The organism is Sphingomonas sp. DMC8, from assembly GCF_056314185.1.
Map to the genome: position 1 here is coordinate 395026 of NZ_JBQUYV010000001.1, position 453427 is coordinate 848452.

426 protein-coding genes, 7 tRNA genes, 1 other RNA gene, 2 pseudogenes and 2 riboswitches (2 of these 438 running past the window's edge) are annotated in these 453427 nt (G+C 65.2%); of the genes and pseudogenes, 234 read left to right on the forward strand and 202 right to left on the reverse strand.

Going from position 1 to position 453427, the window contains the following annotated elements; translation table 11 throughout:
* On the reverse strand, positions 1–477 hold the 5' end (the start) of the coding sequence (locus ACT53K_RS01850) for a GGDEF domain-containing protein (RefSeq protein WP_476226825.1). It extends 1203 nt beyond the left edge of the window; 477 of the gene's 1680 nt are visible here — the first part of the coding sequence; the start codon lies at positions 475–477; the stop codon falls past the left edge of the window.
* 118 nt (positions 478–595) lie between these two features.
* Here ACT53K_RS01850 and ACT53K_RS01855 point away from each other — a divergent pair, with 118 nt between their 5' ends.
* Positions 596–1807 (forward strand): DUF418 domain-containing protein, encoded by a 1212-nt coding sequence (locus ACT53K_RS01855; RefSeq protein ID WP_476226826.1) that lies wholly within the window; start codon positions 596–598, stop codon positions 1805–1807.
* 197 nt (positions 1808–2004) lie between these two features.
* Positions 2005–2328, forward strand: coding sequence for a UrcA family protein (locus ACT53K_RS01860; RefSeq protein WP_476226827.1), 324 nt, complete (start codon positions 2005–2007; stop codon positions 2326–2328).
* 79 nt (positions 2329–2407) lie between these two features.
* On the opposite strand, the gene clpA is transcribed toward ACT53K_RS01860, so the two are convergent.
* Together clpA and ACT53K_RS01870 are read right to left on the reverse strand one after the other, a co-directional pair.
* Positions 2408–4723, reverse strand: a complete 2316-nt coding sequence (clpA, locus tag ACT53K_RS01865) for an ATP-dependent Clp protease ATP-binding subunit ClpA (RefSeq protein ID WP_476226828.1) — start codon at positions 4721–4723, stop codon at positions 2408–2410.
* Between the two features lie 138 nt (positions 4724–4861).
* Positions 4862–5059 (reverse strand): DUF1192 domain-containing protein, encoded by a 198-nt coding sequence (locus ACT53K_RS01870; protein WP_476226829.1) that lies wholly within the window; start codon positions 5057–5059, stop codon positions 4862–4864.
* A gap of 78 nt (positions 5060–5137) precedes the next feature.
* Between ACT53K_RS01870 and ACT53K_RS01875 the strand changes: the two genes are divergently transcribed.
* Positions 5138–6160: an NAD(P)H-quinone oxidoreductase gene (locus ACT53K_RS01875; protein WP_476227273.1), complete on the forward strand. Its 1023-nt coding sequence runs from the start codon at positions 5138–5140 to the stop codon at positions 6158–6160.
* On the opposite strand, the gene ACT53K_RS01880 is transcribed toward ACT53K_RS01875, so the two are convergent.
* Positions 6161–6604, reverse strand: a complete 444-nt coding sequence (locus ACT53K_RS01880; protein ID WP_476226830.1) for a hypothetical protein — start codon at positions 6602–6604, stop codon at positions 6161–6163.
* A gap of 101 nt (positions 6605–6705) precedes the next feature.
* Here ACT53K_RS01880 and ACT53K_RS01885 point away from each other — a divergent pair, with 101 nt between their 5' ends.
* The 8 genes from ACT53K_RS01885 (at position 6706) to ACT53K_RS01920 (ending at position 16295) form a co-directional block, all read left to right on the forward strand.
* Positions 6706–7284: a hypothetical protein gene (locus tag ACT53K_RS01885; protein ID WP_476226831.1), complete on the forward strand. Its 579-nt coding sequence runs from the start codon at positions 6706–6708 to the stop codon at positions 7282–7284.
* 136 nt (positions 7285–7420) lie between these two features.
* Complete coding sequence (locus ACT53K_RS01890) at positions 7421–8299, forward strand: UDP-2,3-diacylglucosamine diphosphatase (protein WP_476226832.1); 879 nt, start codon at positions 7421–7423, stop codon at positions 8297–8299.
* 23 nt (positions 8300–8322) lie between these two features.
* Complete coding sequence (locus tag ACT53K_RS01895) at positions 8323–9345, forward strand: glycosyltransferase family 4 protein (protein WP_476226833.1); 1023 nt, start codon at positions 8323–8325, stop codon at positions 9343–9345.
* A gap of 98 nt (positions 9346–9443) precedes the next feature.
* The gene (locus tag ACT53K_RS01900; RefSeq protein WP_476226834.1) at positions 9444–10112 is read left to right on the forward strand and encodes a DUF1013 domain-containing protein; all 669 of its coding nucleotides are present in this window, start codon (positions 9444–9446) and stop codon (positions 10110–10112) included.
* Positions 10113–10340: 228 nt separating this feature from the next.
* Entirely contained in the window at positions 10341–11207 is an 867-nt protein-coding gene (locus tag ACT53K_RS01905) for a dienelactone hydrolase family protein (protein ID WP_476226835.1), read from the forward strand.
* A gap of 80 nt (positions 11208–11287) precedes the next feature.
* Complete coding sequence (locus tag ACT53K_RS01910) at positions 11288–11923, forward strand: glutathione S-transferase family protein (protein WP_476226836.1); 636 nt, start codon at positions 11288–11290, stop codon at positions 11921–11923.
* Between the two features lie 48 nt (positions 11924–11971).
* On the forward strand, positions 11972–13585 hold the full coding sequence (locus tag ACT53K_RS01915; protein ID WP_476226837.1) for a tetratricopeptide repeat-containing sulfotransferase family protein: 1614 nt from the start codon (positions 11972–11974) through the stop codon (positions 13583–13585).
* 145 nt (positions 13586–13730) lie between these two features.
* On the forward strand, positions 13731–16295 hold the full coding sequence (locus ACT53K_RS01920; protein WP_476226838.1) for a TonB-dependent receptor: 2565 nt from the start codon (positions 13731–13733) through the stop codon (positions 16293–16295).
* 738 nt (positions 16296–17033) lie between these two features.
* On the opposite strand, the gene ACT53K_RS01925 is transcribed toward ACT53K_RS01920, so the two are convergent.
* From ACT53K_RS01925 to ACT53K_RS01940, 4 genes are all read right to left on the reverse strand, one after another.
* Positions 17034–17495 carry a GNAT family N-acetyltransferase gene (locus ACT53K_RS01925; protein ID WP_476226839.1) on the reverse strand — a complete coding sequence of 154 codons (462 nt, stop codon included), beginning with the start codon at positions 17493–17495 and terminating at the stop codon, positions 17034–17036.
* Positions 17496–17499: 4 nt separating this feature from the next.
* The gene (locus tag ACT53K_RS01930) at positions 17500–18006 is read right to left on the reverse strand and encodes a thioredoxin family protein (protein ID WP_476226840.1); all 507 of its coding nucleotides are present in this window, start codon (positions 18004–18006) and stop codon (positions 17500–17502) included.
* Positions 18006–19403: a DEAD/DEAH box helicase gene (locus ACT53K_RS01935; RefSeq protein ID WP_476226841.1), complete on the reverse strand. Its 1398-nt coding sequence runs from the start codon at positions 19401–19403 to the stop codon at positions 18006–18008. The genes ACT53K_RS01930 and ACT53K_RS01935 overlap by 1 nt, the downstream gene beginning before the upstream one ends.
* A gap of 80 nt (positions 19404–19483) precedes the next feature.
* Positions 19484–19873 carry a hypothetical protein gene (locus tag ACT53K_RS01940; protein ID WP_476226843.1) on the reverse strand — a complete coding sequence of 130 codons (390 nt, stop codon included), beginning with the start codon at positions 19871–19873 and terminating at the stop codon, positions 19484–19486.
* 137 nt (positions 19874–20010) lie between these two features.
* Between ACT53K_RS01940 and ACT53K_RS01945 the strand changes: the two genes are divergently transcribed.
* The gene (locus tag ACT53K_RS01945) at positions 20011–21465 is read left to right on the forward strand and encodes an FAD-binding oxidoreductase (RefSeq protein ID WP_476226844.1); all 1455 of its coding nucleotides are present in this window, start codon (positions 20011–20013) and stop codon (positions 21463–21465) included.
* Positions 21466–21523: 58 nt separating this feature from the next.
* The gene (locus ACT53K_RS01950) at positions 21524–22294 is read left to right on the forward strand and encodes a SapC family protein (RefSeq protein ID WP_476226845.1); all 771 of its coding nucleotides are present in this window, start codon (positions 21524–21526) and stop codon (positions 22292–22294) included.
* A gap of 274 nt (positions 22295–22568) precedes the next feature.
* Here the strand turns inward: ACT53K_RS01950 and ACT53K_RS01955 are convergent, their stop codons facing one another.
* A complete protein-coding gene (locus tag ACT53K_RS01955) occupies positions 22569–23414 on the reverse strand; it encodes an N-formylglutamate amidohydrolase (protein WP_476226846.1) in 846 nt (281 codons plus the stop codon).
* Between the two features lie 113 nt (positions 23415–23527).
* Here ACT53K_RS01955 and cpdR point away from each other — a divergent pair, with 113 nt between their 5' ends.
* Positions 23528–23902 (forward strand): cell cycle two-component system response regulator CpdR, encoded by a 375-nt coding sequence (gene cpdR, locus ACT53K_RS01960; RefSeq protein ID WP_476226847.1) that lies wholly within the window; start codon positions 23528–23530, stop codon positions 23900–23902.
* A gap of 55 nt (positions 23903–23957) precedes the next feature.
* Positions 23958–24032, forward strand: a tRNA-Val gene (locus ACT53K_RS01965).
* Positions 24033–24094: 62 nt separating this feature from the next.
* On the opposite strand, the gene ACT53K_RS01970 is transcribed toward ACT53K_RS01965, so the two are convergent.
* The 6 genes from ACT53K_RS01970 to ACT53K_RS01995 form a co-directional block, all read right to left on the reverse strand.
* Positions 24095–24952: a PhzF family phenazine biosynthesis protein gene (locus tag ACT53K_RS01970; RefSeq protein WP_476226849.1), complete on the reverse strand. Its 858-nt coding sequence runs from the start codon at positions 24950–24952 to the stop codon at positions 24095–24097.
* Positions 24953–25021: 69 nt separating this feature from the next.
* Positions 25022–26500 (reverse strand): hypothetical protein, encoded by a 1479-nt coding sequence (locus ACT53K_RS01975; protein ID WP_476226850.1) that lies wholly within the window; start codon positions 26498–26500, stop codon positions 25022–25024.
* Positions 26501–26658: 158 nt separating this feature from the next.
* Positions 26659–28056 (reverse strand): dihydrolipoyl dehydrogenase, encoded by a 1398-nt coding sequence (lpdA, locus tag ACT53K_RS01980; RefSeq protein WP_476226851.1) that lies wholly within the window; start codon positions 28054–28056, stop codon positions 26659–26661.
* 102 nt (positions 28057–28158) lie between these two features.
* The gene (locus tag ACT53K_RS01985) at positions 28159–28554 is read right to left on the reverse strand and encodes an acyl-CoA thioesterase (protein WP_476226852.1); all 396 of its coding nucleotides are present in this window, start codon (positions 28552–28554) and stop codon (positions 28159–28161) included.
* Entirely contained in the window at positions 28547–28774 is a 228-nt protein-coding gene (locus ACT53K_RS01990) for a hypothetical protein (RefSeq protein ID WP_476226853.1), read from the reverse strand. Before ACT53K_RS01990 ends, ACT53K_RS01985 begins: the two co-directional genes overlap by 8 nt.
* Before the next feature lie 13 nt (positions 28775–28787).
* A complete protein-coding gene (locus tag ACT53K_RS01995; protein ID WP_476226854.1) occupies positions 28788–30077 on the reverse strand; it encodes a pyruvate dehydrogenase complex dihydrolipoamide acetyltransferase in 1290 nt (429 codons plus the stop codon).
* Between the two features lie 134 nt (positions 30078–30211).
* Here ACT53K_RS01995 and ACT53K_RS02000 point away from each other — a divergent pair, with 134 nt between their 5' ends.
* Complete coding sequence (locus tag ACT53K_RS02000; protein WP_476226855.1) at positions 30212–30667, forward strand: universal stress protein; 456 nt, start codon at positions 30212–30214, stop codon at positions 30665–30667.
* A 35-nt stretch (positions 30668–30702) separates the two neighbouring features.
* A complete protein-coding gene (locus ACT53K_RS02005; RefSeq protein ID WP_476226856.1) occupies positions 30703–31995 on the forward strand; it encodes a M20/M25/M40 family metallo-hydrolase in 1293 nt (430 codons plus the stop codon).
* A 12-nt stretch (positions 31996–32007) separates the two neighbouring features.
* Here the strand turns inward: ACT53K_RS02005 and ACT53K_RS02010 are convergent, their stop codons facing one another.
* From ACT53K_RS02010 to ACT53K_RS02035, 6 genes are all read right to left on the reverse strand, one after another.
* Positions 32008–32898, reverse strand: a complete 891-nt coding sequence (locus tag ACT53K_RS02010) for an RcnB family protein (protein WP_476226857.1) — start codon at positions 32896–32898, stop codon at positions 32008–32010.
* Between the two features lie 176 nt (positions 32899–33074).
* The gene (locus ACT53K_RS02015; protein WP_476226858.1) at positions 33075–33560 is read right to left on the reverse strand and encodes a GAF domain-containing protein; all 486 of its coding nucleotides are present in this window, start codon (positions 33558–33560) and stop codon (positions 33075–33077) included.
* Between the two features lie 69 nt (positions 33561–33629).
* Positions 33630–34031 carry an alternative ribosome rescue aminoacyl-tRNA hydrolase ArfB gene (gene arfB / locus ACT53K_RS02020; RefSeq protein ID WP_476226859.1) on the reverse strand — a complete coding sequence of 134 codons (402 nt, stop codon included), beginning with the start codon at positions 34029–34031 and terminating at the stop codon, positions 33630–33632.
* Entirely contained in the window at positions 34024–34680 is a 657-nt protein-coding gene (locus tag ACT53K_RS02025) for an RluA family pseudouridine synthase (RefSeq protein WP_476226860.1), read from the reverse strand. The genes arfB and ACT53K_RS02025 overlap by 8 nt, the downstream gene beginning before the upstream one ends.
* Positions 34681–34909: 229 nt before the next feature.
* Positions 34910–35512: an NAD(P)H:quinone oxidoreductase gene (wrbA, locus tag ACT53K_RS02030; protein ID WP_476226861.1), complete on the reverse strand. Its 603-nt coding sequence runs from the start codon at positions 35510–35512 to the stop codon at positions 34910–34912.
* Positions 35513–35571: 59 nt separating this feature from the next.
* Positions 35572–36270: a pirin family protein gene (locus tag ACT53K_RS02035; RefSeq protein WP_476226862.1), complete on the reverse strand. Its 699-nt coding sequence runs from the start codon at positions 36268–36270 to the stop codon at positions 35572–35574.
* A 113-nt stretch (positions 36271–36383) separates the two neighbouring features.
* Between ACT53K_RS02035 and ACT53K_RS02040 the strand changes: the two genes are divergently transcribed.
* Together ACT53K_RS02040 and ctrA are read left to right on the forward strand one after the other, a co-directional pair.
* On the forward strand, positions 36384–37307 hold the full coding sequence (locus tag ACT53K_RS02040) for a LysR family transcriptional regulator (protein ID WP_476226863.1): 924 nt from the start codon (positions 36384–36386) through the stop codon (positions 37305–37307).
* 161 nt (positions 37308–37468) lie between these two features.
* Positions 37469–38176, forward strand: coding sequence for a response regulator transcription factor CtrA (gene ctrA, locus ACT53K_RS02045; RefSeq protein WP_476226864.1), 708 nt, complete (start codon positions 37469–37471; stop codon positions 38174–38176).
* A 113-nt stretch (positions 38177–38289) separates the two neighbouring features.
* On the opposite strand, the gene ACT53K_RS02050 is transcribed toward ctrA, so the two are convergent.
* The 4 genes from ACT53K_RS02050 to ACT53K_RS02065 all read right to left on the reverse strand — a co-directional run bounded on the left by ACT53K_RS02050 (position 38290) and on the right by ACT53K_RS02065 (position 41338).
* A tRNA-Pro gene (locus ACT53K_RS02050) sits at positions 38290–38366 on the reverse strand.
* 49 nt (positions 38367–38415) lie between these two features.
* A tRNA-Ile gene (locus tag ACT53K_RS02055) sits at positions 38416–38491 on the reverse strand.
* Positions 38482–39552: a polysaccharide deacetylase family protein gene (locus ACT53K_RS02060; RefSeq protein WP_476226865.1), complete on the reverse strand. Its 1071-nt coding sequence runs from the start codon at positions 39550–39552 to the stop codon at positions 38482–38484. Before ACT53K_RS02060 ends, ACT53K_RS02055 begins: the two co-directional genes overlap by 10 nt.
* A gap of 1 nt (position 39553) precedes the next feature.
* Positions 39554–41338 (reverse strand): sensor histidine kinase, encoded by a 1785-nt coding sequence (locus ACT53K_RS02065; RefSeq protein WP_476226866.1) that lies wholly within the window; start codon positions 41336–41338, stop codon positions 39554–39556.
* A 171-nt stretch (positions 41339–41509) separates the two neighbouring features.
* On the opposite strand from ACT53K_RS02065, the gene ACT53K_RS02070 reads away from it, so the two are divergent.
* Positions 41510–41977, forward strand: a complete 468-nt coding sequence (locus ACT53K_RS02070; RefSeq protein WP_476226867.1) for an Lrp/AsnC family transcriptional regulator — start codon at positions 41510–41512, stop codon at positions 41975–41977.
* 53 nt (positions 41978–42030) lie between these two features.
* On the opposite strand, the gene ACT53K_RS02075 is transcribed toward ACT53K_RS02070, so the two are convergent.
* The gene (locus ACT53K_RS02075) at positions 42031–43311 is read right to left on the reverse strand and encodes a tetratricopeptide repeat protein (protein WP_476226868.1); all 1281 of its coding nucleotides are present in this window, start codon (positions 43309–43311) and stop codon (positions 42031–42033) included.
* Between the two features lie 262 nt (positions 43312–43573).
* Here ACT53K_RS02075 and gyrA point away from each other — a divergent pair, with 262 nt between their 5' ends.
* The 5 genes from gyrA to ACT53K_RS02100 all read left to right on the forward strand — a co-directional run bounded on the left by gyrA (position 43574) and on the right by ACT53K_RS02100 (position 48690).
* On the forward strand, positions 43574–46318 hold the full coding sequence (gene gyrA / locus ACT53K_RS02080; protein WP_476226869.1) for a DNA gyrase subunit A: 2745 nt from the start codon (positions 43574–43576) through the stop codon (positions 46316–46318).
* 3 nt (positions 46319–46321) lie between these two features.
* Positions 46322–46678 carry a DUF952 domain-containing protein gene (locus ACT53K_RS02085; protein WP_476226870.1) on the forward strand — a complete coding sequence of 119 codons (357 nt, stop codon included), beginning with the start codon at positions 46322–46324 and terminating at the stop codon, positions 46676–46678.
* A gap of 75 nt (positions 46679–46753) precedes the next feature.
* Positions 46754–46829 (forward strand) — tRNA-Glu (locus ACT53K_RS02090).
* A 389-nt stretch (positions 46830–47218) separates the two neighbouring features.
* Positions 47219–47980, forward strand: a complete 762-nt coding sequence (locus ACT53K_RS02095; protein ID WP_476226871.1) for a nucleotidyltransferase family protein — start codon at positions 47219–47221, stop codon at positions 47978–47980.
* Complete coding sequence (locus ACT53K_RS02100; RefSeq protein ID WP_476226872.1) at positions 47977–48690, forward strand: DUF6602 domain-containing protein; 714 nt, start codon at positions 47977–47979, stop codon at positions 48688–48690. Before ACT53K_RS02095 ends, ACT53K_RS02100 begins: the two co-directional genes overlap by 4 nt.
* Before the next feature lie 63 nt (positions 48691–48753).
* Here ACT53K_RS02100 and ACT53K_RS02105 read toward each other — a convergent pair whose 3' ends face one another.
* Complete coding sequence (locus ACT53K_RS02105; RefSeq protein WP_476226873.1) at positions 48754–49293, reverse strand: hypothetical protein; 540 nt, start codon at positions 49291–49293, stop codon at positions 48754–48756.
* 416 nt (positions 49294–49709) lie between these two features.
* Between ACT53K_RS02105 and ACT53K_RS02110 the strand changes: the two genes are divergently transcribed.
* From ACT53K_RS02110 to ACT53K_RS02120, 3 genes are all read left to right on the forward strand, one after another.
* Positions 49710–50222, forward strand: coding sequence for a TonB-dependent receptor domain-containing protein (locus ACT53K_RS02110; protein WP_476227274.1), 513 nt, complete (start codon positions 49710–49712; stop codon positions 50220–50222).
* A gap of 110 nt (positions 50223–50332) precedes the next feature.
* Complete coding sequence (locus ACT53K_RS02115; protein ID WP_476226874.1) at positions 50333–51283, forward strand: alpha/beta hydrolase; 951 nt, start codon at positions 50333–50335, stop codon at positions 51281–51283.
* 177 nt (positions 51284–51460) lie between these two features.
* Positions 51461–53908, forward strand: a complete 2448-nt coding sequence (locus ACT53K_RS02120) for a TonB-dependent receptor domain-containing protein (RefSeq protein WP_476226875.1) — start codon at positions 51461–51463, stop codon at positions 53906–53908.
* Positions 53909–54299: 391 nt separating this feature from the next.
* Here the strand turns inward: ACT53K_RS02120 and ACT53K_RS02125 are convergent, their stop codons facing one another.
* Together ACT53K_RS02125 and ACT53K_RS02130 are read right to left on the reverse strand one after the other, a co-directional pair.
* On the reverse strand, positions 54300–55343 hold the full coding sequence (locus tag ACT53K_RS02125) for a DUF2332 domain-containing protein (protein ID WP_476226876.1): 1044 nt from the start codon (positions 55341–55343) through the stop codon (positions 54300–54302).
* Between the two features lie 120 nt (positions 55344–55463).
* Positions 55464–57317 carry a HAMP domain-containing methyl-accepting chemotaxis protein gene (locus ACT53K_RS02130; protein ID WP_476226877.1) on the reverse strand — a complete coding sequence of 618 codons (1854 nt, stop codon included), beginning with the start codon at positions 57315–57317 and terminating at the stop codon, positions 55464–55466.
* Between ACT53K_RS02130 and ACT53K_RS02135 the strand changes: the two genes are divergently transcribed.
* Both ACT53K_RS02135 and ACT53K_RS02140 read left to right on the forward strand, forming a co-directional pair.
* Positions 57226–57477: a hypothetical protein gene (locus tag ACT53K_RS02135; protein ID WP_476227286.1), complete on the forward strand. Its 252-nt coding sequence runs from the start codon at positions 57226–57228 to the stop codon at positions 57475–57477. The two genes, ACT53K_RS02130 and ACT53K_RS02135, sit on opposite strands and share 92 nt — an antisense overlap.
* 246 nt (positions 57478–57723) lie before the next feature.
* Entirely contained in the window at positions 57724–59271 is a 1548-nt protein-coding gene (locus ACT53K_RS02140) for a GH39 family glycosyl hydrolase (protein ID WP_476226878.1), read from the forward strand.
* 6 nt (positions 59272–59277) lie between these two features.
* On the opposite strand, the gene ACT53K_RS02145 is transcribed toward ACT53K_RS02140, so the two are convergent.
* Complete coding sequence (locus ACT53K_RS02145; RefSeq protein ID WP_476227275.1) at positions 59278–60936, reverse strand: amidohydrolase; 1659 nt, start codon at positions 60934–60936, stop codon at positions 59278–59280.
* A 58-nt stretch (positions 60937–60994) separates the two neighbouring features.
* Here ACT53K_RS02145 and ACT53K_RS02150 point away from each other — a divergent pair, with 58 nt between their 5' ends.
* Positions 60995–62239 carry a threonine ammonia-lyase gene (locus ACT53K_RS02150; protein ID WP_476226879.1) on the forward strand — a complete coding sequence of 415 codons (1245 nt, stop codon included), beginning with the start codon at positions 60995–60997 and terminating at the stop codon, positions 62237–62239.
* A gap of 250 nt (positions 62240–62489) precedes the next feature.
* On the forward strand, positions 62490–63275 hold the full coding sequence (locus tag ACT53K_RS02155; RefSeq protein WP_476226880.1) for an arginyltransferase: 786 nt from the start codon (positions 62490–62492) through the stop codon (positions 63273–63275).
* Positions 63276–63285: 10 nt separating this feature from the next.
* Here the strand turns inward: ACT53K_RS02155 and ACT53K_RS02160 are convergent, their stop codons facing one another.
* Positions 63286–64326: a D-cysteine desulfhydrase family protein gene (locus tag ACT53K_RS02160; protein ID WP_476226882.1), complete on the reverse strand. Its 1041-nt coding sequence runs from the start codon at positions 64324–64326 to the stop codon at positions 63286–63288.
* 312 nt (positions 64327–64638) lie between these two features.
* On the opposite strand from ACT53K_RS02160, the gene ACT53K_RS02165 reads away from it, so the two are divergent.
* Positions 64639–65229 carry an outer membrane protein gene (locus ACT53K_RS02165; RefSeq protein WP_476226883.1) on the forward strand — a complete coding sequence of 197 codons (591 nt, stop codon included), beginning with the start codon at positions 64639–64641 and terminating at the stop codon, positions 65227–65229.
* A 158-nt stretch (positions 65230–65387) separates the two neighbouring features.
* Entirely contained in the window at positions 65388–66308 is a 921-nt protein-coding gene (locus tag ACT53K_RS02170) for a LysR substrate-binding domain-containing protein (protein ID WP_476226884.1), read from the forward strand.
* Between the two features lie 9 nt (positions 66309–66317).
* Here the strand turns inward: ACT53K_RS02170 and ACT53K_RS02175 are convergent, their stop codons facing one another.
* Positions 66318–67139: an LD-carboxypeptidase gene (locus ACT53K_RS02175; protein WP_476226885.1), complete on the reverse strand. Its 822-nt coding sequence runs from the start codon at positions 67137–67139 to the stop codon at positions 66318–66320.
* Positions 67140–67178: 39 nt separating this feature from the next.
* Between ACT53K_RS02175 and ACT53K_RS02180 the strand changes: the two genes are divergently transcribed.
* A complete protein-coding gene (locus ACT53K_RS02180; RefSeq protein ID WP_476226886.1) occupies positions 67179–68573 on the forward strand; it encodes a glutamate ligase domain-containing protein in 1395 nt (464 codons plus the stop codon).
* A 192-nt stretch (positions 68574–68765) separates the two neighbouring features.
* Here ACT53K_RS02180 and ACT53K_RS02185 read toward each other — a convergent pair whose 3' ends face one another.
* Positions 68766–69545: a hypothetical protein gene (locus tag ACT53K_RS02185; protein WP_476226887.1), complete on the reverse strand. Its 780-nt coding sequence runs from the start codon at positions 69543–69545 to the stop codon at positions 68766–68768.
* A gap of 322 nt (positions 69546–69867) precedes the next feature.
* Here ACT53K_RS02185 and ACT53K_RS02190 point away from each other — a divergent pair, with 322 nt between their 5' ends.
* From ACT53K_RS02190 to ACT53K_RS02205, 4 genes are all read left to right on the forward strand, one after another.
* Positions 69868–70932, forward strand: a complete 1065-nt coding sequence (locus ACT53K_RS02190) for a hypothetical protein (protein ID WP_476226888.1) — start codon at positions 69868–69870, stop codon at positions 70930–70932.
* Positions 70933–71541: 609 nt separating this feature from the next.
* A complete protein-coding gene (locus ACT53K_RS02195) occupies positions 71542–71964 on the forward strand; it encodes a hypothetical protein (RefSeq protein ID WP_476226889.1) in 423 nt (140 codons plus the stop codon).
* Entirely contained in the window at positions 71961–72170 is a 210-nt protein-coding gene (locus ACT53K_RS02200; RefSeq protein ID WP_476226890.1) for a helix-turn-helix transcriptional regulator, read from the forward strand. Before ACT53K_RS02195 ends, ACT53K_RS02200 begins: the two co-directional genes overlap by 4 nt.
* Positions 72167–73114: an alpha/beta fold hydrolase gene (locus tag ACT53K_RS02205; RefSeq protein WP_476226891.1), complete on the forward strand. Its 948-nt coding sequence runs from the start codon at positions 72167–72169 to the stop codon at positions 73112–73114. Before ACT53K_RS02200 ends, ACT53K_RS02205 begins: the two co-directional genes overlap by 4 nt.
* A gap of 62 nt (positions 73115–73176) precedes the next feature.
* Here ACT53K_RS02205 and ACT53K_RS02210 read toward each other — a convergent pair whose 3' ends face one another.
* Positions 73177–74181 (reverse strand): DUF2171 domain-containing protein, encoded by a 1005-nt coding sequence (locus ACT53K_RS02210; protein WP_476226893.1) that lies wholly within the window; start codon positions 74179–74181, stop codon positions 73177–73179.
* Positions 74182–74401: 220 nt separating this feature from the next.
* On the opposite strand from ACT53K_RS02210, the gene ACT53K_RS02215 reads away from it, so the two are divergent.
* Positions 74402–74477, forward strand: a tRNA-Ala gene (locus ACT53K_RS02215).
* 85 nt (positions 74478–74562) lie between these two features.
* On the opposite strand, the gene ACT53K_RS02220 is transcribed toward ACT53K_RS02215, so the two are convergent.
* From ACT53K_RS02220 to ACT53K_RS02230, 3 genes are all read right to left on the reverse strand, one after another.
* Positions 74563–74769 (reverse strand): hypothetical protein, encoded by a 207-nt coding sequence (locus tag ACT53K_RS02220; RefSeq protein ID WP_476226894.1) that lies wholly within the window; start codon positions 74767–74769, stop codon positions 74563–74565.
* Between the two features lie 146 nt (positions 74770–74915).
* A complete protein-coding gene (locus ACT53K_RS02225) occupies positions 74916–75503 on the reverse strand; it encodes an alpha/beta hydrolase (protein ID WP_476226895.1) in 588 nt (195 codons plus the stop codon).
* 114 nt (positions 75504–75617) lie between these two features.
* Complete coding sequence (locus ACT53K_RS02230) at positions 75618–77510, reverse strand: potassium transporter Kup (RefSeq protein WP_476226896.1); 1893 nt, start codon at positions 77508–77510, stop codon at positions 75618–75620.
* Between the two features lie 143 nt (positions 77511–77653).
* Between ACT53K_RS02230 and ACT53K_RS02235 the strand changes: the two genes are divergently transcribed.
* The 7 genes from ACT53K_RS02235 to ACT53K_RS02265 all read left to right on the forward strand — a co-directional run bounded on the left by ACT53K_RS02235 (position 77654) and on the right by ACT53K_RS02265 (position 86054).
* The gene (locus tag ACT53K_RS02235) at positions 77654–77941 is read left to right on the forward strand and encodes a hypothetical protein (RefSeq protein ID WP_476226897.1); all 288 of its coding nucleotides are present in this window, start codon (positions 77654–77656) and stop codon (positions 77939–77941) included.
* A 108-nt stretch (positions 77942–78049) separates the two neighbouring features.
* On the forward strand, positions 78050–78139 hold the full coding sequence (kdpF, locus tag ACT53K_RS02240) for a K(+)-transporting ATPase subunit F (RefSeq protein ID WP_476226898.1): 90 nt from the start codon (positions 78050–78052) through the stop codon (positions 78137–78139).
* A gap of 11 nt (positions 78140–78150) precedes the next feature.
* The gene (gene kdpA / locus ACT53K_RS02245) at positions 78151–79854 is read left to right on the forward strand and encodes a potassium-transporting ATPase subunit KdpA (protein ID WP_476226899.1); all 1704 of its coding nucleotides are present in this window, start codon (positions 78151–78153) and stop codon (positions 79852–79854) included.
* Positions 79855–79989: 135 nt separating this feature from the next.
* Positions 79990–82017, forward strand: coding sequence for a potassium-transporting ATPase subunit KdpB (kdpB, locus tag ACT53K_RS02250; RefSeq protein WP_476226900.1), 2028 nt, complete (start codon positions 79990–79992; stop codon positions 82015–82017).
* 91 nt (positions 82018–82108) lie between these two features.
* Complete coding sequence (kdpC, locus tag ACT53K_RS02255; RefSeq protein ID WP_476226901.1) at positions 82109–82708, forward strand: potassium-transporting ATPase subunit KdpC; 600 nt, start codon at positions 82109–82111, stop codon at positions 82706–82708.
* On the forward strand, positions 82705–85374 hold the full coding sequence (locus ACT53K_RS02260) for a DUF4118 domain-containing protein (protein WP_476226902.1): 2670 nt from the start codon (positions 82705–82707) through the stop codon (positions 85372–85374). Before kdpC ends, ACT53K_RS02260 begins: the two co-directional genes overlap by 4 nt.
* Entirely contained in the window at positions 85371–86054 is a 684-nt protein-coding gene (locus ACT53K_RS02265) for a response regulator (protein ID WP_476226903.1), read from the forward strand. Before ACT53K_RS02260 ends, ACT53K_RS02265 begins: the two co-directional genes overlap by 4 nt.
* Here the strand turns inward: ACT53K_RS02265 and ACT53K_RS02270 are convergent.
* Together ACT53K_RS02270 and ACT53K_RS02275 are read right to left on the reverse strand one after the other, a co-directional pair.
* Entirely contained in the window at positions 86036–86731 is a 696-nt protein-coding gene (locus ACT53K_RS02270) for a response regulator transcription factor (RefSeq protein WP_476226904.1), read from the reverse strand. The two genes, ACT53K_RS02265 and ACT53K_RS02270, sit on opposite strands and share 19 nt — an antisense overlap.
* 65 nt (positions 86732–86796) lie before the next feature.
* A complete protein-coding gene (locus ACT53K_RS02275; RefSeq protein WP_476226905.1) occupies positions 86797–88485 on the reverse strand; it encodes an outer membrane beta-barrel protein in 1689 nt (562 codons plus the stop codon).
* A gap of 172 nt (positions 88486–88657) precedes the next feature.
* Here ACT53K_RS02275 and ACT53K_RS02280 point away from each other — a divergent pair, with 172 nt between their 5' ends.
* The 10 genes from ACT53K_RS02280 (at position 88658) to ACT53K_RS02325 (ending at position 99523) form a co-directional block, all read left to right on the forward strand.
* Complete coding sequence (locus tag ACT53K_RS02280) at positions 88658–89062, forward strand: OsmC family protein (protein ID WP_476226906.1); 405 nt, start codon at positions 88658–88660, stop codon at positions 89060–89062.
* Between the two features lie 96 nt (positions 89063–89158).
* Positions 89159–89884: a response regulator gene (locus tag ACT53K_RS02285; protein ID WP_476226907.1), complete on the forward strand. Its 726-nt coding sequence runs from the start codon at positions 89159–89161 to the stop codon at positions 89882–89884.
* 22 nt (positions 89885–89906) lie between these two features.
* Entirely contained in the window at positions 89907–91220 is a 1314-nt protein-coding gene (locus ACT53K_RS02290; protein ID WP_476226908.1) for a sensor histidine kinase, read from the forward strand.
* Between the two features lie 90 nt (positions 91221–91310).
* Positions 91311–92405 carry a Gfo/Idh/MocA family protein gene (locus ACT53K_RS02295; RefSeq protein WP_476226909.1) on the forward strand — a complete coding sequence of 365 codons (1095 nt, stop codon included), beginning with the start codon at positions 91311–91313 and terminating at the stop codon, positions 92403–92405.
* A complete protein-coding gene (locus ACT53K_RS02300; protein WP_476226910.1) occupies positions 92402–94657 on the forward strand; it encodes a glycoside hydrolase family 3 N-terminal domain-containing protein in 2256 nt (751 codons plus the stop codon). The genes ACT53K_RS02295 and ACT53K_RS02300 overlap by 4 nt, the downstream gene beginning before the upstream one ends.
* Positions 94657–96000, forward strand: a complete 1344-nt coding sequence (locus tag ACT53K_RS02305; RefSeq protein WP_476226911.1) for a GntT/GntP/DsdX family permease — start codon at positions 94657–94659, stop codon at positions 95998–96000. The genes ACT53K_RS02300 and ACT53K_RS02305 overlap by 1 nt, the downstream gene beginning before the upstream one ends.
* Before the next feature lie 11 nt (positions 96001–96011).
* Entirely contained in the window at positions 96012–97067 is a 1056-nt protein-coding gene (locus ACT53K_RS02310) for an SMP-30/gluconolactonase/LRE family protein (RefSeq protein ID WP_476226912.1), read from the forward strand.
* A gap of 81 nt (positions 97068–97148) precedes the next feature.
* A complete protein-coding gene (locus tag ACT53K_RS02315; RefSeq protein WP_476226913.1) occupies positions 97149–98006 on the forward strand; it encodes a helix-turn-helix transcriptional regulator in 858 nt (285 codons plus the stop codon).
* A 45-nt stretch (positions 98007–98051) separates the two neighbouring features.
* Positions 98052–98798 carry an NUDIX hydrolase gene (locus ACT53K_RS02320; RefSeq protein ID WP_476226914.1) on the forward strand — a complete coding sequence of 249 codons (747 nt, stop codon included), beginning with the start codon at positions 98052–98054 and terminating at the stop codon, positions 98796–98798.
* On the forward strand, positions 98795–99523 hold the full coding sequence (locus tag ACT53K_RS02325) for an extensin-like domain-containing protein (RefSeq protein WP_476226916.1): 729 nt from the start codon (positions 98795–98797) through the stop codon (positions 99521–99523). Before ACT53K_RS02320 ends, ACT53K_RS02325 begins: the two co-directional genes overlap by 4 nt.
* A 36-nt stretch (positions 99524–99559) precedes the next feature.
* Here ACT53K_RS02325 and ACT53K_RS02330 read toward each other — a convergent pair whose 3' ends face one another.
* Positions 99560–100111 carry a hypothetical protein gene (locus ACT53K_RS02330; protein ID WP_476226917.1) on the reverse strand — a complete coding sequence of 184 codons (552 nt, stop codon included), beginning with the start codon at positions 100109–100111 and terminating at the stop codon, positions 99560–99562.
* 373 nt (positions 100112–100484) lie between these two features.
* Here ACT53K_RS02330 and ACT53K_RS02335 point away from each other — a divergent pair, with 373 nt between their 5' ends.
* Entirely contained in the window at positions 100485–100955 is a 471-nt protein-coding gene (locus ACT53K_RS02335) for a CHAP domain-containing protein (RefSeq protein ID WP_476226918.1), read from the forward strand.
* A 7-nt stretch (positions 100956–100962) separates the two neighbouring features.
* On the opposite strand, the gene msrB is transcribed toward ACT53K_RS02335, so the two are convergent.
* The 4 genes from msrB to ACT53K_RS02355 form a co-directional block, all read right to left on the reverse strand.
* A complete protein-coding gene (msrB, locus tag ACT53K_RS02340) occupies positions 100963–101445 on the reverse strand; it encodes a peptide-methionine (R)-S-oxide reductase MsrB (RefSeq protein WP_476226919.1) in 483 nt (160 codons plus the stop codon).
* A gap of 65 nt (positions 101446–101510) precedes the next feature.
* Complete coding sequence (locus ACT53K_RS02345) at positions 101511–102746, reverse strand: cytochrome P450 (RefSeq protein ID WP_476226920.1); 1236 nt, start codon at positions 102744–102746, stop codon at positions 101511–101513.
* A gap of 69 nt (positions 102747–102815) precedes the next feature.
* Complete coding sequence (locus ACT53K_RS02350; RefSeq protein ID WP_476226921.1) at positions 102816–104039, reverse strand: ABC transporter permease; 1224 nt, start codon at positions 104037–104039, stop codon at positions 102816–102818.
* Entirely contained in the window at positions 104036–104974 is a 939-nt protein-coding gene (locus tag ACT53K_RS02355) for an ABC transporter ATP-binding protein (RefSeq protein WP_476226922.1), read from the reverse strand. The genes ACT53K_RS02350 and ACT53K_RS02355 overlap by 4 nt, the downstream gene beginning before the upstream one ends.
* Before the next feature lie 43 nt (positions 104975–105017).
* On the opposite strand from ACT53K_RS02355, the gene queG reads away from it, so the two are divergent.
* Positions 105018–106154: a tRNA epoxyqueuosine(34) reductase QueG gene (gene queG / locus ACT53K_RS02360; protein ID WP_476226923.1), complete on the forward strand. Its 1137-nt coding sequence runs from the start codon at positions 105018–105020 to the stop codon at positions 106152–106154.
* Here queG and ACT53K_RS02365 read toward each other — a convergent pair.
* Positions 106137–106532, reverse strand: coding sequence for a hypothetical protein (locus ACT53K_RS02365; protein ID WP_476226924.1), 396 nt, complete (start codon positions 106530–106532; stop codon positions 106137–106139). The genes queG and ACT53K_RS02365 overlap by 18 nt on opposite strands.
* Positions 106533–106604: 72 nt before the next feature.
* Here ACT53K_RS02365 and ACT53K_RS02370 point away from each other — a divergent pair, with 72 nt between their 5' ends.
* On the forward strand, positions 106605–107603 hold the full coding sequence (locus ACT53K_RS02370) for an adenosine kinase (protein ID WP_476226925.1): 999 nt from the start codon (positions 106605–106607) through the stop codon (positions 107601–107603).
* A 235-nt stretch (positions 107604–107838) separates the two neighbouring features.
* On the opposite strand, the gene ACT53K_RS02375 is transcribed toward ACT53K_RS02370, so the two are convergent.
* From ACT53K_RS02375 to ACT53K_RS02390, 4 genes are all read right to left on the reverse strand, one after another.
* A complete protein-coding gene (locus ACT53K_RS02375; RefSeq protein WP_476226926.1) occupies positions 107839–109365 on the reverse strand; it encodes an amino acid permease in 1527 nt (508 codons plus the stop codon).
* A gap of 133 nt (positions 109366–109498) precedes the next feature.
* Complete coding sequence (locus ACT53K_RS02380) at positions 109499–109876, reverse strand: HIT domain-containing protein (RefSeq protein WP_476226927.1); 378 nt, start codon at positions 109874–109876, stop codon at positions 109499–109501.
* Between the two features lie 263 nt (positions 109877–110139).
* A complete protein-coding gene (locus tag ACT53K_RS02385; protein ID WP_476226928.1) occupies positions 110140–110457 on the reverse strand; it encodes a phosphoribosyl-ATP diphosphatase in 318 nt (105 codons plus the stop codon).
* A 31-nt stretch (positions 110458–110488) separates the two neighbouring features.
* Positions 110489–110770 carry a hypothetical protein gene (locus ACT53K_RS02390; RefSeq protein WP_476226929.1) on the reverse strand — a complete coding sequence of 94 codons (282 nt, stop codon included), beginning with the start codon at positions 110768–110770 and terminating at the stop codon, positions 110489–110491.
* On the opposite strand from ACT53K_RS02390, the gene ACT53K_RS02395 reads away from it, so the two are divergent.
* On the forward strand, positions 110769–111170 hold the full coding sequence (locus tag ACT53K_RS02395; protein ID WP_476226930.1) for a YbaN family protein: 402 nt from the start codon (positions 110769–110771) through the stop codon (positions 111168–111170). The genes ACT53K_RS02390 and ACT53K_RS02395 overlap by 2 nt on opposite strands.
* Before the next feature lie 626 nt (positions 111171–111796).
* Here the strand turns inward: ACT53K_RS02395 and hisF are convergent.
* From hisF to hisB, 5 genes are all read right to left on the reverse strand, one after another.
* Positions 111797–112558 carry an imidazole glycerol phosphate synthase subunit HisF gene (hisF, locus tag ACT53K_RS02400; protein ID WP_476226931.1) on the reverse strand — a complete coding sequence of 254 codons (762 nt, stop codon included), beginning with the start codon at positions 112556–112558 and terminating at the stop codon, positions 111797–111799.
* A 256-nt stretch (positions 112559–112814) separates the two neighbouring features.
* On the reverse strand, positions 112815–113552 hold the full coding sequence (hisA, locus tag ACT53K_RS02405) for a 1-(5-phosphoribosyl)-5-[(5-phosphoribosylamino)methylideneamino]imidazole-4-carboxamide isomerase (RefSeq protein ID WP_476226932.1): 738 nt from the start codon (positions 113550–113552) through the stop codon (positions 112815–112817).
* A 232-nt stretch (positions 113553–113784) separates the two neighbouring features.
* Positions 113785–114387, reverse strand: coding sequence for an imidazole glycerol phosphate synthase subunit HisH (hisH, locus tag ACT53K_RS02410; RefSeq protein ID WP_476226933.1), 603 nt, complete (start codon positions 114385–114387; stop codon positions 113785–113787).
* Positions 114384–114668 (reverse strand): YciI family protein, encoded by a 285-nt coding sequence (locus ACT53K_RS02415; RefSeq protein ID WP_476226934.1) that lies wholly within the window; start codon positions 114666–114668, stop codon positions 114384–114386. Before ACT53K_RS02415 ends, hisH begins: the two co-directional genes overlap by 4 nt.
* Positions 114668–115255, reverse strand: coding sequence for an imidazoleglycerol-phosphate dehydratase HisB (gene hisB, locus ACT53K_RS02420; protein WP_476226935.1), 588 nt, complete (start codon positions 115253–115255; stop codon positions 114668–114670). Before hisB ends, ACT53K_RS02415 begins: the two co-directional genes overlap by 1 nt.
* A gap of 71 nt (positions 115256–115326) precedes the next feature.
* Between hisB and ACT53K_RS02425 the strand changes: the two genes are divergently transcribed.
* On the forward strand, positions 115327–115812 hold the full coding sequence (locus ACT53K_RS02425; protein WP_476226936.1) for an SspB family protein: 486 nt from the start codon (positions 115327–115329) through the stop codon (positions 115810–115812).
* Positions 115813–115821: 9 nt separating this feature from the next.
* On the opposite strand, the gene ACT53K_RS02430 is transcribed toward ACT53K_RS02425, so the two are convergent.
* Positions 115822–116604, reverse strand: coding sequence for a TorF family putative porin (locus ACT53K_RS02430; protein WP_476226937.1), 783 nt, complete (start codon positions 116602–116604; stop codon positions 115822–115824).
* Positions 116605–116785: 181 nt separating this feature from the next.
* On the opposite strand from ACT53K_RS02430, the gene fumC reads away from it, so the two are divergent.
* The 3 genes from fumC (at position 116786) to gmk (ending at position 119307) form a co-directional block, all read left to right on the forward strand.
* Positions 116786–118180 (forward strand): class II fumarate hydratase, encoded by a 1395-nt coding sequence (gene fumC, locus ACT53K_RS02435; RefSeq protein WP_476226938.1) that lies wholly within the window; start codon positions 116786–116788, stop codon positions 118178–118180.
* Between the two features lie 178 nt (positions 118181–118358).
* A complete protein-coding gene (locus ACT53K_RS02440) occupies positions 118359–118553 on the forward strand; it encodes a hypothetical protein (protein ID WP_476226939.1) in 195 nt (64 codons plus the stop codon).
* A 70-nt stretch (positions 118554–118623) separates the two neighbouring features.
* Entirely contained in the window at positions 118624–119307 is a 684-nt protein-coding gene (gene gmk, locus ACT53K_RS02445) for a guanylate kinase (protein ID WP_476226940.1), read from the forward strand.
* Positions 119308–119453: 146 nt separating this feature from the next.
* Here gmk and ACT53K_RS02450 read toward each other — a convergent pair whose 3' ends face one another.
* From ACT53K_RS02450 to ACT53K_RS02480, 7 genes are all read right to left on the reverse strand, one after another.
* Positions 119454–119744 (reverse strand): GIY-YIG nuclease family protein, encoded by a 291-nt coding sequence (locus tag ACT53K_RS02450; RefSeq protein ID WP_476226941.1) that lies wholly within the window; start codon positions 119742–119744, stop codon positions 119454–119456.
* Positions 119745–119909: 165 nt separating this feature from the next.
* Complete coding sequence (locus tag ACT53K_RS02455; protein WP_476226942.1) at positions 119910–120593, reverse strand: ATP12 family chaperone protein; 684 nt, start codon at positions 120591–120593, stop codon at positions 119910–119912.
* A complete protein-coding gene (locus tag ACT53K_RS02460) occupies positions 120590–120811 on the reverse strand; it encodes a hypothetical protein (RefSeq protein ID WP_476226943.1) in 222 nt (73 codons plus the stop codon). The genes ACT53K_RS02455 and ACT53K_RS02460 overlap by 4 nt, the downstream gene beginning before the upstream one ends.
* Complete coding sequence (locus ACT53K_RS02465; protein WP_476226944.1) at positions 120808–121467, reverse strand: HAD-IA family hydrolase; 660 nt, start codon at positions 121465–121467, stop codon at positions 120808–120810. The genes ACT53K_RS02460 and ACT53K_RS02465 overlap by 4 nt, the downstream gene beginning before the upstream one ends.
* 75 nt (positions 121468–121542) lie before the next feature.
* Positions 121543–122646: an RluA family pseudouridine synthase gene (locus ACT53K_RS02470; protein ID WP_476226945.1), complete on the reverse strand. Its 1104-nt coding sequence runs from the start codon at positions 122644–122646 to the stop codon at positions 121543–121545.
* A complete protein-coding gene (gene crcB, locus ACT53K_RS02475; protein WP_476226946.1) occupies positions 122643–123023 on the reverse strand; it encodes a fluoride efflux transporter CrcB in 381 nt (126 codons plus the stop codon). The genes ACT53K_RS02470 and crcB overlap by 4 nt, the downstream gene beginning before the upstream one ends.
* A 58-nt stretch (positions 123024–123081) precedes the next feature.
* Positions 123082–123810, reverse strand: a complete 729-nt coding sequence (locus ACT53K_RS02480) for a hypothetical protein (RefSeq protein WP_476226947.1) — start codon at positions 123808–123810, stop codon at positions 123082–123084.
* Between the two features lie 115 nt (positions 123811–123925).
* Between ACT53K_RS02480 and ACT53K_RS02485 the strand changes: the two genes are divergently transcribed.
* Positions 123926–124153 carry a hypothetical protein gene (locus ACT53K_RS02485; protein WP_476226948.1) on the forward strand — a complete coding sequence of 76 codons (228 nt, stop codon included), beginning with the start codon at positions 123926–123928 and terminating at the stop codon, positions 124151–124153.
* Positions 124154–124191: 38 nt separating this feature from the next.
* Here the strand turns inward: ACT53K_RS02485 and ACT53K_RS02490 are convergent, their stop codons facing one another.
* Both ACT53K_RS02490 and ACT53K_RS02495 read right to left on the reverse strand, forming a co-directional pair.
* Entirely contained in the window at positions 124192–124653 is a 462-nt protein-coding gene (locus ACT53K_RS02490) for a glycine zipper 2TM domain-containing protein (RefSeq protein ID WP_476226949.1), read from the reverse strand.
* An 83-nt stretch (positions 124654–124736) separates the two neighbouring features.
* On the reverse strand, positions 124737–125579 hold the full coding sequence (locus ACT53K_RS02495) for a class I mannose-6-phosphate isomerase (protein WP_476226950.1): 843 nt from the start codon (positions 125577–125579) through the stop codon (positions 124737–124739).
* Between the two features lie 125 nt (positions 125580–125704).
* Between ACT53K_RS02495 and ACT53K_RS02500 the strand changes: the two genes are divergently transcribed.
* The 3 genes from ACT53K_RS02500 (at position 125705) to ACT53K_RS02510 (ending at position 128699) form a co-directional block, all read left to right on the forward strand.
* Positions 125705–126508, forward strand: coding sequence for an outer membrane protein assembly factor BamD (locus ACT53K_RS02500; protein ID WP_476226951.1), 804 nt, complete (start codon positions 125705–125707; stop codon positions 126506–126508).
* 46 nt (positions 126509–126554) lie between these two features.
* Positions 126555–128216: a DNA repair protein RecN gene (gene recN / locus ACT53K_RS02505; RefSeq protein ID WP_476226952.1), complete on the forward strand. Its 1662-nt coding sequence runs from the start codon at positions 126555–126557 to the stop codon at positions 128214–128216.
* A 135-nt stretch (positions 128217–128351) separates the two neighbouring features.
* Entirely contained in the window at positions 128352–128699 is a 348-nt protein-coding gene (locus ACT53K_RS02510; protein WP_476226953.1) for a hypothetical protein, read from the forward strand.
* 76 nt (positions 128700–128775) lie between these two features.
* Here the strand turns inward: ACT53K_RS02510 and ACT53K_RS02515 are convergent, their stop codons facing one another.
* The 5 genes from ACT53K_RS02515 to ACT53K_RS02535 form a co-directional block, all read right to left on the reverse strand.
* Positions 128776–129756 (reverse strand): cell wall hydrolase, encoded by a 981-nt coding sequence (locus tag ACT53K_RS02515; protein ID WP_476226954.1) that lies wholly within the window; start codon positions 129754–129756, stop codon positions 128776–128778.
* A gap of 139 nt (positions 129757–129895) precedes the next feature.
* Positions 129896–130528, reverse strand: a complete 633-nt coding sequence (locus ACT53K_RS02520) for a TMEM175 family protein (protein ID WP_476226955.1) — start codon at positions 130526–130528, stop codon at positions 129896–129898.
* A gap of 41 nt (positions 130529–130569) precedes the next feature.
* Entirely contained in the window at positions 130570–131022 is a 453-nt protein-coding gene (locus tag ACT53K_RS02525) for a hypothetical protein (protein ID WP_476226956.1), read from the reverse strand.
* A 68-nt stretch (positions 131023–131090) separates the two neighbouring features.
* The gene (locus ACT53K_RS02530; RefSeq protein ID WP_476226957.1) at positions 131091–131243 is read right to left on the reverse strand and encodes a hypothetical protein; all 153 of its coding nucleotides are present in this window, start codon (positions 131241–131243) and stop codon (positions 131091–131093) included.
* A gap of 56 nt (positions 131244–131299) precedes the next feature.
* Positions 131300–132472 carry a glycosyltransferase gene (locus tag ACT53K_RS02535; protein ID WP_476226958.1) on the reverse strand — a complete coding sequence of 391 codons (1173 nt, stop codon included), beginning with the start codon at positions 132470–132472 and terminating at the stop codon, positions 131300–131302.
* A 64-nt stretch (positions 132473–132536) separates the two neighbouring features.
* Between ACT53K_RS02535 and ACT53K_RS02540 the strand changes: the two genes are divergently transcribed.
* Positions 132537–132971, forward strand: a complete 435-nt coding sequence (locus ACT53K_RS02540; RefSeq protein ID WP_476226959.1) for a cupin domain-containing protein — start codon at positions 132537–132539, stop codon at positions 132969–132971.
* A gap of 474 nt (positions 132972–133445) precedes the next feature.
* On the opposite strand, the gene ACT53K_RS02545 is transcribed toward ACT53K_RS02540, so the two are convergent.
* The 3 genes from ACT53K_RS02545 to ACT53K_RS02555 form a co-directional block, all read right to left on the reverse strand.
* Positions 133446–133871 (reverse strand): OsmC family protein, encoded by a 426-nt coding sequence (locus ACT53K_RS02545; protein ID WP_476226960.1) that lies wholly within the window; start codon positions 133869–133871, stop codon positions 133446–133448.
* A 54-nt stretch (positions 133872–133925) separates the two neighbouring features.
* The gene (locus tag ACT53K_RS02550) at positions 133926–134345 is read right to left on the reverse strand and encodes a glycine zipper 2TM domain-containing protein (protein WP_476226961.1); all 420 of its coding nucleotides are present in this window, start codon (positions 134343–134345) and stop codon (positions 133926–133928) included.
* Between the two features lie 78 nt (positions 134346–134423).
* A complete protein-coding gene (locus ACT53K_RS02555) occupies positions 134424–134846 on the reverse strand; it encodes a hypothetical protein (protein ID WP_476226962.1) in 423 nt (140 codons plus the stop codon).
* 159 nt (positions 134847–135005) lie between these two features.
* Between ACT53K_RS02555 and ACT53K_RS02560 the strand changes: the two genes are divergently transcribed.
* Complete coding sequence (locus ACT53K_RS02560; protein WP_476226963.1) at positions 135006–135404, forward strand: c-type cytochrome; 399 nt, start codon at positions 135006–135008, stop codon at positions 135402–135404.
* Positions 135405–135449: 45 nt separating this feature from the next.
* Here the strand turns inward: ACT53K_RS02560 and ACT53K_RS02565 are convergent, their stop codons facing one another.
* The 3 genes from ACT53K_RS02565 to ACT53K_RS02575 all read right to left on the reverse strand — a co-directional run bounded on the left by ACT53K_RS02565 (position 135450) and on the right by ACT53K_RS02575 (position 137712).
* On the reverse strand, positions 135450–135641 hold the full coding sequence (locus ACT53K_RS02565; protein ID WP_476226964.1) for a hypothetical protein: 192 nt from the start codon (positions 135639–135641) through the stop codon (positions 135450–135452).
* Between the two features lie 70 nt (positions 135642–135711).
* The gene (locus ACT53K_RS02570; RefSeq protein ID WP_476226965.1) at positions 135712–135924 is read right to left on the reverse strand and encodes a cold-shock protein; all 213 of its coding nucleotides are present in this window, start codon (positions 135922–135924) and stop codon (positions 135712–135714) included.
* A gap of 471 nt (positions 135925–136395) precedes the next feature.
* A complete protein-coding gene (locus ACT53K_RS02575; protein ID WP_476226966.1) occupies positions 136396–137712 on the reverse strand; it encodes a hypothetical protein in 1317 nt (438 codons plus the stop codon).
* 760 nt (positions 137713–138472) lie between these two features.
* Here ACT53K_RS02575 and ACT53K_RS02580 point away from each other — a divergent pair.
* Positions 138473–138640, forward strand: a complete 168-nt coding sequence (locus tag ACT53K_RS02580) for a hypothetical protein (protein ID WP_476226967.1) — start codon at positions 138473–138475, stop codon at positions 138638–138640.
* Positions 138641–138677: 37 nt separating this feature from the next.
* Here ACT53K_RS02580 and relB read toward each other — a convergent pair whose 3' ends face one another.
* Positions 138678–138854 (reverse strand): type II toxin-antitoxin system RelB family antitoxin, encoded by a 177-nt coding sequence (relB, locus tag ACT53K_RS02585; RefSeq protein WP_476226968.1) that lies wholly within the window; start codon positions 138852–138854, stop codon positions 138678–138680.
* Between the two features lie 119 nt (positions 138855–138973).
* Here relB and ACT53K_RS02590 point away from each other — a divergent pair, with 119 nt between their 5' ends.
* A complete protein-coding gene (locus ACT53K_RS02590) occupies positions 138974–139630 on the forward strand; it encodes a BglII/BstYI family type II restriction endonuclease (RefSeq protein ID WP_476226969.1) in 657 nt (218 codons plus the stop codon).
* Between the two features lie 3 nt (positions 139631–139633).
* Here the strand turns inward: ACT53K_RS02590 and ACT53K_RS02595 are convergent, their stop codons facing one another.
* From ACT53K_RS02595 to uvrA, 3 genes are read right to left on the reverse strand one after another with little or no spacing between them, the layout of a single operon-like run.
* Positions 139634–140290: an MT-A70 family methyltransferase gene (locus tag ACT53K_RS02595; protein ID WP_476226970.1), complete on the reverse strand. Its 657-nt coding sequence runs from the start codon at positions 140288–140290 to the stop codon at positions 139634–139636.
* A gap of 54 nt (positions 140291–140344) precedes the next feature.
* Entirely contained in the window at positions 140345–140545 is a 201-nt protein-coding gene (locus ACT53K_RS02600; protein ID WP_476226971.1) for a hypothetical protein, read from the reverse strand.
* Positions 140546–140591: 46 nt separating this feature from the next.
* Positions 140592–143621: an excinuclease ABC subunit UvrA gene (gene uvrA, locus ACT53K_RS02605; protein WP_476226972.1), complete on the reverse strand. Its 3030-nt coding sequence runs from the start codon at positions 143619–143621 to the stop codon at positions 140592–140594.
* 217 nt (positions 143622–143838) lie between these two features.
* Between uvrA and ACT53K_RS02610 the strand changes: the two genes are divergently transcribed.
* The 3 genes from ACT53K_RS02610 to ACT53K_RS02620 all read left to right on the forward strand — a co-directional run bounded on the left by ACT53K_RS02610 (position 143839) and on the right by ACT53K_RS02620 (position 150118).
* Positions 143839–147054 (forward strand): type ISP restriction/modification enzyme, encoded by a 3216-nt coding sequence (locus ACT53K_RS02610; protein WP_476226973.1) that lies wholly within the window; start codon positions 143839–143841, stop codon positions 147052–147054.
* Positions 147047–148255 carry a restriction endonuclease gene (locus tag ACT53K_RS02615; protein WP_476226974.1) on the forward strand — a complete coding sequence of 403 codons (1209 nt, stop codon included), beginning with the start codon at positions 147047–147049 and terminating at the stop codon, positions 148253–148255. Before ACT53K_RS02610 ends, ACT53K_RS02615 begins: the two co-directional genes overlap by 8 nt.
* Positions 148256–148591: 336 nt before the next feature.
* Complete coding sequence (locus ACT53K_RS02620) at positions 148592–150118, forward strand: hypothetical protein (RefSeq protein WP_476226975.1); 1527 nt, start codon at positions 148592–148594, stop codon at positions 150116–150118.
* Positions 150119–150124: 6 nt separating this feature from the next.
* Here the strand turns inward: ACT53K_RS02620 and ACT53K_RS02625 are convergent, their stop codons facing one another.
* The 3 genes from ACT53K_RS02625 to ACT53K_RS02635 form a co-directional block, all read right to left on the reverse strand.
* Positions 150125–150601: a vgr related protein gene (locus ACT53K_RS02625; RefSeq protein WP_476226976.1), complete on the reverse strand. Its 477-nt coding sequence runs from the start codon at positions 150599–150601 to the stop codon at positions 150125–150127.
* Positions 150598–151050 (reverse strand): PH domain-containing protein, encoded by a 453-nt coding sequence (locus tag ACT53K_RS02630; RefSeq protein WP_476226977.1) that lies wholly within the window; start codon positions 151048–151050, stop codon positions 150598–150600. The genes ACT53K_RS02625 and ACT53K_RS02630 overlap by 4 nt, the downstream gene beginning before the upstream one ends.
* Positions 151051–151299: 249 nt before the next feature.
* Positions 151300–151731: a copper chaperone PCu(A)C gene (locus ACT53K_RS02635; RefSeq protein WP_476226978.1), complete on the reverse strand. Its 432-nt coding sequence runs from the start codon at positions 151729–151731 to the stop codon at positions 151300–151302.
* Between the two features lie 171 nt (positions 151732–151902).
* Between ACT53K_RS02635 and dnaK the strand changes: the two genes are divergently transcribed.
* From dnaK to ACT53K_RS02650, 3 genes are all read left to right on the forward strand, one after another.
* Entirely contained in the window at positions 151903–153813 is a 1911-nt protein-coding gene (gene dnaK / locus ACT53K_RS02640) for a molecular chaperone DnaK (RefSeq protein ID WP_476226979.1), read from the forward strand.
* Positions 153814–153926: 113 nt separating this feature from the next.
* Positions 153927–155051 (forward strand): molecular chaperone DnaJ, encoded by a 1125-nt coding sequence (dnaJ, locus tag ACT53K_RS02645; protein ID WP_476226980.1) that lies wholly within the window; start codon positions 153927–153929, stop codon positions 155049–155051.
* 184 nt (positions 155052–155235) lie between these two features.
* Positions 155236–155904 (forward strand): spermidine synthase, encoded by a 669-nt coding sequence (locus ACT53K_RS02650; RefSeq protein ID WP_476226981.1) that lies wholly within the window; start codon positions 155236–155238, stop codon positions 155902–155904.
* 30 nt (positions 155905–155934) lie between these two features.
* On the opposite strand, the gene purB is transcribed toward ACT53K_RS02650, so the two are convergent.
* Positions 155935–157251: an adenylosuccinate lyase gene (purB, locus tag ACT53K_RS02655; protein ID WP_476226982.1), complete on the reverse strand. Its 1317-nt coding sequence runs from the start codon at positions 157249–157251 to the stop codon at positions 155935–155937.
* Between the two features lie 195 nt (positions 157252–157446).
* On the opposite strand from purB, the gene ACT53K_RS02660 reads away from it, so the two are divergent.
* Complete coding sequence (locus tag ACT53K_RS02660; protein WP_476226983.1) at positions 157447–157887, forward strand: EF-hand domain-containing protein; 441 nt, start codon at positions 157447–157449, stop codon at positions 157885–157887.
* Positions 157888–157893: 6 nt separating this feature from the next.
* On the opposite strand, the gene radC is transcribed toward ACT53K_RS02660, so the two are convergent.
* Entirely contained in the window at positions 157894–158577 is a 684-nt protein-coding gene (gene radC, locus ACT53K_RS02665) for a RadC family protein (protein WP_476226984.1), read from the reverse strand.
* A 192-nt stretch (positions 158578–158769) separates the two neighbouring features.
* On the opposite strand from radC, the gene ACT53K_RS02670 reads away from it, so the two are divergent.
* The 6 genes from ACT53K_RS02670 to ACT53K_RS02695 all read left to right on the forward strand — a co-directional run bounded on the left by ACT53K_RS02670 (position 158770) and on the right by ACT53K_RS02695 (position 161480).
* The gene (locus tag ACT53K_RS02670; protein ID WP_476226985.1) at positions 158770–159108 is read left to right on the forward strand and encodes an AtpZ/AtpI family protein; all 339 of its coding nucleotides are present in this window, start codon (positions 158770–158772) and stop codon (positions 159106–159108) included.
* Entirely contained in the window at positions 159105–159887 is a 783-nt protein-coding gene (locus ACT53K_RS02675) for a F0F1 ATP synthase subunit A (protein WP_476226986.1), read from the forward strand. The genes ACT53K_RS02670 and ACT53K_RS02675 overlap by 4 nt, the downstream gene beginning before the upstream one ends.
* A gap of 67 nt (positions 159888–159954) precedes the next feature.
* Positions 159955–160170: a F0F1 ATP synthase subunit C gene (locus tag ACT53K_RS02680; RefSeq protein ID WP_476227276.1), complete on the forward strand. Its 216-nt coding sequence runs from the start codon at positions 159955–159957 to the stop codon at positions 160168–160170.
* A gap of 21 nt (positions 160171–160191) precedes the next feature.
* Positions 160192–160686 (forward strand): F0F1 ATP synthase subunit B family protein, encoded by a 495-nt coding sequence (locus tag ACT53K_RS02685; protein ID WP_476226987.1) that lies wholly within the window; start codon positions 160192–160194, stop codon positions 160684–160686.
* Positions 160679–161230 (forward strand): F0F1 ATP synthase subunit B family protein, encoded by a 552-nt coding sequence (locus ACT53K_RS02690; RefSeq protein WP_476226988.1) that lies wholly within the window; start codon positions 160679–160681, stop codon positions 161228–161230. Before ACT53K_RS02685 ends, ACT53K_RS02690 begins: the two co-directional genes overlap by 8 nt.
* Before the next feature lie 40 nt (positions 161231–161270).
* Positions 161271–161480 (forward strand): hypothetical protein, encoded by a 210-nt coding sequence (locus ACT53K_RS02695; RefSeq protein WP_476226989.1) that lies wholly within the window; start codon positions 161271–161273, stop codon positions 161478–161480.
* A gap of 153 nt (positions 161481–161633) precedes the next feature.
* Here ACT53K_RS02695 and ACT53K_RS02700 read toward each other — a convergent pair whose 3' ends face one another.
* Both ACT53K_RS02700 and infC read right to left on the reverse strand, forming a co-directional pair.
* Positions 161634–162515: a glycoside hydrolase family 16 protein gene (locus ACT53K_RS02700; protein WP_476226990.1), complete on the reverse strand. Its 882-nt coding sequence runs from the start codon at positions 162513–162515 to the stop codon at positions 161634–161636.
* On the reverse strand, positions 162515–163051 hold the full coding sequence (gene infC / locus ACT53K_RS02705; RefSeq protein WP_476226991.1) for a translation initiation factor IF-3: 537 nt from the start codon (positions 163049–163051) through the stop codon (positions 162515–162517). Before infC ends, ACT53K_RS02700 begins: the two co-directional genes overlap by 1 nt.
* Positions 163052–163396: 345 nt before the next feature.
* Here infC and ACT53K_RS02710 point away from each other — a divergent pair, with 345 nt between their 5' ends.
* Positions 163397–164092 carry a hypothetical protein gene (locus ACT53K_RS02710; RefSeq protein WP_476226992.1) on the forward strand — a complete coding sequence of 232 codons (696 nt, stop codon included), beginning with the start codon at positions 163397–163399 and terminating at the stop codon, positions 164090–164092.
* Positions 164093–164104: 12 nt separating this feature from the next.
* Here the strand turns inward: ACT53K_RS02710 and ACT53K_RS02715 are convergent, their stop codons facing one another.
* The 6 genes from ACT53K_RS02715 to ACT53K_RS02740 all read right to left on the reverse strand — a co-directional run bounded on the left by ACT53K_RS02715 (position 164105) and on the right by ACT53K_RS02740 (position 172567).
* A complete protein-coding gene (locus tag ACT53K_RS02715) occupies positions 164105–164674 on the reverse strand; it encodes a Uma2 family endonuclease (protein WP_476226993.1) in 570 nt (189 codons plus the stop codon).
* A 71-nt stretch (positions 164675–164745) separates the two neighbouring features.
* Complete coding sequence (thrS, locus tag ACT53K_RS02720; RefSeq protein ID WP_476227277.1) at positions 164746–166737, reverse strand: threonine--tRNA ligase; 1992 nt, start codon at positions 166735–166737, stop codon at positions 164746–164748.
* A 204-nt stretch (positions 166738–166941) separates the two neighbouring features.
* Positions 166942–167751 (reverse strand): transglutaminase family protein, encoded by an 810-nt coding sequence (locus ACT53K_RS02725; RefSeq protein WP_476226995.1) that lies wholly within the window; start codon positions 167749–167751, stop codon positions 166942–166944.
* Positions 167751–168686, reverse strand: a complete 936-nt coding sequence (locus ACT53K_RS02730; RefSeq protein WP_476227278.1) for an alpha-E domain-containing protein — start codon at positions 168684–168686, stop codon at positions 167751–167753. Before ACT53K_RS02730 ends, ACT53K_RS02725 begins: the two co-directional genes overlap by 1 nt.
* Positions 168687–168876: 190 nt before the next feature.
* Entirely contained in the window at positions 168877–170313 is a 1437-nt protein-coding gene (locus tag ACT53K_RS02735; RefSeq protein WP_476226996.1) for a circularly permuted type 2 ATP-grasp protein, read from the reverse strand.
* Positions 170314–170539: 226 nt separating this feature from the next.
* Positions 170540–172567 (reverse strand): protein-disulfide reductase DsbD family protein, encoded by a 2028-nt coding sequence (locus tag ACT53K_RS02740; protein WP_476226997.1) that lies wholly within the window; start codon positions 172565–172567, stop codon positions 170540–170542.
* A 79-nt stretch (positions 172568–172646) separates the two neighbouring features.
* Between ACT53K_RS02740 and ACT53K_RS02745 the strand changes: the two genes are divergently transcribed.
* Complete coding sequence (locus ACT53K_RS02745; protein ID WP_476226998.1) at positions 172647–174299, forward strand: alkaline phosphatase family protein; 1653 nt, start codon at positions 172647–172649, stop codon at positions 174297–174299.
* A gap of 52 nt (positions 174300–174351) precedes the next feature.
* Here the strand turns inward: ACT53K_RS02745 and ACT53K_RS02750 are convergent, their stop codons facing one another.
* The 6 genes from ACT53K_RS02750 to ACT53K_RS02775 form a co-directional block, all read right to left on the reverse strand.
* The gene (locus ACT53K_RS02750) at positions 174352–175287 is read right to left on the reverse strand and encodes a right-handed parallel beta-helix repeat-containing protein (RefSeq protein ID WP_476226999.1); all 936 of its coding nucleotides are present in this window, start codon (positions 175285–175287) and stop codon (positions 174352–174354) included.
* An 83-nt stretch (positions 175288–175370) separates the two neighbouring features.
* On the reverse strand, positions 175371–176147 hold the full coding sequence (locus ACT53K_RS02755) for an enoyl-CoA hydratase (protein ID WP_476227000.1): 777 nt from the start codon (positions 176145–176147) through the stop codon (positions 175371–175373).
* Positions 176148–176428: 281 nt separating this feature from the next.
* The gene (locus ACT53K_RS02760) at positions 176429–177208 is read right to left on the reverse strand and encodes an ABC transporter ATP-binding protein (RefSeq protein ID WP_476227001.1); all 780 of its coding nucleotides are present in this window, start codon (positions 177206–177208) and stop codon (positions 176429–176431) included.
* Entirely contained in the window at positions 177199–178170 is a 972-nt protein-coding gene (locus ACT53K_RS02765) for a FecCD family ABC transporter permease (protein WP_476227002.1), read from the reverse strand. The genes ACT53K_RS02760 and ACT53K_RS02765 overlap by 10 nt, the downstream gene beginning before the upstream one ends.
* A 199-nt stretch (positions 178171–178369) precedes the next feature.
* Complete coding sequence (locus tag ACT53K_RS02770) at positions 178370–179200, reverse strand: ABC transporter substrate-binding protein (RefSeq protein ID WP_476227003.1); 831 nt, start codon at positions 179198–179200, stop codon at positions 178370–178372.
* A complete protein-coding gene (locus ACT53K_RS02775) occupies positions 179200–181071 on the reverse strand; it encodes a TonB-dependent receptor plug domain-containing protein (RefSeq protein ID WP_476227004.1) in 1872 nt (623 codons plus the stop codon). Before ACT53K_RS02775 ends, ACT53K_RS02770 begins: the two co-directional genes overlap by 1 nt.
* Positions 181072–181185: 114 nt before the next feature.
* Positions 181186–181379: riboswitch (cobalamin riboswitch) on the reverse strand.
* Positions 181380–181559: 180 nt separating this feature from the next.
* On the opposite strand from ACT53K_RS02775, the gene ACT53K_RS02780 reads away from it, so the two are divergent.
* Positions 181560–182183: a DUF4142 domain-containing protein gene (locus ACT53K_RS02780; protein WP_476227005.1), complete on the forward strand. Its 624-nt coding sequence runs from the start codon at positions 181560–181562 to the stop codon at positions 182181–182183.
* A gap of 25 nt (positions 182184–182208) precedes the next feature.
* Here the strand turns inward: ACT53K_RS02780 and ACT53K_RS02785 are convergent, their stop codons facing one another.
* Positions 182209–182643, reverse strand: a complete 435-nt coding sequence (locus ACT53K_RS02785) for a bactofilin family protein (RefSeq protein ID WP_476227006.1) — start codon at positions 182641–182643, stop codon at positions 182209–182211.
* Positions 182644–182944: 301 nt separating this feature from the next.
* Between ACT53K_RS02785 and rpsL the strand changes: the two genes are divergently transcribed.
* From rpsL to ACT53K_RS02970, 37 genes are all read left to right on the forward strand, one after another.
* Positions 182945–183316 carry a 30S ribosomal protein S12 gene (gene rpsL, locus ACT53K_RS02790; protein ID WP_019831557.1) on the forward strand — a complete coding sequence of 124 codons (372 nt, stop codon included), beginning with the start codon at positions 182945–182947 and terminating at the stop codon, positions 183314–183316.
* 63 nt (positions 183317–183379) lie between these two features.
* The gene (gene rpsG / locus ACT53K_RS02795; protein ID WP_476227007.1) at positions 183380–183850 is read left to right on the forward strand and encodes a 30S ribosomal protein S7; all 471 of its coding nucleotides are present in this window, start codon (positions 183380–183382) and stop codon (positions 183848–183850) included.
* A 66-nt stretch (positions 183851–183916) separates the two neighbouring features.
* Positions 183917–186010 (forward strand): elongation factor G, encoded by a 2094-nt coding sequence (fusA, locus tag ACT53K_RS02800; protein ID WP_476227008.1) that lies wholly within the window; start codon positions 183917–183919, stop codon positions 186008–186010.
* 79 nt (positions 186011–186089) lie between these two features.
* Positions 186090–187283: an elongation factor Tu gene (tuf, locus tag ACT53K_RS02805; protein WP_476227009.1), complete on the forward strand. Its 1194-nt coding sequence runs from the start codon at positions 186090–186092 to the stop codon at positions 187281–187283.
* Positions 187284–187545: 262 nt separating this feature from the next.
* Positions 187546–187857, forward strand: a complete 312-nt coding sequence (gene rpsJ, locus ACT53K_RS02810) for a 30S ribosomal protein S10 (protein ID WP_029936463.1) — start codon at positions 187546–187548, stop codon at positions 187855–187857.
* Between the two features lie 360 nt (positions 187858–188217).
* The gene (gene rplC / locus ACT53K_RS02815; protein WP_476227010.1) at positions 188218–188967 is read left to right on the forward strand and encodes a 50S ribosomal protein L3; all 750 of its coding nucleotides are present in this window, start codon (positions 188218–188220) and stop codon (positions 188965–188967) included.
* The gene (gene rplD / locus ACT53K_RS02820; protein ID WP_476227011.1) at positions 188968–189594 is read left to right on the forward strand and encodes a 50S ribosomal protein L4; all 627 of its coding nucleotides are present in this window, start codon (positions 188968–188970) and stop codon (positions 189592–189594) included. It abuts the gene before it with no gap.
* Positions 189587–189898 (forward strand): 50S ribosomal protein L23, encoded by a 312-nt coding sequence (locus ACT53K_RS02825; protein WP_476227012.1) that lies wholly within the window; start codon positions 189587–189589, stop codon positions 189896–189898. The genes rplD and ACT53K_RS02825 overlap by 8 nt, the downstream gene beginning before the upstream one ends.
* A gap of 4 nt (positions 189899–189902) precedes the next feature.
* A complete protein-coding gene (gene rplB, locus ACT53K_RS02830; protein WP_476227013.1) occupies positions 189903–190754 on the forward strand; it encodes a 50S ribosomal protein L2 in 852 nt (283 codons plus the stop codon).
* A gap of 3 nt (positions 190755–190757) precedes the next feature.
* Positions 190758–191036, forward strand: coding sequence for a 30S ribosomal protein S19 (rpsS, locus tag ACT53K_RS02835; protein ID WP_476227014.1), 279 nt, complete (start codon positions 190758–190760; stop codon positions 191034–191036).
* Positions 191036–191413: a 50S ribosomal protein L22 gene (rplV, locus tag ACT53K_RS02840; RefSeq protein ID WP_476227015.1), complete on the forward strand. Its 378-nt coding sequence runs from the start codon at positions 191036–191038 to the stop codon at positions 191411–191413. Before rpsS ends, rplV begins: the two co-directional genes overlap by 1 nt.
* On the forward strand, positions 191413–192123 hold the full coding sequence (rpsC, locus tag ACT53K_RS02845) for a 30S ribosomal protein S3 (RefSeq protein ID WP_476227016.1): 711 nt from the start codon (positions 191413–191415) through the stop codon (positions 192121–192123). Before rplV ends, rpsC begins: the two co-directional genes overlap by 1 nt.
* A 16-nt stretch (positions 192124–192139) precedes the next feature.
* A complete protein-coding gene (gene rplP / locus ACT53K_RS02850; protein WP_476227017.1) occupies positions 192140–192571 on the forward strand; it encodes a 50S ribosomal protein L16 in 432 nt (143 codons plus the stop codon).
* Between the two features lie 5 nt (positions 192572–192576).
* Entirely contained in the window at positions 192577–192780 is a 204-nt protein-coding gene (gene rpmC, locus ACT53K_RS02855) for a 50S ribosomal protein L29 (RefSeq protein ID WP_476227018.1), read from the forward strand.
* Positions 192781–192793: 13 nt separating this feature from the next.
* A complete protein-coding gene (gene rpsQ / locus ACT53K_RS02860) occupies positions 192794–193060 on the forward strand; it encodes a 30S ribosomal protein S17 (protein WP_010545729.1) in 267 nt (88 codons plus the stop codon).
* Positions 193061–193202: 142 nt separating this feature from the next.
* Positions 193203–193571: a 50S ribosomal protein L14 gene (gene rplN / locus ACT53K_RS02865; RefSeq protein WP_019369682.1), complete on the forward strand. Its 369-nt coding sequence runs from the start codon at positions 193203–193205 to the stop codon at positions 193569–193571.
* Positions 193571–193888 (forward strand): 50S ribosomal protein L24, encoded by a 318-nt coding sequence (rplX, locus tag ACT53K_RS02870; protein WP_476227019.1) that lies wholly within the window; start codon positions 193571–193573, stop codon positions 193886–193888. The genes rplN and rplX overlap by 1 nt, the downstream gene beginning before the upstream one ends.
* Positions 193881–194462, forward strand: coding sequence for a 50S ribosomal protein L5 (gene rplE / locus ACT53K_RS02875; protein WP_476227020.1), 582 nt, complete (start codon positions 193881–193883; stop codon positions 194460–194462). The genes rplX and rplE overlap by 8 nt, the downstream gene beginning before the upstream one ends.
* A gap of 19 nt (positions 194463–194481) precedes the next feature.
* Positions 194482–194787, forward strand: a complete 306-nt coding sequence (gene rpsN / locus ACT53K_RS02880; protein WP_010545733.1) for a 30S ribosomal protein S14 — start codon at positions 194482–194484, stop codon at positions 194785–194787.
* A gap of 12 nt (positions 194788–194799) precedes the next feature.
* Positions 194800–195195, forward strand: a complete 396-nt coding sequence (gene rpsH, locus ACT53K_RS02885; protein ID WP_476227021.1) for a 30S ribosomal protein S8 — start codon at positions 194800–194802, stop codon at positions 195193–195195.
* Entirely contained in the window at positions 195195–195728 is a 534-nt protein-coding gene (gene rplF / locus ACT53K_RS02890; RefSeq protein ID WP_476227022.1) for a 50S ribosomal protein L6, read from the forward strand. The genes rpsH and rplF overlap by 1 nt, the downstream gene beginning before the upstream one ends.
* On the forward strand, positions 195728–196087 hold the full coding sequence (gene rplR / locus ACT53K_RS02895) for a 50S ribosomal protein L18 (protein WP_029623362.1): 360 nt from the start codon (positions 195728–195730) through the stop codon (positions 196085–196087). Before rplF ends, rplR begins: the two co-directional genes overlap by 1 nt.
* A gap of 2 nt (positions 196088–196089) precedes the next feature.
* Entirely contained in the window at positions 196090–196803 is a 714-nt protein-coding gene (gene rpsE, locus ACT53K_RS02900; protein ID WP_476227024.1) for a 30S ribosomal protein S5, read from the forward strand.
* A 6-nt stretch (positions 196804–196809) separates the two neighbouring features.
* The gene (gene rpmD, locus ACT53K_RS02905) at positions 196810–196989 is read left to right on the forward strand and encodes a 50S ribosomal protein L30 (RefSeq protein ID WP_010545738.1); all 180 of its coding nucleotides are present in this window, start codon (positions 196810–196812) and stop codon (positions 196987–196989) included.
* A gap of 121 nt (positions 196990–197110) precedes the next feature.
* Complete coding sequence (locus ACT53K_RS02910) at positions 197111–197917, forward strand: hypothetical protein (RefSeq protein ID WP_476227026.1); 807 nt, start codon at positions 197111–197113, stop codon at positions 197915–197917.
* A 147-nt stretch (positions 197918–198064) separates the two neighbouring features.
* Positions 198065–198595: a 50S ribosomal protein L15 gene (gene rplO, locus ACT53K_RS02915; protein WP_476227027.1), complete on the forward strand. Its 531-nt coding sequence runs from the start codon at positions 198065–198067 to the stop codon at positions 198593–198595.
* Between the two features lie 304 nt (positions 198596–198899).
* Complete coding sequence (gene secY, locus ACT53K_RS02920) at positions 198900–200261, forward strand: preprotein translocase subunit SecY (RefSeq protein WP_476227028.1); 1362 nt, start codon at positions 198900–198902, stop codon at positions 200259–200261.
* Between the two features lie 28 nt (positions 200262–200289).
* Complete coding sequence (locus tag ACT53K_RS02925; protein ID WP_476227029.1) at positions 200290–200943, forward strand: adenylate kinase; 654 nt, start codon at positions 200290–200292, stop codon at positions 200941–200943.
* A gap of 111 nt (positions 200944–201054) precedes the next feature.
* A complete protein-coding gene (locus ACT53K_RS02930; RefSeq protein WP_476227030.1) occupies positions 201055–201309 on the forward strand; it encodes a hypothetical protein in 255 nt (84 codons plus the stop codon).
* 186 nt (positions 201310–201495) lie between these two features.
* On the forward strand, positions 201496–201633 hold the full coding sequence (locus ACT53K_RS02935) for a hypothetical protein (RefSeq protein WP_476227031.1): 138 nt from the start codon (positions 201496–201498) through the stop codon (positions 201631–201633).
* Positions 201623–202066 carry a type II toxin-antitoxin system death-on-curing family toxin gene (locus tag ACT53K_RS02940; protein ID WP_476227032.1) on the forward strand — a complete coding sequence of 148 codons (444 nt, stop codon included), beginning with the start codon at positions 201623–201625 and terminating at the stop codon, positions 202064–202066. The genes ACT53K_RS02935 and ACT53K_RS02940 overlap by 11 nt, the downstream gene beginning before the upstream one ends.
* 27 nt (positions 202067–202093) lie before the next feature.
* Positions 202094–203368 (forward strand): hypothetical protein, encoded by a 1275-nt coding sequence (locus ACT53K_RS02945; protein ID WP_476227033.1) that lies wholly within the window; start codon positions 202094–202096, stop codon positions 203366–203368.
* A gap of 776 nt (positions 203369–204144) precedes the next feature.
* Positions 204145–204513 (forward strand): 30S ribosomal protein S13, encoded by a 369-nt coding sequence (rpsM, locus tag ACT53K_RS02950; protein ID WP_476227034.1) that lies wholly within the window; start codon positions 204145–204147, stop codon positions 204511–204513.
* A gap of 78 nt (positions 204514–204591) precedes the next feature.
* Positions 204592–204981 carry a 30S ribosomal protein S11 gene (gene rpsK / locus ACT53K_RS02955; RefSeq protein WP_010545745.1) on the forward strand — a complete coding sequence of 130 codons (390 nt, stop codon included), beginning with the start codon at positions 204592–204594 and terminating at the stop codon, positions 204979–204981.
* A gap of 99 nt (positions 204982–205080) precedes the next feature.
* A complete protein-coding gene (locus ACT53K_RS02960) occupies positions 205081–206148 on the forward strand; it encodes a DNA-directed RNA polymerase subunit alpha (RefSeq protein ID WP_476227035.1) in 1068 nt (355 codons plus the stop codon).
* A 263-nt stretch (positions 206149–206411) separates the two neighbouring features.
* Positions 206412–206834 carry a 50S ribosomal protein L17 gene (gene rplQ, locus ACT53K_RS02965; RefSeq protein WP_476227036.1) on the forward strand — a complete coding sequence of 141 codons (423 nt, stop codon included), beginning with the start codon at positions 206412–206414 and terminating at the stop codon, positions 206832–206834.
* 161 nt (positions 206835–206995) lie between these two features.
* A complete protein-coding gene (locus ACT53K_RS02970) occupies positions 206996–207412 on the forward strand; it encodes a flagellar basal body rod protein FlgC (RefSeq protein WP_476227038.1) in 417 nt (138 codons plus the stop codon).
* A 7-nt stretch (positions 207413–207419) separates the two neighbouring features.
* On the opposite strand, the gene ACT53K_RS02975 is transcribed toward ACT53K_RS02970, so the two are convergent.
* Entirely contained in the window at positions 207420–208577 is a 1158-nt protein-coding gene (locus ACT53K_RS02975; protein WP_476227039.1) for a saccharopine dehydrogenase family protein, read from the reverse strand.
* Between the two features lie 172 nt (positions 208578–208749).
* On the opposite strand from ACT53K_RS02975, the gene ACT53K_RS02980 reads away from it, so the two are divergent.
* Positions 208750–210363 carry an NAD(P)/FAD-dependent oxidoreductase gene (locus ACT53K_RS02980; RefSeq protein WP_476227040.1) on the forward strand — a complete coding sequence of 538 codons (1614 nt, stop codon included), beginning with the start codon at positions 208750–208752 and terminating at the stop codon, positions 210361–210363.
* A 42-nt stretch (positions 210364–210405) separates the two neighbouring features.
* Here the strand turns inward: ACT53K_RS02980 and ACT53K_RS02985 are convergent, their stop codons facing one another.
* Entirely contained in the window at positions 210406–212184 is a 1779-nt protein-coding gene (locus ACT53K_RS02985; protein ID WP_476227041.1) for an ABC transporter transmembrane domain-containing protein, read from the reverse strand.
* Positions 212185–212338: 154 nt separating this feature from the next.
* Here ACT53K_RS02985 and ACT53K_RS02990 point away from each other — a divergent pair, with 154 nt between their 5' ends.
* Positions 212339–213571 (forward strand): polyhydroxyalkanoate depolymerase, encoded by a 1233-nt coding sequence (locus tag ACT53K_RS02990; protein WP_476227042.1) that lies wholly within the window; start codon positions 212339–212341, stop codon positions 213569–213571.
* 74 nt (positions 213572–213645) lie between these two features.
* Here ACT53K_RS02990 and ACT53K_RS02995 read toward each other — a convergent pair whose 3' ends face one another.
* From ACT53K_RS02995 to ACT53K_RS03015, 5 genes are all read right to left on the reverse strand, one after another.
* On the reverse strand, positions 213646–214014 hold the full coding sequence (locus tag ACT53K_RS02995; protein WP_476227043.1) for a YkvA family protein: 369 nt from the start codon (positions 214012–214014) through the stop codon (positions 213646–213648).
* A gap of 31 nt (positions 214015–214045) precedes the next feature.
* On the reverse strand, positions 214046–214540 hold the full coding sequence (locus ACT53K_RS03000; protein ID WP_476227044.1) for a pyridoxamine 5'-phosphate oxidase family protein: 495 nt from the start codon (positions 214538–214540) through the stop codon (positions 214046–214048).
* Positions 214541–214607: 67 nt separating this feature from the next.
* Positions 214608–215099, reverse strand: a complete 492-nt coding sequence (locus tag ACT53K_RS03005; RefSeq protein ID WP_476227045.1) for a DUF805 domain-containing protein — start codon at positions 215097–215099, stop codon at positions 214608–214610.
* A gap of 41 nt (positions 215100–215140) precedes the next feature.
* On the reverse strand, positions 215141–216316 hold the full coding sequence (locus tag ACT53K_RS03010; RefSeq protein ID WP_476227046.1) for an acetyl-CoA C-acyltransferase: 1176 nt from the start codon (positions 216314–216316) through the stop codon (positions 215141–215143).
* A 47-nt stretch (positions 216317–216363) separates the two neighbouring features.
* Positions 216364–216795 carry a MaoC family dehydratase gene (locus ACT53K_RS03015; RefSeq protein ID WP_476227279.1) on the reverse strand — a complete coding sequence of 144 codons (432 nt, stop codon included), beginning with the start codon at positions 216793–216795 and terminating at the stop codon, positions 216364–216366.
* A 121-nt stretch (positions 216796–216916) separates the two neighbouring features.
* Here ACT53K_RS03015 and putA point away from each other — a divergent pair, with 121 nt between their 5' ends.
* Both putA and uvrC read left to right on the forward strand, forming a co-directional pair.
* Complete coding sequence (gene putA, locus ACT53K_RS03020) at positions 216917–219982, forward strand: bifunctional proline dehydrogenase/L-glutamate gamma-semialdehyde dehydrogenase PutA (protein WP_476227047.1); 3066 nt, start codon at positions 216917–216919, stop codon at positions 219980–219982.
* Between the two features lie 87 nt (positions 219983–220069).
* The gene (gene uvrC / locus ACT53K_RS03025; protein WP_476227048.1) at positions 220070–221992 is read left to right on the forward strand and encodes an excinuclease ABC subunit UvrC; all 1923 of its coding nucleotides are present in this window, start codon (positions 220070–220072) and stop codon (positions 221990–221992) included.
* Here the strand turns inward: uvrC and ACT53K_RS03030 are convergent.
* On the reverse strand, positions 221989–222876 hold the full coding sequence (locus ACT53K_RS03030) for a hypothetical protein (RefSeq protein WP_476227049.1): 888 nt from the start codon (positions 222874–222876) through the stop codon (positions 221989–221991). The two genes, uvrC and ACT53K_RS03030, sit on opposite strands and share 4 nt — an antisense overlap.
* Before the next feature lie 190 nt (positions 222877–223066).
* Here ACT53K_RS03030 and ACT53K_RS03035 point away from each other — a divergent pair, with 190 nt between their 5' ends.
* The 3 genes from ACT53K_RS03035 to ACT53K_RS03045 all read left to right on the forward strand — a co-directional run bounded on the left by ACT53K_RS03035 (position 223067) and on the right by ACT53K_RS03045 (position 227811).
* The gene (locus tag ACT53K_RS03035; protein WP_476227050.1) at positions 223067–225862 is read left to right on the forward strand and encodes a DUF3857 domain-containing protein; all 2796 of its coding nucleotides are present in this window, start codon (positions 223067–223069) and stop codon (positions 225860–225862) included.
* A gap of 96 nt (positions 225863–225958) precedes the next feature.
* Positions 225959–226912: a polysaccharide deacetylase family protein gene (locus ACT53K_RS03040; RefSeq protein ID WP_476227051.1), complete on the forward strand. Its 954-nt coding sequence runs from the start codon at positions 225959–225961 to the stop codon at positions 226910–226912.
* Positions 226909–227811 carry a GNAT family N-acetyltransferase gene (locus tag ACT53K_RS03045; RefSeq protein WP_476227052.1) on the forward strand — a complete coding sequence of 301 codons (903 nt, stop codon included), beginning with the start codon at positions 226909–226911 and terminating at the stop codon, positions 227809–227811. Before ACT53K_RS03040 ends, ACT53K_RS03045 begins: the two co-directional genes overlap by 4 nt.
* A 3-nt stretch (positions 227812–227814) precedes the next feature.
* Here the strand turns inward: ACT53K_RS03045 and ACT53K_RS03050 are convergent, their stop codons facing one another.
* Positions 227815–228189 (reverse strand): PRC-barrel domain-containing protein, encoded by a 375-nt coding sequence (locus tag ACT53K_RS03050; RefSeq protein WP_476227053.1) that lies wholly within the window; start codon positions 228187–228189, stop codon positions 227815–227817.
* Between the two features lie 121 nt (positions 228190–228310).
* Between ACT53K_RS03050 and recO the strand changes: the two genes are divergently transcribed.
* The 3 genes from recO (at position 228311) to ACT53K_RS03065 (ending at position 231266) form a co-directional block, all read left to right on the forward strand.
* Positions 228311–229042 (forward strand): DNA repair protein RecO, encoded by a 732-nt coding sequence (gene recO, locus ACT53K_RS03055; protein ID WP_476227054.1) that lies wholly within the window; start codon positions 228311–228313, stop codon positions 229040–229042.
* A 71-nt stretch (positions 229043–229113) separates the two neighbouring features.
* Positions 229114–230166 carry a 3-isopropylmalate dehydrogenase gene (gene leuB, locus ACT53K_RS03060; RefSeq protein ID WP_476227055.1) on the forward strand — a complete coding sequence of 351 codons (1053 nt, stop codon included), beginning with the start codon at positions 229114–229116 and terminating at the stop codon, positions 230164–230166.
* The gene (locus ACT53K_RS03065) at positions 230163–231266 is read left to right on the forward strand and encodes a glycosyltransferase (RefSeq protein WP_476227056.1); all 1104 of its coding nucleotides are present in this window, start codon (positions 230163–230165) and stop codon (positions 231264–231266) included. Before leuB ends, ACT53K_RS03065 begins: the two co-directional genes overlap by 4 nt.
* 42 nt (positions 231267–231308) lie before the next feature.
* On the opposite strand, the gene dxs is transcribed toward ACT53K_RS03065, so the two are convergent.
* The 5 genes from dxs to ACT53K_RS03090 all read right to left on the reverse strand — a co-directional run bounded on the left by dxs (position 231309) and on the right by ACT53K_RS03090 (position 236532).
* On the reverse strand, positions 231309–233234 hold the full coding sequence (dxs, locus tag ACT53K_RS03070) for a 1-deoxy-D-xylulose-5-phosphate synthase (RefSeq protein ID WP_476227057.1): 1926 nt from the start codon (positions 233232–233234) through the stop codon (positions 231309–231311).
* A 73-nt stretch (positions 233235–233307) separates the two neighbouring features.
* Positions 233308–233775, reverse strand: a complete 468-nt coding sequence (locus ACT53K_RS03075; RefSeq protein WP_476227058.1) for a Fur family transcriptional regulator — start codon at positions 233773–233775, stop codon at positions 233308–233310.
* An 82-nt stretch (positions 233776–233857) separates the two neighbouring features.
* Positions 233858–234244 carry a MerC domain-containing protein gene (locus tag ACT53K_RS03080; RefSeq protein WP_476227059.1) on the reverse strand — a complete coding sequence of 129 codons (387 nt, stop codon included), beginning with the start codon at positions 234242–234244 and terminating at the stop codon, positions 233858–233860.
* An 89-nt stretch (positions 234245–234333) separates the two neighbouring features.
* Complete coding sequence (locus tag ACT53K_RS03085; RefSeq protein ID WP_476227060.1) at positions 234334–235578, reverse strand: serine hydrolase domain-containing protein; 1245 nt, start codon at positions 235576–235578, stop codon at positions 234334–234336.
* Between the two features lie 231 nt (positions 235579–235809).
* Positions 235810–236532 (reverse strand): RBBP9/YdeN family alpha/beta hydrolase, encoded by a 723-nt coding sequence (locus tag ACT53K_RS03090; RefSeq protein WP_476227061.1) that lies wholly within the window; start codon positions 236530–236532, stop codon positions 235810–235812.
* A gap of 124 nt (positions 236533–236656) precedes the next feature.
* Between ACT53K_RS03090 and ACT53K_RS03095 the strand changes: the two genes are divergently transcribed.
* The 6 genes from ACT53K_RS03095 (at position 236657) to ACT53K_RS03120 (ending at position 240533) form a co-directional block, all read left to right on the forward strand.
* Entirely contained in the window at positions 236657–237394 is a 738-nt protein-coding gene (locus tag ACT53K_RS03095) for a TlyA family RNA methyltransferase (protein WP_476227062.1), read from the forward strand.
* A gap of 171 nt (positions 237395–237565) precedes the next feature.
* Positions 237566–238123 (forward strand): TspO/MBR family protein, encoded by a 558-nt coding sequence (locus ACT53K_RS03100; RefSeq protein ID WP_476227064.1) that lies wholly within the window; start codon positions 237566–237568, stop codon positions 238121–238123.
* Between the two features lie 21 nt (positions 238124–238144).
* Positions 238145–238411 (forward strand): accessory factor UbiK family protein, encoded by a 267-nt coding sequence (locus ACT53K_RS03105; RefSeq protein WP_476227065.1) that lies wholly within the window; start codon positions 238145–238147, stop codon positions 238409–238411.
* 118 nt (positions 238412–238529) lie between these two features.
* Positions 238530–239033 carry a type III secretion system chaperone family protein gene (locus ACT53K_RS03110; RefSeq protein ID WP_476227280.1) on the forward strand — a complete coding sequence of 168 codons (504 nt, stop codon included), beginning with the start codon at positions 238530–238532 and terminating at the stop codon, positions 239031–239033.
* Positions 239034–239042: 9 nt separating this feature from the next.
* Positions 239043–239849 (forward strand): pyrroline-5-carboxylate reductase, encoded by an 807-nt coding sequence (gene proC, locus ACT53K_RS03115; RefSeq protein WP_476227066.1) that lies wholly within the window; start codon positions 239043–239045, stop codon positions 239847–239849.
* 66 nt (positions 239850–239915) lie between these two features.
* Positions 239916–240533: a hemerythrin domain-containing protein gene (locus tag ACT53K_RS03120; protein ID WP_476227067.1), complete on the forward strand. Its 618-nt coding sequence runs from the start codon at positions 239916–239918 to the stop codon at positions 240531–240533.
* A gap of 14 nt (positions 240534–240547) precedes the next feature.
* On the opposite strand, the gene ACT53K_RS03125 is transcribed toward ACT53K_RS03120, so the two are convergent.
* Positions 240548–241033, reverse strand: coding sequence for a MarR family transcriptional regulator (locus ACT53K_RS03125; protein WP_476227068.1), 486 nt, complete (start codon positions 241031–241033; stop codon positions 240548–240550).
* 71 nt (positions 241034–241104) lie between these two features.
* On the opposite strand from ACT53K_RS03125, the gene ACT53K_RS03130 reads away from it, so the two are divergent.
* The 3 genes from ACT53K_RS03130 to ACT53K_RS03140 all read left to right on the forward strand — a co-directional run bounded on the left by ACT53K_RS03130 (position 241105) and on the right by ACT53K_RS03140 (position 243139).
* The gene (locus ACT53K_RS03130) at positions 241105–242202 is read left to right on the forward strand and encodes a branched-chain amino acid aminotransferase (protein ID WP_476227069.1); all 1098 of its coding nucleotides are present in this window, start codon (positions 241105–241107) and stop codon (positions 242200–242202) included.
* A 23-nt stretch (positions 242203–242225) separates the two neighbouring features.
* Positions 242226–242300: transfer RNA gene (locus ACT53K_RS03135), tRNA-Gln, on the forward strand.
* A gap of 506 nt (positions 242301–242806) precedes the next feature.
* Positions 242807–243139, forward strand: coding sequence for a cell wall hydrolase (locus ACT53K_RS03140; RefSeq protein ID WP_476227070.1), 333 nt, complete (start codon positions 242807–242809; stop codon positions 243137–243139).
* A 7-nt stretch (positions 243140–243146) separates the two neighbouring features.
* Here the strand turns inward: ACT53K_RS03140 and ACT53K_RS03145 are convergent, their stop codons facing one another.
* The 5 genes from ACT53K_RS03145 to ACT53K_RS03165 all read right to left on the reverse strand — a co-directional run bounded on the left by ACT53K_RS03145 (position 243147) and on the right by ACT53K_RS03165 (position 248706).
* Positions 243147–243500 (reverse strand): hypothetical protein, encoded by a 354-nt coding sequence (locus tag ACT53K_RS03145; RefSeq protein WP_476227071.1) that lies wholly within the window; start codon positions 243498–243500, stop codon positions 243147–243149.
* Positions 243501–243510: 10 nt separating this feature from the next.
* A complete protein-coding gene (locus ACT53K_RS03150; protein ID WP_476227072.1) occupies positions 243511–244914 on the reverse strand; it encodes an MBOAT family O-acyltransferase in 1404 nt (467 codons plus the stop codon).
* 5 nt (positions 244915–244919) lie between these two features.
* A complete protein-coding gene (locus ACT53K_RS03155; protein WP_476227073.1) occupies positions 244920–246209 on the reverse strand; it encodes a GDSL-type esterase/lipase family protein in 1290 nt (429 codons plus the stop codon).
* Positions 246206–247042 carry an SGNH/GDSL hydrolase family protein gene (locus ACT53K_RS03160; RefSeq protein WP_476227074.1) on the reverse strand — a complete coding sequence of 279 codons (837 nt, stop codon included), beginning with the start codon at positions 247040–247042 and terminating at the stop codon, positions 246206–246208. Before ACT53K_RS03160 ends, ACT53K_RS03155 begins: the two co-directional genes overlap by 4 nt.
* Before the next feature lie 320 nt (positions 247043–247362).
* Positions 247363–248706, reverse strand: a complete 1344-nt coding sequence (locus ACT53K_RS03165) for a carbohydrate porin (RefSeq protein ID WP_476227075.1) — start codon at positions 248704–248706, stop codon at positions 247363–247365.
* Positions 248707–248969: 263 nt separating this feature from the next.
* On the opposite strand from ACT53K_RS03165, the gene ACT53K_RS03170 reads away from it, so the two are divergent.
* Positions 248970–249248 carry a metal/formaldehyde-sensitive transcriptional repressor gene (locus tag ACT53K_RS03170; protein WP_476227076.1) on the forward strand — a complete coding sequence of 93 codons (279 nt, stop codon included), beginning with the start codon at positions 248970–248972 and terminating at the stop codon, positions 249246–249248.
* A gap of 237 nt (positions 249249–249485) precedes the next feature.
* Positions 249486–250487 (forward strand): phosphatase PAP2 family protein, encoded by a 1002-nt coding sequence (locus tag ACT53K_RS03175; protein WP_476227077.1) that lies wholly within the window; start codon positions 249486–249488, stop codon positions 250485–250487.
* Between the two features lie 36 nt (positions 250488–250523).
* Here ACT53K_RS03175 and ACT53K_RS03180 read toward each other — a convergent pair whose 3' ends face one another.
* Positions 250524–251018 carry a Ros/MucR family transcriptional regulator gene (locus ACT53K_RS03180; protein ID WP_476227078.1) on the reverse strand — a complete coding sequence of 165 codons (495 nt, stop codon included), beginning with the start codon at positions 251016–251018 and terminating at the stop codon, positions 250524–250526.
* 565 nt (positions 251019–251583) lie between these two features.
* Between ACT53K_RS03180 and ACT53K_RS03185 the strand changes: the two genes are divergently transcribed.
* From ACT53K_RS03185 to ACT53K_RS03195, 3 genes are read left to right on the forward strand one after another with little or no spacing between them, the layout of a single operon-like run.
* Positions 251584–253245 (forward strand): MFS transporter, encoded by a 1662-nt coding sequence (locus tag ACT53K_RS03185; RefSeq protein WP_476227079.1) that lies wholly within the window; start codon positions 251584–251586, stop codon positions 253243–253245.
* Positions 253242–254414, forward strand: a complete 1173-nt coding sequence (locus ACT53K_RS03190) for an HlyD family secretion protein (RefSeq protein WP_476227080.1) — start codon at positions 253242–253244, stop codon at positions 254412–254414. The genes ACT53K_RS03185 and ACT53K_RS03190 overlap by 4 nt, the downstream gene beginning before the upstream one ends.
* Positions 254411–255790: an efflux transporter outer membrane subunit gene (locus ACT53K_RS03195; protein WP_476227081.1), complete on the forward strand. Its 1380-nt coding sequence runs from the start codon at positions 254411–254413 to the stop codon at positions 255788–255790. The genes ACT53K_RS03190 and ACT53K_RS03195 overlap by 4 nt, the downstream gene beginning before the upstream one ends.
* A 40-nt stretch (positions 255791–255830) precedes the next feature.
* Here the strand turns inward: ACT53K_RS03195 and ACT53K_RS03200 are convergent, their stop codons facing one another.
* Both ACT53K_RS03200 and ACT53K_RS03205 read right to left on the reverse strand, forming a co-directional pair.
* Positions 255831–256553 (reverse strand): Crp/Fnr family transcriptional regulator, encoded by a 723-nt coding sequence (locus ACT53K_RS03200; protein ID WP_476227082.1) that lies wholly within the window; start codon positions 256551–256553, stop codon positions 255831–255833.
* A gap of 53 nt (positions 256554–256606) precedes the next feature.
* The gene (locus ACT53K_RS03205) at positions 256607–257227 is read right to left on the reverse strand and encodes an HWE histidine kinase domain-containing protein (RefSeq protein WP_476227083.1); all 621 of its coding nucleotides are present in this window, start codon (positions 257225–257227) and stop codon (positions 256607–256609) included.
* A gap of 681 nt (positions 257228–257908) precedes the next feature.
* On the opposite strand from ACT53K_RS03205, the gene ACT53K_RS03210 reads away from it, so the two are divergent.
* Entirely contained in the window at positions 257909–258508 is a 600-nt protein-coding gene (locus tag ACT53K_RS03210) for a histidine phosphatase family protein (protein WP_476227084.1), read from the forward strand.
* A 49-nt stretch (positions 258509–258557) separates the two neighbouring features.
* On the opposite strand, the gene ACT53K_RS03215 is transcribed toward ACT53K_RS03210, so the two are convergent.
* Both ACT53K_RS03215 and ACT53K_RS03220 read right to left on the reverse strand, forming a co-directional pair.
* On the reverse strand, positions 258558–259172 hold the full coding sequence (locus ACT53K_RS03215; protein ID WP_476227085.1) for a response regulator: 615 nt from the start codon (positions 259170–259172) through the stop codon (positions 258558–258560).
* A complete protein-coding gene (locus ACT53K_RS03220; protein WP_476227086.1) occupies positions 259169–260524 on the reverse strand; it encodes a sensor histidine kinase in 1356 nt (451 codons plus the stop codon). The genes ACT53K_RS03215 and ACT53K_RS03220 overlap by 4 nt, the downstream gene beginning before the upstream one ends.
* A gap of 156 nt (positions 260525–260680) precedes the next feature.
* On the opposite strand from ACT53K_RS03220, the gene ACT53K_RS03225 reads away from it, so the two are divergent.
* The 6 genes from ACT53K_RS03225 (at position 260681) to ACT53K_RS03250 (ending at position 269558) form a co-directional block, all read left to right on the forward strand.
* On the forward strand, positions 260681–262879 hold the full coding sequence (locus ACT53K_RS03225; RefSeq protein ID WP_476227087.1) for a TonB-dependent receptor: 2199 nt from the start codon (positions 260681–260683) through the stop codon (positions 262877–262879).
* A 41-nt stretch (positions 262880–262920) separates the two neighbouring features.
* The gene (locus ACT53K_RS03230) at positions 262921–263865 is read left to right on the forward strand and encodes a hydrogen peroxide-inducible genes activator (protein ID WP_476227088.1); all 945 of its coding nucleotides are present in this window, start codon (positions 262921–262923) and stop codon (positions 263863–263865) included.
* 71 nt (positions 263866–263936) lie between these two features.
* A complete protein-coding gene (locus tag ACT53K_RS03235) occupies positions 263937–265631 on the forward strand; it encodes an ABC transporter transmembrane domain-containing protein (protein WP_476227089.1) in 1695 nt (564 codons plus the stop codon).
* Positions 265615–266715, forward strand: a complete 1101-nt coding sequence (locus tag ACT53K_RS03240) for an HlyD family secretion protein (protein ID WP_476227090.1) — start codon at positions 265615–265617, stop codon at positions 266713–266715. Before ACT53K_RS03235 ends, ACT53K_RS03240 begins: the two co-directional genes overlap by 17 nt.
* Positions 266712–268100, forward strand: a complete 1389-nt coding sequence (locus ACT53K_RS03245) for a TolC family protein (RefSeq protein WP_476227091.1) — start codon at positions 266712–266714, stop codon at positions 268098–268100. Before ACT53K_RS03240 ends, ACT53K_RS03245 begins: the two co-directional genes overlap by 4 nt.
* 441 nt (positions 268101–268541) lie before the next feature.
* Positions 268542–269558, forward strand: a complete 1017-nt coding sequence (locus ACT53K_RS03250) for a BLUF domain-containing protein (RefSeq protein WP_476227092.1) — start codon at positions 268542–268544, stop codon at positions 269556–269558.
* Here the strand turns inward: ACT53K_RS03250 and ACT53K_RS03255 are convergent.
* The 6 genes from ACT53K_RS03255 to ACT53K_RS03280 form a co-directional block, all read right to left on the reverse strand.
* Entirely contained in the window at positions 269544–271760 is a 2217-nt protein-coding gene (locus ACT53K_RS03255) for a glycosyltransferase (protein WP_476227093.1), read from the reverse strand. The two genes, ACT53K_RS03250 and ACT53K_RS03255, sit on opposite strands and share 15 nt — an antisense overlap.
* A 94-nt stretch (positions 271761–271854) precedes the next feature.
* A complete protein-coding gene (locus tag ACT53K_RS03260; protein ID WP_476227094.1) occupies positions 271855–273204 on the reverse strand; it encodes a hypothetical protein in 1350 nt (449 codons plus the stop codon).
* Positions 273205–273229: 25 nt separating this feature from the next.
* Positions 273230–273859, reverse strand: coding sequence for a phage tail protein (locus ACT53K_RS03265; protein ID WP_476227095.1), 630 nt, complete (start codon positions 273857–273859; stop codon positions 273230–273232).
* On the reverse strand, positions 273856–276675 hold the full coding sequence (locus ACT53K_RS03270; RefSeq protein ID WP_476227096.1) for a hypothetical protein: 2820 nt from the start codon (positions 276673–276675) through the stop codon (positions 273856–273858). The genes ACT53K_RS03265 and ACT53K_RS03270 overlap by 4 nt, the downstream gene beginning before the upstream one ends.
* Before the next feature lie 73 nt (positions 276676–276748).
* Complete coding sequence (locus ACT53K_RS03275) at positions 276749–277366, reverse strand: hypothetical protein (protein ID WP_476227097.1); 618 nt, start codon at positions 277364–277366, stop codon at positions 276749–276751.
* Positions 277367–277431: 65 nt separating this feature from the next.
* Positions 277432–278049: a hypothetical protein gene (locus ACT53K_RS03280; RefSeq protein ID WP_476227098.1), complete on the reverse strand. Its 618-nt coding sequence runs from the start codon at positions 278047–278049 to the stop codon at positions 277432–277434.
* Positions 278050–278810: 761 nt separating this feature from the next.
* Between ACT53K_RS03280 and ACT53K_RS03285 the strand changes: the two genes are divergently transcribed.
* From ACT53K_RS03285 to ACT53K_RS03315, 7 genes are all read left to right on the forward strand, one after another.
* Positions 278811–279059 (forward strand): hypothetical protein, encoded by a 249-nt coding sequence (locus tag ACT53K_RS03285; RefSeq protein ID WP_476227099.1) that lies wholly within the window; start codon positions 278811–278813, stop codon positions 279057–279059.
* A gap of 133 nt (positions 279060–279192) precedes the next feature.
* Positions 279193–279474: a hypothetical protein gene (locus ACT53K_RS03290; RefSeq protein ID WP_476227100.1), complete on the forward strand. Its 282-nt coding sequence runs from the start codon at positions 279193–279195 to the stop codon at positions 279472–279474.
* A gap of 9 nt (positions 279475–279483) precedes the next feature.
* Positions 279484–280371: a transglutaminase family protein gene (locus ACT53K_RS03295; RefSeq protein ID WP_476227101.1), complete on the forward strand. Its 888-nt coding sequence runs from the start codon at positions 279484–279486 to the stop codon at positions 280369–280371.
* Between the two features lies 1 nt (position 280372).
* A complete protein-coding gene (locus ACT53K_RS03300) occupies positions 280373–280900 on the forward strand; it encodes a hypothetical protein (protein WP_476227102.1) in 528 nt (175 codons plus the stop codon).
* 245 nt (positions 280901–281145) lie between these two features.
* On the forward strand, positions 281146–281364 hold the full coding sequence (locus ACT53K_RS03305) for a hypothetical protein (protein WP_476227103.1): 219 nt from the start codon (positions 281146–281148) through the stop codon (positions 281362–281364).
* Between the two features lie 37 nt (positions 281365–281401).
* Positions 281402–281605 carry a hypothetical protein gene (locus tag ACT53K_RS03310; RefSeq protein WP_476227104.1) on the forward strand — a complete coding sequence of 68 codons (204 nt, stop codon included), beginning with the start codon at positions 281402–281404 and terminating at the stop codon, positions 281603–281605.
* Positions 281605–281928, forward strand: a complete 324-nt coding sequence (locus ACT53K_RS03315; protein ID WP_476227105.1) for a hypothetical protein — start codon at positions 281605–281607, stop codon at positions 281926–281928. The genes ACT53K_RS03310 and ACT53K_RS03315 overlap by 1 nt, the downstream gene beginning before the upstream one ends.
* A gap of 121 nt (positions 281929–282049) precedes the next feature.
* On the opposite strand, the gene ACT53K_RS03320 is transcribed toward ACT53K_RS03315, so the two are convergent.
* Complete coding sequence (locus ACT53K_RS03320) at positions 282050–282175, reverse strand: hypothetical protein (protein ID WP_476227106.1); 126 nt, start codon at positions 282173–282175, stop codon at positions 282050–282052.
* A gap of 577 nt (positions 282176–282752) precedes the next feature.
* Between ACT53K_RS03320 and ACT53K_RS03325 the strand changes: the two genes are divergently transcribed.
* The gene (locus ACT53K_RS03325; protein ID WP_476227107.1) at positions 282753–284174 is read left to right on the forward strand and encodes a hypothetical protein; all 1422 of its coding nucleotides are present in this window, start codon (positions 282753–282755) and stop codon (positions 284172–284174) included.
* Between the two features lie 391 nt (positions 284175–284565).
* Positions 284566–288624 carry a HigA family addiction module antitoxin gene (locus tag ACT53K_RS03330; RefSeq protein WP_476227108.1) on the forward strand — a complete coding sequence of 1353 codons (4059 nt, stop codon included), beginning with the start codon at positions 284566–284568 and terminating at the stop codon, positions 288622–288624.
* A gap of 190 nt (positions 288625–288814) precedes the next feature.
* Here ACT53K_RS03330 and ACT53K_RS03335 read toward each other — a convergent pair whose 3' ends face one another.
* Positions 288815–289390 carry a DUF6118 family protein gene (locus ACT53K_RS03335; RefSeq protein WP_476227109.1) on the reverse strand — a complete coding sequence of 192 codons (576 nt, stop codon included), beginning with the start codon at positions 289388–289390 and terminating at the stop codon, positions 288815–288817.
* Positions 289391–289400: 10 nt separating this feature from the next.
* A complete protein-coding gene (traA, locus tag ACT53K_RS03340) occupies positions 289401–292235 on the reverse strand; it encodes a Ti-type conjugative transfer relaxase TraA (protein WP_476227110.1) in 2835 nt (944 codons plus the stop codon).
* 172 nt (positions 292236–292407) lie between these two features.
* Here traA and ACT53K_RS03345 point away from each other — a divergent pair, with 172 nt between their 5' ends.
* Both ACT53K_RS03345 and ACT53K_RS03350 read left to right on the forward strand, forming a co-directional pair.
* Positions 292408–292731 (forward strand): conjugal transfer protein TraD, encoded by a 324-nt coding sequence (locus tag ACT53K_RS03345; protein ID WP_476227111.1) that lies wholly within the window; start codon positions 292408–292410, stop codon positions 292729–292731.
* The gene (locus ACT53K_RS03350; RefSeq protein ID WP_476227112.1) at positions 292685–292957 is read left to right on the forward strand and encodes a conjugal transfer protein TraD; all 273 of its coding nucleotides are present in this window, start codon (positions 292685–292687) and stop codon (positions 292955–292957) included. The genes ACT53K_RS03345 and ACT53K_RS03350 overlap by 47 nt, the downstream gene beginning before the upstream one ends.
* Before the next feature lie 98 nt (positions 292958–293055).
* On the opposite strand, the gene ACT53K_RS03355 is transcribed toward ACT53K_RS03350, so the two are convergent.
* The 4 genes from ACT53K_RS03355 to ACT53K_RS03370 all read right to left on the reverse strand — a co-directional run bounded on the left by ACT53K_RS03355 (position 293056) and on the right by ACT53K_RS03370 (position 295920).
* Positions 293056–293775: a hypothetical protein gene (locus tag ACT53K_RS03355; protein ID WP_476227113.1), complete on the reverse strand. Its 720-nt coding sequence runs from the start codon at positions 293773–293775 to the stop codon at positions 293056–293058.
* Between the two features lie 8 nt (positions 293776–293783).
* Entirely contained in the window at positions 293784–294713 is a 930-nt protein-coding gene (locus ACT53K_RS03360) for a HEPN domain-containing protein (RefSeq protein WP_476227281.1), read from the reverse strand.
* Between the two features lie 77 nt (positions 294714–294790).
* Positions 294791–295036: a sigma factor-like helix-turn-helix DNA-binding protein gene (locus ACT53K_RS03365; protein WP_476227114.1), complete on the reverse strand. Its 246-nt coding sequence runs from the start codon at positions 295034–295036 to the stop codon at positions 294791–294793.
* Complete coding sequence (locus ACT53K_RS03370) at positions 295033–295920, reverse strand: ArdC family protein (RefSeq protein WP_476227115.1); 888 nt, start codon at positions 295918–295920, stop codon at positions 295033–295035. The genes ACT53K_RS03365 and ACT53K_RS03370 overlap by 4 nt, the downstream gene beginning before the upstream one ends.
* Before the next feature lie 578 nt (positions 295921–296498).
* On the opposite strand from ACT53K_RS03370, the gene ACT53K_RS03375 reads away from it, so the two are divergent.
* The 3 genes from ACT53K_RS03375 to ACT53K_RS03385 all read left to right on the forward strand — a co-directional run bounded on the left by ACT53K_RS03375 (position 296499) and on the right by ACT53K_RS03385 (position 297506).
* A complete protein-coding gene (locus tag ACT53K_RS03375) occupies positions 296499–296708 on the forward strand; it encodes a helix-turn-helix transcriptional regulator (RefSeq protein WP_476227116.1) in 210 nt (69 codons plus the stop codon).
* Positions 296709–296820: 112 nt separating this feature from the next.
* A complete protein-coding gene (locus ACT53K_RS03380) occupies positions 296821–297084 on the forward strand; it encodes a type II toxin-antitoxin system Phd/YefM family antitoxin (protein WP_476227117.1) in 264 nt (87 codons plus the stop codon).
* Positions 297084–297506 carry a PIN domain-containing protein gene (locus ACT53K_RS03385; RefSeq protein ID WP_476227118.1) on the forward strand — a complete coding sequence of 141 codons (423 nt, stop codon included), beginning with the start codon at positions 297084–297086 and terminating at the stop codon, positions 297504–297506. The genes ACT53K_RS03380 and ACT53K_RS03385 overlap by 1 nt, the downstream gene beginning before the upstream one ends.
* 62 nt (positions 297507–297568) lie before the next feature.
* Here the strand turns inward: ACT53K_RS03385 and ACT53K_RS03390 are convergent, their stop codons facing one another.
* The 4 genes from ACT53K_RS03390 to ACT53K_RS03405 form a co-directional block, all read right to left on the reverse strand.
* Entirely contained in the window at positions 297569–298801 is a 1233-nt protein-coding gene (locus ACT53K_RS03390; RefSeq protein ID WP_476227119.1) for a tyrosine-type recombinase/integrase, read from the reverse strand.
* Positions 298802–298998: 197 nt separating this feature from the next.
* Positions 298999–299072, reverse strand: a tRNA-Gly gene (locus ACT53K_RS03395).
* A gap of 108 nt (positions 299073–299180) precedes the next feature.
* Positions 299181–301073: an NPCBM/NEW2 domain-containing protein gene (locus ACT53K_RS03400; protein WP_476227120.1), complete on the reverse strand. Its 1893-nt coding sequence runs from the start codon at positions 301071–301073 to the stop codon at positions 299181–299183.
* Positions 301070–302146: an alpha/beta hydrolase gene (locus ACT53K_RS03405; RefSeq protein WP_476227121.1), complete on the reverse strand. Its 1077-nt coding sequence runs from the start codon at positions 302144–302146 to the stop codon at positions 301070–301072. The genes ACT53K_RS03400 and ACT53K_RS03405 overlap by 4 nt, the downstream gene beginning before the upstream one ends.
* Positions 302147–302403: 257 nt before the next feature.
* Between ACT53K_RS03405 and ACT53K_RS03410 the strand changes: the two genes are divergently transcribed.
* The 5 genes from ACT53K_RS03410 (at position 302404) to ACT53K_RS03430 (ending at position 308821) form a co-directional block, all read left to right on the forward strand.
* Positions 302404–305067, forward strand: coding sequence for a glycoside hydrolase family 3 C-terminal domain-containing protein (locus ACT53K_RS03410; RefSeq protein WP_476227122.1), 2664 nt, complete (start codon positions 302404–302406; stop codon positions 305065–305067).
* 78 nt (positions 305068–305145) lie between these two features.
* Positions 305146–306366, forward strand: coding sequence for an NAD(P)/FAD-dependent oxidoreductase (locus ACT53K_RS03415; protein WP_476227123.1), 1221 nt, complete (start codon positions 305146–305148; stop codon positions 306364–306366).
* Positions 306367–306418: 52 nt separating this feature from the next.
* Positions 306419–307201, forward strand: coding sequence for an enoyl-CoA hydratase-related protein (locus ACT53K_RS03420; RefSeq protein WP_476227124.1), 783 nt, complete (start codon positions 306419–306421; stop codon positions 307199–307201).
* Between the two features lie 34 nt (positions 307202–307235).
* Positions 307236–308078, forward strand: a complete 843-nt coding sequence (locus ACT53K_RS03425) for a diacylglycerol/lipid kinase family protein (protein WP_476227125.1) — start codon at positions 307236–307238, stop codon at positions 308076–308078.
* The gene (locus ACT53K_RS03430; protein WP_476227126.1) at positions 308075–308821 is read left to right on the forward strand and encodes a metallophosphoesterase family protein; all 747 of its coding nucleotides are present in this window, start codon (positions 308075–308077) and stop codon (positions 308819–308821) included. The genes ACT53K_RS03425 and ACT53K_RS03430 overlap by 4 nt, the downstream gene beginning before the upstream one ends.
* Positions 308822–309056: 235 nt before the next feature.
* Here ACT53K_RS03430 and ACT53K_RS03435 read toward each other — a convergent pair whose 3' ends face one another.
* The 14 genes and pseudogenes from ACT53K_RS03435 to ACT53K_RS03500 form a co-directional block, all read right to left on the reverse strand.
* A complete protein-coding gene (locus ACT53K_RS03435) occupies positions 309057–310424 on the reverse strand; it encodes a DUF1501 domain-containing protein (RefSeq protein ID WP_476227127.1) in 1368 nt (455 codons plus the stop codon).
* A gap of 13 nt (positions 310425–310437) precedes the next feature.
* Positions 310438–312090 (reverse strand): DUF1800 domain-containing protein, encoded by a 1653-nt coding sequence (locus ACT53K_RS03440; RefSeq protein WP_476227128.1) that lies wholly within the window; start codon positions 312088–312090, stop codon positions 310438–310440.
* Positions 312091–312669: 579 nt separating this feature from the next.
* Positions 312670–312939: pseudogene (gene rpsI, locus ACT53K_RS03445) on the reverse strand (30S ribosomal protein S9); the annotation flags it as partial.
* A 122-nt stretch (positions 312940–313061) separates the two neighbouring features.
* Positions 313062–314099 (reverse strand): reverse transcriptase family protein, encoded by a 1038-nt coding sequence (locus tag ACT53K_RS03450; RefSeq protein ID WP_476227129.1) that lies wholly within the window; start codon positions 314097–314099, stop codon positions 313062–313064.
* A complete protein-coding gene (locus ACT53K_RS03455) occupies positions 314086–314400 on the reverse strand; it encodes a helix-turn-helix domain-containing protein (RefSeq protein ID WP_476227130.1) in 315 nt (104 codons plus the stop codon). The genes ACT53K_RS03450 and ACT53K_RS03455 overlap by 14 nt, the downstream gene beginning before the upstream one ends.
* Positions 314401–315762: 1362 nt before the next feature.
* Complete coding sequence (gene rpsI, locus ACT53K_RS03460; RefSeq protein WP_476227131.1) at positions 315763–316317, reverse strand: 30S ribosomal protein S9; 555 nt, start codon at positions 316315–316317, stop codon at positions 315763–315765.
* Positions 316317–316796, reverse strand: coding sequence for a 50S ribosomal protein L13 (gene rplM, locus ACT53K_RS03465; RefSeq protein WP_476227132.1), 480 nt, complete (start codon positions 316794–316796; stop codon positions 316317–316319). The genes rpsI (ACT53K_RS03460) and rplM overlap by 1 nt, the downstream gene beginning before the upstream one ends.
* Before the next feature lie 136 nt (positions 316797–316932).
* A complete protein-coding gene (gene cutA, locus ACT53K_RS03470; protein ID WP_476227133.1) occupies positions 316933–317247 on the reverse strand; it encodes a divalent-cation tolerance protein CutA in 315 nt (104 codons plus the stop codon).
* On the reverse strand, positions 317244–318275 hold the full coding sequence (locus ACT53K_RS03475; RefSeq protein WP_476227135.1) for a COX15/CtaA family protein: 1032 nt from the start codon (positions 318273–318275) through the stop codon (positions 317244–317246). Before ACT53K_RS03475 ends, cutA begins: the two co-directional genes overlap by 4 nt.
* Positions 318276–318375: 100 nt before the next feature.
* Complete coding sequence (locus ACT53K_RS03480; protein ID WP_476227136.1) at positions 318376–319491, reverse strand: NADH:flavin oxidoreductase; 1116 nt, start codon at positions 319489–319491, stop codon at positions 318376–318378.
* 84 nt (positions 319492–319575) lie between these two features.
* Positions 319576–320916 (reverse strand): phospholipid carrier-dependent glycosyltransferase, encoded by a 1341-nt coding sequence (locus tag ACT53K_RS03485; protein WP_476227137.1) that lies wholly within the window; start codon positions 320914–320916, stop codon positions 319576–319578.
* A 32-nt stretch (positions 320917–320948) separates the two neighbouring features.
* Entirely contained in the window at positions 320949–321818 is an 870-nt protein-coding gene (locus tag ACT53K_RS03490) for a TraB/GumN family protein (protein WP_476227138.1), read from the reverse strand.
* A 124-nt stretch (positions 321819–321942) separates the two neighbouring features.
* Positions 321943–323022 (reverse strand): 1,9-bis(guanidino)-5-aza-nonane synthase, encoded by a 1080-nt coding sequence (locus ACT53K_RS03495; RefSeq protein WP_476227139.1) that lies wholly within the window; start codon positions 323020–323022, stop codon positions 321943–321945.
* A 187-nt stretch (positions 323023–323209) separates the two neighbouring features.
* Positions 323210–324436 carry a type III PLP-dependent enzyme gene (locus tag ACT53K_RS03500; RefSeq protein ID WP_476227140.1) on the reverse strand — a complete coding sequence of 409 codons (1227 nt, stop codon included), beginning with the start codon at positions 324434–324436 and terminating at the stop codon, positions 323210–323212.
* A 152-nt stretch (positions 324437–324588) separates the two neighbouring features.
* Here ACT53K_RS03500 and ACT53K_RS03505 point away from each other — a divergent pair, with 152 nt between their 5' ends.
* Together ACT53K_RS03505 and ACT53K_RS03510 are read left to right on the forward strand one after the other, a co-directional pair.
* Positions 324589–325557 carry a threonine ammonia-lyase gene (locus tag ACT53K_RS03505; protein WP_476227141.1) on the forward strand — a complete coding sequence of 323 codons (969 nt, stop codon included), beginning with the start codon at positions 324589–324591 and terminating at the stop codon, positions 325555–325557.
* A complete protein-coding gene (locus tag ACT53K_RS03510) occupies positions 325554–325727 on the forward strand; it encodes a hypothetical protein (RefSeq protein WP_476227142.1) in 174 nt (57 codons plus the stop codon). The genes ACT53K_RS03505 and ACT53K_RS03510 overlap by 4 nt, the downstream gene beginning before the upstream one ends.
* An 84-nt stretch (positions 325728–325811) precedes the next feature.
* On the opposite strand, the gene ACT53K_RS03515 is transcribed toward ACT53K_RS03510, so the two are convergent.
* Both ACT53K_RS03515 and ACT53K_RS03520 read right to left on the reverse strand, forming a co-directional pair.
* Positions 325812–326468, reverse strand: coding sequence for an alpha/beta hydrolase (locus tag ACT53K_RS03515; RefSeq protein ID WP_476227143.1), 657 nt, complete (start codon positions 326466–326468; stop codon positions 325812–325814).
* A 157-nt stretch (positions 326469–326625) separates the two neighbouring features.
* On the reverse strand, positions 326626–327729 hold the full coding sequence (locus ACT53K_RS03520) for a glycosyltransferase family 4 protein (RefSeq protein ID WP_476227144.1): 1104 nt from the start codon (positions 327727–327729) through the stop codon (positions 326626–326628).
* Positions 327730–327920: 191 nt separating this feature from the next.
* On the opposite strand from ACT53K_RS03520, the gene ACT53K_RS03525 reads away from it, so the two are divergent.
* The 8 genes and pseudogenes from ACT53K_RS03525 (at position 327921) to ACT53K_RS03560 (ending at position 333232) form a co-directional block, all read left to right on the forward strand.
* Positions 327921–329006 (forward strand): cysteine desulfurase family protein, encoded by a 1086-nt coding sequence (locus ACT53K_RS03525; RefSeq protein ID WP_476227145.1) that lies wholly within the window; start codon positions 327921–327923, stop codon positions 329004–329006.
* Positions 329003–330117, forward strand: a pseudogene (locus ACT53K_RS03530) (cysteine desulfurase family protein). The gene ACT53K_RS03525 and the pseudogene ACT53K_RS03530 overlap by 4 nt, the downstream one beginning before the upstream one ends.
* Complete coding sequence (locus tag ACT53K_RS03535) at positions 330114–330449, forward strand: 2Fe-2S iron-sulfur cluster-binding protein (protein ID WP_476227146.1); 336 nt, start codon at positions 330114–330116, stop codon at positions 330447–330449. The pseudogene ACT53K_RS03530 and the gene ACT53K_RS03535 overlap by 4 nt, the downstream one beginning before the upstream one ends.
* An 89-nt stretch (positions 330450–330538) precedes the next feature.
* The gene (locus ACT53K_RS03540; protein WP_476227147.1) at positions 330539–330679 is read left to right on the forward strand and encodes a hypothetical protein; all 141 of its coding nucleotides are present in this window, start codon (positions 330539–330541) and stop codon (positions 330677–330679) included.
* Positions 330680–330730: 51 nt separating this feature from the next.
* An RNA gene (ffs, locus tag ACT53K_RS03545) (signal recognition particle sRNA small type) lies at positions 330731–330828 on the forward strand.
* Between the two features lie 87 nt (positions 330829–330915).
* The gene (locus ACT53K_RS03550) at positions 330916–332580 is read left to right on the forward strand and encodes a DNA polymerase III subunit gamma/tau (protein ID WP_476227148.1); all 1665 of its coding nucleotides are present in this window, start codon (positions 330916–330918) and stop codon (positions 332578–332580) included.
* Complete coding sequence (locus ACT53K_RS03555) at positions 332577–332900, forward strand: YbaB/EbfC family nucleoid-associated protein (RefSeq protein ID WP_476227149.1); 324 nt, start codon at positions 332577–332579, stop codon at positions 332898–332900. Before ACT53K_RS03550 ends, ACT53K_RS03555 begins: the two co-directional genes overlap by 4 nt.
* Before the next feature lie 71 nt (positions 332901–332971).
* The gene (locus ACT53K_RS03560) at positions 332972–333232 is read left to right on the forward strand and encodes a hypothetical protein (protein ID WP_476227150.1); all 261 of its coding nucleotides are present in this window, start codon (positions 332972–332974) and stop codon (positions 333230–333232) included.
* On the opposite strand, the gene ACT53K_RS03565 is transcribed toward ACT53K_RS03560, so the two are convergent.
* The 4 genes from ACT53K_RS03565 to ACT53K_RS03580 all read right to left on the reverse strand — a co-directional run bounded on the left by ACT53K_RS03565 (position 333219) and on the right by ACT53K_RS03580 (position 336365).
* A complete protein-coding gene (locus tag ACT53K_RS03565) occupies positions 333219–333641 on the reverse strand; it encodes an NUDIX hydrolase (protein WP_476227151.1) in 423 nt (140 codons plus the stop codon). The genes ACT53K_RS03560 and ACT53K_RS03565 overlap by 14 nt on opposite strands.
* Positions 333629–334378, reverse strand: a complete 750-nt coding sequence (gene mtgA, locus ACT53K_RS03570) for a monofunctional biosynthetic peptidoglycan transglycosylase (RefSeq protein ID WP_476227152.1) — start codon at positions 334376–334378, stop codon at positions 333629–333631. Before mtgA ends, ACT53K_RS03565 begins: the two co-directional genes overlap by 13 nt.
* A gap of 62 nt (positions 334379–334440) precedes the next feature.
* On the reverse strand, positions 334441–335346 hold the full coding sequence (rpoH, locus tag ACT53K_RS03575; protein ID WP_476227282.1) for an RNA polymerase sigma factor RpoH: 906 nt from the start codon (positions 335344–335346) through the stop codon (positions 334441–334443).
* Between the two features lie 62 nt (positions 335347–335408).
* Positions 335409–336365 carry an RluA family pseudouridine synthase gene (locus ACT53K_RS03580; RefSeq protein WP_476227153.1) on the reverse strand — a complete coding sequence of 319 codons (957 nt, stop codon included), beginning with the start codon at positions 336363–336365 and terminating at the stop codon, positions 335409–335411.
* Between the two features lie 54 nt (positions 336366–336419).
* On the opposite strand from ACT53K_RS03580, the gene ACT53K_RS03585 reads away from it, so the two are divergent.
* Entirely contained in the window at positions 336420–336788 is a 369-nt protein-coding gene (locus ACT53K_RS03585) for a M67 family metallopeptidase (RefSeq protein ID WP_476227154.1), read from the forward strand.
* A 12-nt stretch (positions 336789–336800) separates the two neighbouring features.
* Here ACT53K_RS03585 and ACT53K_RS03590 read toward each other — a convergent pair whose 3' ends face one another.
* The gene (locus tag ACT53K_RS03590) at positions 336801–337454 is read right to left on the reverse strand and encodes a DsbA family oxidoreductase (protein WP_476227155.1); all 654 of its coding nucleotides are present in this window, start codon (positions 337452–337454) and stop codon (positions 336801–336803) included.
* Between the two features lie 154 nt (positions 337455–337608).
* Positions 337609–340569 (reverse strand): TonB-dependent receptor domain-containing protein, encoded by a 2961-nt coding sequence (locus tag ACT53K_RS03595; protein ID WP_476227156.1) that lies wholly within the window; start codon positions 340567–340569, stop codon positions 337609–337611.
* 675 nt (positions 340570–341244) lie between these two features.
* On the opposite strand from ACT53K_RS03595, the gene ACT53K_RS03600 reads away from it, so the two are divergent.
* Positions 341245–341388: a lmo0937 family membrane protein gene (locus ACT53K_RS03600; RefSeq protein WP_476227157.1), complete on the forward strand. Its 144-nt coding sequence runs from the start codon at positions 341245–341247 to the stop codon at positions 341386–341388.
* Positions 341389–341523: 135 nt separating this feature from the next.
* Entirely contained in the window at positions 341524–342168 is a 645-nt protein-coding gene (locus ACT53K_RS03605) for a histidine phosphotransferase family protein (RefSeq protein ID WP_476227158.1), read from the forward strand.
* Between the two features lie 15 nt (positions 342169–342183).
* Here the strand turns inward: ACT53K_RS03605 and ACT53K_RS03610 are convergent, their stop codons facing one another.
* The gene (locus ACT53K_RS03610) at positions 342184–343572 is read right to left on the reverse strand and encodes a voltage-gated chloride channel family protein (RefSeq protein ID WP_476227159.1); all 1389 of its coding nucleotides are present in this window, start codon (positions 343570–343572) and stop codon (positions 342184–342186) included.
* A 23-nt stretch (positions 343573–343595) separates the two neighbouring features.
* A riboswitch (Fluoride riboswitch) is annotated at positions 343596–343673 on the reverse strand.
* Positions 343674–343825: 152 nt separating this feature from the next.
* Here ACT53K_RS03610 and ACT53K_RS03615 point away from each other — a divergent pair.
* The 4 genes from ACT53K_RS03615 to ACT53K_RS03630 all read left to right on the forward strand — a co-directional run bounded on the left by ACT53K_RS03615 (position 343826) and on the right by ACT53K_RS03630 (position 350416).
* On the forward strand, positions 343826–344665 hold the full coding sequence (locus ACT53K_RS03615) for a glycine--tRNA ligase subunit alpha (protein ID WP_476227283.1): 840 nt from the start codon (positions 343826–343828) through the stop codon (positions 344663–344665).
* A 247-nt stretch (positions 344666–344912) separates the two neighbouring features.
* Entirely contained in the window at positions 344913–347096 is a 2184-nt protein-coding gene (gene glyS, locus ACT53K_RS03620; RefSeq protein ID WP_476227160.1) for a glycine--tRNA ligase subunit beta, read from the forward strand.
* Between the two features lie 168 nt (positions 347097–347264).
* Positions 347265–349928, forward strand: a complete 2664-nt coding sequence (gene ppdK, locus ACT53K_RS03625; protein WP_476227161.1) for a pyruvate, phosphate dikinase — start codon at positions 347265–347267, stop codon at positions 349926–349928.
* Positions 349928–350416 carry a chorismate--pyruvate lyase family protein gene (locus ACT53K_RS03630; protein ID WP_476227162.1) on the forward strand — a complete coding sequence of 163 codons (489 nt, stop codon included), beginning with the start codon at positions 349928–349930 and terminating at the stop codon, positions 350414–350416. Before ppdK ends, ACT53K_RS03630 begins: the two co-directional genes overlap by 1 nt.
* 116 nt (positions 350417–350532) lie before the next feature.
* Here ACT53K_RS03630 and ACT53K_RS03635 read toward each other — a convergent pair whose 3' ends face one another.
* The 10 genes from ACT53K_RS03635 to ACT53K_RS03680 all read right to left on the reverse strand — a co-directional run bounded on the left by ACT53K_RS03635 (position 350533) and on the right by ACT53K_RS03680 (position 361567).
* A complete protein-coding gene (locus ACT53K_RS03635; RefSeq protein ID WP_476227163.1) occupies positions 350533–350718 on the reverse strand; it encodes a hypothetical protein in 186 nt (61 codons plus the stop codon).
* 33 nt (positions 350719–350751) lie between these two features.
* Positions 350752–353259, reverse strand: coding sequence for a TonB-dependent receptor (locus ACT53K_RS03640; RefSeq protein WP_476227164.1), 2508 nt, complete (start codon positions 353257–353259; stop codon positions 350752–350754).
* A gap of 381 nt (positions 353260–353640) precedes the next feature.
* On the reverse strand, positions 353641–354201 hold the full coding sequence (locus ACT53K_RS03645) for a hypothetical protein (RefSeq protein ID WP_476227165.1): 561 nt from the start codon (positions 354199–354201) through the stop codon (positions 353641–353643).
* Positions 354202–354268: 67 nt separating this feature from the next.
* The gene (locus ACT53K_RS03650) at positions 354269–355261 is read right to left on the reverse strand and encodes a type II secretion system F family protein (RefSeq protein ID WP_476227284.1); all 993 of its coding nucleotides are present in this window, start codon (positions 355259–355261) and stop codon (positions 354269–354271) included.
* 2 nt (positions 355262–355263) lie between these two features.
* Positions 355264–356244 (reverse strand): type II secretion system F family protein, encoded by a 981-nt coding sequence (locus ACT53K_RS03655; RefSeq protein WP_476227166.1) that lies wholly within the window; start codon positions 356242–356244, stop codon positions 355264–355266.
* Positions 356245–356362: 118 nt separating this feature from the next.
* The gene (locus tag ACT53K_RS03660) at positions 356363–357649 is read right to left on the reverse strand and encodes a CpaE/TadZ family protein (protein WP_476227167.1); all 1287 of its coding nucleotides are present in this window, start codon (positions 357647–357649) and stop codon (positions 356363–356365) included.
* Positions 357646–358287: a CpaD family pilus assembly lipoprotein gene (locus tag ACT53K_RS03665; protein ID WP_476227168.1), complete on the reverse strand. Its 642-nt coding sequence runs from the start codon at positions 358285–358287 to the stop codon at positions 357646–357648. The genes ACT53K_RS03660 and ACT53K_RS03665 overlap by 4 nt, the downstream gene beginning before the upstream one ends.
* 20 nt (positions 358288–358307) lie before the next feature.
* Positions 358308–359993, reverse strand: a complete 1686-nt coding sequence (locus tag ACT53K_RS03670; protein WP_476227169.1) for a type II and III secretion system protein family protein — start codon at positions 359991–359993, stop codon at positions 358308–358310.
* Between the two features lies 1 nt (position 359994).
* A complete protein-coding gene (cpaB, locus tag ACT53K_RS03675; RefSeq protein ID WP_476227170.1) occupies positions 359995–361038 on the reverse strand; it encodes a Flp pilus assembly protein CpaB in 1044 nt (347 codons plus the stop codon).
* A 55-nt stretch (positions 361039–361093) separates the two neighbouring features.
* On the reverse strand, positions 361094–361567 hold the full coding sequence (locus tag ACT53K_RS03680; protein ID WP_476227171.1) for an A24 family peptidase: 474 nt from the start codon (positions 361565–361567) through the stop codon (positions 361094–361096).
* 49 nt (positions 361568–361616) lie between these two features.
* On the opposite strand from ACT53K_RS03680, the gene ACT53K_RS03685 reads away from it, so the two are divergent.
* A complete protein-coding gene (locus ACT53K_RS03685) occupies positions 361617–362558 on the forward strand; it encodes an alpha/beta fold hydrolase (RefSeq protein ID WP_476227172.1) in 942 nt (313 codons plus the stop codon).
* Positions 362555–363631, forward strand: coding sequence for an NAD(P)/FAD-dependent oxidoreductase (locus ACT53K_RS03690; RefSeq protein WP_476227173.1), 1077 nt, complete (start codon positions 362555–362557; stop codon positions 363629–363631). The genes ACT53K_RS03685 and ACT53K_RS03690 overlap by 4 nt, the downstream gene beginning before the upstream one ends.
* A 141-nt stretch (positions 363632–363772) precedes the next feature.
* Here the strand turns inward: ACT53K_RS03690 and ACT53K_RS03695 are convergent, their stop codons facing one another.
* Complete coding sequence (locus ACT53K_RS03695) at positions 363773–365494, reverse strand: DEAD/DEAH box helicase (RefSeq protein WP_476227174.1); 1722 nt, start codon at positions 365492–365494, stop codon at positions 363773–363775.
* Positions 365495–365619: 125 nt separating this feature from the next.
* On the reverse strand, positions 365620–365799 hold the full coding sequence (locus ACT53K_RS03700; RefSeq protein ID WP_476227175.1) for a hypothetical protein: 180 nt from the start codon (positions 365797–365799) through the stop codon (positions 365620–365622).
* 148 nt (positions 365800–365947) lie between these two features.
* Here ACT53K_RS03700 and ACT53K_RS03705 point away from each other — a divergent pair, with 148 nt between their 5' ends.
* From ACT53K_RS03705 to ACT53K_RS03715, 3 genes are all read left to right on the forward strand, one after another.
* Complete coding sequence (locus tag ACT53K_RS03705; protein WP_476227176.1) at positions 365948–366160, forward strand: hypothetical protein; 213 nt, start codon at positions 365948–365950, stop codon at positions 366158–366160.
* Between the two features lie 66 nt (positions 366161–366226).
* Positions 366227–367525: a calcium-binding protein gene (locus ACT53K_RS03710; protein WP_476227177.1), complete on the forward strand. Its 1299-nt coding sequence runs from the start codon at positions 366227–366229 to the stop codon at positions 367523–367525.
* 58 nt (positions 367526–367583) lie between these two features.
* Positions 367584–368558: a quinone oxidoreductase family protein gene (locus tag ACT53K_RS03715; RefSeq protein WP_476227178.1), complete on the forward strand. Its 975-nt coding sequence runs from the start codon at positions 367584–367586 to the stop codon at positions 368556–368558.
* A gap of 39 nt (positions 368559–368597) precedes the next feature.
* Here ACT53K_RS03715 and manD read toward each other — a convergent pair whose 3' ends face one another.
* On the reverse strand, positions 368598–369809 hold the full coding sequence (gene manD / locus ACT53K_RS03720; RefSeq protein WP_476227179.1) for a D-mannonate dehydratase ManD: 1212 nt from the start codon (positions 369807–369809) through the stop codon (positions 368598–368600).
* A 75-nt stretch (positions 369810–369884) separates the two neighbouring features.
* Here manD and ACT53K_RS03725 point away from each other — a divergent pair, with 75 nt between their 5' ends.
* Together ACT53K_RS03725 and ACT53K_RS03730 are read left to right on the forward strand one after the other, a co-directional pair.
* A complete protein-coding gene (locus tag ACT53K_RS03725) occupies positions 369885–370655 on the forward strand; it encodes a FadR/GntR family transcriptional regulator (protein ID WP_476227180.1) in 771 nt (256 codons plus the stop codon).
* 113 nt (positions 370656–370768) lie between these two features.
* Positions 370769–371176: an acyl-CoA thioesterase gene (locus ACT53K_RS03730; RefSeq protein ID WP_476227181.1), complete on the forward strand. Its 408-nt coding sequence runs from the start codon at positions 370769–370771 to the stop codon at positions 371174–371176.
* A gap of 99 nt (positions 371177–371275) precedes the next feature.
* Here the strand turns inward: ACT53K_RS03730 and rnhA are convergent, their stop codons facing one another.
* The 3 genes from rnhA to ispH are packed head-to-tail and all read right to left on the reverse strand — an operon-like array spanning position 371276 to position 373622.
* Positions 371276–371716 carry a ribonuclease HI gene (rnhA, locus tag ACT53K_RS03735; protein ID WP_476227182.1) on the reverse strand — a complete coding sequence of 147 codons (441 nt, stop codon included), beginning with the start codon at positions 371714–371716 and terminating at the stop codon, positions 371276–371278.
* Entirely contained in the window at positions 371713–372669 is a 957-nt protein-coding gene (thrB, locus tag ACT53K_RS03740; protein ID WP_476227183.1) for a homoserine kinase, read from the reverse strand. The genes rnhA and thrB overlap by 4 nt, the downstream gene beginning before the upstream one ends.
* The gene (gene ispH, locus ACT53K_RS03745; RefSeq protein ID WP_476227184.1) at positions 372669–373622 is read right to left on the reverse strand and encodes a 4-hydroxy-3-methylbut-2-enyl diphosphate reductase; all 954 of its coding nucleotides are present in this window, start codon (positions 373620–373622) and stop codon (positions 372669–372671) included. The genes thrB and ispH overlap by 1 nt, the downstream gene beginning before the upstream one ends.
* A gap of 118 nt (positions 373623–373740) precedes the next feature.
* Between ispH and ACT53K_RS03750 the strand changes: the two genes are divergently transcribed.
* The gene (locus ACT53K_RS03750) at positions 373741–374379 is read left to right on the forward strand and encodes a hypothetical protein (protein WP_476227185.1); all 639 of its coding nucleotides are present in this window, start codon (positions 373741–373743) and stop codon (positions 374377–374379) included.
* 83 nt (positions 374380–374462) lie between these two features.
* On the opposite strand, the gene ACT53K_RS03755 is transcribed toward ACT53K_RS03750, so the two are convergent.
* The 5 genes from ACT53K_RS03755 to ACT53K_RS03775 form a co-directional block, all read right to left on the reverse strand.
* Positions 374463–377096, reverse strand: coding sequence for a TonB-dependent receptor (locus ACT53K_RS03755; protein WP_476227186.1), 2634 nt, complete (start codon positions 377094–377096; stop codon positions 374463–374465).
* Positions 377097–377238: 142 nt separating this feature from the next.
* Positions 377239–377913 (reverse strand): hypothetical protein, encoded by a 675-nt coding sequence (locus tag ACT53K_RS03760; RefSeq protein WP_476227187.1) that lies wholly within the window; start codon positions 377911–377913, stop codon positions 377239–377241.
* A gap of 95 nt (positions 377914–378008) precedes the next feature.
* A complete protein-coding gene (locus ACT53K_RS03765) occupies positions 378009–378344 on the reverse strand; it encodes a hypothetical protein (RefSeq protein ID WP_476227188.1) in 336 nt (111 codons plus the stop codon).
* A 108-nt stretch (positions 378345–378452) separates the two neighbouring features.
* Positions 378453–379025, reverse strand: a complete 573-nt coding sequence (locus tag ACT53K_RS03770; protein WP_476227189.1) for a hypothetical protein — start codon at positions 379023–379025, stop codon at positions 378453–378455.
* 102 nt (positions 379026–379127) lie between these two features.
* Positions 379128–379289: a hypothetical protein gene (locus ACT53K_RS03775; protein WP_476227190.1), complete on the reverse strand. Its 162-nt coding sequence runs from the start codon at positions 379287–379289 to the stop codon at positions 379128–379130.
* A gap of 176 nt (positions 379290–379465) precedes the next feature.
* On the opposite strand from ACT53K_RS03775, the gene ACT53K_RS03780 reads away from it, so the two are divergent.
* Together ACT53K_RS03780 and ACT53K_RS03785 are read left to right on the forward strand one after the other, a co-directional pair.
* Positions 379466–382486, forward strand: coding sequence for a TonB-dependent receptor plug domain-containing protein (locus tag ACT53K_RS03780; protein ID WP_476227191.1), 3021 nt, complete (start codon positions 379466–379468; stop codon positions 382484–382486).
* A gap of 31 nt (positions 382487–382517) precedes the next feature.
* Complete coding sequence (locus ACT53K_RS03785) at positions 382518–382946, forward strand: hypothetical protein (RefSeq protein ID WP_476227192.1); 429 nt, start codon at positions 382518–382520, stop codon at positions 382944–382946.
* A gap of 187 nt (positions 382947–383133) precedes the next feature.
* Here the strand turns inward: ACT53K_RS03785 and rplA are convergent, their stop codons facing one another.
* Both rplA and rplK read right to left on the reverse strand, forming a co-directional pair.
* Positions 383134–383826 (reverse strand): 50S ribosomal protein L1, encoded by a 693-nt coding sequence (gene rplA / locus ACT53K_RS03790; protein ID WP_476227193.1) that lies wholly within the window; start codon positions 383824–383826, stop codon positions 383134–383136.
* Positions 383827–383830: 4 nt separating this feature from the next.
* Positions 383831–384262 (reverse strand): 50S ribosomal protein L11, encoded by a 432-nt coding sequence (gene rplK / locus ACT53K_RS03795; RefSeq protein ID WP_125972052.1) that lies wholly within the window; start codon positions 384260–384262, stop codon positions 383831–383833.
* Between the two features lie 267 nt (positions 384263–384529).
* Here rplK and ACT53K_RS03800 point away from each other — a divergent pair, with 267 nt between their 5' ends.
* Positions 384530–388132: a PAS domain S-box protein gene (locus tag ACT53K_RS03800; protein ID WP_476227194.1), complete on the forward strand. Its 3603-nt coding sequence runs from the start codon at positions 384530–384532 to the stop codon at positions 388130–388132.
* 1 nt (position 388133) lies between these two features.
* On the opposite strand, the gene ACT53K_RS03805 is transcribed toward ACT53K_RS03800, so the two are convergent.
* The 5 genes from ACT53K_RS03805 to ACT53K_RS03825 all read right to left on the reverse strand — a co-directional run bounded on the left by ACT53K_RS03805 (position 388134) and on the right by ACT53K_RS03825 (position 391786).
* Positions 388134–389069 carry a DUF808 domain-containing protein gene (locus tag ACT53K_RS03805; RefSeq protein WP_476227195.1) on the reverse strand — a complete coding sequence of 312 codons (936 nt, stop codon included), beginning with the start codon at positions 389067–389069 and terminating at the stop codon, positions 388134–388136.
* Between the two features lie 49 nt (positions 389070–389118).
* Positions 389119–390201: an AI-2E family transporter gene (locus tag ACT53K_RS03810; RefSeq protein ID WP_476227196.1), complete on the reverse strand. Its 1083-nt coding sequence runs from the start codon at positions 390199–390201 to the stop codon at positions 389119–389121.
* Between the two features lie 39 nt (positions 390202–390240).
* Positions 390241–390780 carry a transcription termination/antitermination protein NusG gene (nusG, locus tag ACT53K_RS03815; RefSeq protein WP_476227197.1) on the reverse strand — a complete coding sequence of 180 codons (540 nt, stop codon included), beginning with the start codon at positions 390778–390780 and terminating at the stop codon, positions 390241–390243.
* 17 nt (positions 390781–390797) lie between these two features.
* Positions 390798–390995 carry a preprotein translocase subunit SecE gene (secE, locus tag ACT53K_RS03820; RefSeq protein WP_476227198.1) on the reverse strand — a complete coding sequence of 66 codons (198 nt, stop codon included), beginning with the start codon at positions 390993–390995 and terminating at the stop codon, positions 390798–390800.
* A 161-nt stretch (positions 390996–391156) separates the two neighbouring features.
* A complete protein-coding gene (locus ACT53K_RS03825) occupies positions 391157–391786 on the reverse strand; it encodes a DedA family protein (protein WP_476227199.1) in 630 nt (209 codons plus the stop codon).
* 502 nt (positions 391787–392288) lie between these two features.
* On the opposite strand from ACT53K_RS03825, the gene ACT53K_RS03830 reads away from it, so the two are divergent.
* The 4 genes from ACT53K_RS03830 (at position 392289) to ACT53K_RS03845 (ending at position 395487) form a co-directional block, all read left to right on the forward strand.
* Positions 392289–392825, forward strand: coding sequence for an energy transducer TonB (locus tag ACT53K_RS03830; protein ID WP_476227200.1), 537 nt, complete (start codon positions 392289–392291; stop codon positions 392823–392825).
* Positions 392826–392881: 56 nt separating this feature from the next.
* Positions 392882–393451 (forward strand): RNA polymerase sigma factor, encoded by a 570-nt coding sequence (locus ACT53K_RS03835; RefSeq protein WP_476227201.1) that lies wholly within the window; start codon positions 392882–392884, stop codon positions 393449–393451.
* Positions 393452–393498: 47 nt separating this feature from the next.
* The gene (locus ACT53K_RS03840) at positions 393499–394551 is read left to right on the forward strand and encodes a FecR family protein (RefSeq protein ID WP_476227202.1); all 1053 of its coding nucleotides are present in this window, start codon (positions 393499–393501) and stop codon (positions 394549–394551) included.
* A 111-nt stretch (positions 394552–394662) separates the two neighbouring features.
* Positions 394663–395487, forward strand: coding sequence for a helix-turn-helix transcriptional regulator (locus ACT53K_RS03845; RefSeq protein ID WP_476227203.1), 825 nt, complete (start codon positions 394663–394665; stop codon positions 395485–395487).
* 5 nt (positions 395488–395492) lie between these two features.
* On the opposite strand, the gene ACT53K_RS03850 is transcribed toward ACT53K_RS03845, so the two are convergent.
* The gene (locus ACT53K_RS03850; protein ID WP_476227204.1) at positions 395493–396170 is read right to left on the reverse strand and encodes a secretin and TonB N-terminal domain-containing protein; all 678 of its coding nucleotides are present in this window, start codon (positions 396168–396170) and stop codon (positions 395493–395495) included.
* A gap of 554 nt (positions 396171–396724) precedes the next feature.
* Between ACT53K_RS03850 and ACT53K_RS03855 the strand changes: the two genes are divergently transcribed.
* The 8 genes from ACT53K_RS03855 to ACT53K_RS03890 all read left to right on the forward strand — a co-directional run bounded on the left by ACT53K_RS03855 (position 396725) and on the right by ACT53K_RS03890 (position 419991).
* Positions 396725–398470 (forward strand): ShlB/FhaC/HecB family hemolysin secretion/activation protein, encoded by a 1746-nt coding sequence (locus ACT53K_RS03855; RefSeq protein WP_476227205.1) that lies wholly within the window; start codon positions 396725–396727, stop codon positions 398468–398470.
* A 49-nt stretch (positions 398471–398519) separates the two neighbouring features.
* Positions 398520–400274 carry a DUF2341 domain-containing protein gene (locus ACT53K_RS03860; protein ID WP_476227206.1) on the forward strand — a complete coding sequence of 585 codons (1755 nt, stop codon included), beginning with the start codon at positions 398520–398522 and terminating at the stop codon, positions 400272–400274.
* Between the two features lie 22 nt (positions 400275–400296).
* Positions 400297–400707, forward strand: a complete 411-nt coding sequence (locus tag ACT53K_RS03865; protein WP_476227207.1) for an ExbD/TolR family protein — start codon at positions 400297–400299, stop codon at positions 400705–400707.
* 17 nt (positions 400708–400724) lie between these two features.
* The gene (locus ACT53K_RS03870) at positions 400725–401456 is read left to right on the forward strand and encodes a TonB-dependent receptor (RefSeq protein WP_476227209.1); all 732 of its coding nucleotides are present in this window, start codon (positions 400725–400727) and stop codon (positions 401454–401456) included.
* 29 nt (positions 401457–401485) lie between these two features.
* Positions 401486–403312, forward strand: coding sequence for a putative porin (locus ACT53K_RS03875; protein ID WP_476227210.1), 1827 nt, complete (start codon positions 401486–401488; stop codon positions 403310–403312).
* 112 nt (positions 403313–403424) lie between these two features.
* Positions 403425–416513, forward strand: a complete 13089-nt coding sequence (locus ACT53K_RS03880; RefSeq protein ID WP_476227287.1) for a filamentous haemagglutinin family protein — start codon at positions 403425–403427, stop codon at positions 416511–416513.
* 64 nt (positions 416514–416577) lie between these two features.
* Positions 416578–418500, forward strand: coding sequence for a sulfotransferase (locus tag ACT53K_RS03885; protein WP_476227211.1), 1923 nt, complete (start codon positions 416578–416580; stop codon positions 418498–418500).
* Positions 418501–418908: 408 nt separating this feature from the next.
* Positions 418909–419991, forward strand: a complete 1083-nt coding sequence (locus ACT53K_RS03890; RefSeq protein ID WP_476227212.1) for a Hint domain-containing protein — start codon at positions 418909–418911, stop codon at positions 419989–419991.
* Positions 419992–420547: 556 nt separating this feature from the next.
* Here ACT53K_RS03890 and ACT53K_RS03895 read toward each other — a convergent pair.
* The gene (locus ACT53K_RS03895) at positions 420548–422401 is read right to left on the reverse strand and encodes a substrate-binding domain-containing protein (protein WP_476227213.1); all 1854 of its coding nucleotides are present in this window, start codon (positions 422399–422401) and stop codon (positions 420548–420550) included.
* 544 nt (positions 422402–422945) lie between these two features.
* Between ACT53K_RS03895 and ACT53K_RS03900 the strand changes: the two genes are divergently transcribed.
* From ACT53K_RS03900 to ACT53K_RS03955, 12 genes are read left to right on the forward strand one after another with little or no spacing between them, the layout of a single operon-like run.
* On the forward strand, positions 422946–424697 hold the full coding sequence (locus ACT53K_RS03900) for a GspE/PulE family protein (protein WP_476227214.1): 1752 nt from the start codon (positions 422946–422948) through the stop codon (positions 424695–424697).
* Complete coding sequence (locus ACT53K_RS03905; RefSeq protein WP_476227215.1) at positions 424697–425905, forward strand: type II secretion system F family protein; 1209 nt, start codon at positions 424697–424699, stop codon at positions 425903–425905. Before ACT53K_RS03900 ends, ACT53K_RS03905 begins: the two co-directional genes overlap by 1 nt.
* Complete coding sequence (gene gspG / locus ACT53K_RS03910) at positions 425902–426342, forward strand: type II secretion system major pseudopilin GspG (RefSeq protein WP_476227216.1); 441 nt, start codon at positions 425902–425904, stop codon at positions 426340–426342. Before ACT53K_RS03905 ends, gspG begins: the two co-directional genes overlap by 4 nt.
* Complete coding sequence (locus ACT53K_RS03915; protein ID WP_476227217.1) at positions 426326–426760, forward strand: pilus assembly FimT family protein; 435 nt, start codon at positions 426326–426328, stop codon at positions 426758–426760. The genes gspG and ACT53K_RS03915 overlap by 17 nt, the downstream gene beginning before the upstream one ends.
* Entirely contained in the window at positions 426757–427131 is a 375-nt protein-coding gene (locus tag ACT53K_RS03920; RefSeq protein ID WP_476227218.1) for a type IV pilus modification PilV family protein, read from the forward strand. Before ACT53K_RS03915 ends, ACT53K_RS03920 begins: the two co-directional genes overlap by 4 nt.
* 5 nt (positions 427132–427136) lie before the next feature.
* A complete protein-coding gene (locus ACT53K_RS03925) occupies positions 427137–427820 on the forward strand; it encodes a prepilin-type N-terminal cleavage/methylation domain-containing protein (protein ID WP_476227219.1) in 684 nt (227 codons plus the stop codon).
* Positions 427817–428806 carry a hypothetical protein gene (locus ACT53K_RS03930; protein WP_476227220.1) on the forward strand — a complete coding sequence of 330 codons (990 nt, stop codon included), beginning with the start codon at positions 427817–427819 and terminating at the stop codon, positions 428804–428806. Before ACT53K_RS03925 ends, ACT53K_RS03930 begins: the two co-directional genes overlap by 4 nt.
* Positions 428803–429357 carry a type II secretion system protein GspM gene (gene gspM / locus ACT53K_RS03935; RefSeq protein ID WP_476227221.1) on the forward strand — a complete coding sequence of 185 codons (555 nt, stop codon included), beginning with the start codon at positions 428803–428805 and terminating at the stop codon, positions 429355–429357. The genes ACT53K_RS03930 and gspM overlap by 4 nt, the downstream gene beginning before the upstream one ends.
* Complete coding sequence (locus tag ACT53K_RS03940; protein ID WP_476227222.1) at positions 429320–429814, forward strand: hypothetical protein; 495 nt, start codon at positions 429320–429322, stop codon at positions 429812–429814. Before gspM ends, ACT53K_RS03940 begins: the two co-directional genes overlap by 38 nt.
* Entirely contained in the window at positions 429811–431883 is a 2073-nt protein-coding gene (gene gspD / locus ACT53K_RS03945) for a type II secretion system secretin GspD (protein WP_476227223.1), read from the forward strand. The genes ACT53K_RS03940 and gspD overlap by 4 nt, the downstream gene beginning before the upstream one ends.
* Entirely contained in the window at positions 431880–432725 is an 846-nt protein-coding gene (locus tag ACT53K_RS03950; protein WP_476227224.1) for a hypothetical protein, read from the forward strand. The genes gspD and ACT53K_RS03950 overlap by 4 nt, the downstream gene beginning before the upstream one ends.
* A gap of 25 nt (positions 432726–432750) precedes the next feature.
* Positions 432751–435159, forward strand: a complete 2409-nt coding sequence (locus ACT53K_RS03955) for a tetratricopeptide repeat protein (protein WP_476227225.1) — start codon at positions 432751–432753, stop codon at positions 435157–435159.
* Between the two features lie 6 nt (positions 435160–435165).
* Here ACT53K_RS03955 and ACT53K_RS03960 read toward each other — a convergent pair whose 3' ends face one another.
* Entirely contained in the window at positions 435166–435744 is a 579-nt protein-coding gene (locus ACT53K_RS03960) for a cell wall hydrolase (RefSeq protein ID WP_476227226.1), read from the reverse strand.
* A 231-nt stretch (positions 435745–435975) separates the two neighbouring features.
* Between ACT53K_RS03960 and ACT53K_RS03965 the strand changes: the two genes are divergently transcribed.
* Complete coding sequence (locus ACT53K_RS03965) at positions 435976–436572, forward strand: hypothetical protein (RefSeq protein WP_476227227.1); 597 nt, start codon at positions 435976–435978, stop codon at positions 436570–436572.
* 8 nt (positions 436573–436580) lie between these two features.
* On the opposite strand, the gene ACT53K_RS03970 is transcribed toward ACT53K_RS03965, so the two are convergent.
* Positions 436581–437519, reverse strand: coding sequence for an FkbM family methyltransferase (locus ACT53K_RS03970; RefSeq protein ID WP_476227228.1), 939 nt, complete (start codon positions 437517–437519; stop codon positions 436581–436583).
* A 397-nt stretch (positions 437520–437916) separates the two neighbouring features.
* Here ACT53K_RS03970 and ACT53K_RS03975 point away from each other — a divergent pair, with 397 nt between their 5' ends.
* Both ACT53K_RS03975 and ACT53K_RS03980 read left to right on the forward strand, forming a co-directional pair.
* Positions 437917–438288 carry a helix-turn-helix transcriptional regulator gene (locus tag ACT53K_RS03975; protein ID WP_476227229.1) on the forward strand — a complete coding sequence of 124 codons (372 nt, stop codon included), beginning with the start codon at positions 437917–437919 and terminating at the stop codon, positions 438286–438288.
* A gap of 268 nt (positions 438289–438556) precedes the next feature.
* Positions 438557–439816, forward strand: a complete 1260-nt coding sequence (locus tag ACT53K_RS03980) for a glycosyltransferase family 4 protein (RefSeq protein ID WP_476227230.1) — start codon at positions 438557–438559, stop codon at positions 439814–439816.
* Positions 439817–439833: 17 nt separating this feature from the next.
* On the opposite strand, the gene ACT53K_RS03985 is transcribed toward ACT53K_RS03980, so the two are convergent.
* On the reverse strand, positions 439834–440496 hold the full coding sequence (locus tag ACT53K_RS03985; RefSeq protein ID WP_476227231.1) for an ABC transporter ATP-binding protein: 663 nt from the start codon (positions 440494–440496) through the stop codon (positions 439834–439836).
* A 219-nt stretch (positions 440497–440715) separates the two neighbouring features.
* On the opposite strand from ACT53K_RS03985, the gene ACT53K_RS03990 reads away from it, so the two are divergent.
* The 3 genes from ACT53K_RS03990 (at position 440716) to ACT53K_RS04000 (ending at position 445477) form a co-directional block, all read left to right on the forward strand.
* Complete coding sequence (locus tag ACT53K_RS03990) at positions 440716–442074, forward strand: glycosyltransferase family 4 protein (protein WP_476227232.1); 1359 nt, start codon at positions 440716–440718, stop codon at positions 442072–442074.
* A gap of 116 nt (positions 442075–442190) precedes the next feature.
* Positions 442191–443210, forward strand: coding sequence for a polysaccharide biosynthesis/export family protein (locus ACT53K_RS03995; RefSeq protein ID WP_476227233.1), 1020 nt, complete (start codon positions 442191–442193; stop codon positions 443208–443210).
* On the forward strand, positions 443207–445477 hold the full coding sequence (locus tag ACT53K_RS04000; protein WP_476227234.1) for a tetratricopeptide repeat protein: 2271 nt from the start codon (positions 443207–443209) through the stop codon (positions 445475–445477). The genes ACT53K_RS03995 and ACT53K_RS04000 overlap by 4 nt, the downstream gene beginning before the upstream one ends.
* A gap of 53 nt (positions 445478–445530) precedes the next feature.
* On the opposite strand, the gene ACT53K_RS04005 is transcribed toward ACT53K_RS04000, so the two are convergent.
* The 5 genes from ACT53K_RS04005 to ACT53K_RS04025 form a co-directional block, all read right to left on the reverse strand.
* On the reverse strand, positions 445531–448854 hold the full coding sequence (locus ACT53K_RS04005) for a glycosyltransferase (RefSeq protein WP_476227235.1): 3324 nt from the start codon (positions 448852–448854) through the stop codon (positions 445531–445533).
* The gene (locus ACT53K_RS04010) at positions 448764–449942 is read right to left on the reverse strand and encodes a KpsE/RkpR family capsule polysaccharide export protein (RefSeq protein ID WP_476227236.1); all 1179 of its coding nucleotides are present in this window, start codon (positions 449940–449942) and stop codon (positions 448764–448766) included. Before ACT53K_RS04010 ends, ACT53K_RS04005 begins: the two co-directional genes overlap by 91 nt.
* A gap of 14 nt (positions 449943–449956) precedes the next feature.
* The gene (locus ACT53K_RS04015) at positions 449957–450766 is read right to left on the reverse strand and encodes an ABC transporter permease (protein ID WP_476227237.1); all 810 of its coding nucleotides are present in this window, start codon (positions 450764–450766) and stop codon (positions 449957–449959) included.
* A complete protein-coding gene (locus ACT53K_RS04020; protein ID WP_476227238.1) occupies positions 450760–452049 on the reverse strand; it encodes a glycosyltransferase in 1290 nt (429 codons plus the stop codon). The genes ACT53K_RS04015 and ACT53K_RS04020 overlap by 7 nt, the downstream gene beginning before the upstream one ends.
* A 227-nt stretch (positions 452050–452276) precedes the next feature.
* Positions 452277–453427 carry the 3' portion of a sensor histidine kinase gene (locus ACT53K_RS04025; RefSeq protein ID WP_476227239.1) on the reverse strand. 163 nt of this gene lie beyond the right edge of the window, so only the last 1151 of its 1314 coding nucleotides appear in the window; the start codon falls outside the window, past its right edge; the stop codon is at positions 452277–452279.

Genomic DNA, 453427 nt, shown 5'->3' on the forward strand with positions numbered 1-453427 from the left:
CACAATGCCGCGGACATTGGCGGCGCCTTCGACATGCCACAGGATGCGTACCAGCGGCGTATCGCGCACGGGCACCGGCAATTCGGCAAAGGCGCCAAGCTGTATCCAGGGGGTGATGCCGCGATCATCGGTTCGCCAGGTGCGGACGGCGCCATCGGCATAGAGCATCTGCACCGTCAGGTTCGTCTGCCACAGGCTGGCAAAGCGCAGCCGCAAGGGGTGTGCCCAGCTCGATCGCTGTCCGATCGGCGTACTGATCGCCCAGAAACTGCCAGCGCCCATGCGATATTGCGGCGTCGAACAGTCAAAGGCGGCCGGATGGCGGATCAGCTCGGCAGGCGACTGGCCCGTGTCGCGGAGAATGCAGGTCGCGATCGATTGACCCGCCATACCCGCTTGGGCATGTGCCGGCAACGCGCCGAACAGGGCAATGCCCAGCGCGAGGTGGAACAAGCGTTGAAACCAAGCGATACCCATCGGGACGTCGCTACGCCTTGATGACGAACAAGACGTAAATGGCTTTCACAGCGGAAAATTTTTCGCGTTTGGATCGAATCTCCCGGGGGCGGGAGCGGTGGATGGAACAAGGATTGTAATGGCCGCCAGTGCGAATCTGCCCCAGGGACAGGCTAATCGTCTCGAAGTCGTCGACGTGCTGCGCGGTTTCGCGCTGATGGCACTTTTTCTGGTGCATATCATCGAGAGCTACGAACTCTTCTGGGTGCACGAAAAACCCGGGATCATCACCGAAGTCGTATTTTCGCTGTTCATGGGCAAAAGCTTTTCGTTGCTTGCCCTATGCTTTGGCTTCAGCTTCTTCATCTTGATGGATCGTGCTGCGGCGCGCGGCGTGGATTTTACGGCCCGCTTCGCATGGCGTTTGCTGATTCTGGAAGTCATCGGCTTCTTGCATGCGCTGATCTATCGCGGCGACATCATGCAGACGCTGGCGGCGATGGGATTCGTGCTGCTGCTGCTCCACCGGATTCGCGACAATCGCGTGCTGCTGGCGGGCGCTGCCTTCTGTTTTCTGGGCCCGTCGCTGATCGTGCAGATGGTCGCGGCGGCGTCCGGGGCGGCCTGGGCGAACGGGCCGGCGCAATCTTCGGTCGATCCGGGAATGCCGATCTATCTGGGCGGTACCTGGTGGGAGGCGCTGCGCGTGAATCTCTGGGCGGGCCAGCTGCCCAAATACTGGTTTTTCCTCGAATATGGCCGGCTGGTGCAGATACTGGGCCTGTACCTGCTGGGCATGGTGCTGGGGCGCACCGGCTTCTTTGCCGATCTGCCGCGCAGCCGCCCCTGGCGCGGCTATGCGATGGCGGGGGCGGCGGTGCTCGCACTGGCGCTGTACTGGGGGCGTGAGCCGTTGCGGCTGGCCTATGCCGCGCTCGGCACCGGCGCCGCCTCGGAACGGGCCTTCTGGGCACTGATCAACATGTGGCTCGATCTGGCGGGAACGGCCTTTTGGGGACTGTTGCTGATCGCGCTGTTCGAGGGGCGCGGGCGCTGGCTGGTCCATCCGCTCGCCGCGCCGGGGCGGCTGACGCTTACCTTCTACATTGCCCAGTCGGTGGTGTTCGTGCCGCTTTTCTATGGCTTCGGGCTCGGGCTCTACAACCAGTGGGATGCCACCACCCGGCTATGGGTGGGGCTGGGGGCGATCGCGTTCCAGATTTGGGCGGCAAATCTGTGGCTGCGGCATTTCTATTACGGGCCGATCGAATGGGTGTGGCGGTCGCTTACCTATCTTCGCCGCGACATCCCGTTCCGCCGCAAGCCGCAGCCGGAGCCGGCCGCCGCGTGACACCCGGCAATCTTGCGCCTGTGAATGTTGTTGCGGCGCAACAAAATAATAATCGCGCGCAAGACTGTCATTTTCACGCCTGCCAGCTGTAATCGATCGATCATTACCCTGCCGCGCCACGGGAATAGAGGCGCTGTCGAACCGGCAAAGACCGGACGCGACGGTGGTCGCACCCCATGTTCGGCAGGAGTATTACCATGAAGCGTTCGATTTTGATTGCCGCCGCTCTTGTTTCGATTGCGGCCGTACCGGCCCGCGCGCAGGATGACGACGCAGCGCCGACCGTGCATGTTCGCTACAATCCCGGCGATCTTCTGGACAAGGCTGGCCGCGAGGCGTTTCACCGCCGGGTGATGCACGCGGTCACCCAGATGTGCCGCTTTGACGACAAGGGCGCGCTGGTGCCGTCGGGGCAGGAAATGGCGTGCCGCCAGGTCGCGGTGCGCAATGCCCGCCAGCAGGTGGAACTGGCAGTATCGATGGCGACCCGCGACCGTCAGCTCGCCAGCGCGAACCGCTGATCCTTCGGCCTCGGCCGACAAGAAAACGGCCCCGGGGAGGCGATCCCCAGGGCCGTTTCCGTTTCCGTTACCTTCCCGCTCAGGCCTTCGCGGCCTCGGCCTTCTTGCCCTTTTTCGGCTTGGGCGCGGCGGGCGTGATTTCGAAGGCCAGCGCATTGTCCTTCAGCTTCACGCTCACCTCGCCGCCATGGACGAGCTTGCCGAACAGCAGTTCCTCGGCCAGCGGCTGCTTGATCTTCTCCTGGATCAGGCGACCCATCGGCCGCGCGCCGTAGAGCTTGTCATAGCCGCGGTCGGTCAGCCACTGGCGCGCCTCGTCGTCGAGCTGGATGTGGACGCCGCGATCCGACAATTGCAGTTCGAGCTGCAGGATGAACTTGTCGACCACGCGGGCAACCACTTCCGGCGGCAGATAGCCGAACGGCACGATCGCATCGAGGCGGTTGCGGAATTCCGGGGTGAAGAGGTTCTTCACCGCTTCCTCCTGCACGTCCTCGCGGCTGATATTGCCGAAGCCGACGCTTTCCTTCGCCATGTCCGACGCACCGGCATTGGTGGTCATGATCAGGATGGTGTTGCGGAAATCGACGGTCTTGCCGTGGTGGTCGGTCAGCTTGCCGTTGTCCATCACCTGCAACAGGATGTTGAACAGGTCCGGATGCGCCTTCTCGATTTCGTCGAGCAACAGCACCGAATGCGGATTCTGGTCGACCGCGTCGGTGAGCAGGCCGCCCTGGTCATAGCCGACATAGCCAGGAGGGGCGCCGATCAGCCGGCTGACCGAGTGGCGCTCCATATATTCGGACATGTCGAAACGCTGGAGCGGAATGCCGAGCAGGTTGGCAAGCTGCTTCGCCACTTCGGTCTTGCCCACGCCGGTCGGGCCGGAGAACAGATAGTTGCCGATCGGCTTGTCGGGATCGCGCAGGCCGGCACGGCTCAGCTTGATCGCCGAGCTGAGCACTTCGATGGCCTTGTCCTGCCCGAACACGACGCGCTTCAGATCCTGCTCGATATTGGCGAGCACGCGGGTGTCGTCCGACGAGACGGTCTTGGCCGGGATGCGGGCCATGGTCGCGATGACCTGCTCGATCTCCTTGGGCGTGATGACCTTCTTGCGCTTGGACGGCGGCACCAGCATCTGCATCGCGCCGACTTCGTCGATCACGTCGATCGCCTTGTCGGGCAGCTTGCGGTCGTTGATGTAGCGCGCCGACAGTTCCACCGCCGACTTGATCGCATCGGGCGTGTACTTCACCGAATGGTGCTGCTCGAACGCCGAGCGCAGGCCGGCCAGGATCTTCACCGTATCCTCGACCGACGGCTCGTTGACGTCGATCTTCTGGAAACGGCGCAGCAGCGCGCGGTCCTTTTCGAAATGGTTGCGGAATTCCTTGTAGGTCGTCGATCCGATGCAGCGGATCGTGCCACCCGACAGCGCCGGCTTGAGCAGGTTGGAGGCATCCATCGCGCCGCCGCTGGTCGCCCCTGCGCCGATCACGGTGTGGATCTCGTCGATGAACAGCACCGCGTGCGGCATCTTTTCGAGTTCGGAGACGACCTGCTTCAGCCGCTCCTCGAAATCGCCGCGATAGCGGGTGCCGGCGAGCAGCGCCCCCATGTCGAGCGAATAGATCACCGCATCCTTCAGCACCTCGGGCACTTCGCCTTCGATGATCTTGCGGGCCAGGCCTTCGGCGATGGCAGTCTTGCCCACGCCGGGATCGCCCACATAGAGCGGGTTGTTCTTGCTGCGCCGGCACAGGATCTGGACGGTGCGGTCAACCTCGGCCGCGCGGCCGATCAGCGGATCGACCTTGCCGATCTTCGCCTTTTCGTTGAGGTCGACGGTGAATTGCTTGAGCGCGCTCTCACCCTTGCCCGTCTTCGCCTCCTGTTTGCTCGCCTTGTCCTCCTCGGCGCCCTTGGGCGGGGTCGCTTCGGTCGGCGTGGTGCCGCCCTTGCCGACGCCGTGGCTGATGAAGCTGACGGCATCGAGGCGGCTCATATCCTGCTGCTGCAGGAAATAGACGGCATAGCTCTCGCGCTCGCTGAACAGCGCGACCAGCACATTCGCGCCGGTCACTTCGTCGCGGCCCGAGGACTGGACGTGCAGGATCGCGCGCTGGACGACGCGCTGGAACCCGCTGGTGGGGGAAGGATCGGTGGCATTGTCCACCTTCAGCGCTTCCAGCTCGGTATCGAGATAGTGCGCGACGGTATTCTTCAGTTCGCCCAGGTCCACCCCGCACGCGCTCATCACTTTCGACGCATGTTCATCGTCGACCAGCGCGAGCAGCAGATGCTCGAGCGTCGCATATTCGTGCCGGCGCGAGGACGCAGCCTCGAGCGCCTTGTGGAGGGTGGCTTCGAGAGCGGAGGCGAAACTAGGCATTCGGATACAACTCCAGTCGGGCCTTTGGGATGCCAGGCCCTTGGTCCCTTATGTCGGGAGGGCAGGGCGCCGCATCAAGCGCCATGGCCCCGCACCGGAACTTCGTGGCATATCGCCCCTGGTCCAGTGCCGTGACGCTCATCTCTTAAATAGAGCGTCGGCGCTTGCGCGGTGGTGAACGGCCCGCTGAATCTTTTCGCGGCACCTGGAAATCTCGTTTTCCAGCAACTGGATGCGCGCCTGTAGTTCCTCGACCGAAAAGGGGTCGAGATCCTGGCGCCCGAGCTGGGCGGCGAGGTCGTCGGTGCGACGCGGCAGATTTTCGTCGGCGTCCATGGGACGAAACGTTGACCGGGGGCGGAGCGATGTCAATAAGGCCGCGGAGTTCTCCTGAGGCCGAAAAGCGATAATATGATGGTCGCCCCCGAAAAGATGTTGGCAATTGACCCGCAAGTACCCGGCGGTCCCGAGGTGCTGGTGCCGGTCGAACGCGCGGTGCCGCAGCCCGGTGCGGGTGAAGTGCTGATCCGAGTCGCTGCTGCCGGGGTCAACCGGCCGGAAGTGCTGCAGCGAAAGGGTAGCTATCCGCCGCCGCCGGGCGCACCCTCTATTCTTGGGATGGAGCTTTCCGGTACCATCATCGCGACGGGCGAGGGCGTGTCGCGCGAAATGCTGGGTCAGCCGGTCTGCGCGCTGGTCGCTGGCGGCGCCTATGCCGAATATGCGGTGGCGCCCGCCGGCCAGTGTCTGCCGGTGCCGCCGGCGCTGAGCATGATCGAGGCCGCCGCGCTGCCCGAAACGCTGTTCACCGTGTGGAGCAACCTGTTCGAGCGCGCCTATGCGGCGGACGGCGACAGCGTGCTGGTCCATGGCGGCACCAGCGGCATCGGCACCATGGCAATCGCGCTGGGCAAGCTGTTCGGATTGACCGTCCTCGTTACCGCAGGTTCCGACGCCAAATGCGAAGCGGCGCGCGCACTGGGCGCCGATCTGGCGATCAACTACAAGACGCAGGATTTCGTCGCCGAAGTGAAGGCCTTTACCGGCGGGACTGGCGTCGATGTGGTGCTTGACATGGTCGGCGGCGATTATGTGCCGCGCAACCTGCAATGCCTGGCCGAGGATGGCCGCCATGTCTCGATCGCGGTGCAGGGCGGGGCCAGCGCGACGGTGCCGCTGTTCGACATCATGCGCCGCCGCCTGACGCTGACCGGATCGACGCTGCGGCCGCGCCCGGTGCAGTTCAAGACGCTGCTGGCCGACGAGATTCACCGCAATGTCTGGCCGCTGGTGGCGGAAGGGCAGTTGAAGCCGGTGATCGACGCCACCTATCCGCTGGCACAGGCTGCAGACGCACATCGCCGCATGGAAGCCGGCGAGCATGTCGGCAAGATCGTGCTGACGATCGGCGACGCGGCGGGTACGGCCGCGCGCTGATCAGGCTGCGGCGGCGGCCTCCGCCCGCGCGGCTGCTGCGGCCTCGCGCACCATCGGGAAGACGATGCTGCGCTGATATTCGACATAACGTTCCTGCACGCGCAGCAACTGACGCAGCACCATGCGGTATTCGCGCGGATCGGCGGCGACGGCTGCGCGCGTCCAGCGCTGATAATGCGCCATGGCCACCTGCCGGTTGCGGAGATCCTCCTCGGTGCAGCGGCGCGCCATGGCGCGATGGGCCGGATGGGCGCTGGCGCGCAGCGGCTCCAGCACGACCTGCTGCTTCAGCGCGAAATATTGGTTGAACGTCTGGCTCATTTGCCGGCGGACCTGGCCGAGTTTCTCGCCATCCGGGCGGCCATCGGCAAGTGCGATGATCGCGTGATGTGATTCCAGAAGGATACGTTGATATTCAGCGAGCTGGGTGAGAGACATGAGCATCCTTTCGCCCTCATTGTAGAGCGTTCTGTGCCGGGGTTGGGATTTCGGATGCGCGCAGATAGTGTAGTGACCGGTTTTCTGTTGGGGGGATGACGGAAATCATGTTGCGAAACCTGCTGGCCGGCGCGCTGATCGCGGCGCTGCCGATCATTTTGCTGCTTTCGGATCGGGACTGGGTGTTGAGCGATCAGCATCGCGCCGTGGCGTTCGTGTCGGAAATTCCGGCCAATGCGTCGGGCATGCTGATCTCGCACATCGACTCGGTGATCGACTGGCAGGGCGTGCATGTCGTGCGCGAGCCGACCAAGGCGGAAACGCTATACTGGCTGCTCGTTGCTGCCGGGCGGGCGCCGCCGGTGGTTCCGGTCAGCCGCGAGGAACGGCCGCGCTATGGCTATTCGATCCAGGAATTCAGCTTTCTCGGCATGCCGTTCGGCTGGCGCAGCGAATTCGGCTTCGTGCTCTACAAGCAGAACCGCTGGCAGCTGATCGAAGCGCCGCTCAACGAGGCGGGCGCGGCGATGCTTCAGCGCGAGGCGGGGCGCGATTTGGGGCAGGGCTTTATCTTCCCCTTCTGGGCGCATGCCTGGGGCTGGCTGTACGTGGCCGCGCTGGCGCTATGGGGATGGCTGCGGCACCGCTGGGTGCAGGAACGGCGCGCGGCCGAAGGCATCATTTGACGCTTCAGGGAAGTATATAGTTGCCGTTCGGCGGCGTGACTATGACAGTCTGGTGAAATTCAAACGATTCGAAATGTAACAATGCCGCGCCATAGGCGAGTCTCTGGTAAGCACTGCGATCCACGGGAACTTGGCAATGGCCACGATCACCAGGCTTTCGTTCGACGTCGCCGGTCTGGCGGACTTTCATGAATCGACTCCGGCCATTCCGGAACGCGCGATTACCCAGCGGCGGAAATATCGGGCGATCTGGATTTCGGACGTCCATCTCGGCACGCGCGGCTGCAATGCCGAGATGCTGATCGACTTTCTCGACCATGTCGACAGCGACACCATGTATCTGGTGGGCGACATTATCGACGGCTGGGCGATGAAGAAGCGCTTCTACTGGCCCGCGACGCACAACGACATCGTGTGGCGCGTGCTGAAGCGTGCGAAGCGCGGCACCCAGATCATCTACATCCCCGGCAATCATGACGAGATGTTCCGCCAGTTCACCGGGCTGGATTTCGGCGGCGTGAAGATCAAGCGTCAGGCGATCCACACCACGGCCGATGGCCGCCGCCTGCTGGTGCTGCACGGCGACGAGTTCGACGCGATCACCATGTCGCACCGCTGGCTCGCCCATCTGGGCGACGCGGCCTATGAAATGATGATGGCGCTCAACCGCTGGCTCAACATGGTGCGGCGCTGGATGGGCCTGCCCTACTGGTCGCTCAGCAAATATGCCAAGCAGAAGGTGAAGAACGCCGTGTCGTTCATTTCGAAGTTCGAAGAGATCGTCGCGCGCGAAGCCGGCACCCGCGGTGTCGACGGCGTTATCGCCGGGCATATCCACAAGGCAGAGATCCGCGCGATCGAAGGCGTCGCTTATTATAACGACGGCGATTGGGTTGAGGGTTGCACCGCGCTGGTGGAGCATTACGACGGTACCATGGAAATTCTCCACTGGGCCGAGGAAATGGCGGCGCGCGAGGCGGGCCAGGAGTCCGAGGTCAGACTGGCGGCGGCGTGACGGCAGCGGCGGAGGTCGAACCCGTGCGTATCGCCATCGTAACGGATGCCTGGGAACCCCAGGTCAACGGGGTCGTCCGCACGCTCCAGTCGGTGCGGCGTGTGCTGGAAAGCCAGGGCCATCAGGTGATGGTCGTCTCGCCCGACCGCTTCTATTCGCTGCCCTGCCCGACCTATCCCGAAATCCGGCTGGCGATCACCAGCGTCGCGGCGGTGGGGACGATGCTCGAGGAATTCGGGCCCAACGCCATCCATCTGGCGACCGAGGGGCCGCTATGCGTTGCCGCCCGGCGCTGGTGCCTGCGCCAGAAGCGGCCCTTCACCACGGCCTATCACACCCAGTTCCCCGATTATGTTTCGGCGCGCTCGGGCGTGCCGGCGGAATGGATCTGGCGCTATATCCGCTGGTTCCACACCCCCAGCTCGGCAATCCTCGCCTCGACCGCGTCGATCCGCCAGTCGCTGGTCGACCATGGGCTGAAGCAGGTGCGCCACTGGGGCCGTGGTGTCGATCTCGCCAATTTCCACCCGGGCCTTGCCCCGCATCCGCGCATGGCGGATCTGCCGGGGCCGGTGCAGCTCTATGTCGGCCGCGTCGCGATCGAGAAGAATCTGGAGGCGTTCCTCCAGAGCAGCCATCCCGGCAGCAAGGTGGTGGTGGGCGACGGGCCGGCGCGGTCGATGCTCGAGGCCCGCTATACCGAGGCGCATTTCCTGGGGGCGATGTTCGGCGCCGAGCTCGCCTCGGCCTATAACGCCGCCGATGTGTTCGTTTTCCCCAGCCGCACCGACACGTTCGGGCTGGTGATGATCGAGGCGATGGCGTGCGGCGTGCCGGTTGCCGCCTATCCGGTCACCGGCCCTATTGACGTGCTGACCCCCGAAGTCGGGGCGATGGGCGACGACCTGACCGCCAGCATCGCCGAGGCGCTGACCCGCGATCCCGCCGCCTGCGCCGCCTATGGCCGCAGCTTTACCTGGGAAGCGAGCGCCCGCCAGTTCCTGAATGCGCTGGTGCCGATGGGGGGCGAACGCGCGGCCGCCTGAGAAAAGCTTGCCCCGGAGCGCAACCTACCCTAAATCAGCCCCATGGTGGCCGCCCGTGATGGGCGGCCCTTATTGTTTCAAGTTCCGGAGATTTCACCGTGGCCCAGCCGCTGATGCCGCATGCGACCGCTTCCTGGCTGGTCGACAACACATCGCTCTCCTTCGAGCAGATCGCCGAATTCTGCGGGCTCCACATTCTCGAAGTGCAGGCGATTGCCGACGACATGGCCGCCACCAAGCTCACCGGTCGCGATCCCGTGCGCGCGCATGAGCTGACGATGGACGAGATCGAAAAGGGCCAGAAGGATCCCAACTACGTCCTGAAGATGCAGAAGGGCCCCGAGCAGGTCCGCCGCACCAAGGGCCCGCGCTACACCCCGGTGTCGAAGCGCCAGGACAAGCCGGACGGCATCGCCTGGATCCTGCGCAACCACCCGGAAGTGTCGGATGGCGCGATCGGCAAGCTGATCGGCACCACCCGCACCACCATCGCTGCGATTCGCGATCGCACCCACTGGAACATCGCCAATATCGTGCCGAAGGATCCGGTGACGCTGGGCCTGTGCTCGCAGCGTGAGCTCGACGCACTTGTCGCCAAGGCAGCCAAGGCCGCCGGCATTGAGGCACCGACCGACACCCGCCTGGAAGGCGACCGCGAGGCGCTGATCGAACAGCTCCGCGCCGAGCGTGACGCGGCTGCGCATGGGCATGAATATCACCCCGAAACCCATGCCGAACCGACGGCGGAGAGCCTGTTCAAGCATTGATCCTGCCGCATGGCGGATCGAAACGGGCTCCGGCGGATGCGCCGGGGCCCGTTTTGCTTTTCGGGGAGGATCGGGCGGGCTATCAACGCCTTGGGTGCCGATGGATCGTCACCCTCACCCTTCCGGCGCTTCGCGCCTCCCTCCCTCTCCCGCAGGGAGAGGGACTTTCACACCTCTCCCTTGGGAGAGGGAGGGTGAGGGTGCAATGCCGCCAAGAGGAGGATCGCCATGTGTGACGAACATACCGCCGCCGAAAACGACCGCGCGCTCGGTACGCTGACGCGCCGGGGCTTCACCGCTGCGGCCGCCGCTGCCGGCGTTGCCGCGATCCTGCCCGCGCCGGCCAACGCCGCCGCAGTGAAGGGCCGCGACGTGACGATCGCGACCGCCGACGGCACTGCCGATGCCTATTTCGTCGCGCCCACCAGCGGCCGGCATCCGGCCGTGCTCGTGTGGCCGGACATCATGGGTCTGCGCCCCGCCTTCCGGCAGATGGCCGACCGGCTGGCCCAGTCCGGCTATGCGGTGCTGACGGTCAACCAGTTCTACCGCTCGACCCGCGCCCCGTTCCTCCAGCCGGGGGAATCGTTCGACCAGCCCGAGGTGCGCGCGAAGATCATGCCCTGGCTGAAGCCGCTGACGCCCGCCGCGGTCACGGCTGATGCGCGGACCTTCGTCGCCTTTCTCGATGCCCAGCCCGAAGTGGATGGCAAGCGCGGCATGGGCACCACCGGCTATTGCATGGGCGGTCCGTTCGTGTTCCGCACTGCCGCCGCGCTGCCGGACCGCATCCGCGCCGGCGGCAGCTTCCACGGCGCGCCGCTGGTGACGGCGGCGGAGGACAGCCCGCACCGGCTGGTGCCGCAGATGCACGGCCGCTATCTGCTCGCCATCGCCGAAAATGACGACGCCCGCGCGCCGGGCGACAAGGATATGCTGCGCAGCGCCTTTGCGGCAGCGAAGGTGCCGGGGGAAATCGAAGTCTATGCGGGGACGATGCACGGCTGGTGCCCGCCGGACAGCCGCGTCTACAATCCCGCCCAGGCCGACCGCGCCTGGGGGCGGCTGCTCGCGCTGTTCGCTGCCGCGCTGTAGCGAATCGGATTGACCTCCGACGGCCCTCATGTTCTCTTAATGTTCCCGACTGGCCGAGTCGGGCAACAGGGAGGCCGGCCATGGCAGAGGAACTGATTCTATACACCAACCCGCAATCGCGCGGGCGGATCGCGCGGTGGATGCTCGAGGAAGTGGGCGCGACCTATCGCGTCGAGGTGCTCGACTATGCCTCGACGATGAAGAGCGAGGCCTATCGCGCGATCAACCCGATGGGGAAGGTGCCCGCGATTGTCCATGGCGGCCGCGTCGTCACCGAATGCGCGGCGATCTGTGCCTATCTGGCCGATGCCTTTCCCGAAGCCGGGCTCGGCCCGCGCCCGCACGAGCGCGCCGATTATTATCGCTGGCTGTTCTTCGCCGCCGGGCCGGTGGAGCAGGCGACGACCAACCATGCCGCGCAGTTCGTGAGTGCCGAGGACAAGAGCCGGATGTTCGGCTACGGCAGCTATGATCTGGTGGTCGACGTGCTCGACGAACTGCTGTCGTCGCGCCCCTATGCCACCGGCGATCGCTTCACCGCCGCCGATGTCTATCTCGGCTCGCAGATCGGCTGGACGACGCTGTTCGGCATGTTGCCCAAGCGCGATTCCTTCATGGCCTATGTCGAGCGGGTGCAGGTCCGCGAGGCCTATCGGCGCGGCTGGAAGCTGGACGATGATCTGGTGGCGGAACAGGCGGCTGCACAGCCGGCTTGATCCCGGCGCCCCGCTCGCCGATGCTGGCGCGGTGAGCGGGGAACACGCATGACGAAGGCGCAGGGCGCACGGAGCTGGCTGGCGACGGCAGGGCGCTATCATCCGCGGCTGATCGAAGCCGCGATGGCGATGAACGACAACCGGCTGGAACTGGCCGAGCCGCTGCTGCGCCAGCATCTGAAGGAAGACCCGTTCGACGTGCCGGCGATCCGCATGTTCGCGGAGCTGGCGGGGCGGATCGGCCGCTATCGCGATGCCGAATCGCTGCTGCGTCGCGCGGTGGAACTGGCGCCCGGCTTCACCCCGGCGCGCGCCAATCTGGCGTTGGTGCTCTACCGCCTCAACCGCCCGACCGAGGCGCTGGCCGAACTGGCGCTGGTGACGGCGGAGGAGCCGGACAATCCCGGCCATGCCAATCTGGAGGCAGCGGCCAAGGCGCGGCTTGGTGATTTCGATGCCGCGATTGCGCTCTATGAGCGCGTGCTCGAACAGGCGCCGAAGCAATCGCGCGTGTGGATGAGCTACGGCCATATGCTGCGCACCGTGGGGCGCCAGGCCGACGGCATCGCCGCCTATCGCAAGGCGATCGCGCTGATGCCGGCGCTGGGCGAGGCATGGTGGAGCCTCGCCAATCTGAAGACGGTGCGGTTCGACGATGCCGATGTCGCGGCGATGCAGGCGGCGCTGGCCGGGGGCGATCTGGCCGAGCAGGACCGGTTTCACCTCGATTTCGCGCTGGGCAAGGCGCTGGAGGATCGCGGCGAGGCGGCGGCGGCGTTCGAGCATTATGCTGCGGGCAATGCCCTGCGCCGGCAGCAGCTTCGCTACGACCCGCAAGAAACCCGCGCGCAGGTCGATGCGCAGATCGCGACGCTGACGCCGGCGCTGCTTGCCGCGCGCGAAGGGCGCGGGTTCGATGCGCCCGACCCCATTTTCGTGGTCGGCATGCCGCGCGCCGGATCGACGCTGATCGAGCAGATATTGTCGAGCCACAGCCTGGTCGAAGGCACGATGGAGCTGCCCGACCTGCCGCTGCTCGCGCGCGGCATTCCCGACTATCCTGCAGGCATGGCGGCGGTGGCGCCCGAGCGGCTGCACGCGCTGGGCGAGGCCTATCTCAAGCGCACGCGCGTCCAGCGCCGCACCGACCGGCCCTATTTCATCGACAAGCTGCCGAACAACTGGCTGCACGTGCCGCTGATCCTGCTGGCACTGCCCAACGCGCGGATTATCGACGCGCGGCGCCATCCGCTCGGCTGCTGCTTCTCCAACTTCAAGCAGCATTTCGCCCGCGGCCAGGCGTTCAGCTACGGTCTGGAGGATATGGGGCGCTATTATCGCGACTATGTGCGGCTGATGGCGCATGTCGATGCGGTCGCGCCCGGCCGCGTCCACCGCGTCTTCTACGAGGCGATGGTCGGCGATACCGAAGCGCAGGTCCGCGCGCTGCTGGCGGCGTGCGGGCTGGCGTTCGAGCCGGGCTGCCTCGCCTTTTACAATACCGAGCGCGCCGTGCGCACCGCCAGTTCGGAGCAGGTGCGCCAGCCGATCTTTCGCGAGGGGATGACGGCGTGGAAGCCGTTTCAGCCGTGGCTCGGGCCGCTGGAGGATGCGCTGGGCCCGGTGCTGACGCACTATCCGGAAGTTCCAACCGGGCTGTGACGTGCGCACCATTCGATGCGGGGGATCGCCTAACCCCGCAATAACGTGGTAGTTATGTCACAGTATAGCAACATTCCGCGCCGGCCCGCTTGACGAAACGCCGGCCGAAAAGGACGCTGCGCCGCAACATCGGTTGGGGGATTTCATGCGCCTGCCTCGCCATCTCGTTCGCTCGCTTTTCCTTGCTTCCTCGATGCTTGCCGGCGCCCCGGCACTGGCGCAGACCGCCGCCCCGCCGCCCGCCGATTCCGGTCAGGCCGACAACCCGACCGAGATTGTCGTTACCGCGCAGAAGCGGAGCGAAAGCATCCAGAGCGTGCCGATCAGCATCCAGGCGCTGGGCACCCAGAAGCTCGACGAACTGAACATCTCCAACTTCGCCGACTATGCGCAGCAGCTGCCCTCGGTGGCCTTCCAGGCGCTGGGCGGTACGCCGGGCACCAACGTTGTCTATATGCGCGGCGTCGCGTCGGGCGGTGACGGCAACCATTCGGGCTCGCTGCCGTCGGTGGGCGTGTATCTGGACGAACAGCCGGTCACCACGATCGGCGGCAATCTCGACGTCCATGTCTATGACATCGCCCGCATCGAGAGCCTGTCGGGGCCGCAGGGCACGCTGTACGGCGCCTCGTCCGAAGCGGGCACGATCCGAATCATCACCAACAAGCCCGATACCAAGGGGCTGTACGGCCGCGTCGACAGCGAAGTGAACACGGTCGATCATGGCGGCGTGGGCGGCAAGCTGGAAGGCATGCTCAACGTGCCGATCAGCAGCATGGCGGCGCTGCGCGTCGTCGGCTTCTACGAACATGATGCCGGCTATATCGACAATGTGCCCGGCTGCCGCAGCTTCCTGCCCGAGACGACATCGAATGCCTGCAAGGCGACCAATGGTGGCATCGCGGTCAACAACCAGGCGTTCGTCAAGAACAACTATAACGACACCGACATCTGGGGCGGCCGCGCCGCGCTGAAGGTCGATCTCAACGACAACTGGACCGTGACGCCGGGCGTCATCTACCAGGAAACGCGCAGCCACGGCTCCTATGGCTATGATCCCAAGGTCGGTGACCTGCAGGTCCAGCATTTCTTCCCCGAATATCGCCGCGACCGCTTCATCCAGGCGGCGCTGACGGTCGAGGGCAAGCTGGGCAACTGGGATCTCACCTATGCCGGCGCCTATCTCGACCGGCGCGATACCCAGTCGAGCGACTATACCGATTATGCCGAGGCCTATGACTCGCTCTATTCCTCGGCGGGCGGCATTGCCGGTTCCTTCTTCTTCACGAACAATGCCGGCACCACCATCGATCCGCGCCAGCACATTGTCGCGACCGACCATTTCAAGAAGACCAGCCAGGAACTGCGCGTCGCCTCGCCGCAGGACGAACGGCTGCGGCTGGTGGCGGGCCTGTTCTACCAATATCAGTCGAACGACATTCATCAGGACTATCAGGTGCCGGGGCTGGCGGATGCCCTCAGCGTCAACGGCCATCCGGGTACGCTGTGGCTGACGCAGCAGCACCGCATCGACCGCGACTATGCTGCGTTCGGCGAAGTCAGCTACGATCTGACGCCGACGCTCACCGCCACGGCGGGCGGCCGCGCCTATATCTATGACAATACGCTGATCGGCTTTTTCGGCTTCGGCCGAAATCCTGCCAATGGCTTCACCGCCACGCCATATAATGCCGCCGGAAGCTCGAAGACCGGCGTGGCGCAGTGCTTCACCACCAGCGGCCAGCGGTTGCGCGATGCGCTTGCGACGGGCGGCAGCACCACGCTGCTGCCGGCGGCAGTGCCCGGCGGCCCCTGCACCAATCTGGGCGTCTATACCGTCGGCGGCGGGATCCAGCCGGTCGAGGCATCGGGGCAGGGCGGCACCTATCGCTTCAACCTCAGCTGGAAGCCGGTGAAGGGTATCATGGCCTATGGCACCGTCTCGCGCGGCTTCCGCCCGGGCGGCATCAACCGCCGCGTCGACGTGAAGCCCTATGGCGCCGACTTCCTCACCAATTACGAGCTGGGCGTGAAGACGACCTGGCTGGGCGGCGCCCTGCGCGTCAATGCGGCCGTCTATCAGCAGGATTGGGACAAGTTCCAGTTCGCCTTCCTCGGCGCCAACAGCTTCACCGAGATTCATAACGGCCCCAACGCCCGCATCCGCGGCGTGGAAGGCGACATCGCCTATAGCTCGGGCGGGCTCTCGCTGAACGCTTCGGGGTCGTACACCGACGCGAAGACGCGGCAGAATCTGTGTCTGGCCGACGATCCGACCTATACGTGTAGCGGCAGCGGCAACCTCGTCTCGGCGCCTGCGGGCACGCGCCTGCCGATCACCCCGCAATTCAAGGTGAGCGGCACCGCGCGCTACACGGTGCCGGTGGGGGCGAACAAGGCGTTCGGTCAGTTCACCGTCGCGCATCAGAGCTCGGCATCGTCGGACATCCGCACTGCGATCTACCAGACGGGCACCGGCGCGATCATCAACCCGGCTGCGCAGCTCGGCCGGCTGGAGGCGTTCACCACGCTCGGCGCATCGGCGGGCATGGAGTTCCAGCGGTTCAACATCGAGCTGTTCGTGAGCAACCTCACCGACGAACGCGGCCAGCTTTCGCGCTTCCAGGAATGCGGCTCGTGCGGCCAGCGGTCGTATATCGTGCCGATCACGCCGCGAACCTTCGGCATCCGCGCGGGAGCGAAGTTCTAGGGCGGCCCCCCAAATCCGCCATGTGCCATCCGTAGGGAGGAGCGCAATCGGTCTATCGCTCCCCTCCCTGAAAGGGAGGGGCCGGGGTGGGAGCGCGCGTCTGCGCGCTTCTAAAGACTCCTTACTTTAGCCGTGCGTGCCGCCTGACAGGCTGCGTGCATAGCCGGCACGGGGCGAACGCTGTGACCATGCCCCTCGTCACGAGGGTGTCGCTCGGGCTATCGCCCTCGCACCCACCCCCGACCCCTCCCTGCTATGCAGGGAGGGAAGCGAAAGAGCCAGTTGCGAGCCTCGCCTGGGCTTGAAATTGCGCCGTTGTTTACTATTTGTTCCGGGTGTCCGCGATCGCGGGCGCCGCTCTTTGAACCGTTCTGATACCAGGCAGTCGGGATGCGACCTATCCCCCACCGCCACGCCGGCGCACGCTGGCATCTCCGGCAGTAGCGCTGCTCCGGTAGCGCCCGGCCGCATGGAGAGCGGGAGTAATCGTATAGGAGCGGGCGGGAAAACAGTACCGCAAAACCGCCGTCCTTCCCGCGAAGGCGGGAATCCATTGTCCGCAGCGCCGGGGGAACGAGCCGCCCTTTCAGCGTCGATCGATCCCCGTCTTATCGGAGATAAGACATTGATATAAATCGATAAAATAGAGACACTCGCCCAGTTCTCAACTTCGCTCGGCGGCTCCCGAAAACTGCGTCTGCGCCTAAACTTCCTAAACTTCGCCACCCGCATCCGACGCTATTCGGATGATTCCGCCGGCCTCAGCATCGTGCGGCGCTCGGGCGTTTCGGCCTCCACGACAAAGCCCTCGCGGCGATAAAAGGCGATGGCCGGGTTGGTGGCCAGCACGCTCAGCCGGACCGGCAGGCCGCGGCTTGCGGCCTGCTCCACTTTCAGCGCCAGCACCGCGGCGCCGATGCCCTGTCGCTGGAACGGGGCATCGATATAGAGCCGGCCGATATAGAGATGGTCCGCCTGCCAGCGTTCGGCGACGCAACCCAGCGCCACGCCGTCCCGCTCGATCACCTCAATGCCCGCGGTGTCGAAGCGCTCGGCCGGTGCACTGGGTCGCCAACTTCCCCACAGCGCTTCGGCATAGGCGCGCATGCACGTCTCTTCGAGGCGGAGCAGATAGGGGATGTCGGCGTGCCCGGCGGGGCGCAGGGTGAACGAAAGATGGGGCGTGGGCGCCGCCGTCACGGCTTTACTGCCAGCGTGCCAGCCAATCGGCGGCAGCCTGCGGCCGGGTCGGAAGCTGGGCGAGTTCGGTTTCCTTGCCCACATTGCGCAGCCGGCCCGTGACGGAATCGATCACCATCACCGTCGGCACCGCATGGACGACGCGGGCGCCAAAGCGCTTGCCGAGCGTGATATTATGGTCGAACTCGCCCACATCGACATCGACCAGCTCGAAATGTTTCGGCACCCAGGCGCGCATCTCGGGAAGGGCGAATACCCCGGCCAGCAGGCGGCAATCGGCGCACCAGTTGGCGCCAAACACCAGCAGCAGCGGCCTGTGGGCAGCCTTGGCGCGGGCCAGCGCCGCGGTGACGGCAGCCTCGGCGCCCTCCGGGTCGCGATAGGGGGCAGGCAGCGGGCGCGGCAGATCGAGCAGCGAGCGCGCTGCCACTTTCGGCGCCGGATCGGGCGCAATCCCGCCTGCCAGCAACAGCGGGGCCAACAGGCCGACGAGCAGCGCTCGCCCGCCCATCAGCCGCCGATGACGTAGTTCAGGAAGTCCGGGATCGGGCCGTTCCATCCTTCGTCCGGGCCGTCATCCTCGTTGCGGTTGCGGCGGCGGTCGTCGCGGGGGCGGTCGCCGGCGCGCGGCTCGTCGCGGCGGCTGCGTTCCTGCTTCGGGGTCTCACGCTTCGGTGCCTCGCGCTTGGCGCGCGGTGCGGGAGCCTCGGCGGCGGGCTCCGGCGCGGCGCTGCGCTTCCTGCTGCGCTCGCGCTTCGGCGGGGCGGCTTCGCCGGCCTCCGCCTCGACCGGGCTCGGCACCCGCTCGATCTTGTGGCCGGTCAGCTTTTCGATCTGCTGGATGTTCTCCGCATCGTCCGGCGCGACCAGCGTATAGGCCGTGCCGGTGGCGCCGCCGCGGCCGGTGCGGCCGATGCGGTGGACATAATCGTCCGGATGCCAGGGTGCGTCGAAGTTGAAGACGTGGCTCACGCCCTTCACGTCCAGCCCGCGCGCGGCGACGTCGGAGGCGACGAGAATGTCGACATCGCCGGTCTTGAACCGGTCCAGCTCGGCAATGCGCGCCGGCTGGTCCATGTCGCCATGGATTTCGGCCGAACGGAAGCCGTGCTTCTTCAGGCTCTTGTTCAGCTCGCGCACCGTCGTCTTGCGGTTGCAGAAGATGATCGCGTTCGACACGCCTTCTTCGCGCAGCAACGCGCGCAGCACGGCCCGCTTGGCAAAGCCGCTGGCGGGCACTTCGACGATGCGCTGGGTGATGTTGGTGTTGGTGGTGGCCGGCCGCGCGACTTCGATCGTGCGGGGATCGGTCAGGAACCGGTCCGCCAGCTTCTTGATCGGGGGCGGCATGGTTGCCGAGAACAGCAGGGTCTGGCGGTTCTTCGGCAGCTTGGTGCAGATTTCCTCGATATCGGGGATGAACCCCATGTCGAGCATCCGGTCCGCCTCGTCGATCACCAGCAGGTTGCAGCCGGTGAGCAGGATCTTGCCGCGTCCGAACAGGTCCATCAGCCGGCCCGGCGTGGCGATCAGCACGTCCACGCCCTTTTCGAGCGCCTTGACCTGGTCGCCCATCTGTACGCCGCCGATCAGCAGTGCCATCGAGAGCTTGTGGTTGAGGCCGTATTTCTCGAAATTCTCGGCGACCTGGGCGGCCAGTTCGCGGGTCGGCTCCAGAATCAGCGAGCGGGGCATCAGGGCGCGGGTGCGGCCTTCGCCCAGAATGTCGATCATCGGCAGCACGAAGGCCGCTGTCTTGCCGGTGCCCGTCTGGGCGATGCCGATCAGGTCTTTGCCCATCAGTACCGACGGGATCGCCTGGCGCTGGATCGGCGTCGGCTCGGTATAGCCAGCGTCGGTTACCGCGCGGAGAAGGTCGTCAGAAAGGCCGAGATCGGCAAAGCTCATGCAATTTTCCGGAAAATGGGCGCGTTTGCCGCGCCTCAAGAGGCTTTTCCGCTTGCGTATTCGTCACCAAAAGTCAAGCGTCAGCGGGCGCGTTCCAGTGTCTTGAACTGCTGAATAGCGCAGGACCTGCCCGATCGAGACCGTAGCGAATCGCGGCCGGCGCACAATTTGCGGTCCTTGGTCGGCCGGACATAGGCGCCATTATAGAAGCCGAGCGCCGGACATTCGGAGCCCAACTTGGCGCGGAGCAGCGATCCGTCTTCCAGCACCAGATCGACGCTGTCGGCGGCATTGACGGTAAAGCCCTGCAGGCGATCGACCGGAATGCAGTTCTTGGCCTTGCGCTCTACAATGGCAGGCGGTGGGGCGCTGCGAAGCACGAAGGTGGTACTGGTCACGGTCATGCGCGGCACGTGAATGACGACATGCTGCTGCACCGCCGGCGGCTGGCCCTGCCATGGTTCCGGCATCGCCGGTGTTGCCGCGGGTGCGGCAAGCAACAGCATGAGTCCGGAAGCTGCGGGGAGAAGATGCGGCATGACAGGGTAGCGGTATATCACATCGGCTTGAACAGTGGATGAACTGCCCCAGTGCGTGCTATCGCGCAATGGTGATGACACCTGCACAATCCCGGATCGTGGCCTTTGCCCATGACCATTTCGGTCCGAAGGCGGCGATTACTGATCCGCAAGCGATCGAACCCTGGCTCACCGACTGGCGCGGTCGCTACACCGGCGCCGCCCCCGCGATTCTAGCGCCGGCAGAAACCTCGGAGGTAAGCGCGCTGGTGCGGCTGGCGAACGAACTGCGCGTGCCGCTGGTGCCGCAGGGGGGGAATAGCGGCATGGTCGGCGGCGCAGTGCCGCCCGTCGACGGATCGGCGTTGCTGCTGTCGACGCGGCGGATGAACCGGATTCGCTCGATGACGCCCGAGGCCAATCTGGCCGTGGCAGAGGCCGGGGTGATTCTGGCGACCTTCCGCGAGGCCGCGGAGGCGGCGGGCCGCCGCTTCCCGCTTGATCTGGGCGCGCGGGGCAGTGCGACGATCGGCGGGCTGGTTTCCACCAATGCCGGCGGCGTGCAGGTGCTGCGGTTCGGCACGATGCGCGCACTGGTGGCGGGCGTCGAGGCGGTGCTGCCCGACGGATCGGTGCATGACGGGCTGGCCGCGCTCAAGAAGGACAATCGCGGCTACGACCTCAACCAGTTGCTGATCGGCGCCGAGGGGACGTTGGGCATCGTCACCGCCGCCACGCTGCGGCTGGTGCCGGCGGCGGCCGGCCGCGCGGTCGCGTGGGTCGGCGTTCCGGGGCCGGACCGGGCGCTGCAATTGCTGCGGCGTTTGCAGGCGGCAACGGACATGATCGAAAGCTTCGAGATCATGCCCGACGACACCGTGGCGCTGGTGCTGGAGCATGTGCCCGGCACACGCGCGCCGCTCGGCGGGCAACATCGCTGGCATGTCCTGATCGAAGCAGTGACCGGCGACCCCGCCGCCGAGTCGCCCGCACTCACGCTCGAGCGGCTGCTCGCCCCGGCCATCGAGCAGGGGCTTGTCGAAGACGCCGTGATCGCCGCGAGCGAGGCGCAGGCGGAAAGCTTCTGGCGCATCCGTCATTCGATTTCGGAGGCGGAACGCGCCGCCGGGCCGGCGGTGCAGCATGACATCTCGGTGCCGGTCGACGACATGCCGCGTTTCATGGTCGAGGGGGGGGCGGAGGCAGAGGCCCGCTTCCCCGGTACCCATGCCATTGCCTATGGCCATCTGGGGGACGGCAATGTCCATTTCCACGTTCGCGCGCCCAAGGGGGCCGATCGTGCCCGCTGGTATGCTGAGGACGGGCCGCAGATCACCCGGCTGGTGCATGACATGGTGGTGGCAGCCGGCGGATCGATTTCCGCCGAACATGGCATCGGCCAGATGAAGCGCGACGAACTGGCGCGGCTGAGCCCGCCTGCCCGCATTGCCGCGCTGCGGGCGATCAAGGCGGCACTCGATCCGAACCTCATTCTCAATCCAGGCAAGCTCGTCGCGCTTGCGCCCGAACCGGCGACGCCATAGACCCGCGCGCGCCACAAACATTCTTTACCAAGGCGTCAGACGCCCTCAGGAGACCAACATGGCCAGCGCGCCGCAATCGCTTCCGCTTTTCTACAACCAGATCGAACCGCTTTCGAGCCAGGTCCATGCCGATTTCAAGGCGCGCTCGGTGGACCATGCCGCGTTCCTGGCTACCCAGCATGCGGTGCCGGTGACGGTCGAGGAATTCCCGCTGGTGCAGCGTTTCATGCCGATCGTCTTTTCGGTTGGCGATGATCCCGTGCCGCTGGGCCTGATGGCGCTCAACGAAGGGCTGAACACCTTCTTTGACGCCGAAGGCAAGCTGGTCGAGCCGAACTTCTACGTGCCGGCCTATATCCGCCGCTATCCCTATCTGCTCGCCCGGCTGCGCCCGGATACCGACGAGCTGTCGCTGTGCTTCGATCCCACGTCGGAAATGGTCGGCGCGTTCGAGGACGGCCAGCCGCTGTTCGAAAATGGCGAACCGACCGAAATCACCAAGGGCATCCTGCAGTTCAACGAGCAGTTCGAACAGGCCGGCATGCGCACCAGCGCCTTCATGAACGACCTGAAGGAACTGGGCCTGCTGATCGACGGCGAAGTCTCGATCCAGCCCGACGGCGCGGCACAGCCCTTCATCTATCGCGGCTTCATGATGGTCGACGAAGCCAAGCTGAACGAGCTGCGGGGCGATCAGCTGCGCAAGATCGTCCAGAACGGCATGCTGCCGCTGATCTATGCCCATCTCTTCTCGCTGGCCCAGATGCGCGAACTGTTCGCGCGTCAGGTGCGTGCGGGCTGGCAGCCGGAAGTGCAGCTGGTCGGCTGATCTGCCGGTTCAGGCAAAAGGAAGGGGCGGCGGTTTCCAGGGGGACCGCCGCCCTTTTTCGTGGCCACGGCCGGCCGCGGTAAAAAATACCCGCATCGGGAATGGTTTGCGACGGGGCGTCTTGAACTCATTTCCCCGCTGCCTATATTCGTCCTGTACGGCTCGTGTCCCCCCTTTCGCGACGTCGTACGGCACGCCTCCGGGCGTGTCTCCTCCCTGAACCTTGGCCACCTCGTGGAGCTTCCACGAGGTGGTTTTTTATGTGGGGTGCCGGTTATTCGGCTGCGAGGGCGCCGGGCAACGCTTCGTCCGTCAGCGCGTCGATGATCCCGCGCAGCAACCGTCCGGTCGCGGGTGCGCCGGTGCCCAGCCCGTCGAGCATGGGATCCAGATAGAGAGTGCGGTCGAATTCGAGCTGGATGGCGTGCACGCCCCGCCGCGGATCGCCGTGCCGCTCCAATATGTGGCCGCCCGAATAGGGTGCGTTGGCGGCAATGGCGATGCCGTGATGGCGCGCCACCGTTTCCACCCGCGCAGTGAAGCGGGCGCTCGCCGTACGGCCGAACCGGTCGCCGATCACCAGACGCGGCGTGCCCGGCGTGGCGCCCAGCGTCGGCATCGAGTGGATGTCGAGCAGCAGGGCAATGCCGAACTGTGCGTGTGCGGCCGCCAGCGCTGCCGCCAGCGCGGCATGATAGGGGCGGTGGTCGCCATGAATGCGGGCTGCGACTTCATCGGCGGCGAAGCGGCGCGACCAGAACTGGCCGACGCTGCCCACCCGCCGCGGCACCAGTCCGAGCCCGCTGCGCACCTTGGTCGATAGCGGCCGGCCAAGTTGCTGCGCGCCCTCGTCGATCTGGGGGTCACGGTCGTGCTCGGCGCGATTGAGGTCGATCCAGGCGCGTGCCCGAGTCGCCACGAACAGCGTTTCGTCGCGCCGTGCCGCCAGTGCGATCGAGTCGACGTGCCGGTCTTCGAGCGCCCGCAACGCGGCGACCGGCACGCGCAGCGCTTCCCGTAGCGCTGGCGGATAGTCGCGCCCGGCGTGTGGCACAGACAGCACCACCGGACTCACCGGCGTTTCCGGGCCATGTCGCTCGAACGGAGAGGACGCGCTCACCCGCGCAGCCTAGGCGCAACCCCGCTCCCCGGCAACGGCCGGGCGCATCCGGCTGGAAAATGTTAATCGCTTGGCTCATAGAATACGCGCCCAACAGGTTGCATGGGGTTTCAATGATCCGGATTTTGCTGGCCGAAGATGATCGCGCGATGCGGGAATATCTGACCCGCGCGCTCGAACGCTCCGGCTATTCGGTCAGCGCCGTCGATCGCGGGACGGCCGCGCTGCCCTTGCTGGAAAGCGAGCGGTTCGACCTGCTCCTGACCGACATCGTCATGCCCGAGATGGACGGCATCGAACTGGCGCAGCGCGCGAGCGAAATGGCGCCGGAGATGCGGGTGATGTTCATCACCGGCTTCGCCGCCGTCACGCTGCGGGCCGGCAAGCAGGTGCCGCAGGCGCGGGTTCTGTCCAAGCCGTTCCACCTGCGCGATCTGGTGCTGGAGGTCGATCGCATGTTCGCCTCGGAGAATGTCGGGCAAAATTGAGTTTCGGCACTTGCGCAGGCGGCAAAGCCCCGCTAGAGGGCCGCTTCCCGGTTTCGGGCGCGTAGCTCAGTGGTAGAGCACTGTGTTGACATCGCAGGGGTCGCAAGTTCAATCCTTGCCGCGCCCACCATTTAAAAAGCCCGCCAGCGCATCGCGTCGGCGGGCTTTTTCATGGCTGGTGGCCGGGCCGGTTTAGCCGAGCGCGTCGAGCCCCGGCAGCGTCCCTTCGGCGATGGTGAGGGTGCGGCCGCCGATCCAGGCCTGCCCGTCTGCCGCGAAGTCGACGAAGATTCGCCCGCGCCGCCCGAGTGCAGTGCCTTGCGCAGCGACATAGGGGCCGGTCACGCGGCCGGTCTCATAGAGATATTGCGCGGCGGAGGCGTTGAAGCTGCCGGTTACCGGGTCTTCGATGATCCCGTGAAAGGCATCGCTGAACAGCGTGCGGATTTCCCACATAATCGGGCTGCCGGCCTTGTGGGGGCCAATCAGGCCGATCTCGATTCGGCCCACATGGTGGCGGATCGGGTCGACGGCCAGCACCGCTTCGGCCGATTCTAGCAGCACTGCGACCCAGCCGGGGCCATTGTCGGCCCAGCGGCAATCGATGATCGCGGCGGGGTCGATGCGCAGCACCGCCGCAATTTCGGCGCGTGTATCGGCATCGACTGCATCGCTGCGGATGCGGGGCGGGGCGGCAAAGGCAAGCCGGTCGGCATCGCGGCGGATCGGGATCAGCCCCGCGCCGCATTGCTGAACGATGCGGTCGCCAGCCATCGGCGCGCCTCCCGCCGCCAGCCACGCATGGCAGGTGCCCAGCGTCGGATGGCCGGCAAAGGGCAGTTCGCGCTCCAGCGTAAAGATGCGGGCGCGATAGTCGGCCCCCGGCACGCTCGGCGGCAGCAGGAACACGGTTTCGCTGAGGTTGAACCAGCGCGCGATGGCCTGCATCGTCCCGGTGTCGAGATCGCCGCCGCCATGCACCACCGCCAGCGGGTTGCCGGTGAACGGTCCATCATGAAACACATCGACCAGCGAATAGGCTGTCGTCATTGTCATTGCTCCCGTGCTGCAAACCAGCACGGCGCGGGAATCGCCGATCTGCCGGCGGGCGGCAACCCTTCAGAGCCGCAGCGCGACTGGCGCGAGCGTCATGCGTGCCGCCACGGCGACGCCCAGCACCATCAGTACCAGCGCAACGCCCAGCCGGCGGCGCAGCGGCGGCACCGGCTCTCCCGCGACGAGTGCCATCGCCATGGCGGCAGCGAGCATTGCCCAGCCATGGTAGCGATAATCGGGGGCGATGCCGATCAGCAGGAACGCGCCTTCGCCGAAAATCGCCGACAGCGCCAGCGTGACGGCCAGGCTGGTGCGGCTGTCGCACACCGGCCAGGCCCAGGCGAGCGCCGTGAACGACAGCGCCAGCCACAGCATCGGCGCGCCGACCGCGCTTTGCGCCAGCGTCGTGCAAAGTGCGAGGAAGCCCGCCACGCGCGTTGCCGGAGAGCGGAGGCCGAGCGTGTTCGGCTCTGACCCTGCCGGCGGCGCAGCGGAGGGGAAACCGGCCGGCACCCACCAGCGCATTTCGGCATTCCAGTGCGCCAGGCGATGCCCGGCATAAGCGAGCGGATGGTGTGCAATCGCCCCCACCCATTCGCCCATCAGCGCGCTGCCGGGGGCGCGGTCGTGCAACTCGTCCATGATATAGCCGCACGCATCGGAGTCGCCGAGCGAGTCCCACAGGATCGGGTTCAGGCAGCCATCCGCCTCAGCCTGTCGCCACTCGGCGGCGGGCACGATCGGCACCGCGCCCGGCCCATCGCGGTGGACGATCCCGCCCAGATCGAACAGCGGCAGCGCGCGCTCCACCCCGCTGGGGCGGGCGACCAGAAGCCGCTGGTTGATCGTCGGCAGCAGTGCCAGGCACAAGGCGATACCCGCGAGCATCGCCGCGCCTTGTAGTCGCGGGCGATGCCAGCGCCCGCTGCCCACCAGCCCGAAGGCCAACGGCACCGTCGCAAAGGCGGCATTGAAGCGCACCAGCGTCGCATAGCCGAGCAGCATCAGCACAAGGGCAGCGGCGGGCCAGGGCAGGGGGCGGGCCTGCAGTCGCCAGAAGCCGGCGATTCCGACAGCGGCCACCAGCCCGGCGATCATCTGGCCGTCTTTCAGTACCGGCACCTGCCAGCCCAGAAAGGGCGGCCATAGCCCCAGCACAACCACGGCTGCGCCCGCGAGCACGGCTCCACGTCGCGCCAGTGCGGCGCCGAACAGGCCCAGCCCAGTCCAGTAAAGCAGCATCTGGAGCAGAAACAGCGGTGCCTGCCCGTGCCATCCGGCGGCGTGGAACAGCGACCATAGCCGCGCCATCGCGGGCGGGTGCCAGTCGTCATAGCGGCCGCTCACGACCTGCCGATACTGGACCACGCTGTCATAAGTGGCCACGCCCGGCCAGAAGAACAGGATGCTCCCGATGCATAGCAGCGCGGCCAGCGCCAGCAGCGACCAAGCCTTGCGCTCCGGCGATACCGGCACGCGGCGCAGCGGGCGCACCGCGGTTGCGCCGGGTTCGCCAGGGCGGTTTGCAAAAGTGATTGTCATGCTCTGGCTTTCGGTGTGGCGGTGCGGGGCGCAATGGTGCGCCGCATCATCGCCACTTTACGAAAGCCGGTAGCGGCGCGGAAGCGGTCCCGCGACGCCCCACCGGTCTTCTGGCGGCAATCGGCGCAGGCGACGGCGTCCCCCGCGCCGCGGCCGGATCAGATGTGCAGCGCGCGGCCGTATGCGCCGAGCACGGCCTCGTGCATCGTCTCGCTGATCGTCGGGTGCGGGAACACCGTTTGCATCAGCTCTGCCTCGGTCAGTTCGCCGGTCTTGCCGATCGTATAGCCCTGGATCATTTCGGTCACTTCCGCGCCGATCATGTGGGCGCCGAGCAGCTCCCCGGTCTTCGCGTCGAACACGGTCTTCACGAAGCCTTCGGGCTCGCCGAGCGCGATCGCCTTGCCGTTGCCGATGAACGGGAAGTTGCCGACCTTGACCTCATAACCCGCTTCCTTGGCCTTGGCTTCGGTCAGGCCGACGCTGGCAATCTGCGGGTGGCAATAGGTGCAGCCCGGAATGTTGCGCGGGTCCATCGCGTGCGGGTGGCCGCCATTGATGGCTTCCGCCGCGATCACGCCCTCATGGCTGGCCTTGTGCGCGAGCCAGGGCGGCGCGGTGACGTCGCCGATCGCCCACAGGCCGTCCACATTGGTGCGGCAGGCGCCGTCGGTGACGATATGGCCGCGCTCGGTCTTCACGCCCAGAGTCTCCAGCCCGATATTCTCGGTGTTCGGCACGATGCCGATCGCGACGATGACGTGGCTGAATTCCTCGACGGTGACCTTGCCGTCCTGGCCCTTGATCGACGCCTTCACGCCGGTCGCCGTCACGTCGAGCTTCTCGACGCCGGTCGAAGTGAGGATGTTCATCCCCTGCTGCTTGAACGCCTTTTCGAGGTGGGCGGAGATGTCCTTGTCTTCCACCGGGACGATTCGGTCGAGCATCTCGACGATCGTCACCTTGGCGCCCATGTCGTTGTAGAAGCTGGCGAACTCCACGCCGATCGCGCCCGAGCCGATGACCAGCAGCTTGGTCGGCATCTCGGTCGGCGTCATCGCATGGCGATAGGTCCAGATGCGCTTGCCATCGGCCTTGGCGAAGGGCAGGTCGCGGGCGCGCGCGCCGGTCGCGACGATGATGTTCTTCGCTTCCAGGTCGGTCTTCTTGCCGTCCGCGGCAGTGACGGTCAGCTTGCCCTTCGCGGTCAGCACGCCGGTGCCCATGTGCACCGCGATCTTGTTCTTCTTCATCAGGTGCGTGACGCCCTGATTCAGCTGCTTGGCGACGCCGCGCGAGCGCTTCACCACGGCCTCGAGGTCGGCGCTGATCTGGTTGGCGATCAGGCCGTAATCCTTGGCGTGCTGCATGTAATGATAGATTTCCGCCGAGCGCAGCAGCGCCTTGGTGGGAATGCAGCCCCAGTTGAGACAGATGCCGCCGAGCAGCTCGCGCTCGACGATGGCGGTCTTCAGGCCAAGCTGGGCCGCCCGGATCGCCGCGACATAGCCGCCGGGGCCCGAGCCGAGAACGATGACGTCGTAGGTTTCAGCCAAGGTGTGTTTCCTTCTGCTTCCTCCCCGTTGGCAAGGGAGGGCTGGGGAGAAAATAGTGCGGAGCCGGCGCATTGCATGGCACGCCGTTGCTCCGCGCGGGTATCACGCAATCGCCTCCACCGGCCGCGGGCGCTTGTGCTCGTCAATCGCTACGAACACGAACTGCGCCTGCGTCACCAGGCAGCTTTCCTCGACATGCCGGCCGCGCCGCCAGGCCTGGACCTCGATCGACATCGAGGTGCGGCCGACCTTGATCAGCTCGGCATAGACTGAGACCTCGTCGCCGACCGACACGGGGGAGTGAAACTTCATCCCCTCTACCGCGATCGTCACGGCACGCCCGCGCGAATAGCGCGAGGCGACAAGGCCTGCGGCCATGTCCATCTGGCTCATCAGCCAGCCGCCGAAAATGTCGCCATAGGGGTTGGTATCCGCCGGCATCGTCGTCACGCGGATCGCGGGCTGGCGATCAGGCGGGCCGCCATTCTGGTCAATCATTGCGGGCGACCTCCTCACTGTCGCGCAGCGTCTGGCGGTCGAGGGCATAGGCGCGCCGCAGCGGCCCGATGCCCATCGCCACCACCGCTACCATCGCGCCATAGGCCACCAGCCATATGTCGGCGGTGGCGCGGCGGTACGACCAGGCGGCGAGCGACGCGATCACCACTGCCGCGAGCAGGCCCGCGACGATGTGCAGCACTTCGATCAGGACGCGCACCGCCGGTCTCCGTTCAGGCGATCATGCCCATCGGGGCTTCGACCAGTTCCTTGAAGATCTTCATCATCTCGGCCCCGTCCGCACCATCGATGGCGCGGTGGTCGAAGCTGCCGGTGGCGCTCATCACCGTCGCCACTGCCAGCGCGTCGTCGACGATGTAGGGGCGCTTCTCGCCCGCGCCGATCGCCATGATCATGCCCTGCGGCGGGTTGATCACCGCTTCGAACTGCTTGATGCCGTACATGCCCATGTTCGACAGGCTGGCGGTGCCGCCCTGATATTCGTGCGGCTGCAACTTGCCGTCGCGGGCGCGGGCGGCGAGGTCCTTCATCTCGGTCGAGATGGCGGAGACGCTCTTGTTCGCCGCGTCCTTGATGATCGGGGTGATCAGGCCGGTCGGCGTCGACACCGCGACCGACACGTCGGCACGGCTGTACTTGATCAGCTTTTCGCCGGTGTAGGTGACGTTGCACTTCGGTGCGCGCGCCAGCGCGACGCCCAGCGCCTTGATCAGCAGGTCGTTGACCGACAGCTTCACGCCGCGCGCTTCCAGCGCTTTGTTGAGCTCGCCACGCAGCTTGAGCAGCGCGTCGAGGCGGATGTCTACGGTCAGGTAGATGTGCGGGACGGTCTGCTTCGACTCGGTCAGGCGACGCGCGATCGTTTTGCGGATGTTGGAGAGCTTCTCTTCCTCGTGCGGGATCGAGTCGTCGTACCAGACTGCCTTGGTCTCGGCAGCGGCAGCCGGTGCAGCGGCCGGCGTCGGCGCGGCAGCCGCACTGGGCTGTGCGGCGGGAGCGGCGCCCGGCTTGGCGCCCTCGACGTCCGCCTTGACGATGCGGCCGTCGGGGCCGGTGCCCGCAACCGCCGCCAGATCGATGCCCTTGGTCGCGGCGATGCGGCGGGCGAGCGGGCTCGCCTTCACGCGGTCGCCGGACGCGGCGGGGGCCGGTGCAGGCGCAGCGGCCGCAACGGTCGGCGCAGGCGCCGCTGCCGGAGTAGCAGCAGGCGCGGGAGCAGCAGCCGGGGCAGGTGCTGCGGTGGCGGTCGAGACATCTTCGCCCTCACCGGCGATGATCGCGATCACGGTGCCGACCTTTACATTGTCGGTGCCTTCGGCGACCAGGATCTTGCCGATCACGCCTTCGTCGACCGCTTCGAATTCCATCGTCGCCTTGTCGGTCTCGATCTCGGCGAGGAGGTCGCCGGACTTTACCGTATCGCCTTCCTTGACGAGCCACTTGGCAAGCGTGCCCTCCTCCATGGTGGGAGAAAGTGCCGGCATCTTGATTTCGATTCCCATGAAGGTTCCCGTCGTTGGTCCTGGGGTGCTTGGCGTTCTCCTTTGCCGCCGCGCTCCCTAGGGTCAAGCCCCGCTCTTGCGCTTCGTGCAATCGGGGTCCACCTAACAACGCGCGAGCGACAGGAAAGCAGCCCATGCGCACCTATCTGGTGGTGATCGATGATTCGCCCGAGGCCGAGATTGCGCTGCGTTTCGCCGCGCGGCGCGCGGTAAAGACCGGCGGCAATGTCGAGATTCTCGCGCTCCTGCCACCGCAGGAGTTCGTCCAATGGGGCGGCGTGATGGCGACGATCGAGGAAGAAGCCCGCGAACGTGCCGAGGCACTGGTCGCCCGCGCGGCCGGTACGCTGTTCACCGAATCGGGGCTGACCCCCTCGATCACCGTACGTGAAGGCGACGGGCCGAAGGTGGTGCGCGAGATGCTGGCGGCAAATCATGACATCGCCGCGCTGGTGCTGGGCGCTGCCCCCAGCGGCGCGCCGGGCAAGCTGGTGTCGCATTTCACCGGCGCCGATGCCGGCAAGCTGAGCGTGCCGGTGATGATCATTCCGGGCTCGCTCGACATGGACGCGATCGACCGGCTTAGCTGATTGACCGCCGCCGCCGGCCGCGCGAGCATGGCGCCATGCGCATCCTTGCCCTTGCCTCGCTCCTCCTGCTCGCCACACCGGCCGCCGCGCAGGAACGGCCAGACCCTGCCCGGCTGAAGGCCAGCGTCGAGAAGCTGGTAAGTTTCGGCACCCGCCATACCCTGTCCGATCCCGACAATCCGGTGCGCGGCATCGGCGCCGCGCGGCGCTGGTTCGGCGCGGAGATGGCGAGAATCGGCGCGGACTGCGGCGGCTGCATCGCCGTTTCGGAGGTTGCCCGCGATTTCCAGGGGCCGCGCGCGCCGGGTGGCGTCCGCATTGTCGATGTGCTCGGTATTCAGCGCGGCAGCGACCCGGACCGCGTCGTCATCGTCATGGGGCATATCGACAGCCGCGTCACCGATGTGATGAACGCCACCGCCGACGCGCCGGGCGCAAACGACGACGCCTCGGGCGTGGCGCTCGTGCTGGAGGCCGCACGGATCCTCTCCAAGCACAAGTTCCGCGCGACCATCGTCTATGCGGCGCTGTCGGGCGAGGAACAGGGGCTCTATGGCGGCCAGCTGCTCGCCGAAACCGCGAAGGCGCGTGGCTGGACCGTCTCCGCCGTGCTCAACAACGATATTGTCGGTAACACGATCGGCCAGGACGGGCGGCGCGTGGCGGATCGGGTGCGCGTGTTCTCCGAAGGCATTCGCGATTCGGAGACGCTGCCCGAGCAGAAGGCGCGCCGTGCCGATGGCGGCGAGGATGACGGCCCAAGCCGTGCGCTCGCCAAGGCGATCCGCAGTGTCGCGGCGAACCTGCCGGGCGGGCTGAACGTGCTGATGATCCGGCGCCCCGACCGGTTCGGGCGTGGCGGCGACCACAGCCCGTTTCTGGCGCTGGGCTATCCGGCGGTGCGCTTCTCGGTCGGGGTCGAGAATTATGATGCCCAGCATCAGGACCTGCGCACCGAAGGCGGCAAGACCTATGGCGATACGGTCGACCGAATGGACTTCCCCTATCTCGCCAAGGTCACGGCGCTGAACGTTGCGACGCTGCGCCGGCTGGCGAGCGCACCGGCTGCACCGCCCAAGGTGACGATCGGCGGCGCGCTTGCGACCGATACGCCGGTCCAATGGAGTGCGGTGCCGGCTGCCGCGAAATATCGCGTCTATTGGCGCGCTGCCGATGCGAGCGCCTGGACCGCGCATGTCGACGTGCCGGGCAGCGAAACGCGCACCCTGCTCAAGGGCGTGATCGTCGACGATACGTTTGTCGGTGTTGCTGCCGTTGCCCCGGATGGCGCCGAGAGCCTCGTCACCTTTGGCGGGCGCGAACGCTGAGCCGGTTGCGGCTCAGCGGCAGCCGCAGGCGCAGCACTGTGCCCGGACGCGCGGGCGCGGCGCTGCATGGCGGACCACGCGCCGGGCGCGGGCAGCACTGCGAACATAGGAGGTGGTAACGGTTTCCTCGACCGTGGTGGTGACGATCGGCGGACCGATGATCACCGTGGTGGTGGTGCCGCCGCCGGCATAATAGGTCGTCGTCCGCGCATCGCCGGCATAGCCCGCGCCGTAGCCGCCGCCATAGCCGTAGTTCGAATAGCCATAGCTGCCGCAGGCCTGCACGCAGCCGGGTGTCGTATAGACCTGCACCGGCGGCGCGCGGTCATAGCCGGGCGCCGGCGCAATCCGCACGTCGCTGCCAACGCGATAGTCGCCGCGGTCATAATAGACGTTGGGATCGACCGGCTGGATGACGCCGCGCGGCGGCGGGGGCGGATAGGGTGCGCCGGCACGGGCGGTGGCATAGCGGACGTCGCCGTTCGAGGAAGCGATCGCGGTGGCGCTCCAGGCGATGCCGCCCATCGAGTCCCACACGCGCCCGCCTTCGTCGATCAGGACGGCGTCGTCATAATAGCGCACCCAGTGATAGCCGAGCGGCGGTTCGGCCAGGCCGAAGCTGAGATAATCGGGAATGCGGAAGCGTGGATCGCGCCAGTAGCGCGGCAGCTTCATCCCCCGATCGGGCCGGCGATAGGCGTCCCAGCCGCCGGGCGCGCGCGTTGCCGCTTCCCAGCGACCGTCGACTACGGGGCCCCAGCGGCCGGCATCCATTGCCACGCCCGACGGGGCGGGATGCGGGAGGACCACCCACCGGCCATTCTGCCAGATCTGCTGTGCCGCTGCGGGGCTCGCCAGGCCGACCCCGGCTGCCACGGCTACCACCAACATCATGCCCCGCATTGCCCACTCCCTGTAATTCCGGACGCGCTATCGCTTAACGCCAGAGTAACCTTTCGGTACGCGCAGGCAAAAGGGAGAGGATGCTTAACAGAATCCCATTACGGGGCAGGCTGTATTTGCAGGTCATCCTCAGCTTTCCTTCGCAGAGCGACGGGAGGCTGAGATTGGTCTTGCCGTTACCCGGCGATACGCGGCGCCAGGATGCGCATCAGTGCCTCGCACCCCGCCGCGTCTCCCGCATCGAACCGCGCCGGCATCGGGCTGTCGAGATCGAGTACGCCCAACAACTCGCCTTGGTGAACAATCGGCACCACCAGTTCCGATCGGCTGGCCGCGTCGCAGGCGATATGGCCCGGAAAGGCGTGGACATCCTCGACCAGCTGCGTCTCGCGCGTAATGGCCGCCTTGCCGCACACGCCTTTGCCGAAAGGAATGCGGATGCACGCCGCCTTGCCCTGGAATGGCCCCAGCACCAATTCGTCGCCGATATTGCGGTAAAAGCCCGACCAGTTGAGATCGGGCAGATACTGGCCGATCAGCGCCGAGACATTGGCCATGTTGGCAATGGGATCGGGCTCGCCCGCGGTCAGCGAATCTAGCGCGGCGGCAAGGTCGTGATACAGGTCGGCCTTGCTGCCGGTGGTGATGTCGAAGGTAAACATGACGGGCGATGTAGGGGATCGTAGCCCGCTAGGCGAGGGGGCAGGTCTGATCTCCTGTTTCCTTCCCCCTTAATCCACCGATACCTTGCCGCGCCCTGCCTTCACCGCCGAACGCCCCTTCTTGGCATCGACGCGGCGCGCCTTGGCGGCCTTGCTGGGCTTGGTCTTGATGCGCTTCGCCTGCCGCTCATGCGCCTTGTCGATCAGGTCGGAAAGGCGCTGGCGGGCGTCCGCCCGGTTTGCTTCCTGGGTGCGGAACTGGCGAGCGGTGATCACCAGCTCGCCGCCCGAGGTCATCCGGCTCCCGGCCAGCTCCTTCAGCCGGCCATAGGCATAGGGCGTCAGCCCCAGCTTGAACACATCGACGCGCAATTGCACTGCGGTCGCCACCTTGTTGACATTCTGACCGCCGGGACCGGTAGCGGCGAGGAATTTTTCCTCGACGATCGCCGCCTCGGGAATCTCAGCCACGGGGCTGGCCGAAACCGAGATGGTGGAAGCGCGGCGGCAGCGGGGCCTCGGCCCGGACATCGGGCTTGCCGGCGCGCGGCAGGTTGAGCGACTGGGCGTGGAGCATCAGCGCGGGACCGCCGCGACCATAGACCGGATCGCCTACGATCGGGATGCCGAGCCCTTCCGCCGCATGTACGCGGATCTGGTGCGTGCGCCCGGTCTCCGGATAAAAGGCCAGCATTGCCCGGTCGCCCAGCACTTCGATGCGTTTCCAGCGGGTGCGGGCGGCCTTGCCTTTCGGGTCGCCTGTCATCCGCCAGCCTTCTTCCGCCGAGGATATCTTGGCGAGCGGCAGGTCGATCTCACCGGAGTCCTGCGCTGGTACCCCATCGACAATCGCGAAATAGCGCTTGGTCACCTGGCCTGCCTCGAAGGCCTGGCCGAAGCGCTTCATCGCCTTGGGATTGCGGGCGAGCAACAGGCAGCCGCTGGTGTCGCGATCGAGCCGGTGGACGGGCGTGGGCAGGCGCTGGAAGCCAAAGGTGAGCTGGTCGAGCAGATCGTCCAAACTCTCGGACCCGTCGCGCGGGCGATCGACCGGCAAACCCGCAGGCTTGTCTAGAATGATCGCTTCGCCGTCGATGAAGAGTACCCGATCCTGCAGCATGGCGGGGGATATAGCGCGTGCCGCACGGCTTGCACGCAAAAAGCCTTGGCATCCCCGGCGGTCGATTTCGCAAACCTACCCCCCTCCCTGCAAGGGAGGGGCCGGGGGTGGGTGCGCGCGTCTGCGCGCCCCAAAAATCTATCCTCAAGCGGAAAGGGAGTCCTGCCGCCTGACGGCGGCGGACCCACCCCCAGCCCCTCCCTTTTCAGGGAGGGGAGCGTTTTTCGTCTCAGCCCTTCAGCTTTGCGGCCGTATCGGCAACGCGGCGGCCGAGATAGCGGGCACCTTCCAGCTCGACGTCGCTCGGTTGGCGGCTGCCGTCGCCATCGGCGATGGTGGTCGCGCCGTAAGGCGCGCCGCCCTTCACTTCATCGACACCGCCCTGGCCCTGAAAGCCATAGTCGAGGCCGACGATCGTCATGCCGAAGTGCAGCAGGTTGGTCAGGATCGAGAACAGGGTGGTCTCCTGCCCGCCATGCTGCGAGGCAGTCGAGGTGAAGGCCGCGCCGACCTTGCCATTCAGCTTGCCCTGGAACCACACGCCGCCGGCCTTGTCCCAGAAGGCGGCCATCTGGCTGGCGATGCGGCCGAAGCGCGTGGGCGAACCGACGATGATGCCGTCATAGCTTGCCAGTTCGTTCACATCGTCGAGCACGGCATGGCTCTCGTCGACGCGGAAGCCGGCGGCCTGGGCGACTTCGAACGGCGCAGTCTCGGCGACGCGGCGGACATCGACAGTGGCGCCGCTGCTGCGAGCGCCTTCGGCTACGGCATCGGCCATCTTCGCCAGGTGGCCATAGGAGGAATAATAAAGCACGAGGATCTTGGTCATGGTCGCAGTCCTTTGCTGAAAGGAAGGGGCGGACCGGCCGGTCCGCCCGGGGGGAGGAATTATTCGGAGTCGACGAGGACGATTTCGGCGTCTTCGGTTGCCGTGATCGTCACGGTCTGGCCGCCGCTGAGCGCGGCCCCGTCGCGGGCGTTAACCGCTTCGCCATCCACGGTGATCGCGCCGATTGCAGGCACCAGATAGGCGTGGCGCCCCTCACCTACAGTATGGGTTACGCTCTCACCTGCCTTCAGCGTCGCGCCCAGCACCCGGGCATCGGCACGGATCGGCAGCGCGTCCTTGTCCTCGGCAAATCCGGAGGCGAGCGTGACAAACCGGCCCGATCGGTCGCCCTTAGGGAAGGGCTTGGCGCCCCAGCTCGGCTGGCCGCCGCGTTCGCGGGGCATGATCCAGATCTGGAAGATGCGGGTCGTCTCCGGTTCCAGATTATATTCGGCATGGCGCACGCCGGTGCCCGCGCTCATCACCTGTACGTCGCCTGCCTCGGTGCGGCCCTTGTTGCCCATCGAATCCTGATGGGTAATCGCGCCGGAGCGGACATAGGTGATGATTTCCATGTCCTGGTGCGGGTGCGGCGGGAAGCCCGAGTTGGAGGCGATTTCGTCGTCGTTCCAGACGCGCAGGGCACCCCAGCCCATCCGGGCCGGATCATAATAGTTGGCGAAGCTGAAATGGTGTTTGGCCTTCAGCCAGCCATGGTCCGCGCCGCCCAGGCTTTCGAAACTGCGTTTGTCGATCATCGCTGATCTCCTTTTCCGTTGCCGCCAAGATAGGCAGGCGGATCGGTGCGTAAACGGAAACCTTGGAAACTGATCGTTTCGTGTTATGAGTGGCCATCGCCGGAGCCATCGCCATGAAACTACCCGATTTCGAAGCCTGGGCTGTGTTTGCCAGCGTCGTCGAGAACCGGTCGTTCAGCGGCGCGGCGGTGGCGCTCAATCTGTCCAAGGCCACGGTGTCCAAGGCGATCACCCGGCTGGAGGAGCGACTGGGCACGACCCTGTTCCACCGCACCTCGCGCCGGCTGACGCTCACCGACAGCGGTCGTACCCTGGCCGATCATGCCCAGCGCATCCTGGCCGAGGGACAGGCTGCAGAGGAGGCGGCGTTCGAATCGGCCCGGGCGCCCTCCGGTGTGGTGCGGCTATCGGCGCCGCTTACCTTCGGCATACGGCATCTGGCGCCGGTGCTGGCCGATTTCATGGCAGCCCATCCGGCGATCCGGGTGGAGTTGACGCTCTCTGATGCTTTTATCGACATTGTCGGCGAAGGGGTGGATGTTGCGCTGCGCATCGCCGAACTGCCCGACAGCTCGTTGCGAGCCAGGCGGCTGGGGCCGGTGGGCGTGCATGTCGTGGGCGCGCCCTCCTATTTCGATCGCGCCGGCAGGCCGGGCCATCCTGCCGATCTCGCCCGCCATGCCTGCTTCGTCTATACCAACACTGCCACCCCCGCGCTGTGGCGGTTTCGCCGCGCAGGCGGTGAGGAAGCTGCGGTGCGGGTCGACGGGCCGCTGCGCACCGACAATGGCGAAACGATGCTGCCGGCGCTCCGCGCCGGGCTGGGCGTCGCCCGGCTGCCGGGTTTTCTGGTGGACGAGGAGATCGCCGCCGGCAGGCTCGAGCGCGTGCTGGAGGACTGGCAGGCCGGGGCTGCGGCGCTGCATCTGCTGACGCCGCCGGGCACGCTGCGCCCGGTTCGGGTGGAGGCGCTGATCGATTTCCTGACCGAGCGGTTGCGCACGCTTTGCCAGCGCGAAGCCAGCGTGACATTGTGACGATGCCGAAACGTTACCGGCCTCCGTATTTTCCGCGACTCGTGGATTGCTGCGCCTTAGCGAGAAATTAACCTTTTGCCTTCAGACAGCCTTAGGTTAATGAATCGTCCAGCGCGTCGGGCAAAGGGGCCTTTTCGCGTGGTGTGGACAGGGGACCGGCGATGCGCGTGCTGCTGATTGAAGACGAGCCTAGCACTGCCAAGGCTATTGAACTCATGCTCTCGACCGAGGGGTTCAACGTCTACACGACCGATCTGGGCGAAGAGGGCTTGGACCTCGCCAAGCTCTATGATTACGACATCATCCTGCTCGATCTCAACCTGCCGGACATGCACGGCTATGACGTGCTGAAAAAGGTCCGCGTTGCCCGGGTGCAGACCCCGGTGCTGATCCTGTCGGGGATCAACGAAATGGATTCGAAGGTGCGCTCGTTCGGCTTTGGTGCCGACGATTACGTCACCAAGCCGTTCCACCGCGAAGAGCTGATCGCGCGCATCCACGCCGTGGTGCGTCGCTCGAAGGGCCATTCGCAGTCGGTGATCCGCACCGGCAAGCTGGCGGTGAACCTGGACGCCAAGACCGTCGAAGTCGACGGCGCCCGCGTGCATCTGACCGGCAAGGAATATGCGATGCTGGAGCTGCTGTCGCTCCGCAAGGGCACCACGCTGACCAAGGAAATGTTCCTCAACCATCTCTATGGCGGGATGGACGAGCCGGAACTGAAGATCATCGACGTGTTCATCTGCAAGCTGCGCAAAAAGCTGAGCATGGCATGCGATGGCGAGAATTATATCGAGACCGTATGGGGCCGCGGCTATGTGCTGCGCGAGCCCGATGAGGCGGGACAGGAAGATACGCAGGTCGCCTGACAGGGCGACGATAGCGGGGGCAGGCAAGGGCCGCGGTTCGTGGGGGACCGTGGCCCTTCGCTTTTATGGGCACCGCAACCGGAAGGTCGCGTTCCTCGCCAGATTGTCGAAAGTGGTCGGGGAGACAGGATTCGAACCTGCGACCCTCTGGTCCCAAACCAGATGCGCTACCAGACTGCGCTACTCCCCGACGTATTGGCCCGCCTAGGCGTTCGCGGCGCCCGGTACAAGCCTGTAGCTGGTGGGCCCGGCAGGACTCGAACCCGCAACCTAGCCGTTATGAGCGGCCAGCTCTAACCATTGAGCTACAGGCCCCCAGCCTTGCTGCCCCTAGCGGAGCTTTGGGCCTGGCTGCAAGCCGCGTCGATATCGGCAAGCGATGCGGGTGCCACGTTCAGCCGGCGCAACAGCACAAATACCGCATCCCACCAGCGATGAAATGCCGCCAGATCGGCCGCATCGCGGACATAAGGGGTGTGCCCCGGCTCGACCGACGGCGAATGGAAACTGAAGTTGAGCAGCCGAACACCGTCGCCCACAGCGATGCGGATCGCCTCCAGCGCTTCGCCTAGCGGCATGTCTTCGGGGGTGAGCGCCACCCGCGACAACAGCCCCAGCCGCGACGCCACGCCGCGACCGCGCGGTACGCTGCCTAGCCAGCGATGGAGCGGCGCGCCGCCCCGGCGGGCGAGGCCGGTGAAGACCGTCGTCAACGGCAGCGCGATCAGGCACCGGTCGCCATCCTGGTCGATCCGAAAGGCATGGTTGTCGATCTTGCCGAAATCGGGGCCACCTTCGCTCGCATAGCTATAGCCGCTGCGCATCGAGCTATCGATGCGATAGCCGAGTTCCGATAGCAGCGCATGGCTGTTGGGGCCGATGCCGTAGCGCCCGGCGCGATAGACAAAGGGGCGGGTGCCGAATGCCGCTTCGATCCGGTCGGTGAGCGCCGCCAGTTTCGCGCGTTCCAGCGCAGCGGGCAGGTTGCCGGCAAAGCTGTTCGGCCCATCCAGCACTTCGTCGAACGGCGGGTTGACCCAGGGATGCAGCTGCGTGCCCACCGCCGACTGCCCATCTTCCAGCAGCCGCTGCAACGTCTCCACGGCGCGCGGCGAATCGACGATCGGATAATCGACCAGGAAGGTCAGCGGCACGCCGTGGTCGGCGAAGCGGGCATGCGCCGCCGGCATTGCCGCAATCGCGCTGGTGCCATGCCCGTCGCGCCGAAAGGGTGCCCCCCATTCGAATTCTTCTTCGGTATCGACGAACAGCGTAAAGCGCGTGCCGAAGCTGTCGGGCCAGGCAAGACGAGCCGAGGCGGGGGGCGCAGGGACGCGATAGCCGCAGCCCCGGCCGTGCAGATGCTGCTGCACCATGTCAGTTCAGATGTGCCTGTCCCACCTGTCCGCTTACGGCGGCCGGCAACCGCAAAGTCAAGCTTTCGGGCGCAATGACCAGGCTGCCGCCCAGCTCCCGCGCAAGGTTGCGGCCCAGCCGCAGGGCAAAGCCCGTGCCGAGCAGCGTTGTGTCCTCATCCTCATCGTCGATGCCGAGCACCGAATCGCCGGGATAATCCGCGAGTGCGCGCGGGCGATCGATCGTGATCGCAACCATCCGCTCGCCCTCCAGCGCCAGCTGGACGCGGATATGCTCGCCCGCAGCGGTCGCCGATACTAAGGTGGCCAGCAGCCGGGCCAGCAGCCTCTCGACGGCGCGGTGATCGCCATGGACTGCCAGATCCTCGACCGGCAGGTCGATCATCGACCCGCGCAGTTCGCACAGCTGGGCGAGGTCATTGGCAATGCCTGTCACCAGCGGCCGCAGCGCGACCCGACCCGGCATCAGCGACAGCGCCGCGGTTTCGATGCGCGCGGCCAGATCGAGATCGTCGATCGCCCCCATCAGCTCGCGTGCCTGGGCGCGGACGATCGCTGCGCGCTCGCGATACGCCTCTGCAACCGGACCGAGCATCTGCGTCTCGATCATTTCCGCGAAGCCGGCAATGGCATTGGTCGGCGTGCGCAGCTCGTGAACGAGCTGGCGGAGCGAATCCGCCTCGGCGCGACGTTCGGGGCGGATGGGCTCGGCGCGTTCGTCCACGCGCGGCCGGCGGCCCGTGCCGCGATAGCCGCTGAAGCGGCCATTCACCGGATCGAACACGGGAATCGCGGAAATCAGCCAGTCACCGGCCGCATCGGACTCGCCTTCGATCGTCATCCGCGCGTTGGTGAAACCTGCGCGCCGCCGGAAGGCGCCGCTCGCCACACCGTCGACGCGGCTGCCATCGGGCATGCCCTGCAGATCAAGCGACAGGCCGATCATCGGCGCGCGGCTGACGCCTTCTACCCAGCGGACGACGCCGGCGGAATCGGTTTCGAAGCGCAGTTCGCGCGCGCGGGGCGCCGCCTTTGGCGGGCGTGCGCCATTTTCCTCGCGCTGGCGCCAGAAGGCGTCGATACGGGCGACGACTTCGGCAATTTCGAACGGACCATCGCCATCGGCAAGGCCGTCGCTGGCCACCGTTGTCTCCGCTGGCGCAGGCGGTACGTGCGCCGTGGGCGGTATGTCCGACAGGAATGGCGCGATCTCGGGCGCAATCGGACGCAGCGGCGGGCGCGGCGCTTCCATTTCCGGTCGTGCTACCGGCTCCGGTTGCGGCGTCGCTTCGGCCGCAGGTGCCTCGGCTTCCTGTGCTTCGGCAAGCTGCTCTTCGGCCGGGCGCTGGTCGGCCAGCACGAAATCCACCGGTCCGAAGCTCTCCAGCGCCCGACGCACGGCGGGGCTCAGGTCGCGGCGGTTGCGCAGCACATTGCGCGCCGCCGGCGGCAATTCCGGCAGCAGCTCGATCCATTCGGGCGAGGTCATGCGGGCGCTGCGCAGCACCGGCATGGCAACGGCCAGCGTATCGGTGGCGAGCAGCCGGACGAGCGGGGCAGGGGGATTGGCGAATTCCAGTGCGCGGGCACTTGCCCGGCGCACCGGCTCGGGCACCGAATCGCGGATTGCCCGCAGTGCTGAAAGTGCGCGCGGATCGGCATCGACCCGCCGGCGGCCGACCAGGTCGACAAGCTGCCGCCATGCCGATTGCACGCCCACCGGCGTGCTCAGATCGGCTGCAAGCACCGTCTCCAGGGTATCATCGAACCGCAACGTCTGACCCATCGTCAGCGCACCCCCCGCGGGTGCGACAGGGGATTGCTTAACTTCTTGGGCAGCCATGCGGAACAGCTCATTTCGGCACGTCGCAATGTGGGACAATTGCGTTGCAGTGTAATTTTATTATGCTAGCGGCGATCGGAAAGACAGAATTTCACCACAGGAGCGTTTCTACCCATGCGATTCGACGAGATTGACGTCCGTATCCTCGCCCTGCTGCAGGACAATGGCCGGATGACCAATGTCGAGCTTGCCGAACGTGTCGGGCTGACAGCCCCGCCGTGCCTGCGCCGCGTTCGCGCGCTGGAGCAGGAAGGCGCGATCACCGGCTATCATGCCGCGCTCGATCCCTCGGCCTTGGGCTACAACCTCACCGTGTTCGCACTGGTGAGCCTGAAGAGCCAGGCCGAAAGCGACCTGCGCGCGTTCGAGCAACTGGTATCTGATATTCCCGAAGTGCGCGAATGCCACATGCTGAACGGGGAGATCGACTTCATCCTGAAGATTGTCGCGCCCGACCTGCAAAGCTTCCAGACGATCCTGACGACGCGGCTGACCACCGCCCCGAATGTCGAACATGTAAAGACATCGCTGACGATCCGCACGTCCAAGGCGCTGCCGGGTGTGCCGGTTCCCGAGCTCTGACGAAAAAGGGCGGCCCCAGGGCCGCCCTTTTCCTTTAGCCGAAGGGCCGTGCCTCAGGCTGCGGTGAGCGGCGGCAGGTCCAGCGCGACGGTCCACAGCAGGGCAATGTCCCGCGCCGGCGCGCCCTTCACCTGCGCGAAGGCGGTGCGGGCGTCGTCCTTGCGGCCCAGATTGTAGAGCGCGACGCCGCGATGCAGGTTGATCGTGTCGGCGTCGACGCCGCCCTTCTGCAGCGCGGCGGCATAGAGCGCCTCTGCCTTGGCGAATTCGCCGCCGGCGAACAGCGCATCGGCGCTGGCTGCGGCCGCCTTGCCGGTCGCTGCCGCTTCGCCCTGCTTGGCGATCACGGCGAGCGAAGCGTCGGCCTTCGCATTGGCTTCGGCCGCGGTGTAGAGATGGTTGAAATCGGCATCACCGGCCGGGATCTTGCCTGCCGCGCGGCCTTCACCGATCACCGCCACGGTTTCGCGCGGCATGCCCAGCTGGTTCACCGAGCTGGCATATTCATAATAGTCGTTGGCGTCCGCCAGCACCTTGGTGGCGCGCATCAGGCGGTACAGGTCGACGCGCTGCGCATTGGTCAGCTTCGCGCCGCCGGTATCGCCGCTGCCGCGGATCACCAGAATTGCCCAATGCCAGTTCTTGGTGGTCGGGTAATCCTGCAGCATCTTGCCGACCCACTGGGAGATCGCCGCGCGGTCGCCCAGCGCATAGACCTTCGGGATCGCGAACTGGTACCAGGCGACCGGCGGCTTCTGGCCGCTGGCCTTCACGGCCTGGATCGCGCGATCGACTTCTGCGACGGATTCGGCCTGCTTGCCGGTTGCCGAATAGGCATTGGCCAGCGACAGCGCCAGGTCGAAATCGGTGTTGCCGGCAGCGCGCGACTTCAGCAGCAGGTCGATGCCTTCGGCATATTTCTTGTCCTTCAGCGCGGCATCGCCGGCCAGGGCATAATATTGGCGCTGATAGACCGGCAGATCGGCCGGCGGCGTGCGCTGGCTGGCGATCAGCACTTCCAGATCCTTCATCAGCCCTGCGGCATTGTTGCGCTGCGCGTCTACGCGCGAGCGCAGATAGGCGGCATAATATTTCTCGTCGTCAGTCTTGGCGACGGCGTCCATCGCGGTGAGCTGCGCGTCCGCGGTTGCCCAGTCCTTCGCCTCGATCGCAGTGCGGGCCGCTTCGGCCGGCTTGCGGAACTCGTTGCTTACCTTCAGGCCGCCATTGTCCTTGCCGCTTTCCTTCTTTTGGGCAGCGGCGGGGGTGGCGACCAGCGCCGTGCCGCCGAGCGTCAGGGCCATCGCCATTGCAACCTTGGAAACAACCTTCATATGAACTCTCCTCGTCGGCCAGCCGGCATCCGCGCTCCTCTATCGGCGCTCCGTGGGGCATTCAAGCGGGCATGGCGGATGTCGCAACGCCGCTGAACATCGATTGAACGAAACCGGCGCCCCGCCGAACGCACGAAAGCACCGCTGGCTCCTGAAGACCCCCACGCGCGCGTGTGCGCGTACGCGCGGGCGCGGGGTTGGCAGGATGCCTCCGTCCCGCTAGAGCCATAAACACGTAACAAAAACCCGAAAGAATGATCCTTTGACCGACGAGACGCAGCTCGCCGACCCTTCCGACATCACTCCGATCTCGATCGTCGACGAGATGAAGACCTCGTACCTCGATTACGCGATGAGCGTGATCGTGGCGCGCGCACTGCCCGACGTTCGTGACGGCCTGAAGCCCGTCCACCGCCGCATCCTCTATGCCGCGCAGGAAGGCGGCTATGTCGCCGGACGGCCCTATCGCAAGTCTGCCCGCCTGGTCGGTGACGTGATGGGTAAATACCATCCGCACGGCGACAGCTCGATCTACGACGCGATGGCCCGCATGGCGCAGGACTGGGCGATGCGCGTGCCGCTGATCGACGGCCAGGGCAATTTCGGCTCGATGGACCCCGATCCGCCCGCCGCAATGCGTTACACCGAAGCGCGCCTCGCTCGCGTGGCGACGGCGCTGCTCGACGATATCGAAAAGGACACGGTCGACTTCGTGCCGAACTATGACGGTTCGGAAAGCGAGCCGTCGGTTCTCCCCGCGCGTTTCCCCAACCTGCTGGTCAACGGCGCGGGCGGCATCGCGGTCGGCATGGCGACCAACATTCCGCCGCACAATCTCGGCGAAGTCATCAACGCCTGCCTCGCCTATATCGACAATGGCGCGATCTCGGCGGAAGAGCTGATGGAAATCGTCCCCGGTCCGGACTTCCCGACCGGCGCGGTGATCCTCGGCCGTTCTGGCTGCCGTTCGGCCTATCAGACCGGCCGCGGCTCGATTCTGGTGCGTTCGCGCCACGAATTCGAACAGCGCGGCGAGCGTCGCTCGATCGTGCTCACCGAAATTCCGTACCAGCAGGGCAAGAACGCACTGGTGGAGAAGATCGCCGAGGCCGCCAAGGAAAAGCGGATCGAGGGCGTCTCCGACATTCGCGACGAAAGCTCGCGCGAGGGCGTGCGCATCGTCATCGACCTGCGCCGCGACGCGACGCCCGAGGTGGTGCTCAACCAGATCTGGCGGAACACGCCGGCGCAATCGAGCTTCCCGGCAAATATGCTGGCGATCCGCGGTGGCCGGCCGGAACTGCTCAACCTGCGCGACATCATCGAGGCCTTCGTCAAGTTCCGCGAGGAGGTCATCACCCGCCGCTCGAAGTTCGAGCTGGCCAAGGCGCGCGACCGTGCGCACATCTTGCTCGGCCTGGTGATCGCGGTCACCAATCTCGACGAGGTGGTGAAGATCATCCGCGGCTCGTCGAGCCCGGCCGCCGCCCGCGAAGCCCTGCTCGCCCGCGAATGGCCGATCGCCGAGATCGCGCCCTATATCCGCCTGGTCGAGGCGGTGGACACCGAAGTTACCGGCGACAGCTATCGCCTGTCCGACACCCAGGTCCGCGCGATCCTCGACCTGCGCCTGCACCGCCTGACGGCGCTCGGCCGCGACGAGATCGGCGACGAGCTCAAGGAACTCGCCGATTCGATCGCCGAGCTGCTCGAAATCCTCGGCAACCGCGCCAAGCTCTACGAAGTGCTGCGCGGCGAGCTGGTGCTGATCCGCGACACCTATGCCACCCCGCGCAAGACCGAGATCGCCGCTGCCGCCGACGGCATCGACGACGAGGATCTGATCGAGCGCGAGGACATGGTCGTGACCGTCACGGTCCAGGGCTATATCAAGCGCACTCCGCTCGATGCCTTCCGCGCCCAGGCGCGCGGCGGCAAGGGCCGCGCCGGCATGGCGACCAAGGACGAGGATGCGATCACCGAGCTGTTCGTCACGTCGACGCACACGCCGGTGCTGTTCTTCTCCACGCTCGGCCGCGTCTATCGCATGAAGGTGTGGCGTCTGCCCGAAGGCGGTCCCGCCACCCGCGGCCGACCGATGGTGAACCTGCTGCCGCTCGCCAATGGCGAGACCATCTCCACCGTGCTTCCGCTGCCGGAAGATGAGGCTGAATGGGGCAAGCTCCACGTCATGTTCGCCACCGCCAAGGGCAATGTGCGGCGCAACAGCATGGACCTGTTCACCAACGTGCCCTCGAACGGCAAGATCGCCATGAAGTTCGAAGGCGAGGACGAGGATGACCGCCTGATCGGCGTCGCGCTGCTCAACGAGGGCGACGACGTGCTGCTCGCCACGCGCGCGGGCAAGGCGATCCGCTTCCCGGGCGAGGATGTCCGCGAGTTCCAGAGCCGCGCCTCCACCGGCGTGCGCGGCATGCGTCTGGCCGAGGGCGATCAGGTGATGTCGCTGTCGATCCTGCATCGCTCGGGCGCCAGCCAGGAGGAACGCGATTCGTACCTTCGCTTCGCCCCGTGGAAGGGCGAGCGCGAGGGCGAATGCGATCTGCCGGCCGAGCGCTACGAAGAGATGAAGGCGCGCGAGCAGTTCATCCTCACCGTCTGCGCCAATGGTTATGGCAAGCTCAGCTCGGCCTATGAATATCGCCGCACCGGCCGCGGTGGCCAGGGCATCACCAACATCGACAATATCGCCCGCAACGGGCCGGTGGTGGCGAGCTTCCCGGCGACCAAGGGGCATCAGCTGATGCTGGTGACGGATCAGGCGAAGATGATCCGCATGTCGCTGGGCGATCTGCGCGTCATCGGCCGTAACTCGGCGGGCGTGCGGCTGTTCAATGTCGCGGCCGACGAACATGTCGTCTCCGCCGCGCGGATCGAAGAGAGCGAGGACGAAGCCGAGGCCAATCTGGGCGACGGCGCCGTTGCCGGCGCGGCCACGCCGGATGCGGTTACGGGTGAGGACCTAGCCGATGGCGGCGAAGGCTGAGCCATGGCCGGGGATCAGCCACTCATCGCCTACAAGATCCTGACCGCAGAACAGATGGACACGCTCGAGCACGAGCGTGTCTTTCTCGGCGCGCCGATCGATTTGCAGGACGGCTATATCCACCTCTCCACCGCCGAACAGCTGCAGGAGACGCTGGAGAAGCATTTCGCCGGCCAGACGGGCCTGTGGCTCGCCGCCGTGGACCTGGCGGTGCTAGGCGAGGCGGTGCGCTGGGAGCCGTCGCGCGGCGGTCAGCGCTTCCCCCATATCTACGCGCCGCTGCCGCTCGACGCGGTGACGGCGTATAGCGAGGTCCATTACGAAGCCGACGGCACGCTCCGCCTGCCGGTCGCGGGATAAAAGGCAGGGCGCCTCGCCCATCCGCCTTGACGGCAGGAGCCACTGACCCTAAGTGGCCGCCTTCCGCCAAGCACTGGCCCCTTCGTCTAGCGGTCTAGGACGTCGCCCTCTCACGGCGAAAACACGGGTTCGAGTCCCGTAGGGGTCACCAGCGATTTCAATCGCTTAGCTGCCGAACGGCTGCACGATCGTGCAATTTACTGCAAATTTACTGCAAAACCGTAGCTGGAAATCGGCGGACTTTCACGGATTGTTCTAGGGCCAGTGGCGTCTGCATCCGTAGCTGCTCGGACGCTGGCGAATGCATGATTCGCACCCCAAACTCAATCTTCCACCTTCCTTCGGCGCACTCGCCGGCATCATCATTGGGCGCATCGTTCCCGGCAGCTGGCGACCACATGCGGTCGTTCGGATCAGCCATCTCGAACGTCTGCTCGTGACAGAAGCTGTCGCTAGGACGCTCTCCGCTAGGCGGCGCCACTCGGCGCGTTGGATGGTTATCGACGCGACAAGCGAATTTTGTTTTTATACTCTGTGGCGATGGTGGGGATTGATGAACATATTCGGATGGTGCTGGCGCGGCACGCCGTGAACACGGGCCTCTTTTCGCCCGTGCGCGGCGTTCAAGCTACGATCGACCCGGTACTCCGCCGCTGGGGTACTCATTATATCGTCGATACTCGCCCGAGCGGTTCCTTTGCCAAAGGCACGGCCGTGCATGGCGGCACCGACATCGACATTTTCATCTCCCTGACGTCGACGCTTACCGACACGCTCCAAACGATCTACGACACCCTTTTCAACGCCTTGTCTCAAGCGGGCTATTTAGCGCGGCGTCAAAATGTCTCGATCGGCATAGAAGTTGGTGGCTGGAAGGTCGACGTGACCCCGGGACGCCGGCAGGATCAATACGGAAACTATCACAGCCTTTGGAGCAACAAGACCAGCAGTTGGCTCCAGACGAACATCAACGAACATATTCGCGTCGTCTCCGGGTCGGACCGGACCAACGAGATCCGCCTGATCAAGATCTGGCGCAATCGCTTCGGGCTGGACTGGCCGTCGTTCTACCTCGAACTCTTTGTGATCGACGCCCTGAAGGGCGCGCGAATCGGCGCGGTGCAGGACAATGTCGTCACCGCCTTTCGCGCCATCGATCAGTCGATCGCGACACGCTGGATCATCGATCCCTCGAACACGAACAACACCGTATCGGCGACCTTAACGGCCGACGCGAAAGCCGCCCTCGCAGTGGCCGCGCGTTCGGCGCTGAACAGCTCCTGGGAGACCGTGTTTCAATGACCTCAGACTGGTCTCTCGCCGTCCTTTTCGCCGATTTCCACGACAAGATCGAACGCGAACTCGCGACCGCCCGAAAACTCGGACACCCAACGGAAAAAGGAGATGCGAGCGAGCAGGTCTGGAACGACGTGCTTAACCTCTATCTGCCGCGCCGCTACGAAAGCCGGAAAGGCTTCGTCGTCGACAGCAAAGGCGCCTTTAGCCAGCAGATCGACGTCATCATTCACGACCGCCAATATTCGCCGTTCGTGTTCAGCTTTAAAGGCACCGACGTTGTCCCGGCGGAGAGCGTCTATGCTGTGTTCGAAGCCAAGCAGGAACTGACCGCCGATCATATCCGCTACGCGCGTGACAAGGCGGCCTCCGTGCGCCGCCTACATCGCACCAGCCTCTCCGCTGAGACGATCGAGGGGCCTTCGCGACCCAAGCCGCTGCACCATATCCTGGCAGGCATCCTTACCCTCGGCGCAGGGTGGACACCGCCGCTCGGCGACACGTTGATTGGCCATCTACGGCAGGACATGGCGGAAGGCGTGATCGATATTGGCTGCGTCGCCAACGCCGGTTGGTTCATGCGCCGGGATGACGATTTCGAGGTGACCTCGATCGACAAGGCTGCAACGCGCTTCCTACTGGAGCTGATCGCGCAGCTCCAGGCGATCGGGACCGCGCCTATGCTCGATGTGCGCGCCTATTCAGGCATGATCTGAACGCAGCTTGGTTGGGCGATATCTCGACAGCGACAGCGATCGGCATCACGCTCGCTCGGCTACCTAGCCCTTGATCTGATCGACCTGCCAATCGCGATGATCGGCCGCCTGATATACCCAGCGCTCCAGAATTTCGCGCAGCTCGGCCATCTGGTCGCGCAGCACCTCAACGTTGATGAGCTTGTGCTCGGCCAGATGTCGGTTGCCCTTGATGTCTTCGGGATAGCGGAACACCTGACCGGTCGGATCGAAGGCGTCGAAATAGCCGATCAGCTCGCCCGCGCGGGCAATGGCCTCGGGCTCGATCAGCTCTCGGCCGATCGCCGCGTGCAGGTCAACGACCTCTTTCCAGAGATCGATCATCTTGTGGTTCTTCTCAAAGCTCCGTCCGGTTTCGAGGATCGTGTTGAGCGCGAACACCAGATGCTTGAGATAGAGCTCGATGCCATGGCGATAGGCGAAGGCGGCCGGATAGACGAGCAGATCGACAGGGCCGATGTAGTCCTGCGCCGATTTCACGGCGGCGTGGCCGCCCTCGAAAAAGCCGCGCCCATAGTCGAACAGATTGTACGGTCCGCCGTTGTTGCCCACGCAGGCGTTCATCTGATGATTCTCGCCATTCGCGAACAGTGGGTTTTCCGGTTGATCCAACTTGGGTTTCACCATGACGCCGTCAATCCTGATTAAGTGTCACAAGCACCAGATCGACCAGGCCATCGCCATGATCGCTCAGCGGGGTGCTCGATTGCCATGTCATTCAATCCAGCAGTTCGCGCGTTAGCACATCCTCGTTAGGCAATGCCCGGCGCGCGAGGCAGGCTGACAGGCTCAGGATGAGCAAGTCCCACGCATCTACCCAATCCCGATGGTCGAGCTTGCCGCCGCTGCCGTGCGCCGCCCGCGAACGACGCCCGTAGCTTCGCTTCGCCTCCTCATATGTCTTAAGGCGGTCGCTTCGCACCGGTGCGCAAAGCTGACTTACCAGCAGCCCGAGCCGGAACGACACTTCGGTCGACACGCTGGGGAACGGCGCCGAGGCGCAGTTGATCGCGCTGTTCGGTGCCGCGCGTTTTGATCTGAACGGCACCTATCTGCATGCGCAATTCGACAACAATATCGGCACCGTCACCACGACCGATCCGGCCACCGGTGCAAGCATCAACGTCGACATCGGCGGCAATCGCCTTCCCAACGCGCCCCGTCTTTCGCTCTCGGCCGGTCTTGAATACAAGATCTCGCTCGGTGGCGGCGGCACGCTGACTCCGCGGATCGACGGGAAATATTCGTCGGCCTATTATTTCGACGTGTTCAACACCCGCGACACCAGCCAGGGCGCCTATGCAACCGGCAACGCGTCGATCACCTGGGTGCCGGCCGGGGGGCGGCTGTCGCTTGCCGCCTTCGTCCGCAACTTCACGGACGAGGCAGTCTACGCGAATGCGCAGCGGGTGTTCGTGTCGCAGCCGGGCGCCAATACCTACCAGTTCCAGCCGCCGCGCACCTACGGCCTGCGGTTGACCTTCGATTATTGATGCCGGGAAGGGGGTGCCCGTTTCCGCGGGCACTCACCACGCCGAAGACGCCACCGCGCGCCAACACTGCCTCCGATAGGCCATTTCGCAATCGAGCAGAGGAACATCCCATGAAGTCCTTCGCCGCCGCTCTCGCCGTGCTTCTCGCCACCACTGCGCCTGCCGCAGCACAGGGCCCCCGCATCACGATGGCGCAAATCCCGGCGCCCGCGCAGCCCGACGCCATCCCGTTGTGGCCGGAAGGCTCGCTGCCGCATGGTGCAGTGCCGGAGAGCTGGAGTCGCGTCACCGTCGACTTCGCCGATGGCATCCATGCGGAGAATCGGTCGGTCCGCAACGTCTCAATCCCCACGCTCACGCCGGTGCTGCCGGATCCGGCAAAGGCAACCGGTGCAGCCGTGGTCGTGGCTCCCGGCGGCGCGTTCCAGTTTCTCTCGATCGACAGCGAAGGCTATGAAGTGGCCAGGTGGCTTGCGGATCACGGCATCGCCGCCTTCATCCTCAAATATCGCGTGAATCCCACGCCGCGTGACGAACAGGCTTTCAAGGAGGGCCTGGCGAAGCTGATGTCGGCGACGGCCCTGCAGGACAAGACGCGGCCGCCTGTCGATGAACCGCGCGCCCATCAGGACGCGCTTCGCGCGCTGAAACTTGTCCGCGAGGGGTCGACGCGGTGGCACATTGATCCGGCGCGCGTCGGCATGATCGGCTTTTCGGCAGGCGCGATGACCACCCTGCAGTCGGTATTGATTGGTCATGCCGGCGAGCGTCCGGCGTTCATCGGCTATATCTACGGCCCGATGGTCGCGGTGGATGTACCTGACGGCGCTCCGCCGATGTTCGCCGCGCTGGCGCTGGATGATCCCCTGTTCGGACACCAGAGCTTCGGCATTGTCGATGCGTGGCGGCGCGCGGGCGTCCCCGTGGAACTCCACGCCTATCAAAAGGGCGACCACGGTTTCGGCACGGGCCGGGCCGGCACCACAACCACGCTCGTGATGGAAGAGTTTCGCCTGTGGATGAAGACGAACGGCTGGCTCGCGCCGCCGCACGCCCGCTAACGGAGCGCGCGCCTATAGTATCATTATAGGATAATTACCTAGGAGCACTTCAATTAGTGAGAGATAGAAATGGATTAGCACCCGCCCCGGACATTATTTTCGGGAATCAAAACTATGCTAGTTCGGGCTTCGGGGCTACTCCAGACTGTATCGGCTGCAGCAATGGCTGCGGCTTTCATGCCCATGGTTGCGCATGCCCAACAGCATGACGGCGCCCCGGCGGTTACCGCCTGGGAGGCGAGCCGCACGGTGGACGACAACGCCTCGATCTCCACTGGCGTCGCCAAGGCGCGCGATCCGCTGAACAGCGCCACGTCGACCAGCGCGCTGAAGGAGCGCGACATTTCCGCGCTGGCGCCAATCTCGCTTGCCGATCTGTTGCGCAATGTGCCGGGCATCCGCGCCGAAGCGGGCACCGGCATCGCCAACAACAGCTATACGGTGCGCGGCCTGCCGCTGGTGAATGCCGGTGCGAAATATCTGCAGTTGCAGGAAGACGGGCTGCCCGTACTCGAATTTGGCGACTTTTTCGTCGCGCCGTCGGACATATTCCTGCGCGCCGACCTGAATGTCGCGCAGATTGAATCGATCCGCGGCGGTTCGTCTTCCACCTTCGCTTCCAACGCCCCCGGGGGCGTCGTCAATCTCGTCTCGAAGACGGGCGAAGTCGAGGGCGGCTCGGTGCAGGCATCCACCGGCGTCGACTATAACACCCAGCGCCTCGACGCGGATTATGGGGGGCAACTCGGTGGCGGCTGGCGTTTCCATATCGGCGGCTTCTACCGCCAGGGTGAAGGGCCGCGCGCAACTGGATATGATGCGTTGCAGGGCGGACAGGTGAAGCTCAACGTCACCCGGCAGTTTTCGAACGGCTATATCCGGTTCAACGCCAAGCTGCTCGACGATCGCTTCCCCTATTACTACACCTATCCGGTGGCGGTGAGCGGCACGAACGACCATCCCAGTTTCCGTAACGTCGCAAATTTCGACATCAATTCGGACACTGCCCAGTCGCGCTACATCTCCACCCGCATCGCGCCCAGCTATAACGGCGCGATTGCGACCACCAACATGCAGGATGACATGCGCGCCAAGACGAAGGCGCTGGGATTCGAGGCGCAGTTCACCCTGGGCGGGTGGACGCTCTCCGAGCGCTTCCGCTACGCCGACAACAGCGGTGTGCTGAACCAGGTGGTGCCGCTGGCGGTATCCCCCGCCGCTGATATGGCGGCGCAGTTCACCGGCCAGCCGGGCAATGTGCTGACCTATGCCACCGGCCCCGCCAAGGGCAGCCAGATCAACCCGGCGACCGTGAACGGCAACGGCCTGCTGATGGCTACCGGCTTCTATCGCGCTGGCATCAACAGCATGCGCAACGTAACCAACGATTTTCGCGCCAGCCGCGCCTGGAACCTCCAGGGCAGCACGCTGACGACCACCTTCGGCGTGTACAAGGCGCTGCAGGACTTGAAGACTTCGGAGGGCATGACCTCGGTGTTTCAGGACGTGGTGGGCGGCGGCACGTCGGCGCTGGTGGACGTGCGGCGCGCGGACGGCACGCTGATCACCCAGAACGGGGTGGTCGATTACGGATTTCTCGGCCAGCCGGGCATCGCGCGCAACGTGGATGTCCGCTACGACATCACCGCGCCCTACGCTTCGTTCAACTTGCAAAAGGGTCGCTTCGCGCTGGGCGGCTCGCTCCGCTACGACATGGGGCGGGTGCGCGGCAGCGCCTTTGCCGATCAAAGCACGCGGGCGCAGGACATGAACGGCGACGGGCAGATCGATCTGAACGGGCCGGAAGCGGCGGTGCCGGTGATCGATCCGAGCACGCGCTGGCCGGTGCACTATAACTACCAGTATGTTTCCTATTCGGCCGGCCTCAACTATCGGGTGGCCAAAGCCCTGTCGGTGTTCGCGCGCTACAGCCGCGGGGCGCGGGCGGGGGCAGACAGCGTGCTGTTCTCCCCGGCGCTCGACCACGCGACCGGCGGCCTCGCCGATCGCAGCGCCGCTTATGATCCGGTCCGTCAGGTCGAAGGCGGTTTCAAATACCGGAACGGCGGCGTGATCGTAAACGTCACGGCCTTTCATGCGCTCACCCGCGAAACCAATTCGCAGATCTACAACGACGCCAATGGCAACCAGGTGTTCGGCGTGGTCCAGCGTTCCTATCGCACGTATGGCGCGGAGCTGGAATCGCGGGTACGCACGGGGCCGTTCAGCGTGACCGGCAACCTGACGCTTTCCGGCGGCAAGATCACCGCCGCGAACGATCCCGCAGTGGTGGGCAAGAAGCCGCGCCACCAGGCCGCGGCGATCTACAGCCTCACCCCGCAGTTCGAGAACAAACTCGTCACGCTCGGCGTCAACGTAGCCGGCCAGACCTCCAGCTATTCGCAGGATGTGAACCAGCTGAAGATGCCCGGTTTTACCACCGTCGGCGCCTTCGTGCAGCTACGGCCGATCGAACGGTTGTCGCTCTCGCTCAATGCCAGCAATCTGTTCAACACCATGGCGTTCGTCGACATCGGCGATGCGACCATCCCGAGCTATGGCGTGGTGTTGGCCCGCACCCTGCCGGGCCGGATGCTTACCGCCTCGGCGCGCGTGTTCTTCTGATCCAGGCGTGCCCCGCAGCGTGGCTGCGGGGCATACTCCCCGAATGCCATTATCACCGCTGCGTGGGTTTCCACACGCTCGCGGTCACAGCGCAAGAGCGCATATCAGCGGTATCAACGGCAGCCATGATTCCACCGCTTCGCCCCGCTGGCGATGCGCAAGCCGGGCGGACTTATATCGCGTTGCGTTGATAGGAAACCATCGCTGCTTCGCAAATCATCACCCCGGCGGACGCCGGGGTTCATTGGCGTCTCGCTATCGGTTCTTGCTGAGAAGGAGAGGCCAGTGAATCCCGCCTTCGCGGCGATGACGGCTGGTGAACAGGTTGCAGCGGGCGGGTGAGTCTACGTCCACGCAATTTGGTATCAACAGGCCGTACGGGTCCAGCTCTCTATCCTTGCCAGTCCACTGCGCTGCCATAAGGGTGGCACACGGCCAGCACCCGGCGTGTCTCGCCGCCGGGGAACCAGCTGAGCGACAGCCGCACCTCGCTGCGCGTTTCGGTCCATTCGAAGCCGACCCAGGCGAGCGGGCGTTCGGGCGTGGCATATTGCCCGGCATCCTCGATCATCGCCACGATCGCCGCACGATCACGTGCCGGCAGATATTGGAGGACCATCGAGTGCATCACTACCCGGCAGACGCCCTCGGGCTGCCGCGCGGCAAGCTGGCGCGCCAGCCATGCGGCTGCATCGCCCTGCGCAACTTGCGGCGGATAGCGCCGGGCGATGCCTAGCGCTTCTTCCAACCGGTGCAGCCGCAGCGGCTGATCGGCGAAGATATAGGCTGCCAGTCGTTCGCAGGTCGCGGGATCGTTCGCGTCCAGCGGGTGCAGGTCCACCCCTTGCGCGCGCACCACTTCCAGCGGGGCAGGGAGTGGCGGCGGCCCGTTCCAATCGGGTGCCACCTGCACGGGGGAGTGGCGGTCGCCGGCGAGCACGCCGCCCAGATCATAGCCGTAGCGCCCCAGATTGAGGTTGAGCCCACAGCTTGAACCGAGCTCGAGCAGTTCGAACGGCAGGCCGAAACGCCGTCGCACCTGCATCAGCGCCGCGACGATCGCGCCGGCGCGACCGACCTCGTTGGTTTGCGGCGTGCGACGCAGAAAACCGGCGATGAAATCATCCTCGGCTGACAATGCTTCGCCAATGGCCCCGTCGAAATCGGCATGGTCGCCGCGGTAGAGCGCGGCCAACGTCGCCGGCCGGCCGCGACGGGCGAGGAAGTGCAGCGCCGCGTTAAGCCGCATCGCCAGCGCCGCCGCGGCTGCGTCCCCCTGCCAGCCGCAGATTGTCGCCTCGCTGCGCGGTCCGCGATGGAGCTGGTGCCGGGCCGCATCCAGCACGTCCGCGACGAACGGAGAGCCAAGTTTGCGGGTGACGCGCGCCATCCGCCCGAGCTCCCCCAAGCCCATCCGGGGCACGACCATGTTCATCAACATTCCCCCGAAGACCTGGCGGAACCAGCCAGGCCCTTCCGCACTGCCGCCGTCGTCGATCGATCCGTTGCCGGAACCATCGGCGAGGGTGCGCAGTGCATCTAAAGTGGCTTCGGCTTAGAAGGTCTGCCAGTCGTCGTCGGCGCTGCCGCTGCTGCGGACCAGCGCCGGGACGGCGGCCTTGGGGAGCGGCTTGACTTCACCCATGAACCGCGCCGCGGTGCTGCGCGGGCTGGCCATCGGCGCGCCATTGCCGACCTTGAAGCGGCTGGCCTTTTCGGAAAGCACGCTGACTTCGCTCGCCAGATTGCGGGCGGCGGCGGAAGTTTCTTCCACCATCGCGGCATTCTGCTGAGTCGACTGGTCCATCGAGCCAAGGGCCGCGCTGATCTCTGTCACCGCGCTCGACTGGGCCTGATTGTCCGAGGCCATGTTGCCCAGCAGCTGATGCACTTCGCCCACCCCGTTGGAAATGTCGGCCAGCGCGCCGTCGACGCGCTGCACCGCCTCCACTGCGGTGACGATGTCGCTCTGCGTCGCGGTCAGCTGGTCACGGGCGCGGCCGGCCTCTTCCTCGGCACGCATCGCCAGGGCGGAAACAAGGTCGGCCACCACCGCAAAGCCGCGGCCCGCCTCGCCGGCGCGACCGGCTTCGACGGCGGCATTCATGGCGAGAACCCGCGTCTGGAACGCGATCTTGTCGAGGCCTTCGATCACGCTGTCGATGCCCTTCGCGCTGTCGGACACGCGCGTCATCGCCTGCACCGCCTCGTCGGCGGTCGAGCGGCCGTTGTCGACCGTCGACATCGTGCCGTCGGCGCGCTCCACGGTGCGGCCGGCGGCCGCGGCGGTCGCCTTGAGCCGCTGGTCCATCTGAGTCACGGCAGCAGCAGTCTGTTCCAGGCTGGCGGCATTGGCTTCGGTACGGCGGGCGAGGTCTTCGCTGGCCTGGGCGATCTCGTTCGAGCCGGTGTGGATCGTGCTCGTCGCCTCCATCAGCGAGGCGATCAGGTCGCGCAGGCTCTGGATCGCGTCGTTGAAGTTGTTCTTCACCACGCCATAGTGCGCGGGGAATTCGGTGGTGATCACTGCGGTCAGATTGCCCTGCGCCAGTTCGCCGAGATGCGTCGAAACGGTATCGACCACGAGCTTCTGCTCGGCTTCGGCCTTGGCAGCGGCGGCATCCATCGCTTCCTTGGCGACGGCAGCATCGCGGAACACCAGCACCGCGCGCGCCATGTCACCCAGCTCGTCGCCGCGCGCCGTTGCGGGCACCTCGATATGGTTCCGGCCGGCAGCGAGATCGGCCATGGTGCGGGTAAGCTGGCTGATCGGCCGAGCGATGATGCGGCTGAGCGTGACAGCCAGGCCGATCGCGATGCCGATCAGCGCGATCGCGCCGATAATCAGCACCGTCGTCGCGGTGGTGATCGCAGTTTCCTGTCGCACCGAATTCTTCTCGATCAGTTTGGCTTGTGCATCCTTGATTGCGCGCAGCGGCAGCACCGCGGCGGAAACCAGCACTGCCTTGCCGGCATTGCGCACTTCGGCCTGGGCCGCATCGCGGCGCCCGGCCTTTACTTCCGCGATCAGGCGATCGCCCCATTTCTCGCGCCAGGCCAGCGTTTCGCTGCGCGACTTGCGCAGGGCGTCGAGCAGCGCCGGATCGGTCAGGAGCTTTTCGAGGTCGGCCGAAGTCTCGTCATATTCCTTTCGGCCCTCGTCATAGGATTTGAGATAGGTCGGATCGGCCGTAACCAGGAAACCCCGCAGCTGGCTGTTCTGGCGCAGCAGCGCCGTTTCCAGCGTCAGCGTCTTGGCATGCACTTGCTGGCTGAGATTGTTCTGATCGGTGACGGACCGGATCATCGAGATGTTCATGAAAAACACGATCATCACGACCGCAGCCGACGCGCAGATCAACAGGAATGACAGCGCGAGCTTCCTCGGGATTTTCATCGATGCAATCATTACTGTTCTTTCCGACTCATCTTTGTGCGACCCGAAGCACGACACCCTTCAGCGACGCCCGCACCCGGCCAAAATTCAGAAGAGGAGGGGAAAGGCCGCGTCATGGCTTTGCCTGTGCGGCACCGTGGATCCGCGTGGCACGCGCCGCAGCCGAACATGACCCTGCCATGTTCCACCTCGTCTTCGTGACACGCGTCACCAATAAACACATACGCGGATCCGTTACCTTCGGCTTCCTTGTAGTTCACCGCATTATAGAGCGATCTTTGTGCTGTCGGCGCTGTGGGGACTTAAGGATGTCTACGGAATGCCCATAGGGTCGTCAGTAACGGATCAGAGTCGTGCGCGTTGACGTACGCGGCTGGGCGGCCGACACTTGCCGGATCAAAACACAGGAGCGGATCGCATGACGGCAGGTTTTTTCCTCACGGCATTTCGACTGGGGCTGGCGGCAGGCTTGGGAGCGCTTGCTGTGTCGCCGGCGCACGCGCGCGGCCCGGCGCCGGATGCGGACATCGTCACCGTGCCAGCGAACGCTGCCGCGCATCGCTTCCCGCATTTCTGGGAGACGATGTTCGGGTCGGGCCGGGCGGCGCTCTCGTTGCGCGCGCAATATCGCGAGGATTTGCGGGCGATGAAGCAGGCGACGGACCTGCGCTATGTCCGCTTCCACGCCCTGCTCCACGACGAGAACGGCGTCTATGACGAGGATGAACACGGCAACCCCGTGTATAACTTCAGCTATGTCGACCAGATCTATGACGGGTTGCTGGCCGAAGGCGTGCGGCCGGTGGTCGAGATCAGCTTCATGCCCAAAAAGCTCGCCGCGTGGCAGGCGGGGCATCCCTTCTGGTACCACCCGATCGTCGCGCCGCCCAAGGATTATGGCCGCTGGGATGCGCTGATCGCGGCGCTGGGCAAGCACCTGGTCGAACGCTATGGCATCGACGAAGTCGCGACCTGGTATTTCGAGGTCTGGAACGAACCGAATATCGATTTCTGGGCCGGCGAGCCGAAGCAGGAAACCTATTTCACCCTGTACGAGCACACCGCCCGCGCGCTGAAATCGGTCGATGCGCGCCTGCGGGTCGGCGGGCCGTCCTCATCCTCTGCGCACTGGGTGCCCGAATTCATCAACCACATGCACCAGGCTGGGGTGCCGGTCGATTTCGTCTCCACCCATGGCTATGCCGACGACACGGTCGAGGATCTGTTCGGCACGCACGAGGCCATCCCGATGGAGCAGCGGCTGTGCCGCGCGGTGAAGAAGGTCCACGACCAGATCGCCGCGTCGCCGCAGCCGAAGCTGCCGCTCCTGTGGACCGAATGGAATGTCCCTTCCTATGGCGAGCGCGATGCGCGCGACACCAGCTATCTGGGCGCCGCGCTGGCCGATGATATCGCCCAGTGCGACGGACTGAGCGAGGCGATGTCGTTCTGGACCTTCAGTGCCGTGTTCGAGGAGAACGGCCCCGACACCTCGCCCTTCCATGGCCAGTTCGGGCTGATCGGCCCCGGCGGCATCCGCAAGCCCGGCTATACGGCCTTTGCGCTGCTCCACCGGCTGGGCGAGCAGCGCATGGCGGTGGCCGGCAACCAGGTGCTCGCCACCCGCCGCGCCGACGGCACGCTGGCGGTCGCGCTGTGGAATCTGGTCCCGCCCGACCGGCAGGGCAGCGACCGGCATGTGACGCTCAACCTGCCGGGCGTCCGCCCCGGCACGGTGGCCAGCGTGACGATCATCGATTCGCAGCGTGGCAATTCGCGCGCTGCCTATCGTGCCGCGGGCAGCCCGCGCTATCCGACGCGCCAGCAGATCGCGACGTTCAATGCCGCCGCCGCCGTGCCCGCCGCGACGCCCACGCCGCTCGACGCCCGCAGTGCGCTGTCGGTCACGCTGGAGCCCAATGCGCTGGCGCTGGTGGAGGTGCCGGCCGGCAAGGCGAAGCCGTAACCGCGCTCAGCCCTTTTTCGGCACCCAGGCGCGCTGGCCGCCCACCCAGGTTTCGAGCACGCGGGTGCCCCGCAGCTCGGCGGGGGAGGCGGCCAGCGGGTCGCGGTCGACGATGATGAAATCGGCCCATAGCCCCGGCGCCAGCCGGCCGATCTTGTCCTCGGCAAAGCCGGCATAGGCACCGCCGAGCGTGAAGGCCGCCCAGCCTTCCTCGCGCGTCAGCTTCTCTTCCGGGCGCCAGCCGCCTTCGGGCTGGCCGTTCGCATCGGCGCGGGTGAAGCTGGCCGCCCAGCCGGCCCAGGGATCGGGGCTTTCGACCGGATAGTCGGAGCCGAAGGCCAGCCGGCCGCCCGCTTTCAGCATCGAGCGCCAGGCATAGGCACCCGCCAGTCTGCCGGCGCCCAGCCGCACCTCGGCCATATGCATGTCGCTCGTCTGGTGCACCGGCTGCATCGACGCGATCGTCCCGTGCAGGCCGAAGCGCGGCAGGTCTTTCGGATCGACGATCTGGGCATGTTCGATCCGCCAGCGGCGGTCGCCGGTATAGGTTTCCGACAGGACATCGATCGCGTCGAGGATCTGCTGGTTGGCGCGGTCGCCGATCGCGTGCACCGCGATCTGGAACCCGTCCATCGATCCGCGCGCCATCAGGTTCAGCAACTGGTCGTCGCTCAGAAAGGCGAGCCCCTTCTGCCCCGGCGCATCGGCATAGTCCGCCTTCAGCCACGCCCCGCGCGAGCCCAGCGCGCCATCAGCATACAGCTTGATGCCGCCCATCCGCAGCCGGTCGCCATAAAGCCAGGGGGTGGGGCCGGTACCCGCCACCTGCAGCGCGGTCTCTACGCCATGGGCATAGCTGAGGATGCGCACGCGCAGCAGGTTGGAATCGCCCATGCCGCGATAGGTGAGCCAGTCGTCGACGGTCGTGCCCATATCGGCGGTGGCGGTGATGCCCAGCGACAGCAACCGGTCCTGCGCGGCAAGGAAGGCGGCATTGCGCTCGCGCGGCGTGGGTTGGGGGATGATCTTCGCGACCAGCGCCGTGGCGCCGTCCACCAGCACGCCGGTGGGATTGCCCGCCGCATCGCGCTCGATCCGCCCGCCTGCCGGATCCTTGGTCGCCGCAGTAATGCCGGCCAGCGCCAGCGCGCGGCTGTTGGCCCAGCCGGCATGGCCATCGACACGCTCCAGCCAGACCGGCCGGTCGCTCACCGCGCGGTCGAGTTCTGCGGCGGTCGGGAAGCGGCCCAGCTTCCAGGCCTCCTGGTTCCAGCCACGGCCGAGAATCCATTTGGCGCGGCTGGTGGCGGCATTGTCGCGAATGCGGGTCAGCGCTTCATCGAGGCTGGTGGTGGCGCTGAGGTCGAGCTGGAGCTGCTGAAAGCCCAGCCCCATGAAATGGCCATGGGCGTCGATCATGCCCGGCAGCATCGTCGCGCCTTTCATGTCGACGCGCCAGACGAGCTTTTTCGGCCGCTTCTGCCCCTTTGCGATCAGCGCGACGATCTTGCCCCAGGGGTCGATCTGCAGCGCCTCGAACCGCACCACAGCCCCCTTGGCGTCGAGCGTGATGCCGTTGACATTGTCAACAATTCCATCTGCTTGTGCGGCGGGTGCGAGCAGCAGGGCGGCGGCGGCGACAAGTCGCTTGAGGCGCGTGAACATGGGCGCAGGCATAGGGCCAGTTCCCCCGGCGCGCCAGATAGTCTAGGCGATCGGAATCATGGCTACCAAAGCAGCATCCGCATCCGCCGCCCTTCCCGTATCGATCGACGATGTCCGCGCGGCGGGGGAGCGCATTTCGGGCGCAATCGTGCGCACGCCGACGCTGCTGAGCAAGACGCTGTCGAAGCTGACCGGCGCGACCGTCTATCTGAAGTTCGAAAATCTCCAGTTCACGGCCGCGTACAAGGAACGCGGTGCGCTCAACACGCTGTTGCAGCTCGATGAGGCGGCGCGGTCCAAGGGCGTGATCGCGGCATCGGCCGGCAACCATGCGCAGGGCCTGGCCTATCACGCGACGCGGCTGGGTATCCCCAGCACGATCGTGATGCCGAAGAACACGCCGATCGTGAAGGTGACCCAGACCGAAGGGCATGGCGCCACCGTGGTGCTGCACGGCGAGACGTTCGACGCCGCCTATGCGCACAGCCGCGAGCTGGAGGCCGAGCACGGCTTTACTTTCGTCCACCCGTTCGACGATCCGCGCGTGATCGCTGGGCAGGGGACGGCGACGCTGGAGATGCTGGAGGATGTACCGGCGATCGACACGCTGGTGGTGCCGATCGGCGGCGGCGGGCTGATCTCCGGCGCGTCGGTGGTGGCGCGCGCGCAGCCCCATCCGGTCGAAGTGGTGGGGGTGCAGGCGGAACTCTATCCGTCGATGTACAACCGCATCCACCACACCGAAATGCCCTGTGCCGGCGACACGCTGGCCGAGGGCATTGCCGTCAAATATCCCGGCGAGCTGACCGCGAAGATCGTCGAGGCGCTGGTCGACGACATCGTGCTGGTCGGTGAGCGGCGGCTGGAAGAGGCAGTGAGCCTGTTGCTCCAGATCGAAAAGACGGTGGTGGAAGGGGCCGGGGCTGCCGGCCTGGCCGCGCTGCTCGCCGAGCCCGAGCGGTTCAAGGGCAAGACCGTCGGTACCATCCTGTGCGGCGGCAATATTGACACGCGCCTGCTGGCGAATGTGCTGCTGCGCGATCTGGCGCGCTCCGGCCGGCTGGCACGGCTGCGCATCCGGCTGCAGGATCGGCCGGGCGCGCTGTTCCATGTCGCGCGCATCTTCCACGAACAGGGCGTCAACATCATCGAGGTGTATCACCAGCGGGTGTTCACCACGCTGCCCGCCAAGGGCCTGATCACCGACATCGAGTGCGAGACGCGCGACCGCAACCATCTCGACCGGCTGATGACGGCGCTGCGCCGCGCGCAATATGAAGTGACGATGGTCGAGCTCAACTGAGACGAGCCGAATCCGGCGCGCGACGATTCGAGTCGCGCGCCGATTCCCTTCCGGATTCCGCGATTCTATAGTGACAAGGCGCCCTGTTGCCGGCGCGGGCGAATATTAACCTTCGCAAACGCATATCCCGAAGATCGCGTTAACGCTCTTTCATGGTAAAGCGGCTTTTCATCATCGGTCTGTGCCTGCATAACTGCGCCAGAAGGACCGGTTAGGGACCGGGCCGCAGGAGCAGAGGGGCGACACGGCGGTGACTGCACTTTCCCGTTTTCCGCGTTTCTTCGTGACCAGTCCGTCGCCCTGTCCCTATCTTCCGGGCCGCCAGGAGCGGAAGATCTTCACCGAACTTTCCGGCGCCCATGCGAGTGAACTCAACGATGCGCTGGGCCGCATCGGGTTCCGGCGCAGCCAGTCGGTCGCGTACCGCCCGAGCTGCGCGGGCTGCACCGCCTGCGTATCGGTGCGCGTGGTCGCCGAGGGCTTCCGCCCCAATGCTACCCAGCGCAAGCTGCTCAAGCGCATGGGGGATCTGGAAGTCACCGCCTGCAAGCCATGGGCGACGCAGGAACAGTTCGCCCTGCTGCAGCGCTATCTCGGTGCGCGCCATCCCGGTGGCGGCATGGCGGCAATGGACGAGAACGACTATGCCGACATGGTCGAGCAGTCGCCCGTCACCTCCTATGTCATCGAATATCGCGAACCCTCGCCCGAAGGGGGCCGCGGGCGGCTGGTGGGGGCGTGCATCACCGACCAGCAGGCCGATGGCCTGTCGATGATCTACAGCTTCTTCGATGCCGAGGATGAAAGCCGGCCCGGCATGGGCAATTTCATCATCATGGACCACATTCTGCGCGCGCGTGCGGCGGGCCTGCCCTATGTTTATCTCGGCTATTGGGTGAAGGGCAGCGCGCGCATGGCGTACAAGACCCGCTATCGTCCCATCGAAGTGCTCGGCCCCAATGGCTGGGCGCTTCTGGAAGAAGCGGGCGAAGGCGTCGCCATGCCCGATCCGGTGGCGGCGCGCGAATTCGCCTGAACCGCCGGGCTCAGCCAGCCGCCGCCTCGAACGCGCTACGATAGGCAAACAGGCCCGGCACGCCGCCGGTCATCACATACAGGACTGCGGCGTCCGGCGCGAAGGCACCCGCGCGCACCGCCGCGATCAGCCCGGCAAAGGCCTTGCCGCTATAGACCGGGTCGAGCAGCAGCCCCTCGGTGCGGGCGAGCAGTTCGACTGCTTCGCGCATCGCCGGCGTTGGGATGCCATAGCCGGGGCCGCGCTGGCTGCCGTCGATGCGGATGGCCTCGGCCGTGATGCTGTCGGGCAGGGCGTTATGGGCCAGCGTCGCCTGCGCCAGTGCCAGCGTTTCGGCATGGGCGCGCTCCGGGGTAGCCAGTACGGCGAAGGACTGGACCCGTGCCACCGGCTCGCCGGCTGCCGCCATGCCTGCCGCCAGCCCGGCATGGGTGCCGGCGCTGCCATTGGGGACCAGAATCCGGTCGAACCGCAGCCCCAGCGCCGCCTCCTGCGCCAGTATCTCCCAGGCGCAGCCGACATAGCCCAGCGCGCCGACCGGCGACGATCCGCCCGCGCCAACGACATAGGGGCGGCGCCCCGCCGCCCGCAGTATCTCTGCCCGCGTCTGGGCGAAGGCGAGCGGGTCGGTATCGCCGGGCACGCGGTGCACCGTCGCCCCGAACAGGCCGTCGAGCAGCAGATTGCCGTTGTGGCGATAGTCGGGATCGTGCCGCGGCACGACATCGGCCAGCACCAGTTCGCAGGCCAGCCCCGTCCGCGCCGCCGCTGCCGCGCTCAGCCGCGCATGGTTCGATTGCAGCCCGCCGGTCGTGACGAAGGTGTCGCAGCCCTGCGCCAGCGCCTCGCCCAGCAGGAATTCCAGCTTGCGCAGCTTGTTGCCGCCACCGCCAATGCCCGCCACGTCATCGCGCTTCACATAGAGGGCGGTGCGCGTGCCTAGCGCGCGTTCCAGCCGTTCCAGCCGTTCGATCGGTGAGGGATGTGCGAGCAGCCGGACAGCGCCATGGCGTGCGCGCAGCGCCGCCGGGTCGATCGCAGGGTTGTTCATTGCGCATCCTTATGCCGTGCCGCCGGGGGGGTAAAAACCGGCGCCCCCGCATGCCCGCGCAGCCTTGCGGATGGCAAGCCGGCGACATGGAATGAGTAGCGTTCGTGCTGCCGATTGATGCGATTTCGGCAACGGTCATTCTCACTTTTGCCCCCTAATCACGGCCTCGTAACGACACGAAATGACGGCAACGATGTGAGGGTGACCGCCCATCGCACGGAGGAAGCGGGTATTTGCGCCGGAGGTCCGGTGGGCTGCTCCCCCCTTGCAGGCGAATTACGCTCCATCCCGTTTGTTCAGAGGAGCGTTACAATGCAGAAATTCATCCATGGCCTCGCCGCCGTCGCCGCGCTGTCGATCGCAGGTGCCGCGCATGCCCAGTCCGCCTCGTCGTTCAACGGGCCGTCGGTGGGTGTGCAGGGAGGCTGGGAATATACCGGCGTGCGCAACCCGACCACCGACCTGGGCGTGACGCCGGTGATCGGCCATCACGATACGGGCGTCGCCGGCGGCTTTGTCGGCTATGACAGGCAGGTCGCGCAGAACATCGTGGTCGGCGGCCAGGCCGAACTGAACCTGCCGATCGACAGCGCTTTCACCCGGGGCGGTGTGCAGGTCGATCCGAAGCGTTCGATCGATGCCAGCCTGCGCGCCGGCTATCTCGTGACGCCGGCAACCCTGGTCTATGTCCGCGGCGGCTATGCCAATGAACTGGTCGGCACCACGCTGGCGGGTCGCTCGGTTTCCGAAAGCCGCGATGGCTGGTTGGTCGGCGGCGGCCTTGAGCGGATGGTGACCGACAAGGTCTCCGCCCGCCTCGAATATCGCTACACCGACCTCAGCGGTGGTGACGGCAAGTTCGACCGGCACCAGGTGCTGTTCGGCGTCGCCTATCGCTTCTGATCCCGCGCCGGCGCCTGGTTCCCCCCCAACCAATGGCGCTGGCCCTAGCCTGCGTGCGTATGCGACGCGCCGCAGGGCGCGCCCGGCCGGTCCACCCCCGGCCGGGCGCCAGCTTTTGAAAGGCTTCCCGGACGTGCAATTGCTGGTATCGACGGACCATGCACCTCGATGACCTTGCCGCCTTTGCGCAGGTGGTCCGCCACGGCGGCTTCACCGCGGCTGCGCGCGCGACGGGCTCGCAAAAGGCCAAGCTGAGCCGCCAGGTCGCGCGGCTGGAAAATGATCTGCAGATGCGGCTGCTCGAACGGTCGACGCGCAGTTTGCGGCTGACCGAGGCGGGCCGCGAGATTTTCGAGCATTGCGACGTGATCGCCGACCGCATCGATGCGACCCGGCTGATCGCGCAGCGCACCCGCACCGAAATCGTCGGCCTGCTGCGCGTGTGCTGCCAGCCGGGGTTCGCCCGCGCGCTGGAGCAGGATCTGCTGCCCGGCTTTCTCGCCCGCTATCCCGGCGTGCGGCTGGAACTGCATGTCACCAGCGAAGATGTCGATCTGGTCCGCGAATCCTTCGACGTGATGCTGCGCGGCAATGTCGATCCGCCCAGCTCGGGCTCGCTGATCTATCGCGAGTTTGCGCGGCTGCACCGGGTGATGGTGGCGGCGCCGGCGCTGGCGGCGAGCCTTGCCGGCCGCGATGTGATGGCGCTGCGCGAGATCCCCACGCTCACCTTCGGCGCGCCCGGCCGCGAGACGCGCTGGACGCTGGTGCACAGCTCGGGCGAGCGCCGCGAGCTCGAAATGCAGCCGCGGCTGGCGAGCGATGACGGGTCGGTGATCCTGGAGGCCGCCCGCGCGGGGCTGGGCGTGGCGGTGATTCCGCAGGTCGCCTGCGAAGAGGAACTTGCCGCCGGCCAGCTCGTCCGCCTCTGGCCCGACTGGCGGACCGACGATTTCGCGATCAGCCTCTGCTACCCCTCGAAGAAGAGCATGACCCCCACGCTGCGCGCCTTTATCGACCATGTCGTGCCGGGAGTGGACCGGCAGCTTGCCGAGCGGATGCTGCAACAGACCGGCTGAGGAAGGCGCTCACGCCACGCCGAACGGCACCACCCGGTTCAGATGGACATGGCCGATTTCGGCGCGGCCCAGATAGGGCACGCCCATTTCGCGGCACCAGCGCACGATCATCTCCTCGATCGTCTCGCCGAACGCCTCGCCGCCATTGGGGTCGATCTCGGTCACCGCGCCCAGCCGGATGCCGGCCACGCCCTTCAGCTGTTCGGCATGGGCCATGGTGAACAGCATCCGGTCGATGCGGTACAGCGGTTCCGACACTTCCTCGATCATCAGCACATGGTCGGTCAGGTCGGGCAGATATTTGGTGCCGATCAGCGCGCTGAGGATCGACAGGTTGAACGCCGCCGCCGGCCGCCCGTCGGCCAGGCTGGGCTCCAGCCCGCGCCGGTCGCGCTCGATCAGCCAGCCGAGCGACCAGCCGGCATCCTTGCCGTCGTCGTTGCGGCCGAGCGAACTCGCCATCGCCCCGTGCGCGACATGGCCGATCCCCGCCGCATAGAGCGCGCCGAGCATGAACCCCATGTCCGAATAGCCGAGATAGGTCTTGCGCCGCGCCGCGTCCCCCAGATGCGGCATCACCGCTTCCAGAATGCGGTTCGATCCATAACCGCCGCGCGCGAACCAGATGGCGTGGATCGCCGGATCATTGGCATATTCCAGAAACGCCTGGGCGCGCACCGCGTCCGTCCCGGCGAAATGCCCCGCTTCCTCAAAGCATTGCGGGTGGAACACGATCTCGTGCTCCGGATAGGTCAGCGCCATGAACGCCGCCATCCGCAGCGAAGATTCCCTGGTCACCGTTCGCGCCGGTGCGACAACGCCAATTCGCATATGCTTGCCCACACTCCTCAAACCGCCGATAGCGTGCCCATGCAGCACCGCAAAGCATACTTCTTCGTAGGGATAGGCGGATCGGGCATGATGCCGCTGGCGATGATCCTCGCCGGACAGGGCGCCCGCGTCGCCGGATCGGACCGCAGCCTCGATCAGGCGCGCCTGCCCGCCAAGTTCGACTGGCTGCGCGCGCGCGGCATCGGCCTGTTCGCGCAGGACGGCAGCGGCGTGCAGTCGCCCGATCAGGTGGTGGTCGCCTCAGCCGCGATCGAGCCGAGCGTGCCCGACATGGTCCGCGCCGCCGCGCTGGGCTGCGAGCGCCGCACCCGGGCCGAGCTGCTCGCCAGCCTGTTCAACGCCTCGCCCTGCTCGATCGGCGTGGCGGGCACCAGCGGCAAGTCCACCGTCACCGGCATGATCGGCTGGATTCTCCACGCCTGCGGCCGCGACCCCACGGTGATGAACGGCGCGGTGATGAAGAACTTCGCCACCCCCGATGCCCCGTTCGCCAGCGCGCTGGTGGGCGGCGGCAAGGCGTTCGTCAGCGAAGTCGATGAAAGCGACGGCTCGATCGCCAATTACTGGCCGCACATCGCCGTGCTCAACAATGTCAGCCTCGACCACAAGTCGCTGGAGGAATTGCGGCTGCTGTTTGGCGGCTTTGCCGGCAAGGCGGCGACCACCGTGGTCAATGTCGGCGATGCGGAAAGCGCCGCGCTGGCGATGGCGCTGGACCGCGGCCGCACCCGCACCTTCGCGGTGGAGGGCGAGGCGGACCTGATGGCGGTCAACCTGGTGCCGGAGGCGTTTGCGATCCGCTTCGATCTCGTCACCGGCGGCGAGACGCACCGCGTGCGGCTGCAGGTGCCCGGCCGGCACAATGTCGCCAATGCGCTGGCGGCGATCGGCGCGGCGGTGGCGGCAGGGGTGACGCTGGCCGATGCCTGCGCGGCCATCGCCGGCTTCACCGGCCTGCGCCGCCGCTTCGAGCTGGTGGGCGAGGCGGGCGGCGTCGCCGTGATCGACGATTTCGGGCACAATCCGGACAAGATCGCCGCGACGCTCGATACGCTCCACGCCTTTCCCGGCCGGCTGCTGATCCTGTTCCAGCCGCACGGCTATGGCCCGCTGAAGGTGATGCGGCACGAGCTGGTGGCGATGTTCGCGGGCAAGCTGGGGCGCGACGACGTGCTGGTGCTGCCCGACCCGGTCTATCACGGCGGCACCGTCGCCCGCGAAGTGACCAGCGCCGACATCATCGCCGATGTCGCGGCAACCGGCGCCACCGCGCTCCACATTCCCGATCGCGCGGCGGCGGCGGCGCATCTGGTGGCCCAGGCCCGCCCCGGCGACCGCATCGTCGTGATGGGCGCGCGGGACGATACGCTGAGCCAGGTGGCGGCGGAGATGGTGGAGCGGTTGAGGGGGTAGGGCGGCCTCGCCGCGTTGGGAAAGGCGGTGGTCAGCTTGCGACCAACATGCGTCTCTCGCGGTCGGGCTTTAAATGGAAGCTTCGGCCAGAACCTGCCGTTCGCTCAGCGCGAGGCTCTCTGTCAGAAGCGCGCCCCATGTCGGCCGTTCGATCCACCGGCCGGCAATCTTGAAAGCTGCCGTCGGTTGATATCACTCCGAGCCTTTTAATGGGTGAGGCGAAGGCTGAGTCTGATCCGGCCCGGGTTGCTGCAGTCTATTAAAACGCTCCCTTTGCTCTTTCTGCAAGCGCCGCTCTTCTCGACGATCAGCCCCACTGAAGGCATCGACTTTTAGGCGCCGACCTCCGGTAACTGACTTCATTGTATCGGCAATCTCCTTGAGCCTTCTAGCAACATCATCAATTCCATAGACTTGCCAATTGCCGTGGCCGGTAACGCTTTCAACCTTGAGAATGTCGTCGAAAGTGAATTTTCGGCCATCTAGGCTCTCGAACGCAATGTGGGCTTTGAAGACGGCCGGCTCATTGTCCCGGAACAGTTCCGAGCCTGATTCCAAATCGAAACGCAAGACTTCGTGCGGCCGTAAGAACTTGAGATCGCGTAAAATCGCCGAGTTCTCTAGGTCGAACTCAAGTGGCCATTCTGTCACCTTCGCAATGGAGGCTGTGACACCGGCCGCCGCTGCCCCGGCTAGGTTGGCTACGCAAAGCTGCACAAAGTTCGAATGGATCTCGTGAACACGAAGGTAAGCAACAACCCGTGGTTCTCCAGCGGATAGGCGGGTCTTCTCAGCCTCTCGTAAGAGGGCTCGCGTCGTCCACGCGTACCAGCCGGTCACTATCAGCAATGCTACCGTGGCAAGCGCTGTTACGGCCCCGGCATTGGAGTTGAGGAACTGGATCATCGTCCGAGTATAGGGAGTCGCCTGCAAGACCGACACCCAGGACGCAGTCTCCGTTTGCGCCATCATGGTACGCGCCTATGATCGGTCGAGTGCGCGAGCGGTTTGGCCACCGCTTCTCAGTACATCAGTCAAAGCTTCTCGACGCACCGCCGTTGCTTCCCTGACTGTTGCCGTTTCTATTAGATGTCGGCTTCGGCTCAAGCGTTGACCCGCGACGCCCTTCGCGATCTGTAATCCACTAACGCAAACTTAGAACCCAATTCTGTTACGCCGCATGCTCTTGATTTTTCATAGAGTAGTTCGCGCAACGGAACGTCAGCTATCCCGCCGATGTTCGCAGCTTGTTCTTTCCGCTTTATCCAGGCTATAAGAACGCAAAGGGGCACTCATGACTATAGCAAAGCGTTGGGCTGGCCGCGCGTTCGGCACAAACACTGGCAATGTGTTCATCACACTCGAGGGCGATGATTCGGCCCTGACTGGCACGCTGCGAATGAATGAACCCGGTGTGGCGATTGCCATCTATGCCGTCCAGGGCACGTTTGAGGGAGCATCACTGAAACTATCGGGGCAGCCCCAGATCGAGATAGAGGGGCTTGAATTTGGCGCCCTGACGATCGTCGGAAAGATGGACGGCAAGGGCGAAATAAGGGGTGATTGGGAAACAACGGTTGGTTCGGCGGGCACGTTTGTTCTCTTCCCGCACGGCGATGGAGGACAGTCAGACGAAGCCCAAAGGATCGAGCAGTTTCACGTCGCGCGTCACCATTTTGGTGCGATTGAAATAAACCGCAGCCAGTTTACGGAGATTGCGGAGAGCATTCGAAACGACTTTCCGACTGTGATCATAACGGTGGTCGCTGGCACCGAGCAAGCTCGCTACTTAGACGATTTCAAGCAGCTGCAATTCAGTGCGGATAGAGCAGAAATTATTAAAATCTTTGCGCAGAAACCGGACGGGTTGGGCGCAAACAATGTGGTATCGGTGGAATTTGGCCCCGGCGCTAATACAGCCATGACGCAGGGCGCGAATGAGGCATGGGTATTAGGTCGTTTAGAGACGCTTAAGCGCGACCTAAAGCGGTATGAACGAAGTTACGTGACGAACATAAAACGATGGGGCGTTGGAGTAAATCAAGTCCTTATGCTAGGCGGAATCGTCGTTCTACCTAGCCTGTCGACCCTTCGGGATCGCGCCGTTTTGATGGGAGCAGTTTTGGCGCTCATAGTTGCGGTGAATTGGCTCCACTCGCGGTACGTTCCATTCGCTGCAATTTATCTCGGGGAGAAGAAGACCGGAATGCTAGGCCGTATCTGGCCATCATTCACTTCGTGGGCAATTGGAATAATCGCCACGGTACTCGCCACGATCGTGGCAGCGTATCTTCAAGGGTATCTAAAAATTCCCAGCCCGCCGTCCGCGCCGAGCGCGGTCGAGGCTAAGAAGCAGTAATCCTTGCCGACCCGGCGCGGTCCGGATCAAAAATTCATCTGCGCAACCCTGTTGCCCATTTTGCTGCAGGAGGCTCCGCCGCGTCCGACTTCGGCCTTGCCTAAACGTGAAGCCGACCTTCAGCTATCGGCCCAGCCTCGGTCGATGTCTGATAGCCGGCCAGCGCAGCGCTGGACGTCGGCTCCTGGCAGGACTTGCCATTTGGCACATCACCTAGGAACGGCAGCTCCGTTCCACTTCCAGCCAGCCTGCTGCCTCTTGTTCCCAGCTGTATGTTCCCTATATGTTCAGGTTTCATCTCAATAAGGCGCCGCTCTTTGCCTCTGTCGGATCAACAGCCTCTCGTCCCTCTCGCGCACGCGCGTGAGCCTAAACTTCCTAAACTTCACCCGCCTCTCGCGCACGCGCGTGGGCCTAAACTTCTTAAACTTCACCCCCGGTCCAGCCGGCCGGCCGTGCGCTGGAAAACACCCTGTCATCCCGGCGGAAGGGATTTCTCTCGATGCGCTTTGGAGTACGCTCGCAGGGCGGCGGGTCTGTAAAGCACCATTGACATGTAAAGCGCGCTTGACGTAAAGCTAACTTGACTGATTCACAAGGGAGCTTGACATGCAGCGTGAGCGTCTCAACCCGGCCCAGCGCCGCTATAGCTGGCGGTTCTCCAGTGCGATGGGGGTCTATGCCGTCGTCATCATCGCCTGTGCGATGGCCAGCCGCGCCTGGCATCCGCAGGGCGCGGCGCTGTTCCTGCTGGCACTGGCGCCGGCCTTGCCGCTGCTTGCGGCGATCACTGCCTATGGCCTTTATCTGGTCGAGGAGAAGGACGAGTTTCTGCGCGCCACCAATGCCACGGCGGCGCTGGGGGGACTTGGCGTGGTGCTCGCCTTCTTCACCGTTTGGGGGTTTCTGGAAGAGGGCGGGGTGGTTGCGCATTTCCCGCTCTGGGGCGCCTTTCCGCTCTGGGCGTTCGGCATGGGGCTCAGCCAGGGGGTGATCCGCCTGCGCAGCCGGGGCGACGGGGGCTGCGCATGAAGAACCGCCTGCGCGTGCTGCGTGCCGAGCGCGGCTGGAGCCAGCAGGATCTCGCCGAGCGGCTGGAGGTCTCGCGCCAGAGCGTCAACGCCATCGAGACCGGCCGCTACGATCCCTCGCTGCCGCTCGCCTTCAAGATCGCCGATCTGTTCGGCCTCGCCATCGAAGCGATTTTCGTCAATCCCGCACTGGAGAGCGACCAATGACTCGTCTGATGTCTTGCCTGTGCCGCCGCGACCGGGCGCTGCCCTGGGCGGCGATTTTCATTGCCATCGCGGTTGCGAATGGCTGGTTCGGCCATGCCCGGGCGGCGACGATTGCCGCTGCCCCGGCCGAGGCGGCGCTGGTGCAGATGGACCATATCTCGGTGGTGGTATCGGGCAGCGGCAGCCCGGTGATCCTGATCCCCGGCCTGGCGAGCCCGCGCGCGGTGTGGGACGGGGTGGTGCCCGATCTCGCCCGGCACCACACCGTCTATGCGGTGCAGGTGAACGGCTTCGCCGGCGACGATCCGCGCGCCAATCTCCAGCCCGGCGTGCTCGACGGCATCGTCGCCGATCTTCACAGCCTGATCGCGTCGCGCAAGCTGGGTGCGGTGCCTGTGGTGGGGCATTCGATGGGCGGGCTGGTTGCGCTGATGCTCGCCGCGCGGCACCCCGGCGATGCCGGCCGGGTGCTGATCGTCGATGCGCTGCCGTTTGTCGGGGTGCTGTCTTCGCCCGACGCCACGGTGCAGAGCGTGCAGCCCGTTGCCGACATGCTGCGCACGCAGATGGCGAGCCTTTATGGCAAGACGCTGCCCGATGCCTTTGTCAATCAGAGCGCGGCGCAACTCGCGCTGAAGCCGGATTCGCGGGTGAAGGTCGCAGCCTGGACGCGGCAGGCCGATATGCGGGTGGTCGCCCAGGCATTCTATGAGGACATGACCACCGATATGCGCCCCGAACTTGCCGGCATCACCGCGCCGGTGCTGGTACTGGTGCCGTCGGCGGCGGCGCAGGGCGGGGAGGCGTCGGCGCTCGACTTTTACCGCAAGCAATATGCCGGGGCGCCGCATCTGGCGGTGCAGGCCGTGGCCGACAGCGGCCATTTCATCATGCTCGATCAGACGGAGGCCTTTGCCGGGGCGCTGAACGGCTTTTTGCGGTGAGGCGGGGGGTGTGAAAAGGGCGCCCGACAATGCCGCCGGGCGCCCCTTTCTGCTCCGCGGGCTCAATAGGTGCCCGAGAAGCTCCGGTTGAGGTTGCGATCGCTGCGCCAGTTCTGGGCGTCGCGGTTGGTGCGGTCCTCGCCCTTCTCGCCGAACAGCGCGCCGGAGCGCTCCTCGTCGCGCCAGTGGTTCTGGGCTTCCTCGGCGGTCTTGCGCAGCCGGACCTTGTCGTCGACCGACTGGATCCAGCGCGAGGGTATCGAGTGGTGGCGCCCTTCGGCATCGGTGTCCGTCTTGGTCAGCAGGATGCGGTCGCCGCGCACCTTGTCGACCGTGCCGACATGCACGTCGTCGGAGCCGACCACTTCCATATGCTCGGTCACCCGGCGCAGGGCGTCGCGCTGGCCGGTGCGCTCGGTGCGCCAGCTTTCGAACTCGTTGTGGAAGCGCTGGGCATTTTCGCGGCGATATTCGTCGTAATCGCGGTCGAACTCCTCGATGCGGCTGCGGCGCCAGTTGCTGTAGTGATTGTCGGGGTGCTCGCGGCCTTCCTGGCGGGCGCGCAGCTCGTCCTGGCGCTGGTCCATGCGGCGGCGGCGTTCGGCCTCTTCATCGCCGAACCACGAGCGGACCTCGTCGCCGGCACGCTCGAAAAAGCCGCGATCGTCGTCATAGTTGTTGCCGGCGCTGCCGCTGCGGCCCCAGTCGCGGTTGCTGGCGCCGCGATCGCTCCAGCCGCGGTTCTGCTGCCCGCCCTGGCCATAGCCGCCGCCGTAGTTGCCATAGCTTCCAAAGTCGCGATCGCGCTGGTTCTGGCCGCCATAGCGCTGCTGCTGGCCATAATCCTGTGCGCGCCAGTCGGGCCGGTTGCGGTTCCAGTCGTCGCGATAGTCGCGCTGCTCGCGCCCGCCATACCGGCCACGCCCGCCGCCCAGCTCGCCCGCGGCGGCATAGTCGCGCGCGCTCGAATAGCTGTAATCGCGCCCCGAACCATAATCGCGCGTATAATCGCCATCGCTACCGTCATAGCGATCGTTCGGCGCATAGGGATTGTTGCGATCGTTCATCTGCCTATCTCCTGCTTCGGGCTTGGGAAGTGCGGCGGTTTCTTGTTGCCGTCTGCGTCACAAGCGAGCGGGCGCGCGATCAGTTCCTGAAATTTGCAGCGTATACAGGCGCTTCGGCGCGGCGAAAAAACCGCCGGCCGGGAATGTGCGAAGCCAGTTGCATCGCGTTGCGGCTATCGCTAATGGGAGCCCCTCCCGGGGCACCCTGGGGACCGGCGGCGGGGCTGTAGCTCAGATGGGAGAGCGCTGCAATCGCACTGCAGAGGTCAGGGGTTCGATTCCCCTCAGCTCCACCAGCCGCCCCTTTGCTTTCTTTTTCTTTATAGCATGATGGCCCCTGCCGGATCGGCAAGGGCCGGGTTCATTCGGCCATTGGCGGCATCAGGGGCATTTGGTGAACTGGCCCTTTTTCGGGCCGCTGGCGACGTGGCACCGGCCTTTGGCGTCCTTGGTTACGCCCGAAGCGGCTGCGGGGGCTGCTGCGGTTGGGCACTTCACGAACTTGCCTTTGGCGTCCTTGCATGGGCCCGCCAGCGCAGGTGTAGCGATCAGCGCCAGCGTGGCGGCTGCTGCAATAATCCGACTCATGGCAATCCTCCTCCTGTAGATTCTTCGATGCGTGGATCATGCACCGTTTATAGGAGGTCGCAAGATATACCCGAAACGGATGTAAACAACGCTGTAATATCGAGGGTTATTTTCTGGCGATGTGCCGGAGCCTTCTAGGATTCTGTTCAGTTCTCCATAATCACGCCCAGCGCATCGGCAACTCGCAGGCGTCGGTCGATGATTTGGGCGGTCAGCCGCAATGCCAGCGCGCGGGCGTTTTGCCACGGCGTGCGCTCCTGCTCCGGAATCTGGAGCAGGCCGCTGCCCCAGCCCTGGGCGAGCAGGTGGAGGCGCTGCGGGTCGCTTTGGGCAGGGCGGTCGATGTCAACCAGCGCCGAAGGGAAGGGCAAGGCTGCTCGCGGTGAATCGAACCGCTCGGGCAGTGTGGGGTCGAGGCGGTCGGCCCCCGGCACCAGCAGCAACGCGCCCGCGACACGCGACACATAGCTGGCCGGCGAGAGGCGCGCCCACCAGGCAGCCGCGAAACAGCTCGCCCCGCTGGCGACCAGCAACACCGGCCGCGATGCATGCAACACCGCGTCGTCCAGCCGTGCGGCCCACAGGCTCCGCTGGCTGGGCGTCTCGGCGGTGTAAGGGATATGGGCTTCCCCTTGGGGAGGGAGGCCGAGCACCGCTCGCCAGAACCGCGAGGGAGCATCGCCCATGGTCACCACGGAGAACAGATCTGGGTTGGTCAGGACTAGTCCGGTCATGCGCGCGATTCTCCGAATCGGGGCCGCAACGCATCAATGCTATTCCGAGTCCTGCGCTCGGCAATAGCGAATCGGCGGACAGATGACCGGGTGCGGGGAACTGCGCCGCGTCCCCTAAATCTCCACCTGGCTGCCCAGTTCGACGACGCGGTTGGTGGGCAGCTTGAAGAATTCCATCGCGCTTTCGGCGTTGCGCACCATCCAGGCGAACAGCTTTTCGCGCCAGATCGCCATCCCCGGCCGGCGCGACGGGATCAGCGTCTGGCGGGCGAGGAAATAGCTGGTGTCCATCGGCTTGAACGGCGCCCCGGCATCGGTGATCCGCGCCAGCTCCGCGGGCACGTCGATATCCTCCATGAAGCCGTAATGAAGGATGATGCGGTAGAAACCTTCACCCATTTGCGCGACTTCGGTGCGGGCCTGGCTGCGGACATGCGGCACCGGTTCGATCGCGACGGTCAGCACCACCACCCGCTCGTGCAGCACGCGGTTGTGCTTGAGATTGTGCAGCAATGCCGGGGGAATGTCGTCGGCGGTCGAGGACAGGAACACGGCCGTGCCGGGCACGCGCGGCACTGCATGGCAGGCCGAACGGATGAACAGCTCGATCGGCATGGCGCCTTCGTGCAGCCGTTCACGCACCAGCTTGCGCCCGGTTGCCCAGGTGGTGAGCACGGTGAAGGCGATCGCCGCGATCAGCAGCGGGAACCAGCCGCCATCGGGAATCTTGGTGACGTTCGAGGCGAAATAGACGCCATCGATCACCAGGAAACCGCCGGTGACGAGCGTTGCCACCACCGGCGGCCAGCGCCACACTGCGAATGTAAGCACGCCCAGCATGCAGGCGGTGATGAACATCGTGCCGGTGACGGCGATGCCATAGGCGGCGGCCAGGTTGCTCGAGCTCTTGAAGCCCAGTGCCAGCAGAATGACGAGCGCGAGCAGCAGCCAGTTGACCAGCGGTACATAGATCTGCCCGGCTGCCTTGGCGCTGGTGTGGCGGATCTTGAGGCGCGGCAGATAGCCGAGCTGGACCGCCTGTTGCGTCACCGAAAAAGCACCCGAGATCACTGCCTGGCTGGCGATGATGGTCGCCATAGTGGCAAGGATCACCAGCGGCAGCCGCGCCCAGTCAGGGGCCATCAGGAAGAAGGGGTTCTCGATCGCTTCGGGATGTTCGAGCAACAGCGCCGACTGGCCCAGATAATTGAGCATCAGGCAGGGAAAGGCGATGTAGAGCCACGCGATCGAAATCGCCTTGCGGCCGAAATGGCCCATATCGGCATACAGCGCTTCGGCCCCCGTCACCGCCAGCACGACCGAGCCCAGCGCGAGGAAGGCGAGCGTCGGGTTAAGCTGAAAGAAGGCCAGCGCGTAATGCGGGCTGAGCGCCCACAGGATACGCGGGGCATGGGCGATGCCGATCACGCCGAGCACTGCCAGGACCGCGAAATAGACGATCATCACCGGCCCGAACAGCTTGCCGACGGTGGCGGTGCCGCGCGATTGAATCGCGAACAGGCCGACCAGAATGGCAATAGTGATCGGCAGTACCAGCGGCGTTAGTCCATCCTGCACCACCGCCAGCCCTTCGACCGCCGACAGCACTGAAATGGCCGGCGTGATGATTGCATCGCCATAGAAGAGCGCGGTGGCGAGCACGCCCAGCATCCCGATCAGCGCGATCCAGCGCCGCGCCTGCAGCCGCGCGCCGATCAGCGCGAGCAGCGCCAGGCTGCCGCCCTCGCCCTTGTTATCCGCGCGCAGGATGATGAAGACGTATTTGACGGTGACGATCAGCATCATCGTCCAGAACACGAGCGACAGCACGCCGAAGATGTGCGCCGGGTCGACGGCCAGCTTGTGGTGGCCGATGAAGCTTTCCTTCAGCGCGTAAAGCGGCGAGGTTCCGATGTCGCCGAACACCACCCCGATCGCGCCGATGGCGAGGGTGGCAAGTCCGTCCTGATGTGAATGTGCGTCGGAATGCGGATGTACGTCGTCCATGCTGCCGCCTCTAGGCGCCGCGCGCGTGCGCGACCACAAACTTTATAGCTTCTTTATGCGAAGGCCGCTCTTCCCCGTGGAACCTTAATCGCAATCGCGGCCACAGCGCTCCGCATCATCCACGGGAATTGGGAGCGGCGGCGATGGCGGCGATCCTGCAGCGCCTGGCGGCGGAAAGGCCGGGCTGGAAATTTCAGATCGCGGTGCGCGCGCTTGGGGCGGTGCTGCTCGGGCTATGCGCCTGGGCGGGCATCTGGCTGCACCGCGTGCTGGCCCATCCCGCACCCGCTGGCCCGGGTCTTGCCGTGTTCGCCATGGCGCTGCTCGCCGTGGTCGGCTGGTGCCTGGGATGGGCCTTTCTGATCGAAGGCCCGGGGCTGTTCCGTCTGATCCCCGTGCCTGACCGCGCTTTTGTACCCTTTGCCGATTGAGGACCAAGACCATGTCCGATCTTTTGTGGGTGGGCGTACTGGCAGGGCTGTTCCTGCTGACGCTCGCCTTTGTCCGTTTGTGCGACCAGGCGTGAGGAGGGGCATCCGATGACGCTCGATCTCGCGCTCGCCGGGCTCACCGCGCTGGGCCTTCTTGCTTATCTCGTCGCCGTCCTCGTGCGGCCCGAACGGTTCTGAAAGGGCCTGCCATGACTATCCAGGGCTGGGCGCTCATCCTCGCTTTCACTGCCATCGCCGTCGCGCTCGCCAAGCCGATCGGTCTGTGGCTCTTCGCTCTCTATGAAGGAAGCCGCACGCCGTTCCACCGCGTGCTCGCGCCGGTCGAACGCGGCTTCTATCGCCTTGCTGGCATCAACCCCGATGTCGAGCAGAGCTGGCGCCGCTATGCGGTGCACCTGCTTCTGTTCCAGCTGGTGCTGACGCTGTTCACCTATGCGCTGCTGCGCCTGCAAACGGTTTTGCCGATGAACCCGCGCGGCCTGGCGAACCTCACCCCCGACGGGGCGATGAACGTCGGCATCAGCTTCGTCACCAACACCAACTGGCAGTGGTATTCGGGCGAAGCAGCGCTGTCGAACTTCAGCCAGATGATGGCGCTGGCGATTCACAACTTCCTGTCGGCGGCGACCGGTATTGCGGTGGCGTTTGCGCTGTTCCGCGGCTTTGCCCGACGGCAGGCGAACGGCATCGGCAATTTCTGGGCCGATTGCACGCGCGTCACCCTGTATCTGCTGCTGCCGCTCAGCATGGTCTATGCGCTCTATCTGCTCGCGAGCGGCGTGCCGCAGACCTTTGCCAGCACGATCGATCTGACCACGCTGGAAGGCGCGCACCAGACGCTGGTGGTCGGCCCTGTCGCCAGCCAGGAAGCGATCAAGATGCTCGGCACCAATGGCGGCGGCTTCTACAACGCCAATTCGGCGCACCCGTTCGAGAATCCCACGGCGCTCACAAACTTCGTGCAGATGCTGTCGATCTTCCTGATCGGCATTGGCCTGACCTGGACCTTCGGCAAGGCGGTGGGCAACACCCGTCAAGGCTGGGCGCTGCTCGCGGCGATGATGGTGCTGTTCCTCGCCGGGGTCGGCATCACTTATTGGCAGGAAGCGGCGGGCAACCCGATCCATCATGCCATGGGTCTTGCCGGCGGCAATATGGAGGGCAAGGAAGTCCGCTTCGGCGTGGCTGCTTCGGCGCTGTTCTCGGTCATCACCACGGCGGCGTCGTGCGGGGCGGTCAATGCGATGCATGACAGCTTCACGCCGCTGGGCGGGATGATCCCCATGTTCAACATCCAGCTCGGCGAGATCGTCGTCGGCGGCGTCGGATCGGGCATTTATGGCTTCCTGCTGTTCGCGCTGCTGAGCGTGTTCGTTGCGGGCCTGATGGTCGGCCGTACGCCTGAATATGTAGGCAAGAAGATCGAGGGCCGCGAAGTGAAGCTGGCGGTGCTCGCCATCGCCGTGCTGCCGCTGATGATCCTGGGCTTCACTGCCCTGGCCGCCGTGCTGCCCGATGGGCTGGCCGGACCGCTCAACAAGGGACCTCACGGGTTCAGCGAGATTCTCTACGCTTTCAGCTCGGCAACCGGCAACAATGGCTCGGCCTTTGCGGGGCTGACTGCGGGCACGCCCTTCTACAACGGGCTGCTGGCGGTGGCGATGTGGATCGGTCGCTTCTTCATGCTGGTGCCGGCGCTGGCGATCGCCGGCAGCCTGGCTGCGAAGAAGTATCACCCCGAAAGCGCAGGGTCGTTCCCGACGACCGGGCTGCTGTGGGTGGGGTTGCTGGTCGGCATCATTCTGGTGGTCGGCGGGCTTACCTTCCTGCCCGGTCTCGCGCTGGGGCCGATCGCCGAACATCTCGCGATGCTGCACGGCCAATTGTTCTGACGAATCCCTCTCCCGCTCGGGAGAGGGGAGGGTGGGCGTGACGTCGTCCCCTGAAGGCGCCCACCCTCAACCTGTTTTTCGCCGCCCCGGCGGTGTCCGTCCCCTGCGAAACAAGGGGGAACTGGAGTAGAATCGATGTCGACTGCCTCTTCCATCTTTTCGGCAAAGCTGATCGGGCCGGCGATCGGCGACGCCTTCCGCAAGCTGCACCCGGCCGATCTGGTCAAGAACCCGGTGCTGTTCACCACTGCAGTGGTGGCCCTGCTGCTCACCGTGCTGCTGGCGCTAGGCGGCGAGCATCTGCCGCTGGGCTTCCAGATCCAGCTGATCGTGTGGCTCTGGCTGACCGTGCTGTTCGGCACCTTTGCCGAGGCGCTGGCCGAAGGCCGCGGGCGTGCCCAGGCCGCATCGCTGCGGGCGACCAAGTCCGAACTGACTGCCAAAAGACTGGTGGGTGCATCGGGCATTGAAGTCGTCGCCGCCGCTCGGCTGCGCAAGGGGCAGATCGTGCTGGTCGAGACCGGCGATCTGATCCCGGCCGACGGCGAGGTGATCGAAGGCGTCGCCAGCGTGAACGAAGCCGCCATCACCGGCGAAAGCGCGCCCGTGATCCGTGAGGCGGGCGGCGACCGCTCGGCCGTGACGGCGGGCACGCGCGTGATCTCCGACTTCATCAAGGTCCGTGTGACGCAGGATCCCGGCCAGGGCTTTCTCGATCGCATGATCGCCCTGGTCGAAGGCGCAGAGCGGCAGAAGACGCCGAACGAAATCGCGCTGACGATCCTGCTGGTCGGCCTGACGATCATCTTCCTCATCGCGGTCGGCAGCATTCCGGGCTTCACCCGCTATGCCGGCGGCAGCGTGCCGGTAGCGATCCTCGCCGCACTGCTCATCACGCTGATCCCCACGACGATTGCGGCGCTGCTCTCGGCGATCGGCATTGCGGGCATGGACCGGCTCGTGCGCTTCAACGTGCTCGCCAAGTCGGGCCGTGCAGTCGAGGCTGCGGGTGATATCGACACGCTGCTGCTCGACAAGACCGGCACGATCACCATCGGCGACCGTCAGGCGAGCGAGTTCCGCCCGGTTTCCGGTATCTCGGTGGACGATCTCGCCCGCGCTGCCTTGCTCGCAAGCCTTGCCGACGAAACGCCCGAGGGCCGCTCGATCGTGGTGCTGGCGCGCGAGAAATTCGGCGTCGCCGAACGCGAATTGCCGGTTGGTGCGGAAATTATTCCGTTCACTGCGCAGACCCGCATCTCCGGCGTGCAGCTGGGCGAGCGGCTGATCCAGAAGGGCGCTGTGGATGCAGTGCTCCGCGCCAATCCCGGGCTGGGCGACAGCGCCGCTGCGACCGAGCTGCGGACCATGACCGACGCAATCGCCCGCTCGGGCCAGACGCCGCTGGCAGTGGCGCAGGACGGCCGGCTTTTGGGCGTGATCGCGCTGAAGGACGTGATCAAGGCCGGGGTGCGTGAACGCTTTGCCGAACTGCGCCGGATGGGCATTCGCACGGTGATGATCACCGGCGATAACCCGCTGACTGCCGCCGCGATTGCTGCCGAGGCAGGCGTGGACGACTTCCTCGCGGAGGCCACCCCCGAAGACAAGCTGGCGCTGATCCGCAAGGAGCAGCAGGGCGGCAAGCTGGTCGCGATGTGCGGCGACGGCACCAACGACGCGCCGGCACTGGCGCAGGCGGACGTCGGCGTGGCGATGAACACCGGCACCCAGGCTGCGCGCGAGGCGGGCAACATGGTCGACCTGGACAGCGACCCGACCAAGCTGATCGAGATCGTCGGTCTGGGCAAGCAGCTGTTGATGACGCGCGGCGCGCTGACGACCTTCTCGGTCGCCAACGACGTGGCGAAATATTTCGCCATCATCCCGGCCATGTTCATTGCCTTCTACCCGGGGCTTGGCGTGCTCAACGTGATGGGGTTGGCCAGCCCGCAGTCGGCGATCCTCTCGGCGATCATCTTCAACGCGCTGATCATCCCCTGCCTGGTGCCGCTGGCGCTGAAGGGCGTGCAGTATCGTGCGATCGGGGCGGGCCCGCTGCTGGCGCGCAATCTCGCGATCTACGGGCTGGGCGGGCTGATTGCCCCGTTCGCCGGGATCAAGCTGATCGACCTTGCCGTCACCGGGCTGGGATTGGCCTGACGCTCTTCAACATAATCATCCCCTCCCCCGACCCCTCCCGCCAGCGGGAGGGGGGCGCAAATGGGCAGCGAGGGAGGCGAAGGAAACTACGATGCTCAACGATCTTACCTCTGCCGTCCGCCCCGCCGTGGTGCTGACCGTGCTGTTCGCGCTGCTGCTCGGGCTTGCTTATCCGGCCGCGATCACGGGCGTGGGCCAGCTTGTCTTCCCGCATCAGGCCAATGGCAGCCTGGTCACCGAAAAGGGCCGTGTGGTCGGTTCCGAACTGATCGGCCAGAATTTCAACGGTGCGGGCTATTTCCATCCGCGCCCTTCGGCTGCGGGCAAGGACGGCTATGACGCCACGGCCTCGTCCGGATCGAACCTCGGCCCGACCAGCCAGGCGCTGGCCGACCGCATCAAGGGCGATGTTGCCCGCCTTCGGGTTACCTCGGCGGCGCCGGTTCCCGCCGATCTGGTGACGACGTCGGCATCGGGGCTCGACCCCGATATCAGCCCGGCGGCGGCGCTGTATCAGGTCGGCCGCGTGGCCGCTGCCCGTCACCTGCCGGCACCGCGGGTGCAGGCGCTGGTTGCGGCCCATACCGAACAGCCGCTGCTGGGCTTTATCGGCGAACCGCACGTCAATGTTCTGGCGCTCAATCTGGCACTCGACAGGCTGGGGGCGGGCGAGGCACATAGCGCCAAGTGAATTCTCGTCCCGACCCCGATCAGCGCCCGTCGCCTGAGGCCTTTCTGCGCGAAGCCGCGCAGGAGGGCCGCGGCCGTTTGAAGGTGTTCCTCGGTGCGGCGCCCGGGGTGGGCAAGACCTATGAGATGCTGGGGGACGGCATGGCCCGCCGCCGCGCCGGCATCGACGTGGTGATCGGCGTCGTTGAAACCCATGGCCGCGCCGAGACCGAGGCGATGACGCACGGTTTCGAGATCGTGCCGCGCCGCGCCGTCGACTATCAGGGCCGCCGCATCGAGGAAATGGACCTCGACGCGATCCTCGCCCGGCGCCCGCAACTGGTGCTGGTCGACGAGCTTGCCCATACCAACGCCCCGGGCAGCCGCCACGACAAGCGTTATCAGGATGTCGAGGAGCTGCTGGCGGCCGGGATCGACGTCTATTCCACCGTCAATATCCAGCATATCGAGAGCCTGAACGACGTGGTCGCGTCGTTCACCCGCGTGCGGGTGCGGGAGACGCTGCCCGACCGGGTGCTCGAAGCTGCCGAGATCGAAGTCGTCGACATTCCGCCCGACGAGCTGATCGAGCGGTTGAAGGACGGCAAGGTCTATGTGCCCGAGGAAGCGACGCGGGCGCTAGGCCATTTCTTTTCCAAATCGAACCTGTCGGCGCTGCGTGAACTGGCGCTGCGGCGGGCGGCGCAGGCCGTCGATGCCCAGATGCTCGATTATGTACGCGCCCATGCGCTGGCCGGCACCTGGGCCGGCGGTGAGCGCGTGGTGGTTGCGGTCAGCGAACTGCCCGGGTCGGCCGAGCTGGTACGCGCCGCCAAGCGCACCGCCGATGCGCTGCGTGCGCCCTGGACGGCGGTGCATATCGAAACCGCCCGAAGCGGAACGCTGCATGCCATGGACGAAGCGCGGATCGCCTCGACATTACACCTGGCAAGCCAGCTGGGCGGGCAGGTCGCGAGTGTACCCGCCGAAAGCGTGATCGAGGGGCTGAAGCGCTTTGTCGCCGAGGCGCGGGCGACGCAGTTGATCGTGGGCAAGTCAGCGCGTTCGCGCCTGTTTGAGTTGCGCCACGGATCGGTGGTCGACCGGCTGGTGCGCGAAACGCCGGGCGTTGCCGTGCATGTCCTGCCGCTCAGTGGCGGCGAAGCCGATCAAGGCCGCCGCGAACGCCGGCGGATCGCCTTTGGTTCGGCCGAAGCCTATCTGGTGTCGCTGGGCCTGACCGCACTCGTCACGCTGCTCGGGGTCGTGTTTCCTGAAGGCACGCTGGTCAATATCGGCCTGCTCTACCTGTTGCCGGTGATGGTTGCGGCGACCCGTTATGGCCTTTGGCCAGGGATCGTGACCGGGCTGGTCTCGTCGCTCGCGTACAATTTCTTCTTCATTCCACCGACCCACACTTTCACCATCCAGGATCCGCGCAATATCCTGACGGTGATGGTGCTGCTGGGCGTCGGCATCGTCAGCAGCCAGCTCGCGGCAAGGGTGCGGGTGCAGGCGGACCTCGCCCAGCGCAGCGCGGCGCAGAACAGCTCGCTTGCCGGCTTCGCCCGGCTGCTGACCGGTGTCAGCAAATATGCGGATCTCGGCCAGACGCTGTGTGCGGAAGTGGCCCGGATGCTCGACGCCCATACGGTGCTGCTGCTGCCGGGCTCTGAGGGGCTGCGGCTGGCGGCGGCCTATCCGGCCGAGGACCGGCTGGAGATGCTGGAACAGGCGGCCGCGCGCTGGGCATTCGACCATAACAAGCCCGCAGGTCGCGGGTCGGACACGCTGACGGCCAGCGAATGGCTGTTCCACCCGCTTGCAGCGGGGGGGCGAGTGCTGGGGGTGTTCGGCATCGCGAGCCCCGATGCCGGCCAGCCGATCCGGCCCGACCAGTTGCCGCTGCTGATGAGCCTGATCGACCAGGCTGCGCTGGCGCTGGAACGGATCGGGCTCGAATCCGAAATGGCGACGATCACCCAGTTGCAGGAACGCGACCGGCTGCGCGCGGCGCTGCTATCCTCTGTCAGCCATGATCTGCGCACCCCGCTGACAACCATTTTAGGCATGCTCGCGGGGCTTGAGGCCGAAAGTCCGGCCCAGGCCGAACAGCTCGCCGCTGCCCGCGGCGAGGCGGAACGACTCAACCGTTTCGTCGCCAATCTGCTCGACATGGTGCGGATCGAAGCGGGTGCGTTGCACAAGACGATCGAGCCCGTCGATTTGGCCGAAGCTATTGCCTCTGCCGTGCACGACCTGCGCCGCGTGCTGGAAGGCCATCCGATACGGCTGGATGTATCGCCCGAATTGCCGCTGGTCCGCGTCGACCCGCAGCTGTTCCACCACTGCCTGATCAATCTCCTCGAAAACGCCGCCAAATATGGTGAGGCGGGGGCGCCGATCACGGTTGCGGCACGGCGGCTATCCTCTGGCCTTGCGCTCGACGTGCGCGACGAGGGGCCGGGCCTGCCCTCGGGCGAGGAAACGCGCATCTTCGAAACCTTCACGCGGATCGAGGGATCGGACCGCAAGGGCGGCACCGGGCTGGGGCTGGCGATCGTCAAGGGCTTTGCCGAGGCAATGGGCCTGACCGTGACGGCGTCCAACCGCCCGGAGGGCGGCGGCGCCTGTTTCACCCTGCGTTTCGACGAGGCGCATCTGCTGAGAACCGGAGACGCCGAATGAACCCCGCTGCCCGCCTGCTCGTCGTCGATGACGAGCCGGCGATCCGCCGCCTGCTCGCGACCAGCCTGACCCGCGCCGGGTACAAGGTGGTAGAGGCGGGTACCGCGCGCGAGGCGCTGAATGCGCTGCACATCGACAAGCCCGAGGTCGCGCTGCTCGACCTAGGCCTGCCCGACCGGGACGGGCTGGAACTGGTTCCGCTGCTAAAGGCGGCGGGCGTGGCGGTGCTGGTGGTTTCGGCACGCGACGAAACCGAACAGAAGGTCACCGCGCTAGACCTTGGCGCCGATGATTATGTGACCAAGCCGTTCGATACCGAAGAAGTGCTTGCGCGCGTCCGCACCGCGCTCCGTCATCGTCTTACCCGTGAAGCGGGCGCGCCGGTGGTGCGGATCGGCACGGTGGAAATCGACCTCGACGCCAGGCTGGTCCGGCGGGAGGGCGAGGAAGTGCATCTGACGCCGAAGGAGTTCGGCTTCATTGCGGAATTGGCGCTCCATCCCGGCCGGGTCGTGACGCACGCCCAGTTGCTCCGTAACGTGTGGGGGCCGGGACATGAAAGCGATGTGGAATATCTGCGCGTCGCGGCGCGCGGCGTCCGTCGCAAGCTGGAGGACGATCCGGCGCGCCCGCTCCTGATCCGCAACGAACCCGGCGTGGGCTATCGACTGATGGCCTGAAGGGCTGGCTCTGCGTGCAACCGGTAGCCGATGCCTTTGACGGTCGCGATCCGGACATCGCCGCCGGCTTCACGCAACTTGGCGCGCAGGCGGTGGATGGTAACGGCGACGACGTTCGACCCCAACATCGCTTCAGACGCAAAGAGCTGCGATTCGATATAGGGCGCGCTGGCGACCATTCCGGCGCGGCGCGCGAGCAGTGCGAGCATCTGGGTTTCACGAAAGCTGAGGTCCAGCGGCTTGCCGTGCATCGAGGCGCGTTGCTGGGAGGTGTCGAACACAAGCGGACCGCAGCGGATTTCCGATCCGTGGATGTGGTCGAAAGGGGAGACCAGCGCCCGGAGACGGGCCACGATCTCATCCGGCAGGCACCACTGCGCCAGATAATCGTCGGCACCAGCGTCCAGCCCCGCGATGCGCGTCATTGCCGAAGCGCCGGGATCATGGATCAGGATCGGCAGCGGCCGGCCGGTACGCCGTAGCTCATCCACCAGCGTAATGGCGTCGCCGTCACGCTGTTTGCGGCTGAGCAGCAGGCAGTCCGGCCAGGCATCGGCAAGACGTTCCCGCGCCTCTGCAAGGCTGGCGTTGTGCTCCAGATCGAAGCCCGCAGCGGCAAGGTGGCCGCTCAGCTTCGGTGGGATCGCTCGGGGCGGAAAGACAAGCAGAATCCGCAAGGGCGGTTCCCTGAATTGCATGGGAAAATGCGCCGGGGCCGAACGGTCGGCCCCGGCGACATCGACTAGAAGTGAAGGATCACGTCGCCGGACAGTACCAGCTGGTGGTTCTTGTTAGGTGCGACGCCCAGTGCCGCGTTGCCGTTGAAGGCATTGGCGTCGATCGAGCGATAATAGGCGACTTCCGGCCGCATCTCGATCTGCGGGCTGAACCAGTGTTGCAGGCCGATCGCGATGTCATAGTAGCGCGTCGCGACGCCGGTCCGCTGGCCTTCCTCGTCATTATAATATTCGGTGCGCAGCGAGATATTGTCGCGGGGCGTCGGCTGATAGTTCGTGTAGGCCAGCATCGCGAATGCCTTGGCCGTGCAGGTCAGCACGGTGCTGTCATGACACTGTGCCATGTTCGGCGCATTGAAGGCCAGGCTGGCGAACGGCGTGCCGCCATTGGCCGCCGCGTTCTGAACGACCGGGTTGTTGCTGTTGGGAACCTTGGTCTCGTACAGATTATAGGTCTCGAACGAGACGTGCCACTGGTCGGTGAACTTGTGGTAATAGGTGAAACCCAGCCATTGCAGGTTGTTATAGCCCCAGGTGCCGGTGTTGATCGCATCGGCACAGGCATAGAGGGCATCGCGCGCGCTGTCGGTCTGGTAGCGGATGCAGCCGGTGAACGAGGGTTGGGCGCCCGGATCCTTGCGGAACGTCTTGCCCGGGTAGAGCGGGCTGGGGAACGGGTTCGCGATGTGCTTGCCCATGTTCAGGATCGCGGTGTCGCTGCCGCCGGTGATGCCAAGCTGGACGAACAGATTCTTGCTCAGCGCCAGCGTCGCCTGGATGCCAGTGTTGGTGTAGTTGTCGAAGCTGTAGGTCAGCGAGTGGCTGTACATGTAATTGTTGGGCGCCAGCTGCGCCTCGATGTCTGGCAGCGCGATGAAGCGACCGACGCGCAGTTCCAGACCCTTTGCGATCTTGGGGAAATAGAGGTCGCCATACACCATCGGCATGTCGAATCCGTTGGACGCATTGCGGTTGAGATAGGGGCCGGAGAACAAGCCGTAGGACAGGGTGTAGCGATAGTTGCTGCCGTACAGCGCCGAAATGCGGAAGCCCCAGTCGAAATGGTCTGTCTGCACGGTATCGGGCGTGCGCTCGACATAGAGCACGGTCTGGTCGAGCTGCACCCCGTTGGGGTTATAGTCGTACGCTGCGGGCTGGTTGCCCTGGCGGCGATCCGACGTGGAAATATTGCCGCCGACATCGACCCAGCCATAGACCTGGATATGCGCCTTGCTCATCGCTTCGCCCAGGCCGGTATGGGCAATCGCCACCATCAGCGGGCTGTCGACTGAATTGGGGCGATTGACGCCCAGGCTGGTCGCGCCGCCATAGGGCCATTCGGTGAACGGCATCGGCGGCGCGTTGACCGGCTGCGGCGTCCAGCCGTCACGGCGGCCAGCGGGCGCATTGGGGTCCGAAATCGGCGATGCAACCTTGCCCATCTCTGCCGCCTGATAGTGGAAAAAGCGACCAATGACGCTAGTCCCCAACTCCCCATCCGTCACCGGCGCTGGCGTGGCAGGGGGGCTCGCCGGGGCTGCAGGGGTTGCAGTAGCAGCGGGGCTGGCGGGTGCATTTTGTGCCTGATTGGCGGTTGCAGCGACCGGATCGGCTATCGGGCGGGTTGCGCCATCGCCGGCGGGGCCTTGCGTGAGCGTAAGGCTAGCGGCGAGGCCAATTGCAGTAATCGTCATCGGTGTTCCCTTTTATGCGATCGAGCTTCGCGTTCCGCTTTGTGGGTACGAAGCGATCGAGCGGCAGCCGCCTAGCAGCGTCGCCCATTAAGAAGCGCTGGGGAGATGTCGCCGTCGCCGTAATGAACCCATAAATTACAGAAGATTACAGCTGTGGCCTTTGTGCCTCTCCGTGGCCTCATGGAGTGACCAAGACTGGCAATTTCCGCGCATTCCCCTATCGCAGGGCGCAGCAAGCCTGGGGACGCATGCCATCGCCCGTGTCGGGCGCGACAGCTATTCCACCGCGATCGACCTGGGGACGCGCGCCCTCACCGCCGGCGAGCCAGTCGCGCGCGGCGGCAGCGATACCGGTCTGGCCCCCTATGAATTGCTGCTCGCCAGCCTGGGTGCGTGCACTGCGATCACGCTTCGCATGTATGCCGATCGCAAAGCCTGGCTGCTGGAGACTGCGGAGGTACGGCTTTTCCTGTACGGCCAGAGCGAAACGCTGCGGATCGAACGGGTGCTGGTGTTTGCCGGTGTCGATGGCGCGCAGGCGGCGCGGCTTGCGAAATCGCCGAGCGCACGCCGGTGACTCTTACCCTGAAAAATGGGTTGCCGATTGATACTCGAGTGGGATGACCTATACCGCCGACGCGGGAAGGGGAATCACCAACAAGGCGAATAAGCGATGCAGGAAGCTCACCCGGTAACAGACGATTCGGCGACGTTGCTCGTCGTCGATGACGATCACGACATCCGGTTGCTGCTGGCCAACAGCCTGGGTGCTCGTGGGTATAAGGTGGAGACTGCTGCGAACGTTCGCGATATGGACCAGATCCTAGCGAATACCCCGGTCGATCTGGTCATTCTGGACGTGATGATGCCCGGCGAGGACGGGCTTTCTGCCTGTCGCCGCATTTCGCGACAGGATGGTCCCGACGTGATCCTGCTGAGCGCGCTGGGCGAGGAGCAGGACCGTATTCTGGGCCTGGAAGTCGGCGCCAGCCATTATCTGCCCAAGCCGTGCAGCCCTCGCGAAATTCTGGCGACCGTGCGTGCCGCTTTGCGCAAGCGCGGTGCGATCGCGGCGCCGCCGCCCGGCGACGTCTATAGCTTCGAGGGCTGGCGGATCGATCTGGGCAGCCACGAGCTGTTCGATCCCGATGGCGTGCTGGTAGGACTGACCGATGGCGAATTTGCGGTGCTGCGCGTTTTCATCGAGCGGCCGCGGCGGGTGCTGACGCGCGAGGCGCTGCTGGCGGCCGCGCGTGGGCCCGACTCGGATGCCTATGACCGCGCGATCGATGTGCAGGTAAGCCGGTTGCGGCGCAAATTGCGTTCGGGTGCTGACGAAATCATCCGCACCGTGCGTAACGAAGGCTATCTGTTCGTGCCGCGTGTGGCGCGGGCGTGAGGCGCGCGTGAGGAAGGCGGGCGTGGCGGACTCGCCGCTGTTCCTGACCATCTTCCTCCTGATGCTCTTCTGTGTCGCGGTCGTGCAGCTGTTAAACCTGGCGGCGCTGATCGCGGTGCAGGCGCCCAAGGCCAAGCTCTATACCGTCGGCCAAGTTGCCCAGGCGATGCAGCAGCCGCATTCTGGCCATGAGCTTTTCGACGTCCACATCGTTGCCCAGGGCAAGCCCGCCCCCTGGAGCCCGCGTGCCGAACGTATCCAGAAGGCGCTCGCAGCAGTGCTGGGCGTACCTGATTCGTATGTGATCGTCAGCTTCCCGCCGCCGCCATTGCAGCGCCAGCCGCACTATGATCCCTCGAGCGTTCCGCCGACGCCCCCGTTTCTTAGTGCCGCTGCCGCGCGCGATGTGGTGATCATGAGCGATTTCACCGCGCAGGCGCGCCTGCCGAGCGGGCGATGGATCGTGGTGAGCGCCGAAACCGGTGAGCCATGGCGCTGGTTCGTGCTGCTCTGGCTGCTGCTGTCGGCGATTGCTGTCGCGCCCTTCGCCTGGACGCTGGCGCAGCGTTTCGCGAAGCCGATCGGTGCCTTTGCCGCTGCGGCGGATCGACTGGGCCGTGATCCGCGGGCACCGCCACTGGAGCTGACTGGTCCCCCCGAGATTGCGGATGCCGCGCGTGCGCTCAACCGGATGCAGGCGCGCCTCAACCGCTATGTCGAGGATCGCGCGATGATGATTGCCGCCGTCGCACACGATCTGCGCACGCCGCTGATGCGATTGGGGCTGCGGCTGGAAGCGGCGCCCCCGGAGGTTCGCAGCGCGTGCGAGGGCGATATACGCGACATGCAGGCGATGATTTCTGCCGTGATGGCCTATGTGCGCGACCGCGGCGATGCTGCAGTGCGCCGCCAGCTCGATTTGCGCTCGCTGGCGGAGACCGTGGTCGACGAGGCTTTCGATCGCGGCGAGGCAGTTGCGCTGGAGCCCGGCGATCCCATGGTGATCACCGGCGATCCGGTCGCGCTGAAGCGCTTGCTCAACAATCTCGTCTCCAACGCCGTCAAATATGGCGGCGGTGCCGAAGTGCAGCTGACGCGCGAGGCGCATCAGGTGGTGATCGAAGTGCGCGATCAAGGGCCAGGGATTGCGGAAGCGCAGCTCGAGCGCGTGTTCGATCCCTTTTTCCGCAGCGAGGGTTCCCGCAATCGCGATACGGGCGGCATGGGTTTGGGCCTGACCAGTGCGCGCGCCGTGGCCCGGGCCCATGGCGGCGAGATAACGCTGCGCAACCGCATCGGTGGCGGTCTGCGCGCGCGGGTACAACTTCCGGCGTAGTTTGAACGGGATACCTAGCCGTCCGCATGGTTTGCTGATAGCGCTATCACCTATCGGCGGAGAACATGCCGAGTGGCTGGGAGACGATCTATGGCGACGCGGCGCGAACTGCTGGGCGGAATAGGTGCGGGCGTAATGGCGGGGGCGATCGGCCGGCCCGCCTGGGCGGCCGGCAAGCGCAAGCTGGGCTATGCCATCGTCGGTCTGGGCAATTATGCCGTCAACCAGATCATGCCGCGCATCAAGGATTGCGAATTCGCCGAACTGAAGGCGCTGGTCAGCGGAACGCCCGCCAAGCTGGAGAAGTACGGCGCTGAATACGGGATCCCCAAGACGCACTGGTACAACTACCAGACCTACGACCGGATGCGCGACAATCCCGACATCGATCTGGTCTATGTCGTGCTGCCCAACAACATGCATGCCGAATACTCGATACGCGCGAGCAAGGCTGGCAAGCATGTGCTGTGCGAAAAGCCGATGGCGATCTCCTCCGCCGAATGTGAGGCGATGATCGCCGCGGCAAAGCAGGCCGGCAGGAAGCTGATGATCGGCTATCGCTGCCATTTCGAGCCCTATAACCTGAAGGCGATCGAAACGGTGCAGTCCGGCGCGCTGGGGCGACCGACACTGATCACCGCCGAACATGGCTTCTATGCCCAGCCCAACCAGTGGCGGCTGGACAAGCCGATGTCGGGGGGCGGGTCGCTGATGGATATCGGCATCTATAGCCTCAACGCCGCGCGCTATCTGGCCGGGCAGGAACCGGTGGAAGTGAGCGCGATGGAAGTTACCGACCGCAGCGACCCCCGGTTTCGTAATGTCGAGGACCGCATCGATTTCCAGCTGCGCTTTCCGAGCGGGATAATCGCCAATTGCGTGTCGAGCTACAGCTCGGGCCACAACGCTTTTCGCGTCACCGGCACAAAGGGTTGGGTGGGGATGGAGCCCGCCACCCCTTATGAGGGCCATCAGATGTGGACGCGGATCGGCGGGAAACAGCAGCAGGTGGTGCTGCCGCCGCCGGCCAAGAACCAGTTTGTCGGGCAGCTCGATCATCTTGCCGAATGTGCGATGACCGGGCGTGAGCCGATCGTTTCCGGCGAGGAGGGATTGCGCGACATGCGGCTGATCGAAGCCATTTATCGTTCCGCCCGCGAACACCGCGCGCTCCCGCTCGCATGAATCGGCGGGAGGTAATGGCGGCGGGCACGTTGCTCGCCGCGTCGAGCTGGGTTCCGCTCGCGCGTGCCGTTCGTCCGGTTGCGGATCATGCGGCGCGGATAAAGGCGCTGATCGGCCAGATGACGCTGGCCGAAAAGATCGGCCAGATGAACCAGATTGCCGGCGGCCGGCAAAAGTCGCTTAATTCAAAGCTGGATGCGGCGATGCTCGACCGCGTCCGGCGCGGTGAAATGGGCTCGTTCCTCCACGTCGCCGGCGCCGAGCCGCTGCGTGACCTGCAACGGGTGGCGGTGGAGGAATCGCGATTGAAGATTCCGCTGCTGTTCGGGATGGACGTGATCCACGGCTATCGCACCATCCTGCCGGTGCCGCTTGCGTTGGCGGCGAGCTGGGACGTGGCGGTGGCCGAACAGGCGGCGCGGATCGCGGCGGAAGAAGCCTGGGCTGCCGGGCTGCACTGGACCTTCACGCCGATGGTCGACATCGCGCGCGATCCGCGCTGGGGACGGGTGGTCGAGGGGGCGGGCGAGGACGCTTATCTCGGCAGCCGCATTGCCGAGGCACAGGTGGCCGGTCTGCAAGGGACGGACCTTGCGCGCGGCATGCGGATGATGGCCTGTGCCAAGCATTTCGTCGGCTATGGCGCCGCTATCGGCGGGCGCGATTACGACAGCGCTGACATGAGCGAGCAGGCATTGCACGAAGTCTATCTGCCGCCGTTCCATGCCGCCGCGCGCGCGGGTGCGGGCAGCTTCATGACGGCGTTCAATGCGCTCGACAGCGTGCCGATGACGGCAAATGCCGCGCTCGTCCGCGGCTTTCTGCGCGCGCAATGGGGCTATCAGGGACTGGTGGTCAGCGACTGGAATGCCATCCGCGAACTGGTCAATCACGGTGTCGCCGCCGATGCCCGAGAAGCCGCGGTGCTTGCACTGAAGGCGGGCGTCGACATGGACATGGCGAGCGGCAGCTATGCCGCCTGTCTCGCCGAGGCTGCGACGCAGGATGCTAGTCTGGTCCCGCTGATCGATGCGGCAGTCGAGCGCATTCTTGCCACCAAGGCCAGGCTGGGCCTGTTCGACAATCCCTATGGCTTTGGTGATCCCGTGCGGGACAAGGCGCCGCTCCGTCGCAGCGAGGCGCGCGATCTGGCCCGGCGCTCGGTGGTGCTGCTGCGCAACGACGGCGGGCTGTTGCCACTCAGGCCGGGCGCAAAACTGGCGCTGGTCGGCGCGCTCGCCGACGATGCAGCCTCTGCCATCGGATCGTGGAAGGCCCGTGGGCAGGCGGCCGATGCCGTGACGCTGCGTGCCGCTTTGCCCGATGCTGTGTATGTGCCCGGCGCGGGGCCACGCAGCACCGATAGCGCCGGCATCGCCGCGGCCGTCGAGGCGGCGGGACGCGCAGACGTGGTGCTGGTGGCGATCGGCGAAGACTTCGACTTTACCGGCGAGGCGCGCAGCTATGCCGAAATCGGCCTCCCTGGCGCGCAGGGCGCGCTGCTCGCGGCGCTGAAAGCGACAGGGAAGCCGATCGTCGCCATCCTGATGGGCGGCCGGCCGCTGGCGCTGGAGCGCGAACTGGATGGCATTCCGGCGGTGCTGCAGACTTGGCTGCTCGGTATCGAGAGCGGCCCCGCTATCGCCGATATTCTGACGGGCAAGGCTGCGCCTGCTGGGCGCCTGCCGATTGCTATGCCGCGCGTTACCGGCCAGTCGCCGCAATCTTATGCGCATCTGCCGAGCGGGCGTCCGGCCAATCCGGACCTGCTGGTCGATAGCGCGCGCTATCACGATGTCGGTATCGGTCCGCTGTTTCCGTTCGGTCACGGGCTCACTTATGGCGACATCGCCTATGATCCGCTGGTGCTGAGCGCAGAGACGGTTGCGCCGGGCGCGCGGATCGTTGCCTCGGTCACCGTCACCAATCGCGGCGCTGTGAGGGCCGAGGAAGTGGTGCAGCTTTACGCGAACGATCCTGTTGCCACCGTCTCGCGTCCGGTGGCGGAACTGCGCGGTTTCGCCCGCGTGGCGCTGAAGCCGGGGGAGCGCCGGACGGTTCGCTTCACGCTCACGCCCGAACAATTCGCGTTCTGGCGGGAAGGGCGCTGGATGATCGAACCCGGCGACATCCGCCTGATGGTGGGCGCATCTTCGGCCGATCTGCGCAGCGAGGCGCGCTTTCGCGTTACTGCGGCGGGCGAGGGCAAGGCGCCTGCTGCGGCGCTGGCTAGCGGGGTGGAGATCGTCTGATGGTGGAACCCTGGCATACGCTGGCAATCGTTGCCGGCAGCATCGCGACCGTTATCCTGCTGGTGTTGCGCCTGAAGCTTCAGCCATTTGTCGCGCTGTTGCTGGTGGCGCTGGCGACCGGCCTGGTGTTCGGCAGCGACCCGCAGGCGGTGATCGCGGCGATCCGCAAGGGCACGGCAGAGGCGCTAGGCTTTGTTGCGGTGGTGATCGGGCTCGGCGCGGTGCTGGGCGGCATGCTCGAGGCGTCCGGCGGCGTACAGGCGATCGCGCGACGACTGCTCGACTGGTTCGGCGAGCGGCGCGCGCCCTGGGCATTGACGGTGATCGGCATTCTGGTCGGTGTGCCGCTGTTCTTCGACGTCGCCTTCATCATCCTTGCGCCGCTGCTCACCACGCTGGCGCTGCGGGCAGAGCGGCGCGTGACCTATTTCGCGCTGCCGGTGCTCGCCGGGCTGATGACGATGCACGCGCTGCTGCCGCCGCATCCGGGACCGGTGGCGGTCGCCGAGCTGCTGCACACCGATTATGGTCGGATGGCGCTCTATGGCCTGATTTGCGGTATCCCTTCCGCCATTCTCGCTGGACCTGTCTTCGCGAAGCTGGCCCATGGCGCGCCGGGCTATGGCGCAATCGGTGCACCACCGATGCTCGACGAGGGCGCGCCGCAGACCGCGCCGATCGGCTTTCTGCCTGCACTGGCGGCCATGCTGCTGCCGCTGGCGCTGATCTTGGCGGGCACGGTTGCAGGGCAGGCAATGGCGCCGGGGCCTGCGCGGTCGGTGCTGGCCTTTCTGGGGCATCCCTTTGTCGCGCTGATGATCGCCGTGGTTGCGGCGATGCTGTGGCTGCGGGTCGCGACGGGCGCGTCCTTCGCAACGCTGTCGACGATCAGCACGCGGGCGCTGGAGCCGGCGGGGCTGATGGTGCTGATCATCGGTGCAGGGGCGGCCTATAAGGAAGTGCTGATTGAATCGGGTGCCGGCAAGCAGATCACCATGGCGGTGCAGGCGGCGCAGGTATCGGTGCCGGTCTTCGCCTTCCTGCTTTCCGCCTTTGTCCGCGTGGCCCAGGGTTCGGCGACCGTGTCGATGGTAACCGCCGCGGGGTTGGCGGCACCGCTGATCGTCGCTGCGGGGCTGAGCCCCGACCGGATTGCGCTGGTGACGGTGGCGATCGGCGCGGGTGCGACGGTGGTCAGCCATGTCAACGACACCGGATTTTGGCTGGTGAAGCAATATCTGGGGCTTACCGAGGCACAGACCTTTCGCAGCTGGACGCTGGGTGCGACGATTGCGGGACTTGCGAGTTTCGCCATGGCGCTGCTGCTCTGGCCATTTGTTTGAGGGAGATGCCCGTGAATTTCGCTGCCACCCGTCGTGCCGTGCTGGGCGGTCTTGCCGCCTTGCCGCTGCTGCCCCGCATTGCAAAGGCGGATACGGTGGGTTCGATCACCCGGCTCGATCCGGCGCTCGATGCGCTGCTTGATGCGCATACGCCGATCGAAGTGATCTGCACCGGCATCCAATGGGCGGAAGGGCCTGTCTGGATCCGCGATGCTGCAGTTACTTCCGACGCGGCGGGGCAGACCAGCGGGTTCGATCGCAGCTACCTGCTCTTTTCCGATCCGCCGGCGAACATCGCCTATCGATGGGACGGGCACGACAAGCGCGTGTTCCTGAAGCCGTCGGGTCTTGCCGGACCTGTCCCGGCGGGCGTGCGCGAGGCGGGCTCGAACGGCATGATTCTCGGCCGCAAGGGCGAATTGCTGATGGCGGATAGCGGCACCCGCGCGATTGCTGCAGTGGACCTCGACACCAAGGAAAAGACCATCCTTGCGGGCCGTTTTCAGGGCAAGCGGTTCAACAGCTGCAACGATCTGGTGCAGGCGAAGAATGGCGCGATCTATTTCACCGATCCGCCCTATGGTCTGAGCGAAGGCGACAAATCGCCGCTTAAGGAATTGAAGTTCAACGGTGTCTATCGGCTGGACCCGAACGGCGCCGTTCACTTGATCGACGCGCGCCTTACGCGGCCGAACGGCATCGGCCTGTCGCCCGACAATCGCACGCTATATGTGTCCGTATCGGACGAGAAGGCCCCCTATATCCACGCCTATACGCTGGGACCGGACGGGTTGCCGCGCGGGCGGCGGATTTTCGCCGATTTCCGACGTGGCGTCGCGGCGAAGCTGCCCGGCTTGCCGGACGGGATGAAAGTGGCGGCAAGCGGGCACCTGTTCGCCAGCGGCCCTGGCGGCATCCATATCCTCTCGCCCGCTGGTCGGCGGCTGGGTTTGATTTCTACCGGCAAGGTAGCGGCCAATTGTTGCTTCGGTGAGGATGGGAATACCCTGTTCATAACCTCCAGTGATATGGTGGTTCGGGTGCGTCTATCGCAAAGTGGCTGGTAAATTAACAATATCCGTTTCGGGTTTTTCCTATGGGAATCTACTAATGACTGTTTGATGGTATCTGATGAAAAAGGGATGGTCATGGAAGATGTCAAACTCGACTATGCTGTTCCCGATAGTTCGGTCGCTGAATTCGTCACTCTGTTTTATCGTTTTCACGCGGATGTTGCCCGTTTCGATGATGTTGAGCGGGCGGATCACGCGCAAATCCGCTTTCGCCTCACGCCGGGCGCAGCCGAATACCGTTTCGTGGATGGTGCTGCGCAGCCGGCACCGGATGCGCACCTGATCGGCCCGACGACAGCCGCCTTCCATGTCTATGCCGAGGGGCCGGTGCTGGTGTTCGGTGCGGGCCTGACGCCGCTGGGTTGGGCGGCGCTGGTGGGTGGGGATGCTTCGGGCATGACCAACCGCGTCGTCGATCTCCACGCCCTGTTTGGCGAGGCGGTGGCGGACGCTGTTCCGCAAATGCAGCGCGTCGCATCGGATTTCGACGCACTCGTCCGCTGCGGCGAGGCCATCATCAAGACGTTGCTGCGGACGCGCTGCGCGCGCGAGGCCGCCTTCATCCGGATCGTCGACACCTGGTTAAGCGGCGCGGAATCACCTGAAATCGGCAATCTCGCGGCGGCCACCGGCATGTCGGTCCGCCAGCTGGAACGCAAATGCAAGGCGCTATATGGCGCGGGGCCGAAAGGCTTGGCGCGGAAATATCGTGCCTTGCGTGCCGCAGTGTCCCTGGTCGCGGAAGGTGCGACGATCGACGACGTGCTGGCCCGCGGTTTTTACGACCAGTCGCACCTGATCCGCGAAGTGAAGCAGTTCACCGGCTTTACGCCCAGGCAGATTCAGTCGGAACCCGGCCTGCTTGCGCAGCTCACGATCAGCCGGCGCAGTGCGCTGGCCGGCCGGGTGGACCCGCTCATCAGCGATACCTGACGTGAGCGCGCTCGCGGTTTCGTGACGAGCGCGCTAAGGCGGGGCATGGTCCCGTCCGAAGCCATTCCTGCAGCCACGGTGATCGTGCTGCGCGACGTGCCGCGCGGCCAGCCCGAGATCCTGATGGTCGAGCGGTCGCAGGCGATGACGTTTGCGGGCGGGGCGCTGGTATTCCCCGGTGGGCGAGTGGATGCGGGCGATCATGCGCTGGCATCGTTCGAGCAAGGGGATCGTGAGGAACGTGCCGCGCGCATCGCCGCCGTGCGTGAGACTCTGGAAGAGGTGGGACTGGCGACGGGCCTGGACGTGACGGCGGAGGCGCTGGCAGCGATGCGCGCGCGGCTTCACGCGGGGCAGTCGATGGGCGAGGCGCTGGCAGCGACAGGTGCGCGGTTGCGGCTGGATGCGCTGGTACCCTTTGCACGCTGGCTGCCCTGGGGGTTGCCGCATCGCGTGTTCGACACCCGCTTCTATCTTGCGCGGGCACCGCAGGGCGCGGCACCGCTTGTCGACGGCAGCGAGAATGTCCGTCTGTTCTGGGCACCCGCGACCGAGGTGCTGCGGATGGCCGATGCCGGGGAGGCGACGATCATCTACCCGACGCGGCGCAACCTCGAGCGGCTGGCGCTGTTCGACAATTTCGACGCTGCCGCGGCGCATGCGCGGGCGCATCCGGTGCAGACGATTTCGCCGTGGAAGGAGCAGCAGGACGGTATCGACTGGCTGTGCATTCCGGAGGGGCTGGGCTATCCGGTTACGCGCGAACGGTTCGACACGGTGCGGCGCGCATGAGGGCGATCCGGCAGGCACTCGCCGTTACCTTCGCCTTCGCGCTGATCGCAGTGACAGCGCTGATCCTCTCTGTCCTGACGCGCGACCGGCCGCAGGACTTGCCATGGACGCCGCTCGATCTGGGGCGGCCGATCGGGGCCTTTACCGGGCGCAAGCTGGCGGGATTGACCGAGGATGCGCCGCGCTGCCGCGCGCTGCTGCGAGCAGCGGGCGTGAATTTCGCGGCGGTGCCGGCCGTACGGGAGGGCAGCTATTGCGCCTATGCAGATGGCGTGCGGCTCGGGCCAGGCGGTGCACGCACGATCACGCTGACCCCGGCGGTGACCATGTCCTGCCCGGTCGCGGCGGGACTGGCGATGTGGGAGTGGGATGTGGTGCAGCCCGCTGCCCAGCGGCATTTCGGCATGGCGGTGAAGCGGATCGAGCATCTCGGCAGCTATTCGTGCCGCCGCATCTATGGCAGCAGCGCCGGCGAGTGGAGCGAACATGCTACGGCCGATGCCATCGATGTCGCCGCCTTCGTACTCGCCGATGGCCGGCGGGTGAGCGTGCTGAGCGACTGGAAGGGGGATGCGGAGCGGGCCGACTTCCTGCACGATGTGCGAAGCGGTGCGTGCCGCCTGTTCGCCACGGTGCTATCGCCCGATTACAATTCGGCGCACCGCGACCATCTCCACCTCGATCAGGCAAATCGGGGTTTGCTTGGCTGGCGCAGCTGCCGCTGAGCCTTCGCCGCTGCGGCGGCGAAGGCTGGCAGGTGATCAGTTGGGCAGTGCCCGGGCGTCGACCTTTTCCACCCATTGCGGGAAGAAGGAAGGCTGGCGGTTCGACCAGCCCGACGCGGTCGCTGCGGCTTCGCTGATCGACTGGAGCAGCTTGCGGCGGAGATCCGGGTGCAGATTGGGCAGCGCCGCCGCCGAGCAGAAGGCGGATGGCAACCACGGCCGAACCTCGGCGCCGACCAGTCGCTCATAGAGGAAGCGGTAGGCCGAGAAGCTGGTCAGCCGGCCCTGGCCCAGATCGAACGCAGAGACCGTCACCAGCGGCGCCATGAACGGCTCGATCGTGCCGAGGTCGCTATCGTTGGGCAGAAGTGCGCGCACTTCCACCAGCCGCTCATACATACGCGCCTGGGCGCGGATGCTGGCGGCCTCGACCACGTCGCGCGACCAGCGGGTGAGTGCGTCGTCGCGCTCCAGCCCGATGTCGAGCGAACGGCGCACATAGCGCTGGGTCGCCGCGGTAAATCCTGCGAATTCTTTCATCTCGGCCAGCGTCATTGCGCCTTCGGCCGGTCTGTTCCGTGCAGCCATGCCAATCTCCCACCCACTCTTGCGTCCCCAGGGAAGGATCATGCGCCGCAATGGTTAACGCGAACCTTAACGGCCCCCTCCGTATCCCCACGAGCATTGGAACGTATAATTTGGTGCAGTGCAATATCCGGATGCGACGAGTTGAGTTTGGGGATTTCTGAAGGCTCAGGCGGCGGTTTCATCCGTTCAGAAACGGTTCAGCGCACTCCATCGGTCCAATCCAACGGTTCGTCGGATCGGCGGACCCCGGGGCTTCACCTTCGTCCTATGATCTGGCTACCAACGCTCAACAGATTCGCTTCCTGACCGGGGGGTCCAATTGAGTTTCACACGTTTTGCAGCGCGTTTTGCGCTGGTGGCTTCGTGCGCTCTGATGACTGTCGCCCCGGCTCAGGCTCGCGGGACATTCTGGCAGTGCGTTACCTTCGCCCGGCAGGCCACGGGTGTCGATCTGCGCGGCAATGCCTGGACCTGGTGGGACCAGGCGGCCGGTCGCTACGAACGCGGCGAGGCCCCGAAGGTGGGCGCCGTCATGTCGTTCCAGCGCACCGCTCGTATGCCGATGGGCCATGTTGCGATGGTTTCGAAGGTGATCAGCGAGCGTGAAGTGCTGCTGACCCATGCCAACTGGTCGCGTCGCGGTGCCGTCGAGCGTGACGTGCGCGCCGTCGATGTTTCACCCAATGGCGACTGGAGCCAGGTCCGCGTGTGGTACGCCCAGACCGGCAGCCTCGGCACCTCGGTCTATCCGGTGAACGGCTTCATCTATCCGGGCGCGCCGGCCAGCGATTGGGCCAATGTCCAGGTAGCTTCGCTCAATCTGCCGCAGCTCGCCGCAAACTAACGGGCGCTCAGGCGGGGCGGAAGGCCATCGCCACGCCGTTCATGCAATAGCGTTTTCCGGTCGGTCGCGGGCCATCGTCGAACACATGGCCCAGATGGCCGCCGCAACGGCGGCACAGCACTTCGACCCGCGACATCCCCAGGCTGTTGTCTGCCCGCGTGATTACTGCATTGTTGAGCGGCGCGTAGAAGCTAGGCCAGCCGGTGCCGCTGTCGAACTTGGTTGTCGAGGTGAATAGCGGCAGATCGCAGCCCGCGCAGACGAAGACGCCTTTGCGATGTTCCTTGTTCAGCGGACTGGTGAAGGGATATTCCGTGCCGCCCCGGCGAAGGACGTTATAGGCCGCCGGGCTCAGCCGTTTGCGCCATTCGGCGTCGCTCAGCTTGTAGGGGAAGTCCGGCAGCGGCGTTGCGGGCGCGGTACCGCAGGCGAATAGCGGCAATGCGGCCGCGCTGACGCCGGCGGCAAGCAGTTGGCGGCGGTGTAGCATGGGCGAACCTCCTCAGGCCTCCTGATATAGGTTCGCCCTGCGCGCCGAAAAGGTTACAGGCACCGTCAATAGCGGCTGAGTTCGACCGGCATTTTCCGATAGCCGTGGACGAAACAGGCCGCCACCCGCTCCGGCTCTCGCAGCACATTCGCGCGCAGGCGCCGCCGGGCCATTTCTTCCATCAATATCCCGATCTGCAATTCCGCCAGTCGGGCGCCGACGCAGCGATGAATGCCATGGCCAAAGGCAAGGTGGCGGCGGGCATTTTCACGGTCAACGATGATCTTGTCGGCATCCGGGAAGATGCTCTCGTCCCGGTTGGCGGAGAGATACCAGAGGATCAGCTTGTCGCCCTCGCGAATTGTCTGCCCCTCCAGCACCGTATCCTGCGTCGCCGTGCGGCGCATATGGGCGAGCGGCGTCTGCCAGCGGATGATTTCCTGCACCGCATTGGGGATCAGGCCGGGATCAGCCTCCAGCCGCGCGCGCTGGTCGGGAAATTGCTCCAGCCCCCAGGCAAAGGCGCTCATCGAATTGCGCGTGGTGTCGTTGCCGCCGACAATCAGCAGGATCAGGTTACCGAGGAACTCCATCTGATCCATTTGCGCCATCGCATCGGAATGGATCATCATGGAAATCAGATCGGGGGTGGGTTCCTTGCCGATCTTCCCCTGCCACAGATTGCCGAAATAGGCGGCGCACTCGAACAGTATCTCGCGGCGCTGCTCCTTGCGCGCGGGATCCTTGGCGATCTCGATGTCACCCGCCCAGTCGGACCAATAGGTGAGCAGGCGCCGTTCTTCCCACGGGAAGTCGAACAGGATCGCCAGCATCTGCGTGGTCAGTTCGATCGAGACATGGTCGACCCAGTCGAATTCCTGCCCCACGGGCAGGCCATCGAGAATCTCGCCGGTGCGCCGGCGGATGTCATCGCTCATCCGCACCATCTCGCTGGGTGTGAAGGCGGGGGAAACGGTGCGGCGCTGGCCAGTATGTTTCGGCCGATCCATCGCAATGAACATCGGCATCTTGATGTCGCCTTCCATCAGATCGGCGATGGTGATGCCGCCTGCCTCGCTCGAATACAGATCGGGAAGCGACTCGACTTCGACAATCGGCTTGTAGGTGGAGACCGACCAATAGGGGCCGAATGCGCTATGCCCGGTGTAATGGACCGGATGCTGGGCGCGCAATTCGCGGAACGGCGCCTGCCAGACATCGTCGCGGTAAAGCTCGGGCCGGCTGACGTCGAGCGGATCGACGTGATTTTCCGGCGCAGCGTCAGAGACAAGCGTCGCCATGAGTCCTCTCCCGTTATTTGGGGGCAGGAGGCCACATGCTTACACAGGTGTCAATAGCACTGACTCTCGTCAGGCCTGCGCAGCCTTTTTCGCTCGCTTCGGGCTGCCGGACTTGAGCACGCCGCGCCGGAACAGGCGGGCTGCCACCCAGATGATGATGGCTACCCAAAGCGCCTGCCAGGGTAGGGCGAGCAGATGTGGCCAAAGCTCTGGCGAGGTCGCGGCGCGCGCAGCCATGGCCAGCGGCGAGCTGAACGGGAAGATTTCTGCGACCCGCGCGATCCAGCTATCCTCGTGTCCGCCGGCATAGGAACCCAGGCCCAGCATGCCGAACTGGAAGATGGTGATCGGCAGCGACAGCATCTGGATCTCGCGCTGCGTCGACGCAAGCGAGCCGAGCCCCAGAAATACCGCGCTCTGCAACAGATAGGCCATGGTGAAATAGGCGACGAACAGCACAGCAAAAACCGGGCCGGTGGCCGTGCCGAGTTCCGACAGGAAGACAGCGGCGTTCGGCGGCAGCAGCTTGGGCAGATTGACGAGCAGCGTGCCCCAGAAGCAGACGAACAGCAGCGCCGAGCCGAACGCGCCCAGTAATTTGCCGAAGAACACGCTTTCCAGCGGCACGGCGGCGGCGAGCACTTCGATCACCTTGTTCGAACGCTCCTCCGCCATCGCGCCCACTGCCTGGCCCGACAGCATCAGCGTCAGGAAGAAAATGCCGAGCGCGGCGAAATAGGCCGATACGCTCTTGCCGCTGGTGCTCGGCTGACCACGGGTGACGACTTCCACGCTGGGGCTGCTGAGCGGTTGCGCGCCGCCGCTGCGTTCGGCTCGCAGCGTCTGTTCGGCCAGCGCGGCGAGATAGCGGCCATCGCCCGGACTATCGGGTGCGCGCAAAATGTGCGGGTGGTCGAGCGGGCCGTAGAGGATCGCCGAAATCTCCACCTTGCTGTCGTGGAACAGCGTCCGCGCCTGTTTGGCAGGATCGGCGGCGGGCGCGTCGATCCGCAGGCTGGGGCGGTCGAAGCTGCTCGGGAAAACGGCGCGCAACTGCTTGTCGGCGGCGCGGATCGTCGCTTCCTGCGCGGCCGGCGCGATCATGACGATACGCTGCTTGTCTTCGTTGCCGCCCAGCGCGCTCTGGGCGCTGAGGTTGCCGACCACGCCGAAGCCGATCATCAGGAGCGGACTGAACAGGAACAGCAGGAAGGTGGGCGTCATCACCGTAGCCGTCAGGTCGCGGCGGGCGATGGTGAGCGTCTGGCGCAGGAAGCGGCGGAACGGGCTCATGCAATCGCCTCCTGCTGGGCTTCGGCTTCGGCCAGCGCTTCCGCACCGACGATCCGGACAAAGGCATCGTGCAGGCCCGGGCGGTCGATGGACAGGCCCGATATGCCATAGCCTGCCTCGATCAGGCGGACGAGTAGTGCCTCCACGCCTTCGTCGGGCACAGTGAAGCGCCAGCTCCCGGCGTCGTCGCGCACCGCATCGGCGGGGAGCAGGTCGGCAACGCCGATGGCATCGTGATGCGGGGTGTAGCGGGCGCGCAGCGACAGGGTGGCGCGGGCCTCGTCCACCGTGCCTTCGAAACGGACCTTGCCGCCGGCGATGATCGAGATGCGCTCGCACAGCCGCTCGGCATGGGCCATGACATGGGTGGAAAAGAGGATGGTCGCCCCACGATCGCGCTGGGCGCGGATCAGGCCTTCCAGCCGTTCCTGGTTGACGGGGTCGAGGCCCGAAAAGGGCTCGTCCAGCACCAGCAATTCGGGTTCGTGCACCACCGACCCCAGCAGCTGGACCAGCTGCGCCATGCCTTTGGAGAGCTTGCGGATCTTTTCGTCTGCAGCGTGGCCGAGACCGGCGCTTTCGAGCAATTCGCCGGCACGCTTGCGGCCGGTCGCCCAGGGCAACCCACGCAGCGCGCCCATAAAGGCAATCGCCTCGCGGCACTTCATGTTGGGGTAAAGGCCGCGCTCCTCCGGCAGATAGCCGACATGGTCGCTCCTGTCGCGCGGATGGGCGCTGTCGAGCAGCGTGCGCTTGCCTTCGTCGGGCTCGATGATCCCCAGCAGCATCCGCAACGTGGTGGTCTTGCCGGCACCATTGGGGCCGAGCACGCCATAGATAAGCCCCTTGGGCACGGCGATGCTGACGCCGTCAACGGCACGCCGGTCGCCGAAGCGTTTGACGAGCCCGGTGGCATGGACGGCCAGATCGCGCAATTTGGCTTCCCCCCTGTATCTGCAAACGTGGTAGCGGGTGCGTGTGCGACAAGACAAGCCCATCGAAACGCAACTTAAAGCCAAAGCGGCCGAAATCGGCTTCGCTGCCTGCGGGATCGCCGATGCCGGAGCGACGCCGCTTGCCGCGGCCCGGCTGCGCGCCTGGATCGCAGAAGGTGCGCATGGCGACATGCTGTGGATGGCCGAGCGCGAGGAACAGCGCGCCAGCCCGCGCGGCCTGTGGCCCGAAGTGCGCTCGGTGATCGCCCTCGGCATGAGCTATGCGCCCGCCACCGACCCGCTGGCACTGGCGGCGGTGGGGGAAGTCGGGCGCATCTCCGTCTATGCGCAGGGTGCCGATTATCACGACGTGATGAAGCGGCGGCTGAAGGAACTGGCGCGCTGGCTGGTGGCGGAGGCACCGGGTGTCGATGTGAAGGTGTTCGTCGATACCGCGCCGGTGATGGAAAAGCCGCTGTCCGAGGCGGCGGGGCTCGGCTGGCAGGGCAAGCACACCAACCTTGTCAGCCGCGAGCATGGCAGCTGGCTGTTCCTGGGGGCGATCTACACCACGCTCGATCTGGCACCCGACGGACAGGGGCGGGGCGGCTGCGGCAGTTGCGATGCCTGCCAGACGGCTTGCCCGACCGATGCGTTTCCGGCGCCCTATCGGCTCGATGCACGGCGCTGCATCTCGTACCTGACGATCGAGAACAAGGGGCCGATCCCGCGTGAATTCCGCGCCGGCATCGGCAACCGCATCTATGGCTGCGACGATTGCCTGGCGGTGTGCCCGTGGAACAAGTTCGCCGCCGCCGCGCAGGCGAACCTGGCCTTCCATCCGCGCGCCGAGCTCACCGTGCCGTACCTTACCGATCTGCTCGCGCTCGACGATGCGGCGTTTCGTGCGGTGTTCGCGGGCTCGCCGATTAAGCGTATCGGCCGCGACCGGATGGTGCGCAACTGCCTGATGGCTGCGGGAAACAGCGGCAGCGCGGCGCTGGTGGCGCCAGTCGTCGCACTGCTCGACGATCCCGCGCCGGTGGTGCGCGGCGCGGCGGTGTGGGCATTGTCGCGGCTCGATCCCGCCGATTGGGAAGTCCAGCGGGCGGCGCGGGCACCGGTGGAGATCGACGCTGAAGTCGCCGCCGAATGGACCGCCTCAGCGCCGCTTGGTTAGCGCCGCGACGCAGCTCGCCTGGTCGATCGGGCTGCCGTCGCGCTGGCGGGCATCGACCCAGGTGACGACCGGCTGGCTCCTGCCGCCCTGCGGCGGGTAGAGATAGGCGTCGAGCACGCAGATCGGCCCGGTGAATTGCAGCTTGCGGCCGGTGCCTTCGGTCACATCAAGACGCGGCTCGCCGAACCGCGCGATCAGATGCGCGGCATCCTGCCCCCGCACTGCCGCAAGATTCCCCGGTTGCGTCGGCGCCACGACCGGGGACGGCACGGGAACATAGCCGGCGCTGCGCGGTGCCGGCACCGCCGGACCGCAACCGGCCAGTGCCAGCGGCGCGACGCAAAGGGGCAGCAGGCGGATCGTCGTTCGAGCGTTCAAGTTCTTTCCCTTGGTTGCACTTGGGGCGGCCCCTCTTTAGGGCTTCGCCAACTTCAATTGGAGCCCAGAAACTTGACCAGCCCCGCCTATGACGTGGTCGCGATTGGCAATGCCATCGTCGACATTCTTTCCCAGGCCGACGATGCCTTCATTGCCGAGATCGGCGTCCCCAAGGGATCGATGCAGCTGATGTTCTCCCCCGAAGAGGCGGACGCCCTTTATGCCAAGATGGGCCCGGGGCGTGAGGTTTCGGGCGGCTCGGCGGCGAACACGGTGGCCGGTATCGCCGCGCTGGGCGGCAAGGCTGCCTTTATCGGCCAGGTTGCCGACGACCAGCTCGGCACCGTGTTCGCGCACGACATCCGCGCGGCGGGCGTGCATTTCGACACGGCGGTGCGGGCCGGCCAGCCGACCACGGCGCGCTGCCTGATCTTCGTGACGCCGGACGGGCAGCGGACGATGAACACGTTCCTCGGTGCCTCGCAGTTCCTGCCCGCCAGTGCGCTGGACGAGCAACTGATTGCGAACGGCGCGATCCTCTATCTCGAAGGCTATCTGTGGGATCCCGAAGAGCCGCGCGCCGCGATGCGCAAGGCGATCGAAATTGCGCGGAATGCCGGGCGCAAGGTGGCCTTCACGCTTTCCGACGTGTTCTGCATCTCGCGCCACGGCGACGATTTCCGCAAGCTGATCGAAGACGGGCTGATCGACATCCTGTTCGCCAACGAGAACGAACTGCTGGCGCTGTGTCAGCATGAAGAGTTCGAGGCGGCGGTGCAGCACATCCATGGCAAGGTGCCGCTACTCGTCGTCACCCGCAGCGAAAAGGGCGCGATTGCCCTGCAGGGCGACGAGCGGGTGGAGGTTTCCGCCGAACCGATCGAGGCGCTGGTCGACACCACCGGTGCGGGCGACATGTTCGCGGCGGGCTTCCTGCACGGCCAGGCGCAGGGTCGGGGGCTGGAGGATTCGCTCCGCCTCGGTGCCATCTGCGCGGCGGAGATCATCCAGCATTATGGCGCGCGCGCCGAGAAGGACCTGAAGGCACTGGCCGCCGCGAAGGTGGGCTGAGGCCCGCTGCGGCGGCTAAGTTTAGGAAGTTTAGGCTCGGCGAGGGTTGAATCCCTTCGCCGGGCGGTCGATTTCGGGGCTGACCTGTCAAAGAGCGGTGCACGGCATGTGCCGGCCGGCGACAGTGCAGCAGCCAAAGTCCTACTTTGCAAGCGCCGTCCGAATGGCGCTGGCGGTCACGAAAAAGGGCCGGAGGATCGCTCCTCCGGCCCTTTTTCGTTGTCGGTCGGAACCGTCAGTGCGTGCCCGGCACCGGCGGTTGCAGATCTTCATAGGCTTCCGGTTCGTGCACTTCGTCGAGCCCGCGGCCGACATGGCTGCGCGAGCGGCTATAGGCGAAGTAGACGATGAGGCCGATGATCGCCCAGCCGACGAACAGAAGGATCGTCGCGCGCGACAGGCTGATGAACAGATAGAGGCAGCCGATGATCGCGATCGGCGCGGTCACCATGATCGCCGGCGTGCGGAACGGCCGCTTGCGGTGCGGATCGGTGCGGCGCAGCACCAGCACCGCGATCGACACAGCGGCGAAGGCGAACAGCGTGCCGGAGTTCGACACGTCTGCCAGCAGACCGACGGGGAAGAAGGCAGCGAACAGCGTCACGAAGATGCCGGTCAGCAGCGTGATGACGTGCGGCGTATGGAACTTCGGATGCACGCGCGAGAAGAATTCGGGCAGCAGGCCGTCGCGGCTCATCACGAAGAAGATGCGGGTCTGGCCGAACATCATCATCAGGATGACCGACGGCAGCGCGATGATTGCCGCAGCACCGACCAGCCAGCCGATGAACGGATAGCCCACCTGCTTCAGCGTCCAGGCCAGCGCTTCCTTCGAGCAGACAACGGCTGCTTCGTGGATTGCCTGACATGCCTGCGACAGGGCCGGCGTGCCCGGCGAGAGCGGGACCCCCGAGGGGCCGGAAACCGGCTGCGCGCCCACCGTGCCGATCACCCCGGCGGCGACGAGCAGGTAGAACAGGGTGCAAACGCCCAGGCTGCCGATCAGGCCGATCGGCATGTTGCGCTGCGGGTTCTTGGTCTCTTCCGCAGCGGTCGACACCGCATCGAAGCCGACATAGGCGAAGAAGATCGACGCAGCCGCGCCCGAAATGCCGGCAAAGCCGAGCGGGGCGAACGGCGTGAACTGGCCGGTCTTGATGACCGGGATGGTCAGCAAGACGAACATCGCCAGCGCGATCACCTTCACGCCCACCAGCACGGCGTTGACGGTCGCGCTTTCCTTGGTGCCCTTGATCAGCAGCGCCGTCACCACCGCCGCGATCAGCATCGCCGGCAGGTTGATCATGCCGCCGTCGAACGGACCACGCACCAGCGACAGCGGGATGGTGATATGGAAGCTGGAGTTGAGCCAGCCGATGAAATAGCCCGACCAGCCGACAGACACGGCGCCGGCCGCGATGGCATATTCGAGGATCAGCGCCCAGCCGACCATCCAGGCGACCAGTTCGCCCATTACCGCATAGCTATAGGTATAGGCTGAGCCCGACACCGGCACCATCGCCGCCATTTCGGCATAGCAGAGCGCCGCCACCGCACAGACGAAGCCGGCGATGACGAACGACAGCATCATGCCGGGGCCGGCCTTTTGCGCGGCTTCGGCGGTGAGCACGAAGATACCGGTACCGATCACGGCGCCGACGCCCAGCATGGTGAGCTGGAAGGCACCGAGCGAACGATGGAGCGATTTCTTTTCGGCTGTGGCCAGGATTGCATCGAGAGGCTTTACGCGCCCGAATATCATTGCATGGTCCCCTTCGCGGCGAGCGTTGCGCCGCCCCCTTTGGATCGAAAGGCGCGAGCCTAATCGCAAAAGCGGCGGGCGCAATCCCTTACGGCGTGGTTCGCGAAACAATATTACGCAGTTTTCCCCCGGCTCAGCGGGCCAGCATCGGCCCCAGCGGCTTGCCGGCGAAGATATGGACATGGAGGTGCGGCACCTCCTGATGCCCGTCCTGCCCGATATTGGCGAGCAGGCGATAGCCCGGCTCGACGAACCCCGCCGCCCGCGCCACCGCGCCGACCGCGCGGACGAAACCGGCGATTTCCACGTCGCTGGCGTTGGCCGAGAAATCGTCCCAGCTCACATACGGCCCCTTGGGGATCACCAAAATGTGGTGCGGCGCCTGCGGATTGATGTCGTGAAAGGCGAAGGCGAAATCGTCCTCATACACTTTCTTCGACGGAATCTCGCCGCGCAGGATCTTCGCGAAGACGTTCTGGTCGTCATAGGGAAGCGTGGGGTCGATCGGCATGATGGGCTCCGTGGTTTATATCCTCCCCGGGACGGGGAGGGCATCGCATCGCGCTCTCTTGCTCCCCTCCCTGCATTGCAGGGAGGGGCCGGGGGTGGGTCCGCCGCCGCCAGGCGGCGGGACTCGCTTTCCGTCGGGAGAGATTTTTCGGAGCGCGCAGACGCGCGCACCCACCCCCAACCCCTCCCTTGTCAGGGAGGGGAGCGAAAGAGCCAAATGTGGTCGCTCTCCCCGATCCGGGGAGGACCGAGGGGGAGCGGGTCTCACGCCCCGCGCGCCGCCTTTTCGGCGATGCCGGACACGCCCTCGCGGCGCGCCAGCTCCGCGCGGACATCGTCGAGGCTGAGCCCTGTGTCCGCCAGCAGCACCAGCAGGTGGAAGAGCAGGTCGGCCGATTCCTTCACCAGCTCGGCCTTGTCGTCCTGGATCGCGGCGATCACTGCCTCGGTCGCTTCCTCGCCCAGCTTCTGCGCGATCTTGGCGCGGCCGCGCGCCGTGAGCTTGGCGACATAGCTGGCCGCGGGGTCGCCGGTGCGGCGATCGCGGATCGTCTGTTCGAGCGTGTCGAGAATATCGGCCATGCGCTCCGGCTGCGGGAGCGGGGCGCCGCTGTCAATCCTGTCGGCGGCGGAAGCGCGCCCGCAACCGGCTGCGCACGAGCCAGATGCCGCCCGCCGAGCAGGCCGCCAGCGCCAGATCGGACAGCTCTGGCATCGATCGGTGCCCGGCCACGCCGGTATGCGCCGGTTCGTCGGCGGCCAGGGCGGGGGTGGCCAGGAGCAACAGGGGCAGAAGTGCGCGCATGGCCTTTTCATGCACCGGCGGCGGTTGGCGAAGGGTTAAGCGGCTTTCCCGCTTGCCCGAATCCGTGCGGCGGGGCAGCACCATCGCCATGGACGATCCGCAACCCGATCCCGCAGCACCCGGCGGGCTGGCCCGGCCTGTGTGGCTGGCGCTGGGATTCGTGTTCGTGGCGCTCGGCTTTATCGGCGCGCTGCTGCCGCTGATGCCGACGACGATCTTCCTGATCCTCGCCGCCGGCTGCTTCGCCCGATCCTCGCCGCGGCTGGAGGCATGGCTGCTCGGCCATCCGCGCTTCGGCCCGACGCTGGTGGCATGGCGCGAACAGGGCGCCATCCCGCTGAAGGGGAAGGTGCTGGCCTGTGCCGGCATGGCGCTCGGCTACGGCCTGTTCGCCTGGGGCGCGCGGCCGGGGCCGTGGCTGGCGGTCGGCGTGGCGGCGGCGATGCTGGGCTGTGCCTGGTATGTGCTGAGCCGGCCGACGGCGGTTTGATTGGCCGGGGCCTGCGGAAGCTGCGGCGGATGGCAGGACCGGGAGGAAATGCGCCGCGCCGGGGTGGTGACCGCCGGGCGAAGTTTAGGAAGTTTAGGCCCGGACGCATTTTGTCGGGGCTGGCAAAAGGCCGGCGGGGCGATGCGAAGTTTAGGAAGTTTAGGCCAAGTCGCGATCATCGGGCCTCATCCGCGAATTGCAACCCTGCCCACCAGCCGTCACCCCAGCGGACGCTGGGGTCTCCCGGGGGCTGGGCGAAAACGGAACGACGCTACTGCGGGAGATGCCAGCGTGCGCTGGCATGACGCGGGAGGATGGGGCGTCATCCATGCAGGCTGGTGTCGGGCCCGGCAAAGGGCTGCCGGGGCGATGCGAAGTTTAGGAAGTTTAGGCTCGTGGCGTTTACGCGCGCGCTGCCGCTGACATACAGGTCGATGCCGCAAAGCGTGCCGCTTCGCGGGCAGGAAGGTGTCACCAGACAGGATCAAAGAGCGGCCGTCTGAGGGCGGCATTTTCGGTACATATGGGGAACGATGCTGCGGACGCAAGGTGGCGACTGCTGTTCAAGGGGCGGGCGATGATCGCCGCGAATGCCGGAGCTGGGGCATCAGCCCCCAAAGCCCCGCCTACCCCCGAACCGGAATCCCCGCCGCCGCGAGCGCGGCATGCGCCTCGGCGATGGTCGCCTGGCCGAAGTGGAAGATCGACGCCGCCAGCACGGCCGAGGCATGGCCGTCGCGGATGCCTGCGACCAGATCGTCGAGCCCGCCGACGCCGCCCGAGGCGACCACCGGTATCGTCACCTGATCGGCGATGGTGCGGATCAGCGCGAGGTCATAGCCGTCGCGGGTGCCGTCGCGGTCCATCGAAGTGACGAGCAGCTCGCCCGCGCCCAGCGCGGCGAGGCGCAGCGCGTGCTCGACCGCGTCGATGCCGGTGGCGCGGCGGCCGCCATGGGTGAACACTTCCCAGCGGCCTTCCGCTGTTTGGCGCGCGTCGACCGAGGCGACGACGCACTGGCTGCCCATGCGGTCGGCGATCTCCGCGACCACTTCGGGCCGCGACACCGCGGCGCTGTTCACCGCGACCTTGTCCGCGCCGGCCAGCAGCAGCGCGCGCGCATCCTCGACGCTGCGCACGCCGCCGCCGACGGTGAGCGGCATGAAGCACACCTCGGCGGTGCGGCGCACCACGTCGAGGATCGTGCCGCGCGCCTCGTGGCTGGCGGTGATGTCGAGGAAGCAGAGCTCGTCGGCGCCCGCCGCGTCATAGGCGCGGGCCTGCTCGACCGGATCGCCGGCGTCGCGCAATTCGACGAAGTTCACGCCCTTGACGACGCGGCCGTTCGCCACGTCGAGGCAGGGGATGACGCGGGCGCGGACGGTCATGCGGGGGTCTCCGGCGCGGGGGGATTTCGATTTTCACGCGAAGGCGCGAAGGCGAAAAGAAGATTTGGTTCACGCGGAGGCGCGGAGACGCGGAGAGAGAAATGTGCCGCGACAGCGGCACTTTGATGCAGCACCTTCAGTGCGCTGAAAGGGGGAGTCTGGCCGCCATAGCCGCCGGCTGCAAAACCTCCGCGTCTCCGCGCCTCCGCGTGAACCAACCTTCTTTTCTTCGCGCCTTCGCGCCTTCGCGTGAAACTCATGCAGTCACCCGCCCGGCGGCAATCGCCTCGGCCAGGTCGAGGCGCCCGTCATAGAGTGCGCGGCCGGAGATGACGCCTTCGATGCCGTCGGCGACATGGCCGCGCAGCGCATGGATGTCGTGGATGTCGGTTACGCCGCCGCTGGCGATCACCGGGATCGACACCGCCTTGGCCAGCGCCACCGTCGCTTCGACATTGCAGCCCTTGAGCAGGCCGTCGCGGCCGACATCGGTGAAGAGCAGGGCGGCGACGCCGGCATCCTCGAACCGGCGGGCGAGATCGACGACGCTCACGTCCGACACATCGGCCCAGCCATGCGTGGCGACCATGCCGTCGCGCGCGTCGACGGCGACGACGATCTGGCCGGGATGGGCGCGGGCGGCTTCGCGGACGAGGTCCGGGTTTTCCAGCGCGGCGGTGCCGATCACGACGCGGGTGACGCCCATTTCCAGCCAGCGCTGGATCGACTCGCGGTTCCGGATGCCGCCGCCCAGCTGCACCTTGCCGCGGAACTTGGCGAGGATGTTGGCAACCGCGAGACCGTTCACCGATTCACCGGCAAAGGCGCCATCCAGATCGACGACATGCAACCATTCGGCGCCGGCTTTCGCAAACAGTTCGGCCTGGGCGGCAGGGTTGTCGCCGTAAACGGTGGCGCGGGCCATATCGCCTTCGGCAAGGCGGACGACCTGGCCGGCCTTGAGATCGATGGCGGGGAAAATGTGCAGGGTCATTGGCTGGTCCATGTCGGCGTGCCGTGTACCGGAACGCTGTCGTCTGCGTTCCCCTCCCGCTTGCGGGAGGGAGTATCGGGCGCGGCCATGCCCCCGGAATGGCCTGAACAGCGCGGGGCGCTGTTCACCCGATACTGGGAGGGGATGGAACCGAGCAGCGCTTCTACCACGTCAGTCCCTCCCCCGACCCCTCCCGCAAGCGGGAGGGGAGCGATGGTCGAGCGGGCTGCCCTCACGGCTTCCACGCCAGGAACCGCTCCAGCAGGGCGATGCCGTAGCGCTGGCTCTTTTCGGGATGGAATTGCAGGCCGACGATGTTGTCCCGCCCGATCGCCGCCGTCACCGGGCCGCCATGGTGGGTGGTCGCAAGCACCGCCTCGCCCTCGAACGCGAAGCTGTGGAGGAAATAGGCCTCGCCCGGCTCGATCAGCGGGTGATTGCCGGTCGGCACCACGTCGTTCCAGCCCATATGCGGCACGCGCAGGTCCGGCCCCGCGGGCAGGTGGCGCACGGTGCCGGGTATCCAGCCGAGGCCGGCATGGGTGCCGAGTTCCTCGCCCGTGGTCGCCAGCAACTGCATCCCCACGCACACGCCGAGGAACGGTACCGCGTCGCGCAGCACCCGCGTCTCCAGCGCATCAACCATCCCGGGGATCGCGCGCAGGCCGGCGGCGCACGCGCCGAACGCCCCCACGCCGGGTAGTACGATGCGCTCGGCGCGGAGGACTGCTTCCGGATCGGCCGTGACGGCGATGTCGGTGGCGCCGGCTGCCTTCAGCGCATTGTGCACCGAATGGAGGTTGCCCGCGCCATAATCGATCAGCGCAACGCTCACTGGCCGAGCGACTCCAGCCCCGGTGCGAGCACGCTGGGCGCGACTTCGATGAAGTCATAGCCGGCCGCACCGGCGGTCGCGAAAGGATCGGTCGCGGCCCAGGCCTTTACTTCGTCGAGCGCGCCGCGCGCGAAGAAGAAGCCGCCCGTCACCGGCACCTTCCGCCCCGCCACCAGCAGCCGGCCGTCGGCGACGCCCTGTTTCAGCCAGTCGAGATGCGCGGGGCGCAGCGCGTCGATTTCGGCAAGGTCGACCTTGTAGGTGAGCAGCACGAGGATCATCACAGCACTCCCTTGGTCGAGGGGATCACACCGGCCTTGCGCGGATCGATCTCCACTGCCTCGCGCAGCGCCCGGGCCAGGCCCTTGAACGCGGCTTCGGCGATATGGTGGTTGTTGCTGCCGTACAGCGTCTCGACATGCAGCGTCAGTCCGGCGGTCTGGGCGAAGCTGTGGAACCAGTGCTCGAACATCTCGGTGTCCATCTCGCCCAGCTTCTTCTGGGAGAATTCGGTCTTCCACACGAGATAGGGGCGGCCGGAAATGTCGAGCGCCACCCGGGTCAGCGTCTCGTCCATCGGCGACAGCGCATCGGCATAGCGGCGGATGCCCTTTTTGTCGCCGAGCGCCTTCGCAACCGCCTCTCCGATCGCAAGGCCGGTGTCCTCGACCGTGTGATGCTGGTCGATATGCAGATCGCCGACGGTCTTCACCTCCATGTCGATCAGCGAATGGCGGCTGAGCTGTTCGAGCATATGGTCGAAAAAGCCGATGCCGGTGCTGATGGAATAGACGCCGGTGCCGTCGAGATTGACGGTGACGTCGATCGAGGTTTCGCTCGTCTTGCGGCTGATCGTCGCGGTGCGCATGGGGGTGCACATAACGCGCGCTGCGTCGCATGCAATCTTGACCGCAATTTTCCAGCCGCTACCCAGAGGGCATGACTGGCGATGTGCCCGATAGTTTGATTCCGTACGACGAGATCGTGCAGGAGGCCCTGCGCGCCGTTGTGGGCCGCGTTCTCGGCTCGGTGGCGCAAACCGGCGGCCTGCCGGGCGCGCACCATTTCTACATCACCTTCAAGACCCAGGCGCCGGGGGTCGACATCCCCAAGCGGCTGATCGAGCGTTTCCCCGACGAAATGACGATCGTGCTGCAGCACCGCTTCTGGGATCTGACGGTCGACGACCGCAAATTTTCGGTCGGGCTGAGCTTCAACCAGATTCCCTCGATCCTGACGATCCCGTTCGCGGCGATCACCGGATTCCACGATCCGGCGGTCAATTTCGACCTGCGTTTCCAGGCGCAGGAAGGCCCCGAAGACCCCGAGCCGCATGACGAAGCCGAAAATGACGGCCTGTCGGCGGTGAAGCCGGCGGATGACGGCTCCAACGTCGTCTCGGTGGACTTCAAGCGGAAGAAATAAGCCGGTTTCTCAGAACGCCAGCCGTGCGCGGGCGACCAGCCGGTCGCCGGCATGGCCTGCGTCGGCATAGGGCGAGCGCGCGGCGCCTTCGCGGATGTCGGTGCCGGTATAGGTGATCCCCAGCGTCAGCGCGTCCTTGGTCCGCTCGATGCCCAGATGCCAGTCGCTATAGCTGCCGGTCGGCCGCAGCCGGGCGGAACGGGGGCCGTCCGAATCGCCCCAGCTATGCCCGGCGCCGCCGCGCACCGTGAAGGCGGTGCCGGGAATCCCGACATTGCCGTTCGCATAGGCATAGGCATTGTCGCCGCCGATCGCGCTTTGCGGCGGGGCGTAGGTAAGGCCGGCCTCAAGCTGCGCAGGGCCGAGCGAAAAGCCGCCGCTGGCGCCGACTTCGCCATAATCCATCCGCCCGCGTGCGCCCGTGAAGACATGGCCCAGCAGATAGCCGCGCAGCTCCAGGCCACCGGCGCGGAAGGCGCGGCCCAGCTCGACATCGGCAACCGCATCGGCACCGGCGCTTCGCACCGAGCTGCGGGTAGCGGCGATTCGGCCAGACAGGTCGAAGCCGGCCAGCGACGCGGACGCATCTGCCGAGGCGGAAACCTTGCCTTCGCTCCAGCTGATACCGCGGCGATTTTCGTCGCTGGCGATTTCCACCCCGCCGGTGGCGGACTGGGCGTGGGCAAGGGTGGGGGCGAGGGTCGGGGCAAGCACGCCCGCCAGCAGCGTGGCGGCGAAGGCGGAGACGCGCCGGGCGGCGCGCGCCCGGTCAGGGGCTTGGCTGTTCTGCATCGATATGTTTCCTGCGGATGCCCCTGCCTGTTTGCGGCCGGTGGCGTGGCTGCTCTAGCGCGTCCGGCGGGCCGGGCAAGTTATCAAATGTTTCCGGCGCTTAGTCGACTTCGATCCATCCGGGCTTGGCGAAGCGGGACTTTTGCTCCTACAGCCGCGCCAAATCATCCCGGAGGATCCTGTGACTCAGACCACCCGTACCGAAACCGACTCGATCGGCGCGATCGAAGTTCCCGCCGACGCCTATTGGGGCGCGCAGACCCAGCGCTCGATCGAGAATTTCCCGTTCGGCGCGCAGGAGCGGATGCCGATCGGCATCGTCCATGCCCAGGCGATCGTGAAGCAGGCGGCGGCGCGGGTGAATGTGAAGCACGGGCTCGACCCCAAGATCGCCGAGGTGATCGATCAGGTCGCGCAGGAAGTGATCGACGGCAAGCTCGACGACCAGTTCCCGCTGGTGATCTGGCAGACCGGCAGCGGCACCCAGACGAACATGAACGTCAACGAAGTGATCGCCGGCCGTGCGAACGAGATCCTGACCGGCAAGCGCGGCGGCAAGTCGCCGATCCACCCGAACGACCATGTCAACATGGCGCAGTCGTCGAACGACAGCTTCCCGACCGCGCTGCACATCGCCGCGGCGCGCGCCGTGACGCTGCAGCTCTATCCGGCGCTTGAGCGGCTGCACGGCGCGCTCGACAAGAAGGCGAAGGATTGGGACCATATCGTCAAGATCGGCCGCACCCATTTGCAGGACGCGACGCCGCTGACGCTGGGCCAGGAATTTTCGGGCTATGCCGCGATGCTCGCCTCGGCGCGGGCGCGGTTCCAGAGCGTGCTGGAAATCGACATCTTCAAGCTGGCGCTGGGCGGCACCGCCGTCGGCACCGGGCTCAACTCGCCGCCCAACTATGCCGAGGATGTCGCGGCGGAAATCGCGAAGATCACCGGCCTGCCGTTCGTCACCGCGCCGAACAAGTTCGAATCGCTGGCGACCAAGGACCAGCTGGTCAACCTGTCGGGCACCTGCAACACGCTGGCGGTGTCGCTGACCAAGATCGCCAACGACATCCGCCTGCTGGGCTCCGGCCCGCGCTCGGGCCTGGGCGAGCTGGAACTGCCGGCAAACGAGCCGGGCAGCTCGATCATGCCGGGCAAGGTGAACCCGACCCAGTGCGAGATGCTGACGATGGTCGCTGGCCAGGTGATCGGCAACCACGTGGCCGTCACCGTGGGCGGCATGCAAGGCCATATGGAGCTCAACGTGTTCAAGCCGCTGATCGGCTCGAACGTGCTGCGCTCGATCACGCTGATGGCGACCGGCATGGAAAGCTTTGCTGAACGCACTGTTGACGGGCTGAAGGCGAACGAGAAGCAGATCGCCGACCTCGTCAACCGCTCGCTGATGCTGGTGACGGCGCTGGCGCCGGCGATCGGCTATGACAATGCCGCCAAGATCGCCAAGAACGCGCATGAAAAGGGCCTGACGCTGAAGGAATCGGGTCTGGCGCTGGGCCTGGTCGATGAAGCGACGTTCGACCAGTATGTCCGGCCGGAGACGATGGTCGGCCGCTGAGCCTGTCCCTATCCAGCCGTCATGCCAGCGCAAGCTGGCATCTCCCGCAGCAGCGCTGCGACGTAGCCGTCTGGCCGCAGGAGACCCCAGCGTTCGCTGGGGTGACGGTTTGTGGATAGAGGGGGTTTTCGGAACCCGCAGCGCATATCCGCCGTTGAGCATCCAAAAGGAGACTGGGATGATCGGCAAGGCAATTGCGGGCTGGATCGGCAGCAGCATCGACCGGCGCGACGGTGAGGGCGGCGCGATGGGGGCGGTGATCGGCATCGCCACCTGGGAAGTTGCCAAGCGAGTCGTGCCGGCGGCGCTGGTGCTGGGCGCCGGTGCGGCGGGCGCATTGTACCTGAAGCGCAAGCTCGACGGCACCGCCTGACACTTTCTGCCGCGCGCCGTGGTGGCGCCTTAGGCTTGACGTGCGCCCCGCACCCAAGCCAAAGGCGCCCATGGCCGATCATCACGAACACGACCCGCATGGCTTTCGGCGCCGCGGGGTTCTCTTCGTCCTTTCCTCGCCATCGGGTGCGGGCAAGTCGACGATTGCGCGCAAGCTGCTCGCTGCCGAACCCGATCTTGCCGTCTCCGTATCGGTAACGACGCGCCCGCCGCGTCCCGGCGAAGTGAACGGCGTCGACTATACGTTCGTCAGCGTCGACCAGTTCCGCGAGATGGTGTCGCAGCACCATTTCATCGAATGGGCGCACGTCTTCCAGCATCGCTATGGCACGCCCAAGGGCCCCGTGGATGCGGTGCTGGCAACCGGCCGCGACATGTTGTTCGACATCGACTGGCAGGGCGCGCAGCAGCTCTATCAGACGATGGGTGGCGACGTGGTGCGCGTGTTCATCCTGCCGCCGTCCATGGCCGAACTGCACCGCCGGCTGGAAGGCCGCGCGACCGACAGCAGCGAGGTGATCGCCCACCGCATGGCCCGCGCCGCCAACGAAGTGAGCCACTGGGACGGCTATGACTATGTGCTGGTCAACGACGATGCGGACCGCTGCTTCGAGGCAGTGCACACGATCCTGAAGGCCGAACGGCTGAAGCGCTCGCGCCAGACCGGCCTGATCGGCTTCATCCGCGGATTGATGAAGCGCGGCGACCCGACCGGGGAAGCAGAGGTTTTGTAAGGGGCAGCTTGCGAAGCGCTGATCGCCCTCCGCAAGCCGTCACCCCAGCGCAGGCTGGGGTCTTTGTGGGACTTGGTTGTTACGGTGAAGCGCTCTGCGGGAGATGCCAGCGTTCGCTGGCATGACGGTTCTTTATGGGATGAAGGCTAATACGCGATCTGGTCGAACAGATCGTCCCAATTCGGATTCGTAGCCTCGATCAGTTCCACCTTCCATGCGCGTTTCCACGCTTTGAGCGCCTTTTCGCGACGGATCGCGTCTTCTATACGGTCGTGCGGTTCGGCGAGCACGAGGCGCGTCAGACCATATTTGCGGCAAAAGGCAGAGCCGACGTCGCGTCGGTGCTGGTCGACGCGCTGGGCGAGGTTGGCCGTGACACCGGTATAGAGGACGCCATCCGGCTTGTTCGTCATGATGTAGGTCCAGCCACCGGGCATGGCAGGAAGCTAGCGCGCGAGTGCGATATCGCCAACCCCTTCACACACACCGTCACCCCGGCGCCAACTGGCATCTTTTCGGGACTGGGCGGGCACGGCGCAGCGCTGCTGTGAGAGATGCCAGCGTTCGCTGGCATGACGGCGTGTATGGAAAGGTGGATTGGGCTATGCCGCGAGCAACCCCAGAAACCGTGCCCCAGCATCGAAGTCCGCGCGCCGGACGGCTCGGGCACGGGTGGCGAGTTCGTCTTCGCCCCATTGTTCGGCCTGCCAGTCCTCGTCGAGCTGGGCGGCGCGCCACACGGCTTCGCGGTCGGCGGCGCCCTCAAGCAGTGCCAGCGATGCGACGAGCGAGCCGGTGATCGTCACCAGCGGCGACAGGCCGGCGAGGCGGAAGGGGTCGAGTGCTGCGACCGCTTCGTTCAGCCGGGCGATCGTTGCCGGCGGCTGAGGCCGGTGCATGATGCCGGCGACAGTCTCGAAATGCACGTCGTAGCGGCCCCGCGCCCAGTCGAGCAGCGGATCCCAGTGTGCGGCCTGGCGCGCGACCAGCGGATCGGGCGAATCGGCGCGGTAGCAGAGCAGGTCGCTCTCGCCATAGCTGGCGAGGTCAGCGGCGAAGGTGGCGGCGTTGGGGGCGATCTGGTCGATCGCGGCATTGGCCAGCCCGGTCAGCGGCATGGTACGCGGGTCGACTTGCTCGCCGACGCTGCGCCATTCCTCGGCCACTGCCGCAGCCAGTTGCGGCGTCGGCAGCGCCAGCGGCGCGCGGGCAGGGGTGCGGACGGGGCGACCGTCGAGTGCAATCGTGTCGCCTTCGACAGCGACGTCTTTCCAGAACCGTTTCATGCTTCGGGCGGAGTCCTCCAGCGGCGGGCGAGCATGCGGGGAATCGCTGCCATCACCCAGAGCGAGGCGAGCAGCAACGTGCCGCCCAGCATGGTCAGCTCGGTCGTATGGGCGCGCCCGGCGATCAGCAGGCCGAGCACCGCGCCGGCCACGCCTACCAGATTGGCGGCCATCATCAGGAAATAGCGATTGCGCGCCACGCGATCGGTGTCGGTCATAAGGCCTCCAGATGCGGCGGGATGTCCGACGCATGCTCCACGACCCGCACCGCGCCGGCCGCGTGCAGATCATGGGGAGTGTGGTAGCCCCATGCAACACCCAGGGGGTGCGCTCCCGCCGCGACCGCCATCGCCATGTCGAAACTGGTATCGCCGATCATCACCGTGGTTTCGGGCGCAGCGCCCGCTTCGGCGATCGCGGCCTCGATCATTGACGGGTGGGGTTTAGACGGATGGCGATCGGCGGTCTGGAGCGTGACGAAGCGCTGGCGCAGGCCGTGCGCCTCGAGCACCCGGAGCAGCCCGCGATCCGACTTGCCGGTGGCGACGCCGAGCAGCCAGCCATTGGCGTCGAGTGTTTCGATGCTTTCGAGGATGCCGTCATAAAGCGGCTCGTCTTCGATATGGCCGGCGGTGCGCAGGGTGAAATAGGCCTGTTTATAGGCCTCTGCCATGTGGCGGTGGAGCGTGTCCTCGGCTTCGGGCAAGAGTGTGGCGATCGCCTCGACCAGGCTGAGGCCGACGATCCGGCGGATCGCGGCGCGGGCGGGGGGATCGAGCTTCTGCGCGGTGAAGCAATGCTCCATGGCGAGGCAGATGCTCGCCTGGCTGTCGACCAGCGTACCGTCGCAATCGAACAGGGCGAGGCGGTTCATTGGAGGCCCGTCACTGGCAGCAGGCGCACCCCTCCCGCTTGCGGGAGGGGAGTGTAGAAGGAAGCCGTTCGAGCACTACTTCTTCGTCCCCCGGCCGCGACGTTCGCCGCGGCGTTCCTTGCGGATCGTCTTGGCGTGGGCCTTGGCCTTTTGCTTCTGCATCTCGCGCGTCAGCGGCGGCGGGCCTTCGTCGAGCTTCAGCGCGTCGCCGACCGCCTGATCGAAGCCAAGCGTGTGCATCGATTCGGCGAAATGGTGCGGCAGCTCTGCGCGCACGTCGAGCTTGCCGCCATCGGGATGGTCGATGCGGATGCGGCGCGCGTGGAGGTGCATCTTGCGGCTGATCCCGCCGGTGAGGAACGCCTCCTGCAGCCCGTATTTGCCGTCGCCGACGATCGGATGGCCGATTGCCGCCATATGGACGCGCAACTGATGGGTGCGGCCGGTGAACGGCTGGAGTTCGACCCAGGCGGCGCGGTTTCCGGCGCGCTCGATCACGCGGTAGCGGGTGCGGGCGGGCTGGCCCTCTTCCTCATCGACCTGCATCTTCTCTCCGCCGGTGCCGGGCTGCTTGCCGATCGGCAGCTCGATGAAGCCGTCCTCGATGTCGGGAACGCCGATCACCAGCGCCCAATAGATTTTGCGCGCGGTGCGGCTGGAAAAGCTCTTCGAAAAGAACGCCGCCGCGCGGGCCGAACGCGCGATCAGCAGCGCGCCCGAGGTGTCCTTGTCGAGCCGGTGGACCAGCTTGGGCCGGCCTTCCGCCTCGAACTGGAGCGCGTCGAGCAGGCCGTCGACATGCTCGAACGTCTTGGTGCCGCCCTGGGTGGCGAGGCCGGGGGGTTTGTTGAGGACGATCGCGGCGGCGTCGCGGTGGATCACCATCGACTGCGCCAGCTCGGTCTGTTCGGCGCTGAGCGGCGGGCGGTTCGACTTCGGACGCGCGGCTGCGGCCGGCTTGGGGGCCTCCGCCGGGGGGACGCGGATCGTCTGGCCCTCGGCGATGCGGTCGCCCGGCGTCGCGCGCGCGCCGTCGACGCGGAGCTGGCCGGTGCGCGCCCAGCGCGACACGATGTTGAAGCTCACATCGGGCAAGTGCCGCTTGAACCAGCGATCGAGCCGGATGCCGTCATCGTCGAGGCCGACGACGAACTGGCGGACGTCGTTCTCGCCGCTCATGCCGTCACCTCACGGATCAGCCAGACGGCTGCGACAAGCGCCAGCAGCGCGCCGACCACCGAGACCAGCACATAGCCAAGCGCCATCAGTAGCGCGCCGCGCTCGATCAGGTTGAAGGTGTCGAGCGAAAAGGCGGAGAAGGTTGTGAAGCCGCCGAGCACGCCGACGCCCAGCAACAGCCGCCATTGCTCGCCGCCCTCGTCGAACCGGCTGAGCAGCGCGCCTAGCAATCCCATCAGGAAGCCGCCGAGGACGTTCACCGTCAGCGTGCCCCAGGGATAGTCGACACCGCCGATCGCGATGGTGGCGCGGCCGACCAGATAGCGCGCAGCGGAGCCGAGCGCGCCGCCGAGCATGACAAGAAGAAGATTGGGCATGCCGCGACCTAGCGCGGTTTGGCGCAGAGGGAAACCGCTGGCGGGCAGTCCGGCCCGCTTAGCCGCCGTTGTTGGCGATCAGGTCCATGTCCGTGCCGCCGTCCTTGCGCGGCTCGAGATAAAGGACATAGGCGCCGCCGTCGCGATCGCGGGTGCCGCCCAATATGTGCTGCTGACCGTCGACCAGATGTTCGGCTGAATAGCCGGCGCGCACCGCCCGGGTATAATACCAGTCGACCATCGCCTGCATCGGCAGCGTCGTGGAGAAGCTGACAACGCGGATGCGACAGCTCCCGCCGTCGCTGCCGGCGGCTTCGCTGACATGCGCCTGGGGATGGAGCGGCAGGTCTGGCGGCAGCTTCTGCGCCCAGCCGGCCGAATAGGTGATCGCGGCGCAGGCCTTGCCCCCAAGGCCCTTTTGCCGTTCGGCCAGAGCTCCGAGCGTGACCGATTCCCGCGCTGCGGCGCACTGGCTGCAGCCTTTGGGCGCGGGCTGGGGTGCAGGCGCGTGGAGCAAGTCGCGTTCGATGGCAGGAGCGCCGTTCTTTGCGACATCATCGGCAGGAACGCCTGCAGAATAGGGCTGGGTCGGCGGCCGCACCGCATCGCCATTGGCCTGCCGGCTGAGTTGCGGATCAACCATGATCTGGTCCTGCAGCGCGGCGGTGAGCGCGGGGTCGGCGGCGTTGGCGGCGTCGCCATTGTCGGCAGGCGCGGGGCCTTCGCCGCAGGCAGTCAGGCTCAGCGGGAGCAGCAGCAGCAGCGGCAGGAAGAAGCGGCGGGCCATCGGCATTGTCCTTCGGGATCCTCGTCGCGGGATGCCGAAGGAAGGTTAAGGAAGCGTTGGGCACACCGAAGCGTTATATCTTGATAACACACCTGGCGGGGCCTATATCGCTACCATGTTCAATGCGATCTCGCTGCTGATCGGGCTGGTGGCGCTGCCCTTTGCGCTGGTGGGGATCATTCCGTTCCCCTTCCTGCCGCTGACCAACTGGGTGGCGTTTCCGATTGCCATTGTCGGGGCGGTGTTCGGCTTGATTTCGCGCGGGACGGCGGGGCGCAACCTGAACCTGCTGATCCTGATCGTCAGTGGCGCGCGGCTGATGCTGACCGGCGGCATCATCTGAAAGCGCCGGGCGCGCGCGGCGCCCGGCACCTGTTCTTATCAGCGGCAGCGGATGTTGCCGCGGTCCACCGAATGGCCGATCGCAGCACCTGCAGCTGCGCCCAGCACGGTGCCCAGCGTGGCATTGCCGCCCGACGACAGGGCATTGCCGAACAGACCGCCGGCCACGCCGCCGACGATCAGGCCCGTGGTGCCATCCGAGCGGCGGCAATAATAGCGGCCGTCGCGGCCGCGGTAGATGCGGTCGTTCCGCGTCAGGCGACGCTCGCGATAATATCGGCCGTCGCGATAATAATCGTCGGCCCAATATTGCCGCGCACCTGGCGCGGGGCGGTTATAATCATACTGGCGCCAGCGGCGCCAATCGCCGTCGCGATAGTCCCGGTGGTCCCGATGATCACGGTCCTGCCAGCCGTCACGGTCGCGATAGTCCTGGGCCATGGCCGGCACTGCCGGCGCGGTGAGCGCCGCAGCGGCGGCGGCGATGAGCAGCATGCGCATCGAATCAACTCCTCGTCGTTATCGATGCGCGCCGAACGCCCCGCCGCCGCGTAGGGTTGCGTGAACCGCGAACTACGCCCGGTTCAGCGCACGTCCATCTGCGCGATCCGGGTGTCGCCCGAATAGGCGAACAACAGATCGCTGCCGACTTCGGAGTGCAGTTCGACATGACCGGTCAGCGTGAGGCATTCGCCGGCCTTGAAGGCGATCCCGTCGGCCACGCCTTCGCCGCGCACCGGGATCAGCCAGCCGGTCACACCGTCGGGCATGTCGAAGCGCCGATGGCCGCCTTCCCAGCGTTCGAGCACGAATTTCGGCCCTTCCACCAGAATCGTGCGGTCGTCGGACACCTTGCCCGGCATCGGATGGGGGACGAAAGGCACCGGGTCGGACACTGCGATGCCCTCGTCCAGATGCAGCTCGCGCGGGCGGCCATAATCATAGAGTCGATAGGTCGTCTCGCTGTTCTGCTGCACTTCGATCAGCGTGATTCCCGCGCCGATCGCGTGCACCGTGCCCGAGGCCGAATAGAAAAAGTCACCTGCCTTGACCGGCTTCCAGTCGAGCAGATGTTCGATCGAGCCGTCGAGCGCGGCGGCGCGCAGCGCCTCGCGTTCCACCGGCGCCCTGGTGCCCAACGCGATGGTCGAATCGGGCTCGGCGTCGAGGATGATCCAGCATTCATCCTTGCCGCGCGGCAGGCCCACCGCCTGCGCCTGTTCGTCGTTCGGGTGCACCTGCACCGACAATTTCTCGCTGGTGAACAGATACTTGATCAGCAAATCCGGGGTGCTGTCGCCGGGCGTCTGGAACCAGATTTCGCCGACCGGTTCGCCATCGGCGGCGGGATCGACGAAGCCCGGCCACAGCGTGTGGCGGCCCCAAGGTTTTTCGACGCGATGCGTGGCGAGAAGCGTGGCGGGCATGGGGTCTCTCTGACTGGAAAGCGGTTACTAGGATGAAATGCCTGTGGCCCGATCTGCGATCCGCCGCAATCCCGCCCCGAAAAGGATTGTTTGACGCCATGCCCCTGCGCTAAGCCCGCGAGCCTATGCGTATCTCCATGCCTCGCGCGGCCGCGCTCGCGCTCCTCCCGGTGCTCGCCCTTTCCGTCGCCGGCTGCGCCAAGCGCTCGGCCAAGGATCTGCCCTATGTCGCCCGCGACGTGGGCACGCTCTACAGCGCGGCGAAGCAGAAGCTCGACCAGCACCAATACAAGCTGGCTGCCGCGCTGTTCGACGAAGTCGAACGCCAGCACCCCTATTCGGTGTGGGCGCGTCGCGCGCAGCTGATGGGTGCGTTCAGCTATTATCTGAACCGCGACTATCCCGAGGCGATCTCTTCCGCACAGCGCTTCCTGGCGGTCCACCCTGGCAACCGCGACGCCCCCTATGCCTATTATCTGATCGGCATTTCCTATTACGAGCAGATCAGCGACGTTACTCGCGACCAGAAGATCACCCAGCAGGCGCTCGATTCGCTGGGCGAACTGATGCGGCGTTATCCCAATTCGCGATATGCGGCCGATGCACGGCTGAAGATGGATCTGGTGCGCGATCACCTGGGCGGCAAGGAAATGGAAGTCGGCCGTTTCTATGAAGTGCGCGGCCAGTGGCTGGCGGCTGCGCTGCGCTTCCGCACGGTGGTCGACCAGTATCAGATGACCACGCACGTGCCCGAGGCGCTGATGCGGCTGACCGAATGCTATCTGGCGCTGGGCGTGCCCGAGGAAGCGGAAAAGGCGGCGGCCGTGCTGGGTGCCAACTATCCGGGTACCGACTGGTACAAGCACGCCTATGACCTGATCCAGAAGAACAAGGACAAGGTTGCGGCGGAAACCAAGCCCAAGGCCTGATTTCGCCGCTTCCGTTCCGGCCTTGTTCCTGCGATAGGAGGCGCTGATGCTGACCGCGCTTTCCATTCGCGACGTGGTATTGATCGAGGCGCTGGACCTGGAGTTCGGCGAAGGGCTTGGCGTGCTGACCGGGGAAACCGGCGCGGGCAAGTCGATCCTGCTCGACGCGCTGGGGCTGGCGCTGGGGGCGCGCGCCGATAGTGGTCTGGTGCGCCACGGCGCCGCACAGGCGCTGGTGGTGGCGAGTTTCGCGTCGCCCGCCGCCGACGGCGAGATCGCCAGTCTGTTCGCCCAGAACGGCATGGAGCTGGAGCCGGGCGAACCGCTGCTGATCCGCCGGATCGTCAAGGCCGATGGCGGCAGCCGCGCGTTCCTCAACGACCAGCCGGCATCAGCGGGACTGTTGCGCGAACTGGCGCCGCACCTCGTGGAAATTCACGGCCAGCATGACGATCGCGGGCTGCTGAACCCGCGTGGCCACCGCGCCTTGCTCGATGCGTTCGGGCGGTGCGATGCCGGGCCGGTCGCGGTAGCGCACCGGGCATGGCGCGCGGCGGAAGATGCGCTGGCGGTCGCACGCGCCGAGCAGGAGACCGCCGAGCGGGACCGCGAATGGCTGGAACATGCCGTCGCCGAACTCGTCGCTTTGGCGCCGGAAGAAGGCGAGGAGGAACGCCTCGCCGAGCGCCGCGCGACGATGCAGCGCGGAGAGAAGATCGCCACCGACCTGCAGGCGATCGCCGATTTGCTCGACGGCTCCGACGGCGGGCTCGCCCGGCTGCGCCAGGCGGCACGGATTCTGGAGCGCGTGTCGGACGACCATGCAGATCTGGCCGAGGCGCTGGAAGCGATCGACCGCGCGATCGGCGAAGGCAGCGAGGCACAGGCGCGCGTCGACAGCGCCGCCGAGGCGCTTGCCTTTGATCCGGCAGCGCTGGAGGCCGACGAGGCACGGCTGTTTGATCTGCGCGGTCTGGCGCGCAAGCACCGGGTACAGCCCGACGAATTGCCCGCGCTCCAGGCCGAACTGGCGGCACGGCTGGAGCGCGTGACGAGCGGCGGGGCGGGTATCGCCCGGCTGGAGGCAGCAGCGGCGGAAGCGCACCATGTCTATCGCGAGGCAGCACGCACCCTGTCCGCGGCACGGACGCTGGCGGCGGCGCGGCTCGATTCGGCGGTGGCGACCGAGCTGAAGCCGTTGAAGCTCGATGCCGCGCGTTTCCGCACCGTCGTCGAACCGCTCGACGAAGGCCAATGGACGTCTGCGGGCATGGACCGGGTGGAGTTCGAAGTCTCGACCAATCCTGGCGCCCCCTTTGCGCCGCTGATCAAGATCGCCAGCGGCGGCGAGCTTTCGCGCTTCATCCTGGCGTTGAAAGTCGCGCTGGCCGAAGAGGGCGGGGCGCACACGCTGATCTTCGACGAGATCGACCGCGGCGTCGGCGGTGCGGTAGCCGATGCGATCGGCGAGCGGCTGGCGCGCCTGGCCGATCGGTCGCAACTGCTGGTGGTGACGCACAGTCCGCAGGTCGCGGCGCGCGGCCGTCGCCACTTGCTGATCGCCAAGAGCCATGACGGGCTGGTCACGCGCACCGGGGTGACGCCGCTCACGCCCGAGCAGCGGCGCGAGGAAATTGCGCGGATGCTGTCCGGTGCAGAGATTACCCCGGAGGCGCGGGCGCAGGCGGAACGGTTGCTCGTCGCCTGAACCTGAACGAACCGCGCGCGCCTGCGACAATCGGTGACAGAAAATCGGCATTCCTGCCAAAGCGTTGCGACAGCCCGCAGCGATAACGGCACTCGACCGTTGGGAACGGTCCAGTTTTTTTGGAGGAGTGCCATCATGAAGAAGATTCAGCTGATCGTCGCCAGCCTGGGTATCGCCGTCAGCGCCGTTCCGGCCGCGATCGCCGCGCCCGCGCCCTATCAGGCCGGCTGGCAGAGCATCAGCGGCCGCGAGGGTGCACTGAGCGCGCGGATCGACCAAGGCGTCCGTTCGGGTGCGCTGAGCCCCCGTGAGGCGCGGTCGCTGCGCGCCGAACTTCGCTCGATCGAGCGGCGTGAAGATGCCTATCGCCGTTCGCGGCCCGGCCTGACGCCCGCCGAGCGCCGTGACCTTGATCGCCGCTTCGATCGCCTGGCGGCACGGGTCCATTTCGAAAAGCATGACGGCGATTACCGCCGCCGCTGAGGCGGGGGAGGTAAACCACTAAGTTCCCCTCCCTGAAAAGGGAGGGGAGCGAAAGGGCAATCACTCCTGCGCCCAATCAGCGGAGCGGCTTGCCGCTGTCCTTCCATTTGTCGAGAATCTGCGACTCTCCCGCTGCCGCGGTATAATCGCGGGTCGGCGTGCCGCTTTCGGCATGATCGGGCTGGATCGCGCTGCGCGGTGCAGGTGCGGGCGTCGGCGCCGGCCGGTCGGTCTGCGCCACCACCAGTGCGGGAAGCGGGGCAGCTGGCTGAACCGGCGGCTCGGCCGGCAGATGCGGTCCCGGCACCGGCTCGTTGCCGCGATAAACGCGGCTGAACGCCGCCGGTGTGCCCCACCAGCCTTTCCAGCGGTGGAAGAAATGGGCGCCGAACGCGCCGGTCATCACCAGCGTGCGGTTCCAGGACGGCGTTACGGCATAGCTATGGTAATGCGTCGCTTCGCCGACCGGCGCGAATACTGCGCCGGCCAGCGCAGCGGCAGCAACGCGCTGCGCCCTTGTCCAGAACGCACGGGAAGGCTGGCCGCGCAGCATCGACCCGTTACAGGCGAAGCTGAACTGACAGCCATGCTGTTCCGAACCCTGGAACACCACACCACAGACGGTGCCGGGGAAGGCGGGATGGCGAACCCGATTGAGCACCACCTGCGCCACGGCGCGCTGGCCGTCGTCAGGTTCGGTCGCTGCTTCGTAATAGACGGCGTCGGTCAGGCAGGTCAGCGCGCGGCTGCGATCGAGTGCGGAGCCCCGGAACATGAACGGAGCGGCGGCGTGGATCGTGGCGTCGCCAATCGCGGCATCGGGGACCGGCTGTTCGGGTAGCGCCGTGGTGCCGGTGCTGCCGGTGGTTGATGCGACTTCGTCGGCTACGGCAGTATATGCCGCGGCGCCGGGGAAATGGTCTTCGCTTTCATAGCTGTCGCGCGGCGCGGGGGTAGGGCGTGCAGCCGGGGCGGGGCCGATCGACCAGGCCCGCGGCATCGCGCCGATGCCGACCAGCGACGCGACGATCGCCGCAGCGACTCCGCGTGCCTGCATCCGCCCGAGTTTTCGCCAGACCAACCTGTGCCCTCCGCCTGAAGCGCGCCTGCGCCAATCGATCCGGCGGGCCGGAGCGCCCCCCGAATCGGGACCGTCCCCCGGCGTAACAGTGGAAGGTTAAGGCAACTTCTCGGTGTCAGCCCTGCCGTGCGACGCGTTGCACGGCCAGGCGCCACAAGGGGATTGTCGTCAACGCAATCTGTGCGGCCGGCGGGATGACCAGCGCGACGATGAAAGCGCTGCCCGTGCCGAGCAGCACAGCAATCCCGCGCTGGCGGATCACGATACGGTGCGCTTCCGGTATCCGCTCGCCGACCACCGGCGGGGAGGTGGCGATACGCTGCACCCAGATATTCAGCACGGCGATCCAGACAAGCCAGCCGCAATAGAGCGCTGCCGGCACGCGATGCCCATAATATTCGGACGAAAAGGCCGTGAAGAAGGGCGTCGCCGCGATGGCGCTGAGCATCAGCAGGTTCGGACCGATCAGCCGCGACGACCAGTGGCGCGCGCAATCGAACGCGCGGTGATGCCCCGCCCAGAACGCGCCGATCACGAAGAAAGACACGAAGAAGCTGAGGAACTCGATCGACATGTCCCCGAGCGCGTTCAGAAAGGCGGCGTCGCTATAGGGCGGGCCGATCTTCGGCACATGGATTTCGATCACCAGCAGCGTGATCGCGATCGCGAACACTGCGTCGGAGAAAAAGATCAATCGCTCCAGCGCATGGCCCGGGCCATGCGATTCGGGCGGATGCGTGCTTTGCATGATCCGGATGCCCCCTTGCTACCGGCCGCGCCTTCGGGATTTCAGCTGTCGGTCTTGGGCGGCGTTTTGCGCGGTGCGCGCGGCTTCGGCGTGGTGGCCTCGCCAGCGGGCTTGCGCACGCGCCGGGTCGCGGGTTTTGCCGCTGCAGCAGGAACGACGGGCGCCGCCGCCGCGACGGACGTTGCGGCCTTGCGCACGCGCTTGACCGCCGGCTTGGCGGCAGTCGTGGCGGGTGCGGGCTTTGTCGCCGGGGCCGGGGCGGGCGGCGGTGCCGGGGGGACCTTGGCTTCCTGCTTGGCTTCCGGCTCGCCCTTGATCCTGGCCGCCAGTGCCACCAGTCCGGCGGCGAGCAGGTCGGCAATGACGGGATGCTTGGCCAGATCGGTCAGCTGGCGTCGCGCATCCTTGGGCAGCTTGATGCCGGCGATCACCTTGGGGAGCAGCGACGGCTTCTTGCCGTCCTTCTTTTCCTTCTTGTCTTTCTTACCGGCCATGATCCGCCTCCCTGATATTGGGAGCAAAACTTCTGCGAAGCGGGCCGCGAAGTCAAATCGGGCGGGGATCAGTGGCGCGTGGGGTGGTTGCCCTCCCACTCGAACAGGATCTGCAGCTCTTCCAGCGGCGTGCGTTCATGGACCCGGTCGGTGGGGATCGACGCCATGGTCGGCTTGGCTACGCGCCGTGCCGTCTTGCGCTGCGGCCGCTGCTTTTCCATCGCAAGGCTCCTGGTTCCATTCGCCTTCGCAACGATGCAGATCTGAACTTGTTCCCTCAGCGCCGGTGATCGACCAGTCGTTGGAGGAAGCCGCGCAGCCGCGCGCTGTTGGCGGCCCAGGTAAAGGGCTCTGCTGTTGCGCGGGTGTCGGCCGGGGACGGGGGATCGGCGAGCAGCGCAGCGATCGCCCCCGCGAAGGCGGTCGGCGTCCGTGCGACGATGCGGCCTGCTGCCGAGCTGGTGACAACCTGCCGGGCGCCGCCGACGTCGGGTATCACCACCGGCACGCCGCTCGCCAGCGCTTCGAGCCATGCGTTGGCAAGCCCTTCCGATGCGGAGGCGAGCGCCATCGCATCGGCGGCGGCGAGGATGCCGGGCACCGCATCCGCCGGCACCGCCCCCAGCAGGCGAACACGATCCGCCAGCCCCTGTTCGGCGATCCGGGCGGCGAGCCGCGCCTGTTCCGGTCCCTGACCGGCGATCCAGAGCTGTACGCCGGGGAGGGTGGCGACAGCATCGATGACGATCTCGTGCCCTTTCAGCGGGATCAGCGCGCCCAGCGACACGACCAGCGGCCCGGTTATGCCCAGCGCCGCCTTGGCCTCGGCGCGGTCGCGGGGGGCAAAGCGGGTGAGGTCGACGCCGGTGACGATGCACTCGGTCCGCTCGCCCGGCATGCCCAGCGCGATCATGTCGTCGCGCAGCGCCAGCGAAACCGAGAGCAGCCCGTCCGCCTGCTGCCCCGCGGCGACGATCTGGCGGGCAATGGCGGGGCGCTTCGTCCATTGGTGGATGTCCGACCCGCGCGCCTTGATCGACACCGGCACCCCGAAATGCCGGCCAAGCCGCACTGCCGCCGGACCGTCCGGGAAGAAGAACTCGGCATTGATCACGTCGAACGGGAAATCGGCCCGCAGCCGTTCCAGCACCGGGACGAGTGCGCGGAACAGCATGTCGCCGTGCAGCCGGCCGCCCGTGGCGGGCAGGTTGCAGAAGCGCGGCCGGCGCACGTCCAGCCCCTTCCAGTCCTCGCGCTCGGGTTGGGCGGCGAGTGCTGCATAGCGGGGATGGCGCGACAGCGGCCAGGGCGGAATACCCAAAGGCGCCACCACTTTCACCGCCACATCGGCCCGTGCCGCCAGCGACAGCGTCTGGCGTTCGACGAAGATGCCGAAATTGGGGCGTGACGCATCGGGAAACAGCGTCGAGAGGATGAGCACGCGCAGCATGGGGCAGGCTATAGCGGCAGAGGGTTAATGCTCCGCGAGTGCGGTAGCGGCCGGGAGGACAGGCATGGACGAAGCGAAACGGATCATCAAGCAACTGGGCCTCGTGCCGCACCCCGAAGGCGGCTGGTACCGCGAGACCTGGCGGGCGGACGCTGCGTCCGGCGAGCGGGCGGCGGGGACGGCGATCCTGTTCCTGCTCGAGCAGGGGCAGCGCTCGCACTGGCACCGGGTGGATGCCGACGAGTTCTGGCTGTGGCACGCGGGCAGCCCGCTCGAGGTGCAGATCGCCGGCGAGCGCACCGGCGACGCGGTCGAGACGGTCCGGCTTGGCGGCGATGTGGTCGCCGGCTACACGCCGCAATGCCTGGTCCCGGCGAATCGCTGGCAGGCCACCGAGGCGCCGCATGGCTGGGCGCTGGTGAGCTGCATGGTGGTGCCCGGCTTCGAATTTGCCGGCTTCACCCTCGCGCCGCCGGGCTGGTCGCCGGTGGCCGGATGAGCCGCCGGCTTATCCCCGTTATCCACGTTATCAACAGGGACGACGCCCTCCTTTCCGCTTGGTGCGACTCGCAATCGGTGAGACCATCCACTTGCAGACGACGGATGGAAGCGACGGGAAACTGAAGCAACATCAGTGGTTTGTGGCTCGGAAGGGCGCCGGTGCCATTCGGAAACCGCGCTTGCCCGAACCGGGGAAGAAACGCCGTCGTGCAAACGAAGGCGTGCCGATCCCAAAGGCTTCGGCATCTGCCCTCCCGGGGGCAGATGGGGAGGCCGGTTGCAGGCCGCAAGGGCTGCCCGTCACCGGGCAACATTGCGGATGCGGCCGCCGCTGACCGACCGCCCTTGCCGGCGCGGGAAGCGATTGCCGCCGACACCGGGCTGCGCTGCTCCCTCGGGAAAAGCGCGGCAGAGGCCGGCGACATGGGGGCTGGCGGAAACGCCGGCCCCCTTTTGCATCGGCCTGCCCGCCTCAGGCCAGATCCCAGTCCAGCGTGATTTCCGCATCGAGCAGCTTCGAGACCGGGCAGTTCGCCTCGGCACCCTCGGCCAGCGCCTGAAACTGGTCGCGGCTGATGCCGGGCACCGAAGCGCGCAGCGTCAGGTCCGAGCGGGTGATGCGGAAGCCGTCGCCGTCCTGTTCCAGCTTCACCGCCGCCTTGGTCTCCAGCGTCCCTTCGGCAAAGCCCGCCTGCGCCAGCGCGAAGCTGAGCGCCATGGTGAAGCAGCCGGCATGGGCGGCGGCGATCAGTTCTTCCGGGTTGGTGCCCTTTTTGTCGCCGAAGCGCGTGTTGAAGCTGTACGGCGTCGCTTCCAGCACGCCCGAAGGCGTGGTGAGCTGGCCTTTGCCGGCCTTGCCGAAACCCGTGTAGCGCGCCGTGGCAGTGCGTGTCGTCATGCGAAACTCCTGGGGCGAGGGGTGGGGGCCGGGAAACCGACCCCCTACCTTCTATCAGCGGCAGCGCACCTGGTCGCGGTCGATCGCGTTGCCGGCCGCGGCACCGGCGGCGGCGCCGAGCAGCGTACCCAGCGTCTGCGATCCGCCCGGCGCGATGATGTTGCCCAGCACGCCGCCGGCAATGCCGCCGACGATCAGCCCGGTCGTGCCGTCCGAGCGTCGGCAATAATAGCGGCCGTCCTGCCCGCGATAGACACGGTCGTTCTGCGACAGCCGGCGCTCGCGATAGCGGCGGGCATCGTCGCGATAATAGCGGTCGGCATAATAGCCGTTGTACGAGGGGTCCGGCCGGTTCCAGTCGTAATTGCGATAGCCGCTATAGCTGCCGTCGGGGCGGCCGCCATAGCTGTCTCCCATGCAACCCGAAACCAGCGTCGCGGCGGCGGCGGCGAAGCCAAGGGCGATGATGCGCATTGCGTCTCTCCTGATCCTTGTTGCGATGCTGTGCCAATGCGCGGAGGCCCCGAAAGGTTGCCCCGCGCCGGCCGGGGTTCACGAGGGAGCGGCGTCGACCCGGCGGAGTTCGTCCGCCTGGCCTGCGACCAGCGTGGGGGCTGCGCTGCCGGCCGGGGCGGGGCGGAGCGCGTCGCGCTCGGCGGCGGGAACCGGTGCTGTGGGATCGGGCCGGAAGGCCTCGATCGCCCGCTCGCTGCCGTCGGGATGCTGGTCCTGCAGCAGATCGGCGGGCGTGGTGCCGGCATCCGGCGCCTGACCTGCCCGGCCGCGCAGCAGCCCGAAGGCGAGCGCGCCCAGCGCCGTCAGCCCGGTCAGCGCCAGCGCGGCGATGCCGGTGCGGCCGATGCCCGAACGGGCCGGTGCCTTGGCGGTGCGTGACTTGCGGCTGCTGCCGGTGGCGGCGGCGGCGCGCTTCGCCGAAGCCGGTGCCTTGGCGGGGGTCTTGCGGGGGGTAGCCATGCGAAATCCTCCTGTTTGTGCTGGCGGCGTCAACGGCCGGTGCGGGGCGCCCGTTCCCCGCCCATCCGTAAACATCCGTCTGCCGCCGCTGCCCCCAACCATGCTGGAGCGCGCCCGGCGGCACCGCTCCGGTGTCCGCAAAATAGGGTGAAGAAGCTCATGACGATCCTCCCAAACCTGTCCGCCCCGGCGCTTGCCGCGGCCGTGCTGGCGCTTGGCGCCATCGCTGCCGGCCCGGCCAATGCCCAGGCCGATGCGGCGCAGGGCAAGCGCCTGTTCGCACGCTGTGCCACCTGCCACACCATCCAGGCGGGCCAGCCCGCGCGGATCGGCCCGAACCTGTACGGCGTCGTCGGCCGCAAGGCCGGTTCGGTGGCGAATTTCCGCTATTCGCCGCAGCTCAAAAAGTCCGGTCTGGTGTGGAACGAAGCCACGCTCGACCGCTGGATCACGCGCCCCAATGCAGTGGTGCCCGGCACGCTGATGGCGTTCCCCGGCGTGCCCAATGCGCAGGAGCGCAAGGCGATCATCGCCTATCTCAAAAAGCCGGTTCCCTGAGGACCGGCGGTGCCGCGTGCCCCTGGCGGGTGCGCGGCACGCAGTTCAGTCGCGCAGCGCAGCCTTTTCGGCTTCGTTGAGCGCGCGCTGGTTGGCGACGCGCTCCGAGCGCACGGCCATGCCCTGCCACGCGGCCTGGGCGCGCAGATGGCGGTCGCGGACATTGTCGAGATCGGCCTGGGCGGCCTGGGCACCGGCCTCGTCGGCGCGGGCGCGAAACAGTTCGGCTTCGGTCATCGGGCGGTGCTCCCGGTTCGAGGACAGGCGAAAAAGGCGGCCTCCCCGGGGGAAGCCGCCCTTCCGACAATCAGTCTGCGGCCTGCAGATTGACGGCCGCCATCTTGCCGCGGCGATCCTGTTCCAGCTCGTAGCTCACGCGCTGGTTCTGCTGCAGCGTCACCATGCCGGCGCGCTCCACGGCGGTGATGTGGACAAAGGCGTCGGTGCTGCCATTGTCCGGCGCGATGAAGCCATAGCCCTTGTCGGCATTGAAGAATTTGACGGTTCCGGTGATGGTCATGATGTTTTCCTTATGTAGGCGGCGCGCCCCGTGCGGGCGGACCTCGCGCTTCAGGGGCAGGGAAGGAAAACGGAGCCGCAAAGCACCAGAGACCAACGATTTGCGACTGTAGCAGGGGACATATGGGGCGCGGCGGCGGGATTGCAATGGGGGTGGCCCCGCGCTGGCGCGGCGGGGGCGATCGCATTGGCTTGTCCCCCTCACCCTTCCCCCCGTCTTCGGCGACGGGCCCCTTCCCTCTCCCACAAGGGGAGAGGGAGGGAGCCGCGAAGCGGCGGAAGGGTGAGGGGGACAGGGGCAGGCTAGGTTGTCCCCATCCTCCCCCGCCAGGGGGAGGTGTCAGGCGCAGCCTGACGGAGGGGGAGGATGCCGGGCCGGCTGCAGGGATTCCTCCCCCTCCGCCGCGCGCTGCGCGCCACCTCCCCCTGGCGGGGGAGGATGGGGAGTACGCACCGCCAGGTCATTCTCTCGTCATTCGCGCGCAGGCGGGAATCCATTGTCCTCGGCGCGGGGGGAAAGAACCGTCATTCCGGCGCCGGTCGATCCCCGCCCGCTCGGGGAGGACGATGACGCTGCGCGGCGGGCGTCTTTCCCCCGCGATGGCGCTGCGGGGATGACGGCTGGCAGCGAGGCCTTCGTCGCAGCGCCGGCGTCGCGCTCCGCCTCCACCTTCGCCTCAACCGCCTCAGCCTCAGCCTCAGCCTCCCCCTCTGCCTTCGCCTCCGCCGCCTCCTCCGCAAACCAGGCGTCGCGGGCGCGTTCGGCCTCCAGCCGCTGCGCCTCGCGTTCGGCGCGGAGCGGTGCCTCGATCACCTCGCGCTCCTCGGGCGAGAGCTCGCGCGAATAGCCTTCCTCGCCATATTCGCCCTCCTCCAGACCGTCGAAATAGTCGTCGGGCGGGAAGCTGGTGCGCCAGTCCATTGCCAGACTGTCCCACCAGACCGGGTCGCCATCGGGGTTGTCATAATCGCGAAGTTTAGGAAGTTGCGGTCCAGACGCAGTTTCTGCAACCGGTGCCGCGGCCGGCGCCGGTGCCGGGGCGAAGGCGAGCAGCCCCGCCGCTTCGGCCCGCGCCCAATCCTCTGCCGACCATTCGGCGCGCTTCGCCGGATCGAGATCGGCAACCGAGGCCGCCGCCGCGTCGCCGCGCCGCAGCCAGGCATCGGCACGGGCCAGCGCGCGGACGGGGGCGAGGTCGTCCGCCGCCGCCGCGTCCACGGCCTCCGGCGCCATCCGCCGCGCGAGGAACAGCCCGGCGCGCGCCGGCCCGCCTTCCTGCTCGACCAGATCGAGAAACTGGTCGAACTCGCCGGCCACCAGCCGCGCGGCGGCATGATCGGTGGTGCCCTCTGCGCTGTCCCCCAGCCGGTCGAGCCGGTCGAGCATCCGCATCGCCAGCCGGTTGTCGTGGCGCTGGCGGGTGATGGTGGAGCCGTCCGGCCGCGTGACCGTCTCGACGCTGCCGTGCACCGCGCGTTCGAGCAGCCGGTCCGCCAGATGCTCGCGCGCGAGCAGCATCGCCGCCTGCCAGCCAAGCGCGAACGCCGAGCCGCGCGCCGAACGCCGCAGCGCATAGGCCGACGTGACCGACATGCCGAGCGCGGCGCAGGCAAAGGTGATGGTGTGCCCCTCCGCCAGCATCTCCAGAAACTTGCGCTGCCGCTCCGCCGTCCAGCCATCGGCCCGCGCCGGGCGGGCGGGGGCGGGTTCGGGCTGGATCAGCGCATCGAGGCAGAACAGGTCGTCGCCATCGGGATGCGGCGGGAGGATTTCGGCAGATACGGACATGTCGCGTCTCCTGAAAGGCCAAGGCGACTCGTCAGATATGCCGGAACGGGGGCTGTAGGAAAGGATTTTGTTTCTGGTTTGTTCTTATTTGGGGCGCGGGTGATGTGGCGGCGGTGGAGGAAGAAGGGCTTTTGCGCGCGGAGGCGCGGAGAAGGGAGGAGGTTGCATACTTCAACCGCTCGCTGGCGAGGCAGGCGCCGACGTCTTCGCTGGCCGATAAGGCAACTCGGCGAGCAGTTCATCGACGCTAATGGAGGATACCAGCGCAGTTGAGGTTTACTCGTTATCGCAATGGGACCGAAATGAATGTTTTCGAGATTGACACTGCACCAATAAATTTGGTCGCCTCAGATGAGGTTCTGGTGCCTCGCTAGAAGAAAGGGATTGCCATGAGGGGGTTTTACGCCGCGGTATTTTCGGTCTCTGCGATCCTTGTCCCGCAGGTCGCTTTGGCCACTGACCCAGCCGCAGAGCAATATGCATATCAGCAGTGCTCGGGCGGCCAATGGGCTGAATTGGGCTATAGCAGTTTTAATCAATGCACTTACTATAAAATTCAAGAATATGAGATAAATCACATGTGATTGATTTTTTCATCATGAATTGATTGGGGAGTGGGTTAATTGGTCCTGAATGCCATCTTTGGAATCGACGAAAGCGCATATGGCATTCGGTCGTTTGGCCGGGAATAGGACGGGCAACTCGCCATTAATCTGCTCTCACTTGCGACATTCGCCAATGATGTGATCGTTGGTGCCATGTGCGACTTTTACGATGTGAGACTATCCTGTCGCGCCGATCGCTGTTTATCGATTTCGCGGCCGAGCCCGACGCAGCAGCCGCGCGGCTGGGGTTCAATACCAATCCGCACGATACCGCCGTGGCGGTGGAACACGGTCTGGGCGCGCTGCTGGTGCCGGGGGCCTAGGCACGGCGCGCCTTGGGTCGCCAGACCAACCGCAGCATCAGTTAGGCGTGCGTCCGTCGAGAACCGCCCGCAGATCGGCCATCACCTGATCGTGCGGTATGCTGGGTTCCGGGTCTGCAAGCGCCTGCGCCACCCTCTCGCGCACCCAGCGATCATGCGCCTCGGCCGCTTCGGTCGATTCGAACTCGGACTCGATGGGCGAGAGCTTGGCCATAGGGGGAATATAGCGCGGAAGCGCGGTCGGCAGAAGGGTTTTGCGCGCGGAGGGGGGTGTGAAGTGGGAGTGGCTAAGGGGGCTTGCTTAGCGCCGCTGCTAGTCTCTAGATCGAATATATGTCGACCCTGCATCTCGTTCCCGAAGATCTCCAGAAACTCTATCACGTTCGCGAGTGGCGAAACGCAACGGGCGTTCTTCAGACCGCGTGTCCGAACGAATGGGCTGACATTATCGATATTTTGCGCAATTTTCGACTTTTGCGATCTGAAGTCGAGGCGGCGGGGAAGAACCGCTCGCCAATTTCGCGGGCGATCGACAGCCAGTTTTACGAACGTGGCTGGGTGGAGAAGAAGTTTGAGACGTCGATCACCATCGACGCGGACACATTTGCGAGCCCAACGCACAAGGTCGATTGTTTCCGCGGGCGCGTTGCGCTTGAGCTGGAATGGAACAACAAGGATCCATTTTTCGACCGTGATCTAAATAATTTCCGGCTACTGTTCGATCTGCGAGCGATCGACGTCGGGGTTATCATAACCCGTGGAAGCGAATTGCAAGCGATCTTCAACTCGCTTGGCAAGGGCTCGTCTTATGGCAATTCCACCACGCACCATGAGAAGCTCTGGCCGCGTCTGGATGGCGGTGGAGGCGGCGGCTGTCCGGTTCTGACTTTTGCGATTACGCCGGAACTCTACGTCGACGATGGTCGGCCGAATGACCAGACCGTTGCCGCCATGCCAATCACCAGCGACGACAACGACGCGATCGCGTGAAGGCTATTCAGCGGCGATGTCTATGGCGCTGTTATAGCCATAGGTGTCCCACGTAGGCTTATAGCTTTCGTCCGCTTGATTACCCCACACAGTCCAGCCCTTGCGGGCGCCCCGGCTGAACATCTCCAGCCTCGGCCCCCAGCTGCATTCCTCGATGATGGGATATTGTTCGTCGGGCTTGCGGCTGTGTTCGCGCTTGCGCGACTGGATCATGTTGACTTGACTACGCCCCGGCGGGAGCGTGCGCGCGTTCTTCCCCTTCACGCCAAACAACAGGAGTTCGGTGACGTTACGAAAGTAGAAGCCAACACCGCGTCCATCCGATCCGCCATCCTTGCGGACTTTGTGCCAGACGATGTTCGAGATGTACCGGAACCCCCAACTATCCATCACCCGTAGTCCTTCGGGTAAAAGGGCGTTGGGAACCCAGAGATAGAGGTGCGACGGATCGGCGGCGATGTCGTCGACCGGGAGGGCGCAGATCTCGTCGAGCGTCATAGTGCCGTAGCGGTTGAGCCGTTTATGTTCGGGGGCAACCTTGCCGGTGCGATTTTGAAACTGCCACGGCGGGTCGGCGAGAATTGTGCCGAATTTTCGCCCCCGCGCGGTAGCGAGCAGGTCGATATGCGCGTCGATGGGGCTGGGTTCGGGCGGGAACATAATGGGATCTTGCCGTATGGGATCCGTGGCGTCAACGACGAAAGGACTGTGCCTTTAGCTCTTACCCCTAATTTCCTCGATAGCACTGAGTAGCGCCAGCTTGCTCGCGGTCCGGTTCTCCCCACCGTTTCGCGGTAAGTCCGGCAGGTTCAGCGCGGCGCGGCGGGCGGCGAGGCGGTGGCCGAGTTCGGCCATGTCGATCACTGGCGCGATCTCGTCCTGTTTGCCACCTATCGGTCCTTCGCTGGCCGTCATGCCCCTCTCCCCGGCCCTCTCCCCGCAAGCGGAGAGAGGGAGGCGGTTACTCCGCCGCCACCTTCGCCTTCCCCCGCTGGAGCAGCGGTGCCAGATACCGCCCGGTGTAACTCCCCGGCACCTTCGCCACCTGTTCCGGCGTGCCTTCGGCGACGATCTCGCCGCCTTTCACGCCGCCTTCGGGGCCGAGGTCCAGGATCCAGTCGGCGGTCTTGATGACGTCGAGATTGTGCTCGATCACCACCACCGTATTGCCCTGTTCCACCAGCGCGTGGAGCACTTCCAGCAGCTTGCGCACATCCTCGAAATGCAGGCCGGTGGTGGGTTCATCCAAAATATACAGCGTCTGGCCGGTGGCGCGGCGGGCGAGTTCCTTGGCGAGCTTTACCCGCTGCGCCTCGCCGCCCGACAGCGTCGTCGCCTGCTGGCCGACCTTGACATAGCCGAGGCCGACTTCGGCCAGCATCGCCATCTTGTCGCGGATCGGCGGCACGGCCTTGAAGAACTCGACCGCGTCCTCGACCGTCATGTCGAGCACGTCGGCGATCGACTTGCCCTTGAACTTCACCTCCAGCGTCTCGCGATTGTAGCGCGCGCCGTGGCACACGTCGCAGGTGACATAGACGTCGGGGAGGAAGTGCATCTCGATCTTGAGCACGCCGTCGCCCTGGCACGCCTCGCACCGGCCGCCCTTGACGTTGAAGCTGAACCGGCCGGGCTTGTAGCCGCGCGCCTGCGCCTCGGGGAGGCCGGCGAACCAGTCGCGGATGTTGGTGAAGGCGCCGGTATAGGTCGCGGGGTTGCTGCGCGGGGTGCGGCCGATCGGCGACTGGTCGATGTCGATCACCTTGTCGCAATGTTCGAGCCCGGTGATCCGGTCGTGCTTGCCGGCGAGCAGGCGGGCGCCGTTCAACTGGCGCGCGGCGGCGGCGTAGAGCGTGTCGAGCGTGAAGCTGGACTTGCCCGAGCCCGAGACGCCGGTGATGCAGGTGAAGGTGCCCAGCGGCAGGCTGGCCGTCACGCCCTTCAGGTTGTTGGCGGTGGCGTTGTGGACGGTGATTTTCTTGCCATTGCCCTTGCGGCGCCTGGCCGGCACGGCGACTTCGCGGGTGCCGTTCAGGTAATCGGCGGTGATGCTGCCTTCGGTGGCGAGCACTTCGGCGAGCGTGCCCTGTGCCACCACCTGGCCGCCATGGACGCCGGCGCCCGGCCCCATGTCGATCACATAATCGGCGGTGCGGATCGCATCCTCGTCATGCTCGACGACGAGCACGGTGTTGCCGAGGTCGCGCAGCCGCTTGAGCGTGGCGAGCAGCATGTCGTTGTCGCGCTGGTGCAGGCCGATGCTCGGCTCGTCGAGGACGTAGAGCACGCCCGAAAGCCCGCTGCCGATCTGGCTGGCGAGGCGGATGCGCTGGCTCTCGCCGCCCGAGAGCGTGCCCGAGGTGCGATCGAGGTTGAGATAATCGAGCCCGACATTGTTGAGGAAGCCGAGCCGCTCGTCGATTTCCTTGAGGATCGCGCGGGCGATCTCGCGCTGTTGCGGGGTTAGCGCCTCGGGCAGCGTCTGGAAGAAGGCGAGCGCGTCGACCACCGAGAGGCGGGTGGCATGGGCGATGTCCGCCCCGGCGATCTTCACCGCCAGCGCCTCGGGCTTCAGGCGGGCGCCGCCGCACACCTCGCACGGGTGGCTGGCCTGATATTTGGCCAGCTCCTCGCGCATCCAGGCACTTTCGGTCTGGATCATGCGGCGGTTGAGGTTGCCGATCACGCCCTCGAACGGCTTCTTCACGTCATAGCTCTTGCGGCCGTCGATGAAGGTGAGGGTGACGGGCTTGCCGCCGGTGCCGTGGAGGATGATGAGCTTCACTTCGCCGGGCAAGTCCTTCCACGGCGTGTCGAGGCTGAAGCCGAATTCGCGGGCGAGGCTGCCCAGCACCTGCATGTAATAAGGCGAGGGCGGGTTGGACTTGGCCCAGGGGACGATCGCGCCCTTCTTGATCGACAGGTCGTGGTTGGGGACGACGAGGTCTTCGTCGAACTCGAGCTTTTCGCCGAGGCCGTCGCACGCCGGGCAGGCGCCCTGCGGCGCGTTGAAGCTGAACAGGCGCGGCTCGATCTCCGGGATGGTGAAGCCGGAGACCGGGCAGGCGAATTTTTCCGAGAAGACGATGCGGTTGTCCGGGATGCCGGCGCCCTTGAGGTTCCCCTCCCGCTTGCGGGAGGGGCTAGGGGAGGGGATGTCCTGTCCGTCAATGGCGAAGGTCTGGGGGGCTTCGTGGACACTGCCCCTCTCCCCGACCCTCTCCCCGCCAGCGGGGAGAGGGAGATTGGCGCTTGCTTCCGCCACCGTCGCATCCACCAGGTCGACATAGGCCAGCCCGTCGGCCAGCTTCAGCGCGGTCTCGAAGCTTTCCGCCAGCCGGGTGGCGATGTCGTCGCGGACGACCAGCCGGTCGACCACCACTTCGATGTCGTGCTTGAACTTCTTGTCGAGCGCCGGGGCTTCCTCGATCAGATACGTCTCGCCGTCGATCCGCACGCGGCTGAACCCGGCCTTCTGCCACTCGGCGAGCTCCTTGCGATACTCGCCCTTGCGCCCGCGCACCACGGGGGCGAGCAGCAGCAGCCGCGTCCCCTCGGGCAGCGCCAGCACGCGGTCGACCATCTGGCTCACCGTCTGCGCGGCGATCGGCAGCCCGGTGGCGGGGGAATAGGGCACGCCCACCCGCGCCCAGAGCAGGCGCATGTAATCGTAAATCTCGGTAACCGTCGCCACCGTCGAGCGCGGGTTGCGGCTGGTGGTCTTCTGCTCGATCGAGATGGCGGGGCTCAGTCCCTCGATATGCTCGACATTGGGCTTCTGCATCAGCTCGAGGAACTGGCGCGCATAGGCCGAGAGCGATTCGACATAGCGCCGCTGCCCCTCGGCATAGATGGTGTCGAAGGCGAGGCTCGACTTGCCCGAGCCCGACAGCCCGGTGATCACCGTCAGCGTGTCGCGGGGAATGTCGATGTCGACGCCCTTGAGGTTGTGCTCGCGCGCGCCGCGGACGGAGATGGTGGTGAGTGCCATAGGGGAGGGTTCTAGCTTTGTTCTGAAAGGTTTTCCAGAGCGGAGATAGGGACGCCGGGCGGCATCTGCCACCTGACCCTTGCGCCATGCTGGGAGGCGACGCGGCATTACATCCAATCCGGCAGTAATGCCGCACCGCGCGGGGACTTGATGCCCGGCCCGCTTCCCGGCCAAAGAGGGGCGGGGGGATCGTTGAGTGCCCCGGGGGGAAGCATTTGTGGATATTGCAGGATATCTGAATCAAGTTCGCGCGGCATTTGAAAGCGGGCACGCGACCGAGCACAGTTATCGCCCCGCATTGCACGCGCTGTTCCAGTCGATCGACCCCGCGCTTACCGTCATCAACGAACCCAAGCGCGGCGACGCGGGCATGGTGGACTTCATGTTCGAGCGGAAAGGCGTTCCGTTCGGCTGGGCCGAGGCCAAGGACATCGACAAGGATGTCATCAAGCTGAAGGGCTATTCGATCGAGCAGCGCAAACGCTACGAAAAAGCCTATCCCAACCTGATCTACACCAACGGCGTCGATTTCGAGTTCATCCGCGAAGGCACCAGCGTGCACTTCGTGTCGATCGCTGATTTCGTAATGGGCCTCCAGCCCAATCCGGACAAGTTCGAGGAACTGGAACGGCAGCTTCGGCTGTTCGCGGAAGTAAAGCCGATCAGCATCCGTTCCGCTGCCAAGCTGGCAGAGATGATGGCGGCCAAGGCGGCGATCATCAAGGACGAGATCGCGATCGCGCTGGCCGACCAGGCGGAGGCGCGCAAGGGCCTGGAAGGCCAGTATAAGAGCTTCAAGGCCAACCTGCTGCCCAATCTGACGCCGGACGAGTTCGCGGACATTTATGCCGAGACGATCACCTATGGCATGTTCGCCGCGCGCTTCCATGACGACGATCTGAACACCTTCAGTCGACAGGAGGCGATGGACGATCTGCCCGCGTCCAACCCGTTCCTGAAGGGGCTGTTCGAATATATCGCGGGGCCGGCGCTCCCGAAGCGCCTGATCTATATCGTCGACGATCTGGTGGCGCTGATGCGCGCCAGCGATCCGCATTCGCTGTTCGAGAAATACGGCCAGTTCACCGCGCGCAACGACCCGTTCGTGCACTTCTACGAAGACTTCCTTGCCGCCTATAACCCCAAGAAGCGCAAGAGCCGGGGCGTATGGTACACGCCCGAGCCGGTGGTGGACTTCATCATGCGCGCCGTGGACGATGTGCTCAAAACCGAGTTCGGGCTGGCGGATGGTCTGGCGGATACGAGCAAGGTGACGGTCGATTGGGACACCGGCACCAACGATCCCAAGACCGGCAAGCCCGCGACGATCAAGAGGGATGTCCACAAGGTTCAAATCCTCGACCCGGCGACCGGCACCGGCACCTTCCTGGCCAAGGCGGTGCAACTGATCTCCGATCGAGTGAAGGCGCGCGCGCCGGGCAAATGGTCCGGCTATGTCGAGCAGGACCTGTTGCCGCGCCTGCATGGCTTCGAGCTGCTGATGGCGAGCTATGCCATGTGCCACATGAAGCTGGACATGCAGTTGGCGCAGACCGGGTACAAGCCGAGCGCCAATCCGCCGCGGCTCTCGGTGTGGTTGACCAATGCACTGGAGCCTGCCGAGCGGGAAGTGCGCGACCTGTTCTTTGCGCCGCTGGCTGAGGAAGCACGCGGCGCGAGCGAGGTGAAGCGCCAGACCCCGATCATGTGCGTAATCGGGAATCCGCCTTACTCGGGAGAGAGTGCGAACAAGGGTGATTGGATCGACGCGCTTATGGATGTCTACAAACGCGAACCGGGTGGGAAGGAGAAGCTGAAAGAGAAAAATTCAAAATGGATAAGCAAGGATGAGCACAAATTCTTGCGACTCGCGTCGCACTATATCGAACGTAACGGCGAAGGTGTATTGGGCTTCATTACGAGCCACGGGTACCTATCAGACCCTACGCTTCGCGGCATGCGCTGGGAGATGCTTCGTGCTTTCGACCAGATTCATGTGCTCGATCTCCATGGTAACACTAACAAAAAGGAGCGAGCGCCAGACGGCACGAACGACAAGAACGTTTTCGACATCATGCAGGGGGTGGCGATTGTTGTGGCGTGGCGTCGCAAGGGTGGGTCCAAAGGACTAGCCAGTGTCTCACATTCAGAACTCTGGGGTAGCAGAGATGTGAAGAACCAAGCCCTTTGGTCCGGATCAATCAATTCAAATGCTTGGGAACCGCTTGTCCCCTGCGCTCCCAGGTATCCGTTTACCCCTACCGACCGTGGCCTAAATGAAGGTTATGAGGCGGGCATTTCGCTCGATCAGCTCTTTCGAGTGTTGGGCAATGGTATCGTAACAAAGCGCGATCGGCTGTGTATACAGGCAACACCAAACGATGTCTGGCAGTCGATGTTGGCCTTTCGCGATGATCCGGAAGCGGTTGTCCGAAAGCGCTATGGAATTGCGCCAGATGTCAGGGACTGGCGCTATGAGTGGGCAAAAGCTGACGTTCTTGCTCACTTTGATGAGGGCAAAATTACGCAGATCAATTATAGGCCGTTCGACTCTCGCTTCATGCTGTACACCGGCAACGCCAGAGGATTCGTTGGATGGCCGGTTCGGCAGGTCATGGCCAACTACCTCGGTGGTGCGAATATCGGGTTGCTGGCACCGAAGGCGAATCGCGACACGCAATTTGCCCATGCATTCATCACGGACCATCCATCAGAAGCAATTTTTTTGTCTGGAACTACCGGCTCGAACGCAATGAACATGCCGCTCTACATTTATCCCGACGTGGAGGCGGCACAGCCCGATGTCTTCGCTGCGAAGCAGCGCACCCTAAACTTCGACCCCAAACGCTATGCCGCCATCTGCACTGCCGCCGGAATCGATCCCGCCAACCAGGCCGGCCCGGAAGACGATTTCCGCGCCGCCACCGGCGATGCGCGGCCGAGCGAGGTCAAGGTCTTCGACTATATCTATGGCGTGCTGCACGCGCCCAATTATCGCGAGACCTATGCCGAGTTCCTGAAGGTCGACTTCCCGCGCATCCCCTATCCCGCCTCGCCGGACGTGTTCGCGCGGGTGAGTGCGAAGGGGGAGGCCCTTCGCCGACTGCACCTTATGGAGCCCGCCGCGATCGGCGACACGCCCTATCCGTTCGAAGTTGAGGGCGATGATGTGGTGGCGACGGGCTATCCGAAGTTCGAGGACGGCAAGGTCTGGATCAACGCCGACCAGTATTTCGCCAACGTGCCCGCCATCGCCTGGGGCTTTCCGATCGGTGGATACCAGCCCGCGCAGAAATGGCTGAAGGACCGGCGCGGCCGGACACTCAGCTGGGATGACATCGGCCATTATCAGAAGATCGTCAAAATCCTGACCGAGACGGATCGGATCATGGGCGAAATCGAGCTGCCGCTGGAAGAGGCCGTCGATGGATAACCCGCCCGCGAAGATCGTCCGCGCGCCGCTGTTTCCGCTCTACAGCGAATTGCGCGCCTGTATGTGGGCATGGGACGGCGAGCGGGTGCAGGCGGTGCGCGAGATGATGTCGACCATCTGGTCGATGACCGGCACGCCGCAGGACCCGGTCGACTGGTCCGACCCCGATGCCTGGATTCCTGCGCGGCTGGCCGGGGAGAATCGGCGGCTGGCGGAAAAGCTATGGGCGATGAGCGGGCGCACGGCGAACCCCCGCCACGTCTATGGCTGTTACCTGCTGATCGGTTCGCAGCAACTGCTGGCCAGGGTGCGCGACATGTACCGGGTGGAGGCGCGCGGGGCGGCGTTTCTGGCCGGCGATCCGGCGATCGTGGCGGAAGTGGACCGGGCCGAAGGGATACCGCGGCTGCTGGCGCTGGTGTCGCAAAAGGCGCAGGCGAAGCGCGGCGATCTGTTGCCCGACTGGAGCAACTATCTGCTGCAGGTCTCCAAATTCTCCAAGCCTTCGACCTTCAAGGACACGTTGCGGCGGCGATTGATCAACCTGGTCGAGCGCGGGCTGCTCGATCGCGACGGCAACAGCTATTCGATCACTGCCAGCGGGGCCGCCTATCTGGCGCAACTGGGTGAGCCGGCGCCGTTGCAGCCGGCGGCGGGCGGCAACGAGATCGACGTCGCGACGGCGCTCAACGCGCATAATGCGAAACAGCGCGAGGCGATGCACGCGCGGCTGATGGCGCTGACACCCTATGCCTTCGAGCACTTCGTCAAGGAACTGCTGGAGGCGATGGACTATGAGAATGTCGAGGTGACGAAGCAGAGCGGCGACCGGGGTGTGGATGTCGTCGCCAATTTCCAGTTCGGCATTACCGAGATCAAGGAAGTGGTGCAGGTGAAGCGCACCGAGCAGACGATCACGCGCCCGGTGATCGACCAGTTGCGCGGGGCATTGCCCTATCATGGCGCGATCCGGGGCACGCTGATCACGCTGGGGCGCTTTGCCAAGGGGGTGGAGCAATCGGCGCTGTTTCCGGGCGCGGCGCCGATCACGCTGATCGACGGCAAACGGCTGCTCGAACTAACCGAAAAGCACGGCGTCGGGCTGCGCAAGAAGACGCTGTCGATGCTGGAAATCGACGAGGCCTTTTTCGCGGAGAACGAACCCGCGGCAGAGGCGGAGGTGGAGGAAGTGATACTCTGAGCGGCAGGGCAGGGGTGAGGCCGGCCCCCGCGCGAACGCCCGAAACGTTTCCGGGTATCTGCCGGCAGCGCCCGATGTCCGGCCCCGGCGTTTATCGTAGCGGCCGCGTTTTTGCAGGCAAGGCGGCGTCGACCGGCCCGATGTTTTTGCAGGCAAGGCGGCGTCGACCGGCCCGATGCGCGCGCCTTGTGCAGGGAATATCGGGCGGCGCACGCTGCTTGTGACAAATGCGGCGCAGCATTGCCGCGCAGCATTGCCGCGAAATATTTTGTCATCGGTCAGTCATCATTCATGCCGGCGCGTTTAGGTACAGCGGGAAACTGGGGAAGGCGCGCCGTGACACTCGGGCATAACTTTCGAACATCGCTTGCGCCGCTGGTGGCGGTGCTGCTGATCGGCGGGACCGCCGCGCCGGCGCTGGCGCAGACCCGCAGCGTGGTGACGGCGCGTTCCGAGGACGCGGCGGACTTTGCGCTGATCGACCGGGCGCGCAGCCTGTGGGACACGATCGGCGACGCGCCGCCCGACTACAGCTTTTCCTATGGCAGCGTGCGCCCCTGGGCGTGGCAGGTGCAGGGCGGCTTCTGGGTGGTGGCGGAGCCGGACCCGGACGGGCTGCGCACCTGGTTCTTTGCGCCCGGCGCGCGCGGGCCGTTTCTGGTGCGGCTGCCCGATCGCAGCTTTGGCTATCGCGACGGCCGGGTGGCGATGGTCTATACCGCCGATGGCGGGCCGATGCCCGAGAGCGAGGCGCTGGACAGCATCGACGAGGGCACGGCGCTCTATGCGCGCGGCAAGCGGCTGATGGCGGCGCTGCTCGACCGGCAATGGGCGCCGATCGACGGCGACCAGTGGTTCGACACGCAGTTCGTGTTCCTCGAACTCGAACAGCAATGGGACAATGGCTGGATGCGCTATCCCGGCTGGCAGCGCTATAGCGCCAGCCCCGCCTCGATCGCCGCGCAGCAGCGGTGGGAGGCGGAGCGGCGCCGGCGGCAGGCGCTGGCCGATGCCTATCGGCGCTGGCGCGACAGCGGATTCCAGGGGCCGCCGCCGCCGGGGCTGGGGCATCACTGGCATCACCAGCCCGGTGGGCCGGGCGGCGCGGGGCCGCTGCCGCCGCCGCGTCCCGGTACGCCGGGCTATCCGGGCAAGCCGCCGAACCGTCCGGATCGCCCCGGGCGGCCGGATGGTCCCGCGCGGCCCGACCGGCCGGCGGTGCCGTACAGCGGCCCGCCTTTCCCGCCGAACAACGCCGTGCCCGCGCCCGGTCGCCCCTGGCCCGGCCGGCCGACGCGCCCGGCCGTGCCCGATGCGACCAATCCAGCCACGCCGCCGCCCACTGCGCCGCGCCCGTGGCATGGGCCCGATCCGGACCAGCCGGGCGGGCCGAGGCCGGGCTGGCCGAACCGCCCCGATGGCGGCGTGCGCCCGGACCGGCCGGGCTGGCACCATCTGCCGCAGCCGCCTGCGTCCGGCGTGACGCTGCCATCGACCGCGGCACCCGCGCCGGCGCCTGCGCCTGCTCCGGCCGCGCCGCCGGCGGGGCAGCCACAGCCGGCGCGCGGCGGCCATGCCTGGACCTCGCCCGGCTGGACGCGGCAGCAGCGGCCGACGCTCGACGATGTGCCGTCGGCACGCCCGCAGCCGGCGCGTCCGGCCGATGTGCCCCGGCCGCAGCCCCAGTCTCAGCCGCAGCCGCAGTTCCAGCGCCCGGCCGATGCGGCGCGGCCCGATCCGGCGCCGGCTGCGCCCACGCGGCCGGTGTTCCATCCGGCGCCGTCCGGCCCGTCGCGCGCCGCCCCGGCGCCCTCGCGCCCGACGATGCAGCCCAAGGTGGAGCGGAACGACCCGAAACGCTGAGGCTGCTCAGCCGATGCGGGCGGGGACGAACGGCAGCAGCGCCTCCAGCACGCCGGGTTCGGGCGCGCCGGGCGCGGTGGCGCCGTGGCGGTGGAGAAAGGCGTGGCGGACGATCTCCGCCTGCTGCTCGATACCGTAGCGGGCGAACAGCCGGCCGGGATCGAAGCGATAGCGATACCGGCAAAAGGGATGGCGGCGCAGCGGCAGGAACAGCCCGGCCTGATGCTGCCAGACATGCACCATCTCGTGCACGAACAGGCCCTGCAGCCCGAGCGGCGCTGCGGCGAAATCGTCCCGGTACAGGCCGCCTTCCGGGTGGAAATGGATGGTGCCCAGCGGCGCCATCGTCACATGGCGCGGCTGGAAGAACGCCCATGGCCGGTGCGCCACCCGCACCCGGGCATAGTCGATCGCGTGGCCGAAGATCGTGGCGGCGAGGCGGGTCTCGCCATGGGTCAGGGGGCGGGAGGCGGGGGCGCTCACCCCTGGGCGTAGGAATCCGGCGCCATGTCGAACTCGCGCACCCCGCGCAGGCGGCGGGCATTGTTGACGAGCTCGCGCAGCTTTTCGCGCCGTTCGCGGGCATGTTCGACGTCGCGGATCACCAGCGGCTCCTTGTGCGTCGTCTCGTCCGACGAAGTGATGGTGATGCGGCCGATGCCGGCGATCTGGTTGACGATCGAAAAGTCGAGCCGCACGTCCTTCACCCGGTACAGCTCGATCTCGTCGATCGATTTGTTGATGATGCCGCGATAGAGGATCAGCCGGTCCTCGGTGACTTCATAGAGCGTCGCCTGGTTGGCGATCCAGCGCACCGCGATGAGGATGAAGCCGATACCGACCAGACAGAGCAACAGCGTGCCCCAGCCGGCAAAGGAACCCTTGAGCCAGCCCGCGGTAGAGGGGCGGAAACGATCGATCAGCTTCGTCATGCACGCGATCATAGCGCAGGTGTATTACGCTGCAATGGCGGGGTGGGGGGGCTTGCGGTGAAGGATGCGTTCCCCTCCCGCTTGCGGGAGGGGTCAGGGGAGGGGATGGCGCGTTCGCGGGTAGGCCGGCCTGATGTGGAGCGGCTATTCTTACTTCGGCGCTGGTTCCAGTTCCCGGTTTTCAGCCCCTCCCCCGACCCCTCCCGCAAGCGGGAGGGGAGCGAAAGCGCCGAAGCGGCGAGCCGAACCCTAGCGCGCGTCGCCGGGGGCGACGACTTCGGCGTTGACCGTCAGCGTCTTGCCGCTGGCGAAGCTGAGCATCAGCGGCGCATGGTCGCCCGCCTTCACCTTCGGCGCGAGCGAGAAGAGCATCACATGCCGCCCGCCCGGCGCGAACGTCACCTTGGTGCCGGCGGGGACGGGCACGTCCTTCAGCGGCGCCATCGCCATCATGCCATGGCCGTCCTTCATGCTGGCGTGCATTTCCGCCTTGAGCGCGAAGGGGGCCGATACCGCGACCAGCGTGTCGTCCGCCTTGCCGCCGGTGATCGTGAAATAGGCCGCGCCCGGCTGGCCCGTGACGGCAGGCAGGCGCACCCAGGCGCCATCTGCCTTCACGTCCGCAGCGGGGCTGCACGCCGCCAGTGACGCTGCCGTAACGATTGCCAACAGAGCCCGCATGTCACCGCCCTCCCAATCCGGGATTCTGCATAGAAACCTGTGCGTCTTGCGGCAAGCTTCAGCGCACCTATATCCGATCGCGTAGCTTCGTTCCCGGGTCGCCTCTTTTGGGGCCGCGGGGCGGGCAAGTGTTTGAAACTCCTATTTTGACTCTGGGGGCCAACGAGGACCATGGCTAAAGTTATCGGTATCGATCTGGGCACGACCAACAGCTGCGTCGCGGTGATGGAAGGCGGCAAGCCCAAGGTGATCGAGAATGTTGAAGGCGCGCGCACCACGCCGTCGATCGTCGCCTTCGCCAAGGATGGCGAGCGGCTGATCGGCCAGCCGGCCAAGCGCCAGGCGGTGACCAACCCGGACAACACCGTGTTCGCCGTGAAGCGCCTGATCGGCCGCCGTTTCGACGATCCCGTGACCAAGAAGGACACCGAGCTGGTGCCCTATACGATCGTGCGCGGCTCGAACGGCGACGCATGGGTGAATGCCGGCGGCGAGGATTACAGCCCGTCGCAGATCAGCGCCTTCATCCTGCAGAAGATGAAGGAAACCGCCGAGAGCTATCTGGGCGAGAGCGTGACGCAGGCGGTGATTACCGTCCCGGCCTATTTCAACGACGCCCAGCGCCAGGCGACCAAGGACGCCGGCAAGATCGCCGGCCTCGAAGTGCTGCGCATCATCAACGAGCCGACCGCGGCGGCGCTGGCGTACGGCCTCGACAAGGACAACAACAAGACCATCGCGGTCTATGACCTTGGCGGCGGCACCTTCGACATCTCGATCCTCGAGATCGGCGACGGCGTGTTCGAAGTGAAGGCGACCAATGGCGACACCTTCCTGGGCGGCGAGGATTTCGACTCCAAGCTGGTCCAGTTCCTGGCCGACGAGTTCAAGAAGGCCGAAGGCATCGACCTGACCAAGGACAAGCTGGCGCTGCAGCGGCTGAAGGAAGCCGCCGAAAAGGCGAAGATCGAGCTGAGCTCGGCCCAGACCACCGAAGTCAACCTGCCCTTCATCACTGCCGACCAGAACGGCCCGAAGCATCTGGTGAAGACCATCAGCCGCGCCGAGCTGGAGCGTCTGGTCGACGACCTGATCCAGCGCACGCTGGAGCCGTGCCGCAAGGCGCTGGCCGATGCGGGCGTGAAGGCTGCCGGCATCGACGAAGTGGTGCTGGTCGGCGGCATGACCCGCATGCCGAAGGTGCGCCAGGTCGTGAAGGACTTCTTCGGCAAGGAACCGCACACCGGCGTGAACCCGGACGAAGTCGTCGCCATCGGTGCGGCGATCCAGGCCGGCGTGCTGCAGGGCGACGTGAAGGACGTGCTGCTGCTCGACGTGACTCCGCTGAGCCTCGGCATCGAGACGCTGGGCGGCGTGTTCACCCGCATGATCGACCGCAACACGACCATCCCGACCAAGAAGTCGCAGGTCTACTCCACCGCTGACGACAATCAGCAGGCGGTGACGATCCGCGTCTTCCAGGGCGAGCGCGAAATGGCGGCGGACAACAAGCTGCTCGGCCAGTTCGACCTGGTCGGCATTCCGCCGGCGCCGCGCGGCGTGCCGCAGATCGAAGTCACGTTCGACATCGACGCGAACGGCATCGTCAACGTGTCGGCCAAGGACAAGGGCACCGGCAAGGAACAGCAGATCCGCATCCAGGCCTCGGGCGGTCTTTCGGACAACGACATCGAGCAGATGGTGCGCGATGCCGAGAAGTTCGCCGAAGAGGACAAGAAGCGGCGTGCTGCGGCCGAAGCCAAGAACAATGCCGAGAGCCTGGTCCACACCACCGAACGCCAGCTTGCAGAGAATGGCGACAAGGTCGATGCGGCGCTGAAGGGCGAGATCGAGGCGGCGATCGCCGATACCAAGTCGGCGATCGAGAGCGGCGATGCCGATGCGATGACCGCCAAGGCGCAGAACCTCGCCCAGGTGGCGATGAAGCTGGGCCAGGCGATCTATGAGAAGCAGGCTGCCGAAAACGCCTCGCCGAACGCAGGCGCTGCGGCTGGCGAACATGCCGGCGGCGAGGAAGTGGTCGACGCCGAGTTCTCGGAAGTGGACGACAACAAGGCGTAACGGATGAACCCGGGCCGTCATGCCAGCGGAAGCTGGCATCTCCCGCCGCGCAGCCCGCGGTTGGAGACCCCAGCTTTCGCTGGGGTGACGGCCGAGGGTTGGGGGCCGAGTGAATGACCACTGAAGTCGATTATTACGAACTGCTCGAGGTCGAGCGGACGGCGGACGATGCGACGATCAAGTCGTCGTACCGCAAGCTCGCGATGAAGTACCACCCGGACAAGAATGCCGGGTGCAAGGATTCCGAGGCCAAGTTCAAGGCGATCAGCGAAGCCTATGATTGCCTGAAGGATCCGCAGAAGCGCGCGGCCTATGATCGCTTTGGCCATGCCGCGTTCCAGAATGGCGGGATGGGCGGCGGCCATGGCGGCGGCAATGCCGATTTCGGTGCGTTCAGCGACATTTTCGAAAGCGTGTTCGGCGAGTTCATGGGCGGCCGGCGCGGCGGCGGCCGGCAGCAGCGGCGCGGCGCGGACCTGCGCTACGACATGGAAATCTCGCTCGAACAGGCGTTCCACGGCCATTCGACCGACATCACCATCGACGTGTCGGGCGTGTGCGAGGCATGCGACGGATCGGGCGCGACGCCGGGCACCAAGGCCAGGACCTGCTCGACCTGCGCCGGCCATGGCAAGGTGCGTGCGCAGCAGGGCTTCTTCATGGTCGAGCGGACCTGCCCGACCTGCCACGGTGCGGGCGAAGTGATCGCCGAGCCGTGCCGCAGCTGTCGCGGCGACGGCCGGGCCGACAAGACCAAGACGCTGAAGATCGAGATTCCGCCCGGGGTCGACGAAGGCACCCGCATCCGCCTGACCGGCGAAGGCGAGGCGGGCGCGCGCGGGGCACCGGCGGGCGACCTCTACATCTTCCTCCACGTCACCAAGCACGCCATCTATGAGCGGCAGGGCACGACTCTCTACGCCACCGCGCCAATCAGCTTCACCACGGCGGCGCTGGGCGGAGAGATCGGCATTCCGGGGCTCGACGGCGAGCGGCACGTCATCAAGATCCACCCCGGCACCCAGTCCGGCCGCGAGGTGCGCCAGCGCGGCGCCGGCATGCCGGTGCTGCAGGGGCGCGGGCGCGGCGATCTGGTGATCCGGCTGGAAGTCGAGACGCCGACCAAGCTGTCGGCCCGGCAGCGCGAGCTGCTGGAGGAATTCCGCAAGACCGAAACGGGCGAGGAATGCCCGCAGACGAGCGGGTTCTTCGCCAAGCTGAAGGCGGCGCTGGGTTGAGGTTGGAACGGGCGGCGCATGGCGGCACGGAGATCGCAGCCAAACCGCAGTTGCGTCATCCTCACCCTTCCCACCGCCTGCGGCGGCGGGCCCCTTCCCTCTCCCATTGGGAGAGGGAGGGAGCGGCGAAGCCGCGGAAGGGTGAGGGTGACACGATCTTCCGTTCGCACCTCTGGACAAGCCAATGACTCCCCGCGAGCTGATCGACACCGCCGATGTCCCCGGCGGCGAGCCGCTGCGGCTGTTCCGCCGGGGCGCCGATCACATGATCGTGCTCGAGCGCAACGAGCTGATGAACAGCCGGATGAGCGGTTCGGAAGAAGCGCTGGCGGTGATGACGCTGGAACGGCTCGGCAAGCGCGAGGCGCGGTTGCTGGTCGGCGGCTATGGCATGGGCTTCACCCTGCGCGCGGCGCTGGCGGTGCTGGGCGACCGGGCGCAGGTGACGGTGGCCGAGCTGGTCCCCAAGATCGTCGAATGGGCGAAGGGGCCGATGGCGGCGCTGACCAATGGCTGCCTTGACGATCCGCGCGTGCGGGTGATCTTCGGCGATGTCGGCGCGGTGATCGCCGGCGGGCAGGGGGCATATGACGCGATCCTGCTCGATGTCGACAATGGCCCTGACGGTCTGACCAGACCAGGCAATGACGGGCTCTATTCGATGCGCGGGCTGGACGCCGCACGACAGGCGCTGCGGCCGGGCGGCATTCTCGCCGTGTGGTCAGCGGCGCCCGATGCGGCCTTTGCCCGCCGGATGCGCGACGCCGGTTTCCGCGTCGAGGAAGTCGCGGTGCGGGCACGCGCCAACGGCAAGGGGCCACGCCACGTGATCTGGTTCGGCACGCGGCGATAAGAGGGCGGAGGCTCCGCCCTCCGGGCCGGCTTACGCCGCGCCGAACACCCGCGCGAAGATCGTGTCGACATGCTTGTAGTGATAGCCGAGGTCGAACTTGTCCTCGATCTCCGCCGGGCTGAGCGCGGCGGTGACTTCGGGGTCGGCCTTGAGCAGTTCGAGCAGCGAGAGTTCGCCGTCCGATTCCCACACCTTCATCGCGTTGCGCTGGACGAGGCGATAGGCGTCCTCGCGGCTCACCCCTGCCTGGGTGAGCGCCAGCAGCACGCGCTGCGAATGGACCAGGCCGCCCATGCGGTCGAGATTCTTCTGCATGCGCACCGGGTAGACCAGCAGCTTGTCGACCACGCCGGTGAGGCGGGCCAGCGCGAAGTCGAGCGTGATCGTCGCATCGGGGCCGATATAGCGCTCGACCGAAGAGTGGCTGATGTCGCGCTCGTGCCACAGCGCGACATTTTCCAGCGCCGGGGTGACATAGCCGCGCACCATGCGGGCGAGGCCGGTCAGGTTTTCGGTGAGCACCGGGTTGCGCTTGTGCGGCATCGCCGAGCTGCCCTTCTGGCCCGGCGAGAAATATTCCTCGGCCTCCAGCACTTCGGTGCGCTGCAGGTGGCGGATTTCGACGGCGAGGCGCTCGATCGACGAGGCGATTACGCCGAGCGTCGCGAAGAACATTGCGTGGCGGTCGCGCGGGATCACCTGGGTCGAGACCGGCTCGACGGTCAGGCCCAGCTTTTCGGCGACATGCGCTTCGACGCGCGGATCGATGTTCGCAAAGGTGCCGACCGCGCCCGAAATCGCGCAGGTGGCGATGTCGGCGCGGGCGGCGAGCAGGCGCGCCTTGTTGCGCTGGAACTCGGCATGCGCCTCGGCGAGCTTTAGGCCGAAGGTGACCGGCTCGGCATGGATGCCGTGGCTGCGGCCGATGGTCGGCGTCATCTTGTGTTCGCGGGCGCGGCGCTCGAGCACCGCGAGCAGCGCGTCGATGTCTGCCAGCAGCAGGTCGCTGGCGCGGGCGAGCTGGACTGCGAGGCAGGTGTCGAGCACGTCGGAGCTGGTCATGCCCTGGTGCATGAAGCGGGCTTCCTCACCCACCTGCTCGGCGACCCAGGTGAGGAAAGCGATCACGTCATGCTTGGTGACGGCCTCGATCGCGTCGATCGCGGCGACGTCGATCGCCGGCTTGGTCGCCCACCAGTCCCACAGCGCCTTCGCGGCGCTCTGCGGCACCACGCCCAGATCGGCCAGCGCCTGCGTGGCGTGCGCCTCGATCTCGAACCAGATGGCAAAGCGCGTTTCCGGCGACCAGATATCGGTCATCACGGGGCGGGCGTAACGGGGGACCATCGGCGTTCCTTTTCGGGGGGTGGGCGGCTGCGCCCGGTGCGACGGGGCGGCCCGTAGCAAAGCCCGGGCGAGGCTGCAATGCGGGGCAGGTGAAACGAAGTGCGGCGGCGCTGGTTATTGGAATCGTGCAAGACGAGGGAGGCCGCGGCAAGCTTTCGTCCTGTCGCTATAGTATCCGGCGGTGGAGCGTTGCGTATGATGCGTTCAGGATTGGTGGCTGGGGCGCTGCTGCTTGCGATGCCGGCCTTCGCCCAGGAAACGCGCACTGCGCCGCCGGCCGCGGATGGCGGCGCGCCGGCGGTTGCTGACGCCGGGGACAGGGCGGTGCCGGCTCCGGCACCATCGCTATCGCCTGCGGAAGCAGCCGCAGCGGCGGCCAGCGACGAAGCCAGTATCGGCCGCGCCATCGACCGCGACTTTGCGAACTATGACCTCAATCACGACGGGATGCTCGACAAGGCCGAGTTCGGCGCCTGGATGGCCAGCCTGCGCAAGGCCTCCGAGCCGAAGTTCGATGCCGACACGCCCGAGGCGCGGGCGTGGATCGACAAGGCCTTCGCCGCCACCGACGCCGACCGCAGCGGCGCGGTGGATAAAAGCGAACTCACCCATTTCCTCACGCCGCGGCGGGAATAGGGGCGTTCAGATCAGCCCCTTGGCGCGCAGGCTGGTGTGCCCCTCGCTGCCCAGAATCACATGGTCGTGCACCACGATTCCCAGCCTTTTGCCCACCTCGGCGATCGTGCGGGTGATTTCGATGTCGGCGCGGCTGGGGCTGGGGTCGCCCGAGGGGTGGTTGTGGACCAGGATCAGCGCCGCCGACCCCAGATCGATCGCGCGGCGAATGACTTCGCGGACATGGACCGGCGCCTCGTCGATCGAGCCTTCGCTCATCAGCTCGTCGCGGATCAGCATGTTGCGGGTGTTGAGGTGCAGCACGCGGAATCGCTCGATCGGGTGGTGCGCCATGTCGGCGCGCAGATAATCGAGCAGCGCCTGCCAGTTGGCGAGCACCGGCCGTTCGCGCACCTTGCTCTGCAACAGGCGCAGCGCGGCGGCGTGGACCGATTTCAGCGCCGCGATCTGGGTTTCGCCCACGCCCTTCACGCGCGTCAGTGCCTCGGCATCGGCGGTGAGCAGACCGGCGATGCCGCCAAATTCGTGCAGCAGCGCCTTGGCGAGCGGCTTGGTGTCCTTGCGCGGAATCGTCAGCGCCAGAATATATTCGACGAGTTCGTGATCGAGCAGCGCGTCGGGCCCACCTTCAAACAGGCGCCGGCGCAGTCTTGCGCGGTGGCCGCTATTGTCGGAAATATCCTCGGGCATCGCACTGACTATGCAGGGGGAGGGAAGTGTCGGCAACGCAACGCCACCGATTCGGTGGAAACTGGCGGCTTTTCGGCAGGCCGGTCGGCGAAGACTTGACGGCTGCGCGGGCGGGGCCGGCGCAACGGTTGACTCGGTCGGCGCCTGTTCCTAAAGCGCCCTCGCATCGCGGCGTTTTGCCTGCGGTGCGTGGTGTCGCCCGCCCGTGCGTGGCGGCTTTTTCATATCTGGATCGCCGTGCTCGCTTTGTCTGACGACCCTGTCCGTACCGACCTCGACCGTCGCATCGCCGATGCGAAGGCTGCGGCGCGCGGTGAGGGCGTGCAGGCGCCCGGGCCTCAAAAGGGCTATAAGCAGGGCTCCCGCGTGCTGGCCGAGCTGATCGGTGCACCGCTGGGCGGGTTCGTGATCGGGTTTGCGCTCGACCGCTGGCTGGGAACCAGCCCCTGGGGGCTGTTGATTCTGCTGGCGCTGAGCGTGATCGTGGCGTTTCGCAACATCTACAAGATTTCGAAGGAGCGCGCGGAGTGAGCGCCGGCAAAATCGATCCGATGGAGCAGTTCAAGGTCGAACCCCTGTTCGGCCGTCATATTGACCTGTTCGGCTATGACATCTCCTTCACCAACTCGGCGCTGTTCATGTTCGTGGTCGCAGCGTTGCTGTACCTGTTCATGGCCGGTGGCATGCAGCGCAAGCTGATCCCCGGCAAATGGCAGCTGATGGCCGAGAGCGCCGTCGGGTTCATCGACTCGATGGTGAATGTGAACATCGGCAAGGGCGGCAAGAAGTTCGCGCCGTACATCTTCTCGCTGTTCTTCTTCATCCTGTTCGCGAACCTGGTCGGCGTGCTGCCGCTGGCGATCCTGCCGGGCCTGCACACCTTCGCCGTCACCAGCCACATCACCGTCACTGCGGTGCTCGCCTTCTTCTCGTTCGGCATCGTGATGGTCGTCGGGCTGGTGAAGCATGGCCTGAAGTTCTTCTCGCTGTTCGTGCCGCACGGCGCGCCGCTGTGGCTGATGCCGGTCATCATCCCGGTCGAGTTCGTGTCGTTCATGGTGCGCCCCTTCTCGCTGGGCCTGCGACTGTTCGTTGCGATGACGGCGGGGCACATCCTGCTCGAAGTGTTCGGCAGCTTCGTCGTCCAGGGCTTCAGCAGCGGCACGCCGCTGGGGGGCGTGGTCGGCGTGCTGAGTTTCGCGATGATCGTCGGTGTCAGCGCGCTGGAACTGCTGGTCTGCGCCATTCAGGCCTATGTGTTCGCGCTGCTGACTTCGCTGTATCTCCACGACGCGGTGCACCTGCACTAAGTCGACGAGTAACGTTTTGAATTTTTGCGGATTATCTAGGGAGCTAGAAATGACTGATCTGGGTGCAATGTACATCGGTGCCGGTCTCGCGGCGATCGGTATCGGCCTCGCCGCCCTCGGCGTGGGCAACGTGTTCGGTTCGTTCCTCGAAGGCGCGCTGCGCAATCCGGGTGCGGCGGATGGCCAGCAGGGCCGTCTGTTCATCGGTTTCGCCGCGTCGGAACTGCTGGGCCTGATCGCGTTCGTCGTCGCGATCCTGATCCTCTTCGTCGTCAAGCACTAAGCAAAACGGGGGCCTCGGCCGATGCCGCAGTTAGATCAGATCACGGAGATTTACGCCTCGCAGCTCTTCTGGCTCGCGATCGTATTTGCCCTGATCTATTTCGGGATCGGCAAGGCAATGGTCCCGAAGATCGAGCGGACGATGGAAGATCGCGCCGCTCGCATCGCCGGGGATATTGCCGCGGCCGAATCCGCGCGCGATGCCGCGCGGGCTTCGGACGAGGCCTATCAGGCGGGGCTGGAAGCCGCCCGTGTCGAGGCGCAGCAGGTGACTGCCGGCGCGAAGGCCGAGGCTTCCGCCGCTGCCGAAGTGGCGGTGAAGGCCGCCAATGCCGCCGACGAAGCGCGGATCGCCGAGGCGACCCGCACGATCGAGGCGCGCACCGGTGAGGCGCTGGGTGAAATCGAAGCCGCGACGGTCGAGGCTGTCGAGGCGATCGTCGCCCGGCTCTCCGGGGTGGCGGTGGACCGCGCCACCGTCGAACAGAATGTGAAGGCAGCACTGGCCCATGGCTGAGGCAACCAATTCCCTGCACGCCGAGATGGGGACCGCCGAATTGCATCAAGAGCCGACCGCACTGGGCATCTCCGCCGCCGGCTGGGTGGCCCTGTCGATGTTCGCCGTCGTGCTGATCATCCTGCTGGCGCGCGTGCCGGCGACGATCGGCAAGATGCTCGACAAGCAGATTGCCGGCATCCGCAACCAGCTCGACGAAGCCGCCAAGCTGCGCGCCGAAGCCGAAGCGCTGCTGGCCGAAGCCAAGGCCCGCACCGCGTCGAGCGAGGCCGATGCCCGCGCGATCGTAGAAAGCGCCCGTGAGGACGCCGCCGCGATGAAGGCGAAGGCGGAAGCCGATGTCGCCGAACTGACCGCACGTCGTGCCCGCATGGCCGAAGACAAGATCGCCGCTGCCGAGCGCGCCGCGATCCAGTCGATCCGCGCCAAGGCCGCCGATGCCGCGACCAGCGCGGCTGCCGCGATCATTGCCGAAAAGCATGGCGCCGATGCCGACAAGGCACTGGTCGACCAGGCGATCGCTGGGCTGGGCCGGCTCAACTGAACCGGCTGGCCGGTCGGCCGGGGCGTGCTAAGGCAGGTCTATGGCTGACGGCGAACCCCAAAAATCCTATCGCTGGCTGAGCGCCGGTGCCCTGGTGGCACTGGCGCTTGCCGTTTTTGTGGCCGTGGTCGCGCTGCGCCACGCCGTGCAGGACCATGCCCGCGCCCGCGACATCAAGGGCCAGACCGACCGGGCGATGCAGCGCATCGAGGCCGAGGTCGACCGACTGGAGAATGAAGCGGGGCAGTGATCCCACGCGGTCGGATGGCGACCCGTCACCGCAACGTCATGCCAGCGCAGGCTGGCATCTCCCGCAGCAGCGCTTTTCCCGCATCGCTTAGTCCCGAAGAGACCCCAGCGTGCGCTGGGGTGACGGCGAATGAGGGAGGCGGACCGCCGGGTTTTACCGTGCCGCGGCGTCCCGGCGTTGCCATACGCGGACATAATTGACTTCCATCCGCGCGGGGAAGGCGGCGGGGTCGATGCCCTTCATCCCGCCCCAGCCGCCGACGGCGACGTTCAGGATCAGATATTGCGGCTTGTCGAACGGCCAGGTTGCGGGATCGCCGCGATGGTCGTTGTCGAAGCGCATATAGGCATGGCCGTCGACGCCGATCAGAATGCGGTCGCGGTTCCAGTCGAGCTGGTAGCGGTGGAAGGCCGTGCAGGCATCCGGCAGGCGCGTCGTGGCGCCTTTCTGGGTGTGCTGGACATGGTTGTAGGCGCCGGTGTGGATCGTGCCGTGGACCGTCTCCGGATCCCAGCCGACCAGCTCCATCACGTCGATTTCGCCCATGCGTGGCCATCCGGGGCTCGCGTCGCTGCCGAGCAGCCAGATCGCCGGCCACATGCCCTTGCCGCACGCCACGCGCGCGCGGACCTCGATAAAACCATAGGTCCAGCTCGCCAGGCCGCGGGTGATCAGGCGGGCGGAGCTATAGTCCTGGCCGCCATAATCGGACCGGTCGGCGAGCCGCTCGTGGCGCGCCTCGATGATCAGGCGGCCGTTTTCGACCCGCGCGTTTTCCGGCCGGGCGGCGGCATAATATTGCAGTTCCTGATTGGCCCAGCCCTGCCGGTTGCGGGCGGTGTCATAACCCCAGCGGCGCGGATCGGGCAGCGGGCCGCTGTCGAACTCGTCATGCCACACCAGCCGCGCGCCCGGGGGCACGGCAATGGCTTCGTCGGTGGCAGCGGGGCTGGGGGGCAGGGCGGCCGTCTGGGCATATGCCGGGCCGCAAAGCAGCGCGGCGGCCGCCGCCAGGGCTGGCCGCCGCACCCGCATTATTTGGGCGCCAGCACCATCAGCATCTGGCGGCCTTCCATGCGCGGATAGCTTTCGACCTTCGCGACTTCGGCGGCGTCCTGCTGGACGCGCTGGAGCAGCTGCATGCCGAGCTGGCCATGCGAAAGCTCACGACCGCGGAAGCGCAGGGTGACCTTCACCTTGTCGCCTTCGCCGATGAACTTGTGGATCGCCTTCATCTTCACGTCGTAATCGTGATCGTCGATGTTGGGACGCATCTTGATCTCTTTGATCTCCTGCGTCTTCTGGGTCTTGCGTGCGAGGTTGGCCTTCTTCTGCGCCTCGTACTTGAACTTGCCCACATCGAGGAACTTGGCGACGGGCGGATCGGCATTGGGGGACACTTCGACGAGATCGAGCCCGACCTCGGCAGCCTGCGCCATTGCCTCACGCGTGTACATCACGCCAAGATTCTCGCCGTTCTCGTCGATGACGCGAACCTTCGGCGACTGGATGAATTCGTTAAACCGCGGCCCGTTCAGCGGCATTGCGGGCGCCATCGGGCGCCGGGACATGGGAGGACGTATAAGACTTGCTCCTGTGCGTTATTGCTTACGACTTGCCATAATAACGCGCAAACGCCGTTTCCGGTAGCCCGCATGGCGATCATCGATGGAAAAAGCGCCGGGTGTGGCGCGAAGACGACGCAGATATCGGTACTTGCCCCGCCATGCACAAGATGCGTGGGGGCGTTCGGGCCCGGAAGAGGACCGGTGCGACCTTCCTGCCGCGCTATTTCGCCGCCAGCGGCTCCGTGTGAAAAATTATGATTAAAACCAGCTTGTTAACCTCGTTCGAGCTATAATGGCGGGAGAGCGCGCCCGAACATGGGATTCGGCGCCTGCAAGGGGCACGGCAATATGAAGACGGGTGTGTGCGCAGTGGCGCTGATGGTGACGGCGCTGGGATCGACGGCGGCGCTGGCGCAGACCGAGTCGCGTACCGAGGAAGGGCGGCTGAGCGTGGGCGTTGCCGCCGGCACCACCGGCGTCGGGCCGCGGCTGGCCTATCGCTTCGACGAACTGGTGGGTGTGCGGGCCGAGGCCAGCTTTCTGGGCGTCGACCACAGCTTCACTTCGGGCGGTATCGATTATGATGGCCATGCCAGCCTGCGTTCGGGCGGGGTGATGGTCGATCTCTATCCGTTCGGCGGCGGGTTCCGTCTTTCGGCCGGCGCGCGGATCAACGGCAACAAGGGCCGGGTGCGCGCAACGCCGACCGGGCCGACGCGGATCGGCGACCTGGTGTTCACGCCCGACCAGATCGGTACCATTACCGGTCGCGGCGACGTGCGCGACTTCGCGCCGCAAGTGACGCTCGGCTATGGCGCGCATCTGCGCAAGGGGCTGAAGCTTACCGTCGATGCCGGCGCGCTGTTCCAGGGCCCGGTGCATATCCGCGACTTCACCTCGACCGGCACGCTGGCGACCGATCCGACCATCGCGGGTACCACCTATCGCAATGAACTCGCCAAGCAGCGCCAGAAGCTGCAGGACACGGCGAACAACTATCAGGTCTACCCGGTGGTCGAGGTCGGCCTGCAATATCAGTTCTGAGGGGGGCTGGGCTCAGTCCAGCGCGTCGAGGCGGATCACCAGGTCAGGGAATAGCAGCGGCGACACGCTGTCGTGCGCTTCATATTCCTCGACATCGGTATAGCTGCCGTTTTCGGGGGCGCGATGGATGCGGATCGTCTGACGCACCGCATCGACGACCCAGTAATCGCGTACGCCGTGCTGCGCATAGAGCGGCGCCTTGACGCGCAGGTCGTAGGGCAGCGAGCTGTCGGCGACCTCGATCAGCAGCAGAACGTCTGGGCCGCCGATATCGCGCATCCTGGTGCCGCTGGGAACGACCAGAAGATCCGGTTCCACCAGCGTGTCCGGCGACAGCGTCAGCGAAGGGGCGGGATAGACGCGAACTGCGTCCGGCAGTCCCCGGGCCAGCACCCAGTTCAGCTTGCCTTCCATCATCGAATGCCAGTTCGCCTTGGCTGCTGCCATCGGCACCACCTCTCCCGCGATCAGCTCGATATGCTCGTTCTCGCGCAGCACGCCGGCTTCGGTGAGATCGTAGATCTCATCGACCGTCAGACGGGCGGGGAGGAGGCCCCGGCGCACATTCTGGAAGAGCGTCATGCGGGGAGTGTAGCAGCTTTGGCGCCAGCTTGCACCTTCCCCTCCCGCTTGCGGGAGGGGCGTTGGAGGGATCAGATCAAATCCGGCGCAGTCGCCTCGGCCTTCAGCCGGGCGATCGCCTCGTCCAGCGTCAGCATGGTCTGGCCCTGGCTGCCGAGTACCCGAAGCGCAACCGTGCTTTCCTCCGCCTCGCGCTTGCCGACGACCAGCAGGTTCGGCACCTTGGCGAGCGAGTGTTCGCGCACCTTGTAGTTGATCTTCTCGTTGCGCAGGTCGCTTTCGACGCGGATGCCCGCCGCCTTCAGCTTCTCGACCACTTCCAGCGCATAGGTGTCGGCATCCGACACGATCGTCGCGACCACCGCCTGCACCGGGGCGAGCCAGGTCGGCAGCTTGCCGGCGAAATGCTCGATCAGGATGCCGATGAAGCGCTCGTACGAGCCGAAGATCGCGCGGTGGAGCATCACCGGGCGGTGGCGCTCGCCATCCTCGCCGACATAGCTCGCATCGAGCCGTTCGGGCAGCACCCGGTCCGACTGGATGGTGCCGACCTGCCAGGTGCGGCCGATCGCATCGGTCAGGTGCCATTCGAGTTTCGGCGCATAGAAGGCGCCTTCGCCGGGCAGCTCCTCCCAGCCATATTCGGGCGTGGCGAGGCCGGCGGCGATCACCGCGTTGCGCAGCTCGTTCTCGGCCTGGTCCCACATCTCCTCGGTGCCGAACCGCTTTTCGGGGCGCAGCGCGAGCTTGATCGAATAGGTGAAGCCGAAATCCTTGTAGACCCGGTCGGCCAGCGCGCAGAAGGCGCGGACTTCGTCGACGATCTGGTCCTCGCGGCAGAAGATGTGGGCGTCGTCCTGGGTGAACTGGCGCACGCGCATCAGCCCGTGCAGCGCGCCGTGCGGCTCGTTGCGGTGGCAGCAGCCATTCTCGTACAGGCGCATCGGCAGGTCGCGGTACGACTTGATGCCCTGGCGGAAGATCAGCACGTGCGCCGGGCAGTTCATCGGCTTGAGCGCCATCCACTCGGCATCGTTCGAGACGATCGGGCCTTCATCCTCGGTGTTCGGCACTTCGTCGGGGATGACGAACATGTTCTCGCGATACTTGCCCCAGTGGCCGGACTGCTCCCACTGGCGGGCGTCCATCACCTGCGGGGTCTTCACCTCGCGATAGCCGGCGCCGTCGATCGCGCGGCGCATATAGGCTTCGAGCTCGCGATAGATGCGGAAGCCCTTGGGGTGCCAGAAGACCGAGCCATGCGCCTCCTGCTGGAGGTGGAACAGGTCCATCTCCGCGCCCAGCTTGCGGTGGTCGCGCTTGGCGGCTTCCTCCAGCCGCGTCAGATGCTCCTGAAGCTGCTTCTTGTTCAGCCAGCCGGTGCCGTAGATGCGGCTGAGCATCGCGTTCTTCTGATCGCCGCGCCAATAGGCGCCGGACACGCGCGTCAGCTTGAACGCATCCGCCGCCACCTTGCCGGTGGAAGCGAGGTGCGGGCCACGGCACATGTCGAGCCAGGCGTCCTCGCCCTTGCCGGCGCGATAGACCGTCAGTTCCTCGCCCTCGGGCAGTTCCTTCGCCCATTCGGCCTTGAAGGTCTCGCCCTGCGCGGTCCAGCGCGCGATCAGGTCGGCGCGCGACCAGACTTCGCGGATCAGCGGCTCGTCCTTGGCGATGATGCGGCGCATCTCTTCCTCGATCGCCGGCAGATCCTCCTCGGCGAAGGGGCGGTCCTTGGGCGCGAAGTCGTAATAGAAGCCGTCGTCGGTCGCCGGGCCGAAGGTGATCTGCGTGCCCGGGAACAGGTTCTGCACCGCCTCGGCCAGGATATGGGCGTAGTCGTGGCGCACCAGTTCGAGCGCGTCGGCCTCGTCCTTCGCGGTGACGAGCGCGAGGTTCGCGTCGCCCTCGAACGGACGGCCGATGTCGCGCAGCTCGCCATCGACGCGCGCGGCGAGCGCCGCCTTGGCAAGGCCGGGGCCGATCGCCGCGGCGATGTCCGCCGGGGTAGTCCCCGGGGCTACCTCGCGGACGGAACCGTCGGGCAGCGTTATGCGGAACATCTCGGACACGGGAAGAACCCCTTCTTTCTGGGTGTGAATGGAGCGCGGCTTATGCCCGCGCCGGGGCGATATAGGCAAGCGTTTGGCGAAAGGGGATAGGGCGGGGGATTTTGGGCTCTCTTCGCCCCTCCCTGCAAGGATAGGAGCGATAGCGCTGCGCTTTGCACGGCGCTGCTTGAACCGGCCAGCTTTGCTCCGCTCCGGTTATTCCTCGCCCGAAAGCCGGTCGACATGCAGGTCGACCGCCAGCCGCTCCTCGCCCTCGCCGATGCGGTGGCCGGCGATGGCGGCGGCGCCGTCGGCATCGAGTCCCACGGCAACGCGGACATAGCCGTCGCCGGGGCACAGTCCGGTGATCGGATCGAACCCGACCCAGCCAAGGCCCTCCACCCAGGCCTCGCACCAGGCATGGGGCGCGCACTGCGCCGCGTCGTCGAGCCGGTAGCCGGAGACATAGCGGGCCGGCGCCCCCAGGCTGCGCGCGGCTGCCACGAACATATGGGCGATATCGCGCGAGGCGCGGGCCGCGCCGCCAAAGGCCTCGGCAGCGGTCAGCCCGGCATCGGGCGCGTCCGGGAACCGGGGGAAGCGATCGTGCAGCGCGAGGTTGAGGCGATGCAGCTTCTCGATCGGGTCGTTCGTGCCGGCGGCGCTATCGGTGGCGAAGTCGCGCAGTTCGGTGCTGGCGACGGTGCGCGGCGTGGCGCGCAGGAACAGCGCCGGCGGCAGCGGTTCGGGCGCGCCGCGCAGCACGCCGCTATTGTCGCTGGTCAGCACTTCGCCGGTCACGCTGATTTCCAGCGCGTCGATCGGCCCTTCGGCATAGAGCATGGTGACGGCGTTGCCGAACCCGTCGATCGCGTCGCGCATCCTTGCGTCGCAATCGACGCCGATCATCCAGCTCACCACCGTCTGGTGCTGGGTGTCGCAGGGCGTCAGGCGCAGCATCTGGACGATCCGCGCCTGGGGCCGGCTGAAGCGATAGACGGAGCGATGTTCGACGGCGATGCGCATCAGAGGAACCGGAACTGGCGCGCGATTGCGCCGTCGAGCAGCGCGTTCTCGGTGATGAAATTCTCCAGATATTCGTGCAGCCCGCCGACGATGATGTCGGGCGTGCGCGCCTTCTGCACCCGGGCGAGGCGGGTGCGGGCCATCCGGTCCGCCTCGCCCTGCAGGCCGGTGCGCTTGGCGAGCTGGCTGAGCAGCGTCACGCTTTCCTCCACGCAGGCGGCTAGGCTGCGCGGCAGCTCGGCGCGGCTGACCAGCAGGTCGATGACATTGTCGGGCCGCAGCCCTTCCGAATAGAGCCAGCGATAGGCCGTGACGGCGGAGACGGTCTGGAGGATCGTCGTCCACTGGTCGCGATCGACCGCACCGCCGACGCTTTCGCCTGCCGGCAGCAGCAGATGGTATTTCACATCGACCAGCCGCGCGGTGTTGTCCGCTCGCTCGATCGCGGCGCCGAGCTGGATCAGCAGCGTCGCTTCGTTGCGCATCATCCGGTGGGTGGCGCCTTCAAAGCCGCGCGTCTCTCCCTTGATCTGCTCGACCAGATTGAGCGTCTCGGTAGCGCCGCCGGTGGAGGCGCGGTTGGCGAACAGCCACCAGGCGCGGTTGATCGCGGTCCAGGCCTCGCGGGTGAGTGCGGTGCGCACGGCCCGGGCGTTGTTGCGCGCCATTTCCAGGCAGCGGGTGATCGAGCCCGGATGGCTGGCGTCAAGCGTCAGGAAACGCGCGACATGCTGCTGCGTGGCGGGATGGCCGGTCGCGGCGAATGCCTCGTCGGTATAGCTGACGGCGAGCGCGCTCTGCCATGCGACTTCGCCGGCGGGCCGGGCGGAGAGCGCATCGAGGCGGATCGTCGCTTCGACCAGCCGGGCGATGAAGTCGGCGCGCTCGACATAGCGGCCGAGCCAGTAGAGCGCGGCGGCGGTGCGGGAGAGCATCATCATGCGATGGTCTCCTCGAGGTTCCCCTCCCGCTTGCGGGAGGGAGTATCGGGTGAACAGCGCGGGGCGCTGTTCACCCGATACTGGGAGGGGCTGACGTGGAAGGAGCGCGAAGAGGGTTCAGCCCCTCCCCCGACCCCTCCCGCAAGCGGGAGGGGAGCGCAAACGGCGGCGTCCGGATACTTCCTCATGCCGCATCCCCCAGCAGCACGAAGCTGTCCTTGGTTCCCCCGCCCTGGCTGGAATTGACCACCAGCGATCCTTCGCGCAACGCCACGCGGGTCAGCCCGCCCGGCACCACGCGCACACCGTCGCTGCCGGTCAGCACGAACGGGCGGAAATCGACATGGCGCGGGGCCAGGCCCTTTTCGGTCAGCGTCGGCACGGTCGACAGCGCCAGCGTCGGCTGGGCGATATAGCGGTGCGGCTCGGCAACCAGCGCGGCGCGGAAATTCTCGATCTGCTCTTTCGTCGCGGTCGGGCCGACCAGCATGCCATAGCCGCCGGAGCCGTCGACCAGCTTCACCACCAGTTCGGGCAGATGATCGAGCACATAGCGAAGCGCCTGCGGCTCGCGGCAGCGCCAGGTCTCGACATTGGGCAGCTTCGCCTCGCCGCCCGAATAGAAGCGGACGATTTCGGGCATATAGCTGTAGATCGCCTTGTCGTCGGCGATGCCGTTGCCGGGCGCGTTGAGCAGCGCGACATTGCCGGCGCGATAGGCGGCGATCACGCCGGGTACGCCGAGCAGCGAATCGGGGCGGAACACCAAAGGATCGAGGAAATCATCGTCGATGCGGCGATAGATCACGTCGACGCGCACGCGCCCGGCGATGGTTTCCATATAGACGATGTCGTCATCGACGACGAGGTCGGCCGCCTCGACCAGCTCGACGCCCATCGAATCGGCGAGGAAGCTGTGTTCGTAATAGGCCGAGTTGAAATGGCCGGGGGTGAGCACCACGCAGACCGGCCGCGACCGGCCCGACGGCGCCACCGACCGCATCGTCTCCAGCAACATGTCCGGATAGCTGTCGACCGGCGCGACGCGGAAATCGCGGAACAGTTCCGGGCACAGCCGGATCATCGCCTCGCGATTTTCGAGCATGTAGGACACGCCGGAAGGCGTGCGGGCATTGTCCTCCAGCACATAGAACTGGTCCGGCCCGGTGCGGACGAGGTCGATGCCGCAGATATGCGCCCACACGCCGTGCGGCGGGCGGACCCCGGCGACTTCGGGGCGGAACTGTTCGTTGCTGAAGATCAGTTCGGGCGGAAGAATGCCTTCAGCCAGGATGCGGCGGGGGCCATATATGTCTTCGAGAAAGGCGTTGATCGCCTCGACGCGCTGGACCAGCCCTTCGCTCAGCTTCTGCCATTCATGCTGCAGGAAGATGCGCGGTACGATGTCGAAGGGAATAATGCGCTCGGCGGCGTCGCTGTCGCCATAGACGGCGAAGGTGATGCCCAGCTGGCGGAAGGCGGCTTCGGCGGAATGTTGCCTTCGTTGCAGTTCTTCAGCGGGTGTATCTGCAATCCATTGGGAAAGTGCAGCGAACTCGGCGCGCGGCGCATCCGGCCCGCCCTGTCCCCAAATCTCGTCGAACGCCCCCGCTGATCCCATCGAAGCTCCCAAACGCCCGAGTGGCTATTTGGTCGCATGCTGCAACGCTTCGTTGCGCTGCACAAGCGGGGAAATGGGGCGGCGCGGAAGATAGAGGAACTCGTTCCCCTCCCGCGTGCGGGAGGGGCTAGGGGAGGGGATGGCAGCATAAGCGCAACCCTCCGTCTCCATCAGCCCCTCCCCCGACCCCTCCCGCAAGCGGGAGGGGAGCGAATGAAGGGAGGACTTATTTCGCCTTCGCCAGCCCTGTCAGCAGATCCCGGGTCAGCACCTGCGGCAGCACCTCGGGTTCGTCCTTGCCGGGCTTGTACCAAAGGTAGAGCGGCACGCCCGCGCGGTTGTGCGCTTCGATGAAGCGGCCCAGCGCCGGGTCGCCATTGGTCCAGTCGCCGACCAGCACCGCGACCTTGCCGTCCTGCAGCGCCTGTTCGACGGCGGCGGTTTCGATCACGGCCTTTTCGTTGACCTTGCAGGTCAGGCACCAGTCGGCAGTGAAATAGGCGAAGACCGGCCGGCCCTGCGCGCGCAGTTCGGCGAGGCGGGCTTCGCTGAACTTTTCCGCATTGCCGGCCGCCGGCGCTTCGGCACCGGCAGGGGCGGGGCGGACCAGCGCGGCGGCGGCGAGCGCGACCAGCAGCAGGGGGAGCGCCGGCAGCCAGGCATGGCTGCGGCCCCTGGCCTGCCGCAGGCCCGCCCACCACAGGCCCAGCGTGGCGAGCAGCGCGGCACCGAGACCCAGCGTCATCCCGCTTACCCCGGCCTGCTTGCCGAGCACCCAGGCGAGCGCCAGCGCGGTGAGGAACATCGGCACCGACAGGATACGGCGCAGCGTCGCCATCCACGCGCCCGGCTTCGGCAGCGCGCGGCGCAGCGCGGGGACGAAGCCGAGCAGCAGGAAGGGCAGGGCGATGCCCAGCCCCAGCCCGGCGAAGATTGCTAGGCCCGCATACCATGGCAGCACCAGCGCTGCGCCGAGCGCCGAGGCCATGAACGGCCCGGTGCACGGCGTGGCGACGAACGCGGCCAGCGCGCCGGTGGCGAAGGCGCCGCCATGGCCCTTGCCGGCTGCGCGGTTGACGAAGCCGGGCGCGTTGATTTCGAACAGCCCGGCCAGGTTGAACGCGATGGCGGTCACGAGCAGCAGCAGGACCAGGATCACGCGCGGATCCTGCAACTGGAATGCCCAGCCGACGCTTGCCCCCGCCGCGCGCAGGCCGAGCAGCACGCCGCCGAGTGCGAGACAGACCAGCACCACCCCGGCGGTATAGGCCAGCGCTTCGGCGCGCGGATTGCCCTCGGCATGGTTGGCCTTGGCGAGGCTCAGCGCCTTGAGGCTCAGGATCGGGAAGACGCAGGGCATGACGTTGAGGATCAGCCCGCCCAGAACCGCCGCTGCGAAGGCGCCGAGCACCGCCAGCCAGGGCGCCCCTGCGGGCACCGGCCGCGGTTCGGCCACGATTCCGGCATTGGCAGTGAGGCTCAGCCCCTGGCCGTCGACCGCCAGCACGCCCTCGATCGCCTTGGGGGCATTGCGGGCCTTGGTCTCGATCACCAGCCGGTCGCCGTCGCGGGTGACTTTTTGCGGTGCAGCATAGTCGATCGTGTCGGCGGTCAGCGGAAAGAAATAGACATCCTTCGCCGTGGCGCTCGCCGGATAGGGCACGGCGAGGCGCAGCGTGTCGCCCGCCGCCTGGAACTGCGCCGGGGCGCCCAGCGGCCGGGGCAGCTTCGCGCGCCAGCCGTCGAACTTTGCGCGGGTGGCGGCGTCGACCGCGCCGTCGCCTACGGTCAGGCTGGTTTCCAGCGCGGCTTTTTCGGGCACGCACAGCGTATCGGTGCAGACCAGATAGTCGAGCTTCAGCCGGATCGGCAGCGTGCCCTTCGCATCGGCCGGGATGTGGAGCGTGGTCAGCCGGGCGAATGTGCCTTCATAGACATAGTTCATCAGCCCCGCGATCAGCAGCCGCTGCGGCACCGGATAGCGCAGCGGATCGGCGGTCATGCCGGCGGGCAGCGTCCAGTTCGCTTCGGCGGGCAGGCCGGCGTCACCCGGATTCTGCCAATAGGCATGCCATTTGGGGTCGGGCGTCGACACCAGCGCCAGCGTCACCGTGCTGCCGGGCGCGGGGTGCGCGGTTTCCGCCACCAGTTCGTTGTGGACGTGCGGCCCCTTGGCAAATTCCTGCGCCGCCGCCGGCAACGCCGGAGCAAGGAGGAGAAGAAGCGACATCAAAGCGAAACGAAGCTGGGCCATGGCGCCGTCCTTGCCCAGTTCGCTGCGATCGACAATAGCTGGGTGCCCTTTTCTCCTCCCTTGCCTGGAGCTGGCCCTGATGAAATTGCTTCCCTCGCTCGCCGCCGCTCTTGCGCTGGCCGCCGCGACCCCGCTCGCCGCGCAGACGGCGGTGCCCGCACCTGTCGCACCCGCCGCGCCCGCGACTCCGCCGAAGTTGGTGGTGGTGATTTCGGTCGACCAGTTTTCCGCCGACCTGTTCGCCGAATATCGCGCGCAGTTCACCGGCGGCTTCGCCCGGCTGATGACCGGCGCGGTGTTCCCCTCGGGCTATCAGAGCCACGCCGCGACCGAGACCTGCCCCGGCCATTCGACGATCCTGAGCGGCGACCACCCCTCGCGCACCGGCATCATCGCCAATGACTGGACCGACTTCGCCGCGCCGCGCGCCGACAAGACGGTCTATTGCGCCGAGGACGAGAGCGTTCCGGGCACCGATTCGAACCACTACACCGTGTCGGACAAGCATCTGAAGGTGCCGACGCTGGGCGAGTGGATGAAGGCGGCGGATCCGGCCTCGCGCGTCGTTTCGGTGGCGGGCAAGGACCGTGCGGCCGTGATGATGGGCGGCCACAAGGTCGACGAGCTGTGGTGGTGGAACGGCAAGGCCTTCGTCTCCTATGCCGGCCGCACCGCACCCGATGCGGTCAACCGGATCAACGCCGCCACCGCCGCGCGCATCGCCGAGGCGCAGGAGCCGCTGGAACTGCCCGCCTTCTGCCAGGCACGCAGCCGCGCCATTCCGGTAAGCGCGACCAAGTCGGTCGGCGACGGCCGCTTCGCGCGCGCTGCTGGCGACGCCAAGGCGTTCCGCATCTCTCCTGATTTCGACGATGCCGTGCTCGCGCTGGGCGCCAAGCTGGCGACCGACATGAAGCTGGGCCAGCAGGGGCATACCGACCTGCTGATCCTCGGCGCCTCGGCCACCGACTATGTCGGCCATACCTATGGCACCGAGGGCAGCGAGATGTGCCTGCAACTGCTGTCGCTCGACCAGACGCTGGGCCGGCTGTTCGAGGCGCTGGACCGCACCGGTGTCGACTATCAGGTGGTGCTGACCGCCGACCATGGCGGTCACGACCTGCCCGAGCGCAACCGCGAGCATGCCGCGCCGATGGCGCAGCGGATCACCGCTGACGCAACCGTCACCAATATCGGTCGCGACCTTGCCGCGCGGCTGGGCCTGACCGGCACGGTGCTGGTCGGCGGACCGGGCGGCGACGTCTATGTCTCCCCCACGGTGCCGCAGGCGAAGCGTGCGGCGGTGCTGGCCGAGGCGGTGAAGCTGTATTCGGCCAATCCGCAGGTCCAGGCGGTGTTCACCCGCGCGCAGATCGAAGCGACGCCGATCGCGCATACGCCGCCCGAGACCTGGACGCTGATCGAGCGCGCGCGCGCATCGTATAATCCCGAGCATTCGGGCGATCTGGTGGTAGCGCTGAAGCCGCGCGTGACGCCGATCCTCGACCCCTCGGTCGGCAATGTCGCGACGCATGGCAGCTTCTGGGACTATGACCGCCGCGTGCCGATCCTGTTCTGGCGCAAGGGCATGACCGGCTTCGAACAGCCGCTGTCGGTGGAGACGGTCGACATCGCCCCGACGCTCGCCGCGCTGATCAAGGTGCCGGTGCCAGTGGCAATCGACGGGCGCTGCCTCGATCTGGATGCGGGTGCGGGGGATAGCTGCAAGTAGGTCCGCTCACATTCCCCTCCCGCAAGCGGGAGGGGAATGTGAGCGGAAGCGACTATCGCTTCTCGAACGCCCGCATGCCGGTCAGCCGGTTGTTTTCCACCACGATCGGCTGCCCCGAAAGATCGGCGACGAACGCCGGATTGGTCGGCGCACCCGGTGCCAGGCTGGCGGTGTTGCCCTCGACGCGCAGCCCGGCGACGGGATAGGTCCGCGCCTCGGTCGCGACGACGATCAGGCCCGAGCTGTTTTCCTTGCCCTTGCCCTGCACGAAGACATTGTCGGCGATAAGCCCGGTGCCGCCTTCGCACAGGTCGATCATATAGTTGGTCTTGCGCCCGGCGCTGTCGTCGAAGCTGTTGCCGGTGATCGCCACGCGGCGCGCGCGCAGCTTCACATAATGGCCGCCGGTGCCGCGCTCGAAGCGGCTGCGCGTGATCGTCACCAGTCCGTCGACCGCCAGATACACCGAATGCGAGCAGTTCGGCGCCTCGTCGCACTGGCCGAGGCCGGCAAAGGTCGTGTGGTCGATGGTGATGGCGTGTACGGTCGGGTGGCCGCCGCCCAATATGCCTTCCTGGCTGTCGAGGAACATTGCGTTGGTGACCGTCAGGTCGCCCATTTCGATGCGGATGCCGGCGCCATTGCCGTCGCGCACCCGAAAGCCGCGAAAGATGATGCCGTCGACGGCCGATCCGCGCCCGCGCAGGACGAAGGCGGCCTTGTCCTCGCACACCGTGTTCTCGAAGATCACGGTGCCGGGCTTCACTGCCTTGAAGCTGATCTGGCCGCCGGCCTGGACGGTGCATTGGTGATAGGTGCCGGGCGCGATCAGGATCGTCGCCTTGCCGTCGCGCACTGATTGCACCGCGGCGTCGAGGGTCTGGAAGCCCTGGCCGGTCTCGGCGATGGTGAAGGGGGCAGACGGCGCTTGCTGCGCCACGGCAGGCGCGGCGAGCAGCGGGGCGGCGAGCAGGATCGGCAGGCGCATGGCCGGGAGACTAGCCGCGCGCGGTTAAGATTTTGCCGCCCCCCTCCCGCGCGGGTGAGGGGGGGGAAAGCGTCAGCGGCCGGTTACTTGCCCGTCCAGTTGCCGGGGCGCTTCTCGATGAACGCGGTCATGCCTTCCTTCTGGTCCTCGGTGCCGAACAGCGCGTGGAACAGGCGGCGCTCGAAATGCACGCCCTGGGCCAGGCTGGTCTCGAACGCGGCGTTGACCATTTCCTTGTTGGCCTTCACCGCCAGCGGCGGCATCGCGGCGATGGCGGCGGCGGTCTTCACCGCTTCCTCGACCAGATCGGCGGCGGGGACAATGCGGCTGACCAGCCCGGCGCGCTCGGCTTCTTCGGCGTCCATCATGCGGCCGGTAAGGCACATTTCCATCGCCTTGGCCTTGCCCACGGCGCGTGTGAGCCGCTGCGATCCGCCCATGCCGGGGGAGACGCCCAGCTTGATCTCCGGCTGGCCGAACTTCGCGGTGTCGGCGGCGAGGATGAAGTCGCACATCATCGCCACTTCGCAGCCCCCGCCCAGCGCATAGCCGGCCACCGCCGCGATGATCGGCTTGCGGGTGCGGGTGAAGGCATCCCAGCCGGCAAAGAAGTCGTGCCCGTACATGTCGGCAAAGCCCTGCGCCTGCATCTCCTTGATGTCGGCGCCGGCGGCGAACGCCTTTTCGCTGCCGGTCAGCACCGCACAGCCCTGCGAAGCGTCTGCATCATAGGCGCGCGTCGCATCGAGCAGTTCGGCGAGCACCTGGCTGTTGAGCGCATTGAGCGCCTTGGGCCGGTTGAGCGTGACCAGCGTGACGGCACCGCGCTGCTCGACCAGAATCGTTTCGTAAGACGGCATCGTGCTTCTCCCGGATCTTTGCCGGCCTCATGCCGCTTCCTGCGACGGATGCGAAGAGGGCGAGGCGAATTAGTTAGAGTTACGCGGCACTCCCCTCACTGAAAGGGAGGGGGCGGGGGTGGGTGTGCGCGTCTGCGCGCTCGGAAAAATCTTCGCGTGCTGACAGCGAGCCCCGCCGCCTTACGGCGGCGGACCCACCCCCAGCCCCTCCCTGCGAGCAGGGAGGGGAGGGATAGAGGCTTGTGCGATTGCGCTGCGCTGGCGGGGGAGGATCGGTGGCGCTACCCCCGCGTCCGCCCCACCGGCACCGGCAGCAGCCGGCCGTCTGCGCCCTGCACCATCATCACTTCGACTCCGAACGCGTCGCGCAGCGGGCCGTGTGTCAGCGCTTCGCCGGCGGGGCCGAAGGCGATGCGGTTGCCGTCGCGGAGCAGCAGCACGCGGTCGGCGGCGCGGGCGGCCTGCACCAGATCGTGCAGCACGATCACCACGCCGATGCCCTCCGCCGCCAGCGCGCGCAGCCGGTCGAGCAGGTCGAGCTGGTGGACCGGGTCGAGGCTGGCGAGCGGCTCGTCCACCAGCAGCCATTGCGGCTGGCCGGCCAGCACGCGCGCAAGCAACACGCGGGCGCGTTCGCCGCCGGAAAGCTGCGTCACCGGGCGATCGGCAAGATCGCGCGTGCCGGTCGCCTCCATTGCAGAGTCGATTGCGGCGCGGTCCTCGGCGGACAGCCCGGCAAAGGGCGCGCGGTGGGGAAGGCGCCCCAGCGCCACCAGATCGGCGACGCGCACGTCCCAGTGGACGGTCGCGTCCTGCGGTAGATAGCCGATCCGCCGCGCCCGCTCGCGCGGCTCATAGCGGTCGAGCGACTGGTCGCCCAGCGTCACCTGTCCCGCATCGGGCGCGATCAGCCCGGCCAGCGTGCGCACCAGCGTCGATTTGCCCGATCCGTTCGGCCCGAGCATCGCCGTAACCTCCCCCGGCACCAGCGTCGCATCGAGGCGGTGGAGCACCCGGCGCTTGCCCAGGCTGACGCATAGGCTGGTGATGCTCAGTTCCATGGCGACCGCCGCAATTTGAGGAGCAGGGCAAAGAAGAAGGGCGTGCCGATCAGCGCCATCGCCACGCCCAGCCGGATCTCGCCGGGGCCGGGCGCCAGCCGGACGAGACTGTCGGCGGCGAGCACCAGCGCCGCGCCGCCCAGCGCGCTCGGCAGCAGCAGTGCCGAGGGGCGGGCGCCGACAAAGGGGCGCAGCAGATGCGGCACGATCAGCCCGACGAACCCGACCACCCCGGTCACCGCCACGCTGGCGCCCACGGCAAGGCCGGTGCCAAGCACGACGAGCAGTTGCGTCCGCTCCAGCCGCATCCCCATCGACCGCGCGGCGCCTTCGCCCAGCGTCAGCGCATCCAGCGCGCGGCCGGTGAGGAACAGGAGCGCGCAACCGGCAGCGATGAAGGGCAGGGCAAGCTGCACCTCCGAATAGGTGCGATCGGTGAGCGCGCCCATGATCCAGTCGAGAATCTCGGCAGTGGCATAGGGGTTGGGCGAGATCGAGATCAGAAAGGCCGTAAGCGCGCCGGCGAGGCTGGAGAGCACGCTGCCCGCCAGAATGAAGGCGACCGGACTTTCCGCCCGCCACGCAAGCCCCGCCAGCAACAGCATCGACGCACAGCCCGCCGCCATCGCGCAGGCGAACAGCACCAGCGGCGCCGCGGTCGACAGGAAGACAATCGCGGCTACCGCACCCAGCGCGGCGCTGGCGGAGACGCCGACGATCGCCGGATCGGCCAGCGGGTTGCGCAGAAATCCCTGCAGCACCGCGCCGGACAGTCCCAGCGCTGCCCCGATCGCCAGCCCGAGCACCGCGCGCGGCAGGCGCAGCTCGGCGATGATCCACCAGCGCGGATCGTGGCTGAACCAGGCATCGAACGGCACCCACAGCTTGCCGGCCGCGAGCGAGCCGGCGAACAGCAGGGCGGTGAGCAGGGCGAGGGTGAGGGTCAGGGTGGTGCGGGTCATTGGGGCCGCCTTGGTTTGTGCGCGATCGAAGCGCTGCGCCGGCTTCGGCAAGCGCTCCCCTCCCGCTTGCGGGAGGGGCTGGGGGAGGGGGAGGCCAGAGGCCACGGATCGAAACGGCATTTCGCTTCTTCCACGTCGGTCCCTCCCCTGACCCCTCCCGCAAGCGGGAGGGGAATTGCGCTGGACAGGTTGGCCATTCTCACCGCACCCCCCGGCGAATTTCCGTCAGCCGCGCCATCGCCGCTACGATCACCGGACCGCCGCAATTGACCAGCGGGCGGGGGAATACCGCCTGCGTCACGGGCAGGCCGGTCTCCGCGATCACCCGCTTGCGCAGGCCGGCGGCGCGCGAATCGCTGTCGTGGCCGGCGCCTTCCGGGGCCATCATCACACGCGGCGGATCGGCGATCACGCGCTCCATCGGCAGGTGGCCGGTGTGCTGCAGGCCATAATGCGCCGCCTGATTGGAAAAGCCGGCATGCGTCATCATGTCATCGAGCAAGGTCTTGCCGCCGCTGACGAGATTGCCGCCGATCCACAGCAGGGCGGGGGCAGGGGCCTCGTTCCAGCGGGCCGCCGTGACGGCGGCGTCGATCCGGGCATTGAGCGCGGCGCCTCTGGCCGGCGCCCCGACCGCCTCGGCCAGCTCGGTCACTTGCGCCTGGCTGGCTGCTATGGTGGCCGGCATGTTGATATAGAGCGTCTTCAGATGCGCGCGGGCAAAGGCCTCGCGCGTTGAAGGCGGGGTGAAGCTGCTGGCGATCACCAGATCGGGCCGCAGCGCGATCACTTCTTCCGCCGTGCCGTTATTGGCGCGGAACTTCCGTGCGACCTCCAGCGGCATCGACGTCGAATCGGCGCGCATCGAATAATGGCTGAGCGCGGCGATGCGGGCGGGCGGCACCAGTTCCACCAGCATCGCATCGGCGCACGGGTTCATCGACACGATGCCCCCGCCGCCCTGCGGACCGGGCGGGGGCGCCGCGCAACTCGCGGCCATCAGGCAGACGAGCAGCGCGGCGCTTCGCATCAGTTGAACCGCAACCGGATGCCGCCATACGCAGCGCGGCCCAGCGTGCCATAGCCGGTGATCGTCTGATAGCGTTCGTCGGTCAGGTTCTCGACCCGGCCATAGACCGACAGCAGGCGATTGACCGGCATTTCGGCGCGGATGCTGGCCAGCGCATAGCCGTCGATCCGCGTCTTGTTGCCCGCATCGTTGAAGCTGTCACCCACCATCGTCACCGTGCCACCGATCGAAAGCCCGAACGGGAAGCGGTAATCGGCCGAAACGCTGCCGGTGTCACGCGGGCGGCGCGGCAGATCCTTGCCCAGCGTGCTGCCGCTCAGGCTCTGCGCATAGACATGGGTGAAGCTGCCGCGCACCGTGAAGGCCGCGACCGGGTGCAGCACCGCTTCCAGCTCCACGCCCTCGGCGCGGGTGTTGCCGATGTTGTAATAGCTCGAGGTGACGAAGTTATAGTCGATCTGGTTGTCGGCATCGCGGTGGAACCAGGTGAAGCCGATCGCGACCTGATTGCCGGCGATCGACTGGCGGATGCCCGCTTCATAGCTTTTGGCGGTTTCCGGCTTCAGGGCCGCATTCCCATAGGCGCTGTAAAGCTGATAGAGTGTCGGAGCCTTGAAGCCTTCGCCATAGCTGACATGGAGCAGCGTGTCGGGGGTGGCGCGCACCGCCAGATCGGTGTTCCAGGTCCAGTGATTGCCGAACGTGTCGTGGTCGTCGTTGCGCACGCCCGCCGTCACCGTCACCGGCGCCACCGGCGTCACGATCGCCTGGCCATAGACGCTGGTGATGCCGACCGACCTGGCCGTGGTGCCCGGGCCGCCATCGCTGAAGCGGATGCGGCTGTCTTCATGTTCGGCACCGAACACGAGGCGCAATTGATCGAGCAACTGTGCGTCGCCCTGATAGAGGTAGCGCTCGGCGCGGCCGCGATAGGCATATTCCAGCGTCGGCGTCGCGGCGGGATCATAGCTGTCGCGGGTAATGTTCGAATAGGTGAAACCCAGCCGGTTGTGGAGCTTGCCGCCGAACAGGTCGCCCTTCAGCCCCGCATAGCCGTAGAACTCGCGCGTCTTGGCATATTCGCCGGTGTCACCGAACGCATAGGTGGGCGGGGCATAGCCGTCGAGATCCACCTTGCTGTCGGCATAATAGCCGCGAAGGTCGAGCGACAGGCCCTCGACCAGCTTGACCTGAACATTGCCGGTCGCGCCGAACTGGCGATAGCCATCGGCCTCCTTGCCATTGGCGGCGGCGGAAATACCGTCGGTGGTAGTATAGCCGGCGGTCAGCCCGGCGGTGATGCGGTCATTGCCGCCGGCGAGTGCGGCATTGCCGCTGAACGTGCCATAGCTGCCGCCTTCGGCATTGGCGCGGGCTTTCAGGCCTTCGCTGCCCTGCAGCGTGGTGACGTTGACGACGCCGCCGATCGCCTGGCTGCCCCAGATCACCGAATTGGGGCCGCGCAGCACCTCCACCCGCTCGATCGAGCCGGCGAGCAGGCTGCCGAAATTATAGGCGCCGCCGGTCGAGGAAGGGTCGTTCACGCGAATGCCGTCGATCAGCACCAGCGTCTGTTCGCTCTGCGCGCCGCGGATGTTCACATTCGTCTGCGTGCCCATGCCGCCATTGCGGTTGACGGTGACGCCGGGCGTGGTGGCCAGCAGGTCCGACAGCACCAGCGTCTGGCGCTGCTCGATTTCGGCGCGGTCAATGATGGTGACCGAACGGCCGACCTGGTCGATCGGCTGGGTAACGCCACTGGCGACGACGACGACTTCGTTGTCCGGCTTGGTGGAATCGTCCTGCTGGGCATGGGCCGCGAACGGCGCCAGCAGGGCACCGGTCGCGCAAAGGAAGTTCAGGTAACGCATTGCTTCAAGACACCTCGAAACGGGCCCGCCCCGGGGACCGGGACACGCCGCTAGTTTGGTGTCGCTCACGCGGGGATTTCAGCCCCGTTCGCCCGGTACACCCCGCCCGCGCAAAGGAATCGACTGTGGCGGGCAGGTCTCCTGGCTTCCGGGTCATCGCCTGAGCACGCCGCCTTCCCGGAACAGGTCCAGTGGCTGTGTGGCGTGCAGGCTCGCCGGCTACAGTTGCGGGGGCAGCTTCGGACTTGCGGACCGAATTCCCTTTTCATCCCCCGGCCAAGGGGGACACCCGTCACGCGCCGGCGTGTAGCGGCAAGCGGCGGGGCGGGGCAAGTCCCGCCCGAAAGACTAACCTGCATCAGTATTCCCTCCCTTTTCTCCAAGTCGTTTCGCCGGAGCGGCAAAGTTTCGGGGCGATCTGAGGGCGTTGCGGAACGGCGATACCGCCCGCGCGTTCAATCGCGCCAAGGAAACAGGAGGATGCGCTCATGAAGAAATCGTTGTTGATCCTTGGCGTCTTGCCGGTCGCCGCCCTTGCCGCCTGCCACAATGGCGGCGAACGTGCCGACAACGGCATGGCAGCGGGCAACACCGACAATATGGTCACCAGCATGCCCGCCGACGAAAATGTCAGCGGCATGGATGCGAATGCGATGAACGGCATGGCCGGCAACGAAACCGCCGCCGCGCCGATGTCGGGCCAGAAATTCGTCAACACCATGGCCGCCAGCGACGCCTATGAAATCGCAGCCGGGCAGCTTGCCGAACAGAATGCGACGGACAGCAAGCTGAAGGATTTCGGCAAGGAGATGGTGAAGGACCATAACGACTCGACCGAAAAGCTGCGGAAGGCATCGGGCAAGGCGACCCCGCCGCTCACACCCGACCCGACGATGACTGCCGAGCAAAAGGCCAATCTGGCAACGCTGCGCTCGGCGACGGGTGCCGATTTCGACTCGGCCTATCGCTCGCAGCAGGTGAAGGCGCACGAGCAGGCGCTGGCGGTGTTGCGCAGCTATGCTCAGGGCGGCGACGTGCCGGCGCTGCGCGACTTCGCCGATTCGACCGCCAAGGTGGTGGCCGATCATCTCGACAAAATTCGCGGCCAGTAAGGCCCCGCAGGGCGAAGCGGCGGCGTCAGGCCGCCGCTTCGCTCGCAATCTGTAGCGGCACCGGCGCGGCGGCCGGGGCGCCGGGCTGGAGATGCTTCAGCCGGCCATCGACATGGCCACCCTGTTCGATGGTGATCGTCTCATATTCGACATCGCCGACGATTCGCGCGGAGCGTTCGACCGTAAGCTGGCGGACATGCACCGATCCTTCGATGCTGCCGGCGATGCGGGCCGTGTCTGCGCGCACGCTGCCGAAAATCTGGCTTTCGGCGCCCTGCGCCAGCGTGCCGCAATCGACATCGCCCTCAATGCGCCCGTCGACATGCAGATCGGCCGTGGCGGTGAGGTTGCCGGTGATGACGATATCGGCGCCGATCACCGAAAACATGCCGCGCTTGCCATTGGCCGGTGCGGCCGGTGCCGCCTGACGTTCCTCGCGACCGCGATTGCCGTTGAACATGCCTGATCCCCAACCCTTGATCCGAATCCCGCAGGGGCGTTAGCACAGCGCAAGGCCCGCTACAGCCTCCGTGAATCCCCGAGATGGGGCGGGGTGGAAGTGGTTGACCGCAACCGGGCACATCGGTATAGGCGCGCCGTTCCACGTGGGCTGGTCTTCAAAGGTGCCATCCCGCTTTGGAATAAGAGCTGAACGTTGCTGGAGACGCAATCGCCCGGGGGGCAAGAATGCCGCCGGGGCTTTTTCGTATTCTGTCCAACAGGGCTCCAGCAAAGTAACCACTTGAAAGGTGAAGGGCTTCATGCCGACGATTAACCAGCTGGTCCGCAAGGGCCGCGAACCGCAGAAGGCCAAGTCGAAGGTCCCTGCGATGGAACAGAACCCGCAGAAGCGCGGCGTCTGCACCCGTGTCTACACCACCACCCCGAAGAAGCCGAACTCGGCGCTCCGCAAGGTTGCCAAGGTTCGCCTGACCAACCAGCGCGAAGTCATCAGCTACATTCCGGGTGAAGGCCACAACCTGCAGGAGCACTCGGTTGTGCTCATCCGCGGCGGCCGTGTGCGCGACCTTCCCGGCGTGCGCTACCACGTCCTGCGCGGCGTGCTCGATACCCAGGGTGTCAAGGACCGCAAGCAGAGCCGTTCGAAGTACGGCGCGAAGCGTCCGAAGTAATCAGGCCATAGTAAGCCCCGGACGGGTTCCGGATCGGCTGAAGTTCAGAAGGAATTAAGTGAGATGGCACGTCGTCGTCGTCCCGAGAAGCGGGAAATCCTGCCCGATCCCGTTTATGGGGATCAGGTTCTGTCGAAGTTCATGAATTCGGTCATGCTGGACGGCAAGAAGGCCGTTGCAGAAGCGATCGTCTATGGTGCCCTGGAAACCATCGAGCAGCGCGCCAAGCGCGAGCCGATCGGCGTGTTCCACGACGCCCTGAACAATGTGAAGCCGGGCATCGAGGTCCGCAGCCGCCGCGTCGGTGGTGCGACCTACCAGGTTCCGGTCGAAGTCCGTCCGGAGCGTGCCCAGGCGCTGGCGATCCGCTGGCTGATCGCCTCGGCCCGCAACCGCAGCGAGCACACCATGGCTGCCCGTCTTTCGGGTGAGCTGATGGATGCGGCGAACAACCGCGGCAACGCGGTGAAGAAGCGCGAAGACACGCACCGCATGGCGGAAGCGAACCGCGCCTTCAGCCACTACCGCTGGTAATTTTCTTACCTACATATTGGGGAGCTGGACGGTCCGGCTCCCCAAAACTTCAAGGAAACCACGATCATGGCCCGCAGCCATCCGCTCGAGCGTTACCGCAATATCGGCATCATGGCGCATATCGACGCCGGCAAGACGACCACGACCGAGCGCATCCTCTATTACACCGGCAAGTCCTACAAGATCGGCGAAGTGCATGAAGGCACCGCGACGATGGACTGGATGGAGCAGGAGCAGGAGCGCGGGATCACGATCACGTCTGCTGCCACCACCTGCTTCTGGCGCGCCGAAGAAGGCAAGGGCGAAGAGCACCGGATCAACATCATCGACACCCCCGGCCACGTCGACTTCACCATCGAAGTCGAGCGTTCGCTGCGCGTGCTCGACGGTGCGGTTGCGTGCTTCGACGGCGTTGCCGGCGTGGAGCCGCAGTCGGAAACCGTGTGGCGCCAGGCTGAAAAATATCGCGTGCCGCGCATGTGCTTCGTCAACAAGCTCGACCGTACCGGCGCGAGCTTCGAGCGCTGCGTCGACATGATCAAGGACCGCCTGGGCGCCCGCCCGGCCGTTCTGTACCTGCCGATCGGCATCGAGGGCGGCTTCAAGGGCCTGGTCGACCTGGTCGAGAACCGCGCGATCATCTGGCTCGAAGAGTCGCTGGGCGCGAAGTTCGAATATCAGGCGATCCCGGACGATCTCGCCGACGCCGCTGCCACTGCGCGTGCCGAGCTGATCGAAATGGCGGTCGAGCAGGACGACGAAGTCATGGAGGCGTATCTGGAGGGCAACGAGCCCGACGTCGCCACCCTGAAGGCGCTGATCCGCAAGGGCACGCTGAACTTCGCGTTCGTGCCGGTGCTGTGCGGTTCGGCGTTCAAGAACAAGGGCGTGCAGCCCCTGCTCGACGCCGTGGTCGACTATCTGCCGAGCCCGCTGGACATTCCGGCGGTCGAAGGCGTCAAGCTCGACGGCGAAACCAAGGACACCCGTCCGGCCGACGACAAGGCGCCCTTCTCGGCGCTGGCGTTCAAGATCATGAACGACCCGTTCGTGGGCTCGCTCACCTTCGCGCGCATCTATTCGGGCACGCTGTCCAAGGGCACGTACCTGAACTCGGTGAAGGACAAGAAGGAAAAGATCGGCCGTATGCTCCTCATGCACGCGAACTCGCGTGAGGACATCGACGAGGCATTTGCGGGCGACATCGTCGCCATCGCAGGTCTGAAGGAAACGACGACCGGCGATACGCTGTGCGATCCGGCGAACCCGATCATCCTCGAGCGGATGGAATTCCCCGAGCCGGTGATCGAGCTGTCGGTGGAACCGAAGACCAAGGCCGACCAGGAAAAGATGGGCATCGCGCTCAACCGCCTGGCTGCCGAGGATCCTTCGTTCCGCGTTTCGACCGACCACGAATCGGGCCAGACGATCATCAAGGGGATGGGCGAACTCCACCTCGAGATTCTCGTCGACCGCATGAAGCGTGAGTTCAAGGTCGAGGCGAATGTCGGCGCGCCGCAGGTGGCCTATCGCGAATATCTCGCGAAGAAGGTCGATATCGACTACACCCACAAGAAGCAGTCGGGCGGCTCGGGCCAGTTCGGCCGCGTGAAGGTGACCGTGGTACCCGGCGAGCGTGGCTCGGGCTTCCAGTTCTTCGACGAGATCAAGGGCGGCAACATCCCGCGCGAATATATCCCGTCGGTGGAAAAGGGCTTCCGCGAAACCGCCGAAACCGGTTCGCTGATCGGCTTCCCGATCATCGACTTCGAAGTCCATCTGACGGACGGCGCCTACCACGACGTCGACTCGTCGGCGCTGGCATTCGAAATCTGCGCCCGCGGCGCGATGCGTGAAGTGGCCCAAAAGGCCGGCATCAAGCTGCTCGAGCCGATCATGAAGGTCGAAGTCGTCACCCCGGAAGACTATCTGGGCGACGTCATCGGCGACATGAACAGCCGTCGTGGCCAGATCCAGGGCACCGACACGCGCGGTAATGCCCAGGCGGTTACGGCGATGGTGCCGCTGGCGAACATGTTCGGCTATGTGAACCAGCTCCGCTCGTTCACCCAGGGCCGTGCGCAGTACACCATGCAGTTCTCGCATTATGACGAAGTGCCCGCCAACGTCGCCGAAGAAGTGAAGGCGAAGCTGGCGTAATCGGAAATCAACCGCTATGGGGCCGCGTTCTCGCGAGTCCCATGGCGGCACGGGAAATTGAATCAGAAGGTAGGAAACAATGGCGAAGGCAAAGTTCGATCGGAGCAAACCGCACCTCAACATCGGCACCATCGGTCACGTCGACCATGGCAAGACGTCGCTGACGGCTGCGATCACCAAGATCCTCGCGGAGAACGTCGCGGGTAACGCTGCGGTCGATTTCGCGAACATCGACAAGGCGCCGGAAGAGCGTGAGCGCGGCATCACCATCTCGACCGCACACGTCGAGTATGAGACCAACAGCCGTCACTATGCGCACGTCGACTGCCCGGGTCACGCCGACTATGTGAAGAACATGATCACCGGCGCGGCGCAGATGGACGGCGCGATCCTGGTGGTGGCCGCGACCGACGGTCCGATGCCGCAGACCAAGGAGCACATCCTGCTCGCCCGTCAGGTCGGCGTGCCGACCATGGTCGTGTTCCTCAACAAGTGCGACCTGGTCGACGACGAGGAAATCCTCGAGCTGGTCGAAATGGAAATCCGTGAAGAGCTCTCCAAGCGTGAGTTCGACGGCGACAACATTCCGATCATCCGTGGTTCGGCTACCGCCGCGCTGAACGGCACCGACGAGAAGCTGGGCAAGGACGCGATCCTGGCGCTCATGGCTGCTGTCGACGAATCGATCCCCGAGCCGGATCGTCCGCTCGACAAGCCGTTCATGATGCCGATCGAAGACGTGTTCTCGATCTCGGGTCGCGGCACCGTGGTGACCGGCCGTGTCGAAACCGGCATCATCAAGGTTGGTGAAGAAGTCGAGATCGTCGGCATTCACGACACCCGCAAGACCACCGTCACGGGCGTCGAAATGTTCCGCAAGCTGCTCGACCAGGGCCAGGCCGGCGACAACGTCGGTGCGCTGCTGCGCGGCGTCGCTCGCGACGAAGTGGAGCGTGGTCAGGTTCTGGCGAAGCCGGGCTCGATCAAGCCGCACACCGAGTTCAAGTCGGAAGTGTACGTCCTGTCGAAGGACGAGGGCGGCCGTCACACGCCGTTCTTCGCGAACTATCGTCCGCAGTTCTACTTCCGTACCACGGACGTGACCGGCACTGTCGAGCTGCCCGAGGGCACCGAAATGGTGATGCCGGGCGACAACATCTCGCTGGGCGTCAAGCTGATCGCCCCGATCGCGATGGACGTCGGCCAGCGCTTCACCATCCGTGAAGGCGGTCGTACCGTCGGCGCGGGCGTGGTTGCCTCGATCGACAAGTAAGAACGGCGCCGGCCCCGGCCGGCTCGTTTGGAAAACAACCGCCCGGCACCCAAAAAAATGGGTGTCGGGCGGTTGCCTTTTTATGGGAGTGCCTGTACGGCGCGCCCTTCGGTTTTGAGTTCAACACAGCAAGAGGCGGCCGTTCAGCCGCCGTCCCGGTTTACCGGGTCCGCCAGTCGCCCTTAGGGGCAGGGCAGGGGCCGGTAGCTTCGCCAGGATGGTGGCAGGGTGCGCAGCCCCGCTCTTTCGCATCGGTAGGACCATGGAAACGCAGAATATCCGCATTCGCCTGAAGGCGTTCGATCACCGTGTGCTCGACCAGGCGACCGGCGACATTGCCGACACCGCGCGCCGCACCGGCGCCCTGATCCGTGGCCCCATCCCGCTTCCGACGAAGATCGAGAAGTTCACCGTCAACCGCGGCCCGCACATCGACAAGAAGTCGCGCGAGCAGTTCGAAGTGCGCACCTACAAGCGCATGCTCGACATCGTGCAGCCGACCCCGCAGACCGTTGACGCGCTGATGAAGCTCGACCTCGCCGCCGGTGTCGACGTCGAGATCAAGCTGGCCTGAGCCAGTGTCCGCCCCCGCGCTTCGCGGGGGCTTTTGGCGTTCACCCTTTAAAAGGTGGACAGGGAAGCGAAGCTGACGTAAAGGCGCCGCTTCCATGAGATTCGCGACCCCTTTTTTGGAGTCGCCATCCTCCTCGACCGGATCGTTCCCCGATCCAACGTAAGGAGCGCTGGGCCGGAATGGCCCGCATCGACAAGGGATACCGCCGGGCGCCTTCGGGTGGCCGGGCCTGCGTCCCCCGTCTCTCCTGCCGCAAGGTGGGGGTTCAGCCCGGACGGGGGCTTCGCAGTATTTTTTCGGGTTGAGCACGCACCCGCGGGAATGGTCCCGGGGGTGCCTCTGTATAGGAGCAACAGGCCGATGCGCACTGGCGTTATCGCGAAGAAGATGGGGATGACCCGCCTGTTCCAGGACGACGGCCGGCACGTGCCGGTGACCGTTCTGGCGCTGGAGGGTGTCCAGGTGGTCGCGCAGCGTACCACCGAACGGGACGGCTATGTGGCCGTTCAGGTCGGCGCCGGCACGGCGAAGGCCAAGAACGTCGCCAAGCCGCAGCGCGGCCACTTCGGCAAGGCTGAAGTCGAGCCGAAGGCAGTCCTCTGCGAATTCCGCGTCGAGGAAGATGGTCTGCTGGACGTGGGCGCCGAGATTTCGGCTGACCATTTCGTCGCGGGCCAGCTCGTCGACGTGTCGGGCCGTACCCAGGGTAAGGGTTTCGCCGGCGCCATGAAGCGTTGGGGCTTCGGCGGTCTGCGCGCTACCCACGGTGTTTCGGTCAGCCACCGTTCGCACGGTTCGACCGGTAACCGCCAGGATCCGGGCCGCGTCTTCAAGAACAAGAAGATGGCCGGCCACATGGGCGACCGCAACCGCACCCAGCAGAATCTGGAAGTGGTCGGCACCGATGCCGAGCGCGGCCTGATCTTCGTCAAGGGTTCGGTCCCGGGCTCGAAGGGCGGCTGGCTGATCGTGAAGGACGCCGTCAAGGTCGCCCGTCACGCCGATGCGCCGTACCCCGCCGGTCTGAAGACCGTCGCGAACAGCAACGAGGCTCCCGCCGAAGCGCCCGCAGTGGCGGCTCCGGAAGCCACCGAAGGCCAGGAGGGCTAAGTGAAGGTCAAGGTTCAAACCCTCGACGCCGCCGAGAAGGGCGATATCGAGCTCAACGACGAGATCTTCGGTCTCGATCCGCGCGCCGACATCCTGCACCGCGTCGTCACCTGGCAGCTCGAGAAGCGTCGCGGCACTGCCCGTGGCACCCGCGAGCGTTCCGACGTTGCGCGTTCGGGCAAGAAGTGGGGCCGCCAGAAGGGCGGTGGTACCGCTCGTCACGGCGATCGCCGCGCGCCGGTGTTCATCGGCGGTGGTAAGGCGCACGGTGCTCGTGTTCGCGACTTCAACCCCTCGCTGAACAAGAAGATCCGCGCGCTGGGCCTGAAGATGGCATTGTCGAGCCACGCCAAGGCTGGTTCGCTGATCGTCATGGACAGCCTGGTCGTCGAAAACGGCAAGACCAAGGTGCTTGCGAGCAACCTGGAAAAGCTGGGCTTCGGCAAGAAGGCGCTGGTGATCGACGGCGACACCGTCGAGACCACCTTCGCGCTGGCCGCAGGCAACCTGCACCAGGTCGACGTGCTGCCGGCGATCGGTGCCAACGTCTATGACATCCTGAAGAGCGACACGCTGGTCCTGACCCGCGCTGCCGTCGAGAAGCTGGAGGCGCGCTTCAATGGCTAAGCAGTCCAAGCCGGTCGACAACCGTCACTATGACGTGATCGTCGCCCCGCACATCACCGAAAAGTCGACGCTCGTCTCCGAAGCGAACGCAGTCGTGTTCAAGGTCGCCAATGACGCGACCAAGCCGGAGATCAAGGCTGCCGTCGAGGCGCTGTTCAACGTCAAGGTCACCGGCGTGAACACCCTCGTCCAGAAGGGCAAGACCAAGAAGTGGAAGGGCGCGCCCTACCGCCGCTCCGACATCAAGAAAGCGATCGTGACGCTCGCCGAAGGCGATCAGATCGACGTGACGACGGGAATCTGAGACCATGGCGCTCAAGAACTATAATCCGACGTCGCCTGGCGTCCGCGGGCTGATCCTGATCGACCGCTCGCAGCTCTACAAGGGTCGCCCCGTAAAGGCGCTGACCGAGGGCAAGACCAAGACGGGCGGCCGTAACAACAAGGGCCATGTCACTTCGCGTGGCATCGGCGGCGGTCACAAGCAGCGCTATCGCGTCGTCGATTTCAAGCGCCGCCTGTGGGACGTCGAAGGCACCGTCGAGCGGATCGAGTATGACCCGAACCGCACCGCCTTCATCGCGCTCGTCAACTATGGCGCGGGCGAAGACGGCAAGGATCGTCTGGCCTACATCATCGCTCCGCAGCGCCTCGGCGTTGGCGACAAGGTGATCGCGGGCAAGAAGACCGACGTGAAGCCGGGCAACGCCATGGAGCTGGGTCAGATGCCGGTCGGCACCATCGTCCACAATGTGGAGATGAAGCCGGGCAAGGGCGGCCAGATCGCCCGTTCGGCCGGTGCTTATGTCCAGGTCGTCGGTCGTGACCGCGGCATGGTGATCGTGCGCCTGAGCTCGGGCGAGCAGCGCTACATCCACGCCAGCTGCATGGCGACCGTGGGTGCGGTGTCGAACCCCGACAACCAGAACCAGAACTTCGGCAAGGCCGGTCGCAGCCGCTGGCAGGGCAAGCGTCCGCTTACCCGCGGCGTCGCCAAGAACCCGGTCGACCACCCGCACGGCGGTGGTGAAGGCCGTACCTCGGGCGGCCGTCACCCGGTCACCCCGTGGGGCAAGCCGACCAAGGGTGCGCGCACCCGCCACAACAAGGCGACGGACAAGATGATTATCCGTTCGCGTCACGCGAAGAAGAAGGGCTGATAGATGGCTCGCTCCGTATGGAAGGGTCCGTTCGTGGACCTGCACCTTCTCAAGAAGGCTGAAGCCGCTCAGGAACAGGGCACCCGCGCCGGTCCGATCAAGACCTGGTCGCGCCGCTCGACGATCCTGCCGCAGTTCGTCGGCCTGACGTTCAACGTGTACAACGGCCGCAAGTTCGTGCCGGTGTCGGTCAACGAGGACATGGTGGGCATGAAGCTCGGCGAGTTCGCGCCGACCCGCTTCTTCCCCGGCCACGCCGCCGACAAGAAGGGTAAGCGCTAATGAGCAAGCAGGCAGCCCCCCGTAAGGTCGGCGACAAGGAAGCCCTTGCCGTCGCCACCCAGATCCGTGGTTCGGCCCAGAAGCTGAACCTGGTTGCTGGCCTGATCCGCGGCCGTTCGGCGGCCGAGGCGATGAACATCCTCGCTTTCTCGAAGAAGGCGATGGCGGTTGACGCCCGCAAGGTGCTGGCTTCGGCCATCGCCAACGCCGAGAACAACCACAATCTCGACGTCGACGCACTCGTCGTCGCCGAGGCTTCGGTTGGCAAGTCGATCACGATGAAGCGCTTCGCGACGCGCGGCCGTGGCAAGTCCACCCGCATCCTGAAGCCGTTCAGCCGTCTGCGCATCGTCGTGCGCGAGCAGGAAGAAGCATAATGGGTCAGAAGAGCAATCCCATCGGTCTGCGCCTGCAGATCAACCGCACCTGGGACAGCCGCTGGTTCGCGGAAGGCCATGACTATGGCCGTCTGCTGCTGGAGGATCTCAAGATCCGCAAGTACATCGTCGAGACGCTGCCGCAGGCCGCGATTTCGAAGGTGGTGATCGAGCGTCCGGCCAAGCTGTGCCGCATTTCGATCTTCGCGGCCCGCCCCGGTGTCATCATCGGCAAGAAGGGCGCGGACATCGAGAAGCTGCGCAAGACGCTCGGCGCGATGACCTCGTCCGACGTTTCGCTGAACATCGTCGAAATCCGCAAGCCGGAAGTCGATGCGAAGCTCGTTGCGCAGGGCGTTGCCGACCAGCTGGAGCGCCGTATCGCGTTCCGTCGTGCGATGAAGCGTGCGGTGCAGTCGGCTCTCCGTCTGGGCGCCGAAGGCATTCGTATCACCTGCGCCGGCCGTCTGGGCGGCGCGGAAATCGCCCGCACCGAATGGTATCGCGAAGGCCGCGTTCCGCTGCACACGCTGCGTGCGAACGTCGACTATGCCGAGGCCGAAGCCCACACCGCCTACGGCGTGTGCGGCGTGAAGGTCTGGATCTTCAAGGGCGAAATCCTGGGTCACGACCCGATGGCGCAGGACCGGCTGAACCTCGAGGCGCAGACCTCGGGCGTGCGCCCGTCGCGCGACGATCATCGCCGCTAAGGACTAGGACAGAACCATGCTGCAACCGAAGCGCACCAAGTTCCGCAAGGCCTTCAAGGGCCGCATCCATGGCGACGCCAAGGGTGGCACCGCGCTCAACTTCGGCGCCTATGGCCTGAAGGCGATGGAGCCGGAGCGGATCACCGCCCGCCAGATCGAAGCGGCTCGCCGCGCGATCACGCGCCACATCAAGCGTCAGGGCCGTTTGTGGATCCGCATCTTCCCGGACGTTCCCGTTTCGTCGAAGCCGGCCGAAGTCCGCATGGGCTCGGGTAAGGGTTCGCCGGAATTCTGGGTGGCCCGCGTCAAGCCCGGCCGCATCCTGTTCGAACTGGACGGCGTTCCCGGCCAGCTCGCTGCGGAAGCGTTCGAGCGCGCTGCGATGAAGCTGCCGATCAAGACCAAGGTCGTCGCTCGCCTCGGCGACACGTCGCACCTGGAGGGCTGATAGAAATGACCAAGGCAACCGACCTTCGGGCGAACACCGACGACCAGCTCGCAGAGCAGCTGGGCAACCTGAAGCGCGAGCAGTTCAACCTGCGCTTCCAGGCCGCCACCAGCCAGCTCGAGAAGTCGAGCCGCGTGCGTGAAGTGCGTCGCGACATCGCCCGTATCAAGACGCTGCAGAACGAGCGCTCGCGCTCGGCTGCGAAGTAAGAGGACCGAGACCATGCCGAAGCGCGTGCTGACCGGGAACATCGTCTCGGACAAGGGCGACAAGACCGTGGTGGTTCTGGTGGAGCGTAAGGTGAAGCACCCGCTCTACGGGAAGATCATCCGTCGCTCGAAGAAGTACCACGCCCATGACGAGGCGAACGAGTACAAGGCCGGCGAGACCGTGCGCATCGAAGAGACTGCGCCGATCTCCAAGCTGAAGACCTGGAAGGTGATCGGGCGGGTTGATACCCACGCGACGCCGAACACGGTCGACGCATAATCGTCATCTCGGCTCTTGCCGAGAACTCAAGTTGCGGTCATAGGCCGCCGCTTTGGTGCCCCGGCCGGCAGGCCGGGGTGACGCATTAGAAACGGAACCACCGGGCGCGTCCCGGCAGGCCAAACGAGAAGGAACCGGATCGATGATCCAGATGCAGTCCAATCTCGACGTCGCTGACAACAGCGGCGCGAAGCGGGTGCAGTGCATCAAGGTGCTGGGCGGGTCGAAGCGTCGCTTCGCCGGCGTGGGCGACGTTATCGTCGTCAGCATCAAGGAAGCCGCTCCCCGCGGCAAGGTGAAGAAGGGCGACGTGCACCGCGCGGTGATCGTCCGTACGGCGAAGGACATCCGTCGCGCCGACGGTTCGGTGATCCGTTTCGACGGCAACGCCGCTGTGCTGGTCAACAAGAACGAGGAGCCGATCGGCACCCGTATCTTTGGCCCGGTGGTCCGCGAGCTTCGCTCGAAGGGCTTCATGAAGATCATTTCGCTCGCCCCCGAGGTGCTGTGATGGCTGCTGCCAAGATCAAGAAGGGCGACCAGGTCATCGTCCTGTCCGGCAAGGACAAGGGCAAGACCGGTGAAGTCGTCAAGTCGCTGCCGAAGGACGACAAGGTCGTCGTCGCCGGCGTGAACATCGCCGTGCGCCACAAGAAGCCGACCCAGGGCGATCCCCAGGGCGGTCTGGTGCGGACCGAAGCGCCGCTGCATGTCTCGAAGGTCGCGCACGTGACCGCCGACGGCAAGGCCACCCGCGTCCGCTTTGAAACCCGCGACGGCAAGAAGGTTCGCGTCGCCGTCAAGACCGGGGAGGTCATCAATGGCTGACAAGTACGTCCCCCGCCTGCGCAAGCTCTATGACGAGCAGATCGCAAAGGCGATGACCGAGAAGTTCGGCTACAAGAACGTCATGGAAGTTCCGCGCATCGAAAAGATCGTGCTGAACATGGGCGTTGGCGAAGCCACCCAGGACAAGAAGAAGGTCGAGCAGGCCGCTTCTGAAATGGAACTGATCGCGGGGCAAAAGCCCGTCGTCACCAAGGCGAAGAAGTCGATCGCGCAGTTCAAGCTGCGTGAAGGCATGCCGATCGGCGCGAAGGTCACCCTTCGCCGCGAGCGCATGTACGAATTCCTCGACCGTTTCATCACGATCGCGCTTCCGCGCGTCCGCGACTTTCGCGGTCTGAACCCGAAGTCGTTCGACGGCCGTGGCAACTATGCCTGCGGCCTGAAGGAACAGCTCGTGTTCCCGGAAATCAACTATGACCGCATCGACAAGGTGCGCGGCATGGACGTGATCGTCACCACCACCGCGAAGACCGACGAGGAAGCCCGTGAGCTGCTCCGTCTCTTCGGCTTCCCCTTCACGGGGCAGCAGGCCGATCAGGCCAAGGCAGCGTAAGGGAAAGAGAACTTAAGTCATGGCGAAACTGAGTTCGATCAACAAGAACGAGCGTCGCAAGCAGCTGGTGAAGAAGTACGCCGGCAAGTATGCGAAGCTGAAGGCAATTGCGAATGACGAGAGCCTGGATGAGACCGAGCGTCTTATCGCTCGTCTCAAGATGGCCGAGATTCCCCGCAACGGGAACCCGACCCGCATTCGCAACCGGTGCGAGCTGACGGGCCGTCCCCGCGCTTATTACCGCAAGTTCCGTCTCGCACGTGTCATGCTGCGCGATCTGGCCAACAAGGGCCTGATCCCGGGTGTCACGAAGTCGAGCTGGTAAAGGACACGCAAGATGGCAGTGACCGATCCCCTGGGTGATATGCTCACCCGCATCCGCAACGGCCAGCGTGCGCGCAAGGACAGCGTCCTGACGCCCGCGTCGAAGCTGCGTGCCCGCGTTCTCGACGTGCTCCAGCGCGAGGGCTATATCCGTGGTTACAGCGAAGAGCAGATGGGCCCCGCGGCCGGCATCCGCATCGAGCTGAAGTATTTCGAGGGCCAGCCGGCGATCAAGCACGTCGCGCGCATCTCGAAGCCGGGCCGCCGCATCTATTCGGGCGCGCAGGAACTTCCGCGCGTTCGCAACGGCCTGGGCATCACGATCGTCTCGACGCCTCGCGGCGTTCTGTCCGACGCCGAAGCGCGCGAACAGAATGTCGGCGGCGAAGTGCTGGCGGAGGTGTTCTGATGAGCCGCATCGGCAAAAAGCCGGTTACCGTCCCTGCGGGCGTGACCGCGAACATCGACGGCGGGCAGATCTCGGTGAAGGGGCCCAAGGGCACCCTCACCATGCCGCTCGCGGATGACATCAAGTACGAGATGGTCGAAGGCGGCATTTCGGTGCAGCCGGCGAACGACACCAAGCGCGCCCGTGCCTTCTGGGGCATGCAGCGTACGCTGGTGCAGAACCTCGTCACCGGCGTGACCACCGGCTTCTCGAAGAAGCTGCTGATCACCGGCGTGGGCTACCGCGCCGCTGCCCAGGGCAAGGTGCTGAAGCTGCAGCTCGGCTATTCGCACGACGTCAATTTCGACATCCCGGAAGGGATCGAGATCAAGACGCCGGATCAGACCACGGTCGAGATCTCGGGCATCGACAAGCAGAAGGTCGGCCAGGTGGCCGCGGAAATCCGCCGTTGGCGCAAGCCGGAGCCCTATAAGGGCAAGGGCATCAAGTACGATGGCGAATTCATCTTCCGCAAGGAAGGGAAGAAGAAGTGATCAGCACCAAGGGTCTTTCGCTTTTCGAAAAGCGTCGTCGCCGCAACCGCACTGCGCTTCGTGCGCGTGCCGGTGGCCGTCCTCGTCTGTCGATCCATCGCTCGGGCAAGCACATCTATGCCCAGGTGATCGACGACGCCGCAGGTCGCACCGTCGCCTCTGCCTCCACGCTCGAAAAGGACGTGCGCGGCCAGACCGGCGCCACGATCGCCGCGGCACAGGAAGTGGGCAAGCGCGTTGCCGAGGCCGCCAAGGCCGCCGGCATCACCCAGGTCGTCTTCGACCGCGGTGGCTTCCTCTACCATGGTCGCGTCAAGGCGCTGGCGGAAGCCGCGCGTGAGAGCGGATTGGAGTTCTAAAGATGGCCGACGAAATCAACACGACCGAAGCTCCGGTCGAGGCGCAGGACGCCGGCCAGGAGCAGGGCAATCGCGGTGGCCGTGGCGGCCGCGGTGGCCGTGGCGGCGGTGAGCGCGGCGAGCGTGGTGGACGGGGCCGTGACGGCCGCGGCCGTCGCGACGACCGCCGCAACGCCGAGGAACAGGGCGAGGAGCTCATCGAGAAGCTCGTCCACATCAACCGCGTCTCGAAGACGGTGAAGGGTGGTAAGCGCTTCGGCTTCGCCGCACTCGTCGTCGTCGGCGACGGCAAGGGCCGTGTCGGCTTCGGCCATGGCAAGGCGCGCGAAGTGCCGGAAGCCATTTCGAAGGCGACCGCTTCGGCCAAGAAGGCGATGGTTCGCGTTCCGCTGAAGGAAGGCCGCACGCTGCACCATGACGGCAACGGGCATTTCGGCGCAGGCCGCGTGACCGTCCGTTCGGCACCGCAGGGTACCGGCATCATCGCCGGCGGCCCGATGCGCGCGATCTTCGAATCGCTGGGCGTTGCCGATGTGGTGACCAAGTCGGTCGGCACCTCGAACCCCTACAACATGATCCGCGCCACGTTCGAGGCACTGGGTGAGCAGACTTCGCCGAAGTCGGTCGCACAGCGTCGTGGCAAGAAGATCGCCGACCTGCTCGGCCGCGGTGGTTCGCAGACCGCCGAGGCGGACGCAGCGGCCGTCACGGAGTAATCGATCATGGCGAAGATCAAGATCAAGCAGATCGGTTCGCCGATCCGCCGCACCAAGGATCAGCGCGCAACGCTGATCGGCCTTGGCCTCAACAAGATGCACAAGGTCTCGGAGCTCGAGGACACCCCCGAGGTCCGCGGCATGATCCGCAAGCTGCCGCACATGGTGGAAGTGATCGAGGGCTAAGGCCTTCGGTTCGCTTGAACCGGCGCGAAACACGAAAGGGGCGGTGGGCAACCACCGCCCTTTTTCGTTTTTGGAGCAAGTAGGGATTGGAAGAGGGCTAGCGCCCGATTATTCGGTCGTCATGATCGATCAAATGCCAATAGACCGTTCAGACAAGCTTGTTGCTTGGTACAAACAATTCCGCACGGAAATCGATGCTCTTCCGTCGGAAGGTCGTCCCCTGCCTTATGATTGGTGGGTTCTGCCTGAACCATTGCATCCCCTTTTTATGCCTTACAGCCTTATGCTTGGCGAGTATGCTACTGAGCTGGCGAACCTCATCAATGCTCTTAGAGAAAATGTACTGCGTCTCCGGGCATGGGCGTTAGTAGCAGCTCCTTTGGACGACAGCGATAAGCTTGAACTGAGTTTCGAATTTATCGATATGTTGGGCACGGTGGCGCTTGGACAGCCGTACGCTATCAAATCAAAATTCGCATTTGCAGTCGCTCACCTCAGCCATCAAGCAAATAGAGCCAAGAACCCGCAGGGCTGGAAAGATCAGTTCCCCGATGAGCAAATTTACCTGAATCAGGTTGATCCATTCGGCAGGAAGTGGAAAAAGTATCGCACGTTCAAATCGCGACTGGAGCCTCTCGGTGGCGCGAATTTCAAAGCGGCGACGAATAATTTTAGAAATTCCTATAATCACGAGTTTTCTTCGCACATCCTTGTTGGGGTGAGTGGATCAATCAGCAGAAATGTCTACAAAGATTCTGTCGGTTACGAAATTGGTGGACGTGAACCACTCGGCATCGGGGGTATTGCAGACTGTTTGGCAGTCGAGTGTGATCACTGCTACAGGGCATTCGAACAATTTCAGGCCCTGGTAGAGGAGCAAATTCTCGCCGTCGCCGAATGTTCAGCGGATCTGTACCGGACGGGTTAGGTAGCTAGGCGATTCCGCTAGCTACGCAGATGGCGGACATAGGGTTGAGGCAGCCCCACAAACAAGAGTCGACATTCCCCTCGCACGCCGCTATGTGCCCGCGCTTCCTATCAACGCGCGACAAAAGCGAAAGCGAGTGCACACATCATGAAGCTGAACGAACTCAACGACAACCAGGGCGCCCGTCATCGCCGCATCCGTGTGGGCCGTGGTATCGGTTCCGGCAAGGGCAAGACCGGCGGCCGCGGCGTCAAGGGTCAGAAGAGCCGCGAAGGCGTTTCGATCAACGGCTTCGAGGGCGGTCAGATGCCGCTCCACATGCGTCTGCCGAAGCGTGGCTTCAACAACATCTTCGCCAAGGATTATGCCGAGGTGAACCTGGGCGCGATCCAGAAGGCCGTCGACGCCGGCAAGCTGACCGCGACCGACATCGACCATGCCGCGCTGAAGGCCGCTGGCCTGGCCCGTGGCGGCAAGGACGGCGTCCGCATCCTCGCCAAGGGCGAACTGACCGCGAAGCTGAACTTCACCGTCGCCGGCGTGTCGGGTTCGGCCCGTGAGGCGATCGAGAAGGCTGGCGGCACCGTCACCGTGATCGAGGTCGTGCCGGCCGCCGAGAAGCACAAGGCCAAGCACCGCACCGCGCAGGCCGCCGCCAAGGCCGCCAAGCAGGGCTGACGACAAGCGAAGGCGGGGCCGCTGGCTCCGCCTTCCTTCGTGCTGGGCTTGGCAGGCGCGTTGCGAACGAGGCCTTCCACCCCGTCTGTCATCCCGGCGGAAGCCGGGATCCATTCGCCGCTACGTTGCGGCAAGCGCCGATACGGTGACCCCAATGGATTTCGGCCTCCGCCGGAATGACGGGTATGAAGTGCAAGGTGCGGTTTCTTTCCGCGCCCGCTATTAGACAAGCCGCGCACAAGCCCTATATGCATCCCCGCAGGGCGGGGGAGCGCCCGTCACAACTCCGGGACGAAGATACGAAATGGCATCCGCAGCCGACCAGCTGGCCTCCAGCATCAACCTGGCGAAGTTCAGCCAGGCCACCGACCTCAAGAAGCGCCTGTGGTTCACCCTCGGCGCGCTGATCGTGTTCCGGATGCTGAGCTATGTGCCGCTGCCCGGCATCGATCCCACCCAGCTCGGCCTGCTCGCGCAGCAGACCCAGGGCGGCGTGCTCGATTTCTTCAACAATTTCACGGGCGGCGCGCTGTCGCGCATGTCGATCGTGGCGATGGGCGTGATGCCCTATATCACGGCGTCGATCGTCGTGCAGCTTGCCAGCACGCTGTCGCCCCAGCTCGCTGCCATCAAGAAGGAAGGCGAGAGCGGCCGCAAGCGGCTGAACCAGTACACCCGCTACGGCACGGTTGCGCTGACGGCCGTACAGGGCTTCTTCCTGGTGCAGGGGCTTGAAGCCGCCGGCGCCGCCAAGGGTCTGAGCCCGGTGGTCGAGCCCGGCATCGCCTTCACCGCCACCGCCGTGGTCAGCCTGATCGGCGGCACCATGTTCCTGATGTGGCTGGGCGAGCAGATCACCAGCCGCGGCATCGGCAACGGCATTTCGCTGATCATCATGGCCGGCATCGTCGCCCGCCTGCCGGTCACGCTGGTCCAGTTGTTCGAAAGCGGCCGTTCGGGCTCGATCGATCCGCTGCGCCTGATCCTGGTGATCGTCGGCGTCGCGATCCTCGTGCTGTTCATCTGCTTCATGGAGCGCGCCCAGCGCCGCATCCTGATCCAGTATCCGAAGCGCCAGACCGCGCGCGGCGTGCAGGCCGAGCGCAGCCATCTGCCGCTCAAGCTCAACACCGCCGGCGTGATCCCGCCGATCTTCGCCTCGTCGCTGCTGCTGCTGCCGCTGACGATCACCCAGTTCGCCGGCAAGGCCGCGTCGGGCGACAGCTGGTGGGGCGACCTGATCAGCAACCTGAACATCTGGCTGCGCCACGGCTCGCCGATCTACATGTCGCTCTATGCCGCCGGCATCATCTTCTTCTCTTTCTTCTACACCGCCGTGGTGTTCAATCCCGAGGAGACGGCGGACAATCTGAAGCGCTATGGCGGTTTCATCCCCGGCATCCGCCCGGGCAAGAATACCGAGCTTTATTTCGATTACGTCCTCGCCCGCATCACCGTGATCGGCGCAGCCTATCTGACGATCATCTGCCTGGTACCGGAATGGGCCTTTTCGGCGATGAGCATTCCGTTCCTGATGGGCGGCACTAGCCTTCTGATCGTGGTCAACGTAACCATGGACACGGTGACGCAGATCCAGTCGCACTTGCTGGCGCATCAGTATGGCGACCTGATCAAGAAGGCGAAGCTCAAGGGCCGGATGCGCTGAGGCGCCGGCTGTTCTGGGGAGGTTTGCGTTGAATATCATCCTGTTGGGCCCGCCGGGGGCAGGCAAGGGCACCCAGGCAAAGCTGCTCGAAACCGGGCGCGGCATGGTGCAGCTTTCCACCGGCGACATGCTGCGCGCCGCGGTGAAGGCAGGCACGCCGACGGGCCTGAAGGCCAAGGCAGTGATGGAAGCCGGCGAGCTGGTGTCCGACGACATCGTCTCCGGCATCATCGGTGAGCGGCTCGACATGGCCGATACCGAGGCAGGCGCGATCTTCGACGGCTATCCGCGCACCGTGGCCCAGGCGGAATCGCTCGACGCCCTGCTCAGCGAACGCGGCCGCAAGCTCGATTATGTGATCGAGCTGGTGGTCGACGAAGATGCGCTGGTCGAGCGCGTCGAGGGCCGCTTCACCTGCGCCAAGTGCGGCGAAGGCTATCACGACAAGTACAAGCAGCCCAAGGTGGCGGGCGTGTGCGACGTGTGCGGTTCGACCGAGTTCAAGCGCCGCCCCGACGACAATGCCGAAACGGTGCGCACCCGCATGGCCGAATACCGCGCCAAGACCGCGCCGATCCTGCCATTCTACGAGGCGAAGGGACTGGTCCGCCGCGTCGACGGCATGGCCGATATCGACGAAGTGACGCGGCAGATCGCCGCGGTACTCGACGGGCAGGGATAACGGCCAAGGATAACAGGAAGGGCGGGGGAGGCCCCGCCCTTTTTGTTTGCGGGGATTTATTGGGCGTCCTCGGCTTACGCCCCGCTGCCGGGCGCATCAGGATTGGGCACTATGGGACACGTCGATATGTTCAACGTGGTGGTCGGTGTCGTCCTCATCTTGGGCGTGGTGCTTTGGCTCATCCGCTTGGCCCGGTTCGCGAAGGAAGGCGAAATCCACCTCGTGATGAGCGCAGGCGGTGACGGGCTGATTGGGCAGGTGTTGCGGTCGGAACGCCCCCTGCTTTTCTGGACGGTATGGGCGGCCAATGTCGCGCTGGTGGTTGCCGCGCTTGCGGTCTTTATCGTTTTCGTGGTGCTAGGGTGACGAGGCAGGGTTGTTCGCAACCCAATTCAAACGGCTGAATTGGGCGAGCCCAAAATGGCGACGCCAAATTCAACCCTTCGTTGACTCCTGCGTTCTATACCCGATATTGAATTGCGTATCGATCCAGACGGATCGGACTGGCAGAGGCGTTCTGCCAGTTCAGGCCACAGACGCTAGGAGGGCGAGATGGCAACGACATTTCGAGTCCCCCAGACGGTGCGCCAGGACCGCAAGGCGCGCCCGCGTCCTGCGTCCGATCGCGAGCAGCTGCGCAAGCTGATCAACGAACAGTACGACAACACCCTCAATTATCTTGGACGATGAGCCTCTCTGGCTGACGCTCGACGACGTCAGGCAGATTCACGCGGAACAGATTCGGCTGCGTGGCGGGCTCGGCGGCGTCAAGGACGAGGGGCTCGTTGAAAGCGCGCTGGCAGCGCCGGTGAATTTGTTGCGATATGAACTGGTCGACGACGTGCTCGCGCTCGGCATTCGCTTGTGCATGGCGATTGCGCGTAACCACGGCTATCTCGATGGCAACAAGCGCACCGGCACTGCGGCGATGCTCGAATTCCTTGCCCTCAACGGTTTCTGGCTCAAGGTTCCCGACGACAATGCGCAGCACCCGCTTCTGGGTACGCTGGTCGAGCAATGCCTGGTCCGTGAAATCAGTGAAATGCAGCTTTACGAGCGGCTCGATCCGTACCTCCTCGTCGTTGATGTCGACGACGATCCGGGGGCTGCGGCCCACCGCTAGCCGCGCGGTGCTGGAGATTGTAAGGCAATGAGCAAGGCCACTACCAACAGTCACCCGCCCGAGGTGACAGAACTCCTCCTCGCGTCGATGTTTCGCGCGCGCCATCCTGATCGGCGACGGCACGGATTCGTGTTCAATAGGCCGGGCGCGTCGCTGTTTGACGGCGGCGGGGGAACCGAGGTCAATTACGACAATCGCCTGCTGTTGCGCACCGCTCTGTATCTTCGCAAGCATGGCGCGCCGCACTTGCGCTCGCTGTCCATCAGCAAGCTCGAGAGCGAGCTGACCGGGTTCGTCGCTACCCATTACTACCTGCTTGCCGGCGAGGCCTTCCTGCAGGCATTCGACGACAGTTATGCGGCGCATGTGTCACCCGCAGTTAAGGTGGCGTTCACGGCTGCGCTCGCAGCATCGAGCTTGTTCATCGAGCCCCTAGAAACGACCTTGTTCCCACTGGTCCCGATCCACATCGAACAGCCGTTCGTTACGGACAAATTCTTTCTTTGCGCGCCCGGAGAGCTCGCCGGTTTGCTGAGCGACGTGGCGCCGCCCCGCGATCTCGTACCGGACAGCTTTCCTCCGCTCACTATGTGGGACGGGCGCCGCGAAAAGCCGGCCGCTTGGCTCGGCGCGCGGGCGCCCAATCTCGACGCGGCGCGACAGATTCGGGCGGCAGTGCTCGGCGCGGTCGCGCTCCTGCCGCATCATTACGAGCGCTACACCTTCAGTGGCCGCGCGATGTTTGGTGGCTACGCCACCCTTTCAGATCGCTGGTCACTGGCTTTCGGCGCCCCCCACACACCAGCGCTAATGACCGACATCGTCATCGACGCTGCCGACCACCACTGGTTGAACGCTCTGGGGCACAAGCTCGCGTCCCCGGCCAAAGTCGACAGACGCCAGCTGCGAGCGCTTGAATATTACTATCGTGCCTGGGCACCCGATCCGGTTAGGCGCTTCCCGACCCTGTTCGCCGCGATTGACGCCATCTTCGGCGATGCCGGCGCGGCGACGCAATCGGTGGTCGATGCGGTAAGCCCGGTCATGGGAGCCGATTATTCGCATGACCGGATTAGGCTGATGCTGGGGCTGCGCGCCAGTGTGATCCATGGCGGTGCTCCCAACGTCTATGAGTCGAGCAAGTACGAGGAATATTACGAGCGCTACGAAACTGACCCCATCAAAGACCTCGAGCTAATCGTCGCGCGATGCCTTCAGGCCGTGATCTTTCCTGGCGTGCTGACCGAACGGCCTCACACCCACCGCGACCTCATCCTGCGCGAGACGGGGCGAGCAGTCTAGCCGAACTCTCGCTTCCACCCCTGTAACCGCCGTTCCGGTCCGTTTAAAAGAATGACGGCTTCCACTACCGCGCAATCCTGATCGAATGACCGAATTTGGGGTGCAAAGCCGGCCGATTTGCGCGACCCGAATGGCGGGTTTCAGCAAAAGCCGGTGTTAAACTTAACGCCGCTGAATGTCTTGAGCTGGTCGGGAGGTGCCACAAGGCGGAACTGGCTCAACGGCAGCTTTGCCTATTCCTTCCCCGAAATACGGTCATGTCGGCCTCCCACCACCTTCAGACGCTCCACGAACCCCTTGCTCGCTCCAAATTGTTCCCCATATGTTCAATTCGCGCCCCCACAAGCTGCCGCTTTTTGAGCCTGTCGGATCAGCACCCGTCTGCCCTCGCGCACATACGCGCGTGAGCCTAAACTTCCTAAACTTCAGTCGGTGGTCAGGGTCCGGCGCGGCGGTTCTCCATCCACTGCCAGCCATTCAGCCCGCACCCCGCGTCACCACCCCACCGCCTTATCCGAAATGGGACGCATGTCGCCGCCGGCGGCGCTGCCATGCTTGGCGCGGCGGGAACCATGGTGTATGAATCCGGTTCTAGCTTTCTCCCTCCGCAGCGCTTGACTCAGCGCCTGCGGCGGCATATGTCGCCCATCTTCCGAGATAGTGAAACCCGGCGGCGCCGTTGTGCGCCCGTCGTGCCGCTGCATTTCGGAAGTCAACGCTACGAGATGGGGTGCTGCTGCCATGCGGCGCCCTGTGGAGCTGGGAGAACAAGGTTCATGGCACGTATTGCGGGTGTTAACATCCCGACCAACAAGCGCGTCGTTATCGCGCTGCAGTATATCCACGGCATTGGCGCGGCCAAGGCCAAGGAAATCACCGAGAAGCTGGGCATCTCGCCGGAGCGCCGCGTGCAGGACCTGAGCGATCAGGAAGTGCTGCAGATCCGCGAGACGATCGACGCCGGCTACACCGTGGAAGGTGATCTTCGTCGCGAAGTCGCGATGAACATCAAGCGCCTGATGGACCTGGCCTGCTATCGCGGCCTGCGTCACCGCAAGGGTCTGCCGGTCCGCGGCCAGCGCACGCACACCAATGCGCGCACCCGCAAGGGCAAGGCCAAGCCGATCGCAGGCAAGAAGAAGTAAGCCGCGCCTCCAGCGCGCTCTTCTTCCCCTGAGGCCCCGAGCCTCCAGGCATCAAGCTTCAAGGTCAGGAATTTCCAAATGGCACGTGAACCGCAGCGCATTCGCCGTCGCGAGCGCAAGAACATCACCGCCGGCGTCGCCCATGTGAACGCCAGCTTCAACAACACCATGATCACGATCACCGACGCGCAGGGCAATGCGATCAGCTGGTCGTCGGCTGGCATGATGGGCTTCAAGGGCTCGCGCAAGTCGACCCCGTACGCCGCCCAGGTCGCCGCCGAAGACGCCGGCCGCAAGGCTGCCGAGCACGGCGTGCGCACGCTCGAAGTGGAAGTGAAGGGTCCGGGTTCGGGCCGTGAGTCGGCGCTCCGCGCGCTGCAGGCGGTCGGCTTCCAGATCACTTCGATCCGCGACGTGACGCCGATCCCGCATAACGGCGTGCGTCCGTCGAAGCGCCGTCGCGTCTGATACGTCCTGCTGGTGCCGCAGGCCCTGAGGCGGGTCTGCGGTCCTGCAGTAGTTACCTGGCGGGGGAAGCCTCACCCCTGCCCAACATGAGGAAAGCCCGTGTCGGTCAACGCTAAGAACTGGCAGGAACTCAAGAAGCCCAACGGCCTCGAGAAGAAGCCCGGTGGCGATCCCAAGCGCAAGTCGACCTTTGTCGCGGAACCGCTGGAGCGGGGCTTCGGCCTGACGCTGGGCAACGCGCTGCGTCGCGTGCTGCTGTCGTCGCTCCAGGGCGCGGCAGTCACCTCGATCAAGATCGAGAACGTTCTGCACGAATTCTCGTCGCTCGCCGGCGTGCGGGAGGACGTGACGGATATCGTCCTCAACGTGAAGCAGATCGCGCTGAAGATGCAGGGCGAAGGCCCGAAGCGTCTGCAGCTTTCGGCAACCGGCCCGGCGGAAGTCAAGGCCGGCGACATCGCGGTTTCGGGCGACATCGAAGTGATGAACCCGGATCTGGTGATCTGCCATCTCGACGATGGCGCGACGCTGAACATGGAACTGACCGCCGATGTGGGCAAGGGCTATGTCCCCGCCACGTCGAACCGTCCGGCCGATGCGCCGATCGGCCTGATCCCGGTCGATGCGCTGTTCAGCCCGGTGCGCCAGGTGTCGTACAAGGTCGAGAATACCCGCGTCGGCCAGGAACTCGATTACGACAAGCTGACGCTGACGATCGAGACCGACGGCACCGTCGCTCCCGAGGACGCGCTCGCTTATGCCGCGCGCATCCTGCAGGACCAGCTGGCGCTGTTCGTCCATTTCGACGATTCGTCGGTGACGCGTGCTGCGCCGGTCGGCATGGCGCCGGCGGCGGCTCCGGCGGAAGGTGGCGCGGGCGATACCGCGCAGATCAACCGCTATCTGCTCAAGAAGGTCGACGAGCTCGAACTCTCGGTGCGTTCGGCCAACTGCCTCAAGAACGACAACATCATCTATATCGGTGACCTGGTCCAGAAGACCGAAGCCGAGATGCTGCGCACGCCGAACTTCGGCCGCAAGTCGCTCAACGAGATCAAGGAAGTCCTCTCCAGCATGGGCCTGCGCCTGGGCATGGAAATCCCGGGCTGGCCGCCCGAGAATATCGAGGAAATGGCCAAGAAGCTCGAGCAGGAGATCATGGGCTGAGCCGCACGCGGGTAGCGCGAGCTACCCGCGAGACGGCGAAGCCCGGCCGGCGGGGCCGCAGGCCCCGACCGACGACGCGGCTCTGCCGCGTCGGGCCGGCAACGGAAGTTTGGCGCAAGCCTAAACTTCCTAAACTTCAGCTCCCGGAAGTTGGGTTTACGCCTAAACTTCCTAAACTTCGGGTTTTGGGCGGTGGCCCGTTTCGCACCGCCTGGCTTGGGGTTCCGTAAGACGGCCCCCTGACGAACGAAGGGAAGAATATCATGCGTCATCGTTATGGCGGTCGCAAGCTGCAGCGTACCTCGGCCCATCGCGCGGCCCTGTTCCGCAACATGTCGGCCGCGCTGATCAAGCACGAGCAGATCACCACCACCCTCGCCAAGGCGAAGGAACTGCGTCCGTACGTCGAAAAGCTGATCACCCTCGCCAAGAAGGGTGGCCTGTCGAACCGTCGTCTGGCCCATGCCCGTCTGCTCGACGACGCGCAGCTGGTGAAGCTGTTCGATGTGCTGGCGGCGCGCTATGCCGATCGCAACGGCGGCTACACCCGCATCATCAAGGCCGGCATCCGCGCCTCGGACGCCTCGCCGATGGCGATCATCGAGTTCGTCGACCGCGACGTTTCGGCCAAGGGCCAGGACTCGGGTCCGGTGATCTCGGACGAGGATTTCGACGAAGCCGCCTGATCGGCCGGATCGAACCTAAAGCAGGATGGCGGTCGCGTGCAGCGGCCGCCATTTTTGTGTGGAGGCGGGAAGATGGCGTGCGTGGCGTTAACGCTCTGCCGCAACCGGGGCGTAAGCAGGCCCATGCGATGCTGGGCCATGGACCTTGAAAGGCGCCTGTCATGATCGCCGCCAGTATCGGCTATTCGGGCCTGCAGGCCAGCGTGACGCGGCTCAACGCCAGCGCCCAGAACGTCGCCAACGCCAACACCACCGGCGAGACGCCGAAGGCAGTGGCCGCGGCAAGTGCGGCGGGGCGGGTGGCGAACAGCGCCTATCAGCCGGTGATGGTCTATCAGGCGGCGGTGGCCGGGGGCGGGGTGAACGCCCGTCCGGTTCCGGCAGTGCCCGGCGTCACCAACCGCTACGATCCCGATTCCCGCGATGCCGATGACGACGGCATGGTCGCCGCCCCGGATGTCGACTATGCCGCCGAGGATGCCGAGCAGCGCAGGGCGCTCTCCGCCTATCGCACCAACCTCGCGGTAATCCGCACCGCGAACCAGATGGAAGGCACGCTGCTCGACCGGCGCGCCTGAGTGGTCGTTACTCGACCGCGAAGGTCAGTCCCGCATGGTCCTCCAGCCGCTTTTGCAGGGCGGCGGGCATCAGCGCCCCCGCCGTCCAGATGCCGCCTTCGCCTTGCACGTCGCGCAGCAGGCACATCGCGCTTTCGGCGATCATCTTGCTGGTCGAGCCATAGCCCGGGTCGCGGTCGCCCTTGACGCTTAGGCGCACTGACTGGCCGTCGGCAGCCTCCGCGACGAAGAGGAGGTCGTAATAGCCGTTGTCACGCTCTTCCTTGCTGGGGCCTTCGCCGGGAGCCGGCCCCTTGTCGGCGGTCATCGGATTGAACTTGGCGAGCGCTTCGGCTGCCGCCTTGCCGACTTCACCCAGGCCGGGGACGATGACCATCTCGTCATATTGGAAATCGCGGCCATAGGGGAAGCCGGCCAGGAAGTTACTGCGATGGACATTTTTGGTGTTGATCACTGCCATCATGAACGGCGCGACCCACGCATCGACCGCTGCATCGTGGTGCGGAACCATGCCGTTCGGCTGGTGCGGGCCATCGAAGCCGGGCGCGAGCGCGAAGGGATCGACCATCAGCTTGAGGATCGAGGGATCCCGCGCGGCGGCGGCCATGGTTGCCTTGCCGCTGGCGAAGGTGCCGCCCGAGAAGGTTCCCTTCATCGCGCGGATGCGCCCCTTAACGCGCGGCGCAGGCTTGCCGAAGCGCTTGGCCGCTTCCTGCTGCACGGCCCAGACGCCGAGGTCGAAGGGCACCGAGTCGAAACCGCACGAAAAAACGATCCGTGCCCCGCTGGCTTTGGCGGCGGCGTCATATTTGTCGATCATCTGGCGCATCCAGGCGGGCTCCCCGCACAGATCGACATAGGCGGTGCCGGTTTTTGCGCAGGCGGCAAGCAGCGCTTCGCCATAGAGTTGATAGGGGCCGACGGTGGTGATGACGACCGTAGCACGCGCCACCAGCGCCTCCAGCGCGGCGGGATCGTCGGCATTGGCGGTGAGCAGCGGGGTATCGGCGGGAGCTCCGATTTCGTCCCGCACCTGCTGCAGCTTGCTCAGTGAGCGGCCGGCCATTGCCCAGCGGACATCCGGATAGGTGGCGGCGAGATATTCGGCGACCAGCCGGCCGGTAAAACCGGTGGCACCATAGACGATCAGGTCGAACTCGGCCATGTTCCTCTCCCCGTGGATACCCGACATTCCAATCGGTGGTCGTGCATCTGTTTCAGTGGCATACCCATAACGCCGTTTATGGGCGGGTGCCAGCTTCAACCCGGACCCTTGCCGCCCGCGCCCTTGCAGCTACATGGGGGCTTCCCGTTCACCCCCTGGAACACCGTACCCCATGCTTCGCCTTTCCGGACTATCTCTGCCGCTCGATCAACCCGCAGATGCGCTGCCCGGCGCCATCGCGGCACGGCTGGGGGTGAAGGCCGCGGCGGTGCGTGGATTTACCGTGTTCAAGCGCGGGAATGACGCGCGGCGGCGCAATGCGATCCAGCTCGTCTATACGGTCGATGTCGATCTGGACGGCGAGGCGGAGGTGCTGGCGCGGCTGGCCGGCGACAAGGATGTGCGGCCGACGCCCGACATGACTTATCGCACCCCGGTCCATGCGCCGCAGGGCTGGCAGGGGTTGCGGCCGGTGGTGATCGGAGCGGGCCCGTGCGGGCTGTTCGCCGGGCTAATCCTGGCGCAGATGGGTTTTCGGCCGATCATCCTCGACCGCGGCAAGATTGTGCGCGAGCGGACCAAGGACACCTGGGGCCTGTGGCGCCGTTCCGAGTTGAACCCGGACTCGAACGTGCAGTTCGGCGAGGGCGGGGCCGGTACCTTTTCCGACGGCAAGCTCTATTGCCGGGTGAAGGATCCGCGCTTCCTCGGTCGCAAGGTGCTGGAGGAGTTCGTCAAGGCCGGTGCGCCCGACGACATATTGTGGCAGGCACATCCGCATATCGGCACCTTCCGCCTCGTGACCATGGTGGAAAGTATGCGCCGCACCATCGAGGCGCTGGGCGGCGAATATCGCTGGCAGACGCGCGTCGACGAGATCGAGCTGGACGCACAGCGCAACGTGCGCGGGCTGCACTTGCACGATGGCAGTTTTCTGGAGGCGGACCATGTCGTGCTGGCAGTTGGGCACAGCGCACGGCCGACCTTCGAGATGCTGCACCGGCGCGGCGTGCATATCGAGGCAAAGCCCTTTTCGATCGGCGTGCGGATCGAGCATCCGCAAAGCTGGATCGATCAGGCGCGGTTCGGCAAATGCGCGAAGCACCCCGATCTGGGCGCCGCGGCCTATGCGCTGTCGCATCACTGCGCCAACGGTAGGACGGTCTATAGCTTTTGCATGTGCCCCGGTGGGCGGGTGGTTGCGGCGACCAGCGAGGAGGGGCGTGTCGTCACGAACGGCATGAGCCAATATTCGCGCGCCGAGTTCAATGCCAATTCGGGGCTGGTTGTCGCGATCGATCCGGCGCGCGATTATCCCGACGGGCCGCTGGCTGGCATCGCGCTCCAGCGGCACTGGGAGGATGCGGCATTCATTGCAGGTGGTTCCAATTACAACGCGCCGGGGCAGTTGGTGGGCGATCTGCTCGCAGGGCGTCCCTCGACCGCGCTGGGTGAGGTGGTCCCCAGCTACAAACCCGGCGTTACGATGACCGACCTGTCTGCGTGCCTGCCGGGCTTCGTGATCGAAGCCTTTCGCGAGGCGCTGCCGGTGTTCGGGCGGCAGATTGCCCGGTACGACCATCCGGACGCAGTGATGACGGGAGTGGAGACGCGCACCTCTTCACCGATACGGATCACGCGCGGGGCGGATTTCCAGAGCCTCAATACCGGCCGCCTGTTCCCGGCGGGAGAGGGGGCTGGCTATGCCGGCGGCATCCTTTCGGCCGCGATCGACGGGATCAAGGTTGCCGAGGCGGTCGCGAAGAGTCTGGTGGGCTCGGCGTGAACCCCGTTATCCCAGCGAAAGCTGGGGCGACGGCTCTCGTTTTTACGCGGCTTCGTGGAACTGCAGCGCGGCGAGCCGGGCGTAGAGCCCGCCCTTGGCGACCAGTTCGGCGTGGGTGCCGGTCTCGACGATGCGGCCTTCGTCCATCACGATGATCCGCCCCGCCGCCCGGACGGTGGCGAGGCGGTGGGCGATGACCAGCGTGGTGCGGCCCTGCATCAGATGTTCGAGCGCATCCTGTACCAGCCGCTCGCTTTCCGCATCGAGTGCGCTGGTTGCTTCGTCGAGCAGCAGTATCGGCGCATCGCGAAGCAGCGCGCGGGCGATCGCGATCCGCTGGCGCTGGCCTCCCGATAGACGCGCGCCGCCTTCCCCCAGGAAGGTATCGAGCCCTTGCGGCAGGTCGCCCAGGAAATCGGCTGCATTGGCGGCCTCGGCGGCGGCCCAGATCGCTTCGTCGCTCGCCTCCCAGGCGCCATAGCGCAAATTGTCGCGGGCGCTGGCGCCGAAGATCACGGTTTCCTGCGGTACCATCGCCATGCGGGCCCGAATGTCGGCGGGGTCGGCTTTGGGAAGCGCCACGCCGTCGATGCGGATTTCGCCCGCTTCGGGATCGTAGAAGCGCTGGAGCAGCTGGAACAGGGTCGACTTGCCGGCGCCCGAAGGGCCGACGACCGCCACTGTTTCGCCCGGCGCCACGAACAGCGAGAAGTCCTGGAGTGCCGACACTTCCGGCCGGGTGGGATAGCGGAAGGTCACGCAATCGAACGCAATCGCCCCCTCGGCCGGACTGGGCAGGCCGACCGGGTTGGCGGGCGCCCCGATATCGGGCTGTTGCATCAGCAGCTCGGCCAGGCGGGCGGCCGCGCCCGATGCGCGGAGCAGGTCGCCATACACTTCGGTGAGTGCCCCGAACGAGCCGGTGACGAGGCCGGCCGTGATAACGAAGGCCGTGATTGCGCCGCCGGTAATCTGGCCCGTTGCGACGCCGGAAACGGCATCCCACATGATGAGCGTGATCGCGGTGAACAACAGGCCGATCACCAGCGCGGTCATGATCGCGCGCAGGGCGATCCGCTGCTTTGCGGCGGCGAAGCTGCGGGTCACTGCATCCTGAAAGCGTTGCCCTTCGCGTCGTTCCTGGCCGAATGCCTGAACGATGCGCATCGCGCCCAGCGTTTCGGAGGCGATGGCGCCAATGTCCGCAATTCGGTCCTGGCTCGAGCGTGAGAGCTGGCGCACCCGGCCGCCCAGCCACACAATCGGCAGTACGGTCAGCGGAATGCCGACCACCAGAAAGGCGGCGATCTTCGGCGCCAGCGCGAACAGATAGATCACGCCGCCAAACCCGGTCAGGAAGTTGCGTAGCGCAATCGACACCGTCGACCCCACCACCTGTTCGACAATCGCCGTATCTGAAGTGAGCCGCGAGGCGATTTCAGAGGGGCGGTTTTCCTCGAACCATTTCGGCGGCAGGCGCAACAGGTTGCGGTGCACCGCCACGCGCAGATCAGCGATCGTCTTTTCCGAAACCCAGGACACGAAATAGAACCGCACCGCTGTCGCCAGCGACAGCACCAGAATCACCGCCAGCAACCCCTGGAAATAGACGCCGATCTTGCTGGTGTCGGCCCCGGCGGCAAAGCCATTGTCGACAATCTGCTTGAACGTGCGCGGTATCCACAGCGTCGCGGCGGACGAGGTCAGCAATGCCAGCGTCGCGATCGCGATCTGTAGCGGATAACGGCGGGTGAAGCCCCAGATCAGAAGGAGGCTGCTCAGCTTGCGCGGCGCGGGCGCCTGCGGGGTCGGTTCGGCCATGGCAGGAGCGAGTAGCGCGGTTCGGCGCGGAGGGAAACACCCTCCGGAGACTCCCAATTAAGGAAGCGTACAACGTTGCGGTGCACAACGGCCGGGTCTATATGAGACATAACAAAACCCCGCTGTTGGGATGGGGCTGCGGGGAAGGATTACGATGCTGTACGACGCCTATGAAATCCAGCGTTCGGTGCTTGCGGGCGCCAGTGCGCTTGCCAATTTCAGCGCTGGGCTGCTGAACAATCCGGCCAATCCCTTTGCCTATTTCGGCGGCGGCCCGGTGCTTGCCTCGGCGCTTGAGGTTTTTGCTCATGCCTCCGCACCGCGCGGCAAGCCGGAATTCGCGCTCGATCATACGGTGATCGACGGCCGCACAGTCGATGTCCATGAGGAAATTGTGCTGCGGAAGCCGTTCGGCCAGCTCAAGCGCTTCGTGCGCGCTGGCGTGGAAGGTGGTCCGAAACTGCTGATCGTTGCGCCCATGTCGGGCCATTATGCCACGCTGCTACGCGGCACGGTGGAGCGGATGCTGCCGGTGGCCGATGTCTACATCACCGACTGGCGCGACGCCAAGCTTGTGCCGACGTCGGAAGGCCGTTTCGACCTCGACGATTATATCGACTATGTCATCGACTTTCTCGCCTATATCGGCGCCGAAGGCGATCCGCGGCCGCACATGCTCGCGGTGTGCCAGCCGTCGGTGCCCTGCTATGCCGCGGCAGCGGTGATGAGCGCCGACAAGCATCCCAACCGCCCGCGCACGCTGACCATGATGGGCGGCCCGATCGACACGCGCGAGGCGCCCACCGCCGTCAACACGCTCGCTACCGAACGCCCGTTCAGTTGGTTCGAGCAGAACGTTATCGCGACGGTGCCGCTCACCTATCCGGGCGCCGGCCGCCGCGTATATCCGGGCTTCCTCCAGCTTGCCGGGTTCATGACGATGAACCTGGGCAACCACCTGATTTCCCACTGGGAAATGTTCAAGCACCTCGTCCAGGGCGACGACGAGGGTGCCGAAGCGACCATGAAATTCTACGAGGAATATCGCTCGGTCTGCGATATGACTGCCGAATTCTATCTCCAGACGATCGACGTGGTTTTCCAGTCGCACGTCCTGCCCAAGGGCGAGATGCGCCATCACGGTCGCTTGGTCGATGCGGGCGCCATTACCGACATCGGTATTCTGGCGATCGAAGGCGAGCGTGACGATATTTCTGGCATCGGGCAGACCAAGGCGGCTCTTACCATCGCGCGCAATCTGCCCGAGGCCCACAAACAGTATCACCTCGCCGCCGGTGTCGGCCATTACGGCATTTTCAACGGCTCCAAATGGCGTAGCCGCATTGCTCCGGTGCTGATCGAGTGGATGGAAACCCACACGGGTTGATCCTGTAGGCGGCGGATTTGCTTCCCGCTCACGGGGCGGGAAGCGAGGAGGCAGTCCATGGCGGTCCCGCGAAATCAATCGAACTTGGTCACCAGCCAGTTCCACGCCAGCACGGCAAGCAGTCCCCAGATCGCTACGATGATCAGGATACCGCCCCAGCTCACCGGTCGCTGAGTGGCACGCTCCGCCGCGATGCGATGTTCTGCAAACTGCTCCGGGGGCACCAGCCGTTCGAACAGCCAGATTCCCAGCGGAATCAGAATCGCGTCGTCCACCAGGCCCAATACGGGAATGAAGTCGGGTATCAGGTCGATCGGCGACAGCGCATAGGCGGCAACCAGCAGCCCCACGGCGCGCGCCGGCCAGGGCGTTCGCGGATCGCGGATGGCCAGCCAGACGGCATGCGCCTCGGTGCGGACGCGGTGAGCAAGCGATGGTCCCATGGCGCCTGCTTCGCGCGCCCGGCGCCGCGGGTCAATTGCCCGAGGGCGCGGATTCTGCAGTGGTTTGCACTTGCGCGTGGCTGCCCGTCTCGTCGGATCGTATGGTGCCGCCGAACAGCATCTTCACGCGGCCCGCGATCGACAAATCGCTTTCCCAGAATTCGGCATTGTCGATATCGAAACGCAGCAGGGCGAGATTCGAATCGCTTTTGCCGCCGGGAAACCAGGCCTCAGCCTGCTTGTTCCAAAGCTTGTCGATCATGGCGAAGTCGTTGTCGATGCGGGCTGTACCCGCCAGGCAGGCGAAGAAATCATGTCCCTTGGCGACGAACTGCGCCATCGCCTTCCCGCCGGCGGCCATCCGATTGTCCTTGCCGATGAAGAAGTACAGCGTGTCGACCTGATCCTTGTCGAGCTGGGCCGTCAGCGGTTCGCTGTGCTGGCCATCCTGCAACCCGACCATCAGGAACGGGCTCCCGCTGAGCTTGTCCCAGAAATGCTGTTTCAGTTCGGCAGTGTCGGCCATGATGGGTCTCCCGGAGTTTCTTGTTCCGGGTAACGTGCAGGGCCGGTCCGGCGTTCCCCCGTGGCCGTCAGCTGGCGCGGGGGTCCGGACCGTAGCGATTGGGCCCGATCACCGGACTCCAGTAGAGCGCGACCAAGAGGATGAGCGCGCAGCCTTCGCCGATCAGCGCCAGCGCCGGCAGACCGGGATATACGCCCAGCGCGGCCTTAACCTGTTCGATCTGGCCGGCGATGGCGAGCGCTCCAATCAGCAACCCCGGCCAGCCGGGCAGACCTGCATCATGGGACCGGCGGAAGATCAGGCCGATCATCGGCAGCATCAGCACCAGCATCAGGCTCTGCTCCACCGCCACGCGACGCCAGAAGGTCGTTACCCCGAGCGCGGTGGGCGGATGGAAGAGGTGGATGAGCAGGAACAGCAGCCCTTCGGCGATCACGATCAGGATCAGCGCGCTGGTCAATTCGCTCCGCGTCGCGCGTCCGTGCAACACGAAAGTCCGGGCGATGGCACGGAGCCCGGTCCGCAGCGAAACGCCATCGCGATAAGTGGCAGCCGTCATGGAAGGGAGGGTGCCGCGCCCGGCACCCTCCGGTCAACCCCTTAGAGGACTTCGAACAGCCCCGCCGCGCCCATGCCGCCGCCGATGCACATCGTCACGACAACATATTTCGCGCCGCGCCGCTTGCCCTCGATCAGTGCGTGGCCGGTCATCCGCGCGCCCGACATGCCATAGGGATGGCCAATCGAGATCGCGCCGCCGTTCACGTTGAGCAGTTCATTCGGAATGCCGAGCTTGTCGCGGCAATAGAGCACCTGCACCGCGAAGGCTTCGTTCAGCTCCCACAGGCCGATATCGTCCATCTTCAGGTTGAAGCGTTCGAGCAGCTTCGGGATGGCATAGACCGGGCCGATGCCCATTTCGTCGGGTTTGGTGCCCGCTACCGCCATGCCGACATAGCGGCCGAGCGGCGTGAGGCCACGCTTCTCGGCGACCTTCTCCTCCATCAGCACCGCAGCGGAGGAGCCGTCCGAAAGCTGGCTGGCATTACCCGCAGTGACGGTGCCGTTCGGCACTACCGGCTGCAGCGCCTGCAGGCCTTCCAGCGTCGTCTCGGGGCGGTTGCCCTCGTCCTTGGCAAGCGTGATTTCCTTCTGCGAGACTTCCTTGGTCTCCTTGTTCACGACATTCATCGTCGCCGTGACGGGCACGATTTCCTGATCGAACTTGCCTGCGGCCTGCGCGGCCGCGGTGCGCTGTTGCGATTGGAGGGCATAGGCATCGCACACATCGCGGCCGATGCCATAGCGCGCGGCGACCACTTCGGCGGTCTGGAGCATCGGCATATAGGTGTCGTTGTGCATCGCGATCAGCTCGCGATCGGGTTCGACGCGCATCGCCGGAGTCTGCACGATGCTGATCGATTCCAGGCCACCGCCCAGCGCGATGTCCATGTTGTCGACGACGATCTGCTTGGCGGCCGTCGCAATCGCCATCAGGCCCGAGGCGCACTGGCGGTCGATCGACATGCCCGGCACTTCCACCGGCAGCCCGGCGCGGAGCAGCGCTAGACGGGCGATATTGGGCGCCTGGCTGCCCTGCTGGAGTGCGGCGCCGAACACCACGTCGTCGACCTGGCCGGGTTCGATTCCGGCACGCTCGATCGCGGCCTTGATCGCATGGCTGCCGAGGGTCGGCGCCGGCGTGGCGTTGAACGCACCGCGATAGGCGCGGCCGATGCCCGTGCGGGCGGTCGAAACGATGACTGCGGAGCGCATTTCCTGTCCTTCCTTCTTCGCTCCCCTCCCGCCTGCGGGAGGGGAATTCATGTGTAAACCAGCCCGATCCACTCGGCGATCAGCGCGGGCTTCTCCTCGCCCTCGATCTCGAGGACATATTCCTGCACCTGTTCCCAGGCGCCGGGATGACGCTCGAAAAACTTGAGCAGCGTGAACCTGCCGCGGACGCGCTTGCCGGAGCGCACTGGCGTCAGGAACCGAACCTTGTTGCCGCCATAGTTCACGCCCATCCGCGCGCCCTCGATCCGGGGGGTATCGGTACGGGCCGCCAGCATCGGCATCAGGGACAGCGACAGGAAGCCATGGGCGATCGTGCCGCCGAAGGGCGTTTCCGCGGCGCGCACCGGATCGACATGGATGAACTGGTGATCATCCGTCGCCTGCGCGAACTGATCGATCATCGCCTGAGTCACCTCGACCCAATCGGACACGCGCTCGGTGCCGATCATCCCGGCCATCTGCTGCGGTGTCACGGTTGCTGCCAAGGCTATCCTCTCACGTAATTATCTTTCATAGGCGGCCATCATCTAGTGAGGCGAAGGGGTTTCCCGCAAGCCTTGACCGACCGGAAATTGGAAAATGTCGACTGACGTAACGTCCTCCTACCGCGAATTGCTGGCAAAACTGCACCGAGCTGCCGAACCCGATGTTCTAAAACCGCTGTTGGAGCGCGCTCGACTCACCCCTGAGTCGCGCGAGGGGGTGATGGATCATGCCCTGGCGTTGCTGGCGGATCTGCGCGCGGCGCAAAATCGCGGCTGGGTGAACCAGTTTCTGCAGGAATATCGGCTGAACTCGTCCGAGGGCGTGGCGCTGCTCAGCCTGGCCGAGGCGTTCCTGCGCGTCCCCGACCCGGAAACCGCCGACCTGCTGATCGCCGACAAGATCGGCGATGCCGACTGGAAGGCGCATTCGGGCAAGTCGAACTCGATGCTGGTCAATTCGGCGACCTGGGGCCTGATGCTCGGCCGCGCGCTGGTGGGGGACGAAAAGACCGGCGTGCTGCGCCGCCTGATCTCGCGGGCCGGTGAGCCCTTCGTGCGCCAGGCGGTGGGCGCCGCGATGAAGATGATGGGCGAAGTTTTCGTGATGGGCCGCGCCATCGACGAAGCGATGAAGCGGATGAAGAAGCCCGAGAACAAGGGCTTCACCGCCAGCTTCGACATGCTGGGCGAGGCCGCCCGCACCCAGGCCGATGCCGAACGCTATTTCCAGGCCTATTTCGAGGCGATCCGGGCAGTGGGGCGCGATCCCAAGGCGGGGCATTCGATTTCGGTGAAGCTCTCGGCGCTCCACCCGCGCTATGAAGTGGCGCAATATGATCGCTGCGTGCCGGAGCTGACCGATATGCTGGCGCAACTCGCCTCCGAATCGGCGGCGCAGGGCATTCCGCTGACTGTCGACGCCGAAGAGAGCGAGCGGCTGGAGATGAGCCTCGACATCATCGGATCGGTCGCGCGCCGGCCGGAGCTGCGCGGCTGGACCGGCTTCGGCATGGCAGTGCAGGCCTATGGCAAACGCGCCCGTGCTGTCATTGGCTGGGCAGACGATCTGGGGCGGCCGATGCATGTGCGGCTGGTCAAGGGCGCCTATTGGGACAGCGAAATCAAGCGCACCCAGGTAGAGGGGCTGTCCGACTATCCCCTGTTCACCCGCAAGGCCGCGACCGACGTGTCGTACCTCGCCTGCGCCCGCGACATGCTGGCGGCGAAAAACATCGTGCCTGCCTTCGCCAGCCATAATGCGCTGACGGTGGCGACGATCCTCGACTGGGCGGGCGATTCGCGCGACTTCGAGTTCCAGCGCCTGCACGGCATGGGCGAGGGGCTGTACGAGCGGCTGGTCAACGAGGAAGGCTATCACTGCCGCATTTATGCGCCCGTCGGCGGGCACCGCGACCTGCTGGCGTATCTCGTCCGCCGCCTGCTGGAGAATGGCGCGAACTCCAGCTTCGTGCATCAGTTGGCCGACGAGCATCTGAGCGAGGAAGAACTGCTCGCCGATCCGGTGGAGAAGATCGCGGCGGTGGGCGGTACGCGGCATCCGAGCATTCCGCTGCCGGTGGAGCTGTTCGGTGCGTGGAAGAATTCGGGCGGGATCGATCTCGCCGAACGGACGGTGTTGGCGGAGACGGCGGCGGCGATCGCTGCCCGGCCCGTCCCGAACGTTCCCCTCCCGCTCGCGGGAGGGGCTAGGGGAGGGGCTGACGTGGCGAGAGCGGACGAGGCTGCAGCCATCCCCTCCCCCGACCCCTCCCGCAAGCGGAAGGGGGGCTCAGACGGGGAGGTAAGGTCCGCCATCGACCGCGCCTCGGCCGCCTTCCCGGCATGGTCCGCCACCCCTGTGGCCACCCGCGCCGCGATCCTCGAGCGCCTCGCCGACTTGCTGGAGGAGAACCGCATCGAACTGATGGCGCTCGCGGTGAAGGAAGCCTTCAAGACCATCCCCGACGCACTGGGCGAAGTCCGCGAAGCCGCCGATTTCTGCCGTTATTATGCGATGCAGGCGCGCACGGGTCTGGCACCCATCGCGCTGCCCGGGCCGACGGGCGAGCGCAACGAGCTGCGCATGGAAGGGCGCGGCGTGTGGGTGACGATTGCGCCATGGAACTTCCCGCTGGCGATCTTCCTCGGCCAGACCGTCGCGGCTTTGGTGGCGGGCAACGCCGTGGTCGCCAAGCCCGCGCCGCAGACGCCGGAAATCGCCCGCGCCGCCGTGCGGCTCGCGATTCAGGCGGGTGTGCCGGCGGATGTGCTGCAGCTGGTGACCGGCGGGCCTGAGGTGGGCGCGGCGCTCACGGCCGACCCGCGCATCGCCGGCGTCGCCTTTACCGGCTCCACGCCGACCGCGAAGAAAATCGCGGCTGCGCTGTTGGAAGGTGACGACCGCCCGCTCGTCCCGCTGATCGCCGAGACCGGCGGCATCAACGCGATGATCGTCGATTCGACTGCGCTGCCCGAACAGGTGGTGGCGGACGTGCTCACCTCGTCCTTCCGCTCGGCCGGCCAGCGCTGCTCGGCGCTGCGCCTGCTGCTGCTGCAGGAGGAGATCGCCGAGGGTGTGATCGAGATGCTGCGCGGCGCGATGGACCTGCTGGTGCTGGGCGATCCCGGCGATCCGCGCACCGATGTCGGCCCGGTGATCGATCAGGCTGCCTATGACAAGCTGATGGCCTATCGCGAGAGCATGAAGGGCCAGTGGCTGAAGACCGTACCGGCGCCTGCCACCGGCCTGTTCGTGCCGCCGACGATGATCCGGCTCGATCGGCCGGAAGACCTGACGCGCGAATGGTTCGGCCCGATCCTGCATGTGGCCACCTGGAAGGCCGGCACGCTCGCCGAAACGGTGGCGCGGGTGAACGCCAAGGGCTTCGGCCTCACCATGGGGCTGCACAGCCGCATCGCCCGCTCGGCCGAACTGGTCGAGGCGGAGGCGCGGGTCGGCAACCTGTATATCAACCGATCGATGATCGGTGCGGTGGTGGGCTCGCAGCCGTTCGGCGGCGAGGGGCTGTCGGGCACAGGGCCGAAGGCGGGCGGGCCGCATTATCTCCACCGCTTCTGCGCAGAGCGGGCGGTGTCGGTTGATACCACCAGCGCCGGCGGCAACGCGACGCTGCTCAGCCTGGATGAAGGCGGTATTTGAGGCGGTAGGGGAGCGCCGGCGGCTGCCGCGCTCCCTGTCCCCGCGATCGCTTGGCAATCGCGCGCCCGCGCGCCTACATCGGCGGCAATGAACGAACCCAATTCCCCCGACCGTTTCAACGAGGAAAAGGCGACCTATGCGGTGCGCGGCGCCGACGCTCCCGATCTGGAGGCGGGGGTCGCGGCGATCCGTAACGTGTTGCAAACGCTACCCGCCCGGCCCGGCGTATACCGGATGCAGGATGCGCGGGGCGACGTGCTCTATGTTGGCAAGGCGCGGGCGCTGAAAAACCGGGTGACAAACTATACCCAGGTTCAGCGGCTGTCGAAGCGGCTGCAGCGGATGGTGGCGCAGACGCGGTCGATGACGATCGTCACGACCAACAACGAGGCAGAAGCGCTGCTGCTCGAAGCGCAGCTGATCAAGCGCTACCGCCCGCCGTACAACGTGCTGTTGCGCGATGACAAATCTTTCCCGTTCATCCTGTTGCGGCGCGACCATGACTATGCCCGCATCCAGCTCCATCGCGGCGCGCGGCGGTTCAAGGGCGATTATTTCGGACCGTTCGCGGGCGCGGGGCAGGTGCGCCAGACGCTCAATGCCTTGCAGAAGCTTTTCCTGCTTCGGAGCTGCACCGACGGCTTCTTCGCCAGCCGCGACCGGCCGTGCCTGCTCTACCAGATCCGCCGCTGCTCGGCGCCCTGCGTGGGGCGGATTGAACCCGAGGCCTATGCCGAACTGGTCGATGATGCGCGCGACTTCCTGCAGGGCAAGTCGACCCAGGTACAGGCCAAGCTGGGCGAGCAGATGCAGACAGCGGCGGAGGCGCTCGACTTTGAGCTGGCGGCGATCCTGCGCGATCGGCTGAAGGCCTTGACCTTCATTCAGGGCAGTCAGGCGATCAACGCCGAGGGCGTGGGCGATGCCGATATCTTCGCGCTCGCCTGCAAGTCGGGCGTCATCGGGATCGAGGCATTCTTCATTCGCGGTGGGCAGAACTGGGGGCATCGCAGTTTTTTCCCGACGCACACACAGGAGGTGCCGGAGGACGAAGTGCTCGCCGCCTTCCTGATGCAATTCTATGAAGATGTGCCGCCCGCCAAGAACGTCTTCGTCGACCGCGACCTGCCCGAGGCCGAGCTGCTGGCCGAAGCAATGGGCGAACGCGCCGGGCATAAGGTGGCGCTGTCGGTGCCCCAACGGGGCACCAGGCGGCGGCTGCTCGACCAGGCAAAGCGCAATGCCGAAGAGGCGCTCGACCGGCGGCTGGCGGAAAGCACGACACAGGCCAAGCTGCTCCGCGAGATGGCCGATCTGTTCGACCTGCCCGAGCCGCCGACCCGCATCGAGGTGTACGACAACAGCCATATCCAGGGCACCAATGCCGTTGGCGCGATGGTGGTCGCCGGGTCGGAGGGGTTCCGCAAAAGCCAGTATCGCAAGTTCAACATCAAGCGGCCGGAAACGATCGCCGGCGACGATTACGGCATGATGCGCGAGGTGCTCAGCCGCCGCTTCGCCCGTGCGCAGGACGAGGACCCGGACCGGGCGCAGGGCGACTGGCCCGATCTGGTGCTGCTCGACGGCGGGCGCGGCCAACTCAATGCGGCGAAGGCGGTGCTCGAGGAACTGGGTATCGAGGATGTCTGCATGGTCGGCGTCGCCAAGGGGCCGCACCATGGCAGGGATGGCCGAGAAGTCTTCCATTTGATGGACGGGACCGAGCGAATGCTGCCGGTCAATTCGCCCTTGCTATTCTATCTCCAGCGGCTGCGCGACGAAGTTCACCGTTTCGTGATCGGCGCGCACCGCGAGAAGCGCGCCAAGGCGATCGGTGCAAGCCCGCTCGACGAAGTGCCCGGCATCGGCCCGGCCCGGAAGAAGGCGCTACTGATGCATTTCGGCACGGCCCGGGCGGTACGCAACGCCAGCCTGGAAGACCTGCAGCGCGCGCCGGGCGTGTCCGCGGCGGTGGCGCAGCAGGTCTATGATTTTTATCATGCGCGTTAGTTCTGCGGCGTGACGGACTCCGGTCGCTCGGGCAAATCTGATACAAGGGACGTGACGCCCTTGGTGGCAACCGCCCAACCGTACACTGCTTCCATCATGTAAAGTCGGAACTGGACGGGATCGACGGTGACTTTCTTCGCGTGCCCGACGCATGAGGGTGAGGTACCGAACAGGATCGAGCGCAAATAGCTCTCCTTTTCCGATCCTGATTCAGCGTGGATGAAGCGGACCGAGATGTCCGGCGCTAGTTGGACGAGGCAAGACGCAACGTCGAAGTACCTTCTATCAATCGATGTGCGAGTTGCGCTGCGAGGAATTTCGCGTTGCGCAAAGCGAAGTCTGACTGCGGGGTCGATCATCTCGGAGCGAGAAAGCGTCAGATCGGGTGCGAACCGTGTTAAAGCATATTCATATAATGCTCCGCGATCATAAAAGGCCCGGCATATAGCGACGCCTGACATTACAATCTCTGGATGGCATTCGCCGTAATATGCACCACCGCTTGCGTTCGTAGTTGGGAGTCCTTTGTAGCAGGCGCTATGAGATATAATAATCTGGTGGAGCGCCCATTGACTATTCGGGTGATTGGGCTTTCCATCTACAACGTCTTTAAGCAATTGCGAGCGAAATGCGTGCGAGCAGCGGATGAACATCTCTGCATTCGATAGGGCTCCTTTGCTTGAGATGTTTTGCCCATTAGGAGTATTGGTGGAAACTTGTGTAGAAAAATTTTTTATATTTATGTTTTTTCCATCAATAACAACGTTTTCTTTTTCTTCTTGCGGCTTTATGTCATTGTCCTGAGCAAATGCCGTTAAGGTTCCGAAAGTTGTAAACGAGACGCTACCGATTAGCGTCACAAATATTCTGATCGTCCTGTTCATGCGTGCCCCCTGACGAGATACCTCGGGTTGGAAGCTTCCCGGGGTTTTTGTGAATATAACATGAATGGACGTCGTGCTTTGAAGTGGAAGCATCCGGGATGAGCTCTAAAGTATCTCGATGGATACTCGCTGCTTGAGCAACTGCGGAAACTGACTAAGCTCTGTGCCATTACAGCGTGGGGATGGGTTGATGGTCAGGCGTAGTGCGTTGGTTGCCGTGTTGCTTTCCACGGCGGGGATTGCTCATGCGGGGGACAAGCCGCTGTATCAGCCGGTGCCGAATTGGGTGAAGCTGGCGCCGACCCCCGACACCAAGACACTGACCGGCGATTCGCCCGCAATGCTGGTCTATGACAGCCAGTCGCGGATCAGCGATGGCGCTAGCTGGTCCTATTTCGAGCAGGCGGTGCGCCCGACCTCGCTCGATGCCCTGTCCAAGGCAGGGACGATCACGCTTAGCTGGAACCCGGCACATGGCGATCTGATCGTGCACAGCGTCGACATTCTGCGCGACGGCGCGCGGATCGATGCGCTGAAGGGCAAGACGTTCACCGTTCTGCGGCGCGAGCAGGGGCTGGAGAACATGATGCTCGACGGCACCCTGACCGCCACGCTGGCGGTGGAGGGGCTGCGGGTTGGCGACGTGCTCGATGTCCGCGCCTCGATAACGGTCAAGGATCCGACGCTGGGGGGCAATGCCGAGGCGCGGGGGCCGCTGGTTTCGCAACCGGTCAAGGTGGGCTTCGCCCGCACGCGGCTGCTTTGGCCGACCGGCGCGGCAGTCCACTGGAAAGCCTATCCGGTCGGCGCCACGCCCGCCGAAAGCGACAATGGTGGCTGGCACGAGGCGGTGTTCAACCAGCCGCTGGCGCGCCAGCCCGACGCCGCCCCCGACGCGCCCGGCCGGTTCACGCGTCCGCCGCTGGTCGAGGCATCCACCTTCGCCGACTGGGCTGCGTTATCGAAGGTGATGGCGCCGCTCTACCGCACCGACGGGTTGATCGCCCCCGGCAGCCCGCTCGCAGCCGAAGTCGCCAGGATCGCCGCAGCGGAAAAGGACCCGCGCCACCGCGTCGCAGCGGCACTCGCGCTGGTGCAGGAAAAGGTCCGTTATCTGCTCAACGGCATGAATAACGGCAATTATGTGCCGCAGAAGCCCGCGGATACCTGGTCGCTGCGCTATGGCGACTGCAAGGCGAAGACGCTGCTGTTGCTCGCCATCCTGCACGAATTGGGGATCGAGGCGGAGCCGGCCTTGGCCAATCTGGGGCAGGGCGATCTGGTCGCGGCGCGGCTGCCTTCGGCGGGTGCGTTTAACCATGTGTTCGTGCTGGCCAAGGTTGGCAGCGAGCAACTGTGGCTGGAAGGCACCGCAACCGGTACGCAATATGAAGATCTGGGCGATGTGCCCTCTTATCGCTGGGTGTTGCCGCTGCGGGCAGAGGGCGCGCAGTTGCTTGCGTCCCCGAACCGGGCGCCCGCGCGACCGCAGCTGATTCTCACTTCGCGCGCCGATGTGCGAGGCGGGCTGGACATTCCGGCACCGTTCGACACGACCGTCGTTTTGCGCGGTGCTGCGGTAGGTGTCTGGAAAGCCTATGCGGCGAACGCCGACAAGGAGACGCTGCGCAAAGCTTTCCGCCAGTTCGCCCTCTCCGCTGGAGAACGCGACACGCTGCTGACGGCAGGCGACATCGCGTTCGACGACAAAGCGGGCACGGCAACGATCAGCATCAGCGGTATCGCAACCCCACGGTGGCAATATCGCGAGCGCCGCTACTATAATGACTTCGTACAAGCGGATGGCATAAAGTTGCCTGACCGTTCGCGCACGATCTGGAAGGACGTGCCGATCGCCACCGGCGATGCTGGACGGGTTGCGACCAAAATTGTCGAACTATTGCCCGGCGCGGGCAAAAGCTTTGCCATCGACGGCAAGCCGGCAGTAGACATCGACAAGCCCGGCGGCCACATCTCCTCTTCGCTTTCACTGCAGAATGGCGCGCTTACCATCGAGCGGGACGAGATGCAGACCGGGGCGGAGATCGCCGCCGCCGATCTGCCCGCTGTGCGCGCAAAGCTTGCCGAGCTGCGCAACCAGAAGCTCAGCATTCGTACCGACGTCGGTTATCCCGGACCCTGGTATGGCGTGGAAGCGGCGAAGCAGGCGCATCTCTATGATGTGACGCTGCAACGCTATGCCAGCTATATCGCCGAACGTCCGGAAGAAGCCGCGCGCTATGCGGCGCGCGCGCGCTTCCTGTCGAAGATTTTCGAGCGCAAGCAGGCCGTGGCCGATTTCGACAAGGCGATCGGAATTGAGGCAAGTGCCGAATATCTGGTCGCGCGGGCTGCCCTGCGGGTGTCGCTGGGCGACAAGGCTGGCGCGATTGCCGATCTTCAGGCGGCGCGCGACCAGGAGCCGGGCAATGTAGCACTGCTTGCCCGCCTTACCCAGTTGATGGCTGATACGGGCAAGAAGGACGCCGCGCTGGCGTTGCTCGATCCGAAGATCGATGAGGGTGGCGAAAATCTTCAGGCGATGCTTTCGGCGAAGGCGACGGTGCTGTCGCATGCAGGCGACGGGGATGCTGCCTTGGCCGCGCTCGACAAGGCGCTCGCCGACAGGCCAGACGATGGCGGTCTGCTCAACAATCGCTGCTGGATCGCCGGGACGATGAACTTTGCGCTGGATGAGGCATTGAAGAACTGTACGCGCGCAATCGAGCTGGGCGGTCAGAATACGGCAGTGCCGCTCGACAGCCGGGCGATGGTCTATTTCCGCATGAACCGGCTCGGCGACGCGCTGACCGACCTTAATGCAGCCATCGATCAGCGCCCTGGTTCCTCGGCCAGTCGCTATATGCGGGGCGTGGTGGAAATGCGGCTGGGCAAGAAAAGCGAGGCTGCGGCGGATCTTCACGATGCGCGGCTGCTGAATCCGGAGATCGACAGCGATTATGCGCGCTGGGGGATCAAGCCCTGACGCGCTTTCCAATTTCTTCATTTCGGTCGGTGTAAGCAGCAGGCACAACCCCTGAATACTTCCGCATGCTTGCGGGGGGATCGGAGAAATGCCTGCGTGCCAACTCATGTTTTCCTGACGATCGATACCGAGCTGATGTGGGGGCATCACGCATCCGGATGCGACCTGGAGACCATTGCGGCGCGCTCGCTGGAACCGGCGGGGGTGGGCGTTTCGTGGCAGCTCGAACAGCTGGCGCGACATGGCCTGAAGGCGTGCTTCTTCGTCGATCCCATGCCGGCGCTGGCGCATGGTCTGGGGGCTATAACACGGATCGTCGAGACCATCCTGTCTGCGGGACAGGAAGTGCAGCTTCACCTCCACCCGATCTGGGCCGGTGCCTGCCCTGATGGCCGCAGCAAGGGGGCGGATCGCGACCTGCTGACCGATTATGATCTGGAGGAGCAGCGTGCGCTCCTGCGCGGTGCCACCGAATTGCTGGTCGCCGCCGGCGCGTCGCAGCCCATCGCCTTTCGTTCCGGTGCCTATGCGGCGAGCGACGATACCCTCACTGCTCTGGCGGAACAGGGTTTCGTATATGATTCGAGCCACAATGGCTCCGAACATCCCTGGCCCAGCGCCATCGGCCTGCCGGCGCGGCAGATCGCGCCGGTTCTGTATCGTGGGATCGTCGAGGTGCCGGTCACGCTGATCGACAGCGGCGCGGGACTGCGCCATTTCCAGATCTGCGCGCTCTCGGCGCGCGAGATGAAGGCCGCCCTCGACCATGCGGTCGCCGCGCGCCACGCAGCGGTGACGGTGGTCAGCCATGGCTTTGAGCTGGCCAACCGCGCCGGTACGCGACCCAATGCCGTGCATGTCCGCCGGTTCGAGGCGCTGTGCACGATGCTGGCGGCGCGGCGCGATGCGTTGCCGACAGCCCATTTCGCGGATCGCCCGGATCTGCCGCTCGATCAGACGGACGCGCCGCTGGGCCCCAATCTGCTTCGTACCGGGCTGCGTCAGGCGGAACAGATCTGGTCCAATCTGGTGGAGGAGCGCGCTGCATGAATGTCGCGCGCAGCGTGCCGCTGAAATTCGCGATCGGCGCGCGGACTCTTTTCACGGTGCGGCGGCGGCTGGTGCGCGTGCCGCTTACCTGGACGGAGGCGCGCGCGGGGGCGCTGCCGGTGCTGCCGCACTTGCCGGCGGATGCCCATGGCTATGTCGTCACGTCGCTGCCCACCGAGAGGCTGGCGGCGCTGCGTGCAGCGTCCGGGGGCATGCTCGCCTTTGCGCGGCAGTACTACACCCGCTACGCGGTCGATCTTCGGCAAGGCTTCGACGCCTGGCATTCGGGCCTGTCGGCCAACACGCGGCAGGGGCTGCGCCGCAAGGCGAAGAAGCTCGGCACGCCCGATGTCCGCTGCTTCCGCACGCCTGACGAACTGGACACATTCTACCCGATCGCCCGGCAGATTTCGGCTCGGACCTATCAGGAGCGTCTGCTCGATGCCGGACTTCCGGAGACACCGGCGTTTCTGGAGGCGATGCGGCGCGGCGCGGCGGCGGATTCGGTTCGCGCCTGGCTACTCCATGTGGATGGGGTGCCGGCCGCCTATCTCTATTGTCCGGCCGAAGGCGACACGCTGCTCTATGCGCATGTCGGTCATGACCCGGCGTTCGAGGCGCTTTCGCCCGGCGCAATATTGCAGTTCGAGGCGCTGCGCGACCTGTTCGCCGAAGCCCGCTTCGCCTGGTTCGACTTCACCGAAGGGGAAGGGCAGCACAAGCGCCAGATGGCGAACATGGGCGTAGCGTGCGTGGACCTGTTGCTGCTTCGGCCGACATGGTCGAACCGGCTTGCCATTGTGGGGCTGGCGGCGTTCGATGCTGGCGTCGCGCTTGCCAAGGCGGCCGTGCGTCGCCTCGGCATCGAGCGGCTGGTGCGGCGCCTGCGCCGCGGCTGAGACTCAACCGGGCAAGCGATCGATCCGTGCGGCGGTGTAGCCATAATAGCTGGAAACGCGGTCGGCATAGCCCTGGGTAAATTCGGGCGGGTTGCTGGCCCAGCTCGGCCCGCCTTCCAGCACGCGGCGGTCGATCGTCACGACATAATCATCCGCTGCCGGATCATAGGCCAGCGCCTCGAACGGCAGCGGATAATAGCTTTTGCCCATACCCAGAAAGCCACCCAGGCTGAGAATGGCATAGAGAGTCCGGCCGCTGCCCTTTTCGACCATCAGTGCCTGCACCTGGCCCAGATTGTCCCCGTCGCGGCTGCGCACTTTCAACCCTTCAACGCGGGCAGTTACGAGCAGGCTGGTATCCTCGGACGTTTCGGACATGATTGCTTCCTCCGCATGTGCGAGTGGGAATGCGCGATGGGCGAAGTCGTTCCGGTAGCGCGATGAGGCGCCGGCGCATCCGCCATTTCCCTTCGCCTCCCGGCAGCCTACATCGCCCCGCATGCATCTTCGCGCCGAAGCCATCCTTTTGAGCGTACGTGGCCATGGCGAGCATGGCGCGATCGTGCGGGCGCTGACGGCGCGGGAGGGGGTCCAGCCCGGCTATGTCCGTGGTGGCCGATCGCGGGCGCTGCGGCCCGTGCTGCAGCCTTCCAATGTCGTGCTGGGCGAATGGCGTGCGCGCACCGAGGAACAGCTTGCCGCGCTTACCGTCGAGCTGCTCCACAGCCGGGCGCCGCTGTTCGGTGAGCCGCTCCCTGCGGCGGCACTTGCATGGAGCACGGCACTGACGGCGGCGACGTTGCCCGAGGGGCTGCCCTATCCGCAGCTCCATGCTGCACTGGAGGGTTTGCTGGCGGCGATCGAGGCCGCCCCGGCAGCGCGCGGCTGGGCAGTGGCGATGGTGCGATACGAGCTGCTGCTGCTGGCCGAACTGGGCTTTGGGCTCGATCTGGAGCAATGCGCAGTCACCGGCGTGCGCGAGGATCTCGCCTATGTCAGCCCCAAGAGCGGTATGGCCGTTAGCCGGGCGGGGGCAGGGGATTATGCCGCGCGGCTGCTGCCGCTGCCGCCCTTTCTGACGCTGGGCGGGGCGGCGGAATGGCCTGAAATCGTTGCCGGTCTGCGGCTCACGGGGCATTTCCTGGCGCGCGACCTGCTGATTGGGAAAGGGGCGGACCTGATCGCCGCGCGCGAACGGCTGGTGAACCGATTGTTGCGGGCAGTTGCATAATTGGTCCGCTCGCGGCTAAGCGGCCCGCACATTGTCTCTCGCGCAGGGCGGGGAGGCGGAAGGAAATGCGAATGCCGCTGATTGCAGTTCTGCCCGGTGACGGGATCGGCCCCGAAGTCACTCGCGAAGCGCGCCGGGTGCTCGAAGCACTCAACCTCGACCTGACGTTTGAGGAAGCGCTGGTCGGGGGCGCCGCCTATCTCGCGACGGGGCGCCCGCTGCCGCCGGAAACGCTGGCGCTGGCCAAGCGTGCCAACGCCGTGCTGTTCGGCGCAATCGGCGATCCGCGATTCGAGGCTCTGGAACGGCATCTGCGCCCGGAAGCGGCGCTGCTGGGCATCCGCCGCGAACTGGGGCTGTTCGCCAATATCCGCCCCGCGACGTTGTTCCCCGGCCTGGAAGATGCCTCGCCGCTCAAGCCGGAAGTCGTGAACGGCCTCGACATCGTCATCGTCCGCGAACTGACGGGCGATGTCTATTTCGGCGAAAAGGGCCGGCGCACCAACCTGGAAGGGCTGCGCCAGGGCTTCGACATCATGAGCTATGATGAGAGCGAAGTGGAACGCATCGTTCGCGTCGGTTTCGAAATGGCGCGCCGCCGCCGCAAGAAGCTCTGCTCGGTCGACAAGGCCAATGTGCTGGAAACCTCGCAACTGTGGCGCGACGTAGTGAACGACATCGCATCCGACTATGCCGATGTCGAGCTGACCCATATGTATGTCGACAACGCCGCGATGCAGCTGGTGCGCGCGCCGGGCAAGTTCGACGTGATCGTGACCGGTAACCTGTTCGGCGACATCCTGTCGGATCAGGCGAGCATGTGCGCCGGCTCGATCGGCATGCTGCCCTCGGCCTCGCTGGCCGACTGGCAGGGCGCGAACGGCATGTACGAGCCGATCCACGGTAGCGCGCCGGACATTGCCGGACAGGGTAAGGCGAACCCTTGCGCTGCGATCCTTTCTGCGGCCATGTTGCTGCGGCATTCGCTGGCCGACGAAGCATCGGCGCAGCGCATAGAAAAAGCGGTTGCCGCAGCGCTCGCCAAGGGCGCGCGGACGGCCGATCTGGGAGGTAGTTTGTCAACCGCCGCGATGGGGGATGCGGTGTTGCTGGAGCTTCAGTGAGCACAAATCTGCTCGAACTCGCCGTCGTCATTCCCACGTTCAACGAACGCGCCAATGTGCCGTTGCTGGTCGAGAAACTCGACGCGGCATTGGCAGGGCGGAACTGGGAGGCGATCTTCGTCGATGATAACAGCCCCGACGGAACGTCGGAGGTTGCGCGTGAGATCGCCCGTCGCGACCCGCGCGTGCGCGTGATCCAGCGGATCGGGCGCCGCGGGCTTTCGTCGGCCTGTATCGAAGGCATGTGCGCAACGGCGGCGCCCTGTGTGGCCGTGATCGACGGCGATCTGCAGCATGACGAAAGGCTGCTGCCCAAGATGCTCGATGCGCTGCAGGCCGATGCCGAACTCGACATCGTCGTCGGTTCGCGCTTCTGCAGCGGCGGCGGCACGGGTGACTGGGATCGCGAGCGGGTGGCCAAATCGGCCTTCGCGACGCGCCTGTCGCGCCGGGTGCTGAAGGCCGACCTGACCGACCCGATGAGCGGCTTCTTCATGGTCCGCACACCGATTGTGCGCGAACTGGTGCCGGGGCTGTCTGGGATCGGCTTCAAGATTCTGCTCGACATCATGACCGCGAGCCATCAGCCGCTGCGCTTTCTGGAACTGCCCTATACCTTCCGGGTTCGCACCGAAGGCGAAAGCAAGCTCGACCATGTCGTGGCGATGGAATATCTGATCGCGCTCTACGACCGGATGTTCGGCAAGGTCGTGCCGGTGCGGTTCGCGATTTTCTCGGCGATCGGCGCGGTGGGGGCTGCCGTACACCTGTCGGTGCTGTTCCTGCTCTTCCGCATGCTTGGTCAGCCGTTCGTGACGGGCACCATCGTCGCGACGATCGTGGCGATGACGTTCAATTTCTTCCTCAACAACGCGCTGACCTATCGCGAGCGGCGGCTGCGCGGATTCGCGGCATTGCTGGGCGGTTGGGTGAGCTTCTGCCTGGTCTGCGCGGTGGGGGCAGCGGCCAATGTCGGGCTCGCGGCGTTCCTGCACAATGTCCAGCATGGCGACTGGCGCCTGTCGGCACTGGCGGGCATCGCGGTGGCCGCAGTGTGGAATTTCGCGTTGTCGTCGCGCTTCGTCTGGGGCCGGTACTGACGGTTATTCGCCCCTCCCTGTGAAGGGAGGGGCGCCTCACTCTCAGGCGCGCGCGCCGTCGGCCAATTCGGTTTCGTTATAGCGCAGCGCCTTCAGCACCGTCTCGACGATATGCGCGGCGTTGAGGCCTGCATCGTCATATTGCTTTTCCGGCTTGTCCTGATCCTGGAAGACGTCTGGCAGGCGCATGGTGCGCAGCTTCAGGCCCGCGTCGATCAGGCCGGTGTCGCTCGCCAGCGTCAGCACATGCGCGCCGAGGCCGCCGATAGAGCCTTCCTCGATCGTCACCGCGACTTCGTGCGTGGTCAGCAGGCGGCGGATCAGCGCTTCGTCGAGCGGCTTGGCGAAGCGCAGGTCGGCGACGGTGGTCGACAGGCCCTTGGCGTCGAGCGCGTCGGCGGCCTTGAGTGCTTCGGTCAGGCGGGTGCCGAGCGAGAGGATCGCGACCTTCTTGCCCTCGCGCACCACGCGGCCCTTGCCGATTTCCAGCCGCTCGGGAACCTTGGGCAGCTCCAGCCCGATGCCGTTGCCGCGCGGATAGCGCAGCGCGATCGGGCCGCTGTCGTGCAGCGCGGCGGTGTGGGTCATGTGGACCAGCTCGACCTCGTCGGCGGCGGCCATCACCACGAAATTGGGCAGGCTGGCGAGATAGGTCACGTCGAAGCTGCCGGCATGGGTGGCGCCGTCGGCCCCGACCAGCCCGGCGCGGTCGATCGCGAAGCGGACCGGCAGGTTCTGGATCGCGACGTCGTGGACCACCTGATCATAGGCGCGCTGCAGGAAGGTGGAATAGATCGCGCAGAAGGGCCGCATCCCCTGCGCCGCCAGACCAGCGGCGAAGGTGACGGCGTGCTGCTCGGCGATGCCGACGTCGAAGGTGCGATCGGGAAACATTGCCTGGAACTTGTCCAGGCCCGTGCCCGACGGCATCGCCGCGGTGATCGCGCAGATGCTGGCGTCGCGCTCGCCTTCAGCGATCAGCGCGTCGGCGAACACCTTGGTATAGGCGGGCGGCCCCGGTGGGGCCTTGGCCTGGGCACCGGTGATGACGTCGAACTTCTGCACGCCGTGATATTTGTCGGCGGCGTTTTCGGCCGGGGCATAGCCCTTGCCCTTCTTGGTCACGACATGGACGAGGATCGGGCCTTCTTCGGCATCGCGGACATTTTCGAGCACAGGGATCAGGTGGTCGAGATTATGGCCGTCGATCGGGCCGACATAATAGAAGCCGAGTTCCTCAAACAGCGTGCCGCCGGTCGCCATGCCGCGCGCAAATTCCTCCGCCTTGCCGGCGGCGGCGGTCAGCCGGCGCGACAGCTTGCGGGTGACACGCTTCGCCAGCTCGCGCAGGCCGAGATATTCGGACGAGGAAATCAGCCGCGCCAGATAGGCCGAAAGGCCGCCCACCGGCGGGGCGATCGACATGTCGTTGTCATTGAGGATCACGACCAGGCGATTACCTGCCGCTTCCGCATTGTTCATCGCCTCATAGGCCATGCCCGCGCTCATCGCGCCGTCGCCGATTACCGCGATCGCCTTGCCGGGCGCCTCGTTCAGCTTGTTGGCGATGGCGAAGCCGAGGGCGGCCGAGATCGAAGTGGATGAGTGCGCCGCGCCGAACGGGTCATATTCGCTCTCGCTGCGCTTGGTGAAGCCCGACAGGCCGCCGCCCTGGCGCAGCGTGCGGATGCGCGCGCGCCGGCCGGTAAGGATCTTGTGCGGATAGCATTGATGCCCGACGTCCCAGATCAGCCGGTCGTCGGGGGTGTTGAAGACATAGTGGAGCGCAACCGTAAGCTCGACCACGCCCAGCCCGGAGCCGAGATGGCCGCCGGTGGTGCCCACCGCGCTGATGGTTTCGGCGCGCAGTTCGTCCGCCAGCTGGCGCAGCTGAGTCGGCTTGAGCTTGCGGAGATCGTGGGGCGTGTCGACAGTGTCGAGCAACGGCGTCTGCGGTAGATCGGCCATGGGCCTTGTTAGCGTAGTGTTGGGCGCAAGTCGAACGGTCAAATGGTACAGGTGGTGTGCAGGGGCCGTGCAATCACTCGCAATTGTGGCATTTTCCCCGCACCTCGATCACCGGACGCTCCGGTGAGAAGCCCGCGTTCCGCGCGGCTGTGCGCACGTTGCGGGTGATCGTATCGTCGTCGATATGCGTGGTCTGGCCGCAGCTGTCGCACACCAGAAAGATGCAGTCGTGCAGGCAATCGGGATGCGCATTGGCGACATAGGCGTTCGCGCTTTCGACCCGCCGCGCAAGATTGGCGCCGACGAACAGGTCGAGGATGCGATAGACGCTGTTCGCGGCGACCCGGCGCCCTTCCAGCTTCGACACCGCCTCGGCAATGTCATAGGCGGAGGCAGGCTTGTCGAACGCGGCCAGCGCCTCGAACACGCGCTCGCGCATCGCCGTCCATTGCTCTCCGGCCTTTTCCAGCGTCGCCTGAGCAGCGCGGGTCAGGTCATCGCCCTGACGTTCGTGATGATCGTGATGCATATGGGCGCCCATGCGTGCGATTTAGGCAGTGTGGCCGGTTCCGGCAAGCTCGTGCATCTTCCGTAGGACCGGGCCGGGGCCCCGCACCGCGGTATCAATAGGTGGCGCGGCGGTTGAGATCGTGGCCCAGCGCGACGAGTGAGACACCCACCAGCGTCCAGAAAATCTCAAAGCCGCCGTGCGGCAGGCTGAGGGCGCCGGCCATGATGCCGAGCCCGAACGCGCCCACCACCGCCGGCGCCATATAGCCGTGCGAGACGATCCCGCGGCCCAGCGCGATGATACCCATGCCGATCGCCAGCATCAGCCCGACTTCATGAATGTGCGGATTGAGCAGGCCGCCTGCCGTGGAGAGTACCGTCAGCAATACCGCGGTGCCGATGCAATGGACCAGGCACAAACCGCTGATCGCGATCGCGATTCGATCGAAGTGCGAATCGAGACCCGCAACAAGGCGGGACCAGGGGATACTCGGCGACATAGCGGGTATATATACCTGCCGGATCGACGGTACAACATATCATCTTGAAATTCGGGAGGCTCAGCGCGCGCCTCCCTACAGTGGCAGGATCAGCGCGGCGTCCAGGCAGACGCCGCCTTCAGAAAGGCGACCGTTTCCGCCATCGGCGCGCTGTCATCCGCGGGCGGGAAATAGCTGAGTTTCACTACAACGGTCCGGCTCTTCGGATCGACGAAGATGAACTGTCCCTGCAGCCCGATCGCCGAAAAGGTGCCGTCGCCCAGCGTCCACCATTGATAGCCATAGCCGAGTTCGCCGGCCTTTTCGGGCTCGGTCGGGCGCGTGGCGGTGGCGATCCAGTCAGCCGGCACGATCTGACGGCCATTGGCCTTGCCGCCGTCGAGCACCATCTGCCCCAGCCGGGCAAAATCGCGCAGCGTGGCGTTGAAGCCGGCCCCACTGAACTCGCGCCCGACGCCGGGCTGGCCGTCCATCAGGAAGAAGCCGTCCGCTTCGGCACCCAGCGGCTCCCAAAGTCGCTGCGTCATATAGGCAGCAAGGTTGCTGCCGCCGCTCACGCGCTCGAGCAGCCAGCCGAGCACGGCCGTGTCGATCGTCTTGTACTGGAAGGTGCTGCCCGGCGCATGGGCGCGCTGTACCGTGCGCGCGGCATCGGCGAACCGGACGACATTCTTGACCAGCGCGCCGATGTGATTGCGCGCGGCCATTCCGGGGTGCTGGAAGTCGTAGCGCTCCTCGTAATCGACTCCGGAGCGCATCTGCAGGATCTGGCGGATCGTCACGCCGGCATAGGCGCCGTCCTTCAATTCGGGCAGATACGCCGTGATCGGATCGTCGAGCGACTTGATTCGCCCTTCCTGCACCGCACAGCCAACGAGCAGCGACACGATCGACTTGGTCATCGACCAGCCGATGAAGCGCATGTCGGGGCGGGTGTTGTTGCGATAAAGTTCCGTAACGATGCGGCCGTCCTTCAGGATCAGCAGCGCGTTGGTGTAGGTGCGCTCGGCGAAATCGGCCGCCGCATGGCTTTGGCCGCCAAAATCGTAGCTGAAATCGAGCGCATGGTCGGCACGCGGCAATTGCCACGGTGTGCCGGAATGGGCGACCGTCCGAGTCGTGAACAGGCTGTCCATGCTGTGGAAGGTCAGCGCATTGATGTCGCCATCCAGCATGTGCCAGCGAGCGATTTGCACGGCGACCGGAACATCCGAATGGGGGCCTTCGGCCAGTACCGCCGGCAGGCTCTGCTGTGCCTTCGCTACGATCGGGGCGGCCACCAGCGCGCAGCCCAGCAATCCGGCGCGGATTGCCCGCGCAGCCTTGTTTCGCATTCATCCTCTCCCGACTCCGTGACTCGACTGAGTCATCGTGCGACAGAGTGTTATGCCATATAGCGATCCAGGCCAATCCCGCGCAGCGTCATGGACCGCGAAAAAAAATCGAGGTTCAGATAGGTACAGCGAGCAAAGAGGGGAGGAAAAAAAGGGCGTAGGCCGGATGACGCTCTAGGGTACGTCACCCGGCCACGCCCAATGGAATCAATGTAGTCGATTTATACGCTGTTACCAACGGGCATGCGTCAATTTTGCTCCCTGCTGCGGCGAACGGGCGGGGCGCCCGCCGAGATAATGCGACTGGGCGGCATCGGTGGCATTTACCGCCAAAAGCGTGCGTGCCTCCGCTGCCGAACGCACCCGGCCACTGCCCTGTGTGCCGGTGTCGAGTACCCGGTCGAGCAGCATCTGGCCTTCCTCCCACCAGCCGATACCGCTGGCAGCGTTGAGATGCCCTTGCGGCCCGGCATCGACGAACAGACTGCCCCAGCCCTTGGCCAGCGCCTGCGCCCGAGCGATGCCGATCCATGGATCATCCGAACTGGCGACTACGATCGAGGGAAAGGGCAGCAATTTGGTGGGCGTCGGCCGGAAGGTACGCAATTCTTCCGGTGCCGAGTCGCGATCGACATCGGCGGGCGCCACCAACAGCGCACCGGCGACCGGAAAGCCGAAGGGCTGGCCGGCCAGTTCGGCCCACCACGCTACCGCCAGACAGCCGAGACTGTGTGCTGCCAGCACCACCGGGGCCTGTGCCTGGCGGATCGCCTGGTCGAGTCGCGTCACCCAAGCATTGCGATGCGGCGTGTCCCACATGCCGAGTTCGACGCGGTGGGTGTCGGGGCGCGATTGTTCCCACAGCGTCTGCCAGTGAGAGGGGCCTGATCCACCCAGGCCCGGTACGGTAAGAATGATCGGCGAGCGATCATCAATCGGCGAAAAGATGGTCATAAATCCACTCCTCCGGAGGGATGGCCGGACCCTCTACATAATTCCTACTGAATTAGTGGGCAATGTGCTTGCGGCGGAGCGATGGGCGGTTGCGCCGGGCCGTTGGCAGCGCCTAAAGGGCGCCATGGCCAAGCAGCGCGCCGACCAGATGCTCGTCGATCGGGGGCTCGCCGAAAGCCGCACCCGTGCGCAGGCGCTGATCATGGCCGGGCTCGCCTTTGCCGGCGAACGCAAGATCGACAAGCCCGGCCAGATGCTGGCCGAGGACGCCGCGATCGAAGTACGCGGGCGCGATCATCCCTGGGTTTCGCGCGGCGGGATCAAGCTGGCGCATGCGCTGGACCATTTCGGCTGGGATGTAGCGGGCGCGGTGGCGATCGATGTCGGCTCCTCGACCGGTGGCTTTACCGATGTGCTGCTGACCAAGGGCGCGGCGCGAGTCTATGCGGTCGACAGCGGCACCAACCAGCTCGCCTGGAAATTGCGGCAGGATCCCCGTGTCGTCGTCCACGAACAGACCAGTGCCCGCATCCTGACCGAAGCGCATATTCCCGAGCCGATCGATTGGGTGGTCTGCGATGCCAGCTTCATCGGTCTGGCCAAGGTATTGGAAGTGCCGCTGGGCTTTACGCGGCCCGGCGCGCGGCTGGTGGCGCTGATCAAGCCCCAGTTCGAGGCAGGGCGCGACGAAGTGGGCAAGGGCGGGGTGGTGCGCGATCCGGCGGTGCACCAGCGGGTCTGCGATGCCGTTGCGGATTGGCTGACGGGGCAGGACTGGCGGGTGGAAGGCATCGTCGCCAGTCCGATCACCGGCCCGGAAGGCAATGTGGAGTTTCTGGTCGCGGCGCAGCGCCCTGTCTGAAACTTTGTGAAGGCAAGAGGTTGCCCTTGCCACCCCCGCCTGCGGCCGGTTACTCTTTCCTTATCCATGTGGGTCGCCGGCAATTTGCCGCGCCGCAGTCGATGCAAGGGCGGGGCGCCGAAAGGGCGAGCCGGAGGCTTCGGTTGCGGTGATCAAAAGGAGCATCGGGGGGTGAGCGAGATTGCGTCCAAGGGCCAGTTGCGGCTGGCCTTTATGCGTTGGGCGGTGGTGACGGTGCCGTTCGTGCTGCTGCTGGGGCTTGCCTCTGCGAGATTTGTGCCGTCCGGGCCGGACAATCCCTGGTTCGTCCAGTTGCAGAAGCCGGCGATCATGCCGCCGAATATTGCTTTCCCGATTGTCTGGACGATTCTCTACATCCTGATGGGCCTGGCGCTGGCGATGGTGCTGCATGCCCGCGGCGCACGCGGCCGGGGGGCTGCGATCCTGCTGTTCTTCGTGCAGCTCGCGGTCAATCTCACCTGGACGCCGCTGTTCTTCGGCTTTCATCAGGTCGTGGCTGCGCTGGGCGTGATTGCCGTGCTCTTCGTGCTGGTGCTGGCGACCCTGCTGGTCTTCTGGCGGATTCGCATCGGCGCGGGGCTGTTGCTGCTGCCCTATCTGTTGTGGGTGGGCTTTGCCACGGCGCTGCTATATCAGGTGCATGTCCTGAATCCCGACGCGGAAGGGATTGCGCCGGGCCGCGCGAATGACCAGATCGAGATCCGCTGAAAACGAGTGAGTGAAATTCCCATGCAGACCGATAACCGCCTGTTCGACGATCTGGTGAAGATGGTGAACGGCGCCGCCGGCACCCTGGCCGGTGTGGCCCGCGAAACCGAATCCGCCGCCCGCGAACGTGCGCGCGAATGGATCGGTGGGCTGGATTTCGTCAGCCGTGACGAGTTCGAGGCCGTGAAGGCGATGGCAGCGGCAGCGCGCGACGAGGCCGATGCGCTGAAGGCGCGGCTGGATGCGCTGGAAGCCAAGCTGGGCGGCGCCACCAAGGGCGATGCGTGACGGCGGGAACGCGCTGCTTGTCCACAGTTTTTCGAGCGGACTTCGAACGTCGCGCTTGTGAGCGCGTTGCGCGATTGGCAGGAGCATGTCTTGCCAGTCCATCGGTGCGGAGGTCTTGATGCTCGACGAGGCGGGTTTCGATCGCGACGCGGCGGCACCGATCGACATGCTCGAAAGCTATTTCGCTGCGCATGGCTGGACCTTCGAGCGCGACGAGGATGAAATCGTCGCAAAGCTGAAGGGCAGTTGGACGCATTATGAGCTGCGCGCCATCTGGCGCGAAGACGATGGCGTGCTGCAGTTTCTGGCGTTCCCGGATATTCGCGTGCCCGACGAGCGGCGCGCGTCGCTCTACGAGACGGTCGGACTGGTCAACGAGCAGTTGTGGATCGGCCATTTCGAGCTCTGGTCGTCGAGCGGCATCCTGCTGTTCCGTCACGCGGCGCTGATCGACGGCGACGAAGGCGCTTCGCTGACGCTGACCCAGGCGGAATTGCTGGTGGAAAGCGCCATCGACGAGTGCGAGCGCTTCTACCCGGTCTTCCAGTTCGTACTGTGGGGCGGCAAGAGTCCTTCGGAAGCGCTGGCGGCGGCGCTGATCGAAACCCAGGGCGAGGCCTGAGTTTCGGTCGTGGACGCCCCCCTTGCGAACATCTGGCTGGTCGGCTGCGGTAACATGGGCGGGGCGATGCTCCGCCGCTGGATCGGCGCCGGCATCGACCCCAACCACATTACCGTAATCGATCGGGGCACACCGGAAGTGCCGGCGGGTGTCCGGCTGGTGGCGAGCCCGGAGGGGCTGACGGCGCCCAGCACGCTGGTGCTGGCGGTGAAGCCGCAGCAACTCCATGCGCTGGCGGATGCGATTGGTGCCCGGGTTGCGGGTGTGCCCTTGCTCGTGTCTGTGCTCGCGGGTGTCGAGGTTGCGGTGCTGGAGGCGCGGTTCGGCGCGCAGACGGTGGTGCGGGCGATGCCCAATCTGCCGGTGGCGATCGGCAAGGGCGTGGTCGCGCTCCATACGCCCAGCCACGACGCCCGGATGCGTCGCGCAGCACAGGGGCTGATGGAGCCGCTGGGGTTGGTCGAGTGGATCGAGGGCGAGGCGCAGCTGGACAGCGTGACGGCGCTGGCGGGATGCGGGCCGGGCTTTGTCTATCGCTTCATCGACGCGATGGCCGCCGCCGGCGTCGCGCTAGGCCTGCCGGCCGGACAGGCGCAGCGGCTGGCGGTCGCCACGGTCGAAGGATCGGCGCTGCTGGCGGCGCAGGCCGATGTCTCGCCCGCGGTGCTTGCCGATCGGGTCGCCAGCCCGGGTGGTTCGACGCGCGAGGGGCTCAATGTGCTCGATCGCGACGATGCGCTGATGCGGCTGATGGCGGAAACGCTGGCTGCCTCCGCCCGCCGCAATGCCGAAATGGCGGCCGAAGCCCGCAAATAACGCTTCTGCGGAACGCCCGCCGCGCCCGGCGGTTCTGCATTCCGAACCCGATCGACGGAGACGGACATGGCGACGACCACGGAACGCGATACCAAGGGCCGGTTCAAGACCAATGGCGACAAGACGGGCGGCAGCTCCGGCGGCAGCGGCTTTGGCGTGATCGCCGGTGCGGCGGTGGGCGGTGCGGCGCTGGGCCTGCTCGCCATGCTGGGCCGCAAGGCGGCCGTGCAGGCGCCGAGCGCGCTGGCCGGCAACTGGGATGAAGCACTCGCTGCCGAGCACCGGCTGGTGCTGAAGAGCTTCGACGCACTCGAGGCGACCGACGAGAAGGCGACGATCCGCCGCAACATGTTGCTCGCGCATATCAAACATGCGCTGATCAAGCATGCGGTCGAAGAAGAGAATGTCATCTACCCGGCGCTGCGCGAAATCGGCGAAAAGGAAGCCGCGGACTCGCTCAACACCGAGCATGGCTATGTGAAGCAATATCTTTACGAGCTGGAGACGACGCCCAGCGCTTCGCCTGCGTGGATGGAAAAGGTCCGGGCGTTCCGCGCCGACCTGGAAAAGCATATCCGCGAGGAAGAGGACGAACTATTCCCCCGGTTGCGCGCGCAGCTGAGCGAAGAAAAGAACAAGGCGCTTACGCTGGCGATGAACAAGGAAGGCTTCAAGGTGGCGTGACGCCCATCGGGGCTTCAACGCCCCAGCAAAGCCACCTTGCCGCGCTCATCCTCGGGCATCAGCCCTTCGAGCACGGCCCAGAACCCCCCCACGGCTCCCTGGCCGGCGCTGGAATAGGCGCCGGCCATTTTTTCGCGCAGCGCGTCGAACAGCTCGGCTTCCAGCTTTGCTCCCGCATCCGTCAGGCGCAGCAGTCTTTGCCGGCGGTCGCGGGTGCCGGCGCGGGTTTCCACCAGCCCGCGCTCGCTCAACTCGCCGAGCACCCGGCCCAGCGACTGTTTGGTGATCGCCAGCAGGCCCAGCAGTTCGCTGACGGTGAGTTCGGGCTTGCGGGCGATGAAATAGAGCGCGCGATGGTGGGCGCGGCCAAGCCCCTGCCGGGCCAGCCCGTCATCGATCGACCGCGTCAGATTGGTATAGCCGAAATAGAGCAGTTCGATACCGCGACGTATTTCGGGCTCACGCAGGAACAGCGGAGAGGCAGGAATTGGGGCAGCCATGTTGACCGTTTCTGCCACCAGGCCTAGGCCTGCGCAACCCGATGCACCTTGCGGACCGAAAGACCCGAGTGATGGAAGACGCGACGATCCTGGATTTTGAATTCGAGGCCCACACCAGCCCGCGCGGCCATGACGAGCGCGCGGCGATCCTCGCCAATCCGGGTTTCGGCAAGGTATTTACCGATCATATGGCGGTGATCCGCTATTCCGCGGACAAGGGCTGGCACGATGCGCGCATCCAGCCCTATGCACCGCTGCAGATCGATCCGGCCTGCGCCGTGCTGCATTATGCGCAGGAGATTTTCGAAGGGCTGAAGGCCTATCGCTTGCCCGATGGCGGCGCGGCGCTGTTCCGCCCGGGCGAGAATGCCCGCCGTTTCCGCGAATCGGCCGAGCGGATGGCGATGGCGCCGCTGCCGGAGGAACTGTTCCTCGCTTCGATCCGCGAACTGGTGAAGGCCGACCGCCACTGGATTCCGGAAGGCGAGGGTGCCTCGCTGTATTTGCGTCCCTTCATGTTCGCCAGCGAGACCTTCCTGGGCGTGAAGCCGGCGAGCGAATATCTCTATCTCGTCATCGCGTCCCCGGCGGGTGCCTATTTCAAGGGCGGCGCGCCGTCGGTGACACTGTGGGTGTCGGACCATTACACCCGCGCTGCGCCGGGCGGCACGGGCGCGGCCAAGTGCGGCGGCAACTACGCCGCCAGCCTGATCGCCCAGGCCGAGGCGACTCGCCAGGGCTGCGACCAGGTGGTGTTCCTCGACGCGGTGGAGAACCGCTATGTCGAGGAGCTGGGTGGCATGAATATCTTCTTCGTATTCGACGACGGATCGGTCGCGACCCCGCCGCTCTCGGGCACGATCCTGCCGGGCATCACCCGCGAATCGCTGCTCACCCTGGCGCGCGATGCGGGTGTTGCGGTGCGCGAGGAACGCTATTCGATCGACCAGTGGCGCGAGGATGCGCAGAGCGGCCGGCTGCGCGAGGCCTTTGCCTGCGGCACCGCTGCGGTGGTTACGCCGATCGGCGGTGTGCGCGGCAATGGCTTCGAGTTCCAGATCGGCAATGGCGGCCCGGGCCTGCTCACGACCCGGCTGCGCGAGCAACTGGTCGGCATCCAGCGCGGCGAATTGCCGAATGCACACGGCTGGCTTGAACGTCTGCTCTAAGGCTCTATAAGCCCGCTTCCCGTTGGGGCGTCGCCAAGTGGTAAGGCAACGGTTTTTGGTACCGTCATTCGGAGGTTCGAATCCTCCCGCCCCAGCCAGTTTCCTTCATATTCCAGCACGATAGTCCCACCTTGCTGTGTGCGAGGCCGGTTTGTGGGGCAGCCTGATTCGCTGTAATCGCGCGCTTCCGCCGCAGGTTGCAGGTGACATTTTTGACGTGGGCGGCGATCGGTGCTACCGGCCCGCGCTCGTTCAGTCTGCCACGAAGTCGTCCGGAGCCGCTTGGCGGCGCGGTCGTGCGTGGAGGCGAGACGTGGGGGTCACCCGGCGTGTCTCTACCTGCTTGCATTTCTTCGATGCGCAGGGCGCCCCCGCGCACAGAAGATGAGCAGGAATGATCAAACGTCTCCCGGTGGTTCTTTGTCTGTTGCCGATTGCGCTCGGCGGAACGACGAGCATGAAAGTATCGGCTGCGAGCCCCCTTAAGGTTGCGGTGGCTCCACCCAGACAGGATGTACCGGTCGAGGCGCAACCTGCGGTGTCAGCGCCGGTGGCGGAGTCTGCCCTTGACCGCAATCGCCCGGACCCCAGGGACGTCGCCTGCGTGGCCAAGGTCATCATTCATGAAGCCGGCAACCAGTCGCTCAAGGGGCAGATGGCCGTTGCCCAGGTGATCCGCACCCGCATGGAGGATGGCCGCTTTGCCCGCAGCGCCTGCGCCGTGGTGAAGCAGCCGGGCCAGTTCTTCGATGTCGATTCCTACCATCCCGAACGCAGCGACGATCGCTGGCAGGGCGCCGTCGCGGTCGCGACCGCCACGCTGAAGGGCGAAGGCGAAGAAGTCGTGCCCGGCGCGCTGTTCTTCCATACGGTCGGTTCCGACATGCCCAACCGCACCCGCGTCGCTCGGGTGGGCGGACACGTCTTCTACCGCTGATCCGGGGTCAGGGGGCGTCCGACGCCCCCGCCTCGCCGGGCTGTTCGTTCCCGAACCGGGCCTTGCGCGCCGCCATCCACTGGCTGCGCAGCCACTTTGCCGGCATGTCGAGCCCCCAGCGGCCGGTGAACCCGGCCCAGGCCGATACTGGCGGCTGCAATAGGGAGACGGCCGGGCCGGGGGGAAGATCGTCGACCCATTCGGCCATCGCGGGGCCGTCGCCCAGCGCGAGCAGGAGCGTGGCCAGCGCAAGGCTCAGCGTCGTCCACCGCCAGGGGTGGCGATGATCGATCGGTGCCGGCGGAATCTCCACCGGCGATCCCACCTCGGCGATTTCGCCCCGTTCTGCGCCGACCGTCACGGAAATCTCCTCAGAACTGGTAATAGATGAAGGGGGCGACGCCTTCCGGCTGCATCGCGCCGACCAGCAGCAGCCCCAGCGCGAGCATCGCCCCGACCAGCGGCGCCGGCCAGCCGCGCAACCGTTCGGCCAGTTGCTGCAACCCGCGTTGCGGCAGCGCGTGCATCGCCAGTCCCAGTGCCACCAGTGCCAGCGAAAGCGGCGTGACGAGCGTATTGCGCCAATCCCCCGCGCCCAGCCCGCGCAGATATGCGAGCGCCTCGTCTAGCCCTGGTGCCCGAAAGAATATCCAGCCGAGCACCACGATATGGAAGGTGATGAGAATGCCGAGCCAGCGCGGCATCGCCACACGGCCCCGCGTCAGCCGAGCCAGCGCGCGTTCGATGGCAAGCCAGCTGCCGTGCAGGGTGCCCCAGAGCACGAACGTCCAGTTCGCGCCGTGCCACAGCCCGCCCAGCACCATGGTGAGGAACAGGTTCAGATAGGTGCGCAGCCGTCCCTTCCGGCTGCCGCCCAGCGGAATGTAGAGATAGTCGCGCAGCCAGCTCGACAGGCTGATATGCCAGCGGCGCCAGAAATCCTGCAGCGAGGCGGCGCGATAGGGCTGGTCGAAATTGCGGGGGAAGCGATAGCCGAGCAGCAGTGCCAGCCCGATCGCCATGTCCGAATAGGCGGAAAAGTCGCAATAGATCTGCACCGCATAGCCATAGGCGCCGAACAGCAGATCGAAGCTGCTATGGTGGGCGGGATCGCGAAAAGCCGGGTCGACGAGGGCGGTTGCCAGTTCGGACGCTACCACCGTCTTCTTGAACATGCCCCACAGGATCAGCAGCAGCGCGGCCGCTACGGCGCCGCGCTCGAGCCGTGGCGCGCGGCGGAACTGCGGCAGCAGGTCGGACCCGCGCACGATGGGACCGGCAACCAGATGCGGGAAGAACGACATCAGCAGCGTCAGGTCCAGCCATCCGGCCGGCGCGATCCGCCCCTTCTGCACGTCGACCAGATAGGACACCGCCTGGAACGTGAAGAATGACACACCGACTGGGAGGAAGACCTGCATCAACGGTACGTCGCGCCCGAAGCCCAGGCTGAACAGCAGCGCGTCGAGCTGCTCGAGGAAGAAGCCCGCATATTTGAAATAGGCCAGCACGCCCAGATTCAGCACGACGCCCAGCGCGACGAGGCCGCGCTGGCGTCCGCTGCCGGCGGTAGCGGCGATGGCACGCGCCAGTGCCCAGTTGCCGCTTGCCGACAGGAACAGCAGCAGCACGAACCGGCCGTCCCATGCGCCATAGAAGAACCAGCTCGCCATGAGCAGGGCGATCTTGCGCCACTCGTTCGCGCCGTTCAGCGCCCATGCCAAGGCATAGACGAACAGGAAGAACAGGGCGAAACTCAGCGTCGGAAATTGCATTCAGATCAACGGATCATTTGCGGGGCGGAAGCGCCATAGGTGCGGGTGGCGGGCTGCGCCATGGCGGCTTCCAGATCCGCTTCCAGCCGGCGGGCAATCTCGGCGGCGCCAGCAGTGGTGAAATGCACATGGTCGCCGCGCATCATCGGCGGCTGGCGCGACGCCCAGTCATTGGCGGTGCACCGTCCGCCCATCCGCATCGACCAGTCCCAATAGGCGATGCCGAGCTGATGGGCGCGCCGGCGCTGGATGGCCTGTACCGACGCCAGCGCGGCGGTGGGGCGCCATGTACCGGCCATGTCGGCCGGGCCGGCGGCGGGGCAGGGCGGGGATACGCCCTCGGCATTCACCTGCAGCGAAGGCAGCTTGGTCGAGGCATCCGGGGCGCCGATCATCAGGATCGGCACGCCGGGTGCCAGCCGCTGGATGCGGGACAGGCTGGCGCGCAGCTGGGCATCATAGCCGGCGGCGGTGAAGCGCGGGTAGAAGGCCTCGTTGGTGCCGAAGGCGATCACGATCAAGTCCGGCCGATATTCGCGCAATTCGCGCGCCACCACGCGGTCGTCGGTGCGGTCGAAATGGATCAGCTGGGCGCCGACGGTGCCGAGGTTCGACAGCGTCACGCCGCCGGCACGACTGGCTTCGGTCGACCAGGAGGTGATCGTCACCGGTCCTTGCGTTACCACCAGCCCCGCATTGGTGGCGGCAACCGGGGTTGCGACCGTGGTGCAGTCGCTGCCCGGCACCGGCGCGGCGAGCGACCAGTTGCGCTGCTCGTTTCCGATCGACAGGGCCACGGCGCCTGCGCCCGGGCCGGTAAGTGCGCAAACGGTGAAGCGGTCGAAGCTCTGGTCGGGGCGATCGGCGCGCAGCCCCATTTCGGCACCGGCCAGGGCGGTGGTCAGGCTGTAGCTGCTTAGCCCGATTGGAATGCCGGCATCGGGTCGCCAGGCGGCACCGAAGATGCCGCTCGTCGTCCATGGTCCCGACTGCGTGGCGGTGATGTCGCGCGTCAGATAGCCGGCATAGGGGCGCCCGGGCGGCAGCACGCCGCGTCCGGCGCGTCCGAACCGCGCCTGCAGCAGCGTACGCCAGCTGCCCGTAACCTGATCGGCGGCGGTATGGCTGTCGCCGATCTGGACGATGCGGACGGTGCGGCCCGTTTTGCGGGCGGTTGCCAGCTTCTCGAAAACCGGTGCGAGCCGGTCGCTATCGCACAGCGCCTGGGTGCAGTCTGACGGGATCGCCGGCGCGGCCGCCTGCAACGCCATCGCCGCGAACAGTGCCGGGATCATCGCTGGGCCGCCTTGCGGAGTCTTTGCGCCAGCGTCTCGATATGCGTCGCAAGGCCTTCGGTCAGGCGCTGATAGCCGATGCCGATCATGTGCACGCCGTCATTGGTCCGGATCAGCCGGCGCGCGCCGGTCTTCGGGTCCGGCATATAGGCGGTATAGCGCCCCTGTTCGTCCACCGACCTTGCCCGCGTTTCGATGAAGGGTACGTTCAGCCGGCGCATATGCTCTGCATAAAAGGCGTTCATCGCCTGGATGGAGGCATCGAGCTGCGGATCGCGCATGGCGGGGAGGCCGACCCAATAGACAGCGGCGCCGGTCGAACGCGCGGTTGCCACAAAGCGATCGATCCGCTCGCCGATCACGCGCTTCCAGCCGTCGCTGAGCAATGGCTGCTCGTGGCCGGCATCGTAAAAGGGAACGGCGTCATTCACGCCGAAGCAGATCACCGCGACATCGACCGGATCGGCCGCAAGCTGTTCGCGCGCCCGCGCCTCCAGATTAAGGCGATTATATTGCGTGAAGCCGGTCGCTTCCTTGGCGAAGCGCAGCACCTGAAATCCGGCCTCGCGCGGTAGCTGATGGTCGAGCGCTTCCCATAGGCCGACGCCGAAGCTGTCACCAAACACCCCGACGCGGACCGTCCCGCTCTGTGCCACCCGCGCCACCGCGCGCGGATCGAGCACCGGCTCGCCGATTGCGGGCGTGGCGGTTGCAAGCGGGGCAGCGGTGGCGATCGGCGGTGTGGGCGGCGCCGAGCGATGGAGATCGAAGGAAAGGCCGACGGCAATACCGGCGACGAACCCCACCACCAGCACCGCACTGCGATCGAGCACAAACCCCGCTTTTGCAGCAACGGTGCGGCCGGTTGCTTTCTCGGCGGGAGAAGATGTGCCGCCGCCGTCGCCTCGTGCATCCGCTTCGTCTTGGGGGAATAGCAGTTTCACGCTCGGTTCCGTCATTCCAGCTACAGAGTTGCAGCGGCACCGTCACTGCATCCCGTGCGACGGGCGGCGCGCTTCCATACTTCTTGTTTCGGGATGGTCGGCGCCGGCGCGACCAGCCTTCCTACCATCCCGATTTGGAACCCTGCGTGTGGAAAGTCGAGAGCGAATGCGCAGAAAAGCTTCTGCGCGGCGAAGTTCGGCGTGCTTGTTCAGAACCCGCCGTGGAGGCGGATGGCGAACAGGTTGGCGGGGCCGCGGTCGCGGTTGTAGCCGGGGTTGGTCAGGTGCTGATAGTCCAGCGTGATCTGCACGCCCTTCATCGGCTGCCAGTTGTAATAGACTTCGGCGATCTGCTCGTCGCCGGGGTGGGGCAGGCGCCCGTCGCCGACCAGCACGCCGGTGCCGCCGGCATCGAGATAGCGCTGGTGGACGCTCGAAATGCCGTTGACGATCGCCGCGATGCCGATCGTGTCGTCGGCGCGTCCCCAGCCTTTCCCCTTCAGCGCGCCGCCCAGCTGCACGGTGCGGTCAATGTCCGTGAAGTCATAGGGTTCGACCGACCCGTCGGCAAAGCCGGCGCGGGCGAACAGGCCGAAGCTGCCGGTAACTTCCTGCTCGGCATTTGCGGACATGCCCAGCCGGCTCATCCGGCGGCGGACCAGCGCGGTGTCCGGCGTGGCGCCGGTGGCGGTAGCCAGCGCCAGCGCATCGTCGAACCGGCCGAACTTGCCGCGGTTGCGGAATGCCGTGATGCGCACCGCACCCGGATGGCCGGCGAGCTGGTGGCGATGCTCGACTTCCACGTCGATCTGATACTGGCTGAAATCGCGCTCCAGCGTTTCGCCATTGGGAATCCGGGAAAGGTTGAACGCGCCGGCGCGCAGCGTCCACGCGCCCTGATACCATTCGGCGGCAGCGCCGGTGGTATAGCCCCAGGCATCGGCGGCATAGTCGAAGCTGCCGACATCGACCGCCGACCAATTGAGGAAATCGCCGCGCGGATCATGGGCATAGCGGTTGGTGTCGAAAATGTCGCCGACACCGATCTTGCCAAGCGTCAGCACCAGCCGGTCTGCCCGGGTAGTGCCGGCAAGCTGGTTCGCGGCAGCGTCGACCTTCACCTGCTCGCCGCCCAGCCCGATCGTCTGGCGAAAGAACAGGCGCTGCAGGCGCACATAGGGGTGCGACTTGCCGACCTTATAGGCTTCGGCGCTGGGGAAGCCGGCGGCACCCAGCGTATTCGACAGGCCGAAGCCCTGGTCGACTTCGGGATTAATCCACAATTCCGCGCCCGACCAGGGGCGCACGCCGGCATATAGCGTGGCGTCGAAGGTTTCCTTCACCTGATCGGGTGCCAGGCTGTTGGTGCCGCTATAGGGCGATGCGAAGCCGCCGGTGCCCTGCGCAACGAAGGTGGCCTGGGCGTGGATGGCCCATTTTTGCCCGGCGCTCGCTGCGGGCGCATCGGCGGGGCCAGCATCTGTCTGGGCGTACGCCGGCAGCGCGGCGAGGGCGAGGGCAGGGAATGCGAACGGACGGAACAGGTGGAGCAACGGTCAATTCCTTCAGGGCTGGCGATAGGCGCGGCCCTGATCTCCGTCGCTAGCGGATCGCTTCCGATCCCCCGTGCGACGACTGATTTCCGGCCGCGTTGGTTTGGGCGTGGTGTGAAGTCGAAGCCGCGCTTCGACTGTCTCCTTCGCCGCTATGGGAGGGGGATGGGCTCGGCATCACTCTTTCATCGGGGTTGCGTGTTACGACGGCGCGGCCCATACCCCTGGGGGGTATCCATTTCAAGCGGAAAGAAGGCCGGTCCATGGGGCATGTCGCAAAAGAAAAGCAGAAGCTGCTCAACCGTCTGAAAAGGCTGCGCGGGCAGATCGAGGCGGTCGAGCGTGCGGTCGATGCCGATGCCGAATGCGCCCGGGTGCTGCAACAGGCGATTGCCTGTCGCGGGGCGCTGAACGGCTTTATCGCCGAAGTGATCGAGGACCATATTCGCGAACATATGGTCGATGCTGCTGCCGAGCCGGCCGATCCGCGCGCGCAGGCGGCGGAGGAACTGGTGGCGATCGTGCACAGCTATCTCACCTGAATTTTCGTGGCAGCAGTCATGCTAGTGAAACATGGCTTCGCTATCGGACACATGTTGACATTATGGGTCATCTCATCCTGTCGCAGGATGGGCTATGCAGGCGTCATGGTTCGGGCTAGGTTCCGGCATGGCGCGCAATTGTCGTTTCCGCTTTGTTGATTTCGCGGTGGATAGCCGGGCAGTTTTCCCGGCAGCGTGCGCGCCTGAATTTGCTCGCTACGTTCCGTGAGTTTGCCGTTGATCGACCCTGCACCCTCCTTCGCCATCTCTACTTCGCCCGACCTGGCCGATTTTGTAGCTTCGGAGGCCAGTTCCAGTGCCCGCACCGGTTTTGGCCCGGCGATCGTCCGGTGCGTGGTAATCGGCAGCGTAATTAGTTGCGCGGCCTTGCTATGGGCGGTGGGGTTGACGATCGATCCGTTCAGCCGGAGCAATATTCCCTATTATTGCGCGCTGATGCTGGCGCCCTTGTTGCGCATCGTCTGTGCGCGTGATGGTCGGCGCTGGAGCCTCGCGCTTGCCGACTGCACCGAATATTACATGCTTTTCATCGCGATCGCGTTGATCGGCGCGACCACCAGCTATCCGGTCGCGGCGCTGAGTGAAGGCTATGCCGACGCTACGTTGCAGCGGATCGACGAGGCGCTGCATTTCGACTGGCTGGCCTGGTATCGGCTGGTGGCGGAGCATCGCTCGCTGCAACTGCTTGGCATGGCCGCCTATCAAAGCATTTTCCTGACGCCCGCCGCTTTGCTCGGCTGGTTCGCCTGCACGGGCCAACGGCGCGAGGCGCACCGGTTCCTCGCTGCCTTCTGGATTGCAGCGGTGCTGACGCTGGCGCTGTTCAGCCGCATGGCTGCGATTGGCCCGTTCGCGCTGCTGTGGAAGGGGCCGATCCCCTATATGCCGGTGAGCGAATTGTGGCAGCCGGAGCTGATTCCGGCGCTGCGCAGCCATGGTGCGCGGATTGTCGATCTCGGCCAGTTGCGCGGACTGGTATCGGCGCCGAGCTTCCACGCCGCCTCGGCCACTCTTTATTGCGCGGCTGCCTGGCGCTGCGGTCCGCTGCGCTGGCCGCTGATCGGCATCACCGCTGCGATGATTCTCGCTACGCCCGTAGAGGGCACGCACTATCTGATCGACCTGATCATGGGCGCAGGCGTGGCACTGGTCGCGCTGTATCTCGCGTCCGTGCTGGTCGCGCGGTTCGGCGACGCGCCGCCACCTTACCGCGCCTGAGCATCGGCCGGACCCGAAGGCCCGGCCGTCCCGGCATCAGCCGTTGCGCGCCCGGCGCGGCTTTGCGCCTTCTTCGCCGTCGCTTTCCGCATTGGCATTGGCAGGCTTGCGGCCCAGACCCAGGCTCTTGGCCAGGGCGCTGCGCTGCTCCGAATAGCCTTCGGCCACCATCGGATAGTCCGCCTTCAAGTTATAGCGCTCGCGATATGCTTCGGGTGTCAATCCATGCGCCGCCAGATGGCGCCGCAACGTGCGATAAGGTTTGCCGTCGATCATCGAGAGAATGTAATCGCGCGAGGCAAGTGACTTGCGTACGCTGACTGCCGGCGTGAAAGTTTCCGTATTTTCCGGAGACGTTTGTTGATCTGCCGCGCCCGCGTCGCTGCCAAGCAGTTCAGCCAAGGTCGCATGTACCGTGCGAATGAAGGCCGGTACATCGTCCATATGGACCCGGTTATTGGGATTTGAAAGCCAAGCCACTGTCACTTCGGTTGCCAGCTCGACCGGGCTCACCATACCCTCATCAATCATTTTTTCTGCCTTTCTCGAACAAAATATACGCAATAATAGCCTACTTACGCTCGTGCGTCTATTTGCGGAGTGTAATCGTTGATGCAACCAACGTGTAATCGAAAATATCGTTTCGGGTAATTTAAATTCTTTAAGCGGTTATTTCGTGCATCTCTTGCACTCGCCGGTCGCACTTTGAGGGCTGGGTGCGCAGAATGGCATGGCGGAAGGATAGATAGGCACCGCCCGCGCTCCGCTGCCAGGATCATTGATAAGTTATCTACTAATTAACCGAGGTTTTCAAGGGTCTGGTTCTGGAAACTTGCAAAGCCAGTTTGTACCAGGCTGGAGCGGTACAAGCGCCCGACCAATGCCCAATAGGCCAGGCATTTTGTCCGTCGCCAGGATCATGCCCGCGCCGCCCGCGCTTGAGCTGCAGCAGCAAATGATCGAAGTGGCAATACTCACCTGCGCCAATCACTGACTTGCGTTCGGCGTTGGCCCGCGATTATCCGGGACTGTCGCTGTTTGACCACTATCTATCCTGATAGGGGCAAATTGCATGCGTCGCATAAGGAGCTTGCTAGTGGCCGCTACCGGCGACGACTATCAATTCGCCCCAAGTGAGCGATCGATCATTCCGGGTTCGCCGGCCACGCCTGCGCATCCCACCAGACGGCGCCTCGCCTATTTCGGCATCGGCATTTTACTGGGCCTGACCGGTGGTCTCAATACCGCCTTGCTCACCGCCGCCTTGCCGCAAATCCAGGGGGCGTTGGGCCTCACACCGGTCGAGGGCGGCTGGCTGACGGCCATCTTTTCGATGACCAGCGTATGCATGAGCGCGCTGATGATCCGGTTCCGCCAGCATTTCGGGCTGCAGCGGTTCATGCGCGTCTATCTGCTGAGCTATGTCGTGCTCACGGTCGTGCAGATGTTCATCCACGATTTCGCGACCGAGCTGATCGTTCGTGGCGCGAGCGGACTGGTGGGCAGTGCCCTTACCACGCTCGCGCTTTATTATGTGATGCAGTCGCTGCCGGCCTCGAAACGGCTGGGCGCAATGGTGATGGGCTTTGGTGTGGCGCAGCTGGCGCCGCCCCTGGCACGAATCGTCACACCAGTGCTGCTGTATGAAGGGCAGGTCGAAAACCTCTTCCGGTTCGAGGCAGGGCTGACGCTGGTTTGTTTTGCCGCCGTGTCGTTGTTGCGCCTGCCGCCGAGCGAGCGGATGGATGCACTGGAGCCGCTGGATTTCGTTTCGATCGGTCTGCTGGCACCGGGTGTCGCGCTGCTCTGCGCGGTGCTGGTGCAGGGGCGTATCGTGTGGTGGTCGACCGAATGGCTGGGCTATGCATTGGCCGCTTCGATCCCGCTGATCGGCGGATGCCTGCTGGTCGAGCATTACCGCGCCAATCCGCTGCTCAACACCCGGTGGATGCGCAGCCGCAACATCCTGCGCTTCGTCACCATCGCGGTCGTGCTGCGGATCGTCCTGTCCGAACAGAGTTACGGCGTCTACGGCCTCATGACCGTGCTGGGCATGACGAACGACCAGATGATCCTGCTGAACGTCATCGTCTTTCTCGCCTCGGCCGCCGGGCTGGTGGTGGGCGTTCTCACCGTTCGGCCCACCGATCTGTTGATGCCGGGGATTATTTCCGCGGCGCTGATCGGCGCGGCGGCGTGGATGGATTCGCACACCACCAATCTCACCCGGCCGGAACAACTCTATGTCAGCCAGGCGCTGATCGCCTTTGCTTCGCTCTATTCGTTCGGGCCTATCGTCATGGCGGGGGTGGTGCGGGCGCTGGCCAAGGGGTTCAGCCACATTATCAGCTTTTCCGCGCTGTTTTCCATCAGCCAGACGGTCGGCGGGCTGGCAGGGGCGGCCCTGCTCGGCAGTTTTCAGATCGTGCGCGAGAAATATCATTCCTTTGCCCTCACCCAGGCGCTGGTGCCGGTCGATCCGCTCGTTACGGGGCGGATACAGGCGCTGGGCGGCGCCTATGGCCGGGTGTTGGGAGACCCTGCGCTGCGCCAGGCTGAAGGCGGCGTGCTTCTGGCGCAGCAGGTCACGCGCGAGGCCAATATCCTCGCCTATAATGACGTGTTCCTGCTGGTCGCGGTGCTGTCGCTGCTGATGGTGTCGTGGCTGGGGGGGCGCTGGATTCGCCTGAAGATTCGTGGCGTCGACCCCTTCGCCGAAGATCTGGCCGCCCTGCAACGGATGAGACCGCAATCATGAACGATACTGCTCCGCCGCCTTCGCAGCGTGAACGCCTGAGCGAGCCGCTCGAGACGCCGACGCCCAATGATCCGGGAGCGAATGCGGCAACGCCCCCGCGCGGCTGGGCGCCTCCACGCGGCAGCATGCGGGCGATCTTCGGGTTTCTCGCCATTCTGGTGCTGGGCGTGTTGCTGGTGCTCTATTCCTGGGGGCTGCCGCCGTTCGGCGGTGATTTGCAGTCGACCGACAATGCCTATGTGCGCGGTCGCACGACAATCATCGCGCCGCAGGTGAACGGTTATGTCACGCAGGTGCTGGTCCGCGATTATGAGCAGGTGAAGGCGGGGCAGGTGCTCGCACGCATCGATGACCGCATCTACCGCCAGCGTGTCGAACAGGCCCGCGCGAACCTGGCCGCGCAGCAGGCGAGCCTGGCCAATGTCCAGCAGAGCCGACGGTCGAGCGAAGCGGGCGTGCGGGGTCAGTCGGCGGCATTGCTCAGCGCGCGGGCGCAGCTTGCCCGCGCCCGCGCCGATATGCGCCGGGTCAATGATCTGGTGGCCGAGGGGTCGGTGTCGCTGCGCGAACGCGACCAGACGCTGGCGGCGCTCCGCCAGGCCGAGGCGGCCGTCGGCCAGGCCCAGGCGCAGCAGGCCGTGGCGCGCGAGCAGGTGCGGACCGTGCAGGTCGGCCGCGGCGGGCAGGAGGCTGCCGTGGCCAATGCGCAGGCGGCGTTGCGGCTCGCGGAAATCGATCTCGACAACACCATCATCCGCGCGCCCAGCGACGGCCGGCTGGGCGAAGTGGGCGTGCGGCTGGGCCAATATGTGACGGCCGGCACGCAACTAACCTTCCTTGTGCCGCCGAGCGTGTGGGTGATTGCCAATTTCAAGGAAGCGCAGACGGCGCATATGGCGCCCGGTCAGCCCGCAACGATCCGCGTCGATGCGTTAGGCGGCGCGCGCCTGAAGGGCTGGGTGGAGCAACTGGCACCCGCCGCAGGCAATGAATTCACCGTGATCCGGTCCGACAATGCCACGGGCAATTTCGTCAAGGTGGCGCAGCGCATCTCGGTACGGATCGCGATCGCCCCGGACGATCCGTTGATCGCACGCCTCCGGCCCGGCATGTCTGTTGAAGCGAAGGTCGATACCCGTGGCGGCCCGCGTCCGGAGGCGCGGCGGTGAAGGCGGCGATTGCGGCATCGCCGCTGCTGCTTCTGGCCGGCTGTGGTGTGCCGCCAAAGACCGCCCGCCCGGCGGAGGCAGCGGTCACGCCGCCGCTTGCCTGGCGCACGCAATTGCCCGGCGAGGCGGCAATCGAACAGGGCTGGTGGCAGCGCTTCGGCGATCCGGCGCTGACTGCGCTGGTCGAGCGGGCGCTGGCGAACAATCCCGACATCCCGATCGCGGCGGCGCGGGTGCGCGAGGCGCGGGCGCAGGAGCGATTGGCGCGCGCGCAGCTGTTCCCCACGCTGGACCTTGAAGGGCAGGTCGGGCGTTCGCGGACGCTAAGCGCGTTCGGCACCGGCGTGAATGCCACTGCGGTCCAGCCGGTTTTTCAGACTAGCTATGAACTTGACCTGTTCGGTCGCGCCGACAATCAGATCGAGGCTGCGCGGGCCGGCACCCTGTCGGCCGAGGCTTCGCGCGATGCCGCTCGCCTGTCGGTCGCGGCGGCAACCGCGAGCGGTTATATCACGCTGCGTGGGCTCGATGCGCGTGCGGCGCTGACCCGCGCGACGATCGCTTCACGCGCGGAGGCGCTGCGGCTTGCCCGGTCGCGGGCGCAGGCGGGCTATACCTCGCAGCTGGAGCTGCGCCAGGCCGAGGGCGAGTATGAGGCGGCGGCGCAACTGCTCCCCCAGATCGAGCTGGCCATTGCGCGGCAGGAACATGCACTGAGCCTGCTGGCGGGCGAGGCGCCGGGCAGCATCGCCCGTGGCAGTGCGCTGGATGCGTTGCAGCCGCCGCCGGTACCTGCGGGCCTGCCTTCGGACCTGCTGCGCAGGCGGCCGGACATCGCGCAGGCCGAATATAGTCTGGCAGCCACGGACGGGACATTGGCGGCATCGCGTGCGCGCTTCCTGCCGACCATTCAGCTCGCAGGGTCCGCGGGCGTCGTCACTGCCGATATTCTCGCCAACCCGGTGACCTTGTGGTCGGTGGGCGCCAGCGTGCTTGCGCCCCTCTTCGAAGGCGGCCGGCTGCGTGCCGGTGTCGAGACCGCAACGGCGCGCCGCGACCAAGCGGCATTCGCCTATCGTCGCACAGTGCTGACGGCCTTCCGCGAAGTGGAGGATGCGCTGTCCGCCGTGGACCGGCTCCGTGTGCAGCGCGTGCATCTGGAGGCGCAGCGGGCGGCGGCGGCGGAAACGCTGCGTCATGCGACCAATCGCTATCGCGCCGGCTATACCACCTATCTGGAGCAACTCGACGCGCAGCGAACGCTGTTCGCGGTCGAGCAGAGCCTTGCCCAGGCGCAGGCAGATCAGCTTACGGCGCTGGTGGCGCTATATCAGGCAATGGGGGGCGGCTGGCCGGGAGTCGGTGCGGGCGGCTGACGTCGCCGGCAGGTGTCGGAAGCCGCACGGAAATGAAGCGCTAGGTACGGACGAGATGTCGCGCCGTGCCCAATGCTGTATTGCGGTGCTCGACTATCCGCTCGGCGATAAGCCGTACCACGCCGTTGCGCAGCTCGATCACGCCGTCACGTCGCATCGCCTGCAAGGTGCGGTTGATATGGACACTGGTAAGCCCCAGTGCGTCCGACAGCACTTCCTGGGTTAGTGGCATTGCGAAGCTGTCCGGGCCGGCAAGGCCGGCAAGCGACAGTCGTTCATGGATTTCCAGCAGCCAGTCGAGCATCCGCTCATAGGCGCTCATTCGGCCCAGCCGGGCGATCTGACGGAGCAGAAATAGTTCATCGAATGCAGCGCTCTTGGCATAGGCGGCCGCAAGATTGCTACCAACCGGCGCAGGGGGGGCGGGGCAGAGCAGCGTTTCGGTCAGTGCCGTGATCGTGCTGGGGGCGGCCGAGCCGGGCTGTGTGGTTGTGCCGACCACGTCGCCGGGCACGTAGAAACCCAGAATCTGGCGCCGCCCGTCACTGAACAGGCGTATGCGGCCCAGCCAGCCCTCCAACAACAAGAACGGTGCGGGGGCGCGCCGCCCCTGCACGACCAGATCCCGCAGTGGCAACAGGCGCTGTGGGTTGAGCGAGGCGTCGCGAATCGCGCCTGCGTCGTACTCGCTGAGATCAGCCAGTTTTCCCAGGCGCGCGGTAATCGCTTGAAACAGCGACGATGGGGCGCGGATGGCGGTCACTTATCCTGAAGCAATGACCAGGCAAAAGGTTGCCTGACAGTCGCTGCAATAGCCTAATATCGGGCCAGATGGATTCCAGGGAGGCGGATCAGGCAATCGATCCTGCCAGGCTTGATGGCCAGCTGGTTCGTCGCGCCTAACTGTTGCGGCAATATATCTTCTATAAGGCTTCGCCCGAAGCCATAGCGGAGCGGGGCGGGCACGACCACCGCCACGCCCGTTTCGTGCCAGTCGAGCGATAGCCCGCCTTCGTCATCGGTTGTCCAGCTGATCTGTACCTGGCCGCAACTGCGCTCTTCTCCCAGCGTGCCGAACTTGATGGAGTTGGTGACGAGTTCGTGCAGTGCCAGCCCCAGCCATTGCGCCGCCTGGGCAGTCACGCGCAATTCGGCTCCGCAAAGGGCTATGCGCGGATCATCGCCGAAGCGAAAGGTGCGCAGTTCCTCGCAGACAAGCTGTTCCAGATCGAACCCGCCATTGGAATCAGCCGCATAATGCGAGAAATGGCGAGTCAGCGCATCGAGCCGCCCGAAGAAATGGTCGGTAATGTCCCCGATCGATCCGCCGGCGGCCATGGTACGCGCGAACACCGTCCTTACAGTGGCGAGCAGCGCCTGATTGCTTTCGCGAATCTGATGCCGCGTCGACGGAGGATACGGGGCATTATCCTGCATATCCTCCTGCAGCGGGGCGGGGGGTGCCGAGGCAGACCGGCCATTTTGCTCCATTCTCTGCCTCGTCCTTCTGTACTGGTCAGTCGATCTGCCCGCACTGCGTCCGCCCGGACATGCAACAGAACAGAAACGCGGCGCCAAAGCTTACGCATTGCGATTTCAGAGGAAACTACGGCAAAAGGGACAGGGTTGATGCAGAGGAGAAATACGGAAACGGAAAATACGGGGCTGGGAGCGTCATAAGTTCCCGTCTTACGGATTCCTTCCGCCGCGCTCGGTGGTCGTGATCAGCGCGCCATCTTCGCCCTGATACTGGCCCCGCGATAACTGTATCTGGGCGCCGCTCTCGAACCCTATGCAGCGCCCGCGCGCCAGCCGTGCTACGCCGCCCGCAAATCCGGCATACGAACCCCCGACGCCGGTATTGGGGCTTGCCTGCTAAACTCGTTCTATATTTCTATTAATATCTGCGTTATAAATTGATATTTTCTATTGAGTAAAAATTTTATTTTTATACTGAATAGGGGTGTATTTCTCCGAAATCATCACGAATTTATGAAATATGGTGGATCCGTGCATTGTTGAATTGAAGAATATGATTTAAGTTATTTGGAACTTATCTGCCGAGTTCGCTGTTTCCTCGGCATCTATGGTGAGGCTTTTCGATAGAGGCCGGTCAGGATGACCGCGCGGGTGCATCTGGTCCGCCATGGCGCACATGGCGACGTCGCGCAGCGCCTGAGCGGTCGCTCCGACGATGCGCCGCTCACCGTGGAGGGGTGGGCGCAGGCGAAACGGCTGGCAAAGCGCTTCGGGCGGGACGGGCCGATCGCAGCGATCCACAGCAGCCCCCGGCAGCGAGCGAGAGAGACGGCGCAGATCATCGCCGAACGTATCGGGCTCAGCGTCCAGACGGTCGCCGCTCTGGACGAGATCGATTTCGGTACTTGGACCGGGCGCAGTCTTTCGCAGCTCGAGGGTGATCCTGACTGGGTGCAGTGGAACCGCCTCCGCGCCACTGCCCGACCTCCCGGTGGTGAAAGCATGGCGGAGGTGACTGTGCGTGCGGTGGCCCATATCGATGGGCTCGCGCGCCGCGGATGGCAGGGCACCTTGCTCTGCGTCAGCCACTGTGACGTCATCCGTGGCGTCATTGCCCATTATCTGGGGCTCGGGTTGGACCGGTTGCTTGCCTTCGATGTCGACCCCGGATCGGTCAGCACCTTGCTGGTCGGCAACTGGGGGGGGCGCCTGCTCAAGCTCAACGAGGTGGCCGAATGAGAAACATTGCCGGCCCGGGCGCTGGGATCGAGGCGCTGAGCCCCTGGCTTCAGGAGAGCCCGGCCTCCACGGCGATCCGCAGCAGGTCGGCGGTGCGCACCACTCCCAGCTTGCTCTTGATGAGGCTGCAGTTGTTGGCGATCGTCTTGTAACCTAGGCCTAAAATGTCGGCGATCTCGCTGAGACTCCGCCCCGCCGCCAGTTGCCGCAATATCTCCAGGTCACGCGGCGCCAGCGTATCGAGCGTCGCAGCCGGTGTGAACGACTGGGTGGCTAGCGCCTGGGCAATGTCCTGTTCGACATAGCGTCCGCCCGCCGCGACCTTGCGGATGGCGACGAGCAGTTCGTCCGGCGCCGCGTTCTTGCTGATATAGCCTTGCGCGCCCGCATTGAGCGCGCGCGTCACGTAGAGCGGCTGGTCGTGCATCGACAGGACGAGGATTGGTACCGTGCCGATCTGGCGCAGCCGGGCGACCAGCTCGATTCCGCCCAGCTCGGGGAGGTTTAGGTCGAGCACGATCAGGTCGAGCTTTTCGGACCGGGCGCAGGCAAGGCTCTCGCGCCCTGTGGCTGCCTCGAAAATGCGGGTGCCGGGAATCATCGCCAGCATGCGGCTGAGCCCGGCGCGGACAATGGCATGATCGTCGACCAGAAGGATGTTCATTGCGACGCTCCGGCGTCCTCCGATGTGGGTTCTGGGGCGCACGTGCAGGGCAGGCGGGCGGCGACCGCCCAGCCGCTGCCTTCAGACCCATATTGTAGCGTGCCGCCAAGCTGCGCGACACGCTCACGCATGCCGATCAGTCCAAATCCGCTCGACGCGGTTGCCGCGCCGGCGGCGAACGCAAAGCCGTCATTCTCGATCCGCACGGCCAGAATGTCGCCCGCTTCGCGCGTGATGGTAATGGCGATCCGCTTGGGGTTGGCGTGGCGAACGGCGTTGCTCAGCGCCTCCTGCACGATGCGGTACGCCACCTCGGCCGCGGTTTCGCAGATCATCCCAGGCGGCAGTACCGTCTCGAACAGGATGTCGCCGCGCCGCGCCGCCCAGAAGGCGACGAGATTCTCGATCGCTGCCCGCAGCCCGAATTCGGTAACGGAGGCAGGGCGCAGCCAGCCGAGCAGATCGCGTACCTGGCCCTGCATATAGGCGACGGCCTCGCGAATCTCGTGGGCGCGGGGCACGGCATCGGCTGCGCGCCCGGCTTCGCATAGCTGCGCGATCAACGCGGCATCGAGGCTGACCGCGAAAAGCCGCGGCCCGATTTCGTCGTGCAGGTCGCGGGCGATTTCGGCGCGCTCTTCCTCCTGCAACTGTGCGAGCTGTTCGCCCAACTGGCGGTTGCGCCGCATGGTCAGCGCAAGCTGTGCCGTCATTGCGTTGAACCCGCGCTGCAGCACGCGCAATTCGGGTGGCCCGGTTTCGGCGACCGACGCCGAATAGTCGCCCGCGCCGAGATTTTCGAACTGGTTGCTGAGCTGTGACAGCGGGCGGAGACCGGCACCGAGCGCCAGCCAGATCAACAGGCCGCCGACCACCGATACGCCCGTCACCACCTTGCCCAGCGTGAATGCCTCTTCCCAGGAAGCGCGAACATCGGGGGCGGGCGTCGCCGTGAGCGCCAGCGCAAGCGGCGTATCGTGCTTGATCGGTACGGGGAGGATCACGGACGGCGGCTTTTCCGCCACCAGCCGGCTAAACCATTCGGGCGGTGCCGGGCCCGTTTCGGGCTGCGAGGCCATGATCGGGTGGCCGCCCGTTGCAATCAGCGTCATCGCCACATGGCGATTGCCATCGAATGTGTGCACCAGCTGATGCAAGTCGCGCATCGGATGGTCGGAGCGGGCAATGTCCTCGAGCACGCCCGCCGCCGTCTGGCGCGCGCCGGCAAGCCCGGCTTCGAGTTCGGCTGCGAGTTCGTGACGCACCTGATAGCCGACGAGGACCGCGCCCAGCGTGACGCTGAGCGCCCAGACCAGCGTGACGAGCAGAATGACCCGCAAGCGAAGCGACATGAGGGCTCCCTAGCACAAACACGCAACCCACAAGTCCTCTATAGGCGATCGGGAACTTTTCCCGGGAAAATAGGGAAGCCCGGCCATGGTTCCTGCCGGACACGCCAGCTAGTGCGATGCTGACCAATATCCAGAGCAGTTTAGGGGTTGCGTTATATGATCGCGCGTCGGGCGTTTCGTTCCTGGTTCCTGGCTTCGACCGGCATGTTTGCCTGCGTCCAGGCCCCCGCAGCACTGGCGCAGACCAGCGCGGCGCCCGCTGACGACATCGTCATCACCGCGAAGCGGCTCGACGAGGCGCGGGAAAGCATCAAGCCCAGCCTCGGTGCGTCGACCTACACGATCGACCAGCAGGCGATCCAGAATCTTCCCGGCAGCGATAATCAGCCGATCCAGGACATCATCCTGCAGATGCCGGGCGTCAGCCAGGACCAGTTCGGCCAGTTCCATGTGCGCGATGAGCATAATGGCGTCCAGTATCGGCTGAACGGCGTCATCATTCCCGAGAGCATCGCGGTGTTCGGCCAGATGCTGTCGCCGCGCCTTGTCGACAAGATGAGCCTCGTCACCGGCACGCTGCCCGCGCAATATGGCCTGCGCACCGCCGGCATCCTCGACATCACGACCAAGTCGGGCCTGAAGGACAGCACCACCGTCAGCATCTATGGCGGCAGCTTCGGCACGGTCGAGCCGAGCATCCAGCTATCGGGCAGTTCGGGCGCGACGAGCTGGTTCGCCTCGGGCGACTATAAGCATTCCGATCTCGGCATCGAAAATGTCAACGGCAACCGCAGCGCGCTGCACGACCAGACCGACCAGTTCAACGGTTTCGGCTATGTCGATCACATCCTCGGCGCCAACGATCGTATCGCCCTGACCGGCGGCTATACCAACCAATATTATCAGATCCCGAACCCGACCGGGCTGACCGGCGGCCAGACGGACGTGAATGGCAACCCCGTTTCTGTCAACGGCGTCACCAGCTATCCCAGCGAACAGCTGAACGAGCGCCAGCTCCAGACCTTTGGCTTCGGCGCGCTTTCCTGGTTGCATACGGCCGGCGATTTCTCGTTCCAGGCATCCGCCTTCGGTCGCGTCGCGACGCTGACCTACCGGCCCGACTATACCGGTGAACTGCTGTTCAACGGCCAGGCGCAATATGCGAACAAGAAGGACACGACCTTCGGCTTCCAGTTCGACAGCGCCTACAGGCTGTCGGACAGCCACACGCTGCGCGGCGGTATCCTGTTCGAGAACGACCGGTCGAAGAGCGCCACCAACACCAATGTCTTCCCGACCACGGGCGATACCTTCGATCCCACAAATCCCAATGCCGGCTGGCAGCAGGGCAGCATCCTTGCCAATGCGCAGCCGGTGTCGCTGCCCTTCGCGATCACCATCACCCAGCGCACCTACAGCGTCTATCTGCAGGACGAATGGCACCTGACGCCGAAGCTGGTGCTCAACTATGGCGCGCGCTTTGACGAGAATGACGGCCCGCGCGACGAGCGCCAGCTGTCGCCGCGCGTCAACATGGTGTGGACGCCCAATGCCGGCTTCACCTTCCACGCCGGCTATGCCCGCTATTTCGCGCCGGCGCCGTTCGAGCTGATCGCCAACAGCAACCTGGCGCAGGTGTTCAACACCACCGCATCGCCCAATGTGCGGACCAACGACACCACCTATGCCCAGCGCGAAAACTATTGGGATGCCGGGTTCCAGCAGAAGATCGGCGCCTTCACCTTCGGGCTCGACGGCTATCTGCGCCGCTCGACGCATCTGGTTGACGAAGGCCAGTTCGGTGCGCCGATCATCCTGTCGCCGTTCAACTATGCCCGCGGCCGTATTGTCGGCACCGAGCTGACGCTCAACTATGCCCGGGGCGGTTTCACCGCCTATGGCAACATCGCCTATCAAAAGGCGCAGGGCATCAACATCGTCTCGAACGAGTATAACTTCCAGGCGGCGGATCTCGCCTATATCGCCAACCACTATATCTACCTCGACCACGACCAGACCTGGTCGGGATCGGCGGGCGCCTCGTACAACTGGCGCGGCGGTGCGCTGGCGGGTTCGCGCGTTTCGGCGAGCATGATCCTGGGTTCGGGCCTGCGCCGCGACCTCACGCTGCCGGATGGATCGGGCATCCCCAACGGGGCCGCGCTGCCGACCTATGTGACGTTCAACCTCTCGGCGGGCCACAAGTTCGGCGACAGCGGCTTCGATGTGCACGTCGACGTCCAGAACCTGTTCGACCATGTCTATGAAATCCGCGACGGAACGGGCGTCGGCGTCGGCGCGCCCTCTTACGGGGCGCGGCGCGGCTTCTTCGTGGGAGTCAGCAAGACCTTCTGATTGCTGTTCGTGGGGCGGTGATCCGGATAGGGTGCGCCGCCATGCGACACGCCAAGGATCCCGCCGAACTCGAAAAACAGATCACGCTGCGCCAGCTGCGCTATCTTGTGGCGCTGGCGGACGCCGGGAGCTTTACCCGGGCGGCGGCGGCGGCGGGCGTGTCGCAGCCGTCGCTGTCGCAACAGATTCGATTGCTGGAAGAGGCGGTGGGCGGGCCGCTGGCCGAACGCGGTGCGCGGGTGTTGCTGACCCCGCTGGGGCGCGAAGTGGTCGAGCGCGCGCGCGGCATCCTGTTGCAGGTACGTGATCTGCAGGAACTGCGCGGGCAGGGCGAGGCGGCGCTGCAGGGTACGATCCGGCTCGGCGTGTCGCCTACCATGGGGGCCTATCTTTTGCCGCGGCTCGTCTCGCGGCTGCACCGGCGCTATCAGGCGCTGCGCGTCCATGTTCGTGAAAGCGTGCCTGCCGCGCTGGTCGAGGGGCTGCTCGCCGGTCGGTTCGACGTGATCCTGGCGCAATTGCCGCTGCAGGCGCCGGGCGCGCATGTCGAGCGGCTGTTCCGCGAACCGCTGCATCTGGCGATGGCGGCCGATCACCCGCTTGCCGAACGCGCGGCGATCGTCACCGAGGACCTGGCAGGGCAGGAACTGCTGATCCTCGAGCGCAGCTATCGGTTGAGCGAACAGGTGATTGCGCTGGCGGCGGAGGCCGGCGCGCGCGTCCTGACCGATTATGAAGGCACCAGCCTCGACGCGATCCGCCAGATGGCCGGCATGGGCATGGGGCTGGCGGTGCTGCCCGAACTCTATGTGCGGCAGGAGATCGGCCCCGGCGGCGACGTGGTGGCGCGCCCGTTCCGGGGCGCACGCCAATATCGTGAACTGGGCCTTTTGTGGCGCAGCGGTGCGGGGCGTGCCGCGGCCTATCACCATCTGGCGAGCGAACTTGTCGACTGTGTCGATGAAATAGGAATTTCCTATCGATGATATAGTCTGACCTCCATTGTGCCAATCTGTCGGTGTCTGCATCTAGGGGACGTGCAGGGAGGTACGGCATAGTGGCAGGTGAAAGGCGGATTGGCTGGGCGGAAGTGCGCGCCTGGCTGGGCGAAGTGGTGGGGCCGGACCGCCCTTATCTGCGCATCGCCATGGTCTATGGCGCAGCGATAAGCCTGTTGTCCCTGGCGACGCCGATTTCGGTGCAGCTGCTGATCAACAGCGTGGCGAACATCGCGCTGCCGGCACCGCTGCTGACGCTGGCGCTGATCCTGTTCGCGCTGCTGCTGATCGTCGCGGTGCTCAGTGCGCTGCGCATTCACCTGATGGCGCTGTTCGAGCGCCGGATGTTCGCGCGTACGGTTGCCGAAATCACGATCCGCGCCGTGCATGCGCGCAACCCTTTCTTTGCCGATGCGCGGCGCGGTGATCTGTTCAACCGCTATTTCGACTTGATGACGGTGCAGAAATCGGTGCCCAGCCTGGTGATCGGCGGGTTCACGATCCTGCTGCAATCGGTGGTTGGGCTGGTGGTGACCAGCTTCTATCATCCGTTCTTTCTCGCCTTCAACATCGTCCTGATCTTCACCGTGCTGCTGATCTGGCAGTTCTGGTCGCCCGGGGCGATCCGCTCTGCCGTGGCGCTCAGCCATGCCAAGCATGAGGCGGCGCGCTGGCTGGAAGGGCTGGGGAGTTCGAACGGCTTCTATAAGTCGAGCCGCCATCTCGATTTCGCGATGGACGGTTCCGAGGGCATGACGGCAGCCTATGTCGCCGAGCATCGCCGGCATTTCCGCTACAGCTTCGCCCAGACCTGTGCGCTGCTGTTGCTCTATGCGGTGGCGAGCGCGGCGCTGCTGGCGCTGGGCGGTTGGCTGATTCTGCAGGGGCAGCTGTCGATCGGCCAGCTGGTCGCGGCCGAACTGATCCTGTCGGGGGTCTTCTATGGGCTGGGCCAGCTCGGCACCTATCTTGACGCCTTTTACGACATGGTTGCCGCGGCCGAGGAAGTCTCGCTGCTCTACGCCATCCCGCATGAGCATCATGGCGGTGCTGCGCAGGTGCCGGCCAGCGGCGAGGTGCGGCTGCGCGACGTGAGCGTCGGCGATGCGCGGATCGACTTGCAGATCGAAGCGGGCGCGCAGCTGGTGGCGGTCGCCGCCAGCGAGATGGACCGCTGCCTGTCGCTGCTGCTCAAGCGCAACCTCGATCCCGACCGGGGGCTGGTGATGGTGGGTGGCGTCGATCTGGAGGCGCTCGATGTCTATCGCCTGCGGTCGGACGTGGTGGTGCTCGACCGCCCGACGATCGTGGAGATCACGATCCGCGACTATCTGGCGCTGGCCGGCCCCGGTGTACTCGCCTCCGCCCAGCTCGATGCATTGGCGCGGGTCGGGCTGGAGCCGCGGATCGCGCAGCTTCCAGGCGGCATGGATACGCTGCTGGCGGCTTCCGGTTGGCCGCTGTCGATCGGCGAACTGATGGCCCTTAAGCTCGCCAATGCACTGCTCGCCCGGCCCAGGGTGCTGGTGCTGAGCCCCTTGTTCGATCTGTTGCCGCCCGAGCGGCTGACCAATGTGCTCGACACGCTGCGCGGGGCGGGGACGACGGTGCTGCTGTTCACCGGCCGGCCCGACGCGATCCGCCGCGACGGCTATCTCTGGCTGGGCCGCACGCGCCAGCAGCGTTTCGACGCGCTGGAGCCGCTGCTGGCGGCGCTGGCCGAAACGGAGGATCATCATGCCCTTTCGCGCTGAAAATCTCAGCCACTTCCCGACACTGGCGGCGATGCGGCCGCCCCGGCTGGCGCGCGTGCTGGCGTGGATGATCGTGATCGGCGTGACGCTGGTGGTGCTCGCGCTGATCTATGTCCCCTGGGTCCAGACGGCGCAGGGGCGCGGGCAGGTGGTCGCGCTCGATCCCGAGGCGCGGGTGCAGTCGGTCACCGCGCTGGTGCCGGGGCGGGTTGAGCGCTGGTTCGTCACCGACGGCCAGCAGGTGAAGAAGGGCGACCCGATCGCCAAGATCACCGACAACGACCCGAATCTCCTGTCGCGCCTCGCCGCCGAGCGCGCCCAGATCGAGGCGGAGATCGCCGCTATCCGGCAGGCGCAGAGCGTTGCGGGCATCGACGTCCGCCGCTCGCGCGAGCTGCTGGCCGAGGGACTGGTGGCGCGGCGCGAGCTGGAACAGGCGCAGATCCGCGTTGCGGACCAGGGCGCGAAGCTGGCCGAGGCACGCGCCAAGCTCAACCGCATCGACGTGTCGATCAACCGGCAGGCGGTGCAGATCGTCCGCGCGCCGCGCGACGGCCGTATCCAGACGATCAACGCCGCCGCCGGCGCGACGCTGGTCAGCCCGGGCACCGAGCTGGCGACGCTCGCCCCCGAACATTCGGTGGAGCGAGTGGTCGAGCTGCTGATCGACGGGCGCGACGTGGCGCTGGTGCGCCCCGGCCGCCGGGTGCGGCTGGAGTTTGAGGGCTGGCCGGCGATCCAGTTCAGCGGCTGGCCGTCGATCGCGCAGGGCCTGTTCGACGGGCGGGTGCGCTCGATCGACCCTTCGGCACAGGCGACAGGGCTGTTCCGCGTGCTGGTGGAGCAGCAACCGGGCGCGGCGCCCTGGCCCGACGGCCGCTTCGTCCGGCTGGGTGCCAAGGTGCGCGGCTGGGTGCAGATGGAGACCGTCTCGGTCGGCTATGAACTGTGGCGCCAGCTTAACGACTTCCCGCTCGAGTTCGGCCAGCCGGTCGAGGCGGGCCGGGTGAAGGGCATCGCCAAGGGGATCAAGAGCGACAAGGCCGATTATGCGGCCAAGGAAGAGAAGGAGGAGAAGAAGTGAGACGGCTACTTCTCCTCTGCGCGATGGTGCTGGCATGGCTCCCCCATGTCGCCGCCGCGCAACCGCTGACGCTGGACGAAGTGCTGCGCTCCTCTGCCCGCTTCGCGCCGCAGATCGTCGAGGCGATGGCGAAGGAACGCGCAGCCGAGGGCAAGGCGCTGACCGCCGATGGCGCGTTCGACACGGTGTTCGACGTGGATGCCCAGACGCGCGCGCTCGGCTATTATGACGGGGCGCGTGTCGAGGCGAAGGCTAGCCGGCCCTTTTCGGACAATGGCGGTGGCCTCTATGCCGGCTATCGCGTGTCGCGCGGGCGGTTCCCGGTCTATGAGGACCGCGACTACACCAACCAGCTCGGCGAGCTGAAGGTCGGCGCGGTGTTTTCGCTGATGCGCGACCGGCTTATCGACGAGCGCCGCACCAAGCAGGCGTTGGCCGCGCGTGACATCGACATCGCCCGGCTGGAGCGCGAGATGGTGGCGATCGGCGTGCAGCGCCGCGCGCTGGGCGCCTATCAGAGCTGGGTGGTCGCCGGGCTGCGGTTGAAGGCGTATCGCGACCTGCTCGCGCTGTCTGAAGATCGCCGGGCCAAGCTGGCGAGGCAGGTGCAACTGGGGTCGCGGCCTGAAATCCTGCTGACCGAGAACGACCAGAATCTGGTCCGCCGCCGCGCCCTGGTCGCGCGCGCCGAGCAGGGCTTTGCCGATGCCGCCAACGCGCTGTCCTTCTATCTGCGCGACGAGGGGGGTCTGCCGGTGCAGGTGGGTGCGGAGCGGCTGCCCCAGGATCTGCCGGAAATGCGGCGTGGCCCGCGGCCAGCCGGGCCGGTGATGCGACCCGATGTCCAGACGCTGATGGCGCGGATCGATCAGTCGCTCGCCCGGATGGCGCAGGCCGAAAACGAGCTGAAGCCGCGGCTCGACGCCCGCGCCGAGCTGGGCCAGGACATTGGCCCGCAGGGGCTCGGCGGTCCGTCGCGGACGGGCACCGAGGCGATCGTCGGACTACGCTTTTCGGTGCCGTTCGAACGGCGCGCGGCGCGCGGCCGGATCGCCGAGGCGCGTGCGGAGATCGACGGGCTGAAGGCGCGCCGGCGGATGCTGGAGGAACAGATCGCCGTCGAGGTGAAGGGTCTGTCGATCGCGATTGACGGGACGGAGCGGCTCGCCGGTCTGGCCGAGGAGGAGGCCGGGCTCGCCGCGCAGATGGCCAAGGCCGAGCAGCGCCGGTTCGAAATGGGCGCCAGCGACTTCTTTCTGATGAACCAGCGCGAGGAAAGCGCCACCGACGCCCGGCTGCGGGCGCTCGATGCACGCTTCAGCGCACTGATCGCGCGGGCCGACCTGGCCGCCGCCACTGCAGATCGCCCCGCACTAGGGCTTTGAGCGCAGGCGGCCAGGTCGGCTCGCACACAAAGCAGGCGAACAAGCAGCCTTATGGCTGGGGTTAGGCGCTGCAGTGAACCAGCAGTTGCGGTGATGGCGACGGCAATTCACTGGCCCATGCAACATTCACTGAAATGTTGTCCCATGGAAATGGGGGGGGTGTCGTGTGGTGTTTTTGCATAATATTTTTATATTTGTAGTATTTTATAATTTTTATTATTTAATGAATTCAACAATTAGCAAATTTGTTGATATTTGATTATTGTATAATTCTTAATTTTCATATTTCTTGTCCAATTCGGTTGTATATCTATTTAGATAGAGTCAACTTGGTGGCATATGTAGTAGAAAAAATAGAACTATTATGGGATTTGTATCGCGAAGGGAGGTTGGAATGCGCTTTGCGTTCACCTGATACGCGATAAGCTATTCCAAAATGGGATGAATTTTCTTCGATGCGTCGTTTATGTCGGTAGTAATAATATCGGGGTAAATGACGGTAGTATTCCTTGTAGCGACTCTCGCACCAGAATAAGAAACGATCGATTAAACATTACGGGAAAGCTCGTCCATTTCGGTGATAAATTCATTCATATGATGGAGGGTGACCCTGCCACGATCGACCAGTTGGCGGGTGCCCCATTTAATCATGATGGTCAGGGCCAGACGATCACCCTGATAGACACCATGGTAGTCGCACGCAGCTTTCAGGATTGGACGGCCATTTATCTACCGGATGGCGCGCCGGGGCAGCCGCTGACGGAAGTTGAAGCTGTGCCGGCGCTGTCCTCTGGCGCGAGATCCATATTGAGCGAGATGGCCGGGCGGTTTCTTCGAGTGCGTCCGCAACAGCCTCGCTCGGTCCGCACCGTCGAACGACTTCTCGATTCGACATTGCGGTTGCTGGCAAGGCTGGGGCGGCTCGAGCGAATGAGCCTGGAAGCCGTGGCGCGCGACGCTAATGTGACGCAGCAAGCCGCCTATCGCTATTTCAAGGATATAGATGATTTGATCCGCGCAGCGATCGACTGGCGCCAGCGCCAATGGTATATGCGCATGCTTGATTTTTTGATCCGCGAGAAGCCGTCCTGTGAAAGCGAAATCGCCCATGCTGCGGTCTCCTTTGCAGCACAAAGCTATCGCACCGAGTTCGATGCGCCCGATCGGCTGCGGGTGCGGCTGCTGGAAGAATATCATGCACTCGGCTATCGATCGGCGTGGATACTTGCAGATACGCTATCGCAGGATCTTGCGCAGACGCAGCCCGCCTTGCGGATCGACACTGGCCGCCTGGCGCTGGCGCTTACTACCCTTTGGGCGAATCTGAAGGGATTGCTGCTGCACGCGCCACAACAGATCGAGCGATCTGGCACGCAACGCCATCTGGCTCATATCGTGCTCGCCGCGCTCTGCGACGGGCCGGAAGAAGCGAGTGAACAGCGCTCAGGCTTCAATTGAGGTGTGGTGCGCCCGCAACTGCAGTGGCGCCTCGCCGCCGGGGCGCATCAGCCATTCCACCATCCGCGCGGGGATCGGCCGCCACAGCGTGCTACCGACGGCCTTTGGACTGGTATTACCCGAATGCACTCGTCCCACATAATATTCGCTATGTGGGTTGATGGCGATCCGTTTCGGGGCCGGACTCCAGACAAAGGCATTGTCTTCGCCGATCTGAATGTCGGGGAAACCATGGTGCTCCCAGAAGGCGCGCTGGTAGCAGAGCGTGCCGCCACAAACCCAGGGGCGGATGGACTGGTAGGCATAGCGCCACGCGCGTCGGTTCTCGGAATCGTAGAAGAAAACACGGTCGAGCCCACACATGTCATGCCCGTCCAGTACCGAAAGCTGCGATTCCAGCCATTGCGGATGGCGCCAGTCGTCATCGTCCCAATGGGCGATGATCGCACCACGGGCCGCTTCGCAGGCGCGGTTGCGTTTGGCGCCGATCGTCTCGCGGCGGTCCAGTCGCAAATAGCGGATTTCGGGGTGGTGCGGCACCAGCGCTTCCACGGCGTCTTCCCCGTCATCAAGGATGATGAGTTCGCGGTCCTTGCAGGTCTGGGCAAGGAACTGGCCGATGGCCTCCTCAATAAACGCCCTGCGATTGTAGGTCGGCATGATACAGCTGACGGCGGGGCCATGTCGCGCTGTGGCGGGCAGGCGGCGTGCACCCACCTCTTCCGCCACCCGCGCAGGCGCGTCAGAGGGGACGTAGAAAGGAAGGTCCATCGCGAGCGACGCGGGCATCGTGGCTGGGCGCCACTCGCTTTGGTCGAGATAGCTTCCTTCGGCGAATTGCCAGCTGTTCGCGCCGTGGCGTATGTAAACGAACAGCTCTGCTGCCGGTATTCGACAAAGGCGGGCTCCGTCGCGCACCGCGCGTTCGAGCAGCGCTGCATCCTCGCGCAGGGAGATTTCCGGAAAGGGGCCGGATTGCTCCCACAGCGAGCGGCGATAGAGCAGTGTTCCGCCATGAATGCCCCCGACGAACAGGCGTTCGTAGAGCGCCGGGCTGGTCTCCCACAAAAGGCCGGCCGGCACGCCCAGAAACAGGTTGCCATAGACGCCCGTGATGTCGGCCACGCCCTGGCGGATCGGCGCAGACTGTCGGCGCAGTCGCTGGGGGCCATACCAGTCGTCGTCATCCCAATGCGCGATCAGTGAGCCCCGGGCTGCGGCAACTGCAGCGTTGCGGCGTGCGCCGATGCTCGCGGCATGGGTGCGCACGATGCGGATCCTGGGATCATCGATGCAATCGGGAAGGTCGCCATCGTCGTCGCACACGATTATCAGTTCGCGTTCGCAATAGTCCTGGCGCGCGAAATATTCGATTGCCTGCGCGACATAGCCGGGCCGCCCGCGCGTCGGCATGATGCAACTGATGAGCGGGTTTTCCAGTTGTGGTGATGTTGCGCGAACTGCGGACGCGAGCGGCGGGGGAGCGGGTTCTGTCGGTGCGCGTGCAAAGTCCTGGCAAGCAAGACCGCGGCACGATTCGCCGCAGCCCCGCGCGGGGCGCCCGCAGAAACGATTCTGGTAACGTTCGCGGCTGCGCGCAATCAGCATTCTGTCGAGCGCCGCCCGCCGGGCAGAGACTGGCGGGCGATGGACATAGGCCGCCGGTGCCCAGACTGACAGGTAGCCGGCCTTTGCTGCTCGCACGCCGAAATCCAGCTCCCAGCAGGGCCCTTCGCCGTACGCGGGGTCTGCCCCGCCGATCGCCTCGACCACTTCCCGCCGCACCGCCAGGCAGAAATCGGCGAGGCCTTGCGGCGCCCTCAGCGGTAGCGGCGCCGTTCCGGTTTGCGCCGATGCAGCGTCCCGCGCCGCGATGAGTGTGGCCGGGCTGGTCCCGCCGGGGCCGGGGATGAACTGGCAGTTCCAGCAATAATTGGTCGTTGGGCCGGCAAGGCCGTGGGCAGGATCGGCATCAAGCGCGGCGACCAACGCATCCAGCCATCCCGGTGCAGGGTGGGTGCCGCATTCAAGGAAGACGGATAGATCGGCCTCGAGCGTCAACAGGGCGTTGAACGCCGCTGCCGCCCCGCTGTCGCGCGGATGAATGCGGGGTAGCGCTGGAAGTGCTTCGGCTCCGCCGGCAGCGGGATCGACCAGCACCGTTACGGCATCGGCGTTGCCGCACTGGTGAAGGGCGCGCACCGTTGTCGCCAGTCGATCGCAATCACCATCGAAATATAATCCGATCGCGATCCGGCGCGCGCGATCATGGGGAACCGCCCGTGTCACAGCCCTGTCACCAAACCTTTCGGGGCGGGATGGGCGAATTCTTATCGCCCATGAATTCCATCACAGGGCCACTGAAATCGAACCCCGGCAGGTTGATGTTTGCGAAAATGGCGAAATCATAGCGGTTTCCGCCCGGGCCTACCGTCAAAGTGATTGTGCCGGTTCTAATTCTATAGTCGTAGTCAACTTGAATATCTGGCATGTGTAGCGGTAAGAAGTATTTGTTTCCTCGGAAATTCACGTATGCGCTTTCGATGGAAACCAGAGCCTCCATAAACTCGTTGCTCTCATCGTACAAAAGGTGAAAGGTGAACTGCCAGTACGGCCTGCCGAAGATGGGTTTCTTTGCCGGCCATACATATTGCACCTGCGTCGACGCGACTTGCTTCTCCGGCGGGGTCGCGACCGCATCAAATTGTGCAATATAGCCTGCGCCGTTCGCATATAGTTCGCTCACGGCAACCGAACGAGGAGGCGAGCCGATCTCTACCGGGCCATTGTCGACCATCTGCGTCGTCGCGCTTGGAATGCTTTGGCCGCTTCCCGCCTCCAGCAGCGTGGCATGCGCACCACGGGTGATGCCGTCGACGTTGAAAACATATCCTCCCTTTTCGGCGATCACGGCCGGCCATACCGGGTTCATGCCGCAGGACGGGATCAACTGAACCTGCACGGCACGCTCGCCTGGCAATTGCGGCGAGCGCAACAGGCGGCCTTGGCTATGGTCGAGGCATATATCGACGGCCCATTGGATGCCGGCCAGCGAGAAGATGCCGGCACCATCATAATTGACCTGCTGCGTTTCCTTGCCAGGACCGGCGCTTCCCGCATCCGGATATGTTACGGCGCCCACCAGCAGGCCCCCGACATTCGCACTGGTCGCGACAAAGTCGATTCCGGACTTGAATTCCTTCATCACCGCCCGGGCGCCGTCCGGGCCTGCGGCCGCCTTGCCGCCCTGACGGACCAGTGCATAGTTGACCGCCTGCGTTTTCGACGGGGTTCTGTCGTCCTCCCAGACGCAGACGATAGTACCGAATACGAAAACCCAGTCTTCCCATTCGGGAGTTGCTGAGAGCTGATCCAGCTGGTTAATCGCATATTGCACATCGTCCATCTGATAGGCGCCGGTCGGACCGCGAAAGAAGAATTCGGGCAGCATGAACAGCTTCAGCGTGCGCGTCGGCGGAGAAACAGGAGGAGGCAGCATCGATTTGGCCTTGGCCAATGCGCGAAGCAGCAACTGGACGCGCGCCTGGATGTCGTCGACGGCGGGTGTGATGCCGAGATAGGTCGTCTTGTCTTTGGGGGCCGTGTCGATCACCCAGCCGAGGAAGATGATGTCGTCATAGTCCATGTGCGCTTCTCCCAATTGGATGGTGTCAAGCCGCGCTCGGCCTGAGCCCCCCGGTGAATTTGATCAGGTAGTTGATGTAGATGTTGACCGGCCGGGTTTCTTTCTGGCTGACCCAAAGCGTGTCTGATCCCAGTGGCTTCGCGCCGCTGGTCAGCGTCGATTGCGCGCTGGGGGCGGAATCGGGGCCGCCCTGCTGCGCCGGCGAACTGGTCTCGATCTTCTGATAATCGTGGCCATGGTCTTGCAGCGCGCAATGCTGCGTGGAGCCTACACTCGCCGCGCTGCCCCCGGTTCCCGGCGGTGGCGTTCGCGCCGCTGCATCGGGATCGATCCCGCGACCGCCATCGATTCCGCGCAGGAAGTAGCCGCGATAATCGGGCAGGGCGAAGCTGCCGCCTTGTCCGCCATAAAGATAGCCGAGGACGGCAAATAGTTCCGGATAGGCCCAGCACTCGAGTGTGCGTCCATCGCACGCCATCCATCCCCAGGCCTCGATGGGCCAGAGCATCCCGATGGCCGGCGTCGGCGCCGGGGGGGATACGCCCGGGTCGGAATCGGGCGGTCCCAGCTGGCCCGCAAAGGCGATCACGGCGCCCACCGGTGCGTCGCCGAATCCAGGTTTCACGAACCAGGGAGTGGTCGGCGGCATGGTCATGGCACCATCCCCGGCGCGAACAGACCACTGGCGGCCGCATCGGTTTCGGCTGGCGTCAATATCTGCATGGCTGTCGGCACCACGATTTCCCAGCACTTGCCAATGCGGTGCTCGCCATGGTGCCGCGCCTGTGCTGCGCGTTTTAGATCGTCCACGACGGGCAATTGCTCGGTGATGGTCGCAACCAGCGTGTCGGGTCCGTCCCAGATCAACCCTGATGCGAAGAAATAGAGGAAAGCCATTTGATGCGCGGGCGAGACCGGCACCAATACCCGCGCTTCATCGGCGGCCAGGAAATGGTCGAACAGACTATCATGGTCGTCGCCGGAAGCGGATCCGACAGCAGGCACCGCCTGCCCATGCTCGAACCGGTACGACATTTCGGACCATTCGAGGGCCGTATCGAGGAACTGGACATAGCGTGGCCGGTCGACCGCGGCGATCGGCGGCGAAAGTTCGGCGCCGATTCCGGCTTCGGCGGCCGCACGGGCAAGCAGCAGGTCCGTGCACTCGCGCTTGAGCGCCTGCTGCTCGATGCGGCGCAGCTCGGCGGGTGCGCGGCGCAGATGGGCACCCTGGCCCTGCAGCAGCGCGTCTGACCGGACTTCCATTGCCGTGCGGTGCGCCGCCACCATGGCACGATACACGTCGATCTGCCACGCGCTGAGGCAGTGGTCGGTGCGTTCGCAACAGATCGTGACATTGACGAGTTCGGGCGTCGCGGGGGGCGACAGGCTGAAAGGCTTGTCGGCCAGCGACAGGGCCAGGCTCGGCTGTTCGACCGGGGGGGACAGCTGCACCTGGGTGCCGTTCGGTGGCACGCTCTGCCACCCTACCAGTAAATTGGGCGCTCCCGCGGCGGTATCTGCGGCTATTGCGCTTGCCGCGCGATAGCCTGTTGGAATTGCGACTGTGGCTTCGTCGCCGGTCCGCAACGCCGCAGTCAGCGCGATTGTGGCGGGGGGCGGAGGAACGATGTCAGTTGCCCCGACCGCTGCGCAGACGGCCGCATAGTTTTCGGGCGTTATATCCCGGAAAGAGTGGATGCCGAGCGCGGCGGGCGAGGTCGCGCGATGCCATGTGCTGCCCTGTTCGGCGCACCGCTTTTCCCGGTGGCGTTTGCCGGGTCGCGGGACAAGGAATTCCAGCAGAAGCCGGGTGCCATATTGCACGACCGATGCCTCGTAGACCTTGTTCACCCAACGATAGATGGCGCGTACATCCTCCTCGCCTCCGCGATTGTCGACAAGGCTGACAATGGAGTCCTCCATCTCCGTAAGCGTGGCCGAACTGCGAACCGTTTCCACGTCGCGAGTGATGCGGTTCACGGCCTTGCTGATAATGTCGCGAGCGAAGCGCGTAACGTCATCGGCGGCGGGGGGGCCAGGGGTGGTCGTGCGCGAGCGGGTGCCGTTGAGCGTCGCCTGGGTCGGCGGGCCATAGCTGCTCTGGAAATTGTCGTAATTGGTTGCAACGGTAACGCCGGCGAGCAGTCTGGTCGTCTGTTCCAGCAGGCCGAGCCGCTTCTCGCTGTCGTCGCTTTCGAGCAACTGCGCCGCGACCTCGTGGCGTTGCTGCACGTCGACAATGCGGTGTCCGCGGCGCGTTTCAATTCGTCGCCGTTCACCACGCATGACATTCTCGATACGGGCGATTTCTCCCGCAGCGTAGCCGAGCAGGCGCTGACGCACCATCTGGAGGTCGCCCACCGCGTAAAAGCCGACCCAGCCCCTGCCGGGGAGCGCAGCCGCCTGGGTCGCAGGTGGCATTGGGAAAATATCCGGCGGAAGCAGCAGCGTCGCATTGCCGAGTAGCGCCTGTTCATTGGCATCCAGCTTTTCCGGGATCTTCAGACCGTGTTCCGGATCCAGGCCTTTGGCGACGGCATTTGCGTACCAAAGCGTTAGCGCGAGATCGTTGAGCCAACGCTGGTCATAGCCGAGCAACACGACCAGCGCGAAATAGCTTTCCCATACCCGCTCCAGCGATGTCTTGTAGGCGGCACTGGCGAAATAGCTTGCGTCCACGCCATAGGCTTCGAGCAATGTCTTTGTCGTCTCGAGCAGCCGGTGGAGCCACGTGCCGTCGTCCGGCGCGATCGGCCGCAGCCGCGCCGCCGCCGCGGCAAAGCCGGCGATCGGGCCGTCCAGCGCCTTTGGCGACGCCACATATTCTCCCTGATAGGGAGGTGCGCCGTCGATGAAGTTCAGCGCCTGTGCTTCCATCGCCGCACGGCCCTGGCCCGCGGCTGTGGCCAGTGCGGTGATAAAGGCGGAAGCCGGAGGCGAGCTCTCCTCATAGCTGAAGAAACCATATTCCAGATCGCTGGCCGGCAGCCGGGGCCACGCGCGGACATAGACATAGGGAAAGAGCTCGCCGCCGACGGGGGTGATATCCGGCATCGGCGTGGGGCCGGGCGGTGGCAATGGCGCGGGTTCGGGAGGTGTGGGCGCCGGAGGCGGTGTCGGCGGCGCGGGTGGATGGGCGCCCGGCGAGTAGAAGAACATGATGCCAGAGAAATGGTGCGTCGGCGCCCGGCCGCGCCAGTTATAGTCAAGTTGCGCGTCGACACCGACTCTCAACGAAGAGCGCGCGCCTTGCACCAGCATCTGCAAAATGCCGGTCATTGCGTAGCCGGAATCGAACTGCATGTTGATCGGGGCTGGCCGGCCAGCTCCCAGGGGCACGGCGTGGGTTTGGACAGGCTCGGCCAGGCAAGTGACCTTCACCGCATGGATCCGGTCAACGTCCGCTTCGAGTTCGAAGTGAAACACGAACAGGTCGTCGAGCGTGTAGGTTTCGGTGTGGATGGACATGCTGCCTTCCTGGCCGTCTCCGGTCGAAGCAGACATCCGCCCAGCCCGTTAAGGCCGGGCGGATGCCGTGCCTTCAGGCCATCTGGACGTTTTCGAGCGTAAAGGTGAACGGCTGCGACAATTTGCCGGGGCCGCCGCCGGTCATCAGGATGTCCGCCGAAGCTACGCCGAGCAGCGAGATTTCGGTGTTCACCTGTTCGACGATTGCCGAGTTCATCACCTGACCCTGGGTGACTTGCGATACAGCGCCGATCCACAGGGTCGGCTGGAACTCGAATGCCGCCATTTGCTGCGGGACGATCGAGGTCTTGGTCGCCAGTAGCTTGCCGTCCTTGAAGATATTGGCGTTGATCGCGCCGCTGGTCAGATTGTTCTGAACCTGAACCTCGGTCGGATAGGTTGCGCTGCCAGCCGTGATGAGGACGTCGCCCGACCCGTTGCGGACCATCTGAAACGCCTGGCCGGGCTGCGCGTTGAGCTGCGGCGTGTAGTTGCCGTAGGAATCGCTCGCGGACACCTGCATGGTGGTCGGATAGACAAAGGGGTGATTGTCGCCGAGGCCGCAATTTTCGATCACGAGCCAGGCGACTGCGAGCTCGTTATAGCCGGAAGCGACATTCTTCTGGAACAGAACGATGCTCGAATTGTTCGCATCGTTGGATTTGTTGATGAAATTGAGCTGGACATCCATCGCGTGTTCCTCGGTAGCGTAGCAGCATGCCCTGCTGCGGGGTTGCCGGATGCGGCCGGCGCCGGTCAGCAGCGCACCACTTCTTCCAGTGCGAAGCCGATAGGTTTTGCGGCGAGGCCAGGCCCTCCTCCGCGCATCACGATGCGCGCCGCCGCGATTCCGGCGAGCGGAAAAAGCGTCGCGCGCTCCACTAAATGGGAGGGAAGGGGCGTGCCTTCCGCGATCGCCGGTGCTGCAACCACTCCCAGAGTTGGCACCAGTTCCACGTCCGTCCGCTGAGCAGGCGCAAGCCAGTTGCTACGCCACACCATTCGTACGCCTCGGAACAACGCCACCCTAAGCGCACCCAACGGCAGTTTATTGACGAATTCGATCGTCGCCACGCTTCGGCTCGCGCCGGCTGGATGCAACCGGCAAGCGGAGGGACTGTCGACGATCGCCCAGCGCTGCCCCGGTTCGACGCGCGTGCGGGGCGAAAAATTCCCAAGATCATCGCTCAGCGATGCTTCCAGAACCTCTTCGAAGGAAAAAGGATGAGACCAGTCGAAGGGACATTCGCGAATGACTTTCCATGCGATCGGTGCACTCGCTGTTGCCGGTACTGTCGCGCCAAACTGGAACAACGCTATACAGAGCGCCCGGCTCGCGTGCGTGCGGCTGACGAATGTTAATTCGATCGGCATGTGAACGGTCGCAACATGACATATCTTCCCCCAAGACAAAGCAAGCAAGGCTATGTCCTTCGCGCCCGCATGGCGGACGCACGATCAATATTTGATACTAGGGACCAGAACCGGGATTGGGGATGATGTCGGCCCATCAACAGGGCCAATGAAATGTCCCCCGTTCCAAGCACTTGATTAATGCTGTGCCACGACGCGAGCAATTGCCGATATGTTTAATTTTTCATTTTCGGCAGAGGGCGGCGACTGGTGGAGGGGACTGTTCGGTGCGTGCGCAGTGCGTGCGTTGAACGCGGCCGTTGGTTAGGAGGCGCCGCGCCGATGCGCGGCGGCGTTGGTACGCCGCCATCCAGAACGGGCGGGAGAAGCGCTTCGACGCCAACGATCCGTCGCAGCATCGGCGTGGCCACCGGCCGGGGGGGGGGAATTGATGCTTTGCGTAGCCCCTGGTTTTCTAGGCTATTGAAAAAAAGATCAAACCCGTCCCGGCAAAATGGCCATTGCGAAGGGGCGTCCACATATGAATCACAGGCGCACCACAAACTATTTCGAGTTTCGCACAACTGGGGGGGTGCCCATGTGTCCCGGCGTCCCCATATAGGGCTCATCGCGCCGTCCTTCCCGAGCCTGGCCGCGACCGAGAGCGATCGATGCTCCCGCTCTGACGCGGAACGCTCTCATGCCTTCGATTTCCGACATGCGGCTCATAAGACCCTTCAAACTAGCGTGCCCTAAGTCCTGCGCCAAGCAGAGGGCCGCGCGTGGCCGATACCGCAGCGCCGGCCGCCTGGGCTGAGCTCGTCCGCTTCTATCGCGCTTCCCGAACGGACCATCATCTGCACGCGGGGCCCATCCGACCCCAAAACCAAGGAGAGTACGACATGGCCAAAGGACAGCAGCGCGGCAACCGCGAGGCACGCAAGCCGAAAAAACCGGAGCCGCCGAAGCAGAATGCTTCCAATCCCTCGCTCAAGGGAACGCCGCAGGCGCAATTGCCCAAAAAGGGCTGATCTTCTTCGCGAGTCGAAAGGCTCGGTCCGTGCAGCCGCCTTCGATCCTCTGCTGCCTTGAACGCAGATCCGATGCGCTGGCCTGCGCTTTCGCGCCCCTTTCTCCCGCGCTTCGCGACAAAAAGGAATGCCGATGTCCGCTCCGACGACGAACGAACCGACTGCCACGCGCGCGCCGGCACGCAAGCAGTTCCGCAGCACGTTCGGGATGCCGCGCCCCTCACCGGACAGTCTCGAGCGGCAGAGCCGTGTCGCGCTGCTCGCCTGGAACCTGCTCGGTGGCGATGCCGCGATCGCCTTTCTCAACAGCCATGACGAGGCGCTGGGCGGGCGGCCGCTAGACCTTGCCGTCGCCAGCCCGGTCGGCTGCGAGGCGGTGGAGCAGGCGATCACCGCCCGCGTCGAGCGCCGTTGAATCGCTGCCGTGCTGCTGACCATCCGTCACCGCACCAGCTACCGCTATGCGCGGCCGGTCTGGCTGCAGCCCCACCGGATGATGCTGTGCCCGCGCGGCCAGCATGACCTCCGGCTGCTCACGACCGAGCTCCGCTGCGTGCCGCCGGCCGCGATCGACTGGACGCAGGATGTGTTCGGCAACCTGATCGCGACGGCGAGCTTCGCGGAGGCGACCCAGACGCTGACGATCGACAGCCGGATGGTGGTGGATCATTCCGCCGCGGCATGGCCGGTTTTCACCATCGCGCCATCCGCGCATCAATTTCCCTTCGCCTATTCCGATGCGGACATCGCCGATCTTGGCGGGATGCGGGTGCCACACTATCCGCAGGCGGCGGGCCGGGTAGGCGCATGGGTGGCGAAGTTCCGCGGCACCGCGCCGACCGATACGCTGACGCTGCTCAAGACGATCAACACCGCCATCGCGACCAGCCTCGCCTATCGGGTGCGGGAGGAAGAGGGCACCCAGTCGCCGGACGAGACGCTCGACCGAGGCAGCGGATCGTGCCGCGACTTCGCGACGCTGTTCATCGAGGCGGTGCGCCACCTCGGCTTTGGCGCGCATGCGGTGTCTGGCTATCTCCAGCCCGACCTGCCGGGTGACCAGCACGGCACCACCCATGCCTGGGCCGAAGTATATTTGCCCTGTGCCGGCTGGATCCCTTTCGATCCCACCCATGGCCGCATGGGCGGGGCAGGCCTGATCCCGGTGGCGGTCGCAGGCAATATCGCGCAGATTCACCCTGTGCGGGGCAGTTATCTCGGCGCGCCCGAGGACTTTCTCGACATGCAGGTCGACGTGACGGTCGAGACGAGCAGCACGCCCTCCGGTGCCTTCGACGCTTTCGCCCTCTGAGATGCCCGACCCGAACGGACGCGCCGCCGAACTCGATCGCGCCTATCGGACGTTGTGCCGGGGCGCGCGCTTCGTCGCCGGCCCCATGGGGCAAGCCGCGACGCGGCCGGAGAGCGTCGTGCCGATCAGTCATCAGCACCGGTCGAAATGGATCGGCAACGGCCTGCGCGAACTGGATCGGTTCCTCCACCATCTGCTCGACGCGTTCGCGCACGCCCATGGCCTTGGTACTGCGCCCGCCCAGCGGAACGGCGCCAACAAGTTGCGCGCGCTGCACGCGGCGCTGGGGCGAGGCGGCGACGATTACGCGCGTCTGCTGGCGCTAGGCAGCACGCGCGCCTGCCTGTTCCACTGTGACGGTATCCTGCGCAGCCGCGCGATGGCGGCGGCGTGCTGGATCGGCCTAGGCAGGGCTGGCACGCCACCGGTGCCCGATCCGGGCATGATGCTCGTCGTTGTACCGATGGACCTGCAGGGTGTCGGCCAATTCTACCACAGGCTTGCCGACGATCTCGTGCGGCCGCTCTAGTAAATACGCGGTGGAGTCCCCATCTTGATAGCATCGCGGTTCGCCCTGCCTGAGCAAGGCCGCGGCTGAGAGAGAATCCTGCTCCCGCTCTTCGAAGGAGCAGTCCCATGTCTTCTTTCTCCCTCGTTCCGCGGTCCCCGAACGTCGTTCCGTTTGTCGATGGCAGTGTGCGCCGCCGGCCGGTCCTGTCGATCTTCGCCCCCCGGCACGATCCCGCAGGGCCACCCAGTCCAAAGTCCGCGTGAATGTCGCGCGTCGTCAACATCGACGCGGCCGTGCAACAGGTACTCGCGACCTGCGCGCAGCAGCAGGCGCGGATTAGCGCCATCGAGCCGATATCACCGAGCGGCACGCACGTCGTCTTTGCCCGCGTAGAGGATGCCGAGCGCATGCGCCGTCTCTACCGCGATCGTCTCCTCGATGGCGCCGTCACGCGGACCAGCGGCGGCCGAAGGCGCGTCTGACTTTCCTCCGAAGCCTGCCTCCAAAAGGAATTCTTGCATGTCCCCATCCGCCGATCCGGCGCCCGACGCAGCAACCGTGGAAGAGCATCGGCTGATGGCCGGCTATGGAATCGCGCGCGTTCCCGCTGACGTCTTCCATTGGGGTGGCTATCGCTACTCCAGCTTCAAGGATGCGCTGGCCGCCGCCCGTCGCGCAGAACGCGCCGCCGCTTCCAATCCCACGTCCGAGGACTCCATCTGATGCAGCCTACCGCCATCACCTGCCGCGCGCAGGAAGCGCGTCAGCGCCAGCTGGCCGCGAACGCATCGCTGCCCAATGTGCGAGACATCGCTTTCGTCGCGGCTGCGGCCTGGGAAAAGGAAGCCCTGGCCGCAGAGAAGCGCGAGGCCCGCGACCGCGAGACCCGTCGCCGCCGAGGCGAGGCAAACCTCGGCCGGGCCACCTCGCCGTTCGATGACCGCAGTTTGAGTGAAAACCCGGACCGCGGCTTTGCAAATCGGGCATCGGCGCCGGTTGCGCTTGCGGTCGTGGCTTTCCGCAACGGTGCTGGCTCGGACGATTGACTTCGGATCGTGGTTTGGGCGCATGACGTGGCTTACCCGGCGATGCGGGCAGCAGGGGCTCGGCCTGTGTCCGGATCCCGCCCCTGCGGGCGATCGAGCGACCGCATGATCGGCGTCACCGTCAGCCCGTGCAGCAGGATCGTAGCCGCAACGACGATGTCGACCCAGCCGCCAGCAGGCCGCTGACGAGCGCGCCACCGAACAGGATCCGCAGCGCCATCATCAAGAGCGGTTCAAGCTGCTCCATGATAGTATGCATCTTGTGGTGGAAGGCAGGGGCAGCGCTTGATTCCCTCACCGGTCCGCATGCTTGTCGAGAATCATGTGAGGGTTTGTCCGATATAAGCTTGTCCACGGAAATAGCCGTAGCGCGTCCACGTTGCCGCAAGATCATGGATGCGCATCACGAGCGGCGACTGAATCGATCACCAACGACATCGAAAAGCACGCGCCCGGCGCATTTACCGCGAACATACTGCAATCATGATTACGCCAGCCGACTAGGTTGGCGTAATCTATGGCGTAATATCAATGTGATAAATTGGAGGGTGAAGGGAATCCAACGGGTTGGAATGCGCCTTTCAAAATAAGTACTTGCCGCACCGCAGCAAAAGTTGAGCCCCAAGGGTCTGGCCCCACTCCCCTTTTTGTAAATCGGGTTCGAAGCACAAACGCGAGCCGGCTGGCAACTATGACTATCTTATGCGTACAGAGAATCAACCACTACAACGGCGCCGCCGACGTAGTCTGCCGGGCGAGGCTAGGCCGGGGACCAGCCGGCGTAAGAAGCGCGTAGGGTGGACTGCTATTGAGAAAGGCATTGCGTGGCGCCGCGTGACATCGAAGCGATTTTCAAGGGCATTTGGCAAAGATGCCTGAAGGAGCCCTCGCTCAGCGCGTTGACCGACGTGCAAATCGTTCGTTGGGCCGTCGAGAAGGGTGTCGTCGATCCGGTAGCCAGCGCGTGCAATGTCGGTCCATTTAGTAGCACGCCGGGGATCGTGCTGACTGCTGGCGCGAGAAAGGCCTTCTTCCCGACCATAGAGCAGTCGGGCGACGAAGCTTGGGCTTTGCGTCGCGCCAGAGCAGATGAGGATGCCGCGCTCTGGAACAAGGTGGAATGGTTTCTGCCCTTATGGCTGCCATTGGACGACATCCGGAAACTGCTGGCCGCCGTTCGATTTTCCTCACCGGAACAGGCGATTACGCTGTTCGACTATCATACCTCGACGCTCTATACGCTTGCGTTCCAGGCGATGTGCATCGAGCAGATCTTGCCGCAGGCGCGGAGCCTTCGTGACATTGTCCCCTTGGCACGCGAAGCTTATCTCGCCGTCTATAGCGGTTACCGGGCGTCGAGCATTGCGGCGCTTTTCCCGGCGATCGAAGGGAGCTTGACGAGAATCGCCACCGATCTCCCAGAGTCAGCCAAGGCGCCCGAGAAGATCGATCACGCTATCGGTCGCGCGATCAAGACCGCAGCAGATATACATTTTGAAGGTATGTGGGTTCCGGAGGCCTATAAGACCACTGAATACCTACTTGGGCAAGATGAGCGTGTATTCGTGTTTGAGACATTTCGTCGCTGGCTCAAAAACCATTTCTTCTGCAACACCGCTGATTATCGAGGTTTGACAGGCCTAAACCGACACATGTTTGCGCATGGCACGTTGTCGTCTTGGCAAAAAATGAACAATTTCAGCCGCCTTGTCGTGGCATTGGCTACGATGGCCGTGATCGAGTCTTGGTACGATGCCAGCGGTCGGATTTCGTTCATATTTCCAGAGATGAACGACGACAGCAAGTTTCTGTGGCAGCAGGCACTTCTGCGCGGCAATACGCAAATGACAATGAAACTGGTGGAGCAGGACCTCTATCAGAAAAACGGTCGTCTCGTCCCGGAGCTACCGACTGACAATGGCGTGACCTTACGAAAAGCGGTTCTGACCGAAGATTGCATGCGTGATCTCGTCCGGCCTTTGCGAGCTGCAGGCTGGAGCGTCTCTGTGGAGGAACCCGATGACGATGGTTTGTTCATGACAGTAACCGCTTCACACGAAGGGAAACAGATCAAGGTGGCGCTGCTCTTCAGTTGCGGGTCGAGCAACCTGCTCTACCGTCGGCTCGCCGGCGATTGCGATGTCATCCTCTACCGTGGCGCGCCATACAGTCAGGACGATTATGCCAGTGGCATTACGGTTCATGTCGGGCCGGTTCTCGGGTGGCAGCCGCCACAGGCGTCATAACAGTTATGGTCTGCTAAGCAAGAGATCCAAGTGTCGACAGGGCTATTTCGCACGTTTCGCCCGCTAATGTCGTGGATGGCCTCGGTCAGCTTCCGCATTCGGCCAGATAGGCGCCAAACGACCAGATCGAGACGTTCGGCCTCGACACTGTGATGGTCCGCTTATGCCGAAACTTGCCGTGCGCTTGCACCTGATCATTTAGGCCGCGATCGCTGATATAGCGGCCATTTGCGGCCTACTAATTGATCGTAAAATAGTGCCTTTCGTTCACGCCCGCTTACCGCACGCGAGTGACATCAACCATTTGGCCTGATCGCTCCTGCACTTAGAGGTTGACGTCCTCACATATGATTGTAATGTGTCATGTAGACGCGACACAGGACGATCTGCCATGAAATACACTTCCGTTGGCGCTTACGTTAAAGCCGAAGTCATACCGGTAGGGATGGCAGTCGCTGAGGCCGCACGCCGATTAGGGATAGCCCGGCAAACTTTGCATACGTTTCTGACGGGTAAGGCAAAGCTCTCGGCAGATATGGCAGCGCGGTTGGAGCGGTGCTTTGAAACGACGTCGGCAGAGCTTCTTGCCTTGCAAGCGCAGATAGATGGCTCGACTGAGGTGGCGCGGCAAGCAGCCAAGAACTCGGCCGGGTACCTGACCATTGGCGCAACAGATATTGAAGATTGGGCCCTTGCTAAACGTGTTTCATCCCGAGCCGTGCTGCCCCTTCTGATTCGCCGGTTAGCCTTTGCCACCACCCCCGATTTAACAGGGCTGGATTTCCACGGCGAAGAAGAAGCCGAACGGCATGGCTGGGACGGCGAAACCACTAGCTCCCTAGGCTCAGAAAAGGTGCCAGTTGGCACGTCCTGCTGGGAACTGAGTAATTCGGCAAACCTGCCGGGAAAGCCCAACGACGATATTCGCACCCGAGAAGCTGCGCTCAGTCCGCAAAAGCGTAAGGATATTACCTTTGTCTATGTGACTCCGCGCCGATGGCGCGGAAAGGAAACATGGGCGGAAACTCAGCGTGCCTCACGGAAATGGCGTGATGTGCGGGCGTATGACGCCGACGACCTTTCTCAGTGGCTCGAATTGTCCGTGGCAACGCAGATTTGGTTTGCGGAGCAAATTGGTAGACCCACTGATGGCGTAAGATCGCTTGATCGCTGTTGGGTAGAGTGGGCGAGCGCAACGAAACCTGAACTGTCACCACGCCTATTTGAAGGCTCAATCAAAGCGAACGCATCAACCATAGATCGCTGGCTTGCAGATACAGGCGGACGACCGCTTGTGGTGACGGCGGACTCAATAGCTGAGGGCTTGGCTTGGCTGGCATGCGCCCTGGGGGGGCATGTAAGGGAAAGTGCCGTCGTTGCTTCGACCCCTGATGCGCTTCGCCGCACCGCTGCTGCGACCATAGGAAGCGTAATAGTTATCGACAACGAAGAAGTTGAAAAAGGTGCGGGTCCTTATCTGGCCTCGCATCACATCGCTGCGGTTCGCACCAAGAAAAGCATCGAGAAGGATGCAGACATAGAGCTAGATCAGGCTGACTATGACTCTTTCAGGTTTGCCCTTGAGGATATGGGGTATGCCCATGAAGAGGTGTCCGCGCTGAGTGCACAGACCGCCCAATCTCCGACAATCTTGCGTCGTCATCTCGCCACGCTTCCCGCATTGAAAAATCCCGATTGGTCCAAGGAGGGAAGCGCTCTCACACGCAAGCTCATCCCGATCTTGCTCGCGGGGGCCTGGAACAAATCGAATGAATGGGACCGGGCGATTATATCCGACTTGGCCCAAGGCACGCCCTACGACCAGATCGAACGGGACATGCTCGATCTCTTAGCGTTGCCCGATGCGCCTGTCTGGGCGATTGGCAACTACAGAGGCATCGTATGCCGGCGAGATGCTCTCTTCGCGGTGCATTCCAGCCTGCTCGACACCGATATTGAGGCATTTCTTAAGGAGGCTGAGTTAATCCTGTCGGAGGATGATCCGGCCCTCGATCTCGAACCTGAAAAGCGATGGTCGGCGGGCATCTACGGAAAGAAGCGCGAGATTTCGGGTTCGCTACGCCAAGCGATCGGCGACATGCTCGTGTTGCTTGCAGTATATGGCGACGAGCTAATTAAGGGCAGACTGGACAAGATCGCCCCGCGCATTGATCGGCTTGTGCAACGGTTGCTCATGGATAAGCCATACCGCAATCTGGTTGCGCTTTCCTCGGATATGCAATCGCTAGCCGAGGCATCTCCAAGCAGTTTCTTGACCGCAATCGAAGCCGATCTTGCCAAGGCGGATTCCCAAACGCTTTTGATGCTTCGACCTGTTTCACCGGGTGGCTTTGACAGCCCGGACCGCACTGGCCTGCTGTGGGCGCTAGAACTTCTGGCTTGGGACCCCGCCCATTATTTACGGGTTGTGCGCGTTCTGACGGCGTTGAGCGAAGTGCCGATCAACGACAACTACATGAACAAGCCAGAAAATTCACTAGAATCCCTCGTGAGTTGCTGGCACCCAGAAACGTGCGTGGAGATTGATGGACGCATCGCGGCGTTGAAGGTGATTGTCGCTCAAAGCCCGGAGGTGGGCTGGCGCATTTGCCTGACTCAGGTTGCCGAGCATCATCGTATGGCAACGCCTAATTCGCGCCCAACCTATCGTCCGATCATGCGATCAGGCCCCCGCCGCATGACCAACGTCGAAATGTATAAGATGTGTGATGCTGCGCTTGACCTCATGCTTTCGTGGACCGCACCAGGCCCGGAAAAACTAGGAGAATTGTTGAAGATCGCTGATCAGCTGAATGACACGGATCAGCAGCGGCTAACTGTCAAGATAGAGGAGTGGTTGGCGACAGAACCCGGCGACGATGCCAAATCTAAGCTTGGGGAGACGCTTCGACTGCTGGGCTACTCTGCCGGCAAAAAGCCTCCCAAAAAGGCCGCCAAAATCTCAAAATATTTGTGCGACCTTGCCACTCGGCTTCAGCCCGATGATCCTGTGCAAAAGCACCGTTGGCTATTCGCGGAAAGTTGGATTCATGAATCCCGCGTCGAGCTTGAGGATGAAAAGTTTGACTATGAAAAGCGCGAAAAGCGCATCGCTGATATGCGCGATGCTGCGATGGCCGAAGTTTTCGCCGCCAGAGGTATGGAGGGCATTCTGGACCTTCTGGGCAACGGTAACGCCAGCTATGCAGTCGGCTGGCACCTGTCGAAAGCCATATCTGCCGAGCAGACCATCGACTTGATTCGTGCGTTGATCTCGAACGACGATACGGAAATGCGTGCCAAGCGAATGGCCTGTGCAAACGGCTTGTTGAACAGAGATGGGGAAGCTGGAGCACTCGAATATGCGTCGCAAGTGATGGCAACTAAAGGCGCTATGTCGTGCCTCAATGACGATGCAGCAATTCGCCTGTTCCAAATTTGCCCCGTCAATGGTGCGACGTGGCGAATGCTTGAAACGCAAAGACCCGATCTAGTTGGACGGTATTGGCGGGAATTGATCCCGAACGCTTGGCGACTTGAAGCTGATGAGATGCAGGAGATGGTCGACAAGCTGCTAAGGGCAAATCGGCCTCGTGCGGCCTTTTGCAGCATCCGCTTCGAGGTTGAAAAGTTGGGCGGACCGACCTTGGCAAAGCTGATGCGATCGCTGGTCGCTGGTGGCGATGAGGAAGAAGGAACTTACCAACTTGATGGATACCGCCTCTCCGACGCGATGAAGCATCTGAACGCATCCCGCGAGCTATCAATGGATGAAATGGCTTCGCTTGAGGTGGCGTTGGTTGATGCCCTGACTCACAACGAATATGGCATCCCCAACCTAGAGAAAAAGATTTCGAGCGAGCCTGCCTCATTCGTCCAGCTAATTGCCCTGATGTATAAGCGGAGGGATGACGGAACCGATCCTGAACGATTTCAGATACCCGACGACGCCAACAAGGAAGCAATCTTCCACAACGTATATCGTGTCCTAGATTATATTCGTAGAACACCGGGATCGAACGATGCGGGAGAAATAGACGTCGCAGCCTTGATACATTGGATCAAGGAAGTTCGGGCGCAATTGGCCGATCTGTCTCGCGGCGAAATCGGGGATCAATGCATCGGCCAGCTTTTAGGCAGGTGCCAACCCGGCAAGGATGGCATTTGGCCCCATGAAGCGGTTCGACTCGCCTTGGAAAGCGTAGGCACAGAACAAATCGCACGCGGGATGGAGTTGGGCGTCTATAATTCTCGCGGGGTCGTTTACCGAGGGCATGGCGGCGATCAGGAGCGGGCTTTGGAAAGCAAATATAGAGCTTGGGCCGATGCTCTTGCGCCAAAGCACCCGTTTACCTCGCGGATGCTCAATAATATCGCTGACGGATACCGGCGCGATGCTGAGTGGCATGATACAGATGAAAACGTTCGTCGACGAATTGGCAGGCCATGAAGGCGGGCGAGCGCGTTCAAGATATATCAACGTCCGTTCTTTGCATTTCACCACCAGAAGTGGACGGTCAGGATCGTCCAACAATCAAGACATGGTAGAACGGACATCAGCGGCTACACGAATGGCGGTTAGTTGCGTGACCGGACGATCCTAGTCGCGGCGCCGACCGGCAGGTAAGTCCCATAGCCGGTCAATTCTTCTCAGGTGCGTGGTCATTTTCGACGAAAGGCCTGTTAGAAAGGGCCTGTTCCGCCCCCAACGTCCGCGCCGCCATCCACTGCGGTACATGCCAGCTTTCGGGAAGGGACCGCGCAACCACTCCTGGGAGGAAAGACCAAAGCAGAATCCCGGAGAGGAATGCACCGAGCATCATCCATAGCTCGCGCCTGCGCTGGTGATCGGTCGACCTCGCCCGAACGACGATCCCGTCGATGCGCCCGATCACCTTATGCAGGTCGGCGCGCGCCTCATCCATCTGGCGCTTGTCGTCTGCTCTCGCATCTGCCGCCGCCTTCGCCAGCTGTTGGACCATCATGGCTGGGGTTAGCTTGACGGCCGGCGCCTGCTCGACGCGGGCGATGTCTTCGGTCATCGCGGCAAGCTGTCGGTTGATAGCACCCAGCGTCGGGCTGTAATCCGGTATCTTCTCGCGCGCGGCGGTCAGCCCCTGGATGGCTGTGTGAAGGAGGGATATCTCCTGCCGCAGGCTTTCGAAGGCCTGGGTGGGATCGTCGGCAATGCCGTAGTGGCGGGGAATGTCGGTCATGGGCGCGAGCCTACATCCCGATGTTGAGGCCGCGCGAGCGGCCGAGCCATTCCTGGAGGTCGTGAGACATCGACGCGCCTCCCTGAGACTTCAAACCCAGTTCCAGCGCACGGTTGCGCAGCAGCGACTCGAGCTGGGGATCGCGGTGGAGCGCTTTGGCGATCGTGGTCATGGCATCCCTGGTGGATCGCGCGGCATCGTAATCGCCGCTCCGCTCCATAGTTTTCAGCTGCCGCGCCTTGCTCTGCCAATCCGCGACGAAGCGATCTGCGCGGTTGGCGGCATCGATGCGGATTTCGCCCTCGGCGATCATCGCCTGGATGGCGCGGCTGGTGCGGCCATTCGCGGCCTCGCTGATAAGGGCAGGGTCCCTGTTCATCGCGACGCGCATGTCTTCGCTGCCGCCGGGGCGAAGCGCATCGATCTCCTTTCGGGCACTACCAAAGGCCTCTCGCTGGTGGGGCAGAGGCTCGAAACCCTGCTGCTTCATGCCAACGATGTCCTGCGCCGCGCGGCCAAATCGCTGCACAGCCTGTTCGAGCGGACTGGGCTGGGTTGGCATGCGGATCGGCGCGCTGCTGAGCTTCAGCCCGTCGAACATGCCGCGACGGGGCAGCGTCGGCGCTGGCGATAGCGCCAGCTGCACGTCGGCCGCGCGGGTGTAATCCGACGCCATGTCCTTGCCGCGCTCGCGTGCCAGCGTGCGGGCCAGCCGCCCGGCATCGGCGAAATCATCCTGGCCATAATGCAGATCGACGCGCTCCCGATGGCGCGACAGCGCGACATAGGCAGCGTGCCGGTCCAGCCCCGGCGTTGCCAGCACATGGACGCGGTCGACGGTCATGCCCTGTGCCTTGTGGATGGTGGCGGCATAGCCGTGATCGACATGGGCGTAGTTCTTGAGGTCGAACGCAACACTTCTCCCGTCATCGGTGCGCACGCGCATCGCGATTCCGCTGACCTGTTCGATCGTGCCCAGCGTGCCGTTCTTCACCTCCAGGCTGCGCTCGTTCTTTAGGAACATGACGCGGTCGCCCGCCGCAAACGACCGGCGTCCCCGTTCGACGACAAGATCGACGTCGTCGCCCAGCATCTGCGCTGCCCGCATCCGGTCGCGCGCCGCAGTGTTCAGTTCGCGCACTTCATCATTGGTATGGGTGAGGATAATGCGGCTCGTCAGTCGTGTTGCTTGACGATCCTTGTCCCAGCGGTCGATCAGCGCCTCGCGCGCAGCTTCGCGCGTTTCGGCGGCATGGACATGCCCAGCCTCCGTATAGGCGGCCAGCGCTTCGCCGGTGCGGCCGGTGGCGAGCTGGCGTGTCGCGTCGCGTTGCCAGTCTTCGGACTGGCGGCGGATGGTGGTGATTTCCACCGCGCCGTGTCGCTCGGCAATCGAGCGGAACGCCGCACCGGCTTCGATCGCCTGGAGCTGCTGCGGGTCGCCCACAAGCACCACCTTCGCGCCGCGCTTCTCTGCTTCCCGAATGACGCGCTCCATCTGCCGCGTGCCGATCATCCCGGCCTCGTCGATGACGAGAACGGATTTGTCGGTCATCAACTCGCGGCCTTGGCCCCATTGATGCTCCAGGCTGGCGATCGTGCGCGACGCAATGCCCGAACCGCTTTCCAGATTCTCGGCGGCGATGCCCGACAGCGCCGCGCCGTGGACGGTATAGCCCGCCGCTTCCCAGGTCTCGCGCGCGACGCCAAGCATCGCACTCTTGCCGGTCCCGGCATAGCCGATGACGCTGCTGATGCCGCGCGCGGAGGTCACGTGCTCCAGCGCGCCACGCTGCTCGGGCGAAAGCCGTAGGCCGCGCTGTTCGGCGACGCCGAGCGCGCTTTCCAGATGCCGATCGGCAACCGCGTGATGCCGGCGCGCGTCGAGCGTTGCGGTGGCACGTTCGAGCCGCTGCTCGGTCTCCAGCATCGTGCGCGACGTGAACCGATCGTCGCCGCGCCCGTCCTTGCCCAGCTTCACCAGCTCGGGCGACGCACGCACCGCTGCCATCACCTGGTCGAACTGGTCCTTCCCCTCGCTATGCCGGTGCACGAACATGGCGAGGTCACGGGTGGTGAAGGTCGCTTGGCTGTGGGTGATCGCGTCGAGCGCGATGCTGGGATTGGCGAGGATCTTGTCGCCATTGGCGCGGGCGATGGCGCGATGTTCTTCGAGCCGTTCGCTGTCACGGCCTTGCGCCACCATGCGCGACGCGGCGGGGCCGATCTTGTGCTGAGGCTCCAGATCGATGCCCTGCGCTTCCAGGCTGCGGTGATCGACCCGCGCATCGATATCGAGTTCGGCGAGGCGCTGATTGACGTGCTCTGCCCAGGCCTCACGCCAGTGGGTCAGCAACTCGGTGCGATTCCAGTCGCGGACCTTCGCGCCGAACCCATCTTCGCTGATCCCGCGAAGCCCGAGCATCACATGCGCATGGGGCTTCGCCAGTCCATCGGCGCCGATATCCCAATGGACATTGAGATCGGCGACCATGCCGCGATCGACAAATTCGCCCTGGACGAACGACCGCGCCAGTTCGATGCCGTCAGCCTGCTGCATCTCGCGTGGGATCGCGAACTCAATTTCGCGGGCAAGCTGCGCGTCCTTGCGTAGCTCGGCGGCTTCGACATCATTCCACAGCCGCTCGCGGTCGCGCCATGCTTCCGGCGCGTTCTCGGGCAGCAGCACGTCGCTGTGCACGACGCCGGCCTTGTTGGAAAAGTCATGGCTGCGGCCGAGCCGCTGATCGTGCAGCCGCGACGCCGAGCGATAGGCGGCAGCCGCCACCGCGCTCGACCCGGTGGCGCGGGAAATGACTTTGGCCGAGAAGTGGTAGATCGCCATGGCGACGCACCAGATACGCCTAAAAGCGCACGTCGGCACGACGTATAAGCGCGCCCTCGAACGATTTCATCGCTCTCGGGACCACGAAATCTCACCAAGTTTCAGGCTATTGGCTCGGATTAGCTGTGACGATATCTGGAATGTCCGACCGACACAAGGGAAGGACCGGACGATGCGAAAGCCCAGAGACTATGATGCGGACCTGAAAGCGCTCGCCGACAAGGCGCGCCAACTGAAAACGCGCAAACAGAACCAGCTCGGCGAACTGGTGATGGCGACCGGCGCCGATGCGCTCAGCGTAGAGGAACTGGCTGGCGCGTTGCTGCATGCGGCCGGCATCGACGCTGCGACGCGGGAGGCGTGGCGCAAACGGGGCGCAGCTTTCTTTCAGCGCGAACGGCAGGGCGCTGGCCGCCGCACTCGTCGCGAGCCGGGCGGCACTGCTGCGGGTGAGCGAGGCGCGGAACCGGCTCCAGGCGAAGCAGGCGCGGCATGATCGCCGCGACTGGCAGGTGAAACGGCGCGAGCGTACCCGGCAGCTGATCGAACTGGGCGGGCTCATCGCTAAAGCTGGCCTGGTCGAGCTGACCGAGGACGACCGTACCGCGATCCTGGGCCTGTTGCTGGAGGCTGCAGCGAGGCTGCGTGATGGCAATCGCGAACATGTTCTGACGCTGTGGCGGCGGCGTGGCCGACGCGCTTTCGAGCACGGTGTCGGATGACGACGATCTCAGCTGAACTTTGAGCGTGGCGGACATCGCCGGGTGGGAGGGATGTTTGTGATCCGCTGTCGAAGTAGCTCTTCGATCCTGTAGATTGATCAGAAGGCGGCGTTGCCGGGCAGCGGCGCGGAGAGATTCGCTTGGTATGCGGCCCGGCACATTTGCCACTTCACCGGAGGTAATTTCCCTCCAAACGGTCTGTCACTCCTTGCCTCGACACGAATCCCGGTGATTGCAATTTCATAGTCGCCGTCAAAATCGGGGGCGTCGGGAAAGCGGGCAGGAAGGCCGGTTGCGGCGAAATCGATTAAAACGCTGTCAAATGACCCGGCTGCGATCGGTCGCATAAGAAGGCCGCCGGTTTCCTTCGGACGGAACACATGTCTGGCCGATCCGCGTTGATCGGTGCGTTGCAGGATCAGCGTCGTAGCGTCAAAGCGAACAACGGCGTCGACCGGCATTTGTGCGAGACTTCTCACAAGCGTCACGCGGATTACGCATTCCTCCATGCGGCCGTCGACAATCGAAGCCTGCGGAACCACTGTAACGACAGAGACCGTCGGGCGGCAGCGAAGCCAAGAGCCGACCCGCCAGAACGGGCGGGGAAACCAAGGGCGTGGCATCCAGTCTACCAAGCGACGCCAGCCCATCACTATGAGCGCTATGAGCAGTAAGGATGCCGCGCAGGCGACAATCGACCAACTGACAGGTTTGGGCGGCTTTGGCAGGATGTCCGGCAACAGGTGGTCGATCACCCAATATGTGGATGTCACGACGAATGGCAGGGCGAGGTACCGGGACCGCGTCAAACTTGTCATGCCGCCTTTTACCCTGCCTGCCGCGCCGTCGCCTCCAACTGGGCAATGCGCTCCAAACAAATCTCGTTCACCACGCGGCCCAGTTCTTCGACCTGCTCACCTAGCCACGTCAGCTCGTCAGCGCTGATCCGGTAGTGCTTCGAATAGCGCGCCTTCACATAGGCTTCCTTCAGCTTCTCGAACATGCCGCGTTGCTTGCGGTTGTCGCCCGGCCAGACGTAGGCCAGGCGCCGGTCGAGCCTCTCGGCTTGCGTGCGCAGGAACGCCAGATTGTGAACGTGCGGCGTGTAGAACGTCACAACGAGCAAGGCCGTATGATACAATCGTTCTGTTGCTTGATGCAGCTGGAACGCCGCGTTGTTAAATCGCTGCTGCGCGAGGTTGAAACGAAAATTGTCGAAAAACTCGCCGCCGCTCGGGTACCACTCCTCGAAATACTCCTTCGCCATGGTAAGCGCGGCGTGCGGCGATTTCGGCTTGGGCTGGTGCAATTCGCTGTCGTCGCTCTGGTAGAGCGCGATGCCATCGCGGGCGACGTCCATGAAGAAATAGCGGCCATGGGCGAGGCCGTCGTTCACCTCCTGCAGGCTGTGAACGATGAAATTGACCGGGGTCTTGATGCTGCCGGTGATGCCAAATTCGCGCATCAGCCGATCATCGACATTCGCCCAATATTTGATGCGGTCGGTCAGGCGCTTGTCGTTGACGATGATCAGCAGGTCATAGTCGGACTTGTAGCCCTTGGCGGTATGCGGCTCGTCGATCCAGTTGCCGCGCGCATAGCTGCCGTACAGGATGACCTTGAGGATGCGGCCCTTCTTCTTCCACTCGTGGCTGGCGAGCGCGAAAGCGTCGTCGAACTCCTCGAAGACGATCTGCACCACGCGCTCCAGCTCGCGCTGCTTGGCAGGCGGAAGGTGATCGAGATTGCTGCGCATGGCGGAAGCTACCCTGTCGGGCTTGCCGCCCGATGGCAAGCCACCCGGCGGCAAGCGGTTGGTTCGAATGCCGGCGATCACCAGGGCCAGAGACGCCGCCACCACGGTTCCGGCGTGTCAATAATGCGCATGAAGAGGGTGAGGGCGGCAGCAAATTCCGCCTCCACTTCCTCCGCGCTGATCCCGTGGCGATGCCCGAGCGTCGGATAGTCGATCTCCTCGAACCGCATCGCCCAGAAGATCGCGCGCTGCCGCTCGGTCATCCGACGCAGGGCACGAAAGCCCCGGCGCCGGAAGACATGGGGTGGAAGCCGCTCGGTCATGACCGCGCCTCCCCACCGGAAAGGAGGAAGTCCGCCGCCTTGCTCGCCGCACTGGCAGCCCGGAAGATCGCCTTCTCGTCACCGCGCAGCACCGCGAGCCACGACCCGATATAGTCGCTGTGTCGGATGGTGGGCACAACGCCGAGCGACGCGCAGGTGAACGCCGCCGATATTTCCGCGACGAGTTCCTCCTTTGCGTACGATGCCGATCCGAAAGCGCCGGACTGGTCGCGGTCCAAGCGGCTGCGATGGCCCGTGAAATGGCCAAGCTCGTGCAGCGCCGTCCGGTACCAGTTCACCGGATCATGGAAGGCGGCCTGCGGCGGCACCTGCACGACGTCCTGCAATGGCGAATAATAGGCCTCGCTCCCGCCGATCCGGAAATCCGCGCCGCTGGTTGCAATCACCCGATCCGCCTCGGCGATCGCCAGCACGGGATCGGGCAGAACCGGAATGCTGGTCATCGCCTCGGGCAGCCCGTCGCACTGGTCGACGTTGAAGACGGTGAACCGCTTCAGAAACGCAATCGTCCGCGCCTCCCGGGCTTCGCCCTGCGCCTTTTCGGCTTCGTCCTTCGGGGTGAAGCGATCCGCATAGCAGACCACCGTGCCCTTTTCGCCGCGCCGAACGTGCCCGCCCGCCGCCTCGGCCTGCCGGTAGGTCAGCCAGCGCTGGCCAGCATAGCCGCCATCGATCGCCGCCGCCCACAGGATCAGCACGTTGATCCCCGAATAGGCGCGGGCCGAAACCGCGTTCCTCGGCATGGTGCACGGGCACCGCGCTGCATCCCAGGGCTGCACCCATGGCAATCGGCCTTGCTCCAGCTCCGCGATGATCCGGGCGGTTACCTCGCCATAGAGGCTCTGACGCTCGTTGCTCTGCATCTCCTCTGCTCCTTCCTAAAACCGCCATCGACCGGCGCCGGGGTGGCGGGGGGCGGCAGGAGCGGACCGACAGCCCCGCCGGACGCAGGCGGGGCGCACCCGAAGGGCAGGAACGAACGTGGATGACCCGGCAGCAAGGCTGCCGGGTTGCGCCGCGCCGAGGCGGGGCTACAGGGCCGTGACGCCCCCCGCCACCATGACGCCGAAGGCACCACGCCGCCGCGCCACCGGCGCGGCGACCGCCAGAGGCATGGCGCCCATGCCGACCGGGCCGCATCGCGGACCGGCCGCACGTCATGCGATCGTCACGGCGAAGCCGACGAGACGCCGCAAGGCGGCTCGGCTGGAGCGGCACGCGCAAGTAGAGCGCGATCAGGCTGGAACAGCCTGAGACGCCACGTCATCCGCCCGCAAAATAATTTTCCCGCAAATTTGGAACGGCAGCGGACGAATAGGAACATCTAGGGACAAGTCGCCATAAAACGGCCAATTCTCCTACCGTTGACGACGGCGATCGTCGCCCCAACTCTGTCTCCGACAAACACAAAAGGACCCCACAAGACACAGGAGACTGACCCATGGCCCAGCAGCAACCCGACCGTTTCCTTCGCCTAAAGGAGGTGCTCCGCCGCACCAGCCTGTCACGCGCGACGCTCTACCGGAAGATCCAGAAGGGGACCTTCCCCAGGCAGGTGCGCATCGCCACCCGCTGCGCGGGCTGGCGGGAATCCGCCGTCAACGAGTGGATGCACAATCCCATCTTCTACCATGTGGACGATTTCCGCTGACCAGCTGGCCCCATGACTACGATCGTCCCGCGACGCTACCCTCCATGCAGCTTGACTTTCGCTGTGCTGCTCACAATGTAGCAACATATCGTCAAGCGCCATGGAGGGCGTCATGGGCATCACCAGCTTCACCAGTCGCGAGTTCAACCAGGACGCCGCCCGCGCCAAGAAGGCGGCGCTGCACGGCCCTGTTTTTATCACCGATCGCGGGCGCCCCGCGCATGTCCTGCTTTCGATCGAAGAATATCAGCGGCTGATCGGCAAGGGCCCGACGCTATGGGATATGTTTGCGGACAAGGATGACGGCGGCGACTTCGATTTCGACCCGCCCAAGCTGAACATCAGCTTCCGTCCGGCAGAGTTCGGCGAGGATTGATGTTCCTGTTCGATACCAACGTCGTTTCGGCGCTGCGGAAGCCGGAACGCGCCGGCCCGGCGTTCGAGGCCTGGACAAAGATGACCCTCGGCGCACGCCCGTTCGTGTCGGCCGTGACGATCATGGAAATCGAAATCGGCATCCTTCGGTTGCACCGTCGGGATGAAGCGCAGGCCGCTTCGCTGCGTCGCTGGATGGACAAGACCGTGATGCCTGGATTTGCGGATCACATTCTTGATTTCGACGCGGCGGTGGCCTGTCGCTGCGCAGCGCTCCACGTTCCTGATCCCCGCTCAGAGCGCGACGCAATGATCGCCGCCACCGCCCTTGTTCACGGTCTCACCGTCGTTACCCGCAACACCGCCGACTTTGTCGCAACCGACGTTCCCCTGCTCAACCCTTGGGAAAACCTGGTCCAATAAGCGAGGGGGCCACAAACCCATACGTGCCGGGACGCGATCTGGTGAGGAGGAAACGAACGCGCTCAGCCGACCTTCACTTCCGGGAAGGGCAGGATCGTCGCGCCACTGCGCAGGCTGTCGAGTAGATTCGACCACCACTGCGCCATTGCAACGCGCTCCTTCCAATGCGTGCCACGATGATAAGCCGCCCGCACCTTATCGGTATCGCCATGCGCCAGCGCGCGCTCGATGGCGTCGTAGGACCATTTGCCCGACTCGTTCAGTAGGGTGCTCGCCATCGCCCGGAAGCCATGGGCGGTCATTTCATTCGTGGAATAGCCCAAGCGGCGCAGTGCAGCGTTGAGGGTATTGTCCGACATCGGCCGCGTGCGCGATCGCATGGACGGGAAGACATAGCCGTTGGCCCCGGTGATCGACCTGATCTCCAGCAGAATGGCGATCGATTGGGTCGAGAGGGGGACGTGATGCGGCTTGCGCATCTTCATCTTCTCGGCCGGGATGGTCCACACGGCGGCGTCGAAGTCGATCTCATCCCACCGCGCATGGCGCAGTTCGCCCGGGCGCACGAACACGTGTGGCGCCAGTTGCAGTGCCCATTTGGTCATGCCTTGACCTTCATAGGCATCGATCGCCCGGAGCAGCTTGCCGACCTCCTTGGCTTCGGTAACTGCGCCGTAGTGGGTGACGGTCGGCGTCAGCAGCGCGCCACGAAGATCTCGTGTCGGATCGGACTTCAGCCGGGCAGTGGCGACGGCGTAGCGGAACACGGCGCTGGCCAACTGCAAGGTTCGTCGTGCGCTTTCCAGCTTGCCACGCTTCTCGATCTTTCGAATCGCGGTCAGCGCGTCGATGGGCTCGATCTCATGGATCGGCATTGTGCCGATGGAGGTGTCGAGCAGGCTGAGGAGATATTCGCACCGTGCAGCGGTGGAGGGTGCCCAGGCCCGGTCGCCGTCGCGCCGCCGCTTCGAGCAATATTCATGAGCGATTCGAGTAAACGTGTTTTCCGCCAAGGCTTCGGCCCGAACTTTCTCGCGCTGCTTCTCCAGAACGGGGTCCTTCCCCTCGGAAAGGACATCGCGGGCATCGTCACGCAGTTTACGCGCGTCGCGCAGGCTGACCTCCGGGTAGGAGCCGAAGCTGAGCTTCTTCTCCAGGCCACGGTGTTTGAACTTCATCCGCCAGAGGCGGGAGCCGGACGGCGACACGATGAGGTAGAGGCCCAGCTCGTCATAAAGCTTGTAGGCCTTTTCGCGGGTCTTGGCCTTGCGGATTGCCATATCACTCAAAGGCATGGTTCGGGCCTTCCGTCCCGAGGCCCCACCACTTTGGGGCCTCGTGCAAATAAGTGGGGCCCGCGATTTTTGAGAAGGCCCCACCCGCATTTGCGATTTAATGCGATGGGACGAGCGGTCACGAGCCGGATGACCCGAAAAATACCGCAAATTTCTGCGGTTTACAAAGCTCTGTGGGATGTTGTGAGATCGAGAATTGGAGCGGGTGAAGGGAATCGAACCCTCGTCGTAAGCTTGGGAAGCTTCTGCTCTACCATTGAGCTACACCCGCATCCCGGGCCGGGCGGCGGCGCTGGTGGCCGGGCCGATCGACCATCGACGCCGGGGTCACTGGCATAAGTGGGGCAGGCTGGTCAATGATTTGCTGTGCCTCGAGGCATCAGCGGTGAAGCGCGGCATCGCCCCAGGCGATCGGGTCGGGGAAGCGGGGGGCACCCGGCGTGGTGGCAATCAGTTCGACGATCGTGGCCCCGCGTATATCGGCGTCGATCATCACCGGCGCCTCGCCAAACCGTAGCGGCCGGGTGCGTGCGCGCAGCTTGCCGTCGGCATAGACGGCGAAGACCACCTCCTGCCGACGGTCGCGGGCGCTGTCGTCGACGCCGACCCGCGCCGTGAAGCGGGCGAAACCGGCGCTGCGCACTTCGATCCGCGAATTGGCGAGCGCGCCCACGCCGCTGTCGAAACGCTGTCTGGCCACCGACAGGGTTTCGCCATAGACGGCGCGATCGGGCTGGGTGCCGCCCCAGCCGCCATAGCGGGGGGGCTCACCATTGCCGCGGCTGCCGCGCCAGGGGAGCAGCCCGCGATGGATCAGCGGTTCGGCCTGCGGCACCACTACCCCGTCGACGGCGGGGTTCACGCGCCCGGGCATTTCGGAGAGATACAGACCGTCGGCAAGCTGGCGGGGCCCGCGCGCAGTGAACATCCGCGCCTCGTGCGGGGCCAGAGAAACGGTTTGCTCGCCGGTGAAGCGCAGGGCCTCGCCACTCCACAGGTCGGTCAGCGCCACCGCTGTATCGCTGCGGAACTTCATCTGCTCGGCGGTGAGCGTGGCGTCGATCGGCGCAGCACCGCGGTTGAGGATCGCCACCGCCTTGTCGCCGTTCGCCAGCGTCTTCACGAAGATCGAGATGTCGTCCGAATCAAAGGCGAGTACGGCCTGATTGCCCGCCGGATCCTGATTGAGCGCGATGATGCGCGGATTGCCCCAGATGTCGAGCAGCGCAGGGCCGGCCTTGCGCAGGTCATAGCCGATCATCAGCGGCGCGTTGAGGATTGCCCACAGGCTGAAATGCGCCCGCGCCTCGGTCAGGTGCGCGGCATCGAATGCGCCCGTGCCCACGAACAGCATGTCGGGGTCGTTCCACGAGCCCGGATGGGCATAGAAAGCGCGGCGGGCGGCACTGTCCATATTGTGGAGCATCCGGCTCCAGCTCGGCGAAATGTCCTCGCTGGTACGCGACATGTTACCGACCTGCGCGGCCCAGCTGCGGACGTCTGCGGCGCCCCATATGCAGAGCGAGAAGACGAAGTCGTTGTCCGGGTTCCAGCGCTCGAGCGCGGTGCCGACCTGCTGGTACAGCGCGCGGACCGCCGCCACATCGGTGCGGCCTAGCGAGTCGACATCCACCAGCGGCGGGAACGCGCGGTACTGGCCGGCCTGCACGCGCTTGTCGGTGGCTGGCAGCCCGCGAATGCCGCAGCCATCGACCTTGATGAGGTCGAAGCCCCATTCGGCGAAATAGAGCCGGATGTCCTGATCGACATGGCCGTACAGCCCCACTTCGCGCTCCGCCACCGTGCCTTCGGGCTGGCCGGGATAGGTGGAGGTGAATACCTGACCGCAACTGTTACGGCCGATGTCCGAATAGATGCCGGCCTTCAGCCCCATGGCGTGCAGCCGATCGGTCAGCGGGCGGAAGCTGGTCGTTCCGTCGGGCATCGCGGCGGAGGGGAAGGCGCTGGTGCGGATCACCATCCGCCCGTCGGGCTGGTGCCGTTTCAGCCACCAGCCATCGTCAATGTCGATGTAGCGATACCCCTTGGCGGCCAGCCCGCTGTCGACGATCACCTTGGCGGAGGCGAGGATCTTCTCCTCGTCGATGTCGCTGGTGAAGGCGTTCCAGCTATTCCACCCCATGGGCGGCAGCGCGGCCGCGCCGCGGCTATAGGCGGTCCAGCGGCCCGTGGGGGCCAGCGGATCGGCGGTCTGGGCGGCGACGGGCTGGGCGAACAGCGCCGCCGCGAACAGGGCGAATGCGCGCTTCATCGGCTGGGGGCAAAGACCAGCGCGTTGCTGAAAAAGGGCAGAACATGGTTCTGGAAACGGTCGGTCACGGCGCTGGTGTGATCCCCGGGATAGATGGTGAAGCTGTTGGCGATGCCATAGCGGTCGAGCAGTTCGTGCAGCTTCTGCGCATCGAAGCGCAAGCTGTCCTTGTCGCCGACATCGATCGCGATCGCGCGGTAGCGGCGCAGATCGCCGATATATTGGTCGACAAAGGCGAGCGGCGCATTGGCCGCCCATTTTGCCAGCACATCCGGCTGCGGCTTGCCGTCCTTCACCGGCAGGTCCAGATAGAGCGGCGGCGCCTTGGGGTCGGGCGACCAGGCCGCTGCCGTCGCGAGCGTACCGCGCAGCATCCAGGGCAGCGCCATTGCCGCCTCCCGGGTCTTCACGGCCTCAAGCTGGGCCATCGCCTCGGGGGTCATCATGCCGGTGTCGCGCGGCGACAGGCAGCACGGGCTCATCATATAGACGGCGCCGAAGACATTGGCATGCTTCATGCCGATCCGCGTGGCGCCGTATCCGCCCATCGAATGCCCGACCAGGCCGCGGCTCTCGCGTGTCGCCAGCGTGCGGTAATGGCTGTCGATATAGGCGACCAGATCATGGGCAATGAAGCGCTCGAAATCGCCCGTCGTCACCGAACTGGAATACATCGACCCGTTGTGCAGCGTCTTGCTGTCGGGCAGCACCAGGATCATCGGCTTTGCGCCGAGCGCAAAACCGCCCTCGACCACCTGCGGCACATGGATTTCCTTGCTCCATTGCTCGGCACCGATCGAATAGCCGTGGAGCGCATAGACGACCGGATAGCGCTTGCGCGGGTTGGCCGCATAATCGGGCGGCAGCACGACGATCACGTCGCGGTCTGCGCTTTCGCCTTCCAGATTGCCTTCGATCGCCGGGGAATGGACCTTGATCCGCTCGATCGTGACGGGGCGGGCGCCCGGTACCGGCGGCGGTGCGGGCGTCTGCACCTGCGCGGCGGCGTGCGTGCCGCCCAGCGCGGTGCCGCCTAGCGCGATGGCAATGGTGATGTCGCGGAACAAGCCCATGGCGTCTCTCCCGGATGTTGCCGTTCGACGGCGCATTTTTTCTGCGCCCGTTGTTTATGCGGTAGCGCTAACATCTCCGTTCGACTAGAACAAGTCGGACTAAATACGATCGGAAGGTGAGGGGCGGGGCACCGGGGATCGATCCTTTCGGGTCGAGGTGTAGCGGCCTTTCCTCCTGCTGATCCGGAAAAAACGAGTGCTTGTGCACGGCCCTTCCGGTCCGGCGCAACACGCAGAAACTGTTGAGGAGAGGAAAGATGAAGACGATCAGACACCCTCTGCGCGCCGCGCTGCTGGCTGCCGCGCTGACGCCGCTGGCGGCATTCGCGCAGACAGCGGCCGATCCGCAGGCAGAAGCCGATGCCCGCGCTGCGGTTATCGTCCGCCAGCTGACGCTGGACGAAAAGATCGCGCAGCTCCGCAATGTCGCGCCTGCGATCCCGCGGCTGAATATCCCCGGCTATAACTGGTGGACGGAATCGCTGCACGGCGCGCTCGGCACGCTGCCGACCACCAATTTCCCGGAGCCGATCGGGCTTGCCGCCAGCTTCGACACGCCGCTGGTCCATGCCGTAGCGGGCGCGATCAGCAGCGAGGTTCAGGGCCTCCACGCGCTGGCCCGCGAAACCGGGCGGATGGGGCGGATCGGCACCGGGCTCGATACCTGGTCGCCCAATATCAACATCTTCCGCGATCCGCGCTGGGGGCGGGGGCAGGAAACCTATGGCGAGGATCCGTTCCTCACCGCGCGCATCGGCGTCGCGTTCGTGCAGGGGATGCAGGGGGCGAACCCGGACCTGCCGAACGTGATCGCCACGCCCAAGCATTTCGCGGTGCATAGCGGCCCGGAATCGACGCGCCATGCGGCGAACGTGTTCGTCTCGCGTCACGATCTGGAGGACACCTATCTGCCGGCGTTCCGGGCCGCGATCGTCGAGGGCAAGGCGGGATCGGTGATGTGCGCCTATAATCGCATCGACGGCCAGCCCGCCTGCGCCAGCGACGAATTGCTGAAGGACCATCTGCGCGGCGCCTGGGGGTTCAAGGGCTATGTCGTGTCCGACTGCGATGCGGTGAAGGACATCAGCGACAACCACCATTATGCCCCCGACGGCGCCGCCGCAGTTGCCGCCGCGATGCGCGCCGGGGTGGACAATGAATGCCATACCCAGACGCTCAGCGACACGGCGGGGCTGGGCGATCGCTACCATGAAGCGGTGGCGCGCGGCCTGCTCACCGAAGCGGACATCGACCGCGCGCTGGTGCGCCTGTTCTCGGCCCGGCTGCGCAACGGCGATCTGCCCGGCATTCGCACCGCGGCCGGCAAGCGCAGCGACATCGGCGCGCCGGCGCACCGCGCGCTCGCGCTGGAGGCGGCGGAAAAGAGCCTGGTGCTGCTGAAGAATGACGGGTTGCTGCCGCTGAAGCCGGGCAGCCGCATCGCCGTGATCGGGCCGTTGGGCGATGCCACCCGTGTGCTGCGCGGCAATTATTCCTCCGGCCTGTCCGGCGAACCGATCTCGGTGGTGGAAGGGCTGCGCCAGACCTTCCCCAAGGCGCAGGTGCGCTATGTCCCGTTCGGCCCCTCCTATACCGATGGCGATCGCGTGCCGCCGAGCGCGCTGCGGACGCCCGACGGCAAGCCCGGGCTGCTCGCGCGCTACTATAACCCCGTCACGCCGCCCCCGGCGGAATTCGCGCCCGGCACCTTCCGCGAGGCGACCGCGGCGATGCGGTTTGCCGACACCCCGGTGGTGACGCGCATCGAAGCCGATGTGGCGGCGCGCAGCCTCGATCTCGCGGCGGTGTCGGAGCATCACCGCACCGTCTGGACCGGTTTTCTGGTTCCGCCGGAAACCGGCACCTACCGGCTGGGCCTGACCGGCTTCGGCGGCGAGATGATCTTCGAAGGCAAGCCGTTCGTCGATCTGCACAAGGCCAGCTGGGGCAGCTTGCCGACGATGCGGGAGGTACGGCTGGAAAAGGGCAAGCGCTATCCGGTCGAAGTACGCGCCGACCAGCATGTGCTGTCCGGGATCGATATGGTGTGGAAGCGGATCGCTGCTGATCCGGTTGCCGAGATGAAGGCAGCGGCGGCGGATGCCGAGGTGCTGGTCGCGGTGGTGGGGCTAACCTCCGATCTGGAGGCGGAGGAATCGCCCGTTGCGATCCCCGGTTTCAAGGGCGGCGACAAGACCACGCTCGACCTGCCGGCCGACCAGCAGGCGCTGCTGGAGGCGGCGCGCGCGACCGGCAAGCCGCTGGTCGTGGTGGCGATGAACGGCAGCCCGGTCAACCTGAGCTGGGCGAAGGACAACGCCGCCGCGATCCTGGAGGCCTGGTATCCGGGCGAGGTCGGCGGGCTGGCGATTGCGCAGGTGCTGTCGGGCAAGACCAACCCGTCGGGCCGCCTGCCGCTCACTTTCTATCGCAGCGTCGACGATCTGCCGCCATTCGGTGACTATGCGATGCGCGGGCGGACTTATCGCTATTTCACCGGCACGCCGGTGTATCCGTTCGGCTATGGGCTCAGCTATACCAGCTTTGCCTATGCAAACCCCGTGGTCACGCCGGCGGCGGGGGGCGCCGGGGCGGGGATCAGCGTGACGGCCGAGGTGCGCAACACCGGCGCGCGGGCGGGCGATGAAGTCGCACAATTCTATCTGGAATTTCCCAAGGATCCGGGTGCCCCGCGAATCGCGCTGCGCGGCTTTCAGCGCGTGTCGCTGAAGCCGGGCGAGGTGCGGCAGCTGCGCTTCGCCTTGTCGCCGCGTGACCTGAGCAGCGTCTCGGTCGAAGGGCAGCACCGGGTATTGGCGGGCGACTATCGCCTGACCGTGGGCGGCGGCCAGCCCGGCACCGGTGCGCCGGGTACGTCCGCCACCTTCCATGTCGACCAGACGGTGCCGTTGCCCGACTGAGGCTTTCCCTCCGTCCCGGCGCTGGCTATGCGCGGTCCAAAGGATGCGGTGCGGGCGCCGCCGGGACGGGAGGGTGTATTGGAACAGTTCGATGTGGTGATCGTCGGCAGCGGTCATGGTGGGGCGCAATGCGCGATCGCGCTGCGACAGGCAGGCCATGCCGGCAGCCTGGCGATCGTTACCGAGGAACCCGAAATCCCCTATGAGCGGCCGCCGCTCTCCAAGGACTATCTGGCCGGCGAGAAGACGTTCGAGCGCATCCTCATTCGCCCGGCGAGCTTCTGGGAAGAGCGCAACGTGCCGATCCTGCGCGGCCGGCGCATTGCTGCGGTCGATCCGGCGACCAAGACGCTGACCGACACGGCCGGCGGCCAGATCGGCTATGGCACGCTGGTGTGGGCGGCGGGCGGCAGCGCGCGGCGGCTGTCGTGCAGCGGGCACGACCTGGCCGGTGTCCACGCGATCCGCACCCGCGCCGATGTCGACCAGCTGCTCGCCGAATTGCCGGCGGCGCAGCATGTCGTGGTGATCGGCGGCGGCTATATCGGGCTGGAAGCAGCCGCTGCGCTGACCAAGCAGGGCAAGCATGTCGTCGTGCTGGAGGCGATGGAGCGGGTGCTGGCGCGCGTTGCCGGCCCGGCGCTGTCCGCCTTTTACGAGGCCGAACACCGCGCGCACGGCGTCGACCTGCGCACCGGCGCGATGGTCGATTGCCTGCTGGGCGGGGGCGGGCGCGTGTCCGCCGTCCGGCTGGCGAGCGGCGAGACACTGGCGGCCGATCTGGTGATCGCGGGCATCGGCATCGTACCGGAAGTCGCGCCGCTGCTTGCGGCGGGCGCGGCGGGCGGCAATGGCGTGCATGTCGATGACCAGTGCCGCACCAGCCTTCCCGACATCTTCGCGATCGGCGACTGCGCGCTGCACGCCAATGGCTATGCCGATGGCGCCGAGATCCGGCTGGAATCGGTGCAGAATGCCAATGACCAGGCGAATGTCGTCGCCAAGCTGCTGACCGGGCAGGATGCGGCGTATGACGCGGTGCCCTGGTTCTGGTCGAACCAGTATGACCTGAAGCTCCAGACCATCGGCCTCAGCATGGGCCATGATGCCACGGTGGTGCGCGGCGATCCGGCGAGCCGGTCCTTCTCGGTGATCTATCTGAAGGCGGGGCATGTCATCGCGCTCGACTGCGTCAATGCGACGCGCGATTATGTGCAGGGACGGCGGCTGGTGGTGGAGCGGATCGCCGCCGACCCGGCGAAGCTCGCCGATCCGGCGACGGTGCTGAAGGAATTGTAAGATCCCCTTCCCGGCAAATCGGGAGGGCGCGAAAAAATACTGGAGAAAGAGGATGTCGGACGCATCGGTGCTGCTCGAACGCGAAGGGGATATTGCGCTGGTGCGGCTCAACCGGTCCGACCGGCTGAATGCGCTTACCAGCGAGATGCTCGACCTGCTCGCCGCCACCCTGCGCCGCGCTGCCGAGGATGGCGCCCGCGCGGTGCTGATGACGGGCGAGGGGCGCGCCTTTTGCGCGGGCGCCGATCTTGCCGCCAGCGCGGCAAGCATGGGGCAGCGCGATCTGGGCGAGTCGCTCCGTGCGCATTACAATCCGCTGATCGAAACCATCGCCGCCCTGCCGATCCCGGTGGTGAGCGCGGTCAACGGCGCGGCGGCGGGGGCGGGGGCGTCGATCGCGCTGGCCGCCGACATCGTGGTGATGGCGCGTTCGGCCTATCTGCTACTCGCCTTCGCCAATATCGGGCTGGTGCCCGATGCCGGCGCGACCTGGCTGATCGGCAAGGCGGCGGGCCGTGCGAAGCTGCTCGAGATGGCGCTGCTCGGCGAGAAGCTGCCGGCCGACGAAGCGCTCGCCTGCGGGCTGGTGACGCGGGTGGTCGATGATGCCGCACTGATGGAAACGGCGCGCGTGCTGGCCGCGAAGCTGGCGGCGATGCCCACCGTGTCGCTGGGCCTGATCCGCAAGCAGGTGGCGGCCGCACTGTCAGGCTCGCTGACCGAAACGCTGGAGATTGAGGCCGATCACCAGCGGCTCGCCTCGTACACCGAGGATTTCCGCGAGGGCGTCGCGGCCTTCCTCGCCAAGCGCCCCGCACAGTTCCGGGGGCGGTAAGGGCGCCAAATCGGCGTTGGCGCGTTACGGGGGCATGCAGACCCTGTGGTTCATCACCAACCCGAATTCGGGCACCACGTCCGACGCGAAATGCGAAGCGCTGGAGGCCGTGTTCGCCGAGCGCGGGCTGTCGCTGGCAGGCCGGACACGCTTCTCCGCCGATCCGCTGCCGGATGGCGCCGCGCTGGATGCCGCCGGTGTCGATACGGTGGTGTTGTTCGCCGGTGACGGCACGATCAACGCGGCGCTGTGCGCCCTGACGGATTGGGAAGGGGCGTTCCTGATCCTGCCCGGCGGCACGATGAACCTGCTGGCCAAGGCGCTGCACGCCGAAACCGACCCGCACGCGATTATCCACGCTGCGCACGGCTGTGACCGGCGCGTGGCCTTGCCCTATATCGTCGCGGGCGAGCATCGCGCGTTCGTAGGTCTGATACTGGGGCCGGCAGCGGCCTGGTTCCGTGCGCGCGAGGCCGTGCGCAAGGGGCGGATCGGCCGGCTGTTCGCCGCGATACGCGGTGCCTGGCGCAAGACCTTCCACCGCCGCGGCGTCCGGATCGCGGGCGCCCCGCAGCTCGGCGACCGGTATCAGGCGGTGTTCGTCACGCCGACGCTGGCGGGGCTGGAGGTCGCCGCAGTGGACGCGCGCGACTGGGGATCGATCGTCCAGCTCGGCTGGGAATGGGTGACCGGCGACTGGATCGCCGCGCGGGCCGTGACCGAAGGCCGGACCGACCGGCTGGCACTGCGCGAGCGGGCGCCGGTACTCGCGCTGTTCGATGGCGAGCCGGCGATGCTCGATCCCGGCACTGCCATCCGCGCCGGCCGCAGCCTGGAGACCTTTATCGCCACGCGGGCGGAGGCACCGGCGACATGACACGGCTGTTCCACGTAAGCGACGTCCATTTCGGCTGCGAGGACCGCGCCGCGATCGACTGGTTCGATCATCTGGTGCGGGTGGAGCGGCCCGATGCCGTGATCATGACCGGCGACCTGACGATGCGTGCGCGTGCCGCGGAATTCGCGGCTGCGGCGGCGTGGCTGGAGGGGCTGGGCGTGCCGGTGACGGTGGAAGTCGGCAATCACGACCTGCCCTATTTCAACCCGCTCGTCCGCTTCGCCACGCCGTACCGACGCTATCGCGCGCTGGAGCGGATGATCGAACGCCCGCTGGATGTGCGGGGTGTGTCGGTGGTGCCGCTCAAGACGACGGCGCGGTTCCAGTGGCGTTTCAACTGGTCGAAGGGCCATGTGAGCCTGCACGCGCTGCAACAGTCGCTGGCGCTGGCCGAGGCGGTGCCGCAGGGCGACCTGATCTTCGTGGCGGCGCATCACCCGCTGACGGAAGCCGGCACGCGCGCAACCTCCCATACGCGCCACGGCGCACGGGCGCTGGCGGCGCTGGCGGCGGCCGGCGCGCACGCGGTGCTGACCGGCCATGTCCATGATCCGTTCGACCGCGTGCACCGCGTGGGCGACCGGACGATCCGTCTGGTCGGCGCCGGCACCTTGTCGCGCCGCACGCGCGACCGCCCGCCTTCGTTCAACGAGATTCTGGTGGAGGGCGGCGACTTCGCCACCCGCGCCCGTTTCCAGGGCGAGGGGAGCGTGGTTCTCTAGAGCGGACCGGCTTCCAGAGGCGTTCCTCAATCCCTCGAACGGGTGAAAGGGCTCTTTCGCTCCCCTCCCTGCCTTGCAGGGAGGGGCCGGGGGTGGGTCCGCCGCCGTCAGGCGGCGGGTCGCGAACGCTACACGGGACGAGGGAGTCTGTGCGCGCGCGGACGCGCGCCCCCACCCCCAGCCCCTCCCCTTCAGGGAGGGGAGCGAAAGAGCCGAAGGTCGATCGTCCTGGGCGTTACGCCCGGAAGAGCGACAGCGGCCCGCGTCCCGCGGTGGACCAGGTCGTCCAGTTCGGGAATACATAGGGCATGTCGGCATCGGCAACGCCGTGCCAGCGCGCAATCGCGCCCAGATATTCTTCCTGCGCGGTGCTCGGCACGAACCGGCCCTGCTGGGTGATGTCGTCCGCGCCGCCCAGCGTGGGGTCCGGATAGGTGCCGAACACGCCGCCGGGCGTGACATCGCCGCCCATCACCAGATGATTGTTGCCCCAGGCATGGTCCGTACCGCTCTGCGCATTGCCCAGATAGGTGCGGCCGAAATCGCTCATCGTGAAGGCGGTGACATTCTGTGCCAGACCGAGCGCCTTCATCGCATTGTAGAAACCGGCCATCGCCATCGCGAGTTCGCCCAGCAGCCCGGCGTGCGTGCCGGCCGCAGTGTTCCCCGCCTGCACCTGTCCCGAGTGATTGTCGAACCCGCCCTGGCTGACCAGGAAGGTCTGGCGGTTATGGCCCAGCGTACCGCTTGCCTGGATCATCTGGGCAACGCGGATCAGCTGCTTCGACAGATCGCTGGTCAGCGCCGCACCGGTGGCGGGGTTCACGAAATAGCTGGCGAGGGTGCTGCTGCCGGACAGGATGGTGTTGGCCGTGACAGCCTGGGCATAGCCATTGGTGATGTCGCGGGCGACGCCGCTGGTCACTGCATCGAAGCCGCTGCCGTCTGCCACGGCGGTGATGGCGTCGTTCTTCGGGCTGCTTCCTGCCGTATAGCCGGAGCGCACGATCGTACCGGTCGAGGGCAGCACCAGCCCGCTGCCCTGGCGGCCGATGATCGCCAGCGCCGATCCGGAAATCGACATCAGCGGCGGCAGGCTGCCTCCGGTCATCCGGTCGGCCATGCGACCCATGAAGCCGTCGGTATTGGCTTCGCGGGCGCGCAGCCCCTGCCAATGTGCCTGCTCGTCGGCATGGCTCATCAGGTTGCTGGGCCGCAGATCGGTGCGCGACTGGTAGGTCGCCTTGGTCAGCGGCGCGAACAGCGTGCCGGTGTTGAGGACCAGCGACAGCGAGCCTTCGTCCCACACAGGCCGCAGGGCCGACATCGCCGGATGCAGCGCATAGCTGGCGTTGGTCAGCGGCGTCAGCGCCGACCGGGCGATACCGACCGGACCGCGCGAAGCGAGATAGGCGGAATGCCGGGCATCGGTGGGGATCACCATGTTCCAGCCGTCATTGCCGCCATAGAGGAAAATGCCGACCATCGCCCGGAAGCTGCTGGCAGGCGCGGCAATGGCGGCGGTGCGGCCCAGCTGGCCCATGGCCGCAAGCGCGCCGGTGCCGGCAGTGAGGCGAACGAAGTCGCGACGGGAAAGCGTCATGATGGGGGCTCCCTTAGCGGTCGACCAGGAACAGCGGGCTGGTGGCGGCGATGTAGAGCAGCATCTGTGCCCGCTTGCGCGCCTGCGTCGCGGCGTCGGTGTTGGTAATGGCGTTGGCGGCGGCCTTCAGCTTGTCGCGCTGGGCCTGGGTCATCGTCTGGCCGAACATCAGCAGATCGACCCGCGTGATCATCGAGTCCGTGTCGGTGCCGAACGCTTCCCAGTCGGCCCAGGCCGCCTTGCTGCCCGAATTGACCGGCAGGGCGGAGTTGGACACCCATTCGCTGGTCGCCGCGCTGTCGGCGTTGATCGTCCAGTCATAGACCAGATTGTGCAGCTTGATGACGCTGGCCGTGTTGAACAGCTTCGATACCGGGCTGTAGAGCGTGGTGCTGCCCGGCAGCGGATAGTCGATCGGATAGAAGTTGAACACCGAGGGCGCCCGCATCACCGGCTGGCCCAGGCTGGAGTCGCGGTTGGTGAACATGAAGCCGTCGGTCACCATCCCCATGGCGCGGACCAGGCTGGTCATCACCAGGATCGGTTCCTTCAGCTTGCCGATGGTGGTGGCGGAGGCGTTGCGCGCCTCGCTGTCGGTAAGGATCGCGCGGACCACTGCCTTCAGATCGCCGCGCACGCCATTGCCGTTATCGGCAAACACGGCCGAGACCCGGCCGATATAGGCGGGGCTGGGATTGGGCGTCACCAGATGCGCGATCAGGTGGCGGGCGACGAAGGGCGCCGTCGAGGCATTGCTGAACGCGGCATCGACGACCGCATTGACGCTGGCGTCCTGGCTGGCGCCGGCCGGCACGACCGCGCCCAGGAAGCGCTTTTCGGCGCTGTCATAGCGGCTGGGCACCGTGATCATCGGCTGCGAATAGTCGCGCGCGGCATTGTCGGTGATCGGCGCACCGCCCAGCCGCGCATAGGTCCAGCCGGTCAGTGCCCGGGCGACGCCGCGAATGTCGTCCGGCCCGTAATTGGGGATCGTCGCGCCGTTCGCATCCTTTTTCGGGGTGCCGTCCATCGCGAGCTGGTCCGGGCCCATCGAGAAGAGCTGCAGCAGTTCGCGCGCATAGTTTTCCGATGGGGCCGTCTTGTTGCTGTCGGCCATGTCGAGATAATCGCCCATATAGCCGCTGAGCGTCACTGCCTTCAGGATGTCGCGGAAATTGCCGAAGGCATTGTCCAGAAAGATCTGGTTGAACGCGGCCATGCCTGCAGCCGAGGTCACTTCCAGTTCGGAGGCGACGATCATCTGCTGCAGGGCAAAGGCCACGCGCTGGCGCAGCTGGTCCTGCCCGTTCACGGCATCGGCATAGAAGCGCATCGCCACCGGCACGCGGGTGAAGTGCAGCCGGCTGCAATTAATGTCGGTGGCCGCACAGAAATCGCGCCGCACTTCGGTGGCGGCAATATCGGAATAGGTGCTGCCGGTCGCGGCGAACTGTTCGTCCAGCCAGGCGGATACGCCGACCTGCTTGATATGGTCGACCAGCGTCTGGGTGGGGCCGAAGCTCGCCTGCTTTGCCAGCCGCACCGAATCTACCAGCGCGTTCTGGGTGGCAGTGGGGGTGGGCGTGGGCAGGCTCTGCACCACGCCGGTGCTGCCTCCGCTGCCGGAGCCGCCGCCACCGCAACCCGAAAGGGCAAACGCCATCATTGCTGCCGTGCAAAGGGCAGCTTGCCTTATCCCGATGATCACAATGTTTTCCCGCCCGTCAATGCTCAAGCATTTGTGGAGAAATGGTAGGAAAGGACTGGTTAAGAGCGGGTTTCGTCGAAACACTTATAGGACTTTAACCCACCGTATATTTGTCTCGCCTCTGTAACATTCATCCCGCGATGAGTGGCTACCACATTAAGTCCTATAAACATAGATTATGATGGGTGATGGAGTAGCAATCCGGGTATGCGGATGGAAATGGGAGATTTTTCGCGTCGCCGCTGGCGGCGGCGGTTAATGATAAAAGTTCATTAACAACAAGATGGCGCGAGCGGGTCGATGCAAAGGTCGTTGCGGGAGGCGGGCGCGCTCGGCCGGTTGCCGGAATCTTTCGGAAATTTTTTCGCGCGAAGACTGTTTTCCGAGCACTCGGACGAGGTCTGATGCCGGTTGCCAGGTCGCGGGAGCCGACGCAGGCGCGATTCGCACTCCGTGCGCGTGGAGGGGTGAGTAGATACGAAAAAGGGCGCCCGTTGCCGGACCGCCCCCTGTTTCTGGCCGCAGCCGAGACGCTTGGCGCTTCGAGAACCGGAAGCTGCGGCGGGCCTTCGACTTGCCGAACTTCTTGGGCTCGACGGCGAGGCCGTCGCGGGTCAGGAAGCGGGCCTTCTTCACCGGGGCGCGCAGCACGGGCTCATACTTGGTCGGCGCCGTCCCCAATCCACGTCGTTCAGCGTCGCATTTGTGGAACCCGAAACCTGCCGTTTGTTCATCTCCGGCGGCGAAGCTTGGAATGACGAGGCCTGGGACAAATCCGTCGCCCCGATGTCGCGGGTTGAAGGTCAGCTCCTGTCAGAAACTGACGTTCAGCGCTCGTCCGCGTCGCGTGACGTTACGACTGAAGCTGGGCCGAGTGCGGACTGGCGGCTCCCGGCCAGAGAGGGTTAAAAGCAGACGCCCATTGCCAGCTATTCCCAGGGCAACGTGCTATCCGGCGCGGCGGCAACTGTGATGGCAGACGCGGAGGACGGATCGGCGCCCGTCGTGACGACGATGGTCAGCTTCGCTCGTCGCTGCCGAAGCGCGTGCATGCGGTTGGCTGCCAGTCGGCCCTCGGCTGAGCTTTTGCCGACATGGTAACGCAGTGTCCCGAGGGCGCTGAGAAGCCGATCGATCTCGTGCGCACGCTCAGCGTCCTGAAGCTGGCCACGAAGAGCGGCATAGCCAACCCGCACCCGTTCATGAATCGAGCGCGGCGCGGTCACCCGACCACCCTCGATCGGGACGCCCGTGACGATTACGGGACGGTTGCCGGTACGGAACTGAATCTTGTGCGTCTGGAAACCGCACCTGCGCATCTCGGCCCTGATAGTTTCGATGATGGTTCCGGGTATCGCTCGGCCCGAGATGGTGAGATCGTCGACCCAGAGCGACATTTTAAGCCCCTGGGCGTCGCAGATCCGCTTGATGGCGTCGAACATCGAGCGATGAACGAGCGTTGTTAGGACCGGACTGATAGGTGATCCGAAGGGCATCTTGCCGTCGACCGAGACGAGATGGACGAGCATGCCCGCGACTTCGGCGCGAAGGCCAGCTTTATGATAGGCCCAGCGGAAGATATGTTCGCTGGTGGTTGAGGGGTAGAACTGGCGAATGTCGAGGCTGAGAAACTGCGCCTGGCCGACATGATGTTCGGCATTGTCGCGCTGGGCCCGGCCTTTGCGCGGGCTGAAGAGATAGTCGGGCTGCTTGATCTTGTTCAGGTGAAATTTCAGCCGTTCATGCACAGCGCGTAGCTTGCCATTGGGCACGGCGAGATTGCGCATCTTGCTGCCGATCAGCTCTCTGCGGCGGCTGATCCATTTGTCTTTGTCCCGGATCAGGGCCTCGAGCTGGGTCTTGGTGTAGCCAAGAAGCTCGGCAAGGTCGCGCTGGGTCAAATCCTGCACCCAGGGCGAATCCTGAAACGCATAGCGTTCGTAGCGCTGCGGTTTACGCTGCCTCACGGTCGGCCGGCTTCAGCTTTTCGAGCAGCTTGAGCACCTTGTCGGCAACAATGAGCTGCCCGCGCCGCGCGATCGGCTGGCCCTCGATTTCCTCAGCAAAGAACAGGAGTTGCGACATGCGCACGCCCACCGCTTGGCTGTAGGCTTCGAGCAGATCCATAGTGACGTTCTTGCGCGCCCCCTCCACATCGGAAACCATCGATTGGGCAACTCCGAGCTTGGCCGCCATCTCGGTCTGCGAGAAGCCGCAATAGAGGCGCAGCAGACGAAGCGCGTCATTAATGCTCTTGCGCCTAGTCATGGTGCGGCTGTCCCGAGGTCACCTGTCACTCCCGATGAAGAAAATACTTCAGAAATGACACCACCTGTCCAATCGCGATGACCACCTTCATGAGAAGAAGCCAGCGCGAAGGAGAAGGCGGCTGGTGCCGCTGCGTGCGAGGATGACGGCTCATTGATGGCTCTCCTTTCGGCCAGACCGGCGACGAAATGCCGGCCCCCGTAGGCACTGTTGAGAGCACTGTTCCGGAGCGTTTGTACCTCGGGCTTGCCGCGCCCGGTCCCGGGCGGGCGCGGCGCGCCGCTCCCCGCCGCCGAGACGCAGGTGGTAGTCGGGGAGACGATCTCCCCACAGGGCTTGTGGCCCCAGCTTCTGACGGGTTCAGTATGAGCTACCATCGCACCGCTAGCATAACCTCATCGAGATGCCGGTCAAGATAAAATATCGCGTTGAGCGATAATTCATCTTAGAGATTGCGGAGGCGGCAGCACTGAGCAGCTCGCTATTTGACAATGGTCAAAGCGAGCGGCAGCTTTCGGGATTCCCATCACCCTCCTGAAACGGCCGAAACTAGGGCGCAAAGTCGACTGGCCGGTTTACGAGGCACAAATGGCGGGTTTAGGCAAGAGCCGCCGCTCACATCAATGAAGCTGATTGTCTTAAGCTGGTCGGGAGGCGCCCCCGCGCCGCGGCTTGCTCAACGGCAGCTATGCCGGTTGCTCCCTCCAAAAGCGGTCATGTCCGCTTCCCACCAGTTCCTGCCCTTGGCGGCGACAGAACTTCGTGGAGGCGGCGGCTTGCGAGCCATCTAATGTTCCCTATATGTTTCGTTGCTGCCGGCCTTGGCGGCCGCTCTTTGATTCTGTTCGATATGCACGCGCGCCCGACGAGGGACGGACTGTGCGGCTGTGCCCGGTGTTCTTGCGGACGAGGCGCACCCCATCGTCGTGCGCCTAAACTTCCTAAACTTTGCCCCGCCGCACGGTTGCGATCCCTGCCGAAACGCGCGTGGGCCTAAACTTCCTAAACTTCGCCCCGCTGCACGGGTGCGGTCGCTGCGGAAACGCGCGTGGGCCTAAACTTCCTAAACTTCACCCCGCTGCACGGTTGCGATCCCTGCGGAAACGCGCGTGGGCCTAAACTTCCTAAACTTCACCCCGCTGCACGGGTGCGGTCCCTGCGGAAACGCGCGTACGCCTAAACTTCCTAAACTTCGGCCGGGGGCTGCCACTGCGGCGCGGGCGTTTTTCACCGCTTTCGGCCGCTCGCGACCGCCGGCAGTCTCGGACCGATCCAGGCCCGCATGCGGGCCGTGCGGAGGCTGAACGAAAAAGGGCGGCCCGTTGCCGGACCGCCCCTTGTTTCTGGCCGTAGCCGAGACGCTTAGCGCTTCGAGAACTGGAAGCTGCGGCGGGCCTTCGCCTTGCCGTACTTCTTACGCTCGACGGCGCGGCTGTCGCGGGTCAGGAAGCCGGCCTTCTTCACCGGGGCGCGCAGCACCGGCTCATACTTGGTCAGCGCCTGGGCGATGCCGTGCTTCACGGCACCGGCCTGGCCCGAAAGGCCACCACCCTTGACGGTGCAGATCACGTCATACTGGCCTTCACGCTCGGCGACGCCGAACGGCTGGTTGATGACGAGGCGCAGCGTCGGACGCGCGAAATAGGTTTCCTGGTCACGACCGTTGATCGTGATCTTGCCGGTGCCCGGCTTCAGCCACACGCGGGCCACGGCGTCCTTACGACGGCCGGTGGCATAGGCGCGGCCGAACTTGTCCAGCTCCTGTGCACGCAGCGGCGTGGTCGGGGCGGCGGGTTCGGCGATCTCGCCGGCGAGATAGGCCTCGGCGGCATTGGCGGCCGGAGCAGCCGGAGCGGCGGCGGGCTGCTGGCCCAGCGCGGCGCCCAGATCGGAAAGCGACTGGCGGTTGTCGGACATTATGCACCCACCTTGTTCTTGCGGCTCATGCCGGCGATGTCGAGAACCTCGGGGTTCTGGGCTTCATGCGGATGCGCCGAACCCGAATAGATGCGCAGGTTGCGCATCTGCTGGCGGCCGAGCGGACCGCGCGGAATCATGCGCTCCACGGCCTTCTCCAGAACGCGCTCCGGGAAGCGGCCTTCGAGAACCTTGGCAGCGGTGATGCCCTTGATGCCGCCCGCATAGCCGGTGTGCTTGTAGTACACCTTCTGACCCAGCTTCTTGCCGGTGAAACGGATCTTGTCCGCGTTGATGACGATGACATTGTCACCGCAATCGACATGCGGGGTGAAGCTGGTCTTGTGCTTGCCGCGCAGCACATTGGCGATCACCACCGCAGCACGACCGACGACGAGCCCTTCGGCGTCGACGATGTGCCACTTCTTCTCCACCTCGGCCGGCTTGACCGACTTGGTGGTCTTCATCAGCGCCTTCATGGCCTGTGACCTTTCGCGTAGAAAATGCAACGCGCCACCGTTTCCGGCAGCGCGATCGCAGTTCCTCTGACGATTCCCGGCGCAGAAGTCAAGAAAATGCGTGGGTTTGCTGACGGGTATTATAATACCATGTGATTCAGCGGGTCTCCGCAGCGATCCAGCCGGCCACGGCCGCGCCGGCTTCGACCGGCCATTGCTCGATCACCGGCAGGTCATAGCTGTGCAGCGCCGCGATCCGTTCGCGAAGCGGCCGGGCGAGGGCGGGGCGGGTCTTGAACAGGACGGGAATTTCCTCGCCCCGCTCGATGCCGCCCTGCCAGCGATAGATCGAGGTGCAGGGCGAAAGGAGGTTCGCACAGGCGGCGAGCTGCTCCGCCAGTACCGTTTCCGCGATGCGCTCGGCCTCGGCCCGGTCGGCGAAGGTGACGTAGAGCAGGGCGGTGTCGCTCACCGCCGCTGCCGCCCGATCGTGTGTGCACCCCACACGGTCGCGCAGACCAGCAGCGCGCCGGTAAGCTGGTGCGATGCCGCCAGCGCGATGTTCACACCGCTCATCACCGTGGCGATGCCGAGCAGGATCTGGATGCCAAACGCAGTGTGGATCGCGATCGACGCCGGCCGTGCCTTGGCGCGTTTCGCCGCCCGCGCCAGCACGATCAGCCCCGCGACCGCCACCCAGGCCCACCAGCGATGGATGAAATGGACGATGGCGGGATCATAGAGCGCGGCATGGAGCGGCGTTTCGCCCAGCACGGACGTGCCGGGGAAGAAATGGCCGTTCATCAGCGGCCACTGGTTGGTGACGAGCCCCGCATCGAGCCCGGCGACCAGCGCTCCATAGAAAAGCTGGACGGCAAGCAGCAGCAGGACGGCAGCGCCGAGCAAGGTCAGCCGCGCCGGCCGGGCGGCGCGGTTTTGCGCCAGCGCGCGCAGGTCCAGCATCGTCCAGATGATGCCCCCCAGCGTGAACAGCGCGGTCATAAGGTGCGTCGCCAGCCACAAATGGCTGACCGAGGTGCGGGTGTGGTTGAGGCCGGACTTGACCATCCACCATCCGAACGCACCCTGCAGTCCGCCCAGCGCCAGCAGGGCGACCAGCCGCCAGCCATAGCCGCGCGGAATGCGGCCGCGGACCCAGAACCACAGCAGCGGCAGCGCGAACACCATGCCGATCAGCCGGCCGAGCAGGCGGTGGACATATTCCCAGAAAAAGATCGCCTTGAACCCGGCGAGCGTCATGCCCTGGTTCAGTTGCTCATACTGGCCAATCTGTTTGTAATGATCGAATTCCGCCTGCCACTGCGCGTCATTGAGCGGGGGCACGATGCCGGAGATCGGTTTCCACTCGGTAATCGACAGCCCGGACTCGGTCAGCCGGGTGACGCCGCCGACCACCACCATGGCAATGATCATCGTGGCGACGAGAAACAACCAGTTGGCAAGCGCACGGGGGCGGGCGGTATCAGGAGCAAAGGCCATGCTCCTCACCTACCGCGATGCGGGCGCCGGGGGAAGCGGGCGCCCGCCGCAGGAACCTGCCCAATCGGGAAGGCGGCCCGGGACCGCCTTTCCGCAGGTGTCAGACCAGTTCTGCGAGCGCAGCCGCGCTGAAATCCTTCAGCCCTTCGCTGTCGCCGGCCTGCACCTTCTTCACCCAGTCGGCATCGCTGATCAGCGCGCGACCGACGGCAATCAGATCGAACTCGTCGCGCTCCATGCGGTCGATCAGTTTTTCCAGACCCGCCCTTTCGGCGCCCTGGCCGGCAAAGGCGGTGAGGAATTCGCCCGACAAGCCGACCGAACCGACGCTGATGGTCGGCGCGCCGGTGAGCTTCTTCGCCCAACCGGCGAAGTTCAGACCGTTCTCACCGTCAACCTCCGGGAATTCGGGTTCCCAGAAACGGCGCTGCGAGCAGTGGAGAATGTCGGCGCCGGCATCGACCAGCGGTTGCAGCCAGCTGGCCATTTCATCCGGGCTGGCGGCGAGGCGTGCGGTATAATCCTGCTGCTTCCACTGGCTGAGCCGCAGGATCACCGGAAAGTCCGGCCCCACAGCGGCGCGGACGGCCTTCACCACCTCAACGGCAAAGCGCGACCGATCGGCGATGCTCGCCCCGCCATAGCGGTCGTCGCGCGTGTTGGTACCGTCCCAGAAGAACTGGTCGATCAGATAGCCATGGGCGCCGTGAATTTCGACCGTGTCGAAGCCAAGCCGCTGTGCATCCGCCGCGGCGCGGGCAAAGGCGGCGACGGTATCGGCGATGTCTTCCTCGCTCATCGCCACGCCGCGCGGCTTGCCGGGTGCGAGCAGGCCGGAGGGGCTTTCCACCGGGGCGTCGGGTTGCCAGTCAACCTGGGTCTTGGTCGATCCGGTATGCCAGATCTGCGGCGCCATCCTGCCGCCGGCGGCATGAACCTGATCGATCACCATCTTCCAGCCCGCCAGCGCTGCCTCGCCATGGAAGAACGGGATATTGGGGTGGTTGCGCGAGGCAGGCCGGTCGATCACCGTGCCTTCGGACAGGATCAGGCCGACGCCGCCTTCGGCCCGGCGGCGGTAATAGGCCGCGTTGGCTGCGCCCGGAATCCCTTCCGGCGCGAAGGTCCGCGTCATCGGCGCCATCACGATCCGGTTGGGCAGATCGAGCGACTTGAAGCGGAAGGGACGGAACAGGACGTCGGTCGACGCGGTCATGAGAACTCCGTTGCAGTTCGAAACTGATGTAAAGCTAGGGGTTCCCGACGATCCTGCAAGATGACCCTGCAGCCGGTATGCAAATTACCGCCAGCTCGGAAACCACATCCAGTGCGTGAAGCCCTGTGCGTCGGCGAGGGGGGCGCCCGAAAGGATGGGATAGAAATAGCCGAAGCAAACCAGCGCCAGGGCCGTGTACCATTCCTCCCATCCACGCCCGCGACCGCGATCGAAATGGTCGAACGCCACCGGCAGCACCAGGCACAGGAAAATCGCCGAGAGGTGGTAATAATAATAAAAGCCGAGCGATTTCGGGATGATGATGTAGATCGCGACCGAGAAGGTCCACAGCAGCGCCATTGCCAGCGGCCGCACGGCGCGGTCGCGGAACCAGGCGGCATAGCTCGCCACCACAGCCGCCAGGCCGCCCCACATGATGACCGGATTGCCGATCAGCAGCACGCCACGCTGGGCGCCCATGTCCCATTCGTAAAAGAACCAGATCGGCCGGATCATCAGCGGCCAGCTCCACCAGCTCGACTGGTAATTGTGGTGCGGCAGAATCTGGGTCTGCGCGGCGTACATGTCGCGCTGAAGCTGGAACAGGCCCGGCAGGTCGAGCGCATCCTGGACGTAGAAGAATGCCGGCAGGAAAGTCAGAAAATAGACGGGAATGCTGATGGCGCCGAGCAATACCAGCCCGCGCGCCGTGGAAAGGCCGGGCCAGTGCGGCTGGTCCTTCAGCCAGATCGCATGGCCCAGCGGCTTCTTTGCCTTGCGTGCATCGGCGATGCGGATCGCGACAAAGGCGAGGGCGATCGCCGCCTCATAGGGGGCGGCCGACCATTTCACCGCCGTTGCCAGCCCCAGCAGCGCGCTGCCGCCGAGCCAGCGCCACAGCACTTGCCGCGGCGTGCCGCGCATCGCCCAGAGCAGGAAGACCATTGCCCAGATCAGGAATGCGCCCAGAAAGATGTCGAGCATCGCGGTGCGCGCCTGGACATAGACATTCTGGTTCAGCAGCGTCAGCAGGGCGCCGATCACCGCCGGCCGCATTCGCCGGCCCATCAGCACCCACAGAAAGGCGAAGACGCCGAGCACCGTGGCGGTGCCCGCCAGCGTCGGGAACAGGCGCCACCCAAACGGATTGTCGCCCAGCAGTTCGATGCCGGCGGCAATCAGTTCCTTGCCGAGCAGCGGATGCTCAATGTTGCGCGGGCCGGACAGTTCGATCAGCGCCTGCGCGGCCGGAACATAATGGATCTCATCGAACGAAATCCGGCTCGGCTGATCGAGATGCACCATGAAGAGTGTCTGGGCGGCGAGCCCGATCAGCAGGGCAACGATCCAGGGGCGAGTGCGCAGGGCCTTGAGGCGATCGAGCATGGCAGGGGAATAGCGGATCGCGGCCGGGGCCGAAACCAAATCCGCACGCAATAACGGCAGGCCGCTGCGCCTTATTGCAGACGCTCGACCTTCAGCCCGCGGGCGGAAAGCATGGCGGGCACGCCGTCGCTGCCGGCCAGATGCCCCGCGCCGACGGCCACAAAGACGGTGCCGGGCCGTTGCATTTGCCCGGCGATCCAGTTCGTCCAGCGGCGATTGCGTTGAACCAGCAGCGTTTCGCGCAACTCGGGATTGGCGGCGAGGTCGCTGTTGAGCAGGCGGGCCAGCCCGGCACTATCACCCTTGCTCCAGGCGTCGATCGTCGCCGCGATCTGCTTGCCGGTGTCGGGCAGCCCGGCAATCGTGCTGTCCAGCAGGCGGCGCTGTGCCGCCGCCGACAGATGGTCGAAATAGCCGAATTGCTGTTCGGCAGTTTCCAGTCCTGCCACCTTCTTGCCGGACTTGCGGGCCTGCGCCTGCAATGCCTGTTCGGCGCCATTGGCATCTGCATAGCCCAGCTTCTGTAGTGGCAGCAGGGACAGGGTGAGTGCCGCCAGCCAGGGCTCGTCGCCGTTGAGGGCCTGCGGCGGCAACCCGCCGGCGCGCAGTGCCTTGGCGAGCTTTTCGCGCTCGGCGGCAGGCAGCGCGGCGACCTTGGGCTCACCGGGCGTGCGGCCTACACGATCGAGCAATGCCTGAGTTTCTGCCGGCGGCGGCATTACGAGTTCAAGGACCAGCGTGTCGCTGCGCGCAAACGCATCGCGCACCGGGCCCGCGAACCACCGCATTTCCGGGCGGAGCATATGGACGGTGCCGAACAGATAGACCGTCGTGTCGCCGTCCCGGACCGCCCAAAGCGCGGGCTTCGCGTCCGGGCCCGGCGTGCTGCAGCTGCCGAGAAGCAGGGCAAGGGCGAAAACCAGCGGTCGGAGCATCGACATTGCCGTGCTTTAGCCGAAGCGGGCAGGGGGGGATATGAAAACGACCGGGGATTGCTCCCCGGTCGCTTCGATTTTCCGATGGGCGGTCTCGGGACGAGCGCGGCTCGCCCCGTGCAGCTCAGGCTCAGGCGAACAGCTTCGCCCAGCCGCGCTTGGCGCGATCCTTCCAATAGCCGCGGTGGTAGGCGTCAGACGCCAGCAGCGGCATCACCGAACCGGCCTCCGCGAACACCATCTGCTCGATGCCGGTGTTCACCTTGCCCCAGCTCGCGGCTTCCTGCAGCGTCGAGGACGAGCAGGCGCCATCGCGCACGTCGGCAACGGTGATCTGCACGGCGTACTTGTGGACTTCCACATCCTCATGGCCCAGGATTTCGGCGCAGACGACAGTGTCCTGGATGAAGTTCTTCGGTACGCCGCCGCCGATCATCAGCAGGCCGGTGGTGCCCGCCTGAATCTTGATCTCGGTCAGCTCGCGGAAGTCCGCGACTGCGTCGATCATCAGGTACGGCTTGCCTGCCTTCATCTGGTCGACCTGATGCTTGACGAGGCCGAAGCCGGCGGAGCTGTCGACGAATGCCGGGCAGAAGATCGGCACGTCATGCTCATAGGCGAGCTTGACCAGGCTGTTTTCCTTCTTGCCGTGCTCCGACAGATAACGGCCCATCTCGCGGATGAAGGCGCGGCTCGAATAGGCCTTGGGCTCCAGCTCGTTCGCGATCTTGTTGATCGTGAAGTCGCAGTCCTGGAGCTGCTCCTCATCGATATAGGTGTCGTAGATGCGGTCGATGTAGAGCGAACGCAGCGTGTCGTCGTCGGGGATCTCGAGCGCCTGATAGTGCTTGTGGCCCAGCCCTTCGAAGAAATCCATGTCGACGATGGTGGCGCCAGTGGCGACGATCACGTCGACCATGTTGTTGCGCACCAGCTCGGCATAGAGATCCATGCATCCGCCGGCCGAGGTGGAGCCCGCGATCACGAGGCAGACCGTGCAGTCCTTGTCGGCCAGCATGTCGTTGTAGATCTTGGTGGCGCGGCCCAGATCGCGGCTGGTGAAGCTCATATCGGCCATCGCATCGACGATCGGGCGCGCGTCGAAGCTCTTGATGTCGATGTGTTTGACCTGCTTGGATAGCAGCTCGGCCTTGCGCGTGTCGTTGATCGGGGCGTTGGCCGCCGCGGTCTTGGTGAGGCTGTCGGACATGGGAACTCCCAATTCTTCACATGCCGCCGTCATTCAAAGGGGACGCGGAAACCCATATAATCCCCTACCGCTTGGCGGAAGGGTCAGGGGAGGGGCCGTTCGGCCGCTCCTGTGCAGGAACACGCCATGCCCTCCCCCGACCCCTCCCGCAAGCGGGAGGGGAGCGAGGTCGGATAAGACGTGCTGATTACAGCTTGACGACGTTCGACGGGGCGGCGGCCGCCTCGTCTTCGCCGGTGTAGAGCGACACCATTGGCTCATCGTCGACGATCACGGTGTCGCCGGCGGTGAAGCCGTTGAAACCGGTACGCATCGCCGCGCCATAGGCGCCGAGCATGCCGATTTCGATATAGTCACCTGCCTGGATATCGGCCGGCAGCTCGAACGGGCCGGCCATGCGATCCATATCGTCGCAGGTCGGGCCATAGAAGCTGAAGCCCATATCCTTGGCGTGCGAATCCGGTTCGCGCAGCAGGCGGACCGGGAAGCGCCAGCCGATATGCGCCGCATCGAACAGCGCGCCATAGGCGCCGTCGTTGATGTACAGCTCGTCACCGCGGCGCTTTTCGACGCGCACGATCAGCGAGCTATATTCGGCGCACAGCGCACGGCCCGGCTCCGCCCACAGTTCCGCCGAATAGGAAATCGGCAGGCTTTCGAAGGCGCGGTGGATCGTCGCGAAATAGCGCTCGAGCGGCGGCGGCTCCATGCCGGGATAGCTGGACGGGAAACCGCCGCCCACATCGACGACGTCGACGGTGACGCCGGCCTCGACGATTGCGATCCGGGCGCGTTCCATCGCATTGGCATAGGCTTCGGGCGACATCGCCTGGCTGCCGACATGGAAGCAGATGCCCAGGGCATCGGCGACCTGACGGACGGCGATCAGCAGCTCCTTGCTCTCGCCCGGGCCGACGCCGAACTTCGACGCGAGGCTGAGCTTCGAGTGATCGGAGGAAACGCGCAGCCGCACGCAAAGGGTGAGATCGGTCGCGCCCTTGGTGGCGCGGACGATCTTGTCCAGCTCTTCCATGCTGTCCAGGCTGAAGACGCGAACGCCGTGCTCGAAATAGGCCTCGGCAATGGCTTCTTCAGCCTTTACCGGGTGCATGAAGCACAGCGTCGCTTCCGGCGCGACGCCGGAGACGAGCCGAACCTCTGCGATCGAGGCGACGTCGAAATGCGTGATTCCGACCTCCCACAGGATCTGGATCAGATCCGGCGAGGGATTAGCCTTTACGGCATACATCGAGCGGCCCGGGAACTTCTCAGCGAAGAACCGGGCTGCACGCGATGCAGCGTGCGGGCGGACGAGCGTAACCGGCTGAACCGGACGAAGCTTAGCGATATCGGCAACACGGGTGGTGCCGGTGAGGGTGGTCGCTAACCCCAGCGCGCGATGATGCTTGTGCAACTCAAGGGACCTCCAAGTGCCTGACGGCGAACGTTGACGAAAGCTGCCTTGCGGTTGGAAGTCCCATGGGGCAGCGGAAGGCGGCACATATGCGCGTCGGACCCCCATGTAAAGTGATTCGAGGGTCCGTTTTTATACGGCGAGGGCTTTTTGTGACGATTTTGCGACAACCTACCCGGGCGGGGGTGCGAGATGCGGCCGCGAAGCTGTCGGCGATCCTGCCGCCGACGCCGCTCTTTGTGCAGGACGTGCGCGGCGTACCAGTCGCGTTCAAGGCGGAAAGCCTTCAGCCGATCGGCGCGTTCAAGGTCCGCGGGGCGTGGCACCGGCTGACCGCGATCGATGATTCCATGCGGGGCAAAGGTGTGGTCGCCTTCTCCTCGGGCAACCATGCGCAGGGTGTGGCCTGGGCTGCGAAGCGGCTGAGCATTCCCGCCGTGATTGTGATGCCCGACGACGCTCCGAAGGTGAAGCTGGAAGCGACGCTGGCGCTGGGGGCGGAAGTGGTCCGCTACGATCGCGCGACCGAGAGCCGCGAAAAGATCGCGGCGCATCTGGCCCATGCGCGCGGTGCCGTGCTGGTGCCCAGCTTCGACGATCCGTGGATCATCGAAGGGCAGGGCAGCGCCGCGATCGAGGCGGCGAAGCAGATGGCGGAGGCAGGGCTCGACGCGCCGAATCGCGTGCTGGTGCCGTGCGGTGGCGGCGGGCTGGCGGCGGGCACTGCGCTGGCGCTGCCCGAGGCGGAGATACTGCCGGTCGAACCCGAAGGATGGGACGATATGCGGCGCAGCCTGGAGGCAGGGTGGATTGAGCCGGTCGGCGAATACCCACCGCTGACGGCGTGCGACGCATTGCAGACCCCGTGCGTCTCGCAACTGACCTTCGACGTGCTGTCGCGGCGCGGTGCGGTGGGCGTCGCTGTCAGCGAGGCCGAGATTCGTGCGGCGCAGCGCTGGGCGGCGGCGAAATTGCGACTGGTGGTAGAGCCGGGCGGAGCCGTCGGTCTTGCTGCGCTGCTGGCCGGCAAGGTGGCGGCAGAAGCGGGAACGCTGGTGATCCTCTCCGGCGGTAATGTCGATCCCGAGGATTACGCCCGCGCGATCGGCGGTGCGGCGTGAGCGGTGTGGCAGGCGTTGCGCCGCTGGCGATGAGCATTGCGGTGCTGGCAGTTTTGGCGCTGGTTTGGGGCGGCGTGGTCGTGCTCCGCCAGGGCGATCGGCTGCGCGGGGTGCTGATGCTGGTGTGCGCCCTCGTCATTCTGGGCAATGTGCTGATCTGGACGGTGTAACGAGGCCGGCGCGGCAGATCACGCGGCGCCATCGTCAATCGCTGGCTCAGTGCGGTGCTGTCGCCGCGCTGAGCCAGTGGTGGATTAGCGGATCGGGCAGTTGGGATCGAGCCGCATGTCGAGATAACGATCGACCGAGCCCATCAGGTGATCCATTTCGTGCTCGAAGAAGTGATTCGCGCCCGGAATGGTGTCGTGATGGATGGTGATGTGCTTCTGGGTGCGCAGCTTGTCGACCAGCTTCTGCACGGCCCCGGGCGTCACCACCTCGTCCTGCTCACCCTGAATGATGATGCCCGAGCTGGGGCAGGGGGCGAGGAAGGTGAAGTCGAACATGTTCGCCGGCGGCGCGATCGAGATGAAACCGCGAATTTCCGGGCGGCGCATCAGCAGTTGCATGCCGATCCACGCGCCGAAGCCGAAGCCCGCGACCCAGGTGGACGATGCTTCCTGGTGGAAGCTCTGCACCCAGTCGAGCGCGCTCGCCGCGTCGGAGAGCTCGCCGATACCGTTGTCGAACGTGCCCTGGCTCTTGCCGACGCCGCGGAAATTGAAGCGCAGCGTCGCGAAGCCGCGGCGCTGGAAGGTCTTGTAGAGATCCTGGACGATGCGGTTGTTCATCGTGCCGCCTGCATTGGGATGCGGGTGGAGAATCATCGCCACCGGCGCGCGCGGACGGGGAGCGGGGGCGAAGCGGCCTTCGAGACGACCTTCGGGTCCGGGAAAAATGACTTCGGGCAAAGCAGATCCTGTCGATTGGGCAAGTGCGCGATGGAGCGCAGAACGTCGTCGCTATATAGGCAGCGCGGCATCGGACGCAATTGGAACGGTAGTGGGTGCTGTTTACGTTCGAGCCACAGCGCGGGATGCATATTCCCGGCCAGGGCCGTCCGCGAGGTCAGAGCGTTTCCGCCAGCATCCGCAATGTGGCGATTAGTGTGTCGCCTGCCCGATCCCAGGTAAACGTGCTGGCTTGTGCAAAGCCCCGCGCGCGCAAACTTTCCCGGAGCGCGGGATCGTCTGCCAGCCGCCGGACCGCCGCAGCCCATTGGCCAGTCGAATCCGGCGGCGCGAACAATGCTGCGTCGCCACACACCTCTGGCAGTGCGCCACAGGGGGCGACGATGGTCGGGCAGCCGAGGTTCATCGCCTCCAGAGGTGGAAGACCAAAGCCTTCGGTTGTGGAGGGCATGGCGAGGCACAATGCTTGCGACACCAGACTGGCCAGATCGTCATCCGAGAGGCGGCCCGTGAAAACCGTTCCGGCGGGAATGGGCACGCCCAGCCTGCCCACCGCCGCCGCACCGTTCGAGCCGAACAACACCAGCTTGATATTGGCCAGTTGCGGTTCGGCGAATGCTTTCAGCAGGACGCTAATGTTCTTGTGGTGCTGATCCGACGCCAACGCCACGACATACTGCCCACGTTCCAGGCCGAACCGTTCGAGGATCGCTGCCTCGTTATGATCGCGGCTGGCGTCGTGGTCGCACCCATTATGGACGACATGAACCCGCTCGATCGGTGCAATGCCATAGTGTGCAATCTGTTCGCGGGAGAAGTGAGACACCGTCAGTATAGCCCGTGCCCGCCGGCCGATGATCGGCTGAATCCGCTGATAAAATGTGCGGAATGCAAAACTGTACGAGGCCGGAGTCGAGAAAGTTTGCGCGTCATGGATCATTGTCACCGAGTCCCGTTTCAGAATCGGTGACAGATTGCAGAAGCTGAGCAGCAGGCTCCCGCGTGCCTGGACAGGCAATTCCAGCTGTTCCCACAGCTGACCGGCGAGGAAACGCCCCCTCTCGACTACCAGACTGGTTTCAACTTTGTTTTCGGCGACATCCGTGGGAATCAAAAGCCGGGGTGCGCTGCCGAAAAGCGCGGCGACTTCTTCGCCATGGCGCTCCAACTGGCGCGTAAGTTCCATCCCGACGCGGTGGACGCCAGTCATGTGGGCGCCGAAGAACTTTCCATTGATTGTCAGGCCGTTTTTCCACCGCATGAGTCGGCTCCCCCTCAACCCGCGCAGCGCATGCGAGGGGCGCGCAGGGCCGCCCGACTGCGGGGCGCGCGCCGGGCTAGGTTGGCAAGATCGGGTCCGGGCAAGGCTATTCCTGTGGATCGGGAAGGAAGGTAACAAAAAGGCTGCGACACATTATAGGCACAGGAAGTGTTCGCACTGCAACATGGACAATGGGACCAGATTTGACCCGTATCTATCTCGACCATGCAGCCACGACTCCGATGCACCCCGTTGCGATAGCGGCGGTGGAGAGCGGCATGCAGCTTTGGGCGAACCCCTCGTCGCCGCATGGCGAGGGGCGGGCGGCACGCGCCTTACTGGAGGAGGCACGGCGGCGTATCGCAGCGGCCTATGGCTGGGCGCACGAAGTGGTGCTGACCAGCGGTGCGAGCGAATCGCTGGCGCTGGCGATCGGGCGCAGCGCGGTCGAACGGAGATTTGTTACTGCCGTCGAGCATGACGCGGTGTTGCGGTTGTCAGAGGGCGCGACGGTCCTGCCGGTCGAGCCCGGCGGAATTCTTAACCTCGCCGCGCTGGCGACGGCCCTGGATGTCTCCGATCGCAGCCTGGTCTGCGTGCAATGGGCGAACAGCGAAACGGGCGTGCGCCAGCCGATCGCCGACATCGCAGCTGTCGTCCATGCGGCGGGCGGGATTTTTCTGGTCGACGCGGCGCAGATGCCTGTGCGCGCAGACGCGGCGGTGCTGCGCCACGCCGATCTGGTGGCCGTGTCGGCGCACAAGCGCGGCGGACCCCCGGGAATCGGCGCCTTGCTGGTTCGGGATTTCGGCGTGCTGATCCCTACCGGCGGGCAGGAAAAGGGGTATCGGGCCGGGACCGAGAATCTTCCCGGCGCTCTCGGCTATGCTGTCGCGGTCGAGCTGCCCGAGGATATGGCGGAAATGGCGCGGCTGCGGAAACGGCTGGAGGCGACGATTGCTGCTGCCGGGGGCGTGATCGTGGGGGCGCAGAGCCCGCGCAGCCCGCTGATCGGCGCCTATCGGATGCCGGGCGTGTCGGCTGCTGCGCAACTGATTCGCTTCGATCTCGCCGGAATAGCGGTGTCGGCAGGAAGCGCCTGTTCGTCGGGCAGCATGCGTCCAAGCCATGTGTTGACCGCAATGGGGTGGCAGGAACCCGATCTGCGTGAAGTCGTCCGGGTAAGCTTCGGCCGAACCACGACCGAGGCAGAGGTCGATCGTTTCGCTGAGTTATGGCAGGCGACAGCGGCCGATGCCCGGGCGCGGGCGGCGTGATCTATCTCGATTATCAGGCGACGACACCGCTCGCCGCCGAAGCGCTGGCGGCGATGCTCCCCTGGCTGGAGCAGCAACACGCCAATCCACATTCGCCGCATGCGCCCGGTCGGGCGGCGAAAGCTGCGGTGGAAGTCGCCCGCGCGCAGGTCGCGGCGCTGCTCCCGGCCGGCGGCCGCGTCGCCTTCACCAGCGGCGCGACGGAGGCGCTCAACTGGGCGATCAAGGGCAGTGCCGGGCCGATCGTCACGCTTGCCACCGAACATGCCGCCGTGCTCGACGCGGCGGCGGCCTCCGGGCGACCGGTGACGGTGCTGCCGGTCGGTGCCGACGGGTTGGTCGATCTGGCGGCGGCCCGCGCGGCGATTGTGCCGGGAACCGGGTTGGTCGCAGCGATGCTGGTCAACAACGAGATCGGCGTGATCCAGCCGGCCGCCGCGCTGGCCGGATTGGCGCATGCTGCCGGCGCGTTGTTCCTGTGCGACGCGGTGCAGGGTTATGGGCGGGTACCGATCCCCGAAAGTTGCGATCTGGTGGCGATCTCCGCGCACAAGATTCATGGACCGAAGGGCATTGGCGCGCTCTGGATCCGCGACGGCGTTTCGCTGGCGCCGCTGCTCCATGGCGGCGGCCAAGAGGCGCCGGGCCGCTCGGGTACACTCTCGCCGGCACTGTGCGCCGGGTTCGGCGCAGCGGCGAAGCTGGCGGCGACGCGGTGGGATGCCGATGCGGCGCATGTAGCGCGGTTGTTCGAGGCGGCGTGCTGGAGGCTTGGCCTAGCTACCCTCCCGCAAGCGGGAGGGGAGAAAGCGGGTGGTACCTCAATGGCTCGGCCATGTCCCGCTACCTTGGCAACCTCAACATTCGTCGCGAGGGGCTGGATGTCGCGCGATTGATGGCCGATTTGCGCGATATTGCCTTTTCGGCCGGCTCTGCCTGTGCCAGCGGGTCGGGTCGGCCCAGTCATGTGCTGCGCACGATCGGGCTTTCCGACGCGCAGGCGCGTTCGAGCATCCGGATCGGCTTTGGCCGCAGTACGACCGAGGAGGAATTGATGAGCGCACTCGACCGTATCGTTGCGGCTGCCGCCGCCCAGCGTGTAGCGGCATGATCCGCATCCGGTTCGAAGGCGCCGACGGAAGCGTAGTGCAGGAAGTGGAGGCCGCGCCCGGCACGTGCCTGCTGGAAGTCGCGCAAAATGCCGGGCAGCCGCTGGAGGGTACATGCGAGGGGCAGATGGCCTGTTCCACTTGCCATGTAATCGTCGCGCCGGAGGATTTCGCGCGCCTGCCCGCCGCCAGCGAGGAAGAGGAAGACATGCTCGATCTGGCACTGGGCGCGGTGCGGACCAGCCGCCTGGCGTGCCAGATTGTCCTCGACGAGACGCTGGACGGGCTGACGATCCGTATGCCGCGCGGCCACCGCGACATGCAGGGGCGATAGGGGCGCCAAACCCGGGATCGGGACTCTTCCCGATTGGCCGCAGCCGCTTCGCCAGCCATGCCGGCCTCAGGGAACGGCAGGAGGCGGACATGCGGCTGGACGGTGAGGAAAATCGCCAGACGGGGTTTGGCGTGCGCACGGCATTTTCCGTAACGCTTTCCGTAACGCTGGTGGCGTTGGCAGTGATTGCCATCGTGATTGTTGTGCGGCTGGCGCAGCTTACCGGCTGAGGCAGGCGCGCGCGCCCTCTTGCCACCCGCATCCACTTCCCCCATATGCGCGGCGGGAGTCGGGCGGACGGGATCGTCGCCAACCCGGTCAGGTCCGGAAGGAAGCAGCCGTAACGATTTCGTCCCGGGTCGTTCCGGCTCCCACCTCATCACATCGCTGACTGCGCGGCTGCTATCCACAGCGCATAGCGCCTGCCGCTTCGACAAATCGAACGCGGATGCCTAGATAGGCAGCGATGTCCGATTCCCTGCTTGGCCTCGACGAACCCGCCCAGCCGCAGCGCGGCGAAGCCTATCGCGTGCTCGCCCGCAAATACCGTCCGCAGACGTTCAGCGCGCTGATCGGCCAGGACGCGATGGTCACCACGCTGGGCAACGCGATCAAGCGCGGCCGGCTGGCGCATGCCTTCCTGCTCACCGGCGTTCGCGGTGTAGGCAAGACTTCCACGGCGCGGCTGATCGCCAAGGCGCTCAACTGCATCGGGCCGGACGGGCAGGGCGGGCCGACCATCGACCCGTGCGGCGTGTGCGAACCTTGCCGGGCCATTGCCGAGGGGCGCCATATCGACGTGATCGAAATGGACGCCGCCAGCCACACCGGTGTCGACGATGTCCGCGAGATCATCGAGGCGTCGCGCTATGCAGCGGTTTCGGCGCGCTACAAGATCTACATTATCGACGAAGTCCATATGCTGTCGAAGAGCGCGTTCAACGCGCTGCTCAAGACGCTGGAAGAACCGCCGGGGCACGTGAAATTCCTGTTCGCCACGACCGAGGTGAACAAGGTGCCGGTGACGGTGCTGTCGCGCTGCCAGCGCTTCGACCTGCGCCGCATTCCGGCCGAACTGCTCGCCGAGCATTTCGCCAAGGTGTGCGAGGCCGAGCATGTCGAGGCCGAACCCGAGGCGTTGGCGCTGGTGGCGCGGGCGGCGGAAGGATCGGCGCGCGATGGCCTGTCGATCCTCGATCAGGCCATCGCCCATGCCGGGCTGGAAGGCGAGGGCGTCAAGGCGGAGGCGGTCCGCCAGATGCTCGGCCTGTCCGACCGCGGCGCCAATCGTGCGCTGTTCGGCACGCTGCTGGCGGGCGACGGGCAGGCGGCGCTGGCCGGGCTGCGCGCACAATATGATCTGGGCGTCGATCCGCTGGCGGTGCTGCGTGCGTTGCTCGAGACGGTGCACGGCGTGACGCTGGTGAAGCTGGGCACGCATCGCCTGTCGGGCCAGTCGACCGAAGAGCGCGAGGCGATGGAGGAATGGGCTGGGCGCCTGTCCTTCCCGGCGCTGCACCGTTTGTGGCAGCTGTTGCTACGCGGTCACGATGAGGTCGCAAAGGCGGCACTGCCGATCGAAGCGACCGAGATGGCGCTGCTGCGCGTGATTCATGCTTCGCAACTGCCCGATCCGGGGGAGCTGGCGAAGCAGATATTGAGCGGCACCGTGGCGGTGCCGGCCGGCACGCCGCTACCCGCCGTTGCTTCGACCGCCCCCACCGGGCCGGGGCCGGCGACGGTGCAGGAAACCGGGCCGGTGCTGCCAGGCAATCTCAGCGAACTTGCCGATCATCTGGAGACGCATCGCCGGCTCCAGCTCGCGATGTTCGTGCGCGACTATATGCGGCCGGTGCGGTTCGAAAACAGCGAAATCGATTTTGGCGCGGCGCGCCCGCTGCCGCAGGATTTTGTGCGTGAACTGGGCGCGGCGCTGAAGGAGAGCACCGGCGTGCACTGGAAGGTGACGCTGGTCGAAGGCGCCACCGCGATGACGCTGCGCGAGGAGCAGGCTGCCAGGGAAACCGCGGAACGCGAAGCGGTGCTCGCTTCGCCGATCGTCGCGGCCGCCATGCAGGCATTTCCAGACGCCGAGTTGATCGGCTGGACCAAGACCGGGAGTGACGGATGAAGAGTCTCGAAGACATCATGGCCATGGCGCAGAACGTCCAGGCCGAGCTGACCAAGGCGCAGGCGAGCCTCGACACGGTCGAGGTCGAAGGCGTTTCCGGCGGCGGGCTCGTAAAGGTGAAGGCCAGCGCCAAGGGGCGTATCATCGGCATCGCCATCGACGATTCGCTGATGGCTGTATCCGAAAAGGCGATGCTCGAGGATCTGCTCGCGGCCGCCTTCAACGATGCGCGGGTAAAGGCGGACGCCGCCTCGCAGGAAGCCATGAGCAAGATGACTAGCGGCCTGCCGCTGCCGCCGGGCTTCAAGCTCCCGTTCTGATACAACGGGTTAGGGGAACCAATGATCGGCTCCCTCGGTTGCTGTCGCCAGGTAACCGAGGAGAGACGATCATGGCAGACCGTATCGTAGAAGACGGCGTCGCGACCGACCGCGCGACGCACACCACGGTAATCGAACGGCGCGGCGGTGGGGGCGGCGTGGCATTGCTCGCGATCGTCCTGCTGCTGGCAGTGGCGGTCGGCGCATTCTACCTCATCAATCAGAACCGCCGCGAAAATGTGAAGACCGATGCAGTCACCAGCGCCGCCAAAGACGTGGGCGACGCCGCGAAAGACGTAGGCGACGCGGCGAAGGACGCTACGAAGAAATAGTGGCTGAGCGCCGCCGTAAGAGCGGCAGAACCTGCGTCTGGACGAGAGGCGCCAAAGAAATCGTTGTCGCCTGATCGGGATCGAACCAGATCGCTTCCGCTATTTCCGCGGCTGCGCGCGGTTCCTGCCGGGCAGGCAGCCGAAATAGCTCGGCGACGACCGTGTATCCTTGTTCGTTCGCAGCAGGGGCTTGGAACTGCCCGAGCGGTTGGGCTTTCGCGCCAGGCGTGAGCCCAATTTCTTCGGCGAGTTCGCGACGAAGTGCCTCCAGCGCGGTTTCGCCGGGATCGATCTTGCCGCCGGGCAGCATGAACCGCTCGGTCCCGGTCTTGCGCACGAGAAGCAGGCGGCCGGCGCTGTCTTCGATGACTGCGGCAGCGATGCGGATCGTGGGGCTTACTTCAGGCACCTGTCCAGCCCGTTGCCGGCCACCACGTTGATCCGCGCGTTGATCCGGTTGCCATAGCGGCGGGTATAGCCGTGCGGATCGACCGCGGCCCGTTTCTTCGGCAGGGGCAGGACGGCGGCGATCAGGGCCGCCTCGCGGTCGGAAAGGTGCGAGGCATCGTGGTCGAAATAGCGCATCGCCCCCGCGTTGACGCCATAGGTGCCGATGCCCGTCTCGGCGACGTTCAGATACACTTCCATGATCCGCCTTTTGCCCCAGATATTCTCGATGAGGACGGTGAACCACGCTTCCAGCCCCTTGCGGAAGTATCCGCCGCCTTGCCAGAGGAAGACATTCTTCGCCGTCTGCTGGCTGATTGTCGAGCCGCCGCGGATGGTGTGGCCGCCCTGGGCGTTGCGCTGATAGGCCTTTTCCATCGCCGCCAGGTCGAAGCCGTGATGCTGGCAGAAGCGCGAATCCTCCGCCGCAATCGCCGCACGGGCCATGCTGGGGTCGATCCGGTCGAGCGACATCCACTGCCGCGTCGCGCCGTGGCCGCCGAGCATGTCGCCGATCATCGTCCAGGTGATCGGCGGCGCAAGGAAGCGATAGACCGTCACCATGAACAGCGACAGCAGCACGAACCCGAGCACGAGCTGCACCAGCAATACCAGCAGGCGGCGCCACCATGGCTTGGCGCCGGTGGCGGCGCGGCGGCGGCGGGGGGAGGCGGAGCGGGAACGGGTGCGAGTCTGCATCACCGCGCTCCCATGCCCCAGCCGGGGCGGTTCCCGCAATCCGGCGGGAACCGTATCGCCGCTCAGTGGGTGGCGAGCAGGCGGCGGTCGCCCGCCAGCCGCATCATTGCCTTTTGCAGCTTCTCGAACGCCCGCACCTCGATCTGGCGGACACGCTCGCGCGACACGCCATAGACCTGGCTCAGTTCCTCCAGCGTCTTCGGATCGTCGGTCAGACGCCGCTCGGTCAGAATGTGCTTCTCGCGCTCATTGAGGTCTTCCATCGCCGAGACGAGCATCTCGTGGCGGACATCGGCCTCCTGCGCCTCGGCGACGGCCTCGTCCTGCAACGGGCCTTCATCGGCGAGCCAGTCCTGCCACTGGCTTTCGCCATCCTCACGCATCGGCACGTTGAGCGACGTATCGCCGCCCATCGCCATGCGGCGGTTCATCGAGGTGACTTCTTCCTCGGTCACGCCGAGGTCGGTGGCGATCTTGGCGAGATTTTCGGGGCTCAGATCGCCATCGTCGAACGCATCGAGCTTGGCCTTCATCCGGCGCAGGTTGAAGAACAGCTTCTTCTGCGCGGCGGTGGTGCCCATCTTCACCAGGCTCCACGAACGCAGGATGAATTCCTGGATCGAGGCGCGGATCCACCACATCGCATAGGTCGCGAGGCGGAAGCCCCGATCGGGCTCGAACTTCTTCACGCCCTGCATCAGGCCGATATTGCCTTCGGAAATCAGCTCCGACACCGGCAGGCCATAGCCGCGATAGCCCATCGCGATCTTCGCGACGAGCCGCAGGTGCGACGTGACGAGCTGCGCCGCCGCATCAGTGTCGCCATGTTCCTGAAACCGCTTGGCGAGCATATATTCCTGCTCCGGGCTCAGGATCGGAAATTTCTTGATCTCGGCCAGATAGCGATTGAGGCTCGCCTCGCCGCCGAGCGCGGGAATCGTCGCGGGGACGTTGCTGCCGCTAGCCATGATCATGTCTCCCTTTCCTTGCCGGCGCCCTGTCCGCTGGACGGAGTCGAACGCCGGTAACCTCATACGAGAAGCTGGTTGAACAGTTCCTGCATGTCTGCAGGTATTTCGCTATCAAACGCCAAAGCGTTACTATTTATCGGGTGGATGAACCCGAGCCGCGCCGCATGCAAGGCCTGGCGCCGGAAACCCAAGGTTGCCAGAATCTCGCGATGGGCGGAACGCATACTTCCATATAGAGGGTCACCCACCAGCGGGTGGCCGATCGACGCCATGTGGACGCGCACCTGATGCGTGCGGCCGGTTTCCAGCCGGCATTCGACCAATGTTGCGTCGCGAAGTTTATGAAGTTTAGTCCAGTGCGTGATTGCGTGCTTGCCCTGGCCAGGGGAGCAGACGGCGATTTTCTTGCGGTTCGCGGGCGAGCGGGCGAGCGCGGCGTTCACCGTGCCTTCCGCCTTCACGATGGTGCCGCCGGCGATCGCGCGATAGCGACGGTCAATACTGTGCGCCTTGAACTGGCGGGCGAGCCCTTCATGCGCACGATCGGTCTTCGCCGCGACCATCAGGCCCGACGTATCCTTGTCGATCCGGTGGACGATGCCCGGCCGCGCCACCCCGCCAATTCCCGAAAGCTGGCCGGCGCAGTGGTGGAGCAGGGCATTGACCAGCGTACCGTCGAGATTGCCGGCGGCGGGGTGGACGACCAGCCCGGCGGGCTTGTCGATCACGATCAGGTGCTCGTCCTCGAACACCACGTTCAAGGGAATGTCCTGTGCTTCGTTATGCGCCGGTTTGGGATCGGGCACGGCGATACGGAACAGTGCGCCGCCCGCCGCCTTGCGCGCGGGATCGCGCGCCAGCCCGCCATCGGGGCCGGTGACAGCGCCCGACGAGATGAGCGCCTTCAGCCGCTCGCGCGACAGCGTGGGCAGCGCATCGGCCAGCGCGCGGTCGAGCCGCCAGCCATGCGCGCCTTCCGCGATCCGCGCTTCAATGATGGAAACCCCCTGATCCATGTTTTACGGGAAATGGGCATGCGCGTTACGATTTCAAGATCCGTACTGACCGGTATGAAAAAAGCTGCCGCCGCAGTTGCGCCTGCCGAGGCGTGCGGGCTGCTGTTCGGAGCGGGGGAGGCGATCACCGCCTTTTCCGAGACCCGGAACGTCAGCGAAACACCCGAGACCCATTTCGAGATCGACCCTGCGGCGCTGTTCGCAGCGTTGCGGGCGGAGCGTGCCGGCGGACCGAGTCTGGTCGGCTATTGGCATTCGCACCCAAGCGGCGACGCAATGCCGTCCGAAACCGACGCGGCGATGGCGGCGCCCGACGGCAAGCTGTGGGTGATTGTGGCGGGCGAGGCGATGACCTGCTGGCGCGCGGGGAAGCAGGGGCGGTGGGGGCGGTTTGCCACGATGCCGCTGGATTTGGCCGATTGAGTCTCGCCTGGGCTAACGCGCTTCTTCCGCAGCGATCTGCCGGAGGGCCTGTTCGAACGCTTCGGGCGGCTGGCCGCCGCTGATCAGATAGCGGTCGTTGACGACAATCGCTGGGACAGCGTCGATGCCCCGGCTGCGCCATAGCGCTTCTTCGGCGCGAACTTCCTCGGCATAGCGCCCGCTGTCGATGATTTCGGCCGCCGCCTCCGCGTCGAGCCCGGCTTGGGTGGCTGCGTCGATCAGCGTGGCGCGTTCCGCCGGGTTGCGGCCTTCGGTGAAATAGGCTGTGAACAGCGCGTGCTTCAGTGCCTGTTGCCGGCCGCTTTGCCCGGCCCAGTGGAGCAGGCGATGCGCGTCGAACGTGTTGTAGATGCGGCTCTCGTCCGTCATCGCCATGGTGAAGCCGAGTGCGGCGGCGCGTTCGCGGATCATCGCGCGGGTGCTCGCCGACTGTTCGGCGCTCGCACCATATTTGCGGCCGATATGCTCGACGATGTTCTCGCCTTCGGGCGGCATGTCCGGGTTGAGTTCGAACGGGTGGAAGGTGACTGCCGCCGAAACGCTGCCCGCCAGCCGATCCAGCGCCTCCTCCAGCCCGCGTAGGCCGATCACGCACCAGGGGCACACGACGTCGGAGACAAAGTCGATCTTGAGCGGGGCGGGCATGGCGATCCTTCTGCTGCGGCAGCGAAACGCTAGTCGCTGGCGCCGGTGGAGGGAAGGGGCCGGGAACGCGGCGATCAGGAAATGGGCGGACGCAAAAAAAAGAGCGGCACTCCGAAGAGTGCCGCTCCCGTTCTTAGCGAACCCGTGGGGGCGATCAGAACTTGAAGGTCGCGCCGACGTACAGCATGCGGCCGTACAGGTCGTACGTGTCCGCCACCGTCTGCGTGCCGGGCCATGTCACCGGGTTGGTGTCGCCAAAGCGCGGCGGCTTGGTGTCGAGCAGGTTGTTGATGCCTGCATAGAGCTCCATCTGGTGCTTGCCGCCGACCAGCACCTTGCCCTGCACATTGTGGTACCAATAGGCGGAGATGCGGGTTGGCACCGTGGTGCCGTCGAGATTGTCAGTCAGCGGGCCCATATAGTCGAGGCGATAGTTGAACTGGAACTTCGACGTGCTCAGCGTGAAGTTGCCGAAGCCGCGATCCTTGAAGCCCGAGCCGAGACGGCCGCAGCTGTAGCAGTCTGCCTGGCCGAGTTCGTTCTGCACCGGGCCACCCGGGAACGGCGTCTGTTCCTGCTTGAAGCGGTGATTGTACATCACGTCGATGTCCAGTCGGGCGCCGCCCAGCGGGATCATGTAGCGGCCCTCAATGTCCAGACCCGAAACCAGGAACGAGCCCGTGTTCAGGTTGAGCGCATTGACGCGGGTGATGAAGCCGTTGCTGTCGCGGATGACGTTGTTGCAGAACAGCGGATTGCCGGTCTGGAAGCACTGGGTCACCGAAACCTGCTGACCGATGATGCCAATCGCGTTCTTCACCTTGATGTGGTAATAATCCGCAGTCAGGCTGAAGTTACGGAAGAAGGTCGGCGTGATCACCGTGCCTACCGTAATGGTGTCGGCCGTTTCCTGCCGCAGCTTCGGATTGCCGCCCAGCAGACCGTCGATCGTCTGGATCTGCGACGTGGTGTAGGCGAACGATCCGCGCGATGCGACAGTGTTCGCGATACCCGGGATGTTGCGGCAGGCTGCCGGTAGTGCGCCCAGCGTCGCGCCATCGCCATTGCCGCCGCCCTGGTCGCACGGATCCGTAACGGCCGGGAAGGTCTGGCTCAGCGACGAATAGAGCTCACCGATGTTCGGCGCGCGGGTTGCACGCGAATAGATCGCACGGAAGCGGATGTCGCGGGTCGGCGCATAGCTGCCGCCGCCCTTGAAGCTCCACACACCGCCGACGGTCGAGTAATCGGCATAGCGGGCGGCGCCTTCGAGGCCGAGATAGTGCAGGCCTGCGCGCTCCTCGACGATCGGTGCGACGACTTCGACGAAGCCTTCCTTGACGTTGAAGCTGCCCTTGGTGTTGGTGATCTGGTTGCCCGAGCTGAGGCCAGCCTGGGTGAACGGATCATAAACCTCAGTGCTCTTCTCGTGGCGATATTCGCCGCCGAACGACACGGCCACCGGGCCGCCCCACAGCGAGAACAGGTCGCCATTGACGCTGCCGGACACCACGTCCTGCTTCACCTTCGCCAGATAATCAAAGGCGACATTCGAGCCGTTGACGAGCTGGACGGTGTTGCCGTCGACCAGTGTGACCGTGCGGGTCGGGCCGGTATAGGTCTGCAGGAACTTGGCGGCAGCCGGCGTTACGGTGTTATAGCCGAAAATGTTGATCGGCACGCAGCCCGCCGCGCGCGCTGCGGGATCCGAGCAGCGAACCTGCCCGTCAGGCCCGATTTCGTTGCTGAGCGCCGCGCCATAGTTGGGCGTGTAGATCGCCTGCGCGGTGGTGTGGTCGCGGCTTTCCGAATGCTCGTAATAAATGTCGTACGACCAGGTCGTGCCCGCGGTGAACTCGCCCTTTGCGCCGATCACGCCGCGATAGAAGTCGCGGTCGTTCTTGTTGCTGCGGCTGAAGATGTCGTTCGAGCGGCGGCGGAACTGGATGACGTTGGTGCCGTTTGCGATTGCTGCTGCACGGATCGCAGCCGGAACATAGGGGCTGGTGATCGGAATGCCGGCATAGGGCGAGCCGTCGAAGCTGAGCGCGGCGCCGGGGCCGGTGTTGGCGATGGCCGACGGCTCAAGCGAAGCGTTCGAGTTGGTGTGGGTGTACTGCCCCTGAGCGTAGAGCTTGAACGCATCCGAGAAGTCGTAATGCGCGAGCAGCGCGCCCTGGTAGCGCTCGACCGGCACCGACAGCAGGCGGTCGCCGTTGCGGTTATAGCCGTCGATATTCGCGCCCTGGTACCCCTTCAGGTTGTTCGCGCCATCGAAGGTGAAGGTGCGGCCGGTTGCCGGTGAGAACTGGGTCTGGTTCGGGTTGCTGACGTCGAACAGGCCCTGCGCGGCATAGGAGCTGCGGTTCGGCACGTCGGTTGCCGAGAAGCTGCGGTTGCGCGACGGCAGACCGTGGTCGTTGTCATAGCTGAAGTTGGCGGTGATGTTGCCGCGGCCGCCGCCGAAATTGTGGCCGCCGGTGATCGAAACATACTGGCGGGGCGCATCGCCCTTGTCCGACACGGTGTTCTGCGCACGGACGCGCAGGCCCTCAAAGTCATTCTTCAGCACGAAGTTGACGACGCCGGCGATCGCTTCCGAACCATAAACGGCCGATGCGCCGCCGGTGACGACTTCGACGCGCTGCACCAGATCAGTCGGGATGTTGTTGACGTCCACCGCGGAGGTGCCGGCAATGCCCAGCGTACGGCGGCCGTCGATCAGCACCAGCGTGCGCGACGAACCGAGGTTACGCAGGTTGATGGTCGCTTCGCCGTTGCCAGTGTTCGAGAAGTTCGAGCTCGTACGGCTGATGTTCTGGCCGACGGCCGGCAGCGTGGCGAGCGCGTCCTGGATGTTCGACGCACCGGTCTGCTGGATCCGCTCGGCGCTGACCACCGCCACCGGCGTGGACGACTGCAGATCGGGACGCGCAATGCGCGAGCCGGTGACGACGACTTCGGTCTGGCTGTCCTTCTGCGTATCATCGGTGGTCGAGGACGAGGCGGTGGCTCCGGTCTGATCCTGTGCCAGCGCCGGCGCTGCGAACAGCGCGATAGCGCCGATACCTGCCAGCGCGGTTCCCGCGCGCAGGGCGTGTGCAATACGACTCATACTCTTACTATCCTTGTGCTGCTCGCAATCGCGTCTCCAGGGGGAGGGAGGATGCGAGCTCTCCCAACATTCGTGCCGAAGGGCTGGGCGCTACGGCACTGGCTGTGTGGATGACGGTGGGTCTTATCCTTGTAAAGAAGCTGTAACCGTTACGGTGCCGCTTTGTCGCGCCTGTGTGGCACGCATAACACACTTGTTTCCAAATGTTGCAGCAAATTCGTATAACATATTATGATTCAGGAAGATATTCTGGGTTCTATCAAATCGTAGATTGCTTTGTTAGCGCTAGCAAAAGCTTCGACAGCAGACTGCGGGGGTAGTCGTCGATTGCCCCCGCGCGCCTGGGGCGGCAGTTCCTCGGATGAAAAAATCTTAGCGATACGCGTAATGGTTGCGGGTTGATTTGTGGAGTTTCTCCGCTTTCGCGCGTCCGGTTTTCCTGAAACTTGATCTTGTAATATGCAGCTGGTCGTTGCGCGGGTGGGCGACTTACTGCAGCGCAGTATAGTTGGAGCGGCCTTGGACGTATCAAACGCCCGGCGCCTTCGTCGCCCACGCCGCGCCGGTCGGCATCGCAGCAGAATTTCGCCAAGTTGCAGGGCGGCTCCGCCACACGGAACGTTCCGCCCCTCCTGCCGTTGACGCCGCCTGCGGAACTGCAGGGAGGATGCGCTGATGCTTTGGACAATCGTTGTTATTCTGCTGGTGCTCTGGCTGCTCGGCTTTTCGCTGCACCTTGCCGGCGGTATCATCCATATCCTGCTGGTGATCGCGCTGATCGTCGGGCTGGTGCAGCTGTTCACCGGTCGCAGGGTCTAGCCGCGTGCGGCGGGGCGCTTGCTGGCGCATCGTCCCGCCATATACGGGTTTTTCCGTGCGGCGGAGCGTCTTCGCAATGCTTGCAGCTTCGTGTCCGCTGCGCCAAAGAGGGCAGGTAGCGGGAGCCCGAATACCTTGAACATCAGCCCAACCGATTTTGCGAGCCTTCTCTGTTCGCGCCTGTGCCACGACCTGCTGAGCCCGGTTGGCGCGCTCAACAATGGCCTGGAACTGCTCGCCGACGAGCATGATCCGGAAATGCGTGCGCGCTGCCTGGAGCTGCTGAGCGAAAGCGCGCGGGCGAGTGCCAACAAGCTGAAATTCTTCCGTCTGGCGTTCGGCGCCGCCGGCGGCTTTGGCGAAACGGTCGATACGCGCGAGGCGCAGGCGGCGCTGGAGGGGCTGTTCGGCGACAATCATCGGGTGAAGATCGGCTGGATGGTCGAGGAGCCGGTGATGCCGAAACAGGCGATCAAGGTGCTGCTCAACCTGGCGCTGATCGGCGGCGACGCCCTGATCCGCGGCGGCCAGCTCGACATCGGCGCAGAGACGAGCGACGGCATCATCGAAATCGTCATCCGCGCCGATGGGCCGCGCATCGTGCTCGATCCTGAGCTGCGCAGCGCGCTGGCCGGCGGGCGTGAGGAAATTCCGATCACCCCGCGCGCGGCCGCGGCCTATCTGGCGCATGCGCTCGTCACCCAGACGGGCGGCGATCTGCAGGTGAGCCCGCCCGATTCGGAAGTGCTGCTGTTCGGCGCCTCGTTCCGGGTGAACTGAGCGCCCGCCCGGCCGTTAGCGCCGGGCGATTTGCGAGGAGCGCAGGGCCTGGCGCGCGGCGCGGGCCTCGCGCAGCGTAGCGGCGGTCTTGCCCTGGGCACCGGCGGGACGCTTCGGCACCGCGATCCGCTGTGACAGATAAATGCCGTTATGGCCTGAGCAGATATAGGCCACGAAACAGGCGACGGTGATCGGCACGGCATGGCCCGCGCCGAACAGCTCGATTCCCATGATCGTGCAGGCGAGGGGGGTGTTGGCCGCACCGGCAAACACCGCGACGAAGCCGAGCCCCGCGAACAGGTCCACCGGCGCACCCAGCACTCCGGCCAGCGCATTGCCCAGCGCCGCGCCGATGAAGAATAGCGGCGTGACCTCGCCGCCCTTGAAGCCCGCGCTCAGCGTGACGACGGTGAACAGCATCTTGAGCGCCCAGCTCCAATGGTCCACCGGCCCGGTGAAGAAGCCGGCAATGGTCGGGTCGCCGGGGATGGCGGACCAGACGCCCAGCCCCAGATAGGCGCGGGTGCCGGTGATCCACACCAGCGCAATGACCAGCAGCCCGCCCAGCGCCGCGCGTGCAGGGCCATAGGGAATCCGGCGCTTCAGCAACCCGCCGAGCGCATGGTTCGCCTCGGCAAAGGTGAGGCCGGCCAGCCCGAAGGCGACACCCGCCACCGCCGCCTTGGCGACGAGCAGCGGTGCGACGAACAGGCTGGCGCCCTCCGGCGCGACATAGCGGATGGCATAGAGCGTATGGTGGATGCCCCAGGCGTGGCAGGTCCAGTCGCCCACCAGCGCGGCGAGCAGGCAGGTCAGAATGCCGGCATATTCGATCCGCCCGACCGCCAGCACTTCCAGCGCGAACACGGCGCCCGCCAGCGGCGTGCCGAACACCGCGCCGAACCCGGCCGCGACTCCGGCCATCAGCACGATGCGGACGCCGGCGGGATCGAGTCGTAGCCGGCTGGCAAAGGCGCTCGCCATGCTACCGCCCAGTTGCACGGCGGTGCCTTCGCGCCCAGCCGATCCGCCGAACAGATGCGTCGCGATGGTGCCCAGGAACACCAAAGGTGCCATGCGTAGCGGCACGCCGCCGCCGGGTTCATGGATCTGCTCGACGATCAGGTTGTTGCCGGCTTCGACCGAACGGCCCAGCCGGTGGTAGAGCAGGGCGATCGCGGCACCGCCCGCGGGCAGCAGGTACAGCAGCCAGGGATGATCGAACCGCGCCCGCGTCGCCGCATCGAGGCTCCACAGAAAGGCGGCGCATAACGTGCCGACCAGCGCCGCCAGCGGTACCAGGATCAACGCCCAGCGGATGGCGGACATGGCATGGGCGTGCCGATCGCGGAAAAGGGCGGTCCCATCGAAGCGGTGATAGAGATTGCGAAACGTTGCGCGCACGATTCCTCCTTGCTGCCTTGCGGCGCCTGGTAGGAATCATCGTCCCTTGTCAGGGCGGTTCGGCCAAGATGGCCCGGCGGAAATCCATCGCCTTGGCGCGCCCTATGCCGTCGCCGCGCTGCAGCGTCAACCGGGCGGGGAAGATGGTGCCGCAGCCATGGCCACCGGTTGACCCCCTCCGCGCCCTGCGCCAAAGCGCTCCCCAAGATTTTCAGGGTGACCGAACTTGTCCGAACCTCTCAGCTTCCAGCGCATGATCCTGACGCTCCATGACTATTGGAGCGCGCGCGGCTGCCTGATCCTGCAGCCCTATGACATGCGGATGGGCGCCGGTACCTTCCACCCCGCCACCACGCTGCGCGCGCTGGGGCCGGAGCCGTGGAACGCCGCCTTTGTCCAGCCCTGCCGCCGCCCGACCGATGGCCGCTATGGCGAGAACCCCAACCGGCTGCAGCATTATTACCAGTATCAGGTGATCCTGAAGCCGAGCCCGGCGGACCTGCAGGAACTCTATCTCGGTTCGCTGGCGGCGATCGGCATCGACTTCACCAAGCACGATATCCGCTTCGTCGAGGACGATTGGGAATCGCCGACGCTCGGCGCCTGGGGGCTTGGCTGGGAAGTGTGGTGCGACGGGATGGAAGTCACCCAGTTCACCTATTTCCAGCAGATGGGCGGGTTCGACTGCAAGCCGGTGGCGGGCGAGCTGACCTATGGGCTCGAGCGGCTGGCGATGTACATCCAGAACAAGGACAGCGTGTACGATCTCGCCTTCAACGACGAAGGCGTGACGTACGGCGACGTGTTCCTGGAGAACGAACGCCAGATGTCGACGTGGAACTTCGAGGTGGCGGACACCGACGCGCTGTTCGACCTGTTCCGCAAGGCGGCGGCCGAGTGCGAGCGCTCGCTGGAGGCCAAGCTGCCGATCCCGGCCTATGAGCAGGCGATCGAGGCGAGCCATATCTTCAACCTGCTGAACGCGCGCGGGGTGATCTCCGTGGCGGAGCGCCAGGCCTATATCGGCCGGGTGCGCGATCTGGCGAAGGGCGCCTGCGCAGCGTGGATGGAAAAGAACGGGTGGGCGGCGTGATGCTCCCCCGTTTCACGCAAAGGCGCGAAGGCGCAAAGAAGTTTTGGGTTCACGCGGAGGCGCGGAGACGCGGAGTCAGTGTTCGCCGCGCCAGCGGCCCTCTCTCGACCGCGCTGGCCACATCTCGCTCGATGATTGGGGCGGCTGACGCCGCCGTGCGACCTGCATCCTCCGCGTCTCCGCGCCTCCGCGTGAACCAATCTTCTTCCTTCCTTTGCGCCTTCGCGCCTTTGCGTGAAAAGAAATCATGACCGACTTCCTCCTCGAACTCCGTTCCGAAGAAATCCCCGCGCGCATGCAGGAAAAGGCGCGGGAGGATCTGGCGCGGCTGTTCGCCGCCGAGCTGGACAAGGCCGGCCTGAAGGCCGCCGAGACGGTCAGCTATGCGACGCCGCGCCGGCTGGCGCTGATCCTCAAGGGCCTGCCTGAGCAGACTGCCGCCGTCTCCGAAGAGACCAAGGGGCCGCGCGTCGGCGCGCCACCGCAGGCGCTGGAAGGCTTTCTGCGCAAGACCGGCCTCACTGCCGACCAGCTTGTCGAGCGTGACGGGGTGCTGTTCGCGGTGGTCGACAAGCCCGGCCGCGCGACGGCGCAAGTGCTGGCTGAGGCGATCCCCGCCGTGATCCGCGCCTTTCCCTGGCCCAAGTCGATGCGATGGGGCGCGGCGTCGCTCTCCACCGAGAGCCTGCGCTGGGTCCGCCCGCTCCAGGGCATCGTTGCGCTGTTCGGCAGCGACGTGGTGCCGTGTGAGATCGCCGGCGTGACGAGCGGTGCGGCGACGGTGGGGCACCGCTTCCACCATCCGGGTGCGATCACGATCGGATCGGCTTCTGACTATGTCGAGAAGCTGCGCGCCTGCCATGTCATCGTAGACGGGGCGGAGCGCCGCGCGATCATCGCGGTCGGCGCCAAGATGGCGGCGCAGCGCGAGGGGCTCAGCCTGATCGAGGACGAAGGGCTGCTCTATGAGAATGCCGGGCTGACCGAATGGCCGATGCCGCTGCTCGGCCGGTTCGACGAAGCCTTCCTGGCGGTGCCGCCGGAAGTGATCCAGCTCACCGCGCGGGTGAACCAGAAATATTTCGTCTGCCGCGATGACGCGGGCAAGCTGGCCAATGCGTTCGTGTGCGTGGCGAATGTCGATGCGGCCGATGGCGGGGAAAAGATCGTTGCGGGCAACCAGAAGGTGCTGGCGGCGCGGCTGAGCGATGCGCGCTTCTTCTACGAGACGGACCTCAAGGTGCCGCTCGCCGAACAGGCGAGCAAGCTGGCGAAGATCGTCTTCCACGAAAAGCTGGGGACGGTGGCGGACAAGGTCGAGCGGGTGGCGAAGCTGGCCCGCTGGCTGGTCGAGAGCGGGGTTATAAAGCCCTCTCCCCTTCAGGGGAGAGGGTTGGGAGAGGGGGACTCTCCACGAGCTGTGACCTCTGCGGATATGCCCCTCTCCCCAGCCCTCTCCCCTGAAGGGGAGAGGGAGTCTCTGGCCGACCTCGCGGAGCGCGCAGCGCGTCTCGCCAAGGCGGACCTCGTCACCGGCATGGTCGGCGAGTTCCCCGAGCTGCAGGGCCTGATGGGCGGCTATTACGCCGCAGCGCAGGGCGAGCATCCGGCGGTCGCAGCGGCGATCCGCGATCACTACAAGCCGGTCGGGCAGGGCGATGAGGTGCCCACCGATCCGGTGACGGTGGCGGTGGCGCTGGCTGACAAGCTGGATACTTTGGCACATTTTTTCATTGAAGACATGCCGCCAACCGGATCGAAAGACCCGTTTGCGCTACGCCGAGCAGCGCTCGGTGTAATCTCTACCGTACTCGCAAATAGCTTGCGCTTCCGTTTGGAAGCAGTGCTTCGAGCGGCTTGCGGAGACGACTTGGCCGCTTTCGAGAAGATCTTCTACGGTAAGGCTGAACAAAATTTGGCGGCCTTCTTCGCCGACCGCCTCAAGGTCCAGCAGCGCGAAGCCGGTGTCCGTCACGACCTGATCGACGCAGTGTTCGCGCTTGGCGGTGAGGACGATCTCGTCCGGCTGCTTGCGCGGGTGAAGGCGTTGCAGGCGTTCGTTACCACCGAGGACGGCGCCAACCTGCTCGCCGGGTACAAGCGCGCCGCGAATATCCTCAAGAAGGAAGGTGTCGCGGATACCGCACCCTGGCAGTCGAACGGCTTCACTTACCAAGCCGAACCCGCGGAGGCGGCACTGGCCGCTGCGCTTGATGCGGCGGAGCCCAAGGCGGCGGGGGCGATTGCAGCGGAGGATTTCGAAGGTGCCATGGCGGCGCTAGCTACGCTGCGCGGTCCGATCGATGCCTTTTTCGATCAGGTGACCGTCAACGACGCCGATCCCGCCAAGCGCACCGCCCGGCTCGGCTTGCTGGCGCGGATGCGTGATGCGGTGCACAAGGTTGCGGACTTCAGTCGGATCGAAGGCTGAAGCCACGCCCATTTATCCGATAAATACGTAATATTCGTGCTCGATCTGCCATGGTTTAGAAATAATATGGCACCGACAACGCAATCAGCGGTTCCGCCTTCTTCGCGGGTGCGGTAGCGGCGCCCGGAGTTTCTGCGGAAGCGGCGCTTCGGCTGGAAGGGGATTGGAATGACGCAATACGTGTACCGTTTCGGTGGCGGTGTTTCGGATGGTGGTGCAGGCGACAAGAATCTGCTCGGCGGCAAGGGCGCAAACCTTGCCGAAATGGCCTCGATCGGCCTGCCGGTGCCGCCGGGTTTCACCATCTCTACCGAGATGTGCACGCGCTATTATGAGGAAGGCGAGACTTTCCCGGATAGCCTGAAGGCCGAAGTCGCGAACGGCATCGCCCATATCGCGGCGATCACCGGCAAGCAGTTCGGCGACGCGGCTGATCCGCTGCTCGTATCGGTCCGCTCGGGCGCGCGGGTGTCGATGCCCGGCATGATGGACACGGTGCTCAACCTGGGCCTGAACGACGCGACGGTGCAAGGCCTGGCCGCGACCAGCGGCGACGAGCGCTTCGCCTGGGACAGCTATCGCCGCTTCATCCAGATGTATTCGGACGTGGTGCTGGGCCTGGACCATGGCCGGTTCGAGGAAGCGCTGGAAATCGCCAAGGAAGACCGCGGCTTCACGCTGGATACCGAGCTGTCGGCGGGCGACTGGCAGGCGCTGGTCGCCGAGTACAAGTCCATCGTCGAGGAACTGTGGGGCAAGCCGTTCCCGCAGGACGTGCACGATCAGCTGTGGGGCGCGATCGGCGCGGTGTTCGGATCGTGGCAGTCGGAGCGCGCCAAGGTCTATCGCCGCCTCAACGACATTCCGGCCGACTGGGGCACGGCGGTGAACGTGCAGGCGATGGTGTTCGGCAATATGGGCGACACCTCGGCCACCGGTGTGGCCTTCACCCGCGACCCTTCGACCGGCGAGCGGGCCTATTATGGCGAGTTCCTGATCAATGCGCAGGGCGAGGACGTGGTGGCGGGCATCCGCACGCCGCAGTACCTGACCAAGGCCGCGCGCGAGACGGCGGGTGCCAAGCCGGCGTCGATGGAAGAGGCGATGCCCGAGGTCTATGCCGAGCTGGCGGCGGTGTTCGACCGGCTGGAGACGCATTACCGCGACATGCAGGACATCGAGTTCACCGTCGAACGCGCCAAGCTGTGGATGCTGCAGACGCGCAGCGGCAAGCGCACCGCCAAGGCGGCGCTCAAGATCGCGGTCGACATGGCGAACGAGGGGCTGATCACCCGCGAACAGGCGATCCTGCGCGTCGATCCGGCAGCGCTGGACCAGTTGCTCCACCCGACGCTCGACCCCAAGGCGCCGCGCGACGTGCTGACCAAGGGCTTGCCCGCCAGCCCGGGCGCGGCATCCGGCCTTGCCGTGTTCGACAGCGACACCGCCGAGAAGCGCGCCAATGCGGGCGACGCGGTGATCCTGATCCGCGTCGAGACGAGCCCTGAAGATATTCACGGCATGCACGCGGCGCGGGGCATCCTCACGGCACGCGGCGGTATGACCAGCCATGCTGCGGTCGTGGCGCGCGGCATGGGCCGTCCCTGCGTTTCGGGCGCGGGTAGCCTATCGATCAACGCGCGCGAAAAGGTGATGCGCGTCGGCACCCGTGAGGTCCGCGAGGGCGATATGGTGACGATCGATGGCGCCACCGGTGAAGTGATGGCCGGCCAGGTGCCGACCGTGCAGCCGGAGCTTTCGGGCGATTTCGGCACGCTGATGACCTGGGCCGACGAAGTCCGCCGGCTGAAGGTCCGCGCCAACGCTGAAACCCCGCTCGATTGCCGCACCGCGCGCGATTTCGGCGCCGAGGGCGTGGGGCTGTGCCGCACCGAGCATATGTTCTTCGAACAGAGCCGCATTACCGCCGTGCGCCAGATGATCCTGGCCGAGGACGAGGCGGGGCGCCGTGCCGCGCTTGCCAAGCTGCTGCCCGAACAGCGCAGCGATTTCCTCGAGATTTTCGAGGTGATGGCGGGCCTGCCGGTGACGATCCGCCTGCTCGATCCGCCGCTGCACGAATTCCTGCCGCATGAGGAGGCGGAGTTCGCCGAAGTGGCGGCGGCGGCCGGACTGGATGTCGACACGCTGAAGCGCCGCGCCGCCGAGCTGCACGAGTTCAACCCGATGCTCGGCCATCGCGGTTGCCGGCTGGGCGTGACCTATCCCGAAATCTATGAGATGCAGGCACGCGCCATCTTCGAGGCGGCGATTGCGGTGGCGGAAAAGTCCGGCGCGGCGCCGGTGCCTGAAGTGATGATCCCGCTGGTCGCCACCAAGCGCGAGCTGGAGCTGATGAAGGCGGTGGTCGACAAGGCGGCGCAGGCGGTGTTCGCCGAAAAGGGCCGCACGATCGACTATCTGGTCGGCACGATGATCGAGCTGCCGCGCGCTGCGCTGATGGCGGGCGAGATCGCCGAAGTCGGCGCCTTCTTCTCGTTCGGCACCAACGACCTGACCCAGACCACGCTGGGCGTGAGCCGCGACGATGCCGCGCGCTTCCTGACCACCTATGTCGAGAAGGGTATCTATCCCAAGGATCCTTTCGTGAGCCTGGATGTCGACGGCGTCGGCCAGTTGATCGAGCTGGCGGCCGAGCGCGGCCGCAAGACGCGGGGCGACATCAAGCTGGGCATTTGCGGCGAGCATGGCGGCGATCCGGCCTCGATCGCGTTCTGTGAGAAGACCGGGCTCGATTATGTCTCGGCCTCGCCCTACCGCGTGCCGATCGCGCGGTTGGCGGCGGCGCAGTCTGCGATCCGGGTGCGCTGATGCTGCTCGCGCCGGTGGTGGTGCAGGTAGCGGCGCAGACGGCAGCGGCGCTGAGCCGCGACCTGCTCGCCAGCCCCACCGCCACCGCCGTGCTGGAGCGCCGCTGCGGTCACCCGATCCGCGCCGAAGTCGACCGAGCGGCGCAGAAGGATGCCACGCCCGAACAGCGCCGGCGGCTGGGCGTGGGGCCGGCCGAACGTGTCGTCTATCGCAGTGTGGTGCTGCGCTGTGGCGCGGTGGCGCTGTCGGTGGCCGACAACTGGTATGTGCCGGCGCGCCTTACGCCCGCGATGAACGCTACGCTGGAGCAGGGTGACACGCCGTTCGGCGCGGCGATCCGGCCGCTTCATCCGCACCGTCAGCCGCTGGAACAGGCGCTGGCGGGGGTGGCTCCCTATGTGCTGCGTCACCGCGCGCTGGTGCTGGATGGCGAGGGACGGGTGCTGGCCGAAGTGGTCGAGAATTACACCCCGGCGGCGTTGCGCTAGTCCTTTTACGCCCCTCCCCCTGAAGGGGAGCGGCCCTCCATTTCGACCATCTTTATCGAACAAAAAAATGCCCCCTTCCCGCGAGGGGAAGGGGGCAGTTGGTCTTCGGGGAATGATCAGAACTTGGCCGTGGCCGACAGATAGAAGGTCCGGCCGGTGCGGCTGGCCATCTGGAACGTGTCCGCCGTGGTCTGGTAGGCGTCTTCGTGGGTATTGTTCAGGTTGATGACACCCGCGGTGAAGCTCAGCCACTTGTTCGGCGTGAAGCCGGTCGCCAGATCGAGCTGGGTACGTGCCCGCACAGTATGGATCTCGCCGCCGCTGACGAAGAAGGTCTACGCCGCATCCTGCTTGTACGAGCTGCGGTGGTTGACCGACACGCGGACGCTGAATTTTTCGTTTTCCCAATAGGGCGTCAGGTTCCAGGTCAGCTTCGACAGGTCGCGCAGGTTGAAGCCGGTGCCGAGCGCGCTGGCGTCGGTATCGACGACTGTGACGTTGCCGGTGACGCCGAAGCCCTTGACCGGCAGCCAGGTGTCGAAATTCTGCGTTGCCGCAAGTTCGACGCCCTTGATGTTGATCGTGCGGTTGTCGTTCAACACGCGGCTGAAGCTGTAGTCGCTCTTCAGATCGGCCGACTGGCAGTTGGTCGTCACGCCGTTCAGTGCCACGCCGTTATACGAGCTGGGGCAATAGAATTGCGTGAAGGTGCCGTTCTTCACCGCCTTGTAGAAGCCGGCGATGCTGATCGAATTGCCCTTGCCGTAATAATATTCCAGGCTGATGTCGGCCTGATTGGCAGTCAGCGGTTTCAGGCGCGATTCACCGGCAGACACGTTGGTGAAGGGGCGCTTCTGCGAGGAAATGCCGGTGCTGATGGTGTCGGCCATCTGCGTCTGGCTGTTGAGCAGCGGGCGGACCAGCACCTTGGCCACGGCAAGGCGCGCAACGAGGTGCGGCGTCAGGTCCATCGCGAAGCTCGCGCTCGGCAGCACGTTGCCGTAGTCCTGAACGATATGCTCCTGACCGAGCAGCTTGGCATCGCTGCCGGTGCCGTCGGTGAGGCTTGCCGTCACATTCTGGTGCGTGTGCTCATACCGCAGCCCGATGTTGCCGCGGATCGCGCTGCCGAACAGCGTGCCGTCGATATTCGCCATGGCATAGACAGCCGGCACGTAGCGATCGACCCGGTAGGTGCTGGGCCAGTCGGGCACGTCGGGAACGGTGATGCCCTTGGAGGCGAGCAGCGACTGCCATGCGTCTGCATTCACGGACAGGAACGAATGCGGGATCGACATCGCGCCGTCGAGGAAGTTGGACACCAACTGCCCGGTCGAGCTGAGGCTCGGGATCCACGCATATTCCGGGTAGGTCACCGGATCGCTCACGTCACCGTCACGGTCGTGACGGAAGGCAAGGGTCGAGAAGCTCTCGTGGTGGTACTTCACGCCTACCACCAGCGACTGCACGCCGTGCCAGCCCAGCTCCTTGGTGACATCGACCTGCGCGGCCTTGTCCTTGGCGGTCTGAATGTGCGTCGCGCCGTCGACGAACGCGAACCAGGTGCGGTTGGCGGTGTTCCACAGAGAGCCGTCCGTCAGGCTCGACGTGGTCCACTTGACGTTGTTCGGGTTGGAGATGTCGAGCGCGCCGCCGTTGGCGAAGTTGACCTCGTCGATCGACGCCCACTCATAGAGATGCGCATTGCCCTTGGTGTAATGGGCGACTGCGTGCACCTTCCAGGTTTCGCCCGGCTGCCAGTTGATCGTGCCGGTATAAGCCTGGGTCTGCAGGTTGCGCAGTTCGGGCTGGGTGTTGTTGTCGACGTTGAAGTTCGACAGCGTGAGGTTGTTGGCGACGCCGTTGGCGACGCTGTTCACCGTCACGGCGGAGGGCTGCCATTTGCCGAACACCATCTGGCGCGTGGTGTAGCGGGTGTGGTCGCGCGAATATTCGCCCTGCAGCAGCGCTTCGAAATTGTCGGCGGGCTTCCACTGCAGTGCGCCGCTGGCCATTACCTGCTCGGTGTCGCGATCGATCCGGCGATAGCGAAGATTGGCGGGAACATAGGCGTTCGGCAGGGTGGGCTGGGTGCCCGGATCATACCAGTTGCGGATGAAGGCATAGTCGCCACGGTCCTTCAGCTTCTGGTAGCTGACATTGGCCATCACGCCCAGCGTGCCGCCAGCGAAGCTGTCGATATAGGCGCCGCTTACCTTGGGGGTCCATTCCTTGCCGCGATAGTCGGAATTATAGCCCTTAACGCCCACGACGAAGTGCGGGCCCTTATAGGCGAGTGGCTTGACCGTATCGATATTGACGGTGCCCGAAAGGCCGCCCGAGTCCATGTCCGCGGTCGGCGACTTGATCACCTGGATCGCGCTCGCCAGATCAGTCTGGATGATGTCGTAGCGGAAGCCGTCCTTGAAGTCGGCGCTGGCGAAGGTCTGGCCGTTGATCGTCGTGCGGGCATATTGCGCGCCCAGGCCACGGATGCTGATCGTCGAACCGCGGCCGTTGATGTTGGACATCTGGACGCCGGCAATACGCTGAATTGCTTCGGTAATGTTCTGCGCGGGGAACTTGCCGATGTCTTCGGCGGTAACGCCGTCGGTGATGCGGATGTCCTTGCGCTTCGCGTCCTGTGCGGACTGGAGGCTCGAGCGGAAGCCGGTGACGACATATTCGTCGCCGCTGCTGTCGGCGGTCTGACCCGCAGAAGCGCCGTTCGTCTGGGCAAAGGCAGGCGAGGCGGCCGCAATCGCGGCGGCGCAGCCGGTGGCAAGCAGTACCAGTTTGCTACAATTCGAGACAGTCAGTCGTTCGGGACGTGCGCTATGCATCGTTCAACCCCCTTCCTAGTTGGTTATCGACCCCAGCTTCCCTGCTGCGGAGACGTTCTTGCTATTCAGGGCCCGTTTTGGGCTCTTGTGGTAGCAAGAGTGTCCTAGAGGCCTTACCACTTGTCAAGCCAATATGGGGACAAAAATATGACAACTTTGCCGCTTCGAAAGGCATTGGTATTACAGCGTGTTAAAAGCGCCTGGGAGAGGGCGGGGTTGGAGATAGAACGTGATTGTGCGGCAAATTTGCCGCACCTGTGCGCTGCAAACGCGCGCAATTGGTCCGCCCACGCCGACTCAGTCGATGCGTTTGGTCAGACAAGCCCCCGGAGCGCCGGGAGTATTACGAATCGAACAGCGATAAGGGGTTAGGCCACCCGCTCAGCCGAAACGCCGGGCATGTTCGTCGATATTTCCGGCGCGTAGCAGCCGGGCCTGTTCACGCCATTGCTGCGCGGCAACCGTTCCACGTGGCATGCTGAGGCGGTCTTCCAGTGCCGGCTCGTCTTCGGGGGCCAGCGTCTCTATGTCGCGGAAATGGCGGATGCCCAGTTCATTGAGCTGCCGCTCCTGCGGCTCGTCGATGCCGCGGATGCGCGACAGAATGTCGCCGCCCCCATAGAACCAATTCCGCATCGCCGCGCTGCGTTCGGTGGCAGAGACGGCCGGGTCGGGCAGGGGAACCGCGGGGGGCTGGCGTTCGGCGAGCGCCGTTTCCAGCCGTGCATTCTCACTTTCCAGCTCGCGCACGCGGCGGTTGGCGGTGGTCAGCTCCTCGCGTGCCCGATCGCGGGTGGCATTGTGCGCCTCGCGCTCCTCCTCGAAGCGGTCTCGCCACTTGCGCCCGGCGCTGCTGCTTGCCAGCCCGAGCAGCCAGCCCGCGAGCAGGGTCAGCGCCAGCGCGACGAACTGGAGCGGCGTGGTAAAAGGCAGCGCGTTCATGGGCATGTCTCCGGCGGTTCGCCGAAAACCAGCCGGGCGGCCGGGGGTTCCCCGGCCGACGCGACAATCAGTGCATCAGCGCATCGTTGATCGAGCAGGCAGCCGGCCCGAGAATGACGATGAACAGCACCGGCAGGATGAACAGGATCAGCGGCACGGTCATGATCGCGGGCAGGCGGGCGGCCTTTTCTTCTGCGCGCATCATCCGCTCGTTGCGGAATTCCGCAGACAGCACACGCAGTGCGGAGGCGAGCGGAGTGCCGTATTTTTCCGTCTGGATCATCGTCGTGATGACGCCGCGCATCGCGTCGAGGGCGATGCGGTTCGACAGATTCTCGAACGCCTGGCGGCGGTCTGTCAGAAAGCCGAGCTCGATCGCGGTCAGCGAAAATTCTTCGCCCAGCTCCGGATAGGCCTTGCTGAGTTCCTTCGACACGCGGGCGAAGGCGGCGTCGACGGTCAGGCCGGCTTCGGCGCAGATCACCAGCAGGTCCAGCGCATCCGGCAGGCCCTTGCGGATCGCGTGGCTGCGCTTGGTGATGCGGTTCTTCAGGTACAGGTCGGGGAATTTATAGCTGAGGATGAAGGTGCCCGCGACCAGGCCATAGGCCTTGAGCGGCGACCAGTTGGCGAACGTCTCCGTGCCATAGACGAGGTACAGCATCGGGCCGCCGATGACGATCGGCAGCACCAGACGGCCGAAGATCACTGCGACCGCCCATTCCTTGCGACGGATGCCGGCCTGGGCCAGCTTCAACTGGGCCTGTTTGAGCTGGCCCTCCTGCAGCACCTGCAGCGACTGGAGGAAGGCGCGGATGCGATCGGTCGCCTCGCTGCGCTGGACCAGCTTGGCCCTACGCTTCGAAGTGGAGGCCGTGATACCGGCCTTCAGCTGCTCGCGCCGCTCGTTGAGTGCCTTGACCCGGCGGCTCATCGGATTGCGGGCGGTGGTTGCGAGATAGACAGCGACGAGCACGGCGAAGGTTGCCACGCCGGCGAGCAGCGTCGCCGCCCAGTAGACGTCGATGCCGAGCAGGGTCGGGCCGGTGTTCGGTTCCATCATCAGATCTCGAAATTGACCATCTTGGCCATGATGAAGACGCCCAGCCCCATCCAGACCAGGCCGCCGCCGCCGGCGATGATCAGCCGCTGGTCGGTGAAGAAGTGCATCATATAGCCGTTGTTGATGAACCAGATCAGCCCGAAGACGATGAACGGCAGCGACCCGACGATCAGTGCTGACGCCTTGGATTCGGACGACATCGCCTTGATCTTCAGCTTCATCTGGCTGCGCTTGCGGAGCACGTCGGCCAGATTGGCCAGGGTTTCGGCCAGGTTGCCGCCGGTTTCGCGCTGGATCGCGATCGAAATGGTGAAGAACTGGAATTCAGGCGTGCCTAGCCGATCCGCTGTTTCCTGAAGCGCGGCGTCGAGCGTGCGGCCGATCTTCATCTTGTCGCTGATCGAGCGGAATTCCTCGCCCACCGGCCCGTCGATCTCGTTCGCGACGACGCCGATCGTTTCCGTTATTGGCAGGCCCGAGCGCAGGCCGCGCACCAGCAGATCGATCGCGTCCGGAAACTTGCTGGTGAAGCGCGTGATGCGCCGCTTGATGAGGAACCCGACGACGAAATGCGGCAGGCCCAGGCCGATGAACAGGCCGACGAACAGCGCCAGCCAGAGCGGCGCCCCCCGCAATAACAACAGAACGCCGGGAACCAGCATCAGCCCCACCGATGCGCTGCCATATTGGCCGACCGTCCAGTCCTTGCCGGTCATGTTCAGCCGCTTTTGCAGCTCGGCAGGATTGGGGAGAAAGCGGCCGACGGTAAGATCGAGCCGCGTCGCGCGATTGGTGGAGATGCGGCGGAGCTGCGCCTCCATGGCATTGTTGCCGGTGGTGCTGACCAGATGGCGTTCGCGCACGCTGGTGAGGCGGCGCGAGCTGGCGCGTTCGGTGGACGGGCCCGAAAGGGCGAGCGCCATCAGCACCAGCACTGCCACGCCGCCCAACGCGACCGTCAATAGCGGCAACATGTTCACGCCGTTCGGGCTCCTACGCTATTACGCCCCGCACGTTGCGGCGGGAGCGGTTCGGGCGCCAGTCTCGCAAAGAGACCTTAGCTCCCGGTTACCGCCCGCCCGCTTGCGCCAGTGCGGATCATTTTTTCTTGCCGGGTAGCTTTGCCGACAGGCCGGTCAGCTTGCCGAGCAGCGACGCGCCCTTGCCTTCCTTCTTGCCCTTGTTCTTGTCGTCCGCCTCCAGGCCGGCATCGGTGATGGCGAGGATGCGGGCGGGCAGCGCCATCAGCGGTGCGATCGACTTGGCGGACTTGCCGACTTCGGCAAGCGGCTTGCCCAGCTTGGCTGCCTGCGCGGCCAGCTTCGGATCATAGCCGAGCATCACGTCGATCTTGCGTTCGATCGAGCCTTCGAAATCCTTGCGGCTGATCTCCAGCAGCGGGGCGGGCTGGACCTTGTTGGCGACGACGATCACCTGCGTCTGCGGCGCATTCGACTTGAACCAGCTGAGAATGCGGATCGCATCGCGGGCAGCCGCCAGGGTCAGGTCGCTTACGACCACCGCTACCTGAATGTCGGTGATCAGATGCGGATGGTTGACCAGCATCGCGCGCGGCAGGTCGACTAGCGTGCACTCGAACGCGCTGCGCATTTCTTCCTGCAGCTGATAGAAGGCGCCACCGTCGCTGATCATCGGCGAGTTGATCGGCGCTTCGGCCGACAGCACGGCCAGCCGGTCCGACGCCTTCACCATCGCGCGTTCGATGAACAGCCCGTCGATGCGGCTGGGATTTTCGATCGCGTCGGTCAGGCCGCGGCCGGGCTCAAGGTCGAGCGCGAGCGCACCGGTGCCGAAATGCACGTCCAGATCGAGCAATGCCGTGGTGCGGCTGTGCTTTTCGCTGAGCAACCAGGCCATCGATGTCGCAACCGTCGATGCGCCGACGCCGCCGCGCGTGCCGATCACCGCTACACCGCAATGCGGCCGGTCGACGGTCGCCTCGCTGATTTTCGGGGCGTTCAGCATCGCCTGGGCCTGGGCGAAGCTTTCGCGCATCGCATCGGGGTTGATCGGCTTCAGGAGATAGTCATGGATGCCGCTGGCGATCAGGTCGCGGTACAGGCGGACATCGTTGACCTGACCGGCCGCGATCACAACCGTGCCGGGCTCGCACACTTCCGCCAGGGCATTGATGTCGTTGAGCGGGTCGCCCGATTCGGACAGGTCGACGAACAGGATGTTCGGGCTGGCGGACACCGAAAGCGTCTGCACGGCGTTGCGCAGGCCGCCTTTGTTGACCATTTCCGGCGACCAGCCGAGTTCCACAGCGATCGGCCGCAGCGCCTCCGCGGTGCGTTCTTCGCAGACAAACGCAGCAAACGGCTCACGTTGCGCCGCGCGTCCGGGGTTGAAGGGCATGTTCACTGGCCGCCGCCTTTCGTCGAATCGGATTTGACCGTGGCACCGCCGGCACCGCTGGGGGCAGCGGCGCGATAGGCGCCGATCGCCTTGGCGGAGGTGGCGGGATCTGCCGTCGGGGCGCCCGGAGCGCCGCGAACCAGATCGGCGGGATCGGCTACCATCGCGGCCAGGTTGCTATAGGTCGCGCAGCCGAAGTTCGAGCTGGTGCTGGCATCGAAGGTGAAGTTGCTGGGATGCGAATAGTCCGGGCAGTGCGGCACGCTCGCGCTCATCCGCGTCAGCACCACGCGCACCGTTCCCGGTGCGATCGGCGTGCTGGTGGCGGGGGCGCGATCGGTGAGCAGCAGCCCATAACGGCCCGCTGCGGCGGCGACTTCGCTACGGCCGGTGGTGCCGTCGGCGCCATCGTCGATCGCGACATGATCGCCATAGCGCAGGTTCATCGCCTGCATCCAGCCGGCCAGGCGCTGTGCTTCGCCGGCGGCAAGCGCGCCGCCCGACGTTTGCAGGTCCAGCGTATAGTCCTGGCGGCTGACGACCGGCTGGTGGACCGACTCGACACCGCCATTATAGCCGGCGCAACCGGCCAGCAGCAGCGCGGGGGCGGTGAGCAGAATGGGGAAGCGCGGAAACACGGGCATTCTCCTCGACATGCGCGGCATCAGAAACCGAAGCCCGGGGCGGCGGCGCCGCCCGACTTCGCCTTGCGGGAATTGGCGGGGATCGCCGGAGCCTTGGCGGGCGCGGAATTGCTGTCGGGGGCGACCGGCAGTGCCGGCGTCGCGCCATCGACCGCTGCGGGCGTGACCGCGTTTACCGAAGGCTGGGCGGCAGGCTGCGCCATGGTTGGCTTGGGACGCTCGCCGCCGGTGGTGCCGCCGCCGACCGAGCCCATAAGCAGCCGGTCGAAGTCGTTCGGCGCCTTGTAGCCGTCGGTCGGCAGGACGATCTGGTTCGCGTTCACCGGCCGCACGAGATAGGGCGTGATGACGATCATCAGCTCGGACTCGTTGCGCTGGAAGGCGTTCGAACGGAACAGCGCGCCCAGGATGGGCATGTCGCCCAGTGCCGGCGTCTTGGTGATCGAGTTGTTGTGGGTGTTTTGCAGCAGCCCGCCGATCACCATGCTCTCGCCCGAGCCGAGCTCCACCGTCGTCTCGCTGCGCCGGGTGGTGAGGGCGGGGATGGTGGTGTTGTTCATCGTCACCGCACCCGAGGACGAAAGCTGCGACACTTCCGGCTTTACGTGCAGCGAGATACGGCCGTCGGCCAGCACCGTGGGCGTGAAGGCCAGGCTGACGCCATATTGCTTGTATTCAACGGTGGTGGTGCCGAGCGTCTGCGCCACGGGGATCGGAATTTCGCCACCCGCGAGGAAGCTGGCCGTCTCGCCCGAAAGCGCGGTCATGCTCGGCGTGGCGAGCGTCGTCACCTGACCGATCGTCTCGCCGAAATCGAGCGAGGCGAGCAGGTCCGAACCGAGGAAGCGGCCGCCGATGCCGAGCAGCGCATTGTTCGTGCTCGGCGCGGGGAAGTTGTAGATGGTGGCGCCGGCAAAGGCGCCGGTGGCCGGATCCTGGGTGGTGCCGGTATAGGTGGTGATCGAACCCTGCTTGCCCTGATTGATGTTCCACACCGTGCTGTGGCCGTTGCTACGGTTGGTCAGGTTGGCGTTCATGTTCTTGGAGAAGCTGCGGTTCACTTCGGCGAAGCGGACCTGCAGCATCACCTGCAGCGGGGTTGCCGTGCGCAGGCGGTTGACCACGCCGATCTTCAGCTGCGCGTTCGAATCGTCGAGCTTCACGCCGGGATTGAGCAGCGTCAGCACCAGCCGCTGGGCCTGTTCGGCATCCTGGGGCGAGCGCACCGTGCCGTTGAGCACGGCGATCTGGCCGACGGTGGTGACGGTGATGTCGGCATCGGGCATCGCCGCCTTCAGCATCGCGTCGAGGCTGCTGATATTCTGCGCGACGCGGACATTGGCCGAATAGATGACTTCGCCGCTGGCGTTGGTGGCGAACACCGTCGCCTCGCCGAACGCCTTGCCATAGAGGTGGATCTGACGCGCATTGGCGACATAGACATCCGCCGTGCCCGGGTTCGATGTCCACACATCGGCGGCTGCGGCGGGCAGGGTGATCAGTTCGCCTTCGCCGATCGACAATTGCACGGTGCGGGTCGGGCGCTGTGCGCCGGCCGGAAGCGGCGCGACGCGGGCTGCCTGGCGGGCATGGGTACCGGGACGCGGCGTACGGTCCTGGGCGAAGCCCGGTGCGGTCGTGCCGAGGAGCAACCCGGCAGACACCGTCGCGACGAGCGACCCGTGCAGGAAGCGTTTGCTATTCATTTCAATTCTTCCCCCCAACCGGGACCAGGCTGGCATCGCTGCCACGTACGACCCGCACGACGGGGCCCAGCACTGCGCCGGGCGCTGCCGTGCCGCCGGCCGGTGCGGCGACCGGCATGCCGGGCGCTGCGGCCGGGCCTTCAGCGGCCTTGCCGGGCACCGTGCTGCGCTGGAAGCGCGACACATCGGCGCCGGTCGCAAAGCTCGACCCGCTATCAATCGGTCCGGCGTGGACGCGGGCGAGCATTGCCTTTTCCTTCTTCGGGTCGCCGTCATCGGGCACGTTGACTGCGCCGCTGGCGATCGCCTGCTCCAGATCGCCTTGCGTATCGGCAATCGAGCGCAGCGAGAGCGACAGCGTGCCGACGGTCTGGGCGACCGCGATCTTTTCGGCGATCTTCGGCGTCGCTTCGACAGTCACGGTCGAATAGGTGTTGACGACGGTGTTGCCCTTGTCGTCGGTCTGCTTGTCGGTGCGCTGGTCGGTCGCCAGCACGCGCAGGTTGCGCAGCACCGTCTCGGAGGCCTTGAGCGGCGGCCCATCGCCGCCGCCGGCAACCGTCTGGGTCAGGATCAGGTCGACATGGTCGCCCGGAAACACGAAGCCGGCGACGGCGCTTTGGGCGGAGACGGGAACCGTCACCGCACGCATGCCCGGGCCCAGCGCCGCTGCCAGGAAACCGCGATCGCCCGGCTTGACCAGCGCGCCCTGAATGATCGGCTGACCGGCGGAAATTGCATAGCGCACCACCGTTCCCTGCAGCTTGGCGGGCTCGATCTGACCGCGGACGAAATAGGCACCCTGCACCAGATCCTTGGGCCAGGGGCGGAATTCCATCGACGTGGCATCGAGGATGGTGCCGACCGGCAGGCCGCGCTTGGCGACCAGCACTTCGGTGGTATTGGCGGGCTGGGCGGGCGCCATGGCCGGCGCGGCGCCGGCGGCGGGCGCCGACGCGCCGGCCATCATGTTACGCGCCATGAACGCGGTAATGGCCGCGACGAACAATGCGCCGACGAGCAGAATGACCTTGCGTGCATCCATTTCGTATCAAGCCTTCCCGAATTCTCTGCCGGCTTCGTTGCGCCGGCGTTAAGCATCAGTGAAACTGGTTAAAAATCGGTTCGCGGAGCACCAGAAGCGCTGCGATGGCGATTGCCACGCCATATGGAATTTCGATGGCCAGCCCGGTGCGACGCCGCACGAGCTTGTCCGCCACCATCAGCAGGGTCAGCGCACCGCCGAGCAGCGACATGACGATGAGCATCCAGACGAGCTGGGGGAGCGGCAGCCACAGGGCGAGCGCGCCGATCATCTTCACGTCGCCGCCGCCCATCTGCCCCAGCGCGAACGCGCCGATGAAGAAGGCGAATACGATCAGTGCAATGCCGACCTGCAGCGCTACACCGGGCCATAGCGGCAACCCGGACCACCACCACCAGAGCGGCGCGAGCAGCGCGATGGCGGCGTTTTTCCAATTGGCGATTTCGCGCGTACGCGCATCCTGAATGCCCGCAGACACCAGAAGCAGCGCCAGCGCGCCGAGCAGAAATGTTCCGACCGTAATCCCCATGGGAGTTAATCCCTAGACGGGACGGCTTACGAAAACGTAACCAGCGCAAATGGTAGCTTCTCTGAACCTTCGTCGGACAATCCCGGCCGACGCCACGATCGCGCAATGGCAGGCACCCGATGGCTGGACGCTGCGGTGCTTTCACCGAGCGACAGCGGCAGTGCCCCCGCGCGGCAGCATCCTGTTCCAGGGCGGCCGCGGGGACATTTTCGAGAAGTATCTGGAGACCTTTGCCGAATGGCATTCCCAGGGATGGAATGTCACGTCGTTCGACTGGCGCGGCCAGGGGGGATCGGGGCGGCTGACGCCAGCCGCCAATTGCGGCGACATTGTCGATTTCGCCGAATATATCGCTGATTTTCGGGTCTTTTACAACGAATGGCTGGCGAATACGCCCGGGCCGCATGTCGTGATGGGGCATTCGATGGGCGGCCATCTGGTGTTGCGGGCGCTGGTCGAAGGCGTGGCCCAGCCTGATGCAGCTGTGCTGGTTGCGCCGATGCTGGGCGTGCGCAGCATCTTCGGGCGCTTCGCCGAGCGCGCGGCGCGGTTCATGGCCAGGCTGGGCGATCCGCTGCGGCCGGCATGGAAGGGTAATGAAAAGCCCTATACCACCGAAACGCGCGCCAATTTGCTGACGCATGATCTCGATCGCTATGCCGATGAAATCTGGTGGCAGACCGAAAATCCCGCGATTCTCACCGGCCCGCCGAGCTGGCGCTGGCTGATTCAGGCGTTTCAATCGATGCGGGGGCTGGAAGCGGGGCCGGTCGAGTCGATGCAGGTGCCGACGCTGTTGCTGGTGGCCGACGCCGACGGGTTGGTCGATGCGCGCGTCGCGTTGCGCGTCGGCGCCCGGCTGCCCGATGCGCAGATCGTTCGCTTTGGCAAGGAAAGCGCGCACGAAATTCTGCGTGAGGCCGATCCGGTGCGCGATCGGGCGCTGGATGCGATCGATCGGTTTCTGGCGGAGCGGGCGTCCCGGGCATGACGCGCTATGACGTGGCGATCGTCGGTGCGGGCATTGCCGGCGCCAGCATGGCGGCCGCGCTGGCGCCACGCACGCGCGTGCTGTTGCTGGAGGCCGAGGATCGTCCCGGCTATCACGCCACCGGTCGTTCGGCGGCATTCTGGTCGGAAACCTATGGCGGACCGGACATCCAGCCGCTGACCACCGCATCGGGACCGGCTCTACGGGAGGGCGGCTTTCTCGATCCGCTCGGCTCGCTCCATCTCGGGACACGGGAGGAAGGCGGCGCGGTCGATGCCTTTCTCGCCGCGTTCGATGGCAGCGGCGTGGCGCTCGATCCGGTCGACCCGGCGGCGCTGGTACCGGGCTTGCGCGCCGAATGGTCGCTGGGCGTGCTCGAGCCGAGCTGTGCCTATATTGATGTCGCCGGGCTGCACGCGCGTTATCTGCGCGATGCACGGCGCGCGGGTGCGGTTTTGCAGAACGACGCTGCGTTGTCTTCAGCGACCCGGGATGCCGGAATCTGGCGGCTGGAGACGCGCGCCGGCGTTTTTCATGCCGATGTGCTGGTGAATGCCGCCGGTGCCTGGGCAGACCCGGTCGCGACGGTGGCGGGGGCGGTGCCGATCGGTATCCAGCCTTTCCGCCGCACGATGGTCCAGCTCGCGAGCGACCCCGGCGCGCCGCAGGGGTGCCCGCTGGTCGGTGATCTGGCCGGCACCTTCTATTTCAAGCCGGAGCCCGGCGGTCGCCTGTGGCTGAGCCCGCACGACGAGATTCCAAGCCCGCCCTGCGATGCGGCGCCGGAGGATGTGGACGTTGCGCTTGCGATCGACCGGTTCGAGCGAGTGGTCGACTGGCGCGTGACGGCGCTGGAGCACAAATGGGCCGGGCTGCGCAGCTTCGCGCCGGACCGGCGGCCGGTTTATGGCTTCGATCCGAAAACGTCGGGCTTTTTCTGGTGCGCGGGGCAAGGCGGCTTCGGGATTCAGACCGCACCGGCAGCGGCCGCCATGGCGGCGGCGTTGCTGCTGGGCGATCCGGTGCCATTCGGGCTGGATGCAGCGCGGTATTCGCCGGAGCGGTTTGGGTAACGTCAATGGGTGCGCCGTTCCCCTCCCGCTTGCGCGAGGGGTTAGGGGAGGGGCTGAGAACGTACAGCGCTTCTTCCCCATCAGGCCCTCCCCCCGACCCCTCCCGCAAGCGGGAGGGGAGCTGTAAGAGGTAAGAGGCGCTCAGCGCCCGCGCGGCGGCCCCTTCCGATGCACCGGTTTTCCCTGGCTGTTGCCCTTGCGATGCGGCGGCGGGCCGCGGCGGGGAGAGTCGCCGCGTGCCTCGGGCGCGGGTGCATTCGGAGCGGGTTCGATCCGAATGTCCTCGTCCTCATCCTTCTGAGCCTTGGCTGCGCGGGCGAGGGCGGCGGTGAACTTTGCCGCAAGGGCGCGCGGAATTTGGAAGTGCGTCTCGTTCGCAGCGATGCGGATCGCGCCAACTTCGTTGCGGGTGATGTGGCCGCGACGGCAAATCAGCGGCAGAAGCCAGCGCGGATCGGCGTTCTGCCGCCGCCCGATGTCCATGCGGAACCAGACCGTGTCATCGAAGCCGGGCCGGTGGCGCTCTTGCTGCGCGGCGCGGCGCGCTTCGGGCGTCGCTTCGATCAGATCCTCGGGTGCGGGCAGCGCAGCGCGGTGCGCGCGCACCAGCGCCGCGGCGATCTCCGCCGGGCTCTTCTCCGCCAGCAGCCGTTCGGCGAGCGCCTGATCTTCCTCGTCGGTTTCGACCGGCTGGAGCAGCGCCGTCAGCAGTCGCTCGCGATCGGCGATGCGTACGTCGTCGACGGTCGGCGCCTCGATCCATTCGGCGGGAATGCGGGCGCCGCGCAGCATTTGCTCCACCCGGCGACGGCGCGGATAGGGGACGATCAGAACTGCCGTGCCCTTTTTCCCCGCGCGACCGGTGCGGCCGGAGCGGTGCTGCAGCGTCTCCGCATCGCGCGGCAGCTCGACATGGATGACGAGCGTTAGCGTCGGCAAGTCGATGCCGCGAGCGGCAACGTCGGTCGCCACACAGACCCGCGCGCGCTTGTCGCGCAGCGCCTGCAGCGCATGGTTGCGCTCCGACTGCGAATGCTCGCCCGAGAGCGCCACAGCCGCGAAGCCGCGCTCAATGAGGCTCGCGTGAAGATGGCGAACGTTATCGCGCGTGGCGCAGAACAGGATCGCCGTTTCTGCCTCGTGCAGGCGGAGCAGGTTGACGACGACATGTTCAATGTCCGCCGGCGCGACGGTGACGGCCTGATAGGCGATGTCGCCGTGTCCGCGATCGTCACTCTTGGTCGTGATCTGGAAGGCGTCGCGCTGATAGCGGCGGGCCAGCGCCACGATCGGCTTGGGCATGGTCGCCGAGAAGAGCAGTGTGCGGCGGCCCTCGGGCGTGCCGTCGAGGATCGCTTCCAGCTCCTCGCGAAAGCCCATGTCGAGCATTTCGTCGGCCTCGTCGAGCACAGCGACGCGCAGATCGGACAGGTCGAGCGCGCCGCGTTCGAGATGGTCACGCAACCTGCCCGGCGTGCCGACGACGATGTGGGCGCCGTGATTGAGCGTGCGGCGCTCCTTCGACGGGTCCATGCCGCCGACACAGGTGGCGACGCGGGCGCCGGCGGGGGCATAGAGCCAGATCAGCTCGCGGCTGACCTGCAGCGCCAGTTCGCGCGTCGGCGCCACGATCAGCGCCAGCGGCGCACCGGCGGGCGGCAGCATCTCTTCGCCCGCAAGCAGCTCGGCGCTCATCGCCAGGCCGAAAGCGACGGTCTTGCCCGAGCCGGTCTGGGCGGAAACGATCAGATCGCGGCCGGCGGCATCGGGCTCGAGCACGGCGGACTGAACGGGGGTGAGCGCGGAATAGCCGCGCTGTTCCAGCGCCTCGGCAAGGCGCGTCGGGAGGTGGGGAATCGACATGGGGAACCTGAACATGGTGCGCCCCGATAGGGGCGGCAAGAGACGGAAAATACGGAAAGCGCGCCCACAGGACGCGACGTTTCGCGCCTGATCGCCGATTGCCGTGTCGGAATTAAGGCGGCGCGTCAGCGCCGGCTACGGTCGAGCAACCATATGGTTGCTGCCAGCGCCATGCCGGTGCCCAGCCCGATCAGCAGGCCCAGGGTCGCCTGACCATACACCGCGCCGATCACGGCGCCGACCAGAACGCCGAGCGTCAACAGGAAACCGCCAGCCATGGGCGCAGGGGTGGAGGAACGTGCCATCGCCGCTCTCTGCCATGTTACGTGCGGTTGCGCTACCTTGCGGGAAAATGGTTTCCAGCGATTTCACCACGCTCGTCCACCGAAGCGGAGGGATGTCGCGCTAGAGCAGGGATCGCGGCGCCGGTGGTGCGCCGGCTCTGGAGCGACGATGGAAATCTACCCCTATCTCGGCGACCGCGATGCAGTCCGCGATGCGGCCGAGCTGATCCGGATGTTCGGCGACGAGGCGTGCGAAGAAGCCGCCGCGCGTGCCGACCGCAGTCGCGACGTGGGCAATCTGATTCATTTCTGCCGCTGGCGCCAGATCGAGCGGCTGGTGCTGCTGATGTCCGTACCCCGCGCGCTGGGCACGGTGCACTGATCGAGGCTTTTGCGCCACGAGGATTGGCGATAGGCTCCGCCTGATTCACCGGTCGGACGAGCAACCATGGTCAATCCTGTCCGCTGCCTTTTCCTACAAGGGCTGACCTGGACCGTGGCCTGCGCGCTGGGGATGCTGGCGATCACTCCGGCAGCTGCGCACGACTCCGCTCCGATGCCGGTAGCGGCATTTCTCGACAGCCTCGGTATGGGCACGCACATCGTCTACAAGGACGGTGCCTATGCCGACAGCCGGCGCGTTGCCGAGGATCTGCGCTATCTGGGCATTGTCCATGTGCGCGACGCGCTGCCGGGGCATTGGGGCGGCGACACCGCCTCACTTACCGATTTCGCGATGCTGGCACATTTCGGCATGCGGTTCGCTCTGATGGTGAGCGCGCCGGCGGTGGAAAGTGGCGGCTACCTGAAGTTGCTCCGCCAGATATTGGATGCGGTACCGGGTTCGATCGAGGCGATCGAAGGCTTCAACGAAATCAACAATTTTCCAGTGCGTTATGATGGCCAGAGCGGTCCCGCCGCCGCGCAGGCCGCCATGGAGGCGCTGTATCGCGGCGTTCATGCCACGCCCTTTCTTTCGGGAATACCGGTCTATGACATGACCGGCGCCCCCCGCGTCAACAGTCTGGCCGGGCGTGCCGATTTCGCCAATGCGCACCCCTATCCGCACAATGCCCGCCAGCCTTGCACAGCAATCCAGCAGGGTTTTGCGGAAGGCTATGCGCATCCCGAGGCCTATCCGCGCGTCATTACCGAAATCGGCAATTTCAGCCTGCCGTCGGGCTGGCCGGTCGAAAAGGCCTGGTGGTCGGGATACACCATGCTGGGGGTGGATGAGGCGACGCAGGCGAAGACCATCCTGAACGTCTATTTTTGCGGGGCGGCGAGCGGCGTCCGGCGGACCTATGTCTACGAACTGCTCGATGAAAAGCCCGATCCGCGCAACACCGAAGGCGAAATGCATTTCGGGGTTTTCCGCTTCGACCATAGCCCCAAGCCGGCGGCGAAGGCGATCCGCGCCCTTGTCGCGATCCTGAAGGCCGAAGGACGCGCGCGGGTGTCGCCGCCACAGATGGACATAACCGTGCCGCCGACCGTGCAACGGCTGGTGCTGCAAGGAGCCGACGGCCGGCGCATCATCGCGCTGTGGAACAATGTCGATTTCTGGTCATCGCGCGGGCCTGTACAGGCGCCGCCGGCCCGCGCGCTATTGCGCCTCTCAGCGCCGGCACAAGTGCGAACCTTCGATCCTCTGACGGGCAGCCAGCCAATCGCCACCCGGCACGGAGAGCGCACGGTCGAGATAGATGTCCCGGACCATCCGGTGCTGGTAGAGGTTATGCCCTAGAGACGCACGGGCCCGGTTTCGTGCCGGGCGCCGTCGACGAGTGTTAGGGAGTAGCAGCATGGCATGGATGGCGCGGATCGAGCGGACCGGCGGTCCAGAGGTGATCCAGTGGGTGGCGACCGACCTGCCGGCGCCTGGTCCCGGCGAAGTGCTGGTTCGTACCGAGGCGGCGGGGCTGAACTTTATCGATACCTATCACCGCACCGGCCTTTATCCCGTGCCGCTCCCCAGCGGACTGGGCGTCGAATCGGCGGGTGTGGTCGAGGCGCTGGGGCCGGGGGTTGAAGGGTTTGCCGAGGGCGACCGCGTCGCCACGTTTGGACCGGCGCTGGGCGCGTATGCGACGGCCCGGCTGGTGAAGGCGGACAGTCTGTTCCGGCTGCCCGATGCGATCAGCGCCGAAGTGGCTGCGGCAATGCTGCTCAAGGGCTGCACGGCAGAATTCCTGATCGAGCGCTGCGCGAAGGTGCAGCCGGGCTGGACGGTGCTGGTCCATGCTGCGGCTGGCGGTGTCGGGCAGATCGCGGTCGCCTGGCTGAAGGCGATCGGCGCCACCGTGATCGGCACGGTGGGCAGCGAAGCCAAGGTCGCAGTCGCACGGCGTGCGGGTGCCGATCATGTGCTGCTGTCGCGGCAGGACGATATTGCCGCGCGGGTGCGCGAAATTACCGGCGGCGCAGGCGTGCCGGTGGTGCTGGACGGAGTGGGCAGGGCGACCTGGGACGCCTCGCTCGCCGCCTGTGCGCGGCGCGGGCTGATCGTCAGCTATGGCAACGCCAGCGGCCCGGTGGAAGGCGTGAAGCTGGCGACCCTGAACCAGCACGGCTCGCTGTTCACCACCCGGCCCAAGCTGTTCGATTATTATGCGGAGGCGGAGGAGCGCGCTGACGGTGCCGCCCGGTTGTTCGCGATGCTCGAAAGCGGCGCGGTAAAGCCGGACATCGGCCAGCGCTTTGCCCTGAAAGACGTTGCCGATGCCCACCGCGCGCTGGAGGCGGGCGAGACCACCGGATCGACGGTGTTGCTGCCGTAAGCAATTCCTCTCCCAGCATTCTGGGAGAGGAATGTCGCCTCACCAGTTAAACAGCGTGCCGTCTTCCAGACGGTTCACCGGCAGATAGGCGCGCTTATATTCGTACTTCGCGGCCAGTTCCTCGTCGATATCGACGCCCAGGCCGGGCGCGTCGCCCGGGTGCATCAGGCCCTGATCGAAGCGATAGGCGTGCGGGAAGACCGCGTCGGTCTCCTCGGTGTGGCGCATATATTCCTGGATGCCGAAGTTCGGGATCGAGATGCCGAAATGCAGTGCCGCCGCCATGCACACCGGCGACAGGTCGGTGGCACCGTGGCAGCCGGTGCGGACCTGATAGAGATCGGCCAGCGCCGCGATCCGCCGCAGATGGGTGATACCGCCGGCATGCACCACGGTGGCGCGGATATAGTCGATCAGCTGTTCCTGGATCAGCTCGCGCGCATCCCAGATCGAGTTGAAGATTTCACCCACCGCCAGCGGGGTGGTGGTGTGCTGGCGAATCAGGCGGAACGCCTCTTGATTTTCCGCCGGAGTCGTGTCTTCCAGCCAGAACAGGCGATAGGGTTCCAGATCCTTGCCCAGCCGGCCCGCCTCGATCGGCGTCAGCCGGTGGTGCACATCATGGAGCAAATGCACGTCCCAGCCCAGCGAGTCGCGAGCGCGTTCGAACAGCTTGGGCACGTGGCGCATATATTTATGCGTCGACCACACTGCCTCTTCCGGCAGCGCGCCCTTGGCCGGCTCGTAATAAAAACGCTCGCCCGAGACGCCATAGGTGGTGGCAATGCCCGGCACGCCGGACTGCAGCCGGATCGCCTTGTACCCCTGTTCCAGATATTCGTGGGCGCGTTCGATCGTCTCTTCGATGTCGGACCCGTTGGCATGGCCATAGACCATGCAGCCGGTTCGGCATGCGCCGCCAAGCAGCTGATACACCGGCATATTGGCCAGCTTGCCCTTGATGTCCCACAGCGCCATGTCGATCGCAGCGATTGCGCTCATCGTCACCGGGCCGCGCCGCCAATAGGCGCCGCGATAGAGATATTGCCAGATGTCCTCGATCTGGTGCACGTCTCGGCCGATCAGGCACGGGGCGACATGGTCTGCCAGGTAGCTGGCGACGGAAAGCTCGCGGCCGTTGAGCGTGGCGTCGCCCAGACCGTACACGCCCTCGTTCGTCTCGATCTTGACGGTAACGAAGTTTCGACCTGGGCGGGTTACGATGGTGCGGACGGCAGTGATATGTGGCAAGACAGGGCCTCTTGAATTGGTCTGGCCAATATCGGCTTTGCGAAACCGCCTTGTCAACCTATGAGAGCTGCAGACATGAAGACCACACGCAGCAAACTCTATCAGCGCGTCGCCGCGTCGATCGCCGACGAAATCGAATCCGGTCGCTGGGCGATCGGTACCCGGCTGCCCGGCGAACGCGAGCTGGCGGAAGAGTATAAAGTCAGCCGCCCGACGATCCGCGAGGCCATGATCGCGCTGGAAATGAAGGGCTGGATCGAGGCGCGCCACGGCTCTGGCCTGTATGTTACGCCGCGCGATCTGCCAGCGGGCGTGCGCGAGGATGCGCTGAACCTCGATATCGGCGCCTTCGACCTGACGGAGGCGCGCATCCTGTTTGAAGGAGAGGCGGCGGCGCTGGCGGCGGTGTCGATCACGCCCGACCAGCTCGAGGAAATCGAGTCGATCGTGGCGGAAATGGCAGAGGCCAATCCCTCCGAGGCGGCGGCGATGGATGCCGACCACCGGTTTCACCTCGCCGTGGCCAATGCCACTGGCAATGCGGCGATCCGCAGCGTGGTCGAATATCTGTGGGATCTGCGCACGCGCTCGCCGCTCTGCGCCAACATGTTTGGCCGCGCGCGGCGCAGCGGCGTCGACCCGCGCGTCGCCGAGCATCGCCCGATCTTCGAGGCCCTTCGCGCGCGTGATCCGCAGGCGGCGCGGGCGGCGATGCGGCGCCATCTGCGCGGCGTGGTCGACGACCTGCTGGAGGCGACCGAGCTGGAAATCATCGAACGCGCCCGGCACGAGCTGGATGCGCGGCGCGACACGCTGGCGCGGCGGCTGGAGATCGGGCCGAACTGAGCGCGAAGGTCGGACGTTACGGCAAGCGCCATTTGCGGCAGATGCGGCAGATTTCCGGCTTTTTTCCGCGATTCCCGGTCGCGTGCCCTGCCGAGTTGCGCTAGAATGAGCCTGTGAACGGCAACGCGCTCCCTTACCAATTCCGCGTCGACGTCGCCCAGGACGACATCGACTTCATGGGCCATGTCAACAATGCCTCCTATCTCAAATGGGTGCAGGCGGCGGTCGTCAGCCACTGGCAGGCGCTGGCGCCGGTAGAGGCGGTTGCGCAGCATCTTTGGGTCGCGCTGAAGCACGAGATTACCTATCGCCGCCCGGCCTTTCTCGACGACGATGTCGTCGCGACGGTCCTGCTGGAAAAGGTGCAGGGCGCGCGCGCCTTTTACGAGACGGTGATCCGCCGGGGTTCGGAAGTGCTGGCCGAGGTCAAGTCGAGCTGGTGCTGCCTAGATGCCGAGACCATGCGCCCCGCGCGGCTGGCCAAGGATGTGGTCGATCGCTTCTTCGTGAAGGGCGAGTAGGGGCGCGGCACATTTCTGCGTTCCCCGCCCTGCAACGCAGGCAGGGTAGCGAGCGCCAAATCCTATAGCCCTTCCTTGCGGGACGTCGCTATTTGCAGGCTACTGCGCCAACGCCGCGTCGCTGGCGAGCTTGTCGGCGCGTTCGTTGTCGGGGTGGCCGGCATGGCCCTTGACCCAGACCCATTCCACGCGGTGCGGCTTGGCGGCTGCAAGCAGTTCCTGCCATAGATCGGCATTCTTCACCGGCTTCTTGTCGGCGGTGCGCCAGCCGTTTTTCAGCCAGCCGTGAATCCATTTGGTCAGGCCGTCCATGACATAGCGGCTGTCGGTCGAAAGCGTCACCCGGCAGGGGCGTTTGAGCGCCTGCAACCCCCGGATCGCCGCCATCAGCTCCATGCGGTTGTTGGTGGTGTGCGCCTCGCCCCCGGACAATTCCTTTTCGACCGTCCCCATGCGCAGCACCACGCCCCAGCCGCCGCGCCCGGGATTGCCCTTGCACGCGCCGTCGGTCGCAATCTCGACATGCTGGAGTTCGCTCACAGAAGCGCCGCCAGCGCCGCTTCATAGGCGCCGGCCCGTCGCCAGAAGGCGAGCGGATCCTTGCGCGTTACCAGCGCGTCGGCCGGTGTGTTGAGCCAGTCCCAGGCGCGTGACAGAGTGAAGCGGATGCACGCGCCGGTGGCGAGCACGGGCAGAATCGCTCGCTCGGCATCGGTCAGCTTGTAGCTGGTCTCATAGCCGGCGAGCAGCGCCTCGGAGACATAGGGATCGAACGCGCGGCCGGTTGCGTCGAATGCCCAGGCGGTATGCATCACCGCAAGGTCGTAGAGCCGCAGGTCGGTACAGGCGAAGTAGAAGTCGATCAGCCCCGTGACGCGGTTACCGAGCATCAGCACGTTATCCGGGAAGAGGTCGGCGTGAATCGCACAGCTGTCAAAGCCCTCGCGCGGCCATATCCTGTCGATCCGGTCGAGGGCGCGGCCCAGTTCGTCGTACAGCCCCGGCGCGATCTCGTTGAGGCTCTGGCCGCAGCGCTCGAACAGCGGGCGCCACGTGTCGATGCCCATCGAATTCGGGCGATTGAGCGGGAAGTCCGCCACCGCCTTGTGCATCCGCCCCATCGCCTCGGCCGCTGCGCGCGCCTGGGCGGGCGTGGGGTGCGATACCGATACGCCGGACAGGAACTGGATCAGGCAGGCCGGCCGGCCTTCGACTTCGTGGATGATCTGCCCGTCGCGGTCGGGTACTGCCGGCGGCACCGGCAGGCCGCGATCGGCGAGATGGTCGAGCAGCGCCATGAAATAGGGCAGGTCGCTTGCCGCGACGCGCTTTTCGTAGAGCGTCAGGATGAAGCGGCTTTTGGTCGTGTCGACCAGATAGTTGCTGTTCTCCACCCCCTCGGCGATGCCCTTGGCGGATGCGAGCTCGCCGACATCGAAACGGTCGAGAAAGGCAGACAGGGCTTCGGCGGAAACCTGCGTATAGACTGCCATCAGGCCGCTTCCAGCCCGCGCGGCAGCTTGAAGGCGACATTTTCGGTCACGGTTTCGACCTGCCGCTCGGTCACGGCGAATCGTTCGGATATCCGTGCGACAACCTCGCGCACCAGAATTTCGGGAGCCGAGGCACCTGCCGAGATGCCGACCCGCTCGACACCCTCGAACCAGGCGAAATCAATATCGGCCGCGCGCTGGATCAGCGTGGCGCAGGTGCCACCCCGCGTCGCCACTTCCACCAGCCGCAGCGAGTTGGAGGAATTGGGCGCGCCGATCACCAGCACCAGATCGGCCTTTTCGGCAATGGCCTTCACGGCACTCTGGCGGTTGGAGGTGGCATAGCAGATGTCGTCCGCCCCCGGTGCCAGGATGGACGGAAAGCGCTGCTTGAGGATCGCCAGCACCGCCGCCGTATCGTCGACCGACAGCGTCGTCTGGGTAAGGAAGGCCAGATTGTCCGGGTCCGGTACCGACACGGCTTCAGCATCGGCTTCGGTCTCGACCAAAGTGATTGCCCCTTCCGGCACCTGACCGAAGGTGCCGATCACTTCGGGATGGCCGGCATGGCCGACGAACAGGATGTGTCGGCCGGCCGCGACCAGCCGCTCCGCCTGACGATGGACCTTGGAGACGAGCGGACAGGTGGCATCGACATAGGTGAGCCCGCGCTCTTCGGCCTTGTGCGGCACCGCCTTGGGCACGCCGTGCGCGGAAAAGACCACCGGCACGCCGTCCGGCACCTGATCCAGTTCCTCGACGAACACCGCGCCTTTCTCGCGCAGCGTTTCGACAACATATTTGTTGTGCACGATTTCGTGGCGCACATAGACGGGCGCGCCATATTTCTCGATTGCGAGTTCGACGATGCGGATCGCGCGGTCGACCCCGGCGCAGAAGCCGCGCGGGGCGGCGATCAGCAGTTCCAGCGGGCGCTTCTCGGTCTGTTCCATCGTCGCCAGCCTCTACGCGATTGCTTGCGCGCGCGAAAGGCGGTTCCTATGGTGTCCGCCGTTCCGGCCGGTGCTCGCAGGGGTGCCGTACGGCTGTCCGTTCGAAAGGTTGCTTTCCTTGTCTTTTGCCAAGATCGCCGTTCCCGCCCTGATCCTGCTGGCTGCCGGCGGATGCTCTCACAAGGGCGAAATCACCGAAGGCGGCATCAGCGCCGTGCGAACCCCATGCCCGCAGGTGGGCGTGCCCGCCGGCACCGGCGACATTACGCTATTCGATCCGGCGAACAGCCGCGAATCGACCGCGATCGACGTGACCGCCACGCTTACCAATGTGACGTCGACCTGCGACACCAGCGGCGAGCAGGTCGTCACCAATATCAGCTTCGACGTGCTGGCCCGCCGTCGCGACGCCGGGCCGGCGCGCGACGTTACGCTGCCCTATTTCGTCACCGTGGTGCGCGGCGGCACATCGGTAACCGCCAAGCGCGTGAGCCAGGTGACGCTCCATTTCGAAGCCGGCCAGATCCGCGCGAGCGCGACCGGCACCGCCACCACGTCAGTCGACCATGCCGCCGCGACGCTGCCGGACGAAGTCCGTCGTCGCCTGACCGAAAAGCGCAAGGCCGGCGAGGAATCGGCGGCAATCGATCCGCTGTCCGATCCCACCGTGCGCAAGTCGGTGCTGTCGGCGACCTTTGAGGCGCTGGTCGGCTTCGAACTGACCGAGGATCAGTTGAAGTACAACGTGACGCGCTGAGCGCCGGCGCATCGGAAGCCAAGAAAAAGGGCCGGGAGTGATCCCGGCCCTTTCCTTTTGCGCGCCTGTCGCGGTGTCGCGGATCAGAACTCCGCGCGCACCCCGAACAGGAAGGTACGGCCGTAATAGTTGATCTCGCCGAACCGGTTGGGATCGTCGTTATAGGTGTAGAGCTTCGCGCCCGAGAGGTTGATCGCCTCCACGCTGAGCGACACGTTCGGCGTCAGCTTGTAGCCGATGCTGCCGTCGAGCGTGCCGAACGGGGCGGTATAGGTCGGCGCCTGGGTGGTGCTGCCGGTGCTCGAGAGATACCGGTCGCGCCACACATAGGACAGGCGCATCGACAGCGGCCCCTTGTCGTAGAAACCGACGAGGTTGTAGCTGTTCTTCGACAGACCGATCAGCTGGTTGACGATCGGCCGCGCGCCGGCGGTGTAGTTAGCGTTGACTTCGGTGTGGGTGTAGGATGCCTGCATGCCCAGCCCGTCAAACGGCGCCGGCAGGAAGGTGAACACCTGGTTGTACGCCGCTTCCGCACCATAGACCTTGGCGTTGCCGCCATTGACCTGGGTGGAAAGCAGCACCGTGCCGCGACCCGGAATGTCGATATTCACGTTCTGCGCGGTGATGTAATTGTCCATCGCCTTGTAGAACACCGCGCCGGTAAGCGCGCCGCGCGGATTGAAATACCATTCCAGCGCGCCGTCGAACTGGGTTGCCAGGAACGGCAGCAGCTGCGGGTTGCCGCCGCTGGCGGTCGGCGCGTCGGTGGAGACGGTGATGCGCGGGGCGCTGTCGGTGATGTTCGGCCGCGTCAGCACCCGGCTGGCGGCGAAGCGGGCGATCAGCGTTTTCGTCAGCTCCGCCTTCAGGTTGAAGCTGGGCAGCCAGTCGTTGAACGTCTTCGGGAAGGCTGCCGGCGTAACGTTGTTGCCGCTGCGCAGATAGCCGGTGGCGTTCTGATCGGTGTGGACGTAGCGCAGGCCGATATTGCCGACCAGGTTCACACTGCCGAGCATCGTGCCATAATCGAGCCGGGCATAGGCCGAGGCGGTCTTCTCGGTCGTCTTGAACGAAGCGGCCATGTCGCCTGCGGTCAGCGGCGCGTTGGCGATCGTGTCGTTGAACAGCGCATTGTAATAGCCTGCGGTGACGGGCACGAGCCAGTGGCGCGGGCTGTTGCCGCCGACGCCGGCGAGGAAGTCGTCAAAGGGCATCTGCTGATATGCGCCGGCGCCGAGCGAGGTGAGCGGCGTGCCGGGGGCCGGATTGACGATATAGTCGCGGCGCCAATAGTCACGCTTGCGCCAGTGATATTCGCCGCCCACGGCCAGCTTGCGGAAAAAGCCGCCCAGATCACGGGTGACGTCGAGGCGCGCGAACTTGTCCCAGTCCTTGCTGTTCTTCGGCGCGATGTTGAACGGATAGAGGTTGAAATTGGCTGGGTTGGTGAGGTCGACCGGGGTGGTGAGCGTCGGCGTCACCTTGTAACCGCCCGATGCGTCATAGGTCAGCGGCGCGATCAGGAAGGCGCGGCTGCGCACCGTGCCTTCGGCGTTGCTGGGGTGGAAGCTGTGCGCCGACGACCAGTTGAGGTTGGCGGCCACATGCCAGGCATCGTGGTTCCAGGTCTGCTTCAGGCCGATCGTCAGCAGATCGTGGCGATTGAGGCTGTATTCGCGGCTGGCCATGAAGCGGACATTGTTGATCGTCGCGGCGGTGACGGTGTTGCCGCTGACCTTGTAGCCCGGGGCGACCGACGTGTTGGGATCGTCCGGGTAGATGTCCATCCCGAATTCGTCATAGGCGACATCGAGCCGGGTCGCGAGAATGTCGAGCGAGGTTTCCAGCTCGGGCGTCGGGCGCCACTGCGCGGAAACCAGGCCGGAGATGCGCTTGCGGTCTTCGGTCTCGACCGTCGGGCGGGTGCGGGTTGGAGTGTAGAGCCCCGCCGGCAGACCACCGGCCGCAGCCGAGGTGAACTTGTTGAGGTTCCAGCCGAAGTTCATGAAACGGTCGTTGCGGACCGACTTGCCCCAATATTGCGCGCCGACCAGCAGGCCGAACGTGTCGCCCCAGGTGTGGCTGCCGATCAGCGTGGCGTTCGGCTTCACCTTTTCGGTCTGGGTGGTGTAGGTGCCGCGCAGGTTGGCGGTGACCTTGTTGCCCACGTCGAACGGGCGGAAGGTGCGCACGTCGATATTGCCGCCCAGCGCGCCCTCGGTCATGTCCGAGGTGGGGGTCTTCACCACGTCGATATTCGACACGAACTCGGCGGGCAGCATTTCGAACCGGAACTGGCGACCGTTGGCGCCGCCATTTTCGATCAGGTCGTTGAGCGCGATCGGGCGGCCGTTGAGCAAGGTGCTCTGAAACTGCGGACCCAGGCCCCGAACCGACACGTACAGGCCTTCACCGCGCGGGCGGGTGATGGCGACGCCCGTCACGAGCTGCAGCGCTTCGGCCACATTCTGGGTGGGGAATTTGCCGATGTCGGTCGAACTGATCGAATCGACGCCATATTCGGCGCGGCGCTTCGCCTCGGTCGCGGCCGCAAGACTGCGGGCATAGGTGCCGTTGACGACGATTTCCTCGCCGCCATCCTCCTGCTGTGCCGGCTGCGGGGCCGCGCCAGTCTGGGCATAAGCGGGGGCAATGGCAGCAAGCGTGAGGGCGAGCGCCGACGACGCGCGAAGCAGCGCGAACGGGGGTTGCATGTTGGATTCTCCCTGGACCTGCATTGGTCTTGTGACGCCGCCCCATAGGGCGCTGGCGCAACAGTTCAGGGGCCAACCCTTTGCACTAATATGAAATATCAGTGCCGATTTATTTCAAGGTGGTGACGGCAGGCGGTGCCGGTCAGCCCACCGGCGTATCGGGCACCGGCACTGCCTGAAGCTGAGGAAACACCGCTTCGATCGGCTTGGTGTCGGGCAGGATGTAGACATAGCCGCCCTTGCGCCGAAACATCGGGCTCAGTTTGCCGGTGTAGAAGGTGCCCGGCACGTTGATGCAGCCGAAGGTGATGCGGTTATCGTCGGGTGTGGGGGATAGCAGCCGCTCGCGGCGACGTTCCTTCTTCGGGTAGCCGGGCGGGATCGGGTGCAGCGCTACCGAGGTATAGTAATCCACCCACAATACCTTCGCCTTGCCCGCTGCCAGCCCGAATTTGGCGAGGAAGCGGCCGGCGGGCGTGGTCTTTTCGGCGGGACCGATCTCCGCAAGGCTCTTGGCGCCGACGCCCGGGCTGGCATCATCACCCGGGGCGATGCCGATTAGCACCGGCACCGCCGCCAGCGGCTTGCCCTTGGCGTCAAACAGGAACAGCGCGGCGCTCTTCTTGTCGATAATGGCATAGGGCAGACCGCGATTGTCTTTCGTCGCCGTCACCCATCCGGCGATCCGCAGGCTGTCCGCCGTTGGCGCGATGCGCGGGGCAGGGGTGTGCCGTGTCTTTTTCGTCGGATGGGCAGGAGCGGAGACTGCGGGGGCGGGCAGCGCCAGCCCGGCCAGCGCCAGAAGCAAGGGAATCATCGATGCGGGAAGCCCGGTAAAAGGCAGGGTGGCCGCCCGCAAAGACGACCACCCGCTGATGGAGGAACAGGTACAGCCCAGAGGGGCCCGTCAGATCAGTTGCGCGGACGCTTGCGCTTCTTTTCGGCCTGCATCTGCTGCTGTTGCTGCTCGACGCCGTCGACACGGCTGGTGAGCTGGTCGAGCCGCTGGGTGTTGCTCTGCGCCTGGCCCGCCGCTGCCTGTGCCTGGCTGGCGGCAGCCTGCGCCTGCGACAGTGCCGACTTGGCCGTGCCGTCAGTTTCCTGCAGCCGCGTTTCAAGCGCGTCGACCCGCTGGCTTACCGGCGCAATCTGCTCGCGAACATAGGATTTGGTGGCGCAGCCGCTCAGGCCAACACCGCCGACGAGGATCAGAACAACAGGAGCAATTTTCGTCAGAGTACGCGACATCGTTTCTCTTCCAACCGTTAACCCGGTGGAATAAACCCGGCTGTCCGGTGAGGGTTCCCGCCGATATTGGTCGGTTCGCCGCCGCAACGTCTCGACTCGCCGCGGTGGTCAGGATTTGCGCTTGTGCCTGGGGGGTGGCGCGAAGGGATCGAGCGGAATGCCGTCGTCGTCGCTCTTCTCGGTGGCATCGGCACCCGCAGAGGCGCGCTGCTGGTCTACGCAGCGCCGCAATTCGGCGACTGCAGCGCCGCTGCCGTCGAGCGTAAGCCGCGCTACCGGCACGTCGCCGCGCGCGACGTTCAGACTCTTGGAGCTGGCGAAGGTGGTGGGAAAGTCCGCGTCGAACCGGGTAACGAAACCCCGCTGCGCGCCGGCGACGATGCCGATTGCCGACTGGTCCGCATAATTGCGGTTCGACAGGCGGAACGTCAGCTTCAGTCGGTCCTTCGCCGCGATCGACCAGTTGTCGTTGAGCAGCGACAGCCGATTGCCGCCATCCACGTCCATCCCCAGCAGCATCGTGGTGTTGCCGCGGCCGTCATATTGGCGGCTGAGGAAGCAGCCGTGCCGATCCTTGCTGACCACCACGGTCCAGTCGCCGACATGGCGCGCGCCATAGTCCTGCGTGGCGGGAGTAGCGGCGGCGAGGCCGAGGATAAGCAAAGGAACGGGGATGGGCATGGCATTGCTCGCGCGGATTGGGCCTACCCGTTGGTGAACGGGACGGATGCGAAACGAGCGAGGTCGGGGGAAGTTGCAGTGCGTATCGCAAAGTGCCCCGGTTCAGCGGCCGGCGGCCCCATCCGCGAAGCCGCGCACAAAGTCCGCGACGTCGTGCTTGAACCCCTGAAACGAAGCCGCAGGCAAAACGAGTAACAGGCAGACCAGCGCACCAATCCATGTGCGTCGGCGGCGCAGTTCGCGGTCGGCAAGGGGATGCTGCATGGCTTGCTCGCGACGGTAACGGTACAACTGCGCCTAGCCTGGGGCTGGTAAGAAGGCAACGCGCTGTGCCTTCCCCGATGGCGGTGGCGTGTTGCTCAAATGCAACGGTCCGTTGCATTTCAAACGGTTAGTCGCGTTACGGCTTGCCAATTTTCCATTTCGAGACATTTCTTTGCGTGTTTCCGACCAGTGCCTCAGAAACATGCGGCAAGGTCATGGTAAAAAAAGTACAAAAGGGGTACCCCATGTCTTCGATCGGACGTTCTCGTGCCGTTGCACTCCGGCTCGCCGTTTCCTCGCTCTCGCTGGCAGTGGCCATGCCGGCTATCGCCCAGGCACAGGATGCTGCCGCACCGGCGCCGGCCGCGCAGGAAGAGGATAAGGGCGCTGGCAATGAAGTTGTGGTGACGGGCTCGCGCATCCGTCGCCCGGATTATGCTACCGCCAGCCCGATCGTCTCGCTGGGCAGCCAGCAGCTGCAACAGGCTGGTACCACGAACGTGACCGATTTCCTGACCGGCCTTCCTGCGCTCGTCGGCTCCTCGACCTCGCGCGACAATTCGGGTGATCGTGCCGGCATCGGTGCAACGGGTCTTAACCTGCTTAATCTGCGCAACCTCGGTACCGACCGGACGCTGGTGCTGGTCGATGGGCGCCGACATGTTTCGGGTCTGCCCGGCAGCCAGTCGGTCGATATCAATACCATTCCCGCAGACCTGATCGACCGCATCGACATCCTGACCGGCGGCGCCTCGGCCATTTACGGTGCGGATGGCGTGTCCGGCGTGGTCAATTTCATCATGAAGAAGGACTTCCAGGGCGTGTCGGCGCGCGCCCAGGCTGACATCAGCAAAGATGGTGATGCAGGCCAGCGGCTGCTCGCCGTTACCGCGGGGCAAAATTTCGCCGATGGCCGCGGCAACATCGCGATCGCCTATGAATATAATGATAGCGATCGTCTGCGGACCAAGGACCGCCAGGCTCTCACGGGCACCAACCGGGTCGGGTTCTACCGCAACCCCAATTATGTTGCAGGGCAGCCCGGTTCGTATCAGTACATCCCGCTGAGCGGCGTGCGGTACGGCCAGACCTCCCGGCAGGGTGCTGTGGACGTCGATTTCGACGGGCTGCCGGATTTCACGGGGAGTGGTGCGGTTTACAATCGCGGGACCAATCTTCCCGGAGGCTACACTCGCAACAGTGACGACACACTGGTTTCAGATTATGGCAACGATCTGCTGCCTAGCGTTCAGCGGCATGTCGCCAATGTCTTCGCCCATTACGACATTTCGGACAAGATTCAGCTGTTCGCGGAAGGCAAGTACGCCAATACCAAGTCCTATTCGCTCGGCCAGCCCACGTTCGACTATTATCTGTTCGTCCCGCAGGATAACCCGTACATTCCAACATCGATCCGCAATGCGATCGACCCGGCGCTTGGCGGTGTGCTGGTAACGCGCGACAATTTCGACCTCGGCCAGCGCGGCGAGAATATCAAGCGCGAGACATGGCGTTCGGTGGTGGGTGCCAAAGGCGATCTGAACCCGAGTATGCACTATGAGGTTTCGTACGTTTTCGGCCAGACGGATGTTACCAATCACTTTGTGAACGACATCTACAGTGACCGTTTCTTCGCGGCGCTCGACGCTGTGCGCAATCCGGCCAATGGCCAGATCACGTGCCGCGTCAATCTGGATCCCACCTGGACCCCAAATCAGCCCTATTCGAGCGGCCGGAACGTCATTTCGCCCACGACATTTTCGTCCGGACAATGCCAGCCGATCAATCTGTTCGGCGAGGGTATGACGAACCAGGCCGGACTGGACTTCATCCGCGCCAATACGACCGAGCATTCGCGCATCACCCAGAATGTAGTTTCCGGTTCGGTCAGCGGCGACCTGCGCGATCTGTTTACCCTGCCGGGCGGTGCCGTAGGCTATGCGATCGGTGCGGAATACCGCAAGGAAACTTCGCGTTTTACACCCGATCCGCTTGAGCAGCAGGGCCTAACCTTCACCAACAAGCTGTTGCCGACGCGCGGCAGTTTCGATGTGAAGGAAGCGTTTGGTGAAATCGACGTGCCGCTGCTGCGCGACCGCCCCTTTTTCCAAACGCTGGACTTCAGCGGCGCGCTGCGCTTCTCGGATTATTCGTCGATCGGCCACACGACGACCTGGAAGGGCGATGTGACCTGGGCACCCGTGCGTGACATCCGCTTCCGCGGCACGATCTCGAAGGCTGTTCGCGCGCCGAATATCGGCGAGCTGTACAGTGCGGCGTCGCAGACCTACGCTTTCTTCAATGATCCCTGCATCGTTTCGAACCGAAACCTGGGCAAGTCGACCCGTGCAGCCAATTGCCAGGCCATCCTGTCGCAGGCGGGGCTCACCCAGGCGCAGATCAACACCTTCGACGATCCTCGCAACTTCAACATCGCGGGTACTTCCAGCGGCAATGCCTCGCTGGCACCGGAAGAGGCACGCACCTGGACGGCTGGCGTGGTATTGCAGCCTCGGTTTATCCGGGGCCTCCAGCTCTCGCTCGACTGGTACAACATTGACCTGAAAAACGCGATCAACACGGTCGATCCGCAGCAACTGGCCGAGCTGTGCGTTGACCAGCCGACGATCAACAACAAGTTCTGCTCTAGCATCCAGCGTCAGCAAGGCACCGGTCTGATCTCCGGCTTCCAGGTGTTTCCGCAGAACGTCGCGAATTTCCGTACTGCCGGGCTGGACGCGAACCTGAACTATACCTTCACGCTCGAAAAGATCGGTACTTTCAACATTCGCGTGATCGCCAGCTACCTCGATAAGCTGACCTTCGTGGGAACGCCCGGCGCTGAACCGACGGATAACCGCGGCCAGCCTTATATGCCGAAATATCAGGCCTATACGAACATCACTTATTCGCGTGGCGCGTTCTCGTTCAACTACAGCCTGTCGTGGTGGGACAAGACGGAGCGCTTCTCGAAGGACGCACTTGCCGGAAACCCGAATTATGCTGCGCCGCAGTATCAATACTACAAGGAACGCTGGGTGCATAACATCTATGCCAGTGTCGATGTTGCCAAGCGCTTCCAGCTGTTTGGTGGCGTGAATAATCTGTTCAACCAGAAGCCGGACATCGGTTCGATCATGTATCCGACCGACTATACCGGCACCTCGTTATTCGCAGGATCGCGCGTAAAATTCTGACGCTATTTATGGCGTTGTAGAGAAGCGTCGCGTGGAAATTCCGCGCGGCGCTTTTTTATTGATACCCGAAGATACTATTGATGCGGGTGTTTTGCATTTCGATAATATTGCGTTATGCGCGTCTTTGGTCGCACAAGCCATGAACTTGGAGAAGGTATGCGATATCGGTTTTCGATGCTCGGCGCTCTTGTTTGTCTGGCTATTTCCGGCACGGCAGCCGGCTGCCCAGCCGGAAGGCAAAACCTATCTGATTGCGGCCGAACTGCGCGATGGCGACCGCTTGTTGTCTTCGCCCGCGCGGACGGTCAAGGAGGGAGAGGACGCCACCATCGAAGTTCAGGCGCAGAACGAGCACCATTATCGCGCCGTGATGCGGGTCGCCCGGCGGAGAAGGCGGGCAGCGTGCGCGTATCGTACAATATCGAAATTTCCCCTGAGGAGGTCGGGCACCGCGCAGTGACCTCCAGTCTGGTCATTTCGCTCGACCATCAAGGGGAGATCGCATTTGGCGACGGCAGCGGGACTGCCAAGCCTCTCCGGTTCCTCCTAAAGGTCCATCAGAACGCCTGAAAGACGACCGCGTTCGACCATGCAAAAAGGGCCGGGGATCGCTCCCCGGCCCTTTCCGTTTTCTGTTCCCGAAGGACTTAGACGGTGGCTACTTCGGCCACGTCCACCTTCACGCCCGGGCCCATCGACGACGAGAGGGCGACCTTCTTCAGATACTTGCCCTTGGCGCCCGCCGGCTTGGCCTTGACGACTGCGTCGACCAGCGCGTCGAAGTTGCGGCGCAGATCTTCGTTCGAGAAGCTCACCTTGCCGATGCCCGAGTGGATGATGCCGGCCTTTTCGACGCGGTATTCCACCTGACCGCCCTTGGCGGCCTTCACGGCTTCAGCGACGTTCATGGTCACGGTGCCGAGCTTCGGGTTCGGCATCAGGCCCTTCGGACCCAGCACCTTACCGAGGCGGCCGACCAGGCCCATCATGTCCGGGGTCGCGATGCAGCGATCGAAATCGATCGTGCCGCCCTGAATGGCTTCCATCAGGTCTTCGGCACCGACGACGTCGGCACCAGCGGCCTTGGCTTCGTCGGCCTTGGCGCCGCGGGCGAACACGCCGACGCGGACAGTCTTGCCGGTGCCGGCCGGGAGCGTGACGACGCCGCGGACCATCTGGTCGGCGTGGCGCGGATCGACGCCGAGGTTCAGCGCGACTTCGATCGACTCGTCGAACTTGGCGGTGGCGTACTGCTTCACCAGCGCGATCGCTTCATCGACGCCGTGCAGCTTGGTGGCGTCAACGGTCCAGGTCTTCTGCTTCTTGGTCAGCTTGGCCATGGGATCAGCCCTCCACCACTTCGAGGCCCATCGCGCGGGCCGAACCTTCGATGATCTTCGTCGCGGCTTCGATGTCGTTCGCGTTCAGGTCCTTCATCTTGACCTGGGCGATTTCCGACAGCTGCGAACGCTTGATCTTGCCCGCAACCACCTTGCCCGGCTCCTTCGAACCCGACTTCAGGTTGACGGCCTTCTTCAGCAGATAGGTCGCCGGGGGCGTCTTGGTTTCGAACGAGAAGGAACGATCTGCATAGACGGTGATGACGGTGGGGAGGGGGGTGCCCTTCTCCACGTCGCCGGTCGCGGCGTTGAACGCCTTGCAGAATTCCATGATGTTCACGCCGCGCTGACCCAAAGCAGGGCCGATCGGCGGCGAGGGGTTGGCGGCGCCGGCAGCCACCTGCAGCTTGATATAGCCGGTAATCTTCTTAGCCATGTCACTCTCTTTCAAGTCGAGCGGTACAAGCGACGGCCGCAAGGCCGCCTCCCGCATGGTTCCAATGCTGATGCGCTGGAAGCGCGGGCCGTTAGCGCAAAGTGCCGGTAATGGCAATCCCCGCGCGGCTCGGGAGATTGCCGGGGGCGCCTTTGTCCTTTGGAACGAATAAGCGGGAAATGGCCAACTCATTTTGGGCGCTTTTGCGATGATGGGCGAAAGTGAAGTGCGCCACAGGACTAAAAATGCGCTAGGCTAGGCACAGCAATGAACGGCCTGACTTCGTCTCCGCTCGAATCCCGCCGGCGTAACGCTGTGATTGCGGGCCTGTTGCTATTTCTGATTTCTGTGGCGGTGCTCGACTGCTGCAGTGCGCTCCTGCTGGAAAAATCGGCCTGGGTCGTCCCGGCCTGGTTCCCCAACGCGATTGTGCTTGCTGTACTCATCCGCACGCGCGGCAAGGGTTTTGGGCTGATTATCGCCGTTTCGGCATTCGGGTTGGCACTTGGCAACCTGCTCAGCAACGATACGTCGGGGGCTGCGCTTGCCTATGGCGTCGGCAACACGGCGGAGGTCGCCATCGCCGCGGCGATCATGAATCGCGGCCCGCCCGAGATGCGCTTCAATCTAACGGCACCGGCTGGCCTGTTCCGCTTCGCGCTGGCGGCAGGGGTGATTGCGCCGCTGGCCACGGCTGCGCCGTCGGTTTTGTTGGGCGGTCTCGCCGGCGAGAAGATGAGCTGGATCGCGGTGGCCGACTGGGTGCTCACCGACGGGATCGGCAATCTGGTGCTCACGCCGATCGCGGTGTTTCTCTACGATGCTGCCCGCACCCGCGTGCGCCCGTCGGGCCGCACGATCGTCGAATGGATGCTGATTTTCGGCGGCGGTACGCTGTTGACGCTGGTGGTGTTCACACAGAGCCATTTTCCCCTGCTGTTCCTGATCACGCCGTTTGTGCTGCTGGCGGCGTTTCGGCTGGGCGTAACCGGCGCGGCACTCGCTACCCTTATCGTGGCCATTATCGCGTCGGTTGGCACTACGCTGGACATGGGCCCCATTCATCTGGTGCAGGATGGGGTGCCGAGGCGAACCCTGATATTGCAGCTGTTCCTGCTGGTTACCTTTGCCTCGGCAGTGCCGGTCGCAGCAGCGATCCAGGAACTGCAGGCGATCCGCAGCCGGTTGAGCGGTAGCGAGCGTTTCCTACGCTCCACGCTCGACAATATGCGCGATATCGTGTTCCGCATCGACCGCGAAGGGCGCTGGACCTTCCTGAACCCCGTTTGGGAAGAAGTGTCGGGGTACAGCGTCGCCGAAACAGTGGGGCAGCCGGCACGAAGTTGGCTTTCCGAAGAATCCCTCGCGGCAGCGCGCGCGCTTCTGGACGATATCAACCGCGGCGGCCATCCCGAATTCATCGACATCAGTTTTCGTCGCAAGGATGGCTCCGAGTGGACGTCGGAGGCGCGTTTCGACCTGCTGCGCGACGAGCAGGGTGAATATGCCGGGCTGATCGGCAATCTGCGTGATGTTACCGGTCAGCGCGCCGACCAGCGGGCGCTGTGGGAAGGCGAGCGGCGGATGCAGATCATCGCCGATCTTTCGCCGGCGGGCATCGTCCGCACCGATACGCTCGGCGACATGACCTGGGCCAGTCCGGTCTGGCTGCAACTGACCGGCATGAAGCTGGAGGAAGTGCTCGGTGACGGCTGGGCCCAAAAACTCTATCCGGACGGCCCCGGTGAGGCATTGCAGGCGTGGCGCACGCTGATCGGCAGGGGAGTACCTTTCCAGCAGGAGTTCCGCTTCACCAACCAGGCCGGCGAGACGATGTGGGTGATGACCTATGGCCGGCCGGAGCGCGATCGCGACGACCGCGTGACCGGTTTCATCGTGCTGGTGCTCGACGTTACCGATCGCAAGCGCGCCGAACGCAAGCTCGCGGAGCGAGAGCGCGAGCTTAGCATTTTCGCCAGCAATGTGTCTGATGCGGTTTTCCGGCTGGACTTGCAGGGCCGCTGCCTGTCGGCAACACCTTCTACGCAGCACGTGCTGGGGCTGTCGCCGGAAGAGCTGGTCGGGCATTATATGCTCACCAATTTCCATCCAGACGATGATGCCGCGATCCGCGAAACCTTTACCGCCATGGCCGAGGGCAAGCGCGATCAGAGCGTGCTCGCCTATCGTGCGCGCCACACGGTCGACGACCGCTGGATGTGGCTGGAGGCCAATTCGCGGCTGGTGCGCGATGCGGAGGGACGTCCGCGCGAGATTGTGGCGTCTTTGCGAGATGTAACCGAGCGCAAGGAAATGGAGCAGGCACTGGACCGCGAGCGGCGGCGCGCCGAGAGCGCGACGCGGGCGAAGTCGCGCTTCCTCGCCAGCATGAGCCATGAAATCCGCACGCCCATGAACGGCGTGCTGGGCTTTGCCGACCTGCTGCTGGCGAGCGATCTGAACCCCGTGCAGCGCGAACAGGCCCGGCTGATTGCCGAATCCGGCCATATGATGATGCGTATCCTGAACGAGATTCTCGACCATTCGAAGATCGAGGCCGGGCAGATGGCGATCACCTCAGAGCCGGTCGATCTGGTTCATGCGATCCGGCGTTCGGTGCGGCTGTTCGAGTCCGCCGCCCGGCAAAAGGGTATCGCGCTCGACATGGAAATGGACCCCGCATTGCCGCGCTGGATATTGAGCGACGGGCTGCGGTTGCGGCAGATCATCACCAATCTTGTCGGCAACGCCGTGAAGTTCACGCGGCAGGGGAGCGTGCGCGTGGTGGCGACGCTCGCCCGTGGCGAGGAGGGCGCGACCCAGTTGCTGCTCGACGTCATCGATACCGGCCCTGGTATCCCAGCCGACCAGCAGGAGGCGGTGTTCGGCGAATTCGTGCAGGTGGATGAAGAAACCAGCCGGGCTTTGGGGGGCACGGGGCTTGGCCTTTCGATCAGCAGCCGCATGGCCAAGCTGATGGGAGGCGCGATCGGCCTGGAAAGCGAAGTGGGCAAAGGATCGCGTTTCCGGCTGGAGCTGCCGCTGCTGGCAGTCCCGCAGCCGGAGGAGGAAGAGGCGGCGGACGAACCGGACGCCGCTGGGCAAGGCGCACTGCCGGGCCGGGTGCTGGTTGCCGAAGACAATGACATCAACCAGCGCTTGATCGTCACGCTGCTCGCGCAACTGGGCATCGGGTGCGATGTCGTGTCCGACGGGGCGCAGGCGATTGCAGCCGTGTTGCGCGCGGAGGCCGAAGGGCGGGGCTATGATCTCGTGCTGATGGACCTGCAAATGCCCGAAGTCGACGGGTTCGAGGCAGTGCGCGCGATCCGCGATGCGGGTCTTGGCGCGGAGCAGGTGCCGGTGGTGGCAGTTACCGCCAATGCTTATCAGGAGGACATTCGCGCGGCGTTGCTGGCCGGGATGCAGGATCATATCGCCAAGCCGATCGATTTTGCCGCGCTGACCCGCGTGCTCCGCCGCTGGACGCGCGTGCCTGCAGAGGTGCCGACGCCCAATCTCAACCCGGCGCTGGACGAACTGCGCCCGCAATTCCGCCGCCGGTTGCGGGCGATCCGCGTGGCGCTCGCGGCTTGGGAAGGGGAGGCGACGCCGCCCGAGGACCGCGCGGCGCTGCGCAGCCTGTGCCATCAGGTGGCCGGCAATGCGGCGTTGTTCGGCTATGTCGCGTTGGGGGATGTCGCGCGGATGGTGGACCGTCAGCTGGTCGAGATCGAGCGCGGTGCCGCTCTCGACGCGCCTTTTGCGGCAGCGCTCGCGCTTCTCGGCCGGCGCGCGCGTGAGGCGACGGCGATCGAACTGGGACGCCTGCCCGCCGGTCCCGCCGCGGAGCTGGCTGCGGGTCTGTAAATTAGTGGCGGCGGAAGTGCTGCGCGAGGTGCAGCAGGCCGGCGATTGCAGCACCCACAGCCAGCCCAGCGAACCCGGCGCCCACCGCATTCACCACCCAGGCGACGACCCCGCCGCCCATCGGCGCGGCATGTTCCGCGACCTCGGCTGCGGCGTGCAGCGCATGCGGCAGCGCCCCCAGGCCAAAGGCTTCGAGGCCATGGAGCAGGATGCCGCCGCCCACCCAGGCCATTGCCGCGACGCCGATATGTGAGAGCGCAGTGAGGAGCAGAGGCATCGTCCGCACCAGTCCGCGACCCAGTGCCTGCGTCGCGGCGCCCGGCTTGCGACTGAGGTGCAAGCCGATATCATCCATCTTCACGATCACCGCCACGACGCCATACACGCCAACCGTGATCGCCACCGCCACTGCGACCAGTGCTGCTGCCTGGGTGCCCAGCGCCTGATCGCCGAGCTCCCCGAGCGCGATGGCCATTATCTCGGCCGAAAGGATGAAATCGGTCCGTACCGCGCCACTGACCTGGCGCTTTTCGAGCTCGACCGGATCGGCGATGGCGGCGACGGCTTCGGCGTTATGGCCGCCGGTGAGCGCTTCGAGAATCTTTTCTGCGGCCTCGAAGCACAGATAACTGCCGCCCAGCATCAGGATCGGCGTTAATGCCCAGGGGGCCAGCGCGCTCAACGCCAGGGCTGCGGGCAGGATGAAGAGCAGCTTGTTGCGCAGCGATCCCAGCGCGATCTTGCCGATGATCGGCAGTTCGCGGTCGGGGGAGAGCCCCGTCACATAGCGCGGCGTGACGGCCGTGTCGTCGATCACTACGCCGGCGGCTTTCACGCCCGCGCGTCCTGCCGCGCCGGCGACATCGTCGAGCGATGCCGCCGCCAGCTTCGCCAGCGCCGCCACATCATCCAGCAGTGCTACGAGTCCGCCCGGCATCTTCCCTTCCCCCTGTTGATGTCCTGATGGCGAGGCAGGAAAAATGGCCTCATCCGTGCGTTTCTGTCCCGCCCGCGCCGGCGCCGCCAATATCGCCCTCGGCCACCCATTCGCGCCACAGCAGCACCAGTGCCGCCATCACGGCCGGCCCCACGAACAGGCCGAGCAGGCCGATTGTCTCCACGCCGCCGACGATGCCGATCAATACCCAGACGAACGGCAGGCGCGTGGTGCCGCCGATCAGGCCGGGGCGGAGGAAGTGATCGATGACGAAATTGAGCGCGAAGCCGACGCCGCCCACGACAATCGCCGCGATTACGCTGCCTTTGGCCAGCAACAGCAGCACCGCGACCGCCAGTACCGTCACCAGCCCGAAGGGAATGATCGAGGCGAAACCGGAGAAAAGCCCCACCGGAATCGGGTGCGGCACGCCGCCGGCGAGATACAGGATCGCCATCAGGAAGCCCTGCGCCATCCCCAGCAGGACGAGCCCGTCGACCGCGCCGCGCACCGCCGCGAAGATCTGCCGCCCCAGCCGGTCGCCGGCATCGCCAAACGCGCGGGTGGCGCCGCGTTCGAGCTGACGGACAATACCGTCGCGATCGCGCAGCAGGAAGAACAGCACGATCAGCGTGAAGCCGAACACCACCACGCGGCGCACCAGCGTATGGGTCAGCGCCTGCGAATGGTTGAACCACAGCGAATGGTCGAGCCGGCCGATTTCGGCGGAGGCGGCCTGCGGCGTGGCGAGATGGACGTTCCACCAGGCGGTGACTTCGGCCGCCCCCCAGGGCAGGCGCGCAACCCAGTCGGGCAGTGGCACGCCATGCGCGCGCGCGTCCGCGATCCAGTGGGCAGCCGCCTGAATTTCAACAACCGCCTGGCTGACGGCGATGCTGAGCGGCAGCAGCACGATCAGCAGCACCCCCAGCGTCAGCAGCGCCGCGATCACCGTCGCGTGTTTGGGGAACCGATCGAGCAGACGACGGCGCACCGGGTCGACTGCGATCGCAAGCACACCCGCCCAGAGCACCGCCGGTACGAAGGCCATGCCGATCCACAGTGCAGCGGCCGCAATCGCTGCCGCCAGCACGATGCGGGCGCGGGTTTGAGCCTTGGTGGTATGCGGCATTGCGTTCCCCCGTGCGGCAATGGCGCCGCCAATGCCGCGTTACTTCACCCGTTCGACGTCCTCGAAGCCCAGTTCCAGCGGCGTGGCGCGGCCGAAGATCGAGATCGACACCTTCACGCGGTTCTTGTCGTAGTCCAGCTCTTCGACCACGCCCGAGAAGGTGGCGAAGTTGCCGCTGATGACCTTGACCGTATCGCCGATGTCGTAATCGACCTTGAGCTTGGTCTTGGGGGCTGCCGTTGCCGCTTCTTCCTTGGTGTTCAGGATGCGGGCGGCTTCCGCCTCGCTGATCGGCTGGGGCTTGCCCGAGCTGCCGAGGAAGCCGGTCACCTTGGGCGTGTTCTTCACCAGGTGATAGACGTCGTCGTTCATTTCCAGCTTGGCGAGGACATAGCCGGGGAAGAATTTGCGCTCGGACTGGATCTTCTTGCCGCGACGCACTTCGGTGACGGTTTCGGTAGGAACCTCGACCGCCTCGACCAGTCGGTCGAGGCCCATGCGGGTGGCGTCGGCCAGGATCTGGTCGCGGACCTTGCCCTCGAAACCGGAATAAGCGTGGATGATGTACCAGCGCGACATGGTCTTTGTTCTTTCCCTTACTGCGCGAGGCGGAGGAGGCTGTTGACGATCAGGTCGAAGACCGAATCGATGCCGAGGAAGAAGACGCCGAGCAGCGACGTCATGATCATCACCATGACGCCGGTCATGATCGTCTCGCGCCGGGTGGGCCAGCTGATCTTGCGGGCTTCGGCACGCACCTGCTTTACGAATTCGACGGGACTGGTCTTCGCCACTTGGGGCCATCCTCGCTAAAGAAACTTTGGTCCTTCGGCGGGCATGGGTCCGCTGCCCGGTCCTTGTCAGGAACCGGTGCTTTCCCACCACGCTGTCGGATAGGGGACCGTATCTAGCGGTTCGTGCCGCCTTGTGCAAGCACGGCCGCGCGGCGCTTCGCTCAGCGGCGCTTCAGCCCGTGGAGCTTGTGCCAGACGAACAGGCCGATCGCGACCACCAGCACCACGCCGATCAGCGCATCGGCGCTGTGGAAGGCTGCTTTCAGCCGGGGATCGCTGTTCCATTTGTCGCCCAGCGTCATGCCCACCCAGGCGAGGCCGAAACACCACGGCCAGCTGCCGATGAAGGTATAGATATGGAACGGCACCAGCTTCATCCGTGCGACGCCGGCCGGAAAGGCGATGAACGAGCGGATGACGGGCAGCAGCCGTCCGATCAGCACCGCAATGCTGCCCCAGCGTGCGAAGAAGCGATCCGCCGCATCGATCTCGCCTGCGCCGATCAGCACATAGCGTCCCCAGCGCAGTGCCATCGGCCGGCCGCCGCGCTTGCCGATCTCGTAGGCGACGATCGACCCCAGATTGCACCCGATCGCGCCGGCGGTGGCGGCAAGATACAGGTCGAACCGCCCGGTTGACACCAGATAGCCGGCAAAGGGCATGATGATTTCCGACGGCAGCGGAATGCAGGCGGATTCGATCGCCATCAGCAATACGATGCCAAGATAGCCGCCCGTGGAAATGACGCCGATGATGAAGGTGGCAAGAATGCCGAGGATGCGTTCGACCATGGCCCGCTCGTTGCGCGAGGACGGCGCGCTTGGGAAGGGGGTTTTTGCCGGCGGTTGCAACTGTGGCTCTTCGTTTTGGCAATTGACGCGCCGATGATCCTGCACGTCTTCCCGGTGTCGAAGAATCCTATTCGGTTTGAAGAGCGCAATGTTGAAAACGTTTGGCTGAGTGCGACGCACGAAGCATCCGAATCCAGCTGGCCATGACGCGCGATCGGTTAGCTAAGGAATCAAGTGTCTATTTGAACCATACTGGGGGTTTCCCTAGCTCGTTGAACAACGAGGTGGGGCATGAGTGTAACACGAACGTCCTGATGCGTGCTCTAAACACAGCGGTAATCCCGACTCGATGCGAGTGCTTATGTCTGGTTCCAACAGGATCAACTTGTTGAGCCTTTTCTGCTCCTGCATGGGCCATGCGCTCATTCTGGGCGGCATCATGTATGGATTGCTGGATCACCATCGGGAAACCGCAGGATCGAAGCCGGCGAGTCGACCGCTCGTGATTGAATTGCTCCCGCTCGATCGCGAAGCGCCGCGCAAGGCGGCGCTGTCGGCGCCGGAGGTGCAGCCCGCTGCACGCCGCGCCGATGGCGAGCCTGGCCAGCGCCCGGATCCGCTTCGGGCGGTGACTTTGGGCGCGCCAAGCGTATCGGACCAGAAGGCGATCGCCGGTATTTCGTCGGAATCGCCCGCGCCCCTCGAGCGGGGCGGCGCGACGGCATCGGAGTTCAGCGACTATCAACGCCGCCTGCACGAGGCGGTGGCGCGCAGCAGTCGCTATCCAGCGGAGGCGCGTCGCGCACACCTCGCTGGTGTGACACAGCTTGCTTTCCGGATCGACCGCAGCGGCGCGGTGCTAGAAAGCTGGATACAAAAGAGTTCGGGCTCTGAATTACTCGACAATGCCGCGCTGGAGGCGCTGGTACGTGCCCAGCCGCTGCCGCCAATGCCTGCAGGCCTTCCACCGCAGCTCGATTTTCTGATCGAGATCGACCTGTCGGTGCTGCAGCAGGCCGCCAATCACACGACCGGTTGAAGGGGAAACCTTATTTCCGCTTGCGACCTTGTTGCCAGGCCGATCGAGGCGAGTTTGTGAGTGCGTCTCCGCGCGACAGGCTGATTGCGCTGCTGGTCGGGGAATTTGCCGACTTCCGGCGGCGCCTCACTGGCCGCCTGGGCTCCGCCGATGCTGCTAACGAGGCATTGCAGGACACCTATGTCCGCTTGCGGCGCACCGACATGGTGGACGAGGTTCGCAACCCACGCTCTTATCTCCTCAGCATGGCGATCAATATCGCGATCAACCGGTTCCGCTCCGAGGCGCGGCATTTGTCGGCGGCGGACGTGCAGGAATTGATCGACCTGCCCGATGAAGCGCCTAGTCCCGAACATGTAGCTGGGGCCCGGTCTGACCTGGAGGCAGTGGAGCGTGCGCTGAACGGGCTGCCAGAGCGGCGGCGTGCCATGTTTCGCCGCTTCTGGGTAAATAATCAGGGCTATAAAGAAATTGCTTTGGAATTCAACGTGTCGGAAAGGACTGTGCGCAACGAGCTGTTGCTCGCTACCCGATATTTGCACAAGGCAACCGAAGATATTTTTGTTCTACCCTTGCAAAAATCACACGCCGAAAGTGTCTCCTCGATAGGAGACGGGGGGCGGTGAGGCTATACGGCCCGCCGGCTTCGGGAGCGAACGGACGGCTATTCGGGATGACGCAAGGGAGCGGCTGGACAGATACTGACGCCTCGCGCTTGCGCCTGGAGGGCCTGGATCACCTCAATCGCCTGCTTTCGGGCGAAGCGACGGACCGGGACGCAGCCGCATTGATCGCGTGGCGGAGCCAGAGCGCGGCGCATGAAGAGGCGTTCCGCGCTGCAGTGCGGCTGCGCCAGCTCGTGCAAATGGTCGAGACGCGCGGCGCAGGCGGCGCGACGAACGGAAGCTCGGCGGGCCATGCCACGACCGTGGGAGAGGACGCCGAAGCTCAACCGCTTCCGGATGGCAATATTCTTCCCTTCGTTAGGCCAGCCTCGCGTGCGATGATAACGCGCCGGCACTTTTTCGGCGGTGCGATCGCAGCCTCGGTTGCCGGGGGGGCGATCCTCACGGGCCGTCTTCTGGATTTTGTACCAAGCGTAGCCGAGGCGGTGGCCGATTATCGTACCGGCCCCGGCGAACGTCGGCTGGTGCAACTGGCCGATGGCGCCAGTGTCGATCTGAATACGCGGACCAGCATCAACCTGCGCCACGGCCTCGCCATGCCGGCGGTTGAACTGGTCGCTGGGGAAGCGGTGCTCAACAGCGGCAGGGTGCCGGCGGCATTGCTGGCCGGTTCGGGGACCAGCGTTGTGCGCGGGGGGCGGTTCAACGCGCGGCGGGATGGCGCGGCAGTGTGCGTCACTTGCCTTGCCGGCACGGTCGATGTTCACTGGAACGCAGAGCAGCGCAGCCTGCAGCCTGCGGACAGCGTACGCTATGACGGCAGCGCGATCGGCAACGTCAATCGAAGCGTCGATCCAGCCGTGCTGACGGCATGGCAGACCGGCACGCTGATCTTTCGCAACATGCCCCTGGGACAGGTGGTGGCAGAGATCAACCGCTATCGTGCCGGCAAGGTTTTTGTCGCAAATACTGATTTGTACAAGAAGTCGCTCAGCGGAACCTATCAGGTGGCGCGCCTGGACGACTTTTTCAGTCAGGTTCAATTGATCATGGGTGTCGGTGTTACGCGCTTGCCGGGCAACGTCGTTGTTCTGACCTGATCGATTTTGTACGCGCTCGGCGCTGTAGTGTCATTTTATTGAAACATAAAATTTTTGCACAAAATCGCTCCTCCGCCTGTCTCCCTTTCGGGATCATTTGGGGGAAGGCGCATGTTTCGCAGCCAGGCTGTGCAGGACGAGCGCGTAGAGCAGCGGGGCGGGGGCGATTTCGCGAGCGCGGTGCATGCGCCGGGATGGGCGGAGATCGGGGCTTCCATTCCGAAGCTCAGCGAATGTCGCTCCGCCGCTGACCTGCGCAGCTGGCTGCAGCGTTTCGCGCATCAGCTTGGCTTTTTCGGCGGGCGGTACATTCAGCTCGGGCGACCCTGCTGGGGCATGGACGAAAGCGAACCGGGAGTCGCCATTCGCCATTTGTCGACTTCTGTCGATGCGGATCGCGAAGATGCCGAGTGGATCGGTAGCGATCCTTCGATTGCACGGATACGCGGAAGCTACGCTCCCTTTTGCTGGTCGACGCGCGGCTCGGCGGCTGCGCTGTCCGCGCGGCAGCGGGCATGGATCCAGGGTGAGCGTGCGCGCGGTATTGATGCAGGGCTTGCCATTCCGGTGCAGGACAGCGCCGGTTGCCCGGCCTATCTCAGCCTGTTCGGGTATGATGCGGATTCGATCGATCAGCTGATCGCGCGGCGCGCGCCGGAACTCGCCTTTCTCGCCAGCCAATTCCACGCGCTTGCCAAAACCATGGTGCCGGTCGCCGAATGGGTGGGACGCGGACCGCGTCTGTCCAATCGCGAACTCGAATGCCTGAAGCTCGCAGCCCTGGGCCAGACCGTCGACGAAAGCGGTCACACATTGGGGATTTCGGGTCGGACCGTGGAGTTCCACCTGCGCAATGCGCTCGAAAAGCTTGGCGCGCCGACCAAGCTGCGCGCGGTGGTGCTGGCGTTCGGCGCGGGGGCTGCGATAGGCCTGTGACTGGGCTAGTCCCCGGTCGAGGCGCGGCCGCGTAGAGCGATCAGCAACGGCTGTGCCATGCCCGGCGGCGGCGCCGAGACAATGCGTCCGAGCAACGCCTCGCGCACCAGCTGGTCTTTGTGTCGGTCGCCGCTGCCGCGTTCTACCCGAATTTCGGTTATCTCGCCGCCATTGGCCACTCGAAGCGCGAGCTGAACGGTAAACATCAGCCGTTGCGTCCGCTTGTCGGCATGCAGATGTGCCTGCAGCTCGCTCTCGAGGCGGCCGTAGAAAACCATGTGGTCTACCGGGCTGGGCCGGGTCGATGCCACTTTTTCGCGTACCACGACCCGGCCGAGCGGTAGCGGTGCCGCTTCGGTGCTCCGCTCGGGCAAGGTGATGACGGCGGCACTTGCCCGGCTGTAACGCGCGACCAGTCCGGTGCCGCGGAGCAGCAGTGCCAATGCGATGCGCGGCGCATAATTGCCGTGTACGGCGCTCGACCGGCGGCCAGCCGTAATCTGGCTGTCGTAGAGGAGCTGCACGCCCGTCAGCCGGAAATATTGCGTCAGCGCGCTATCGAGCGGCTGTTCGGGAATGTCGAACGCCATGCGCTGGTCGACAGCGCTTTCCTGCGCGGCTGCCACAGGCGCGATTAGCGCTGCGGCGGCCAGGGAAAGGAGCGGGATGCGAGGGGCAGGCACGGCGCCCTCATAAAGGATATAGCGGAACAGTTACACAGCTTCCGAACAGAATAGAACGGAATGCTTTGTCGTAACTTTCCTATAGCCCCTGGTATATGCCAGTATTCGTGCCGATCGTTGCTGTACATCCAGACGTGAAATAATTCTGTAACAAATTTTTTTTGCCAAAATCGCGCACTCGCCTTGTCCACTTATCAACGGGGCAAGTTCTCGCGGGGGGCAAGAGCACATGCATGGGGGCGGCGCGTTGGCGCGACAGGGCAGGCGCTGGGCGTGGCGTAGGTCCGCCGGTGTTGGCACCCCGGCGCGCCGGGCAGGTGCGGCCATGCTGCCGGGAGCAGTTACCGTTTGCGGGTGTCGGGGGGCAGGGTTTGGTTCCGCCCAAATACCCCGTGCCGACTTGTGCGCGACGATCCGGGGGGATTCTGGCGAGCGTCGCCGCGCAGCGACTGGGCAGCCGCTGGCGCACGGTCGGCCCGCCTTTTTCGGGGCTTTTCCCGCGCGCGGCGCCTGCGGCGCCTTTCCGATCTGACATGCGAGAGTCTTCCGCCCCCATGATGTGCTTTGTCGAACATCGCGTGACCTGCCTTGCCCATCGGCGACGTTCCGGCACGGGCTGCGCACTCCTGTCTGCCGCCATGCTGCTGGGCGGCGTTGCGGCGCTGATGCCGGATACGGCGCGGGCACAGGGGGGCGAAACGGCAGCGCGGCAGACCGCGCAGGCGGCGCCCGCAAAATTCATGATTGCGGCGATTGACGTCTCGGGCGTCACCAAGCTCAGCAATGCCGAGCTCGAAAAGCTGATCTATCCCTATCTCGGCCCCGATCGCAGCAATGCAGATGTCGTTGCCGCGCAAAAGGCGCTGCAACAGGCTTATGCCGCCAAGGGCTATGACGCGGTCGATGTCGAAATTCCGATTCAGGCGAACGAGACGTTCAGCCAGGGCATCGTCGTGCTCGCCGTCCACGAGGCGCCGCTCGGCAAGGTCGCGGTAGTCGATGCGAAGCACCATGATCCCGACAAGGCGCGCGCCCAGGTGCCGTCGCTGGTGGCGGGGCAGCCGGTCAATCTTGCCGCCCTCCAGCGCGACATAACGGAGGCGAACCGCTTTCCCGACCGGCAGATCAGCCCCAAGTTCAAGCCTGGTGCCGAGCCGGGCACCGTGGATGTCGACCTGCAAGTCGAAGATCGGGTGCCGTTCCACGCGAGCGTAGAGTTAAACAACGACAACAGCCCGAATACGCGCCCGCTGCGGCTGGGCGGCACCGTTCGCTACAGCAATTTGTGGGGTGAGGGCCACACGCTGTCGATAACGGGGGCGCTGGCGCCGCAGAGCACGAAGCAGAGCGCCGTGATCTCCGCCTCGTACAATGCGCCGCTGATCGGCACGCCCTGGTCGTTTCTGCTCTATGGGTATCGCTCGAACAGCAACGTCGCTGCCCTGGGCGGCGCCAATGTGCTCGGCAATGGCTATCAGGTCGGCTTTCGTGCCGTGTACCGGCTGCCCAGCGATAAGTCGTTCCAGCAGATCAGCTTCGGGCCCGACTTCAAATCGTTCAAGGAAAATATCTCGCTGAAGGGCGAGGCGCTGCAGCCGACCCGCATCCGCTATGTTCCGTTCGTGGCCGAATATTCGGCAAGCGCGGCTGGCGAGCGATCGAGCTTTGGCCTGACGCTGGGAGCAACCGGTGGCTTGCGCATCCTGCGACGCGATGATTGTTTCGAATATCAGGGAACGATTCCGCAGGGTGTGCTGACCTGCAAGCTTGGTAACGGAACCGGCATCGTCGCCGACCAGTTTACCGGCCGCGGCATCGATGCGAGCGAGAACTTCCTCCACCTCAATATCGACGCCAGCTACACCCGCAGCCTGGTCCGGGATTTCCAGTTGCAACTGCATCTGGCCGGTCAATTGGCGGATTCCAGCCTCGTCACCAACGAGCAATTCTCGGTCGGCGGCCTTACCAGCGTGCGCGGCTATTATGTGTCGGAAGCCGTGGGCGACGACGGCATCAATTCGACGATCGAGCTGCGCACCCCGGATTTCGGCCCGTCGATCGGTTCGTTCGTCGGCAATCTGCGCCTCTTCAGCTTTTTCGACACCGGCTTCGCCTGGGTGCGCAAGCCGGCGGCGGGCCAGCAACGCTCGTTCCGCCTCTACAGCGCGGGCGGCGGCGTGCGGCTCCAGCTTTTCCGGCTGGTTACCGGCGAATTCGTGGTCGGCGTCCCGCTGCGTGGCGGCCCGATCAGCGACCGAGGCGACCCGCGATACAGTTTCTCGCTCAAGGGCGAATTTTGACAACCGACAGGAATGGGGGGCCAAAGTGGGCCGATTTTTTCTAGCATGGTTGATCGCGCTCCTTGCGGTCACGTCTCCTGCGTTCGCACAGGCCGGTAGCGGCTGGTGGAACAAGGACTGGCCGTATCGCCGCGCAGTGACGCTCGATACGTCGGCTTCAGGCGCCAACCTCAGCGGGGCGATCGGTCGCACCGTCCTGCTGGTGCGGCTGCATAATGCCAACTTTTCGTTCAGCGACGCGCTGGAGAATGGCGCCGATCTGCGCGTAATCGATGCCGACGGCAAGACGCCGCTGCCTTTCCATATCGAGCGCTATGATGCCACCAACGGCCTGGCGGCGCTATGGGTCAGTGTGCCCAACCTTGCCGGTGGGGAAAAACGTCGGCTGTGGCTCTATTTCGGCAACAAGAATGCGCCGGCCGGCAGCGATGTCGCGCGCACGTACGACGCGGATACGCTGGGCGCCTATCATTTCAGCGACGCGGCGGGCAAGCCAGCGGCCGACCTGACCGCCAATGGCAGCAATGCCCAGAATGCAGTTCCTGCGATCGACGAAAACGGTGTTATCGCGCGCGCCGCCCGCTTTCCGGGCAGCGGCGAGCTGGTGATCCCGGCGACGCCGGCGCTGGCGATGCCTGCAGGTGCGCCCTTTACGTTCCAGGCGTGGGTGAAGCTGGAACGGCTTGCCGGCGAACAGGCTGTGTTCACGCGCGGTCCACTGGTGATCGGTGCGGCAAACGGCGTGCCCTTCGCGCTGGTGGGTAGCCAGCGAATGCAGGCAGCGGCGCCCCTCAAGCAGGGCGAATGGGCGCATCTCGCCTTCGTCGCCGATGCTCAGGGTGCACGGCTATATGTAAATGGCGTAGAAGCGGGCGCTGCGGCCGGGGCGCTGCCCGCGCTCGACGGCCCGGTACTGCTGGGCGGCGGCGGCGGTCGCCCCCTGACCGGCGAACTCGACGAAGTACGCTTCGCGAAGGCGGCGCGTCCGGCCGCCATGATCGCAGCCCAGGCGCAGGCCGAAGGCCCGGGCAACAAGCTGGTGAGCGTCGCCGGCACTGCCGAGCGGCAGAGTGCGGGCGGCAGCACCTTCTTCTATGTGCTGGGCAAAGTGGAGGCAGTCGATGCTTTCATCATCGGTCTCTGCCTGTTCATCCTGGCCCTGGCGATCGGCGTGATGGTCGCCAAGGCGCGTTATATCGGCCGCGTGGTGCGCGCCAACGCCGCATTCCTTCACCGCTTCCGGGCGCTGCACGAACAGCTGCGCAGCATGAAGGCGGTCGAGGGCATCGGCCCGCGCGAGCAGGCGGTGATCGATCGCTCGCCGCTGGCACATCTGTATGAAACTGGCATCGAGGAACTCGAAGCCCGCCGTCAGCGGCGCAGCTCCGGCAGCTTCTCCGCGGAGAGCGTGGAGGCGATGCGCGCGGCAGTTGATAGCGTGGTCGTGGCCGAGCAGCAGAAGTTCGACAGCTGGATGGTGCTGCTCACCATCGCGATTTCAGGCGGTCCGTTCATCGGCCTGCTTGGCACGGTGCTGGGCGTGATGAACACCTTTGCCGGTGTGGCGCAGGCGGGCGACGTCAATGTCAACGCCATCGCGCCGGGCATCGCCGCCGCACTGATGGCGACCATCGCCGGGCTGGCCTGCGCGATCCCCTCGCTGTTCGGGTACAATTATCTGAACACCCGGATCACTGCGCTGTCGGATGAGATGCGAGTGTTCGTCGATCGTCTGATCGCGCGCCTTGCCGAAATGCAGAGCGAGGGCGGCCCGATGCCTGCCCCCGCAATGGCCGCCGAATAGGCCGGGCAAGGGGAGGTTTGCGATGCAGATCCAGCGCGGCCGCAAGGCCTATGACGACATCAATATCACGCCGATGCTCGACCTTGCCTATGTGTTGCTGGTCATCTTCATCCTGATGGCCACGGCATCCGTGCAGGGGATCAAGGTCGATCTGCCCAAGGCCAGCTCGGCCCAGAGCCTGGTGCAGCCCAAAACGATCGCGATCACCGTTACTAATGACGGCCAGATCTTCATGGATGCGTTTCCGGTAACGCTCACCGAGCTCGAGGCGCGGCTGCGCAACGCCAAAGCGAGCAATCCGGACGTGCCGATCGTGCTGAAGGGGGACCAGGCCGCGCAATATGGCAAGGTCACGGCGGTGCTCGACCTGTGCCGTCAAATCGGGCTGGACAAGGTGGGGCTCGTCACCGGCAAGCCCGGCGGCGCGAGCTGAGCGGGGGGGCGGTCGCCATGGCCATAGCCCAGCCCACCGGCTTTGATGCCTTCGAGGAACGCTCGCCGCTGCGCGATGCGCTGCCCTATGCGATCGGGCTGTTGCTGCTCGTGGCGGCGGGTTGGTATTTCTATTCGCAATATCGCTGGGTCGGCGGCGTGCCGGTTCGGGTCGATCAGAAGACGGTAGCGGTCGTGCCGCTGCCGCCGCCACCCCCGCCGCCGCCACCGCCGCCGCCGCCGAAGGAAAAGCCGCCCGAACCGACGGAACAGCCGCAGCCAACCCCTGCCGAAGCGCAACCCGCCAAGGCACCACAGCCCGAGGCGGCGCCGATGCAGATGAATGCACCGGCAGAGGCCGGGCCGAGCGCCTATAACCTCACCAGCGGTTCGGGGAGCGGCATGGGTTCGCCGGCCAGCAAGGGCACCTGTCTCACGCCGCCCTGCGGCACGGGCGGGGGCGGGGGCGTGCCGCTGGGTGTCTATACCAATTATCTGACCGCGGCGCTGCAGGAGCGCGTGCGGCGTGACGAGCGGCTGAGCCGGCTGGTCTTTTCCGCAGACCTTGCCCTGAGCGTCACACCCGACGGGCGCGTGACGGGGGTACGGCTGGTGAACCGCCACGGCGGCAACGACCAGGCAACGAAGCAACTGATCGCATTGCTGGAGGACGTGCGGGGCCTGAACCCGCCGCCGGCGGCGATGCACTTTCCGCAAAAGGTAACCGTGCAGGGGCGGCGCCCATTCTGAGGGCGCGTCGGCAGCAGAGGGGAATATTGATGTTGGTGCAAGGCAAGTTGGGCGTTCGCAAGGCCGGTTTCGCCGGCGGCGTGGCCGCATTGGCGCTGCTATGGGCGACGCCCGGTTACGCGCAACAGGCGGTATCGGCGGAGCCATCGGACAGCGCGATGGTCAATCTGGTGCGGCTGCTGGTCGAGCAGGGCGTGCTGACGCGCGAAAAGGGTGACGCGCTGATGGCGCAGGCCAAGGCGGAAGCCGCCCAGGCGCGCGTCGCGAAGGTGGCACAACCGGCGTCGGGGGGCGTCGCGCAACAGGCTGCCGCCGATCTGCCGCAGCCGGCACCGGGCGCGGTGCGTGTGACCTATGTCCCCGAAACGGTTCGCGCGCAGATCCGCGAGGAACTGCGGACCGAAGTGCTGGCCCAGGCCAAGGCCGAACATTGGGCAGCGCCGGACAAGGCAGCACCGGACTGGGTGCGCGACCTGCAGATTCACGGGGATTTCCGTTTCCGTTCCGCTTCTTCGACCTTCGCGAAGGACAACGCCCAGGCGTTCTTCAATGTGCCCGAATTCAATGCCAGCGGCCCCTATGACCCGGTGCACGACCTGTTGCCGTCGCTGAACACGACCCGCAACAAAATCAACAACATGCAGATCCGCGGCCGGATCAATGTGGTCGCCACCGTGGCAGACCGCTTCGAGCTTGGCTTTCAGCTGGCGACGGGTGAGAATGCAGGCCCTATTTCGACCACCGCTACGCTCACCGGTGGTTTCCAGAAGCGGAACGTCTGGATCCAGAACGCCTATGTGAAGGGCGATATCGTTCCCGGCATCACCGCGATGCTGGGCCGCTTCGACAATCCGTTCCGCACCACCGATCTGATGTTCGACCCCGATCTGGCGCTGGACGGCGTCTATGGCCAGGTCGATCTGGGGCGGATCGTTGGCGATCCGGGCTTCACGCTGCAGGTTCGCGGTGGCGCCTTCCCCATCATGTACGAAGACATCAACTATCCTTCGACATCGGTTTCCAAACGCAATTTCCGCGACCGCTATCTGCTGTCGGGTCAGGTTGAACTCGCCAAGGAATTTGGTGGGCGCGTGAAGGCGAATCTGAGCGCCGCCTATCACGACTTCACTTATATGCGCGGCCATATCTCCGAGCCGTGCGATGTTTATTCGGCGAAATATGTCGAGTGCTCGACCGACGCGCTGCGCCCGCTTTGGGCGACGAAGGGGAACACGTTCATGTTCCTGCGCCGGTTCGATTTCCGCCATCCGGACGATGCCGCCAACCCGTCGCAGCCGCAGTTTCTGGGGCTGAAGTTCGGCTACCGGGTGCTCGAGCTTAACGGATCGCTGAGCGTGCCGGTTTCGGGACGTTCGATTGCCCAGCTGACCGGCACCTATCTCTATAACTTCGCCTTCGACCGCCGGAACCTGTGCCGCGAAGGTGCAGACAGCCAGCCACTCAACAATGTTGTTCTCACCGACGCTAGCAATTCGCTGCAAGGCGCCTGCGACGCAAAGAACCCTGCGCGGTTCGTCGGCGGCAACAAGGGGTTCGGCGCCTATTTCTCGATCGGCGATCCGGCGCTGTTTTCGGTCAATCCGCGACTGGCGCGCAAGGGCGCATGGGCCGTCAATCTGGCGTATAAATATCTGCAGAGCGACGCGACGCTCGATGCCTTTACCGATTCCGATTTCCACCTCGGCGGCACCAACGCAAAGGGCTATGTGATCGGCGGAGCCTGGGCGCCGTTCGAGCATATAACGCTGGGTGGCCGTTGGCTTAGCGCGAACCAGGTTTCGGGCTCGCCGTTGGCGATCGACGTCCTTCACCTCGATCTTGGCGTTGCCTTCTGATGCGGCCGGGACGCTTCCCGGCTGATTTCCCTGCACGGGCGCGGCTGCATGGTGCTGCGGCGGCCCGCCTGTCGCGTGTCTGTTTCTGCTTTTGCTGGATCGGAGTTTCCCGATGATCGTCCGCCGTGCCTCGCTTCCGGGCCGCGCCCGCCGCTCCATGTTTCTGCTCGGCGTCAGTGCTGCAACACTGGCGGCCGGTTTGGGGGCAGCGCCAGCGCGGGCGCAGAACGTCGGAGCGCTGCTGGGTGGCGGCGCACGGGCACCGCGGCCGGAAACGTCGGCTCCGTCCGCGACACCGGCGCGCTCGGCCACGATGCAGGCGGCGCTGGCACGGCAAGAGTCGACCCAGTCCCGCGTCACGCAGATCCGCGCCTATGCCAGCGCCTTGCGCCAGGTCGTGGTGCGGGACGGCGCCGCAGATGGTCTCACCACCAACGGCCTCGACCCGATCGACGCCGTGCGCCAGGCGATTGCCGCCGGCAAGGCAGGCGATACCGACAAGGCGAACACCCTGTTGGTCAGCGTGAAGGCAGCGAACGATACGACCGGCGTGAATACCTGGGAAGGCGCCGGCCTGCCCAGCCAGACGGTGGTCGATGGCCGCACCGTCGTATCGATCGACCAGACCCAGGAACGCGCGCTGCTGTCGTGGAACAGCTTCAATATAGGCCAGAACACCACACTGCAGTTCAACCAGAAGCAAAATGGTGTCGCCAAGCCGGACTGGGTTGTGGTGAACCGCGTTACCAACGCCACCAACCCAAGCCTGATCCTTGGCAATATGAAGGCCGACGGTACGGTGGTGGTGCTCAACCAGGCCGGCATCATTTTCGGCGCGAAGAGCCAGATCAATACCCATTCGCTGCTCGTCAGCACGCTGGAACTGGGGAATGGCTGGCAACGTACCTCAGCCAGCGATTTCCAGCCGCTCGGTATCGCCGATCGCAACAATGCCTATCTCAGTTCGGGCCTGTTCGCGCGCGGTAACGGGACGATCGCCAAGGATACAGCGACTGACGTGAACGGGCCCGGTGTGCTGGTTTCGGCGCAGGTGAAGAACACCGGGTTCCAACAGCTTGCCTATGCCAACCCATTGGAAGGCAGCATCGTCGTCGACCGCGGTGCGCAAATCGGCTCCGGCAGTTCGGGATTCGTCATTATGGCGGCGCCCACCATTTCGGTCAGCGGTGCGATTTCGGCCAGCGATGGTCAGGTCAGCTTGCAGGCGGGCCGGGTCATCCCGTTCCTGCCCTCAACCGGATCAGGGTCGGCCGCCGACCCTTATGTTCGCGGATATAAGCTGGCGAGCTATCAAGTCGAACTGTCAAACCCGAACGGGTATGTGCCGCAAGGCGGGGACGGCAGCATCTATGTCGACGGTATCATCTCGTCGCGCCGCGGTTATCTTTCGCTGGGAACCGGCGTGTTCGGTAGCATCGGCGTCGACGGCTATCTGGAATCGACCACCAGCGTTTCTCGCAACGGCAAGATCGCTTTGTTGTCTGGCAATGTCCGGCTGGGCGGGAGCAGCGATCCGGGGCAGGCGGCGGGTATTGCCATTTTTCCGGAGGAAAACGGCGAGACCATCCCCCAGGGTAGCGCGGCCAATCCGGCGAACTTCAAATCCTCGCAAATAGTCATCGGCGCGCAAATCAATCCCGCCCAGGGCGCCTCGCTGTTTGACCAGCTGGTGTCGACCAACTTCACCATGGGCAACAATGCGGTGCTATATGCGCCCAACGCCGATGTGCAGGTGGGCAAGATTACGACGGATGCGGTTTCGGCGGCCGCCTATCTGACCGCTTTGCCCGGCAGCATCGATATTGCGAGCGGCGCGGTGATCGATGTCAGCGGCCTGAAAAACGTCCAGCGTGACGTGGCTGACAATATTATCGCGATCACACCCGTCAAGCGGAACGAACTCAGCGATACGCCCAATTACCGCGAAGTGGCGATCGGTGACAATTTCACGCTGAACGGGGCGACGCTTTACATCGATTCGCGTGTTTCGGGCGTGCGCGACGATGGTGTGGCCTGGGTGGGATCGCCGCTGATCCAGGGCGGCAGCCTTGCGAGCCAGATTCCGGTCACGGTGTCCGAGCTCATGACCAAGGGCGGCTCTGTTAGCCTGAACACCGTTACGGTTCCCACCGGTCCTGTCACCAACGCGACTGCCGCGCCCGGCGTGCATGTTGCGACCAACGCATTGCTCGACGTGTCGGGGGGCTGGGTCAATTACGCGGGCGGTACGGTGCGGACCAGCCGTCTGCTCACCGATGACGGCCGTATCGTCGATATCGCCAAGGCGGACCCCAATGATCATTATGTCGGCGTGGTCGACGCGTCGACCAGCGTTCAGCCGCGCTTCGGCATCGTCCGAAACTATCTGAACGCGGCATCGCAGAGCACGCGCTACGAAGCGAGCTACGACGAGGGTCATGATGCGGGTTCGCTCAGCATCGCGACGATCTCGGCAACGATGGATGGCAGCATTTTCGGTAACGGCTTCGCTGGCGCACGCCAGCTGCTCGGCGCTGTGCGGCCGAGCGGCAAGAGCAGCATCGCCGGTGACCCGCGCCTGCTCCAGCGTAGCAAGTTCGATCTGCCTTCGGGTGCCAATCTCGCGATAAGTTCGCTCGGCGACATGATCGTCTATCATGGCGTGCGTGGGGCTGCCGATGCGGACGGTTCGGAGCTGCTGCTCAGCGACTCGACGCTCAATAATGCTGGCCTGTCGGCACTGAGCCTGACGGCTGCCGGCTCGGTCACGTTCGCGGGCTCTCAGGTCGCTTCGCTGGCGGGCAGCGACGTATTCACTGTCACCGGTGCCAGCAATCTGCAGCTTGCCGCCGGGGGCACGTTGAGCGTCGATGCCGGTCGCGCGATCCGCTTTGACGGCACGGTCACGGCCGCGTCAGGATCGATTGTGGCAAAGACCGAGTTGTTCGGCAACACGGGCCTCAGCGTCAGTACGCAAGTGAGCAACGGCTCGATTTTCCGTAACGGCCAGTACGGCCAGGGCAATGGCGACGATGTCAATCCCTATGGCCTGTATGCCACCGACCCGGGCAATTTGCGTCCATTCGACATCACCGTAACCGGAACGCTTTCTACCGCCGGCCTGTGGGTTAACGACTATCTCGATCGCGGCGTGTCGGCGGGCAGTGCGTTCCAGGATGGCGGAGCGATCAGCCTTACCAGCGCCCCCAATGTCTTCGCGGCGGTCGGGACTTCGCTGGCGACCGCGACCCAGGCGGTCGACCTCAGCGGCAGTGTCGTTGTCAAAGGACGCCTGGACGTTAGTGCCGGCGGTTATGTAAGCACCGCAGGCAAGCTGAGCCTCGCCGGCAAGGGCGGCAACGTCTCGCTTCTCAACAATAGCGTCTATGCGTCCACGCGCCTTACGGACAGCGTGATAAGTCAGGGCTCGTCGAATTTCTCGATCGGCGGCACCAGCCAGTCGGTCGACTTCACGCCCTTTACCGAAAGTGGTCGCCTGCTCGTTACGCCCAGCCTGGTGCCGACGCCGCGTTCAACCGTGGATATTGCGGGTGCTACCATCCTCGGTTTCGGTTTCAGTGGCGGAGGCACTTTTGCGCTGTCCGCCCCGGACATCAGCTTCGGCTCCGACAACCATGCAGGCAGCACGCATATCGGTCTCGATTTCCTGCAAAAAACCGGCTTCGGCACGCTGAGCCTGACCAGCTATCGTTCGCGAATCGTCGACGATCTTTTCGCGAATGGCCGGGCGAGCAAATCGGCGTTTCTCGAAACGTCGCGCATGGTAGTCGGCGCGGGCGAAACGCTCGATCTTTCCCAATGGTTGTTGCCGTCGGTACTGTCGCCGGACCAGGCACGGGAGTTGCGCGGGTTGGCAACGGGTTCCAGCCTGCTTGCCCAAGCCTATATGGCGCCACTCAAGCCGACATCGGCATGGGATCAGCGCGCGGCCAATCTGGTACTGGGCGGCCTGACCGAGCTTGACGTGATGGCCGGCGGCACGATTACGGGCGCTCCGCAAGCCAGCATCACCGTCGAAAAGCTGTACAATGCAGGCAGCATCATTCTGCACGGCGGATCGATCAGCCAGCGGAATGACTTGCCGGCAAATCTTGCTTCCAGCGGCGTCGGCGTGCGTGACGTGGCGCTGGGGGGCAACGGGCTGGCAGATGCATTTGGCGGACCCGTCGATGCCCAGGGCCGCTTCAGCGAAGGTGCCGCGAATGCCGCGGGCGTCTTCCTCGATGCGCAGAACACGCGACTGCTGACCAACGCCGAACTTGTGTCGAAGCTTGGCGTGGACCGTCTCGTCTATTATCTGGGGCAGCTAGATGCCAGCCAGGGCATCGTGCTGGCGGCGGGTAGCCAAACCGATCTTTCGGGCGTTGCGCTATTCGATCCGCGCGCGCCCATATTCGGCGGCACGCAGCTGCGCTCCGGCCGGGTTCTGAACGGTGGCTCGATTTCGCTCGCCTGGGGCACTTTCGTCGGGCGGGACGTAGGGACACCGGCGGTCAACAATCGCGGCAGCCAGCTGATCCGCGACGATGCGGCGCTGGTCAATATCAGCGGTGCCAGCGCTATCTACGATCAGGCGCTGCTGGGCGGCCTCTATACCCCTTATCAGGAATGGAGCGCCGCGGGCAGCATTTCCGCCATGGGTGGGGGCGCGCTGGGGAAGACGCCGATCCTCGCCAAGGGGGGAGCGGTCTCTGCGGAAGGGGGCAGCCTCGAGTGGCTGAACCCCGTGGTGGGCAATGTCAGCCCCGGTTCGGCCAATTACCTTTCGTCCGACATGCTTGCGCAAAGCGGGTTCGATACGCTGGTCGCCCGCGGCGGGTTGACGCTCGATGGCAATTTCAGCCTGTCGCTTCGGAAGGCGCTGCGCGTCGTTGCAAGCGACGCGCTCACGGTCAATGACCGTCCGACGGTCCTCGTGCGCGGCACCAAGGGCAGCAACGCGACGCTGGCCGCCAATTACATCCAGTTCTCGGCGCCCAATGGGCTTGGCGACAGCACCGCCGCGGCGCCAACGCAGGGAACCGGTGATGCCAATATCGCCTTCGTGGCTGGATCGCAGGGGATTGATTTCTTCGGCGGCACTCGTTTCGATAATTCGATCGGCGCTGTAACCCTGCGTACACCGGGTGATATCCGTTTCATCGGCGTAGCCGACGGTAACGGCCTCAGTTCGCTGCAGGTCGCCTATCGCGGGACCGTGCAGGCTGGCAACAACCTGACCTTTGACGCGTACCGTGTCTATGCAACCACCGGCACGGGCAACCTACAAGCCTTGCTCGAAGGTTCGACCAATACGTTCCAGACCGAGCCGTTCACGATCCTTGCGGGCGGCACGATCACGATCGGCAACACCTATCTCGATCCGAATGCGCCGACGCCCCTTTCCGCCGGTTCGCACCTTGTGCTGGCGGCACGCAACATCGTTCAGAACGGCTATCTCGCAGCGCCGCTGGGACTACTAGAACTCGGCCGTAGCTGGACGCAGTCGATCCGGTTTGGTGCCGGTAGCATTACCACCGTTTCCGCCACCGGGCTCAATCTTGCCTACGGGACGTCGACGGACAACAGCGAATATTATTTCCCCACGCTGCAGGCGCCGATCACGAAGCTGCCCACGGGCGAGCTGCGCCTTACGGCCGGGTCGATCGTGCAGGACGCCGGCGCCAGCTTTGTGGGGCGTGGCGGCGGCGACGTGTTTGGCTATCAGTTCCAGCCTGGCGTTGGTGGCTCGCACGACGTGCTCGACAGGTTCAACACCGACGAGTTCAGCTCGAACAGCTTCGACCCGACCACCGGCAAGGGCTATCAATTCCCTGATCAGCGCCAGGTATTCGCGCTGGTGCCGGTGTCGAAGACAGCCGGCATCGCCGGATATGATCCTGTATTCTCGGCCGACTATGGCGCTGCCGGGCCGGTCAATCTGTACGGCGCAGCGGCAGGTCGTACGGTTATCCTGGATGCGGCCCCTGGCGTGCCGGCAGGCGAATATCTGCTGCTCCCGGCCAAATATGCGGTCGCCATTCCGGGCGCGCTGCGCGTGGTGGAAAACACGACCACCAACGCGCCCATCCCCGGGCAGAGCACGCAACTGCTCGACGGATCGGTCGTGGTTGGCGGGCGCTATGCCACCGCAGGCACCGGCATCGCCGAATCCACGCGCCACTCGTTCACCGTCCAGTCGAAGGATGTATTCAGCAAATTCTCGACCATCCAGACGATCAGCGGCACCACGACAATCACCAACACTGCGACAAAGAGCGGGTTGGCGCGACCGCGAGTACCGCTGGACGCTGCGCGGGTGGTGTTGAGCCCGCTGACCGAACTCCGCATTGCTGGCTTGTTCGATACCAGCCCGGCGACGGGCGGCAAGGCCGGACAGTTCGATATAACGGGCGCAAAGATCGTCATTGCGGCCGACAGCGACAGCAGCGCGGCGCCGACAGGGGCACTGCGCCTCAGCGATACGACGCTCAACGCGCTCAACGCACCAAGCCTGTTTATCGGCGGCACGCGGAGCAGCGCGAGCGACGGCACCACGGTGCTCAACGTGGCAACACAGAGCGTGGAAATTCGCCAGGGCGCCAATGTCCATGCTGCCGAATTGTTGTTCGGGGTTGCGGGCAGCGGCTCGACGCTGACTGTCGCGGATGGTGCTACGCTTACGGCTACGGGCGCGCTCGGCACCGAGGCCAGCGGTGATTATGCGGTTTCGACGGCTGGATCGCTGCTTCGCGTGGCGACGGGGGGCGAGCGGCTGGTGAGCCGGACCGGTACCGGCAGTTCGACGCTGCAGATCGGTGCTGCCACGCTCCGCGGCGACAATGTCGCGCTGGATTCGAGCGGCAACTTCATTGTTTCGGACAATGCCACGATTGCCGCGACCCGCGCGGCACTGAGCGGTGCGTCGGTCCGGTTCGATTCCAGCCCCGGTGCGGCGGGGCAGGCGGGCGTGATCGGTGCCGGGCTCGAGGCGAAGCTCGCGGGGGCGCAGCAGCTGACCATCCGCTCGCCCGGCGCAATCCGCTTCTCGGCGGGGACGCACCAGTTCAACGATCTGGTGCTCGATAGCGCCAGCATCGCGCTAACGCCGGGTGCGGCCGCGACCGACGCGCTGCGGATCGGCGCGGGCAATGTCACGCTTCGCAACAAGGCGGGGAGCGTTGATGCCTGCGCGACCGCCGGCTTCTGCGGAACCGGCAGCAGCCTGACGATCGACGGCACTACGGTGGCGTTCGGCGCGAATGCAGTGCGGGCTGCCGGCTTAACTGATGGCGTGACGCTGATCGGCCGCAGCGGCATGTATGCCGATGACAAGGGTAGTTTCTCGACCGGCAGAACTGCGCTGACGCTGGTAGCGCCGTTCCTCGCCGATCGATCGCCGGTGGTCGACCCGCGCCTCCAGTCAGTCCGCCCCGATTACAGCTTCCTCACCACCGGTGCTTTCGTGCTGACCGCCAATGGCACAACGGCAGGTGCCGCGCCGGCAGGCAATGCCACGCCCGGGGCGCGCATTACGATCGGCGCCAGCGACGCCAAGGTCGCCTCGGCACAGTTCCAGGGAGCATTGGTTCGTGCGACCGCAGGCCTCATCGATGTCGAATCTATCGGCGATATCGGCCTGAGCGGCGCTACGCTCTCGACGCCGGGCTATCTCCAGACCTTTGGCGACAAGGACGACTCCGTGACGGTCGCTGCCAATGGCGGTACGGTCAATCTCTTGTCGGCGAGCGGCAACATCAGCACCGACGCGACGAGCAAGCTGGTGGTGGACAGCGGGACCGGCGCTGCCGGCACGCTCAACCTGCTCGCCAGTCGTGGCTCTGTGACGCTCAATGCGGCGATCAACCCTGCCGCAACTGGCAGCCGCAGCGCTTCGCTCAATGTTGACAGCGGTACGGGCGCGCTCGATCTTTCGGCGTTCGTGACCAGCTATGGTGCGCTGTTCGGTGGCGATGTCGCCATCCGCACCGGTGCCGGCGATCTCAGCCTGGCAACCGGCCAGTCGCTCAAGGCGAAGAGCGTGTCGCTCACTGCCGACGGCGGGACCATCCAGATCGCCGGAACGCTGGATACGTCGGGGGTGGACGTATCCGCGATGAACGCGACAGACGCAGCCAATGCTCGCGTGAATGGCGGCGCCATCAGCCTGTGGGGCATGAACGGCGTCACCCTGGCGGGGGGCGCGCGGCTGGATACCCACACCAACGGTTATGCGGACAAGGATAGCCGCGTCGCCAGCGCCGGCAACGTGACGATCGGCATCGGCCGCGATACTGCCGCGCTCACCATTGCGGCGGGGGCGGTGATCGATGCAGGCGCACGGCGCACCCAGGCAGCACTGGCGGCGGGTGCACCGGCAGCGCGACTGATCCCGGAAACCATTACAGACGCTGCGACCGGCCAGCTGGTGACGGTCTATCGTTATGCAGATCCCGACACGGGCGGCACCGTGCATCTGCGCGCGCCGGTCATCGGTACGGGCGGCAATCAGGTGGCCGTTAGCCTGAAGGGTGCAATTCAGGGCGCCGGCTCGGTCGAGCTCGAAGGCTATACGCGCTACAATCTCGACAGCATCGCAAACAGCGGCCTCTATGCCGGCATCACGCGCGGCAGCGACGGCACGATTCTGCTCGATATGGGCAAAGACAGCAGCAACAGCGGCGGCAAGTTCAACCCCTTCACGCAGGACTTCGCATTAGCCGACGGCAGCCAGTCCATGGTGCGCTTCATCCGCAATTTCGCGGTTTCGGCCGTGGATGGCAGCGACCTTAGCGGCATCCGCCTTCGTCCGGGTGTAGAGCTGGACGCTGCCGGGGCGATCCAGACCAGCAGCGCCTGGAATCTCGCCGCAGCAACCTTCTCCAGCGCACAGCTGCAGGCGGCGGTGGCGGCGGGCGACCTCAAGGTCATTCCCGAGCTCAGCAATGGCGGCCAGACCCGCTATTCGGTGGTATCGGGCCGCGAAGGGGATCTTCTCGATAACTATGCCACGTTCCTGTACCGCGTCGGCAGCAGCGCCCGCGGCGAGGCGCCGGTCGTCACGCTGCGCACAGGCGGCAACCTGACCATCAACCGCAGCATTTCGGACGGGTTCTTCACCTTCCGCGACAAGTCCGATCCGACCTATATCAATTACCAACTGGGTGGCGGGAATCGCGATTTGTCGGCGGGGATCAGCTTCGCCTGTGGTGGCCTTACGGGCAGTTGCGCCACTTTGGCCCAGTTCCAGAACTACACCAGCAGCAACCCGCCTTCCTCCGCAACACTGGTGATTTCGCTCACCACCGCTCCTGTCAGCGCGGGCGCGACGGGAACGAACTCGCCGCTCGCGCTTGCCGGCAACGGGGCGGCGGGCGGTGGCGATGGCCAGGACTCACTGGGATTTGGCGAGCTCTTTCCGCTGCTGGCCGGGAATGTCGCAATGCATTCGTCCGACATTAGACTGGCTGGCGGCGCGGGCGCTGCGGCTTCTGCAAATCCCCTGCAGGTGGATCGTGGCACTAGCGCCCAAGTGGCGGTTTCGGGTGAATATTCCTACGCGCTGACAGCCACCCCCGGCACCACCACCTATAATGGCCCGCTGCAGTTTTCGCTTGGTGTTAACGGTGCGGCGCCGGTCAACTTCAACCTTGGCGACACGCTTGGCCTGACCGACACGACGCGCGGGCTCAACCAGCTTTCGGGTGACGCCTATACCCAGCTCAACTGGGGCAACTCGAGCGGCCTTGGCGCCGATACGCGCCGTGCGGCGCTCGCCTTTTTCGCGGGCAAGCGGTACAAGCTGGTCGGCTCCAGTTCGAACCCGACCGGAATCGTTGCGCCACTTTCCGACATCATCGCTTTTCTTCAGACCTTCGAACCGACCTATAAGGCAGGTCTGGCAAGCGGCCGCCCCGGCTATACCCGCCCGACTCCGCCTGCGACCATAAGCTACGGTTCGGCAAACAAATCCTATGTCCGCAGTTATATCCGCTCGGGCGATGGAAACATCGCAGTAGCCGCGGGCGGCAATATTGATCTCCAGGGAACGGCGGTTGCCGAGTACCGAAATCCCGATGGAACGATCGCGAGCAGCGCCAGCTTCTTGCGGGCGGGGCAGTTCGGCGCAGCGGCCATCTATACAGCGGGTATTCGTGTGGCGCAGGCTCAGGTCTCCGCGCGGATCATCGGGACCGGTAACGTTCTTTCGGTGATACCCGATAGCCCCTATTTTGCGACGGGCATCGAAAGCCGTGCCTTCATACCATCCCCGCTCGCCTTTACTGACGCGATGCCGGTGCTGGCCGCGGGCGGTGGCGATATTAGCCTGGACGCTGGTGGAGATGTGCTCGCTCGACGGGACAGCTGGACCGACAATGCCGTGCAACAGGCCATTTTCGGGTATACCGGTACTCTGCCTGGTAAATCCGCAGGAACTTCCACCCAGATGTGGCGGACCGGCAGCGTCGGTACGGATACCGAAGTTGGTCTTGCTTCCCGCTATTTCACATCCGGCGTCGGCGCACTGGCGGGCGGCGATGTGAGCGTTCGCGCCGGCCGCGACATCGTCGATCTGACGGTCGCACTCAATAGCGGCGTCACGACGACTCTCGCCGGTGGATCGAAGACGATGTTGACCTTTGGCCGAGGCGACCTTTCGGTAGCGGCCGGGCGAGACCTTTTGGGTGGCCGGTTCGATATCGCTTCCGGTGCCGCGACCCTTCAGGCAGGGCGGGATATCGCCAGCTGGGGTACGGAGATCAGCAAGTTCTCCACCAATCCGGCATATCTTCGTGTGCGACTGAGCGATGCTACCGTTGCAATTTCCGCGGGGGGATCGGCCACGCTGGGTAGCGTGTCGGCGCTGGGCGTGCAGTCGGGAAATGTCTACGAGGCCCAGGGTGACGGGAGCACGCAGCGAAATGCCTTTTTGGGCCAGAACGCTGCCGCAGCGGGCTTCTTCAGTCCCAGCGCCTCGCTTTCGCTCCAGGCAAATGGTGCGGTGGAGATTGCAGAGACTCCTTCCGGTTTCCCCACGGCATATGGTTTGGAACCCGCAGTATGGTCCGAACTTGGAAGCGATCCGCAGGCCTATCTGCAGGTGCTCCCGCCTAGTCTGAACCTGACCGCGCTTGCTGGTACGGTAACGCTCGGCACTGCCGACATCGCGCAGACTCTCTATCCCTCGGCGGTCGGTCAGCTCAACCTGTTGAGCCAGGGTAGCCTGAAGAACCTGGCGTTGGCCATGAGCGATGTCGACCCCGGTCTGATCGGCGGCGCATGGTCTCTCAGTCGCGATGCGCTTTCCTATCGTCTTCCGATTGTGTCTGCGCGGACTCTAGACAATGAACTGCGCTACCAGCATGCGCAGGGGCTTACCCATCTCCATGATGCGTTGCCGGTGCGCATTTACACCAATGGCGATTTGACGAATGCCGCGCTTTTCCTGCCGAAACAGGCGCGCGTCACGGCCGGCAACGATATCGTCAATCTGTTCTTCCAGGGGCAGAACCTGCAGTCGAGCGACATTACGCGCGTCCGCGCCGGGGGCGACATCACCGGTGTCGTCGGCGCCGGCCGACTGCCTTTCGTCCAGTCGAACAACTTCATCCTCGGCGGCCCGGGAACGCTGATCGTCGAGGCGGGCGGCGACATCGGGCCGTTCATGAGCTCGGCCGATGTCAAGGGCAATGACGGCCTGATCTACAGCTTCGGCGGCGGCATCCGCACCGTCGGCAACGACCTGAACCCCTGGCTGGGCACCACGGGCGCCGATCTGAGCGTCCGCTTCGGCATGGCACAGGGCGCCGACTATGCGGCCCTGCGCGACACCTATCTGAACCCCGACAATTTCGCCAAGCTCGACGGCGACCTGTTCGTGCAGGCGACAGACAGCTTCGGCAACAAGAAGCCGGACCGGACCAAGCCGATCTACCTGCCCAAGCTCGCCGCCTGGCTCCGCGACCACGCGCCGGAAGCGTTTGCGCAGGTCTTTGGCGGCCAGATCTTTTCCAGCGACGCTGCGCTGGCCGACGCCGCCTATGCCAAAGGCCCGGCACTCTACGCCGCCTTCGCCAAGATCGACCCGCTGCGCCAGCAGGATTTCCTGGTGAACGGCGTGTTGTTTGGCGAGATCTCGGCGGTCGGCCAGGTGTCTGGCCCTTCGTACCAGCAATATATCCGCGGCTACCGCGCGATCCAGACTCTGTTCCCGACCAGCCTGGGCTATACCGACAATCTGGCGCCCTACACGGTCGATCCCGCCACCATTTCCGCCGATCATCCGCTGGGCGAGCCGGTACGCAAGATCGTCAACGGTCAGCCGCTTGCCGCGACCAAGGTGCACACCGGCAATCTCGACCTGCGGCTGGCGACGATCCAGACCGGGCGCGGCGGCAAGGTCTCGATCCTCGGCCCCGGCGGCGACCTGATCGCTGGCTCGACGATCCGCACCGCTGATCAGCCCAACCGGCGTCAGACCGCCTTTTTCCCCTTCACCCAGGGCATGAACCGGCAATATCCGGCGCAAGGCAATCTGGCCAATACCACAGGCGTCTCCATCGTCTCCATCCCGATCGGCTATGAAGGCGTGCTCACGCTGGAAGGTGGCGCGATCAACAGCTTCACCGATGGCGACGTGACGCTCAACCAGAGCCGCGTCTTCACCCAGCGCGGCGGCAACATCACCATGTGGTCTTCGAACGGAGACCTCGCCGCCGGCCAGGGCCCGAAAAGCGCGTCGAACTTCCCGCCGGTCACGATCCGCCTCGACGAGGAGGGCAATGCCGAAGTCAACAGCGCTGCCAGCGTCGCCGGTGCCGGCATCGGCACGTTCAAGGCGAGCCCAAGCGATCCCGCCGCGGATGTGGTGCTGATCGCGCCGGTGGGTACCGTCGACGCGGGTGACGCCGGCGTCCGCGCCTCCGGCAATATCGTCGTCGCCGCCGCGCGGGTCGCCAATGCGGATAACTTCAAGGCCGCCGGCAGCATGACCGGCGTGCCCACCGGCGCCGCGGTGGTGGCGGTAACGCCGCAGACCGATCCGTCGCGCGATATCCGCAAGCTGGTGCAGGACGCCTCGCGCCCGCCCGAACAGCGCGATCAGCGCTCCATCATCACCGTCAAGGTGCTCGGCCCGGTCAGCGACGGCGTCTGCCCGCCCGGCAGCACCAGCGAGGACCCCGATTGTGCCGGCCAGTGAAGAACCCCGCCGCCCCGGCACGTCCGGAACCATGCACTCCTGTTTTGCTGAAGAGTAGAACGTCATGCCTGTAACGCTGGAAAACGTACCGCCCGAAACGCCCGCGGCCGAGGCTAAACCCTGCCCCTGTGGTTCGGGTCTCCGCCACCTGCGCTGCTGCGGCCTGGACCTGCGCACCGTCACCCCGGTCGATGCCGAAGGGCCGTTCGCGGAGACGCTGTCGGCGATCACCCGCGCCTGGCGGTTGCAGGATCGCGAAACCGTCCGCGCGCTGGCGCTGGAGGTGCTGGAACAGGCGCCGGGACAAAAGGATGCCTTGGGCGCGCTGTTCAACATTCTGAAGGACGAAGGTGCCCAACGGGCAGCAGCCCGCGTCATGGACCGGCTGGCTACGGTGAATGCCAATGACGGCATGGTCCGCCTGCTGGCGGTGAACTATTTCCTGGCGATCAATGATCTGGCGCGGGCGCAGATTCACGGCCGTATGCTGGTTCGGCTCGCGCCGCAGGCGCCCCGCGCGCATCTGGCCATGGGGCGGGTCTTCCGCGCCTGCAACGCGCCGGTAGCCGCCGAATATCACTTCCGCACCGGCCGCGACTTTCCCGAAACCGCCGATCAGCCCGATCTTTTCCGCGAATTTGACCTTCAGCTTGCCCACACGCTTCGCGCCCAGGGCCGGCTGGACGAGGCGCGCACGCTGTTTTCCGCGCTTCAGCCGCAGATGCAGGACACGGCGGCGCAGAGCGAATTGCTGGTCGCCATGGCCGAGCTGGAAGAAGCGGCCCGCAATTTCGATGCCGGGCTGGCGCTGGTCGATCGTGCCCTGGCGTTGGCGCCCAACCATCGCGGCGCCCTGCACCAGCGCGCCGCGCTGCTGCGCCGGATGAAACAGGCAGATGCGGCGCTCGCCACGCTCGACGCGCTCGCCGTCACAGCAGCCGAACAGGGCGAGCAGGACGGGTCGATGCAGGCAGCGCTGGCCAAGGGCCAGATACTCGATTCGCTCGGGCGCTATGACGAAGCCTTTGCGTGTTTCGCCGCCGCCAAGGCGCATTTCCGCGAAAAGGGCGGGCGACAATATCAGGCCGAAGCCGCCCGCTCGCTGGTCGCCGAACTGCGCGATTTCTTCACCGAAGGCCGCGCCGCACTGTTGCCGCGCGCGGAGCGCCGCAGCGACACGCCACAGCCGATCTTCATCATCGGCTTTCCCCGGTCGGGCACCACGCTGGTGGAGCAGACGCTGGACCGACATCCGGATATCGCCGCTGGTGACGAGCTGCCGATCATCGCCTCGCTGGCGGAACGGTTGCCCATGCTGCTCGGTGCCATGCTGCCCTATCCCAAGGCGCTGAGCGATTTGTGGCTCGGGGACCGGCGCGGCGTGGTGAACACGCTGCGCGACCTGTACCTGAACGAAGCCGCGCAAATCGGCGCCATCGATCCGTCGCGGCCCTGGTTCACCGACAAGATGCCGCTCAACGAAACCCATCTGGGCCTCATCCATCTGTTGTTTCCGGAATCGCCGATCGTGCATCTGTTGCGGCATCCGCTCGATGTGGTGCTGTCGGTCTTTTCCAACGGGCTCAGCCATGGCTTCAACTGCGCCAGCGCGCTGGAGACCGCCGCCGAACATTATGCGCTGATCGCCGACCTTATCGCGCAATACCGCGCCGTGCTGCCCCTGCGCTATCATGCGGTGCGCTATGAGGATCTGGTAGCGGATCAGGCGCGCGAAGTGCGGGCGCTGCTCGATTTCATCGGCGTGCCGTTCGATCCGGCCACGCTCTCCTTCCACGAAAATGCCCGCTACGCCCGCACCGCCAGCTACGCGCAGGTGACCGAGAAGCTTTACGACCGGTCGGTCTATCGCCACCGCCACTATCGCGACCATCTCGCGCCGGTGGTGCCGGTGCTGGCGCCGGCGATCAATCGTCTGGGATATCCCATGCCGGACGAGCACGTCCGCGAGCCCGTTTTCGCGCAATAGCGCCCCCTTTGCCGGCGCGGGGAACTGTGCGCCGGATGCTGCAACAACATCCCGTCAGAACGCGGGATTCTTCAGGGAGAATAGGTCATGGCAGATAGTCCGATTAAAGATTTTCTGGCCCAGCTCAATGGAATAACGCTTCAACAGGGGCAGGTTGGAATTGCAACCGGATTTGGAAGTGTTACCGACAATAGCGTCGAGGTTACAAGTGCTGACACGTTAAATTTAAGTGGGACGTTGCACTTTTATAGTTATTCGTCATATACGGCTGCATATCAGGGGTCTAATTATTATTACTGGGGAAATTTCGGTACGGTTAAAATAGGCTCAAGTAATGTATATACTATTTTTGGTTTCGCTGATAATAAGTTGGTTATTTCGACGTCGGGTCAAGAAGTCAGTAAGGGGTTGCGGGGCGATTTCGGTAATGATCTGAAGCTCCGATTTATCGATCTGTCCGGGAAGATATCGGACGTTACCTATCCGATCACCTTTTCGACGGACTATACCACGCTGTGCTTTGCCGAAGGCACGCGGATCGAGACGCCGGAAGGGCCGGTGGCGGTGGAGAATCTGCGCGAGGGGCAGTTGGTGCAGACCGCCAGCGGCGCCGTACGGCCGGTGAAGTGGCGCGGCGAATTGTGGAGCCGTCCGTCGCGCCATCCGCGTCCGTGGGAAGTGCAGCCGGTGCGGGTGACGGCGCATGCGTTCGGCCCGGGCATGCCGGCGCGCGACGTGCGGCTGTCGCCGGGCCATGCGGTGTTCGTCGATGGTGTGCTGGTACCGGTGGGCAATCTGGTCAACGGCGCGACGATCGTGCAGGAAATGGTCGAGGAAATCCGCTATTTCCACATCGAGCTGGACAGCCATGACGTGCTGCTGGCCGAAGGGCTGCCTTGCGAGAGCTATCTCGACGACGGCAACCGCGCCACCTTCGCGAATGCCGGCGACTTTACCGCGCTGCACGGCCGGCTCGATCCGCAGAGCTGGGACGATGCCTGTGCGCCGCTGGTCGCCGCCGGCCCGCAGCTCACCGAATTGCAGCAGCGGCTGCACGATCGCGCCGCCGAACTCGGCTGGGTAAAGCGCGAAGCTGCCGATCTGGCGATCGAGGCGGATGGCGCGGCGGTGGCGCCGGTGCATGTCGCGGGCAATCGCTACTGGTTCGCCGTGCCGGCAGCGCAGGCGCTGGTGTTCCGGTCGAACCATGGCGTGCTGGCGCAGCTGGTACCGGGGCTGGGCGATGGCCGCCGGCTGGGCGTTGCAATTTCCGAACTGCGCATCGACGGCGTGGGTGTCGACCTGGAAGACGCAGCGTTCGGCGAAGGCTTTTACCCCGCCGAGCGACATGAGCAGCTGGGCTGGCGCTGGACCGACGGCGCGGCGACGCTGCACCGGCTGCTCGATGCGCCGGCAATGGTGGAAGTCACGCTGGCGATGGTCGCGCCGAGCTGGGCACGCCCCGCGCCCGCGCTGCGCGTGGTGGCGTGATGCACTGATGCCCCTGTCCGTAGCGGCGGGCAGGGGCAGTGTAATGCCGCGAAAGGCTGGCCCCGGAGCGATCCGGGGCCTTTTTATGTGCGCCCGGTGGTGGCGCTTGACCTGCGCGCCCGCCGCGGGAGGGGCACCGCCTAATAACAAGGTGCATTGGTACGGTCTCATCCCGCTTCACGCCGTCATCCCGGCGGAAGCCGGGATCCATTCGCCTCTCATTCCCAGCAAGAGCCGATAGGGAGGCCCCAATAGACCCCGGCTTTCGCCGGGGTGACGCTTCACGGATCAGCGATGGGTTCTTATCAACGCAACTCGGTATAACGGAGGTCGCAAAGGCGCGGGGAATATCTTCCTGCCATGACCCCGGCGACTTCCTCTCATCCTCCATCGTCTCATCCCCCCATTGTCATGCCAGCGCAGGCTGGCATCTCCCGCAACAGCGCCGTGCCGCCTTCGCCATCCCCCCGGTGGAATGCAAAGCCGGAAAACAAAATGGCCCCCGGCTTGCGCCGGGGGCCAGGTTGATGGGGCCGATTGTGGGATCGAGATTGGCTCAGCGGCCGGTCTTGCCCGAGCACACGCCGAAGCCGGTGGTGCGGATCTGCAGGTTCAGGCTGTTGGCGTTGCTGAGGAAGGTGTCGGCGATGGCACGCTGCCATGCATCCGGCATCACGCCGATGTTCGAGCGGGCCAGCAGGCCCGAGTCGCTGACGGTCGAGCCGGTGTCCTTGGTGAACACGCCGGCACGGTTGTTGCCCGCCGAGTCGGTCGTGATGGTTTCCATGTTCCAGCCAAGGAAGTTCAGCACCGCATTGGCGTTGCCGGACTTGTAGCAGGTATAGCCCGCGAACTGCGTCGTGCCGGTGATCGGATAGCCCGAGGCCGGCGCGGACAGGTTCGAGCTGCCGGCATAGAGCGCATCCACCCAGTCGGTCGGCGTGGAGCGGTGGCCGAAGCCGCCGGAGTTATAGCTGCCATCGCTATTGCTCTGCGGCGGCAGGACGGTGCCGACGGCCGCGCGGCCTTCCGAAGCCGACGGCATGTGATAGTCGCTCGCATTGCTGCTTGCGCCTGCGCTGCCCTTCAGTGCGGCCGAATAAAGGCCATAGGTCGGCTGTGCCGGAACGACGAAGTCCGAACCGATATAGCCGATCTTGCCGTTCAGCTTGACGCCCGACGCCGCGGTGAAGTCGGGGCCATAGTTGATGGCATTGGCAACCGCGCCCGAGCCATTGGCAACGATGAACAGGCCCGAACCATTGACCAGGCCGCTGCCGGACTGGGTGGGCGCACCCGACGTTCCGCCGCTGACTGTGGCGAAACCGGCCGTGCTGCTGACGAAATAGGTGTTGCTGACCGACATATGGGCAGCGTCTTCGGTGCTGTTCGCCGACGAAGCGGTCGAAGTCGGGTTCAGGCCCGTATCCGAACGGATCGACGAGAAGTTCGGCGAGCTGCTGTCATGGTAGAAGGGCAGGGTTTCGGCATGCTGCTGGAACTTGTTGACAATGCCGGAGCCCATGGCGCCGCCGCACACGGCCGCCAGGTGGCGCGTGAAGATGTCGGTGGTGCCCGACTTGTCCATGCGACCGATCAGACGGATCGGCGCACCTTCGTTGGTCCAGCGGGTCGCACTGTCGTTGGTCGGGTCATAGAGCGGCGTGCCGCCATTGTCCGCCGTGATGTCCGAATCGTTCCAGTTCTTCGCATCGCCGTTGAAGATGCGGCAATAGGTCTTGGCATTCAGCTGCAGGCCGCCTGCCGTGACGCCCAGGATCGACTTGGGCGACTGAACGTTGAAGTTCATCGAAACGTTCGACGTGTTCTTGCCATAGACCGGATTATAGGCGACCGCGACCGGCAGCACATATTTCGGGAAGAACACCGCCGGACCGGCAACGCTCGACACGGCGTTGGTATAGAGCGTCAGCTCGTCCTTCGTCGGATCGGTGCTTACGGTCAGGTTCGAATCCGAGAACGCGAACTGGACGCTGGTCCAGGTGCCGAACGGATTGACGTTGCTGCCGCTGAACGGGTTGGTGCCCGACGCGGTCCGCCACGCGGTCTTGCCGAAGCCCGAGCCGGTGGCGACATATTTGGCGGCGAAATTGGGCTCGAGCGACTGGGTCGAGCAATTGAACGTGCCGCCGCTATACGGCAGGTCGGTCGGTTCCGGCAGCGTCTGCGTGGTGCCGGCAACCAGGCCCAGATCGTAGCTGGTCGCGCCGAGGCAGTTCAGTTCCTGCACCAGCACATTCTGGATCGAGGTGGCGCCGACGCCGTGCAGCACCTGCTCACCGTCGTTGCTGGCGGGCTTGGCAATGTTGGTCTGGGCCTGGGCGGCCGAGGCGATCATCGCGCCGCTGGCGACAGTCGCCAGGAAGAGCGCAGTCTTGAAACGCTTCATGCTAGGTCTCCTGTTCGGGTCAAGTTGTTTCACGCAACGCCTTCACACAGACGCGCACAGACCGGCACGCCGGGAACCGTGGTTCCGGCGGGAATTGGCTGTTCCGTTCAGTACATCTTGCTCGGTCGCACCGCTTAGTCCGGTGAAATACCGGATTGCATGCGATATTTCCAAGAAGAGTCCAAACAAATCCGGCAAAAATGCCGGTCTAGGCGCGTTTCGACATCATGAATTCTCGTCCTGAATTCATGATATATGGTGCCGGACTCGAACCTGATTCCCATCCGGCGAGTGATGGGTATCGGTATCAAATTACAGAATTGTGATAATTCCGAGATGACCAAACTTTGTATCAAGAATCTACAAAAACGGTGGTGAATGCGTCCCCGTAATGCTGCATGCATCATGTGCAAGCATTTGAAACCGAACTGTAGCAATGGCGGTCTAAGCCGGATCGGTGCGGCGCGCCGGCGACATGTACTTTAAAAGTACATGGAGGGAGGTGCTGTTATTCTTGGAAGTCGCGGCTACGAGCGAGCATAGCATGTTGGACCGGGCAAATATTGTAGGTTCCTACGACAAAATGCGTGCCCCGGCCGATTCCGTCGCTTTTTCTGCTGCGCCGGCCGCGCCGCTGCCCTCGGGGCTGGAGGAGATGCTCCGCCGCGGGGGGCTTTTGTCCGAAGAAGCGCTGCAGCGCGCGCTGCTGATCGTCGCCGAGACCGGCGAACGACTCGATGCGGTAGTGACGCGACTCGGGCTGGTGTCCGAGGATCGGGTGCTTGCGGAGCTGGCGCGGGTGACCGGCCTGCCGCGGATCGCCGCCGCGGCGATGCCGGCGCGCCCGGTGGAGGGTGCCGCGCCGTCGCTCGCCTTTCTGCGCGAGATGCGTGCGCTCCCGATCGCTTGTGAGGGCGCGGCGGTGCGGGTGGCGACGTGCGACCCGTTCGATCCCTTCATCGCCGAGGCGTTCGGCTTTCTGTTCCGCCGTCCGGTCGAGCGGGTGCTGGCGCGGGCGAGCGACATTGATGCGGCGATCGAGCGGCTCTATCATCCGCGCGACCCGGCCGCCGACGAGGCCGACGCCGCGATCGACAGCGACGATATCGAGCGGCTGAAGGATCTGGTGAGCGATGCGCCGGTGATCCGCGCGGTCAACCGGCTGATCGGTCGCGCCGTCGACGCCGGTGCGTCGGACATTCATATCGAGCCGACCGACGACGGTCTGGCGGTGCGCTTCCGCATCGACGGGATGCTGCGCGAGTCCGCCCGGTTGCCGGTGGCGATGCGCGCGCCGCTGGTGTCGCGCATCAAGGTGATGGCCAGCCTGAACATCGCCGAGCGGCGGCTGCCGCAGGACGGGCGGCTGCGCCTGTCGGTGCGCGGGCACGAGATCGACCTGCGCGTCGCCACCGCGCCGTCGATCCATGGCGAAAGCGTGGTGATGCGCATTCTCGACCGCTCGAAGCTGGCGCTCGACTTCGCCGCGTTGGGGTTCGAGGCCGATCTGGTAGCGCGGATGCGGGCGGCGATCGCGCATCCGCACGGCATCGTGCTCGTCACCGGCCCCACCGGCAGCGGCAAGACGACGACGCTCTATGCCGCGCTGACCGAGCTCAACCGGCCGGAGCGCAAGCTGCTGACGGTCGAAGACCCGATCGAATATCGCCTGCCGGGGGTGATCCAGACTCAGGTGAACCCGGCGATCGGCTTCACCTTCGGCACGGCGCTCCGCTCGTTCCTGCGCCAGGATCCCGATGTCATGATGGTGGGCGAAATCCGTGACACCGAGACGGCGCAGATCGCGGTGCAGGCGGCGCTGACCGGCCACATGATCCTGTCTACGCTGCACACCAACACCGCGGCCGGAGCCGTGTCGCGCCTGCTCGACATGGGCGTGGAGCCGTTCCTGCTGGGATCGGTGCTCACCGGCGTGCTGGCGCAGCGGCTGGTGCGGCGGCTCTGCCCCCATTGCCGCATTCCCTATGACCCGGCCGAGGCGCCGGCCGCGCTGCAGCCGGTACTGGCGGCGCAGCGGGTGACGCGGCTTTATCATGCGTCGGGATGCGCGGCATGCGGCGAGAGCGGCTATGCCGGGCGGCTGGCGATCCTGGAGTTTCTTACGGTCGATCCGCAGGTGGCGCGGCTAATCCTGCACCGGGCCGACACGCCGGAAATCGCCGCGGCGGGCGAGGCGGCGGGTATGCGCAGCCTTTTGGCAGACGGCATCGGCAAGGCGGGGCAGGGGCTGACCAGCGTCGAGGAAGTGCTGCGCGTGGCAAGCGGGGAAGGCTGATGGCCCAGTTCCGCTATCGCGCGCTTAAACGCGACGGGTCGGCGTTGTCCGGCCAGATCGAGGCGGCGGACCGCGCCGCGGCGGTCGAGACGCTGCGCCGCACCGGCGCCACGCCAGTCGAGCTGCATCCCGTGGCGGACTTGACTGCACGGGCGCGGGCACCGCGCGCCGCCGGCCGTGCGGCAGGGGCAACCAGCGTGGGGGAGCTGGCGGTGCTGATCGAAGCCGGGCTGCAGCTCGATCGCGCGCTGGCACTGGCGATCGAGAATGTCGAGGATCGCGGGGTTCCGACGCACCTCGCCGACATTCTGCGCGAGGTGCGCGAAGGCGTGCCACTGTCGCGCGCCATGGCGATGAAGCCCGGGCTGTTTTCCCCCACCGCCATTGCCATGACCGAGGCGGGCGAGGCCAATGGCCGGCTGGGCGAGGCGCTGACGCGGCTGGCCGACACGCTGGAGCGCGAGGCGGAGCTGCGGCGGCTGGTGGTGTCGTCGATGATTTATCCCGTCGCGCTGCTGGTGGTGGCGGTGGGCGTGGTGCTGCTGATGCTGCTGTTCGTGGTGCCGCAGTTCGAAAGCATGTTTGCTGGCGCCGAGGCGAAGCTGCCCGCCGCTACCGTGGTGGTGATGACGGCGAGCCGCATCGCGCGCGGCTATGGCCTGGCGTTGCTTCTGGGGGTGGGCATGGCCGGCGCCGGCCTGGCGGCGGCGCTGCGCCAGCCGGCGGTGCGACTGGTGCGCGACCGGCTGATGCTGGCGCTGCCACTGCTGGGCGAGCTGGTCCGGCGGATCGAAACGGCGCGGTTCGCCCGGACGCTGGGCGCACTGCTGGAGGGCGAAGTGGGGCTGCCGGCCGCGCTGGCACTGGCGCAGCGAACGCTCACGAACCGGGTGCTGGCCGATGCGATCGCGCGCGTGGCGGACGGCGTGAAGCAGGGCGGGGGGCTCACCGCGCCGCTGGCGGCGTCGGGCGCACTGCCGCGGCTGGCGATCGGCTTTCTGCGGACCGGCGAGGAGACGTCGCAGCTCGGCATGATGCTAACGCGGCTTGCCAATGTGCTCGACCGCGACGTGCGGACGCGGCTCGAACGGCTGATCGGTATCCTCACCCCCGCGATCACGGTGGTGCTGGGCGCGACGGTGGCGGCGATTATCGCCGCGATCATGTCGGCCATTCTCGGTTTCAACGATCTGGCGGTGGCATCATGAACAAGCGACGGGGGCAAATGCGCAAAGGGCGCGGCGAGGGGGGCTTCACGCTGCTAGAGCTGCTGGTGGTGCTGGCGATCCTGGGGCTGCTGGCGGCGATCGTGGGGCCGCAGGTCATCAAATATCTGGACAGTTCCAAGACGCAGTCGGCGCGGGTGCAGGCGAAGAACATCGTTGCCGCGCTCAACCTCTTCAAGCTCGATGCGTCGCGCTATCCCACTCCCGAGGAAGGGCTGCAGGCGCTGGTGAAGCAGCCGCCTAATGTGCCGAGCTGGAACGGCCCTTATCTGCCCGAACAGACGGCGCTGATCGACCCCTGGGGCCGCCCCTATCTGATGCGCGTGCCGGGCGAGCATGGCGATGTCGATGTCTATACGCTGGGCTCGGACGGCCAGCCCGGCGGAACCGGCGAGGCGCGGGATGTCGGCAGCTGGTGACATTGCCGCCCATTCTGCGCGAACGGCCGGCTTCACGTTGATCGAGATGCTGGTGGTGCTCGCGATTCTGGGGCTGGTGAGCGGCATCGCCTATCCCGTGCTGGACCGGGCGCTGCGACGGCAGGCGTTTCTGGACGCCTGCGCGCGCGTGGAGGCGGGGCTGCGTACCGCACGTGCCGAGGCGTTGAGCGGCGGTCGTATGGTGCGCGTACGCGGCGATGCCAGCAGCAATGGCTTCACGTTCGGTGATACCGACGAAATGCTGCCGGAGGCCACGCTGCTGCGCCTGCCGCCCGGCGGCATTGCCTTCTACCCCGATGGTAGCGCCATCGGGGGGCGGTTGGCGCTGGAAGCGCCGGGCGAGGCACGCCGCTGGCGCGTGGATGGCGGGACCGGGCGACTGGAGCGCCTGCCATGACGCGCGCCACCGGGGGAGATGCTGGGTTCAGCCTGGTCGAGGTGCTTGTTGCGCTCGCCGTGATCGCGATGATGAGCGGGCTGTTGTTCCAGACGCTGACTAACAATGTCCGCTTCGCGCATGATCTGGGGCGGCGGCGCGAAGCGATATTGCTCGCCCAGTCGCTGCTCGCGGAAAGCGTGGTGCCCGGCGGCACCGGCTTGCAGGACGAGGGGCGGCGCGGCGTGCTGCTCTGGCAGATCAGCCGCCGGACAGAGGCAGGGAATGCGCGGGACGGGCGCCCGCCGCTTCAGGAAGTCCGCATCCGCATCACCGATGCTGATAGCGGCAAGGTGCTGACCAGCGTGGCGACATTGCGGCTGGTGCGGTGATGGCAATGGCGCAGTCGCTTCTCTCACCTGACCGGCAGGACCGCGGCTTCACGCTGATCGAATTGCTTGTCGGCCTGGCGCTGATGGGAATGGCGTCCACCCTGCTCCTGGCGGGGCTGCATTTTGCCGGGGCGGCGGCCTTGCGGATGCGCAGCGACGGTGCTGCCGCCGAGCAAGTCATCGCGGCGCAGCGGCTGTTGCGCAGTACGATCGCACGACTGGTGCCGATCACGGACCCGCGCGCAGCCGTGCCGACGGTGATGATGCAGGGTGATGGCAACCGCATGCGCTTTTACGCTCCGGCGTTCGACCGCGATGCACCGGACGCGCTCCATCAATATCAACTGGCGCGCAGCGAGGACGGGCGGCTTGTCCTGTTCGACACCAGCATGCGCCGTGCCGGAGTAAGCCGCGACGGCATGCAAGTGACCGGGTGGACGGCGACACCGCTGGTGGACCGGGTGTCGAGGGTGTCGATCCGCTATTTCGGCCCCACCGCAAGCGGCGTCTCGGCATGGCAGGACATTTGGTGGGACCGGGGCCGCCCGCCCGAACTGATCGCCATCCGGGTCGAGTTCCGTCCCGGCGATGCGCGCGCATGGCCGGACCTGATCGTGCGGCCGGGCGCCACCATCAACGGCAGTTGCTCGCTCGACGGCGGCTACAGCCCCTGCGGGACGAAGCTGTGAGCGAGCGCGGCATACTCGATGCCGATATGGCGACACTTGCGCGCATGGCGGCCCAGGGATGGCACTGGTGGGTCGGCGAGCTGGAGGGTCTGGTGCCTGTCCGGCTGCGCCGCCGGACGAATGGTGCCTTTCCGCGGCTATGGTTCCGGGACGGTCGGCTGGTCTCCGAACGGCCACGGCGGATCGGTGCCGGCAGTCGTGTGGCGGTGATCGTTCCCGCGCATGCCGTGTTGACACGCATCGTCGAGCGCCCCGCCGCCAGCCGCCGGGATTTGCAGCAGATGCTCGCGATCGACGGCGAGCGGTTGATGCCTTTTACCGACGAAGCAGGGCTGGTCGCCGGGCGCGTGATCGGGCCGGGAAGCGGGCCTGGGCGCGTGCAGGTTGCCGTGGCCGGACTGCCGATGGCTACCGCGCGGGACATCGTCACTGCGCTGCAGGCGGAGGGACTGGTGGCCGCGGGCGTGCTGACCGACGGCCGGGAGGTCGATTTTCTCCCGGCGCTGCGCGCTGCGGGATTGCTGGCGGCCTCGCGCGGTGCTGCGGCCTTCTGGTGGACGGTCGTGGGTTTCCTGGCGCTGCTCAATATCGGCACGTGGATCTGGCGCGATCAGGCGCAGGTCGATCGGCTGCATCAACTCGTCGATACGCAGCAGCCGGCGGTGGCGATTGCGCAACAGATCGCGCATCGATCGGATGCGGCGCGCCGCACTGCCGGCGAAGTCGTGGCACAGCGTCGGCGGCATGATGTGCTGGGCGTGTTGCAATCTGTCGACGGTGCGCTGCCCCAGGGCGTCTGGCTGCAACATTATGTCTGGGACGGCGGAGGGTTGCGGCTCAGCGGCTATCGCCCGGCCGGTGCCGATGTCGCGGGGGCGCTGCGCCGGGCGGGGCGCTTCACCGAGCTCAAGGCGAATAGCGACGAAAGCCAGGGAGGTGCGCAGGGCGCAGCCCCCTTCGAGCTGAGAGCGAAGGTGCGGCCATGAAGCGCCCGATTTCCGCGCGCGAGCGCCGACTGGTGGCGCTGTTGATCCTGATCGCGCTGGTGGCGGCAGTCTATTACCTGCTGGTCCTGCCGATCGCAGCCGGCTTTGCTGCGCGCGCTGCCGAGCGAGAGCGGCTGGAACTGCGCTACGTCCATAATCTGCGCACTATCGCCGCGATACCGCGACTGCGTCGGCAGGCCGAGGCGGCGCGTGCGGCGCTGAACGGCTATGTCGCCGATGCCCGCACGGCGGAGGCGGGGCGCGAATGGTTGCGCGCGCGGCTGGAAGCGGCGGTGACGCGCGCCGGCGGCACGCCGGGCGATAGCGAGGATGCCGAGGGACGGCCTGGCTGGGCGCGCATCCGCGCCGGGTTGCGCCTGTCGCTGCCGCAATTGCTTGCCCTGCTCGACCAGTTGCAGCGCCAGCCGCCCTGGCTGGTGATCGAATCCCTCTCCGTCACTGCGCCGGAAGGCGCGGTCGCCACTGGCAATGCTCCATTGGAAGTCGATCTCGATGTCTCGGTTCCGATCCGCGCTGCCGCCCTTCGATAGGGGCGCCCGGCTGCCGCTGGCGCTTGCGCTGCTGCTGGCGGCGGCGCTGGCGTTTCAGGTGGCCGTGCCGCCCGACCAGTCCCTGCCGGTGGCCGGTGCGGTGCGTGGCGGTGCGACTGCGACCGCCGCCTTGCCTGCGCCGCCGCCGCTTGTCCGCCGCAACGTACGACCGGGGTTGTTCACCCCGCCGCCTCTGCCGACTGCGGGTGCTTCGGCGCAACCGGCGGGGCCGGCGGTGCTCGGGTCGATCGGCATTGGCGCGGCGCGGTTCGCGCTGGTGCAGGGGGTCGATGGCCATGTCGCGCGGCTGCGGCCGGGGGCTGCGGTCGGCGCGTGGCGGCTGACCGGCATCGATGCCGGATCGGTGCGGCTGACGCGCGGCAAGACCAGTTTGACGGTGCCCTTCGGGGGCCGGGTGAGTGCGCCGGCTGGCGCCGTAACGGGAGAACAACAGTGAATGCGCACAGCCGGGCAAGGGGATTCGGATCGGTCGCCGCGATGGCGATCGTTGCGGGCTGTACGCCGCAGCATCCCCCACAGCCGATCGCGGTTCCGCAGCCGCCCGCCATCGTCGCAGAGGCGGAGCGGGCCGAGCCGCAGGTGCGCGCTACGATCCTGCCGGGCGAGGTGCCTGCAGCGGCACCACGCCAGACCGCGCCGCAGCCGCTGAAGCGCGGCAACATCGCTGTCAACCTGCCAGGCGCCGATGTGCGGACGGTAGCGGCTTCGGTGCAGGAGCTGACCGGCATTGCAATTGCCGTCGAGCCTGCGGCCCAGGGCCAGGTGTCGCTGGTTACGCCGGGGCAGGTGGCGCGGTCGGAACTGATCCGGCTGTTCGAGGCGGCGCTGCGCACGGCCAATCTGGCGCTGGTGCCGGCGGGCAACGGCTATATGGTTCGCCCCCTCTCCGCCGCGCAGACACCGGTTGCGCCCGACGCGGTGGGGTTCGGCACCGAAGTGCTGACGCTGCACTTCACCAATGCCGAAGAGATCCGCAAGGTGATCGACGGTGCGTTGCCGGGCGTGGTCACGGCGGTCGACGCGGCGGGCAACCGCATCACCATTGCCGGCACCACCGGCCAGCGCAACAGCGCGCGCGGCCTGATCGAGCAGTTCGACGTCAACTGGCTGCGCAATATGAGCTTTGCCCTGTTCGTGCCCGAACGCACCGACAGCCGGCTGATCGCGCCCGAGCTCGACAAGCTGATCAACGCGAACGACGCACCCACGCGCGGGCTGGTGCGGCTCATCACGATGGAGCGGCTGAACGGCATTCTCGCGATCAGCGCCCAGCCGCAATATCTGGAACAGGTCCGCCGCTGGGTGGAAATCCTCGATCGTGAAGGCGAAAGCGCGCAGCGGCGGGTGTTCGTCTATCGCGTGCAGAACGGGCGCGCGCGCGATCTGGCGCGCACGCTCAACCGCGCCTTTGGCAGCGGCGGCGGTGAGGACGAATTCGACAGCGGCAGCAGCGATCCGTTCGGCACCGGTGAACGGCGCAGTCGCGAGGGCGCAGGCGATGCGAACCGCACCCGGCCGGCGAATACGCCCGCCCCGGGTGGTGCACCCGCTGCGCCCGGTTCCGCCCAGCAAGGTGCCGCAGGCGAAAGCGGCGGCGCTGGCGCCAAGATCACCGCCGACGACGTCAACAATGCCATCGTCGTCTATGCCACCGCGCGCGACTATGCGGTGGTCGAGGACGCGCTCCGCAAGCTCGACGTGCCGCCCTATCAGGTGATGATCGAAGCGGCGATCACCGAAGTGACGCTCACCGACACGCTACGCTACGGGGTGCAGTGGAACTGGCTGACCGGGCAGAGCAATTTCCGCGTCACGGACGGGGCTGCGATGCCGGCCGGGCCGACCCAGGCGGGCTTCTCCTATTTCCTTGCGGGCAACAGCATTTCGGCGGCGCTCAACGCGCTCGAACAGCGCACGAATGTGAAAGTGGTGTCGGCGCCGAAGCTGGTGACGCTCAACAACCAGACGGCGGCGCTGCAGGTGGGCGATCAGGTGCCGGTTTCTTCGGGCACCGCCGTCAGCGTGCAGAACCCCGGCGCGCCGATCGTCAACTCGATCGAATATCGCGATACCGGCGTTATCCTGAAGGTCACGCCGCGCGTGAATGCCGGGGGGCTGGTGCTGCTCGACATTTCGCAGGAAGTCAGCGACGTCAACACCAACGCCAGCGGAGCGTCGAGCGCGACCAATATCGCGTCGCCGACGATCTCCACGCGCCGCATTTCCACATCGGTGGCGGTGCAGGACGGGCAGGTCATCGCGCTGGGCGGCCTGTTTCGTGACTCGCAATCGCTCGGCAAGAACGGTGTGCCGATCCTCTCGCGCATTCCGGTGATCGGCGGTCTGTTCGGCAGCCATCAGCATATGCAGAACCGGACCGAACTGATCGTGCTGATGAAGCCCCACGTCATCCGCACTGCCGACGACGGCCATGCCATCACCGAGGAACTGCGCGCCAAGCTGCGCACGCTGGAGCCGTTCCGCAGCGAAGGGAAAATCCCGTGAAGCCCGCCGGCGAACAGGGCTATGCACTGGTCGCCGCAGTGGCGAGCATTGCCGTGTTCGCGGCGATGGCGCTGACGATATTGTCGGCCGCGCGCATTGCCATGGCGGATGTGCGCGGCGAGCAGGCGCAGCTACGCGCCGGCGCCGCGGCTGATGCGGGCGTGGCGATGGCGATCAGCCATCTGCTTGCGGACGAAACGGCGCAAGGCTGGGCGCCCGATGGGCGGACCCGGCGGCTGCGGTTTCACGACGCGGTCCTGCGCGTGCGGGTGGAGGACGAGCGTGGCAAGGTGCCGATCGACGCGATCGACGAAGCGCAGACGACACGACTGCTGGAGGTTGGCGGGCTTACGGGCGAGCGGCTGCGGATCGCCCGCGATTCCCTGCTCGACTGGCTGGACCTCGACAACGACGCGCGGCCCTTCGGCGCCGAGCGCAGCTATTACGCGGCACGCGGCGTGGCTCCGGCCAACGGCCTGCTTGCCTCCATCGACGAACTTGCGCTGGTGCGCGGCTTCGACGCGGCTCTGGTGGAGCGGCTGCGCCCCATCGTCACCACCGTCAGCCGAACCGGCGGCTTTCGCCCCGATTTCGCTGATCCACGCGCGCTCGCCGTGATGCTGAAGGGCGGGGACGCCAACCCCGCGGTCATCGACCGCACCCGCGAGCGCGCCGGCAATCGCCAGGCACTGGCCTTTGTCGGCACCACCACCATCCTGCGCCGGCCAATCGCCATCGCGGTCGAGGCGGTGTTGCCCGACAATGCCCGCGCGGTGCGGCGGGTGCTGGTGGAACTCACCGGCGATGCCGCCGGGCCTTATCTGGTCCGGTCCTATGAATGATGCCCTTTTGCCCAAGGAAATCAGCATGAAGACAGCCGCCAGGCCTGATGGCGCACGCCTTGCCCAGGTTCGCGATCTGGCTACCCGCGCCCGCAAATTCCGCGAGAAAGGCAAGCTTCCCCAGGCCGTGCGCGCACTGGACGAGGCGCTGGCACTGGACCCGGCAAATGGCCGGCTACACCGCACCCGCGGCGATCTGCTGCTAGAGATGGGGCAGGGCGGCCCTTCGATGGAAAGCTATGAGCGGGCAATCGCGATCGACCCTGAGGATGCGGAGGCGCATGAGGGCAGGGGAATTTTGCTGGCCATTGTCGGTTTCATGGAGCCGGCGCTGCAGGCGTTCGATCGGGCCCTCGCATGCGATCCCGATCTGGTTTCAGCGCACAACAACCGCGCGCTGGCGCTGAAGGCATTGGGGCAAAAGCAAGCGGCATTGGCTGCCTTCGATGCCGTGCTCACCCGTGCGCCGGATCGGGTAATAACCCATCTCGATCGCGGGCTGCTGCTAGCCGATATGGATCGGCATGCAGAAGCGCTGGCAGCGTTCGAGCGCACGCTGGCGCTCGATCCAGACCATCTTGATGCGATGTGCAACCGGGCGACCGCGCTAAGCAAGCTGGAACGGTTGGACGAAGCGATCGACGGCTTCAGCGACCTGCTGGCGCGACAGCCCGGCCACACTGCCGCACTGTTCAATCTGGGTGAAGTGCTGGGTTCCGTGCGGCGCTATGAAGAGGCCGAATTCTGTTACCGCGAAGCGCTGGCGCGCGAGCCGGGCATGGTCGATGCCTATCAGAGCCTGGGCGTCGTGCTTGCGTGCCAGCGCCGCTTTGGCGAAGCGGTGCAATGCTATCAGGCGGCTGTGCAGCATGACGGTCAGCGTATCGCCTCGCTGGAGGGCATGGCCCAGACGCTGTACGACGCCGGGCGCCGACAGGAGGCGCTGGAGATCATCGATCAGCTCGAAACTATTTCGCCCGATAGCGCGCGCCTGATCGAGCAGCGAGGCATCCTCTGTTTCTTCTTGCAGCGCTATCAGGATGCGATTGCCGCCTTCGAACGCGCCGCAATGCTGGATCCGCTTCGCGCGCAACCGAGCCTCAGGCTCCATGCCGGCATGCGCGAGGCCCATTGGGATCGGTTCGACGAACTAGTGGCAGATCTGCGCGAGCAGGCATTGGCGCGACCGATAAAGGAACCCGACCTATTCCCGGTGCTCGCTTTAAGCGACGATGCCGATTTCCATCGGGAACTCGCATCGCGGCTGGCGGGGCAGCGCAGACCGGCGGCGCCTCTTCCGCCCTATCCGCGGCGGGATCGAATTCGCGTTGGCTATTTCTCGTCCGATTACCATCATCACGCCACGCTGCATCTGTTCGCTCACACGATGGAGGCGCATGATCATGATGCGTTCGAGATCATCGGCGTGTCCTTCGGCAAGCCCGTGGACGATGCGTGGCGGGCGCGGGCGGAGGCCGCGTGCGACCGGTTCATCGATGTGCACGATGTTACCGATCGAGAGGCGGCGCGGCTTGCGCGCGAGCTGGAGATCGACATTGCCGTCGATTTGAAGGGTTTCACGCTCAATTGTCGGTTCGGCATTTTCACGGAGCGGGCGGCGCCCGTGCAGGTTTCCTATCTCGGCTATCCGGGCAGCACGGGTGCGCCCTGCATCGATTATATTCTCGCCGATTCCGTTGTTATCCCGGAGGCGAACCGACGCTATTATACAGAGCAGGTCGTGGCATTGCCGGGCTGCTATCAGCCGAACGCACCGCTACGCCCGCTGGCCGGTCTCGCGACACGCGAAAGCGAAGGATTGCCAGCGGATGCGCTGGTCTTCTGTTCATTCAACCAAGTGTATAAGATCACGCCACCCATCTATGGATTGTGGATGGAGATATTGCAGGCGGTGCCCGGCAGTGTGCTTTGGTTGTGGGTGCCGGAGGACGATGCCCGCGTGAATTTGCGGCGCGAGGCGGCAGCGCGGGGTGTGTCGGCGGAGCGGCTGTATTTCGCGAGATCCGCGCCGCTCGAAGAGCATCTGGACCGGCTGCAGCTCGCTGACTTGTTCCTCGACACCTTCCCTTACAATGCCCACACGACCGCCAGTGACGCGCTGCGCGCGGGCCTGCCATTGATCACGCGGCCGGGCAAAAGTTTCGCCAGCCGGGTGGCTGCCAGCCTGTTGCATGCGATCGGGATGCCGGAACTGGTTACGCCGGACTTCGCGGCTTATCGCGCGCTGGCGATCGCACTGGGCAATGATCGGGAACGACTGGCCGCGCTACGAACCAAACTGGCAGCGCAGCGCAGCGCGAGTACGCTGTTCGACCCGGTCGACGCAGCGCGGAAGTTGGAGGCTGCCTATCGCGAGATGTACGAGATCAACCAGCGCGGCGAAGCGCCTCGCCCCATCGTTGTAGCGGCGTAACTGCGTTCAGGGGCGGGGTACCGCCGGTTCCACCGGCGGAGCCAGCCCCCAGGGTGCGAACACGGCGGCAGCGACTGCGGGTTTCACCGCTGCGCTCGCGACGATGCGGGTGGCAGGCGTCTCTGCCGCGCCCGGGCGGCGATAGAAAATGTGGGCGCCGATCTGGGTTATGCGTGTCAGTTCGGTCGCCCAGTGCGGGCTGACATAATAGGCATGATAATTGGTCGCGCCGCCGACCAGCCCGGCGCCCCCGGTATCGATCGCCGCTTCGGCCACGCTGCGTGCGCCGGCCAGCACCTTTTCCGGCAGCCGCCGCCGAAGCGCGCCGTCGCAGGTAAAGGTGAACTGGCAGCCGGTCTTGCGGGTCGATCCCTGGAATACAACTTCACAGACGCTCTTGGGATAGCCCGGCGTCCGTACGCGATTGAGTACCACTTCGGCGACGGCGCGCTGCCCCTCGAGCGGTTCATATCCCGCTTCATAGGCAATGGCGAGCGTGAGGCATTCAACCGCCGGCGCGCGCTGCTCTGCCCCCGCCATTGCGTTTTCGGTTGCCTGCGCATGGGCGGCAGGCGTCAGAATCAAGAGGGAGTGCCATAGCAGAGTCAATCGGCCAGCCTGGCTGGTTATAGTAAAGAAGCAATGTTGCAACATGTATGTAATATATTCCCGCCGTTACCGCACAAATGTACAAGCGGAACGGAGGTGGGATCGACGACAACTTTGTGAATTTTGTCAAAAATTGATACAAAATTTTCGGATACTTCAACTTGCCAAACTTGCCGGATAAACGAGGCGTGGGATCTGGAGGCTGGCATGATTGGAAAGATTGCGATTCTGGGGGTAGCATCGGCGGCCGGCGTCGCGGCGCTGTTGTTCCTGCCCGGCACCGGCACCAAAGGCTCAGCTGCGGCCGCGCAGGCTTCCGAAGGTTCTGCAACGATGAACCCCGCGCGACTGCTCGATTGCGACATCGGCCGGATCACCAATTTCGATCCCTCCAAGGATCAGCACCCCTCGGACTATCGGTTTGAGGGGCATCATGTGTTCCGGCTCTTCCTTCCACCCACGCCGGTGCGCACAGGGCCGGCACCTAGTGCGCTGGCGGCGCCCGAACCGGTCGACCCGCGCACTCGCATTCTCGCCGATCCGGATGGACTGTCGAACGGCACGAGCGCCAAGCCCTTTTTCCGGGTGGTCGATTTCTGGCCGGATCGGGTGGAGATGGCGACGCCGATCACGGCGACGGCGTCGACGCTGATCGTGCTCGACGGTTTCGACCCGCGCGCCAATGTCGTGAACCTGTTCACAACCGCTGCCGCCGACGGGATGACGTTCGATCGTGGCCGGCTGTTCGCGGGCAAATGCAAGGTGACGCTGGGCGAAGCCGCACTGCGCGCTGGCCAGCCCTGAGCCGGTCGCTAGCGGCGCTGCAGCAGAATCCCCGCGCGATACGGCAGGTTGGGCAGCGCCGTATAGGAAAGCCGCTGCGGTCCCCGCGCGGTGAGGTCGAAGGGTGTGAGCGCCAGTGCCTGCAGGGTTTCTGTGAATGTGCCCAGATCGAATCCGGCAGCGCGCAACTGGCCCGGCGACCATTCCATGACGATCGCCATCTGCGGATTGCGCCGGATCGTTTCCGTCGCGCCGGCCAGCACCAGCGGCTCGGCGCCTTCGACATCGATTTTCAGGAAATCGACGCGGCCCTCCAGGCTCTCCGCCAGCGCGTCGACGGGTAGGCCCGTGATGTCGAACGGCTCGGCGGGCTGTTCGCCGAGCGATGCCGTGAACCCGTCATCGACGCGGATGATGCTGGTGTTCGCCGAGCGCTCGCTGCGACGATACAAGGTGAGGGGGCGGTGCGCGTCGCATGCGGCGGCGTGAATCGCGGTGGCATGCTGAAAGCCGTTGATTGCGATATTGTCGCGCAACAACGGGTAGACATGGTCGTCCGGTTCGACGCCCACCACACGCCCTTCCGGGCAAAGCCGCGCCATCAGGCAGGTGAAGAAGCCGAAATTCGCACCGATATCGAGGCAATGGCTGTCGGACTTCAGTGCTGAGGCAAAATAGTCGGTGAGCTCGGTCTCATAGGTGCCGGTGGCGATGAACCACGGGCTCAGGATCAGGTCGTCTGCCTCGACGAAATAGGCGATGTTGCGGTTGCCGATCACATATTTGACCAGCACCCGGTTGTTCCCGACAAAGGTCGAGCGACCGCCATGCGTCTGCTCCATCAGGTAGGCCAGCCGCTGGTTGACGCGCGGCAGATCGCGCAGCCAGGCAAGGGCACGCCCCAGTTTTCGTCGAACCCCGACGGGACGCGCTGTGGGGCGATTTCCGGGCGCGCGGTCGGTGGCCATGCCATATCCTTTTGCAGGCAGAGAGTAGTGGCCGTCAGATGGCATGACGCGCGCAGGAGACCCCTGCGGATTTCCATAGCACCAGAATATTTTGTCGGCCGGAAACCGCGCTGGACGACTGCGGCAGAATCCCGCCGAAGTGGTTGAAACTGTCGGGCAAAGTGCTGCCAGTTTTCTTACCCGAAACTGTCTCCCCCATGAGGAAGGATGTCGTGCACCTGTCCCGCGGCTTTTTCGCCGCGTTAGGGAGGGGCGTCCGACGGGGGCCTTCCTCAAGGAGATGGGGATGGAAGGGTTCGTCGAGATAGTAGCTCGCCCGGACATCGGCGGCGAGCGTTCTTGTTCGCGCGACCAGGCATCATTGTTATTCGCACCCGCACATCGTGAGGAGCCGCCCGTGCCCGAAAAGCGGACGCGCGCGCACCTGGCGCCCTGGCAAGCGAAGCTGGCGCGGGACATGATGCGGACGCAGTTGACGGGCGGGCTGGAGCTCGTGGTAATCGCCGAACGGCTGGAAATGTCGGTGAATCACTTCATCCGCGCATTTCGCGAGACCGAGGGGCTGTCGCCCTATCAATGGTATATGAGACGGCGGATCGGCCGGGCCATGGCCTTGATGCGCGAAGGCCTTCCGATCGCCAAGGTGGCCACCGCCTGCGGCTTTGCCGACCAGAGCCATTTTACCAAGGCGTTCACGCGAATCTCCGGCGTCTCGCCCGGGCGCTGGCGGCGGACTCGCAAGCTACGGCCGCGGCGGACGACCAACTGAGGCCGGACATTAGCCGCGAGGCGGGACGGGTCATTGGGGGCGCCGGGCGAGATCTCCTGCGGCTGCGCGCAAATCCCTGTGGGCCCTGTGGAATCGCCTAGGGGTTGGCCTCCGCGCCCGCGGTACCAACGATGCGAAGCGGGGATCGCACCCGGTGTTCCCTGCTTCGTGGGATGGCCGTTGGTGGGGGCTCAGTCTGGCGCGTGAACACGCAGTCGAACCCTTTTTGTGATTCACACGGCGCGCGCTGGTACGGAGCCGCGCGCCGATGACGCCTGCATTGCCGAACATCGAGCGCCTGAAGGCATTGTACGATCCGAATTATGTCCGGCGGGTCGAAACGCTGGATGGCGCGCCGGTGCAGGTCTGTCTCGACAGCCGCCAGATCAACGGCAGCGAAGGCACGGGCGTTGCGACCTATGCGCGCATGCTGGCCAAATGCCTGCCCGACGCGGGCGCGGCGCCGCTGCTGCTCGACGACGGCGCGGACGATGGTGCCCGTAACCGGGTAGGCCGCTGGCTTTCGGCAGCGCGCGGCGGTGCGCGGGTCGCGACGGCCGAGCGCAGTCTGCCCCAGGCGGCGCCGTCCCAATGGGTGGTGCGTGATGTGTTCCGCGAGGCGCAGGTCTTCTTCAACCTGCACGGACGCGCCCTGCCGGTGGAGATGGACCGGCCGCCCGAGGTGATGCACTGGACCTATCCGCTTCCGCTCTACGTCGCGGGTGCGAAGAACCTCTATTCGATCCACGATCTTATCCCGATCACCCAACCGCAGCTGACGGGGATCAGCGCGGTGCGTCACGGCGCCATCCTGCGCGCGGTGGTGCGCCACGCCCACGGCATCGTCACTGTGTCCGAAACGGTTCGTCGCGAAATCATCGCTCATCTCGGCGTTTCGCCGGTGCGTGTGACCAATACATTCCAGGGCGTCGATGCGCCGCTCCAGGCCGATCCACCCTTGCCGCGGGGGCTTCGTTCGGGGCGCTATTTCTTCTTCTGCGGGCGAGTCGAAGGGCGGAAGAATCTGGAGCGGCTCGCGCGGGTGCATGCCGCGAGCGGCGTTACCCTGCCGCTGGTGGTGGTGGGCCCGGCCGTCGACGGGGAGGATCGGCTGGAAGCCATATTGCGATTACAGCCAGGAATCATGCGCCTGCCCTGGGTGCCGCGTGCCGAGCTGCTGGCGATGATGCGTCGTGCCCGCGCCTTGCTGTTCCCCTCGCTCGCGGAAGGCTTCGGTCTGCCGGTGGCGGAGGCGATGACGCTGGGTTGCCCCGTCCTCACTTCGGGGCGGGGTGCACTTGCTGAAGTGGCGGGTGACGCCGCGCTGTTGGTCGATCCCGAAGACGATGACGCACTGGCGCAGGCGATGATCGCGCTGGAGAAGGATGATTCGCTTTGCGCCCGGCTGCGCGAAGCGGGGTTCGCGCGGGGCAAAATGTTCGGGCAGGAAAACTATGCCCGGCGATTGCGGGCGCTCTATGCAGATGCGCGGGCATCCTCCGCGCCTGTCGCGGGAGCGGCGCGATGAGCCCTTGCCGCCGCTATTCAGGCGGCCAGCCGCTGATAGGCCTGGTGCCGTTCGATCGCCTCGTCGATCGTATCGAAGAATTCCAGCCGGCCGTCGCGCAATACCGCCCCGGTCTTGCAATAGGCACGCAGCAGATCCGGACCGTGTGCAACCATCACGATGGCAGCATGGTCGCGCCGTTTCCGCATTTCGGCATTGCAACGTTCCTGAAAGCGTTCGTCGCCCGCGCCGGCCACTTCGTCGACGAGATAGCAGTCAAAATCGATCGCGAGGCTGAGCCCGAAGGCGAGCCGGGCGTGCATGCCGGCCGAATACGCCTTGATGGGCTGCCAGAAATAGGGGCCAAGCTGCGCAAAGTCCTCGACAAATTCGAGAAGCTCTTGTTCCGGGCGGCGATAGACCCGGGCAATGAAGCGGACATTGTCGGCCCCCGTCAGGCTCGCCTGGAATGCGCTGGCATAGCCGATCGGCCACGATACCCGCATTTCCCGCTTCACCGTTCCGGCCGTCGGGAATTCCACGCCGGCCATCAGCCGCAACAGCGTCGACTTGCCCGCGCCATTCGCGCCGCAAATGCCCAGCGCCGAGCGTGGCGGTACCACGAACGTCAAATCCTTCAATACATTCTTGTGAAATCGACGGATGTGATACGTCATCGAAACATTTTTGAACGTTATCACGGTAATGCGTTCCCGGAATGGAGATATATCGTGATTTGATATCGCAAAATAACTCCATGAAGTCAATATTGGTAGTGATATAAGCTGTCATATCACAACTATAGCTTTGTATGTGTTGCCATAAATTCATCGAGAAAATTAGATGTATTTGGAAGAGCGTCTTTACACGATGATTGGCTCCCCCCGTCATTCCCGTTTTATGACGTGCGGGTGAAAGCCATGAACGAAGGCTTCCATGTCGGCGTAGACGGGCTTAATCTGGCGCTTAGTCGCGGTACCGGCGTCGCCACCTATGCTCGCACGCTGGCCCGGACCATTGCCGGCATGGGGCGCGCGCCCGATCTGCTTTTTGGCATTCCGGTGGCCAAGCGATCACCGCGCGACTTACGCGAAACGCTGTTCTTTGCCGAACTCGGACGCGACGAAGCCGCCGATGCGCCGGCGGGCGCCGCCAGCCCAAACAAACGCAGGCGACTATGGGCGTCGCCGCTGCCGCGTCGCATGGTGGAGGTGCCGGTCGAGGGCCGAGTGCGGGCGGAGGCTTTTGCCGAGCGCATTCCGCCCTTTTCGCGCCTCTACAGCTTCGGTTCGCTGTGGTCGGTCGCCGGGCGCCATTTCCGGCGTTATGGCCAGTTCCTCACTGTCACCATGGATGCGCCGCCCCCGATCATGCACTGGTCCTATCCGGTGCCGATCCGGCTGGCCGGTGCGGTCAATCTCTATACCATCCATGACCTGGTGCCGCTGCGCCTTCCGCATACCAGTCTGGAAAACAAGCGGCTGCACGATCGCATGTTGCGGAACTGCGTGCGGCGCGGTGCGCGGATCTGCACGGTGTCGGAAGCGTCTCGCCGCGACATCATCGAATTTTTGGGGGCCGACCCCGCGCGCGTCGTGAACTGCTACCAGTCGATCGACCCGGTGCCGCCGCTGACGGGGGAGTCGGTTGCCGGTCGCCTGCGCGCCCTGTTCGACCTCGAGCCGCAGGGCTATTTTCTCTATTTCGGCGCGATCGAACCCAAGAAGAATGTTGGCCGGCTGATCGAAGCCTATCTGGCGAGCGAGGTCGCTACGCCGCTGGTGCTGGTCGGGGGACGAAGCTGGCGGTCGGAAAATGAACTGCGCCTGCTGGGTACGCCAGGCTCGCAGACGCTTTCGGGCGCGGCGCGCATCCGCAAGCTCGATTATCTGCCGCGGCGGATGCTGGACGTGCTGATTGCCGGCGCGCGCGGCGTATTATTTCCTTCGTTATATGAGGGTTTCGGTCTGCCTGTGGTGGAGGCCCTTGCCCGCGGCGTTCCCACCATGACCTCGACCGCAGGCTCGTTGCCCGAAGTCGCCGGTGACGCAGCCTTGCTGGTCGATCCCTATGATGTCGGCGCCATGGCGGCAGCGATCCGGGCGCTGGACGGCGATGTTGCGTTGCGCCAGCGGCTGGCGGAGGCAGGTCCTATCCAGGCCGCGCGCTTTTCGGACGCAGCGTTCGGGGAGAGCCTTGCCGCGCTGTACCGCTCGGTTCTCGCACCCGCGCCCGGTGCTCCCTTTCCCTCCACCTCAGCGAAAGCCGCAACCGCATGACCTTCCGGTTATCCGTCCCGTTTTTGCGTCGCGTCCGGATCATATTGCTTGCCTTGCCGCTCGCCATGGGCGGCTGTGCTAGCCTCCCATCGAGCGGGCCGACGCGCGTGGAAGTGATGGCATCCGCGCAGGCGCACGCCAGGCTGCCGGCAATGCTGATCGACCTGAATGCCGAAACGGTCGCGAATGCCAATGGCACGCCGCGCGCTACCCAGCGGCTCGCCGACCTTGCCGCGAACGGCGACATCGACCGGATCGGGCCCGGCGATGTGCTGCAGATATCGGTATTCGAAGTCGGCAATGTTCTGTTTACCGGCGCGAGCAGCAGCGCGGCAGGGCAACCCGCCGCCGCGGGCACCACGCTGTCGCCCATCACGGTCGCGCGCGATGGCAGCATTGTCGTGCCCTATGCCGGTCGTATCATGGCCGAGGGTCAGACGACCCAATCTATCGCCCAGGCGATATTGGCGCGGCTGCGCGGCCTATCCGAACATGCGCAGGTCAGCGTGGCCGTCCGCGAAAACATGACGAACAGTGTGTTTCTGCTCGGCGGCGTGAAGACGCCGGGCCGTATTCCCCTGTCGCTGACCCGCGAGCATCTGCTCGACGCGATCGCGCTTGCAGGCGGTGCTACTGGCGCGCCGCAGGATACCACGGTTCGGGTGACGCGGCGTGGCCTGAGCGGCGAAATCGGGCTCGATGAGTTGCTGGCCGGCTCTCCTGACGATCTGGTGTTGCTGCCGGGCGACCGGATCGAACTGCTGTCGCGTATCCAGAGTTTCACCGTGTTCGGCGCGAGCGACAAGGTATCCGAAATACCGTTCCAGATGCGCAACCTGACCCTGGCGCAGGCCATGGCCCGCGCCGGTGGGCCGTCGGACCGGCAGGCGGATGCAAGCGCCGTGTTCGTGTTCCGCTGGGCCTTTCCACCCGCTGAGGGCAGCACGGCGACGCCGGTCATCTATCGGCTGAACATGCTCCAGCCGGAAAGCTATTTCGTCTCGCAGCATTTCGCGATGCGCAACGGTGACGTGATCTATATCGCCAATGCGCGTGCCAATCAGGCCACCAAGCTGGTGCAGATCATCAACCAGCTATTTTCGCCTATCTTCACGGTACGGGAGTTGAGTCGATGAGCGATCGGGAGGGGGGGACGCTTACGCCCGATCATGCGGAATTGCTGGTTCAGCGTGGACGCGTAGCCTCTGCGTTGAGCGTGTATGACGAGATTTTGGCGAGAAATCCGGACGACGCGGTGTGCTGGCTTCGGAAAGGCCATCTGCATCAGGACATGGCCGATTTCGTGGCAGCGCGCGATGCCTTCGATCGTGCTCGCAAGATCGCTCCCGACGACCCGCGGGTCTATTTTCGGCTGGCGGGCATCGAAGCGTCTTTCGGGCGGCCGCTTGCCGCCGTCGATCTGTTTCGCAAGGCGCTGACACTCGACCCAGAGAACGACGAGATCAAGATCAACTTGGCGCAGGCACTGGTGGTTGTGGAACGATGGAGTGCCGCTGCGGCAATCGTCGGCCCCATGGGTGACAATATGGCGGGCTGGTGGGCCAGTACGAGGACCGCAGCCCTAGAGGGGCATGCGCGCGTGGAGATGCGGGCGCAGCAACTGGTTGCCCTGCGCAACGCCCGAGGGGCGCCGCTGGAACGCGATCTCGCACAGGAACTGGCGTGGTTGTTCATGTGCCTCGATCGGACGTCTGCCACGCAGGAAATATGTGGGCGCTTGCTGCGGGAGGATCCCGGCAACCTTTCGGCATTGCTGATAATGGCTCGCGCCGTCGCGCAGGCGAGTGGCGCGTCTATGGGCCTTGCGGTGCTCGATAAGGAGGCCGACCGATTTTCCGAGGTCGTTGCCTATGAAATGCTGGTTGCCCGTCTCTGTTTTGAGGCGGGCGATCTAGATCGCGCGATCCGCCATGCTACATTCATCAAGGATCAGGATCGGCGTTTCTATGCAATCATGCTGTTGGCGGCGCAGCGTTGGTCGGAATTGTTTCAATTTTGCCGATCCTGGATCGATCATACCGACGATACAGGCGCCTTCACCCTCTTGCTAAGGGCAATGTTCGGTTTTGGTCGGATTCGATTTCTGTCAGAGGCCCCGGAAAGGCCGTTGCAGGGGAGTTTTATTCCCGCTGTGATTGTTCAGTTCTGGAATGATCCAGACGTTCCGGGGGATGTGTCTGCAGTAATTGCCACCTGGAAAGAGAAAAATCCCGATTTCGAACATAGATTGTTCCATGAGTATTCTGCTCGCGAATTAATTTTTCAGAGTCATGGTGAGCGGGCGGCCGTAGCTTTTGATAACTGTCGCCATCCGGCTATGAAGTCTGATTTTTTCCGCGTCGCCTATCTTCTTGCGGAAGGTGGCATCTACATTGATGCCGACGATAGATGTGATCGCGCGATCAGTTCGGTAATGGAATTGGTAGGTAGCGCCAAATTCTTTGCAGCGCTTTCTGCAGAAGTAACGCCCTATGTGTATAATGCCTTACTTGGCGCGAGTCCCGGTAGCCCGATCTTGCGGGCGGCGTTTGCCGAAATGATCGAAGGTATCGAAAAAGCACATGCAGCCGGTACGCCAGCGGATATCTGGCATACGACTGGCCCCGGCGTGATTACCCGATCCGTCGCGCGTTGGATGGGACAAGGAGAACGTGGGCCCGACGAGCCGGTCTTTTTCACCACGGCGCAGTATCGCGCCTTTGCGCCGAGCGTGGAGGACCTCTCGTACAAGAAGACGTCGACGGGTAATTGGCGTCTTTCAGACGAAAAGGGGCGATCGGAACCGGTCCAGGCGACGGGTGGTACGCCTGAAGAAGCCGCAGGCGAGGCCGGGTACAGTGGCCCCGGTTCTCATGCAGACTGGACCATCGAGTACCGGGCGTTTCTCGAAAAGTTCATCCGAATGAATGGAGTTCGCGTAATTGTCGATGTCGGTTGCGGAGATTGGCAATCTACCCGTTTCGTCAATCTCGATGATGTTCGCTATCATGGCTTCGATGTTGCCGAAGCACTGATTGATCGAAATCGAGTGCGCTTTGCCAGCGAGACGGTGCGGTTCGATATAATGCCGGCGGACCTTGCGGAGCTTCCTTCGGGCGATCTGCTGCTGATGAAGGACGTGCTTCAGCACCTGCCAGATGCAGAGATATTCCGGTTCCGAGACCAGTTATTCGGGAAATATCGGTTCGTGCTGCTTACCAATTCATTCGAGAAGATCGACTCTCATCGCAATGTCGATCTGAGCCGGCCCGGCGAATTTCGCTGTCTCGATCTCTCGGCACCACCTTATGCGATGCGGGGCGCATATCTCTTTGAATATTGGGTGCAGCCTTGGGAACGAATTCGCGCGTTCCTGATAGTCAACCCGCAGGCTGCCGGCTGATCAAGCGGCGGGAGAGGCGTTTCTGTTCTCCCGCCGCCATGGAAGGCCAGCTTTTACTCCGCGACCGACGTCAGAAATTCTTCGTTCCGCGCGCCGGTTCCGCGCTGTATTACCTTGTCTACTTCCGCCGTGACAAACGCCAGCCGTTCGGCAAAGTCGCCATGTTCCGCCCGTATCGCGTGGCGAATGAAGCGTGCCCAGGGCGAATTCAGCAAAGCCTTGTCTTCGATGAATATATCGTCGGCCGCGTAGGGCAGCTTGTCCAGTATTTGGTGAAACATGCCCTGGTCGTCGTCGATCTCGACGTTCCATGTCTTCGCTTCCGTCGCAAGGTCGAAGCGTGACAGGATGCGTTCCCATTCCGTGATCAGCGCGCGTGTGAACGGGTGTCCCATGTTCAACAGCATTACGCCATTATTCACATTCCAGTAGAAGTCGCGCACATGGCCGGCGGGTGCGGCGATCAGGGCATAATGCCCTTTAGGGGCAAGATAATCGCGCAAATCGAAATCCAGGTCCGCCACCCAGGCATCGGCATCGACGTAAAGAACCCACCCCTGAAAATCTTCGCGGATCAGGTCCATCAACAGGTCGATACGGTTATAGGAGGCATGCCAGGGAAGGCAGCCCCGCTTGATGCCAAGGAAGGCCGTGTACCGATATCCGTGCTTCTGGGCATAGGCCTTCGTGGTCCTTGCACTTTGCACCAGCATGGGGGCGTAGACTTCAGGATCGCTGGATTGCAGGATGAGGATCTCGCCACGCGTCCCATTTGGTCGGATCGGCTGCTCTTCGAGCCTAGTTAGGTCGGACTTCTCGGGCTGTAGCGTAGACTCCTGTTGGTCGAGCTTTGGCAATGCCGGGGTCTCATCCACGTGGAGAGCACCCTGCTGCAGCGTGCCGGTCGCGAGCGCTTCGACAAAGGCGAAACGTCCGGCAAGGTCAGTGGCTCGGCAGGCATAGAATCCAATCATGCCCAGCCCTACGGTGCGGTTGTCTTGCCCCTCGGTCATGTCGCGCAAGTTTACGACACGATCGCTGCAAATCTCGATAAGTGCCGGCTCGGCGCCGGGGGGGATCATCAAGGGTAGCCAGCGCGTTTCGGAACTCGGTAGGGGTGTTTCGACTGCTTCTTCGCCATTCACGAAGACGGTAACGGTGCAATGGCATCCGGGCAGCCCGCGGACCCCGACAAAGGCGCGGGCGCTTTCATCGCCAAGGAAGCGCGCCTCGATGGAAACGGAGCGGCCTCTTGCCCAGGAGCCCCAGTCTTCGGGTGAGAACCACTGATTGCCTGCGCGCAGCGCGTAGCCGGTTACCAGATCGGGCCGGAGGCGACGGGTCATGTTGCGTGCAAAGGAATAAAAGCTGCCGGATCTAACGCGATGCACTGCGGTGCGGCCGGGCAGGGAACTACCGCCCGTGCGGACAGCAATCGCATTGCTAATCTGCTTTGCCAGCGCCGACCAGGGCCGCGGTCGGAAGCCGCTGGCGATGCGTTGTTCGAGTTCGGCGCGATAGGGGGCGTTGCCGATCAGCGTCCGCAACCGCTCCTCAAGTGCCGTCTGCGACCCGGTCTCGAAATAGACGCCGAACGCGCCGCCTGCTTCGGGCAACGAGGAATTGTCGGCCAGCAGCGGCACCTTGCCGTGGCATAGCGATTCCGTGACCGGTAACCCCCAGCCTTCGTAATGGCTTGGGAATAAAGTGAAGAGGCAGGCGTCATAACAGGCGGAAAGTTCGGCGTCGGAAAGATTATGCAGAAACAGCACGTGCCGGCTGAGTTCCTCGTCGGAGGCGACCAGACGAAAGACGTCGTCGTTCATCCAACCGCGGCCACCCGCGCAGACCAGCCGGGGCATCACCGGGCCAAATTCTTCGCGCAACGTTGACCAGGCCCGAAGTGCCGCAAGGTGGTTCTTCCGTGGCTCGACGGTGGATACGAACAGGACGAAGGGCTTTGCCTGCAGTCCCATGCTGCGCAGGAAGTCGCGCTTGCGTTCGGCGGACTCCGCCGGGGGCTGAAATTGACCGTCGAGCGGCACGACTTCCACATCGGATTCCGACAGGGGATGCCCCAGCCGGGTCGCAGCCGCGATCAGGTCGTTCCGCGTCGAGCGCGAATTGGTAAGGAAGAAGTCGGCATGATCGAATATCGAGACGAGCCAGGCCACATAGTTCCGGGTCAGATCGGGCAGCACGAATTGCGGTGCGACCACCGGAATTAGATCGTGAACGAAGGGTACGAAGCGGATGCCATAATCGCGCTTGGCGTTGCGAATTTTCAGCAGATAGTCGGCATGCCACGACGTGCCGAGATTGACCAGGCAGGCGCCGCGCGGAAACGCATAGGGGCGCTCGGACGCCAGGGTTATTTCCAGCCGGGTGGCAAGACTGCGCCATTCGGGCGCATTCGCGTCGCCGTCGCGCGTGGCGCCGTCCGCCAACTGCAGGAAAAGGCTAGTTGGAATCTGGACCCAATGTTCATTGCCGGCGGCGCACAGCTGCACACCTTCCGGATCGCCCTGTACCACTTCCTGAAGGATCGCGAGCTGCACACGCTGGATGCCCGTGGGCAGGCGACTATGCCGGAAATGATGCATCAGGTCGGAGGCATCGAAAACGACGGGCATCTGCCGGCTGTCTGCTTCAGGCTCCCCTTCCGGCATTGCCGCCAGCGCCCGGATACGGGCTGCCGCCCTTTCCAGCAGGGCATGATCCTCATCGTCCAGCGCGTTGCTGCGCAGGCGCTCGACCGCGTCGGCCAGACTCTCTGCCGAGGAGGGAGTGTATGCCGGTCGCGCGGCCGCAGGCGCTGGCGGGAACAGCGCGGTCAGCACGGCTTCCAGCCGGTCGGCCGGGACCGGCACGCCGCGTGCGCCGAGATCCTGAATCTCGCGCAGCGCATCCACCATGCCATGGTCGCGTTCCAGCGCAGTCATATAGGCACCGGCCGCCTCGCGCAGCTTGCCGCCAAGCTTCAGCGCATGGCCCAGCTGGAGATGACTGTCAGCGACACTGTCATCGATCGCAAGCGCGCGGCGATACGCGAGTTCGGCTGCTTCGAGTTGGCCACTTTCTTTGAGGGCATGACCATATTGCACCCAGATCGCGTCACGCTCGGGCGCGAGTTCCAGCGCTTCGGCATAGGCAGCGGCTGCCGCGGCCCAGTCGCGCTGGTCGCGCAGGCCATCGGCACGGGCAATGGCGCGCCGCGCCGGGGTATCGGCTAGCTGCTTGATCTTTTTGGCAAGGTCCATGACGTGACTTTCGAAGGCTGGGGCCGTCAGGCGGCGTGTTCGCGAACACCGGCGGCGATCAGCCAGCCGATCCCGTACGCAAGCAACAGGCCGCCCAGAACGGACAGCAGCGTCCAAAGGCGCTGCGGGTAGAGCGGCTTTACCGGTCGATTGGGTTCGACGACGCGAACCACGAAAAGCTGTTGGCGGCCTGCCTGTTCGCGCGCCGCTTCCAGTGCCGCGGCGGCGGCGGAGTAGCGCTTGGCGGCGAAATCTTCGCGTAGCTGCAATTCTTCATAGCGGCCGAGCCCCGGCGCCATGCTCTGCGCCGGGCCAGCGAGGCGAGCGTCCTCGGCCGCTACTTGCGCTGCGAGCGCGTCGGCACGCTTCTTTGCGACGAGATATTGCGGCGCCGAGGGGCTGAGGCTGCCGGCCATGGTGCTCAACTGGGCCCGCGCGGTCGCGAGCTGTGCGCGCAGGCTGGAAACCATCTGGATCTGGGCCGTGCCGGAACGAACCGGATCGAGATCGCGGCTGTGCTGGCGAAATTGCGTAAGACGCTGCCGCACGCTGGCCAGTTCGGCTTCTGCATCGGCAAGTTGGGCGCGGGTAACGCGCAGCGCGTCGTCATAGGCGCGCTTGTTGAGTGTATTGACGCGCGCCTCGCCCAGATCGAGCAGGGTGGACGCGATGCGATAGGCGTCGTCCGGGCTGAAGGCGCGTACCTTCATTGTCGTGATCCCGGTATCGCTGCTGTAATGCAGGTCGACCTGCCGACGGTAGAATTTGAGCAGAGTCTCCGGGGAAGGCTGATCGCCCAGCCGGCTTAGCAGATCGGCATCGCGGCGTTGAAAAAGGCTGGTGAGCCCGATGCGGCGTTCCAGCGCTGCGACGGCGTCATGCGAAGTAAGATAGTCGCCCAGCGCAAGCGACTCGGTTTGCGAGGCGGGCATGACATTGTTCATGCCCAGCAGCTGGCTCAGCCCGGTATTGGTCGATTGCCCATTCCCTGCCGCGCGCACGACGAAATGTGCTTCCGAAACATATTGGTTCGCGGCGATCGGCCCGAGATAAAGCGACACCACGAGCATCGGGAGCACGACGACTAGCAGAAAGGCGCGATGCGCCTTCAGCCGCCGACCCAGAAGCGCCAGGCGCTCGCGCATCGTATCGGGCCGCACATCATCGTGCGTCTCGAACAGTTCGGGCGGCGTATGGCCATGCATGCAAAGTGCCTTCACTACAGATGGACGTTGCGGCGCACGACTTTCAGCGCCACCAGACCGATGAAAAGCAGGAACAAGTTCGACCCGACCAGATACGCAAAATCGACATAGTCGAGCGTCGCGCTTTCGAACTGGCCATAGCGGCACAGCTCGAAAATCTGAGTCATTGGCAGCCAGGTCAGCCAGTCGCGATACGGCTCGGGCAGCCACTGCAGCCGGAAGAACGCGCCCGATGCCGGCATGAGCAGATAGGTCAGCGGATGGATGAACTTGGTGATCAGCTTGTTGTCGTAGCTGACCGCAGCCAGGAGCATCGACAGGCCGTATGAGAACCACAGCATGAAGAGGATGCCGCCGAGCAGTGCCATGGGGCGCATGGGCAGGTCGCCATAGCCCAGCGCGGTAGCGAACAGCAGCAATATGCCCAGGGTGCACACGGTCGACGCCGCTTCGAGCAGCGCGCGCGCGGTCAGCATGTCGAACAGCGTGATCGACCGGTGGAACAGTAGTGCCTTGTTCGAATCGATCGTCGATTCCGCGCGGGTGATGATTGAGCGGAACAGGATGAACACGCAGTAGCCGAGGATCGCGAAAGGCACCGAGCGGATGTCGGACGAATAATGGGTCCGCTCACCTGCATGGATGGCGCCGATGGTGCCGGCCAGCAGCATCGGTTCGGCAATCATCCACAAATAGCCGATATTCTCGCGGCCATAGCGTGTGTGCAATTCGCGGAGCATCAGCGCGCCGATGACGTGGCACTGATTGTCGAAGTCGCCCCAGAACGACGAGCGGGTGTTCTGCTGCTGCCCTGTGCTCAGCATGCCGCCACCTCGCGGATCAGCGACAGGGCAGTTTCGACATGGTCGCGCCAGCTTGCCGGGCGCCAGCGTTCGATGCGTTCCAACTGCATCATTCGCCGCGGGCTGGCTGGCGCCTGATAGGCCAGGATCGCGCTGCGCCACCCGGCGCCGTCGATCGGGTCGAGATAGTCGGGAACGCCGCCGCCGGCTTCGCGATGCACGGCAATGTCGCTGGCCAGTACCGGCACACCGGCAGCCAATGCCTCGATCAGCGACAGCCCGCATTCCTCGGCAAAGGCCGGCATCAGCAGCGCGCAGGCACCTTGCAGCAATTCGCGGAGTTCACGCCCCGCCATGCGCGGCATCTCATGCACCACGCCTTGCAGCGCAGGGCAGCGCTGGACCATGTCGATGATCGTGTGGTGCTGCCACCCGCGGTGCCCCACCAGCAACATCCTGGGCGCGCGGTCGGCGCCGACCGCTTCCACCATCGACCGCCAGATGTTGAGCAGCAACAGATGGTTGGCGCGCGGTTCGATCGTCCCGACGCAAACGAAATAGGCTTGGCCTCGCTGGCCGCTCCGCCAGCCGGGGCGCGGCGCATCGACGCCCAGCTGCGCCAGACGATGCGGGCGTCGTCGCAGGCTCTCGCCGCCCAGGGTGACAAGCGTATCGAGCGTGGACCGGGTGTTGACTAGAATGCCGTCCGCCAGTGCCTCGATCGTCTTGAGCTGGCGGGCCTGGCGGTTCTCCCGCTGGGGGTCGGCAAATTCGGGATGCGCGGTGGGTGCCAGGTCATGGACCAGGCAGACGAAGCGTGCGGCCTCACGGCGGATCTTGTGCAGTATCTCCCAGGGGCGGTCGAGCTGATGCGCTGAGACCTGCAAAAAAACGCGTTGCCCGGTCTTGCGCGGCACGCTGCGGGGCCACAACGCCCAGCATTGGCCGAGGCCGAAGCGGTGCCGTTCTATCCAGCTGGCGCGGTTGCCGAGTGTGTCCCAGCGATGCTCGAGCCGGTCGAGAAAGACTGCGACACGCTCAGCGGGGAGGCGGCCATAGCTGCCGCCCGGATGAAGCGCCGCATAGCGGAGCTGATGCGGAACCAGCGTTTGGAGCGTGCGGGCATAAGCGAGTTCGACTCTATCGATGCCGCTGGGCGCGCCGTGCAGGACTCGCGACAGCAGCCGCGACAGGTCGAATATTATCTCGAACGCTGGCGTGGTTGCCGATGCTTCGCCCTTCGGCGCGGCTGGCCACCGCTCAAGGGGTGCCGATGCGCCAAGGACTCGTTCGAACGATGTCATATGCTGGCCGCCGGGACAGCAGGGATGGCCGTAACCCCCGAACAGCTCGCGTAGCGGCACACCGCAGGATTTGAATGTGCGAACCGGTTGGCCATGCCCCATCGCCGCGCTGCTAGGTTGGAAAGCACGGACCTCTTTGCAGGCTATTCGCGTTTATTTGCTGGGGATTTCCCGAGGGCGGCGCGATTTCGCGGCCCCGTGCCCTGTGCCCCGCACCTTTGCCTGCCTCAGCGCCTGCTGATTGGCAGGTGCAGCGTGGCGGCAAGGCCGCCCGTTGCCGCCTCGGCAAGGCGCAGCGTGCCGCCATAGAGTTCGGCCAGCTCCCGCGCGATGGCGAGGCCGAAGCCATGGCCGTCGCCGCGCTCGTCTAGCCGTACCCCCGGCTCCACGGCCCGCGCCCGCGCTGCATCGGGGATGCCGGGGCCGTCATCTTCGACCGAAACCTGCGCCGAACCCTCCTGCACAACCGCGCGTACCATTACCCTCCCGCGGGCATGGCGCACGGCATTGTCTAGCAGGTTGCCGAGCATCTCATCGAAATCGGCCGGTTCCACCGCCACGGCAAGCGTCGCGTCGACTTCGGTGTCTATCGTCACTTTGCCCAGTGGGGCGAGCCGGGCGACGGTCGCCACCAGATCGCCGACGGCAGGCGACAGCATCGTCCGCGCCCGGCGATCGGTGATGCGTTCGCGGGCGCGCGACAGATGGTGACGGATCGTCGCATCGATGCGGGCAAGCAGCCCGGCATGGGCGGGTGCGTCGCGCAATTCGAGCGCCAGCGCCGCCACCGGCGTTTTCAGCGCATGGGCGAGATTGGCCGCCGATGCCCGTGCTGCCGCCAGCGCCGCATGATTGTCGTGCAGCAGGGCATTCAGCTCCTCGGCTAGTGGCCGTAGCTCGGAGGGCTGGTTTTCTGGAATATCGTCGGCGGTGCCGGAGCGGACCGCCGCCACCGCATCGCGCAGCGCCCGGAGCGGACGCAGCCCGTACCAGAGCTGGAGCAGGGCCGCCCCTGCCAGCACGAGCGACAGCAGGAACAGCAGGAACAGGAGCGGCACGATGGCGTCGTGGATCGGGCGTTCGATCACCGCACGCGGGGCTGCGGCGCGCAGCACGATCTTGCCTGCGGGAGAGGCAAGCGTGACTTCGCGGGCATGGACCGGCACACCCTCATCATCAGCGCCGTCGCGGGGCACCGGACCGCCCGACGCTTCTGGCGGCCCGGGGGGCCGGTGCCGGGGCTCGGGGTAGAGGCGGGGAAAATCCCGCGAGCCGATTGTCCGGTCGGGCGCGGCGATTTCCCAACGCCAGCCCGGACCGGCCTCCAGCGCGCCGCGCACCTGCGTCAGGCGGGCGGTATCGATATGGCCGTCAGCGG

Bases quoted from the DNA above. Each gene is read 5' to 3' on its own strand.
- gspG (WP_476227216.1), top strand. From the start codon at position 425,902: ATGAACAAGCGACGGGGGCAAATGCGCAAAGGGCGCGGCGAGGGGGGC.
- ACT53K_RS02225 (WP_476226895.1), bottom strand. From the start codon at position 75,503: ATGACCGGACTAGTCCTGACCAACCCAGATCTGTTCTCCGTGGTGACC.
- ACT53K_RS02040 (WP_476226863.1), top strand. From the start codon at position 36,384: ATGAAACTACCCGATTTCGAAGCCTGGGCTGTGTTTGCCAGCGTCGTC.
- ACT53K_RS03865 (WP_476227207.1), top strand. From the start codon at position 400,297: ATGCAGATCCAGCGCGGCCGCAAGGCCTATGACGACATCAATATCACG.
- recN (WP_476226952.1), top strand. From the start codon at position 126,555: ATGCTGACCGCGCTTTCCATTCGCGACGTGGTATTGATCGAGGCGCTG.
- ACT53K_RS02415 (WP_476226934.1), bottom strand. From the start codon at position 114,668: ATGATCCTCGTGCTGCTCACCTACAAGGTCGACCTTGCCGAAATCGAC.
- ACT53K_RS03690 (WP_476227173.1), top strand. From the start codon at position 362,555: ATGACGCGCTATGACGTGGCGATCGTCGGTGCGGGCATTGCCGGCGCC.
- ACT53K_RS01930 (WP_476226840.1), bottom strand. From the start codon at position 18,006: ATGGGCGGGCGAGCGCTGCTCGTCGGCCTGTTGGCCCCGCTGTTGCTG.
- ACT53K_RS03885 (WP_476227211.1), top strand. From the start codon at position 416,578: ATGCCTGTAACGCTGGAAAACGTACCGCCCGAAACGCCCGCGGCCGAG.
- gspM (WP_476227221.1), top strand. From the start codon at position 428,803: ATGAAGCGCCCGATTTCCGCGCGCGAGCGCCGACTGGTGGCGCTGTTG.
- ACT53K_RS02375 (WP_476226926.1), bottom strand. From the start codon at position 109,365: ATGATATTCGGGCGCGTAAAGCCTCTCGATGCAATCCTGGCCACAGCC.
- ACT53K_RS02070 (WP_476226867.1), top strand. From the start codon at position 41,510: ATGCGATTCGACGAGATTGACGTCCGTATCCTCGCCCTGCTGCAGGAC.
- clpA (WP_476226828.1), bottom strand. From the start codon at position 4,723: ATGCCTAGTTTCGCCTCCGCTCTCGAAGCCACCCTCCACAAGGCGCTC.
- ACT53K_RS03130 (WP_476227069.1), top strand. From the start codon at position 241,105: ATGGAAGACGCGACGATCCTGGATTTTGAATTCGAGGCCCACACCAGC.
- ACT53K_RS02990 (WP_476227042.1), top strand. From the start codon at position 212,339: ATGCTGTACGACGCCTATGAAATCCAGCGTTCGGTGCTTGCGGGCGCC.
- rpsC (WP_476227016.1), top strand. From the start codon at position 191,413: ATGGGTCAGAAGAGCAATCCCATCGGTCTGCGCCTGCAGATCAACCGC.
- infC (WP_476226991.1), bottom strand. From the start codon at position 163,051: ATGTCCCGGCGCCCGATGGCGCCCGCAATGCCGCTGAACGGGCCGCGG.
- ACT53K_RS03370 (WP_476227115.1), bottom strand. From the start codon at position 295,920: ATGCAGAGCAACGAGCGTCAGAGCCTCTATGGCGAGGTAACCGCCCGG.
- ACT53K_RS02765 (WP_476227002.1), bottom strand. From the start codon at position 178,170: ATGACCCGCACCACCCTGACCCTCACCCTCGCCCTGCTCACCGCCCTG.
- ispH (WP_476227184.1), bottom strand. From the start codon at position 373,622: ATGGAACAGACCGAGAAGCGCCCGCTGGAACTGCTGATCGCCGCCCCG.
- ACT53K_RS02520 (WP_476226955.1), bottom strand. From the start codon at position 130,528: ATGCAAAGCACGCATCCGCCCGAATCGCATGGCCCGGGCCATGCGCTG.
- ACT53K_RS03895 (WP_476227213.1), bottom strand. From the start codon at position 422,401: ATGAAGCGTTTCAAGACTGCGCTCTTCCTGGCGACTGTCGCCAGCGGC.
- ACT53K_RS02970 (WP_476227038.1), top strand. From the start codon at position 206,996: ATGATCGCCGCCAGTATCGGCTATTCGGGCCTGCAGGCCAGCGTGACG.
- ACT53K_RS02180 (WP_476226886.1), top strand. From the start codon at position 67,179: ATGCAGCACCGCAAAGCATACTTCTTCGTAGGGATAGGCGGATCGGGC.
- ACT53K_RS03230 (WP_476227088.1), top strand. From the start codon at position 262,921: ATGCGACACGCCAAGGATCCCGCCGAACTCGAAAAACAGATCACGCTG.
- ACT53K_RS03925 (WP_476227219.1), top strand. From the start codon at position 427,137: ATGGCGCAGTCGCTTCTCTCACCTGACCGGCAGGACCGCGGCTTCACG.
- ACT53K_RS02715 (WP_476226993.1), bottom strand. From the start codon at position 164,674: ATGACGCTCTTCCAGAATGTGCGCCGGGGCCTCCTCCCCGCCCGTCTG.
- ACT53K_RS02460 (WP_476226943.1), bottom strand. From the start codon at position 120,811: ATGACCGACACCGATCGCGTGGCGCGCAATCGCTATTTCCTGATGATG.
- rplB (WP_476227013.1), top strand. From the start codon at position 189,903: ATGGCGCTCAAGAACTATAATCCGACGTCGCCTGGCGTCCGCGGGCTG.
- ACT53K_RS02230 (WP_476226896.1), bottom strand. From the start codon at position 77,510: ATGGACGACGTACATCCGCATTCCGACGCACATTCACATCAGGACGGA.
- ACT53K_RS02345 (WP_476226920.1), bottom strand. From the start codon at position 102,746: ATGGCGACGCTTGTCTCTGACGCTGCGCCGGAAAATCACGTCGATCCG.
- ACT53K_RS02075 (WP_476226868.1), bottom strand. From the start codon at position 43,311: ATGAAGGTTGTTTCCAAGGTTGCAATGGCGATGGCCCTGACGCTCGGC.
- ACT53K_RS03810 (WP_476227196.1), bottom strand. From the start codon at position 390,201: ATGCCGCATACCACCAAGGCTCAAACCCGCGCCCGCATCGTGCTGGCG.
- leuB (WP_476227055.1), top strand. From the start codon at position 229,114: ATGCCGCTGATTGCAGTTCTGCCCGGTGACGGGATCGGCCCCGAAGTC.
- ACT53K_RS02685 (WP_476226987.1), top strand. From the start codon at position 160,192: ATGCCGCAGTTAGATCAGATCACGGAGATTTACGCCTCGCAGCTCTTC.
- ACT53K_RS03150 (WP_476227072.1), bottom strand. From the start codon at position 244,914: ATGCAATTTCCGACGCTGAGTTTCGCCCTGTTCTTCCTGTTCGTCTAT.
- relB (WP_476226968.1), bottom strand. From the start codon at position 138,854: ATGGCCAAGCTCTCGCCCATCGAGTCCGAGTTCGAATCGACCGAAGCG.
- rpmC (WP_476227018.1), top strand. From the start codon at position 192,577: ATGACCAAGGCAACCGACCTTCGGGCGAACACCGACGACCAGCTCGCA.
- ACT53K_RS03385 (WP_476227118.1), top strand. From the start codon at position 297,084: ATGTTCCTGTTCGATACCAACGTCGTTTCGGCGCTGCGGAAGCCGGAA.
- ACT53K_RS02995 (WP_476227043.1), bottom strand. From the start codon at position 214,014: ATGGGACCATCGCTTGCTCACCGCGTCCGCACCGAGGCGCATGCCGTC.
- msrB (WP_476226919.1), bottom strand. From the start codon at position 101,445: ATGCTACACCGCCGCCAACTGCTTGCCGCCGGCGTCAGCGCGGCCGCA.
- ACT53K_RS03775 (WP_476227190.1), bottom strand. From the start codon at position 379,289: ATGCAGCATCCCCTTGCCGACCGCGAACTGCGCCGCCGACGCACATGG.
- ACT53K_RS03710 (WP_476227177.1), top strand. From the start codon at position 366,227: ATGGTCAATCCTGTCCGCTGCCTTTTCCTACAAGGGCTGACCTGGACC.
- ACT53K_RS02910 (WP_476227026.1), top strand. From the start codon at position 197,111: ATGATCGATCAAATGCCAATAGACCGTTCAGACAAGCTTGTTGCTTGG.
- ACT53K_RS03585 (WP_476227154.1), top strand. From the start codon at position 336,420: ATGAAAAAAGCTGCCGCCGCAGTTGCGCCTGCCGAGGCGTGCGGGCTG.
- ACT53K_RS02015 (WP_476226858.1), bottom strand. From the start codon at position 33,560: ATGTTTACCTTCGACATCACCACCGGCAGCAAGGCCGACCTGTATCAC.
- rpsM (WP_476227034.1), top strand. From the start codon at position 204,145: ATGGCACGTATTGCGGGTGTTAACATCCCGACCAACAAGCGCGTCGTT.
- ACT53K_RS02120 (WP_476226875.1), top strand. From the start codon at position 51,461: ATGCCCATGGTTGCGCATGCCCAACAGCATGACGGCGCCCCGGCGGTT.
- rpsN (WP_010545733.1), top strand. From the start codon at position 194,482: ATGGCGAAACTGAGTTCGATCAACAAGAACGAGCGTCGCAAGCAGCTG.
- ACT53K_RS03680 (WP_476227171.1), bottom strand. From the start codon at position 361,567: ATGGGGATTACGGTCGGAACATTTCTGCTCGGCGCGCTGGCGCTGCTT.
- ACT53K_RS03875 (WP_476227210.1), top strand. From the start codon at position 401,486: ATGTTGGTGCAAGGCAAGTTGGGCGTTCGCAAGGCCGGTTTCGCCGGC.
- ACT53K_RS03475 (WP_476227135.1), bottom strand. From the start codon at position 318,275: ATGGCCTTTGCTCCTGATACCGCCCGCCCCCGTGCGCTTGCCAACTGG.
- ACT53K_RS02125 (WP_476226876.1), bottom strand. From the start codon at position 55,343: ATGAACATGGTCGTGCCCCGGATGGGCTTGGGGGAGCTCGGGCGGATG.
- ACT53K_RS02945 (WP_476227033.1), top strand. From the start codon at position 202,094: ATGAGCAAGGCCACTACCAACAGTCACCCGCCCGAGGTGACAGAACTC.
- ACT53K_RS03800 (WP_476227194.1), top strand. From the start codon at position 384,530: ATGAACGGCCTGACTTCGTCTCCGCTCGAATCCCGCCGGCGTAACGCT.
- ACT53K_RS03425 (WP_476227125.1), top strand. From the start codon at position 307,236: ATGCAGACCCTGTGGTTCATCACCAACCCGAATTCGGGCACCACGTCC.
- rplK (WP_125972052.1), bottom strand. From the start codon at position 384,262: ATGGCTAAGAAGATTACCGGCTATATCAAGCTGCAGGTGGCTGCCGGC.
- rplF (WP_476227022.1), top strand. From the start codon at position 195,195: ATGAGCCGCATCGGCAAAAAGCCGGTTACCGTCCCTGCGGGCGTGACC.
- rplE (WP_476227020.1), top strand. From the start codon at position 193,881: ATGGCTGACAAGTACGTCCCCCGCCTGCGCAAGCTCTATGACGAGCAG.
- ACT53K_RS03640 (WP_476227164.1), bottom strand. From the start codon at position 353,259: ATGCATAGCGCACGTCCCGAACGACTGACTGTCTCGAATTGTAGCAAA.
- ACT53K_RS02740 (WP_476226997.1), bottom strand. From the start codon at position 172,567: ATGGCCCAGCTTCGTTTCGCTTTGATGTCGCTTCTTCTCCTCCTTGCT.
- rpsS (WP_476227014.1), top strand. From the start codon at position 190,758: ATGGCTCGCTCCGTATGGAAGGGTCCGTTCGTGGACCTGCACCTTCTC.
- ACT53K_RS02700 (WP_476226990.1), bottom strand. From the start codon at position 162,515: ATGCGGGTGCGGCGGCCAGCCCTGGCGGCGGCCGCCGCGCTGCTTTGC.
- nusG (WP_476227197.1), bottom strand. From the start codon at position 390,780: ATGTCGCGCTGGTACATCATCCACGCTTATTCCGGTTTCGAGGGCAAG.
- ACT53K_RS03290 (WP_476227100.1), top strand. From the start codon at position 279,193: ATGTCCGCTCCGACGACGAACGAACCGACTGCCACGCGCGCGCCGGCA.
- ACT53K_RS03765 (WP_476227188.1), bottom strand. From the start codon at position 378,344: ATGTCGCGTACTCTGACGAAAATTGCTCCTGTTGTTCTGATCCTCGTC.
- ACT53K_RS03045 (WP_476227052.1), top strand. From the start codon at position 226,909: ATGAATGTCGCGCGCAGCGTGCCGCTGAAATTCGCGATCGGCGCGCGG.
- kdpA (WP_476226899.1), top strand. From the start codon at position 78,151: ATGACTATCCAGGGCTGGGCGCTCATCCTCGCTTTCACTGCCATCGCC.
- ACT53K_RS03900 (WP_476227214.1), top strand. From the start codon at position 422,946: ATGTTGGACCGGGCAAATATTGTAGGTTCCTACGACAAAATGCGTGCC.
- ACT53K_RS02160 (WP_476226882.1), bottom strand. From the start codon at position 64,326: ATGAACAACCCTGCGATCGACCCGGCGGCGCTGCGCGCACGCCATGGC.
- ACT53K_RS01950 (WP_476226845.1), top strand. From the start codon at position 21,524: ATGGCCAGCGCGCCGCAATCGCTTCCGCTTTTCTACAACCAGATCGAA.
- ACT53K_RS02335 (WP_476226918.1), top strand. From the start codon at position 100,485: ATGACTGTCGCCCCGGCTCAGGCTCGCGGGACATTCTGGCAGTGCGTT.
- ACT53K_RS03265 (WP_476227095.1), bottom strand. From the start codon at position 273,859: ATGACCATGCCGCCGACCACTCCCTGGTTCGTGAAACCTGGATTCGGC.
- ACT53K_RS02735 (WP_476226996.1), bottom strand. From the start codon at position 170,313: ATGGGATCAGCGGGGGCGTTCGACGAGATTTGGGGACAGGGCGGGCCG.
- ACT53K_RS01975 (WP_476226850.1), bottom strand. From the start codon at position 26,500: ATGACAATCACTTTTGCAAACCGCCCTGGCGAACCCGGCGCAACCGCG.
- ACT53K_RS03990 (WP_476227232.1), top strand. From the start codon at position 440,716: ATGAACGAAGGCTTCCATGTCGGCGTAGACGGGCTTAATCTGGCGCTT.
- ACT53K_RS03770 (WP_476227189.1), bottom strand. From the start codon at position 379,025: ATGCCCATCCCCGTTCCTTTGCTTATCCTCGGCCTCGCCGCCGCTACT.
- ACT53K_RS02730 (WP_476227278.1), bottom strand. From the start codon at position 168,686: ATGCTCTCCCGCACCGCCGCCGCGCTCTACTGGCTCGGCCGCTATGTC.
- ACT53K_RS03210 (WP_476227084.1), top strand. From the start codon at position 257,909: ATGACCGCGCGGGTGCATCTGGTCCGCCATGGCGCACATGGCGACGTC.
- ACT53K_RS02130 (WP_476226877.1), bottom strand. From the start codon at position 57,317: ATGATTGCATCGATGAAAATCCCGAGGAAGCTCGCGCTGTCATTCCTG.
- ACT53K_RS01870 (WP_476226829.1), bottom strand. From the start codon at position 5,059: ATGGACGCCGACGAAAATCTGCCGCGTCGCACCGACGACCTCGCCGCC.
- ACT53K_RS02465 (WP_476226944.1), bottom strand. From the start codon at position 121,467: ATGAACCGCCTCGCCCTGTTCGATTGCGACGGTACGCTGGTCGACAGC.
- crcB (WP_476226946.1), bottom strand. From the start codon at position 123,023: ATGCCCAATCTTCTTCTTGTCATGCTCGGCGGCGCGCTCGGCTCCGCT.
- ACT53K_RS02065 (WP_476226866.1), bottom strand. From the start codon at position 41,338: ATGGGTCAGACGTTGCGGTTCGATGATACCCTGGAGACGGTGCTTGCA.
- ACT53K_RS02450 (WP_476226941.1), bottom strand. From the start codon at position 119,744: ATGCCCGGTGGCTGGACCTACATCATGACGAACAAGCCGGATGGCGTC.
- ACT53K_RS02200 (WP_476226890.1), top strand. From the start codon at position 71,961: ATGAAGAACCGCCTGCGCGTGCTGCGTGCCGAGCGCGGCTGGAGCCAG.
- ACT53K_RS03855 (WP_476227205.1), top strand. From the start codon at position 396,725: ATGATGTGCTTTGTCGAACATCGCGTGACCTGCCTTGCCCATCGGCGA.
- ACT53K_RS03845 (WP_476227203.1), top strand. From the start codon at position 394,663: ATGTTTCGCAGCCAGGCTGTGCAGGACGAGCGCGTAGAGCAGCGGGGC.
- ACT53K_RS04020 (WP_476227238.1), bottom strand. From the start codon at position 452,049: ATGACATCGTTCGAACGAGTCCTTGGCGCATCGGCACCCCTTGAGCGG.
- ACT53K_RS01910 (WP_476226836.1), top strand. From the start codon at position 11,288: ATGGCAGAGGAACTGATTCTATACACCAACCCGCAATCGCGCGGGCGG.
- putA (WP_476227047.1), top strand. From the start codon at position 216,917: ATGTCGACTGACGTAACGTCCTCCTACCGCGAATTGCTGGCAAAACTG.
- ACT53K_RS03590 (WP_476227155.1), bottom strand. From the start codon at position 337,454: ATGCCCGCCCCGCTCAAGATCGACTTTGTCTCCGACGTCGTGTGCCCC.
- ACT53K_RS03915 (WP_476227217.1), top strand. From the start codon at position 426,326: ATGTCGGCAGCTGGTGACATTGCCGCCCATTCTGCGCGAACGGCCGGC.
- ACT53K_RS02980 (WP_476227040.1), top strand. From the start codon at position 208,750: ATGCTTCGCCTTTCCGGACTATCTCTGCCGCTCGATCAACCCGCAGAT.
- ACT53K_RS02295 (WP_476226909.1), top strand. From the start codon at position 91,311: ATGGCGACGCGGCGCGAACTGCTGGGCGGAATAGGTGCGGGCGTAATG.
- ACT53K_RS02010 (WP_476226857.1), bottom strand. From the start codon at position 32,898: ATGCGGGGCATGATGTTGGTGGTAGCCGTGGCAGCCGGGGTCGGCCTG.
- ACT53K_RS01890 (WP_476226832.1), top strand. From the start codon at position 7,421: ATGGCCACGATCACCAGGCTTTCGTTCGACGTCGCCGGTCTGGCGGAC.
- dnaK (WP_476226979.1), top strand. From the start codon at position 151,903: ATGGCTAAAGTTATCGGTATCGATCTGGGCACGACCAACAGCTGCGTC.
- ACT53K_RS03705 (WP_476227176.1), top strand. From the start codon at position 365,948: ATGGAAATCTACCCCTATCTCGGCGACCGCGATGCAGTCCGCGATGCG.
- ACT53K_RS02725 (WP_476226995.1), bottom strand. From the start codon at position 167,751: ATGCGCATCGCCGTCGAACATCGCTCCGTCTATCGCTTCAGCCGGCCC.
- rpsL (WP_019831557.1), top strand. From the start codon at position 182,945: ATGCCGACGATTAACCAGCTGGTCCGCAAGGGCCGCGAACCGCAGAAG.
- ACT53K_RS02710 (WP_476226992.1), top strand. From the start codon at position 163,397: ATGAAGACGGGTGTGTGCGCAGTGGCGCTGATGGTGACGGCGCTGGGA.
- ACT53K_RS03305 (WP_476227103.1), top strand. From the start codon at position 281,146: ATGTCGCGCGTCGTCAACATCGACGCGGCCGTGCAACAGGTACTCGCG.
- rpsK (WP_010545745.1), top strand. From the start codon at position 204,592: ATGGCACGTGAACCGCAGCGCATTCGCCGTCGCGAGCGCAAGAACATC.
- ACT53K_RS03540 (WP_476227147.1), top strand. From the start codon at position 330,539: ATGCGGCTGGACGGTGAGGAAAATCGCCAGACGGGGTTTGGCGTGCGC.
- ACT53K_RS02545 (WP_476226960.1), bottom strand. From the start codon at position 133,871: ATGACGACACGCACTGCCACGGCGCGCTACACGGGTTTCGGCAAGGCC.
- ACT53K_RS02785 (WP_476227006.1), bottom strand. From the start codon at position 182,643: ATGTTCAACGGCAATCGCGGTCGCGAGGAACGTCAGGCGGCACCGGCC.
- ACT53K_RS02205 (WP_476226891.1), top strand. From the start codon at position 72,167: ATGACTCGTCTGATGTCTTGCCTGTGCCGCCGCGACCGGGCGCTGCCC.
- ACT53K_RS02135 (WP_476227286.1), top strand. From the start codon at position 57,226: ATGAAAAACACGATCATCACGACCGCAGCCGACGCGCAGATCAACAGG.
- ACT53K_RS02395 (WP_476226930.1), top strand. From the start codon at position 110,769: ATGGACGATCCGCAACCCGATCCCGCAGCACCCGGCGGGCTGGCCCGG.
- ACT53K_RS03430 (WP_476227126.1), top strand. From the start codon at position 308,075: ATGACACGGCTGTTCCACGTAAGCGACGTCCATTTCGGCTGCGAGGAC.
- ACT53K_RS02975 (WP_476227039.1), bottom strand. From the start codon at position 208,577: ATGGCCGAGTTCGACCTGATCGTCTATGGTGCCACCGGTTTTACCGGC.
- ACT53K_RS02935 (WP_476227031.1), top strand. From the start codon at position 201,496: ATGGCAACGACATTTCGAGTCCCCCAGACGGTGCGCCAGGACCGCAAG.
- ACT53K_RS02105 (WP_476226873.1), bottom strand. From the start codon at position 49,293: ATGAACGCCTGCGTGGGCAACAACGGCGGACCGTACAATCTGTTCGAC.
- ACT53K_RS02510 (WP_476226953.1), top strand. From the start codon at position 128,352: ATGAAGAAGATTCAGCTGATCGTCGCCAGCCTGGGTATCGCCGTCAGC.
- secY (WP_476227028.1), top strand. From the start codon at position 198,900: ATGGCATCCGCAGCCGACCAGCTGGCCTCCAGCATCAACCTGGCGAAG.
- ACT53K_RS03495 (WP_476227139.1), bottom strand. From the start codon at position 323,022: ATGTCCGACAGCCTCACCAAGACCGCGGCGGCCAACGCCCCGATCAAC.
- ACT53K_RS03995 (WP_476227233.1), top strand. From the start codon at position 442,191: ATGGCATCCGCGCAGGCGCACGCCAGGCTGCCGGCAATGCTGATCGAC.
- ACT53K_RS02515 (WP_476226954.1), bottom strand. From the start codon at position 129,756: ATGCAGGCACGCGGAGTCGCTGCGGCGATCGTCGCGTCGCTGGTCGGC.
- ACT53K_RS03170 (WP_476227076.1), top strand. From the start codon at position 248,970: ATGGGGCATGTCGCAAAAGAAAAGCAGAAGCTGCTCAACCGTCTGAAA.
- ACT53K_RS03870 (WP_476227209.1), top strand. From the start codon at position 400,725: ATGGCCATAGCCCAGCCCACCGGCTTTGATGCCTTCGAGGAACGCTCG.
- ACT53K_RS03300 (WP_476227102.1), top strand. From the start codon at position 280,373: ATGCCCGACCCGAACGGACGCGCCGCCGAACTCGATCGCGCCTATCGG.
- ACT53K_RS03090 (WP_476227061.1), bottom strand. From the start codon at position 236,532: ATGACCATCTTTTCGCCGATTGATGATCGCTCGCCGATCATTCTTACC.
- ACT53K_RS03190 (WP_476227080.1), top strand. From the start codon at position 253,242: ATGAACGATACTGCTCCGCCGCCTTCGCAGCGTGAACGCCTGAGCGAG.
- ACT53K_RS02115 (WP_476226874.1), top strand. From the start codon at position 50,333: ATGAAGTCCTTCGCCGCCGCTCTCGCCGTGCTTCTCGCCACCACTGCG.
- ACT53K_RS03125 (WP_476227068.1), bottom strand. From the start codon at position 241,033: ATGGCTGCCCCAATTCCTGCCTCTCCGCTGTTCCTGCGTGAGCCCGAA.
- glyS (WP_476227160.1), top strand. From the start codon at position 344,913: ATGACCGACTTCCTCCTCGAACTCCGTTCCGAAGAAATCCCCGCGCGC.
- ACT53K_RS02150 (WP_476226879.1), top strand. From the start codon at position 60,995: ATGGCTACCAAAGCAGCATCCGCATCCGCCGCCCTTCCCGTATCGATC.
- ACT53K_RS03095 (WP_476227062.1), top strand. From the start codon at position 236,657: ATGGCCAAGCAGCGCGCCGACCAGATGCTCGTCGATCGGGGGCTCGCC.
- ACT53K_RS03965 (WP_476227227.1), top strand. From the start codon at position 435,976: ATGATTGGAAAGATTGCGATTCTGGGGGTAGCATCGGCGGCCGGCGTC.
- ACT53K_RS03665 (WP_476227168.1), bottom strand. From the start codon at position 358,287: ATGCCCGTGTTTCCGCGCTTCCCCATTCTGCTCACCGCCCCCGCGCTG.
- ACT53K_RS02760 (WP_476227001.1), bottom strand. From the start codon at position 177,208: ATGGAACTGAGCATCACCAGCCTATGCGTCAGCCTGGGCAAGCGCCGG.
- ACT53K_RS02095 (WP_476226871.1), top strand. From the start codon at position 47,219: ATGGTGGGGATTGATGAACATATTCGGATGGTGCTGGCGCGGCACGCC.
- ACT53K_RS01875 (WP_476227273.1), top strand. From the start codon at position 5,138: ATGGTCGCCCCCGAAAAGATGTTGGCAATTGACCCGCAAGTACCCGGC.
- ACT53K_RS03275 (WP_476227097.1), bottom strand. From the start codon at position 277,366: ATGGATGTCCAGCTCAATTTCATCAACAAATCCAACGATGCGAACAAT.
- ACT53K_RS03240 (WP_476227090.1), top strand. From the start codon at position 265,615: ATGCCCTTTCGCGCTGAAAATCTCAGCCACTTCCCGACACTGGCGGCG.
- ACT53K_RS02695 (WP_476226989.1), top strand. From the start codon at position 161,271: ATGGCTGACGGCGAACCCCAAAAATCCTATCGCTGGCTGAGCGCCGGT.
- ACT53K_RS02285 (WP_476226907.1), top strand. From the start codon at position 89,159: ATGCAGGAAGCTCACCCGGTAACAGACGATTCGGCGACGTTGCTCGTC.
- ACT53K_RS03110 (WP_476227280.1), top strand. From the start codon at position 238,530: ATGCTCGACGAGGCGGGTTTCGATCGCGACGCGGCGGCACCGATCGAC.
- rplA (WP_476227193.1), bottom strand. From the start codon at position 383,826: ATGGCCAAGCTGACCAAGAAGCAGAAGACCTGGACCGTTGACGCCACC.
- ACT53K_RS02390 (WP_476226929.1), bottom strand. From the start codon at position 110,770: ATGGCGATGGTGCTGCCCCGCCGCACGGATTCGGGCAAGCGGGAAAGC.
- ACT53K_RS02490 (WP_476226949.1), bottom strand. From the start codon at position 124,653: ATGCGCATGCTGCTCATCGCCGCCGCCGCTGCGGCGCTCACCGCGCCG.
- ACT53K_RS03970 (WP_476227228.1), bottom strand. From the start codon at position 437,519: ATGGCCACCGACCGCGCGCCCGGAAATCGCCCCACAGCGCGTCCCGTC.
- ACT53K_RS02455 (WP_476226942.1), bottom strand. From the start codon at position 120,593: ATGAAACGGTTCTGGAAAGACGTCGCTGTCGAAGGCGACACGATTGCA.
- rpsH (WP_476227021.1), top strand. From the start codon at position 194,800: ATGGCAGTGACCGATCCCCTGGGTGATATGCTCACCCGCATCCGCAAC.
- kdpB (WP_476226900.1), top strand. From the start codon at position 79,990: ATGTCGACTGCCTCTTCCATCTTTTCGGCAAAGCTGATCGGGCCGGCG.
- ACT53K_RS02775 (WP_476227004.1), bottom strand. From the start codon at position 181,071: ATGCGTTACCTGAACTTCCTTTGCGCGACCGGTGCCCTGCTGGCGCCG.
- ACT53K_RS03555 (WP_476227149.1), top strand. From the start codon at position 332,577: ATGAAGAGTCTCGAAGACATCATGGCCATGGCGCAGAACGTCCAGGCC.
- rpsQ (WP_010545729.1), top strand. From the start codon at position 192,794: ATGCCGAAGCGCGTGCTGACCGGGAACATCGTCTCGGACAAGGGCGAC.
- ACT53K_RS01945 (WP_476226844.1), top strand. From the start codon at position 20,011: ATGGTGATGACACCTGCACAATCCCGGATCGTGGCCTTTGCCCATGAC.
- ACT53K_RS03355 (WP_476227113.1), bottom strand. From the start codon at position 293,775: ATGACAAGTTTGACGCGGTCCCGGTACCTCGCCCTGCCATTCGTCGTG.
- ACT53K_RS02570 (WP_476226965.1), bottom strand. From the start codon at position 135,924: ATGACCATCACCGGAACCGTCAAATTCTTCAATGCCGACAAGGGCTAT.
- ACT53K_RS02525 (WP_476226956.1), bottom strand. From the start codon at position 131,022: ATGGCCGGTAAGAAAGACAAGAAGGAAAAGAAGGACGGCAAGAAGCCG.
- ACT53K_RS02305 (WP_476226911.1), top strand. From the start codon at position 94,657: ATGGTGGAACCCTGGCATACGCTGGCAATCGTTGCCGGCAGCATCGCG.
- ACT53K_RS02085 (WP_476226870.1), top strand. From the start codon at position 46,322: ATGGCCGGGGATCAGCCACTCATCGCCTACAAGATCCTGACCGCAGAA.
- ACT53K_RS02650 (WP_476226981.1), top strand. From the start codon at position 155,236: ATGACTCCCCGCGAGCTGATCGACACCGCCGATGTCCCCGGCGGCGAG.
- ACT53K_RS03980 (WP_476227230.1), top strand. From the start codon at position 438,557: ATGACGCCTGCATTGCCGAACATCGAGCGCCTGAAGGCATTGTACGAT.
- ACT53K_RS03005 (WP_476227045.1), bottom strand. From the start codon at position 215,099: ATGACGGCTGCCACTTATCGCGATGGCGTTTCGCTGCGGACCGGGCTC.
- fusA (WP_476227008.1), top strand. From the start codon at position 183,917: ATGGCCCGCAGCCATCCGCTCGAGCGTTACCGCAATATCGGCATCATG.
- ACT53K_RS02495 (WP_476226950.1), bottom strand. From the start codon at position 125,579: ATGCCCGCCACGCTTCTCGCCACGCATCGCGTCGAAAAACCTTGGGGC.
- ACT53K_RS02165 (WP_476226883.1), top strand. From the start codon at position 64,639: ATGCAGAAATTCATCCATGGCCTCGCCGCCGTCGCCGCGCTGTCGATC.
- ACT53K_RS02470 (WP_476226945.1), bottom strand. From the start codon at position 122,646: ATGAGCGGCGAGAACGACGTCCGCCAGTTCGTCGTCGGCCTCGACGAT.
- tuf (WP_476227009.1), top strand. From the start codon at position 186,090: ATGGCGAAGGCAAAGTTCGATCGGAGCAAACCGCACCTCAACATCGGC.
- ACT53K_RS01935 (WP_476226841.1), bottom strand. From the start codon at position 19,403: ATGAGCTTTGCCGATCTCGGCCTTTCTGACGACCTTCTCCGCGCGGTA.
- ACT53K_RS03825 (WP_476227199.1), bottom strand. From the start codon at position 391,786: ATGGTCGAACGCATCCTCGGCATTCTTGCCACCTTCATCATCGGCGTC.
- rpmD (WP_010545738.1), top strand. From the start codon at position 196,810: ATGGCGAAGATCAAGATCAAGCAGATCGGTTCGCCGATCCGCCGCACC.
- ACT53K_RS02385 (WP_476226928.1), bottom strand. From the start codon at position 110,457: ATGGCCGATATTCTCGACACGCTCGAACAGACGATCCGCGATCGCCGC.
- ACT53K_RS03105 (WP_476227065.1), top strand. From the start codon at position 238,145: ATGCAGACCGATAACCGCCTGTTCGACGATCTGGTGAAGATGGTGAAC.
- ACT53K_RS03455 (WP_476227130.1), bottom strand. From the start codon at position 314,400: ATGACTAGGCGCAAGAGCATTAATGACGCGCTTCGTCTGCTGCGCCTC.
- ACT53K_RS02770 (WP_476227003.1), bottom strand. From the start codon at position 179,200: ATGCGAAGCGCCGCGCTGCTCGTCTGCCTGATGGCCGCGAGTTGCGCG.
- hisB (WP_476226935.1), bottom strand. From the start codon at position 115,255: ATGCGCACCGCGACGATCAGCCGCAAGACGAGCGAAACCTCGATCGAC.
- ACT53K_RS02185 (WP_476226887.1), bottom strand. From the start codon at position 69,545: ATGATGGCGCAAACGGAGACTGCGTCCTGGGTGTCGGTCTTGCAGGCG.
- ACT53K_RS02690 (WP_476226988.1), top strand. From the start codon at position 160,679: ATGGCTGAGGCAACCAATTCCCTGCACGCCGAGATGGGGACCGCCGAA.
- ACT53K_RS02615 (WP_476226974.1), top strand. From the start codon at position 147,047: ATGGATAACCCGCCCGCGAAGATCGTCCGCGCGCCGCTGTTTCCGCTC.
- ACT53K_RS03050 (WP_476227053.1), bottom strand. From the start codon at position 228,189: ATGTCCGAAACGTCCGAGGATACCAGCCTGCTCGTAACTGCCCGCGTT.
- hisA (WP_476226932.1), bottom strand. From the start codon at position 113,552: ATGACCCTGCACATTTTCCCCGCCATCGATCTCAAGGCCGGCCAGGTC.
- ACT53K_RS03520 (WP_476227144.1), bottom strand. From the start codon at position 327,729: ATGCGGTGGAAAAACGGCCTGACAATCAATGGAAAGTTCTTCGGCGCC.
- ctrA (WP_476226864.1), top strand. From the start codon at position 37,469: ATGCGCGTGCTGCTGATTGAAGACGAGCCTAGCACTGCCAAGGCTATT.
- ACT53K_RS02315 (WP_476226913.1), top strand. From the start codon at position 97,149: ATGGAAGATGTCAAACTCGACTATGCTGTTCCCGATAGTTCGGTCGCT.
- ACT53K_RS04015 (WP_476227237.1), bottom strand. From the start codon at position 450,766: ATGCTGAGCACAGGGCAGCAGCAGAACACCCGCTCGTCGTTCTGGGGC.
- ACT53K_RS03905 (WP_476227215.1), top strand. From the start codon at position 424,697: ATGGCCCAGTTCCGCTATCGCGCGCTTAAACGCGACGGGTCGGCGTTG.
- ACT53K_RS02660 (WP_476226983.1), top strand. From the start codon at position 157,447: ATGATGCGTTCAGGATTGGTGGCTGGGGCGCTGCTGCTTGCGATGCCG.
- ACT53K_RS03435 (WP_476227127.1), bottom strand. From the start codon at position 310,424: ATGACGCTTTCCCGTCGCGACTTCGTTCGCCTCACTGCCGGCACCGGC.
- ACT53K_RS01940 (WP_476226843.1), bottom strand. From the start codon at position 19,873: ATGCCGGAACCATGGCAGGGCCAGCCGCCGGCGGTGCAGCAGCATGTC.
- ACT53K_RS02275 (WP_476226905.1), bottom strand. From the start codon at position 88,485: ATGACGATTACTGCAATTGGCCTCGCCGCTAGCCTTACGCTCACGCAA.
- rpsI (WP_476227131.1), bottom strand. From the start codon at position 316,317: ATGTCCGACAACCGCCAGTCGCTTTCCGATCTGGGCGCCGCGCTGGGC.
- ACT53K_RS02325 (WP_476226916.1), top strand. From the start codon at position 98,795: ATGAGGGCGATCCGGCAGGCACTCGCCGTTACCTTCGCCTTCGCGCTG.
- ACT53K_RS02265 (WP_476226903.1), top strand. From the start codon at position 85,371: ATGAACCCCGCTGCCCGCCTGCTCGTCGTCGATGACGAGCCGGCGATC.
- ACT53K_RS03310 (WP_476227104.1), top strand. From the start codon at position 281,402: ATGTCCCCATCCGCCGATCCGGCGCCCGACGCAGCAACCGTGGAAGAG.
- ACT53K_RS03955 (WP_476227225.1), top strand. From the start codon at position 432,751: ATGAAGACAGCCGCCAGGCCTGATGGCGCACGCCTTGCCCAGGTTCGC.
- ACT53K_RS03600 (WP_476227157.1), top strand. From the start codon at position 341,245: ATGCTTTGGACAATCGTTGTTATTCTGCTGGTGCTCTGGCTGCTCGGC.
- radC (WP_476226984.1), bottom strand. From the start codon at position 158,577: ATGCCCGAGGATATTTCCGACAATAGCGGCCACCGCGCAAGACTGCGC.
- ACT53K_RS02530 (WP_476226957.1), bottom strand. From the start codon at position 131,243: ATGGAAAAGCAGCGGCCGCAGCGCAAGACGGCACGGCGCGTAGCCAAG.
- ACT53K_RS03420 (WP_476227124.1), top strand. From the start codon at position 306,419: ATGTCGGACGCATCGGTGCTGCTCGAACGCGAAGGGGATATTGCGCTG.
- rpoH (WP_476227282.1), bottom strand. From the start codon at position 335,346: ATGGCTAGCGGCAGCAACGTCCCCGCGACGATTCCCGCGCTCGGCGGC.
- ACT53K_RS02060 (WP_476226865.1), bottom strand. From the start codon at position 39,552: ATGGTGCAGCAGCATCTGCACGGCCGGGGCTGCGGCTATCGCGTCCCT.
- ACT53K_RS03315 (WP_476227105.1), top strand. From the start codon at position 281,605: ATGCAGCCTACCGCCATCACCTGCCGCGCGCAGGAAGCGCGTCAGCGC.
- rplM (WP_476227132.1), bottom strand. From the start codon at position 316,796: ATGAAGGCGCTGATGAAGACCACCAAGTCGGTCAAGCCGGCCGAGGTG.
- ACT53K_RS02210 (WP_476226893.1), bottom strand. From the start codon at position 74,181: ATGAACGATCGCAACAATCCCTATGCGCCGAACGATCGCTATGACGGT.
- ACT53K_RS03650 (WP_476227284.1), bottom strand. From the start codon at position 355,261: ATGGAACCGAACACCGGCCCGACCCTGCTCGGCATCGACGTCTACTGG.
- dxs (WP_476227057.1), bottom strand. From the start codon at position 233,234: ATGGCCGATCTACCGCAGACGCCGTTGCTCGACACTGTCGACACGCCC.
- uvrA (WP_476226972.1), bottom strand. From the start codon at position 143,621: ATGGCACTCACCACCATCTCCGTCCGCGGCGCGCGCGAGCACAACCTC.
- ACT53K_RS03335 (WP_476227109.1), bottom strand. From the start codon at position 289,390: ATGACCGACATTCCCCGCCACTACGGCATTGCCGACGATCCCACCCAG.
- ACT53K_RS03075 (WP_476227058.1), bottom strand. From the start codon at position 233,775: ATGGGCGCCCATATGCATCACGATCATCACGAACGTCAGGGCGATGAC.
- ACT53K_RS03490 (WP_476227138.1), bottom strand. From the start codon at position 321,818: ATGTCGATGCTCCGACCGCTGGTTTTCGCCCTTGCCCTGCTTCTCGGC.
- ACT53K_RS01855 (WP_476226826.1), top strand. From the start codon at position 596: ATGGCCGCCAGTGCGAATCTGCCCCAGGGACAGGCTAATCGTCTCGAA.
- cpdR (WP_476226847.1), top strand. From the start codon at position 23,528: ATGATCCGGATTTTGCTGGCCGAAGATGATCGCGCGATGCGGGAATAT.
- ACT53K_RS03155 (WP_476227073.1), bottom strand. From the start codon at position 246,209: ATGATCCCGGCACTGTTCGCGGCGATGGCGTTGCAGGCGGCCGCGCCG.
- ACT53K_RS03035 (WP_476227050.1), top strand. From the start codon at position 223,067: ATGGTCAGGCGTAGTGCGTTGGTTGCCGTGTTGCTTTCCACGGCGGGG.
- ACT53K_RS03120 (WP_476227067.1), top strand. From the start codon at position 239,916: ATGGCGACGACCACGGAACGCGATACCAAGGGCCGGTTCAAGACCAAT.
- ACT53K_RS03380 (WP_476227117.1), top strand. From the start codon at position 296,821: ATGGGCATCACCAGCTTCACCAGTCGCGAGTTCAACCAGGACGCCGCC.
- ACT53K_RS02590 (WP_476226969.1), top strand. From the start codon at position 138,974: ATGTCGACCCTGCATCTCGTTCCCGAAGATCTCCAGAAACTCTATCAC.
- ACT53K_RS03760 (WP_476227187.1), bottom strand. From the start codon at position 377,913: ATGATTCCCTTGCTTCTGGCGCTGGCCGGGCTGGCGCTGCCCGCCCCC.
- ACT53K_RS03645 (WP_476227165.1), bottom strand. From the start codon at position 354,201: ATGAACGCGCTGCCTTTTACCACGCCGCTCCAGTTCGTCGCGCTGGCG.
- ACT53K_RS01860 (WP_476226827.1), top strand. From the start codon at position 2,005: ATGAAGCGTTCGATTTTGATTGCCGCCGCTCTTGTTTCGATTGCGGCC.
- ACT53K_RS03215 (WP_476227085.1), bottom strand. From the start codon at position 259,172: ATGAACATCCTTCTGGTCGACGATCATGCCATTGTCCGCGCCGGGCTC.
- ACT53K_RS03695 (WP_476227174.1), bottom strand. From the start codon at position 365,494: ATGTCGATTCCCCACCTCCCGACGCGCCTTGCCGAGGCGCTGGAACAG.
- ACT53K_RS03320 (WP_476227106.1), bottom strand. From the start codon at position 282,175: ATGGAGCAGCTTGAACCGCTCTTGATGATGGCGCTGCGGATCCTGTTC.
- ACT53K_RS04010 (WP_476227236.1), bottom strand. From the start codon at position 449,942: ATGCATGGCCATACGCCGCCCGAACTGTTCGAGACGCACGATGATGTG.
- ACT53K_RS03030 (WP_476227049.1), bottom strand. From the start codon at position 222,876: ATGAACAGGACGATCAGAATATTTGTGACGCTAATCGGTAGCGTCTCG.
- ACT53K_RS03085 (WP_476227060.1), bottom strand. From the start codon at position 235,578: ATGCGAAACAAGGCTGCGCGGGCAATCCGCGCCGGATTGCTGGGCTGC.
- ACT53K_RS03010 (WP_476227046.1), bottom strand. From the start codon at position 216,316: ATGCGCTCCGCAGTCATCGTTTCGACCGCCCGCACGGGCATCGGCCGC.
- ACT53K_RS03940 (WP_476227222.1), top strand. From the start codon at position 429,320: ATGTCTCGGTTCCGATCCGCGCTGCCGCCCTTCGATAGGGGCGCCCGG.
- ACT53K_RS01880 (WP_476226830.1), bottom strand. From the start codon at position 6,604: ATGCTCATGTCTCTCACCCAGCTCGCTGAATATCAACGTATCCTTCTG.
- ACT53K_RS02755 (WP_476227000.1), bottom strand. From the start codon at position 176,147: ATGCCGTCTTACGAAACGATTCTGGTCGAGCAGCGCGGTGCCGTCACG.
- ACT53K_RS02220 (WP_476226894.1), bottom strand. From the start codon at position 74,769: ATGAGTCGGATTATTGCAGCAGCCGCCACGCTGGCGCTGATCGCTACA.
- ACT53K_RS02195 (WP_476226889.1), top strand. From the start codon at position 71,542: ATGCAGCGTGAGCGTCTCAACCCGGCCCAGCGCCGCTATAGCTGGCGG.
- ACT53K_RS02565 (WP_476226964.1), bottom strand. From the start codon at position 135,641: ATGACCGAAGCCGAACTGTTTCGCGCCCGCGCCGACGAGGCCGGTGCC.
- ACT53K_RS02680 (WP_476227276.1), top strand. From the start codon at position 159,955: ATGTACATCGGTGCCGGTCTCGCGGCGATCGGTATCGGCCTCGCCGCC.
- ACT53K_RS02540 (WP_476226959.1), top strand. From the start codon at position 132,537: ATGGACGAAGCGAAACGGATCATCAAGCAACTGGGCCTCGTGCCGCAC.
- mtgA (WP_476227152.1), bottom strand. From the start codon at position 334,378: ATGCAGACTCGCACCCGTTCCCGCTCCGCCTCCCCCCGCCGCCGCCGC.
- ACT53K_RS03535 (WP_476227146.1), top strand. From the start codon at position 330,114: ATGATCCGCATCCGGTTCGAAGGCGCCGACGGAAGCGTAGTGCAGGAA.
- ACT53K_RS02190 (WP_476226888.1), top strand. From the start codon at position 69,868: ATGACTATAGCAAAGCGTTGGGCTGGCCGCGCGTTCGGCACAAACACT.
- ACT53K_RS03670 (WP_476227169.1), bottom strand. From the start codon at position 359,993: ATGAATAGCAAACGCTTCCTGCACGGGTCGCTCGTCGCGACGGTGTCT.
- ACT53K_RS03250 (WP_476227092.1), top strand. From the start codon at position 268,542: ATGAATTTTCTTCGATGCGTCGTTTATGTCGGTAGTAATAATATCGGG.
- ACT53K_RS01985 (WP_476226852.1), bottom strand. From the start codon at position 28,554: ATGATTGACCAGAATGGCGGCCCGCCTGATCGCCAGCCCGCGATCCGC.
- ACT53K_RS02750 (WP_476226999.1), bottom strand. From the start codon at position 175,287: ATGCGCCTGCCGATCCTGCTCGCCGCCCCGCTGCTCGCCGCGCCTGCC.
- ACT53K_RS02985 (WP_476227041.1), bottom strand. From the start codon at position 212,184: ATGGCCGAACCGACCCCGCAGGCGCCCGCGCCGCGCAAGCTGAGCAGC.
- ACT53K_RS03920 (WP_476227218.1), top strand. From the start codon at position 426,757: ATGACGCGCGCCACCGGGGGAGATGCTGGGTTCAGCCTGGTCGAGGTG.
- ACT53K_RS02000 (WP_476226855.1), top strand. From the start codon at position 30,212: ATGCGCACCTATCTGGTGGTGATCGATGATTCGCCCGAGGCCGAGATT.
- ACT53K_RS03205 (WP_476227083.1), bottom strand. From the start codon at position 257,227: ATGCAGGATAATGCCCCGTATCCTCCGTCGACGCGGCATCAGATTCGC.
- ppdK (WP_476227161.1), top strand. From the start codon at position 347,265: ATGACGCAATACGTGTACCGTTTCGGTGGCGGTGTTTCGGATGGTGGT.
- ACT53K_RS03440 (WP_476227128.1), bottom strand. From the start codon at position 312,090: ATGATGGCGTTTGCCCTTTCGGGTTGCGGTGGCGGCGGCTCCGGCAGC.
- rpsE (WP_476227024.1), top strand. From the start codon at position 196,090: ATGGCCGACGAAATCAACACGACCGAAGCTCCGGTCGAGGCGCAGGAC.
- ACT53K_RS02430 (WP_476226937.1), bottom strand. From the start codon at position 116,604: ATGCAGAACAGCCAAGCCCCTGACCGGGCGCGCGCCGCCCGGCGCGTC.
- ACT53K_RS03220 (WP_476227086.1), bottom strand. From the start codon at position 260,524: ATGTCGCTTCGCTTGCGGGTCATTCTGCTCGTCACGCTGGTCTGGGCG.
- ACT53K_RS04000 (WP_476227234.1), top strand. From the start codon at position 443,207: ATGAGCGATCGGGAGGGGGGGACGCTTACGCCCGATCATGCGGAATTG.
- rplN (WP_019369682.1), top strand. From the start codon at position 193,203: ATGATCCAGATGCAGTCCAATCTCGACGTCGCTGACAACAGCGGCGCG.
- ACT53K_RS02035 (WP_476226862.1), bottom strand. From the start codon at position 36,270: ATGATCGACAAACGCAGTTTCGAAAGCCTGGGCGGCGCGGACCATGGC.
- kdpF (WP_476226898.1), top strand. From the start codon at position 78,050: ATGACGCTCGATCTCGCGCTCGCCGGGCTCACCGCGCTGGGCCTTCTT.
- ACT53K_RS02780 (WP_476227005.1), top strand. From the start codon at position 181,560: ATGAAGAAATCGTTGTTGATCCTTGGCGTCTTGCCGGTCGCCGCCCTT.
- dnaJ (WP_476226980.1), top strand. From the start codon at position 153,927: ATGACCACTGAAGTCGATTATTACGAACTGCTCGAGGTCGAGCGGACG.
- ACT53K_RS01905 (WP_476226835.1), top strand. From the start codon at position 10,341: ATGTGTGACGAACATACCGCCGCCGAAAACGACCGCGCGCTCGGTACG.
- ACT53K_RS02440 (WP_476226939.1), top strand. From the start codon at position 118,359: ATGATCGGCAAGGCAATTGCGGGCTGGATCGGCAGCAGCATCGACCGG.
- ACT53K_RS03805 (WP_476227195.1), bottom strand. From the start codon at position 389,069: ATGCCGGGCGGACTCGTAGCACTGCTGGATGATGTGGCGGCGCTGGCG.
- ACT53K_RS02320 (WP_476226914.1), top strand. From the start codon at position 98,052: ATGGTCCCGTCCGAAGCCATTCCTGCAGCCACGGTGATCGTGCTGCGC.
- rplV (WP_476227015.1), top strand. From the start codon at position 191,036: ATGAGCAAGCAGGCAGCCCCCCGTAAGGTCGGCGACAAGGAAGCCCTT.
- ACT53K_RS03365 (WP_476227114.1), bottom strand. From the start codon at position 295,036: ATGACCGAGCGGCTTCCACCCCATGTCTTCCGGCGCCGGGGCTTTCGT.
- ACT53K_RS03880 (WP_476227287.1), top strand. From the start codon at position 403,425: ATGATCGTCCGCCGTGCCTCGCTTCCGGGCCGCGCCCGCCGCTCCATG.
- ACT53K_RS02500 (WP_476226951.1), top strand. From the start codon at position 125,705: ATGCGTATCTCCATGCCTCGCGCGGCCGCGCTCGCGCTCCTCCCGGTG.
- ACT53K_RS03225 (WP_476227087.1), top strand. From the start codon at position 260,681: ATGATCGCGCGTCGGGCGTTTCGTTCCTGGTTCCTGGCTTCGACCGGC.
- ACT53K_RS02480 (WP_476226947.1), bottom strand. From the start codon at position 123,810: ATGGCCCGCCGCTTCTTCCTGCCGCTGCTGCTGCTGCTCCCGCTGAGC.
- traA (WP_476227110.1), bottom strand. From the start codon at position 292,235: ATGGCGATCTACCACTTCTCGGCCAAAGTCATTTCCCGCGCCACCGGG.
- ACT53K_RS03630 (WP_476227162.1), top strand. From the start codon at position 349,928: ATGCTGCTCGCGCCGGTGGTGGTGCAGGTAGCGGCGCAGACGGCAGCG.
- rpsG (WP_476227007.1), top strand. From the start codon at position 183,380: ATGGCACGTCGTCGTCGTCCCGAGAAGCGGGAAATCCTGCCCGATCCC.
- kdpC (WP_476226901.1), top strand. From the start codon at position 82,109: ATGCTCAACGATCTTACCTCTGCCGTCCGCCCCGCCGTGGTGCTGACC.
- recO (WP_476227054.1), top strand. From the start codon at position 228,311: ATGCATCTTCGCGCCGAAGCCATCCTTTTGAGCGTACGTGGCCATGGC.
- ACT53K_RS03615 (WP_476227283.1), top strand. From the start codon at position 343,826: ATGATCCTGACGCTCCATGACTATTGGAGCGCGCGCGGCTGCCTGATC.
- ACT53K_RS03410 (WP_476227122.1), top strand. From the start codon at position 302,404: ATGAAGACGATCAGACACCCTCTGCGCGCCGCGCTGCTGGCTGCCGCG.
- ACT53K_RS01995 (WP_476226854.1), bottom strand. From the start codon at position 30,077: ATGGGAATCGAAATCAAGATGCCGGCACTTTCTCCCACCATGGAGGAG.
- ACT53K_RS02600 (WP_476226971.1), bottom strand. From the start codon at position 140,545: ATGACGGCCAGCGAAGGACCGATAGGTGGCAAACAGGACGAGATCGCG.
- ACT53K_RS01970 (WP_476226849.1), bottom strand. From the start codon at position 24,952: ATGACGACAGCCTATTCGCTGGTCGATGTGTTTCATGATGGACCGTTC.
- ACT53K_RS02485 (WP_476226948.1), top strand. From the start codon at position 123,926: ATGTTCAATGCGATCTCGCTGCTGATCGGGCTGGTGGCGCTGCCCTTT.
- ACT53K_RS02380 (WP_476226927.1), bottom strand. From the start codon at position 109,876: ATGCCGATCGACCCCACGCTTCCCTATGACGACCAGAACGTCTTCGCG.
- ACT53K_RS03840 (WP_476227202.1), top strand. From the start codon at position 393,499: ATGACGCAAGGGAGCGGCTGGACAGATACTGACGCCTCGCGCTTGCGC.
- wrbA (WP_476226861.1), bottom strand. From the start codon at position 35,512: ATGACCAAGATCCTCGTGCTTTATTATTCCTCCTATGGCCACCTGGCG.
- ACT53K_RS02560 (WP_476226963.1), top strand. From the start codon at position 135,006: ATGACGATCCTCCCAAACCTGTCCGCCCCGGCGCTTGCCGCGGCCGTG.
- ACT53K_RS03375 (WP_476227116.1), top strand. From the start codon at position 296,499: ATGGCCCAGCAGCAACCCGACCGTTTCCTTCGCCTAAAGGAGGTGCTC.
- ACT53K_RS02595 (WP_476226970.1), bottom strand. From the start codon at position 140,290: ATGTTCCCGCCCGAACCCAGCCCCATCGACGCGCATATCGACCTGCTC.
- rplQ (WP_476227036.1), top strand. From the start codon at position 206,412: ATGCGTCATCGTTATGGCGGTCGCAAGCTGCAGCGTACCTCGGCCCAT.
- ACT53K_RS02350 (WP_476226921.1), bottom strand. From the start codon at position 104,039: ATGAGCCCGTTCCGCCGCTTCCTGCGCCAGACGCTCACCATCGCCCGC.
- ACT53K_RS03390 (WP_476227119.1), bottom strand. From the start codon at position 298,801: ATGCCTTTGAGTGATATGGCAATCCGCAAGGCCAAGACCCGCGAAAAG.
- thrS (WP_476227277.1), bottom strand. From the start codon at position 166,737: ATGTTCCGCATAACGCTGCCCGACGGTTCCGTCCGCGAGGTAGCCCCG.
- ACT53K_RS03180 (WP_476227078.1), bottom strand. From the start codon at position 251,018: ATGATTGATGAGGGTATGGTGAGCCCGGTCGAGCTGGCAACCGAAGTG.
- thrB (WP_476227183.1), bottom strand. From the start codon at position 372,669: ATGGCAGTCTATACGCAGGTTTCCGCCGAAGCCCTGTCTGCCTTTCTC.
- ACT53K_RS02425 (WP_476226936.1), top strand. From the start codon at position 115,327: ATGACTGGCGATGTGCCCGATAGTTTGATTCCGTACGACGAGATCGTG.
- ACT53K_RS01885 (WP_476226831.1), top strand. From the start codon at position 6,706: ATGTTGCGAAACCTGCTGGCCGGCGCGCTGATCGCGGCGCTGCCGATC.
- ACT53K_RS02330 (WP_476226917.1), bottom strand. From the start codon at position 100,111: ATGGCTGCACGGAACAGACCGGCCGAAGGCGCAATGACGCTGGCCGAG.
- ACT53K_RS03755 (WP_476227186.1), bottom strand. From the start codon at position 377,096: ATGCAACCCCCGTTCGCGCTGCTTCGCGCGTCGTCGGCGCTCGCCCTC.
- ACT53K_RS03700 (WP_476227175.1), bottom strand. From the start codon at position 365,799: ATGGCACGTTCCTCCACCCCTGCGCCCATGGCTGGCGGTTTCCTGTTG.
- ACT53K_RS03330 (WP_476227108.1), top strand. From the start codon at position 284,566: ATGAAATACACTTCCGTTGGCGCTTACGTTAAAGCCGAAGTCATACCG.
- rplP (WP_476227017.1), top strand. From the start codon at position 192,140: ATGCTGCAACCGAAGCGCACCAAGTTCCGCAAGGCCTTCAAGGGCCGC.
- ACT53K_RS03715 (WP_476227178.1), top strand. From the start codon at position 367,584: ATGGCATGGATGGCGCGGATCGAGCGGACCGGCGGTCCAGAGGTGATC.
- ACT53K_RS02145 (WP_476227275.1), bottom strand. From the start codon at position 60,936: ATGTTCACGCGCCTCAAGCGACTTGTCGCCGCCGCCGCCCTGCTGCTC.
- ACT53K_RS03550 (WP_476227148.1), top strand. From the start codon at position 330,916: ATGTCCGATTCCCTGCTTGGCCTCGACGAACCCGCCCAGCCGCAGCGC.
- ACT53K_RS02170 (WP_476226884.1), top strand. From the start codon at position 65,388: ATGCACCTCGATGACCTTGCCGCCTTTGCGCAGGTGGTCCGCCACGGC.
- ACT53K_RS02550 (WP_476226961.1), bottom strand. From the start codon at position 134,345: ATGCGCATCATCGCCCTTGGCTTCGCCGCCGCCGCCGCGACGCTGGTT.
- gmk (WP_476226940.1), top strand. From the start codon at position 118,624: ATGGCCGATCATCACGAACACGACCCGCATGGCTTTCGGCGCCGCGGG.
- purB (WP_476226982.1), bottom strand. From the start codon at position 157,251: ATGGTCCCCCGTTACGCCCGCCCCGTGATGACCGATATCTGGTCGCCG.
- rplX (WP_476227019.1), top strand. From the start codon at position 193,571: ATGGCTGCTGCCAAGATCAAGAAGGGCGACCAGGTCATCGTCCTGTCC.
- ACT53K_RS03725 (WP_476227180.1), top strand. From the start codon at position 369,885: ATGAAGACCACACGCAGCAAACTCTATCAGCGCGTCGCCGCGTCGATC.
- ACT53K_RS03405 (WP_476227121.1), bottom strand. From the start codon at position 302,146: ATGGGCTTGTTCCGCGACATCACCATTGCCATCGCGCTAGGCGGCACC.
- ACT53K_RS02535 (WP_476226958.1), bottom strand. From the start codon at position 132,472: ATGCTGCGCGTGCTCATCCTCTCGACGCTGTTTCCCGATGCGTCACGC.
- ACT53K_RS03015 (WP_476227279.1), bottom strand. From the start codon at position 216,795: ATGGCCGGGATGATCGGCACCGAGCGCGTGTCCGATTGGGTCGAGGTG.
- ACT53K_RS02175 (WP_476226885.1), bottom strand. From the start codon at position 67,139: ATGCGAATTGGCGTTGTCGCACCGGCGCGAACGGTGACCAGGGAATCT.
- ACT53K_RS03525 (WP_476227145.1), top strand. From the start codon at position 327,921: ATGGGACCAGATTTGACCCGTATCTATCTCGACCATGCAGCCACGACT.
- ACT53K_RS02025 (WP_476226860.1), bottom strand. From the start codon at position 34,680: ATGCTGCAGGATCGGGTACTCTTCATCGACGGCGAAGCGATCATTCTA.
- ACT53K_RS02005 (WP_476226856.1), top strand. From the start codon at position 30,703: ATGCGCATCCTTGCCCTTGCCTCGCTCCTCCTGCTCGCCACACCGGCC.
- ACT53K_RS02300 (WP_476226910.1), top strand. From the start codon at position 92,402: ATGAATCGGCGGGAGGTAATGGCGGCGGGCACGTTGCTCGCCGCGTCG.
- ACT53K_RS03400 (WP_476227120.1), bottom strand. From the start codon at position 301,073: ATGAAGCGCGCATTCGCCCTGTTCGCGGCGGCGCTGTTCGCCCAGCCC.
- ACT53K_RS02825 (WP_476227012.1), top strand. From the start codon at position 189,587: ATGGCTAAGCAGTCCAAGCCGGTCGACAACCGTCACTATGACGTGATC.
- ACT53K_RS03080 (WP_476227059.1), bottom strand. From the start codon at position 234,244: ATGTCGCCGAGTATCCCCTGGTCCCGCCTTGTTGCGGGTCTCGATTCG.
- ACT53K_RS02100 (WP_476226872.1), top strand. From the start codon at position 47,977: ATGACCTCAGACTGGTCTCTCGCCGTCCTTTTCGCCGATTTCCACGAC.
- ACT53K_RS02635 (WP_476226978.1), bottom strand. From the start codon at position 151,731: ATGCGGGCTCTGTTGGCAATCGTTACGGCAGCGTCACTGGCGGCGTGC.
- cpaB (WP_476227170.1), bottom strand. From the start codon at position 361,038: ATGGATGCACGCAAGGTCATTCTGCTCGTCGGCGCATTGTTCGTCGCG.
- ACT53K_RS03560 (WP_476227150.1), top strand. From the start codon at position 332,972: ATGGCAGACCGTATCGTAGAAGACGGCGTCGCGACCGACCGCGCGACG.
- ACT53K_RS02235 (WP_476226897.1), top strand. From the start codon at position 77,654: ATGGCGGCGATCCTGCAGCGCCTGGCGGCGGAAAGGCCGGGCTGGAAA.
- ACT53K_RS03000 (WP_476227044.1), bottom strand. From the start codon at position 214,540: ATGGCCGACACTGCCGAACTGAAACAGCATTTCTGGGACAAGCTCAGC.
- ACT53K_RS02555 (WP_476226962.1), bottom strand. From the start codon at position 134,846: ATGGCTACCCCCCGCAAGACCCCCGCCAAGGCACCGGCTTCGGCGAAG.
- ACT53K_RS01920 (WP_476226838.1), top strand. From the start codon at position 13,731: ATGCGCCTGCCTCGCCATCTCGTTCGCTCGCTTTTCCTTGCTTCCTCG.
- ACT53K_RS03595 (WP_476227156.1), bottom strand. From the start codon at position 340,569: ATGAGTCGTATTGCACACGCCCTGCGCGCGGGAACCGCGCTGGCAGGT.
- ACT53K_RS03480 (WP_476227136.1), bottom strand. From the start codon at position 319,491: ATGACCGCGTCGACCGACGTCCTGTTCCGTCCCTTCCGCTTCAAGTCG.
- hisF (WP_476226931.1), bottom strand. From the start codon at position 112,558: ATGACCGTCCGCGCCCGCGTCATCCCCTGCCTCGACGTGGCGAACGGC.
- ACT53K_RS02745 (WP_476226998.1), top strand. From the start codon at position 172,647: ATGAAATTGCTTCCCTCGCTCGCCGCCGCTCTTGCGCTGGCCGCCGCG.
- ACT53K_RS03270 (WP_476227096.1), bottom strand. From the start codon at position 276,675: ATGTCCATCCACACCGAAACCTACACGCTCGACGACCTGTTCGTGTTT.
- ACT53K_RS02575 (WP_476226966.1), bottom strand. From the start codon at position 137,712: ATGTCCGTATCTGCCGAAATCCTCCCGCCGCATCCCGATGGCGACGAC.
- ACT53K_RS03345 (WP_476227111.1), top strand. From the start codon at position 292,408: ATGCGAAAGCCCAGAGACTATGATGCGGACCTGAAAGCGCTCGCCGAC.
- ACT53K_RS02930 (WP_476227030.1), top strand. From the start codon at position 201,055: ATGGGACACGTCGATATGTTCAACGTGGTGGTCGGTGTCGTCCTCATC.
- rplC (WP_476227010.1), top strand. From the start codon at position 188,218: ATGCGCACTGGCGTTATCGCGAAGAAGATGGGGATGACCCGCCTGTTC.
- ACT53K_RS03685 (WP_476227172.1), top strand. From the start codon at position 361,617: ATGGTAGCTTCTCTGAACCTTCGTCGGACAATCCCGGCCGACGCCACG.
- ACT53K_RS01915 (WP_476226837.1), top strand. From the start codon at position 11,972: ATGACGAAGGCGCAGGGCGCACGGAGCTGGCTGGCGACGGCAGGGCGC.
- ACT53K_RS03580 (WP_476227153.1), bottom strand. From the start codon at position 336,365: ATGGATCAGGGGGTTTCCATCATTGAAGCGCGGATCGCGGAAGGCGCG.
- ACT53K_RS03280 (WP_476227098.1), bottom strand. From the start codon at position 278,049: ATGCCGATCGAATTAACATTCGTCAGCCGCACGCACGCGAGCCGGGCG.
- rplO (WP_476227027.1), top strand. From the start codon at position 198,065: ATGAAGCTGAACGAACTCAACGACAACCAGGGCGCCCGTCATCGCCGC.
- ACT53K_RS02140 (WP_476226878.1), top strand. From the start codon at position 57,724: ATGACGGCAGGTTTTTTCCTCACGGCATTTCGACTGGGGCTGGCGGCA.
- ACT53K_RS02630 (WP_476226977.1), bottom strand. From the start codon at position 151,050: ATGACGAAGCTGATCGATCGTTTCCGCCCCTCTACCGCGGGCTGGCTC.
- ACT53K_RS03360 (WP_476227281.1), bottom strand. From the start codon at position 294,713: ATGCGCAGCAATCTCGATCACCTTCCGCCTGCCAAGCAGCGCGAGCTG.
- uvrC (WP_476227048.1), top strand. From the start codon at position 220,070: ATGAACGAACCCAATTCCCCCGACCGTTTCAACGAGGAAAAGGCGACC.
- ACT53K_RS03260 (WP_476227094.1), bottom strand. From the start codon at position 273,204: ATGGACTATGACGACATCATCTTCCTCGGCTGGGTGATCGACACGGCC.
- rpsJ (WP_029936463.1), top strand. From the start codon at position 187,546: ATGGAAACGCAGAATATCCGCATTCGCCTGAAGGCGTTCGATCACCGT.